The sequence below is a fragment of the Sphingomonas sp. Leaf230 genome, from assembly GCF_001421745.1.
Lineage (GTDB): Bacteria > Pseudomonadota > Alphaproteobacteria > Sphingomonadales > Sphingomonadaceae > Sphingomonas.
In genome coordinates, this window is sequence record NZ_LMKW01000008.1 from 1 (window position 1) to 461,373 (window position 461,373).

406 protein-coding genes, 6 tRNA genes and 5 pseudogenes (1 of these 417 only partly in view) are annotated in these 461,373 nt (G+C 65.5%); 191 read left to right on the forward strand and 226 right to left on the reverse strand.

All coding sequences use genetic code 11. The features are described 5' to 3' along the window. Positions 1–3: 3 nt before the first annotated feature. Positions 4–963: an IS481 family transposase gene (locus ASE82_RS05705; protein ID WP_056060123.1), complete on the reverse strand. Its 960-nt coding sequence runs from the start codon at positions 961–963 to the stop codon at positions 4–6. A gap of 236 nt (positions 964–1,199) precedes the next feature. Here ASE82_RS05705 and ASE82_RS05710 point away from each other — a divergent pair, with 236 nt between their 5' ends. The 3 genes from ASE82_RS05710 (at position 1,200) to ASE82_RS05720 (ending at position 2,455) form a co-directional block, all read left to right on the forward strand. Continuing rightward, entirely contained in the window at positions 1,200–1,457 is a 258-nt protein-coding gene (locus ASE82_RS05710; RefSeq protein WP_031439595.1) for a PepSY domain-containing protein, read from the forward strand. A 318-nt stretch (positions 1,458–1,775) separates the two neighbouring features. Continuing rightward, on the forward strand, positions 1,776–2,162 hold the full coding sequence (gene rnk / locus ASE82_RS05715) for a nucleoside diphosphate kinase regulator (protein ID WP_335337807.1): 387 nt from the start codon (positions 1,776–1,778) through the stop codon (positions 2,160–2,162). Then, positions 2,159–2,455 carry a hypothetical protein gene (locus tag ASE82_RS05720; RefSeq protein WP_056060128.1) on the forward strand — a complete coding sequence of 99 codons (297 nt, stop codon included), beginning with the start codon at positions 2,159–2,161 and terminating at the stop codon, positions 2,453–2,455. Before rnk ends, ASE82_RS05720 begins: the two co-directional genes overlap by 4 nt. A gap of 84 nt (positions 2,456–2,539) precedes the next feature. Here the strand turns inward: ASE82_RS05720 and ASE82_RS19310 are convergent, their stop codons facing one another. After that, on the reverse strand, positions 2,540–3,121 hold the full coding sequence (locus tag ASE82_RS19310; protein WP_152555392.1) for a hypothetical protein: 582 nt from the start codon (positions 3,119–3,121) through the stop codon (positions 2,540–2,542). Between the two features lie 71 nt (positions 3,122–3,192). Further along, positions 3,193–3,603 carry a MarR family winged helix-turn-helix transcriptional regulator gene (locus tag ASE82_RS05725; protein WP_031439593.1) on the reverse strand — a complete coding sequence of 137 codons (411 nt, stop codon included), beginning with the start codon at positions 3,601–3,603 and terminating at the stop codon, positions 3,193–3,195. A 73-nt stretch (positions 3,604–3,676) separates the two neighbouring features. On the opposite strand from ASE82_RS05725, the gene ASE82_RS05730 reads away from it, so the two are divergent. From ASE82_RS05730 to istA, 4 genes and pseudogenes are all read left to right on the forward strand, one after another. Continuing rightward, positions 3,677–5,428 carry a chloride channel protein gene (locus ASE82_RS05730; RefSeq protein WP_031439592.1) on the forward strand — a complete coding sequence of 584 codons (1,752 nt, stop codon included), beginning with the start codon at positions 3,677–3,679 and terminating at the stop codon, positions 5,426–5,428. 63 nt (positions 5,429–5,491) lie between these two features. After that, positions 5,492–6,181, forward strand: a complete 690-nt coding sequence (locus ASE82_RS05735) for an HPP family protein (RefSeq protein WP_056060130.1) — start codon at positions 5,492–5,494, stop codon at positions 6,179–6,181. Positions 6,182–6,194: 13 nt separating this feature from the next. After that, positions 6,195–6,368: pseudogene (locus tag ASE82_RS20020) on the forward strand (cation:proton antiporter); the annotation flags it as partial. Continuing rightward, positions 6,346–7,275 (forward strand): annotated as a pseudogene (gene istA / locus ASE82_RS05740) (IS21 family transposase); the annotation flags it as partial. The pseudogenes ASE82_RS20020 and istA, both read left to right, overlap by 23 nt. Before the next feature lie 254 nt (positions 7,276–7,529). Here the strand turns inward: istA and ASE82_RS05745 are convergent. Next, positions 7,530–7,748 carry a hypothetical protein gene (locus ASE82_RS05745; protein WP_056060132.1) on the reverse strand — a complete coding sequence of 73 codons (219 nt, stop codon included), beginning with the start codon at positions 7,746–7,748 and terminating at the stop codon, positions 7,530–7,532. 679 nt (positions 7,749–8,427) lie between these two features. Here ASE82_RS05745 and ASE82_RS19320 point away from each other — a divergent pair. The 4 genes from ASE82_RS19320 to ASE82_RS05760 all read left to right on the forward strand — a co-directional run bounded on the left by ASE82_RS19320 (position 8,428) and on the right by ASE82_RS05760 (position 13,296). Further along, entirely contained in the window at positions 8,428–8,589 is a 162-nt protein-coding gene (locus ASE82_RS19320; RefSeq protein WP_156348786.1) for a hypothetical protein, read from the forward strand. Positions 8,590–8,892: 303 nt separating this feature from the next. Next, positions 8,893–10,464, forward strand: coding sequence for a hypothetical protein (locus tag ASE82_RS05750; RefSeq protein ID WP_162236699.1), 1,572 nt, complete (start codon positions 8,893–8,895; stop codon positions 10,462–10,464). Beyond that, positions 10,461–12,797 (forward strand): hypothetical protein, encoded by a 2,337-nt coding sequence (locus tag ASE82_RS05755; protein WP_156348788.1) that lies wholly within the window; start codon positions 10,461–10,463, stop codon positions 12,795–12,797. Before ASE82_RS05750 ends, ASE82_RS05755 begins: the two co-directional genes overlap by 4 nt. Positions 12,798–13,038: 241 nt before the next feature. Further along, a complete protein-coding gene (locus ASE82_RS05760; protein ID WP_156348789.1) occupies positions 13,039–13,296 on the forward strand; it encodes a hypothetical protein in 258 nt (85 codons plus the stop codon). A gap of 108 nt (positions 13,297–13,404) precedes the next feature. Here ASE82_RS05760 and yghU read toward each other — a convergent pair whose 3' ends face one another. After that, a complete protein-coding gene (gene yghU, locus ASE82_RS05765; protein WP_056060146.1) occupies positions 13,405–14,298 on the reverse strand; it encodes a glutathione-dependent disulfide-bond oxidoreductase in 894 nt (297 codons plus the stop codon). Positions 14,299–14,527: 229 nt separating this feature from the next. Continuing rightward, entirely contained in the window at positions 14,528–17,896 is a 3,369-nt protein-coding gene (locus ASE82_RS05770) for a TonB-dependent receptor (RefSeq protein ID WP_082441335.1), read from the reverse strand. Positions 17,897–18,061: 165 nt separating this feature from the next. On the opposite strand from ASE82_RS05770, the gene ASE82_RS05775 reads away from it, so the two are divergent. From ASE82_RS05775 to ASE82_RS05790, 4 genes are read left to right on the forward strand one after another with little or no spacing between them, the layout of a single operon-like run. Beyond that, on the forward strand, positions 18,062–19,564 hold the full coding sequence (locus tag ASE82_RS05775) for a tryptophan halogenase family protein (RefSeq protein ID WP_056060154.1): 1,503 nt from the start codon (positions 18,062–18,064) through the stop codon (positions 19,562–19,564). Then, positions 19,561–20,961, forward strand: a complete 1,401-nt coding sequence (locus ASE82_RS05780; protein ID WP_056060157.1) for a tryptophan 7-halogenase — start codon at positions 19,561–19,563, stop codon at positions 20,959–20,961. Before ASE82_RS05775 ends, ASE82_RS05780 begins: the two co-directional genes overlap by 4 nt. Continuing rightward, complete coding sequence (locus ASE82_RS05785) at positions 20,958–22,475, forward strand: tryptophan halogenase family protein (protein ID WP_056060162.1); 1,518 nt, start codon at positions 20,958–20,960, stop codon at positions 22,473–22,475. The genes ASE82_RS05780 and ASE82_RS05785 overlap by 4 nt, the downstream gene beginning before the upstream one ends. Then, a complete protein-coding gene (locus ASE82_RS05790; RefSeq protein ID WP_056060165.1) occupies positions 22,472–23,956 on the forward strand; it encodes a tryptophan halogenase family protein in 1,485 nt (494 codons plus the stop codon). Before ASE82_RS05785 ends, ASE82_RS05790 begins: the two co-directional genes overlap by 4 nt. Before the next feature lie 195 nt (positions 23,957–24,151). On the opposite strand, the gene ASE82_RS05795 is transcribed toward ASE82_RS05790, so the two are convergent. Beyond that, positions 24,152–25,192, reverse strand: coding sequence for a cupin-like domain-containing protein (locus tag ASE82_RS05795; RefSeq protein ID WP_056060167.1), 1,041 nt, complete (start codon positions 25,190–25,192; stop codon positions 24,152–24,154). A gap of 229 nt (positions 25,193–25,421) precedes the next feature. Between ASE82_RS05795 and ASE82_RS05800 the strand changes: the two genes are divergently transcribed. Next, a complete protein-coding gene (locus ASE82_RS05800) occupies positions 25,422–25,904 on the forward strand; it encodes a pyridoxamine 5'-phosphate oxidase family protein (protein ID WP_056060169.1) in 483 nt (160 codons plus the stop codon). A 40-nt stretch (positions 25,905–25,944) separates the two neighbouring features. Here ASE82_RS05800 and ASE82_RS05805 read toward each other — a convergent pair whose 3' ends face one another. Continuing rightward, the gene (locus ASE82_RS05805; RefSeq protein ID WP_056060172.1) at positions 25,945–27,177 is read right to left on the reverse strand and encodes a polyhydroxyalkanoate depolymerase; all 1,233 of its coding nucleotides are present in this window, start codon (positions 27,175–27,177) and stop codon (positions 25,945–25,947) included. 162 nt (positions 27,178–27,339) lie between these two features. Between ASE82_RS05805 and ASE82_RS05810 the strand changes: the two genes are divergently transcribed. Further along, the gene (locus tag ASE82_RS05810) at positions 27,340–29,115 is read left to right on the forward strand and encodes an ABC transporter transmembrane domain-containing protein (RefSeq protein ID WP_056060175.1); all 1,776 of its coding nucleotides are present in this window, start codon (positions 27,340–27,342) and stop codon (positions 29,113–29,115) included. On the opposite strand, the gene ASE82_RS05815 is transcribed toward ASE82_RS05810, so the two are convergent. Continuing rightward, positions 29,112–29,450 carry a TfoX/Sxy family protein gene (locus ASE82_RS05815; RefSeq protein ID WP_056060177.1) on the reverse strand — a complete coding sequence of 113 codons (339 nt, stop codon included), beginning with the start codon at positions 29,448–29,450 and terminating at the stop codon, positions 29,112–29,114. The two genes, ASE82_RS05810 and ASE82_RS05815, sit on opposite strands and share 4 nt — an antisense overlap. 108 nt (positions 29,451–29,558) lie before the next feature. Between ASE82_RS05815 and ASE82_RS05820 the strand changes: the two genes are divergently transcribed. Continuing rightward, a complete protein-coding gene (locus ASE82_RS05820) occupies positions 29,559–30,716 on the forward strand; it encodes a saccharopine dehydrogenase family protein (RefSeq protein WP_056060180.1) in 1,158 nt (385 codons plus the stop codon). Here the strand turns inward: ASE82_RS05820 and ASE82_RS05825 are convergent, their stop codons facing one another. The 3 genes from ASE82_RS05825 to ASE82_RS05835 are packed head-to-tail and all read right to left on the reverse strand — an operon-like array spanning position 30,717 to position 33,626. Continuing rightward, positions 30,717–31,004: a hypothetical protein gene (locus tag ASE82_RS05825; protein WP_162236701.1), complete on the reverse strand. Its 288-nt coding sequence runs from the start codon at positions 31,002–31,004 to the stop codon at positions 30,717–30,719. Between the two features lie 43 nt (positions 31,005–31,047). Then, on the reverse strand, positions 31,048–31,344 hold the full coding sequence (locus ASE82_RS05830; protein WP_056060187.1) for a hypothetical protein: 297 nt from the start codon (positions 31,342–31,344) through the stop codon (positions 31,048–31,050). Positions 31,345–31,394: 50 nt separating this feature from the next. Further along, a complete protein-coding gene (locus tag ASE82_RS05835; protein WP_056060189.1) occupies positions 31,395–33,626 on the reverse strand; it encodes a ribonuclease R family protein in 2,232 nt (743 codons plus the stop codon). A gap of 52 nt (positions 33,627–33,678) precedes the next feature. On the opposite strand from ASE82_RS05835, the gene glpD reads away from it, so the two are divergent. Further along, a complete protein-coding gene (gene glpD / locus ASE82_RS05840; RefSeq protein WP_056060192.1) occupies positions 33,679–35,154 on the forward strand; it encodes a glycerol-3-phosphate dehydrogenase in 1,476 nt (491 codons plus the stop codon). 66 nt (positions 35,155–35,220) lie between these two features. Next, positions 35,221–35,490: a hypothetical protein gene (locus tag ASE82_RS05845; protein WP_056060195.1), complete on the forward strand. Its 270-nt coding sequence runs from the start codon at positions 35,221–35,223 to the stop codon at positions 35,488–35,490. Positions 35,491–36,067: 577 nt separating this feature from the next. Here the strand turns inward: ASE82_RS05845 and ASE82_RS05850 are convergent. The 4 genes from ASE82_RS05850 to ASE82_RS05865 all read right to left on the reverse strand — a co-directional run bounded on the left by ASE82_RS05850 (position 36,068) and on the right by ASE82_RS05865 (position 41,590). Beyond that, positions 36,068–36,787, reverse strand: a complete 720-nt coding sequence (locus ASE82_RS05850) for an SPOR domain-containing protein (protein ID WP_056060198.1) — start codon at positions 36,785–36,787, stop codon at positions 36,068–36,070. Beyond that, positions 36,787–38,511 carry an arginine--tRNA ligase gene (gene argS / locus ASE82_RS05855; protein ID WP_056060202.1) on the reverse strand — a complete coding sequence of 575 codons (1,725 nt, stop codon included), beginning with the start codon at positions 38,509–38,511 and terminating at the stop codon, positions 36,787–36,789. Before argS ends, ASE82_RS05850 begins: the two co-directional genes overlap by 1 nt. A 380-nt stretch (positions 38,512–38,891) precedes the next feature. After that, the gene (locus tag ASE82_RS05860; protein ID WP_056060205.1) at positions 38,892–40,046 is read right to left on the reverse strand and encodes a DUF1501 domain-containing protein; all 1,155 of its coding nucleotides are present in this window, start codon (positions 40,044–40,046) and stop codon (positions 38,892–38,894) included. A gap of 2 nt (positions 40,047–40,048) precedes the next feature. After that, the gene (locus tag ASE82_RS05865; RefSeq protein WP_056060208.1) at positions 40,049–41,590 is read right to left on the reverse strand and encodes a DUF1800 domain-containing protein; all 1,542 of its coding nucleotides are present in this window, start codon (positions 41,588–41,590) and stop codon (positions 40,049–40,051) included. 216 nt (positions 41,591–41,806) lie between these two features. Here ASE82_RS05865 and ASE82_RS05870 point away from each other — a divergent pair, with 216 nt between their 5' ends. Beyond that, complete coding sequence (locus tag ASE82_RS05870) at positions 41,807–42,100, forward strand: hypothetical protein (RefSeq protein WP_056060211.1); 294 nt, start codon at positions 41,807–41,809, stop codon at positions 42,098–42,100. A gap of 199 nt (positions 42,101–42,299) precedes the next feature. On the opposite strand, the gene ASE82_RS05875 is transcribed toward ASE82_RS05870, so the two are convergent. The 20 genes and pseudogenes from ASE82_RS05875 to ASE82_RS05970 all read right to left on the reverse strand — a co-directional run bounded on the left by ASE82_RS05875 (position 42,300) and on the right by ASE82_RS05970 (position 66,738). Continuing rightward, positions 42,300–43,466: a deoxyguanosinetriphosphate triphosphohydrolase gene (locus ASE82_RS05875; protein ID WP_056060213.1), complete on the reverse strand. Its 1,167-nt coding sequence runs from the start codon at positions 43,464–43,466 to the stop codon at positions 42,300–42,302. Beyond that, positions 43,463–45,631, reverse strand: a complete 2,169-nt coding sequence (locus ASE82_RS20025; protein WP_162236703.1) for a tetratricopeptide repeat protein — start codon at positions 45,629–45,631, stop codon at positions 43,463–43,465. Before ASE82_RS20025 ends, ASE82_RS05875 begins: the two co-directional genes overlap by 4 nt. A 320-nt stretch (positions 45,632–45,951) precedes the next feature. Beyond that, on the reverse strand, positions 45,952–47,529 hold the full coding sequence (ftsZ, locus tag ASE82_RS05885; RefSeq protein ID WP_056060217.1) for a cell division protein FtsZ: 1,578 nt from the start codon (positions 47,527–47,529) through the stop codon (positions 45,952–45,954). A gap of 113 nt (positions 47,530–47,642) precedes the next feature. Beyond that, on the reverse strand, positions 47,643–48,905 hold the full coding sequence (gene ftsA, locus ASE82_RS05890) for a cell division protein FtsA (RefSeq protein ID WP_056051322.1): 1,263 nt from the start codon (positions 48,903–48,905) through the stop codon (positions 47,643–47,645). A gap of 1 nt (position 48,906) precedes the next feature. After that, on the reverse strand, positions 48,907–49,881 hold the full coding sequence (locus tag ASE82_RS05895; protein ID WP_056060220.1) for a cell division protein FtsQ/DivIB: 975 nt from the start codon (positions 49,879–49,881) through the stop codon (positions 48,907–48,909). Continuing rightward, positions 49,878–50,816: a D-alanine--D-alanine ligase gene (locus tag ASE82_RS05900; protein ID WP_056060222.1), complete on the reverse strand. Its 939-nt coding sequence runs from the start codon at positions 50,814–50,816 to the stop codon at positions 49,878–49,880. The genes ASE82_RS05895 and ASE82_RS05900 overlap by 4 nt, the downstream gene beginning before the upstream one ends. Before the next feature lie 137 nt (positions 50,817–50,953). Further along, positions 50,954–51,907, reverse strand: a pseudogene (gene murB / locus ASE82_RS05905) (UDP-N-acetylmuramate dehydrogenase); the annotation flags it as partial. A 50-nt stretch (positions 51,908–51,957) separates the two neighbouring features. Next, a complete protein-coding gene (gene murC / locus ASE82_RS05910) occupies positions 51,958–53,376 on the reverse strand; it encodes a UDP-N-acetylmuramate--L-alanine ligase (protein ID WP_056060226.1) in 1,419 nt (472 codons plus the stop codon). Next, positions 53,373–54,515 (reverse strand): undecaprenyldiphospho-muramoylpentapeptide beta-N-acetylglucosaminyltransferase, encoded by a 1,143-nt coding sequence (gene murG, locus ASE82_RS05915; protein WP_056060230.1) that lies wholly within the window; start codon positions 54,513–54,515, stop codon positions 53,373–53,375. Before murG ends, murC begins: the two co-directional genes overlap by 4 nt. After that, positions 54,512–55,726, reverse strand: a complete 1,215-nt coding sequence (locus ASE82_RS05920) for an FtsW/RodA/SpoVE family cell cycle protein (RefSeq protein WP_056060233.1) — start codon at positions 55,724–55,726, stop codon at positions 54,512–54,514. Before ASE82_RS05920 ends, murG begins: the two co-directional genes overlap by 4 nt. A 38-nt stretch (positions 55,727–55,764) precedes the next feature. After that, the gene (gene murD, locus ASE82_RS05925) at positions 55,765–57,141 is read right to left on the reverse strand and encodes a UDP-N-acetylmuramoyl-L-alanine--D-glutamate ligase (protein WP_056060236.1); all 1,377 of its coding nucleotides are present in this window, start codon (positions 57,139–57,141) and stop codon (positions 55,765–55,767) included. Then, positions 57,138–58,208 (reverse strand): phospho-N-acetylmuramoyl-pentapeptide-transferase, encoded by a 1,071-nt coding sequence (gene mraY / locus ASE82_RS05930; RefSeq protein ID WP_056060239.1) that lies wholly within the window; start codon positions 58,206–58,208, stop codon positions 57,138–57,140. The genes murD and mraY overlap by 4 nt, the downstream gene beginning before the upstream one ends. Then, complete coding sequence (locus ASE82_RS05935; RefSeq protein ID WP_056060242.1) at positions 58,209–59,588, reverse strand: UDP-N-acetylmuramoyl-tripeptide--D-alanyl-D-alanine ligase; 1,380 nt, start codon at positions 59,586–59,588, stop codon at positions 58,209–58,211. A gap of 127 nt (positions 59,589–59,715) precedes the next feature. Then, positions 59,716–61,131: a UDP-N-acetylmuramoyl-L-alanyl-D-glutamate--2,6-diaminopimelate ligase gene (locus ASE82_RS05940; RefSeq protein ID WP_056060245.1), complete on the reverse strand. Its 1,416-nt coding sequence runs from the start codon at positions 61,129–61,131 to the stop codon at positions 59,716–59,718. A 10-nt stretch (positions 61,132–61,141) separates the two neighbouring features. After that, positions 61,142–62,860 (reverse strand): peptidoglycan D,D-transpeptidase FtsI family protein, encoded by a 1,719-nt coding sequence (locus ASE82_RS05945; protein ID WP_056060247.1) that lies wholly within the window; start codon positions 62,858–62,860, stop codon positions 61,142–61,144. Then, the gene (locus ASE82_RS05950) at positions 62,857–63,546 is read right to left on the reverse strand and encodes a hypothetical protein (protein WP_056060249.1); all 690 of its coding nucleotides are present in this window, start codon (positions 63,544–63,546) and stop codon (positions 62,857–62,859) included. The genes ASE82_RS05945 and ASE82_RS05950 overlap by 4 nt, the downstream gene beginning before the upstream one ends. After that, positions 63,543–64,493, reverse strand: a complete 951-nt coding sequence (gene rsmH / locus ASE82_RS05955; RefSeq protein ID WP_056060251.1) for a 16S rRNA (cytosine(1402)-N(4))-methyltransferase RsmH — start codon at positions 64,491–64,493, stop codon at positions 63,543–63,545. Before rsmH ends, ASE82_RS05950 begins: the two co-directional genes overlap by 4 nt. Next, complete coding sequence (locus ASE82_RS05960) at positions 64,490–65,017, reverse strand: division/cell wall cluster transcriptional repressor MraZ (RefSeq protein ID WP_235518592.1); 528 nt, start codon at positions 65,015–65,017, stop codon at positions 64,490–64,492. Before ASE82_RS05960 ends, rsmH begins: the two co-directional genes overlap by 4 nt. A gap of 423 nt (positions 65,018–65,440) precedes the next feature. Beyond that, complete coding sequence (locus ASE82_RS05965) at positions 65,441–65,680, reverse strand: hypothetical protein (protein WP_082441338.1); 240 nt, start codon at positions 65,678–65,680, stop codon at positions 65,441–65,443. A gap of 89 nt (positions 65,681–65,769) precedes the next feature. After that, positions 65,770–66,738 carry a cysteine synthase A gene (locus tag ASE82_RS05970; RefSeq protein WP_056060257.1) on the reverse strand — a complete coding sequence of 323 codons (969 nt, stop codon included), beginning with the start codon at positions 66,736–66,738 and terminating at the stop codon, positions 65,770–65,772. A gap of 168 nt (positions 66,739–66,906) precedes the next feature. On the opposite strand from ASE82_RS05970, the gene ASE82_RS19325 reads away from it, so the two are divergent. The 4 genes from ASE82_RS19325 (at position 66,907) to aat (ending at position 69,129) form a co-directional block, all read left to right on the forward strand. After that, positions 66,907–67,077: a hypothetical protein gene (locus ASE82_RS19325; protein WP_156348792.1), complete on the forward strand. Its 171-nt coding sequence runs from the start codon at positions 66,907–66,909 to the stop codon at positions 67,075–67,077. Between the two features lie 110 nt (positions 67,078–67,187). Further along, positions 67,188–67,571 (forward strand): hypothetical protein, encoded by a 384-nt coding sequence (locus ASE82_RS05975; RefSeq protein WP_056060259.1) that lies wholly within the window; start codon positions 67,188–67,190, stop codon positions 67,569–67,571. A gap of 107 nt (positions 67,572–67,678) precedes the next feature. Further along, positions 67,679–68,401: a ParA family protein gene (locus tag ASE82_RS05980; RefSeq protein WP_056060262.1), complete on the forward strand. Its 723-nt coding sequence runs from the start codon at positions 67,679–67,681 to the stop codon at positions 68,399–68,401. Next, complete coding sequence (gene aat, locus ASE82_RS05985; RefSeq protein ID WP_056060265.1) at positions 68,398–69,129, forward strand: leucyl/phenylalanyl-tRNA--protein transferase; 732 nt, start codon at positions 68,398–68,400, stop codon at positions 69,127–69,129. Before ASE82_RS05980 ends, aat begins: the two co-directional genes overlap by 4 nt. A 35-nt stretch (positions 69,130–69,164) precedes the next feature. Here the strand turns inward: aat and ASE82_RS20325 are convergent. The 5 genes and pseudogenes from ASE82_RS20325 to ASE82_RS06005 all read right to left on the reverse strand — a co-directional run. Then, positions 69,165–69,593, reverse strand: a pseudogene (locus ASE82_RS20325) (DUF2155 domain-containing protein); the annotation flags it as partial. A gap of 2 nt (positions 69,594–69,595) precedes the next feature. After that, on the reverse strand, positions 69,596–69,988 hold the full coding sequence (locus ASE82_RS05990) for an NADH:ubiquinone oxidoreductase subunit NDUFA12 (protein WP_056060269.1): 393 nt from the start codon (positions 69,986–69,988) through the stop codon (positions 69,596–69,598). Positions 69,989–70,443: 455 nt separating this feature from the next. Beyond that, the gene (locus tag ASE82_RS05995; protein WP_156348793.1) at positions 70,444–70,941 is read right to left on the reverse strand and encodes a DUF192 domain-containing protein; all 498 of its coding nucleotides are present in this window, start codon (positions 70,939–70,941) and stop codon (positions 70,444–70,446) included. Next, positions 70,941–71,516, reverse strand: coding sequence for a cold-shock protein (locus ASE82_RS06000; RefSeq protein ID WP_082441341.1), 576 nt, complete (start codon positions 71,514–71,516; stop codon positions 70,941–70,943). Before ASE82_RS06000 ends, ASE82_RS05995 begins: the two co-directional genes overlap by 1 nt. Before the next feature lie 93 nt (positions 71,517–71,609). After that, positions 71,610–72,305 (reverse strand): regulatory protein RecX, encoded by a 696-nt coding sequence (locus tag ASE82_RS06005; protein WP_335337801.1) that lies wholly within the window; start codon positions 72,303–72,305, stop codon positions 71,610–71,612. Positions 72,306–72,403: 98 nt separating this feature from the next. On the opposite strand from ASE82_RS06005, the gene ASE82_RS06010 reads away from it, so the two are divergent. Both ASE82_RS06010 and ASE82_RS06015 read left to right on the forward strand, forming a co-directional pair. Further along, on the forward strand, positions 72,404–74,167 hold the full coding sequence (locus tag ASE82_RS06010) for a fatty acyl-AMP ligase (RefSeq protein WP_056060275.1): 1,764 nt from the start codon (positions 72,404–72,406) through the stop codon (positions 74,165–74,167). Positions 74,168–74,325: 158 nt separating this feature from the next. Further along, positions 74,326–76,698, forward strand: a complete 2,373-nt coding sequence (locus ASE82_RS06015) for a putative bifunctional diguanylate cyclase/phosphodiesterase (protein WP_056060277.1) — start codon at positions 74,326–74,328, stop codon at positions 76,696–76,698. Between the two features lie 27 nt (positions 76,699–76,725). Here ASE82_RS06015 and ASE82_RS06020 read toward each other — a convergent pair whose 3' ends face one another. Beyond that, a complete protein-coding gene (locus ASE82_RS06020) occupies positions 76,726–78,015 on the reverse strand; it encodes a M20/M25/M40 family metallo-hydrolase (protein ID WP_056060281.1) in 1,290 nt (429 codons plus the stop codon). Between the two features lie 168 nt (positions 78,016–78,183). On the opposite strand from ASE82_RS06020, the gene ASE82_RS06025 reads away from it, so the two are divergent. Next, on the forward strand, positions 78,184–78,855 hold the full coding sequence (locus tag ASE82_RS06025) for a PAS domain-containing protein (protein ID WP_056060284.1): 672 nt from the start codon (positions 78,184–78,186) through the stop codon (positions 78,853–78,855). Positions 78,856–78,867: 12 nt separating this feature from the next. Here ASE82_RS06025 and ASE82_RS06030 read toward each other — a convergent pair whose 3' ends face one another. Continuing rightward, a complete protein-coding gene (locus tag ASE82_RS06030) occupies positions 78,868–79,323 on the reverse strand; it encodes a universal stress protein (RefSeq protein ID WP_056060288.1) in 456 nt (151 codons plus the stop codon). Between the two features lie 122 nt (positions 79,324–79,445). On the opposite strand from ASE82_RS06030, the gene ASE82_RS06035 reads away from it, so the two are divergent. The 5 genes from ASE82_RS06035 to ASE82_RS06055 all read left to right on the forward strand — a co-directional run bounded on the left by ASE82_RS06035 (position 79,446) and on the right by ASE82_RS06055 (position 84,690). Further along, positions 79,446–80,798, forward strand: a complete 1,353-nt coding sequence (locus ASE82_RS06035) for a pyruvate dehydrogenase complex dihydrolipoamide acetyltransferase (RefSeq protein ID WP_056060292.1) — start codon at positions 79,446–79,448, stop codon at positions 80,796–80,798. 10 nt (positions 80,799–80,808) lie between these two features. After that, positions 80,809–81,039: a hypothetical protein gene (locus ASE82_RS06040; RefSeq protein WP_235524602.1), complete on the forward strand. Its 231-nt coding sequence runs from the start codon at positions 80,809–80,811 to the stop codon at positions 81,037–81,039. A gap of 44 nt (positions 81,040–81,083) precedes the next feature. After that, entirely contained in the window at positions 81,084–81,425 is a 342-nt protein-coding gene (locus tag ASE82_RS06045) for an acyl-CoA thioesterase (RefSeq protein ID WP_056061685.1), read from the forward strand. A gap of 15 nt (positions 81,426–81,440) precedes the next feature. Next, complete coding sequence (lpdA, locus tag ASE82_RS06050) at positions 81,441–82,835, forward strand: dihydrolipoyl dehydrogenase (protein WP_056060298.1); 1,395 nt, start codon at positions 81,441–81,443, stop codon at positions 82,833–82,835. Between the two features lie 430 nt (positions 82,836–83,265). Continuing rightward, entirely contained in the window at positions 83,266–84,690 is a 1,425-nt protein-coding gene (locus ASE82_RS06055; RefSeq protein WP_056060301.1) for a hypothetical protein, read from the forward strand. Between the two features lie 18 nt (positions 84,691–84,708). On the opposite strand, the gene ASE82_RS06060 is transcribed toward ASE82_RS06055, so the two are convergent. From ASE82_RS06060 to ASE82_RS06075, 4 genes are all read right to left on the reverse strand, one after another. After that, positions 84,709–85,827, reverse strand: a complete 1,119-nt coding sequence (locus tag ASE82_RS06060) for an RcnB family protein (protein ID WP_082441342.1) — start codon at positions 85,825–85,827, stop codon at positions 84,709–84,711. 126 nt (positions 85,828–85,953) lie between these two features. After that, on the reverse strand, positions 85,954–86,448 hold the full coding sequence (locus ASE82_RS06065; RefSeq protein ID WP_056060304.1) for a GAF domain-containing protein: 495 nt from the start codon (positions 86,446–86,448) through the stop codon (positions 85,954–85,956). 244 nt (positions 86,449–86,692) lie between these two features. Then, complete coding sequence (arfB, locus tag ASE82_RS06070; RefSeq protein ID WP_056060309.1) at positions 86,693–87,118, reverse strand: alternative ribosome rescue aminoacyl-tRNA hydrolase ArfB; 426 nt, start codon at positions 87,116–87,118, stop codon at positions 86,693–86,695. A gap of 21 nt (positions 87,119–87,139) precedes the next feature. Continuing rightward, positions 87,140–87,856, reverse strand: coding sequence for an RluA family pseudouridine synthase (locus ASE82_RS06075; protein WP_056060312.1), 717 nt, complete (start codon positions 87,854–87,856; stop codon positions 87,140–87,142). A gap of 48 nt (positions 87,857–87,904) precedes the next feature. On the opposite strand from ASE82_RS06075, the gene ASE82_RS06080 reads away from it, so the two are divergent. Next, positions 87,905–88,651 (forward strand): M15 family metallopeptidase, encoded by a 747-nt coding sequence (locus tag ASE82_RS06080; protein WP_056061688.1) that lies wholly within the window; start codon positions 87,905–87,907, stop codon positions 88,649–88,651. 205 nt (positions 88,652–88,856) lie between these two features. Here ASE82_RS06080 and ASE82_RS06085 read toward each other — a convergent pair whose 3' ends face one another. After that, a complete protein-coding gene (locus tag ASE82_RS06085) occupies positions 88,857–89,339 on the reverse strand; it encodes a hemerythrin domain-containing protein (protein WP_056060315.1) in 483 nt (160 codons plus the stop codon). 362 nt (positions 89,340–89,701) lie between these two features. On the opposite strand from ASE82_RS06085, the gene rpoB reads away from it, so the two are divergent. The 5 genes from rpoB to ASE82_RS06110 all read left to right on the forward strand — a co-directional run bounded on the left by rpoB (position 89,702) and on the right by ASE82_RS06110 (position 100,995). After that, positions 89,702–93,856, forward strand: coding sequence for a DNA-directed RNA polymerase subunit beta (gene rpoB / locus ASE82_RS06090; protein ID WP_056051380.1), 4,155 nt, complete (start codon positions 89,702–89,704; stop codon positions 93,854–93,856). 131 nt (positions 93,857–93,987) lie between these two features. After that, positions 93,988–98,274, forward strand: coding sequence for a DNA-directed RNA polymerase subunit beta' (gene rpoC, locus ASE82_RS06095; RefSeq protein WP_056060318.1), 4,287 nt, complete (start codon positions 93,988–93,990; stop codon positions 98,272–98,274). Positions 98,275–98,831: 557 nt separating this feature from the next. Beyond that, the gene (locus ASE82_RS06100; RefSeq protein ID WP_156348794.1) at positions 98,832–99,014 is read left to right on the forward strand and encodes a glycosyltransferase; all 183 of its coding nucleotides are present in this window, start codon (positions 98,832–98,834) and stop codon (positions 99,012–99,014) included. Further along, positions 98,984–100,114, forward strand: a complete 1,131-nt coding sequence (locus tag ASE82_RS06105; protein WP_056060324.1) for a glycosyltransferase — start codon at positions 98,984–98,986, stop codon at positions 100,112–100,114. The genes ASE82_RS06100 and ASE82_RS06105 overlap by 31 nt, the downstream gene beginning before the upstream one ends. Positions 100,115–100,206: 92 nt before the next feature. Continuing rightward, complete coding sequence (locus tag ASE82_RS06110; protein ID WP_056060327.1) at positions 100,207–100,995, forward strand: hypothetical protein; 789 nt, start codon at positions 100,207–100,209, stop codon at positions 100,993–100,995. A 144-nt stretch (positions 100,996–101,139) separates the two neighbouring features. On the opposite strand, the gene ASE82_RS06115 is transcribed toward ASE82_RS06110, so the two are convergent. After that, entirely contained in the window at positions 101,140–101,919 is a 780-nt protein-coding gene (locus ASE82_RS06115) for a metallophosphoesterase family protein (RefSeq protein ID WP_235524603.1), read from the reverse strand. Then, on the reverse strand, positions 101,912–103,006 hold the full coding sequence (locus ASE82_RS06120) for a catalase family protein (RefSeq protein ID WP_056060330.1): 1,095 nt from the start codon (positions 103,004–103,006) through the stop codon (positions 101,912–101,914). The genes ASE82_RS06115 and ASE82_RS06120 overlap by 8 nt, the downstream gene beginning before the upstream one ends. 125 nt (positions 103,007–103,131) lie before the next feature. Here ASE82_RS06120 and ASE82_RS06125 point away from each other — a divergent pair, with 125 nt between their 5' ends. The 5 genes from ASE82_RS06125 to ASE82_RS06145 all read left to right on the forward strand — a co-directional run bounded on the left by ASE82_RS06125 (position 103,132) and on the right by ASE82_RS06145 (position 108,019). Then, entirely contained in the window at positions 103,132–103,806 is a 675-nt protein-coding gene (locus ASE82_RS06125; protein ID WP_056061694.1) for a fumarylacetoacetate hydrolase family protein, read from the forward strand. 44 nt (positions 103,807–103,850) lie between these two features. After that, positions 103,851–105,470: an OFA family MFS transporter gene (locus ASE82_RS06130; protein WP_056060332.1), complete on the forward strand. Its 1,620-nt coding sequence runs from the start codon at positions 103,851–103,853 to the stop codon at positions 105,468–105,470. Positions 105,471–105,529: 59 nt separating this feature from the next. After that, on the forward strand, positions 105,530–106,423 hold the full coding sequence (locus ASE82_RS06135) for an SDR family oxidoreductase (protein WP_056060335.1): 894 nt from the start codon (positions 105,530–105,532) through the stop codon (positions 106,421–106,423). A gap of 244 nt (positions 106,424–106,667) precedes the next feature. Then, positions 106,668–107,801, forward strand: a complete 1,134-nt coding sequence (locus ASE82_RS06140) for a PepSY-associated TM helix domain-containing protein (protein ID WP_056060338.1) — start codon at positions 106,668–106,670, stop codon at positions 107,799–107,801. Continuing rightward, positions 107,798–108,019 (forward strand): hypothetical protein, encoded by a 222-nt coding sequence (locus tag ASE82_RS06145; protein ID WP_056060340.1) that lies wholly within the window; start codon positions 107,798–107,800, stop codon positions 108,017–108,019. Before ASE82_RS06140 ends, ASE82_RS06145 begins: the two co-directional genes overlap by 4 nt. 58 nt (positions 108,020–108,077) lie before the next feature. Here ASE82_RS06145 and ASE82_RS19825 read toward each other — a convergent pair whose 3' ends face one another. Beyond that, on the reverse strand, positions 108,078–108,752 hold the full coding sequence (locus ASE82_RS19825; protein WP_056060343.1) for a hypothetical protein: 675 nt from the start codon (positions 108,750–108,752) through the stop codon (positions 108,078–108,080). A gap of 110 nt (positions 108,753–108,862) precedes the next feature. Here ASE82_RS19825 and ASE82_RS06155 point away from each other — a divergent pair, with 110 nt between their 5' ends. Together ASE82_RS06155 and ASE82_RS06160 are read left to right on the forward strand one after the other, a co-directional pair. Further along, a complete protein-coding gene (locus tag ASE82_RS06155; RefSeq protein ID WP_056060347.1) occupies positions 108,863–109,531 on the forward strand; it encodes a response regulator transcription factor in 669 nt (222 codons plus the stop codon). A gap of 166 nt (positions 109,532–109,697) precedes the next feature. Continuing rightward, positions 109,698–111,098 (forward strand): sensor histidine kinase, encoded by a 1,401-nt coding sequence (locus ASE82_RS06160; RefSeq protein ID WP_056060350.1) that lies wholly within the window; start codon positions 109,698–109,700, stop codon positions 111,096–111,098. Positions 111,099–111,100: 2 nt separating this feature from the next. On the opposite strand, the gene araD1 is transcribed toward ASE82_RS06160, so the two are convergent. After that, positions 111,101–112,096: an AraD1 family protein gene (gene araD1 / locus ASE82_RS06165; protein WP_056060353.1), complete on the reverse strand. Its 996-nt coding sequence runs from the start codon at positions 112,094–112,096 to the stop codon at positions 111,101–111,103. Positions 112,097–112,258: 162 nt separating this feature from the next. Continuing rightward, positions 112,259–113,581 (reverse strand): sugar MFS transporter, encoded by a 1,323-nt coding sequence (locus tag ASE82_RS06170; protein WP_056060356.1) that lies wholly within the window; start codon positions 113,579–113,581, stop codon positions 112,259–112,261. Between the two features lie 136 nt (positions 113,582–113,717). Between ASE82_RS06170 and ASE82_RS06175 the strand changes: the two genes are divergently transcribed. Next, positions 113,718–114,863, forward strand: a complete 1,146-nt coding sequence (locus ASE82_RS06175) for an aldose epimerase family protein (protein WP_056060359.1) — start codon at positions 113,718–113,720, stop codon at positions 114,861–114,863. Between the two features lie 24 nt (positions 114,864–114,887). Then, entirely contained in the window at positions 114,888–116,678 is a 1,791-nt protein-coding gene (locus ASE82_RS06180) for an IlvD/Edd family dehydratase (RefSeq protein ID WP_056060361.1), read from the forward strand. On the opposite strand, the gene ASE82_RS06185 is transcribed toward ASE82_RS06180, so the two are convergent. The 5 genes from ASE82_RS06185 to ASE82_RS06205 all read right to left on the reverse strand — a co-directional run bounded on the left by ASE82_RS06185 (position 116,672) and on the right by ASE82_RS06205 (position 122,501). Beyond that, positions 116,672–117,133 carry a MaoC family dehydratase gene (locus tag ASE82_RS06185; protein WP_056060365.1) on the reverse strand — a complete coding sequence of 154 codons (462 nt, stop codon included), beginning with the start codon at positions 117,131–117,133 and terminating at the stop codon, positions 116,672–116,674. The genes ASE82_RS06180 and ASE82_RS06185 overlap by 7 nt on opposite strands. Continuing rightward, positions 117,133–118,971: an acetyl/propionyl/methylcrotonyl-CoA carboxylase subunit alpha gene (locus ASE82_RS06190; RefSeq protein WP_056060367.1), complete on the reverse strand. Its 1,839-nt coding sequence runs from the start codon at positions 118,969–118,971 to the stop codon at positions 117,133–117,135. The genes ASE82_RS06185 and ASE82_RS06190 overlap by 1 nt, the downstream gene beginning before the upstream one ends. 159 nt (positions 118,972–119,130) lie before the next feature. Next, a complete protein-coding gene (locus tag ASE82_RS06195) occupies positions 119,131–119,613 on the reverse strand; it encodes a nuclear transport factor 2 family protein (RefSeq protein ID WP_056060370.1) in 483 nt (160 codons plus the stop codon). 4 nt (positions 119,614–119,617) lie between these two features. After that, complete coding sequence (locus ASE82_RS06200; protein WP_056060373.1) at positions 119,618–121,219, reverse strand: carboxyl transferase domain-containing protein; 1,602 nt, start codon at positions 121,217–121,219, stop codon at positions 119,618–119,620. Positions 121,220–121,334: 115 nt separating this feature from the next. Beyond that, the gene (locus ASE82_RS06205; RefSeq protein WP_056060377.1) at positions 121,335–122,501 is read right to left on the reverse strand and encodes an isovaleryl-CoA dehydrogenase; all 1,167 of its coding nucleotides are present in this window, start codon (positions 122,499–122,501) and stop codon (positions 121,335–121,337) included. A 123-nt stretch (positions 122,502–122,624) separates the two neighbouring features. Here ASE82_RS06205 and ASE82_RS06210 point away from each other — a divergent pair, with 123 nt between their 5' ends. Further along, positions 122,625–123,518 carry a LysR family transcriptional regulator gene (locus tag ASE82_RS06210; protein WP_056060379.1) on the forward strand — a complete coding sequence of 298 codons (894 nt, stop codon included), beginning with the start codon at positions 122,625–122,627 and terminating at the stop codon, positions 123,516–123,518. Between the two features lie 184 nt (positions 123,519–123,702). Here ASE82_RS06210 and ASE82_RS18825 read toward each other — a convergent pair whose 3' ends face one another. Continuing rightward, entirely contained in the window at positions 123,703–124,728 is a 1,026-nt protein-coding gene (locus ASE82_RS18825) for a DUF2806 domain-containing protein (RefSeq protein ID WP_082441344.1), read from the reverse strand. Between the two features lie 329 nt (positions 124,729–125,057). Between ASE82_RS18825 and ASE82_RS06220 the strand changes: the two genes are divergently transcribed. From ASE82_RS06220 to ASE82_RS06245, 8 genes and pseudogenes are all read left to right on the forward strand, one after another. Further along, positions 125,058–125,732, forward strand: a complete 675-nt coding sequence (locus tag ASE82_RS06220) for a recombinase family protein (protein ID WP_056060385.1) — start codon at positions 125,058–125,060, stop codon at positions 125,730–125,732. Between the two features lie 1,427 nt (positions 125,733–127,159). Then, positions 127,160–127,366, forward strand: coding sequence for a helix-turn-helix domain-containing protein (locus ASE82_RS20365; protein ID WP_162236705.1), 207 nt, complete (start codon positions 127,160–127,162; stop codon positions 127,364–127,366). 11 nt (positions 127,367–127,377) lie between these two features. Continuing rightward, positions 127,378–127,455 (forward strand): annotated as a pseudogene (locus tag ASE82_RS20370) (hypothetical protein); the annotation flags it as partial. A 53-nt stretch (positions 127,456–127,508) separates the two neighbouring features. Then, complete coding sequence (locus ASE82_RS06225) at positions 127,509–128,570, forward strand: tyrosine-type recombinase/integrase (RefSeq protein ID WP_056060387.1); 1,062 nt, start codon at positions 127,509–127,511, stop codon at positions 128,568–128,570. A gap of 456 nt (positions 128,571–129,026) precedes the next feature. After that, the gene (locus tag ASE82_RS06230; protein WP_056060390.1) at positions 129,027–129,503 is read left to right on the forward strand and encodes a hypothetical protein; all 477 of its coding nucleotides are present in this window, start codon (positions 129,027–129,029) and stop codon (positions 129,501–129,503) included. Continuing rightward, positions 129,500–130,030, forward strand: a complete 531-nt coding sequence (locus ASE82_RS19675) for a hypothetical protein (protein ID WP_056060394.1) — start codon at positions 129,500–129,502, stop codon at positions 130,028–130,030. The genes ASE82_RS06230 and ASE82_RS19675 overlap by 4 nt, the downstream gene beginning before the upstream one ends. A 204-nt stretch (positions 130,031–130,234) precedes the next feature. After that, positions 130,235–130,930: a hypothetical protein gene (locus tag ASE82_RS06240; RefSeq protein ID WP_162236707.1), complete on the forward strand. Its 696-nt coding sequence runs from the start codon at positions 130,235–130,237 to the stop codon at positions 130,928–130,930. Positions 130,931–131,109: 179 nt separating this feature from the next. Continuing rightward, entirely contained in the window at positions 131,110–133,128 is a 2,019-nt protein-coding gene (locus ASE82_RS06245; RefSeq protein WP_156348797.1) for a hypothetical protein, read from the forward strand. Positions 133,129–133,478: 350 nt separating this feature from the next. On the opposite strand, the gene ASE82_RS06250 is transcribed toward ASE82_RS06245, so the two are convergent. The 3 genes from ASE82_RS06250 to ASE82_RS06260 all read right to left on the reverse strand — a co-directional run bounded on the left by ASE82_RS06250 (position 133,479) and on the right by ASE82_RS06260 (position 135,635). Further along, entirely contained in the window at positions 133,479–135,059 is a 1,581-nt protein-coding gene (locus ASE82_RS06250; RefSeq protein ID WP_056060403.1) for a site-specific integrase, read from the reverse strand. 91 nt (positions 135,060–135,150) lie between these two features. Next, positions 135,151–135,226, reverse strand: a tRNA-Ala gene (locus ASE82_RS06255). Between the two features lie 82 nt (positions 135,227–135,308). After that, on the reverse strand, positions 135,309–135,635 hold the full coding sequence (locus tag ASE82_RS06260; RefSeq protein ID WP_031395784.1) for a TIGR02300 family protein: 327 nt from the start codon (positions 135,633–135,635) through the stop codon (positions 135,309–135,311). Between the two features lie 99 nt (positions 135,636–135,734). On the opposite strand from ASE82_RS06260, the gene aroA reads away from it, so the two are divergent. Together aroA and ASE82_RS06270 are read left to right on the forward strand one after the other, a co-directional pair. Continuing rightward, positions 135,735–137,069 carry a 3-phosphoshikimate 1-carboxyvinyltransferase gene (gene aroA, locus ASE82_RS06265; RefSeq protein ID WP_056060405.1) on the forward strand — a complete coding sequence of 445 codons (1,335 nt, stop codon included), beginning with the start codon at positions 135,735–135,737 and terminating at the stop codon, positions 137,067–137,069. A gap of 1 nt (position 137,070) precedes the next feature. After that, entirely contained in the window at positions 137,071–137,709 is a 639-nt protein-coding gene (locus ASE82_RS06270; protein WP_056060408.1) for a (d)CMP kinase, read from the forward strand. A 292-nt stretch (positions 137,710–138,001) separates the two neighbouring features. Here the strand turns inward: ASE82_RS06270 and ASE82_RS06275 are convergent, their stop codons facing one another. Then, positions 138,002–138,259 carry a SemiSWEET family transporter gene (locus ASE82_RS06275; RefSeq protein ID WP_056060411.1) on the reverse strand — a complete coding sequence of 86 codons (258 nt, stop codon included), beginning with the start codon at positions 138,257–138,259 and terminating at the stop codon, positions 138,002–138,004. 275 nt (positions 138,260–138,534) lie between these two features. On the opposite strand from ASE82_RS06275, the gene rpsA reads away from it, so the two are divergent. From rpsA to ASE82_RS06290, 3 genes are all read left to right on the forward strand, one after another. Further along, positions 138,535–140,253 (forward strand): 30S ribosomal protein S1, encoded by a 1,719-nt coding sequence (gene rpsA, locus ASE82_RS06280; protein WP_056060414.1) that lies wholly within the window; start codon positions 138,535–138,537, stop codon positions 140,251–140,253. 175 nt (positions 140,254–140,428) lie between these two features. Then, entirely contained in the window at positions 140,429–140,707 is a 279-nt protein-coding gene (locus tag ASE82_RS06285) for an integration host factor subunit beta (RefSeq protein WP_056060417.1), read from the forward strand. A gap of 100 nt (positions 140,708–140,807) precedes the next feature. Beyond that, a tRNA-Leu gene (locus ASE82_RS06290) sits at positions 140,808–140,891 on the forward strand. Between the two features lie 33 nt (positions 140,892–140,924). On the opposite strand, the gene ASE82_RS06295 is transcribed toward ASE82_RS06290, so the two are convergent. From ASE82_RS06295 to ASE82_RS19340, 4 genes are all read right to left on the reverse strand, one after another. Continuing rightward, positions 140,925–141,977 carry a patatin-like phospholipase family protein gene (locus tag ASE82_RS06295; RefSeq protein ID WP_056060420.1) on the reverse strand — a complete coding sequence of 351 codons (1,053 nt, stop codon included), beginning with the start codon at positions 141,975–141,977 and terminating at the stop codon, positions 140,925–140,927. Next, positions 141,974–142,987: an SDR family oxidoreductase gene (locus ASE82_RS06300; RefSeq protein WP_056060422.1), complete on the reverse strand. Its 1,014-nt coding sequence runs from the start codon at positions 142,985–142,987 to the stop codon at positions 141,974–141,976. Before ASE82_RS06300 ends, ASE82_RS06295 begins: the two co-directional genes overlap by 4 nt. Before the next feature lie 5 nt (positions 142,988–142,992). Further along, complete coding sequence (locus ASE82_RS06305; RefSeq protein WP_056060426.1) at positions 142,993–143,658, reverse strand: HAD family hydrolase; 666 nt, start codon at positions 143,656–143,658, stop codon at positions 142,993–142,995. A gap of 311 nt (positions 143,659–143,969) precedes the next feature. After that, positions 143,970–144,143, reverse strand: coding sequence for a hypothetical protein (locus ASE82_RS19340; protein WP_156348798.1), 174 nt, complete (start codon positions 144,141–144,143; stop codon positions 143,970–143,972). 63 nt (positions 144,144–144,206) lie between these two features. Between ASE82_RS19340 and ASE82_RS06310 the strand changes: the two genes are divergently transcribed. The 4 genes from ASE82_RS06310 (at position 144,207) to ASE82_RS06325 (ending at position 146,848) form a co-directional block, all read left to right on the forward strand. Then, a complete protein-coding gene (locus ASE82_RS06310) occupies positions 144,207–145,379 on the forward strand; it encodes a zinc-dependent alcohol dehydrogenase (RefSeq protein WP_056060429.1) in 1,173 nt (390 codons plus the stop codon). Positions 145,380–145,464: 85 nt separating this feature from the next. Then, entirely contained in the window at positions 145,465–145,929 is a 465-nt protein-coding gene (locus ASE82_RS19830) for a hypothetical protein (protein ID WP_200910680.1), read from the forward strand. 83 nt (positions 145,930–146,012) lie between these two features. Beyond that, positions 146,013–146,522, forward strand: coding sequence for a ferritin-like domain-containing protein (locus tag ASE82_RS06320; RefSeq protein WP_056060435.1), 510 nt, complete (start codon positions 146,013–146,015; stop codon positions 146,520–146,522). 74 nt (positions 146,523–146,596) lie between these two features. Further along, complete coding sequence (locus ASE82_RS06325; protein WP_056060437.1) at positions 146,597–146,848, forward strand: hypothetical protein; 252 nt, start codon at positions 146,597–146,599, stop codon at positions 146,846–146,848. A 48-nt stretch (positions 146,849–146,896) separates the two neighbouring features. Here the strand turns inward: ASE82_RS06325 and ASE82_RS06330 are convergent, their stop codons facing one another. Then, entirely contained in the window at positions 146,897–148,996 is a 2,100-nt protein-coding gene (locus tag ASE82_RS06330; RefSeq protein ID WP_056060441.1) for a phosphocholine-specific phospholipase C, read from the reverse strand. A gap of 349 nt (positions 148,997–149,345) precedes the next feature. On the opposite strand from ASE82_RS06330, the gene ASE82_RS06335 reads away from it, so the two are divergent. From ASE82_RS06335 to ASE82_RS06355, 5 genes are all read left to right on the forward strand, one after another. Continuing rightward, the gene (locus ASE82_RS06335; protein ID WP_056061697.1) at positions 149,346–150,782 is read left to right on the forward strand and encodes an NAD-dependent succinate-semialdehyde dehydrogenase; all 1,437 of its coding nucleotides are present in this window, start codon (positions 149,346–149,348) and stop codon (positions 150,780–150,782) included. A gap of 168 nt (positions 150,783–150,950) precedes the next feature. Then, complete coding sequence (locus ASE82_RS06340; protein ID WP_056060444.1) at positions 150,951–151,241, forward strand: I78 family peptidase inhibitor; 291 nt, start codon at positions 150,951–150,953, stop codon at positions 151,239–151,241. Positions 151,242–151,254: 13 nt separating this feature from the next. Beyond that, the gene (locus ASE82_RS06345; protein WP_056060446.1) at positions 151,255–151,626 is read left to right on the forward strand and encodes a hypothetical protein; all 372 of its coding nucleotides are present in this window, start codon (positions 151,255–151,257) and stop codon (positions 151,624–151,626) included. A 78-nt stretch (positions 151,627–151,704) separates the two neighbouring features. After that, on the forward strand, positions 151,705–153,282 hold the full coding sequence (locus ASE82_RS06350; RefSeq protein WP_082441350.1) for an ABC transporter substrate-binding protein: 1,578 nt from the start codon (positions 151,705–151,707) through the stop codon (positions 153,280–153,282). Positions 153,283–153,287: 5 nt separating this feature from the next. Continuing rightward, complete coding sequence (locus ASE82_RS06355; RefSeq protein WP_056060449.1) at positions 153,288–153,713, forward strand: DUF4112 domain-containing protein; 426 nt, start codon at positions 153,288–153,290, stop codon at positions 153,711–153,713. A gap of 134 nt (positions 153,714–153,847) precedes the next feature. Here ASE82_RS06355 and ASE82_RS06360 read toward each other — a convergent pair whose 3' ends face one another. Continuing rightward, positions 153,848–155,302 (reverse strand): L,D-transpeptidase family protein, encoded by a 1,455-nt coding sequence (locus ASE82_RS06360; protein WP_235524604.1) that lies wholly within the window; start codon positions 155,300–155,302, stop codon positions 153,848–153,850. Positions 155,303–155,472: 170 nt separating this feature from the next. Between ASE82_RS06360 and ASE82_RS06365 the strand changes: the two genes are divergently transcribed. From ASE82_RS06365 to ASE82_RS06410, 10 genes are all read left to right on the forward strand, one after another. Next, positions 155,473–156,198 (forward strand): endonuclease/exonuclease/phosphatase family protein, encoded by a 726-nt coding sequence (locus ASE82_RS06365; protein ID WP_056060452.1) that lies wholly within the window; start codon positions 155,473–155,475, stop codon positions 156,196–156,198. A gap of 34 nt (positions 156,199–156,232) precedes the next feature. After that, the gene (locus tag ASE82_RS06370; RefSeq protein WP_056060457.1) at positions 156,233–158,521 is read left to right on the forward strand and encodes a patatin-like protein; all 2,289 of its coding nucleotides are present in this window, start codon (positions 156,233–156,235) and stop codon (positions 158,519–158,521) included. 84 nt (positions 158,522–158,605) lie between these two features. Beyond that, positions 158,606–158,953, forward strand: coding sequence for a lipopolysaccharide assembly protein LapA domain-containing protein (locus ASE82_RS06375; protein WP_056060459.1), 348 nt, complete (start codon positions 158,606–158,608; stop codon positions 158,951–158,953). Continuing rightward, complete coding sequence (gene pyrF / locus ASE82_RS06380) at positions 158,950–159,624, forward strand: orotidine-5'-phosphate decarboxylase (RefSeq protein ID WP_056060463.1); 675 nt, start codon at positions 158,950–158,952, stop codon at positions 159,622–159,624. Before ASE82_RS06375 ends, pyrF begins: the two co-directional genes overlap by 4 nt. 176 nt (positions 159,625–159,800) lie before the next feature. Next, the gene (locus ASE82_RS06385; protein ID WP_056060466.1) at positions 159,801–160,436 is read left to right on the forward strand and encodes a phosphoribosylanthranilate isomerase; all 636 of its coding nucleotides are present in this window, start codon (positions 159,801–159,803) and stop codon (positions 160,434–160,436) included. Between the two features lie 161 nt (positions 160,437–160,597). Continuing rightward, entirely contained in the window at positions 160,598–161,839 is a 1,242-nt protein-coding gene (gene trpB, locus ASE82_RS06390) for a tryptophan synthase subunit beta (protein WP_056060469.1), read from the forward strand. Between the two features lie 124 nt (positions 161,840–161,963). Then, positions 161,964–162,776, forward strand: coding sequence for a tryptophan synthase subunit alpha (gene trpA / locus ASE82_RS06395; protein ID WP_056060472.1), 813 nt, complete (start codon positions 161,964–161,966; stop codon positions 162,774–162,776). Further along, on the forward strand, positions 162,773–163,624 hold the full coding sequence (gene accD / locus ASE82_RS06400) for an acetyl-CoA carboxylase, carboxyltransferase subunit beta (protein ID WP_056060473.1): 852 nt from the start codon (positions 162,773–162,775) through the stop codon (positions 163,622–163,624). Before trpA ends, accD begins: the two co-directional genes overlap by 4 nt. Positions 163,625–163,743: 119 nt before the next feature. Then, the gene (locus ASE82_RS06405) at positions 163,744–165,063 is read left to right on the forward strand and encodes a bifunctional folylpolyglutamate synthase/dihydrofolate synthase (RefSeq protein ID WP_056060477.1); all 1,320 of its coding nucleotides are present in this window, start codon (positions 163,744–163,746) and stop codon (positions 165,061–165,063) included. A 68-nt stretch (positions 165,064–165,131) separates the two neighbouring features. Next, complete coding sequence (locus tag ASE82_RS06410; RefSeq protein ID WP_056060481.1) at positions 165,132–165,608, forward strand: DUF6628 family protein; 477 nt, start codon at positions 165,132–165,134, stop codon at positions 165,606–165,608. On the opposite strand, the gene ASE82_RS06415 is transcribed toward ASE82_RS06410, so the two are convergent. Further along, positions 165,605–166,936 (reverse strand): MFS transporter, encoded by a 1,332-nt coding sequence (locus ASE82_RS06415; RefSeq protein WP_056060484.1) that lies wholly within the window; start codon positions 166,934–166,936, stop codon positions 165,605–165,607. The two genes, ASE82_RS06410 and ASE82_RS06415, sit on opposite strands and share 4 nt — an antisense overlap. A gap of 87 nt (positions 166,937–167,023) precedes the next feature. Then, positions 167,024–167,455: a response regulator gene (locus ASE82_RS06420; RefSeq protein WP_056060487.1), complete on the reverse strand. Its 432-nt coding sequence runs from the start codon at positions 167,453–167,455 to the stop codon at positions 167,024–167,026. Positions 167,456–167,575: 120 nt separating this feature from the next. On the opposite strand from ASE82_RS06420, the gene ASE82_RS18845 reads away from it, so the two are divergent. After that, entirely contained in the window at positions 167,576–169,156 is a 1,581-nt protein-coding gene (locus tag ASE82_RS18845) for a pseudouridine synthase (RefSeq protein ID WP_082441351.1), read from the forward strand. Further along, positions 169,156–169,698, forward strand: a complete 543-nt coding sequence (gene rsmD, locus ASE82_RS06430) for a 16S rRNA (guanine(966)-N(2))-methyltransferase RsmD (RefSeq protein WP_056060491.1) — start codon at positions 169,156–169,158, stop codon at positions 169,696–169,698. Before ASE82_RS18845 ends, rsmD begins: the two co-directional genes overlap by 1 nt. Before the next feature lie 33 nt (positions 169,699–169,731). On the opposite strand, the gene ASE82_RS06435 is transcribed toward rsmD, so the two are convergent. The 26 genes from ASE82_RS06435 to rpsJ all read right to left on the reverse strand — a co-directional run bounded on the left by ASE82_RS06435 (position 169,732) and on the right by rpsJ (position 186,498). After that, positions 169,732–170,991 (reverse strand): MFS transporter, encoded by a 1,260-nt coding sequence (locus ASE82_RS06435; protein ID WP_056060494.1) that lies wholly within the window; start codon positions 170,989–170,991, stop codon positions 169,732–169,734. Between the two features lie 172 nt (positions 170,992–171,163). Then, the gene (locus ASE82_RS06440; RefSeq protein ID WP_056060497.1) at positions 171,164–172,510 is read right to left on the reverse strand and encodes a sensor histidine kinase; all 1,347 of its coding nucleotides are present in this window, start codon (positions 172,508–172,510) and stop codon (positions 171,164–171,166) included. Next, positions 172,507–173,199: a winged helix-turn-helix domain-containing protein gene (locus tag ASE82_RS06445; protein ID WP_056050249.1), complete on the reverse strand. Its 693-nt coding sequence runs from the start codon at positions 173,197–173,199 to the stop codon at positions 172,507–172,509. Before ASE82_RS06445 ends, ASE82_RS06440 begins: the two co-directional genes overlap by 4 nt. A gap of 439 nt (positions 173,200–173,638) precedes the next feature. After that, a complete protein-coding gene (locus tag ASE82_RS06450) occupies positions 173,639–174,289 on the reverse strand; it encodes an adenylate kinase (RefSeq protein WP_056050247.1) in 651 nt (216 codons plus the stop codon). 65 nt (positions 174,290–174,354) lie between these two features. Then, positions 174,355–175,719: a preprotein translocase subunit SecY gene (secY, locus tag ASE82_RS06455; RefSeq protein ID WP_055872627.1), complete on the reverse strand. Its 1,365-nt coding sequence runs from the start codon at positions 175,717–175,719 to the stop codon at positions 174,355–174,357. Between the two features lie 381 nt (positions 175,720–176,100). Continuing rightward, positions 176,101–176,643, reverse strand: a complete 543-nt coding sequence (rplO, locus tag ASE82_RS06460; RefSeq protein WP_056047631.1) for a 50S ribosomal protein L15 — start codon at positions 176,641–176,643, stop codon at positions 176,101–176,103. A gap of 120 nt (positions 176,644–176,763) precedes the next feature. Then, entirely contained in the window at positions 176,764–176,940 is a 177-nt protein-coding gene (gene rpmD / locus ASE82_RS06465) for a 50S ribosomal protein L30 (protein ID WP_056060500.1), read from the reverse strand. A gap of 6 nt (positions 176,941–176,946) precedes the next feature. Then, positions 176,947–177,741 carry a 30S ribosomal protein S5 gene (gene rpsE, locus ASE82_RS06470; protein WP_060524133.1) on the reverse strand — a complete coding sequence of 265 codons (795 nt, stop codon included), beginning with the start codon at positions 177,739–177,741 and terminating at the stop codon, positions 176,947–176,949. 3 nt (positions 177,742–177,744) lie between these two features. Beyond that, positions 177,745–178,101: a 50S ribosomal protein L18 gene (rplR, locus tag ASE82_RS06475; RefSeq protein ID WP_031393749.1), complete on the reverse strand. Its 357-nt coding sequence runs from the start codon at positions 178,099–178,101 to the stop codon at positions 177,745–177,747. After that, positions 178,101–178,634 (reverse strand): 50S ribosomal protein L6, encoded by a 534-nt coding sequence (gene rplF, locus ASE82_RS06480; protein WP_056047628.1) that lies wholly within the window; start codon positions 178,632–178,634, stop codon positions 178,101–178,103. Before rplF ends, rplR begins: the two co-directional genes overlap by 1 nt. Then, positions 178,634–179,029, reverse strand: coding sequence for a 30S ribosomal protein S8 (gene rpsH, locus ASE82_RS06485; RefSeq protein WP_031393751.1), 396 nt, complete (start codon positions 179,027–179,029; stop codon positions 178,634–178,636). Before rpsH ends, rplF begins: the two co-directional genes overlap by 1 nt. Before the next feature lie 10 nt (positions 179,030–179,039). After that, positions 179,040–179,345, reverse strand: coding sequence for a 30S ribosomal protein S14 (rpsN, locus tag ASE82_RS06490; protein ID WP_056015537.1), 306 nt, complete (start codon positions 179,343–179,345; stop codon positions 179,040–179,042). Between the two features lie 158 nt (positions 179,346–179,503). Continuing rightward, positions 179,504–180,067: a 50S ribosomal protein L5 gene (gene rplE, locus ASE82_RS06495; protein WP_082441396.1), complete on the reverse strand. Its 564-nt coding sequence runs from the start codon at positions 180,065–180,067 to the stop codon at positions 179,504–179,506. 49 nt (positions 180,068–180,116) lie between these two features. Continuing rightward, a complete protein-coding gene (gene rplX / locus ASE82_RS06500; RefSeq protein WP_056060504.1) occupies positions 180,117–180,434 on the reverse strand; it encodes a 50S ribosomal protein L24 in 318 nt (105 codons plus the stop codon). After that, positions 180,434–180,802: a 50S ribosomal protein L14 gene (gene rplN / locus ASE82_RS06505; protein ID WP_031393755.1), complete on the reverse strand. Its 369-nt coding sequence runs from the start codon at positions 180,800–180,802 to the stop codon at positions 180,434–180,436. The genes rplX and rplN overlap by 1 nt, the downstream gene beginning before the upstream one ends. A 267-nt stretch (positions 180,803–181,069) precedes the next feature. Continuing rightward, positions 181,070–181,342: a 30S ribosomal protein S17 gene (gene rpsQ, locus ASE82_RS06510; RefSeq protein WP_031393756.1), complete on the reverse strand. Its 273-nt coding sequence runs from the start codon at positions 181,340–181,342 to the stop codon at positions 181,070–181,072. Between the two features lie 10 nt (positions 181,343–181,352). Continuing rightward, positions 181,353–181,559 carry a 50S ribosomal protein L29 gene (gene rpmC, locus ASE82_RS06515; RefSeq protein WP_055872644.1) on the reverse strand — a complete coding sequence of 69 codons (207 nt, stop codon included), beginning with the start codon at positions 181,557–181,559 and terminating at the stop codon, positions 181,353–181,355. A gap of 4 nt (positions 181,560–181,563) precedes the next feature. Then, positions 181,564–181,998: a 50S ribosomal protein L16 gene (gene rplP / locus ASE82_RS06520; RefSeq protein ID WP_031393758.1), complete on the reverse strand. Its 435-nt coding sequence runs from the start codon at positions 181,996–181,998 to the stop codon at positions 181,564–181,566. Between the two features lie 15 nt (positions 181,999–182,013). Next, on the reverse strand, positions 182,014–182,721 hold the full coding sequence (rpsC, locus tag ASE82_RS06525) for a 30S ribosomal protein S3 (protein ID WP_055872646.1): 708 nt from the start codon (positions 182,719–182,721) through the stop codon (positions 182,014–182,016). Next, the gene (gene rplV / locus ASE82_RS06530; RefSeq protein WP_056047621.1) at positions 182,721–183,098 is read right to left on the reverse strand and encodes a 50S ribosomal protein L22; all 378 of its coding nucleotides are present in this window, start codon (positions 183,096–183,098) and stop codon (positions 182,721–182,723) included. The genes rpsC and rplV overlap by 1 nt, the downstream gene beginning before the upstream one ends. Continuing rightward, entirely contained in the window at positions 183,098–183,373 is a 276-nt protein-coding gene (rpsS, locus tag ASE82_RS06535) for a 30S ribosomal protein S19 (protein ID WP_031393761.1), read from the reverse strand. The genes rplV and rpsS overlap by 1 nt, the downstream gene beginning before the upstream one ends. 1 nt (position 183,374) lies before the next feature. Next, positions 183,375–184,214, reverse strand: coding sequence for a 50S ribosomal protein L2 (gene rplB, locus ASE82_RS06540; protein ID WP_055872649.1), 840 nt, complete (start codon positions 184,212–184,214; stop codon positions 183,375–183,377). A gap of 4 nt (positions 184,215–184,218) precedes the next feature. Then, positions 184,219–184,533, reverse strand: coding sequence for a 50S ribosomal protein L23 (locus ASE82_RS06545; protein WP_056047618.1), 315 nt, complete (start codon positions 184,531–184,533; stop codon positions 184,219–184,221). Then, positions 184,526–185,152, reverse strand: coding sequence for a 50S ribosomal protein L4 (gene rplD, locus ASE82_RS06550; protein WP_056047616.1), 627 nt, complete (start codon positions 185,150–185,152; stop codon positions 184,526–184,528). The genes ASE82_RS06545 and rplD overlap by 8 nt, the downstream gene beginning before the upstream one ends. A 2-nt stretch (positions 185,153–185,154) precedes the next feature. After that, positions 185,155–185,901, reverse strand: a complete 747-nt coding sequence (gene rplC / locus ASE82_RS06555; protein WP_056060507.1) for a 50S ribosomal protein L3 — start codon at positions 185,899–185,901, stop codon at positions 185,155–185,157. Between the two features lie 288 nt (positions 185,902–186,189). Beyond that, positions 186,190–186,498 carry a 30S ribosomal protein S10 gene (gene rpsJ / locus ASE82_RS06560; protein WP_007406109.1) on the reverse strand — a complete coding sequence of 103 codons (309 nt, stop codon included), beginning with the start codon at positions 186,496–186,498 and terminating at the stop codon, positions 186,190–186,192. Positions 186,499–186,798: 300 nt separating this feature from the next. On the opposite strand from rpsJ, the gene ASE82_RS06565 reads away from it, so the two are divergent. Next, positions 186,799–187,173, forward strand: a complete 375-nt coding sequence (locus ASE82_RS06565) for an endonuclease domain-containing protein (protein ID WP_056060511.1) — start codon at positions 186,799–186,801, stop codon at positions 187,171–187,173. Between the two features lie 279 nt (positions 187,174–187,452). Here ASE82_RS06565 and ASE82_RS19345 read toward each other — a convergent pair whose 3' ends face one another. The 6 genes from ASE82_RS19345 to ASE82_RS06590 all read right to left on the reverse strand — a co-directional run bounded on the left by ASE82_RS19345 (position 187,453) and on the right by ASE82_RS06590 (position 193,960). Further along, on the reverse strand, positions 187,453–187,743 hold the full coding sequence (locus ASE82_RS19345; RefSeq protein WP_156348800.1) for a hypothetical protein: 291 nt from the start codon (positions 187,741–187,743) through the stop codon (positions 187,453–187,455). Between the two features lie 162 nt (positions 187,744–187,905). Next, positions 187,906–189,099 carry an elongation factor Tu gene (gene tuf, locus ASE82_RS06570; RefSeq protein ID WP_031393767.1) on the reverse strand — a complete coding sequence of 398 codons (1,194 nt, stop codon included), beginning with the start codon at positions 189,097–189,099 and terminating at the stop codon, positions 187,906–187,908. Positions 189,100–189,312: 213 nt separating this feature from the next. Beyond that, positions 189,313–191,409 carry an elongation factor G gene (gene fusA, locus ASE82_RS06575; RefSeq protein WP_056047600.1) on the reverse strand — a complete coding sequence of 699 codons (2,097 nt, stop codon included), beginning with the start codon at positions 191,407–191,409 and terminating at the stop codon, positions 189,313–189,315. A 145-nt stretch (positions 191,410–191,554) separates the two neighbouring features. Beyond that, positions 191,555–192,025 (reverse strand): 30S ribosomal protein S7, encoded by a 471-nt coding sequence (gene rpsG, locus ASE82_RS06580; RefSeq protein ID WP_031393769.1) that lies wholly within the window; start codon positions 192,023–192,025, stop codon positions 191,555–191,557. Between the two features lie 134 nt (positions 192,026–192,159). After that, positions 192,160–192,531, reverse strand: coding sequence for a 30S ribosomal protein S12 (gene rpsL, locus ASE82_RS06585; protein WP_010164594.1), 372 nt, complete (start codon positions 192,529–192,531; stop codon positions 192,160–192,162). 415 nt (positions 192,532–192,946) lie between these two features. Next, on the reverse strand, positions 192,947–193,960 hold the full coding sequence (locus ASE82_RS06590; RefSeq protein WP_235524605.1) for an alpha/beta fold hydrolase: 1,014 nt from the start codon (positions 193,958–193,960) through the stop codon (positions 192,947–192,949). 157 nt (positions 193,961–194,117) lie between these two features. Between ASE82_RS06590 and ASE82_RS06595 the strand changes: the two genes are divergently transcribed. From ASE82_RS06595 to nusG, 3 genes are all read left to right on the forward strand, one after another. Continuing rightward, positions 194,118–194,194, forward strand: a tRNA-Trp gene (locus ASE82_RS06595). 538 nt (positions 194,195–194,732) lie between these two features. Next, positions 194,733–194,930, forward strand: coding sequence for a preprotein translocase subunit SecE (gene secE, locus ASE82_RS06600; protein WP_056047594.1), 198 nt, complete (start codon positions 194,733–194,735; stop codon positions 194,928–194,930). A 13-nt stretch (positions 194,931–194,943) separates the two neighbouring features. Further along, positions 194,944–195,480 carry a transcription termination/antitermination protein NusG gene (gene nusG / locus ASE82_RS06605; protein ID WP_055872668.1) on the forward strand — a complete coding sequence of 179 codons (537 nt, stop codon included), beginning with the start codon at positions 194,944–194,946 and terminating at the stop codon, positions 195,478–195,480. 293 nt (positions 195,481–195,773) lie between these two features. Here the strand turns inward: nusG and ASE82_RS06610 are convergent, their stop codons facing one another. From ASE82_RS06610 to ASE82_RS06620, 3 genes are read right to left on the reverse strand one after another with little or no spacing between them, the layout of a single operon-like run. Then, complete coding sequence (locus tag ASE82_RS06610) at positions 195,774–196,367, reverse strand: hypothetical protein (RefSeq protein ID WP_056060513.1); 594 nt, start codon at positions 196,365–196,367, stop codon at positions 195,774–195,776. Between the two features lie 11 nt (positions 196,368–196,378). Then, a complete protein-coding gene (locus ASE82_RS06615; protein WP_056060516.1) occupies positions 196,379–197,536 on the reverse strand; it encodes a M48 family metallopeptidase in 1,158 nt (385 codons plus the stop codon). A 1-nt stretch (position 197,537) separates the two neighbouring features. Continuing rightward, positions 197,538–198,302, reverse strand: a complete 765-nt coding sequence (locus ASE82_RS06620; RefSeq protein WP_235524606.1) for a hypothetical protein — start codon at positions 198,300–198,302, stop codon at positions 197,538–197,540. Between the two features lie 561 nt (positions 198,303–198,863). On the opposite strand from ASE82_RS06620, the gene ASE82_RS06625 reads away from it, so the two are divergent. The 7 genes from ASE82_RS06625 (at position 198,864) to rplL (ending at position 203,597) form a co-directional block, all read left to right on the forward strand. Next, entirely contained in the window at positions 198,864–200,105 is a 1,242-nt protein-coding gene (locus tag ASE82_RS06625; protein WP_056060518.1) for an EAL domain-containing protein, read from the forward strand. After that, on the forward strand, positions 200,095–200,379 hold the full coding sequence (locus ASE82_RS06630) for a hypothetical protein (RefSeq protein WP_056060523.1): 285 nt from the start codon (positions 200,095–200,097) through the stop codon (positions 200,377–200,379). Before ASE82_RS06625 ends, ASE82_RS06630 begins: the two co-directional genes overlap by 11 nt. 171 nt (positions 200,380–200,550) lie before the next feature. Next, entirely contained in the window at positions 200,551–200,982 is a 432-nt protein-coding gene (gene rplK, locus ASE82_RS06635) for a 50S ribosomal protein L11 (RefSeq protein WP_056047586.1), read from the forward strand. Positions 200,983–200,986: 4 nt separating this feature from the next. Next, entirely contained in the window at positions 200,987–201,679 is a 693-nt protein-coding gene (rplA, locus tag ASE82_RS06640; protein ID WP_056060525.1) for a 50S ribosomal protein L1, read from the forward strand. Positions 201,680–202,008: 329 nt separating this feature from the next. Further along, positions 202,009–202,365, forward strand: a complete 357-nt coding sequence (locus tag ASE82_RS19350; protein WP_156348801.1) for a GFA family protein — start codon at positions 202,009–202,011, stop codon at positions 202,363–202,365. 277 nt (positions 202,366–202,642) lie between these two features. Next, positions 202,643–203,158 (forward strand): 50S ribosomal protein L10, encoded by a 516-nt coding sequence (gene rplJ / locus ASE82_RS06650; protein WP_055879768.1) that lies wholly within the window; start codon positions 202,643–202,645, stop codon positions 203,156–203,158. Positions 203,159–203,222: 64 nt separating this feature from the next. Beyond that, positions 203,223–203,597: a 50S ribosomal protein L7/L12 gene (gene rplL, locus ASE82_RS06655; protein ID WP_056047577.1), complete on the forward strand. Its 375-nt coding sequence runs from the start codon at positions 203,223–203,225 to the stop codon at positions 203,595–203,597. Positions 203,598–204,061: 464 nt separating this feature from the next. Here rplL and ASE82_RS18850 read toward each other — a convergent pair whose 3' ends face one another. Next, on the reverse strand, positions 204,062–205,471 hold the full coding sequence (locus ASE82_RS18850) for a hypothetical protein (protein ID WP_082441352.1): 1,410 nt from the start codon (positions 205,469–205,471) through the stop codon (positions 204,062–204,064). Between the two features lie 285 nt (positions 205,472–205,756). Continuing rightward, complete coding sequence (locus ASE82_RS06665) at positions 205,757–207,028, reverse strand: Xaa-Pro dipeptidase (protein WP_056060531.1); 1,272 nt, start codon at positions 207,026–207,028, stop codon at positions 205,757–205,759. A gap of 132 nt (positions 207,029–207,160) precedes the next feature. Here ASE82_RS06665 and ASE82_RS06670 point away from each other — a divergent pair, with 132 nt between their 5' ends. The 3 genes from ASE82_RS06670 (at position 207,161) to ASE82_RS06680 (ending at position 210,201) form a co-directional block, all read left to right on the forward strand. After that, the gene (locus tag ASE82_RS06670; protein ID WP_235524607.1) at positions 207,161–209,542 is read left to right on the forward strand and encodes a hypothetical protein; all 2,382 of its coding nucleotides are present in this window, start codon (positions 207,161–207,163) and stop codon (positions 209,540–209,542) included. 88 nt (positions 209,543–209,630) lie between these two features. Next, on the forward strand, positions 209,631–209,861 hold the full coding sequence (locus ASE82_RS06675; RefSeq protein WP_056047557.1) for a hypothetical protein: 231 nt from the start codon (positions 209,631–209,633) through the stop codon (positions 209,859–209,861). A 52-nt stretch (positions 209,862–209,913) separates the two neighbouring features. After that, on the forward strand, positions 209,914–210,201 hold the full coding sequence (locus ASE82_RS06680) for a hypothetical protein (RefSeq protein ID WP_056060539.1): 288 nt from the start codon (positions 209,914–209,916) through the stop codon (positions 210,199–210,201). 116 nt (positions 210,202–210,317) lie between these two features. Here ASE82_RS06680 and zwf read toward each other — a convergent pair whose 3' ends face one another. The 4 genes from zwf to ASE82_RS06700 all read right to left on the reverse strand — a co-directional run bounded on the left by zwf (position 210,318) and on the right by ASE82_RS06700 (position 216,141). Then, positions 210,318–211,817 carry a glucose-6-phosphate dehydrogenase gene (zwf, locus tag ASE82_RS06685; protein ID WP_235524608.1) on the reverse strand — a complete coding sequence of 500 codons (1,500 nt, stop codon included), beginning with the start codon at positions 211,815–211,817 and terminating at the stop codon, positions 210,318–210,320. Positions 211,818–211,900: 83 nt separating this feature from the next. Then, complete coding sequence (locus ASE82_RS06690) at positions 211,901–213,454, reverse strand: cation:proton antiporter (protein WP_056060544.1); 1,554 nt, start codon at positions 213,452–213,454, stop codon at positions 211,901–211,903. Between the two features lie 238 nt (positions 213,455–213,692). After that, entirely contained in the window at positions 213,693–214,478 is a 786-nt protein-coding gene (locus tag ASE82_RS06695) for a SapC family protein (protein WP_056060547.1), read from the reverse strand. Positions 214,479–214,740: 262 nt separating this feature from the next. Further along, positions 214,741–216,141, reverse strand: coding sequence for an FAD-binding oxidoreductase (locus ASE82_RS06700; protein WP_082441354.1), 1,401 nt, complete (start codon positions 216,139–216,141; stop codon positions 214,741–214,743). Between the two features lie 232 nt (positions 216,142–216,373). Here ASE82_RS06700 and ASE82_RS06705 point away from each other — a divergent pair, with 232 nt between their 5' ends. The 3 genes from ASE82_RS06705 to ASE82_RS06715 all read left to right on the forward strand — a co-directional run bounded on the left by ASE82_RS06705 (position 216,374) and on the right by ASE82_RS06715 (position 219,346). Next, entirely contained in the window at positions 216,374–216,745 is a 372-nt protein-coding gene (locus ASE82_RS06705) for a hypothetical protein (protein WP_056060552.1), read from the forward strand. A 376-nt stretch (positions 216,746–217,121) separates the two neighbouring features. Continuing rightward, positions 217,122–218,822 carry a DEAD/DEAH box helicase gene (locus tag ASE82_RS06710; protein ID WP_056060555.1) on the forward strand — a complete coding sequence of 567 codons (1,701 nt, stop codon included), beginning with the start codon at positions 217,122–217,124 and terminating at the stop codon, positions 218,820–218,822. Then, positions 218,822–219,346, forward strand: a complete 525-nt coding sequence (locus ASE82_RS06715) for a thioredoxin family protein (RefSeq protein ID WP_156348802.1) — start codon at positions 218,822–218,824, stop codon at positions 219,344–219,346. The genes ASE82_RS06710 and ASE82_RS06715 overlap by 1 nt, the downstream gene beginning before the upstream one ends. 550 nt (positions 219,347–219,896) lie before the next feature. Here the strand turns inward: ASE82_RS06715 and ASE82_RS06720 are convergent. The 7 genes from ASE82_RS06720 to ASE82_RS06750 form a co-directional block, all read right to left on the reverse strand. Beyond that, on the reverse strand, positions 219,897–220,556 hold the full coding sequence (locus tag ASE82_RS06720) for a glutathione S-transferase family protein (RefSeq protein WP_082441356.1): 660 nt from the start codon (positions 220,554–220,556) through the stop codon (positions 219,897–219,899). Between the two features lie 163 nt (positions 220,557–220,719). Beyond that, a complete protein-coding gene (locus ASE82_RS06725; RefSeq protein ID WP_056060558.1) occupies positions 220,720–221,589 on the reverse strand; it encodes a dienelactone hydrolase family protein in 870 nt (289 codons plus the stop codon). A 34-nt stretch (positions 221,590–221,623) separates the two neighbouring features. Continuing rightward, positions 221,624–222,688, reverse strand: a complete 1,065-nt coding sequence (locus ASE82_RS06730; protein WP_056060562.1) for an MBL fold metallo-hydrolase — start codon at positions 222,686–222,688, stop codon at positions 221,624–221,626. A gap of 450 nt (positions 222,689–223,138) precedes the next feature. Then, the gene (locus ASE82_RS06735) at positions 223,139–223,816 is read right to left on the reverse strand and encodes a DUF1013 domain-containing protein (RefSeq protein ID WP_055873545.1); all 678 of its coding nucleotides are present in this window, start codon (positions 223,814–223,816) and stop codon (positions 223,139–223,141) included. Positions 223,817–223,915: 99 nt separating this feature from the next. Further along, positions 223,916–224,938, reverse strand: coding sequence for a glycosyltransferase family 4 protein (locus ASE82_RS06740; RefSeq protein WP_056060565.1), 1,023 nt, complete (start codon positions 224,936–224,938; stop codon positions 223,916–223,918). Positions 224,939–225,099: 161 nt separating this feature from the next. After that, positions 225,100–225,984 carry a UDP-2,3-diacylglucosamine diphosphatase gene (locus ASE82_RS06745; RefSeq protein ID WP_056060568.1) on the reverse strand — a complete coding sequence of 295 codons (885 nt, stop codon included), beginning with the start codon at positions 225,982–225,984 and terminating at the stop codon, positions 225,100–225,102. A gap of 350 nt (positions 225,985–226,334) precedes the next feature. Further along, complete coding sequence (locus ASE82_RS06750; protein ID WP_056060571.1) at positions 226,335–227,315, reverse strand: NAD(P)H-quinone oxidoreductase; 981 nt, start codon at positions 227,313–227,315, stop codon at positions 226,335–226,337. Between the two features lie 123 nt (positions 227,316–227,438). On the opposite strand from ASE82_RS06750, the gene ASE82_RS06755 reads away from it, so the two are divergent. The 14 genes from ASE82_RS06755 to ASE82_RS06820 all read left to right on the forward strand — a co-directional run bounded on the left by ASE82_RS06755 (position 227,439) and on the right by ASE82_RS06820 (position 241,809). Further along, positions 227,439–227,633, forward strand: coding sequence for a DUF1192 domain-containing protein (locus ASE82_RS06755; RefSeq protein WP_056060574.1), 195 nt, complete (start codon positions 227,439–227,441; stop codon positions 227,631–227,633). Between the two features lie 143 nt (positions 227,634–227,776). Continuing rightward, a complete protein-coding gene (gene clpA / locus ASE82_RS06760; RefSeq protein ID WP_056060577.1) occupies positions 227,777–230,095 on the forward strand; it encodes an ATP-dependent Clp protease ATP-binding subunit ClpA in 2,319 nt (772 codons plus the stop codon). 285 nt (positions 230,096–230,380) lie between these two features. After that, positions 230,381–232,066 carry a GGDEF domain-containing protein gene (locus ASE82_RS06765; protein WP_056060580.1) on the forward strand — a complete coding sequence of 562 codons (1,686 nt, stop codon included), beginning with the start codon at positions 230,381–230,383 and terminating at the stop codon, positions 232,064–232,066. 61 nt (positions 232,067–232,127) lie between these two features. Continuing rightward, positions 232,128–232,325: a hypothetical protein gene (locus ASE82_RS06770; protein ID WP_056060583.1), complete on the forward strand. Its 198-nt coding sequence runs from the start codon at positions 232,128–232,130 to the stop codon at positions 232,323–232,325. Between the two features lie 73 nt (positions 232,326–232,398). Then, a complete protein-coding gene (locus tag ASE82_RS06775; protein ID WP_056060585.1) occupies positions 232,399–232,638 on the forward strand; it encodes an exodeoxyribonuclease VII small subunit in 240 nt (79 codons plus the stop codon). A 13-nt stretch (positions 232,639–232,651) separates the two neighbouring features. Further along, complete coding sequence (locus ASE82_RS06780) at positions 232,652–233,542, forward strand: polyprenyl synthetase family protein (RefSeq protein ID WP_056061724.1); 891 nt, start codon at positions 232,652–232,654, stop codon at positions 233,540–233,542. Positions 233,543–233,564: 22 nt separating this feature from the next. Beyond that, positions 233,565–234,071 carry a pantetheine-phosphate adenylyltransferase gene (coaD, locus tag ASE82_RS06785; RefSeq protein ID WP_056060588.1) on the forward strand — a complete coding sequence of 169 codons (507 nt, stop codon included), beginning with the start codon at positions 233,565–233,567 and terminating at the stop codon, positions 234,069–234,071. Positions 234,072–234,277: 206 nt separating this feature from the next. Then, positions 234,278–235,006, forward strand: coding sequence for a peptidylprolyl isomerase (locus ASE82_RS06790; protein WP_056060592.1), 729 nt, complete (start codon positions 234,278–234,280; stop codon positions 235,004–235,006). Positions 235,007–235,013: 7 nt separating this feature from the next. Beyond that, positions 235,014–236,039 (forward strand): tRNA preQ1(34) S-adenosylmethionine ribosyltransferase-isomerase QueA, encoded by a 1,026-nt coding sequence (gene queA, locus ASE82_RS06795; protein ID WP_056060595.1) that lies wholly within the window; start codon positions 235,014–235,016, stop codon positions 236,037–236,039. 8 nt (positions 236,040–236,047) lie between these two features. Continuing rightward, positions 236,048–236,503, forward strand: a complete 456-nt coding sequence (locus tag ASE82_RS06800; protein WP_056061727.1) for a calcium-binding protein — start codon at positions 236,048–236,050, stop codon at positions 236,501–236,503. 1 nt (position 236,504) lies between these two features. After that, the gene (gene tgt / locus ASE82_RS06805; protein WP_056060598.1) at positions 236,505–237,656 is read left to right on the forward strand and encodes a tRNA guanosine(34) transglycosylase Tgt; all 1,152 of its coding nucleotides are present in this window, start codon (positions 236,505–236,507) and stop codon (positions 237,654–237,656) included. Next, positions 237,653–237,850, forward strand: coding sequence for a hypothetical protein (locus tag ASE82_RS06810; RefSeq protein WP_197978314.1), 198 nt, complete (start codon positions 237,653–237,655; stop codon positions 237,848–237,850). The genes tgt and ASE82_RS06810 overlap by 4 nt, the downstream gene beginning before the upstream one ends. A gap of 8 nt (positions 237,851–237,858) precedes the next feature. Continuing rightward, positions 237,859–240,690: a M16 family metallopeptidase gene (locus ASE82_RS06815; protein WP_056060601.1), complete on the forward strand. Its 2,832-nt coding sequence runs from the start codon at positions 237,859–237,861 to the stop codon at positions 240,688–240,690. A 144-nt stretch (positions 240,691–240,834) separates the two neighbouring features. Further along, positions 240,835–241,809, forward strand: a complete 975-nt coding sequence (locus ASE82_RS06820; RefSeq protein ID WP_056060604.1) for a cell wall hydrolase — start codon at positions 240,835–240,837, stop codon at positions 241,807–241,809. 147 nt (positions 241,810–241,956) lie between these two features. Here the strand turns inward: ASE82_RS06820 and ASE82_RS06825 are convergent, their stop codons facing one another. The 6 genes from ASE82_RS06825 to ASE82_RS06855 all read right to left on the reverse strand — a co-directional run bounded on the left by ASE82_RS06825 (position 241,957) and on the right by ASE82_RS06855 (position 246,148). After that, positions 241,957–242,187 (reverse strand): hypothetical protein, encoded by a 231-nt coding sequence (locus tag ASE82_RS06825; protein ID WP_056060610.1) that lies wholly within the window; start codon positions 242,185–242,187, stop codon positions 241,957–241,959. Between the two features lie 105 nt (positions 242,188–242,292). After that, positions 242,293–242,505, reverse strand: coding sequence for a cold-shock protein (locus ASE82_RS06830; protein ID WP_031394996.1), 213 nt, complete (start codon positions 242,503–242,505; stop codon positions 242,293–242,295). A gap of 278 nt (positions 242,506–242,783) precedes the next feature. Next, a complete protein-coding gene (locus ASE82_RS06835) occupies positions 242,784–243,197 on the reverse strand; it encodes a glycine zipper 2TM domain-containing protein (RefSeq protein WP_156362209.1) in 414 nt (137 codons plus the stop codon). Between the two features lie 77 nt (positions 243,198–243,274). After that, complete coding sequence (locus tag ASE82_RS06840; protein ID WP_056060613.1) at positions 243,275–243,721, reverse strand: DUF3597 domain-containing protein; 447 nt, start codon at positions 243,719–243,721, stop codon at positions 243,275–243,277. Then, positions 243,718–245,043: a hypothetical protein gene (locus tag ASE82_RS06845; protein WP_056060616.1), complete on the reverse strand. Its 1,326-nt coding sequence runs from the start codon at positions 245,041–245,043 to the stop codon at positions 243,718–243,720. Before ASE82_RS06845 ends, ASE82_RS06840 begins: the two co-directional genes overlap by 4 nt. Positions 245,044–245,827: 784 nt before the next feature. Beyond that, positions 245,828–246,148 carry a hypothetical protein gene (locus ASE82_RS06855; protein ID WP_056060623.1) on the reverse strand — a complete coding sequence of 107 codons (321 nt, stop codon included), beginning with the start codon at positions 246,146–246,148 and terminating at the stop codon, positions 245,828–245,830. A gap of 149 nt (positions 246,149–246,297) precedes the next feature. Between ASE82_RS06855 and ASE82_RS06860 the strand changes: the two genes are divergently transcribed. Further along, positions 246,298–246,909 carry a BRCT domain-containing protein gene (locus tag ASE82_RS06860; protein ID WP_056060626.1) on the forward strand — a complete coding sequence of 204 codons (612 nt, stop codon included), beginning with the start codon at positions 246,298–246,300 and terminating at the stop codon, positions 246,907–246,909. 30 nt (positions 246,910–246,939) lie between these two features. Next, entirely contained in the window at positions 246,940–247,608 is a 669-nt protein-coding gene (locus tag ASE82_RS06865) for a hypothetical protein (RefSeq protein WP_056060631.1), read from the forward strand. Between the two features lie 209 nt (positions 247,609–247,817). Here the strand turns inward: ASE82_RS06865 and ASE82_RS06875 are convergent, their stop codons facing one another. After that, a complete protein-coding gene (locus tag ASE82_RS06875; protein WP_335337803.1) occupies positions 247,818–248,306 on the reverse strand; it encodes a hypothetical protein in 489 nt (162 codons plus the stop codon). After that, positions 248,303–251,218 (reverse strand): excinuclease ABC subunit UvrA, encoded by a 2,916-nt coding sequence (uvrA, locus tag ASE82_RS06880; protein WP_056060637.1) that lies wholly within the window; start codon positions 251,216–251,218, stop codon positions 248,303–248,305. The genes ASE82_RS06875 and uvrA overlap by 4 nt, the downstream gene beginning before the upstream one ends. Before the next feature lie 215 nt (positions 251,219–251,433). On the opposite strand from uvrA, the gene ASE82_RS06885 reads away from it, so the two are divergent. Together ASE82_RS06885 and ASE82_RS06890 are read left to right on the forward strand one after the other, a co-directional pair. Next, positions 251,434–252,255, forward strand: coding sequence for an energy transducer TonB (locus ASE82_RS06885; RefSeq protein ID WP_056060640.1), 822 nt, complete (start codon positions 251,434–251,436; stop codon positions 252,253–252,255). 103 nt (positions 252,256–252,358) lie between these two features. Next, positions 252,359–252,931 (forward strand): hypothetical protein, encoded by a 573-nt coding sequence (locus ASE82_RS06890; RefSeq protein ID WP_056060642.1) that lies wholly within the window; start codon positions 252,359–252,361, stop codon positions 252,929–252,931. 65 nt (positions 252,932–252,996) lie between these two features. Here ASE82_RS06890 and ASE82_RS06895 read toward each other — a convergent pair whose 3' ends face one another. The 13 genes from ASE82_RS06895 to ASE82_RS06955 form a co-directional block, all read right to left on the reverse strand. Next, complete coding sequence (locus tag ASE82_RS06895; RefSeq protein ID WP_056060645.1) at positions 252,997–254,148, reverse strand: GGDEF domain-containing protein; 1,152 nt, start codon at positions 254,146–254,148, stop codon at positions 252,997–252,999. A gap of 1,054 nt (positions 254,149–255,202) precedes the next feature. After that, positions 255,203–256,597 carry a dihydrolipoyl dehydrogenase gene (lpdA, locus tag ASE82_RS06900; protein ID WP_056060647.1) on the reverse strand — a complete coding sequence of 465 codons (1,395 nt, stop codon included), beginning with the start codon at positions 256,595–256,597 and terminating at the stop codon, positions 255,203–255,205. A gap of 1 nt (position 256,598) precedes the next feature. Next, the gene (locus ASE82_RS06905) at positions 256,599–256,958 is read right to left on the reverse strand and encodes a DUF5615 family PIN-like protein (RefSeq protein ID WP_056060649.1); all 360 of its coding nucleotides are present in this window, start codon (positions 256,956–256,958) and stop codon (positions 256,599–256,601) included. A 3-nt stretch (positions 256,959–256,961) separates the two neighbouring features. Next, positions 256,962–257,198: a DUF433 domain-containing protein gene (locus tag ASE82_RS06910; protein ID WP_056060652.1), complete on the reverse strand. Its 237-nt coding sequence runs from the start codon at positions 257,196–257,198 to the stop codon at positions 256,962–256,964. Between the two features lie 7 nt (positions 257,199–257,205). Further along, positions 257,206–258,468 carry a 2-oxoglutarate dehydrogenase complex dihydrolipoyllysine-residue succinyltransferase gene (gene odhB / locus ASE82_RS06915; RefSeq protein ID WP_056060656.1) on the reverse strand — a complete coding sequence of 421 codons (1,263 nt, stop codon included), beginning with the start codon at positions 258,466–258,468 and terminating at the stop codon, positions 257,206–257,208. Between the two features lie 101 nt (positions 258,469–258,569). Continuing rightward, the gene (locus ASE82_RS06920) at positions 258,570–261,506 is read right to left on the reverse strand and encodes a 2-oxoglutarate dehydrogenase E1 component (protein ID WP_056060659.1); all 2,937 of its coding nucleotides are present in this window, start codon (positions 261,504–261,506) and stop codon (positions 258,570–258,572) included. Positions 261,507–261,665: 159 nt separating this feature from the next. Then, positions 261,666–262,550 carry a succinate--CoA ligase subunit alpha gene (gene sucD / locus ASE82_RS06925; protein WP_056047458.1) on the reverse strand — a complete coding sequence of 295 codons (885 nt, stop codon included), beginning with the start codon at positions 262,548–262,550 and terminating at the stop codon, positions 261,666–261,668. Between the two features lie 54 nt (positions 262,551–262,604). Further along, a complete protein-coding gene (locus ASE82_RS06930) occupies positions 262,605–262,901 on the reverse strand; it encodes a GIY-YIG nuclease family protein (protein WP_056060662.1) in 297 nt (98 codons plus the stop codon). An 84-nt stretch (positions 262,902–262,985) separates the two neighbouring features. Next, entirely contained in the window at positions 262,986–263,948 is a 963-nt protein-coding gene (gene mdh, locus ASE82_RS06935) for a malate dehydrogenase (protein WP_056060667.1), read from the reverse strand. A 127-nt stretch (positions 263,949–264,075) separates the two neighbouring features. Then, a complete protein-coding gene (gene zapE, locus ASE82_RS06940) occupies positions 264,076–265,167 on the reverse strand; it encodes a cell division protein ZapE (protein WP_056060670.1) in 1,092 nt (363 codons plus the stop codon). A gap of 122 nt (positions 265,168–265,289) precedes the next feature. Beyond that, positions 265,290–265,766 carry a PaaI family thioesterase gene (locus tag ASE82_RS06945; protein ID WP_056061731.1) on the reverse strand — a complete coding sequence of 159 codons (477 nt, stop codon included), beginning with the start codon at positions 265,764–265,766 and terminating at the stop codon, positions 265,290–265,292. 122 nt (positions 265,767–265,888) lie between these two features. After that, the gene (locus tag ASE82_RS06950) at positions 265,889–266,671 is read right to left on the reverse strand and encodes a succinate dehydrogenase iron-sulfur subunit (protein ID WP_056060672.1); all 783 of its coding nucleotides are present in this window, start codon (positions 266,669–266,671) and stop codon (positions 265,889–265,891) included. 133 nt (positions 266,672–266,804) lie between these two features. Beyond that, positions 266,805–267,386 carry a ClpP family protease gene (locus tag ASE82_RS06955; RefSeq protein WP_056060675.1) on the reverse strand — a complete coding sequence of 194 codons (582 nt, stop codon included), beginning with the start codon at positions 267,384–267,386 and terminating at the stop codon, positions 266,805–266,807. Positions 267,387–267,485: 99 nt separating this feature from the next. Between ASE82_RS06955 and ASE82_RS06960 the strand changes: the two genes are divergently transcribed. Together ASE82_RS06960 and ASE82_RS06965 are read left to right on the forward strand one after the other, a co-directional pair. Further along, a complete protein-coding gene (locus ASE82_RS06960) occupies positions 267,486–267,734 on the forward strand; it encodes a type II toxin-antitoxin system Phd/YefM family antitoxin (RefSeq protein WP_156348804.1) in 249 nt (82 codons plus the stop codon). Further along, positions 267,721–268,011 (forward strand): type II toxin-antitoxin system RelE family toxin, encoded by a 291-nt coding sequence (locus ASE82_RS06965; RefSeq protein WP_056060678.1) that lies wholly within the window; start codon positions 267,721–267,723, stop codon positions 268,009–268,011. The genes ASE82_RS06960 and ASE82_RS06965 overlap by 14 nt, the downstream gene beginning before the upstream one ends. Positions 268,012–268,098: 87 nt before the next feature. Here the strand turns inward: ASE82_RS06965 and ASE82_RS06970 are convergent, their stop codons facing one another. The 4 genes from ASE82_RS06970 to sdhC are packed head-to-tail and all read right to left on the reverse strand — an operon-like array spanning position 268,099 to position 270,983. Next, positions 268,099–268,371 carry a hypothetical protein gene (locus ASE82_RS06970; RefSeq protein WP_056060681.1) on the reverse strand — a complete coding sequence of 91 codons (273 nt, stop codon included), beginning with the start codon at positions 268,369–268,371 and terminating at the stop codon, positions 268,099–268,101. A gap of 16 nt (positions 268,372–268,387) precedes the next feature. Then, the gene (gene sdhA, locus ASE82_RS06975) at positions 268,388–270,190 is read right to left on the reverse strand and encodes a succinate dehydrogenase flavoprotein subunit (RefSeq protein WP_120299368.1); all 1,803 of its coding nucleotides are present in this window, start codon (positions 270,188–270,190) and stop codon (positions 268,388–268,390) included. Further along, on the reverse strand, positions 270,187–270,573 hold the full coding sequence (sdhD, locus tag ASE82_RS06980; protein WP_056060687.1) for a succinate dehydrogenase, hydrophobic membrane anchor protein: 387 nt from the start codon (positions 270,571–270,573) through the stop codon (positions 270,187–270,189). Before sdhD ends, sdhA begins: the two co-directional genes overlap by 4 nt. Further along, positions 270,573–270,983, reverse strand: a complete 411-nt coding sequence (sdhC, locus tag ASE82_RS20035; RefSeq protein WP_056060690.1) for a succinate dehydrogenase, cytochrome b556 subunit — start codon at positions 270,981–270,983, stop codon at positions 270,573–270,575. Before sdhC ends, sdhD begins: the two co-directional genes overlap by 1 nt. A 267-nt stretch (positions 270,984–271,250) precedes the next feature. Between sdhC and ASE82_RS06990 the strand changes: the two genes are divergently transcribed. From ASE82_RS06990 to ASE82_RS07005, 4 genes are all read left to right on the forward strand, one after another. Next, positions 271,251–272,594, forward strand: a complete 1,344-nt coding sequence (locus ASE82_RS06990) for a methyl-accepting chemotaxis protein (RefSeq protein ID WP_056061736.1) — start codon at positions 271,251–271,253, stop codon at positions 272,592–272,594. A gap of 11 nt (positions 272,595–272,605) precedes the next feature. Further along, positions 272,606–273,970 carry a methyl-accepting chemotaxis protein gene (locus tag ASE82_RS06995; RefSeq protein WP_235524609.1) on the forward strand — a complete coding sequence of 455 codons (1,365 nt, stop codon included), beginning with the start codon at positions 272,606–272,608 and terminating at the stop codon, positions 273,968–273,970. 205 nt (positions 273,971–274,175) lie between these two features. Beyond that, a complete protein-coding gene (locus ASE82_RS07000; protein WP_056060695.1) occupies positions 274,176–274,865 on the forward strand; it encodes an SDR family NAD(P)-dependent oxidoreductase in 690 nt (229 codons plus the stop codon). Continuing rightward, the gene (locus ASE82_RS07005) at positions 274,855–275,790 is read left to right on the forward strand and encodes a 50S ribosomal protein L11 methyltransferase (RefSeq protein WP_056060698.1); all 936 of its coding nucleotides are present in this window, start codon (positions 274,855–274,857) and stop codon (positions 275,788–275,790) included. Before ASE82_RS07000 ends, ASE82_RS07005 begins: the two co-directional genes overlap by 11 nt. Before the next feature lie 213 nt (positions 275,791–276,003). Here the strand turns inward: ASE82_RS07005 and phhA are convergent, their stop codons facing one another. Then, the gene (gene phhA / locus ASE82_RS07010; RefSeq protein WP_056060701.1) at positions 276,004–276,873 is read right to left on the reverse strand and encodes a phenylalanine 4-monooxygenase; all 870 of its coding nucleotides are present in this window, start codon (positions 276,871–276,873) and stop codon (positions 276,004–276,006) included. Positions 276,874–276,895: 22 nt separating this feature from the next. On the opposite strand from phhA, the gene ASE82_RS07015 reads away from it, so the two are divergent. After that, positions 276,896–277,561 carry a TIGR02117 family protein gene (locus ASE82_RS07015; protein ID WP_056060705.1) on the forward strand — a complete coding sequence of 222 codons (666 nt, stop codon included), beginning with the start codon at positions 276,896–276,898 and terminating at the stop codon, positions 277,559–277,561. 225 nt (positions 277,562–277,786) lie between these two features. On the opposite strand, the gene ASE82_RS07020 is transcribed toward ASE82_RS07015, so the two are convergent. Beyond that, positions 277,787–278,065 carry a hypothetical protein gene (locus tag ASE82_RS07020; protein ID WP_056060708.1) on the reverse strand — a complete coding sequence of 93 codons (279 nt, stop codon included), beginning with the start codon at positions 278,063–278,065 and terminating at the stop codon, positions 277,787–277,789. After that, positions 278,066–279,070, reverse strand: a complete 1,005-nt coding sequence (locus ASE82_RS07025) for a glycerophosphodiester phosphodiesterase (protein ID WP_056061739.1) — start codon at positions 279,068–279,070, stop codon at positions 278,066–278,068. Positions 279,071–279,211: 141 nt separating this feature from the next. Here ASE82_RS07025 and ASE82_RS07030 point away from each other — a divergent pair, with 141 nt between their 5' ends. The 6 genes from ASE82_RS07030 to ASE82_RS07055 all read left to right on the forward strand — a co-directional run bounded on the left by ASE82_RS07030 (position 279,212) and on the right by ASE82_RS07055 (position 287,032). Next, on the forward strand, positions 279,212–279,775 hold the full coding sequence (locus ASE82_RS07030; protein ID WP_082441359.1) for a 2Fe-2S iron-sulfur cluster-binding protein: 564 nt from the start codon (positions 279,212–279,214) through the stop codon (positions 279,773–279,775). After that, on the forward strand, positions 279,772–280,752 hold the full coding sequence (locus ASE82_RS07035) for an FAD binding domain-containing protein (RefSeq protein WP_056060711.1): 981 nt from the start codon (positions 279,772–279,774) through the stop codon (positions 280,750–280,752). Before ASE82_RS07030 ends, ASE82_RS07035 begins: the two co-directional genes overlap by 4 nt. Positions 280,753–280,754: 2 nt before the next feature. Beyond that, the gene (locus ASE82_RS07040; protein ID WP_056060715.1) at positions 280,755–282,986 is read left to right on the forward strand and encodes a xanthine dehydrogenase family protein molybdopterin-binding subunit; all 2,232 of its coding nucleotides are present in this window, start codon (positions 280,755–280,757) and stop codon (positions 282,984–282,986) included. Positions 282,987–283,201: 215 nt separating this feature from the next. Next, positions 283,202–285,406, forward strand: coding sequence for a xanthine dehydrogenase family protein molybdopterin-binding subunit (locus ASE82_RS07045; protein ID WP_056060718.1), 2,205 nt, complete (start codon positions 283,202–283,204; stop codon positions 285,404–285,406). Positions 285,407–285,504: 98 nt separating this feature from the next. Then, the gene (locus ASE82_RS07050; RefSeq protein WP_056060721.1) at positions 285,505–286,428 is read left to right on the forward strand and encodes an XdhC family protein; all 924 of its coding nucleotides are present in this window, start codon (positions 285,505–285,507) and stop codon (positions 286,426–286,428) included. Continuing rightward, positions 286,415–287,032, forward strand: a complete 618-nt coding sequence (locus ASE82_RS07055; protein WP_056060724.1) for a nucleotidyltransferase family protein — start codon at positions 286,415–286,417, stop codon at positions 287,030–287,032. Before ASE82_RS07050 ends, ASE82_RS07055 begins: the two co-directional genes overlap by 14 nt. Here the strand turns inward: ASE82_RS07055 and ASE82_RS07060 are convergent. The 4 genes from ASE82_RS07060 to ASE82_RS07075 form a co-directional block, all read right to left on the reverse strand. Further along, a complete protein-coding gene (locus ASE82_RS07060) occupies positions 287,007–288,215 on the reverse strand; it encodes an ABC transporter permease (protein ID WP_056060727.1) in 1,209 nt (402 codons plus the stop codon). The two genes, ASE82_RS07055 and ASE82_RS07060, sit on opposite strands and share 26 nt — an antisense overlap. 163 nt (positions 288,216–288,378) lie before the next feature. Then, complete coding sequence (locus ASE82_RS07065) at positions 288,379–289,035, reverse strand: ABC transporter ATP-binding protein (RefSeq protein WP_082441397.1); 657 nt, start codon at positions 289,033–289,035, stop codon at positions 288,379–288,381. A gap of 70 nt (positions 289,036–289,105) precedes the next feature. Beyond that, positions 289,106–290,488 carry an efflux RND transporter periplasmic adaptor subunit gene (locus ASE82_RS07070; protein ID WP_056060733.1) on the reverse strand — a complete coding sequence of 461 codons (1,383 nt, stop codon included), beginning with the start codon at positions 290,486–290,488 and terminating at the stop codon, positions 289,106–289,108. Next, a complete protein-coding gene (locus tag ASE82_RS07075; protein WP_056060736.1) occupies positions 290,488–291,960 on the reverse strand; it encodes an efflux transporter outer membrane subunit in 1,473 nt (490 codons plus the stop codon). The genes ASE82_RS07070 and ASE82_RS07075 overlap by 1 nt, the downstream gene beginning before the upstream one ends. Positions 291,961–292,697: 737 nt before the next feature. On the opposite strand from ASE82_RS07075, the gene otsB reads away from it, so the two are divergent. From otsB to ASE82_RS07090, 3 genes are read left to right on the forward strand one after another with little or no spacing between them, the layout of a single operon-like run. Then, positions 292,698–293,477 carry a trehalose-phosphatase gene (gene otsB, locus ASE82_RS07080; protein ID WP_082441360.1) on the forward strand — a complete coding sequence of 260 codons (780 nt, stop codon included), beginning with the start codon at positions 292,698–292,700 and terminating at the stop codon, positions 293,475–293,477. Continuing rightward, a complete protein-coding gene (locus tag ASE82_RS07085; RefSeq protein WP_056060739.1) occupies positions 293,474–295,270 on the forward strand; it encodes a glycoside hydrolase family 15 protein in 1,797 nt (598 codons plus the stop codon). The genes otsB and ASE82_RS07085 overlap by 4 nt, the downstream gene beginning before the upstream one ends. Beyond that, the gene (locus ASE82_RS07090; protein ID WP_056060743.1) at positions 295,267–296,655 is read left to right on the forward strand and encodes an alpha,alpha-trehalose-phosphate synthase (UDP-forming); all 1,389 of its coding nucleotides are present in this window, start codon (positions 295,267–295,269) and stop codon (positions 296,653–296,655) included. The genes ASE82_RS07085 and ASE82_RS07090 overlap by 4 nt, the downstream gene beginning before the upstream one ends. Before the next feature lie 66 nt (positions 296,656–296,721). On the opposite strand, the gene ASE82_RS07095 is transcribed toward ASE82_RS07090, so the two are convergent. Then, entirely contained in the window at positions 296,722–297,795 is a 1,074-nt protein-coding gene (locus ASE82_RS07095) for a mechanosensitive ion channel family protein (RefSeq protein ID WP_200910682.1), read from the reverse strand. A gap of 112 nt (positions 297,796–297,907) precedes the next feature. Between ASE82_RS07095 and ASE82_RS07100 the strand changes: the two genes are divergently transcribed. The 3 genes from ASE82_RS07100 to ASE82_RS07110 all read left to right on the forward strand — a co-directional run bounded on the left by ASE82_RS07100 (position 297,908) and on the right by ASE82_RS07110 (position 301,070). After that, a complete protein-coding gene (locus tag ASE82_RS07100) occupies positions 297,908–298,648 on the forward strand; it encodes a phosphocholine cytidylyltransferase family protein (protein ID WP_056060750.1) in 741 nt (246 codons plus the stop codon). After that, the gene (locus tag ASE82_RS07105; protein ID WP_056060754.1) at positions 298,645–299,760 is read left to right on the forward strand and encodes a hypothetical protein; all 1,116 of its coding nucleotides are present in this window, start codon (positions 298,645–298,647) and stop codon (positions 299,758–299,760) included. Before ASE82_RS07100 ends, ASE82_RS07105 begins: the two co-directional genes overlap by 4 nt. Positions 299,761–299,945: 185 nt before the next feature. Further along, positions 299,946–301,070 (forward strand): CDP-alcohol phosphatidyltransferase family protein, encoded by a 1,125-nt coding sequence (locus ASE82_RS07110; protein WP_056060757.1) that lies wholly within the window; start codon positions 299,946–299,948, stop codon positions 301,068–301,070. 213 nt (positions 301,071–301,283) lie between these two features. On the opposite strand, the gene asnB is transcribed toward ASE82_RS07110, so the two are convergent. Beyond that, positions 301,284–303,257 (reverse strand): asparagine synthase (glutamine-hydrolyzing), encoded by a 1,974-nt coding sequence (asnB, locus tag ASE82_RS07115; RefSeq protein ID WP_235524610.1) that lies wholly within the window; start codon positions 303,255–303,257, stop codon positions 301,284–301,286. 69 nt (positions 303,258–303,326) lie between these two features. Between asnB and ASE82_RS07120 the strand changes: the two genes are divergently transcribed. The 8 genes from ASE82_RS07120 (at position 303,327) to ASE82_RS07155 (ending at position 309,768) form a co-directional block, all read left to right on the forward strand. Further along, entirely contained in the window at positions 303,327–304,679 is a 1,353-nt protein-coding gene (locus ASE82_RS07120) for a lipopolysaccharide biosynthesis protein (RefSeq protein WP_056060760.1), read from the forward strand. Between the two features lie 86 nt (positions 304,680–304,765). Then, the gene (locus ASE82_RS07125; protein ID WP_056060764.1) at positions 304,766–305,227 is read left to right on the forward strand and encodes a DUF2141 domain-containing protein; all 462 of its coding nucleotides are present in this window, start codon (positions 304,766–304,768) and stop codon (positions 305,225–305,227) included. Positions 305,228–305,312: 85 nt separating this feature from the next. Beyond that, on the forward strand, positions 305,313–306,404 hold the full coding sequence (locus tag ASE82_RS07130) for a diacylglycerol/lipid kinase family protein (RefSeq protein ID WP_156348805.1): 1,092 nt from the start codon (positions 305,313–305,315) through the stop codon (positions 306,402–306,404). Next, the gene (locus ASE82_RS07135; RefSeq protein WP_056060771.1) at positions 306,401–307,309 is read left to right on the forward strand and encodes a hypothetical protein; all 909 of its coding nucleotides are present in this window, start codon (positions 306,401–306,403) and stop codon (positions 307,307–307,309) included. The genes ASE82_RS07130 and ASE82_RS07135 overlap by 4 nt, the downstream gene beginning before the upstream one ends. Further along, positions 307,306–308,070, forward strand: coding sequence for a nucleotidyltransferase family protein (locus tag ASE82_RS07140; protein ID WP_056060774.1), 765 nt, complete (start codon positions 307,306–307,308; stop codon positions 308,068–308,070). The genes ASE82_RS07135 and ASE82_RS07140 overlap by 4 nt, the downstream gene beginning before the upstream one ends. Before the next feature lie 93 nt (positions 308,071–308,163). Continuing rightward, positions 308,164–308,934: a 4-hydroxy-tetrahydrodipicolinate reductase gene (dapB, locus tag ASE82_RS07145; RefSeq protein WP_056060777.1), complete on the forward strand. Its 771-nt coding sequence runs from the start codon at positions 308,164–308,166 to the stop codon at positions 308,932–308,934. 4 nt (positions 308,935–308,938) lie between these two features. Continuing rightward, the gene (nth, locus tag ASE82_RS07150; RefSeq protein WP_056060780.1) at positions 308,939–309,640 is read left to right on the forward strand and encodes an endonuclease III; all 702 of its coding nucleotides are present in this window, start codon (positions 308,939–308,941) and stop codon (positions 309,638–309,640) included. Between the two features lie 51 nt (positions 309,641–309,691). Beyond that, positions 309,692–309,768: transfer RNA gene (locus tag ASE82_RS07155), tRNA-Arg, on the forward strand. A 182-nt stretch (positions 309,769–309,950) separates the two neighbouring features. Here the strand turns inward: ASE82_RS07155 and ASE82_RS07160 are convergent. The 12 genes from ASE82_RS07160 to rpiA all read right to left on the reverse strand — a co-directional run bounded on the left by ASE82_RS07160 (position 309,951) and on the right by rpiA (position 322,893). Continuing rightward, complete coding sequence (locus tag ASE82_RS07160; RefSeq protein ID WP_082441361.1) at positions 309,951–311,162, reverse strand: acyltransferase family protein; 1,212 nt, start codon at positions 311,160–311,162, stop codon at positions 309,951–309,953. Between the two features lie 317 nt (positions 311,163–311,479). Continuing rightward, complete coding sequence (locus ASE82_RS07165; RefSeq protein ID WP_056060785.1) at positions 311,480–311,950, reverse strand: YaiI/YqxD family protein; 471 nt, start codon at positions 311,948–311,950, stop codon at positions 311,480–311,482. 164 nt (positions 311,951–312,114) lie between these two features. Next, the gene (locus ASE82_RS07170; RefSeq protein WP_056060790.1) at positions 312,115–313,881 is read right to left on the reverse strand and encodes a DEAD/DEAH box helicase; all 1,767 of its coding nucleotides are present in this window, start codon (positions 313,879–313,881) and stop codon (positions 312,115–312,117) included. A gap of 56 nt (positions 313,882–313,937) precedes the next feature. Then, the gene (locus ASE82_RS07175) at positions 313,938–315,110 is read right to left on the reverse strand and encodes an NAD(P)/FAD-dependent oxidoreductase (protein ID WP_268795408.1); all 1,173 of its coding nucleotides are present in this window, start codon (positions 315,108–315,110) and stop codon (positions 313,938–313,940) included. A 492-nt stretch (positions 315,111–315,602) separates the two neighbouring features. Continuing rightward, a complete protein-coding gene (locus tag ASE82_RS07180; protein WP_055881387.1) occupies positions 315,603–315,785 on the reverse strand; it encodes a hypothetical protein in 183 nt (60 codons plus the stop codon). Next, positions 315,785–316,252 (reverse strand): GreA/GreB family elongation factor, encoded by a 468-nt coding sequence (locus ASE82_RS07185; protein ID WP_056060793.1) that lies wholly within the window; start codon positions 316,250–316,252, stop codon positions 315,785–315,787. The genes ASE82_RS07180 and ASE82_RS07185 overlap by 1 nt, the downstream gene beginning before the upstream one ends. Positions 316,253–316,256: 4 nt before the next feature. Beyond that, the gene (locus ASE82_RS07190; RefSeq protein WP_056060796.1) at positions 316,257–317,000 is read right to left on the reverse strand and encodes an HAD-IIB family hydrolase; all 744 of its coding nucleotides are present in this window, start codon (positions 316,998–317,000) and stop codon (positions 316,257–316,259) included. Further along, positions 316,997–317,809 (reverse strand): Cof-type HAD-IIB family hydrolase, encoded by an 813-nt coding sequence (locus ASE82_RS07195; protein ID WP_200910683.1) that lies wholly within the window; start codon positions 317,807–317,809, stop codon positions 316,997–316,999. The genes ASE82_RS07190 and ASE82_RS07195 overlap by 4 nt, the downstream gene beginning before the upstream one ends. A gap of 8 nt (positions 317,810–317,817) precedes the next feature. Then, positions 317,818–318,801, reverse strand: a complete 984-nt coding sequence (gene gnd / locus ASE82_RS07200; RefSeq protein ID WP_056060803.1) for a phosphogluconate dehydrogenase (NAD(+)-dependent, decarboxylating) — start codon at positions 318,799–318,801, stop codon at positions 317,818–317,820. Positions 318,802–318,928: 127 nt separating this feature from the next. Further along, a complete protein-coding gene (gene tal / locus ASE82_RS07205; protein WP_056060805.1) occupies positions 318,929–320,053 on the reverse strand; it encodes a transaldolase in 1,125 nt (374 codons plus the stop codon). Beyond that, on the reverse strand, positions 320,053–322,143 hold the full coding sequence (gene tkt / locus ASE82_RS07210) for a transketolase (RefSeq protein ID WP_056060808.1): 2,091 nt from the start codon (positions 322,141–322,143) through the stop codon (positions 320,053–320,055). Before tkt ends, tal begins: the two co-directional genes overlap by 1 nt. Before the next feature lie 69 nt (positions 322,144–322,212). Next, entirely contained in the window at positions 322,213–322,893 is a 681-nt protein-coding gene (gene rpiA, locus ASE82_RS07215; RefSeq protein ID WP_056060811.1) for a ribose-5-phosphate isomerase RpiA, read from the reverse strand. 510 nt (positions 322,894–323,403) lie between these two features. Between rpiA and ASE82_RS07220 the strand changes: the two genes are divergently transcribed. From ASE82_RS07220 to ASE82_RS07250, 7 genes are all read left to right on the forward strand, one after another. Next, positions 323,404–324,627, forward strand: a complete 1,224-nt coding sequence (locus ASE82_RS07220) for an efflux RND transporter periplasmic adaptor subunit (RefSeq protein WP_056061752.1) — start codon at positions 323,404–323,406, stop codon at positions 324,625–324,627. Positions 324,628–324,633: 6 nt separating this feature from the next. Then, complete coding sequence (locus ASE82_RS07225; RefSeq protein WP_056060814.1) at positions 324,634–327,912, forward strand: multidrug efflux RND transporter permease subunit; 3,279 nt, start codon at positions 324,634–324,636, stop codon at positions 327,910–327,912. Then, positions 327,912–329,528, forward strand: coding sequence for an efflux transporter outer membrane subunit (locus tag ASE82_RS07230; protein ID WP_056060817.1), 1,617 nt, complete (start codon positions 327,912–327,914; stop codon positions 329,526–329,528). The genes ASE82_RS07225 and ASE82_RS07230 overlap by 1 nt, the downstream gene beginning before the upstream one ends. 133 nt (positions 329,529–329,661) lie before the next feature. After that, entirely contained in the window at positions 329,662–332,313 is a 2,652-nt protein-coding gene (locus ASE82_RS07235; protein ID WP_056060821.1) for an EAL domain-containing protein, read from the forward strand. Positions 332,314–332,704: 391 nt separating this feature from the next. Next, positions 332,705–333,430, forward strand: coding sequence for a haloacid dehalogenase type II (locus tag ASE82_RS07240; protein WP_056060824.1), 726 nt, complete (start codon positions 332,705–332,707; stop codon positions 333,428–333,430). Between the two features lie 93 nt (positions 333,431–333,523). Next, positions 333,524–335,632 carry a hybrid sensor histidine kinase/response regulator gene (locus tag ASE82_RS07245; protein ID WP_056060827.1) on the forward strand — a complete coding sequence of 703 codons (2,109 nt, stop codon included), beginning with the start codon at positions 333,524–333,526 and terminating at the stop codon, positions 335,630–335,632. 746 nt (positions 335,633–336,378) lie between these two features. Further along, complete coding sequence (locus ASE82_RS07250) at positions 336,379–338,265, forward strand: ribonucleoside-diphosphate reductase subunit alpha (RefSeq protein ID WP_435368548.1); 1,887 nt, start codon at positions 336,379–336,381, stop codon at positions 338,263–338,265. A 139-nt stretch (positions 338,266–338,404) separates the two neighbouring features. Here ASE82_RS07250 and ASE82_RS07255 read toward each other — a convergent pair whose 3' ends face one another. Then, positions 338,405–338,665: a DUF2171 domain-containing protein gene (locus ASE82_RS07255; RefSeq protein WP_056055125.1), complete on the reverse strand. Its 261-nt coding sequence runs from the start codon at positions 338,663–338,665 to the stop codon at positions 338,405–338,407. Between the two features lie 77 nt (positions 338,666–338,742). Between ASE82_RS07255 and ASE82_RS07260 the strand changes: the two genes are divergently transcribed. From ASE82_RS07260 to ASE82_RS07275, 4 genes are all read left to right on the forward strand, one after another. Further along, positions 338,743–338,925 carry a hypothetical protein gene (locus tag ASE82_RS07260; protein WP_235524611.1) on the forward strand — a complete coding sequence of 61 codons (183 nt, stop codon included), beginning with the start codon at positions 338,743–338,745 and terminating at the stop codon, positions 338,923–338,925. 62 nt (positions 338,926–338,987) lie between these two features. Then, the gene (locus tag ASE82_RS07265; RefSeq protein WP_056060836.1) at positions 338,988–340,040 is read left to right on the forward strand and encodes a ribonucleotide-diphosphate reductase subunit beta; all 1,053 of its coding nucleotides are present in this window, start codon (positions 338,988–338,990) and stop codon (positions 340,038–340,040) included. A 32-nt stretch (positions 340,041–340,072) separates the two neighbouring features. Beyond that, complete coding sequence (locus tag ASE82_RS19680) at positions 340,073–340,720, forward strand: hypothetical protein (RefSeq protein WP_162236709.1); 648 nt, start codon at positions 340,073–340,075, stop codon at positions 340,718–340,720. A gap of 214 nt (positions 340,721–340,934) precedes the next feature. Beyond that, positions 340,935–341,177, forward strand: a complete 243-nt coding sequence (locus ASE82_RS07275) for a helix-turn-helix domain-containing transcriptional regulator (RefSeq protein WP_056060844.1) — start codon at positions 340,935–340,937, stop codon at positions 341,175–341,177. A gap of 34 nt (positions 341,178–341,211) precedes the next feature. On the opposite strand, the gene ASE82_RS19360 is transcribed toward ASE82_RS07275, so the two are convergent. The 6 genes from ASE82_RS19360 to ASE82_RS07290 all read right to left on the reverse strand — a co-directional run bounded on the left by ASE82_RS19360 (position 341,212) and on the right by ASE82_RS07290 (position 344,035). Further along, entirely contained in the window at positions 341,212–341,358 is a 147-nt protein-coding gene (locus ASE82_RS19360) for a hypothetical protein (RefSeq protein ID WP_156348808.1), read from the reverse strand. Then, a complete protein-coding gene (locus ASE82_RS07280) occupies positions 341,342–341,632 on the reverse strand; it encodes a type II toxin-antitoxin system RelE/ParE family toxin (protein WP_056060847.1) in 291 nt (96 codons plus the stop codon). Before ASE82_RS07280 ends, ASE82_RS19360 begins: the two co-directional genes overlap by 17 nt. 232 nt (positions 341,633–341,864) lie before the next feature. Further along, entirely contained in the window at positions 341,865–342,038 is a 174-nt protein-coding gene (locus ASE82_RS19365) for a hypothetical protein (RefSeq protein WP_156348809.1), read from the reverse strand. Positions 342,039–342,046: 8 nt separating this feature from the next. Then, positions 342,047–342,325: a hypothetical protein gene (locus ASE82_RS19685; protein ID WP_162236711.1), complete on the reverse strand. Its 279-nt coding sequence runs from the start codon at positions 342,323–342,325 to the stop codon at positions 342,047–342,049. Between the two features lie 13 nt (positions 342,326–342,338). Further along, entirely contained in the window at positions 342,339–343,352 is a 1,014-nt protein-coding gene (locus ASE82_RS07285) for a cupin-like domain-containing protein (protein WP_056060851.1), read from the reverse strand. Then, complete coding sequence (locus ASE82_RS07290) at positions 343,352–344,035, reverse strand: SapC family protein (RefSeq protein WP_056060855.1); 684 nt, start codon at positions 344,033–344,035, stop codon at positions 343,352–343,354. Before ASE82_RS07290 ends, ASE82_RS07285 begins: the two co-directional genes overlap by 1 nt. Positions 344,036–344,358: 323 nt before the next feature. Between ASE82_RS07290 and ASE82_RS07295 the strand changes: the two genes are divergently transcribed. From ASE82_RS07295 to ASE82_RS07315, 5 genes are all read left to right on the forward strand, one after another. After that, entirely contained in the window at positions 344,359–347,352 is a 2,994-nt protein-coding gene (locus ASE82_RS07295; protein ID WP_200910693.1) for a TonB-dependent receptor, read from the forward strand. Positions 347,353–347,415: 63 nt separating this feature from the next. Then, a complete protein-coding gene (locus ASE82_RS07300) occupies positions 347,416–348,957 on the forward strand; it encodes a tryptophan halogenase family protein (RefSeq protein WP_056060862.1) in 1,542 nt (513 codons plus the stop codon). Between the two features lie 19 nt (positions 348,958–348,976). Then, positions 348,977–350,929 (forward strand): sialate O-acetylesterase, encoded by a 1,953-nt coding sequence (locus ASE82_RS07305; RefSeq protein ID WP_056060864.1) that lies wholly within the window; start codon positions 348,977–348,979, stop codon positions 350,927–350,929. Positions 350,930–350,993: 64 nt separating this feature from the next. Continuing rightward, positions 350,994–353,666: a glycoside hydrolase family 3 C-terminal domain-containing protein gene (locus ASE82_RS07310; RefSeq protein WP_056060868.1), complete on the forward strand. Its 2,673-nt coding sequence runs from the start codon at positions 350,994–350,996 to the stop codon at positions 353,664–353,666. Then, positions 353,663–355,567 carry an NPCBM/NEW2 domain-containing protein gene (locus tag ASE82_RS07315; protein ID WP_435368547.1) on the forward strand — a complete coding sequence of 635 codons (1,905 nt, stop codon included), beginning with the start codon at positions 353,663–353,665 and terminating at the stop codon, positions 355,565–355,567. Before ASE82_RS07310 ends, ASE82_RS07315 begins: the two co-directional genes overlap by 4 nt. A 385-nt stretch (positions 355,568–355,952) precedes the next feature. Here the strand turns inward: ASE82_RS07315 and ASE82_RS07320 are convergent, their stop codons facing one another. The 8 genes from ASE82_RS07320 to ASE82_RS07355 form a co-directional block, all read right to left on the reverse strand. Then, positions 355,953–357,518: a glycoside hydrolase family 43 protein gene (locus tag ASE82_RS07320; protein WP_056060871.1), complete on the reverse strand. Its 1,566-nt coding sequence runs from the start codon at positions 357,516–357,518 to the stop codon at positions 355,953–355,955. Further along, the gene (locus ASE82_RS07325) at positions 357,515–358,537 is read right to left on the reverse strand and encodes an alpha/beta hydrolase (RefSeq protein ID WP_443025081.1); all 1,023 of its coding nucleotides are present in this window, start codon (positions 358,535–358,537) and stop codon (positions 357,515–357,517) included. Before ASE82_RS07325 ends, ASE82_RS07320 begins: the two co-directional genes overlap by 4 nt. A 55-nt stretch (positions 358,538–358,592) precedes the next feature. Continuing rightward, complete coding sequence (locus ASE82_RS07330; RefSeq protein ID WP_056060876.1) at positions 358,593–360,947, reverse strand: glycoside hydrolase family 95 protein; 2,355 nt, start codon at positions 360,945–360,947, stop codon at positions 358,593–358,595. Between the two features lie 7 nt (positions 360,948–360,954). Further along, the gene (locus ASE82_RS07335) at positions 360,955–362,493 is read right to left on the reverse strand and encodes an alpha-N-arabinofuranosidase (protein ID WP_056061758.1); all 1,539 of its coding nucleotides are present in this window, start codon (positions 362,491–362,493) and stop codon (positions 360,955–360,957) included. Positions 362,494–362,668: 175 nt separating this feature from the next. Beyond that, on the reverse strand, positions 362,669–364,120 hold the full coding sequence (locus tag ASE82_RS07340) for a family 43 glycosylhydrolase (RefSeq protein WP_200910685.1): 1,452 nt from the start codon (positions 364,118–364,120) through the stop codon (positions 362,669–362,671). 13 nt (positions 364,121–364,133) lie between these two features. Continuing rightward, the gene (locus ASE82_RS07345; RefSeq protein WP_056060881.1) at positions 364,134–364,859 is read right to left on the reverse strand and encodes a hypothetical protein; all 726 of its coding nucleotides are present in this window, start codon (positions 364,857–364,859) and stop codon (positions 364,134–364,136) included. Positions 364,860–364,881: 22 nt separating this feature from the next. Beyond that, on the reverse strand, positions 364,882–365,802 hold the full coding sequence (locus ASE82_RS07350) for an alpha/beta hydrolase (RefSeq protein WP_056060883.1): 921 nt from the start codon (positions 365,800–365,802) through the stop codon (positions 364,882–364,884). 34 nt (positions 365,803–365,836) lie between these two features. Next, a complete protein-coding gene (locus tag ASE82_RS07355; RefSeq protein WP_056060886.1) occupies positions 365,837–367,492 on the reverse strand; it encodes a carboxylesterase/lipase family protein in 1,656 nt (551 codons plus the stop codon). Positions 367,493–367,710: 218 nt separating this feature from the next. Between ASE82_RS07355 and ASE82_RS07360 the strand changes: the two genes are divergently transcribed. The 6 genes from ASE82_RS07360 (at position 367,711) to ASE82_RS07385 (ending at position 377,219) form a co-directional block, all read left to right on the forward strand. Continuing rightward, positions 367,711–370,272: a glycoside hydrolase family 9 protein gene (locus tag ASE82_RS07360; RefSeq protein WP_056060889.1), complete on the forward strand. Its 2,562-nt coding sequence runs from the start codon at positions 367,711–367,713 to the stop codon at positions 370,270–370,272. A gap of 8 nt (positions 370,273–370,280) precedes the next feature. Continuing rightward, positions 370,281–371,924, forward strand: a complete 1,644-nt coding sequence (locus tag ASE82_RS07365; protein WP_056060892.1) for a glycoside hydrolase family 43 protein — start codon at positions 370,281–370,283, stop codon at positions 371,922–371,924. A 150-nt stretch (positions 371,925–372,074) separates the two neighbouring features. Then, positions 372,075–373,223 (forward strand): glycoside hydrolase family 43 protein, encoded by a 1,149-nt coding sequence (locus tag ASE82_RS07370; protein ID WP_056060895.1) that lies wholly within the window; start codon positions 372,075–372,077, stop codon positions 373,221–373,223. Next, positions 373,223–374,668, forward strand: coding sequence for a xylulokinase (gene xylB / locus ASE82_RS07375; protein WP_056060899.1), 1,446 nt, complete (start codon positions 373,223–373,225; stop codon positions 374,666–374,668). The genes ASE82_RS07370 and xylB overlap by 1 nt, the downstream gene beginning before the upstream one ends. 8 nt (positions 374,669–374,676) lie before the next feature. After that, positions 374,677–375,984: a xylose isomerase gene (xylA, locus tag ASE82_RS07380; RefSeq protein WP_056060903.1), complete on the forward strand. Its 1,308-nt coding sequence runs from the start codon at positions 374,677–374,679 to the stop codon at positions 375,982–375,984. A gap of 434 nt (positions 375,985–376,418) precedes the next feature. After that, complete coding sequence (locus ASE82_RS07385) at positions 376,419–377,219, forward strand: FadR/GntR family transcriptional regulator (RefSeq protein WP_082441362.1); 801 nt, start codon at positions 376,419–376,421, stop codon at positions 377,217–377,219. A gap of 9 nt (positions 377,220–377,228) precedes the next feature. Here the strand turns inward: ASE82_RS07385 and uxuA are convergent, their stop codons facing one another. From uxuA to ASE82_RS07410, 5 genes are all read right to left on the reverse strand, one after another. Continuing rightward, positions 377,229–378,398, reverse strand: a complete 1,170-nt coding sequence (gene uxuA, locus ASE82_RS07390; protein WP_056060905.1) for a mannonate dehydratase — start codon at positions 378,396–378,398, stop codon at positions 377,229–377,231. Between the two features lie 108 nt (positions 378,399–378,506). Next, the gene (locus ASE82_RS07395; RefSeq protein WP_082441363.1) at positions 378,507–379,304 is read right to left on the reverse strand and encodes a FadR/GntR family transcriptional regulator; all 798 of its coding nucleotides are present in this window, start codon (positions 379,302–379,304) and stop codon (positions 378,507–378,509) included. A gap of 105 nt (positions 379,305–379,409) precedes the next feature. Then, positions 379,410–382,028: a glycosyl hydrolase 115 family protein gene (locus ASE82_RS07400; RefSeq protein WP_235524612.1), complete on the reverse strand. Its 2,619-nt coding sequence runs from the start codon at positions 382,026–382,028 to the stop codon at positions 379,410–379,412. A gap of 258 nt (positions 382,029–382,286) precedes the next feature. Further along, on the reverse strand, positions 382,287–385,553 hold the full coding sequence (locus ASE82_RS07405) for a TonB-dependent receptor (RefSeq protein ID WP_056060911.1): 3,267 nt from the start codon (positions 385,551–385,553) through the stop codon (positions 382,287–382,289). A 509-nt stretch (positions 385,554–386,062) separates the two neighbouring features. Then, a complete protein-coding gene (locus ASE82_RS07410; RefSeq protein ID WP_056060913.1) occupies positions 386,063–386,815 on the reverse strand; it encodes a dienelactone hydrolase family protein in 753 nt (250 codons plus the stop codon). 244 nt (positions 386,816–387,059) lie between these two features. On the opposite strand from ASE82_RS07410, the gene ASE82_RS07415 reads away from it, so the two are divergent. Genes ASE82_RS07415 through ASE82_RS07430 form a run of 4 tightly spaced genes read left to right on the forward strand, consistent with a single transcriptional unit; the run spans position 387,060 to position 393,089 of the window. Further along, positions 387,060–387,392, forward strand: coding sequence for a hypothetical protein (locus tag ASE82_RS07415; RefSeq protein ID WP_156348810.1), 333 nt, complete (start codon positions 387,060–387,062; stop codon positions 387,390–387,392). A 55-nt stretch (positions 387,393–387,447) separates the two neighbouring features. After that, positions 387,448–388,710: a TolC family protein gene (locus ASE82_RS07420; RefSeq protein ID WP_056060919.1), complete on the forward strand. Its 1,263-nt coding sequence runs from the start codon at positions 387,448–387,450 to the stop codon at positions 388,708–388,710. After that, on the forward strand, positions 388,707–389,861 hold the full coding sequence (locus ASE82_RS07425; protein WP_056060923.1) for an efflux RND transporter periplasmic adaptor subunit: 1,155 nt from the start codon (positions 388,707–388,709) through the stop codon (positions 389,859–389,861). Before ASE82_RS07420 ends, ASE82_RS07425 begins: the two co-directional genes overlap by 4 nt. A 3-nt stretch (positions 389,862–389,864) precedes the next feature. After that, positions 389,865–393,089, forward strand: a complete 3,225-nt coding sequence (locus tag ASE82_RS07430) for an efflux RND transporter permease subunit (RefSeq protein ID WP_056060925.1) — start codon at positions 389,865–389,867, stop codon at positions 393,087–393,089. A 14-nt stretch (positions 393,090–393,103) separates the two neighbouring features. On the opposite strand, the gene ASE82_RS19370 is transcribed toward ASE82_RS07430, so the two are convergent. Then, a complete protein-coding gene (locus ASE82_RS19370) occupies positions 393,104–393,256 on the reverse strand; it encodes a hypothetical protein (RefSeq protein ID WP_156348811.1) in 153 nt (50 codons plus the stop codon). Positions 393,257–393,323: 67 nt separating this feature from the next. Between ASE82_RS19370 and ASE82_RS18855 the strand changes: the two genes are divergently transcribed. After that, complete coding sequence (locus ASE82_RS18855) at positions 393,324–393,977, forward strand: outer membrane protein (RefSeq protein ID WP_082441364.1); 654 nt, start codon at positions 393,324–393,326, stop codon at positions 393,975–393,977. 80 nt (positions 393,978–394,057) lie between these two features. Here ASE82_RS18855 and ASE82_RS07440 read toward each other — a convergent pair whose 3' ends face one another. The 6 genes from ASE82_RS07440 to ASE82_RS07465 all read right to left on the reverse strand — a co-directional run bounded on the left by ASE82_RS07440 (position 394,058) and on the right by ASE82_RS07465 (position 404,114). Continuing rightward, the gene (locus tag ASE82_RS07440; protein ID WP_200910686.1) at positions 394,058–394,498 is read right to left on the reverse strand and encodes a hypothetical protein; all 441 of its coding nucleotides are present in this window, start codon (positions 394,496–394,498) and stop codon (positions 394,058–394,060) included. A 28-nt stretch (positions 394,499–394,526) separates the two neighbouring features. Then, a complete protein-coding gene (locus ASE82_RS07445; RefSeq protein WP_200910687.1) occupies positions 394,527–395,846 on the reverse strand; it encodes a sensor histidine kinase in 1,320 nt (439 codons plus the stop codon). Further along, positions 395,843–396,517, reverse strand: a complete 675-nt coding sequence (locus tag ASE82_RS07450) for a response regulator transcription factor (RefSeq protein ID WP_056061771.1) — start codon at positions 396,515–396,517, stop codon at positions 395,843–395,845. Before ASE82_RS07450 ends, ASE82_RS07445 begins: the two co-directional genes overlap by 4 nt. A gap of 160 nt (positions 396,518–396,677) precedes the next feature. After that, on the reverse strand, positions 396,678–402,134 hold the full coding sequence (locus ASE82_RS07455; RefSeq protein WP_056060935.1) for an AAA domain-containing protein: 5,457 nt from the start codon (positions 402,132–402,134) through the stop codon (positions 396,678–396,680). Then, positions 402,131–403,306 carry a M48 family metalloprotease gene (locus ASE82_RS07460; RefSeq protein ID WP_156348812.1) on the reverse strand — a complete coding sequence of 392 codons (1,176 nt, stop codon included), beginning with the start codon at positions 403,304–403,306 and terminating at the stop codon, positions 402,131–402,133. Before ASE82_RS07460 ends, ASE82_RS07455 begins: the two co-directional genes overlap by 4 nt. 715 nt (positions 403,307–404,021) lie before the next feature. Continuing rightward, positions 404,022–404,114, reverse strand: a tRNA-Ser gene (locus tag ASE82_RS07465). Positions 404,115–404,399: 285 nt separating this feature from the next. On the opposite strand from ASE82_RS07465, the gene ASE82_RS07470 reads away from it, so the two are divergent. Together ASE82_RS07470 and ASE82_RS07475 are read left to right on the forward strand one after the other, a co-directional pair. Beyond that, on the forward strand, positions 404,400–405,182 hold the full coding sequence (locus ASE82_RS07470; protein ID WP_056060940.1) for a DUF1134 domain-containing protein: 783 nt from the start codon (positions 404,400–404,402) through the stop codon (positions 405,180–405,182). A 178-nt stretch (positions 405,183–405,360) separates the two neighbouring features. Then, the gene (locus ASE82_RS07475; protein WP_056060943.1) at positions 405,361–405,702 is read left to right on the forward strand and encodes a hypothetical protein; all 342 of its coding nucleotides are present in this window, start codon (positions 405,361–405,363) and stop codon (positions 405,700–405,702) included. A gap of 134 nt (positions 405,703–405,836) precedes the next feature. Here the strand turns inward: ASE82_RS07475 and pyrC are convergent, their stop codons facing one another. Continuing rightward, entirely contained in the window at positions 405,837–406,871 is a 1,035-nt protein-coding gene (pyrC, locus tag ASE82_RS07480; protein WP_056060946.1) for a dihydroorotase, read from the reverse strand. Between the two features lie 133 nt (positions 406,872–407,004). Here pyrC and ygfZ point away from each other — a divergent pair, with 133 nt between their 5' ends. Beyond that, positions 407,005–407,742: a CAF17-like 4Fe-4S cluster assembly/insertion protein YgfZ gene (gene ygfZ, locus ASE82_RS07485; protein ID WP_056060949.1), complete on the forward strand. Its 738-nt coding sequence runs from the start codon at positions 407,005–407,007 to the stop codon at positions 407,740–407,742. Between the two features lie 5 nt (positions 407,743–407,747). On the opposite strand, the gene ASE82_RS07490 is transcribed toward ygfZ, so the two are convergent. From ASE82_RS07490 to queG, 20 genes are all read right to left on the reverse strand, one after another. After that, complete coding sequence (locus tag ASE82_RS07490) at positions 407,748–408,566, reverse strand: shikimate 5-dehydrogenase (RefSeq protein ID WP_056060952.1); 819 nt, start codon at positions 408,564–408,566, stop codon at positions 407,748–407,750. Positions 408,567–409,135: 569 nt separating this feature from the next. Next, on the reverse strand, positions 409,136–410,257 hold the full coding sequence (locus tag ASE82_RS07495) for an OmpA family protein (protein WP_056060954.1): 1,122 nt from the start codon (positions 410,255–410,257) through the stop codon (positions 409,136–409,138). Between the two features lie 119 nt (positions 410,258–410,376). Beyond that, positions 410,377–410,880 (reverse strand): DUF2793 domain-containing protein, encoded by a 504-nt coding sequence (locus ASE82_RS07500; protein WP_056060956.1) that lies wholly within the window; start codon positions 410,878–410,880, stop codon positions 410,377–410,379. Positions 410,881–410,902: 22 nt separating this feature from the next. After that, positions 410,903–413,065: a phage tail protein gene (locus ASE82_RS07505; protein ID WP_056060959.1), complete on the reverse strand. Its 2,163-nt coding sequence runs from the start codon at positions 413,063–413,065 to the stop codon at positions 410,903–410,905. A 1-nt stretch (position 413,066) separates the two neighbouring features. Then, positions 413,067–413,438, reverse strand: coding sequence for a hypothetical protein (locus ASE82_RS07510; protein ID WP_056060962.1), 372 nt, complete (start codon positions 413,436–413,438; stop codon positions 413,067–413,069). After that, positions 413,435–414,232: a DUF2163 domain-containing protein gene (locus tag ASE82_RS07515; RefSeq protein ID WP_056060965.1), complete on the reverse strand. Its 798-nt coding sequence runs from the start codon at positions 414,230–414,232 to the stop codon at positions 413,435–413,437. The genes ASE82_RS07510 and ASE82_RS07515 overlap by 4 nt, the downstream gene beginning before the upstream one ends. Positions 414,233–414,405: 173 nt before the next feature. Next, positions 414,406–416,682 (reverse strand): DUF2460 domain-containing protein, encoded by a 2,277-nt coding sequence (locus ASE82_RS07520; protein WP_056060968.1) that lies wholly within the window; start codon positions 416,680–416,682, stop codon positions 414,406–414,408. Positions 416,683–416,845: 163 nt separating this feature from the next. After that, positions 416,846–417,397 carry a tail tape measure protein gene (locus ASE82_RS07525; protein WP_200910695.1) on the reverse strand — a complete coding sequence of 184 codons (552 nt, stop codon included), beginning with the start codon at positions 417,395–417,397 and terminating at the stop codon, positions 416,846–416,848. Next, positions 417,387–417,578, reverse strand: coding sequence for a phage tail assembly chaperone (locus ASE82_RS18860; RefSeq protein ID WP_082441365.1), 192 nt, complete (start codon positions 417,576–417,578; stop codon positions 417,387–417,389). The genes ASE82_RS07525 and ASE82_RS18860 overlap by 11 nt, the downstream gene beginning before the upstream one ends. After that, positions 417,575–417,889: a gene transfer agent family protein gene (locus tag ASE82_RS07530; protein ID WP_056060973.1), complete on the reverse strand. Its 315-nt coding sequence runs from the start codon at positions 417,887–417,889 to the stop codon at positions 417,575–417,577. Before ASE82_RS07530 ends, ASE82_RS18860 begins: the two co-directional genes overlap by 4 nt. Positions 417,890–418,060: 171 nt before the next feature. Continuing rightward, positions 418,061–418,468, reverse strand: a complete 408-nt coding sequence (locus ASE82_RS07535) for a phage tail tube protein (RefSeq protein WP_056060976.1) — start codon at positions 418,466–418,468, stop codon at positions 418,061–418,063. An 11-nt stretch (positions 418,469–418,479) separates the two neighbouring features. After that, positions 418,480–418,863, reverse strand: coding sequence for a DUF3168 domain-containing protein (locus ASE82_RS07540; protein WP_162236714.1), 384 nt, complete (start codon positions 418,861–418,863; stop codon positions 418,480–418,482). Continuing rightward, positions 418,860–419,408 (reverse strand): head-tail connector protein, encoded by a 549-nt coding sequence (locus tag ASE82_RS07545; protein ID WP_056060983.1) that lies wholly within the window; start codon positions 419,406–419,408, stop codon positions 418,860–418,862. Before ASE82_RS07545 ends, ASE82_RS07540 begins: the two co-directional genes overlap by 4 nt. Before the next feature lie 172 nt (positions 419,409–419,580). Then, positions 419,581–420,582: a phage major capsid protein gene (locus ASE82_RS07550; RefSeq protein WP_056060986.1), complete on the reverse strand. Its 1,002-nt coding sequence runs from the start codon at positions 420,580–420,582 to the stop codon at positions 419,581–419,583. Between the two features lie 237 nt (positions 420,583–420,819). Beyond that, a complete protein-coding gene (locus ASE82_RS07555) occupies positions 420,820–421,197 on the reverse strand; it encodes an HK97 family phage prohead protease (RefSeq protein ID WP_200910696.1) in 378 nt (125 codons plus the stop codon). Continuing rightward, positions 421,194–421,499 carry a DUF6127 family protein gene (locus ASE82_RS07560; RefSeq protein ID WP_183129183.1) on the reverse strand — a complete coding sequence of 102 codons (306 nt, stop codon included), beginning with the start codon at positions 421,497–421,499 and terminating at the stop codon, positions 421,194–421,196. Before ASE82_RS07560 ends, ASE82_RS07555 begins: the two co-directional genes overlap by 4 nt. Further along, positions 421,499–422,620 (reverse strand): phage portal protein, encoded by a 1,122-nt coding sequence (locus ASE82_RS07565; protein ID WP_056060992.1) that lies wholly within the window; start codon positions 422,618–422,620, stop codon positions 421,499–421,501. The genes ASE82_RS07560 and ASE82_RS07565 overlap by 1 nt, the downstream gene beginning before the upstream one ends. A 169-nt stretch (positions 422,621–422,789) precedes the next feature. Continuing rightward, a complete protein-coding gene (locus tag ASE82_RS07570; protein ID WP_082441404.1) occupies positions 422,790–424,043 on the reverse strand; it encodes a DNA-packaging protein in 1,254 nt (417 codons plus the stop codon). Between the two features lie 119 nt (positions 424,044–424,162). Next, positions 424,163–424,840, reverse strand: a complete 678-nt coding sequence (locus ASE82_RS07575; protein ID WP_056060995.1) for a hypothetical protein — start codon at positions 424,838–424,840, stop codon at positions 424,163–424,165. Between the two features lie 181 nt (positions 424,841–425,021). Then, complete coding sequence (queG, locus tag ASE82_RS07580) at positions 425,022–426,200, reverse strand: tRNA epoxyqueuosine(34) reductase QueG (RefSeq protein ID WP_056060998.1); 1,179 nt, start codon at positions 426,198–426,200, stop codon at positions 425,022–425,024. A gap of 44 nt (positions 426,201–426,244) precedes the next feature. On the opposite strand from queG, the gene ASE82_RS07585 reads away from it, so the two are divergent. From ASE82_RS07585 to msrB, 4 genes are all read left to right on the forward strand, one after another. Beyond that, on the forward strand, positions 426,245–427,171 hold the full coding sequence (locus ASE82_RS07585; RefSeq protein ID WP_156348813.1) for an ABC transporter ATP-binding protein: 927 nt from the start codon (positions 426,245–426,247) through the stop codon (positions 427,169–427,171). Beyond that, positions 427,168–428,403: an ABC transporter permease gene (locus ASE82_RS07590; RefSeq protein ID WP_056061003.1), complete on the forward strand. Its 1,236-nt coding sequence runs from the start codon at positions 427,168–427,170 to the stop codon at positions 428,401–428,403. The genes ASE82_RS07585 and ASE82_RS07590 overlap by 4 nt, the downstream gene beginning before the upstream one ends. Before the next feature lie 211 nt (positions 428,404–428,614). After that, positions 428,615–429,853 (forward strand): cytochrome P450, encoded by a 1,239-nt coding sequence (locus ASE82_RS07595; RefSeq protein ID WP_056061007.1) that lies wholly within the window; start codon positions 428,615–428,617, stop codon positions 429,851–429,853. 61 nt (positions 429,854–429,914) lie between these two features. Continuing rightward, positions 429,915–430,403 (forward strand): peptide-methionine (R)-S-oxide reductase MsrB, encoded by a 489-nt coding sequence (gene msrB / locus ASE82_RS07600; protein WP_056061781.1) that lies wholly within the window; start codon positions 429,915–429,917, stop codon positions 430,401–430,403. Between the two features lie 366 nt (positions 430,404–430,769). Here the strand turns inward: msrB and ASE82_RS07605 are convergent, their stop codons facing one another. The 4 genes from ASE82_RS07605 to ASE82_RS07620 all read right to left on the reverse strand — a co-directional run bounded on the left by ASE82_RS07605 (position 430,770) and on the right by ASE82_RS07620 (position 435,908). Beyond that, positions 430,770–431,393 (reverse strand): CHAP domain-containing protein, encoded by a 624-nt coding sequence (locus tag ASE82_RS07605; protein WP_082441368.1) that lies wholly within the window; start codon positions 431,391–431,393, stop codon positions 430,770–430,772. 137 nt (positions 431,394–431,530) lie between these two features. Then, complete coding sequence (locus ASE82_RS07610) at positions 431,531–433,408, reverse strand: M1 family metallopeptidase (RefSeq protein WP_056061009.1); 1,878 nt, start codon at positions 433,406–433,408, stop codon at positions 431,531–431,533. 242 nt (positions 433,409–433,650) lie between these two features. Then, complete coding sequence (locus tag ASE82_RS07615; protein ID WP_235524613.1) at positions 433,651–435,084, reverse strand: MFS transporter; 1,434 nt, start codon at positions 435,082–435,084, stop codon at positions 433,651–433,653. After that, complete coding sequence (locus ASE82_RS07620; RefSeq protein WP_056061014.1) at positions 435,081–435,908, reverse strand: SDR family NAD(P)-dependent oxidoreductase; 828 nt, start codon at positions 435,906–435,908, stop codon at positions 435,081–435,083. Before ASE82_RS07620 ends, ASE82_RS07615 begins: the two co-directional genes overlap by 4 nt. 132 nt (positions 435,909–436,040) lie before the next feature. Between ASE82_RS07620 and ASE82_RS07625 the strand changes: the two genes are divergently transcribed. Beyond that, the gene (locus tag ASE82_RS07625) at positions 436,041–436,829 is read left to right on the forward strand and encodes an SDR family NAD(P)-dependent oxidoreductase (RefSeq protein WP_056061017.1); all 789 of its coding nucleotides are present in this window, start codon (positions 436,041–436,043) and stop codon (positions 436,827–436,829) included. A gap of 158 nt (positions 436,830–436,987) precedes the next feature. Here ASE82_RS07625 and ASE82_RS07630 read toward each other — a convergent pair whose 3' ends face one another. Beyond that, positions 436,988–439,243 (reverse strand): NADP-dependent malic enzyme, encoded by a 2,256-nt coding sequence (locus tag ASE82_RS07630; protein WP_056052149.1) that lies wholly within the window; start codon positions 439,241–439,243, stop codon positions 436,988–436,990. Positions 439,244–439,472: 229 nt separating this feature from the next. Here ASE82_RS07630 and mutS point away from each other — a divergent pair, with 229 nt between their 5' ends. After that, positions 439,473–442,052, forward strand: coding sequence for a DNA mismatch repair protein MutS (gene mutS / locus ASE82_RS07635; protein ID WP_056061019.1), 2,580 nt, complete (start codon positions 439,473–439,475; stop codon positions 442,050–442,052). Positions 442,053–442,427: 375 nt separating this feature from the next. After that, positions 442,428–443,387 (forward strand): cation diffusion facilitator family transporter, encoded by a 960-nt coding sequence (locus ASE82_RS07640; protein ID WP_056061022.1) that lies wholly within the window; start codon positions 442,428–442,430, stop codon positions 443,385–443,387. A 6-nt stretch (positions 443,388–443,393) separates the two neighbouring features. Here the strand turns inward: ASE82_RS07640 and ASE82_RS07645 are convergent, their stop codons facing one another. Beyond that, the gene (locus tag ASE82_RS07645) at positions 443,394–444,041 is read right to left on the reverse strand and encodes a hypothetical protein (protein WP_056061025.1); all 648 of its coding nucleotides are present in this window, start codon (positions 444,039–444,041) and stop codon (positions 443,394–443,396) included. Positions 444,042–444,162: 121 nt separating this feature from the next. On the opposite strand from ASE82_RS07645, the gene ASE82_RS07650 reads away from it, so the two are divergent. Then, positions 444,163–444,609: a hypothetical protein gene (locus ASE82_RS07650; RefSeq protein WP_056061027.1), complete on the forward strand. Its 447-nt coding sequence runs from the start codon at positions 444,163–444,165 to the stop codon at positions 444,607–444,609. Between the two features lie 62 nt (positions 444,610–444,671). On the opposite strand, the gene ASE82_RS07655 is transcribed toward ASE82_RS07650, so the two are convergent. Together ASE82_RS07655 and ASE82_RS07660 are read right to left on the reverse strand one after the other, a co-directional pair. Continuing rightward, positions 444,672–445,988, reverse strand: a complete 1,317-nt coding sequence (locus ASE82_RS07655) for an Nramp family divalent metal transporter (RefSeq protein ID WP_056061030.1) — start codon at positions 445,986–445,988, stop codon at positions 444,672–444,674. A gap of 317 nt (positions 445,989–446,305) precedes the next feature. Beyond that, positions 446,306–446,929, reverse strand: coding sequence for a DNA-3-methyladenine glycosylase family protein (locus tag ASE82_RS07660; RefSeq protein WP_056055074.1), 624 nt, complete (start codon positions 446,927–446,929; stop codon positions 446,306–446,308). A 60-nt stretch (positions 446,930–446,989) separates the two neighbouring features. Here ASE82_RS07660 and ASE82_RS07665 point away from each other — a divergent pair, with 60 nt between their 5' ends. Next, complete coding sequence (locus tag ASE82_RS07665) at positions 446,990–447,307, forward strand: 2Fe-2S iron-sulfur cluster-binding protein (protein WP_056061033.1); 318 nt, start codon at positions 446,990–446,992, stop codon at positions 447,305–447,307. A gap of 165 nt (positions 447,308–447,472) precedes the next feature. Here the strand turns inward: ASE82_RS07665 and rlmB are convergent, their stop codons facing one another. Next, on the reverse strand, positions 447,473–448,216 hold the full coding sequence (gene rlmB / locus ASE82_RS07670) for a 23S rRNA (guanosine(2251)-2'-O)-methyltransferase RlmB (protein ID WP_056055070.1): 744 nt from the start codon (positions 448,214–448,216) through the stop codon (positions 447,473–447,475). 161 nt (positions 448,217–448,377) lie between these two features. On the opposite strand from rlmB, the gene ASE82_RS07675 reads away from it, so the two are divergent. From ASE82_RS07675 to ASE82_RS07705, 7 genes are all read left to right on the forward strand, one after another. Continuing rightward, positions 448,378–448,464: transfer RNA gene (locus tag ASE82_RS07675), tRNA-Tyr, on the forward strand. Between the two features lie 185 nt (positions 448,465–448,649). Further along, entirely contained in the window at positions 448,650–451,046 is a 2,397-nt protein-coding gene (locus tag ASE82_RS07680; RefSeq protein WP_200910697.1) for a glycogen/starch/alpha-glucan phosphorylase, read from the forward strand. Further along, a complete protein-coding gene (glgB, locus tag ASE82_RS07685; protein WP_056061037.1) occupies positions 451,043–453,205 on the forward strand; it encodes a 1,4-alpha-glucan branching protein GlgB in 2,163 nt (720 codons plus the stop codon). The genes ASE82_RS07680 and glgB overlap by 4 nt, the downstream gene beginning before the upstream one ends. A 144-nt stretch (positions 453,206–453,349) precedes the next feature. Further along, positions 453,350–454,609 (forward strand): glucose-1-phosphate adenylyltransferase, encoded by a 1,260-nt coding sequence (glgC, locus tag ASE82_RS07690; protein ID WP_435368469.1) that lies wholly within the window; start codon positions 453,350–453,352, stop codon positions 454,607–454,609. A 205-nt stretch (positions 454,610–454,814) separates the two neighbouring features. Then, positions 454,815–456,260, forward strand: a complete 1,446-nt coding sequence (gene glgA / locus ASE82_RS07695; RefSeq protein WP_056061041.1) for a glycogen synthase GlgA — start codon at positions 454,815–454,817, stop codon at positions 456,258–456,260. After that, entirely contained in the window at positions 456,257–457,876 is a 1,620-nt protein-coding gene (locus ASE82_RS07700; protein WP_056061045.1) for an alpha-D-glucose phosphate-specific phosphoglucomutase, read from the forward strand. The genes glgA and ASE82_RS07700 overlap by 4 nt, the downstream gene beginning before the upstream one ends. Positions 457,877–457,894: 18 nt before the next feature. Further along, positions 457,895–458,731 carry an HpcH/HpaI aldolase/citrate lyase family protein gene (locus ASE82_RS07705; protein ID WP_056061049.1) on the forward strand — a complete coding sequence of 279 codons (837 nt, stop codon included), beginning with the start codon at positions 457,895–457,897 and terminating at the stop codon, positions 458,729–458,731. Between the two features lie 139 nt (positions 458,732–458,870). On the opposite strand, the gene ASE82_RS07710 is transcribed toward ASE82_RS07705, so the two are convergent. The 4 genes from ASE82_RS07710 to ASE82_RS07725 all read right to left on the reverse strand — a co-directional run. Further along, positions 458,871–459,161, reverse strand: a complete 291-nt coding sequence (locus ASE82_RS07710; protein ID WP_056061052.1) for a hypothetical protein — start codon at positions 459,159–459,161, stop codon at positions 458,871–458,873. Positions 459,162–459,226: 65 nt separating this feature from the next. Next, positions 459,227–459,808 (reverse strand): ABC-type transport auxiliary lipoprotein family protein, encoded by a 582-nt coding sequence (locus ASE82_RS07715; RefSeq protein WP_056061054.1) that lies wholly within the window; start codon positions 459,806–459,808, stop codon positions 459,227–459,229. An 8-nt stretch (positions 459,809–459,816) separates the two neighbouring features. Then, entirely contained in the window at positions 459,817–460,782 is a 966-nt protein-coding gene (locus ASE82_RS07720) for an MlaD family protein (RefSeq protein ID WP_056061057.1), read from the reverse strand. After that, positions 460,782–461,373 carry the 3' portion of an ABC transporter ATP-binding protein gene (locus tag ASE82_RS07725; RefSeq protein ID WP_056061059.1) on the reverse strand. 317 nt of this gene lie beyond the right edge of the window, so 592 of the gene's 909 nt are visible here — the last part of the coding sequence; its start codon lies off the right edge, out of view — the gene reads right to left on this strand; it ends in the stop codon at positions 460,782–460,784. The genes ASE82_RS07720 and ASE82_RS07725 overlap by 1 nt, the downstream gene beginning before the upstream one ends.

Sequence of the window (461,373 nt, forward strand, 5' to 3'; positions counted from 1 at the left end):
TACCTAGGTGTTTAGTCCCAGCATATGGTGGATCGGATCGACGATGAACCTGTCCGGCTCTGACGTCCAGATCTTGGCGATGTATTCGTAGGGTGTAAGGCCGCTGAGCGTCTTCAGTCGGCGGGCAAAATTATACGCAGCCATGAAGTCGGCAAGGTGCGTCCGTAGCTGCTCGTGGCTCTCGTAGTGGAAGCGTTTGACGGTCGCCTCCTTGATGGTGCGGTTCATCCGCTCAACCTGACCATTGGTCCAAGGGTGGTTCGGCTTGGTAAGCCGGTGCTCGATGTCATTGGCTTCGCAGATCATGTCGAAGCGCATCTGCCGCGACCAGGCGGTGTTGCGGTTGCGCGGCTGCTCGGCGAACTGGATCCCGTTGTCAGTTAGGATCGTGTGGATCCGGTACGGCACCGCTTTCAGCAGGTGTTCCAGGAATTCCCAAGCCGTCCGCCTGTCAGCCTTGTCGACCAACTGCGTCACCGCGAACTTACTCGTGCGGTCGACGCCTACGAACAGATAAAGCTTGCCTTCGGCGGTCTGCACCTCGGCGATATCCACGTGGAAGAAGCCGATAGGGTAGCGTTTGAAGCGCTGTCGCTTTGGCTTGTCGCCTTCGATGTCCGGCAGACGGGAGATGCCATGGCGTTGCAGGCAGCGGTGCAGCGCTGACCGGCTCAGGTGCGGGATCGACGGCTGCAATGCGTAGAGGCAGTCGTCCAGCGGCAGCAACGTGTGACGCCGGAATGCGACAACCGCTGCCTCCTCGGCTTCGGTTAGGGTCGTGCAGTGAGGGGCCTTCGGCCCGGTCTTCAGATCCTCGACCGTCGCCCGCTTACGCCACTTCGCCACCGTCTTGGGGTTGATCCCCAGTTCCTGGCTCAACGTCGCGAGCGAAGCTTGCGATCGCTGTATTGCTGCTCTGACGGCGTGCGTGGTCGTGGCGCTCCCGTGACGTACCTGTCCCATATGGCTTCCTTCCATTCCAACGAAAGGATCGCACCATCAAACCGTGGGATCAAACACCTAGCNCGTGGTCGTGGCGCTCCCGTGACGTACCTGTCCCATATGGCTTCCTTCCATTCCAACGAAAGGATCGCACCATCAAACCGTGGGATCAAACACCTAGCCTTGGCTAGCGGCCCAAACCGGGCATATTGAACAAAAATTCTGCCGACACGTATTTCTTGAAAAGGAGTACGATTATGAAACATACGATGTTTGTTATGCTGGCCCTCTCGGTACTCTCTCCAGCCCCGGCTTTTGCTGACGTACCGGGTAAAGGCTGGATCAGCCGCGAGAAAGCGTCTGCTGGCCTCGCCAAGAGGGGCTATAATGTTACCAAGATCGAAGCCGACGATGGGCATTGGGAAGGCGAAGCTGTTCGAAAGGGCATCCGCTACGAGTTCCATGTTAACCCCAAAACCGGCCAGATCACCAAGTTGGAGCGTGATCGCGATTAAGTGAACCACGGTGTTCCACATCCTTGTTTTGGCGCTGCCGGCGATCGTCTGCTCCGTCCAGATCCTGTTACCTTGACAGCACGGCCTCACGGCATCACCTCTAGTTCATGTACGCTCCTGCGACACATCAGCGTTTTCGCGACCACTCAGGCCAGCTCGCCGCACGCGGTTAGCCCGGGCTTTGTCGGTAGATCGCCGCCAAGGTTCGGGCCTTATTCGGAATAATTAGCTCCGGCTGCGCGCGACGCGTCATAGCCTCGAATAAGCGGATACCGCATCATCGATACTCAAGCTGCACAACTAGACGCTCGTCCTGTCATTCACGTCTCGATCGACGAGTGTGATTCCCTCTCTGCACTGGCGTTAAGCGCCCAGCACCGACATCCCCAATCCTCGTCCATGCTTCTGGCCGAGCTCGATCGTGCCGAACTTTACGAGGCGTCTGATATCCTCCCAGAGGCCGTTACGATGAACTCAATCGTCGAATTCTTGGATGAAGAGAGCGGTGTGCGTCGCGTTGTCCGGCTGGTTTACCCTAACGAGGCAGATATCGATGCTGGACGGATTTCGATCCTGACACCAATCGGGGCGGGACTGATCGGTATGTCCGCGGGCCATGCGATCTCTTGGCCGGATCGTGAAGGCCACGTTCGCTCTCTGAGGATCGTCAGCGTTACTCAGCCTGATAAGGGTTTAGGCGCATGATCGAGGAACTGGCCCGTCATCGATGCAGCGGCGACGATGGCACACCTCTTTTCGTGGTAGAACGCTGTCATGTCTTCATGACCCAGGGCGATACTGGCTTACGTCAGTATCGAGGTGCCGCCTGGTTGACGCTGCTCGATGGCGAGCCTGTTCGCTACATTGATGCGCGAACGTTCGAGGTCGTCGCGAGCGGTGAACTGATCGCCCATGATCCCGCAACGTGCGATTGCGCGCCAGCGGTCGAGGTGTTCACACGAGACGGTCGGCGCGAGGGACGGGACGCGAGCATCTAGTTCTGCCGCTCAGACATGACATCGATCATCGCGTCGACAAGCTGCGCTGCGTCGTCGCGATTCTAGCGTAACGGCAAAAAGCGGTTAACGCTTTACCGCACGTCGAGCAGTGCCGCTTTTCACACCCGTTCCGCTCAGGGCAGTGCTAGCCGCGCGCAAAAGAATCCGTCGCGCAGCAAAGCTTGCCGGCACTGTCTGCGATCCAAAGCGCTGCGCGAACCCCTCTCGCCAAAGCCTCGACGCTACAACATGAACCTCCTCGCGAGTTGGCGAGCGCTCATCATTAATGCAGGCGGTGATCGCTGGGTACAATTGAGGCATAAGAACGGCTTCTGTCGGTGCGATTGGCTCACTAGGCCAAAGGTCAACACCTTGCTCGCACCGGCGTTTTAGAGCTTGCCTGCGTTGCCGGCGCCAAGCGCGGCCCGCGAACCAGAGGGGTACTGCGGCAACTACCGCAAACGTCAAAGTCATCTCAAGGAACTGACTCTTCGGTAACTCACCAAATAAGCCTAGCACCAGAAAAATCAGAATAGCGGGGGCGCCCCATTCCGGATGCAGCGCGAGCCGAAAAACGTACCACAGTAACCAGCAAAGCAGCGCCGCGGCCGCCAGGCTGCCTACGATTAGGCCGATTGCTCCGGCCGCAATGAGGATCAACTGCATGCGCCGACTCCTTCCCGCATTATATATCGCATTACGATAAACATTGCAATTGGAACCTCTTACGAACTCGATCAATCGACACGCGCGAGTAGCTCGGCCAGCATAGGCCTAAGCCGTATAATCTCCTCGCGATGCGTCTCCGAGAGCTGTTTCAGAAGCGTTTGTGCTTTCTGCGTCAATTCAAGGAGAGCCTGTCGGCCGTCGTCCGGCGATGGCCTACGTATTACCAAGCCCAGCGTTTCGAGACGATCGATCAACCCGGTCGCGCTGTGCGGTTTCAAGGCCAGACGCTCCGCGACGTAGCCCACGCTCACGTTCGCGGAGGCAGCCCCCCGGATCGCGAGCAGCGCCTGGTGTTGCTGAGGCTTCAAGCCGCAGCTAGCCGCGCCTCGTTCACTGAACACCAGAAACTGACGAAGCGCATAACGGAAGTCTGCAAGCGCCGCATAGTCGGCGTCGGCTAACTCATTCCGATCAATCATCACTCATATCCCAGGCGTTGAAGTATATCGTGGCACGATATAGTGATCGCCCTTTATGAACCGGCGAGAGTGCATGACGGCTTCCACCATCAACATCCCAAAGCCCAAACGGCTTGCCGATCATAGCGCCGACTGGCGAATGATCATGCTCGCTGGAGCAGCGGTCGTGGTCGGCACGGGCGCAGCATTCGGTGCCTGGATCCTCTTAAAGCTGATCGCATTTGCCACCAACCTGTTCTGGTTCGGCAGGATATCGGCCGCGCCCGCTGAAATCATGGACGCGAACGTTGGCCTTGCGGTGGTCGCGATACCGGTCATCGGTAGTCTTCTGATCGGCCTGATGGCGCGTTTCGGCTCGGAGAAGATCAAAGGGCACGGCATTCCGGAAGCAATCGAGGCCATTCTATACGGCGAAAGTCGCCTGTCGCTCAAGGTTGCGGTCCTTAAACCACTTTCCTCGGCGATCTCGATCGGCAGTGGAGGTCCGTTCGGGGCCGAAGGTCCGATCATAATGACCGGCGGTGCGATCGGATCGCTCTTCGCGCAATGCTTCCACCTAAGCGCGGCCGAGCGGAAGACCCTGCTGGTCGCAGGCGCCGCAGCGGGAATGACCGGCATCTTCGGCACGCCCATCGCCGCTATCTTGCTAGCGATCGAGGTTCTGCTGTTTGAGTGGAAGCCCCGCAGCTTCGTGCCTGTAGTTGTCGGAACGCTGGTAGCGTTTGCCTGGCGGCCCCTGCTGCTGGGAGCTGGACCGATCTTCCCGTTCGCAGCGGCTCCCGTGCAGGCGTGGTGGCCTACGGAGGGATTAGCCCTCGGGATAGGTGTTTTGGTTGGGCTGGAGGCAGCGTTGCTGTCGGCGATGCTCTACCGGGTCGAGGATGCGTTCCACCGGTTGCCGGTGCATTGGATGTGGTGGCCAGCGTTGGGTGGCATCGTCGTTGGGGTCGGGGGTCTGATCGATGCTCGTGTTCTTGGTGCGGGCTACGCGAACATCCAGGCGCTGCTCGACGGATCATTGGCGGTGCGGGTCATCCTCGCGTTGTTGGTTGTGAAGGCAATCGTCTGGCTGGTCGCGCTGGGATCGGGAACGTCGGGCGGCGTTCTCGCGCCATTGCTAATCATGGGTGGCGCCTTGGGTGCCCTGCTCGGGCAGTTTCTGCCCGGGTCGGTAGGTTTCTGGGCAATGATCGGCATGGCCGCCATGATGAGTGGGGCCATGCGTGCTCCACTGACCGGTGCACTTTTTGCAGTCGAACTGACCGGACATTTTGATGCCTTGCCGGCGACGATCGCAGCAGCGACGGGAGCCTATGCGATTAGTGTCCTGGTAATGCGTCGGTCGATACTCACCGAGAAAATCGCCCGTCGTGGTCGTCACATTCTCCAGGAATACACAGTTGATCCGTACGAGTTCCTCCAAGCAGAACAGGTGATGACACCCGACCCCGCCGTGTTGTCGGGAACCATGTCGATCAAGGATGCAGTCGCCTATTTTGCCGACGACGCGACGCACCGAACATATCCGGTGGTGGACGAGGGCGGGCGACTGGTCGCAATGGTGTCCCGGGCCGATGCGCTTCGCTGGCAGGTAGACGGCGAGCTACCCGACACCTCGATAGGCGAGGCGCTATCCGATTCATCGCAGCCGACCGCTTACCCTCACTCACCGATCGGCGGAGTTGCTGACTTGATGGTCGAGAGTGGTGTTGGACGTATCCCCATTGTCGAGGTCGGCACCAATCGGGTGGTTGGCATCCTCTCGCGACACGATCTGCTCAAAGTCCGAAGCGCCCGCAAACGCGCAGAGATCGACCGAACATAGCCAAAACTGGCGCTACGAATTCCCTATAAAAGTTAGATTGTTCGGGGTCAGGTGAACTGAAAAATGAAGCTGTCATTCTCTTTTGTACCTATTCTCGCTGGCGCGACATTGCGAGACCGCCTCTTCGCGTGCGTCGGTGCATTGATCGGCGTTGCGCTTACCAGCCTCGTGAGCGCCATGGCTCTGCACGACTGGGCATCGCTCCCGTTGCTGGTGGCGCCGATCGGCGCCTCCGCGGTGCTGGTCTTCGCTGTCCCAGCGAGCCCGTTGGCCCAACCCTGGTCGGTGTTGGGCGGTAACGTCGTATCAGCATTGGTCGGCGTAGCAGCGGCTCGCTTCGTGCCTGTACCGTATCTGGCCGTTGGGGTTGCCGTAGGTGGGGCAATCTTCGCCATGTCGCTGCTTCGCTGTTTGCATCCGCCCGGTGGAGCGGCTGCACTGACGGCCGTGATCGGTGGGCCAGCCGTGCTAGGAGCTGGTTACGCGTTCCCGTTCGTGCCGGTCGGAGTCAATTCTCTTATCTTGATCCTTGTCGGCATCGCTTTCCATAAGGCCTCGGGGCATTCCTATCCTCACCGCCCGATCCCAATCGTCGGCCACGAGCTGACCGCATCCGGATTGGGCGTGCCGCATCCCGCAGATATCGACCTTGCACTCGCCGACCTCGGCGAGACCTTCGATGTAAGTCGGGAAGATCTTGACCTGCTGTTTCGACGGGTCGAATTTCACGCGGCTAGGCGAGCAACAAGATAACCGGGGCAGAGGGGATAATGCGACCGCCATGGCGGTTGGTACACTGATGAACGCTCGTGGTCTTATGGAGCTCATCACCACCAACATTGGTTTGCAAAAGGGCATAATTGGCCCTGCGCTGTTCTTGATGCTCAATATTATAGCTATCGTCACAACATCGATGGCGTCGCCATTGTTTGAAGATGTGCCTGTACTCGGCGCCTCCTGGATACCGCCGGACGAAACCTCCGACCAAGCCGAAGCTCGGGACGCTGCTACCGGTTATCGACGGGATTCTGGCAGCCGACCGCGAGGCTCCGGGCAAGCAGCAGCATACGGCCAAGCGGATCTTTGAGCGTCTTCGCGACGAGCATGGATATACGGGCGGCTACACGATGGTGAAGGACCATGTGCGGCTGTGCAGGGCGCGCGGGCGCGAGACCTTCGTGCCGCTGGCACACCCGCCGGGGCATGCGCAGGTCGACTTTGGCGAAGCGGTCGCTGTCGTCGGCGGAGAGCGGATGAAGATCCACTATTTCTGCATGTCGCTGCCGCAGTCGGATGCCTGCTTCTTCAAGGCGTATCCGCGCGAGACGACTGAGGCGTTTCTTGACGGGCACGTGTCGGCATTCGCGTTCTTCGGGGGCGTGCCGCTGTCCATCCTCTACGACAACACAACCATCGCCGTGGCAAAGATCTGCGGCGATGGAACGCGCGAGCGCACCCGCGCCTTCACCGAGTTGGTCAGCCACTACCTGTTTCAGGACCGTTTTGCGCGTCCAGCGCGAGGCAACGACAAAGGCAAGGTCGAGGGGCTGGTGAAGTTTGCGCGCAACAACTTCATGGTGCCCGTGCCGGTCGCTGCCAATTTCGATGTCCTGAACGCCAGGTTCGAGGAGTCCTGCCGCACGCGCCAGGGCGAGCATGCCGGTCAGCACGCGCAGACCATCGCCGAGCGGCTGGCGGCAGACGTATCGGCATTGCGCACGCTGCCGTCCGTACCACTGGAGCCATGCGAGAAACGCGCGGCGCGCGTGTCGTCGACCGCGATGGTGCGCTACCGGACCAACGACTATTCGGTACCGACCGCGTACGGCTACCGCGACGTGATGGTAGGCGAATGGCAGACCTCGCCTTATCAGGCTAAAGGCTCGAAAATGATCCGCGACACACTTTCCAAACTCAAGGCTTGGTTTTCACCCGCCGTCCCGAGCACCGCTGCAAAGCCAGTTGCCAAAGGCAAGAGCAGTCCGGCGCGCACCCAACCTACGAGGGCCGCCAAGACGATCAAGCGGAGGGCGCAGAGACAAGCCAGAGCGCGCAATCGCTAGACCCGCCTGTACCCGGAGCCCCGTCCTTAGGGACCGCCTTACGCTTCGGGCATGGGATCAGGCGACCTTGCATCAATCAATGAGGCGATTTCGGTTTCATCGATTGTGCGATTTTCCCAAGTGTCTTCCACCACGATTGAGTTTTCGTCGTCGCGCATTGCGATCATTTCGGCAGCGGTAGCGAGCGCTTCATCAAAGCTGTTTCGATGAACTCCCAGCGTGGACATTTCGCCGTCTTTACGGATTACGTAACGCATTGATTTAGCTCCTGTTGATTGGGGGCACTAACCCAACCGAACGGGAATGCCTAAGACCTTCCTTTTCGAGAGAGGCCGCTGCGCCAGGCGACGTCGGCTAACGCCATCTGCCCTCCCAAATACCGGACGGTCTGCTTTCCTTCCCACAATGGCCGTTCGGCAAGCAATTGATCGGAAACCCGATCTGAAACACCACTGTGCGACAAACAGGTGTTTTGCGACATGGCAGGTCACTCGCCTATCACTCAATAGAGGGATGGCTGGGATGGGTCACGGAGCCGCAAATTGTGTTCGCATAGGTTGAATGGCGGGTTTTGAGAGACGCCGCCGTTCACGCCTTGTTGAAGAACGGCGTGAGTTGGTCGAAAGCTGAAGCGCAATTGTGCGGAGCGGACAGCTGAATTTTGCCGCAGCTTTCGAGACTTGCCGAACGAGCTCGGCATAGTCTCCTACTCAGCATCAATTCCCGGACGTCGCCTCGGCTTAAGAATTACTCCTGGCCAGCCGACCGACCCAAGGCCGACGCGCACATCAGGAGCAATCGCGATGCAGCAGCCAGGCATCAGGTTCGAACTCGGCGGCGGTTACTGGGTGCCCGAGCGAAAGAGCGTCGGATTTACGGGCACTACGGAACGGGGGAGAGGTCGAGTTCCTCATCATCGGCGACGCGATCAAGGGGATGCTGAATCCTGAACTGGCCGGCATCGGCAGCGAATTGTCGCTGGAGATATTCACCGAATTTGAGGCCGATATACACCGCATCGCGCGGTTGGAATTCGTAGAGCGGCGCGGTGGCGAGGCGCCGATCCTGCTGACCGTGGTCGACGTCGAATTGCACTAAAGAAAGGCGGTTCGGCTGCTCGAGACGTCCAACGGCGCAAATTGCTGCTCCGCGTTTTATTGAACGGGCGAAAAAAGGGCCGACCCCGAAGAGCCGACCTGTAAAGTTTTAGGAGAGGATGCCTGAAAGGCGTCCTCCGAATGCGCTTCCCGCGATTATGCTGCAAGTGCGAAGGCTCGCTTACGTGGTTTCACTGATAGCGACGCCGAAGCTCTGCGCATCAGCCGGCGAATGCAAAATGGCGCGATCACGACGCTCGAAGTCTGGGCATGGGATTGAAACGCCTGCGCAAATGCTGCTTCTATGCGCGCGCCCGGTTGCCTGGATCGTCGGGGCGTGGTGGTGACGGGTTGGGGGACTCTGGTGAACGCTGAGCCTGAATGGACGGAACGCGCGGACAAGCGCGGTCTGGATCCCCTTGGAATGCAGAACGCCGGTGTTTCGCTCTACCAGTCGCTCCTGCCAGGGATCAGCAACGTCACGCTGCGCATGCGATATTACGGATATTATTGCTGGGTCAGCGATTCGTACGCTCGCGCCGGAGCAACCGACGAATTCGAGGCCTGGCGCTCGTGGGTCCGTCGCGCGGAAGCGCTCTACGCCCTCGTCTCCTCGCACGCGCAGGGACAGGGCGGCGTCGGAGGTGTCGAATGGGCGGACCGCCGGCTAGCCGGCGATGACGCTACCATCGACTTCGCCGAGGCGGCATCGAACAATCCCAACGTGGAGAAGTACCTGCGCCAATCCTTGGGTGTCTTTGGTGGCGCCTACTACTCGCAGATGGCGGAGATGGGGCTCTTCCGGCAAGGAGATCATGGCGTACAGCGCGCGACGAATGTCGCCGGGAGGCAGGCGGCCGATGCGTTTCGGGCCTCCATCGGGCCTGAGGTTGAAGCGTTGGCTTTGGACTCGATCAAGGCCGCTCGGGCGACGCGCGAGACGCTCGCCTCGCTCTTGCCGTTGGTGCCATCCGAAATCCCCGAAGGTTCGTCCGAGCGGGATGTGTATGAGAACATGCTCTTCGTTCCGTCCGACGCTACGACGAACGATTCAAGTCGAGCGGCGTCCCTGCGGCTTGTTCTGCGCACGGCGGACACAGTCGGCGGCAAGCCCGACTCGGACGAGATACGCTGGCACATCTTCGCGTCACCAGAGTTGGAAGACCCCGCGCTGAACGCCCAGCGGGTCCGGTGGGAGGCCTATCAGTGCCAGGACATCCTCCAGATGGCTGCCGCTGCACTCCTTGAGTGGGCCACCGAGTTGATGGCCGAGTTCGACTCCGGCCGCACGCCGGCGGAGATTGAGAAGGAGATCCAGGACCGACTTGGCGCCACCGAGCCGGAGGTCGCGCATCTACAGTGGTCGCAGTTGCGCGAGAGCCTAGATCCGCACGCGTTCGACTATCGGACCACGCTTGCGAGGCTGACGAGCAGGCACGGCACGGCGGAGCAGAAGGCGTGGGACGCGATACGGTTGATCGCCGCGCTGGACCACAGGATTGCCGCGAGGCCGGATCTGCGTGAGACCATCCAGGCCGAGCTGCAGGTACATGGCGGCGGCAGGTCCATCATCACCGAGCTTGCGTGGATCGGACGCGGCGCGGATCATCCCGTCGGTGAGCTGATCGCAAGCTATGTTGTCGAACGCGTCGTGCGGCGACACAGTTGGGTCGCGATGCAGAAGCTTCGACGCCAGCGCGACTACACGTTCCTCTTCGAGGTGCAGGACGGACGACTGGTCCGTCGCCGAGGATATTCGGCTGTACCGACCACCCCGCGATTGGGACCTGCGGTGCAATTCCTGTACGACATCGGTCTCATCGACGAGGACGGTGCCACTGACAGGGGTCGCGCAGTTCTCGGCGCCGTCGCATGAAATATCCCGAACGCATGGCACGTCGCGGTGCCGGATCGCGGCCCTTCCACAGCGCTATCGCGACCACCTTCTGCGTCGAGTTCGCGGCCTATGAGCAGGTGATGCTGCCGCAGCTCATGGGCAGCGGCGCAACGAACTTCCTGCTCATAGCGGACGAGCGGATGGCCTCGATGTCATTGTCGGATGGTTCACAATTGCCGGTCCAACTCGGGCGGGACTACGAACTTGCATCTCCAGCATCATCCGACGGGCTCTTCCATTCCAAGATCGTGCTCCAGGTCGGCCGCAAGGCGGGCAAGCTGTTCGTCGGATCGGCGAATATTACGGCCGCCGGACTCGCTGGGAATGCGGAAACCGTGGTCGAGCTCGAGTGTACGGACGAACCGAGCGCCGAGCAGGAGATCGTGCGGTCGGCGTGGCGATACGTGTCGGGCCTCGTTTCCCATGATCAGCGTGCGGCCCGCGACGCACTGAGCTGGGCGGCGGATCGGGCGCCATGGCTGACCCCCGCTCCAACTGCAGCGCTAAACAGTCTGGCGGACGGGTCGGCCATTGCGTTCCTGGCACGCGATGGAGGACCTGGCATTGGAAGGCGCTTCGCGGACCTCGTCGCGGGCCAGGATGTCGAGCGTCTGATAGTGGCGAGCCCGTATTGGGATCCGCGGCTCGACGCATTGCAGTATCTGTGTGAACGGTTGAAACCCGCCAGCGCGACGATCCTACTGGATACCGAAGGGCACGAGTTTCCGCTGGAGGCCGCACGCCCCGCCGGGATTGAATTCCGCACGTTTCCAATCGGCCTCAAAGGCCGATTTAAGCACGCCAAGTTCCTGATCGCGTCGACTGCGACCCACGACCACGTGTTGGTGGGAAGCGCGAACTGCACCTGGGCAGCCCTTGGAAACGGAACCTTCGGTGGCTCGAACGCGGAAGCGTGCATCTACCGCCTCCTGCCTCGCGATCGGGCCCTCGCCGCCCTTGGTCTCTCCGAATGCATGGCTACCGATGTCGTGAACGCCAATGAGATCGACCAGCGAGACGCCTCTCCTCCGATCCCGCTGAAGGAGATCGCGTCGCGCAAAGGCGGGACGTTCGAACTGGAGGGGGATGTGCTGAGCTGGCACCCTCCCGGCTGGTTTCTCGAACATGGCCGGCTGCGACTACTCGGCCGCAATCGGCGCGAACTTGCCCAGCTTGTCGTGGTGACCGCTGGCGAGCCCTCCGTTCGCCTGTCTTTCCGGCTTGAGATCGAGGAGCCAGAGCGCATCAGCTTCGTGGTGGTCGAAAAGGGCGAATTCACCTCGAATCCGTCTCACGTCGCCCACCGCTCGGTGCTGCGCCGTCGGCGTCGCGAAGTGGCTACCGGGTCGGTTGCCAAGGCGGTAGCGACCTTCGACGCGGGCGAAGATTTCGACCTCTGGATGCACGGCGCCTTCGACCTGCTGGCGCGCGCAGATCTCGATGACCGGCCGCCGCCTATAGTCTCGGCACGGCCTCGCAAGCCAGATGCACACGAGCAGGAGAGCCCGCCCCAGCAACTCACTTACGACGAATTCATGGAAACGCGCGCGCCCGATGCACGGTCTGGAAGTCGCCAGGATTCGGCCCTGACCGGAACGCACTCGGACAGCGTCCGCAGCTTCCTGAACATGTTGGTCGGAAGGGCGACGGACGTGCCCGAACCAATTGACCCCGACGCGTGGATGGACCCTGCAGAGGAGGATCCAGAGCGTGAACTCAACGCCGAAACAAGTAGGGCTGAGGCTCAACCGGAACCGCCACCGAAGGTTTCGCAGCCCGACGTCTCGCAGGTCGACGCGAAGCAGTTCGAGCGCATGGTTCGGGCGTATGCGACCAACGTGACTTCGGACACCGCGCCGCTTGGGCCGGGCGACGTGCTTCGTGTCAGATTCTGGCTGATGCTCCTTCTCCACAAGGCGAGGCATAAAGGTTTGCCGCTTGGCCTGGGAGCGACCGCGGAGGAACAGGGCTGGCCGCGGATGGCGCTACGCGTGATCTCGGCATTTTTCTGTGGGGCCAGACCTCCAATCACTCGCCTGATGATTGCGAAGGACTATGCAGGGATGCCGGTCGACTTCCTTGAGTGCTGGGCGACGGTCCTCTGGACGCTAGATGCGATGGAGGGCGTCCTTGCGGGACCTGCGCGGCATCGTCAGTTCCTCCTGTTCGTGCAAAGGGCACGGTTCGATGTCGCGAAGGTTCTGGGGCTGCAACCAGCAGAATTGGCAAGCAACACCGTTCTCCAGGTACGCCGGGCAATGGACGCGACGATAGGCTCCAGGCTCGATCTGGCCACCAACAAACTTCCGTAGCCGAAGTGCTGCCACAACGACCCGTCCGGCCCATGTCGCGTGTTCGAACGCTCGACGTCGCCCCCCTCCCGCGCTACTCACGAATCGCGTCGCGGGATCAGCCCGAGGCGTGCAGGCAGGTACAGCGGCTGAACAGCGGGCGGGTACAGCGAAGGTGTTTCGCTTTATCCCAAATCCGCAGATTTCCGCGGTTCTGCGAGGTAGGCAACACCTCTCGTAGGGGTCACCAGCTACTGCTTTCGTGACGGAAGCGCGCAACGAACCTCACAACCCGCGCGCAGCAGGGTTTTTTCCTTTGCCGTCGATTGTTGCCGGCGCGTATTTCAAAACGAAACGCTTTCGTGTCGAGTGGGAAACCGATCGATCGATGGCCCGCGTCTCAACGCTGCAACAGTCCAGACCGGTCGCCTGCGCCGTCATCGAACGCTTCACCGCCGCGGTGATCGAGCGCGAAGTCGGACCCGCGCGGCTCGTCATTCAGGGCATGGCAGACGGCTAAGCAAAGCCGACCCGGATCGATGCCGCAGCAGGCATCGATCCGGGTCGCTCTGATTGCGTCGCAAAAGCGGTGACTGGGTAACGACCGCTCAGTGCCTTGAACGAAGCGTCACTTTGTCGCGCCGTCGGTCGCTGCGGCGTCGAGCTTGTCCTGCGTCCTCGTGTCGAAATCGCCAGCGTCATGGCGCTCGGGGAGCTGACTGGAAGGATCACCCATCACGCGGTTGACCATCCGCCCTCGCGCCACTGCGGGCCGCGCGGCGATCAGATCGGTCCAGCGCAGGACGTTCTTGTAGTCGTTTACCTGAAGGAACTCCGCGGCCTCGTAGACCAGTCCCTTCACCAGAGCACCGTACCAAGGCCACACCGCCATGTCGGCGATCGAATACTCGTCGCCGCCGACATACTCGCTTTCGCCCAGGCGTCGGTCGAGAACGTCGAGTTGCCGCTTCACCTCCATCGCGAAGCGGTCGATCGCATATTCGATCTTAACCGGCGCATACGCGTAGAAATGCCCGAACCCGCCGCCAAGCATCGGCCCCGCCCCCATCTGCCAGAACAGCCACGAGAGCACCTCGGCACGCTTGGCGCCATCGGTGGGCAGGAACGCACCGAACTTCTCGGCGAGATAGACCAGGATCGAGCCGGACTCAAAGACCCGGATCGGGCTTGCGCCACTGCGATCGACCAGTGCCGGAATCTTCGAGTTCGGGTTGGCCTCGACGAAGCCGCTGCCGAACTGATCGCCGTCCATGATCTTGATGAGCCAGGCGTCATATTCGGCACCCGTGTGACCAGCAGCGAGAAGCTCCTCGAGCATCACCGTCACCTTCACCCCGTTGGGCGTCGCCAGCGAATAGAGCTGCAGCGGATGCTTGCCCACCGGCAGATCCTTGTCATGCGTAGCGCCGGCGATCGGGCGGTTGATGCTGGCGAACCGGCCTCCGCTCTCCTTGTTCCAAGTCCAGATCTTCGGCGGCGTGTAATCGGCGGTCTCGGTCATTAGGATTCTCCGCGTGGGTTATTCCTTGTCGGCGCCGTGAGCCGTTGCGGAATGTGACGCAAGTGCGGAGTACTTCTGGTGAGCTGGTTTGCACGTGATCCGATGGGCGCCGCAGTGCCGCCACCACACCGCCATGCCGCGTCGCGGACGCAACAAGGGGCGCCCCGTACGATCGGGACGCCCCAAACGATTATAACAGGCCGACCAGACCAGCCGGCCAGTTATCGCCTTACTTGATCGCGACGCGGATCGAGAAAGTGAAGCGGCGATCGTTGATGAACCAGTTGCGTGGTCGGGTCAGCAGGTCGTCGTTGATGACGTACGACGTCCGGGTCACCGAGTTCGTCAGGTTCACACCCTGGAAGCCCATCCGCACCGCCGGCGTGATCGCATAGAAGACCGACGCATCGAGCTGCCCGTACGACTCTGCATAGACCGGCGCGAACGGCGTGATCACATCGCGGATCGTCAACAGGTTCCGTGACCGCCAGTTATACGCGGCGCGGAGTTCCAGGCCATTGCGCTGATAGAAAGGCCCGATATTGAACTGGTACTTCGACAACCCCTGCAACGGCAGCTTCCCGGTATCGACGGAGGAGATGATCCCCGCCGTTACGTTCGGATCGTTCGGGTCCAGCTGTTGCTGCGACACACCCGTCGAATGCACATAGGTGAAGTTCGCCGAGAGCCCGAGACCGCCCAGCACCGACGGCAGGAAGCCGTACGTCTGCTGATAGCCGACCTCGAACCCGCGAACCTTGCCCGTATCCGCCGAGTTCAGTGGCGTCGTGACGATGGCATCGAACGTCGAGCCATTGTTGGTGAACGACAGGCGCTGCGTCCCGACGGACTGGACGCCGTACAGGTTCTTCGCGAACGCCGAGAAGGTCAGCTGACCGACGCTCGAGAAATACCATTCCGCGGTCAGATCGTAATTGTCGGCCCGGACCGGCTTGAGGTTCGGGTTGCCGACGTCGAAGATCGCCACCGGTCCGCCGTTGAACAGGATCGTCTGGTCGCTGGTCGTCAGACCGATATTGTAGAACGACCGGGTCTGCCCGAAATCGGGCGGTGCGACGCTCTTGTTGAACGCGGCGCGGAACTGCAGGCCACCCCCTACCGCCAGCTTCACGTTGAAGCTCGGCAGGAAGTAGTCGTAGGTCAGCTTGGTGTTGTTCGGCACGAGATTGCCGTTCTGGAACGCCACTGCCGCTGCGCGGGTCGCGTCCGGCAACGCACAGAACCGCGAGATTGCAGTGCCGTTGGCGGGTGGAACGCAACTGAACGACTGGTTCGGGAACGAGAAGAAGCCCGACGAGATACGCCGTGTCTTGGTGTAGCGCACGCCGACATTGCCGCTCAGATTCCACCCATTCGACAAATCGTTGCCGAAGCGGACTGCGAGATAGGCGGCGTTGTTACGCTCGCTGACCGGATTGACCTCGCCCGGACGGAACGGCGTCCCAGCAATCACGCCCGAACGCTGCGCCAGCGGCACCCAGCCATCCGCGCCCGAATTAGTCGATGTGAAATTACGCCATTCGTGCGCGATCTGGCTGATCTGCTGGACCGCGGCACCGTAATCCTGAAGCTGGCTGCCCGGATAGAATACACGGCCACCGTTGGACGCGTCATTAGCCTGCCCACGGAAGAAATTGTCGTAGGTGAAGGCCTGTTGCGGCCCCGGCACGCCCGCGTCGCGGGTCGTCGGATTGCCATCGATCGGGCGGTCGAACCATACCGGTCCGCCGGTCGACCCCGGTGCGGTCATGCTGCCATCCCCGCCGCCCCAGATCTCGCTCAACACGCCCCAGTTATACGCGGTCGACCGCGCTTCGTTCTGGCGATCGGAGAAGCGATAGCCGGCGCGGATCGACGTCAGCCAGCTTTCCTCCGGGAACGAATAGTCCAGATCGATACGCGCGGCGTCTTCGTTGCCCTTGCTGTCCTCGATATGGTCCATCGCCGACCGGTAGAAGCTGTTATACGGGTCCGCGTAGCTCGGATGCGCCGCATTCTGGTAGTTGTTGGCGCCGTTGGTAACGGGAATGAAGTTCACATAGGCCGGGTCGCTGCCGTTCAATCGGATGTCGGCATTCTGGTAGGTCGTCCCCCAGACGGTGAGATCGGTAACGTTTACCTTCGACCAGACGTGCTGGTAATCGACGGTCACGCCCAGACGCGTCGTCGGCTGCCACTTGAAGTTGAAGCTGGCATCGTTGGTGATGTAACGTGCCGTGTTGCCGCGCGCGATGTTGTTGCTCTGCAAGCCATTGGTCGGCGTACGCATGTCGCTACCCTGATCGGCGCGATAGCCGTTCGGACCGGTGATGAGACCGCTGGTGAACGCATTGTCGTCGTCATACGCGAAGCTCGTGCCGGGGAATGGCTGGGAGTCCCCCGCGGTCAAAACGTTGTCGGTAGCGACTTCGATCGAGTTCTCGGTCCAGGCCTCGCGCGAATCCGCGCGCAGGAACTGCGCGGTCGCGGTCATCTTGTCGTCGTTGCTGCGCCACTGGCCAGCCGCCGAATACCCGTAGCGCGTACGGTTGAATTCCTGGCTGCGGATCGCCGCGCCGCGCGGCACGTACACGGTCGTCCCGACGTTCGGAAGGTTGTTGGCGCCGAGCGGCTGTAGCAGGTCGCCCCCGCTCGTGAGTACGCGTTCGCCCCAGTTCGAGATCTGAACACTGTCCGCGCGTGAGCGAACCTGCGAGCGCACGAAGCTGCCGAGCAGGCCGAACTGGCCGATGCCGGTGTGCCAGCGATCGCTGGCGAGGACCGAAACGGTCGGCGACGACTTCTTGACGAAGTCTCCGTAGTTGTTCTCCAGCGTGCCGCCCAACGACAACCCGGTGGAATCGAACGGCAGGCGAGTCCGCAGATTGACGGTACCGGCAATGCCCCCTTCGATCATGTCGGCCGACGGGCTTTTGAACACGTCGACGCCGCCCAGCAATTCCGACGGAACATCGGCGAACGACAGGCCACGACCATTGTTGGCACTGAACGAATCGCGGCCGTTGATCTCGGAGCGCGTGTAGGTGAGACCGCGAACGACGACACCCGACCCTTCCGTCGAGAAGTGGTCCGGATCGACGCCAGCGGAGAAGTGGCTGATCGACACGCCCGGGACGCGCTGCAACGCCTCCGTCACCGAACGGTCCGGCAATGCACCAATATCTTCGGCTGAAATCGAATCCACGACGACTTCGGAATTCTTCTTGATCGCCTGCGCGCTCTGCAGACTGCGACGAATGCCGGTGACCACGATGTCCTGGTTGGCGGCCTCACTCTGCGGTGTCGCGGTCGATTGCTCGGCCTGTGTCGGCCTAGCACCGCCCGAGGGAACCTGCGCGTTTGCGGAAGGCTGGGCCTGCCCCGAAACTGACGTATCAGCACTTGCCGCCGCGGCCCGATCTGAAGGTGCGGTACGGTCAAGCGCCGCCGCCGTCGGCGTGCTCTGCGTGGGAACCGGCTCAGCTTGCTGGGCCTGCAACGCTTGCGGTGCGGCTGCCAAGCAGAGCGCGATCAACGATGCCCCGCCTTTCAACGCACCAACACGACGAGACGCAACTAGGATATTCGCAGTGGTCATGACGTTTGGCATCCCCTTTACAGATAGCGCTATCATTCGTTGGCGCGCTTTATCTGCCAGGCGAGGTAGCGTCACATGAATGTAACAGCTACATAAAAGGTTAAGAACGCTCGGAAATGAGCGCGTAGTTGCTTAGATACAACACAGAGAGGATGAGGATTGGCCATGAGCGCCCGCATACAAGTCGTGATCGTTGGTGGCGGTACCGCCGGTTGGATGACCGCCGCAACACTGGCGATGAGTTTCGCCGGGCGACTTGCGGACGTGACCCTGATCGAGTCGGAAGACATCGGAACGGTCGGCGTTGGCGAAGCAACGGTTCCGCACATCCGATTCTTCAATCAAAGATTAGGTATCGACGAAGCCGACTTTATTCGTCGTACAAATGCGACGTTCAAGCTTGGCATAGAATTTCGCGATTGGGGCCGTATCGGCGACAGCTACATCCATCCCTTTGGCGATTTCGGGCACGACATCGATGGCCTGCCTTTCCACCAGTATTGGGCGCACGCGACGCGCGGTGGCGCTGACGGCTTACCGAAGCTGGAAGACTGCTCGCTGCCGATCGTCGCCGCGCGCGACAATCGTTTTACGCCGCCGCTTGAGGATCCGCGCTCGATCGGCTCGACCTATTCCTACGCCTATCAGTTCGATGCGACGCTCTACGCCGCCTATCTGCGCGACTATGTCGAAGCGCGCGGCGTCGTCCGGATCGAAGGACGCGTCGATGCGGTCGAGCAGAAGGACGATGGTATCGGCGCGGTTCGCCTTGCCGATGGCCGACGGATCGCGGGTGACCTGTTCATCGACTGTTCGGGCTTTCGCGCACTCCTGATCGATGGCGCACTAAAAGTCGGACATGAGGATTGGTCGCACTGGCTACCGTGCGATGCCGCATGGGCGGTCCCGACCGCCAATGCCGGTGCGTTGACGCCGTACACGCGGGCGACTGCGCGCGAAGCCGGATGGCAATGGCGCATTCCGCTCCAGCATCGCACGGGGAACGGTCACGTCTTCTCGACACGGTTCACCGATCCGGAAACCGCACGTTCGGTGCTGATGGATAACCTTGAGGGTGAGGCGCTTGCTGAACCGCGCATGCTCCGCTTTCGGACGGGCCGGCGGCACCGCCAATGGGTTGGGAATTGCGTCGCGATCGGCCTGTCCGCCGGGTTTCTCGAGCCGCTGGAATCGACCAGCATCCACCTGATCCAGCTCGCGATCGGCAAGCTCATCGAACTGTTTCCATCCGGTGGCGTGTTCGACCCAGCGGATGAGGCGGAATTCAACCGCGCGATGGCGCTCGAATATGACCGTGTCCGTGACTTTCTGGTGTTGCACTACTGCGCCACGGACCGCGACGACACGCCGTTCTGGCGCTACATGCGAACCATGACCCTGCCCTCGTCGCTGACCGAGAAGATCGCCGAATTCCGCGAGCGGGGCATCGTCGCATCGTATCGGGAGGGCATGTTCCTGCCGGCGAGTTGGCTTGCCGTCTATTACGGCCAACGGATCATGCCGGACCGCCTGAATCCGCTGATAGCCGATATTCCAATGGCGACGTCGCGAGATCACGTCGCAAGGGTTGCCGCGGCTTGCGCAAGCGCAGCCAAGGCGATGCCCTTGCACGAAGACTACATAGCGCGGATCAAGGCCGCGGCATGAGCAAGACCGTTGCAATCCTTGGCGCGAACCTGTGTGGCTGGATGGCCGCCGCCGCGCTTGCCCGTCGCCTGCCTCGTGACGCTTATCATGTCGTCGTGATCGACGATGGCGCGAGTGGCGATGGCCTAGGCGATTTTGCACCGGTGATAGCGGTGCCGCCGGCGCTTGGCGGGTTTCACGCGGACCTCGGTATCAAGACGACGGCGCTTGTCCGCGCAACCGGCGGAGGTCATGCGCTCGGGATCGCGTTCGGTGGCTGGCGCAAGGACGGTGCCGCGGCGTTCCTGTCGTACGGCGAAACGGGCGCGCCGCTTCAGGGTATCGCGTTCCACCAGCTTGCCGGCCGGCTGCGCAAGGACGGGATCCCTGTTCGTCTGGCCGACTATGCCTTGTCTGCGGTTGCCGCACAGGCCGGCCGGTTCGCGTTCGAAGCCCCGATTGCGCATGCGTTACATCTGCCGGTCGAACGCTACACCGCGGTGCTGCGCGCTGCCGCGCTCAACTTCGGTGCCTCCTGCGCAAACACACCCTTTGCCCACTCGCAGATCGACGCAAGCGGCATCGTCGAGACACTGACATTGACGGACGACACCGATATCGCACCGTTGCTCGTGCTGGACTGTTCCGGTAGCGACGCGTGCATCGCGAGCCGGACGGCGCCGGCATTCGAGGATTGGTCGGCTTGGCTGCCGTGTGACCGGACGCATACGCAAACGCTGTCGGCAGCGGGCGCCCCGCCACCTTACACGCAAGTCGATGCGCAGGGTTCGGGCTGGACCACGACCTGGCCGCTCGGTGGCGCCGACGTGCGCTTGACCTGCGCCGCGGGTGGCGAGGGCACGCCGTTCCGCGCCGGTCGCCGCGTCGAGGCCTGGCGCGGCAACTGTATTGCCCTCGGCGCCGCTGCCGGTCTCATCGAGCCACTGCACCCAACCGCGCTGACCGTGCTGCTGCGGTCGCTGGCGCAGCTCATCCAGCTTTGGCCCGCTGATCGCCGAGCACCCGTCGAAGCCAAGGCGTTCAATCGATTTACGGCAAACGCCATGACGGGCGCCCGCAACTTCATCATCGCACAGAAGGCCGCAGGCCGTGGCGTGGGTGCATTCGGAGACGAGTCCGGCGACACGATGCTTCCCGATGCCGTCGAGGCGAAACGCACTCTATTTGCTGCCCGCGGACGTCTGCCAATGTTCGACGACGAACCGTTCGAAGAGGAGGACTGGGCCGCGATGTTCGACGCGATGGGTCTTGTGCCACGGCGGTACGACGCGCGCGCCGATGCGCTACCCCTAGCAACGATCCAGCAGCATTTCGCCGATCATCGCGCGCGGATCATCGCGCAGGTCCGAGCGCTTCCGCCCTACGCGCACGCCATGGCCGAACTGGCTGCCGCATGACGCTGGGTTCACCTGTCCGTCGCATCGTCATCGTCGGCGGCGGCACCGCGGGCTGGATGGCGGCCGCCGCGCTGGCGCGACTGATCCCGACGGGGGCCAGCGTGACCCTGATCGAGTCCGATACGATCGGCACCGTCGGTGTCGGCGAAGCGACTATCCCGCCGATCCGAGCCTTCAACGCGATGCTCGGCATCGACGAAGCGGCGTTTCTGGCGGCGACCGCAGGCAGCTTCAAGCTCGGCATCGAGTTCGTCGACTGGGGTGCGATCGGCGAACGCTATCTCCACCCGTTTGGCGGGTTCGGCTTCGATATCGAGGGCGTCCGCTTCCACCAACATTGGCGACGTCGCCGAGCCGCAGGCGTGGTCGAGAACATCGACGCCTACTCGCTGTGCGCGGTAGCCGCGCGGGCCGGGCGGTTCGCCCCCCCCTCGCCCGACCCGGCATCGATATTGTCACAGATGGCGCATGCCTATCATTTCGACGCCGGCCTTTACGCTCGGTTCCTACGAGGTCGTGCGGAACGCGACGGCGTCACCAGGATCGAGGGCGAGATCGGCGATGTCGCGCTTGACGGCCATACCGGACACGTCCGTCATGTCACGCTCGCCGGCGACCGCCGGATCGAAGGCGACCTGTTCCTCGACTGCTCCGGCTTCCGCGGGTTGCTGATCGAGCAGGCGCTCGGTGCCGGTTACGAGGACTGGACGCGCTGGTTGCCCTGCGACCGCGCCGTCGCGATGCCGACCGCCAATACCGGCACCGCGATCACGCCATACACCCGGTCGACCGCGCGCGAAGCCGGATGGCAATGGCGCATTCCGCTGCAACACCGCACCGGCAACGGCTATGTCTACAGCAGCGCGCATTGCTCGGACGACGAGGCCGCCACGACCTTGCTCGACGGTGTAGATGGGCCGCCGCTTGCCGACCCTCGCATCCTGCGTTTCACGGCAGGGCGACGCCGAAAACAGTGGATAGGCAACGTCGTCGCGCTCGGCCTAGCCTCCGGCTTCACCGAGCCGCTCGAATCCACCAGTATCCACATGGTGCAGACCGGTATCTCGAAGCTGCTGGCGTTGTTCCCCGACCAAGGTTTCTCGCCGGTCGAGATCGATACCTATAATCGTCTTGCCGAAACGCAGTTCGACCAGGTTCGCGACTTCCTGGCGCTTCACTATCACGCGACCCGCCGGACCGATTCCCCGTTCTGGCGCGAGGCCGGGGCGCGGGCGATCCCCGATAGTCTGGCCGAGAAGATTGCCCTGTGGCGACGTCGCGGACGACTGTTCCGATGGGAGGACGATCTGTTCGCCGAAGCAAGCTGGGTCGCAGTGTTGCTGGGGCAAGGCATCGTTCCCGAGGGCTGGGACCGTCTTGCCGATACGGTCGACGCCCGCGACGTAGACCCCCGGTTTGATCGGTTGCGCGCGATGTTCGCAGACGCCGCAGCCCGGATGCCGCGCCACGAAGACTATCTCGCCCGTACCAGCCCGACGCGTGTGCGCGCATGACCGACGCGCTACGATCTGTAACGATCGTCGGTGGCGGCACCGCGGGCTGGATGGCCGCGGTCGCGTTCGGGCGACTGCTTGGCCCCGCCGGCACACGCGTGACGTTGATCGAATCGGACGATATCCCCACGGTCGGCGTGGGCGAAGCAACGATCCCGCCGATCCGTACTTTCCACGCGATGCTCGGGATCGACGAGGACGCCTTCCTCCGCGCGACCGGCGGCAGCTACAAGCTCGGCATCCGGTTCGAAGGCTGGACGCGTCCGGGCGAGTCCTATGTCCATCCGTTTGGCCAGATCGGGACCGACATCGCCGGCGTGCCGTTCGCGGCGCAATGGTTGCGTGCGCGCCAGGCAGGCCTCGCAGCCCCGCTGGGGGCCTATTCACTCGAGGCGCGCGCGGCGGAGACCCGCCGTTTCTCACGCCCGATTGCCAATGGCGACTCACCCCTCTCGCGGATCGGCTATGCCTATCATTTCGACGCCGGGCACTACGCCGCGTTCTTGCGCGCGCAGGCCGAGGCATACGGCGTCGTCCGCCACGAAGGGCTGGTCGAACGCGTCGAACGCGGCCCGGCGGGTATCGCGGCCGTCCATCTCGCAGACGGTAGCCGCATCGCAGGCGACCTGTTCCTCGACTGCTCCGGCTTTCGCGCCCTCTTGATCGAAGGCGCGATGGAGGCAGGATGGACCGACTGGTCCGAATGGCTCCCTTGCGACCGCGCCGTCGCAGTACCTTCGGTTGCCGACGCCGCACCGCTGCCGCTCACCCGGGCGATAGCCGAGCGTGCCGGCTGGCGCTGGCGTATCCCGCTGCAGCATCGCACCGGCAACGGCCATGTCTTTTCCAGCCGCCACATGAGCGAGGACGAGGCGACCGCTACGTTGCTGGCCGGGTTGCACGGCGAGGCGCTGGCCGAACCTCGCGTGATCCGCTTCGCAACGGGCCATCGCAACCGCTTCTGGAGCGGCAACTGCATCGCTCTAGGTCTGGCGGCGGGGTTCATGGAGCCGCTTGAATCCACCAGCATTCATCTGGTCCAAAGCGGATTGCAGCATCTGCTCAGGATGTTGCCTGCGGGCCGCCCGGCCGCTGCGACCGTCGAGCGCTACAACCGGATCATGACCGCGGAATTCGTCCGCATCCGAGACTTCCTCGTCGCGCATTACCACCTCAACGACCGCACCGAACGCTTCTGGCTCGACCGCGCGGCTGCAGCAATTCCGGAGGGGCTGGCCGAAAAGCTCGCATTGTTTCACGCTGGCGGCCGCATCTTTCGAGAGGCCGACGAACTGTTTAACGAAACCAGCTGGCTCGCGGTGTTGACTGGACAGAACGCCCCCGTCTCAGGCTACGATCCGATCTGCGACGCGATACCGATCGAGACCGCCGCCAATCGGTTGGCGCAGATCGAACGCGTAGTCGCTACTTCACTGACGCATATGCCATCCCATGCCCATGCGCTCGCCAGGTTGGCGTAAACCAGTATCGGCTGATGCCCGTGCCGCTCACCGTCGTTGCGGCTGCGACTAAACTCGACCGACGCGGCTTGCGTTTCGACGGTCCCAAACGGGCACGCAAGACGTCGAGTCGTCCCGAGCATCGTCGATGACCGCGGCAAGGCGACCAACTGGAACCCGCCGCCTGCCTAAGCCGGCTTCATCGACGGCACTCGGTCAGCGTCGCTGGAGCGCTTTCAGCAGATAGCCGCGAATCCGCTCGGTACGATCTGGCGAGGCTGGGCCGAGCACGCCCCGCGCTGCCGTGGGGAGATGATCGCCGGCTGCCGCAGCATCGTCGCCGAACACATAGTGCTCGAACCAGGCTCGCCACCCCGCCTTCTCCGCCGGCGGGCGATCGCGCACCGCCATCATCGCATGGACCATCGCGTGAAACGCCGAAACCGTCGGGTCGAACGCCCACCAGTAATTGCACAACACATTGAGCGTCCCGAACGCCTGGACATGATGCCACCAGATCGCCGGGATGAACAACGCATCACCCGGTCTTAAATCGGCGACCAATGCATGACGCAGCGCCTCGGCATATCGCGGAAACTGGTGCAGGTCCGGCGCCAACGGATCGACCATGCTGGACGGCGGGCCGGCCAGCGTCCGGTCGAGCGGTCCGATATACAGATTGCCGACCTGGTCCGGCGGGAACAGCGTGAAGCGGCGTCGGCCGGCGACCACGCAGGCAAGGTTCGTCGAGCCGTCATAATGTGTCGCGGTCTGCGATCCGTTGCCGATCCACAGCCTTGGCGTCGCTCCGCCCAGCGGCAGGTTGATCGGATTGGCTGCCAACCACCCCGGCAAATGCTCAGGCGCGGTTGCCGCGTTGGCATACAAGAAATGCCGCTTTTCCTCGGGCACGCTGGACAACCGCAACAATTCGTTCAGCAAGACTGCCAACGGGGCCTTCTCGCGGTGAAAGTTAAAGCCTTCCAGATTATCGCCGCGATAGAAGAAGCGGCCACCGAATTCGGGACCGCCGATCAGCACGTCCATCGGCTTGCCACCATCACCGAGTCCGGCCAGATACGTTGCGGTCGCGTCGTCGCCACCTTCCGCCGCTCGCACGCTGGCCCAATGGGCAACCTGCCCGCGCAACACCACCGGGGTAGAGCGCCCCGCCACTTCGGTAGCGAAGGTCTGAGCGTCGACGACAGTGCGCTCTTCGACGCGAACGTCCGTTACGGCGGAATGAATACTCTCCATAGTCCTGCAATAGCAGTAAGGTGCGCCTCACTAAATCCTGTTTGAGGCACGGATCGGTAATCGAATTCACCGTATTTTTCGTGGTGCTGCAGAACCGCAGCGATCGTCGACATGGCGCGTTGGCCACGGTTTTATCCAGCAGCAGCACGTGTGCCGACCGCAGATCCTGCGCAACCAACCCCCGCCCCACCCGTTCTCAGTGGCAATCCAAGCCAATAGGAGAATGACGATGGCCGACAAGGATACCCCCCAGGAAGTCGCAGCGAAGTTCATCGAGAAGCTGAAGTCGAGCCCGTTCGTGATGATCGGCCTTAACGACGGTGAGCATTCGGAGCCGATGACCGCGCAGATCGACGACGATCAGCCCAACGCGCTGTTCTTCTTCGCCGGTCGCGACAACCGTATCGCCAAGGGCGGCGCGGCGATGGCGCAGTTCGTCGGCAAGGGCCATGATTTCTTCGCCTGCATGGCCGGCGACGTCTCGACGTCGAACGACCGCACGCAGATCGACAAGCTCTGGAACAACCAGGTCGAGGCATGGTTTCCGGGCGGCAAGGAAGACCCCAACCTGACGCTGCTGCGCTTCGACATCGACAGCGCCGAGCTGTGGGAAACCGATATCTCGGTCGGCGGCCGCCTCAAGATGCTGTTCGGCGGCACGATCCGTTCGGACGAGTCGAGCAGCCACGCGGTGGTGAACTCGATCGCTTGAACCAAATTATGGGCGGCCTGTAAAAGGCCGCCCATTTCTCTTACCCGTTCGCGGTGATGAACTCTTCCACCACGGGCGCGATTTTGTCCCGCCAGCGCGAGCCGTTGAAGATGCCGTAATGCCCAGCACCTTCCGCCATGAGGTAACGCTTCTTATCCTCGGGTAGCGCAGTCGCCAGCGTCAGTGCCGCCTTGGTCTGCCCCAACCCCGAAATATCATCGCGCTCGCCCTCGACCGCGAGCAGACCCACGTCGGTGATCGCCGCCGGATCGACCAGACGACCACGATGCGTCATGATCCCCCGCGGCAGCGCATGGTTCTGGAACACGACGTCGATCGTCTGGAGATAGAATTCCGCGGTCATGTCGCAGACCGAGCGATATTCCTCGTAGAAATCCTGGCTTTGCGACGCGCTTTCGCCGTCGCCCTGGACGAGATGCTTATACATCTCCCAATGCGAGACCATGTGGTTACCGAGATTCATCGACATGAATCCGGCAAGCTGCAGGAAGCCGGGATATACCTTCCGCCCCGCACCCGGATAATTTCCCGGGACCGTCGCGATGACGTTCTGCTCGAACCACGCATGCGGCCGCTCAGTCGCCAGCGTGTTGACCGCAGTCGGCGCCTCGCGCGTATCAACGGGGCCGCCCATCATCGTCAGCGTCTTCGGACGACACGGGTTTTTGTCCGCGCTCATCAGCGCCACGGCGGCGTAACACGGCACCGACGGCTGGCAGACGGCGAGCATGTGCGTGCCCCCCTGCCCTTCGTTGGCGCCGATGGTCTCCAGATATTCGATCAGGTAATCGATATAGTCATCGAGATCGAACCGCCCCGCCGACACTGGCACGCTGCGCGCATCACGCCAGTCGGTGATGTAGACGTCCGCGAACGGCAGCATCCGCTCGACCGTCCCGCGCAGCAGCGTCGCGTAATGCCCCGACATCGGCGCGACGATCAGCAGCTTCGGTCCGCCCTCGATGCCCTCGCGGACAAAGCGCTTCAACTGCCCGAAGTCCTTCCGCAACACGATCTCCTCGCGCACCGCGACCTCGCGGCCGTCGATCGTCGTCGTGTCGAGCCCGAACGCCGGCTTGCCGCGCGTCGCATTCGCGTGTGCGAACACTTCGAGCGCCGATGCGACCACCGTGCCGCCGCCCAAATAGGCGAACGGGTTTGCCGGATTGTTGAGCATATCCGCGCCGAAGCTCGCCATCTTGCTGGCGCCGGCCATCATCGAACGCTGGAATTCATAGGCATCGTAGAGCATGCGGTATCCTCTCGCCTCATCGGGCTTTGCACGGTGGTAACGCAATTTTGCCGCAGTGCAACGCGCGATCGACCGCCGCTCCGTCTTGCGCGACCGGATCACCGCTCTCGGCGACGCCCGGTTCTCGTTGAGCGCCACCCCCGCCACTGCTAGGCACCGCGCATGGCCAAGCCGATACCCGAAGAGAAGACGTCCCGCCGGATCGGCGATCTCGCGATGGTGTGGCGTCACGCCTCACAATACCCTCGCCAAATCGCATTCGCGGGGCTCGCGCTGATGATGACCTCGGCCGCGACGATCGGCATCCCATACGGATTCAAGCGCGTCATCGACCGCGGCTTTGGCCCCGGCGCGGGCGGGTCGGTCGCCAACTCGTTCCACTATTTGCTGATGATCGTCGTCGTGCTCGCCCTCGCGACCGCGGTGCGCTTCTACTACGTGTCGTGGCTCGGAGAGCGCGTCGTCGCGGATATCCGCACCAACGTGCAACGCCATCTCCTCCGCCTGACACCGCGCTTCTTCGAGGAGAATCGCCCGTCGGAAATCGCCTCGCGCCTCACGTCGGATACGGCGCTGATCGAACAGGTCGTCGGCAGCACGGTGTCGATCGCGCTGCGCAACACGTTCACCGGCATCGGCGGGCTGATCTACCTGTTCGCGATCTCGCCGAAGCTAGCGGGCATGCTGATGATCGGCATCCCGCTGATCATCCTGCCGATCGCGCTGCTCGGCAAACGCGTCCGCAACTACTCGCGCACCTCGCAGGACCGCGTCGCCGATGTCGGCTCGATCGCCACCGAGACGCTCGGCGCGATGAAGGTCGTGCAGGCATTCGGGCAGGAAGACCGTGAGGCAGCGCGGTTCGCGGACGCGGTCGGCGCGACGTTTGCCGCGGCTCGCGCCCGTATCATGCTCCGCGCCGTGATGACGGCGATCGTAATCGGCCTCGTCTTCGGGTCGATCACATTAGTCCTGTGGGAAGGTGCGATCGACGTTGCCGCCGGCCGCATCAGCGGCGGCGCGATCGCCGCGTTCGTCCTGACCGGCGGCATCGTCGCAGGCGCGTTCGGTGCGTTGACCGAAGTATATGGCGACCTTTTGCGCGGTGCCGGTGCGGCCGGACGCCTGTCCGAACTCCTACGCGAAAAGCCCGAGATCGCCGCGCCTGCCAATCCGGTCGCCCTGCCCCAGCCGCCACGCGGCGCGCTCGCGTTCGAGGGGGTGCAGTTCCACTACCCGACGCGGCGCGATGTCGCCGCGCTCAACGGCTTCTCGCTCGACGTGAAGCCGGGCGAGACAGTCGCCGTCGTCGGCCCCTCCGGCGCAGGCAAGACGACCCTCTTCCAGCTGGTCCAGCGCTTCTACGACCCCGACGCCGGCCGCGTGACTCTCGACGGCATCGACCTCCGCGACGCCGATCCGGCGGAAGTCCGCGCGCGGATCGCGATGGTGCCGCAGGAAACGATCATCTTCGGCGCCTCGGCCCGCGACAACCTCCGCTACGGCGACTGGTCCGCGACCGACGACCAGCTCTGGGCCGCCGCCGAAGCCGCCAACGCCGCCGAGTTCCTGCGCAAGCTCCCCGAAGGCCTCGATACGTTCCTCGGCGAAGGCGGCGCACGGCTGTCGGGTGGCCAGCGCCAGCGCGTCACGATCGCCCGCGCGTTGCTTCGCGATGCGCCGATCCTGCTGCTCGACGAGGCCACCAGCGCGCTCGATGCCGAGAGCGAGCGGCTCGTGCAGGAGGCGCTCGAGCGGCTCATGGCGAACCGCACCACGCTGGTCATCGCGCACCGCCTCGCTACCGTGCGCGCGGCCGAGCGGATCATCGTGATGAGCGACGGTCAGATCGTGGAGGAAGGCTCGCACGCGTCGCTGATGACCAACAGCGGGCTCTACGCGCGGCTCGCCAGTCTGCAGTTCAACGAGGCCGCCTAGACCTTGTTGGGCTTGGGCTTTTTCGGTTTCGGCATCGGCAGTTCGGCGGTCGAGATGCGGACGAGTTCGGCCAGCCACTCCGCATCGTCCCAGCGATCCGCGTCGACCAGCAGGCACGGTTTCGCGCCCGGATAGGGCGGCGCTTCGTCGATCGCCCCAGCGAACGCGCGGCCACCCGGGGTTGGCTTCACGAACAGCTGGTCGTCGCAGATCAGCGCGACCATCCTACCGTCGCAATAGACGCCGTATTCGCCGAACATCGGCTTTGCGGAGACCTCCCCCGCCGCGGCGAGCTGATCGACGATGAACGCGACGGTCTTGCGATCGGAGGCCATCGGGTGATCCTCGCAGATCGGCGCGGCCTTGGCGAGCCATGCCGACGACGGCGTTTCGCTTGCGATGCCATGCCCGCGCGCGCAAACTCGACAAAACAGGAGATGGATATGCGCGATTTCGACATCGTCATCTACGGCGCGACCGGGTTCACGGGCCGACTCGTGGCGGAGTATCTCGTCCAGACCTACCCGACCGGCGTTCGCTGGGCGATGGCCGGGCGATCGCTCGCCAAACTGCAGGAGGTCCGCGACCTGATCGGTGCCCCCGCAGAAACCGCGCTGATCGCTGCCGACTCCGACGATCCCGCCAGCCTCCGCGCGATGGCCGAACGCGCCACCGTAGTTATCTCGACGGTCGGACCGTACCAGCTGTACGGCTCCAACCTCGTCGCCGCCTGCGCCGGGACCGGCACCGGCTATGTCGACCTGTGCGGCGAGCCAGCCTGGATGCGCCACATGATCGACGCGCATGAGGGCGAGGCGACGCGGACGGGCGCGCGGATCGTCTTCTCGTGTGGGTTCGACTCGATCCCGTTCGATCTCGGCGTGCTGACATTGCAGGATGCGGCGAAGGCCAAATACGGCATCCCAGCACCTCGCGTGAAGGGACGCGTGCGGAAAATGCAGGGGACGTTCTCGGGCGGAACCGCGGCGAGCCTAAAGGCGACGCTCGCCGCCGCCGCACGCGATCCCGGCATCGTCAAGCTGCTGACCAGCCCGTTCGCGCTGACCCCCGGCTTCCAGGGACCGCATCAGCCGACCGGGCTGCTCCCGGAGTACGACACGACCATATTGGCCTGGGTCGCGCCGTTCGTGATGGCGCCAATCAACACCAAGAACGTCCACCGCACCAATTTTCTGCTCGGCGAAACCTATGGTGCGGACTTCGTCTATGACGAGATGATGGTCGCGGGATTGGGCGATCTCGGCAAGGTCGCTGCCGAGGCGATCGCCAAGTTCAATCCATTCTCGGGCGACAAGGGGCCGAAACCCGGCGAAGGCCCGTCGAAGGAGGAGCGCGATGCCGGCCATTACGACCTGCTGTTCGCGGGTATCATGCCCGACGGCGAGCGGATCGACGCGGTCGTCACCGGCGACCGCGATCCCGGCTATGGCTCGACCAGCAAGATGATCGCCGAGGCGGCGCTGTGCCTCGTCCAGGACGTGGAGGGCGATGGCGGGATCTGGACGCCGGGTGCGCTGATGGGGGCGACGTTGCGCGAACGGCTAGTAGCGAAGGCGGGGCTGACCTTCACGGTCGGGTGATCAACCGCGAAAAAACCGCGTGGCGATCCAGGCGATCAGCACCGACACGATGATCGCGATCGGCACGGCGAGACGTCGGCGTCGCTCGACAGAAGCATAATGCGCGTCGAGATCGAAATAGAAGCGACCTGGCGCGGTTTCGCGGACGATGCCGTTGGCGCGAAGCCGATCGAACGTCGCCTGCTCCGAAACGTCACGAGGTAGGAAGGCGATCGCATCGTCGGGTCCGATCGCGTGGCGCGCCAGAAACAGCGCCGGGATGACTCCGCGTATCCGATGTGGCCGCAACGCCATCGGCATGCCGGATGGGCTCGGATTTACCGGCGAGAGTTTATTCGGCAAGCGTGAAGACCGTCGCCGCCGCCGCAACGCTTGCAGCCACGCCCGACACCCCGACGATCGCTGCTGCACGTAGTCGTACCGAAGCGCGAAATGCGCCGAGCTTTCGCGCATCGAGATGATAGCGCCCGGCCCCGTCGTCGACGATCGCGCCATAGACCCGAAGTTGGCGGAATATCCGCGCGTCCTTCGCGTCATAGCCGATCGCACGATCAGCCGACGTGGCCCGTGCCGCGACGAAATCCTTGACGATCCGTCGGCGCGATCGGCCTAGAATAAGTCCCCGCATACTCTTCCCCCCGCGCCGATCTCGCATAACGCGGAGGGTTTGCGCAAATCCTAACGTCGCTTGCCTTGGTGGCGGATGTTCGCCGGGCGACCACGCCGCTTGATCTCGCGCACCGGCTTGCGGCCGCCACGCGGAGGCTGGGCCGCGCCCTTCCCCTCGGGCATCTCGAAGCGCAAAGCGCCCGACACGGGGTTCGCCTCGGCGAGCCGCAACTCCAGCGTCTGGCCCTGCGCGAACATGTCGCCGCTATGCTCGCCGGTCAGCGTCCGCGCGCCCTCGTCGAAGCGGAAATATTCGCCGCCCAGATCACGCACCGGCATCAGGCCGTCGCCACCGATCCCCTCCACCGTCGCGAAGAAGCCGAAATTAGTAACGCCGGTGATTCGCACGTCCATCACCTGGCCGACACGCTCGGACAGGAACGCCGCGACGTAGCGGTCGGTGGTGTCACGCTCGGCCTCCATCGCGCGGCGTTCGAGCCGGCTGATGATTTCGCCGACTGACTCCATGTTGGCCGCATCGTCCGCCGGCAACCCGCCCTCGCCAAGGCCGTAAGCGGAGACCAACGAGCGGTGGACAAGCAGATCGGCATAGCGCCGGATCGGCGAGGTGAAGTGCGCGTAGCTGCCGAGGCTGAGGCCGAAATGCCCGTGATTGCCGGGCGCGTAATAGGCCTGGGTCTGGGTGCGAAGGATCTGCTCCATCACCTGCGGGCGGAAATCCGCATCGCCGATCCGCTCGATGATGTGGTTGAACGTCGCCGGGCGGACGACCTGCCCGAGCGCGAACGGCACGTCGAACGTCTCGAGATATTCCTTGAGCGCCGCCAGTTTCTCACGGATCGGCGGCTCGTGGATGCGGTACATGACCGGCGCCTTCTTCGCCTCCAGCGCCTTGGCTGCGGCGACGTTGGCGGCGATCATGTAATCCTCGATCAGCCGGTGCGCATCGAGCCGTTCGCGCGGCGACACCGACATGATCCGTCCCTGCTCGTCGAGCACCACGCGACGCTCCGGCAAATCGAGATCGAGCGGCGCCCGCGCATCCCGCGCCTTGGCCAGCGCATGCCAGCAGGCCCAGAGCGGCTGCAATACGCTCAGCATGTCGCCGCGGTCGTCCGCCACCGGCGATGCGGCGTCGATAATCGCCTGCGCCTCTTCATACGCCAGGTTCGCGGCGATCCGCACCACCGCGCGCGTAAAGCGCCACGACTTGAGCGAACCATCCTTGCCGATCCGCAGATGGCACGCGAGCGCTGCACGGTCCGCGCCTTCCTTCAGCGAGCACACCTCCGCGGAGAGAATCTCCGGCAGCATCGGCACGACGCGGTCGGGGAAATACACCGAGTTCCCGCGCCGCCGCGCCTCGCGATCGACCTCGGACTTCGGTCGGACATAGAAGCTGACGTCCGCGATCGCGACGATCGCCTTCCACCCGCCGGCATTCGACGGATCATCGTCCGCCTCAGCCCACACCGCGTCGTCATGATCGCGCGCATCCTCGGGATCGATCGCGACGATCGGCAGGTCGCGCAGATCCTCCCGGCCCTCCCCCAATGGCAGCTTCGAGACCCGCTCCGCTTCGTCGAGCGCCTCCTGCGAGAACACGTCCGGAATACCGAGCTTGTGGATCGCGATCAGCGAGAAACTACGTGCTGCGAACGGATCACCCAGCTTCTGTACGACACGGGCGGCGATCTTGGGCGGCTTGCCCGCAAGTTCCGCCAGCACGAGATCGCCCGGCGCCGCACCGCCCGCATCCGCCACGGCGAACTCACGCCGCTCGCGCTTGTCGACACCGGTTAGCCACAGCCGTCCGGCCTCCTCGCGCAACACGCCGAGCACCTGTTCGGATGCCGGCGCGAGCACCTTCATCGGATGGGCGATCCAGCCGTTTCCGGCCTCCTCGGTCCGCGCGAGGATTCGCTCGCCGACGCCGAGTGCACCGCGCTTCCGCTCGCGTACGCGCAACCGCGGCGGCGGCACGCCCTCTGCCTCCCAGCGCTCGGGCACCGCCCAGACGTTGCCGCCGTCGTCGACGTCCGCGATCCGCAGCACCGTCACCTTCGGAATGCCGCCCATCTTGTGGAACGCGCGGCCTGGAGCGCTGTCGATCAGCCCCTCGTCGGCCATGTCCTTCAACAGCGCTTTCAGCCCGATCTTGTCCTGCGCGCTGAGCCCGAAGCCCTTGGCGATCTCGCGTTTCCCCGCGGGCACGTCGGAAGTGGCGATGAAGTCGAGGATCTGCTCGCGCGTCGGAAGACCGGCTTTTGGTTTGTACATGGTACAGAGATAGTCGGTAGGCCCGCCATTACCAAACGGCTAAGCTACGGGCATGACGCAAAGTTACGACATCCTCATCGTCGGCGGCGGCATCAACGGCGCCGCGATCGCCCGCGAGGCGGCACTGAACGGCCTGTCGGTCCTGCTCGTCGAGAAGGGCGACCTCGCCGGCGCGACCTCGTCCGCCTCGACCAAGCTGATCCACGGCGGACTGCGCTATCTCGAATATTACGACTTCAAGCTGGTCGCCGAGGCGCTGCGGGAGCGCGAACGCCTGGTGAAGGCCGCGCCGCACATCATCCGCCCGATGCGTTTCGTCCTACCGCACGAGAATGCGGTACGGCCCTGGTGGATGGTCCGGCTCGGCCTGTACCTCTACGACTGGCTTGGCGGCCGCATGACGCTGAAACGATCGCGGGGCCTGCGCAGGAGCGACACCGCCTACACCGCGCCATTGAAGAACGGCGCGCGCGGCTTTGTCTATTCCGACGCGTTCGTCGATGACTCCCGCCTTACCGTGCTGAATGCGATGGACGCATACGCCAACGGCGCGGAGATCGCAGTCCGCACCGAACTCGTCACCGCCCGCCGCGACGGCGGAGTATGGCGCGCGACGCTGTCGGACGGCCGCGACGTCACCGCGCGCGCAGTCGTCAACGCTGCCGGCCCTTGGGTCGCCGAGTTGCTCGGCAGGCTTGGCATCAATGCCAGCGCCGGCGTCCGGCTGGTCAAGGGCAGCCACATCGTCATGCCCCGACTGTACGAAGGCGACCACGCCTATATCCTGCAACTTGCCGACCGCCGCATCGTCTTCGCGATCCCGTATCAGGGCCAGACCGAGATCGGCACGACCGACATTCCCGTCGACCGGCCCGAAGACGCGGTAATCGACGCGGGCGAGATCGCGTATCTCTGCGACGCCGCGAACCAGCACTTCACGCGTCAGATCACCCCTGCCGACGTCACCTCGACGTGGTCCGGCGTGCGCCCGCTCTACGACGACGGCGCCAGCGAAGCGAAGGCGGTCACGCGCGACTATGTCCTCGAACTCGACACGCTCGGCGATACGGGCGCGGCGCCTCTGCTGTCTGTGTTTGGTGGCAAGATCACGACGGCCCGCCATCTCGCCGAGGAAGCGCTCGCAAAGATCGCCCCCGCGCTGGGTACGACCGACCGCCAGATGACTCGCGACCGTGCTTTCCCCGGGGGCGCCATCCCACCTTTCGCGACCTATCTCGCGCAGGTCCGCGCGCGATGGCCGTTTCTCGGGGATGCCCGTAGCGAACGGATGGCGCACGCTTACGGGGCTTTGCTCGACGACATGCTCGCGGGTGTCACCGACACAGCCGGGCTCGGCTCCGACCTTGGCGGCGGCCTGACCGAGATCGAAGCGCGCTGGATGCACGATCGCGAATGGGCGAGGATACCCGAAGATGCATTAATGCGCCGCAGCAAGCTCGGACTGCGCCTCACCGAGGCGGAAACGGACGCGTTCGGTGCGTGGTGGAGCACGACATTCCTCTCGTAATCGTTGGGGCTTGCATGTTTTACGATTGAGCATATCCTCGACGCATATCTATCGAGGAGACCTCCAATGGCCACATACCCGGACCTCCAAGTCGATCCCGAGGATAAGAATCTCGTGATCCTGCAGAGCCTGATCTGCCTGTTGCGCGAAAAGAACATACTGTCGCGCGCCGATATCGAGGAGCTGTGCGACACGGTGAAGCGCCGCGCGAGCGATCATGCGAGCGATCCGCTTCCCTGCCAGATGAACGGCGCGCGTGCAGCCGCCACCGAAGTCGCGCAGATTGGCGATTACATCGGCCGCAAATACGGCGGAAAGCACCGCCGTCCGATCTAAACGTAGGCGTCCGAGCACGCGTTGGCGTAGTTAAGGATAGTCATCTTACGCGGCGTGATACGCGCGAGGTCGAGGAAATATCGTGGTGGACGCTTCTGTGACCTGGGGCTTTGGCTGGTCGTATAGAGCGACGCGGGAAGTTTATGGACGCCATGTTCGCCGCCCTCCACCATAGTTTCAGCAGGCCCGCATGATAGCAGCGGCTAATAAATAGCTGCTAGACGTCGTGTTTTACGGTTGTGCACATATTTTTCGAAGAGCAGTCGGTGCATTCACCATCATCGGTTTAGACCCGAGCGTCGGTCACCGACGTGGTCTTATGTCCGCGATAGCGAACCGCCGAAGTGTGGTCTTCGCGAACTCACCACGTGTCGTACCAAATGGCTGACTTACTCTTGGACGTATTCTTGCGGGAACTGATCGCTCAGGTTGCAGCTCCTCCGATATCCTACGTCGCGAGACGCGTAAGTAGCCGACCGGCTCGTCGGCAACCCAAGCCTCAGCGATGAGCAAAGCAGGCGGGCAATCGCGAGCGCGATTGCTGTGAGTCTTGCCTTCGCTTTACCACCTAGCGCGATCAGCTCGCGACGAAGCATGTCTCGCCGGCGACGCGCAACCGGCCACAGATATCCGCCGCCTGGTTTGCGCTGCCCGCGTTCACGCGTAGGCGATACAGGGTACGGCCACCGGCTGCGACTGGCTGGACCGACTTGCCGAGCGCGCCGACATACGCAAACCGCTTCGAGAAGTTCGCCCAGGCGGCGTTGGCGACCGCCTCGCTGGGATAGGCACCAAGCTGGACCAGCGACCCACCGGTAGCCGTGCCACCGCCATTGGGCTTCGAGGGTGCCAGGGGTGCCGCAGCGACCAGACGACCACCCGAGGCAGGAACCTGTGCGACCGCATTGCGACCCGCCACGTCATCGGGCTTGGCCGCCACCGCACGCTTGCCCGCGACCGGCGCCTCCGGCACGCCGCGCAAATCGATCGCGCCATTGCCCGACTTGCCCGCGCTGGTCGCGATCGCCGAGTCGCCCTCGCCCTTGACCTTCAGGCCGCCGGCGTCGTCTGGCTTGACCTTGTAGTCGCCCTCCTGAGCGGCGATCAGCTGGCCGTCGCCGGTGGGCGCGCGCTGTTGCAGCTTGTAGATGCCGAAGATGATCGCCGCGAGGATGGCTAGGCCGAGCACGACGAGCGCGATCACGCGGCCGATACCGACGGTTTCCTGTTCGTCCGGCTCGACGGTTTCGAGCCATGGGAGCCGGTCTTCCTCGCGCAGATCCATATCTTCGGCCATCACTTCATCTCCGAAACCGCTTCGACACCCATGATGGCGAGGCCGTTATGAATAATCTGCCCTATAGCGGACGCCAGGAAAAGCCGTGCCGCGGTCGCCTGTGGATCCTCGATTACCAGGAAACGACGGTCGGGCCGGTCGTTTCCGACATTCCATAGCGCGTGGAACGCTGCCGCCAAGTCATAGAGATAGAACGCAATTCTGTGTGGTTCGCGCGCGGTCGAGGCGATCTCGACGAGCCGCGGAAACTGCGCCGCGAGCTGTACGAGCGCCAGTTCGTCCGTATCAAGCCGGGACAAATCCGCAGAAATTGGCGTGATTCCCGCCTCTTCCGCGCGCCGATGCAGCGATGCGATACGAGCATGCGCGTACTGGACGTAGAAAACCGGGTTGTCCTTCGACGCCTCGACCACCTTCGCAAAGTCGAAATCCATCTGTGCATCGGACCGTCGCGTCAACATCGTGAAACGCACGACATCCTTGCCCACTTCGCGCACGACATCGGCCAGCGTGACGAAATTGCCCGACCGCTTCGACATCTTGACCGGCTCGCCGTTGCGCAACAGCCGGACCATCTGGACCAGCTTCACGTCGAATCGCGTCTTGCCGCCGGTCAGCGCCGCCACCGCTGCGACGATCCGCTTGACCGTGCCGCCGTGATCCGCGCCCCAGATGTCGATCAGCTGATCGGCGCTCTGGCTCTTCTGGAAATGATAGGCGAGATCGGCGCCAAAATAGGTCCACGACCCGTTCGACTTCTTGATCGGGCGATCCTGATCGTCGCCGAACTGCGACGAGCGGAACAGCGGCAACTCGACCGGCTCCCAATCGTCGGGGGTCTCGCCCTTCGGCGCTTCGAGCACGCCGTCATAGACGAGATCGCGCGAGCGCAGTTCCGCCTCTGCCGCTTCCGGCTTCTTGGCGGCCTGGAGTTCGGCTTCGGACGCGAACACCTCGTGCTCGATCCCGAGCAGCGCGAGATCGGCGCGGATCATCACCATCATCGCGGCGACCGCCTGCGTGCGGAAGATGACCAGCCATTCGCTCTCGGGCGCGCCGACGTAGCGGTCGCCGAATTCCTTTGCGAGCGACTGGCCGACGGGGACGAGATAGTCGCCAGGATACAGGCCCTCGGGGATCTCGATGGTCTCGCCGAGCGCCTCGCGGTAGCGAAGGTGGACCGAGCGCGCGAGCACGTCGACCTGGCCGCCGGCATCGTTGACGTAATATTCGCGGATCACCTTGTGGCCGGCGAACTCGAGCAGGCTGGCGAGCGCATCGCCGACCACCGCGCCGCGGCAATGCCCCATGTGCATCGGGCCGGTCGGGTTGGCCGAGACATACTCGATGTTGACCGTGATCCCGTCGCCCTGCTTTGACCGGCCATAGTCCGCGCCGGCCTCGGGGATGGCAGCCAGTTCGGCGCGCCAAGCGTCGTCGGTCAGCTTCAGGTTGATGAAGCCGGGGCCTGCTACGCTCGCCGAGGCGACGTCCTCGAGCTTCGACAGTTCGGCGACCAGTGCGTCGGCGAGCACGCGCGGATTGGTCTTGGCGGGCTTGGCGAGGACCATCGCGGCGTTGGTCGCGAGATCGCCGTGGCTGGTGTCGCGCGGCGGCTCAACCGTGACGTTCTTGCGATCGAGGCCGGCCGGCAGCGTGCCCGCCGCGGTCAGCGTGTCGAGCGCCGCATCAATATGCGCGGCGAAACGGGTGTATAGCGTCATGGCAGTCCCGGTACGTCAAGGAAACGCGCGCTCTAGACCATCGCGGCGCGACGCTCAATTTTAATCCCGTGGGAGGGATGTTCGTTAGCGCCCGCCCGGGTCCATCCGTTACATGAGGAGGCCATTGCCGTTCCCCCGCGGACGCGGGGGTCCAGCTAAACCACATCCACCGCCCGAGATCCTGGCCCCCCGCGTTCGCGAGGGAACAGAAGTGAATCAAGGCCAAATGCTTAGATAACGGAGATTAGAAAGTCATCCCCGTTCCCCCGCGGACGCGGGGGCCCAGCTAAACCATATCCACCGCCCGAGATCCTGGGCCCCCGCGTTCGCGAGGGAACAGAAGTATTTCGAGGCATATGCGTGGAAAACTGAGATCCCCGTCAGACCCGAACCAGTCCCTCGATCGCCGCCGTCTTCGTGCTCGCCGGGAACAATGCCGCCATCGCGCGCGCCGGCTCGACGCCGAAATGCGACGATACTGCGCCGCCGATGAACGCATCGAGCTGCATCGTCGGTTTCAGGTCGCGGGCCTCGTAGAGTGCGGCGGGGGCGAGGCCGGGCCAGTCGGATACTACGCGGCCGCCCTTTACGGCGCCGCCGAACAGCATCGCAGACGTGCCGGTGCCGTGATCGGTGCCGCCGGTGCCGTTGACCGCGACGGTTCGCCCGAACTCGGTCGCGACCAGGACCATGGTGTCCGCCCATAACGGCCCCAGCCCCGCCTGTAGCGAGGCGACCATCGCGTCGAGGCCCTTCAGCTGCGCGGTCAGTCGGCCGCGTTGGCCGGTGTGCGTGTCCCAGCCGCCGGTCTCGATCATCGCGATCCGGGCGCCGGTGTCGGGCTTGAGCAACCGCGCGGCGAGCGCGCCGGTCGCGGCCGCATTGCGCCCGCCGTCCTGCGCGAGATCGCTGGTGAGTTGCCGCGTCGCCATCGCTTCGCTCCACAGGCCGTGGAGTTGCTGGTCGCCGTCGTACAACATCGCGACGCGTTGCAGCAGGTCGTCGGACGCGTCCGGCAGGCTCGACGGCGCGTAGGATGCCACCTCGCGCCGCCCCCGCAAAGCCATCGGCATAGTCGCCGCGACCGCGATCGCGCGCGCCTCGTCCGCGGGCAGCACGCCGAGCAGCCGGTTGAGCCAGCCGTCGCGGACCTGGTACGCACTCGCGCCCCCAGTCTCGAGCACGTTCTGGCCATCGAAATGCGAGCGGTCACGGTAGGGCGATGCGATCGCATGCGCAAACAGCGCCTGGCCTTGCTTGTAGAGCCCGGCACTTGCGGTCATCGCGGGGTGGAGCGTGAACATGCCGTCGAGCTTGGTGCCCGTGGCAAAGTCCGCCGCGAGATCGCCGCGTACGCCCGCAAACGCCGGATCGCCGACCGCGCCGATCGTGCCGAGACCATCGGCGGCCCCGCGCTGGATGATGAACACGAACCTTTTGTCGGTCGCCGCACGCGCGAAGGCGATGCGCGGCGCAAAGGCCGACGCCAGCACGCCGAGCGTACCGGTCGAGAGGAAGGAACGACGGTCGAGCATGACTATCTCCGCAGCGATTCTGGAGCGACGAGCAACAGCGCGAGCGCCTGCGCAGGGCTTTCCGCGCGCGCGAGGCCCTGCGCGGTAGTGGGACTGACCGAGGCGGGGAACAGAGTCGGCGCCAACGCCCGCGCATCGACCGGCCCGGCGCGCGCCGCGAACCGCTCCGCCGCCTCGACACGTCGCATGATCGCATCGGGCCCGGCCCAGGCTGCGGCGACGTCGTCGTAGCCGATCGGCTGCCCGGGCTGCCAGATCGGCTGGCCGAGCTGGTTCATCATCCCCACCGTCACGCCGGGCTGGACCGTCGTCGTGCCGAGCGCGCGCTGGGTCGAGACATACCATTCCCAGGGCGACTTGAACTTCACCGGCCGGGTCACCCAAGCCTCGGGCGAGGCGACCAGCGCGCGATAGACCGTCGGCAGGTCGCCGCTCGATTTCAGGAACGCCGTCTTCAGCCGCGCGACCATCGCTGTTGGCGGCGTATCGCCGGCAAAATGCCGCGCGAGCTTGGTCGCGATGTGCGTCGCGGTCGCCGGGTGGACGGCAAGGTCGGAGAGCACCGCCTGTGCCTGCGCCTCCCCCGCCGCGGGATAAAGCTTACCCATCACGGTGCGGTCGCCGGGCTGGTGAACGTCGTCGAGGAACAGGAAGCTGCCCGCGCGAGAATCATCCTGGATGCGAGCGCCGGGACCGCGGCCGATGCCTGCGACCGTCCAGCCGGTCATCGCCCGTGCGAACTCGGTGACGTCGGCCTGGCTGTAGCCGCTGCGGACGCCGAGCGTGTGCAACTCCATGATCTCGCGCGCGAGGTTCTCGTTCAGCCCGGTGCGGCGCCTGGTCTTTCGAACGGCGAAAGGACTGTCCGGGCCGATCGACACCGCCTGGTCGAGATACAGCAGCATCGCCGGATGCCGCTCGACCGCGTTCAGCATGTCGGCGAAATTGCCGAGCACGTGCGGGCGGATCGCCTCGAATTCCATCGGGCCGGCGAGCGCCATCACTTCGAACTTCTCGGTCGAGACCGCGAAATGGTTGGCCCAGAAATGAACGAGGCGCTCTACGAACGGCGCGTCGCCGGTCAGCGCGGCCATCGTTCGCGCCGCGACCGCCGCGCCGTAATCGTTGCGACTCTGCTTGCCGATGAGTTGGCGTGCTTCCTGTCGCGCGGCGGCGCCGGGATCGATCGCGCCCGGCGCTATGGGGGCCTGCGCCATGCCGGCGGGCGCGACGGCTGGGGATACGGGCGCGGGACTCACCGCGGCGGGCATGGTGGGAGCGGAGATCGGGGGTTTTGCGTCCATGCCGATCGCAGCTTTCGGCGTGCGCGGTCCGAACTGCGCCCTGATCGCCTTTTCCTGCGCATAATAAGCGAGGAGGCCTGTCGAAATGCCGGCCGTCGCGGGCGCGCTGGCGATGACCGGTGGCCGCGGCTCGAACCGTTCGCATTGTGCCAGCACCCATTTCGCCGGATCGCCGGCGACGGTATCGCCCGGCCGGGCGCCGAGACCGAAACGATTGAGCGCGATACTGGAAGCAGACACGATGCTTCTCCTTCGCCGCCCGGTGTACGCGCAAAATGTCGTCGAAGTATGTCACGCGCCGCGCTGGTCGCAGCCGGGGGGCCGTTCGTCGTTGCACTGGATGCAATCGCCACGGATGGGTTTGCAATTGCAACTCATGCTGCACCGCAATATTTCCCTGACTCGAGAGTTGGGGGGGGACCTGATCCGGCTCGACGCACTTCGGGAGATACGATCATGCGCACGACCATCAAGATCATCGCAGCCGCCGCTGCCGCCCTCACCTCGACGATCGGCATGGCCGCCGACGCAAAGCAGAGCTTCGTCCATGAGGGCAGCACGTACGTCTATACCTCGACGCAGGACCATGGCCGCCAGGTCATCGACGGCCGTCGCTATCCGTCGGGCCAGAAGTTCCACCTTATCGTTCGCGGCGACCGCGTATCGGGTGTCTCGGCCGGCGTCCCGGTCGCGTTCAAGACCAACGAAGCCAATGGCGCGGCTGGCGGCATTGCTTCGGTTACGCGTTGAGCTAGTTAGCTTTTGAAAATTGCAGCGGCGGTCGGACCTCGGTCCGGCCGCCGTTTTGCGTTGTGAGGTAATCCTCCCCGCAAGGGGGAGGTGGCGCCGAAGGTGACGGAGGGGGAGGAAGCACAACGGCGGTTTCGCGTCCTCCCCCTCCGTCTGGCAAATGCCAGCCACCTCCCCCTGGCGGGGGAGGATCAGTCGCTCAGAATCCTTCGGGCAGATCGATCGGGCCGACCAGGTCGCGATAGCGCGATACAGCGTACCGGTCCGTCATCCCGGCGATGAAATCCGCGATGTGGCGGCTGCGATGGGGGTCTTCGGTCGGCAGCCGCTCGCGCCATTCCTCGGGGATCGTCAGCGGGTCGTCACGGTAGACCGCGAACAGGCCCGAGACGATCCCGTGCGCAGCATCTGCCGCCGCGAGTTGCCGCGGGTGGTGATAGAGATTGGCGTACATGAAGCGCTTCAGGTCGCGCTCCGCCTCGCGCATTTCGGGCGAGAAGCCGACCAGGCACTGGCCAGCATCGCGGACGTCGTCGACGCTGGTAACGCCGCTCGCCGCAATCCGCTGGCGCGTCTCGGCGATCAGGTCGTTGACCATCGTCCCGATCTGCGTGCGGACGAGCTCGCCGACCAGGCGCTTCGGGTCGATATCTGGGAAGCGCCGCCGCACGTCGTCCCAGCCGCGCGTGACCAGCGGTACGGCGAGCATCTGGTCGAGCGTCAGCAGCCCTGCGCGCAGGCCATCGTCGATGTCGTGATTGTCGTAGGCGATATCGTCGGCGATCGCCGCGACCTGCGCTTCGAGGCTCGAGAAACTGGTCAGAGCGAGTGGGTATTCCGCGTCCGCCGTCGCCAGCGCCCAGCCCGGATGCCGCACCGGGCCGTTATGCTTGGCGAGGCCTTCGAGCGTTTCCCATGTCAGGTTCAGCCCGTTCCACAACGGGTAAGGCCGCTCGATCGTCATCAACGTGCGCAGCGTGTGGCCGTTGTGATCGAAACCACCTTGCCCGGTCAGCGCCGCCGTCAGTGCATCCTCGCCGGCATGGCCGAACGGCGGATGGCCGATGTCGTGTGCAAGACAAAGCGCCTCGGTCAGGTCCTCGTTCAGTGCGAGCGTCCGCGCGATCGTCCGGCCGATCTGCGCCACTTCCAGGCTATGCGTCAGGCGAACGCGAAAATGATCGCCATCGGGCGCCATGAACACCTGCGTCTTGTGGCGCAGGCGACGGAAGCTGATCGAGTGGATGATCCGGTCGCGGTCGCGTTGGAAGGCGTCGCGAGGTCCACGGGTGGACCCGTTCTGTTCCTCGTGAAGCCGTCCTTTGCTGCGCGCCGGGTCCGATGCCCAGGGCGCGCGGTAACTCACTTCGACGGCAACTTCGTGATGATTTCGCCGGGATCGCTCGTGAAGGTGAACGTCGGGACGCCTTCCTTGGCAAGCTGATTGACGAAAGTCCGCGCCTCGGCATCGGTCTTGAACGGGCCGGCGAGCACGCGGTTGGTCGCCTTCCACGGCGCGGTCCAGCCGCCGCGGCTGCCGAACACGGTCGGCGCCTTGGTCTTCGCCTTCTTCCACGCCTTGGGCAAGTCGCCTTCGGTCGCGCCGGTCGACACCTGCACCCAGGTCCGCGCAGGATTGGCGCGGGCGATCCGCTTTTCCTCGGCCGCAGCCTTGTCGGCGGCGAGCTTCTCGGCGGCGGCGGCCTTCTTCTCGGCGAGCGCCTTCTTGTCGGTGATAACCTTCTTCGCGGCGGCTTTCTTGTCGAGCGCAGCCTTCTTGTCGGCGGCGAGCTTGTCCGCAACCAGCATCTTGGCAGCGACCGCCTTGGCCGCTGTGTCGCGTTCGGTCTTTGCCTTCGCCTTGGCGAGTACGCGCTCGGAATCATCTGGGACGGGGATGGCGGCGGGAGTCGCGACCTGCGCGGGATGCATCGGCGCGACGTCGAGCTCGGACGCGGGAATCGACAGGCCCGCGACGATCCGCGCGAGGATCGAGTCTTCGCTCGCTGCGACCGCGTGGGTGCGCGGCGACGATGTGCCGGCTACCGGTGCGGGCGTGGACGAACTGGTGAAGCCGGGCGTCGGCGTCTCGGCGCTGGCACTCTGCGGTGGGGCGACCTGCTGAACGGGCGCCTGCTGTATCGGAGTCGGTAGCGGCGAAACCGATGGCGCCGCGGCTGCGAGCGCATTCGCCGCACGGGTCGGATCGGTTCGCGCTTGTCCCACCGGAATGGCCGCCATCTGCGTGGCTACGCTCTGCGGAAGCGTACCCGTCGTCGATGGCGCCGGGAAGGTACGAGCGACAGATGATGGGCTCGGCTGGATAGTGGCCGAGACTACCGAGTTCGTTTCCGCAGCCGGGTTCGTACGAGCGCCCTGACCCGCCACGTTCGGTGCCGAATAGCTTCGTTGCGAAGGCTGAACAGGACGCGCCGGAAGCGGCTGGACCGTCTGCATCGGCGCTGCTGCGAGTTGGACGGGGGCGGCGTACGGAGTCCGAGCCGGAACCGTGGTGAGCGTACGCGGTGCGGTGGTCGTCGGCGGGACCGGTGCCGACGTCGTCACGGGTACTGGTGTTGACGACGGTCGCGTCACCGCTGCCATCTGGACACGGTCGCGGCTCGATCGGCGATCGCGCTTGTCCTTCTTGCCGGTTGTCGCAGCGACTGCGGGTTGCGGCGTTACGGCTGCCATCATTACCGGTGCGGTCGGATCTGCGGCTAGAATGCCCAAGGGTGGCGCCATCCGTGCATCCGCGAGGCGTGCTGGCGTCGCGTGGACTTCGCCGAAATGTACGGCGAAGGCGCGGTCGCTTGCCGGAAGGTTGGGCAGGCGCTGAAAGAAGGGTTGCAGGCCTTGCGCGGTGCCCGCGGGCATCATCGTGGTTGCAATCTTCTCCGCGCCGGCGACGTCGCCGTTCATCGCGAGTATGAACGCGCGGGATCGCCATGCGCCGCGATCGCTCTTGAGCAGGAGCGGATTGAGCTGCTGGACCGCGAGCTCGGGCTTGCCCGAGATGCCGAGCGACAGGGCATAGCGCCGCGTCGTCTCGTCGTCGGGGGCATCGCGAAGTGCCACGCGGTAGTCGCGCTGCGCCCGGTCCTGCTGGCCGATCAGGTCGTAGGCGAGACCGCGATCGGCGGCGAAGTTGCGCGGGTCGAGGCCGAGACCTTCCGCTTGCGCATAATAACGCAGCGCTTCGCCCGGACGCTCGGACCGGACGAGGATCGACGCCATCCCCGCCTTGGCGCGACCATCGCGCGGGTTCACCTTTTCGGCGCGCGCGAACAGCGCGGCGGCACCGCTGAGATCGCCGAGGCCCATCGAAAGATCGCCCGCCTTGATCAGCGCGTCGATGTTGCGCGGGTTGCTGGCGAGTTGGCGCATCACGTCGCCGAGCTTGTCCGCGTCGGTCGTGCCGGGGATCGCCTGGACGACGGCTTGCGCAGACGCGGCGGCTGGTACGGCCGCGAGCACGAGGGCCAGCGCGACGGTCAGGAGATGATGGGAGGACCGGGTCATGAGGATCATCTGTCTAGACGCCAGCCCGACCGAACCGGCAATGTCTCGCTCGCATGCGCGCGGCGAAGTGGGGCGGAGTGGCGACGAATGATGCGTTGGACGGCGTCGTGAGATCATGCGGCGTATCTGTCGACTTCCGAGCAGACTTCATACCAAACGCTCCGTCACCCCGGACTTGTTCCGGGGTCCACCGTGCCGCGCATCGCTAGTCGGTGAGTTTGCGGCACCGTGGATGCCGGAACGAGCCCGGCATGACGGAGGGTTTGAGATCATTCGCGAACAAAACTAGCTTGCCGCCCGCCTGCCCAACAAGAGAACGGCGCCCAGACTTACTGGTTGTTCTGACGATGCAGGAAGCGGGGGATGTCGAGCGGGTCCTGAGGAGCCGCCTCGCCGTCTTCCTTCGCAGCACCGCGTGCCGCGTTCGACATGCGCTCGAACAGCGTACCGCCGAGCTTCACGCGCGGTGCGGCCGGCACCGCCTCAGGGGCAGCCTCGGCACCCGGAGCGAGCCAGCGACGACGTGCACCACCTTCGTCAGCAGCCGGCGTCGGCACCGGAACAGCCGGCGCGATCGGTGCGCGAGCGGGCGGCACCGACGATGCCGAAGCCGGGCGCGCGATCGGACCGCGACCGTAAGGCTCGTCGCCATACGTGCGCGGCGCTTGAGCAGGCTGCGGTGCAGGAGCAACCGGCGCAGTCGCGGCCTGCGGCACGATCGTCTCGGTACCTAGCACGAGTTCGTCATTCGACTTGGACGACGACGGCTCGACTTCCGACGACGCGTTCAGGTCGAGCGGCTCTTCGTCGGCGGACGACGCGGCGGGCGCAGCCGACGACGCGGCAGGCTCGCTCGGACGGAACGAGGTGTTCTCGTCGGTCTTGCGCGATCCGAAGCTGAACGAGCGGGTCGGCTCGGGTGCGACTTCCGGCGGGCGCGCATCGGCGTCGATCCCGGTCGCGACGACCGAGACGCGGATCTTGCCCTCGAGCTCCTGGTTGAACGCCGAACCCCAGATGATGTTCGCGTCGGGATCGACCAGGTCGCGGATGTGATTCGCTGCTTCGTCGACTTCGAGCAGGCGCATGTCGTCGCCGCCGGTGATCGAGATGATGACTCCCTTCGCGCCGCGCATGCTGACGCCTTCGAGCAGCGGGTTCGAGATCGCCTTCTGCGCAGCTTCGAGCGCGCGGTTGTCGCCGCTCGCCTCGCCGGTGCCCATCATCGCCTTGCCCATCTCCTGCATCACCGAGCGGACGTCGGCGAAATCGAGGTTGATGAGGCCCGGCATCACCATCAGGTCGGTGATGCTGCGGACGCCCTGCTGGAGCACCTCGTCCGCCATGGTGAACGCTTCCTTGAAGGTCGTGTTCGCGTTGGCGATAAGGAACAGGTTCTGGTTCGGGATGACGATCAGCGTATCGACGTACTTCTGGAGCTCGTCGATGCCGCCCTCGGCCGACTTGGCGCGACGGTTGCCCTCGAACGCGAACGGCTTGGTCACGACGCCGACGGTCAGGATACCCATGTCGCGCGCCGCCTTGGCGATGACCGGCGCTGCGCCCGTACCCGTACCGCCGCCCATGCCGGCGGTGATGAAGCACATGTGCGCGCCTTCGAGCATCTTGGCGAGCTGGTCGATCGTCTCTTCGGCCGCCGCGCGACCGATCTCGGGACGCGAACCGGCGCCGAGACCCTGCGTGATCTTGGTGCCGAGCTGGATCCGCTGCGGTGCGGTCGACTGCTTCAACGCCTGCGCGTCGGTGTTGGCCACGAGGAAGTCGACGCCCTGGACGTCGGCCCGCATCATGTTGGCGATCGCGTTGCCGCCCGCGCCGCCGACGCCGATCACCGCGATGCGGGGGGCCAGATCGTCCACTTCGGGACTAAGGAATTCGATGCTCATCGCCGTTCTCCGCACAACCCGGTAGATACGCTACGGCCGGGCCCCTGATTAATCTGTGTGCACCAACGCCACGGCCTGTTCCAGCCGAAATAACGCCAGCGCCCTCGAAACTCTTAATAATTCGCGCGTGCCGCCTGAATCAACTTGCGCATCATGCCCATACCCTTTGGTCGATGCACCGTCGTCCGCTGCGGCGCGAGCCCGCGAAGGTCGATCGGGTTGGTCGCCGCGTAGAAGGCCAACCCCGCTAGCGTCGCGAAAGCCGGTCCGCCATGCGCTTCCGGCAGCGCGGTCAGACCACGCGGTCGACCGATCCGCACCGACCGCCCGAGCGCCTGTTGCGCATAGTCGGCGATGCCCTTCAGCTCGGCACCACCACCGGTCAGCACGACCTGACGCCCGACCGGCCCCTCGAACTTCAGTTTGGTGAGCGCGTTGCGCACCTCACCCATCTGATGCTCGAGCCGCTGGCGGATCACGCCGATCAGCTGCGCCTTGGTGATCTGAGCCCCCTCGCCCGCGCCATCCTCGGCGGAGATCGGCATGACCGGGATCATGTCGTGATTATCGCGAGGGCTCGCATTGGCCGAGCCGTGGAAGCACTTCATCCGCTCGGCGTTCTGGCGCCGCGTCCCGAACGCGCTGGCGATATCATCCGTAATGTCCTGCGCGCCGATCGGGATCGAGGTCAGCCCGACCAGCATGCCCCCTGCGAACAGCGACACGTTGGTGATCCCCGCCCCCATCTCAACCAGCGCGACGCCAAGCTCGCGCTCCTCGTCGCTGAGGCACGCGAGCCCGGTGGCGACCGGCGAGGCGATGATCGACTTCACCTCGAGATGCGCGGACCGGACGCAGAGATCGAGATTACGCACCGGCGAACCGTCCGCGGCAACGACATGAATATGCACGCCGAGCCGATCCGCGTGCAGACCGAGCGGCGTCTTCACGCCCGTCAGCCCATCGAGCGTATAAAGCGCCGGTTGCGCGTGCAGCACCATGCGCCCCTGCGGATCGATCGAGTTGCGCCCGGCGGCAAGCAACGCGTCGATATCCTGCTGCTCGACGCGGTGGCCACCTAGTTCGAACTCGACTTCGGCGACGTCGGACACGAGCCCGCCGGCCGAGAACCCGACCCAGACGTTCTCGATGTTGATCCCCGCGATCCGCTCGGCCTGCTCGACCGCCTCGCGCACCGCAGCTTCGGTCGTCGCCATGTCGGCGATATAGCCGCGCTTGACGCCGCGGCTCTCGCGCTGGCCGGTGCCGAGCACGATCAGCTCGCCCCCGTCCCCCTTCTGCGCGATCATCGCCGAAACCTTCGACGACCCGATATCGAGCGCCGTGATCAGCCCTTCCGGTGCCACCTTCGCCATGTCATCCCTCCCCGCCCGTTACGTTCGCGCCCGCCGTTTGCGACGGAGTATTCGTAGTTTCGCCCGTTGCTGGCGCGCTGGCCCCCGCGCTGGCAGGTGCCGGCACGTCGACGCTGTGCGCCAGGCTTGCGCCCGGCTTGCGCGCGACCAGCTTGGTCGGATCGCGCATGTCGAACCGGATCCAGCCGCGCCCCAGCAGCGGCCTTGCCCCATCCAGTTCGGCGAACTTCACCAGCGCACGAGGCGCCCCGTCTTCGGGGAGCGCCAACGTCTCGCCGCTCTCGAACGTCAGGTCCCAGCGTCGATTGCCGACCCAGGTCGCTGCCTTCACGCGCGGCTTCAGCGCGGGCGCGGCGGCGAGCAGCGTCTGGTACGACGCCTCCTGCCGATCCGCGCCCGGCCCGATCACCAGTGGCAGATTCGGGATCGCATCCGGCTGCACCGGCTCCAGCAAAACGCCCGACGAATCGATCAGCGTAAGTTGCCCATTGTCCTGCCACACCGCGGCGGGGGTCCGCTCGACGATATCGACCAGCATCGTGTTGGGCAGCCGCCGCGAGACGTGCGCGTCCGCGATCCAGCCATAGCGCAGCAGTTTCTGCCGCACCGCCTCCAGGTCGACCGACAGCATCGACGTCTGGTTCTGCTTGTCCTCCAGCGCGACCGCATAGACCGACATCCGGTCCATCCGCTTGAGGCCCGTGACCTCGATCTGCTCGACCTTGAACCCCGCGCGCCCGGCACCCTCGGCCACCGCCGCGCCGATCATGCCGGGGATGCCGACCCACGTCGCCGCCGCGATCGCGACCGCACCACCCGCGCCGAGGATCGACCACGTCGCGATCTTGCGCAGCGTGTCCTCGCTGACCGGGAGCATCCCGACCAGCCGGTCCATCACCGACACTTTCTTGACCGCGACCTTCCGCCGCGGGGCGGGCCGCTTGGGCGGCGGACCGCGCTTGATCGTGCGGCTCATGGAGAAGGGTGATCCGCGATCGCCTCGTCGACGATCGCCTGGACCAGCTCGGCATAGCTCATGCCGATGTGCCGCGCCTGTTCGGGGACGAGGCTTAAGGGAGTCATCCCCGGCTGCGTGTTCACCTCGAGCAGGAACAGCCCGTCGACGCCGCGCTCGTCATCCCAGCGGAAGTCCGACCGCGACGCGCCCTTGCAGCCGAGCAAGCGGTGCGCTTCGAGCGCGAGGCTCTTGCAGGCATCGGTGATCTCGTCGGGAATCTCCGCCGGGCAGACGTGCACCGTCATCCCATCGGTGTATTTCGCGTCGTAATCGTACCAGCCGCTCTTGGGCTTCAACTCGGTCACGCCGAGCGCTTTGCCGCCGAGCACCGCCGTCGTCAGCTCGCGCCCACGGATATACGGCTCGGCAAGCAGTTCCTCGAATTCGCCCCACGGGCCCACGCTATCGCGCGCGATCGGATTTCCGTAATTGCCGGAGTCGGTGACGATCGCAACGCCGACCGACGAACCCTCGTTGACCGGCTTCAGCACATACGGCCGCGCCATGGGATCGCCCTCGAACAGATCCGCCGACTTGACGATCCGCCCGCCCGGCATCGGCACGCCCGCGGGAACGAGCAGCAGCTTGGTCAGCACCTTGTCGATCGCGATCACCGAGGTCGCGAGGCCAGAATGCGTGTAGCGCAGGCCCATCAGGTCGAGCAGTCCCTGCACCGAGCCATCCTCGCCAGGCGTCCCATGCAGCGCATTGAACACGAGGTCAGGCTCGGCCTCGGCGAGCTTGGCGGCAACATCCCGCCCCATATCGATCCGCGTAACCCGGTGCCCAAGCGACTCCAGCGCGTCCGCACAGCCATTACCCGACATCAGCGAAACCTCACGCTCCGCCGACCAGCCGCCCATGAGCACCGCGATGTGAAGTGGACCCGTCATGCCTCCCCTCCCGCATGCGGGAGGGGACCGAGGGGTGGGCGCCCGCCATCACCGGCCGCATCGTTGGTGGAAAGCGCGGGCGCGGCGCTGCTTGGCTGCCCCTCACCCCGACCGTCTCCCCGCAGGGGAGAGGGAGCAGCGATGCCGACCCGCTGGATTTCCCACTCCAACGTCACCCCCGAATGCGCCTTCACTCTGTCCCGTACCTCTTCACCCAACGCCTCGATCTCCGCGCTCGATGCGGACCCGAGGTTCAGCAGGAAATTGCAATGCTTCTCACTGACCTGCGCATCGCCGCGAGTCAGCCCCCGGCACCCGGCCGCGTCGATCAACGCCCAAGCCTTGTGCCCCTCGGGATTCTTGAACGTCGAGCCCCCGGTGCGCGACCGCAAAGGCTGCGAAGCCTCGCGCTCGGCGGCGATCCGGTCCATCTCCGCACCGATCACGGCGGGCTCGCCGGGCGTGCCGAAGAACACCGCTTCGACCACGACCGCGCCGGCCGGCAGGTCCGAATGACGATAGGTGAACCCGAGTTTCTCGGCGGACCAGACTTCGACCGAACCCTCCCGCGTAACCACGGTAGCCTCGACCAGAATATCGCTGACATCGCGACCATAAGCACCCGCGTTCATCCGAACCGCTCCGCCGACAGTACCCGGTATCCCACGCAGAAACTCAAGCCCGGCAATCCCAGCATCCCGCGCGGCACTGGCAACGGTAATCCCCATCGCCCCCGCGCCCGCACGAACGCGACCGTCCTGCACCGAAACCTTCGCCATAGCCTTGGGAAGCCGCACCACGACCCCCGGCACGCCGCCATCGCGTACGATCAGGTTCGAGCCTACGCCGATCGGCAGCACCGACGTCGAAGGATCGAGAGCCTTCAGCAACCCCGCCAGATCCTCGACATCCGAAGGCCGCACCAGCCACTCCGCCGGGCCACCGGTACGAAACCAGATAAAGTCCGCCAGACTGCCATTAGCCGTCAGAGTACCACGCAGGTCCTCCCCGGCACGGGGAGGGGGACCGCCAAAGGCGGTGGAGGGGGCTCTGCCAGAAGCGTTACGCTCGTGGACGCCCCCCTCCACCATCCCTTGCATGGTCCCCCTCCCCGTACCGGGGAGGATTTGCGACGCGCCACTCACGCCAGCACCTTCGCGCGTTCGGCAGCGATCGCATCGGCGAGACCGGCAGCCCATTTCGTGATGTCGCCAGCCCCCAGACAAACAACCATGTCGTCAGCCTCGATCGTCGCCGCTAGTTCCACCGCCAGCGCATCCGCGTCCGCGACCACACCCGCAAACCGGTGCCCGCGCCGCTTCAACCCCTCGACCAGAGCCGCCGCATCGACGCCCTCGACAGGCGCCTCGCCGGCCGCGTAGACCGGCGTCACCAACACCCGGTCCGCATCGTTGAAGGCCGTCTGGAAATCCTCCATCAGATTGCCGAGCCGCGAATAGCGATGCGGCTGCACGACTGCGATCACGCGCCCCTTCACGCCCTCGCGCGCTGCCGCCAGCACGGCCCGGATCTCGACCGGATGATGCCCGTAATCGTCGATGATCGTGACACCGGCCACTTCGCCCACCTTAGTGAACCGCCGCTTCACGCCGCCGAACTTGGCGAACCCCTGCTGGATCGTCGCGTCCGCAATTCCCAGTTCCAATGCCACGCCGATCGCCGCCAGAGCGTTCTGAACGTTATGCCGCCCAGGCATCGGCATCTCGATTCCCACGATCGTCCGCGTCGCGCCATCGCGCTCACGCACCACGCAATCGAAGCGGTTGCCGCCTGGAATCGGGGTGACCTCCACCCCGCGCACATCCGCCTGCGCCGAGAAACCGTACGTAACGACCCGACGATCGCGCACCCGCGGCAGGATCCCCTGCACCTCCGGATGATCGAGGCACAGCAGCGCCGCGCCATAGAATGGCACGTTCTCGACAAACTCGACGAACGCATCCTTCACCGCGTCGAACGAGCCGTAATGGTCGAGATGCTCGGGATCGATGTTGGTGACCACCGCGATCGTCCCGTCGAGCCGCAGGAAGCTGCCGTCGCTCTCGTCCGCCTCGACCACCATCCAGTTGCTCGCACCCAGTCGCGCGTTCGAGCCGTACGAGTTGATGATCCCGCCGTTGATGACGGTCGGATCGACGCCGCCGGCATCGAGCAATGCCGCGACCATCGAGGTCGTCGTGGTCTTGCCGTGCGTACCCGCGACCGCGACGGTCGACTTCAGGCGCATCAGTTCGGCGAGCATTTCCGCCCGCCGCACCACCGGCACGCGCGCATTGAGCGCCGCCTCGACCTCCGGGTTCGAACGCACGATCGCGGTCGACACTACCACCACCGCGGCGTCGCCGATGTTCGACGCCGCATGGCCGATCGCGACCGGGATGCCCTTGTCGCGCAACCCCTGCACGACATAGCCCTCGGCGACGTCCGAGCCCTGCACGCGGTAGCCGAGGTTCTTCATCACCTCGGCGATGCCCGACATGCCGATCCCGCCGATCCCGACGAAGTGGATCGTGCCGATATCCGTTGCGACGCCCTTCATGCGAACTGCGCCTTGGGCTTGGAGGGCACACCGACCGGAATGCGCGACAACGGTGCGTCTAGGCTCTCGACCAGATCCGCCAGATCGCTCGCCGCGTTCGGCCGCCCGCAACTGCGCGCACGCCCCGCCGCGTTCTGCAACGCCGCCGGATCGAGCCCGAGTTTCTGCATCTGCTTGGCCAGTTCCACTGCGGTAAAGTCTCCTTGCGCAATCGTTCGCGCACCGCCCGCCCGCGTGATCTCGCGCGCGTTCACGGTCTGGTGATCGTCGGTTGCGCCCGGCAGAGGCACCAAAATCGCCGGACGCCCCGCCGCGGTAAGTTCCGAAATCGTCGAAGCGCCCGCACGTGCGATGACCAGATGCGCCCACGCCAGTTGCTCGGGCATATCGGGCAGATACGTCGCCAGCTCGGCCGGAATATGATGCTCGGCGTACTTGGCGCGAACCGCGTCGATATCCTCGATCCGCGCCTGATGCGTCACCTGCAACCGCCGCCGGAACGTCACCGGGAGCATCGCCAGACCATCGGGCACGACCTGCGACAGGATGCTCGCTCCCTGGCTCCCGCCGGTCACGAGCACACGGAAGATCCCGTCCTCCTCTAGCAGCGGATACGGTCGCGAGCGCAACGCCAGCACCGCCTCGCGCACCGGATTGCCGACCAGATGCGCCTTGCCCAGCAGCTTCGGCGCGAGGCGCTCGGTCGGCTCGGACGAGGTCGCGATCGCGTCGACGCGCCCCGCGACGAAGCGGTTCACGCGCCCCAGCACCGCGTTCTGCTCGTGCACCGCAGTCGGAATCTTGTCCGCGAACGCCGCGAGCAATGCCGGCAATGCAGGATAGCCACCGAAGCCGATCACCGCGGCGGGCTTGAACGTCCGGTACAGCTCGCGCGCCATCGCCCGCCCGCGCCACATCTCCCGCGTGGCCCGCGCCCAGCCGAGCGGCCCGCCGGTAAAGCGTCCCGCCGGCAGGACATGCGTCTGGATATCCTCGAACAGCCCCGGAAACCGCACGCCGCGCGCGTCGCTGACCAGCGCGACACGGTGGCCGCGCTTGGTCAGTTCGGCCGCGAGCGCCGCTGCCGGGACCATGTGTCCCCCGGTCCCACCGGCTGCGAGGACATAATGCTTACTCATTCACCACTCCAGCGGACGACATAGGGGCTCCGCGTGAGAAACGGATTGCGCCGGGTAAACGCCAGCAGCAACCCCATGCCGACCGACAACGCGATCATCGACGATCCGCCATAGCTGATGAACGGCAGCGTCATACCCTTAGACGGCGCGAGGCCGGTGTTGACCGCCATGCTCACCAGCGCCTGCGCGCCGAACTGCGTGGCGAGGCCCGCGGAGGCGAGCAGCTTGAATTCGTCCTGCTCGTCCAGCAACTTGACGAACACGCGCACGACGATCGCCAAGAAGATCACCGCGATCACCGAGCATGCGATCAGCCCGAATTCCTCGCCGATCACCGAGAAGATATAGTCGGTATGCGCCTCGGGCAGCCCGAATTTCGCCGCACCCGCGCCGGGGCCTGTTCCGGTCCAACCGCCTGCGGTCAGCGTGTTATGCGCCGCATTCGTCTGGAAATGATCGCCTGCGCCCTCGCCCTCGACACCGGGAAACAGGAACGCATCGATCCGCGACCGCGCCACGCCGTAGAAGACATAGGCGGCAATCAGCCCCGCCGGGGCCATCGCGACGAGGCCGAGCATCACCTTGGCCGGCGTCCCCGCGATCATCAGCAGCGCCATCCACACCGAGCAGAAGATGATCGTCTGGCCGAAATCGGGTTGCAGCATCAGCAGCACAGCCACGCCCGCGGTCATCGCGCCGGTGATCAGCACGGTCGGCAGCTCGGCATCCTTCGCGCGCAACGACAACAGCCACGCGACCGTGACGATGAACAGCGGCTTCAGGAACTCGGAAGGCTGGAACTGCGCGAACCCGACGCCGAGCCAGCGCCGCGCGCCGTTCGCCTCGACCCCGATGAACGGCGTCACCATCAGCATCAGCACGAACAGCGCGCAGCCGCCGATCGCCATCCGCCGCGCCATCGACACGGGCATCATCGACACGCCGAACAGCACCGGCAGCGAAACGCCGACCCACATCAACTGCCGCCAGAAATAGTAGAGCGGCGCGATCTTGTGGTGCTCGCCCGAATAACGGACCGCGCTTGCCGGCGACGCCGCCGCGACCGCAATCAGCCCGATCGCGATCAGGAACAGCGTCAGCAGCAGCAGCATCCGGTCGATATCCCAGAACCACGTGCCGAGCGGCGACTGATCGCCCCGCCCGCCGCGCCGCTTCAGCTTGGCGACGATGCTGGTCTTCGGTGTGCCCATATCGCCCCTAACGTCGATCCTACCAGCGCGGATATCGGTCATGCCAGCGACTCCACCGCCGCGCGGAACGCGGCCCCGCGCGCTTCGTAATCGCGAAACTGGTCGAAGCTAGCACAGGCGGGGGATAACAAGACAGTGTCGCCCGGCTTGGCGTTAGCGGCGGCGCTGCGGACGGCAGCGTCGAGCGTGCCGACGTTATCGACGGGCATGGAGTCCTTCAGGATCTCAGCGAATTTCGGGCCAGCCTCGCCGATCGTGTAGGCGTGGACGACGTGTCCGAAGGCGGGCTTGCAGGCGTCGAGGTCGTCGCCCTTCGCGCGCCCACCGACGATCCAGTGGACCCGGTCGAACGCAGCCAAAGCCGGCGCGGTGCTCTCGGGATTGGTCGCCTTGCTGTCGTCGACATAGGCAACGCCGCCATATGAGGCGATCTGCTCCATCCGGTGCGGCAGGCCCGTGAAACTCATCAGGCCACGGTCGATGTCGACTTCGCTCACGCCCAGTGCCTTGACCACGGCGATCGCGGCAAGTGCATTCTGGGCGTTGTGCGGGCCCTGAAGCGTCGGCCAGCTGCTCTGATCCATGCACACGCCAGGCGCGATCTTGGTGAGGTGCTCGCCCTTCGCCGACAGCCCGCGCGCGATCTGCGCGGACGGCGCATCGCCGATGCCGATGACGGCTTCATGCTCGGCCGACTGCATCGCGAACAGCCGCGCCTTGGAGGCCGCATAGCCTTCGAAGCCGTCGTACCGGTCGAGATGATCCGGCGTGATGTTGAGCAGCACCGCAACGTCGCAATCGAGCGCCTGCGTCAGGTCGATCTGGTAGCTCGACAGTTCGAGCACGTAGACTCCGCTCTCGGGGAGCGCTTCCTGCTCGAGGATCGGCAGGCCGATATTGCCGCCCATCAGCGTGGGGATGCCTGCGGTCTTGAGGATGTGATGGACGAGCGCGGTGGTGGTCGACTTGCCGTTGGTGCCGGTGATGCCGACGACCATGTGCTGCGGGAGGTCCTCTCGGGCCTGCGCGAAGAGTTCGATGTCGCCGATGACGGAGACGCCCGCCGCGCGCGCGGCCGCGGCAAGCGGATGCGTGTTCAACGGCACCCCCGGCGATACGACCAGAGCGTCAAAGCCCGAGAGATCGTCAAGCGGTGCGACTTCTAAAAGCCCTCTCCCCTCCGGGGAGAGGGTTGGGTGAGGGGCTGTTCCAGACGCAATACTGCTGGGCTGCCCCTCACCCCGCCCCTCTCCCCGAAGGGGAGAGGGAGTGAAGACATCACGCTTCGCCTCGTCGGAGTCCCAAGCGACGACCTGCGCCCCACCAGCCACCAAAGCCCGCACAGTCGCAGCCCCAGACCGCGCCAGCCCCAGCACCGCATAGCGTTTCCCGCGCCAAGCCTCCGCGATAATCACCGCAGCTTCAACGTCGAGAGACCGACCAGCGCCAGCACCAGCGCGATGATCCAGAAGCGGATCACCACCGTCGCCTCGGCCCAGCCGAGCTGTTCGAAATGATGGTGGATGGGCGCCATCCGGAACACACGCTTGCCGGTGCGCTTGTAGAAGAACACCTGGATGATCACCGACAGCGCCTCGATCACGAACAGCCCGCCGATTATCCCCAGCACGATCTCGTGATGCGCGACGACCGCGATCGTCCCCAGCGCACCGCCGAGCGCGAGGCTCCCGGTATCGCCCATGAACACCGCAGCTGGCGGCGCATTGAACCACAGGAACGCAAGCCCCGCGCCGACGATCGCCCCGCAAAATATCGCCAACTCACCCGCACGAGGGACGTGCGGAATACCGAGGTAATCGGCGAACTTCACGTTTCCGACCAGGTACACGATCACCATGAACGCGACGCTGGCGATGATCACCGGCATCGTCGCCAGCCCGTCGAGCCCATCCGTGAGGTTCACCGCATTACCGAACGACACGATCGTGAACGCCGCGAACACCGGGAAGAACCAGCCGAGATCCAGGTACATGCGCGACGTGAACGGCAAATACAGATGCGGGCCGTTCTGCGACATGATGATCGTCGCGGCGACGCCGGCGATGATGAATTCGAGCAGCAACCGCGTACGCCCGCTGATCCCCGCGGTGCTCGCCTTGCGCACCTTGTCATAGTCGTCGAGGAACCCGATCGTCCCGAAGCCGAGCGTCACGAACAGGCACGCCCAGACATACGGGTTGCTCAGGTCCATCCACAGGAAGATGGCGAGACACATCGAGGTGAGGATCATCAGCCCGCCCATCGTCGGCGTGCCGCGCTTCGCCAGATGAGACTGCGGGCCGTCGGCGCGGATCGGCTGGCCCTTGCCCTGCCGCACGCGCAACCAGCCGATGAACTTCGGTCCGATGATCAGGCCGATGAACAGCGCGGTCGCGACGGCGCCACCGGTCCGCACCGTCTGGTAACGGATGAGGTTCAGCAGGCCGGGAAATCCCAGATGCTCGGCGAGCCAGTACAACATTCAAATAATCCCGCCCTTGAGGCCCGCCACCACCCGCGCGAGGCCCACCCCGTTCGATCCCTTGACGAGCACGACATCGCCCGGCGCCAGGATCGTCCGTAACGACGCGAGCGCGGCCGCAGCGTCGCCCACATGGACGGTTTCGATCTGTCCCTCAAGCACCTGCGCTAACGGCGCCATCGCTTCACCGACGAGCAGCGCCATTTCGACGCGCGCGGCGAGGATCGGCTCGGCAAGGGCTGCATGATAGTCGTCGGAGCCCTCGCCAAGCTCGCGCATTTCGCCGAGTACCGCGATGTGACGACCGAGCTCGTGGCCGAGGACGCTGAGCGTCGCGCGCATCGAGGCGGGGTTGGCGTTGTAGCTCTCGTCGATCACCAGCGCCTGCCCGTCGCCGACCTCGACGAGCAACCGCGCACCGCGACCTTGCAGCCCACCAAGCTCAGCCAGCGCCAGCCCGGCCAGCCCGAGATCGCCCCCGGCCGCCTGCGCGCAGGCCAGCACGCCCAGCGCGTTCGACACCCAATGTGCGCCGGGCTGCGCGATCGTGAAGCTCAGCTCGTGCTCGGCCCCCTGCCCCATCCGCGCGGTGACAAACGTCCCGCCGGTCGGCAGGCGCATCGCCTCGATCGCACGGACATCGGCGCCCTTTTCGCTGCCGAACGTGACGATGTGCGTGGCGTGTGGTGCGGCATGGCCGAGCAGCCGGTCGCGGTGCGGGCTGTCATAGGGCACGATCGCAGTCCCGTCCGGTTCGAGCCCGCCAAAGATCTCGCCCTTGGCATCGGCGATCGCGCTTTCATCAGGGAAGAACGCGGTATGCGCCGGCGCGATCGCTGTGATCATCGCGATATGCGGGCGGACGAGCTGGGTCAGCTCGGCGAGTTCGCCGGCATGGTTCATCCCCATCTCGAACACGCCGAACTTCGCGTCGCGCGGCATCCGCGCGAGGCTGAGCGGGACGCCGGTGTGATTGTTGTAGCTCTTGACCGAGCGATGCACTTCGCCGGGGGATGCGCGGTCGAGGCAGGCGAACAGGGCTTCCTTGGCGCTCGTCTTGCCGACGGAGCCGGTGACGCCGATGATCTTCGCGGTGGTGCGTGCGCGGCTGGCGCGGCCGAGTGCGTTTAATGCGGCAAAGCTATCCGCAACAAGGACGTGCGGATGGTCGCAAGGCTCGGACACGATTGCCCCCGCCGCGCCCTGTGCGAAGGCCTGGTCGAGGAAGAGGTGTCCGTTGCTGGCCTCGCCCTTCATCGCGACGAAGAGATCGCCGGGCCCGACTTCGCGCGAGTCGAAGGCGACGCCGCTGACTGCGAAGTCGCCAGACGCCACACCACCGGTAGCAGCCGCGATCTCGGCCGAGGTCCAGAGACTCACTGCTCCCCTCCCGCCTGCGGGAGGGGTCGGGGGAGGGGCTGACCAAACAGGCCGGACGCCAGTACGTACGTCGCGCCCTCCCCTAGCCCCTCCCGCAGGCCGGAGGGGAATGAAGATGTTGCCGTCCTCACGCCGCGCACTCCCGCGCAACCGTCACATCATCGAACGGCAGCACCATGTCGCCAACGATCTGGCCTTGTTCATGCCCCTTGCCCGCGATCAGCACGATATCCTCGGGCCCAGCCTCCCGCACCGCCGCGGCGATCGCCGCACGCCGGTCGCCAATTTCCTCAGCCCCGCGCGCACCCTTCAGGACGTCGCAACGGATCGCCCGCGCATCCTCGGTCCGCGGATTGTCGTCGGTGACGATCACGCGGTCGGCGTGTTGCACCGCGACCTGCCCCATCGTCTCACGCTTGCCGGTATCGCGATCGCCGCCTGCCCCGAATACCACGATGAGTTTGCCACCTGCGTGCGGCTTGAGCGCAGCGATTGCCGCTTCGAGAGCGTCCGGCGTATGCGCGTAGTCGACATACACCGGCGCACCCGACTTCGCGATCACGGCGCGTTCCAGCCGCCCGCGCACCGGCTGCAACCGCGCGAGATTGGCGATCGTCGCGGCCACGTCACCACCGGTCGCGATCACCAGCCCAGCCGATACCAGCGCATTCGCTGCCTGGTATGCACCGATCAGCGGCAAGGTGACCTTGTACGTCTGGCCGTCAGCCTCGATCGTCAGCCCCTGCCCCAGCAGAGTCGGGTCACGGCCAACCAATCGCAGCGTCTCGCCCTGCGTCCCGACCGTGATCAGCCGATTGCCACGCTCCCGTGCTAGGTCGATCACGCGTGCCGACTGCGGATCGTCAGCCCAGACGACTGCCGCGCCGTCCGTCGAAAGCACTTCGGAGAACAGCCTTATCTTGGCGGTGAAATACGCCGCCATGTCGCCGTGGTAGTCGAGATGGTCGCGACTGAGATTAGTGAATGCGGCTGCAGCGACCTTGAGCCCTTCAGTCCGATACTGCGTCAGCCCGTGGCTCGACGCCTCGAACGCAAGGTGCGTCACGCCTTCACGCGCGAGCCCCGCCACGTTCGACAGGAACGTCACCACGTCCGGCGTCGTCAGCCCAGTCGTCACCCGCTCGTCAGCCGTCGTAACCCCCAGCGTACCGATCGACGCCGCAGGAAACCCCGCCATCCGCCAGAGCTGCCGAGTCATCTCGACGCACGACGTCTTCCCGTTGGTGCCGGTAATCGCCACCGATGTCTCGGGAAACGGCGCGAAGAACTTCGCCGCCAGTTGCGCAAACCGCTCGCGGGGATTGTCGTCGGCGATGTAGGTGGCGCCCTCGACCGTCAGCCCAGGCCGAGCCACCACTGCAATCGCGCCCGAGCGGATCGCGTCGTCGATATAATCCTCGCCATTCACGCGCGCGCCTTCGAATGCGCCGAATACCGTGCCCGGCGCGACCTTGCGGTGATCGATCGCGAACCCCGTCACCTGCGCCTCTTCCGTCCCGTCGGTCAGCGCTGCGAGTTTCATGCAATAGTCCTCATTGCCCGGTCGGCTGTGTACGCGACGGGTCCTGCCACAAAGTCGGCAGGATGTCAGACACGTCGATATCTCGGTGCGCATCGGGCACCACGCCGAGGATCGCCCCGACGCGCGAGATCGTGCGTCCCACGACCGGCGCGGTATTCCACGCCGCGGTCTTCCACCCGGCGGTTTCCTTCGTGCCGAGCGGCGAATCGAGCATCGCCAACACGACATAGCGTGGCGCATCCATCGGGAACGCCGCGGCAAACGTCGCGACGTTGCGCGAGTGGTCGTACCCGCCCGACACCGCCGCCTCGGCCGTCCCGGTCTTGCCACCGACCCGGTAGCCCGGTGCATCGCCCTTGCGACCCGTGCCGCGCTGCACGATCAGCCGCAGCATCTGCCGCATCCGCGCGCTGGTCTGCTCGCTGATGACGCGACGACCGGCAACCGCATGACCCGGCGCGACCTTCAGCAACGTCGCCGGCCGCCAGATCCCGCCATTGACCAAAGCCGCATAAGCGCTCGCCAGATGCAGCGGGGTCACCGCGATGCCGTGGCCATAGGCGGTGGTCATCGTCGTCGTGCGCGCCCAGTATTTCGGCCACAACGGACGGCCCTTCTCACGCAGTTCGATATCGGGCTTGGTATCGAAGCCGAGCTTCTTGAACATCGCCTGCATCTTCGCGGGCCCGACCTCGTCGGCCACACGTGCGGTGGCGATGTTGGACGAGTAGATCAGCGTCTCGGCCATATTGAGCCAGCGCTTCGGATCGCCGCGCTCGTCGTGAATCGTAAAGCGGCCGACCTGGAGCGGATGAGTCGCATCGAAGCGCCGCGCGAACGATGTGACGACACCCGTGTCCATCGCGGTCGCCATCGTGATCGGCTTGAACGTCGAGCCAAGCTCGAACACGCTCTGCGTCGTGATGTTGCGGAGCTGTTCGCTGCCCGACATGCCGACGCGGTTGGGATTGAACGTCGGCAGCGAGACCATCGCGATCACCTCGCCGGTCGCCACGTCGAGGACGATGCCGCCCGCCCCTCGCGCCGAAAACGTCGTCATCGCGCGACCGAGTTCGCTCTCCATTGCCGCCTGGACGCGGTTGTCGAGCGACAGCGCCACCGGCGTACCGTTGAGTGCAGGATTGGTCAGCCGCTCGTCGAGCACGCGCTCCATCCCGCTCATGCCGTGGCCCGCGGTCGACAGGAAGCCGAGCGCATGCGCCGCCATCGTCGATTGCGGATACAGCCGCTGCGTATCGCGGTCGAACACGATCGCCGGCTCGCCGATCGCATTGACCTGTTCGACCAGCGCCGGCGACGCACGCCGCTGGAGATAGATGAAGCTCTTGCCCGACGTCAGCAGCGAATAATAATGCGCCTGGTCGCCCGCCTCGGGCATCAGCGCGGCGAGCTTGCTGGCGATCTCGGTCGGATCGCCGATCAGCTTCTTCGGGTGCACCGCGATCGTCCACGCATCGATCGTCCGCGCGAGCGGCGCGCCATTACGGTCGACGATGTCGCCCCGCGCCGCGATCGCCGCCGAGCGCGCCTGCGGATCGGCGAGCGACGCCTGCACCGCCAGCATCCCGAGCCGCCCGACCACCACCAGCACCGCTGCTCCGAACAGGAACATCAGCATCATCAGGCGCGTGTGCGCCGTCGCCACCAGTGCATGACGCTGGTTGGCGCTACGTTGCTGCGAGACGGGCCGGGCGACCAAGGCGGTCACCGCCGCTTACGGCTCTCGGAGCGCGCGCCGCTCATGATGTCACCCAACGTCGTGTCGGACAGGAGCTTGCGGTCGAGCATCGCCACTGCCTGCGGACGGACCTTCGCGACGGCGGCGAGGCGTTCGGTCTTGGCGGCGCGGACGAGTGCGGCTTCGGCGGAGCGCGGCGTCGACACCGACGCGCGGATCACGACCGGCTTGAGCGCGGTCTTAGACGCGGCCTGGATCGCGACGTTCATCGCGCGGGGTGCGCTGACCTGCGCCATCTGCACCGGAGCAAGCTTCACCACGGCAGGAGCAGCGGTCACCGGCACGATCGACGTGGAGACGACGGACCCCGCCCCCGACGGCACGAGCAGCGCGGCGGTCTGGACCCCGTCCGCGCGCAGGCTGTTGACGTCGAGCGCCGCGAGCGCGGCCTCGCTCACGACGAACTGGCCCGCGGTCGGTGCCGACAGCGCCAGCGTATCGCCGTTCCAGCGTTCGAGCTGGGCCAGATTGCCCCGCGTGTCGAACTCGGTTTCCAGCGCACGGATGTCGCGTTGCGCGGAGCGTATCTGACCATTGACCGCCTCCAGCTTCTTGCGCTCGGCGGCGACCTGCAGCGACACGAGGTAGAAACCGAGCACGACGGCTACGCAGCCCCCGAACCAGCCCACACCCTTCATCCGATACGCCGCCGTCATGTCGTCACCTCTTCCGTCCAGGGTTGCGCGGAGGTCCGCCGCGCCGTCCGTAATGTCGCCGAGCGCGCACGCGGGTTGCGTGCGATCTCGGCCTCGCCGGCGCGAACACCGCGGCCGACATGAGAAAAACTAGGTTCCGCAACGGCTTTCACCTGCGGAAGATGACGCGAACCTGAAGGAGAGCCCCCGGACCGCGTGCGCAGGAAGCGCTTCACCATCCGGTCCTCGAGGCTGTGGAACGTCACGATCGCGAGCCGGCCACCGGGTTTCAGCACGCGCTCGGCCGCCAGCAACCCGTCGGCGAGTTCGCCCAACTCGCGGTTCACGTGGATCCGGATCGCCTGGAACGCGCGCGTCGCGGGGTCCTTCTTGTCGTGCGCCTTGTAGCCGAGCGCGCGGCGGACGATGTGCGCCAGCTCGCCGGTCCGCGTCAGCGGGCGCGCCGCGACGATCGCGCGGGCCACGCGACGCGACTTGGGCTCGTCGCCGTACTGATACAGCACGTCGGCGATCTCGTTCTCGTCCGCCTCGTTGACGAAGTCCGCCGCCGACATGCCGGTCTGCGCCATCCGCATGTCGAGCGGGCCATCCGACTGGAACGAGAAGCCGCGCTCGGCTTGGTCGAGCTGCATCGACGACACGCCGATATCGAGCGTGACGCCGTCCACCGGCGCGAGGCCGCGCGCTTCGAGTTCGGACGCCATCGCCGAGAAGTCCGCGGCGATCAGCGTCAGGCCTTCTTCGGCCTCTTCCATCGCGCGACCATTGGCGATCGCGTCGGGATCGCGATCGAACGCGACGATCCGCGCGCCCGACTTGAGCAATGCCAGCGTATAGCCGCCCGCGCCGAACGTGCCGTCGACCATCGTCTCGCCGGGCTCAGGGGAAAGCGCAGCGAGGACTTCGTCGAGCAGGACGGGAATGTGCGGTGCGTCGGGGGAACTCACAGCTGCACCCCCTTCTCGGCCATGTAGAAGCGCGCCATCTCCTTGACGACGGGGGGCATGCCGTCGGTGGCGATCAGCGTCGCGGGGTCCCAGATCTCGATGTAGTCGAGCACGCCGTAGAAGAACGCATGGCCCTTGATGCCCGCATAGAAGCGCGGGAACGCGGGCATGATGAAGCGCCCGGAGCCGTCGAACGGCACCGCTTCGCCGGACGCGGCGGCGCGCTTGATGTTGTAGTCGTACTCGCCGTTCTCGGCAGGATTCTCGGATTCGCGGCGATCGAGGCGCTCGGCGAGGATGTCGACGTAACCGGGATCATACGCGACCAAGCAGCGATTCTTCTGATGCGCGCCGATGATGATGGTACCGCCGTCCTTGCCGTTCGCCTTGGGCGCATTTGCCGAAAGCATCGTGCGGAGCGCCGAGGGGATGGCTACCCGGCCCTTGTCGTCGACAAGGCCGATACCGTCTCCTTGATAGCGACCCCGTACCGACACGCCAAAACCCTTCGAACTGGCGCGCACGCCTCACCGCCTCGAAAAGCAGCCATCGCTACGTTTCGACCGCGTTTTCAGCGAACGATGAAAATGCCCCTGTATTAACCTCCATCTACCATAGCGCTTCGGGGACGCAACGGGATTTTTGGGGATTAAACGGATTTCACTGCAATTTCGATGCTCAGTCTGGGGGGATTTGCGGGCAGACTGGATGTGAAAGTGCTGACGACTGTTTTGACTACTGGGGATATCCGGGGATGAAGTGCGGAAGCTCCTCAGATGGTCGAAGCCAACGCACGCCAGACGTTACCAAGGGGTAACGCTCTCCCCTCCCTGGAAGGGAGGGGTCGGGGGTGGGTCGGCCCGATCGAGCCACTCGCGTTCAGGTATGCGGAAAACCAACCCACCCCCAGCCCCTCCCTTCCAGGGAGGGGATCAAGGAGGCAGCAGTTACTGCGCGGGCGCCTGCGCATTGGCGCTCGGCGCTACGCCCATTTCCGCGAGCGGCTCGCCCGCTCCGGCGGCTTCGGTAACGTTCGAGACGCCCATGTTCGCCACTACGTCCGCCTGCGCAGCACCCGCCGTCGCGACCGGCCGCTCGCGATTCGTCGAACCGATGATCGCGCTCGCGAGACCGATCAGCAGCACGACCGCGGCGAGGCCGATCATGCCGACCTTGATGCGCTGCATGGTCTGGGAAGGTTCGTGAGGTAACTTCATCTTGCCCTACCTCGATACCCGACTACCGCGCTTCTGTCGATTCTCGGGAACCATACCGCTCAAGCTAGGCCCTTCGCCTGACGCCATTCAGGATCGTACAGCGTCGAGAGATAGCGGAATCCGGTGTCGCACAGGATCGTTGCGATCCGCTTGCCGGGTCCCAGGTGCTTCGCCAGCGCTACGGCACCTGCGACGTTGATCCCGGACGACAACCCGAGGCAGAGCCCTTCCTCGTCGAGTAACCGTCGGACCCACGCATAACCCTCCTGATCCGAAATCCGGAACTGCGTATCGATCGGCGCCCCCTCCAGATTGGCAGTGATGCGCCCCTGCCCGATCCCCTCGGCAACCGAAGACCCTTCCGACTTCAGCTCCCCGTGCGCGTAATAGTTATACAGCGCGGCACCATGCGGATCACTGAGCGCGATGCAGACCGCCTCGTCCTTCGCCTTCAGTCCCAGCCCAACCCCGGCGATCGTCCCACCGGTGCCCGCAGCGCAGGTGAAACCGTCGATCCGCCCGTCCATTTGTGCCCAGATCTCCTCTGCGGTCCCGACAATATGCGCGCGGCGATTGGCTGTGTTGTCGAACTGGTTTGCCCAGATCGCGCCCGGCGTCTCGTCGGCGATCCGGCGCGAGGTATGGACGAAATGGCATGGCGACGAAAATGCCGCAGCGGGGACCAATACCAGTTCGGCACCTAGAGCCCGCAACGTGTCCATCTTTTCGCGGCTCTGCGTCTCGGGCATGACGATGATCGTCTTGTAGCCTTTGGCGTTGGCGACCAGCGCGAGACCGATCCCGGTATTGCCCGCCGTGCCCTCGACGATCGTGCCGCCGGGCTGCAGCATTCCGCGCTGCTCCGCGTCCTCGACGATGAACAGCGCCGCGCGATCCTTCACCGATGCACCGGGGTTGGCATATTCGCACTTGCCGAAGATATCGCAACCGGTCGCCTCGCTAGGACCTCTCAGACGAACAAGTGGCGTGTTGCCAATCAGGGCGAGCGTGTCGGGTGTCGTGTGCATGCGCGCTATGTGGCGTGGCGCCCCGCCCAGAGCAAGCGAGCGAAAGTTTGCACGATTAAACGCCGCCAACGCGAACATCCCACGCGGATGACATGCTTTTCATGTCGTGTTCATTACAACCAATACATGATCTATGTTAGGAAGTTTGAAACTGGCGGGAGTGGGATGATGGAACAGTATCGGCAGGCTCTGGCCTTGTTGTCGGAAGCGTCAGATCTGATGGAAGCGGTCGGCGACACCTTGATCGGCGCGCATATCGCGACTCCGCTGGCGATGGTCGAAGAACGACTTCAATCGCAGGATGACGTAGCCAAGCAGGACCGTCCGCTGCACGAGTGAACTCTGACATCTTACCCGTCATACATACTGCCCTTTTCGCCGCTCGGCGATGGTACCGCAAACCATAGGCCTTGACGCTCCATGCTGCATGCGCGAAGCGAGATCCCGCTATGAAAATCCTCCCCATGACCGCCGTCGCCGCGCTGCTCGTGCTGGCAGCCTGCAACTCCAAGCCTGCTACGCCCGAAGTGCTGGATAGCAATCCAGATCCGATGGCGAACACGCTCGCCAACGCCGCGCCGGTCGAGCTGCCGCCCGCGATCAAGTCCGAGAAGACGCTGCGCTGCAAAGACAACAGCTTGCTCTACGTGACGTTCTTCCAGGGCGACAAGCAGGCGGTGGTCAAGACCAAGAAGGACGGCCCCGCGACGACGTTGAAGTCGGACGTTGCCGGTTCGCCGAAGACCGCCGAGGGCGGCTGGTCGATGACCGGCGACGAATCGAGCGTCACGCTGACCGCGCCCGGCAAGTCGGCGCAGATCTGCCACGCGTAAGTTTCTACGTTTAGGAATTACGAAACGGCCGGCGGATCATCCGCTGGCCGTTTTTCTTTGCGCTGCACACTCTTGCCCTCACTGCCGCGGACCGGCACGCTAGCCTGATGGCAACCGTTGCGATCTACAGCCTCAAGGGCGGCGTCGGAAAGACGACGCTTTCGGTGAACCTGGCTTGGTGCGCCGCGACATTGTCGGCGCGCCGGACGCTGCTCTGGGATCTCGACCCGCAGGCGGCGTCCACCTGGGTGCTCGGCGGACCCCATGGAGCCGGGGGTAAAGTCGATCAGGCGCAGGCGATGTTCTCGAAGGACGTCGCGGTCGCCAAGCAGGCGCGGCCGACCGCCTACCCGCATCTCGACCTGATCGCCGCCGACGCGTCGCTGCGCGGGCTCGACCAGCTATTCCACGAGATGGACAAGAAGAAGCGGCTCGCCAAGCTCCTGTCCGAACTTGCCGCCTATGACCGCGTGATCCTCGACTGTCCGCCGGGGCTGACCGAGACCGCGGACCAGGTAATGCGCGCGGCCGACCTGATCGTCATTCCCGTCATCCCCTCGCCGCTGTCGACCCGCGCATACGACGCGGTGGTCCAGCATCTGGGCGGCCGCACGCCGCTGCTGCCCGTCCACGTGATGGTCGACAAGCGACGGGCACTGCATGCCGAGGCGTTGGCCCGCCACCCCGACTGGCCGGTCATCCCGATGGCGAGCAACATCGAGTCGATGGCGGTCAAGCGTGCGCCGGTCGGCGTGTTCGCGCCGAAGTCCGCTGCCTCGCAGGCGTTTGCGGACCTCTGGCGCCGGATCGAACACCGGCTCGCCGCGTGAGCGACGTTTTGGACCCGCAACTCGTGCTTGGCGCCTATTCAGTCGGGGTGTTCCCGATGGCCGACAGCCGCGATGCTGCAAGCGTGTACTGGGTCGAGCCACGCCGCCGCGCGGTCCTGCCGCTCGACGGGTTCCAGCTCTCGCGCTCGCTGAGGAAGACGATCGCCGCGGACCGGTTCCAGGTCACCGTCGACACCGCGTTCGAACGCGTCGTGCAGCTCTGCGCCGAGAGCGTCGAAGGTCGCCCGGAGACGTGGATCAACGACGGCATAGAGCGCGTCTTCCAGACGCTGCACGCGATGGGGTTCGCGCACTCGGTCGAATGCTGGGACGGCGGCAAGCTGGTTGGGGGGCTCTACGGCCTGTCACTCGGGCGCGCGTTCTTCGGCGAAAGCATGGTCAGTCGTGCCACCGACGCGTCAAAGGTCGCGCTCGCGCACCTCGTCGCGCGGCTGAGAACGGGCGGGTTCACGCTGCTCGACTGCCAGTTCCAGACCTCGCATCTTGCCTCGCTCGGCGCGATTGAGATCGACCGCAAGGACTATGTCGCGTTGCTGGGTGCGGCACTCGAGGGAGCGCTCAAGCCATCCTCCGGCGGCGGAGTATCATCGGCAGCCGGCGATTTCCGCGCGCTCGATCGCTTGGCCGGCAAGGCTTCGGCGGGCGGCGCGGTATCGGGGCCGGTCTCCGGGAAGGTCATCGCGCAGCTCTTGGTCCAGACGTCGTAGACCGGATGCTGGACTGCGTTCAGCGCGGGGCGTTCCTTGTACAGCCAGCCCGAGAACGTCCGCCGCCAATGCGTGTCGACGCCGCGCACCAGCACCTGTACGAACGCACCCGTTAGTTGCTCCTGCTCCCAAGGCGCTGTCTGTTCGCACGCCCGCAACCGCAGCACGACGTCGCCCATGCGCGTCGCCTGGCCGGGTTTTAGCCGCACTTCGCGGGTTTCGCCGTTGCGCTTGTTGAGCAGGCCGAGCACCGCGACGCGTTGCGCCATCGGCGTGCCGCCATTGGCGATTGCCGCGGCACCAGTATCGATCGTCTCGATCGAGGAATTGCCCTGCTCATCAGCGCCCGGCAGGTCCTGCTGGACCGCGGACACCTTCGTCGCGGGCGTGGTGAGCGCGCGGTATCCGAACCAGCCACCCACCGCCAACGCCACGACCAACACGGCCGCGGCGAGCCAGCGCATGATCACCCTTCGGGCGTCCAGGCTTCGTAATCGCCCGTCGCAGCGGCACGGTGGCCACCCTTTTCGAGCGCACCGGCAGGCCGATAGGCGAGCGCGGTACCGGTCATGTTCGGCACGGCAGGCTTCTGCCACGCGCGGATCGGCGGCAGCGCGCGATCGGGCACGTCGTCGACCTGGTGATGCAGCCAGCTGAACCACGCCGGCGGCACCCGGCTCGCGTCGGTCGCACCCTGGTAGATGACCCAGCGGCGCGGGTTGCCGGCGGTGTCCTTGCCACCTTCGTAATAGACGTTGCCGAGCGCGTCCTCCCCCTTCTTCGCCATGCTGCGCAAGCCGAATTTGGTGCCGAGGGTGGCGCCGTTCCACCACGTGAAAGTCGATGCGAGAAAGCCCATGTTTGGCGCTTACCGCGAGTGGGGGCGGGCTTCAACCTTGATGATGGGTGGAGGACTGCTGATCCTCCCCAGCAAGGGGGAAGTGGCGCCAAAGGCGACGGAGGGGAGGACACGGAACCGAACGTGTCGCGGACCTCCCCCTCCGTCAGGCTGACGCCTGCCACCTCCTCCTGGCGGGGGAGGATCGTGGAGGCGCTCCTTTGAGACGTCCGTTCCGCCTTGGATACAACTGTTGTCCTTGTTCTCCCGCGAAGACCGGAGCCCAGACTGGGTCCTCGCCTTCGCGGGGAAACACGTGGCTGGAGACGTCGGCTAGCCACATATCCCACCCCGGCGCAGGCCGGGGCCCAATTGGGTAACGTCGCTAACGAAGCGCTGTTCGCCGTTACAGCGACCTTCCCAATTGGGCCCCGGCCTTCGCCGGGGTGGTGCCATTGGTCGAACGGTTCGCGCGCCTACTTCGCCCCCTTGTCCCACGTCACCAGATCGCCCTCGGCGATTCCCAATTCCGCAGCCCTACCGCCCATCAGTTCCAGCACCGCCCCCACCGGCTCGCCCGACGGGATCGGCTGTTCCGAAAACGGCACGGTATTCTCGGCGATCCGCGCGATCGTGCCGTCGGCGCGAATATAGAGGATGTCGAGCGGGCTCGGCGTGTTCTTCATCCAGAAGTTCGCCACCACCGGCTCGCCACCCTTGGCGGGATACGGCCAGAACAGCATCCCGCCATCGGGCTTCAGGTCGGTGCGGAACATCAGCCCGCGCGCCTGCTCGGCCTCCGTCTTCGCACTCTCGACCTTGAACGCATGCGTCCCGTTCGCACTCTTTATCGTCAGCGGCAGCGTCGCGACTGCGGCCACGTCCGAGTCCCCCCGGCTATTCATGTACGCGACACCCCCGGCGCCGACGCCCAGCGCCAGCACCCCGGCCAACACGGCCTTCGTAACGAACATCATCCGAGATCCTCTTCGACCGCGACGGCAAGCGGCCCTTTACGCCCTTCGACCACGCGCGCGCGGAGCGGCTGGTCGGGTTCGACCGTCTCGATCCCGGCGCGGCGCAGCGTTTCCATGTGGACGAAGATGTCGCTGCCATCGGCACCCCGTACCAGAAAGCCATAGCCCTTCAACCGGTTGAACCATTTCACCGACGCTGCCTCGAACGGTCCCGCCGCGTCGATCATCGCGATCGGATCGATCCGATCGGGCGAAACCGGCGCCCGGACCTGCTCTTCGACCGCGTTGGTCAGATCGATCGAGAGGATCTCGCGCGCCTGGAACCCGCGGCCGCGCTGGACCGACAGCGTCTCGACGCGCGCGCCTTCGGGGAGGCTGCGGCGGCCGTGCGCCTGCAGGACGGAAAAGTGAACGAGGATATCGCCGACGGTCTCGTCGTCCGCCACCGCGAAGCCGAACCCGCGCGTGACGTCGAACCATTTGATAACGCCGCCGATCGCGCGCGTTTCGGCCGCGCCAACACCCTCAAGCGTCGTCGTTCCCGCTTCCACTGGCCCCACCTCTACCGGCATGTCAGCACCTGCTGCGTGTCGTTACGCATTGTTACACCCCTGAACGCCTTGCTAGCACGGTTCGTCGCAGTCGCAATGAATCCGTTGCGCCCCTCAGTCGAAATCCATCGATTCGGGGGTATCGGACGGCGGTGCAGCAACAATTTTGCGTGCGAGATCGAACCGGTGCCCCGCCCGCAGCATCGCCGCGAGCTGTTTTTCATGAAGTTTCCGGTCGCCGTCCCCCGTGCCGTAGGGGCCGATTCGCTTGCGCCGTGCGAAGGCGAGTGCCGATTCGACTGCGCGGTCGGCGATTGCGGGCGCGACGGACTCTGCATCGCCTTCATCGATACCGGCCTCGCGGAACGCGCCCGCAACTCGGCGAGCGCCCAGCCCACGTCGCTGCATCGCAGCAGCGCGCTGTTCGGCAAAAGCTCGGTCGTCGACATAGCCGAGATCGGCCATCCGCTGCGCCAGTTCGCCGGGCTCGGCCAGCGCCGCGCCAGTGCCCCCGTCCCAGCCCCGCTCGCGGATTTTCCGCATCAGGTAATCGGTCAGGCGGCCCCGCGTGGTCGCGAACCGCTCGACATAGCGCAGCGCCATCTGTTCGAGTGCTGCAGCATCGATGGGTTTCGGCGCAGGACGCTCTCGGGATCGCTCCTTGCCGCCGCTCTTTCCGCCGCCTTTGCCCCAGCTCTTGCCGCCGCGCCGCTTCGTGCCACCGCTATCGTCGAACGTGCCGTTTTCCTGGTCGCCGGCATCCAGCGACGGGGGAAACGCGTTGCTTTCGCTGTGGCTATCATCGGTCACGCCATCATTGTGCCACACTGGCACCCGAAGTTGAACGGCTAGACTGAAGATAGGCGTGGTGTGTTCAAGCACCGCGACGAACCAAGGCAGGAACTGCGATGACGACCGACACGGCTAACAAGGACGGCATGACCGTAGCGGCACTCGTTGCGACGCCGACCCAAGACGCCCTGCCGCGCCGTTTCGCCAATTTCGGTACCTTGGGCGAAGCGCTCGATTACGCAGCCAGCGGTAACCGCGGGCTTAACTTCCACGACGCTCGCGGCACTTTGTCGCAGCCTTACCCCTATTCGCAACTCCGTACCGACGCCCGTGCGATGGCCAATCGCCTGATCGCCGCCGGTGTCGCTCCTGCCGACCGCATCGCACTGGTCGCCGAGACCGGCCCCGAGTTCGCGGCGCTGTTCTTCGGCGTCGTCTATGCCGGCGCATGGCCCGTGCCGCTGCCACTGCCGACCTCGTTCGGCGGGCGCGATTCGTACATCGAACAGCTCCGCGTCCAGCTTGCGAGCTGCGATCCGAAGATGCTGATCTTCCCGCCCGAGCTCGCGCAGATGGCGGGCGAGGCTGCGCGCCTGTCGGGTACCGTCGGCATCGACTGGTCCGAGTTCGCGACGCGCGAGGCCCCCGTGGCGACGCTGCCCGAGGCGAAACCCGACGACATCGCGTATCTGCAATATTCGAGCGGCTCGACGCGCTTCCCGCACGGCGTCGTCATCACGCATGCCGCGCTGCTCAACAACCTCGCCGCGCACAGCCACGGCATGGAAGTGTGCGACACAGATCGCTGCGTCTCGTGGCTGCCCTGGTATCACGACATGGGCCTGGTCGGCTGCTTCCTGTCGCCGATCGCCAACCAGGTCTCGACCGATTACCTCAAGACCGAGGATTTCGCGCGCCGTCCGCTCGCCTGGCTCGATCTGATCAGCCGCAACACCGGCACGACGCTTAGCTATTCGCCGACCTTCGGCTACGATATCTGCGCGCGCCGCATGTCGTCGCAGACCAAGGCGAGCGATCGGTTCGACCTGTCGCGTTGGCGCGTCGCGGGCAACGGCGCCGACATGATCCGCCCCGACGTGATGCAGTCGTTCGTCGACGCGTTCGCCGATGCGGGCTTCAAGGCGAGCGCGTTCCTGCCGAGTTATGGTCTCGCCGAGGCGACGCTCGCAGTCTCGCTGATGCCGCCGGGCGAAGGCATCCGCGTCGAACTGGTCGAGGAAACGCAGCTTTCTGGCGGCTCGCGCGGTGGGGACCGTCCTCAGCGCTACCGTGCGATCGTCAACTGCGGCAAGCCGGTCCGCGACATGCGAATCGAGATCCGCGAAGAGGACGGCACGCCCCTCCCCGATCGGGCGATCGGCAAGGTGTGGTGCAGCGGCAAGTCGGTAATGGTCGGCTATTTCCGCGACGACGCGGCGACCGAGGCGTGCATGGCGGATGGTTGGCTCGATACCGGTGACATGGGCTATATGTCGGACGGCTATATCTACATCGTCGGCCGCGCCAAGGACATGATCATCGTCAACGGCAAGAACCACTGGCCGCAGGACATCGAATGGGCGGTGGAACAGCTCCCCGGATTCAAGGCCGGTGACATCGCCGCGTTCGCGATCACAACGCCCGGCGGCGAGGAGACCCCTGCCGTACTGGTCCAGTGCCGCAGCTCGGACGAGGCCGAACGCCTGCGCCTGCGCGACGAGATCCGCGAGCGCGTGCGGTCGGTGACGGGCATGAACTGCCTGATCGAACTGATCCCGCCGCGCACCCTGCCGCGCACCTCTTCGGGCAAGCTCAGCCGTGCGAAGGCGCGCAACCTGTACCTCAGCGGCGACATCAAGCCGTACGACATCGCAGCCTGAGACCGTCCTGCCTATGAGCAGGCGGCGAAAGCCCGGCCACGGCTGACATATGGATCGAGCTGTGGCAGGAGCCTGCGCGATCATGCGCATTGGCCCCAAACCGAACTTAATTACACTCACCGCGGGCAATACGAACCATCTGCTAACCAAGCTGATCTATGACTGACGCCGTGAGTCTTGCACCGCCTTCTCCGTCACGCCGCGTGACCGTCGACATTCCCACGTTGCTGGGGGTTCGCGGCGGCGGGGCGGATCATGTCGAGTGGAGCCGAATCCGCGCCGCACAGCTGTTCGCGGGGCGCAAGATGGCGCTGGTCCTGCTGGCTGCGAATATCGCGGCGGTGCTGGCTACCGGGTTCCTCGTCCGCGATACCGTCCCCGCATGGCAGATCGCTACATGGTCCGCGCTCCTCGTCGCAGTCGCTGCTTCGGTCGGATTTCGTCGTCTCGCCGTCCATCACAATGGTGAAAGCCAGGCGAGCGTCCGCGACCTGCGCAAGACCGGGTGGGAGGGGCTGGCGCTTGGCCTCGGCTGGTCGTGCGTGCCGATCCTGTTCTGTACGCACGCGCCATCGGGCACGACCGCCGGGCTCGGGATCACGTTGACCGTCTTGATGACTGCCGCGGCGTTCGCGATGGCACCGCTGGCGCTCGCGACGCTGGTATTCCTGGGGTATCTCGGCGCGGCGATGGTCATCCAGCTGCTGATCGCCGGCACGACCTCGGCGGCATTCGGGATCCTGGGCTTTACCCTTTTGCTGATGGCGGGATGTATCAGTCGCGCCCGCGCGCTCGTGCTGATCCGCGCCAACGAGATCAGGCTGAACGAGCGCGACGAGACCGTCAGCCTGCTCCTGCGCGAGTTCGAGGATACCGGGGCGGACTGGCTGTGGGAGACCGATGCCATGCGTCGCATCGTCCGCGCGTCGCCGCGGTTCGCGGTCGCGTGCGGTCTAGAACCCGGTGCCATCGACGGCATGCCGTTGCTCCAGTTGTTGGCGGGGCCGAGCTGGGACAGCGGCGAATTCGCACCCGAGTTGCGAACGCTGGCGGAAAAGCTGCGGCGACGCGAGAGCTTCCGCGACGTCAGCCTGCCGGTGACGATCGACGGCCAGGGTCGTTGGTGGGATATTGCCGCCTCTCCGCGATTTGGCGACGATGGCGAGTTTTACGGATTTCGCGGTGTCATTTCCGACATTACCGAGCTTCGCGCATCGGAAGACCGGATCAACCGGATGGCGCGGTTCGACGTGCTCACCGGATTGCCCAACCGGTTGATGATCAACGAGACGCTCGTCAGGACGATGGGTGAGGCCGACCGATGGGGCGGCCGGTATGCATTCATGATGCTCGACCTCGATCGGTTCAAGGCCGTCAACGATACGCTCGGCCACCCGATCGGTGATCGCCTGCTGGGACGCGTGTCCGAGCGGCTCGAGGGCTTGATGGCGGACGGTAATTTGTGCGGGCGCCTCGGCGGCGACGAATTCGCGGTGATCGTGCGCGATGCAACCGATGCCGGTGCGATAGACGACTTGGCGCGGCGCATCATCGAGACTCTCTCGCAGCCCTACGACATCGACGCGCATACGCTGTACATCGGTGCCAGCGTCGGCATCGCGATTGGCCCGCGCGACGGACGCACGGCGGAAATGCTCGTCCGCTCAGCCGATCTCGCGCTTTACCGTGCCAAAGACGCAGGCCGGGGAGTGTATCGCAGCTACGAGCCCGAACTGCATGTGAAGGCCGAGGAGCGACGTATTCTTGAAATGGCGCTGCGCACGGCGCTTGAGAATGGCGAGATGCACCTCGAGTATCAGCCGGTCGTCGATGCACGCGGCGAAAGGCTGGTCGCGTTCGAGGCACTGTTGCGCTGGACCAGTCCTCGGTTCGGCATCATCGCCCCGGAAAAGTTCATTCCGCTCGCCGAGGATGCGCGCCTGATCGCACCGATCGGGGCGTGGGCGTTGCGGACGGCGTGCGAGGAGGCCGCGAAATGGCCGTCCGACATCCGCGTTGCGGTCAACGTGTCAGCCGACCAGCTCCAGAACCCCAATTTCGTGACGACGGTCACCTCCGCGCTGGCGAACACCGGCCTGTCCGCGGATCGCCTCGAACTCGAGGTTACCGAGAGCGTGTTCCTGACCGAGGCGCTTGGCGCGACCAAGGTCCTGGAGCGGCTGCTCGACATGGGCGTGCGGCTTAGTCTCGACGATTTCGGCGTCGGCCATTCGTCGCTCGGCTATCTCAGCCGTACGCGGTTTTCGTCGATCAAGATCGACCGGAGCTTCGTCCGTGATGCCGCCGCCGGGACGCGCGAAGCGGTTGCGATCGTCCACGCGGTGATCGCGCTCGCCCGGAGCCTCGACATCGACACAACGGCGGAGGGCGTCGAAACCGAAGCTGAGCACCGCATGGCGCAGGCGTTCGGTTGCACCAACGTCCAGGGTTTCTATTTCGGTCGCCCGATGCCCGTCGAACAGGCGCGCGCGCTGGCACATGGTCGCTGGAAAGCATCGGCCGCCGCCTAGGCAACCGATGCGCGCGTCGATGGACGGTTACCGGCTCGGTCGGCGGTCGCGTCCGGCGAAGCTGACGAGGCTTTCCGCGCCCGTCGCCGACAAAGCGGACACGCCAACGAAATTGTCGTCCACCGGCACCTGCGTCAGGATAGTCCCAGTCCCGGTAACGTCGCGTGTCTCCGCCCAGCTCTGCGCATCGTTGCGACGCCACCGCACGCGGTAGCCAGCAGCGCCTGGCACCGCAGTCCACTTCACCGTCGTATCGCGGGACAATGCCCCGGCGATCGACACGTCTTCAGGGGCCGCGGGAGCGCTGGCAATCCGCGACAACGTCGCGACATTGATCGCCGTAACCTTCGCCAGATACGGAAAGTCCATGCCCTCGATCGTGTCGCCGTAGACCACGCCCTTTTCGGTGCGCAGGTCCTGATGCTGGCGATCCCAGTTCTCGGCTGCAACCGAGAACCGCACCGCGGGGTAGCCGAGCTTCAGGAACGGCTCGTGATCGCCGCCACGGCCGAACCGGTCCGGCCGGCGATCGATCATCACGTCGAGGCAGCCGGGAATGTCGCGCGCGATACCGTCGATCGCCTTGGCCAGCGCGCGGCTGGGGCCGTCATCCTCACCGCCCTCGGCCCGGCGGCCCTGCTGGGCGACCAGATCCTCGGAGGCGCGAATGCCTTCGGAGAACACCCGGACCTTGTCGGCGACACGTACCCCACCCTGCCCGACCGTGTTGCCGACGATATCGTTATTGAGCATCGCCGCGACCTGCCAGCCGCGCGCCTTCGCGGTATCGGCGAGCAATTCGGCGCCCCACAGGCCCTGCTCCTCCCCGGAGAACACCGCGTAAACGATCGTCGCGTCGAACTGGCGCTGCGACAGCAACCGTGCAGCCTCCAGCACCAGCGCGACGCCCGAGGCATTGTCGTTGGCGCCGGGCGCATCGGAGGTGACGTTCATCACGTCGGTCACGCGGCTGTCGATATGCGCGCCGACGATCACGACGCGATTCGGATCGCGGCCCTTCTGAATACCGAGCACATCCTCGACCACCACGCCGGTCGGTGCGCGTGGTCCGGTAAAGCGGCGCGAGATGCGATCGACGGTGATGCATCCGCCACACGTCGCGGCGATGTCCTGGAACCGGCTCGCGGCCCAGTTCCGAGCGGCACCGATACCGCGTTTCGGATCGGTCGTGATCGACGCGGTGTGACGCGTACCGAAACCGACCATCGCAGTGACGTCCGCCTTCAGGCGAACCGAAGACGGAGCAGGATAAGGGGCGGCGGCGGCAAGAAGCAGCGGGACGGCAAAAATAGGCATGAGCGGATCGTGGCCTGATCTCGCGCCGCGCTCAAGAGGGTAGCGTCACAATCATTCCCAGCGGGCAATTTTGTGTGCCGACAAGATGTTATCCAAAATGAACCGATCAAATGTTTGAGACTTTTTAAGCCAACCGCTATTACATGATCGAGAGTGCGAGGACCTAAGATGATCATTGGCCATTCTGTTTCGGACGGCGACGGCGTTATCCTCGCGATAGACGAACCGGTCGCGGCGGTGCTGCAACGCACGCAGAAACAGCTTGTGGGCCTTTCCTACCTATCGATAACGCACCCCGACGACGTCGCGCGTAACCTGAGCCACGTTGCGGCATTGCAACCCAATGGCAATTCAGCCCGAATCCGGAAACGTTACATCGGCGGCGAAGGCGATATCATCACGATGGAAGTCCAGGTTTCGCGACTGGGCAACGGCAAGCCGGGCAGACTAATCGGCACCCTGTGCACCGCTCCTACGCTCGCCGACACAATCAGCGGCGATCCCATGCCGCATCATCTTTGGCGCCGGGCCAAGGACTTGCTGGGAATTATCCGCGCGCGCGACGCGGTACTCGGGTCCGATCTTTTCGCCGATCATGCGTGGACGACGTTGCTGATCGTGTACGTCGCAGAAGCCGAGAGCCGAATCGCAAGCGTCGACATGGTTGCCGACCAGCTACGCCTGTCACGGTCGACGCTCGGTCGCTGGATTCGCGTGCTCCAGGCGAAGTCCCTAATTGAACCGCCAGACAGCAATCTCGATGCGTTGCAACTTACGCAGACTGGCATCAACAGCGTGGAGCGCCTGCTGGCCACGCATTCGGCAATGGCTGTCAGTTGAAGTACGCCTCACTCAACTAAGCCGATCGATCGCCTCGCGCGTGAGCGATCCGGGAATGATCATGACTGGCACCGGCAGCGAACCCGCATCGGTCCCCGCAAAATGCGCGATGAGTTCGCCCGGGGCGCCAGTCGCGGCGGCGCCCAGCACCAGCGCCGCAATATCGGGATTTGCCGCGATCATCTCGCGGATGATCTTCGCGCTTTCCCCCTCGCGCACCGTGATAGACGGACGCAAGCCGGACTCTTCGAGCAATGTCCCGGCAGCCCCCGCTACCAACCCCTCTGCATGCAGGCGCGCTTCTTCCTCGATCGTCGCCTGGACGCCGCCGAACGCGATGAACTCCTGCGGCGGGATTACCGTGAGGATCTCGACCCCGCCGCCGGTCTTCACCGCACGCCGGGCTGCGAAACGCAACGCGATCCCAGCTTCCGGACTGTCGTCGATAACCACCAGATAAATGCGCATTTTCGCCCCCGTTATCGCCGGTAATTGGGCCGCGGCGGGTCGATACGCAAGTGCGTCGGGGTTGACCCGAGCGGACGAGGGCGCGAGTAGGCATGCCGTTACGTCACGCCCTGGGGAAATCCATGTCGATCGAGATCAAGATGCCTGCGCTGTCCCCGACCATGGAGGAGGGTACCCTCGCCAAATGGTTGATCAAGGAGGGCGACGTCGTGAAATCCGGCGACCTGATGGCCGAGATCGAGACCGACAAGGCGACGATGGAATTCGAAGCCGTCGACGAAGGCACCGTGGTCAAGATCCTCGTTGCCGAGGGTACCGACAATGTGAAGGTTGGCACCGTCATCGCGATCATCGCAGAAGAGGGCGAGGACGCGTCGTCGGTCTCGTCGGCACCGACCAAGAGCGAGACGCCTGAGCCGGCCGCGAAGGAATCGGAAGCCAAGCCCGATCCGACGGACCCGAACAAGACCGGGACCAAGGCCAAGCCGGTCGAACGGACCGAAGCGTCGGCCGAAGATCATGGCCGTCCCGATGATGCCGGTGCGGCCAAGCCTGCCGCCAGCGGTGACCGCGTCAAGGCGAGCCCGCTCGCGCGCCGCCTTGCCGCCGACAAAGGTATCGATCTCGGTGCCGTATCCGGCTCCGGCCCCAAGGGTCGTATCGTCAAGGCCGACGTCGAAAGCGCAAAGCCGGGTGCCGCCCCTACTGCTGCGAAAACCGAAGCTGCTGCGCCGACGGCTGCCGATACTCCGGCCCCTGCCGCGAAGCCTGCGACCGTGCCGGATATCCCGCACGAGGCGACCAAGCTCAGCAACGTGCGGAAGACGATCGCGCGTCGCCTGACCGAGTCGAAGCAGACCGTTCCGCACATATATCTCACCGTGAATGTCCGCCTCGACGCGTTGCTCAAGCTGCGCGGCGAGCTGAACAAGAGCCTCGAATCGCGCGGCGTGAAGCTGTCGGTCAACGATCTGTTGATCAAGGCGCAGGCCGTCGCGCTCATGCAGGTGCCGAGCTGCAACGTGATGTTCACGCCGGACCAGCTGATCACCTTCCAGCGCGCCGACATCTCGGTCGCGGTGAGCACGCCGTCGGGGCTGATCACGCCGATCATCGTCGGTGCGGACACCGCATCGCTGTCGTCGATCTCGACGCAGATGAAGGATCTTGCGGGACGTGCGCGCGACGGCAAGCTGAAGCCCGAGGAATACCAGGGCGGCACCGCCTCGATCAGCAACATGGGCATGTTCGGGATCACGCAGTTCGATGCGGTCATCAATCCGCCGCAGGCGATGATCCTCGCGGTTGGCGCGGGCGAGAAGCGCCCGGTCGTGATCGGTGACGAACTGGCGGTCGCGACGGTCATGTCGGCAACCGGCAGTTTCGATCACCGTGCGATCGACGGTGCCGACGGCGCGCAGTTCATGAAGGCGTTCAAGCACCTCGTCGAGAACCCGCTGGGCATGCTCGCCTGAGATGGGCCTGGTGTCGGCGTTCAGGTCGCTTTCGGGCACCACCATCGAGATCCTGCACATCCTCGGCGGGCTCGTGGCGGCGGTGGCGATGACCTGGGCGGCGGCATGGTCCTACCCGCTTGGGCAGGACGTGATCTGGTCTTGCGGGGCCGCAGCGATGGTCGCGACCGTGCTGATGGGCGTGGGACCGTTGCGCCGCGCCCGCCGTCTCGACCGAACGCCCCGCAGGAGTGAAGCGTGACCGACCTGCCCCCCAACAAAGCGCCGACGATCCGCGTCACCGCGATGCCCGCCGACGCCAATCCGTATGGCGACATCTTCGGCGGCTGGCTGATGGGCCAGATGGATCTTGCTGCCGGCTCCGTCGCATCGCGGCGTAGCGGCGGCCGTGCCGTCACGATCGCGGCGGACGCGATGAAGTTCCACATGCCGGTCGTCGTCGGCGACGAAGTGTCGGTCTATGCCGAGCTGATCGCGGTCGGCCGTACCTCGATGACGATCGAAGTCGAGGCCTGGCGCCGCGCGCGCCATAGCAACGAAAGCTGCAAGGTGACCCAGGCGCGCTTCATCTTCGTGGCGGTCGGCGACGATCGCAAACCGCGGCCCGTGCCGCCAAAAACCAACTGAATCGAAGGACTTACCGTGGCTGATACCTATGATCTCGTCATCCTCGGCTCGGGCCCCGGCGGCTACGTCGCCGCGATCCGTGCGTCGCAACTCGGCCTGAAGGTCGCGATCGTCGAGCGCGAGCGGCTGGGCGGCATCTGCCTCAACTGGGGCTGCATCCCGACCAAGGCGCTGCTGCGCACGTCGGAAATCTATCACTACATGCAGAACGCCGAGAGCTACGGCCTCAAGGCGGACAATGTCGGCTTCGACCTCGCCAAGATCGTCGACCGCTCGCGGAAAGTCGCGGGCCAGCTGAACGCGGGCGTCAAGGGCCTGATGAAGAAGAACAAGGTGACCGTCGTCGAAGGCGTCGGCACCGTCACGGCCAAGGGCAAGCTTAGCGTCAAGCAGGGCGACAAGATCGTCGAGCTCGAAGCTAAGAACATCATCGTCGCAACCGGCGCCCGCGCGCGCGACTTGCCGTTTGCGAAGGCTGACGGCGAGCGGATCTGGACCTATCGCCACGCGATGGTGCCGACCGAGATGCCGACCAAGCTGCTGGTCATCGGCTCGGGCGCGATCGGCGTCGAGTTCGCCAGCTTCTACAACGACATGGGCGCCGACGTGACGATCGTCGAGATGCTCCCGCGGATCCTCCCCGTCGAGGACGAGGAAGTCTCCGCGTTCATGGACAAGGCGCTGTCGAAGCAGGGCATCAAGCTGCTGACCCAGACCGGCCTCGAAGGTCTCGCGCCTTCGGCGAACGGCGTCACGGCGAAGATCAAGGCAAAGGACGGCAAGGTTTCGGAAGAGACCTTCAGCCACGCGATCATCGCGATCGGCATCGTCCCCAACACCGAGAATATCGGGCTGGAGGCTTTGGGCGTTGAGACCGACCGCGGTCACATCAAGACCGACGGTTATGGCCGCACCAACGTCGACGGCATCTGGGCGATCGGCGACGTCACCGGCGCGCCGTGGCTCGCACACAAGGCCAGCCACGAGGGCATCATCGCGGTCGAGAAGATCGCGGGCGGCTCGCCGCATCAGATGGACAAGGCCAACATCCCCGGCTGCACCTATTCGCGCCCGCAAGTGGCGTCGGTGGGCATGACCGAGGCAAAGGCGAAGGAAGCGGGTTACGAGCTGAAGGTCGGCAAGTTCCCCTTCATCGGCAACGGCAAGGCGATCGCGCTGGGTGAGGCGGAGGGCTTCGTGAAGACGGTGTTCGACGCGAAGACGGGCGAGCTGCTCGGCGCGCACATGGTCGGCGCGGAAGTCACCGAGCTGATCCAGGGCTATGTCGTCGCGCGCCAGCTTGAGACGACCGAGGCCGAACTGATGGAGACGGTGTTCGCGCACCCGACGCTGTCCGAGATGATGCACGAGAGCGTGCTGGCGGCGTACGGTCGCGCGATCCACTACTGAGAACCGCCAATCCTCCCCCGCCAGGGGGAGGTGGCACCGAAGGTGACGGAGGGGAGGTTACGAAGCTGGCGTGGTCGCTTACCTCCCCCTCCGTCTGGCAAGCGCCAGCCACCTCCCCCTGGCGGGGGAGGATTTGACGTTGGTACGCCACGCTTTTCCGTCACCCTGACGAAAGTCAGGATCCAGGATACCGCCCGCAGCCCGTTGTAACTCTGGATCCTGATTTTCGTCAGGATGACGAGGTGTGTTGGCAGGCATGCTAGTAGCCCTGTACCAGCGATATCCAGCCGACCGACCGATCCTGGCAAACCATCCCGTTTCGGCCCTATCTCTCTTGACCGCCGCGCATGACGCACCGAAAGGTCGCGCCAGCCATCAGGTCCGGCTGGAAGGATCTTGCGGCTAAGACCTCAACGTGCAGGACCCGCGAATGCCGATCGAACCTGCCGCTCGCCCCCGACAGCGCTACATCGCCATAGCCGCAGCCGGGCTGTGCATCGCATCGCTCGCGCTGTTCTGGCCGGGCACGGCGATGTACGACACCGTCGCGCAATATCGGCAGGTCCTGTCGGGGGCGTACGACGACTGGCATCCGCCGGCGATGGCGCAAGTCTGGGCGCTGCTCGCGGCGTTCGGCCCCGGCGCGACGCCGATGCTGGTCCTGCAACTCGGCACCTACTGGCTAGGCCTTGGCATGATCGCGGCCGCGTTGGGCCGGGTCGGGCGTTCCCGCAGCGCTGTGGCAATCCTCGCGATCGGCCTCCTCCCGCCCTTCCTCGGCTGGCAGGGCGTCGTTCTCAAGGATGCGCAACTGGCCGGTGCGCTGCTCGCGGCAGTCGGGATTATCGGCTGGTGGCGGCTTTCGCGCCGTCCGCTGCCCGGCGCGATGTTGGTTCCAGTCGCGCTGCTGCTGGCCTACGCCGTGCTGATCCGCGCGAACGCCGTCTTCATCGTTGTCCCCCTGCTCATCACTCTCGCCCCGCGCCCAATTCACCCTGTAGCAAAGCTTGCAACCGGCCTTATCGCGGTGGTGCTCGTGCTCGGCATCGCACCTGTCGTGAACCACCGTCTGCTCCGCGCGCAACCTAGCGGCGTCGAGGCTACGCAGGCGCTTTACGATCTCGCCGGCATAGCTGCGCGCGTCCCGGCTAGCGACACAACCGGCCTGACCCGATCGGAAACGACGGCCGTGATCGCCCGGGGTTGTGCGAAACCGTTCTTCTGGGATCCGCTCGGCGACGAGGCGCATTGCGGGACGACGATGGCGCGGCTGCGCGCGCTGCCAACCGCGACGCTGTACGTCACGCTGGCATCGGCGGCGCTGCATCATCCGATCGCCTATGCCGGACACCGCCTTGCGCACCTGAACTCGACCGACCGCTGGCTGGTCCCGTTCCACTGGCCGAGCGCTGCGCCACCTGCCGCGTCCGAGCCGAACACGCTCGGGCTCGCCAATCCCGGTGCCGGCGCGCGCGCGTGGGAGGCGCTGACCGCGGTCGTCGTCGAGACGCCGCTCGGCTGGCCGATGGCCTGGATTGTCCTCGCGATCGCCGCGCTTGCCGCCAGCCTGTCGCGTCCGCGCGATCCGGTCCGCGATCTTGCCACTGCGTTGCTCGTGTCCGCGCTGGCACTCGAGGCGAGCTTCGCGGTCCTGAGTATCGCGTCCGACCTGCGCTATCACCTGTGGCCGATGATCTCGACCGCGGTGGCGGTCGTGCTGCTCGCCGATCGCGCGCCGCCGCGAAGGATACTCGCGGTCGGCCTGAGCGTACTCGTTCTAGTCGTCGCCAGCGGCACTGCCGCACGCGTCATGCTGCCCCAGCCGCCGCAGACTTATGCAGGCATGCTCGGCTGAAGCCCGCCAAGCCGCAGGTCAGCGCCGCCGGCGCACCGTTCTGCGCGGACGGGACACGGTGTCGTAATATTCGGTCGTGGTGGTCGTCGTGGTCACCGGCACGGATTGCACGATCACGGTCGTCGAACCGGCGGGATACGCTTGGCCACTGGTCGTCGTTACCGTCGTAACGCCGTCGGGCGATGTCCAGGTACCGCCCGGTGCCACGGTATAACGACCGGGTTGCGGGTATCCGGCATCATAGGACGGCTGTGGTGGCGGGTAGTCGGCCGCATAGGACGGCGCTGCATAACCGGGGGCATAATCAGGGGCATAATCGACCGCATCCGCTGCATAGGCAGGCGGCGGTGCATAGCCGGCGCCATAACCCCGAACCGGCGGCGGCGGTGCCCGGCGACCGCGATCCTCGGCCTTGTCGATTGCATAGCCGGCCGCAGCACCGACTCCTGCACCGATCAACGTCCCGCCGAGTCGATTGCCACGACCACCGATGACGTTGCCGGCGACGCCGCCCGCGACTGCGCCAATCGCGGCGCCACCCAGACCGGTATCACGGCGCGGCGCCGGGCGATTTGCGTAGGGCTGGACGTAGCCGCGGTCGCTCGGGCTCGCATAGACATTGTCGTTGCGCGCATAGGCGCGTGGATCGGCTGCGACATAGCCGCCACCGCCGGCCAGATCCCAGTCGATGTCGCTCGTCGTATCGTAGGCCGACCCACGCGCATCGATCAGCACCGCGTCGTCGTAGTAGCGGACCCAGTTATAGCCCTGGGGCGGCTGTGCGAGGCCGTAGTTCGACCAGTCGCCGACGTAGAAGCGCGGAGCGTTCCAATAGGCGGGCACGACCCAGCCGCGATGCGGGCGGCGATAGCCGGCCCAGCCACCGGGGGCGTTGGCACCTGCCCACCAGCGCCCGCCGATCTTGCTGCCCCAGCGCGAGGATCGCGGCGCAGCGATCGGTCGTGTCGGCGCCTGCACGACGGGCATCTGCGCGGCGATCGGACCGGGACGCGCTGGGCGTGCCATCGGGACCTGCATCGCGGTACCGGGCGCAGGATAGCTTGCGCCGGGACGTTGCGCGTCCGCGACACCGCCTGCCAACACCAGCCCCGCGCTCGCGATCAAAAGCCTCCGCATGTCCGTCTCCCTGGTTTGCCACCCGATCCAGCGCAAACGCCGGATATCTTAACGCGTTGCTTACCAAGTGTGCGGGGGAGTCGCCAGACGACGTGCTGTCCCGAAACGGGGCGCGTCGGACCGGTCTTAGGTCAGCCGCTCGGCGAGCAATGCCGCCAGCGCCTCGCACCCTGCCGCATCCTCGGCATCGAACCGCGCAGGCTCCGGACTATCGAGATCAAGCACCGCGATCAGTGTGCCGTTGCGGGTCACTGGTACCACCAGTTCCGACCGACTTGCCGCGTCGCAGGCTATGTGCCCAGGGAAAGCATGGACGTCCTCGACCAACTGCGTCTTCAGCGTCGCGGCGACGGCACCGCAGACGCCCTTGCCGACCGGAATGCGGATGCAGGCGACCTTGCCCTGGAACGGGCCGAGTACGAGTTCGCCCCCCTGCGCATCGGGTAGGAGGCGGTAGAACCCCGCCCAGTTGAGGTCGGGGAGATATTCCCAAATGAGCGCGGCGGCGTTGGCCATGTTGGCGATCGGATCGGTCTCGTCTGCGGTCAGCGCGTCGAGCGCGGCGAGGAGGTCGCGGTAGAGATCGGCCTTGGTGCCGGCGGCGATATCGAACTGGTACATCTGTCTTCCTTGATTGAGAGGCAGCTAACGCTCCCCCAAATCCGTCACCCAGCAAAAGCTGGGGTGACGCAGCGGCAATGTGGCGATCCTCCCCGCCAGGGGGGGTGGCGCCGCCGGCGACGGAGGGGGCGGACACGGAACACCCGACATCGCATGCCTCCCCCTCCGTCTGGCTAGCGCCAGCCACCTCCCCCTGGCGGGGGAGGATTGCGAGGTTACCGAGACGCTCATAGGCATGGCCCGCTCAGTCGTCGCGGACCTTGCCCCGCCCCGCCTTCACCCCGCTGCGCACCTTCTTCGTATCGACCCGCCGCGCCTTGGCCGCCTTGGACGGCTTGGTCGCGCGACGTGCCTTGGGGACGATCGTTGCTTCCCTGATCAGCGCCACCAGCCGTTCGCGGACCTCCTGGCGGTTGAGCAGTTGCGACCGTGAGCCTTCGCTGCGCAGCACCAGAACGCCGTCGCGCGTGAGGCGCGAACCGGCCAGCACCGCGATGCGGTTCTTCACCGCCAGCGGCAGGCCCGGCGAGAGGCCGACGTCGAAGCGCAGGATCACCGCGCTGTCGGTGGTGTTGACGTGCTGACCGCCGGGACCGCCCGAGCGCGTCGTGCTCTCGATCAGCTCGCTGTCGTCGATCGAGATCGATCGGGTGATCGGGATCGCGACCATCAGCCCCTGCCCTCAGTCCGCTCAGTCGTCGGTAGAGTCGAGCGTCGTAACTTCGGCAACCGGTGCGGGATTGGTAACCGAAGCAGCCTCGTCGGCGAAACCAGCCTTGGCGAACCGCTCGGGCAGCGGCGCTTCGGCGAGCACGTCGGGCTTGCCCGGGCGCGGCACGATCAGGCGTTGCGCGTGGAGCATCATGCCGAGCCCGTCCGCCTTGCCGTAGACGCCGTCGCCGACCACCGGCGCACCGAGGCCGCTCGCGGCGTGGACGCGGATCTGGTGCGTGCGGCCGGTCTCGGGCAGGAACTCGACCAGCGAACGGCCGTCCTTGATCTCGAGCACACGCCAGTTGGTACGCGACTTCTTGCCATCGGGATCCTCGACCATCCGCCAGCCAGTCTCGGCGGTGCTGACCTTGCCGAGCGCCATCTCGATTAGGCCGGACGTGCCTTCGACCACACCGTCGAGCAGCGCGACGTAGCGCTTCGAGACGAGACCCTGCTCGAACGCCTGCTGCAACCGGGCGTGCGCCTTGGGGTTGCGCGACAGCAGCAGGCAGCCGCTCGTGTCGCGGTCGAGCCGGTGGACCGCCTTTGGCCAGCGCTGGAAGCCGAACTTCAAGCTTTCGAGATGATTTTCGAGGCTCAGCGAGCCATCGCGGGGCGGATCGACCGGCAGCCCTGCGGGCTTGTCGATCACCAGGGCCTCGCCGTCGAGGAAGAGTACGCGTTCACCATGCATGCCGCCGCCCTTGCCATCATTAGCGCCTGCGTGCCAGAGCCCGCGTCGATGTTGCACCGCACACTGGCCCTCGCGCTCCTGTTCGCCCCCACGATCGCGGAAGCACAATTGTGCGAGGGACAGAGCGCGGCGATCGCGCCGGACGGTCGTGCGTTCGGGCATTTGCCGTATGGCGACGCGCCCGAGAGCGAGCTGGTCACGCTGCCGTCCGAATATTCGGTGGGCAATCCGTGCGTGGTGCGCGCCGACATATTGCCCGACCTGTTGCGGCTGTTCGCGGCGGCGCAGGGTGATCCTTCGGTGATGGGTCAGCTTCGTGCGCTGTCGTGCCAGCGGTCGATCGCGCGCCAACGCAGCGTGTTCTGTCGCGGCGAGACTAGCAGCCCGGCCGATCGCGCGATCTCGGTCGCGCCGCCGGGGTATAGCGAGCATTCGACCGGCTATGCGCTGGACTTCGCGGTCCGGCCTGCGAACGGGTGTCCCGATGCGGAGGCGTGCATGGCCGCGACGCCCGCCGCGCGCTGGCTGCGGCTGAACGCGTCGCGGTTCGGGTTCGAGCAGAGTTTTCCAGGCGGCAACAAGCAGCATGTGAAGTGGGAGCCGTGGCATTGGCGCTGGGTCGGGGTGAGCGAGAGTGCGCCCGGGGCTGCGAAGGCGAGGTTCGTGTTTGCGCGGGCTCGGCGGGAGTATCCGGCGGATCCGGGGGTGTTGCCGCTGGTGGTGAAGGTTACGGTTCAGCCGCCGGTGCCGGTGGCGCCGGTTGTGGTTGTGCCTTCGAAGAAGAAGCGGCGGTAGGCGATGTCAACGTTTCGCTAGCGACGCACATTGCCCGCGACGGCACCACCCCGGCGAAGGCCGGGGCCCAATTGGGGGACGGCAATGACGTAGCGCGGTGCTTCGTTACTACCACCTTACCAATTGGGCCCCGGCCTTCGCCGGGGTGGTAGCTTTTTCGGGGGTGCGGTTGGAGCAACGATCCGACTGGCTGCCCCGCCACCACTTAATGCAGCACGAGCCCACCCGGGCGCACGACGCCGTCGCGCAACGCGTGGTCGTACAGCAGTTCCGTCTCCAGCTTCACTTGATGCGACAGGCGATCGAGCATCGACTCCGCCTGCACCCCGAACGCGGCCCAGTCCTTCGGCGAGATCGTCGGCAGCCAGCGGCCGATGAACGCCTTCCAGTCCGACCGGAGGATGTCGAGGTCCTCTTCCATCATCGCGATCGTATCGGCCGAGCAATGCGCCTCCATCGCCACGACGGTGCGATCGATGACCTCGTCCTCGACGCCGAGGTGGTCGGCAACTGTAACGGCAAGTTCGATCAGCTTGCGCGAGGCGATCGCGCTTTGCGTCCTGGGCTGTCGTGACAGGGTGACGAGTTCAGCGCATTGGCCAGCGATCTTTTCGTGATCGTCGATCAGTCGCGTCCAGTTCGCGCGGTCCTGGTCGGATACCGTCTGCACTATGGTCCTGTCGTTCATGACGCCGCTACTCCCTGCGAAGGCCACTTGGTGATACTGGAAATACGCGTTACATCGTGTCAGGGATGCAGATAGCGTCGGCCAGCGTCTAGTAGCTATAGTATTTCCGGCAGTCGGATCGTGTCGAAACGACCGTTTGACGCCGGCCCTTTGACATCACGCGGTGCCGCGCCTATATCCGCATCTCACCACAGCATCCGGGAAATGACATGCCGTCGCGCAGCGTGTCGATCGTATTGGATACCGAGGTTTCATACGCTGAGAGCCGCCGCACCTGATGCGCGCGGCCTTTTTGCGTGAACGTGCGTCCCGCTCGGGGGTTCCCGAGCACGAATTTTCGGCTGACGAGGCAAAATAAACCTATGGCATCCAAGGCGATCGAACACGGCACTGCAAAGCGCCGTATCCGCAAGGTTTTCGGCAACATCCACGAAGTCGTGCAGATGCCGAACCTGATCGAAGTCCAGCGCGAGAGCTACGAGCAGTTCCTGCGCTCCGACAAGTCGATCGGCCACGTCTCGGGTCTCGAGAAGACGCTGCGCAGCGTGTTCCCGATCCAGGATTTTGCCGGCACCGCCTATCTCGATTTCGACGATTACGTCCTTGAGCCGCCGAAGTTCGACGTCGAGGAATGCCGCCAGCGTGGGATCACCTACGCCGCGCCGATGCGCGTCACGCTGCGTCTGACCGCGTTCGAGGTCGATCCCGATACCGAGGCCAAGTCGGTCATCGATATCAAGGAGCAGGACGTGTACATGGGCGACATGCCGCTCATGACCGAGAACGGCACGTTCTTCATCAACGGCACCGAGCGCGTCATCGTCAGCCAGATGCACCGTTCGCCGGGCGTCCTGTTCGATCACGATCGCGGCAAGACGCACGCATCGGGCAAGTATCTGTTCGCGGCGCGCGTGATCCCGTATCGCGGTTCGTGGCTCGATTTCGAGTTCGACGCGAAGGACATCGTCAACGTCCGCATCGATCGCAAGCGCAAGCTGCCCGTCACGGCGTTGCTGTACGCGCTCGGCATGACGTCGGAAGAGATCCTCAACTATTTCTACAACCGCGTGACGTTCGTCCGCGGCCAGGGTGGCTGGATCGTTCCGTTCCAGGTCGAGAACTGGCGTGGCCAGAAGCCGATGTTCGACATCGTCGATGCGAAGACCGGCGAAGTGGTGTTCCCGAACGGCCAGAAGATCAGCCCGCGCGCTGCGAACAAGGCGTTCAAGGACGGCCTGACCGACCTGCTGATCCCGACCGAGGAAATCTTCGGCCGCTATTCGGCGTACGATCTGATCGACGAGTCGACCGGCCGCATCTACATCGAAGCCGGTGACGAAGTGACCGCCGAGAACCTCGAACTGCTCGACCAGGCAGGCATCGAGCGTCTCGACCTGCTCGACATCGATCACGTCGCGACCGGCCCCTGGATCCGCAACACGCTCAAGGTCGACAAGGCCGAGGAGCGCGAGCAGGCGCTGTCCGACATCTACCGCGTGATGCGCCCCGGCGAGCCGCCGACGCTGGAGACGGCCGAGGCATTGTTCTCGGGTCTGTTCTTCGATCCGGATCGGTACGACCTGTCGGCCGTCGGCCGCGTGAAGCTCAACATGCGTCTCGACCTCGACGTCGAGGACACCGTGACGACGCTGCGCACCGAGGACATCCTCGAGGTCATCAAGACGCTCGTCAACCTCAAGGACGGCAAGGGCGAAATCGACGATATCGACAACCTCGGTAACCGTCGTGTCCGTTCGGTCGGCGAGCTGCTCGAGAACCAGTACCGCGTCGGCCTGCTCCGCATGGAGCGTGCCGTGAAGGAGCGCATGTCGTCGGTCGACGTCTCGACCGTCATGCCGAACGACCTGATCAACGCGAAGCCTGCGGTTGCCGCGGTCCGCGAATTCTTCGGCTCGTCGCAGCTGTCGCAGTTCATGGATCAGACCAACCCGCTGTCGGAAGTCACCCACAAGCGTCGCGTGTCGGCACTTGGACCAGGTGGTCTGACGCGTGAGCGCGCCGGCTTCGAAGTCCGCGACGTTCATCCGACGCATTACGGCCGCATCTGCCCGATCGAGACGCCGGAAGGCCCGAACATCGGTCTGATCAACTCGCTCGCCAGCTTCTCGCGGGTGAACAAGTATGGCTTCATCGAGACGCCATACCGCAAGGTCGTCGACCACAAGGTCACCGACGACGTCGTCTACCTGTCGGCGATGGAAGAGGCCAAGCACACGATCGCGCAGGCCAACGCCGAGCTCGATTCGTCGAACGGCTTCGTCGAGGAGCTGGTGTCGTCGCGTCAGGCTGGCGAATTCCTGATGGCGCTGCCGGACAACATCACGCTGATGGACGTCAGCCCCAAGCAGCTCGTCTCGGTCGCCGCATCGCTCATTCCGTTCCTGGAAAACGATGACGCCAACCGCGCGCTGATGGGCTCGAACATGCAGCGTCAGGCCGTGCCGCTCGTCCAGGCCGAGGCGCCGTTCGTCGGCACCGGCATGGAAGAGACGGTTGCGCGGGACTCTGGCGCCGCGATCTCGGCCAAGCGTGCGGGCATCGTCGACCAGGTCGACGCGGCGCGTATCGTGATCCGCGCGACCGGCGAGATCGATGCCGGCAAGTCGGGCGTCGACATCTACACGCTGATGAAGTTCCAGCGTTCGAACCAGTCGACCTGCATCAACCAGCGTCCGCTGGTGAAAGTGGGCGATGCGGTTCGTGCCGGCGACGTGCTCGCCGACGGCCCGTCGACCGAGTTCGGCGAGCTGGCGCTGGGTCGCAACAGCCTCGTCGCGTTCATGCCGTGGAACGGCTACAACTACGAGGATTCGATCCTGATCTCCGAGCGGATCGTGAAGGACGACGTGTTCACGTCGATCCATATCGACGAGTTCGAGGTGATGGCTCGCGATACGAAGCTCGGGCCTGAGGACATCACGCGCGACATCCCGAACGTCGGCGAGGAAGCGCTTCGCAACCTCGACGAGGCGGGCATCGTCTACATCGGTGCAGAGGTCGAGCCGGGCGATATTCTCGCTGGCAAGATCACGCCGAAGGGCGAGTCGCCGATGACGCCGGAGGAGAAGCTTCTCCGTGCGATCTTCGGCGAGAAGGCCAGCGACGTGCGCGATACGTCGCTTCGCCTGCCGCCGGGCGTGTCGGGTACGGTCGTCGACGTTCGCGTCTTCAACCGTCACGGCATCGACAAGGACGAGCGCGCGATGGCGATCGAGCGCGAGGAGATCGAGCGCCTGAAGAAGGATTCGGACGACGAGCGTTCGATCCTGAACCGTGCGACCTGGTCGCGTCTTCGCGAGATGCTGCTCGATCAGACCGCCACCTCGGCGCCGAAGGGCGTCAAGAAGGGCGTCGTGATCGACATGGATCTGCTCGACAGCGTCGACCGCCACGAATGGTGGAAGTTCGCGGTCGCCGACGACAAGGTCCAGAGCGATCTGGAAGCGGTCAAGATCCAGTATGACGATGCCGCCAAGCTGATCACGGACAAATTCCACGATCGTCGCGAGAAGCTGGAGCGTGGTGACGAGCTGTCGCCGGGCGTGCTGAAGATGGTCAAGGTGTTCGTCGCAGTGAAGCGCAAGCTGCAGCCGGGCGACAAGATGGCCGGCCGTCACGGCAACAAGGGCGTCATCAGCCGCATCCTGCCGGCGGAGGACATGCCGTTCCTCGCCGACGGTACGCCGGTCGACATCGTCCTCAACCCGCTGGGCGTGCCGTCGCGCATGAACGTCGGGCAGATCTTCGAGACGCATCTGGGCTGGGCCGCACGCGGCCTGGGTCAGTCGATCACCGCGGCTCTCGAGACGTGGCGCGAAGAGAATCCGGACGCCAAGCCGGGTGCGATGCCCGAGGCGGTCCGCGATCGCCTCAAGACGGTGTACGGCGAGCAGTATCACGCCGAGATCGACGCCCGCACGGGTGACGAGATCGTCGAGCTGGCCAAGAACCTGAAGGGCGGCGTGCCGATGGCGACGCCGGTGTTCGATGGTGCCCGCGAAGCCGATGTGTCGGCGATGCTGGCGCTGGCGGGCCTCGACACGTCGGGTCAGTCGGACCTGTTCGACGGCCGCACCGGCGATCAGTTCGATCGCAAGGTGACGGTGGGCTACATCTACATGCTGAAGCTCCACCATCTGGTCGACGACAAGATCCACGCACGGTCGATTGGGCCGTACTCGCTGGTCACGCAGCAGCCGCTGGGTGGTAAGGCGCAGTTCGGTGGGCAGCGCTTCGGCGAGATGGAGGTCTGGGCACTCCAGGCCTACGGCGCGGCGTACACCTTGCAGGAAATGCTGACGGTGAAGTCCGATGACGTGGTCGGACGCACCAAGGTCTACGAGGCGATCGTCAAGGGCGACGACACGTTCGAGGCCGGCATCCCGGAGAGCTTCAACGTTCTCGTCAAGGAAATGCGCTCGCTCGGCCTGAATGTGGACCTGAAGCAGTCGGAGCCCGGCTTCGACAGCGACGGCATCCAGATCGCGGCGGAGTAAGCCTCAACTCCTCCCCTCCCGCTTGCGGGAGGGGTCGGGGGAGGGCCTGTCCCCGCAGGCACCACCCCGAGAGGCTACGACATCCCCTCCCCTAGCCCCTCCCGCCATGCGGGAGGGGAATGGAGAATAAAATGAACGAGATGACCCCCTTCGCCAATCCGGTCGCCAAGACCGAGACGTTCGACCAGATCCAGATCGGCATCGCGTCCCCGGACAAGATCCGTTCGTGGTCGTTCGGCGAGATCAAGAAGCCCGAGACCATCAACTATCGCACGTTCAAGCCCGAGCGTGACGGCCTGTTCTGCGCGCGCATCTTCGGTCCGATCAAGGATTACGAGTGCCTGTGCGGCAAGTACAAGCGCATGAAGTACAAGGGCATCGTCTGCGAGAAGTGCGGCGTCGAGGTTACCGTCTCGAAGGTCCGCCGCGAGCGGATGGGCCATATCGAGCTCGCCGCCCCGGTCGCGCACATCTGGTTCCTGAAGTCGCTGCCATCGCGCATCGGCCTGCTGCTCGACATGCAGCTGAAGCAGCTCGAGCGCGTGCTGTATTTCGAGGCGTACATCGTGATCGAGCCGGGCCTGACCCCGCTCGAGAAGTACCAGCTGATGACCGAGGACGAGCTCCTCGACGCACAGGACCAGTATGGCGAGGACGCGTTCTCGGCCGGTATCGGTGCCGAGGCGGTCCGCATCATGCTCGAATCGCTCGATCTCGTCGGTGAGCGTACCGCGCTGCTCGAAGAGCTCGCGGTCACCAAGTCCGAGCTGAAGCCCAAGAAGATCATCAAGCGCCTGAAGGTCGTCGAGAGCTTTATCGATTCGGGCAACCGCCCCGAATGGATGATCCTCGAGGTCGTTCCGGTCATCCCGCCCGAGCTGCGCCCGCTGGTGCCGCTGGACGGTGGTCGTTTCGCGACGTCGGATCTGAACGATCTGTATCGCCGCGTGATCAACCGCAACAATCGTCTGAAGCGCCTGATGGAGCTTCGTGCGCCGGACATCATCGTCCGCAATGAGAAGCGCATGCTCCAGGAGGCTGTCGACGCACTGTTCGACAATGGTCGCCGCGGTCGCACGATCACGGGCGCCAACAAGCGTCCACTGAAGTCGCTGTCCGACATGCTCAAGGGCAAGCAGGGCCGCTTTCGTCAGAACCTTCTCGGCAAGCGCGTCGACTATTCGGGTCGTTCGGTCATCGTGACCGGGCCTGAGCTGAAGCTGCACCAGTGCGGCCTGCCGAAGAAGATGGCGCTCGAGCTGTTCAAGCCGTTCATCTACGCACGTCTCGATGCCAAGGGTCTGTCGATGACCCTGAAGCAGGCGAAGAAGTGGGTCGAGAAAGAGCGCAAGGAAGTCTGGGATATCCTGGACGAGGTGATCCGCGAGCACCCGGTCATGCTGAACCGTGCGCCGACGCTTCACCGTCTGGGCATCCAGGCGTTCGAGCCGGTTCTGATCGAGGGCAAGGCAATCCAGCTTCACCCGCTGGTCTGCTCCGCGTTCAACGCCGATTTCGACGGCGATCAGATGGCCGTGCACGTCCCGCTGTCGCTCGAAGCGCAGTTGGAAGCGCGCGTGTTGATGATGTCGACGAACAACATCCTGTCGCCTGCCAACGGCAAGCCGATCATCGTTCCGTCGCAGGACATGGTTCTCGGTCTCTATTATCTGTCGATGATGAAGGAGAACGAGCCGGGCCAGGGGATGCTGCTCGGTGACATGGCCGAAGTGCACCAGGCGCTGAACGCCCAGGCGGTCACGCTGCACACCAAGGTCATCAGCCGCGTTCCGCAGACCGACGAGAAGGGCAAGCAGTACCTCAAGCGGTACGAGACGACCCCGGGCCGCATGCTGCTGGGCGAGTGCCTGCCGCACAGCCACAAGGTGCCGTTCGACACCGTCAACCGCCTCCTCACCAAGAAGGACGTGGGCGACGTGATCGACGAGGTCTATCGTCACACCGGCCAGAAGGAGACCGTGCTGTTCGCCGACGCGATCATGTCGCTCGGCTTCCGCCACGCGTTCCGGGCCGGCATCTCGTTCGGCAAGGACGACATGATCATTCCGGACGCCAAGGTTGGTCTGGTCGACGACACCAAGGCACTCGTGAAGGACTTCGAGCAGCAGTATCAGGACGGTCTGATCACACAGCAGGAGAAGTACAACAAGGTGATCGACGCCTGGAGCCGTTGCGGCGACCAGGTCGCGAACGCCATGATGGACGAGATCCGTGCGGTGAAGGTCGACGAGGAGACCGGCCGTGAAAAGCCGATCAACTCGATCTACATGATGGCTCACTCGGGTGCTCGTGGTTCGCAGGCGCAGATCAAGCAGCTTGCCGGTATGCGCGGCCTGATGGCCAAGCCGTCGGGCGAGATCATCGAGACGCCGATCATCTCGAACTTCAAGGAGGGCCTGACCGTCCTCGAGTACTTCAACTCAACCCACGGCGCTCGCAAGGGCCTCGCGGATACGGCGTTGAAGACGGCGAACTCGGGCTACCTGACGCGTCGTCTGGTCGACGTGTCGCAGGATTGCGTCATCATCGAACCGGATTGCGGCACGACCCGCGCGCTGGAGATGAAGGCCATTCTTCAGGGTGGTTCGACGATCGCAAGCCTCGGCGAGCGCATCCTCGGTCGTACGACCGCGGAGGACATCGTCGATCCGAAGACCGGCAAGGTCGTCATCCCGTCGGGCACGTTGCTCGACGAGCCGATGATCACGACGATCGAAGGCCTCGGCACGCAGTCGTGCAAGATCCGTAGCCCGCTGGTCTGCGAATCGAAGATCGGCGTCTGCGGCAAGTGCTACGGGCGCGATCTCGCCCGCGGTACGCCGGTCAACATCGGTGAAGCTGTCGGCGTGATCGCCGCGCAGTCGATCGGTGAGCCGGGCACGCAGCTGACGATGCGCACGTTCCACATCGGTGGTGCGGCGCAGCTCAACGAAACGTCGAACCTTGAGGCGCATGCTGACGGTACGGTGCAGTTCCGCGATCTGCGTATCATCGTCGACCAGCGTGGCCGTCGCGTGGTGCTCAGCCGCTCGGGTGAAATCGCGATCGTCGACATGGACGGCCGCGAGCTCTCGGTCGATCGAATCCCCTACGGTGCGTATGTGCTGTTCGACGATGGTCACATCGTGTCGCGCGGCGATCGGATGGCGGAGTGGGATCCGTTCACCATGCCGGTGATCACGGAGAACCCGGGCACGATCAAGTATGTCGACCTGATCGAGGGCAAGACGCTCACCGAGCAGACCGACGAAGCCACGGGCATCGCCCAGCGCGTCGTGATCGAATATCGTGCGGCGACCAAGTCGAAGGAGGATTTGCGTCCGCGCATGACCCTGCTCGACGAGACGTCGGGCGAGACCGGTCGTTACATGCTGGCGATCGGTGCTACGCTGTCGGTCGAGGATGGCGCACAGGTGTTCGGCGGCGACGTCGTTGCCCGCGTCAGCCGCGAAAGCGCCAAGACGCGCGACATCACCGGTGGTCTGCCGCGTGTTGCCGAGCTGTTCGAGGCGCGTATCCCCAAGGACTCGGCGATCATCGCCAAGATCTCGGGCCGCGTCGTGTTCGGCAAGGACTACAAGGCGAAGCGCAAGATCGGCATCCAGCCCGAGGATGGCGGCGACGTCGTCGAGTATCTGGTGCCGAAGTCGAAGGTGATCGACGTCCAGGAAGGCGATTACGTCAAGCGCGGCGACAACCTGATTGGCGGCTCGCCCGATCCGCACGACATCCTCGAGACGATGGGCATCGAACCCCTCGCCGAGTATCTCGTGTCGGAAATCCAGGAGGTCTATCGTCTCCAGGGCGTGAAGATCAACGACAAGCACATCGAGACGATCGTTCGTCAGATGCTGCAGAAGGTCGAGATCACCGACGGCGGCGACACCACGCTGCTGAAGGGCGAGCAGGTCGATCGCGAGGAAATGGACGCGACCAACGAGAAGCTCGAGAAGAAGCAGACCCGCGCACAGGGCAAGCCGATCCTGCTCGGCATCACCAAGGCGTCGCTGCAGACCCGCAGCTTCATCTCGGCAGCATCGTTCCAGGAGACCACCCGCGTCCTCACCGAGGCAGCGGTCCAGGGCAAGCAGGACATGCTGATGGGCCTGAAGGAGAACGTGATCGTCGGCCGGCTCATCCCGGCAGGCACCGGTGCAGGCCTCAACCGCCTGCGTGTTGTGGCCAACAGCCGCGACGCCGCGATGCGCGTCCAGCAGCGCAAGATGGCAGAGGTGTCGATCGTGGCACCGATGTCGGCTGCCGACGAGCACGCTGCCGAACTCGCGCGCTCGCCGCGCGATGCAGGCGGCACGGGTGAGGATCCGCTCGCAGCGGTGGTCACCTCGGGCACCGGCACTGACGCGGATGCCGGCGAGTATCTGAACGAGACCGAGTAATCGGTTTCGTCAGACGCCTTCCGCGCTGACTAGGGGAAAGGCCGCCGTCCGGGACACCGGGCGGCGGCCTTTTCGTTTTGGGGCGGAATCGCATACGACGACTGATAGACCTTCGGAGTTTTTCAGGGCTTAATCTAAACCCGGTCAGCTCAGGCGAGATCGATGGGTACAGCCGTCAGACAGGCTGTTTTCCCGCGAAGGCGGGGATCCAGACTGGGCTCCCGCCTTTGCGGGAGAACAAGAGTGTGCCGCCGTCAAATTGCAAGTCGCCTCCTACTCAAGAGGGATATCGACGCGATCCGGCGTCCCCCGCTCTACAAGACAAGTCTTTCGATTTTCGCCACCGTCGATGCCGCAGCTTGTCCGGCATAACGGGGGAAAATGCCGATCTGGCGGCTGTAACTGACCGTTGATCAGCCCTACCCCCAAGCGCATGTGGCTTCATGCCGCGCACCACGGCGCCGGCAATTCCGCCGCAATAAATGGGTCGCATTCCCGCTGTACGGCTGCAGCGGGTACCGCCGAAACTAGCGGCCCGGAAGGACCACATGGAGCCGATGCGAAAGATCGTCCTCGCCACGATCGGCTCGCTTGGCGACCTGCATCCCTTCATCGCGATCGGCCTTGCGCTCAAGGCGAGAGGGTTCGCGGTCGTGCTGGCGGTACCGGCTGACCACGTCGCCAAGGTCGAGCGGGAGGTCTCACCGGCGTGGCTATCGTCGGTGGGTTCGGCGCGCTGACGGAGACCTTGGGCCTGCCGCCCGACCAGGTCGCAAAGCGGATCATGGCGGATCAGACCTATCTCATAAACCGAATCCTGATGCCGTGGCTAGCCGACAGCACAACGGCGCTCGACGACGCGATGGAGGGTGCAGTCGTGCTAGTCGCCTCGCTGTTCGTGTTCGCCGCGCCGATCATCGCGGAGACGCGCGGCGTGCCGCTGGTCAACGTCCTGCTCCAGCCGATGGCGACCTTCTCCGCCCATGCGCCACCCCGCACGCCCGACTTCGCGATGATGGCCCACGCACCAACCGGGCCGATCGGTCGCGCCTGGAACCGGTCAGTGTACCGGGTCATGCGCGGCGTGCTACGACATCGGTATGGACGCCCCGTCGATGAGATTCGCAAGACACGCGACCTGCCGCCGTCACGCCAGGCGCTGCTGCTCGAGACGCCCGCGAGCGCCGACCTGACCTTGTGCTGCTATTCGCCGGCGATCGCGCCGCGTCAGCCCGATCTGCCGGACATCGCGCGCGTCACCGGCTTTGCGATATTCGACAGCGATACCGGTGCGCCCGAAACGCTCGACCCAGCGCTAGAGGCGTTCCTCGCTGCCGGCCCACCGCCGCTGGTCTTCACGCTGGGATCCTTTGCAACGTTTGCGCCGGGCGACTTCTACGCCACTGCAGCCTTGACCGCGCGAACGCTCGGGCTGCGCGCGGTACTGCTGACCGGTAGCGACGATCTGGCAGCAGCGAGCGAACACGTCCATGTCTGCCGCTATGCGCCGCACTCGCTGCTGTTCCCGCTAGCTTGCGCAATCGTCCATCACGGCGGCGCGGGCTCAACCGGTCAGGCGTTGCGCGCTGGCAAACCGCAACTCGTCGTGCCGCACATGGGCGATCAGTACGACAACGGGCACCACATTCAATCGATCGGGGTCGGCAATACGCTGTCGTCGAAACACTTCACGATCGCGCGTGCTGGTGCCGCGATCACCGCCATCCTGACCGACCAAATGCGCGAGACGGCCGCTCAGGTCGGCGCGCAGGTTGCGCGGGAGAACGGCGCGGAGGCCGCCGCGGACGCGATCGCGGCGCTCGTCGATGAGCGCGGCTGACTTCGTCGACAGTTTTCAGGAATCATGGTGACAAAAAGATCATCGACGCCGGGCGTTGCCGTCGCGCCTTGGCGGGGCTAGGCGGACTGCCGATGCGGTCGGCGTACCATCCTTCGTCGATCGAGACGCGCGGTTCGACCCGACGGCGCAGCGGCGCGTTCTTGCTGACCGTCATCGCGCATGTCCTTATTCTCCTGCTGCTGTTGCGACTGGCGCCCTCGGTTACCTCGAAGCCCGAGGAGCGTCGCGAGCCGGTCACGTTCCAGATCGCCCCCGATCAGACTGCCCCCACGCCTCAAAAGCGCACGCCGTCACCGACCAAGGCAAAGCGTGCGAGCGGCGGTTCGCCGCAGCGGGCCGCCCCCAGGGTCCCGTCCGCACAGGCGCCCCCTGCCCCGCCGACATCGCCGCCACCGCTGCCGATCAAGATGCTCGGCGGGATGGAGATGTTCGAAGCCGCGGATATCTCGAAGATGCCGTCGCATCCCGACGACCAGCTTGCCGGCGGTGACGGTGGCAGCGGGTCGGGCAAGGGCAAGGACAGCGGTTCGGCCTACGGTCCCGGCGAAGGCCCGGGTGGCGAGCGGCTGTACAAGGTCGAATGGTATCGCCGACCGACCGATGCCGAACTCAACGGCTATCTGAAAAGCCCGCCGCCGCCGAACAGCTGGGCGAAGATCGCCTGCCGCATGATCGCGAATTACCAAGTCGAGAATTGCCGAGCGCTCAGCGAGTCGCCGGTAGGATCGGGTCTAGCGCGCGCGATGCGCCAGGCTGCGTGGCAGTTCCGCGTCCGTCCCCCGCGTGTCGGCGGGAAGCAGATCCTCGGCGGCTGGGTCGAGATCGATATTGAGTTCAATTCCGGCAGAGCGCCGGACTAGGCAAGCTTCTTATTCTCCCCCGCCAGGGAGGTGGCTGGCGCTTGCCAGACGGAGGGGGAGGTCAGGGACAACGTTAGTTGCATGTTTCTCCCCCTCCATCGCTTCGCGCCACCCTCCCCTTGCAGGGGAGGAACGAAACTCTCGTCAGACTTCACTCGTAATCGAGTGCTTCGCTTCGTCAGACAGCGTTCTGGCCAACGTCTCAAACTTCCCACCTTCGACACGGATCTCGTTGAACGCAGGCGGGCTACCCCTCGTACGCTTCGACAGCGTGCCGGCACCGATCATGCGGATGATCCGCCCTGCCCGCTCGACCGGCACATCGAACGGATCGTGGACGTGCCCCGACAACACCGCATGTGCCCCAGCCTCGGCCAGTGCCGTCAACGCCTTGTCGCCGTTGCGCGTCTTGGCGGTCCCGGTGGTGCCGCCTTCGATCAGCGGGTGATGCGCGCCGATGAAGATCAGATTGCCCTTCGGCACGTCCGCGATCATTGCCAGCGCGCGCTTGAGCGAACCGGGGCTCACACGCCCCTTCGACCAGTTCCACCTCCACTGCGCTCGCGCCGTCGTCTTCAGCGGGACGACGGTGACGCCGGGAAGCTCCAACGGCTTCTCAATCATCTGCTCGACGGCCGCGTAGCGCTGGTACGGCGCGAGCAGCCGGCGGAACGGGTCCCAATAATAGGGGATGTCATGATTGCCGACTTCCAGCGTCACCGGCACGCCGAGCGAACGCAGCCAGTCGCCGCCCTGCTGGAACTCATCCTTCGTCGCGCGCATCGTCAGGTCGCCGGTCATGATGACCGCGTCCGGCTTCTCCTCGGCGACACGCTCGGAGAACCAGGCGATTGCCGCCGGGTCCTCCGCGCCGAAATGTACGTCGCTGACGTGGAACAGTTTCAGCGTGCGGGCCTCAGGCAATTTCGGACAGCTTCGTCGGCTCGTGCATCGGGCACCCGTTGAACTTGCCACGGAAGTTCGCCGACTGCTTGTACGTTTCGTTGCGGGCGCGATTGACGCCGCCGAGCGGCTGGTGGGCAGTGATACCGTGCCAAATGCTGTACGACAGCGCATCGTCGGTATGATCGGTGACGCCCTGCTCCCAAGAAAGCTGAGGTGGAATTTCAAGCGTTGCTACGGTCACGAACGGACTCTCTTTCTCGTCCCACACCACCGAGGCATCTTCGATCGGCATTTTTTCGAGATCGGTGTTTAGCTGCACGCGGAATTCCCAGGTGCCGCCATGCTCGATCATCTCGTCGCGTACGACCTCGCGCAACGCATCCGGGCGCGCGGTGATATCGACGGTATCGCCGGTGAGCCGGGTAAGGCCCGGCGAGACCGGGAACAGTGCGACCTTCGCGATATAGTCGCCGTGACGAAAGGGCGTTTGCGAATAATAGGTCTCGCCGAGCGGATGGACGGGCTTGGCACCGCCCAGCGTCTGCAACGTGGCGGACTGGCCACCGACTGCTTCCAGCGCGGATTCGACGACGCGGAACGTAGCGGACATCGCCTTCTTCACGCCCTCGAACCGGTCGGTCGTCTTGGCCAGCAACTTGAGGTTCTTCGAGAACGCCTTGGCGTCGGGCGCCGAGAAGGCCGGGCCGTTGACCATGATGAAGTCCTGCGTCGTGTCGCCTTCCGAGCCCGGCAGGCGTGCGCCTTCAACGTCTAGGATCTTGAGCGCTAGGCCACGTGGCAGGCTGATGCTGTCGTCGAGGATGTCGCCGGCGTTGGTAGAGATGCGGATCACCGCTTCATGCGTACCCGGCCGGGTGAAAATGCCCTGGGCGAGTTCGGCGGGGAGGTTGTCGGCTACGGTGAACGTCCCGCGCGCGATGCCGTGAGCCTTGGCATGGACCGAGCGTACCGCATGACCATAATCCTGCGACGTCGTTTCCAGAATCTCCTGGAAGGACCCCTCCAGCGTCTTCAGGGTCTCCTGCTCGTCGGGCGCGATCGTTTCGACCGAGGGATCGAAACGGACGGGTTGTTTGCTGGGCATGGGGGTATCTCCTCTGGGTACCTAGCCGTAACCGCTTGAGCGGAAAGACGTTCCGCTCCCGTTGCAAACCCCGTGCGTTGCAAACCGAACGCGCGCGGTCGAAGGAGCACGGCAAAGGAGCCATCATGCACATCCCACACGTCACCGCGCCGACCGTCGCCATCGCCGGCACGTCCGACCGCTTCCCCGTCCGCCGTATCTTCTGCGTCGGCCAGAACTATGCCGATCACGCGCGCGAAATGGGCTCCGATCCAGATCGCCAAGAGCCGTTCTTCTTCTCCAAGCCCGCCGACGCGGTTGTCGCAAACGGCACCACGCTGCCCTTCCCGCTCAAGACAGAAGACCTGCATCACGAAGTCGAACTCGTGATCGCGCTCGGCGCGGGCGGCAAGGATATCGCGGTCGAGGATGCCGCTGCGACGATCTTCGGCGCAGGCGTCGGCATCGACCTGACGCGGCGCGATCTCCAGGCGGCGGCGAAGAAGGCCGGGCGCCCGTGGGACATGGCGAAGGGCTTCGATCGCTCCGCCCCCGTTGGCGCACTTACGGCGGGCATCCCTGCGGCCAAGGGCGGCATCGCGCTCGCGGTGGACGGCGAGACGCGCCAGTCCGGCGACCTCTCGATGATGATCTGGAGCGTGCCCGAGATCATCGCGACGCTGTCGACCTTCGTCGAACTGGCCCTCGGCGACCTGATCTTCTCCGGCACGCCCGCTGGAGTCGGCCCGATCCAGCGCGGACAGACGGTGCGCGCGACTATCGACGGGTTCGAAACACTGGAGGTGACATTCGCCGCATGATCGCCCATCGTCCGGCGCATAAACAAAGCTAAACAGGGGGTTGCATGCCGGACACGAGAGACCTGGGCGCGGAGGGTTTTCTCAGCAGGGCCCGCACCGTCGCCGCACCGGGGTTCAACCGCTGGCTCGTGCCGCCCTGCGCGCTCGCGATCCACTTGTGCATCGGCATGGCGTACGGGTTCAGCGTGTTCTGGTTGCCGCTGTCGCGCGCGATCGGGATCACCGATCCGGTCGCCTGCCCCAACCTCTCGCTGCTCGGCGCGCTGACCACCAAGACCTGCGACTGGCGTGTGAGCGACCTCGTCTGGACGTACACGCTGTTCTTCGTCGTGCTGGGTGCCGCCGCCGCGATCTGGGGCGGCTGGCTCGAACGCGCTGGCCCGCGGAAAGCCGGTGTCGTCGCTGCGTTCTGCTGGTGCGGTGGCATGGGCATCGCCGCGATCGGCATCGCGACGCATCAGCTCTGGCTGATCTGGCTCGGGTCGGGCGTGATCGGCGGGATCGGGCTCGGCCTTGGCTACATCTCGCCCGTTTCGACACTGATCAAATGGTTTCCCGATCGGCGCGGCATGGCGACCGGGATGGCGATCATGGGCTTTGGCGGCGGCGCGATGATTGGCGGACCGCTCGCCGACCTGTTGATGAAGCACTTCGCGAGCCCCGCAGGCGTCGGCGTCTGGCAGACGTTCCTCGTACTGGCCTGCATCTATTTCGTGTTCATGATGGCCGGCGCGATCGGCTACCGCGTGCCTGCCGAGGGCTGGGCGCCCGCAGGCTGGACCGTGCCGACCAGCGCAAAGGCATCGATCAGTCGCTTCAACGTCGCCTTGTCGGACGCTCACCGCACACCGCAATTCTGGCTGGTGTGGCTGGTGCTGTTCTTCAACGTCTCCGCCTCGATCGGGATCATCGGTATCGCCTCGCCAATGTTGCAGGAGTTGTTCGGCGGACGCCTGATCGATGCGCCCGGCGTGCTGTTCACGGCATTCGACGACGACCAGAAGAAGGCGGCCGCAGCGGTCGGCGCAGGGTTCGTCGGTGCGATCAGCCTGTTCAACATCGGCGGGCGGTTCTTCTGGGCGTGGCTTTCCGATCGGATCGGCCGCAAGCCACTGTTCGCGACGATCCTCGCGGCAGGCGCCGTGCTCTATGGTTTCGCCGCACCGGCGCTGGCGGGCACGACGCTCGGCCTGTTCATCCTGGTCTTCTGCATCCTCGCCTCGATGTACGGCGGTGGGTTCGCGACCGCACCGGCGTATCTCGCCGACCTCTTTGGGACCAAATATGTCGGTGCGATCCACGGGCGGTTGCTGACCGCCTGGTCGACAGCCGGCGTGGTCGGGCCGTTGCTCGTCGCCAACATGCGTGACCGCGCGATCGCGGCGGGTGTTGCCCGCAGCGATATCTATCCGCCGATCTTCCTCGTGCTGGCGGCGATGCTGGTCGCCGGGTTCGTCGCGAACCTGTTCGTCCGGCCGGTCGCGGCGAAGTTCCACATGGCGGCGGACGACCGGCCGATCTCGGTCGACACGGTCGCTGGCGGTACGGCGGCGGCGACAACCGGCACCTCGCCGATCGTCGTGTTCGCGTGGCTCGCGGTCGGGCTGCCGATCCTCTGGGGGATCTACATGACGCTGTCGAAGGCGTTGATCCTGCTCAAATAGAACGCAACCTATCCGCGCCGGCATGGGTTGCCCCTGTTCATTCGACACAGGAGCAACCCATGGCCGACCGGCTCAAGATGCAGGATCCGCGCACGCAATATCCGCAGCCCCCCTTCCCGCAACAGCCGCAGGAAGCCCCGGGGATCGCGTCGAAGATGGATCCGAAACCCGATCACGGCGAGACGAGCTACAAGGGGTCGGGCAAGCTGGCGGGGCGCAAAGCGCTCATCACCGGCGGTGACAGCGGCATCGGCCGCGCCGCCGCGATCGCCTATGCGCGTGAAGGGGCCGATGTCGCGATCGTCTACCTCCCTGCCGAAGAAGCGGATGCGAAGGAAGTCGTCGCGCTGATCGAAGCTGAGGGCCGCAAGGTCCTCGCGCTGCCGGGCGACGTGAAGGACGAGTTGTTCTGTCGTAACGCGGTGCAGCAGACGGTCGATGCGTTTGGCGGCCTCGACGTGCTGGTGGTCAACGCCGGGCGCCAGCAGACGCGGCCGACGGTGGCCGATATCTCGACCGACGATTTCGATCAGACGATGAAGACCAACGTCTATGCGCTGCACTGGTTTGTGCAGGCAGCCGTCCCGCATCTGCCGGTCGGCGCGGCGGTGGTCACGACCGCTTCCGTGCAGGGCTATGATCCGTCGGACAATCTGCTCGACTATGCGACCACCAAGGCGGCGATCGTCGCGTATACCAAGGGTCTCGCCAAGCAGCTGATCGAGAAGGGCATCCGCGCCAACGTCGTCGCTCCGGGGCCGTTCTGGACGGTGTTGCAGCCAAGCGGTGGCCAGCCGCAGGAGATGGTCGAGACGTTCGGGTCTAAGAGCCATTTCGGCCGTCCGGGCCAGCCGGTGGAGATCGCGCCGGTGTATGTGCTGCTGGCCTCGCAGGAGGCGAGCTACATTACGGGTGAGGTTTACGGCGTGACCGGCGGTGCGGGGGTGGCCTAGCCCTTAATCCTCCTCGCAAGGGGGAGGTGGCACCGGAGGTGACGGAGGGGGAGGAACACGCAACAGCGGTTACCCTTTCCTCCCCCTCCGTCTGGCAAGCGCCAGCCACCTCCCCCTGGCGGGGGAGGATCAGTTGGTAAGCCATCCGCGCTAACGTCGCTATTGCACATCGTTATCAAATCTGTACCTGTGTGGCGGTGAGCGCCCGACAGATCATACCCCTCATCGAAACCGCCCTCCGCGCATGACCCGCGGCACGATCAAGACCTGGTATCTCGTCCACAAATGGACGAGTTTGATCTGCACCGCGTTCCTGCTGATGCTGTGCGTGACCGGCCTGCCGCTGATATTCGACGAGGAGATCGACGGCTGGCTCGACCCGCCCGCGCCCATGGTGACGCTGCCCGCGGATACGCCGTCACTATCGCTCGATACCATTCTGGCGCGCGCGGCGAAAACTGCCCCCGGCGAGATCCCTCTCTACATCAGCTTCGACGAAGAGCGCCCGATCGTCTACGTCACGACCGGCCCGACTCCCGACGCAGCCCCCGCGGCGATGCATTTCCTCGCGTTCGACGCGCGCACCGGGACGAAGATGCCGCCTTACGTCCCCGGCGTGATGGCGTTCATCCTGAAGCTCCACACCGACATGTTCCTCGGCTTCTGGGCGGAGATCTTCCTCGGCGTGATGGGCCTGCTCTTCTTTGCAGCGATCGTGTCCGGCGTCGTGCTCTACGCCCCGTTCATGGCCAAACTCGACTTCGGCACGTTACGGCGCGGCCGCAGCAAGCGGCTCGGCTGGCTCGATCGCCACAATCTGCTCGGGATCGTCACGCTCGCCTGGGCGAGCGTCGTCGGCGTGACGGGGACGATCAACACTTTCGTCGTGCCGATCACTGCTATCTGGAAGTCGAACGGCCTCGCCGAGATCAGCGCTAGCGAGACGCGCACGCCGCTCGGGCCCCAGCGCGCCTCGGTTCAGGCCGCGCTCGACGCGGTGCAGCGCAAGGCGCCCGAGATGAAGCCGCAGTTCATCGCCTTCCCCGGCGTCGTCTTCAGCAGCAAGCATCACTACGCCGTCTTCCTGAAGGGCGCGACGCCGCTCAGGTCGAAGATGTTGCTGCCCGGCTTCGTCGATGCCGCGACCGGAAGGCTCGACGCGGTCGTGCCGATGCCGTGGTACATGCAGGCGATGCTGCTCGCACAGCCGCTGCATTTCGGAAATTACGGCGGCCTCGCGATGAAAATCGTCTGGGCGCTCTTCGACATAGTGACGATCATCGTGCTCGGCAGCGGGCTGTATCTTTGGCTGCGTCGTCGCGGCGGTCCGAGCGACCAGCGCGTCCGCGAAGTCGTGATGGCGGGAGAAATCGCATGACCCACAAGACCAACGGCCAGATCTTCGCACTGCCGATCCTGCTCGGCGTGTCGACCGTCGCGGGGCTCGCGGCAGGCCTGATCGGTGACGGCGTCTGGGATGTCGGCGCAGGCCTGCTGCTCGCGCTGCCGCTGGTCGTGACCGGCCGCTACTGGGTGCGCCCGCCCGAACCAGTGCTGCGCCGCCAACACCTGCAAACGGCACCGATACGCCGATAACGCGGAGCCGGCATGATACCGGCTCCGCGCTAATTTCGCGACCGTCAGGCGGACGGCATCAGGTCGCCGGGGTCGCCTGCCGGGTCGGTGCGGTAGTCGGCGCCCCGATCGGAGGAGCAACAGGTGCGGGCGCGACTGCACCGTTAGCCATTGGCGGCGGCGGCGGTGCCATACCCGCCGGCGGCGGCGGAGGAGCACCCGGACCGCCGGGAGCCCCAGGACCTTGCGGCCCACCCGGACCACCCGGACCACCAGGGCCATCACGCCCCGGACCGTCGCGTCCCGGGCCACCAGGACCATGCGGGCCACGCGGCGGGCCGCCGACCGGGCCCAGCGCCGTCACCTTGCCACCGGGTGCCACCAGGAACGAGGCGTGGACGAAGCCGTCTTCGAACCGGCCCTGGATCGTCACGGGCTGACCGGTCGCGACTAGATTGCTGCCCTCGCCTTCACGGCCCAGATCCACCAGCGCACGGCCGGTGCGGTCGGCCATCACGAACTTGTTGCCGTAGGTCTCCGCGACGGTGCCGCGGATCGTGACGATGCCGTCGGACTGGAGCGAACGGATCGCGGTTGGCGTGGCGGGCACCATCGTCACGCTCGGGCGGGTCGCGGCGATGGTGACGGCACCGGCGGCACCACCGACGATCAGCAGACTAGCCGCGGCGAGTGCCAGGCGGTTGCGGCGGAGATTGAAGCGCTTGTTGGGCGCAGTGTGGGAATGTTCGGTCATTCGTCGTTCCTCTCATTGGTTGACGAATCACCGTCTAGGCGCACGCTGCCGACGCCCGCTGAACCAAGCCGTTCAGATTCCGTTGTGGCATCGGGCATAGGGACAGTCGCATGCGGGTATTATTGGTCGAGGACGATGCGGCGATCGCCGACGGGCTGGCGCGGGCGTTGCGCGCGGAGCATTTCGCGGTCGACGTCGCGAGTAACGGTGAGGACGGCGGTCATCTCGGCGCTACCGAACTGTACGACGCGGCGGTCCTCGATCTCGGCTTGCCCAAACGCGACGGCCTGTCGGTCTTGCGCGACTGGCGCGCGGCGGGACGCGACCTGCCCGTCCTGATCCTCACCGCGCGCGACGGCTGGTCGGAGAAGGTCGAGGGCTTCAAGGCGGGCGCGGACGATTATGTCGTGAAGCCGTTTCGTGTCGAGGAAGTGGTGATGCGATTGCGCGCGCTGGTGCGTCGTGCGGCCGGTCACGCGGCGGCGCGCGTCACCTGCGGGCCGCTGACGTTCGACGCGCAACTCGGTACGTTCGAGTTGAACGGCTTGCCGCTGAAACTTACCGCGTTCGAATGGCGGGTGCTGTCCGCGCTGATGCTCCGCCGCGAAGTGGTGATCGAACGCGCAGACCTGATCGAACGGGTGTACGAAGGCGACGCGGACGTGGATTCGAACTCGATTGAGGTCATCATCGGCCGGCTGCGGCGCAAGATCGGTGCGGAGATGATCGAAACGCTGCGCGGCCGCGGGTATCGGCTGACGGCGGATGGGTCAAGATGATGGTTCTGCAAACCACATCCACCACACTGGCGAAGGCCGGGGCCCAATTGGGGGACGTCGCTAACGGAGCGATGACCGTCATTATAAAAACCTTTCCAATTGGGCCCCGGCCTTCGCCGGGGTGGGGTTTGGTGGCAGGATCGCTCTGGCCCCAGGCAAGTCTGCAATGACCCGCCTCCGCATCGTCCCCCGCTCCCTCTTCGGCCGAATGCTAGCGATCGCCGCGCTGTCCACCGGGATCGCGCTCTTGTTCGCCGGCGTCACGATCGGCCACGTCCTCGAACGCTTCGTCACGCGCGGGCTCGACGAGCGGCTCGATGCGCAGGTCGCTGTGTTGGCACGGGCTGTCCGCCCGAACGGTTCACTCGACCGGATGCGCGCGATCGACCTGCCCGAGTTCGGCGAACCCAGGTCCGACTGGTCATGGCAGGTCGAAGGTCCCGCCGGTCGCTTCGATAGCGGCATTACCCCGCCCCCAACCGTTTCAAAGCCAGCCCCAACCATTCCACCGCCGCCGCCCGTTCTACCTCGCAGTGAAGAGCGCCGGCTTCCACCCGGCCCCGGCGGGCAGGAAGACCGTCAAATCTACCCCGGCGAAGCACGCGACCGAAGCGGCGAGCGGCTCCACTCGCGAACCTTGGACGTCGCCACGCCGCGCGGCATGGTGACGATCACAGCGATCGGCCCACGCCGGATCGTCGAGGAGCCGTTGCGCGAGGCAATGATCCCGCTGCTCGGCTCGCTCGCCTTGCTCGGTGCCGGACTCGCGCTGGCGACGCTCGTGCAACTCCGCTTCGGCCTGCGCCCCCTGCGCGATCTCCGCACCTCGCTCGCCGCCGTTCGCGCCGGCACCGAGCGCCACGTCCCCGACGACCAGCCCGGGGAATTGCAACCGCTTGTCGCGGAACTCAATGCACTGATCGACCAGAACGCGGCCGGGCTCGCGCACGCCCGCCAACACGTTGCCAACCTAGCCCACGGGCTGAAGACCCCCCTCGCCGCGCTCTCGCTCAAGCTAGCCGAAGCGAACGCCGACGCAGACGTCCGCGACATGGTCGACCAGATCGATCGGCGAGTCCGCCATCACCTCGGTCGCGCTCGCGCGGATGCGACCGGCGGCGCGCGCACCCGAACGCCGATCGCCCCCGCCGTCGCCGACCTCGTTGCAGTCTTGCACCGCATCCACGCCGACCGCCCAATGACGGTCGACGTCGAGATCCCCGACGACCTTGCCGTCAGGATCGACCCGCAGGATCTCGACGAGATGATCGGCAACCTCCTCGACAACGCGTGGAGTCACGCCCGCTCGGCACTCTCGATCACTGCGAACCCGATCGACGGCACGGTCACGCTGGAGATCGCCGACGACGGGGAAGGTCTCGACGACACGGCGATGACACAAGCGGTGCTACCCGGCCGACGCCTCGACGAACGCGGCGACGGTCACGGCTTCGGACTGTCGATCACACGCGAACTCGCCGAACTGAATGGGGGCACGGTGACGCTCGACCGTTCCCCCGTGCTCGGCGGCTTGTTAGTCCGCCTGACGCTACCTCAGCGCAGCTGACATCACAGCGCGCGGACGACGACCGGCGACGGCGGTGCCTTGGCCAGCGTGTTGCGGAGCGGCAGCGTAAACGGCGCCGCCTCGATCTCGAACACATCGCCCTCCTGCGTTGTCACGCCTTCGCTGAATGACAACGTTGCCGTCCCGAAGAAGTGCACGTGGACGTCACCAGGCCGGCGAAACAGATCGTATTTGAAGTGATGCGCCTCGAGATTGGCGATCGTATGCGACATGTTCGTCTCGCCTGACAGGAACGGCTTCTCCCATAGCAGCGCACCGTCGCGGTGGATGCGGCTCATGCCCTCGACATGATCCGGGATCGCGCCTGTCAGCAATTCCGGACCGAGCGCCGCCTGCCGAAGCTTGGAATGCGCGAGCCAGAGGTAATTGTGCCGCTCGGTCACGTGATCGCTGAACTCGTTGGCAAGACAGAGGCCAAGGCGGAACGGCGTACCGTCCGGGCCGATCAGATAGATGCCAGCGAGTTCGGGCTCCTCGCCGCCGTCCTGCGCGAAGGCGGGGCTGGTGAGTGCGCCGCCGGGCGCAACCAGACCCGATCCGTCGCCCTTGTAGAACCATTCGGGCTGCTGACCCGTCTCGCCCGCCGCGGGCTTGCCGCCCGCAACGCCGTCGAGAAACATGCGCATGGAATCCGTTAGCGTTTCGGCTGCAGCCGCAGCGCGGTGCATCTTGTCGCGCCCCTCCGCAGAGCCGAGATGCGTCAGCCCAGTGCCGGTCATAATGAGATGCGCGGGATCGCCATGGTCGATCGGCGAGAGCAGTCGACCGGCGGCAAGTTCGGCCGCGATATCTACTGCCGCGCCGGTCCCGCAAGCCCGAACCTCCGTCGCAAGATCGGTGCCCGCCGCGATCGCGAGCGTTGCGAGTTCACGGACGCTGTCCACGCCGGGGACGAGGCTCGCGCCCTCGTCGGTAGCGGCAATCACCGACCGCGTGCCGTCCGCTGCGCGATGCTGCAATAGGCGCAAACTGGTCACTCTTACTTCTCCTACTGACACGCGAAGGGCATACCTAATTACTCCGACTGATTATAGCCGCGAGCGATGCCGGTCTTGCTACTTTTTACCTTACGCAACTACGCAGAGACCCTAACCGGCTGGCTAATTGTCAGACCACGAATATCTGACAGTTTTGGCCTTTTAGCGCGCCGCTTGTTCCGGCAACGCGTTAGTCGTCCGCGATCCCCACACCGCGTAGAACAACACGTAGAGTTCGCACGCCGCGGTCAGCAGGAACGAGTTCTGGAGACCGTAGGTATCGGCGAGCCAACCCTGGACGATGACCAGCGCCCCACCCGCGATCGCCATGATGAGCAGACCCGACCCTTCCTCGGTCAGCGTCCCAAGCCCCTTGATCCCGAGCGTGAAGATCGTCGGGAACATGATCGAGTGGAACAGCCCGACGGAGATCAGCGCCCACATCGCGACATGCCCGGTGGTGAAGGTGGCAATGAGCATCACGACGCAGGCGCCGATGCTCGCAAACGCCAGCACGCGCTCGGCAGGGATCGTGCGCATCACGACGCTGCCGATCAGCCGGCCGACCATCATTCCGCCCCACAGGATGAACAGGTAATGCGATGCCTGTTCGTGCGTCAGGTTGCCGATGTTCGGCTGGCTGACGAAGTTGATGAATAGGTTGGCGACACCAATTTCGGCTATCAGATAAATGAAGATTGCCGGGATGCCGAACACGAGGTTGCGATGCGACCAGAGCGACTGGCCCTGGCGGTCCGCTTTGGCCGACCGCTGCGTCGCAGACCCCATCGCGGGCAGCGGGAAGCGCGCGATGACGATCGCCAGCACGACCAGCACGGCCGCGACGATCAGATAGGGCAGCACGACCGATTGCGCGTCGGCGATCCGCTCGGTCTGCGTCAGCACCGCGGTCGAACCGGCGGCGGCCGTGCCGGAGGTCGAACGACCCAGGATCAGGTACCCACCGAACAGCGGCGCGAGCGTCGCACCTGCGGAATTGAACGCCTGCACCAGGTTCAGGCGCGACGACGCGGTCTCGGGCGGACCAACGACGGCGACGTAGGGGTTGGCCGCAACCTGCAGCAGCGTGATGCCACTTGCGATAACGAACAGCGCGATCAGCGTGACGCCGTAGGAGGGCAGCCGCGCGGCGGGCACCATCATCAATGCGCCGACCGCCATCAGGCCGAGCCCGAACACCATCGCGCGCTGATAGCCGACCCGCTCGATCAGCTTGGCCGACGGGATCGAGGCGAAGAAATAAGCGATAAACCAGACGCTCTCGATCAGTGTCGTCTGCGTATAGCTGAGGTCGAACACGCTGCGCAGGTGCGGCAGCAGCGTGTTGTTGATGACCGTGATGAAGCCCCACATGAAGAACAGGCTGGCGAGCAACGTGAGCGCGGATCGATAGCTCGGAGCGCCTCCCGCGTCATGCACCACTCCAGCGTCAACGGGCTTTTGCGTCTGTATCGGCATCGCCATAGTCGTTTCATCCTCCGTGCCCTGTCGGTGACTGCAACAGTCTTTTCCCGCAAGGCTTGCTCAGAAATATATTGTCCGACTATATAGCCACACAAGGCGCGTCAACGGCGTCGGACGAATAAGGAGGGGAACCGGAATGCGTGCAATCACAAAGTCGAGGATCATCGTGGCAACCTTGCTGGCAGCGCTTTCGGCGCACGCAGCCGACGCGGCAGAGGCGAAGCGCACGCCTGCCGGTACGCTCAAGGACGGTACCGCGATCGAGGCCGTGACGCTGAGCAACGCGCATGGCGTCTCCGCGCGCATCCTGTCGTACGGCGCGACGCTGCAATCGCTGATGGGCCCGGACCGCAACGGCAAGATCGCCGACGTGATGCTCGGCTATGACGATCTCGCCTCCTACGTCGATCATCCCAATTTCTTCGGCGTGACGGTCGGCCGTTTCGCCAATCGCATCGCCGGTGGCCGCTTCACGCTGGACGGCAAGCCGTACCAGTTGCCGCTCAACGACAAGGTCAATTCGCTGCACGGCGGCGGCAAGGGCTTCGACAAGGTCGCCTGGAAGATCGTCTCGGCGACGAACGGCCCGACCGCGACGCTCGTGCTGGGCTACCGCAGCCCGGACGGGGATTCCGGCTATCCCGGCAACCTCGACGTCACCGTCACCTATACGCTCGACGAAGCCGGCAATCTTGGCATCGCGTATGACGCGAAGACCGACAAGCCGACGATCATCAACATGACCAACCATGCGATCTTCGATCTCGCCGGTGAAGGCTCGGCGATGGGCGCGTACGGCCACCGACTGACGATTCCCGCCAAGGCGATCACGCCGGTCGACGACAAACTAATCCCGACCGGCGCGCTGCAACCCGTCGCAGGCACGGTGTTCGATTTCCGAAACGGCCGCATCGTCGGCGAAGGTATCCGCGATGGTCGCGACCAGCAGATCCGCTACGGCCATGGCTACGACCATAATTTCGCGCTCGACAAAGGTCTGACCGCCAAGCCCGAACTGGCCGCGCGGCTGGAGGATCCTGTCTCGGGCCGCGTGCTCGAAGTCCTGACGACCGAGCCCGGCGTGCAGTTTTATACCGGCAATTTCCTCGACGGCACGTTCATCGGCAAGAAGGGTCATCTGTACCGGATGGGCGACGGCATCGCGCTCGAACCGCAGAAATTCCCGGATGCGCCGAACAAGCCGAACTTCGTCTCCGCACGCGTCGATCCGGGCAAGCCGTATCACCACGCGATGATCTACCGCCTTTCCGTCGCCCGCTGATTTTCGATCTCCAGAAAGCTCCTCATGACCGACATGCCTAAGCTCCGCTCGCGCGCGTGGTTCGACAACCCCGAGAACATCGACATGACTGCGCTCTATCTGGAGCGCTATCTGAACTTCGGGCTGTCCCTGGAGGAACTACGCTCGGGCAAGCCGATCATCGGCATCGCGCAGACCGGCAGCGACCTGAGCCCGTGCAACCGCCACCACCTCGTGCTCGCCGAACGGCTGCGCGAGGGCATCCGCGAAGCCGGCGGCATCGCGCTCGAATTCCCGGTTCACCCGATCCAGGAAACCGGCAAGCGTCCCACCGCCGGGCTCGACCGCAACCTCGCCTATCTAGCCCTGGTCGAGGTGTTATACGGCTATCCGCTCGACGGCGTTGTGCTGACGATTGGCTGTGACAAGACCACGCCGGCGTGCCTGATGGCGGCGGCGACCGTGAACATCCCCGCCATCGCGCTCTCCGTGGGGCCGATGCTCAACGGCTGGCACAAGGGCGAGCGGACCGGTTCGGGGACGATCGTCTGGAAGGCGCGCGAACTGCTCGCAACCGGCGCGATCGACGACGAGGGCTTCATCAAGCTCGTCGCCTCGTCCGCCCCCTCGACCGGCTATTGCAACACGATGGGCACCGCGACGACGATGAACAGCCTTGCAGAGGCGCTCGGCATGCAGTTGCCCGGCTCGGCCGCGATCCCCGCGCCGTACCGCGATCGTCAGGAAGTTGCGTATCGAACCGGCAAGCGGATCGTCGACATGGTCGCCGAAGATTTGAAGCCCAGCGACATCCTCACCAAGGAAGCGTTCCATAACGCGATCGTCGTCAATTCGGCGATCGGCGGCTCGACCAACGCACCGATCCACCTCGCCGCGATCGCGCGCCACGTCGGCGTCGACCTGCCGATCGACGACTGGCAGACGCACGGCCACAAGGTGCCGTTGATGGTCAACCTCCAGCCCGCCGGCGAATATCTCGGCGAGGATTATTATCACGCGGGCGGCGTGCCCGCGGTGGTTGCCGAGTTGATGAAGCAGGGCCTGATCCACGAAGACGCGATGACCGCGAACGGCAAGTCGATCGGCGACAATTGCCGGACCGCGACGATCGAGGACGAGCGCGTCATCCGCCCGTTCGCGACGCCGTTGCTGGAGGATGCCGGCTTCATCGTGTTGCGCGGCAATCTGTTCGACAGCGCGATCATGAAGACCAGCGTGATCTCGCCAGAGTTCCGCGAGCGGTATTTGAGCAACCCGGACGATCTCGAGGCATTCGAGGGCCCCGCGGTCGTGTTCGACGGTCCCGAGGATTATCACCACCGGATCGACGACCCCTCGCTCGGGATAACCACCGACACGTTGTTGTTCATGCGTGGAGCGGGGCCGATCGGCTATCCGGGTGCGGCCGAGGTCGTGAACATGCGGCCGCCGGCGTATCTGATCCGCGAGGGCGTCCATGCCCTTCCCTGCATCGGCGACGGTCGGCAGTCGGGGACGTCGGGTTCGCCGTCGATTCTCAACGCCTCGCCCGAGGCGGCGGCGATGGGTGGGCTCGCGCTTATCCGGACCGGCGACAGGGTTCGCATTGATCTCGCCAAGGGCAGCGCCAACGTGCTGATCTCCGACGACGAGCTTGCCGAGCGCCGCCGTGCGCTGACCGAGGCGGGCGGCTATGCCTATCCGCGTTCGCAGACGCCGTGGCAGGAAATCCAGCGCGCCACGGTCGGCCAGATGGAGACCGGCGCGATCCTCGAAGGCGCCGAGAAGTATCAGCGGATCGCGCAGACGATGGGCCTACCCCGCGACAATCACTGAGGAGGACTTGCGCGCCGCTCGATCAGGGCGGTGCGCAGGCATTGGCAGACGATCTCGTCGCGTTGGTTGATCAGCCGGTGCGTGAAGGTGACGATGCCCGCGTTCGGCCGCGACTTGCTCGGCTTCAGCTCGGTCACTTCGGTCTGGCAGCGCATCGTGTCGCCGATGAAGACGGGCTTAGGGTGCACGAGCTTATCGTAGCCGAGATTGGCGACGAGCGTGCCGAGCGTCGTCTCGCCGACCGACAGCCCGACCATCAGCGCAAAGGTGAAGGTGCCGTTGACGAGGATGCGGCCGAACTCGCTTGCCTTGGCTGCCTCGATGTCGAGGTGGAGGGGCTGCGGGTTGTGCGTCATCGTCGAGAACAGGAGGTTGTCCGTCTCGGTCACCGTGCGGCGGATCTCGTGTTCGATCCGGTCGCCGATGCTCCAGTCGTCGAAATAGCGGCCGGCCATCAGGAATCCTTCTCGATGCGGACGAGCATGGTGCCCTCGGTCACCTGCCCGCCCTCGATGGCGTTGAGGTCCGCGACGATGCCGTCGAACGGCGCGGTCAGCGAATGCTCCATCTTCATCGCCTCGAGCGTGACGAGCTTCTGGCCTTTCAGGACGGTATCGCCTGCCGCGACGTCGACCGCGATGATACGGCCGGGCATCGGCGACAGGATCGCGCCATCGGCCGCTCCGCCTGCAGCGACACCAGATGCGCGCCAAGGCTTGAGCTGCCAGGTCTGGCCGGCTTCGGAGATCAGGACGTCTTCGAACGCCGACGTCGTTCCGGCGCGTCCGTCGAGATCGACCTCGACCGGTTCGCCGTCCAGCAGGAATGTCGCAGTACGGCGCGACGAGGCGTTCAGACGGAAGCCTGAGATCGGATCGGTGGAGACGAGTGCGCCTGCGGCGTCGGCCAACGCCTCTTCGGTCGGGTGCGTCGGCGGCATGAGCGCGTCGCCTTCGCGGGCGATCAGGCCGGTGTCGAGTGTGCCCGCTACGAAGTCGGGATGGTCGAGCGCCTCGACGAGAAACCCGGCGTTGGAGCGTACCGGCCAGACGACCGCGCCGTCTAGCGCATACGCCAGGGCTTCACGCGCAGTCTCGCGATCTTCGCCCCAGGCGATGACCTTGGCAATCATCGGGTCGTAGAAGGGCGAGATTTCAGCGCCCTGCTCTACCCCGGTATCGACGCGGGCGGTGGTGCCGAGATCGAAGCGTTCGAGCGTGCCGATCGACGGCAGGAAACCCTTGGCGGGATCTTCCGCATATAAACGCGCTTCCATCGCCCAGCCGTCGATCGCCAGTTCGTCCTGACGCTTCGGCAAAGGCTCGCCGGACGCGACGCGGAGTTGCCATTCGACGAGATCCTGGCCGGTGATCTCTTCGGTCACCGGGTGCTCGACCTGCAACCGCGTGTTCATTTCCATGAACCAGATTCGGTCGGCGCGGAGGCCTTCGCTGGCGTCGGCGATGAACTCGATCGTGCCAGCGCCGACGTAATCGACCGCCTTGGCGGCCTTTACCGCGGCGGCGCAGATGGCTTCGCGGGTGGCGGCGTCCATGCCGGGTGCGGGCGCTTCCTCGATTACCTTCTGGTGGCGGCGCTGGAGCGAGCAGTCGCGTTCGAACAAATGGACGACGTTGCCGTGGCTGTCGCCGAAGACCTGCACCTCGATATGGCGCGGCGAGAGGATGTATTTCTCGATCAGGACGTCGGTGTTGCCGAACGATGAGGCCGCTTCGCGCTGGCACGAGACGAGGGAGTCGGCGAACTCGGCGGCGGTATCGACGCGGCGCATGCCCTTGCCGCCGCCACCGGCGACCGCCTTGATGAGGACGGGGTAGCCGATCGCGTCGGCCTCTGCCTTCAGCCGTTCGGGAGCCTGGTCCTCGCCGAGATAGCCGGGCGTGACGGGTACGCCGGCGGCGATCATGCGCTGTTTCGCGGCGTCCTTGAGGCCCATCGCGCGGATGCTGTCGGGGTTGGGGCCGACCCAGATCAGGCCGGCGTCGAGTACGGCTTGGGCGAAGTCGGCATTCTCGGACAGGAAGCCGTAGCCGGGGTGGATTGCCTGCGCGCCGGTATCCTTCGCGGCGGCGATGATGCGGTCGCCGACGAGGTAGCTCTCGCGCGCAGCGGACCCACCGATGTGGACGGCTTCGTCGGCCTGGCGGACGTGGAGCGCGGTCGCGTCGGCGTCCGAATAGACGGCCACCGTGCGGATGCCGAGCGCCCTTGCGGTGCGGATGATGCGGCAGGCGATCTCGCCGCGGTTGGCGATCAGGAGCGATTCGATCATCGATTCGCTCCGCGGAAGTGCACAAAGTGCAGACGCTCCAGCGATGTGCACATCGGGCTCGAAAGCCGCTCGAAGGCAGCAAGATCGGTGGAAAGGATCGACTGGTTCATCATGGTCATCCCGGCATAAGCCGATGCGGGCGGTGTAGGACAGGCCATGTCAGTTCGCGCACCCGGTGGTGCGCTTCGACCAGGTGAGGTTGGCGATCTTCCAGCGGCCGGCTTCGCGGACCATGTCGAAATGGTCGGTGCCGCAATGCGAGACCTTGCCGTCGATGGTGAAGACGTAGGGCGACCAGACCATCGCGATGTCGCCGTCGATGTCGACCGCGGGATCGGTGAGGCGTTCGGCGTAGCGCTCGGGGCCAGGCTTGATCGATGCGGCGAACTCGGGCCAGCTGGTGCGGCGGACCGAGCGCGTGCCGTCGGGCTTTTCCTCGGCGACGGTGGCGCCTCCGTCGGAGCGGACCTGCGCGAGGATCGCCTGGCCGTCGCGGGCGGCGAGCGCGGCGAAGAGCGCATCGATCGGGACCATGACGCCGGCCTCTTCGGTCATTACCGCGGGCGGCAGGCCGGTGCCCTTGACGATCGGCTGGACCGGGGTGATCTGTCCGGCGGCGAGGAGAAGAGACAGCAGGATCATCGGGTTACATCCTGAACACGCCGAACGCGGGGCGTTCGGGGATGGGAGCGTTGAGCGTCGCGGCGAAGGCCAGCCCCAGCACGTCGCGGGTCTGGGCGGGATCGATGATGCCGTCGTCCCAGAGGCGCGCGGTCGCGTACCAGGGGTTGCCCTCGTCCTCGTATTTCTGGCGGACGGGCGCCTTGAAGGCCTCGGCCTGCTCGGGCGTCCAGCTTTCCGCGTCGCGGTGGACGGTGGCGAGGACCGAGGCGGCCTGTTCGCCGCCCATCACGCTGATCCGGCTGTTGGTCCAGGTGAACAGGAAGCGCGGCGAATAGGCGCGGCCGCACATGCCGTAATTGCCCGCGCCGAAGCTTCCGCCGATCAATACCGTGATCTTCGGGACGGTCGCGGTGGCGACGGCGGTGACGAGCTTCGCGCCGTGCTTGGCGATGCCCTCCGCCTCGTACTTGCCGCCGACCATGAAGCCGGAGATGTTCTGGAGGAACAGCAGCGGGATGCGGCGCTGACAGGCGAGCTCGATGAAATGCGCGCCTTTCTGTGCGCTCTCGCTGAACAGTACGCCGTTGTTGGCGAGGATTGCGACCGGGATGCCCCAGATGTGCGCGAAGCCGCAGACGAGCGAGGTGCCGTAGAGCGCCTTGAACTCGTGGAACTCGCTGCCGTCGACGAGGCGCGCGATGACTTCGTGGACGTCGTAGGGCGCGCGGACGTCGCTCGGGACGATGCCGTACAGCTCTTCGGGGGCGAACTTCGGCGGCTTGGGCTGCTGGAGGTTCACCGCGGTCTGCGCCTGCGGTTGCAGCGTCGAGACGATGTCGCGGACGATCGTCAGCGCGTGCTCGTCGTTCTCGGCGACGTGATCGACCACGCCCGAGCGGCGGCCATGCGTGTCGGCACCGCCCAGTTCCTCGGCCGAGATGACTTCGCCGGTCGCGGCCTTCACCAGCGGCGGGCCGGCGAGGAAGATCGTCCCCTGCCCGCGAACGATGATCGTCTCGTCGGACATGGCGGGCACATACGCGCCGCCCGCGGTGCAGCTGCCCATGACGCAGGCGATCTGCGGGATGCCGAGCGCGGACATCTGCGCCTGGTTGAAGAAGATCCGGCCGAAGTGATCGCGGTCGGGGAAGACCTCGGCTTGGTGCGGCAGGTTCGCGCCGCCGCTGTCGACGAGGTAGATGCAGGGGAGCCGGTTTTCCTGCGCGATTTCCTGCGCGCGGAGGTGTTTCTTGACGGTGAGCGGGTAGTAGGTGCCGCCCTTCACCGTCGCGTCGTTGCAGACGATCATGCACTGGCGACTGGAGACGCGGCCGATGCCGATGATCAGGCCGGCGCCGGGGACTTCATCGTCGTACAGGCCGTTCGCGACGAGCTGGCCGATTTCGAGGAACGGCGAGCCGGGGTCGAGCAGGCGTTCGACGCGGTCGCGGGGGAGGAGTTTGCCGCGCGACGTGTGGCGCTCGCGGGACTTGGCGTTGCCGCCTAGCGCGGTTCGGGCGACGTCTTCGCGGAGGGTTTCGGCGAGGGCACGGTTGTGGGTCGCGTTGGCGCGGAAGGTTTCGCTGTCGGGGGACAGTGCGGAGGTGAGGACGGGCGCGGTCACTTGATTCCCCTCCCGCTTGCGGGAGGGGTTAGGGGAGGGAATGCGGCCAGGAAGGACACTCGCGGCCTGCCCTCCCCCGACCCCTCCCGCAAGCGGGAGGGGAGCAGTAGGCGCTTCACTGTGCCACCTTGGGGGCGGCCCCGATGAGTTCTCTGCCGATCAGCATCCGCCGAATCTCGTTCGTCCCAGCGCCGATGTCGAGCAACTTCGCGTCCCGCATGAACCGCTCGACCGGCCAGTCCTTGGTATACCCTGCCCCACCCAGCGCCTGGATCGACTCGAGCGAGACCTTCACCGCGCTCTCGCTCGCCAGCAGGATCGCGCCCGCCGCGTCGAACCGGGTCGTCTTGCCCGCATCGCACGACTTCGCCACCGCATAGACGTACGCGCGCGCCGAACTCAGCGCGACGTACATGTCGGCGACCTTGGCCTGGATCAGCTGGAACTGGCCGATCGCCGTCCCGAACTGCTTCCGCTCGCGCACGTACGGGATCACCACGTCGAGGCACGCCTGCATGATGCCGAGCTGGATCCCGGCGAGCACCGCGCGCTCATAGTCGAGGCCCGACATCAGCACGCCGACGCCGCCATTCTCGGGGCCCATCACGTTCTCGAACGGGACCTCGCAATCGGTGAAGACGAGCTCCGCCGTGGGCGAGCCGCGCATACCCATCTTGTCGATCTTCTGGCCGATCGCGAAGCCCGGCATGTCCTTCTCGATCAGGAACGCGGTGATCCCGCGCGAGCCTTCGCCGGTCTTCGTATAGACGACCAGCGTGTCGGCATAGGCCGCGTTGGTGATCCAGAACTTCGTGCCGTTGAGGACGTAGCCGGTGTCGGTCTTCACCGCCTTGAGCTTCATCGAAACGACATCGGAGCCGGCGCCCGCCTCGGACATGGCGAGGCTGCCGACATGCTCGCCCGACACGAGCTTCGGCAGGTACTTGGCCTTCTGCTCGGGATTGCCCCAGCGGCGGATCTGGTTGACGCACAGGTTCGAGTGCGCGCCGTAGCTGAGCCCGATCGACGCGGATGCGCGCGAGACTTCCTCGACCGCGACGACGTGTTCGAGATAGCCGAGACCGAGGCCGCCATATTCTTCTTCGACGGTGATGCCGTGGAGGCCAAGTTCCCCCATCGCCGGCCACAGCTCGCGCGGAAACCAGTCGTCCGCGTCGATCTTCGCGGCCAGCGGCGCGATCTTGTCGATGGCGAAACGGTGCGTGCTCTCGCGGATCATGTCCGCGGATTCGCCGAGCGCGAAATCGAAATCGGGTATCATGCAGCCTCTCCAGACCTTGTGTTGCAGGCATGATACTCGGTCGCTGCGTCCAAGAGAAATTGATACGACCGAACACATGCGATAGACCCCGTCTATGGCTGCACTCGCTATGATCAGACGCGCATGATCGAGCGCTATGTATTGCGCTATTTCTTGGCGGTCGTGGACCAAGGCAATTTCACGCGTGCCGCCGCGCAGTGCCGAATCTCGCAGCCGACGCTGTCGGTCGGGATCGCCAAGCTGGAGGCGTCGCTCGGGCAGACGCTGTTCCTGCGGACCAACCGGCGGATCGAACTCACCCCATCGGGCACGCGGTTCGCGGTGCATGCGCGTCGAATCGAAGCCGAGTTCGCGGCTGCCGAGCGGGATTTGCAGGACACGGCGCCTACCAAGCTCGTCCGCCTCGGGATCGCGACGACGCTACCGCCCTCCTGGATCGCTACGGCATTAAGCCGGGCGCGACGCTCCTCGACCACCGAACGCCTCGAAGTCGTCGAGGGACGGAGCAGAGAACTCGTCGCACTGCTCGATCGCGGGCGGATCGACGTGATGCTCGGCGCGATCGGCGACGATCCGCGGGGCCGGGTGCTGTTCGAGGAAGGATTCGCGGTCGCGGTCGCGATCGACCACCGGCTGGCCGGACGCGCCACCCTCGCGGTCACCGACGTCGCCGAGGAAACGATGATCGTCCGCCGCCACTGCGAAGCGCTGGCCGAGACGAGCCGCTTCTTCACCGCGCGCGGCGTGCGGCCCTTCATGGCCGCCCGCACCGTCAGCGACGACCGCGCACTGACCTATGTCCGCGCAGGGCTGGGGATGACAGTCATGCCGTCGAGCTTTGCCAGCGAGGGCATCGCGATGATTCGGTTGACCGGTTTCGACCCGACAAGGCGCATAGGCCTCATGGTGGCGAACGATTCCGCCTCTCGGATCGAGGGAAGTATCATGGTCGCGGCGATCGAGGAGACGTTCAGGGACATGCATGCGGCGCGAGCCGATGCCGATGATCTCGACTGACGCTATGTAAAAAGCGGTACCGGCGGACCGGTCATCAACGGAAATGGTGGAGCCGAGGGGGATCGAAGTAATCGGCTCTAACCATTGGAAACAATAGTTTTATTTTGGAAGGCTGTTGCGGTTGGTACACTCGGATGTAACAGTTTTAGCCGACCAAGCAACACCTTCTGATTAAGTTCGAGACTCAGGTACTTTCGACAGGTGCGGCTTGGGTGCTATCCTGCCACAGAACCTCCATGGTCATCGCGGACCCGTCGTCCCCGATAAGCATCAGAAATGCGGACGTAACGTGTGGGCCTCTTATAGCCATCGCAACAGAGCGGGCAGCGGCCCGAGCGTCGCGGCCAGGCAGCAAGGTTACTAGCTCTTGACCTAAGGGGGTAAGAGCAATCACTTCGTACTCAAATTGAGTGTTGGGAATGCCGTTTAGCATTATAGCCAGATTACCTTCTCGCATAAACAGACGCCCGCTTTCGGCAAACATCTGCTTACTGCTTAAGCCCATTCCGCTAGCACCCTGTATTAATCCAGCAGACTCCATGTACAAAAGATCTCGGATATCAGTCATTCCTTCGGGTTTAACGAGATTTTTAGGAGCTAGATCCCCAAAGGTATTTTGGCATAAAGCGGAAAATCCGAGGGCATCAGCCTGAGAGAACTCCGAGAGGAACCGCAACGTTCTCATGGAGTACTTTCCAGGCGCGCGAACTTCACCCGACAACACTCTACCCCAGAGTTTCTGCATCCTTTCCGTTGATGCATCCTCAGCATACCGCTCAAACACATTTAGCCAGTCATCATCAATCGGGGCCGGCTCATTCACTGCACCTGCATCGGCTTTCACATCAGGGTTATCGGCGGCTCTATCACGCATATCTTCAAGCATTGCAGCGCTAACTGCTTCTTTGTTCTTAAGTTGACGGTAGGACTTGCGAACCACGTTATTTAACGCCCTGTCAGCATACTCGTCGTCATTACCAGCTTTTGAAGCAGCATTCTTAATGATCGCAGCATCGACAGTTCGGAATGCGTCAATCTGACTGGTGATCTTAACCTTTTGATATTCCAACCAAGCGACAGGAATATCAACGGCAGCCCCGATTAGACGATCCAAAGCCCTTATACTGGCTGGGATCAGTGCTGCCGGGATACCTGCGAAGCCGCCGGTGATTGCGGCGGGAAGGTTAGAAGCCTCAGATGGTTCGTTCATAAGTGGAAGTGTGCCATTTAATACTGAGCCTTACAATCGACCACGACCTGAAACCGCTATAGTTATCCGAGGGATGGCCTCCGACGAAGTCAGACGCGGTTTACCCCCATGGGGCCCTCCGGGGCCTCACACGATTATGACACGCCTAGCGCGACCTGCATTATCGCGCGTGGTTTTCCATCCCTGCATGACGTGTCACTATCGCCAAGCCCTGCCGCCACCGCAGCCCAGCCAGCCGGATGCCTTGCCTTTCCCATGAAATACCGCTTGCCAACCCTGGCTTGTTCACACACATACGTTCGTACATCTGTGAACAGTGGGACACCGACATGGCTAAGCAAGTCGAGAACAACCGGGAGGCAGTGGCATACCTGCGGGTGTCCACCGAGAGGCAGGGCCGCAGTGGGCTAGGCATGGAGGCCCAGAGGGCAGCCGTGGCGGCATACGCTGCTGAGGCAGGGCTTACCCTGGTAGCGGAGTACGTCGAGGTTGAGACGGGCAAGGGCACCAACGCCTTGAGCAAGCGGCCCCAGCTACTAGCAGCCCTAGCAGATGCGAAGCAGCGGAAGGCCCGCCTAGTGCTAGCCAAGCTGGATCGCCTAGCCCGCAACGTGCATTTCATCTCGGGCCTCATGGAAACCGGGGTGGACTTCGTTGCCGCCGACATGCCCCACGCTGGCAGGCTTGAGCTTCACATCTTTGCAGCCGTTGCCGAGCAGGAAGCGCGGGCTATCTCCCAGCGTACCAAGGCAGCCCTACGGGCAGCGAAAGAGCGCGGGCAGGTACTCGGGAGCCACGGGAAGGTCCTTGCCATCCAGAGGAGGGCTGAGGCGGTCGAGCGGCTATCGCCCGTTGTCGATACGCTAGCGGAATTGCGGAGCCGGGGCCTTTCCATGCGCGCCATGGTGGCTGCCCTGAATACGGACGGGGTGGCCTCCCCAGGTGGCGGCAAGTGGCACCTTGCGAACCTGCATCGGGCTTTGCAGCGGGTGGACGCTGCGTAGCGTCTAGCGCGGCACTGTGTCAGTCTCTCCCGGTACGTCTAGGAGAGAGTGCATGTCAGTCGTTTATATCGAAGCGCATCCTAAGGGCAGGCCTGAGGGCACCCCGATTAGTTCCTATGTTGTCGAGGACCACGCAGACCATCCGCTAGTGTCCTTTGCCCTGCAATCCCAAGCCATCAGTTGGGCCAAGCTCAACGGGTTTACGCCACATGTTGCGCGGGTCCGTCATCTGAACGACAAGCGCATCCCCGATCATTGGCGGGCCGCCTAACCTCCGTACTCCGCGCCCCGATCGTGAGCAGGCCACGCGAAGGATGGGCCACGCTGGAACCTGCTGACACCCTGCGGAGCCCTCCCGGTAACCTGCTGATATGCCATGGTTGATACATTGTATCAGCTACCAGGTACGCAATGGGAGGGAGGGAACGGGATGCCTGGAGCCCTCAGTGAATTGATACCATCAGGCACAAAGAACACCCTCCGCATCTATTGGCGCCGGTGATATCCCTACGGCTATCTCACCTAATCCGCTCTTGCTCCCATTGCGATCCCAACAGGGTCCGGTGGCGGGAGTAGCAGATACTATGGCTGCCTCCGCAGTCGTTAAAGCGAGCAACATCAGGGATCATAGCTCTAGGCAAAACCCTGGGCACCCCTGCTAGCTATCGGGATGACGCCAAGCCTAGCAGGTAAGGGCTAGCCACTGACACCCTAGAGGTTGTCCCTTTCAGTTGATCCAGTTTGAATACCATGACGACAGAACGGCGCTGTCTGTCGAGGTATACTCACTGGATCATCTCAAGGGGACTTACGTACAAGCATACATGAGGTCACCAATGGTTGAGTAAACCAGTTTGGACCACCGGCCCCACCCATTGGTGTCCCCACGTATGCAAGAAAGGTACGCATGGGGCACCCTAAGGTTCCTGCACGTAGCACCATGCAAATATAGCAAGTATGCATAGGCTAATAGACCCCTTTAGGTTTATTATAGATGCCTCACCCTAGATGACTAGCATTAGGATCAACTAGACATTACGTGGAATAACTCGGAACTATATTCCGCTTTGTTCAATATTAGTTTGCAAGTGTTGATTTTCGAGCGCAACAAGCCCCGGCGATTACCGCAGGGAGACTAACGATGACTATTCGGCAGCATATTCGGCCATGGGTATCCGTGCGCTCAGCATTCGAGCTTACCGTTCTAGCGGCACTCCCGATGATCCCATTAGCAGCCAAGTATACCGACGTAGTAAATCTTGCGGAGCGTACCGGGCGTACTCCACAGGAAGCACTTGAGGATGCCATGAGCGGAGATACTATCGCTTGGACCGTTGATGGCATCTGGGTTTGCCTTGGCGCAGCAGGTGACGACTACGGGGCTTCCCCTAGGCCCAGCGCGTTCCCTCTGTTGCTGGCCGCGTAACATGACTGAGGATGCCACAGGACAACCAGGGTCTTTCACCGTGAAGGCCCTTGCGAAGCATTGGGGCTGTCATCCCAAGCAAGTCTACACGTTGATAAGCTCAGGTGCCCTACAGTCGTGGAAGCTAGGCGGCAGGGATATACGCATCAGGCATTCCGCCGTTGATGAATACGAGCGCAAGCAACAGAACACAGGGGGTTCAACGTGAAGCCCTTGGACGTGAACGGTGTTGCTGCCCATTGGGGATGTAGCACCACGTTCGTCTATGCGGAGATAGCCGCCGGGAAACTCCAATCATGGAAACTTGGGCGTAACTATCGCATTACCGTTGCAGCCATGGAGGCCTACGAATGTCAGAACCTTACCGCATCGGAAAGCTCACCCGAGTTAGAGCCGACGGGACCAAGTATTGGTCCTATGTCATCCAGTGGGCAGGAGCAGACGGTAGACGCGTCCGCATATCGCTCGGCACGACTGATAAGGCAGCGGCACCGGCCCTAGCGCGGGAGTTCTGGGGCATCCATGTCGGGACCAAGAGCGGCACGACCATGGGCACCTTGGTCGAGGCCTATTTGGATACCCTGCCGAAGCCCTATGATGGGTGGAAACGGAACGGGGAGAATGACCCCGTGGTGCAATCCCGGATCAAGGGGGCCCAGCGCAAGCGGGAGGGGTGGCGACAGGCCAAGCCCTTCTGGGGCAACCTGCTGCCATCCCAGGTAGATGCCGGGACAAGCGCGGAATATACCGTGTGGAGGGCCAAGGCGGCGAACACCATGCGCCATGAGCTAGGCCCGATCTATGCTGCCATGGCATGGGCGGTTGCTGAGAAACTTTTGCCCAGTGCCCCGCCTGTACGTCTTCCGGCAATCCCGGAAAGTACGGTAGGGCATCTAACAAAGGCGGAGTTTAGACAGTTCCTCACGGGCTGCACGTCGGCGCATGTCAGCCTGTTCGCTGCCCTCGCTGTCACCACAGGTTCCCGAGCCACGGCACTCCTGCAGCTTCCTTGGTCAGCCGTGGATTTCGATAGGGGTATCATCCGACTTAGGCCCGAAGGGGTGGCCGCTGGAGCATTGAAGGGTCGGGCAACTGTCCCAATCAACGATCGGCTATTGCCCATCCTGCTAGAGGCCAAGGCTGGGGCCATGTCGGATTACGTGATCGAGTATCACGGAGAGCCTGTATCGAGCATACTAGTAGGGTTCCGCTCCGCCGCCATCCGTAGTGGCATCAAGGTACATCCTCACATGCTTCGCCATAGTGCCGCCGTATGGATGGCTGAGGATAGGGTGCCGATGGTCGAGATAGCTTCATATCTTGGGCATAAGGATGCCGGGATAACGGCGCGGGTTTATGCTCGGTTCGCCCCAGACTACCTGAGGGAAGCCGCGAAGTCCCTAAACTGGTGAGCCCTCGCGTTCTCCCGTGTTCCCGCCGCACATATCTATCACATTGCATGGGACAATAAGTCCCCCTGCTCGACCCCGCCCTAGTAACCCTAGGGTACCCCCAGACACCCACCCTCTAATCATAGGACCCCATGTGGGAACCCATACTATTGATACCGACGTGCTACACAGTGCCCACGCAGCACTGTACTTCACGGGAGCGGATAGACGCATAATGAGCGGCCTTCGGGCTACCCTCGAAATGCTAAAGCTACCCCTCCCGGCTTACGCCCTCCGAGCCCCCACGGGGCCTAACGCTGCCAAGGCCGCACGGGCTGCATACGATGCAGACCATGTGTCACCCTCACGCGGCTAACCGCCGAACTCTACCGACAACCCTCTTAGGATAATCCGATCACCCACGCCGACCAGACTACGTATACCGCAGATACCGCCACCGCTGCCCTCGCTGACACCATGCATGGGATTGAGCAGGCAAAGGCCGACATAGCCTTGCTAGACCGCCTCAATGGTGCAGCCGACAGGCTTACCGCTCTGACTACCTTGCAGGCTGCCATAATCGCCCAGCAGGCGCTAATCTTTGAGCAAGCCGCTAAGGCCCGTCAGGATACAGCCTTCGCGAAGTTCTCTACCGTCGACATCACCGACAAGACACCAGACGAGAATGTCATAAGGTCATCTTTCGAGGTCAGCTACACGACTTCCTCTTGGGACGGCCGGCAGTCTGTTCCTAAGCGGGTTACCATGACGGGCCTGTTGAGCATGCCCGATGATTTGCTTGGGTATCTAATCGAACGCCACCCCAGCAAAATCCCCGCCAAGATCGCACAGCTAGCCGCTGATCCCTATGAGGCCTTCGAGCGATACTTTATCGGCATGAAGCGCGGGCACCTGATCGGCAACGCCTATGACACCAACAGGGCCCAGGCATGAGCCTCCAACTTCGCCGGTTGCAGAATGCCGCCGCTGAGGGTGACCGGGGCCTCCCTGTGTTCCGCCCTACCGCGATCCCGTATGAGCATCCCAACAGCAGCCAGTATGTTGAGACTCTAGGCAAGCCTCAAGACCTAGAAGCATTGCACATGCGGGCGGAGCCCTATGGGGATGCCGCTGTACGCCATGCATGTTGGCAAGCAGTAATGACATGGGTTTTGTTCAACGGGACCACCGACTTACTCTCACAGGGGTACATTGCGGCAAGTAGTGCTGTCCGCTTATGCTTGAAGGAGGATGAGGCCCACGGGCTACCGGACTTCAATGGATTGCGAAAACCACCGGCCCTCCCGCTGATGCCGCAGGACGTTCAGGACAGCATTCGCACCATCGCCGCTCAGACCATCGTTGATTGGCATGAGGCAGGAAGCCCCGGCATAGTTCGCGCAATCGAGCATGCACATGGGCACGTACTCGCATGCAAAATGAAATATCAAAATAAGGACATCGACAGTGTACGCATGTGATCTACCCATGATTACAGTTGGTGGGGGCAGCAGGCTTCGCAGTGCCATGGCTTATTCTATAAACAGCTTGCAGATCAACTCCGAACTATACGGCGGCATACATCCCCTTGCCCCCGAACTACTGGCATTCCTCGCCGTAGCCCAAGAGGCTGTAGCTGCACTTGTGCCGACCCCTACCCCAGATAGCCCAGAGGCCCCAACAATTTGACCATGACACCCAAGCAACGCGCCCAAGTTAATGCAGCGTTGGTTATTATCTATGACAGCGGCAACAGTGCCCCGGCTGTCACGAAGGCAGCACAAGCCCTGATCGCCAAAGGGCATCCCGCCACTGTTGCCTATAGCACCGTGCTGACTGAGTTTGCGGCAGCCTTCCCAACACTTGGGGCTACTATGAGTAAGGTTACCCGGTTGATCCAGGCGAGTACCCCCGAGAGCGTTGCGCAGTACGACAAGGCACTAAGCGAATACATCAAAACGGGTAGCAGCGTGTCACTCAATGCGCTGGCCCCAATGGTAGCACGGGACAGTATGGCGCTTGCTACCAAGCATGGCGAAATGACGGAGGAGGATGCCGCTCGTGGGGATTACTCCGCTGCCCTTGGTGCAGAGCCCTCCGCTGCATCCCGCCAGACCTTTGCCGAGAACACCCCGACTGCCGCCGTTGCGGACGTTGCGCCCGAAGTGGGGGCATCCCAGATTTCCCCCGTCGCAGCGGCCGGTCACTCAGGCCCCGCCGCGCAAGCCGCCAAGGCACGCTCAGGCTATACGGGGTGGACGCCGGATGCAGCACCCGCATTCCACGGCATGACGCCTGCTGCAGTACGCGTGGCAGCCCGAGAGCGGGCCTCGGGGAAAACCCAGGGCTTCACTGAGACGCCAGAGGGTGCCCCGGCATGACCCGCCAGACATTCACCTTTCAGGGTATCGCCCCCGTGCAGGATCAACCCTCCGCAAGGGGTAGCAGCCGGGGTGCCCAAGTGATCGGCGGGGCCTCGCAGGGGTCCGTGGTCACTCCCGGCCTCGAAACCAACGCGGGGCCCGTGGGTGCCCAGCTAGGGCAGTTCTTTGCGAACCTTATGGAACCCTTCGTCAAGCGCAAGCAGGACCAGCGGTTCGCAGAGGGTATGGCCGCAGCCCAGAGCGGTATCGCGCTGGGGGAGCTTAGCCACCCCAATAACCCGGTGAATAAAATCTTCGGCCCCTCGGGGTATGAGCAGGGCGCTCAGATGTATGCCGCCAGTACCGCAGTCAGCACATGGCAGCGCAACCAAGTCGAGGATATGGATAACCTCCAAACCCTTGAGCCCCAAGACCTAGCCAAGCATATCGCAGATACATCCTCCGCTATGAAGACCGGGGACCCCTTTGCAGACCAGATGATCCAAAAGGGTCTGTTTGACGCTACAGGACCCTTGCTCAATACCATTGCGAAACGCCGGGATGCTTGGCAGCAAACCCGAGCGGTCAACGCGGGTACGGATGCCATCCTTTCACAGGGCGCATCCATGCAAGCTCTTGTGACCCAGCAGCTTGCACTAAGCGGGGGCACGCCTGAGGAAGATGCGGCGAACACCGCGACCCTCGGGTCCCTAGATGGCCTATTCGGCATCATGGGAAAGCCCATCGGCATGCATGATGCCAGCTACCAGACGATGCTTGTGGGTGCCGTGCGAGGGTTAGCGCAAGCTGGGCACGGGTTTGCCGTGAGCGCCATGAAGGCCAAGGGTTTCTGGGGCCTCATGGATGCGGACCAGCAGGACAAAATGGATGAGCTAGTTCTGAAGTTCGGCAGCCGGGCCAACATGGAAATGGCAGGCCGTGCGGACTTTGCAGAGCGTCTCCGGGTACATGATACCAAGGTGCAGCACGGGGACTACAGCTCTGGGGAAGGCCCTGCGGACCTGGATCGCATCAACGATGACATCAAACGGGCTACCGGCTTTGACGTTGATGTATTCGACGCGAAGGACCTCCGGGCGGAGGGGCATACCATCACGTCCGCTGCCATCGCCGCCGACAATAAGCGGCAGGATCGCGCCTATGAGCAGTTCCTACGCAAACAGGATTGGGACCATGATGCCCAGGTTAAGCAGGATGATGAGGCATCTAAGGTATCCCTTGCCACCATCGCGTGGACGGCCGGTAACCCCGTACAAGCCATTGCAGGGGGCGCGGATCATGCCTTGATCGAAGCCCAGGCCACCAATGATTGGCTGAGCGGGAACAACAAGAACATCATCCGCACCTTCAATCTGGGGTACGTCTCGGATGCCGTGAAGAAGTCCGCTGCGTCTCAGGTGGAGGCGTCGGTGGGCGAGCAGTACAATCGGAACTTCGAACGGACCTACCAGCAGTGGGGCAAGCTCTATGCCGAGAAGCCCGCAGCAGCCCTAGCGTTCTACGGGCCATACCATGTGGTCATGCAGAAGTATGACAGCCTAGTGAAGGGCCATACGGACCCCATCACGGCATTTGCCAAGACCTTCGGGGATGCCGCTCAGTACGGCTCCACGGACGTAGGCCCAGAGCGTGGCAAGGAAGCCGCCAAGGCTATCGCTGGGGTTATCTCCTCTCAGGCCACATGGAACCCATGGGGCCTCACCAACATGGGAGACAGTGGCAACAACATCGTGAAGCAGGTGTCTTACCGCTACGTTGCCACCGCTGGTAACAACAGTTCGCAGGGCACCAAGGCCCTCATGGATGAAGCCATTGAAGCAGCCACGGCATCCGGTGAGTTCGAGCGGTACGGGCAGTTCGCTGTTCGCAACAAGGCTGGGACCAAGCCGGTAGGTCAGATGCTCGGGCTGGGTGCCCGCGATAGCTCAGCAGTGTTCACCAACGTCTACAACAAGCACATGAGCCTAGTGGGGGCATCCCATAACACGGACCCCGACAGCCTCATCCGTTATGACGACAACGGGCACCCAGCATTCATCGCTGTGGTGAAGAATGCCAAGGGTGTGCGGGTACGCTCGATCATCCAGTACGCAGAGCTAGCCACTGAGGCTCACACCTACGTCTCCAACAGAACAGGCCAAGGGGCAGCCGACCGGAAGCCTACTCGCTTCGTGGGGGCACCCGCTATGCGGTAGCGTCTGCACTCAAAATCAACCCTGCCCCCATGTTACCGGGGGCAGGGTATTTACGTTAGCAGATTAAAGGCCGCTGCACTGGCTGCAAAGGCGATGCCCGCCCGTACCGGACACCTTGTTCACTGCCTCGATATTGTTACCGACAGTGCAGGAATTGTTGTTGTGATGCACCTCAGTCGCGGGGAGCCTGGAATGAAACGATGATACCTTAGCCACTAGTCTTCTCCTGTTAGGAACCCGACAGTAGGCTTAATCATCGTTTAACCATGTCAAATTACATCGGATACCGACCTAGATTTGCCAAGTCATTGCTAGGGGCTAGCTAATAAATCCCGATTGTACGTAACGCATCAATCCTGTTTGCTAGCAGCGGGAAGCACTAACCCCGGCACCTTATACAGCCCCATGCCTTCCACCACTTGGTGCAGGGGGTACCCGCTACCGTAATCATCGGCCACGTCCGAGCTACCATGCCCCATGATTTGACGCTGCACCCCTTCAATGATGCCAGCATGACGGGCGTATTGCTTGAAGGTATGCCGGAAGGAGTGGAACACCATGCGCTTATCGGTGACCCCGCAGGCACCCCGGAGATAGGGCCCGAACCATTCGCCCCACTTGGCTGTAAGCCTTCCGTAGATATTCGCGTTGAGCTTCGGGAAGAGCCGTTCCTGCTTAGCCTTGGTTGCCGCCGCCACGAACGCGAGGAACCCGAGACGTTGAAGCTCAGGGTGTACGGGTACATCCCTCTCGCTGGCAGCATTCTTGAGCCTCAGGCTATCATCGGCATCCTCCTGGATACGAATGAACCAAGATGACAGATCAACGCCGTCCCCATCGGGGTAGCTGATCTGTTGCACATCGGCAGGCCTAAGCTGCCCTAGCTCCTCCATTCGGGCCCCGGTGTATAATGCCAGCAGAGGTAGCCAATAAGCCGCCTCCCCCTTCCCCGCCGCAGGCCGTGCCCCATCGGCATACACGGGGCTGGCGAATATGGCATTGAGGCTAGCTAGGTCGAACTCCTTGCGCTTGTTCTTAGCGGCATCGGTGTCCTTGATGGTGATCCCGGAGGCCACATTGCTTTCCGCATGGTCGTTATCGGCTGCCCATTGCAGCAGTGTCCGCAGCCGGGAGAGCTTCATTTTTATATTCGCAGGGGTTTGCCCCTCGTCCACTAGGGCGACCTTGAAGGCCAGCACGTCCTTACGGGTGATATCTCGCACGGGCTTTCGGCTTGTACGCTCATAGAACCATCGGGCTACAGCGGCGTGGGTATCCTTGCCCTTGGTGACCACCTTACGCTCTGCGGCCCATAGCTCGATAATGTCCGTATCGAGCATGGTCCCCGACTCGGGTTTCGTCGGGGCTGCTTCAGGGGCGGCTAGCGCGGGTGCCACGGGCTCGGTACGGGCGGCGGCAAGCTCAGCCGCAAGCCGTTGAACCTCAGCCTTGGCAGCCCCCAGATGCTCCCTCAAGACCTTTAGATCGAACTCCTTGTCATCGACTAGATAGCGGATGGGGCGATCATCGGGTTGCAGTTCCTTGGTTGATCCCCCGATGCGCTCAGTGAGGAACGCCACGGCAGCCGCCGCACCATCATGGCGGGCCTGCTTTTCGACAAGCTCCTTGGACTCGATTGCAGCCCTCTCCCTGCCCCATTCCCATGCGGCGGCATCATACTCCGGGAATGGCCGCGATTGAGTCCGTGGGGCCCCAGCGGGGAGCTTAGCAGGCAATCGTCGGGATGCCTCGTCTAGCAGAGCTTGGGATGTCAGAGTTTCGCCGGGGATGAGCCGCTTGGCTTCCTCGCGGTCCTTGGTGCGTAGGGACACCATGAACTCCGCTTTACCGCCCAGGAGGGGGCGTAGCTCAGCCGGGATCGTCCTACGAAAATAGTAGGTGGCACCGCGCTTGCTCAGAAATGTGCACATGGTCATCGGTCCCTGTTACGTCTGTAACAGCCGCCCGGTGAAACCCATGATTTCCAGATTTATCCCAGTGTTATCAACACTGTAACGGAAATGGTGGAGCCGAGGGGGATCGAACCCCTGACCTTTCGCATGCCATGCGAACGCTCTCCCAGCTGAGCTACGGCCCCATTCCCGTTGGGAGGCGGGTCACTAACCGGACCCGCCCGGGTTGGCAAGCGGCGTAAATGCCGCCTGCCAAATTTATTCGACTTAACGCTCGTGTTCGTCCTGCGGCGTCTCGACGCCGAGGTCGTCGTCGCCGCCGAGATCGACTTCATCGTCCGCCGACGGCTCTTCGTCCTCGCCGGTGATCGAGGCGATGTCCTCTTCCTCGTCACCCTCGAGATCCGCGTCGGGCTTCTTGGTGTCGGGCTTGGCGACCTCGAACGGCAGCGGCTGCTTCGACTTCAGGATGGGCTCGGGCTCCCACGCATACCCGCATTCGATGCAGGTCACGGGGTCGGCTTTTTCGAGGTCGTAGAAACGCGTCGCGCATTTCGGGCACGAACGCTTCGTGCCCCATTCCGGCTTGATCATGCCGATAGAACCTTTCGGATGAATGGATTGCGGGGGGATACCCTCGCAAAGTGGGCGCGCCTTGCCATAGCGCAAGGCCACTGTCAAAAGCCCGGCCCCATGGCACACCCCCTCCCCACTTCGATGGACGTCGTCGCACGCGGTCCTCTGACCGGTTCGATCGCGGTCCCCGGCGACAAGTCGATCAGCCACCGCGCGTTGATGTTCGCGAGCCTCGCGGTCGGCACCAGCCGGATCGAAGGGTTGCTGGAGGGTGAGGATGTGCTCGCTACGGCGGCGGCGATGCGCGCGATGGGGGCTACGATCGAGCGCGGCGAGGACGGCATCTGGGTCGTCGACGGCGTCGGGGTCGGTGGACTGCTCCAGCCCGAGACCGCGCTGGAGATGGGCAATTCGGGGACGTCGACGCGGTTGCTGATGGGGCTGGTGTCGAGCCATCCGATCACCTGCACCTTTACGGGTGACGCATCGCTGTCGGGGCGGCCGATGGGACGGGTGATCGAGCCGCTGTCGCAGATGGGGGCGGACATTACGTCCTCTCCTGGCGGGCGGCTGCCGTTGATGGTGCGCGGGATGTGTCCGGCGGTGCCGATCGAATATACGCTGCCGGTCGCGTCGGCGCAGGTGAAGTCGGCGATCCTGCTGGCGGGGCTCAACACGCCTGGGATCACGCGCGTGATCGAGCCGATCGCGACGCGCGATCATAGCGAGCGGATGCTGACGGGGTTTGGCGCCAAGCTGACCGTCGAGGAGACGAACCAGGGTCGCATCATTTCGATCACTGGCGAAGCGGACCTGAAGCCGCAGGATATCGTGGTGCCGGGCGACCCGTCGTCGTCGGCGTTCTGGCTGGTCGCGGCGTCGATCGTACCGGGGTCCGATATCGTCGTGCACAATGTCGGGCTGAACCCGACGCGGATCGGGATCGTCACGGCTTTGCGGATGATGGGCGCGGATATCACCGAGCTCGACCCGCGCACTGTCGGCGGCGAGCCGGTCGCCGATCTGCGCGTCCGGCATGCGCCGCTGACCGCGATCGAGGTGCCGGCCGATCTCGCGCCGAGCATGATCGATGAATATCCCGTGCTGTTCGTCGCCGCGGCCTTCGCGAGCGGCACGACGATCGCACGCGGTGCGCATGAGTTGCGGGTCAAGGAATCGGACCGGATTACGACGATGCGGATCGCGCTCGAAGCGTGCGGGGTTCCTTGCGAGGAGTATGAGGACGGCATGGCGATCACCGGGTCGGGCGGCGCGGCGATTCGCGGTGGTGCTCGGATCGCCTCGAAACTCGACCACCGCATCGCAATGAGCATGGTCGTAGCTGGACTTGGCGCCGTTCAGGCCGTCACGATCGATGATGTATCGCCGGTGGCGACGAGCTATCCCGTATTCTTCCGGTCGCTCGACGCGCTGACCGGCCGGGGGAATTAAGATGATCATCGCAGTCGACGGTCCGGCGGCATCGGGCAAGGGCACGATCGCGCGTGCCTTGGCCAAGCATTACAAGCTGCCGTATCTCGATACCGGGCTGCTCTACCGTGCGGTCGCGTTGAGCGTGGCGCGGATGGGGCTCGATCCGGAGACCGAGGCCGACGCGGTCGCCGCGTGCGACTTTAGCGATGCGTTGCTGGGCGATCCGGCGTTGCGCGACGACGATATCGGCGCGCTGGCGTCGGTGGTATCGGCGCATCCGCTGGTGCGGGCGGCGTTGCTGCATCGGCAGAAGCGGTTCGCCGCGCAGGAGGGTGGCGCGATTCTTGACGGGCGCGATATCGGTACCGTGATCGCGCCGGATGCGGATGCGAAGCTGTTCGTGAAGGCTACGCCGAATATTCGCGCGCAGCGGCGGCATGCGGAGTTGCAGGCGCGTGGGGGGACGGCGAGCAAGGATCGGGTGCTGGCGGATATCCGGGCTCGGGATGCTCGGGATAGCGGGCGGTCGACTGCGCCGTTGGTGATGGCGGCGGATGCTGCTTTGCTGGATACGAGCTTTTTGTCGATCGAGGCTTCGGTGCAGCGGGCGGTGGCGTTGGTGGAGGCGCAGCGGGTGAAGAAGGCGGCTTCGGTTTAAGCCTTCCTCACACCCGAGCGAGTGCACCACCCCGGCGAAGGCCGGGGCCCAATTGGAACGTCAGCAGTAACGAAGCGCAGTCCTCAGTTAGCATCGTCCCCCAATTGGGCCCCGGCCTCCGCCGGGGTGGTTGCTCTGTTGGGTAACGGAAGCGCATCTTCTTCTCGCTTCCCTCCCTGGAAGGGAGGGGTTGGGGGTGGGTCGGCCAGCTTGCGCCACCCCAAATCGTCTATGCGGAAGCCGACCCACCCCCTGCCCCTCCCTTCCAGGGAGGGAAGGGGGATCAGTGGACCTAAAGCGCAGTAACCAGCGCCACCGCCCCGAACACGACCCCCGGCGCGTTCGCCACAACGATCGGCCAATCCCGCTTGTCCTTCAGGAACCCATACCCCACCCACAGCGCGCAATTTACCATCGTCGCGAACGGCTGGACCACCGATCCCTTCTGCCCCGCAAGGTTCAGCATGATCTGGTCGATGTACGACAGGTACATCACGATCGCCGTCACGGTGGCGACCCAGCCCAGCACGAGAATGCCGCGTTCGTTCAAATCTTCGCTCCTGTTGTGAGCGGCCCCTAACGAAGCAGCGGCGAACTTGCTCCGAGACCCGGTTTCGGCTATACGGAACCGTCCGGCGAGCGATGCTCGTGGAGGAAGGCGCGGAGACCCTCGAGTCTCACGCGCCGTTTTCGCATTCAGCGTCTACGTCCTCCGCGCCTCGTGCCGTCCGGATGCTGCGCCGGCGTTCGGTCGTCGCGGCAACGAAGGCCAAGACCAGCGGACCCAACCGCTTGGCCGGAAACAGACTAGGATTACTGAATTCTATGGCAACCCAGGTAATGCCGACCCGCGACGATTTCGCGGCGATGCTGAACGAAACGCTCGGCGACGCCGACAGCTTCGAGGGCCGCGTGGTGCATGGCACCGTGACCGGCATCGAGAACGACATGGCCGTCATCGACGTCGGTCTGAAGTCGGAAGGCCGCGTGCCGCTTCGCGAATTCGCAGCGCCGGGCCAGAAGGCTGACCTCAAGGTCGGCGACGAAGTCGAAGTCTATGTCGACCGCGTCGAGAACGTCCACGGCGAAGCGATGCTCAGCCGCGATCGCGCCCGTCGCGAAGCCGCATGGGACAAGCTGGAAACCGAATTCTCCAAGACGACCCGCGTCGAAGGCGTCATCTTCGGCCGCGTGAAGGGTGGCTTCACCGTCGACCTGAACGGCGCCGTCGCGTTCCTGCCCGGTTCGCAGGTCGATATCCGCCCCGTGCGCGATGTCACCCCGCTGATGGATATCCCCCAGCCGTTCCAGATCCTGAAGATGGACCGCAAGCGCGGCAACATCGTCGTGTCGCGTCGCGCCGTTCTCGAAGAGACGCGCGCAGAGCAGCGTTCGGGCCTGATCCTCAGCCTAGCCGAGGGCCAGATCATCGACGGCGTCGTCAAGAACATCACCGATTACGGTGCATTCGTTGACCTCGGCGGCATCGATGGCCTGCTGCACGTCACCGATCTCAGCTACAAGCGCGTCGGTCACCCGAGCGAAGTCCTGAACATCGGCGACACCGTCAAGGTGCAGATCATCCGCATCAACAAGGACACCCAGCGCATCAGCCTCGGCATGAAGCAGCTGGAGAGCGATCCCTGGGATGGCGCGATGGTCAAGTATCCGGTCGGCGCGAAGCTCACCGGCCGCGTCACGAACATCACCGAATATGGTGCGTTCGTCGAGCTGGAAGCGGGCATCGAAGGCCTCGTCCACGTGTCGGAAATGTCCTGGACCAAGAAGAACGTCCATCCGGGCAAGATCGTGTCGACCTCGCAGGAAGTCGACGTCATGGTCCTCGAAGTCGATTCCGAGAAGCGTCGCATCTCGCTCGGCCTCAAGCAGGCTCAGGCCAATCCTTGGGAGGCATTCGCTGCCGCTCATCCGATCGGTTCGACCGTCGAAGGCGAAGTCAAGAACGCGACCGAGTTCGGTCTGTTCATCGGCCTCGACAACGACGTCGACGGCATGGTCCACATGTCCGACATCGCATGGGGTGTTTCGGGCGAGGACGCGCTCAACCTGCATCGCAAGGGTGAGACCGTCGAGGCCGTCGTGCTCGACATCGACGCCGAAAAGGAGCGTATCTCGCTCGGCATGAAGCAGCTTGAGCGCGGCGGGCCATCGGCCGGCGGCATCGCAGCAGCAGGCGACAAGCTGAACAAGAACGCGATCGTGACCGTGACCGTTCTCGAAGTCCGCGACGCGGGCCTCGAAGTGCAGCAGGGCGACGATGGCGCGACCGGCTTCATCAAGCGCACGGATCTGGGTCGCGATCGCGACGAGCAGCGTCCGGAGCGTTTCCAGGTCGGCCAGAAGTTCGACGCGATGGTCACCGGCTTCGATCGTTCGAAGAAGCCGACCTTCTCGATCAAGGCTATGCAGATCTCGGAAGAGAAGCAGGCTGTCGCGCAGTACGGTTCGTCGGACTCGGGCGCGACTCTCGGCAACATCCTGGGCGAGGCTCTCAAGGCCCGCACGGACGCCGAGAAGAAGTAAGTGTTAAGAAAAGCCTAACGGCTTATCGATGAAAACGCCCGGCATGTCTCGAACATGTCGGGCTTTTTATTGTCAGATCCACTTTGGTTTTTGACTGTTCGGTAATAAGTGCTAATGCCTCGCAGGTTGACCTGTATCAATCTGTACGCGTTTTTTTAGATGGGCGGGGGCTCGAATGATCCGATCTGAACTGGTCCTTAAGATCGCCGAGGCGCATCCGGACCTACAGCCTAACGAAGTGGAGCTGATCGTCAGCACCTTCTTCGATGAGATATCCAAGCGACTGGCCGCCGACGGTCGAGTCGAACTGCGCGGTTTCGGTGCATTCTCCACGCGTGCGCGCGATGCGCGGACCGGCCGCAACCCGCGTACCGGCGAAGTCGTCGAGGTCGAGGCCAAGCGCGTGCCCTATTTCAAGCCGGGCAAGGAAATGCGCTCACGCCTGAACGTGTGAGCGGTACCACTGCGCGGAACCGTAGACAGTCGAAGAATATGCTGCCGGCCTGGCAAGATGGGTTGACGCTGCGCGCCACCTCGTCTTGTTGGGCGCGTGTGCGGACGTGGCGAAACCGGTAGACGCAGGAGACTTAAAATCTCCCTCCCTAGGAATGCGGGTTCGAGTCCCGCCGTCCGCACCAATCCTGTCTACCCCACCGGACCTGCCTGACTGCTCATCGGTTGGCGCCGCTGGGTTGCTGGTAATCGATCTTGGCGATGTTGAAGCCGGGAACGCCAATCGACAGCGTTCCGGCCTTTACGCCTTCGACAGCCAGCATCCCGACGCGACGACCTGCCGACCAGCGCTGTTCGATCGTGGGCCCTGAAAAGTCGAGTGCCTTGCCGGCGACTTCATCGGCCTGCTCGCTATAGGCGAGTCGGACCAGCGACAGCGCGAAGTCCTGGCGGCCGGCATGCGCGGCTTGCCACCGTTCGATCGTGCGGCGGGATTGCGCGGCGAAGATCAGATCCTGCATGCGGCTCGTCGCCTCGCCCAACGTTGTCGGGCGCGGACCGTGGAGCGGCAACAGGTCGACCGCGATGCAGAGTGTTGGTCGCGGTGGTGGCTCGCTCAGCACCGGATCGAGCGGCAGGTTCGCGGACAGGCCGCCGTCGACCAACCAGCGGCCGTCGATCTCAACCGGCGGGAAGGCAACCGGCAGCGCGGCGCTGGCACGGATGTGATCGGGTCCGATCTGCATCGCGGCGCTGTCGAATACGACATCGTCGCCGGTTTCGAGATCGACCGCAGTCGCGGTGTAGCGGCACGGGCCCACATTGAGGCGCTCGAAGTCGACTAGCGTTTCCAGCGTCGTGGCGAGCTGGTTGGTTTCGAAGATCGACGGCTGGTCGTCGCTCCAGGGCGTCAAGGCGGAGAGCACCGGGCCGAAAATCCCGGGGCGACCGAGCGTTGCGGACCAGCCGACGGCGTTCGTGCGGCGGCTGGTTTCAAGCGCACCCAACCACGGGAGCGTCGGGGCGCCGGACGGTGCGGGTCGCCAGAACGTTCGCAGCGTCTCGATCCGGCGATCGGGAGCGGAACCGGCAATCAGCGCCCCGTTGATCGCGCCGATCGAGGCGCCGATGACCCAGTCGGGCTGGAAGCCATGCGCGTGCAGCGCTTCGTAGACGCCCGCTTCGAACGCGCCGAGCGCGTTGCCGCCGCTGAGGACGAGCACGACGTTGAATTCGCGCGCGGCCCCTGCCCGTTCGGCGTCCGGTGTCACCGGCTGGTATCCTTCGGCCGGCTGAGGGCAACCGCGATCCCGGCTCCGACGATGCCGAGCAGCAGAACAGCAGGGTGAAGTTTCTGTGCCTGCAACACGGTGCTCGATTTCCGCGCGTGGACATCCTGGCTTCCGCGCAACGCATCGACGCGCGGCTCATAGAGGTTGTCGCGACGCGCCGGGTCGCCGGGATCGTCCGGCTTCTGCTGCGCGACGGTGCCGACCAGTTCCATGATCTTGTCGCTCAACCGTGGCGCGGCGCGCGAAAGGAGCGAGGACAGCAGCCCCCCGCCCCCGGCATACAGCGTGCGCCGCGGCGTTCCGCAGGCGAACAACACCGCATCGGCGACGACCGAGGGCGCGTAAAGCGGCGGCGGCAGGCGTGGTGGCTGGTCCATGAAATTGCGCGCGTGCTCGGGGAATGGCGTGTCGATCGCGCCGGGCTTGATCAGCGTCACCGAGATCGCGGCGCCCTCCTGCTCCAGTTCCATCCGCAGCGTATCGGTCAGCGCCTGCACCGCATGCTTGGTCGCGCAATACGGCCCCTGCTCGACGATCGCGCGGTCGCTGAGGATCGACCCGACGTTGATTATCGCCCCGCCACGTGTTCGCAGATGTCGCGCGGCAACGAGCGAGCCGTGCAGCACGCCGAAATAATTGACGTCGAACACGCGGCGGTGATCGGCGACCGGCACCTGTTCGAGCGTGCCGTAGGTGCCGGTGCCGGCATTATTGACCCAACTGTCGAAGCCGCCGAACGCTTCGATCGCGACGGCCGACACACGCTCGACGGCGGCCATGTCGCTGACGTCCGCGGCGCAGATCGCGATGCGGCCGCCATCGGCCGACAAGCGATCACGCAGGGCCTCAAGCGCCGCTTCGTCACGGGCGGTCGCGACGACGGCGGCACCGCGGCGCACGACTTCCTCGACTATCGCGAGGCCATTGCCGCTGGTTGCGCCGGTGACGACGATGACCTGATCGCGGAGGGGTTTCAAGGTGATGGCCATGTCGATCAGCGTCCCAGTGGCGAGGTTGCGTAGCCGGCGAGCAAGGCCGCCACGTCGTCGTAGATCGCGATCGCGCCTGCCGCGTGCAGTTGCTCGTCGTTGAACTTGCCTGACCGGACCGCGACGGCGGCGATCCCGCATTTGGCCGCGGCCTCGATGTCGTAGGGCGTGTCGCCGACGACGATCACCTCGGTGGGATCGATGTTCGGCAGCTTCTTGAGCGCGGTCGCGAAGATGTCGGGGGCGGGCTTGGTCTTCTCGACGTCGTCGCTGCTCGTTGTCGTGGCGATCAGGTCGCGTGCGTCGAGCAGGTCTATGTAATGGTCGAGTTCTGCCTCGGAGGCGGACGATGCCAGTACGACCTGCTGCCCGAGACCATGCGCGTGGGCCAGCAGGTCGTGCGCCTGCGCGAACGGCTTGGCTGTCTCGAGGTATTTCGCCTTGAAGATCGCGCCGTGCGTGTCGCCGAGCTTTTCCTGCTGATCTTCGTCCGCGTCGGGTAGCAGCGTCGGCACGAGCATGTCGGTCCCCTTGCCGATCTGGTCGTGGATCTGCTGGCGGTCGAACGATGCGCCGACGGTCGCGAACGCTTCTTCCCAGGCGAGGACGTGCATGTCGTTGGTGTCGACCAGCGTACCGTCGATATCGAAGAGAATGGCTTTGATCTGCATGAGGCTATCCCGGATCTGAAATCGTGCACCCGCCCGTCGGAACGCCGCAGCACCGTGCAAGGCGTGGCGGGCGAACTGCGTCGGCAGACTGCGATAGCGTCCTAACGGTCCACACTCCGAATTGGCCCCGGCGTCCGCAAACTTGGTAGGGCGATCGCCGTCGCGCAGAGGAAGCCGCAGCATCAATGTCGCAACCGCAACGATGTCGCAGAGCGATCGAGCTCGACAAGTCCTTACGATCTATGGACTTTCATTGTGGCATCTCGATTTAGCTCAAGTTCTTCGATATTGATCACAATCAACATGAAATTTTAACTGCGGATATTGGCGTGACGCAGGAACGATGACGCCACCTTGATCGCTATACTCCCCAGGATATGTTCACGCTGACGGCGGCGACGCGGAAACGTCGCGGCCGAGACTTCGTGGTGACAGTGCATAGTGTTGATGATGATCAGGCGGCGTTTGCGCCATTGCCGAGTCATGTCTGACGCGATGTCGTGTCGTGCGTGAGCAATAGGCAGCAATTCTATGACGGAGATCTTCTGATGCGCGCACTTGTTTGGCATGGAAAAGGCGATGTTCGGGTCGATACCGTTGCAGATCCCGAGATCAAGCATCCGCGCGACGCGATCATCAAGGTGTCGGCCTGCGCGATCTGCGGGTCCGACCTCCATCTGCTCGACGGCTACCAGCCGACCATGCAGGCCGGCGACATCCTCGGCCACGAGAACATGGGCGTCGTCGTCGCGCTCGGCTCGGAAGTCACCAATCTGAAGATCGGCGACCGCGTCGTGGTGCCGTTCACGATCAGCTGCGGCGATTGCTTCTTCTGCCGCAAGGGGCTGTTCTCGGCGTGCGAGCGGACCAATCCGAACGCAGAGATGGCGATCAAGGCGATGGGCCATTCGCCCGCCGGCCTGTTCGGGTTCAGCCACATGCTGGGCGGCTATTGCGGTGGCCAGGCCGAGTATCTGCGCGTGCCGATGGCGGATATCGGCCCGATCAAGGTGCCCGACAGCGTCACCGACGAACAGGCGCTGTTCCTGTCCGACATCTTCCCCACCGGCTATATGGCAGCCGAGAATGCGCAGATCGAGCCGGGCGATACCGTGGCGATCTGGGGCTGCGGTCCGGTCGGCCAGTTCGCGATCCGCTCGGCGCTGATGCTGGGTGCGGGCCGCGTGATCGCGATCGACGAGGTACCCGAGCGCCTCGCGATGGCCGAGGCCGGTGGTGCCGAGACGATCAATTTCGCCGAGGTCGACAGCGTTTATGACGAGCTCCAGTTCCGCACCAAGGGCCGTGGCCCCGACAGCTGCATCGACGCGGTCGGCGCCGAGGCGTCGGGTCATGGCGCGATGGATGCGGTGATCGACAAGGTGAAGGCGGCGACCTTCCTCGCGACCGACCGCGTGCACGTGCTGCGCGAGGCAATCATGAGCTGCCGGATGGGCGGCACGGTGTCGATCCCCGGCGTCTATGTTGGGATGGGCGACAAGATCCCGATCGGCGCGATGATGAACAAGGGGCTGACGATCAAGACCGGCCAGACCCACGTCCAGGCCTATACCAAGCCGCTGCTCGCACGGATCGAGGCGGGCGATATCGACCCGAGCTTCGTCGTGACGCACCCGGCGAGCCTCGAGGATGCGCCCGAGATGTACCAGAAGTTCCGCGACAAGCAGGACGGCGTCATTAAGGTCGTGCTCCGGCCGTAACCCCTCCCCGGCCCGGTCCGCTCCCAACGAGCGGAGCGGATCGGGCCGGTCTGTTTTGATCCGCTACATTCGGAAGGACGTACCGATGAGTGAAAAGGTTCAGGCCCCCGTGCCCGGCAATCCCGGCAGCAAGGGCGCACCGGACGGCGTTTCGGACTCGCCCCGCGGCGGCGATGGCGCCGACGTCCACGGCCGCAGCGAAGGCGGCGAAAGCGGCGGCGGCTCCTATCCCAACCCGCACGCCGGCAAGACCGATACGAACACCGGTTTCATGGCGCACGGCGGCCAGACCGACATCGCCTATCACGGTGGCGGTCAGGCGGGCGAAGACGGCGGCAATGCCGGAAACGGTGTCGCAGGCTCAGACGGCGGTGACCGCACGACGATCGCCGCCGACCCCGATGCGGACCGCGAGCCGCATGCGATCGCGGCCGAAGGTAAGACAATCGACGTCGTCGAGACGTCGGGCATCGCCGAGGCCGAGGCCAGCGGCAAGATTGGCACCGATGCGGACTACGAGGACGAGCAGAAGCGACCCGGCGCCGGCTGAGGTCGCCGCGCTTCAATCCGCATTTTCGCAATTCAAAACCAGCCGCCGCGCATTCCGCTCGGTGGAGCCACAAGGATGATCCCATGTCTGCACCCGAAGATTTCCAGGAAATCTACACTGACGAACTGAAGGATCTGTGGTCCGCGAACGACCAGATGAAGAAGGTTCTCAAGAAGATCACGTCGAAGGCGAGCGACGCATCGCTTAAGGACATGCTGACCAAGTCGCAGGCGGATATCGAGAAGCATACCGACCTGCTCAAGGACCTGATCGCGTCGAACGACGAGAAGGTCTCGAAAGAGCATTGCAAGGGCATGGAAGGCCTCGTCGCCGAAGCCACCAAGCATGTCCTCGAGGAAGGTCCCGAAAAGGGTCCGCTGCTCGATGTGATGATCATCGCGCAGTATCAGCGGATGACGCATTACGGGATCGCCGGGTTCGGTACCGCGACGGCGTACGCCAAGGCGCTGGGTCTCAAGGACGACCACAAGAAGCTTAGCGCGGCCACCAAGGACATCTACGGTGGTGATGAATATATGACGAAGCTCGCCGAGACGACCGTCAACATCGACGCCGAAGACGAAGACGAATGACGTCGAATGCCCGCCGGCATGCAGTCGGCGGGCATCCGCATCCCATACAGTGCTGGACGGAAGAGACGAGATCCATGACGACCTATCCGCTGAGTGAGCCAGCCACGATCTACCGCACCGACAAATCGGGTGGGGAGCGGAAGAGCGTTGCGCGCGGGTCTTTGGCCGATTGTGCCGACATCCTCGCCGGTTGGTCGTCGGAGGATCGCGCTACGGTAGAGATTGAGGTGGACGACATGGCGTTGCGCTATGGATCGGACGAGATCGAGGAGCTTCTCCAGTTCCTGCGCGAGGAAGACGCCGATCGGAAGTCTCCCGCCGGATGACGCGTTCGCGGCTGTGCGGTCGTGTTGGCCTCGGTGGACCGACCAGGTCTACGCGTGAGCGTCAGGCGGAAATGGATCGCTGCACGTGATCCGGCCCGGCGCATCGACGCGACCGGACACGCGACGGCGAAAATGGGGGGCCGTCGCCGTGGATACCGTGACGTCGTACCAGCCGAAATTGTCGCGGAGAGGCCAGCGATAGCGTGTTTCGGCCAATGGTATCACCTTGGGGGGCATGCCGATCGCCGCAACGCTCGCCACCAGACCATGATCGCGCTGGCTGCCGGGCAGTCGCAGAACGAGATCGTCCGCGGTGGTGATCCACTGCATCCGGTACAGGTGCGCTGGCTCGTTCCCGGTGCCGGTGAAATGGCGGTGAAATCCGTTCGGGCCGAGCACCCACAGATCGTAAAAGCCCGCGTCGTCGAACGGCCAGTGCCCGTCCAACGCGTGTCCGGGCTCGACGGTGAAGCGGCGCGGCGGTTGGGCCAGGGCGGTGCGGTCGTAGACGTGGAACACCGCCGCCTGCGTCCCTTCCGCAGTGAATCGTAGATGGAGGGCGCGATCCGCGATCCTCTCGCTGACGGCCAAGACATAGGGCAGTGGACGAGCGCGGCGGATGCCGGGTTCCTGCCATGGGTGCAGCGACCCGGCCGGCGCTTGGGGGCTTATCTGCTTGGGGATCGCCGCGGCCCGGATGGCATCGGGCCGTGGATCGGGCATCGCGGCGAACGGCGCAGGGTCGGCCGCGGTGAAGTCGAAAGCGGACGTCAGGTCGCCGCAGACCGCGCGGCGCCACGGCGCGATGTTGGGTTCGTGAAGGTCGAACCGGCGTTCGAGGAAGCGGATCACCGAGGTGTGATCGAACACCTGCGAATTGACCCACCCGCCCCGGCTCCACGGCGAGACGACATACATCGGCACGCGCGGGCCCAGCCCATACGCCCGGCCGCGATAGGCGGGCAGATCGAGCGCGGCATCGCCCTTGCTCGGGTGGAGGTGATAGCTGCCCTCGAGATCGACCGTCGAGCCGCCGAGCAGCGTGCCGTCGGCGGCGTGCGCGGGTGGCGCCGGCGGCGGGACGTGATCGAAGAAGCCGTCATTCTCGTCGAACATCACGAGCAGCACGGTCCGCGCCCAGACCTTGGGGTCCGCGGTCAGCGCGTCGAGTACGTCGGCGGTGTAGGCGGCGCCCTGCGCGGGGCTCGAAGGGCCGGGATGCTCGGAGCCTTTCGAGGTGGCGATGACGTAGGACACTTGCGGCAGTCGCCCGCCGAGCACGTCGGCGCGCAAGACGTCGAGCCCGCGGGTCGTCAGCGCGCGCTCTCGTAATGCGGCATCCCCACCACCCCGGTGCGCATCGCGGAACGCGGCGAAGCCGACCAGCGGGTTGTCGGTGAAATTATCGGCCATGTCCTGGTAGATGCGCCAGTCGACACCCTTCGCCTGCAACCGCTCGACCACCGTCGTCCAGCGATACGGATCGGCAGCGCCGCCGTCCGCGGGGAAACTGTCGTGCGAATTGCCGATCGCAGGACCGCCCAGCGTGCCGCCGGGATCGTTGGTGCCGCTCCACAGGAACAGGCGGTTTGTGTTGGTGCCGGTCTGGACCGAGCAATGATACGCATCGCAGACGGTGAACGCCTCCGCGAGCGCGAACTGGAACGGGATGTCCTCGCGACGATAATGCCCCATCGCGCGCTGGCTCTTGGCTTCGGGCCAGTGCGCCATCCGACCGTCGTGCCACCCGCGTTGCGCATCGGGCCAGCTATGCGGGGCGCCCTCCATCCGCATCAGGTCGAAATTGGTCCGCGTGGCGAGGTGGAACGGCAGGACCGTGCGTGCGCCGCCGGGGGCGGTTCGATCGCTCTGGTACCAGACCGGCGCCGGCTTCGTCGCGTCGGCCTCGGACGGGACGGGGATCGGCAACCGGTCCGCAAACCCGCGGACGCCGCGCAGCGACCCGAAATAATGATCGAAGCCGCGATTTTCCTGCATCAGGATGACGACATGCTCGACATCCATGATCGAGCCCGTCTTCACGTCCGGTGCGATCGCCGCCGCCCGCGCGATCGCCGCGGGAAACGCGGACAGCGTCGCACCGGACAGGCCGGCGGCGAGCAGCGTGCGACGAGAAACTTCTGTCATGGCCACGATCCGAATGATGAACGCGCACGATCCGCGAACGCGCGGGATCGCACAAGGTACTGCGCGCCTGCTCCGTATGCCCGATGCGTGTCATGTGCGTGACACGAGGCGTCGCGCGGGGCTGGGCGTCCGCACCGATGATAGGTGGAACGATCGCATCGCTCCGGTTGAGCCTGTGGACCCGCTGCCATATGCTGTGATCGCCATGCCGGGCGATCCCGGCATTTCGCTCGATCGATCCGGCGATTGCCACGTACGATCCCTCGATCGCGCCCTGGGTCTTACCGCGGCGACGATCGACGACGACATGACGGTTCAGCCGAACGCGACGCCAACAACGGAGACGATTATGACCACCGCCTATGACACAAAGCTCGGGCTCTACATCGCCGGCGAATGGCTGAGCGGCGACGGTCGCGAGACGCGCGACGTGCTGAACCCGGCGACCGGTGCGGGACAGGCGGCGTTGCCGCTCGCCAATGCAGCGGACCTCGATCGTGCACTGGAGGCGACGCAGCGCGGCTTTATCGCTTGGCGTGCGACCCCGCCGGAAAAGCGTGCCGCGATCCTGGTCCGGACCGCGCAACTGCTGCGCGAGCGCGGCGACCATATCGCTCGTATCGCAACGCTGGAGCAGGGCAAGATCCAGGCCGAGGCGAAGGGCGAAGTCGCGTTTGCCGCCGCGCTGCTCGACTTCCACGCCGCCGAGGGCCTGCGTGTCTATGGCCGCGTGCTGCCCCGCCCATCGGGCACGCGGAGCCTGGTCCTGCACCAGCCGGTCGGCCCGGTGGCGGCGTTCTGCGCGTGGAACTTCCCGATCATGAACGTCGTGCGGAAGATCGCGCCGGCGGTTGCTGCCGGCTGCTCGATCATCATCAAGCCATCCGAGGAAACCGCGGGTAGCGCGGTCGAGGTCATGCGCTGTTTCCAGGACGCCGGGTTGCCCGGTGACGTCGCGCAGTGCGTGTTCGGCGTGCCGGACATGGTGTCGCGCCAGCTGCTCGCCTCGCCGATCACGCGGAAACTGAGCTTCACCGGATCGGTGCCGGTCGGCAAGGCGCTGATGAAGCTGGCCGCCGATACGATGATGCGGACAACGATGGAGCTGGGCGGGCACGGCCCGGTGCTGGTGTTCGACGATTGCGACCTGGAGAAGACGCTCGATACGCTGGTCGCGCACAAGTTTCGCAACGCAGGCCAGGTCTGCGTCGCGCCGACGCGCTTCCATGTTCAGGATGGCATCTATAACCGGTTTGCCGCCGGTTTCGCCGAGCGGACGCGCGCGTTGAAGATCGGCGACGGCATGGATGCGGCGAGCCAGATGGGCCCGATGGCCAACGCCCGCCGTCCCGATGCGATCGCTGAGCTGGTCGGCGACGCGACCGGGCACGGCGCCAAGCTGCTCGCGGGCGGCGACTATGGCGGCCAGGGCGGGTTCTTCTTCCAGCCGACCGTGTTGGCCGACGTACCCCTGTCGGCGCGCGCGATGAACGAGGAGCCGTTCGGTCCGGTCGCGTTGCTCAGCCGGTTCGCGACGGACGAGGACGCGGTGACCGAAGCCAACCGCCTGCCGTTCGGGCTGGCAGCATATTGCTTCACCGAGAATGGCCGTCGCCAGAACATGCTCGGCGACGCGATCGAGGCGGGGATGATCGCGATCAACAACGTCCGGCTGAGCTATCCCGACAGCCCGTTCGGCGGCGTGAAGGAGAGCGGGCACGGTTCCGAGGACGGCCCGGAGGGCATTGCCGCGCATCTCGTCACGAAGGCCGTGCATATCAGCTGACCGGGCGGTGCAAGGCCTTCCGCGGACGGTCGGCCTTGCACGCCGTTGCACTGGATACCGGGGCACGCCCCCCGCCCGTTCGATCAAGGCTATCCGTTGTCGGCACCGTCTACCGTTCAGGTTCGGCTCGCTAATCAGGGCGCGGCTTACGGGGACGGGGATGTGACGATGACGACGATCAAGGGAAGCATGCTGGTGTCGATGCTTGGGCTGGCGTGCCTCGGAGCCTGCGCCTCGACCGGCACGAACGACCGTGCGAGTACGAGACTATGCCGCGCCGATGCCGCCGCGACGCTCGTCGGGCAGACCGCGCCTAGCGACACGGATATTCTTCGCCAGACGGGGAGCGCCGTGGTCCGCCGGCTCGCACCGGGCGATCCGATGACGCGCGATTATCGGCAGGAGCGCGTGACCGTCATCGTCGCGGACGGCCGAGTAGTTTCCGCATCCTGTGGTTGAGCGCCCAGTCTTGATGCGAGCGGCTATCTGCGCATTGGCCGGGACGTTCATCACGGGTTGCACGGCGCATGTCCCGGTCGAGGGTCCGATAGCGCTTGGCCAGACCGCGTTCGTCGACGGACCGAAAGTGCGCGCGGACCGGGTCATCGAAGACAGTCGCTGCCCCGTCGATGTGCAGTGCGTCTGGGCGGGGCGGCTCGTGGTGCGCGCGACCGTCATGGGTGGCGGCTGGTCCAGGCAGATCGATCTGACGCTGGGCATGCCCGTCAACGTCGCGGACGGCGCGCTGACCCTGGTCGCGGCCAGCCCGGCGCGGCGAGTGAATGCTCGTCCCGCAAAGGACAGCGCCTATCGCTTCACCTTCGCATTTCGAGGCGGCCGGTAACGTTGCGAGGCGTTTATAGGCTGGTCCGCGTTGCCCTCTGCGTTGCCCCGCGGGACGTCCGGGCCTACACCGTCGAGGATGCTGACGTCGACGATCCACCAGATTCTTGTGCTGCGATCGGATTCAGGCGGTCGCCCCGGTTTGCAACTAGGCGCTGAACGCAGACGACGCTTGCGGCTTGCGGCGAGCGTCGCGCTATTCGCCGGATGCGCGGTGCTCGCCGCGTGCGATCGGCGGCCGGATACCGGCGCGGTGGTGGTCAGTGCGATCGGCGGCGTCCCGCATGTCGCCGATGCGAGCCGCGTCGCGCTCGACACCCCTGCCCGCCTGCTGATGGATTCGACCGCGCAGGGGCTGGTGCGGTTCGATGCCGCGGGACAGATCGAGCCGGGGATCGCCGAGCGCTGGATCGTGATCGACGGCGGGATGAGCTACATCTTCCGCCTGCGCGAGGGCGACTGGGGCGATGGTACGCCGGTCACCGCCGAACAGGTGGTGACGATGCTCCGACGACAGATTGGCGGCCCCGATACCGCACGGGCGGCGGCGGGCGCACGCAATCCGCTCGCGCCGTTCCTCACCGCGATCGACGAGATCGTCGTAATGACGCCGCAGGTGATCGAGGTGCGGCTGTCGCGGCCAAGACCCGACCTGTTGAAGCTGTTCGCGCAACCCGAACTCGCGTTGCTGCGGCTGCGACCGACCGGCGGGACCGGACCGTTCCGCGTTGCACATCGCGGTCGTGCACCGTTGCTGCGCCCGGCGTTCGATCCCGGCCAGGCCGATCCCGATGACCAGCGCGAGGCAAAGCCGCAGGAGGACGTCCGGCTGATCGGCGAGCGTGCGGCGCGCGCGATCGCGCGGTTCGCCAACCGTGACTCCGATCTGGTGAGCGGGGGCAGCTTCGTCGACTGGCCGTTGCTGGCGGTGACCAGTATCGCGCCGGCGAACATCCGCATCGATCCGGCGGTGGGGCTGTTCGGCCTGGCGATCGTCCGGCGCGACGGGTTCCTGGCCGATGCCGTCAACCGCGCCGCCGTGTCGCAGGCGATCGACCGGTCGGCGGTGACCGGGGCGGTCGCGCCGAACTGGGACGCGGCGGATCGCATCCTGCCCGATATCCTCGACTCCGCCTCGCTGCCGCAGGTGCCGGCATGGACGCTGTTGACGCAGGACGAACGTCGCGCCGCCGCGCGCCAGCGGGTCGCGAGTTGGAAGCAGCAGAGTCCGGGTCCGATCGAGCTGCGGGTCGCGCTTCCCGTCGGACCGGGGGCGACGTTGCTGTATGCGCAGATCGCGGCGTCGCTGATGGCGATCGGGATCGTCCCCCGGCGAGTCGGGATCGACGACGCGGCCGAGCTGAAGCTGGTCGACGCGGTCGCGCCCTATGACAGCGCGCGCTGGTATCTGGCGGCGGCGTGCGTCGCATGTGGCGATGCTGCACGGACGGCACTTGAAGCGGCACGCGAGGCGCCGACGCTCGCCGAACGCGGCGCCAGGATAGCCGCCGCCGACGCCGCGATGAACGAGGACGTGGCGTTCATCCCGCTGGCGCGTCCGATGCGATGGTCGCTGGTCTCCCCGCGGCTCAGCCAGTGGCAGGCGAACACCCGCGCGTGGCACCCGTTGAACCGGTTGCGCCCCGATACCAACTAAGGTCGATGAACCCGCGCACCACCCGCATCGCCCCCGGCGAGATCTTCCAGACGCTGCCGCTCGGCAAGGATGCACTGTCGGTGCGCCGCCGCGTCGAGGCGATGGAGCGCGTGATGGAGGGGTTGTTCGTCATCCCCGGCACCAACCGCAAGGTCGGCATGGACGTCGTGCTGGACCTCATCCCGTTCGCCGGCAGCACGATAGCAGCGGCAGTCGGCGCGTGGATGGCATGGGAAGCGCGCAACATCGGCATGTCCAAGATCCAGATGGCGCGGATGTTCGGCAATGTCGGGATCGACTGGGCGTTCGGGATGATCCCGTTCGTCGGCGCGATCCCCGATTTCTTCTTCCGCTCGAACACCCGCAACCTGCGGATCATCAAGCGTCATCTCGACAAGCATTATCCATCGACGACGACGCTTCAGGGGTAAGACGCTCTATACCGGTCATTCCCGCAGAGGCGGGAACCATACTGGCTGACTGCACGAATAATTGCGAATGACAGCCGATATGGATCCCCGCCTGCGCGGGGATGACTACCAAAGGCATAGAGTAGGTCAGGCTATTACGGCCCGACGTCGGCATCGCGTGCCGCCGGCTTGTAGCTCGCACTCGTCCCAAGCCCCAGCGCGACGGCGACACGGTCGTTCCAGCCATAGGGATCGGCGCGGATGACGGGCTCGCCGGCGTCGTCGAACAGCACGGTCTGGTACAGCAGACGGACCGGGATCTCCTTCGGCAGCTTGACGAACGTCTCCTTGCCGGTCGCGCGAGCGGCATGCCACTGATCGGTCACACCCTCGTCCTTCGCGAGCAGCTCGGCGAAACCGAGCGCATCCTCGACGCGGACGCAGCCATGGCTACGCTGGCGCTGAATCTCGGCGAACAGCTGTTTCGCGGGCGTGTCGTGCAGGTAGATCGCGTGCTCGTTGGACATGTCGAACTTGACCAGGCCGAGCGAATTCTTCGGCCCCGATTGCTGGACCAGCCAGCCATTCTTCCACGCCAGGTTGTTCGCGCGCAGATACCCGGCGCCCTTGCCCGCCATCTCCTTCTTCTCGACCGAGCGCGGCACCGTCCAGGTCGGATTGGCGACGAGGCGGAAAATCGGCGACCCGAGCTGCGGCGTTTCCTTGTCGGGTTCGCCGACCACGACCTTGCGGCTGTCGACCAGCTTGCCGTCGCGCCAATAGCTCAACCGTGCCGCCGCGAGATTGACGTCGATCCGCGTCGTCGGCGCGTTGCGATCGAGCCACCGGAGCCGCTCCATGTTGACCGCGATCGCGCGCGCCCGGTCTGCGTCGGACAAGTTGAGGATGCCGAGCGCCGCGCTGCCGATCATGCCGTCGGGCTTGATCCCGTAGTCCGCCTGCATCTTCTTGATCGCGAGGATCATCGCCGGGGTCAGGCGATCGCCCTGCGCCGCCGCCTTGTCGAGATAATCGAACGCGACGAGCTGGTGCGCGATCGCAGGCACGCGCGGATCGGCTTCGCCCGGCTTGATCGGCTTGCCCGTGTCGGGGATCGCGGACGCCGGAGTCTGCTCCCATTTCGGCGTCGCGAGATAGGCCTTCGATAGGCGCGCGTAATTCTCGTCCTGCGGCGCCAGCCCTGCGAGCCACTTGCCGACGTCGCCAGCTTGTAGCGCCGCGGCGAGGCCACGGCCGAGATCGACCTGCGGGCGCGGCACGGTGTAGACGTCGAACAACTTGGTCGGATCGGTCGCGCCCTGTGACAGCGCCTTGCCGTATGCGAGCGCGGCCTTGGTCAAAGCGTCGTCGCCGGCACCGGGCTGCGCGCTCGCATCGAAGCTCATCCGGTCGAGACCGTGGGCACCGCGCGCCGCGATCGCCTTGCGCAACTGCCCGGCGGTGGTGGTGGTCCACCCGGTCGGCGCCGCTGCAGGAGCCGCCGCCGCCGCGGGCTGCTGCGTGTTCGAGGCGGTCGTCGTCTTCACCTCGCAAGCCGAGAGTGCACACGTCATCGCCAGCAGCGATGCACCGATCAAACCAAGACGCACCAGCAATTCCCCCACAATCTGGACACACAACGCTCGGGTGTCGGTCTCCGCTCCACGACGCAGGAGCGGATACGTAATTCTTCCACCAGATCGACCGCCCGTGCCTTTTGCATGTCACGCACCGTCATTCTGCAACCCGGATCGCGCCCGTCGCGTTATAGGGCCCACGCATGATCAAGGTCGCCAGCTACAATATCCACAAGGGCATAGGGCTCGACCGTCGGCGTAATCCCGAACGCGTGGTCGAGGTTCTGTGCGAGATCGATGCCGACGTGATCGCCCTGCAGGAAGCGGACCGGCGGTTCGGGGCCAAGGCCTGCGTGCTGCCGCATCACCTGCTGGAGGAGCATAGCGACTGGAAGCCGGTCGACTTCGGCTTGCGCGCGCTCAGCATGGGCTGGCACGGCAATGTCATCCTGGTGCGCAAGTCGGCGCGGGTGGTCGACAGCGAGCCGCTCCACCTCCCCTCGCTGGAGCCACGCGGGGCGGTGATGGCCGACGTCCAGTTCGCGGGCGGCATGTTGCGCGTGCTCGGCATGCATCTCGATCTCTCCGGCCTGTGGCGACGCAAGCAGGCCGCCGCGATCATGAACCACGTCGATACCTGCGCGCAGGCGCATCCGACGGTGATGATGGGCGATCTCAACGAATGGAGCGCAGGCGCCGGGTGCCTGCGCGACTTCGGCCGCGACTATGCATTCGCCGAGACGGGCGCGAGTTTCCATTCGCGGCGCGCGGTCGCTCGGCTCGACCGGATCATGGTGTCGTCGGACTTGAACGTGGTCGAGTGCGGCGTGCATGCGAGCCCGGCGGCGCGGAAAGCCTCGGATCACCTGCCGATCTGGGCTATTCTGGAAACGAAAACGCCGACGAACCGAACCGGGGCCACCAGATAAACCCCGAGCGATACCGTCGGCATGAGGATGTAGAATGCGCGAGAAGGAACTGCGACTGGCGCTCGTCTGCTATGGCGGGATCAGCCTTGCGGTCTACATGCACGGCATCACCAAGGAGATCTGGCGCCTCGTCTGCGCCAGCCGCGCGTTCCACGACGGCGACACGCCGAAGGGCGGCAGCGAAGGCGTGTATCACGCGCTGCTCCAAGAGATCGAGGCGCATGGCGCGATCCGCGTCCGCGTCCTGGCCGACATCATCGCGGGCGCCAGCGCGGGCGGGATCAATGGCATCTTCCTCGCGCAGGCGATCGCGACCGGGCAAAGCCTCGACCCGCTGACCGACCTGTGGATGACGTCCGCCGACGTCGAGGCGCTGATCGATACCGAAGCGGCACCCAAATCGCGATTCTCGAAGGCGTGGGCGATGCCGCTCGCATGGATGGCAGCGGGGCGCAGCACCGACAAGGTTGACGCGCTCGATGATCCGACCCGCGAAGAGGTGCGCACCAAGCTGTCGCATTTTATCCGCTCGCGCTGGTTCGAGCCGCCGTTCGGCGGGAAGACCTTTACCAACCTCCTGCTCGATGCGTTCGACGCGATGGCGGCGAGCGAACGCGGGCCGCGCCTGTTGCCGCCGGGCCAGCCGCTCGACCTGTTCGTGACGGTCACCGACTTTTCGGGGCATCCCGAGCGGTTGCAGCTCAATTCACCCGCCGAAGTGGTCGAAACCGAGCATCGCCTGGTGGTCGACTTCACCGACAGTGGCGGGGCGTGCGATACGCTCGCACCACCTGCAGAACTGGCGTTCGCGGCCCGCGCGACGTCGAGCTTTCCGGGAGCCTTTCCGCCGTTCACGGTCGCCGAACTGGACGGCGTGCTGAAGGATCGCGCGATCGTCTGGCCGGAGCGTCCTGCGTTCCTCGCGCGTGTCCTGCCCCGTCATACGGCGGCCAACGCAGCGGAAAGCGCGGTGCTGATCGACGGGTCGGTGCTCGCCAATGCGCCGTTCCGGCCCGCGCTCGATGCGCTCAAGGAGCGGCCGGCGCGGCGCCAGATCGACCGGCGATTTATCTACATAGACCCCTCCCCCGACATCAAGCTGCGGCTCAACCGCGGTGGCGGCACGCCAGGATTCTTCCAGACGATCATCGGCGCGATCAGCGACATCCCGCGCCAACAACCGATCCGCGACAATCTAGAGGCGATCGCCGAACGTTCCGCGAGAATCGATCGGATGCGCGGCATCCTCACCGCAATCCGTCCCGAGGTGGAGGCCGACGTCGAATCTTTGTTCGGCCACACATTGTTCCTCGACCGGCCGACCGCGCCGCGGCTGATCGCGTGGCGGCGGCGTGCGCAAAAGGCGGCGGCGGCGAGCTCGGGCTATGGCTTCGTCGCGTACGGCCATCTGAAGCGCAGCGCGGTGATCGAGACGCTGGCGTTGCTCCTGTTCGATGCCGGGGAACACCACCGGCCGCGGCGGCTGGCGCAGATCCGGGCCGCGATCGTCGCGCATGTCGCCGCCTCGGGTGCGGACTTACTTGGGTCGGGGCATGCGGGCGGGGCCAGTGCCGCGTCGATCGCATTCCTGCGGACCTTCGATATCGGCTTCCGCATCCGCCGACTGCGGCTGATGGCGCGGCGCCTTTCGGAGGTGGAGACCGCCGCCGACGAGCCGGAACTGGGGCCGATGCGCGACGCGATCTACGAATCGCTTTCGCCGTATCTCGATCGGTTGCGCGCCGAGATGCATGCCGGGCTCCACGATGCGGTACGGGCGATGCGCGGCGATGCGGGCGCGGTGCTGGAAACGCTCGGCCGGACGTTCGACCTTGATCGCCTCGATGCGGAAACCGACCAGCGGCTGGCGGAAGCGTTCGCCGCGCTCGCCAAGCCGACGCGGCGAACGCTGTTGCTGGCCTATCTCGGCTTCCCGTATTTCGATACCGCGACGCTGCCGCTGTTGCAGGGCGAAGGTCTCGACGAGTTCGATCCGATCAAGGTCGACCGGATCGCGCCCGACGATGCGACCTCGATCCGCTCCGGCGGCGCCGAGGCGACGTTGAAGGGGATCCAGTTCGGGACGTTCGGCGCGTTCTTCAGCCGTGCCTACCGCGAGAACGACTATCTCTGGGGGCGGCTGCATGGGTCGGAACGGATGATCGACATCACCGTCTCGACGCTGCCATCGACCGTGCGGATGAAGCCCGGCCGGGTGGCGGCGATCAAGCGCGCCGCGTTCCTCGCGATCCTCGATGAGGAGGAGCCACGGCTGACCGCGATCCTGCCGTTGATCGCGCAGTTGCGTACCGAAATCGGCTAAAGCTGGCCAAAACGCCGATGTGGCGGTAGCTCTGCGTTTCCAGCCGCGTTTCGACGCGGGTGGGGTATGATAAAGGGTCGCCGCATGCAGTTCCTGAAAATCCTGTTCTGGTGCCTGCTGGCGTTCATCGCCGCGGTCTTCACCATCAGCAACTGGAACGCCGTCCAGATCCAGCTCTGGGGCGGACTGATCGCGGACGTGAACCTGCCGCTGCTGCTGTTCGTGACGTTCCTGATCGGGTTCGTGCCGACGATGCTCTACAATCATGCGATCCGGTGGCGGCTGCGTCAGCGGCTTTCGACCTGCGAGCGCGAGTTGCTGGACCTGCGCACGCCGCGACCGGAGCCGGTGGCGTTCGTGCCTGCCGAGACTCCTGCGACGATCGCACCGACTGTTGTGCCGACCGCCACGCCGCCGGGGTCGCTCCTGTGAGCAACCGTATCTACGTTGCACTCGACACACCCGACCTCGCCCGCGCCAAGGCGATGGCGACGCGCGTCCGCCACCATGTCGGCGGGATCAAGCTGGGGCTCGAATTCTTCTGCGCGCACGGCCAGTCCGGCGTGCATGCGATGGCGGAACTCGGCCTGCCGATCTTTCTCGACCTGAAGCTCCACGACATTCCGAACACGGTGGCCAAGGCGGTACAGGCCTTGGGCGCACTGAAGCCGGCGATCCTGACCGTGCATGCGAGTGGCGGGCGGGCGATGCTGGAAGACGCGAAGGCTGCCGCCCCGCTCGGCACCAAGGTGATCGCGGTGACGATGCTGACCAGCCTCGATGCGACCGATCTCGCCGCTACCGGCGTCATCGGCAACGCGCACGACCAGGTTTCGCGGCTCACCGAACTCGCTTGCGAGGCGGGGGTCGACGGGATCGTGTGTTCCGGCGCTGAGGTTGCGGCGGCCAAGGCGATCTGGCCCAAGGGGTTCTTCGTGGTGCCGGGCGTACGCCTTCCCGACGGCCAGGTCGGCGACCAGAAGCGCGTCGTTACCCCGCGCCAGGCGATGGACGCCGGCGCCTCGATCCTCGTGGTCGGCCGCCCGATAACGCAGGCCGAAGACCCCGACATCGCCGCCCGCGCGATCGGCGCGACGCTTTAGCGGCACGCGTAATTCACGATCCTCCCCGCCAGGGGGAGGTGGCAGGCACAGCCTGACGGAGGGGGAGGAAAGGGAAGGCCGTCGTTGCGTGCTCTTTCCTCCCCCTCCGTCACCTTCGGCGCCACCTCCCCCTGGCGGGTGAGGATGATCAAGCGCCTGCTCCCCAAGGAACCCGAATGACCACCGCCAAGATCTGCGGCCTCTCCACTCCCGCCACGCTCGACGCCGCGATCAAGCACGGGGCGAGCCATGTCGGGTTCGTGTTCTTCCCCGCCTCCCCGCGCCACGTGACGTTCGCGAAAGCCGCCGAACTCGCCGCACGCGTACCGCCGCACGTCGCGAAGGTCGGCGTGTTCGTCGATCCGGAAGACGACATGCTCGAACAGGCGGTCGGCTCGGCGGCGCTCGACGTGCTGCAACTCCACAAGGTCACGCCAGCGCGCACTGCTGCGATCCGCGCGAAGTTCGGGATCGAGACCTGGGTCGCGGTCGCGGTTCGCACGCGCGGCGATCTCGATGCGGCGCACGGCTTCGTCGGAGTCGCCGACCGCATCCTGTACGACGCGAAGACGCCGGACTCGGCGGCGTTGCCGGGCGGGATGGGCTTGCGGTTCGACTGGGACTTGCTCGACGGGTTCCGGCATCCGCTGCCCTGGGCGCTATCGGGCGGGCTCGATCCGACGAATGTGGCGGAGGCGATCCGGCGGACCGGGGCGAAACTGGTCGACGTGTCCTCGGGGGTCGAAAGCGAGCCGGGTACGAAGGACGAAACAAAGATCGCATCGTTTCTGAAAGCTGTCGCCGCGCGCTAGCACTACCCCGGCGGAGGCCGGGGCCCAATTGGGGGAGACCTGTGACAGTCCCTTCCCGCCGCCATTATGACCTTTCCAATTGGGCCCCGGCCTCCGCCGGGGTGGTCTTTAGCGGAAACGGAAGGGGTGACAGCGATTTACGAAGTGCTAAACGCCCAGTCATGAACGCTCCAACCCTCGCCCCCAACTCCTACCGCGCCCAGCCCGACGAGCGCGGCCATTTCGGCGACTTCGGCGGCCGCTATGTCGCCGAGACGCTGATGCCGCTCGTCCTCGAACTCGACGAGGCGTACCGCGCGGCCAAGGCCGACCCTGCGTTCAAGGCGCAGTTCGACGATTTGCTCGAACATTATGTCGGCCGCCCGAGCCCGCTCTATTACGCCGAACGGCTGACCGAAGCGCTGCGCGAGTCCGCGCCCGAAGGCATGGGTGCACAAGTCTGGTTCAAGCGCGACGAGCTGAACCACACCGGCGCGCACAAGATCAACAACTGCATCGGCCAGATCCTGCTCGCGATGCGGATGGGCAAGACGCGGATCATCGCCGAGACCGGCGCGGGCCAGCACGGCGTTGCCACCGCCACGGTCTGCGCACGCTTCGGCTTGCCCTGCGTGATCTACATGGGCGCCAAGGACGTCGAGCGGCAGGCGCCCAACGTGTTCCGCATGAAGCTGCTCGGCGCCGAAGTCCGCCCCGTGACCAGCGGCGCGCACACGTTGAAGGACGCGATGAACGAGGGCATGCGCGACTGGGTCGCGAACGTCCACGACACGTTCTACATCATCGGCACCGCCGCCGGCCCGCATCCGTATCCCGAAATGGTCCGCGATTTCCAGAGCGTGATCGGCACCGAGGCACGCGCGCAGATGCTGGAGCGCATCGGTCGCCTGCCCGACATGCTGGTCGCGGCGATCGGTGGCGGCTCGAACGCGATCGGGTTGTTCCATCCGTTCCTCGACGATGCCGACGTGCAGATGCTCGGCGTCGAAGCAGCGGGTCATGGCCTCGACAAGCAGCACGCGGCGAGCCTCGCGGGCGGCTTCCCCGGCGTGCTCCACGGCAACAAGACCTACCTGTTGCAGGACGAAGACGGCCAGATCACCGAGGCACACTCGATCTCGGCGGGCTTGGATTATCCAGGCATTGGCCCCGAGCATGCTTGGCTACGCGATATCGGCCGCGTCCAGTATGACAGCGCCACCGACACCGAAGCGCTAGACGCGTTCCAGTTGTTGTGCCGGACCGAGGGCATCATCCCCGCGCTGGAGCCAAGCCACGCGATCGCAACGGTGACGAAGAAGGCACGCGAGATGCGGCAGGATCAAATCATCTTGGCCAACCTCTGCGGCCGCGGCGACAAGGATATCTTCACCGTCGCCGAAGCACTTGGGGTGGCGATATGATCGCACTTCTGCTCCCCTCCCGCTTGCGGGAGGGGTCGGGGGAGGGCCTGTTCGCTCCCCGGACCTTGGATGTGCGGCTATGTCAGCCCCTCCCCCGACCCTTCCCGCAAGCGGGAGGGGAGCAGTGAGCCGCCTCGCCGCCACCTTCGCACGCACCGCCGCCGCCGGGCGTGCCGCGCTCGTCGCGTTCGTGACCGCGGGCGATCCGACCACCGAGGCGACCGGCCCGATCCTCGACGCGCTCGTCGCGGGCGGGGCGGATGCGATCGAGCTCGGCATGCCGTTCACCGATCCCATGGCCGACGGCCCCGCGATCCAGGCTGCGAACATCCGCAGCCTCGCGCAGGGTACGCGCACCGCGGATATCCTCGCCACCGCCATCGCGTTCCGCGCGCGGCATCCGGACGTGCCGCTCGTCCTGATGGGCTATGGCAACCCGATGCTCCGGCGCGGCGCGGACTGGTTCGCCGAGGCGGCTGCCAACGCCGGCGTCGACGGCGTGATCTGCGTCGACGTGCCGCCCGAAGAGGACGATGCGCTCGGCCCTCAGTTGCGTGCCGCCGGGATCGACTTGATCCGCCTCGCCACGCCGACCACCGATGCTGCCCGCCTGCCGACCGTGCTCGATGGCGCGAGCGGGTTCCTGTATTACGTCTCGGTCGCCGGCATCACCGGGCTCCAGCAGGCTCAGCAATCCTCGATCGAGGACGCCGTCGCCCGCCTCAAGGCGCAGACCGACATCCCGATCGCGGTCGGCTTCGGCATCCGCACGCCTGAGCAGGCCGCCAATGTCGCACGCGTCGCGGACGGCGTCGTCGTCGGCTCGGCGATCGTCGAACTCGTCGCGCAACACGGTGCCGCTGCGGCCGAGCCGGTCCGCATCTATATCAAGTCTCTCGCCGACGCCGTTGCCTCGGCCCGAAAGGTCTCCGCATGAGCTGGCTCAACAGCGTTCGCAACGTCTTGCCCTTCGTCGCGAAGCGCGAGACGCCCGAAAATCTCTGGCACAAGTGCAAGGGTTGCGGCCAGATGGTCTTCACCAAGGAGCTCGAGGACAATCTCTATGTCTGCCCGAAATGCGATCATCACGACCGCATCGGACCGAAGATCCGCTTTGCGCAGCTGTTCGACGAGGGTAGCTGCAGCGAACTGCCGGCGCCGAAGGTCCCCGAGGATCCACTCAAGTTCCGCGACCAGAAACGCTATACCGATCGCCTGAAGGCGGCACGGACCGACAACAGCGAGCAGGACGCGCTGATCAACGCACGCGGCGCGATCGACGGCCACCGTGTCGTCGTCGGCGTGCAGGATTTCGGCTTCATGGGCGGGTCGATGGGCCTGGCGGTAGGCGAAGCCTTCGTGCGCGGCGTCGAGGCTGCGATCGAGGACCGAGTGCCCTACGTGATCTTCACCGCGAGCGGTGGCGCACGCATGCAGGAGGGCATCCTCAGCCTCATGCAGATGCCGCGCAGCACGGTCGCGATTCAGATGCTGCACGATGCCGGCCTGCCGTACATCGTCGTGCTGACCGACCCGACGTCGGGCGGCGTGATGGCGGCATATGCTATGCTCGGCGACGTCCAGATCGCCGAGCCCAAGGCGACGCTGGCGTTCACCGGTCGCCGCGTGATCGAGAGCACGATCCGCGAGAAGCTGCCCGAGGACTTCCAAACGTCGGAATATTATCTGGAGCATGGACTGATCGACATGGTGGTTCACCGGAAGGATCTTCGCGAGCAGCTCGGCACGGTCATCGGGTATCTAAGCGCGCGCGAAGCCGCGTAATCTTTACTCCCTCTCCCCTTCGGGAAGAGGGTCGGGGTGAGGGGCGGCCAAGCAACGCTGCGCCCGGAACTGCCCCTCACCCCAGCCCTCTCCCCGGAGGGGAGAGGGAGTCTAGAAGAATGCCCGACCACGCCGTTTCTTCCTCGCCCGCAGTTCAGGCGCAGCTCGACCGATTGACCGCATTGTCGCCCGGCGCGGATATTCTCGGGCTGGAGCGCATCACCGCGCTCCTGAGCCGCCTCGGCAACCCCCACCTTAACCTCCCCCCGGTGTTCCACGTCGCGGGCACCAACGGCAAGGGTTCGACCTGCGCGTTCCTCCGCGCCGCGATCGAGGCGGCCGGGCACAGCGTCCACGTCTATTCCTCGCCCCACCTCGTCCGCTTCAACGAACGTATCCGCCTCGCGGGGAAGCTGATCGAAGACGACCTGCTCGCCGCGTTGCTGTCGGAAGTGCTCGACCACGCCGCGGATCTCCAGGCGAGCTTCTTCGAAGTCACCACCGCCGCCGCGTTCCTCGCGTTCGCCCGCACGCCCGCCGCCGCGACGATCATCGAAGTCGGCCTCGGCGGCAGGCTCGACGCGACCAACGTCATTCCCAACCCGGTCGTCACCGGCATCGCCGCGCTCGGCATCGACCACCAGTCGTTCCTCGGCGACACGCTGCTGGAGATCGCCGGCGAGAAAGCGGGCATCGCCAAGCCCGGCGTGCCGCTCGTCACGATGGACTATCCCAAGGCCCTCCGCGCTAAGATCGCCGCGGTCGCCGATGCCGCCGGCGCACCGGTGTTCGCCCGCGGCACTGCCTGGAGCAGCGAAACCGCGCGATCGACCGTCCGCTACGAGGACACCGGCTTTTCGGTCGTCACCAACCGCCCGCGCCTCGTCGGTGCGCACCAGTCACGCAACCTCGCGCTCGCGATCGCCATGCTCCGTCACCAGGGCGTGCTCCACATTCCCGAAGCCGCGATGCGCGCCGCCGCCGACTGGGCGCACTGGCCCGCGCGGATGCAGCGATTGTCGGATGGCCCGCTGCTCGCGCGATTGCCCGAGGGCAGCGAATTGTGGCTCGACGGCGCGCATAATCCCAACGCCGCGCAACCGGTCGCGCGTGCCCTAAGGACGCTTGCGAAGGGACGCCCGGTAACGCTGATCCTCGGCATGCTCGCGAACAAGGATGCGGAGGCCGTGGTTCGCATCCTGTCGCCGTCGGTCGGCCATGTCATCGCCATCCCCGTCCCCGGCCACGCCCATCACGCGCCCGAGGCACTTGCGACGCTCGCACGATCGTTCGGAAAGACCGCTGGAACAGCTGCCACGCCCAGTGAAGCGCTAGCCTCGATCGCCGCACAAACCGAACACCCGCAACTCGTGCTGGTCGCCGGTTCGCTCTATCTCGCCGGTGAAGTGCTCGCCGCAAACGACCAACCGCCGGACTGAGTTCTTATTGCTATTGACTATCAATAACTAACGCGCGACTTTGTGGGCACCACCACGGAGTCGCGTGAATGACCGATACCCGCCCCAATTCGACGACCAACTCGACGGCCGCCTCGACACAGACCATCGCCAGCGCGACCTCGCTGCTGCCCCACGCGCTACCGCCTTGTGAAAACGCGCGAATCGCCTTGTTCGCAATGCGGCGCATGGGCGCACACGGGCTCGCCGATGCCCGTGCCTCGCACACGATGTTCACTGCGTTCGGGCAAGGCTTCCGTCGCCCGCTGGTGCTGTTGAGGGCACTGATGGCGGACCTCGCCGGCACGTCGGCGGGTACGATCGCGATCGCCCCGTGCTGCTGCGCGCGGATGACGCCGGCGGAATCGGCGATGCTCTCGGTCCTCGCGCGCGTCGAGACCGCGCCCGAGACCGCACGCTATCTGATGGCCGACCTGCTCGGCGTCCGTCGCATAGACGGCGTCCTCGCCAGCGCCGCCGCGGTCGCAGCCGCCTTCGCCGACGAGGGTCGCCCGATCACGCTTTAGACCGGATCACCGGCGCGGGCGTCACCTTCACCCTCGACGCCCGCGCTGCCGATCGAACGGTCGATCATCCCCGACCGGCTCATCCACCAGAACAATACGATCCCTGGTACTGCGAGCGCCGTCGTCAGCAGATAGAAATCGACATAGCCGAACGCTTCGATCAGCGCGCCGGCGGTGGTGCCGGTGACGATCCGTCCGACGATGCTGGCCGCCGCCGAGATCAGCGCGAACTGTGCCGCGGTGAAGCGCAGGTCGCACAACGCGGAGAAGTACGCGATCACGACGACGCCGCCAAAACCGCTGGAGGCATTCTCGAAGCCGATCGCCGCCGCCATGCCGAAGTTCGAGTGCCCGGCCGCCGCCAGCGCCGCGAACGACAGGTTCGAGACGCCCATCAGCACCAGCGACAGCAGTACCGATCGCTTCATCCCCATTCGCGCGTACAGGATGCCACCGATGAAGATGCCCACCAGATAGGCGATGAAGCCGATCCCGACGTCGTAGAACGCGATCTCGTCGCCGGTGAAACCGAGGTCGTCGAACAGCAGCCGCAGCGTCAGATTGGCGAGCGTGTCGCCGACTTTGAAGATCAGGATGAAGGCAAGGACGATGAACGCCCCTTCGCGCGAGAAGAACTGGACGAACGGCCCCCAGATCGCGCGAAAGCCCTCCGCGAGGCCGCGGCGTTCGATCGGCGGACGGCGTCGTTCGGGCTCGCCCAGCGCCAGGCCTGCCAGGACCGCGGGCAACGCAAAGACGACGCACGCCAGATAGGCCGCGTTCCAGCCGGCGCGTTCGGCGACCACCAGCGCCAACGCCCCCGAACCCGCCGATCCGATCCGCCAGCCATATTGGCTCATTCCCGATCCGACGCCCAACTGCCGCGGTTCGAGCGTCTCGATCCGGAACGCGTCGATTACGACATCGAAGGTCGCGCCAGCCGCGCCGACGAGGATCGCTGCGGTTGCGGTGGAGGCGATGCTAGCCGCCGGGTCGATCAGAGCGAGATTGACGACCGCGGCAACTACCAGCGCGGCGGTCACGATCAGCCAAGAAACGCGCTGGCCCAGCCTCCCGATGATCGGCAGCCGAACGCCGTCGACCACCCACGCCCACAGGAACTTCAGGTTGTAGACGAGGAAGGCGAGGCTGAACGCCGTCACCGTCTTCTTGTCGATACCGCTGGCCGCGAGCCGCGTCGTCAGCGTCGCGCCGATCATCGCATACGGAAAGCCCGAGGATATGCCGAGCGCCAAAGCTCCCAGCGGCGCCTTCTCCGCATAGGGTCGGAAGCCGTCGCTCCAGCGCTTGCCTAAGGTTCCGTTCATCGCACTTACGCTCCCCACTCGCTCGCGCGAACCCTAACGGGAAATCGCGGATGCGCTACCCATCAGGCGATGGAGCGTGGGGAAACGTCACGCCGTCCGCGGAAACAACGTGAAGCCCGACGGCACGCGCGTCGGCTTACCACCTCCGAGCATCGCCTCGATCGCCTCGATCGCCGCGATTAGGTCGCGCGGCATGTATGGCTTGGCCATGCAGCCGGCGGCGAGCGTGGTCGCCTCGACCGGGCAGCTTCCCGTCACGAACATCACCGGCACGCCGCGGGCCTGTGCCGCGCGTGCGACATCGATGCCCGAACCGTCCGCGAGGTTCACGTCGACCAGCACCAGATCGATCACCGTGTCGCTCGCCAGGATCGGCAAGGCTTCCGCGACCCGGTCGATCGTCGCGACGATCGTGAACTTAGCGTCGGTCAGGAAATATTCGGTATCGAACGCGACCAGCGGTTCGTCCTCGACTACCAAAAGCCGGACAATCTGCCGCTTCTTCTTCCCGAACAACATTGCCGAAAGGCCCCCGGACGCGAACGAAAGGTCGTTACGCTCGCGAGTTCTAACGCACCGCCGCACGAACGGTCGCAAATATTTTCGCGCTGAGCGCCGATCCATAGTATCAGCCGCGCCATGACGACTTCAAAAGACGATAACCCGACTGCCAGCCCGTCGCCCGACGCGCCCGCAACCTCCCCCGAAACGCCGGCCGCACCGATCAAGGGCGACCGTATCGCCAAGCTGCTCGCGCGCGCCGGGATCGCCTCGCGCCGCGATATCGAGCGGATGATCGCCGAGGGCCGCGTCGCGCTCAATGGCACCATTCTCGACACGCCTGCGACGATCCTGCGCAACCTCAACGGCGTTACGGTCGATGGCGACCCGGTCGAGGCTCCGAGTTCGGCTCGACTGTTCCTGTATCACAAGCCGACCGGGCTGCTCGTCACCGAGCGCGATCCCGCCGGACGCACGACGATATACGACCGCCTGCCGCGCGAACTGCCGCGGCTGGTGCCGGTCGGCCGCCTCGATCTCAACACCGAGGGGCTGTTGCTGATGACCACCGACGGTGGGCTCAAGCGTCAGCTCGAACTGCCCGCGACGGGTGTCGAGCGTGCCTATCGCGCGCGCGCCTATGGCAATATCACGCAGCCGCAACTCGAGGAACTGATCGAGGGGATCGAGATCGAGGGCGTCCGCTACGGCTCGATCAACGCGAATATCGAGCGGCGCACTGGCGCAAACGTCTGGATCGAAATGATCCTGACCGAGGGCAAGAACCGCGAAGTCCGCCGCGTGCTGGAGCATCTCGGGTTGCAGGTCTCGCGGCTGATCCGGACGCGCTACGGTCCGTTCGTGCTCGGCGATCTCGCACCGGGGCAGATCGGCGAAGTGCTGCAGCACGACGTCGTCGCGTTCCAGAAGGAGCTGGCGAAGGGCAAGCCCGAGGGTCCGGGCGCGCGCGCGAACATCGGGATCAGCGCGAGTGCGGGCGCGGGGGCCGGGATCGGCACGCGGTCGAGCCAGCGGGGCAGCAATGCGCCGCGGCCTGCGCCGACGACGCGGCCAGCGCCGGGTGCGCGCCCGGTTTCGGGCGCGCACCCGGCTGCTGGCGTGCGTACGCCGGTTCGCAGTCCGTATGCTGCACCTGCAAGCTCGGGCTTCTCGAGCGGCGCGGTGCCGACCGATCGGCCTTCGCGACCGGCGCGTCCCGAGCGGATCCGGCCGACCGCGGCGATGCAGCGCGGCGACGTCAACGATCCTTGGGCGCGGCCCGATGCACGGAACGCCGCGCGGCCGACGGGGGCGCATCATGCGCGGCCAACGAGTGGCGAGACGTCCAAGCCGTATGTGCGGCAGGAGCGTGCGGATCGCGGCGAAGAGCTGAGCACGAACCCCAAGATCAAGCATTTCCGCGCCGCCAAGCCACCGCGGGAGCGCGCTGCGCCGTCGCGCGTCGGCGCGGGCGCTACGGTGCAGCGTCAGGAGCAACCGCGGGGCTTCCGTCCGCAGGCCGACGATACGCGGGGGCGCAGTTCTCTCGACAAGCGCGCGGCGCGGAGTGCCAGCGGGCGTCCGGGTGCCGAGCCAAGGCCGGTGCGATCGGAGGGTCCGGCGCGACCTGAACGCGGCAGCCGTCCTACGGCACCGGGCAAGGGTCCGTCGGGAGGGCGCGGTCATCCGCCCCGTGCACCACGTGGAGGGAAGCGCTGATGCGGATCATCGCAGGACTGTACCGCGGCCGTCAGATCGCCGCACCCAAGGGTGACACCACCCGTCCCACCGCCGACCGGATGCGCGAGACATTGTTCTCGATGCTGACCAGTCGGGTCGGAAGCTTCGAAGGGTTGGCGGTCGCCGATCTGTTCGCGGGCTCGGGTGCGCTCGGGATCGAGGCGCTCTCGCGCGGTGCGGCGACGTGCATGTTCGTCGAATCGGACAAGTTGGCAGTCGACGCGCTGAAGGCCAACCTCGCCAAGCTGGAAATCCGCGGGGATGTCCGCGCGACGTCGGTGATGGCGCTCGGGCCCGCGCCGGCGCCGCTCGACGTGATCCTGATGGACCCGCCCTACAACACCGGTGCCGGGCTGGTCGCGCTCGACAAGCTGTCGCGGCTGGGTTGGGTCGGACCGGCGACGTGGATCAGCCTGGAGACGGCGAAGGCCGAAGTCGTCGAACTCGCCGGCTTCGAGGTCGACGCCACGCGCGTGCACGGCAAGGCGCGGCTGACGCTGTTGCGGCCAGTGTCTGCGTAAAGGCATGCTCTCCCGCAGAGGCGGGAGAGCATTCTATTTGTCGGTCGTGCGGCCGAGGATCAGCAGCCCACCAAGGCTCAGCACCCCGGCCGCCATCAGATACCCGCCGACCAGCCACAACCCGCGCGGCGCCAGTGCCTCCGCGACGATCGGCGCGAGCGCACCGCCGAGCACGCCGCCGAGATTGAACGTCATCGACACGCCGGTGTAGCGCACCCCCGCCGGGAACAGGCTTGGTAGCCAGCCCCCGAGCGGGCCGTAGGCGAACCCCATCACGAACAGCGCGCCCGACAGCCACAGCCACACCGTGAACAGCGATCCCGAGCCGAGCATCGGCCCCATCAGCGCGCCGACACCGATGCACCCGGCAAACCCGATCGCGAGCATTCGTGCTGCGGAATGCCGGTCCGCGAGCACGCTGGCCACGATCACGCCGCCCGCCAGGAACCAGATGGCGACGAGTTCGACGCCGAGGAACGCCTCGCGCGAATAGCCGAGCGTCTTGGTGCCGTAGCCAAGTGCGAAGGCGGTCGCGAGATAGAACAGCGCGAAGCATGCGATGACGCCGAACGTGCCAGCCAATGTCGCGCGGAGATGGTGCGTGAGCAGCGTCGCGATCGGTACCTTGGGGAGCGCCTCGGTAGCCTCCGCTTCTAGGAAGGCGGGAGTCTCGGTCAGCTTCAGCCGCACCCATAGGCCAAGCCCAACGAGAATCGCGCTGAGCAGGAACGGGATGCGCCAGCCCCAGGCGATGAACTGCGTTTCGTCGAGGACGAGCCCGATGACCAGGAACAGCCCATTCGCGGCAAGGAAGCCCACCGGGGCACCAAGCGGCGGGAACATCCCCCAGGTGTTCTTGCGGTGCGGAGGTGCGTTCTCAACCGCCAGCAACGCCGCCCCACCCCATTCGCCGCCAAGCCCGAGCCCCTGCCCGAGCCGCATCAGGCACAGCAGCGCCGGAGCGATCCAGCCGACCTGCGCATAGGTTGGCAAGAAGGCGATGCCGACGGTCGATCCGCCCATCATCAGCAGCGACGCAACGAGGGTGGACTTACGCCCGATCCGATCGCCGAAATGCCCGAACACGATCGCCCCGACCGGGCGTGCAACGAAGGCCAAGCCGAACGTCGCATAGCTCAGCAGCAACTGCGCCGAGGCGGACTGCCCCGAAAAGAACAGCGGCCCAAACACGAGCGCCGCGGCGGTCGCATAGATGTAAAAATCGTAGAACTCGACCGCTGTGCCGACCAGACTGGCGGCGAGGATGCGGCGGTGGGAGGCTAGCGTCGTCATGGGCACGGTCTCGCCGTGGTCGCCGTTGAGGTCAACCGATTGCGGCTTACAATCCTCCCCCGCCAGGGGGAGGTGGCGCGTAGCGACGGAGGGGGAGGAAACGCAACCGAGGTTAGCCTCTCCTCCCCCTCCGTCTGGCAAGCGCCAGCCACCTCCCCCTTGCGGGGGAGGATCAGACTGGGAGGACTATGCGTGCGACCAAGCCTGGGGCGTTGTCGGCGAGTTCGAAGTGGCCATCGTGGAGCCGCGCGACGGCTTCGATCAGCGCCATGCCGAGGCCCGCACCGGGGGTGGACCGCGCACTGTCGAGGCGGCCGAAGCGCTTCAACGCCTGTGCACGGTCGGAGGCGGCGATGCCGGGGCCGCGGTCCTCGACCTGGATCGCGACGCCGTCGGTGCGGTGGACGATCCGCAGCGTGACCTCGCCACCGCCAGCGCCGTGGCGCAGCGCGTTGTCGATCAGGTTGGTGATCGCCTGGCTGATGAGTTCGCGGTGCAGTTTCATCGGCGGTGGGCGGTCGTCGATCGCGATCGTGAAAACGAGGCCGGCATCCTCCGCGACGGGCGCGTAGAGTTCGCCGATCTCCTCCAGCAGGTTCGCCGGCGAGACCTCGATGAAGCGGTCGCGCGAGACCGAGCCCGAGCGGCTGATCTCGATCACCATCGTCAGCATCCGCATCACCAGGTCGGTTTCGACCAGGAGGCCACTCAGCGCCGCTTCCCGAGCGTCGGGATCGGCGATCAGCACCGCCTGCTCGGTCTTGGTGCGCAAGCGCGCGAGCGGCGAGCGGAGGTCGTGTGCGAGGCTGTCGGTGACGATCCGCAGTTCGGCCATCACACCTTCGAGTTTGCCCAGCATGACGTTGAGGCGGGCGGCAAGGCGGTCGAACGCATCGCCCCCGCCCGCGATCATATTGACGCGCCGAGACAAGTCGCCTTCGCCCGCTGCCTCGATCGCCTTGGCGATGCCGTCGAGCCGGCGGCTGACGTAGCGCGTGAGGACAAACCCTCCGACCACGCCAAGCGCGAGCGACAGAAACACGGCGACCGCGAGCGCACGTTCGATCGCGCGCTCCTCCGCGGCGATCAGGTCGAGATTGCGGCCGGTCAGGAGCCAGTAGCTGCCGAGGGGGTGGAGCGCATACCCGGTCTCGCGCGCCGACCAGAGCTCGTCTGCACCGAGTCGTGCGATGCGAAACTGCGTGATGCGGAGCGGGACTGCGAGGCGCTCGGGCGCGATGCCGACGACTGCCCTGCCCTTCGGGTCGACTACCGCGAGGACGAGCGACACGTCGCCGGGGACGACTGCGCTGTCGATCGCCTGGCGGATCGCGGGGAGGCCACCGTTACGCCAGACCGCGCGCAGGGCTTCAGATTGTTCTGTAGTCTCGCGCCGGATTGCGTCGATCGCGTCTGCGCTGGTGGTCTTCCAGACGAAGCCGACCAGCGCGAGGTTGGAGATCAGCGCAAGCGCGATCGAGAGCAGCGCGATTCGGGCTGTTACCGAAAGGCGAATCACCCTTCTACGGCGAGTCGGTAGCCTGCGCCGCGGACCGTATGGAGGATCGGCGTCGGGAAGCCTTCCTCGAGCTTGCGACGGAGACGGCCGATATGGACGTCGACGACGTTCGAGCCCGGGTCGAAATGGTAGTTCCAGATCTTCTCGAGCATCATCGTGCGGGTGACGACCTGGCCAGCATGGCGGGCAAGGAATTCGAGCAGGTTGAACTCGCGGGCGCCGAGCGGGATCGAGCGGCCGGCGCGGGACACTGCGCGGGCGAGCAGGTCGATTTCGAGGTCACCGACGGAGAGCTTGGTCTTCTGCGGCTCGGTCGCGGCGCGGTCGGAGCGGCGGAGCATGGCCTCGATCCGTGCGGAGAGTTCGGCGAACGAGAAGGGTTTGCACAGATAATCGTCGGCGCCGGCCTTGAGGCCATCGACGCGGTCGTCGACGGCGGCGAGCGCGGACAGGATCAGGACCGGCGTAGCGATACCCGCGGCGCGAATCGCGCTGACCATCGACAAGCCGTCGAGGCCGGGCAGCATGCGGTCCGCGATGATGAGGTCGAAGATGCCTTCGCTGGCGAGGAACAGGCCGTCGCGGCCGTCTGCACAGGCTTCAATTGCATGGCCGGCCTCAGCCAAGCCCTTGGCAAGATAGGCGGATGTCGAGGCGTCGTCCTCGACGATCAGGATCTTGCGGCTCAACGCGGTATCACCTTCCCTGCCACCGATTTCGGTCACCATCTCCTGCCCTTATAAACGGAAAGGCCGGCGGAAAGAACCCTTCCCGCCGGCCCCCACGGTACCCCCGGGAGTGACGGGCACCGATCTCTGGAAACTCATGCGACCGTTGCTGGCCACGTGGTCGTTCTAGGATCGGGCGGGGGTCAGGGCGATGACCGAGGGGTGACAATTTCGTCATGTTGATGTTGTTGTGGGGCTTGATACGAAACCGTCCCAAAGATCTACCCAACCCCTACCCCGTCATCCCGGCGAACGCCGGGACCCGTGGTTGCGGAGTGGGTAGTGGTTGTTCGCTATCTCTTGGTCCGCCGTATCCGTGGGTCCCGGCGTTCGCCGGGATGACGGAAAGGGTGTGAGGGTGGGGACCCAGATTGGGCCCCGCCCCCCCGGCGGAACACGCTTACTTTTTGTCCAGAATCGCCGCGATTGCCGCGCCCACGTGCGCAATGTCGGCCATGCCGTCGACGCGGTGGACCAGGCCTCGTGCGTCGTAGATGGGCAGGATCGGTGCCGTCTTCGCGCGGTATTCCGCCATGCGGTTATGGACAGTTTCCGCATTGTCGTCGGGACGACGCTTGAACTCGGTCGAGCCGCAGACGTCGCAGACGCCGGCAACGACCGGCTTCTTGTAGCGATCGTGATAGCCCGTGCCGCACTTGGCGCAGGTGTAGCGGCCGACGACACGGTCGATCAGCGCGGCTTCGTCGACGCCCAGTTCGATGACGTAATCGAGCGTGCGGCCGCGGTCGGCGAGCAGACCGTCGAGCGCCTCGGCCTGAGCAGCCGTCCGGGGATAGCCGTCGAAGATGACGCCGTTGGCGGTATCCGGCTGGTCGAGACGCTCGCCGATGATGCCCGACACGATCTCGTCAGACACGAGACCGCCGGATTCCATGACCGACTTCGCCTGGAGGCCGACCGGCGTTCCGGCGGCGACCGCTGCGCGCAGCATGTCGCCGGTCGAAAGCTGGACCATGCCGCGCTCGCTGACGAGCGTGGCGGCCTGGGTGCCCTTGCCCGCGCCGGGCGGTCCAAGAAGGATGATATTCACGAAACGCACTCCCCTCGTTCGTGCAGGATTTTTTCCGGGTTAGGCCCGCGGCTTAACCCCGCTGCTTAACGAAGTCGATTGCCCTTGAGCTTCGCCTTCTTGATCAGGTCGCCATACTGGTGCGCCAACAGGTGCGACTGGATCTGCGTCACCGTGTCCATCGTCACGTTGACGACGATCAGCAGGCTGGTGCCACCGAGATAGAACGGGATCTGCAACGCGGTCACCAGATATTCGGGCAACAGGCAGATGATCGTCAGATACGCCGCACCGATCACGGTGATGCGCGTCAGTACGTAATCGAAGTAGTTCTCGGTGTTCTTGCCCGGGCGGATCCCGGGGATGAACCCGCCATTGCGCTTCAGGTTGTCAGCGGTTTCCTCGGGGTTGAAGACGACCGCGGTGTAGAAGAACGAGAAGAAGATGATGCCGGCGCCGTACAGCAGCATGTACACAGGGCTGCCGTGCTGCAGGTACTGGTTGAGGGTGATGATGAAGTCACCCCACTTCGACTCACCAGCCACGCGCTGACCGGCGAACTGAGAGATCGTCAGCGGCATGAGCAACAGCGATGAGGCGAAGATCGGCGGGATGACGCCGGCAGTGTTGATCTTCAGCGGCAGATGGCTGCGGTCGGCCTGCATGCCGCGCTGCGTCTGGCGCTTGGGATACTGGATCAGGATGCGGCGCTGCGCGCGCTCCATGAAGCAGATGAAGAGGATCAGCACGACCACCGCGACGACGATGCCGATCAGCTTGATCGGATCGAGCGAGCCCGAGCGGCCGCCTTCGAGCAGGTTGACGAGCGTGACGGGGAGATGCGCGACGATGCCGGCCATGATGATCAACGAGACACCGTTGCCGATGCCGCGGCTGGTGATCTGCTCGCCGAGCCACATCAGGAACATCGTACCGCCGATCAGCGAGATGACCGCGGCGACGCGGAACATCATGCCGGGCTCGATGACCGCCTGGATGCCTTGCGCCGCGCCGAGCGTCTCAAGGCCGACGGCGATGAAATAGCCCTGGACCGCGGTCAGGCCGACGGTGCCGTAGCGCGTATACTGATTGAGGCGCTTACGACCCGATTCGCCGTCCTTCTTGATGGCGGCTAGCGTCGGCGACAGCGAGGTCGCGAGCTGCACCACGATCGAGGCGGTGATGTAGGGCATCACGCCGAGCGCGATCAGCGACATGCGGCTGAGCGAACCACCCGAGAAGGTGTTGAAGAAATCGAGCACGCCGCCCTGCGTCTGCTGCGAGAGCAGGCCGAGCGCGGTCGGGTCGACACCCGGCAACGGGACATAGCTGAGCAGGCGGAAAATGATCAGCGCACCGATCGTGAACCACAACCGCTTCTTGAGGTCGGTCGCCTTCGCGAATTTCGAAAGGCTGATGCTTTGCGCCATCTGGTCGGCTGCGGATGCCATGCGTGTGATCGTCCTGGAAACAAAGAAGGCGGGATGCGTTGTGACCGCCCCCGCCGCTCATATAGGCGCAGCAGCGCGCTTGTCTAATGGCTAAGGCGGATATGAAGAGGTGGAGAGCCACCTGGTCCATCCAATTCCGCCACCTTGTTGCCCTCACCCCATTCCGTTCGTCCCGAGTAGCCGTCGAGCTTGTCGAGACGGCGTATCGAAGGACTGGCCCGCTTGGGTCTTGTACCTCGATACGAGTTCTCGACTGCGCTCGACCTCTACTCGGCACGAACGGCATGGGGGAGAGGTGGAGAGGGTTGCCGCGGCGGAGCGTCTCAGACGCCACAAACGAAAAGGGAGGAGGTGCACTCGGCACCTCCTCCCCCATCAAAGTCAGGCCTTGAACGACGCCTTGTGCGCCGCACGCTCCTTGTACTTCACGCCCTTCTTGGCGGCAGCCTTCTCGGCTGCGGGGACGAAGTGGATCACCTCGACCTTGCCGCCGATCTTCTCGACCGCTTCGATCGCGCCCTTCGACGCGCCGTCGACGGTGAACGAGAGGACCGTGGTCAGCTCGCCCTTGGCGAGGAGGCGGACGCCGTCCTTGCCGCCGCGTGCTAGGCCAGCGGCCTTCAGCGCGTCGTGGTCGAGCGTGGCGTTTGCCTCGATCTTGCCGGCGTCGACCGCAAGCTGGATCGCGCCGAGGTTGACCTCTGCGAAGTCCTTGCGGAAGATGTTGTTGAAACCGCGCTTAGGCAGACGCATGTGCAGTGGCATCTGGCCGCCTTCGAAGCCGGCGATGGACACGCCCTCGCGGCTCTTCTGGCCCTTCTGGCCGCGGCCTGCAGTCTTGCCCTTACCCGAGCCGATGCCGCGTCCGACGCGCATCTTGGACTTACGGGCACCTTCGTTATCGCGGAGTTCGTTGAGCTTCATGGTAATGCACTCGCTTTCGCTTGTTACGCGCTGGTTTGAAATCGCCGGGTTCGAATCCGGAAATAAGGAAGGGGGCCGTTAGCCCCCTTCCCGGTATTTGTCACTAGGTAGCGTTAAGGCTCAGCCTTCGACGGATACCATGTGCTGCACCTTGCGGATCATGCCGCGGACCTCTGCGCTGTCTTCCAGCTCGCGGGTCTTGTGCATCTTGTTGAGACCGAGACCGATCAGCGTTGCGCGCTGATCCTTCTCGCGGCGGATCGGCGAACCGGTCTGCGTGATCTTGATGGTTGCCATGATCGCTTACTCCGTGATTGCAGCTGCATCGGCCTCGGCGGTCTTCGAACCACCATGGCCGAGCAGGTCGGCGATCTTCTTGCCGCGACGCTGTGCGACGGCCTTGGGCGAGGTCTGCTCGCCAAGGGCCTCGAACGTGGCGCGGATCATGTTGTAGGGGTTCGACGTGCCGACCGACTTGGTCACAACGTCCGCAACGCCCAGCGATTCGAAGACTGCGCGCATCGGGCCACCGGCGATGATGCCCGTACCCTGAGGCGCCGACCGCAGCGTGACCTTGCCGGCACCGAAGTGACCGTTGCCGTCATGATGCAGCGTGCGACCGTCCTTCAACGGAACGCGAACCATCTTCTTCTTGGCAGCGGCCGTCGCCTTCGAGATGGCTTCCGGCACTTCGCGTGCCTTGCCATGACCGAAGCCTGCACGACCCTTGCCGTCGCCGACGACGACGAGCGCTGCGAAGCCGAAGCGCTTACCGCCCTTGACCGTCTTCGAGACGCGGTTGATGTGCACCAGCTTCTCGATCAGCTCTTCGCCGCCATCGTCCGCACCCGGACGACCGCCACGATTGTCGCGACCGCGACCGCCGTCGCGACCACCGCGGTTGCCGCCGGGGCCACCGCTGCGGTTGCCGCCGGGGCCACCACGACCACCGCCGCCACCGCCACCGGGACCGCCGCGACCGCGACCGCCACCGTTGTTGCCCTGGTAGCCAGTGCTCTGCGGGACGTTCTGAGCCGTAACGTCCTGTGCGGTCGTCTCGGGCGCGATTACTGCCGGCGTGTTGTTTTCGTCAGCCATGTCTTAGAACTCCAATCCGGCTTCGCGCGCGGCATCGGCAAGAGCCTTCACGCGACCGTGGTAGAGGAAGCCGCCGCGATCGAACACGACCTGGGTCACGCCCGCTGCCTTGGCAGCCTCGGCGACGCGCTTGCCGACCGAAGTCGCCGCGTCGATGTTGGCGCCGGACGTGCCGCGCACGTCCTTCTCCAGCGTCGAGGCCGATGCGACCGTCGTGCCGGCGGCATCGTCGATCACCTGAGCATAGATGTGCTTGCCCGAGCGATGCACCGACAACCGCGGACGGGTGCCTGCACGTGCGCGGAGCGCGGTACGGTTGCGGCGACGCCGCTTGGCGAAAAGAGAAAGTCCCTTGGTCATTACTTCTTCTTCCCTTCCTTGCGGAAGATGAACTCGCCGTCGTACTTGATACCCTTGCCCTTGTAAGGCTCAGGCTTGCGCCACTGACGAATTTCCGCGGCCAGCTGACCGACCATCTGCTTGTCCGAACCCGAGATCTCGATCGTCGTGTTGTCGGGGGTCTTGACTTCGATCCCCTCCGGCACGTCGATGTTGACGTCGTGGCTGTAGCCGAGCTGCAGCTTGAGGTTGCGACCCTGCGCTGCGGCACGATAGCCGACGCCGGTGATCAGCAGCTTCTTGGTGAAGCCTTCCGACACGCCGGTGACCAGGTTCTGCACCATGGTCCGCTGCATGCCCCAGAACGCGCGAGCGCGCTTGGTGTCGTTGGCCGGCTGCACCGAAATGCCGCCGTCTTCGATCGTGTAGCTGATCTCGTCGCGAAGCGGCATCTTGAGGGTGCCCTTGGGGCCCTTCATCGTCAGCTGCTTGTTCTCGATGGTCGGCGTGATGCCTGCCGGTACGGTGACCGGCTTCTTACCAATGCGGCTCATCAGAACACCTCCGCGAGGACTTCGCCGCCGACGTTCTGCTCGCGCGCTTCGGAATCCGACAGCACGCCGCGGGGCGTCGAGACGATGGTGATGCCGAGGCCGTTACGGACGCGCGGGAGTTCCTGCGAGCCGGAATAGACGCGACGGCCGGGCTTCGAGACGCGCGCGACATGCTTGATCGCAGGCTGGCCCTCGAAATACTTCAGCTCGATGCGAAGGCCGGCCGCGGGGCCCATCTGCTCTTCGCTATAGCCACGGATATAGCCTTCGCGCTGCAGAACGTCGAGCACGCGGACGCGCAGCTTCGACGCCGGCGTGAGGACAGAGTCCTTCTTCGCGCGCTGGCCATTACGGATACGGGTGAGCAAATCACCCAGGGGATCGGTCACTGCCATGATTTAGTCCTTACCAGCTCGACTTCGTGACGCCGGGGATGAGGCCCTTGTTGGCCAGATCGCGCAGCTGAATACGGCAGAGCCGGAACTTGCGGTAATAGGCGCGCGGGCGACCGGTCAGCTCGCACCGGTTACGGATGCGGGTCGGGTTCGCGTTGCGCGGCAGTGCCGCCATCTTGAGACGAGCGATCAAACGCTCACCATCGTCGAGCGTCTTGTCCGCTGCGATAGCCTTCAGTGCCGCGTACTTCGGGGCATACTGCTTGACCATGCGCTTGCGGCGCTCGTTCTTGTTGACTGAACTCAGTTTCGCCATCGACTTAAGTTCTTTCTTTCTTCTGCCCCCTCGCCCCTCCGGGGAGAGGGTCGGGGTGAGGGGCAGCCCAGCAGGACCGCGCCTCCAGTTTTCGGGCGGGGCGAGGGAGACTCACTCCCCCTCACCCCAACCCTCTCCCCGAGGGGAGAGGGAGTTACTTAAGCTGCCTTCTTCTCGTCGGCAGCGTCGTCTTCGATCGGGAACGGGAAACCGAACAGACGGAGAAGCTCGCGAGCCTCGTCGTCGGTCTTTGCGGTCGTCGTTACGATCACATCCATGCCGCGGACCTTGTCGACCCGGTCATAGCTGATTTCTGGGAACACGATCTGCTCCTTGATACCGCAGGCATAGTTGCCGCGGCCATCGAAGCTCTTCGGGTTGAGGCCGCGGAAATCGCGGACGCGGGGAAGAGCGATCGTGATGAAACGGTCGAGAAACTCGTACATGCGCTCGCGGCGAAGGGTGACCTTCACGCCGATCGGCATGCCCTCACGCAGCTTGAACTGTGCGATCGACTTCTTGGCCTTCGTCACGACAGGCTTCTGGCCGGCGATCAGCTCCATTTCGGAAGCAGCCTGGTCGACCTTCTTCTTGTCCTGCGTGGCTTCGCCGACGCCCATGTTCAGCACGATCTTGTCGAGCCGGGGGATCTCCATGACGTTCTTGTAACCGAACTTCTCGGTCATCGCCTTGATGATCGTCTCGTCGTACAGCTTGCGCATGCGTGCGACGTAGACGGTCTCTGCGCCGTTCTGCTCGCCAGTGTTCTGATCAACCATTGATCTTCTCCCCGGTCTTGACGGCGACGCGGACCTTCTTGCCGTCCTGCTCCTCGAAGCGGACGCGGGTCGGCTTGCCGTCGGCGGTCACGTGCGCGACCTTCGAAATGTGCATCGGTGCTTCCTTGCGGATCAGGCCACCCTGCGGGTCACCCTGAGTCGGCTTGGTGTGGCGCACGGCGATGTTGACGCCCGACACGACGACCTTGTCGGTCTTCGGCATGGAGACGGTGACTTCACCGGTCTTGCCCTTGTCCTTGCCGGACAGGACGATGACCTTGTCACCCTTCTTGATACGCTGCGACGCCATTACAGCACCTCCGGCGCAAGGCTGATGATCTTCATGTGCTTCTTGCCGCGCAGCTCGCGAACGACTGGGCCGAAGATACGGGTGCCGATCGGCTCCTCGTTCTTGTTGACCAGCACCGCGGCGTTGCCGTCGAAGCGGATGACCGTACCGTCTGCACGGCGGATATCCTTGGCGGTACGCACGATCACCGCGCGGTGAACGTCGCCCTTCTTCACACGGCCACGTGGCTGCGCTTCCTTGATGCTGACGACGATGATGTCGCCAACGCCTGCAACACGACGCTTGGAACCCCCAAGCACCTTGATGCACTGCACCCGCTTCGCGCCGCTGTTGTCAGCGACGTCGAGATTGGACTGCATCTGGATCATGGATCCGTATCCCTTCTCTGTCTCTGGGGTCGATACCGACCGAACCCCGCCTAAAAAATCACCCCGCCACGGACGAACCGCAGCGGGGAGGAGCGACCGCTTAGCCGTTCCCGTTTACGAAAACAAGAGCGCAGGAGGTTTCCCCCCTGCCCTCTTAACTCAAACCCATCACCCCAGCGAAAGCTGGGGTATCCCTGTTCGAGCCGATCGCCCTTCACCACGAGATCCCAGCTTTCGCTGAGAAGACGGGGTTTGGAGCGTACCAGTTCAGCCCTCGGCCGAAGCCCGCTCCGGCGTCGCGTGGGTGTTGACCCGCTCGATCACCTTCCAGGTCTTCAGCTTGGAGATTGGTGCGGTCTCTTCGATCCGCACGGTCTCGCCCTGCTTGAACTCGTTGCTCTCATCATGAGCATGATACTTCTTCGAGCGACGGATGATCTTCCCGTAGAGCGGGTGCTTCACCTTACGCTCGACGTTCACGACCACCGTCTTGTCGCCCTTGTCGGACACGACCAGACCGGTCAGCACGCGCTTCGGCATGATACGTTCCTTACTTCGCGGCTTCAGCGCTGGTGCGCTGAGCCTGCAGGGTCTTGATGCGAGCGATGTCGCGGCGGACCTCACGAACGCGGCTCGGCTTTTCGAGCTGGTTCGTGGCGGCCTGGAAGCGCAGGTTGAACTGCTCGCGCTTCAGTTCGCCGAGCGACTCCGACAGCTGGTCGTCGCTCTTGGTCTTCATGTCGTCGATACGAGCCATGATCTTACTCGCCTCCCAGATGCGAGGTGTCGCCCAGGCGGGCAACGACCTTTACCTTGATCGGCAGCTTCATGGCCGCCCGCTCGAACGCCTCGGCGGCGATCTTGCCGTCGACGCCGTCGAGCTCGAACAGGATCCGACCCGGCTTGACGCGAGCGGCCCAGTATTCCGGCGCGCCCTTGCCCTTACCCATGCGGACTTCGGCTGGCTTTCCCGAGACCGGAAGGTCTGGGAAAATGCGGATCCACAAACGCCCCTGGCGCTTCATGTGACGCGTGATCGCGCGGCGGGCCGCCTCGATCTGGCGTGCGGTGATCCGGTCGGGTTCCATCGCCTTGAGGCCGTAGGAGCCGAAATTGAGCGAGAAGCCACTCTTGGCGTCGCCCGAAATCTTGCCCTTGAAGGCCTTCCGGAACTTGGTCTTTTTTGGTTGCAGCATGTCTGTTCCTGCCCCTTAGCGACGATCGTCGCGCTGCGGCCGCACGCCGGAGGTCTGAGCCTCCATCATGATGCGGTCGTACGACGTCGGATCGTTGCCGAGAATCTCGCCCTTGAAGACCCAGACCTTCACGCCGCAAACGCCGTAGGACGTGTGCGCCGTAGCCTCGGCATAATCGATGTTCGCGCGCAGCGTGTGCAACGGAACCCGACCCTCACGATAGCTCTCCGACCGTGCGATCTCGGCGCCGCCAAGACGGCCACCGCAGTTCACCCGGATGCCCTCGGCACCGAGACGCATCGCCGACTGGACCGCACGCTTCATGGCGCGACGGAAGGCGATACGACGCTCGAGCTGATCGGCGATGCCCTGCGCGACGAGACGCGCATCGACTTCCGGCTTGCGGATCTCGACGATGTTCAGCGACACGGTCGACGACGTCATCTTGCCGATCGTCGAACGCAGCTTCTCGATGTCAGCACCCTTCTTGCCGATGATCACGCCGGGGCGTGCAGCGAAGATGGAGATGCGGGCCAGCTTGGCCGGACGCTCGATGACCACCTTGGAGATCGCGGCCTGCGGCAGCGTCTTCATGATGAATGCACGGATCTTGAGATCCTCGAGCAGGAGCCGACCATAGTCGGCGCCTTCGGCGTACCAGCGGCTATCCCAGGTACGGTTGATCTGCAGACGCAGACCGATGGGGTTGCTCTTCTGACCCATTATGCTTCTTCCTGCTCGCGCACGACGATGCGCAGACGGCTGAATGGCTTGAGAATGCGGGTCGACTTGCCGCGGCCGCGGGTAGCGAAGCGCTTCATCGTGATCGACTTGCCGACCGAAGCCTCGGCGACGACGAGTGCGTCGACGTCGAGGTTATGGTTGTTCTCGGCGTTGGCGATGGCCGAGGCCAGCACCTTGCGCGCTTCGATCGCCATGCCCTTGGTCGAGAAGGCGAGGATGTTCATCGCATCGCCGACCTTCTTGCCACGGATCAGCGCAGCCACGAGGCCGAGCTTCTGCGCGGAACCACGGATCTGCGTACCGACCGAAAGCGCCTCGTTGTCCGCGACCTTGCGCGGGCTGACTTGCTTAGACATCAGCGCTTGCCCTTCTTGTCGGCGGAGTGGCCAGGGAAGTAGCGCGTGGGCGCGAACTCACCGAGCTTCATGCCGACCATGTCTTCGTTGACCGAGACGGGCACGAACTTGCGGCCGTTATAGACGTTGAACGTGAGACCCACGAACGACGGCAGGATCGTCGAGCGACGCGACCAGGTCTTGATCGGCGAACGCGCGTTGGTGTCCTGGGCGGTTTCTGCCTTCTTGAGCAGATGAAGGTCCACGAAGGGGCCCTTCCAGACTGAACGAGCCATGTTAGCCCTTCCTCTTCGTCGAATGACGCGACCGGATGATCATCTTGTCGGTCGACTTGTTATGACGCGTGCGCGCACCCTTCGTCGGCTTGCCCCAAGGCGTAACCGGATGACGGCCACCCGAGGTACGGCCTTCACCACCGCCGTGCGGATGGTCGACCGGGTTCTTGGCGACGCCGCGCGTCAGAGGACGGATACCCATCCAGCGCGAACGGCCTGCCTTGCCCAGGTTCTGGTTCTGGTTGTCGGGGTTCGAGACCGCGCCAACCGTCGCCATGCAATCGCTGCGGATGTAGCGCTGCTCGCCCGAGTTCAGGCGGACCATCACCATGCCCTTGTCGCGACCGACGACCTGCACGTACGTGCCGGCCGAACGGGCGATCTGGCCACCCTTCATCGGCTTCATCTCCACGTTGTGGACGATGGTGCCGACCGGCATCTGACCGAGTTCCATGGCATTGCCTGGCTTCACGTCGGTCTTCTTGGCCGCGAGGACCTTGTCGCCGACGGCCAGACGCTGTGGCGCCAGGATGTAGGCGAGTTCCTCGTCCGGGTACTTGACCAGGGCGATGAACGCGGTGCGGTTGGGATCATACTCGATCCGCTCGACAGTGCCTTCGACGTCCCACTTGCGACGCTTGAAGTCGATGTAGCGGTACTTCTGCTTGTGACCGCCGGCGATGCCGCGCGAGGTCACATGGCCCTTGTTGTTACGACCGCCGGTCTTGTGCTTACCTTCGGTCAGCGCCTTGACGGGGCGACCCTTCCAGAGCGACGACTTGTCGACCAGGATGAGACCGCGGCGTGCCGGCGATGTCGGATTATAATGCTTGAGTGCCATGGCCTCAGATCCCCGTCGTCACGTCGATGGACTGACCGTCCTTCAACGTCACGATTGCCTTTTTCATGTCGGAGCGCGAGTAGTTCGTGCCCTTCCACTTCTTGGTCTTGCCCTTCTGGACGAGCGTGTTCACGCCGACGACGTTCACGTCGAACAGCGCCTCTACGGCCGCCTTGATCTCGGGCTTCGTGGCATCGTTCGATACCTTGAACACAACCGCGTTGAACTCCGACAGGGTCGTCGTCTTCTCGGTGATGTGCGGGGCGAGGATAACGTCGTAATGACGATTATCGATGCCCGCCTTCTGCTTCTTAGCCATGGAAGCGCGCCTCCAGCTTTTCGACAGCGGCGCGCGTCAGCACCAGCGTGTCATGCTTCAGGATGTCGTAAACGTTCGCGCCGGCGGCCGGCATGACGTTCACTTCGTACAGGTTGCCCGCAGCGAATGCGAAGCTGGTGTCGACCATGTCGCCGTCGATGACGAGCGCACGCTTGCCGAAGCCGAGCTTTGCGAGATCGCCCTGCAGCGTCTTGGTCTTGCCACCCTCGACAGCCAGGCTGTCCATGATGACCAGCGAACCCGCCTTGGCGTGGCTGCTGAGAGCCATCCGCAGACCGAGCGAGCGAACCTTCTTGTTCAGCGACGGGTTGAAGTCACGGACGCGTGCGCCGTGAGCCTTACCACCACCGATGAACACAGGTGCGCGACGATCGCCGTGACGAGCCGTACCGCCGCCCTTCTGGCGACCGAACTTCTTGCCGGTGCGTGCGACGTCTGCGCGCTCACGGGTGCCACGAGCCGTCTCGCGACGCTTCTCGAGCTGCCAGGTGACGACACGGTGCAGGATGTCGGCGCGCGGATCGAGGCCGAAGACCTCGTCGTTGAGCTCGATGTCCGCTGCGTCAGTGCCGGCGAAAGATGAAACCTTGATCTTCACGCTCAGCCCTCCTGGCCGTCGGCTGCAGGTGCGTCGGTCGTTTCGGCCGGCGTGTCTGCTGCGGTGTTGCTGTTTGCGGTCTTGAGACCGGCGGGGAACGGTGCGTCGGCGTGGCGCGCGACCTTCACCGAGTCCTTGACGAAGAGCCAGCCGCCCTTGGAGCCAGGAACCGAACCCTTGACGAAAAGGAGACCACGCTCGACGTCGGTCGATACGATCTCGAGGTTCTGCTGGGTGCGATACTTGTCGCCCATGTGGCCGGCCATCTTCTTGTTCTTGAAGACCTTGCCCGGATCCTGGCGCTGACCGGTCGAACCGAGCGAACGGTGCGAGACCGACACGCCGTGGGTTGCCCGCAGACCGCCGAAGCCCCAACGCTTCATGCCGCCCTGGAAGCCCTTACCCTGGGTCTTGCCCTGGATATCGACGATCTGGCCTGCGACGTAATGGTCGGCCGAGATCTCGGCGCCGACGTCGAGCAGGCCGTCTGCGTTCACGCGGAACTCATGGACGACAGCCTTGGGCTCCACTTCGGCCTTGCCGAAATGGCCGCGCTGCGGCTTTGCGACATTCTTCGACTTGGCGACACCTGCACCAAGCTGGACGGCAGTGTAGCCGTCACGATCCATTTCGCGAACGGAAACGACCTGATTGCCTTCGAGTGCCAGAACGGTGACCGGCACGTGCCGACCATCTTCCTGGAACAGGCGGGTCATCCCCATCTTCTTCGCGATCACGCCAGTACGCATGATCTTGTCCCTTCCTAGACAGAGGCCCCGTCGGACTATTCCTCGGGGGCTTGCGGACCATGTCCGGAGCGTGCTCCATGATGCGTCCACCTGACCCCATCCCCGGCAAAAGCCCTGAATGGAGTCGGTTCAACCCGGTAAATACGAAACGTGCCCCCGTCCCGGGCTGGTGCTCCTGCAGATGCGGAAGCGTGACGGGGGACGCTGCCCCGTCGGTTTTCACCGACGGCGGTATCCCAATGTCGAACGGCGCGGGACCGTTACCGGTCAACCGCGCCGCGCCAGCCCTTAGGCGAGCTTGATCTCGACGTCAACGCCAGCGGCGAGGTCCAGCTTCATCAGCGCATCGACCGTCTGCGGCGTCGGCTGGACGATATCCAGCATACGCTTGTACGTGCGCACCTCGAACTGCTCGCGCGACTTCTTGTCGATGTGCGGGCCGCGGTTCACGGTGAACTTTTCGATGCGCGTCGGAAGGGGAATCGGACCGCGGATGAGCGCGCCGGTGCGGCGTGCGGTGTCGGCGATGTCGCCAGTGGCCTGATCGAGCACACGGTGATCGAACGCCTTCAGACGAATGCGGATATTGCTGTCCATAGTCCCTACCGATGCGAAAGAGCGGGCCCGTTTCCGGGCTCTTGCTGGTTGATGTTTAAACCGAAGGCGGGCCATTACGGGAGAGTCGGCGAAAACGCAACTAGGGGGAGCGGATTTTCCGGGAAGCGGGCGACATCGAAGCGCGCCCCGCCCTCCCCCTCCGTCACCTTCGGCGCCACCTCCCCCTTGCGGGGGAGGATTGAAGATGTTGACGCTCTCCCGCTAAGATTGCCCCACTACTCGATCCTCCCCCGCCAGGGGGAGGTGGCACGCGAAGCGTGACGGAGGGGGAGGCAAGCGATGAAGCTCGAAGGATCCATACCCGGCCGCGACAACGCCAAGCGCTTGCGAAAACAGATGACCCCGCCGGAGATAGCCCTCTGGCTAGCGCTACGTGCCAATGAGGAAGGCCTACGCTTCCGCAGACAACACGCCGCGGGCCTTTACGTCCTGGACTTCTACTGCGCCCCAGCCCGACTCGCGATCGAAGTCGACGGCGAAGCCCACAACCACGGCAAACGCCCTGAACGAGACGCAGCGCGAGAGGCATGGCTAACAGCCCAAAACATCCAAGTCCTCCGATACCCAACCCGCGAAATGCTAGTCAACCTCGACGACGTCATCCGCCAGATCACGTCCGTCGCGCTCCAACGCCGAACCATCATCGAGAGCTAATCGCCCCCTCCCCTCCGACGCCTTCGGCGCCACCTCCCCCTTGCGGGGGAGGATTGGCTGCGCCGGGGTGATCGCGGAGCGACACTAGCTGACGCCCCAAGCGCGAGCATGAGATCCTCCCTCGCCGGGGGGAGGTGGCACGCGAAGCGTGACAGACGGGGAGGCAACACGACATCGGCGATTTACCCACCGACGGCGTGATCAATCCATTTTCGCAGTCTGAACGTGTTCATCATCAATCGGCGCATAAGAGCCGCATAGCTCCCACCCCACTCAAAATCAGTTTCCCGCCGAAGAGCCGCTAGAATCCCAGTTACGGACAACCAAGAGAGTCATTGCAAACAGAACGACGAGATAAGCGGTAGTATATACAGGAAACGGTACAGCTGAACCGAAAGGCTCGGTAAGCATAATGATCGGCGCCGTAAAAGCCATGACGACCCACCAGCCGATATCGGCATCATATTGCCAATTCAGCACACGGCTAAGAGTAATGACCGCCGGAACAATCCATAGGTAGCCAGTGATCCATACCAGCAACGTTTGACGTCTTGGCCGCTGAATTATCATACTGTTCTATGCGCACCACAAGCGGAGTCGGGCAAGTCAGTTCGCCCAAAAGGTGCGCGATAGCGCCTCAGCAACCCGGTCGCCCCCCAAAAAAACACGAAAAAGCCCGGCCTCTCTCGCGAGAAGCCGGGCTCTTCGATCAACTCCCGAAGGAGCAGATGCTTACTTGTCGATCTGGCTCACGACGCCTGCACCGACGGTACGGCCGCCTTCGCGGATCGTGAAGCGCTGGCCCACGTCCATGGCGATCGGTGCGATCAGCTTGATGCCGAGCGACACGTTGTCGCCTGGCATGACCATCTCGGTGCCCTCAGGCAGCTCGACGGTGCCGGTCACGTCCGTCGTACGGAAGTAGAACTGCGGGCGGTAGTTGGCGAAGAACGGCGTGTGACGGCCACCCTCTTCCTTCGACAGCACGTACACTTCCGAGTTGAAATCGGTGTGCGGCTTGATCGTGCCTGGCTTGCAGAGCACCTGGCCACGCTCGACTTCGTCACGTGCAACGCCGCGGATCAGCGCGCCGACGTTATCGCCAGCCTGGCCCTGGTCGAGCAGCTTGCGGAACATCTCGACGCCCGTGACCGTGGTCTTGCGGACGGTCGGGTGGATGCCGACGATCTCGACTTCCTCGCCAACCTTGACGATGCCGGTCTCGACGCGGCCGGTGACGACCGTACCACGACCCGAGATCGAGAAAACGTCCTCGATCGGCATCATGAACGGCTTGTCGAGCGGACGCTCTGGCTGCGGGATGTAGTCGTCGACGGCCTGCATCAGCTCGGTGACGGCGTCGGCGCCGAGCTTCTGGTTCGAACCCGACAGGGCGCAGGTAGCCGAACCCTTGATGACGGGGATGTCGTCGCCCGGGAAGTCGTACGAGCTGAGCAGCTCGCGGATTTCCATCTCGACCAGCTCGAGGATTTCCTCGTCGTCGACCAGATCGACCTTGTTCATGAACACGACCATTGCGGGCACGCCGACCTGGCGTGCGAGCAGGATGTGCTCACGGGTCTGTGGCATCGGACCATCGGTCGCCGAAACGACGAGGATCGCGCCGTCCATCTGAGCTGCGCCGGTGATCATGTTCTTCACATAATCGGCGTGGCCCGGGCAATCGACGTGCGCGTAGTGACGGTTGGCCGTCTCGTACTCGACGTGTGCGGTCGAGATCGTGATGCCGCGCTCGCGCTCCTCGGGAGCCTTGTCGATGTTGGCGAAGTCGACGGCGGTACCGCCGGTCGTCTCTGCTAGAACCTTCGTGATCGCAGCGGTGAGCGACGTCTTGCCATGATCGACGTGACCGATGGTGCCGATGTTGAGATGCGGCTTGTTCCGCTCAAATTTTGCCTTGGCCATTGTTTCCTACCTTCTGATTCGTATTCCGGTGCCACCCCGGGAACCGCGCGAACGCGGCCCAATAGCGGCTGTTAAAGCGTTGCGCCAGCCCCTGCTTGGGGAGAGGCCGACGCGGAAGTAAATTCCGCGTCGTCGAACTTCGGTCGCTGACCGAAGCCGGCCGGCCTTTCGGCGTCTCCGAGCCAGGAAAACCTGGCTCGGTGCGCCTCGGGCTTACGCCAGCTTAGCCTTCACCTCGTCAGCAACGTTCTGCGGCACTTCGTCATAGTGCGAGAACTGCATCGAGTACTGCGCGCGACCCTGCGTGAACGAGCGGAGCGAGTTCACGTAGCCGAACATGTTGGCCAGCGGGACCATCGCCTCGACCGTCTGCGCGTTGCCGCGGCTGTCGGTGCCCTGGATCTGGCCACGACGGCTGTTCATGTCGCCGATGACGTCGCCCAGGTAATCCTCCGGGGTGACGACCTCGACCTTCATGACCGGCTCGAGCAGCGTGATGCCCGACTTCTGAGCGACTTCCCGCATCGCGCCACGTGCACAGATTTCGAACGCCAGTGCCGACGAGTCGACGTCGTGATACGCGCCGTCATACAGCACGATCTCGAAATCGATGATCGGGAAGCCGACCAGCGAACCCGACGCAGCGGTTTCGCGGAAGCCCTTCTCGATCGCCGGCAGATATTCCTTCGGAATGTTGCCGCCCTTGATCTCGTCCTTGAACGTGATGCCCGAACCGCGCTCGCCCGGCGTGACCTTGACCTTCACGCGACCGAACTGACCGGTACCACCTGACTGCTTCTTGTGCGTGTAGTCGACGTCGACCGGCTTCTTCAGATACTCGCGATATGCGACCTGAGGAGCGCCGACGTTCGCCTCGACCTTGAACTCACGCTTCATGCGATCGACCAGGATCTCGAGATGGAGTTCGCCCATGCCCTTGATGATGGTCTGGCCCGACTCGGGGTCCGACGACACACGGAACGAAGGATCCTCGCGTGCGAGACGATTGAGCGCGACGCCCATCTTCTCCTGGTCGGCCTTGGTCTTCGGCTCCACCGAAAGCTCGATCACGGGCTCGGGGAATTCCATCCGCTCGAGAATGATCGGTGCGTTCATCGCGCAGAGCGTGTCACCGGTCGTGGTATCCTTGAGACCCGCGAGAGCGACGATGTCGCCAGCGAAAGCCTCCTGGATGTCCTCACGGCTGTTCGCATGCATAAGCAGCATGCGGCCGACCTTTTCCTTCTTGTCCTTGACCGAGTTGGTGACTTGCGATGCGGTCTCCAGCTTGCCCGAGTAAATGCGGGCGAAGGTCAGCGTGCCGACGAACGGATCGTTCATGATCTTGAACGCCAGTGCCGAGAACGGAACGTCGTCCGACGAAGGACGCTCGTCCGGCGTCACGCCGTCGAGCTTCAGACCCTGGATCGCGGGAACGTCGAGCGGCGAAGGCAGATAGTCGACGACGGCGTCGAGCAGGGGCTGAACGCCCTTGTTCTTGAACGCCGAACCGCAAACGACCGGGACGAACGCCATGCTCAGCGTACCCTTGCGGATCAGCTTCTTGAGGTCGGCGACGCTCGGCTCGTTACCTTCGAGATACGCCTCCATGAGGGCATCGTCCTGCTCGACGGCCATCTCGATCAGCTCGCTGCGATACTTCGCGGCCTTCTCGACCAGATCCTCAGGGATCTCGGCATATTCGAACTTCGCACCCAGGCTCTCTTCGAGCCAGATGATCGCACGGTTCTCGACGAGGTCGACGAGGCCCTTGAAGCCGCCTTCCATGCCGATCGGAAGATACAGCACGGCCGGACGTGCGCCGAGACGATCGATGATCGAGTTCACGCAGAAGTAGAAATCGGCACCGGTGCGGTCGAGCTTGTTGACGAAGCACATGCGCGGCACGCCGTACTTGTCGGCCTGACGCCACACGGTCTCGGACTGCGGCTCGACGCCGGCAACGCCGTCGAAGCATGCGACCGCGCCATCGAGCACGCGGAGCGAACGCTCGACTTCGATCGTGAAGTCGACGTGGCCGGGCGTATCGATGATGTTGATAAGGTGCTCTTCGCCCTTACCTTCTTCGGCGCGCCACTTGCAGGTGGTCGCAGCCGACGTGATCGTGATCCCGCGCTCCTGCTCCTGCTCCATCCAATCCATCGTCGCGGTGCCTTCATGCACTTCGCCGATCTTGTAGGACTTGCCGGTGTAATAGAGGATGCGCTCGGTCGTCGTCGTCTTACCGGCGTCGATGTGCGCCATGATGCCGATGTTGCGGTAACGGTCGAGCGGATGGCTGCGGGCCATGATCGTGCTTCCTTAAGGATATGGGGAGCCGAACGTGCCGGCTCCCCAATATATAGGTGTTTGCATGACAGGCGAAAGACCGCCCGTCACACGGATAGCAATGCTAGGCTTCAAAGCCCGCTGTTACCAGCGGCAGGAAGCCCTGTTACCAGCGGTAGTGCGAGAATGCACGGTTGGCTTCCGCCATCCGGTGCGTATCTTCACGCTTCTTGACTGCGTTGCCACGGTTGTTGGCGGCATCCATCAGCTCACCCGACAGCCGTGCGGCCATCGTGTTCTCGCTGCGCGAACGCGCCGCACCGATCAGCCAGCGAATCGCCAGCGCCTGTGCACGCTCGGGACGAACCTCGACCGGCACCTGGTACGTAGCACCACCGACGCGGCGCGAACGGACTTCGATGCCCGGCTTCACGTTGTTCAGCGCATCGTGGAAAACGCCGATCGGATCGCGCTTGGCGCGGCTCTCGACGGTTTCGAATGCACCGTACACGATCAGCTCTGCGACGGACTTCTTGCCGTCCAGCATGACGCTGTTCATGAACTTCGACAGAACCTCATCCCCGAACTTGGGATCAGGCAGGATGACCCGCTTTTCGGGACGACGACGACGTGCCATTTCAATTTCCTTGTAGACTTCAGCCGGTTCCGGAACACGTCCGGGGCTTACTAAGCTTCGTAACTTCCGAGGCGTGGATCCCGGATAAGATCGCCTGGAGCGATCTTTCCGGGATGATCATGCCCCCGGCATGATCACTTCGGACGCTTGGCGCCGTACTTGGAACGCGACTGACGCCGGTCCTTCACACCCTGTGTATCGAGCACGCCGCGCAGGACGTGATAGCGAACACCGGGAAGATCGCGGACACGACCGCCACGGATCAGGACAACCGAATGCTCCTGAAGATTGTGGCCCTCGCCCGGGATGTAGCTGATGACTTCGCGCTGGTTGGTCAGGCGAACCTTGGCCACCTTGCGCAGAGCCGAGTTCGGCTTCTTCGGGGTCGTCGTGTAGACGCGCGTGCAAACGCCACGCTTCTGCGGATTTGCTTCCATCGCAGGGACCTTCGACTTGGCCTTCTGCGGATCGCGGCCCTTGCGGACCAGCTGGTTGATCGTCGGCATTGAAGCCTTCACCTTTCAAGTGGTTACTTTGCTGGAGCCATGAGGCGCCTGAGAATACAAAAAGGACCATAGGAACGCGGAAGCGCCCCTCAGGTCCTGGAATGCATCCAGCAATGTTCAAGCATGCCCGGCGGGAAACACTCCCGAAGAACAGGCCGCGCCTATAGGTCAGGACGCGGTCGCGGTCAACGGGGCGGAATCGGTTTGGGTGCGGGTAGGTTATTGAGTTCGTAGGCGGAGACAATTGCTCACGCGGGTCCGCCGACCACCCCTTCTAATCCTCCCCCGCCAGGGGGAGGTGGCACCGAAGGTGTCGGAGGGGGAGGAACACGTAACCAGCGTTGTCGCCCCCTCCCCCTCCGACTGGCTAGCGCCAGCCACCTCCCCCTGGCGGGGGAGGATCGTGCCACCTGCCCTACCGCGATCGCGTCCCGAGGACCGCCAGCAGCGTCTTCTCGAATCGCGCAGGATCCTCGACCTGCGGCGAGTGACCCAGCCCATCCAGCATCACCAGGTTGGCATTCGGCATCTGCTTCACCGCCCGCGGCGCGACCATCGGCACCGGCTCTAGGAACTTGCGCAAGTTCGCCGGCGCCTGCGCGCGGCCAAACGCGGTCTTGTCCAGCGTGCCGATGATCAAGGTGGTCGAAGGCGTGATCCGGTACAGCTCGTGCGCGACCGATTGCGTCTTGATCATCTCGCTCGTCTTGGCCTGCGCGAGCGCCACGGTGCCGCGCCCTGCCCCTTGGTACATGCCCGCCTGCATCCAGACCCAACGATCATAGGACGGCTTCCACACACCGTGATAATAGTTCTCGAGCTGATACGCCTTGATCGACGCGTAGCTCGTCTTCTTCTCGTTCGCCCACAGCGTGTCGACGTCGGTATAGGGCACGCCCTCCTCGCCGCGATCCTTCAGGCCGAGCGGATTGACGAGCACCAGCTTGTCGACCGACGCCGGGTAGAGAATGGCGTACCGCATCGCGAGCATGCCGCCCATCGAATGCCCGACGATCGTTGCCCGCGTAATGCCGCGCGATTCGAGCAGCCGCTTGGTGAAGGTCGCCAGCATCTCGAAGCTATACTGCGCATTGCGTGGCTTGGACGATTTGCAGAAGCCGATCTGATCGGGAACGATCACGCGGTAGCCGACCTCGCTCAGCGCCCGCGCGGTGCTGCCCCAGGTCGCACCGCAAAAGTTCTTGCCGTGGAGCAGGACGACCGTGCGACCATTGGGGCGCTGCGGCGCGATATCCATAAAGGCCATCTGCGCAGGCGTCCCGACGATATCGACTTCCATCGTCTGGACCGGCCACGGATAGGTGAAGCGTTCGAGCTGCGGCCCCAGGTCCGGCACCTGCGGAACCGGCCCCGCCCCCATGAGCAACGCCGCAACCGGCAGCGCCAGCATCATCAATCCGGCCTTCATACGATTACGCTTTCCTGCATCCAACGAGACGGCTTCACGGTTAACGAGCAAATAACGGATCGTCCAACGCGTGATCGCCGCGATCATGGTTCCCGAACGAATTGCATGCGAGACGCTTGCCCTTCGCGAAAACGCTGGGTAAGGGGCGCGTCCGTGTAGGAGTGTAGCTCAGTTGGTTAGAGCGTCGGTCTCCAAAACCGAAGGCCCTCGGTTCGAATCCGAGCACTCCTGCCACCCCCTTTTAATTCCCTGCAAAAATCGCGGCGGTTGCCCCGCCGCTTTTGCGTGTCCATCGCGATTGCAGAAACTGCATTTCATAATGCAATTTTCGCAATTGATCTATGATGTGCTGCGATGCACAACGATCAGGCCTTTCAGGCATCCTCTCCTAAAAACTTTCACGGCCGGTCTTGTACCGGCCTTTTTTTTGGTCTCGATCGCGCGTACACCGTCAGTGCCGTCGTCAAGCCGAACGATAAATAGAAACCGTGGGAGCGGAGCCGCCGGTCAAACCGGCACCGGCAAGACGATCGTGCGGGGGATCGAGTGACCCAAGCGCTCTCCCCCGCCACTTCTGCCGGCCACCGCCGTGCGGCTTTCGATACGACGCCCGCCCCTCTCCTGCCGCGCACTTGCTTTCACCTGTCACGGCAGCTATCTGCCGCGCTTCCGACAGCGAGAACGGACCTGTCGCCGCGGCCCTTCACAGGGAGCGGCTAGTGGGTCTATGTCTCGCATCTCAGTTTCTCAATCAGCGGGTTCGAAGAACATCGTGGCGAAGACGTCCCCCCTCGAATTCATCCAGCAGGTCCGCAACGAGACCGCGAAGGTCACGTGGCCGACGCGTCGCGAGACGGTCATGACCGGCGTGATGGTGGTGATCATGACGACGATCCTCGCGCTGTTCTTCCTGGGCGTCGACTCGATCCTGCAAGCGATCGTCTCCGCCCTCCTCAAACTCGCTCAGTAAGCAAGGTTCCGTCATGGCGCGCTGGTACATCATTCACGCCTATTCGGGCTTCGAGGGCAAGGTCCGCGACTCGATCATGGCCGAGGCGACCCGGATGGGTCTCGAACAGCTCGTCGAGCAGATCGAAGTCCCGACCGAAACTACGACGGAAGCCCGTCGCGGCAAGAAGATCGCGGTCGAGCGCAAGTTCATGCCGGGCTATGTGCTCGCCAAGTTGAACATGAACGACGACGTGTATCACCTGGTGAAGAACACGCCGAAGGTCACCGGCTTCCTCGGCAGCATGGGCAAGCCGCAGGCGATCAGCGAGGCGGAAGCCACGCGGATGCTCAACAGCAAGGAAGAAGCTGCCGCTGCGCCCAAGCAGAAGGTCAAGGTCGACTACGAGATCGGCGACCAGGTCAAGGTCCTCGACGGTCCGTTCGCGACCTTCAACGGGCTGGTGGAAGAGCTCGACTTCGACCGCAGCCGCGTCAAGGTTTCGGTGTCGATCTTCGGGCGTGCGACGCCTGTGGAGCTCGAGTTCGAGCAGGTCGAGCGCAGCAAGTAAGGCCAAGCCGCACGCGATTAGCCCAAGGCTAATTGCGAGACGGCGCCAGCCCGGCCGGCGGGCCAACGGCCCGGCCGACGACGCGGGATTTACTCCCGCGTCGCGCCTTTGAGAACGCAAACCGCTTCTAGCATCCCGCTCCGTCATCCTGACGAAAGTCAGGATCCAGAGTTACGGAGCGCTGATCTGCTTGGCTCTGGATCCTGACTTTCGTCAGGATGACGGAGTAAGGCGACCGCCCCGCTCCGAGGAGCGCACTTCGGCAAGGCGATGCCCAGCCAAATCCAAGCGCCTCAAAGCCGAACGCTATCCGCCACCACCCGAGCCGCCGCCGCGCTGCGGTCGTAGTAATACAAGCTCGGCGCCTCGTACGTCACCAGATATAGCTTCCCGCCAACCACCGCACCGCGTGCTTCGCCACGCCGCTGCAACGTCTCGTTCTGCTTCGAGAAGGTGTAGGTGAAGCGCACGCCCTTGTTGCCGGCGAACTGGATCGGCGCGATCGTGTCGATCGCCATCGACGATGCGTCGCGCGCGATGCGGTAGCTGTTTTCGAGCAGCACCGGGATGTCGGTGATCAGCATCGTCGCCGAGACCTTCGGCAACGGCCTGTTCTTCTTGTCGACCTCGCGGAACAGCGGCCTGCCGGACTCGATGCCGCCATAGAAGCTCAGATCATTCAGTTCGTCGCCGTCCTGCGTCCAGGTTTCGGCGTTGCGACCGGGGCGCTCGGACAGCTTGTTCCACTCCGCCCCCGGCTGCACCGTCATCGCCGACTTGGCGACGGCGATACGCTGCCCGGCGGGGATGAGCTTGTTGCCCGCCGCGACGGGGGCTGCGCACGCGAGCGTTGCGACCGCGGCGAGCAGGGCGAGTTTCTTGGACATGGTCGTCCTCCTTACGAGATCAGCGTGGCGATGAGCGCGGCGTCGGTCGCGGCCGGCTTGAGGCGGAGATACGTCGCGAGCGCGGCCTGGCCTTCGACAACCTGCTGGCTGCGCAGCAACGCCAGCCCGAGGCCGCGATACGCCTCGGGCGGCGCGTCGCCCTTGCCGATCGCCTCCTGGTAGAATTGCGCGGCACTGACGAGATCGCGCGGATTGCCGCGCTCGCGGTACAGGTCGCCGCGGGCGCACAGCAGCGGCGTCGTCCAGCCGGTACCGTCCGCCAGATTGGCGAGCAGATACTCGCTGCCGCCGAAGTCGTTGAGCTTGATCTGGTCGTTGAGGAAGATCGGCAGCCACTTCGCCATCGCGGCCTGATGCGTGTCGACGACCGCGGGCTTGACGTCATGCGCCTCGATCGACGCGGCGCGCAGATACGTTGCACGCGCGAGATCGGTCGGATGGGTGGCGAACACCCCCGCAACGTATTTGTGTTGCGCCCTGCCCCTGCGACCGATCGCGGTCGCATCGGCCTCGCCCATGACGTGCTCCCAGACGTCGGCGGCGGCCGAAGACGGGTATTGCGAACGTGCGAGATACTGGAAGCCGGTCATGTCGGCCTCGCGTTCCTGGTCGCGGCTAAAGGCGTACATCTGGCCCATTACGGAGTATTGGATGTTGGCGCTGTTGCAGATGAGGATCGACGCCCACGCCATGACGTCGGTGCCGGTGCGGTGGCTCTTGAAGTCCTTGAGCGAATGCCGGAGCTCGAAATGGCCGAACTCGTGGCCGAGGATCGCCCCCAGCTCGGCTTCGCTCCGGACACGAAGCAACAGTCCGGTCCAGACGACCATCGCGCCGTTGGGCGTCATGTATGCGTTGAACGCCGGCACTTCGTCGATATAGAGCCGGACCGATCGACACCGGTCCTCGCCGACGGTCCGGCAAAGCACGCCGCGGACATACGCGTTGAGCGCCGGATCCTTGACCAGCGACCGGGAGTCGCGCTGCACCCTCTCGCGCTCGTCCGCTTCCATCCAGATCCCGCGCTCGTCGACCGTCGTCGGGGTATAGGCCTGCGTGTAAGTCGGTAGCGGCGGGCGCTTGTCGGCGGCGAGCGCAGACGTACCGATCGCGGTCGCGAGCAGAAGGCCGACCACAGGGATCCGCATGTCAGTGCGCCGAAGCGATGGCGGGCGCGGCGGCGATCGGAGCCTCCACCGGTTTCCCCGGGAAGCCCTCCAGCAATTGCCGCACGCGCTTGTCCGCGCCCTCCACGTCACGGACGTCGCCGCCCATCTGCATATCGGCGTTCAGCCAGACCAGTTCGCCGGTACGCAAGTCGACCAGCCCGGCAAATCCCTTGTGCACGCCCGCGGTGACGCCGACGCGCGCCATCGCCGCGAAGACCTGCAGCACCTTCCGCCCGGTCGAACCGAAATGATCCTCCGTCGTGATGAACAGCGCGTAGTCGGCCGTCTCCAGCCCGGGGAGCGTTCGAACATCGGGGCCGAGCCCCCATTCGAACTGGTCCTTGCGCTTCTTGGTCGGCAAGCGGTTGCCCTTGAAGAACTGATACTCGATCACCGACGATGCGACCGCGCCGAACAGTTCCTGATACTCCGCGACCTTGGCCGAACCCGCACCGACCGGATCGACATACCCGACGACGCTGTTACCGAGCCCGGTCTGCGCCTTCGCAAGCGCGCTGGCGATGTTCTCCTTCGCCTGATCCGTCCAGTCGGCATTCGGCTCGTACATGCCGCCGGTCGACTGCGCGCCGACCCGGATTGAAGGCCGCATCAACACGATCCGCGCGGTACCGGGCGCAAGGACGAAACCAGGCTTCAGCCCAGTCTTCTCCTGCGCATACGCCGGCGCGATCGCCGAAACCGCAAGCATCAGCGCGACCAGCGTCGCCCGGCACAAAATGATCATACCCACCCCTGTTCCCGGATGCCCCCATCCGATTCAGGGCATATTAGAGCCGGAGCAGCCCATCGTCCGAGAATTATTTGGTTCAAAACGAGTGCTTTCCGACCTCCAAGGGCCGAACTCTTGCTCTGTGCATCATGGCCGGCTCGACCTGTTTACTCGGGCGGATAAAAATGTCCGCGGCCAGCCAAATATGTCGCATCGAAGAAGAGTACCGGATCGATACCTTTACTTGCGCCGCAATATCATTCGGCGAATCAAAATATATTTCACTCGCGAGGCGCAATAACTGTTGGTCGAACTGGCATAGATTTGTTCATTATCATCGGGTTGACCTGAATACCTCCTACACCCGAAACGATACCGCATTTATTTTACGTTTGGTTAACCATAACTAGTTATATTGCGCTAACATTTGTAGGACATCCGCGTACAAGACGTTGCGTAGTTACCAATACGCCAAACGAATATGACGTCCGGCGTTATCGGTAAACTCTATGTACCCCATGACCAGCTCGACACGCATGCGACCGTATTCAGCGATCCGCCTACAGGAAATGACTGATGCCCCTGACGACCACGGCCTTAAAGAAATCGCTCGAGCATGGCGATCACTTGCGTTCAGGGATTGCGACGGCTCGCCCGTCCCCGGATTCAAACGAAGCCGGTCATCGTATCTTGTTTCTCGACCTTGAGAATGCAGCCGCCAACGGTGTTCGTCGTGAACTCGAAGAGATGGGCCACAAAACCGCGTGGATCGGGTTGGCCAGCGAAGAACGCGCCGGGCTGGCGTTTCAACCAGACCTCGTCGTGATCAACCCCGATGCCTCGATCGGCAATCGTCACGCGTTCATCGCCTTGTTGGACAAAGAACAGTTTTCCGGGACACTGACGCTGTTGCGGCCCAGCGTGCATTTCCGGGATGCGATTGCCCTGGCGGAACAGTCCGGGATCGATCACGTCGACTGGCTCGACGCGCCCTATAGCGCGCAGGACATTGTCGACCGCCTGGCCCATATCGCCCGGCAACCGCATGACGGCGACACCGGCGACCGTCATTTCCTGTCGTGGCTAATCCAGCAGGGCCGGTTGCTGCCCAATCTCACGCATGAATTTCATGAGAAGCGCAGCCTGCACGACGACAGCATCGCCGGCTACGAAACACTCACGCGGTTGCGCAATCGACCGTCGCTCAACCCCGAGCACATCTTCGCACCGTCGACGATCCTCTCGCTGGAGGTCGCCGCGACGTCGCTTGCGGTGGAAGCGGCTGCACGACTGCTCGCGGCGCTGGAAGCCGAGGGCAGGCCAGTGCCTATCGCGGTGAACTGCAGCGCCGCCGTGCTCGCGCATCCGGATTTCCTCGCCGCGATGCCGATCCTGCTGCGACGCCACAACGTCGCCCCCGGCATGCTCGGGATCGAACTCACCGAGATCAGTTATTCAGGACTCGACGGTCGCCTGCTGGAAAACATGCGCGAGCTTGGCACGATGGGGATACCCATCTCGCTCGACGATTTCGGCAAGGGCGCGACCAACTTCGATCGCATTTCCGACTTGCCGGTGTCCGAGGTCAAGATCGACCGGAAGATCTTCCAGAAGTGCCGGAAGGGCGAGTTCCCGCCGTCGCTGCTGAAGGAAATCATCGATTATTGCCGAAGCCGGTCGATCGGAACGGTCATCGAGGGCATCGAGACCGCCGACGACCTCGTCCTGGCGAAATCGCTCGGTGCCGACTGCGGGCAAGGCTTTTACTGGGGGAAACCCGTGCCGATTGAATCGATCGTACCCCATCATGGTGCCTGACAACAGGTTCGGCCGCTTTATAGGCCGGACGCTCGACGAGGCCGAGCCCGTCGCCACGAACCCGGTCGAAGGTGAGCGGCCCTCGATGCGGCTCGAACTCCGTGAGGTCGAGGGGCTCGACCTTTCGCCACCCCTCGTGCTGGCAGGTGCCTGGGCCTGGTTGTTGTTTCACGAGGCTGGCGGGCTGATCAGCTATTCCGATGGATACGCCACGCGGTCGGCCTGTTACGCCGCAGCCAAGCAGATCGCCTGGCCAGTCGACGTCTTCGAATAAACCGCGGTCGATCGCGCAGCCTCCTCGGCCTCCGCGCGACGACGCGAACGCCGGTTGCCGCGCCCCGCGTTTTCGGCTATGCGCGCCGGCTTCCACCTTCATTGATGGAATTTGCGGGAGGCTGTTGCGAGACGGCCGCCATCACCGCTAGGCTCACATAAAGAGAGTGACATGGCTAAAAAGATTACCGGATACATCAAGCTGCAGGTGCCTGCAGGCGAGGCAAAGCCCGCGCCGCCGATCGGGCCTGCGCTGGGTCAGCGCGGCGTGAACATCATGGAGTTCTGCAAGGCGTTCAACGCCGGCACGAGCGAACTGAAGAAGGGCATGCCGATCCCGACCGTCATCACGGTCTATGCGGATCGCTCGTTCTCGTTCGAGACCAAGACCCCGCCTGCCTCGTACCTGATCAAGGAGGCCGCTGGTCTCAAGTCGGGTTCGAAGGAGCCGGGCAAGGTCGTCGCCGGCACGATCAAGCGCAGCCAGCTGAGCGAGATCGCCACGACGAAGATGAAGGACCTCAACGCCAACGATATCGACGCTGCGACGAAGATCATCGAAGGCAGCGCCCGCGCAATGGGCCTCGAAGTGGTGGAGGGCTGATATCATGGCTAAGCTGAGCAAGAAGCAGAAGGCCGTCACGGTCGACCTCGTCAAGCTGCACGGCATCGACGAGGCCATCGGTCTCGCACGGTCGGGCGCCACGTCGAAGTTCGACGAGACGATCGAAGTCGCGCTGAACCTGGGCGTCGATCCGCGTCACGCAGACCAGATGGTCCGCGGCGTGGTGACGCTGCCCAAGGGCACCGGCAAGACCGTCCGCGTCGGCGTGTTCGCCCGCGGCGCGAAGGCTGAAGAAGCCCTCGCAGCAGGCGCAGACGTGGTCGGCGCCGAGGACCTGATGGAAATCATCCAGGGTGGTACGATCGATTTCGATCGCTGCATCGCGACCCCGGACATGATGGGCATCGTCGGTCGCCTCGGTAAGGTTCTGGGTCCCAAGGGCCTGATGCCGAACCCGAAGCTCGGCACGGTGACGATGAACGTCACGGCCGCCGTTCAGGCAGCCAAGGGCGGCCAGATCGAATACCGCGTCGAGAAGGCCGGCATCATCCATTCGGGCATCGGCAAGGCGTCGTTCCCGGCGGAAGACCTGCGCGCGAACTTCGACGCACTGGTCGACGCGGTGGTCAAGGCCAAGCCGACCGGCGCCAAGGGCAAGTACGTCCAGAAGGTCGCGATCTCGTCGACCATGGGTGCGGGCATCAAGGTCGACACGACCGAGGTTGCCGGCGCGTAAGCCCAAGCCGCACGGGATTAGCGCGAGCTAATCCCGAGACGGCGACAGGCCGGCCGGCGCGGGCAACCGCGACCGACGAGGACGGGATTTACTCCCGTCCTGCCGCTTAGAGACAGAAAAGGGCTGGGAGCGATCCCGGCCCTTTTTGCGTGTGGCCGTACCGGTCGCTCGGCTAAGATCGCCCCTACCCCACTCCGTCATCCTGACGAAAGTCAGGATCCAGGGTTACAAACGTCGCCCCTCTGGCTCTGGATCCTGACTTTCGTCAGGATGACGGGGTCGTGGGAAAACGCGTGAACCGCGCGCCATTATGGTCCACGTCATGACGCATGATCGGAGCCTCCTGCCACTGTGGCGCGGTAACGCTGGCCATCGACCTACCGCCTGAATGGGTAGCCGACTGCAACTGCTCGATCTGTCGCAGCTACGGAGTCCTCTGGGCTTATTACCGGGCAAGTGACGTGCGCGTCGCGGCATCCGTTCCGATCGACGTCTACAGTTGGAGTGCCAAGACATTGCGCTTCCACCGGTGCAGCGAATGCGGATGCGTGACGCACTGGACGAAGGTCGACCCCGCGATCGACCGGATCGGCATCAACGCCCGTCTGATGCCGCCCGACATCCTGGCGGCGGCCCGCATACGCCGGCTCGATGGCGCGGATACCGGGCTATACCTCGACGCCTGACCCTCTCCGCAATTGACTCCCCCGCCAATTCCGCTAAGGCGCGACTTCGTTCGGCGGGCTTGCTCGTCGAACTCCGTCCGAGACAGTGGGTGCACGGGGTTTGCCGGTGCTTAATCTCCCACCTAGACGGGGAATGAGATTTTGTCGGCCCATCTGCGCGCCGCCCCTCTCCCATGCCCCATCGACGAGACACCCCGGAAGCGCGGGTTTGTCTGCGCCTCCGGTTAGTAACCGGGTCCACTGCGCAAGCGGTGAATCCGAAAACGTGGAGAATGGCATGGATCGTGATCAAAAGACCGCGGCCGTAGCCGAGCTGAACCGCACCTTTTCCGAGGTCGGCGTCGTCGTTGTCACGCGCAACCTCGGCCTGACCGTCGCACAGTCCACTGTGCTGCGGAACAAGATGCGCGACGCCGGCGCGACCTACAAGGTCTCGAAGAACAAGCTTGCCAAGATCGCAATGGACGGCACCGACTACAGCTCGCTGGGCGACATGCTCACGGGTCCGGTCGGTCTGGCCAGCTCCATCGATCCCGTCGCGGCCGCCAAGGTGGTCGTGGAATTCGCGAAGACGAACGACAAGTTCGAAATCGTGGGTGGGGCGATGGGCGCGACGACCCTCGACGTCGACGGTGTGAAGGCGCTCGCAACGCTGCCCTCGCTGGACGAACTGCGTGCCAAGATCGTTGGCCTCATCGTGGCACCTGCCACGAAGCTGGCAACGATCACGCAGGCTCCGGCAGCGCAGCTCGCGCGCGTGCTTTCCGCCTACGCGGAGAAGGAAGCCGCCTGATCTTGCAGGCCTTTCGTTACCTTTTTGAACTGATGGGGCACGAGCCCCGAGATGGAGATTTATCATGGCAGACCTGAACGCGCTCGTTGAGAGCCTGAGCGAACTGACCGTTCTCGAAGCAGCTGAGCTTTCGAAGCTGCTCGAAGAGAAGTGGGGCGTTTCGGCCGCAGCAGCGGTCGCAGCACCGGCAGCAGGCGGCGGCGCAGCTGCTCCTGCAGCAGAAGAGCAGACCGAATTCGACGTCATCCTGACCGGCGACGGTGGCAAGAAGATCAACGTCATCAAGGAAGTCCGTGCGATCACCGCGCTCGGCCTGACCGAAGCCAAGACGCTGGTCGAGTCGGCTCCCAAGGCCGTCAAGGAAGGCGTGTCGAAGGACGAAGCCGCCAAGATCAAGGCTCAGCTCGAAGCAGCTGGCGCGACCGTCGAGGTCAAGTAAGCCGCAGCGGGAGAGACGCTTCAGCCACGCTGAAGCGCACTCCCCGCAAGGCCGGCCGGCGGCATCTATGCCGACCGACGAAGCAGGGGCTTTGCCCCTGCTGGCCGCAGCTAAGAAAAAGGGCGGCCCCAGCGATGGGGTCGCCCTTTTTTGTTGTGCGGGAATATCGCGTTGTTCATTCCAGCAGGGCTCGCTTCACGCCGGTTCCGATGCGCATCCAAGGTTCCGCAACCAGTCGCGCGCGTAGTGATGGGCGTCGGACCAAAGCAGTCAGCCTTCTGCGGCATAGCTGCGCTGTCCAGCCTCTGCCGCAACCGCGGCATTGTTCTCCCGCGAAGGCGGGAGGCCAGTCTGGGTCCCCGCCTTCGCGGGGAAACAAGCTTTACGTGTACGCCCGGGTGTTACCGCTCGAAGCAAGGACATGACCGGGTGTCGAAGGTCAGCACGCCGCGCGAGCCCCTCACCTACCGATCGAACGTCACCGCATGCGGCCGCGCGGCAACCGTCGTGTACATCCGTGCAGGCGCATCGAGCCAGAACGGCGCCAGCTTCGCTGAGTCCACGCGCTCGATGCCGACCACCCATGCGCGCGCCGTCTGCGCCTCGTCGCCAGCCGTCACGTACAGGATATTGGTCGCGACGACGGGGACGAACATCGGCCGGTTGGCGGCGGTCATTGTCCGGATCGCCTCTCGCGCGATCGCCGTTACGGTACGGATCGTCCGCGTTTCGCCCGGCGCCAGCGCGAACGGCGGGGCGACGGGCCGCATAACGGGCGCCGCGTTGAACTGCGCAAGGTCCTGATCCTGATCGGCGTGCGCGGTAAGCAACGCGACGCCGGTGCGGATCGCTTCGGCCGATGCGGTGCCCGTGTTGGTCACGACGAGTTCGCACTCGACGGTTGCGCTCAGCAGATTGAGACCGGCGCGCAGCGGGCGCAGTTCGCAGGTCAGCCGGGCACGCGCGGCGACTGGCGGCGTGGGCGGCGCCTTGCCCCTAGGCTCGAGAAATTTGGGCGCGGCCATTGGCACGGCAGCCACGGGTGCGACCGCAGATGCTGTGGCAGGGGTGACGGCCGCCGGGGTTTCGGCCGGTTCGGAGACGACCGGCCTGGGGGCGACTGGCTGGGGAACAATAGGCTGGGCAACGACCGGCTTCGCGGCAACGGGCGGCGGAGTCGGCTCGACATAGGCTTCGGGTTCGACGCTCTCGTACCGGTGACTGCGCGGCTTGCGGCGGAGCGCCCACAGCGCGCCGAGCACCACGACAATCGCCGTCAGCGAAAGCCATAGTGGCATCGCGCTGTCCTTTTCCGGCGTCGAGAGGGTGGATTCCGGGGTTGGGGTTGGGGCTGGCGTCGTTGCCGGCACAGACGCGGTGGGCTGCGGCGCCACTTCGGTGGCCGGGGCCTGGGCTGGAGGAGACTGGGGAGCAGGCTCCGGCGTCTGGGCTGCAACGGGTGACGGTTCGGTCGATGTCGTTGCAAGCGTTGGTTCTGCCGCTGACGCGCGCTGTCGGGTCGTGGGTTCCGGTGCCGCATGGGTGGCTGACCGTTCGCGCGCCGGCGCTTCGGTCGTCGGGCGATCCACCCCTTCGCGTTTCGTGGTCGCGCGATCCGTGGCGGGCTTTGCCGCAGCGCTCGAGCGGGGAGTACGACGGGGGGCGGGCGTGGTGTTCGGCAGGACGATCGTCGGCGCGGCGGGCACTGGGATGGCGGTGGCGTCGGGGTTCGCCTGCGTGCCGGGAGTCTGCAGGCGCTCCAGGCCACGCACGGGTGCGGCCGGCTCGGTTTGCGCGGCCGACGGGGTCGCGGTGGCGGCCAGGACGGTCATGGTGGCGAGCAGGGCGGCCAGCGCCCCGCGGTCGGTCGTCATCGTCGAAATCCCCTGCGCGCGGTCGTCGCGGCGTTGTGGGCGGGGGAGGCTGAACGTGACCCGACGGCAACCCGTGATGCGACGAGCTGCTTCTGGGTAGCGGTGAAACGTTGGTGGCGTATGAGCGGCCGGGCGTCGGTTGACTACACTCCTCCCTTGCCAGTGGCGGGCGTCGCCGCAGGTATCGGAAAGAGCGGACACGGAGCAGGGCGCTTCCCTTACCTCCCCCTCCGCCTGGCAAGTGCCAGCCACCCCCCCCTTGCGGGGGAGGATCAGTAGGCTGGCTTACTTGGGTGCGACGACTACTGCGCCGCCCTTCATCACGAAGACGGGGTGTTCCAACTGGCGGACGTCGGCGAGCGGATCGCCGTCGACTGCAACGAGATCGCCGAAACGGCCGGGCTGGATCGCACCGACGTCTGCAGTTCTGGCCAACGCGATCGCCGCGCTGGAAGTGGCAGCCTGGATCGCCTCCATCGGCGTCATTCCCCATTCGACCATCTTGGCGAACTGGAGCGCGTTGTTGCCGTTGGGGTAGACGCCCCCGTCGGTGCCGAACAGCATCTTCACCCCGGCGGCGTGCGCCGCGCGGAAGGTCTGGCGCTGCTTGAGGCCGACCTGGCGTTCCTTCTCCAGGCTTTCGGGGAAGACGCCGTTCTTGGCACCTTCGGCGAGGATATAGTCGTCGTCGTAGATATCCATGTCGAACCACGCCCCGCTCGCCTTGGCCAACTTGAACGATTCGGCATCGGCGAGGCTGGCGTGTTCGATCGTGTCGACGCCTGCGCGCAGGGCGTCGTTGATCCCTTCCGCACCGTGCGCGTGGACCGCGACCTTCAACCCAAGCATATGCGCTTCCTCGACGATCGCCTTGATCTCGGGGAGGCTGATCTGTTGCGCGCCGACGGCGTCGGTCTTCGAGAGGACGCCGCCGGTCATGCAGACCTTGACCACCTCTGCGCCGTATTTGCGGATCGTCCGCACCGCGCCGCGGAACTCGTCGGGCGTGTTGGCGATCTGCGGGTGCGGGACTTGGATAGAGGGCGGGAACTCGGTCGCGTCGCAGTGGCCGCCGGTCGCGCCGAGCGCGTAGGTGGCGGGGACGATGCGTGGGCCGGGAACATAGCCGCGCTCGATCCCCTGCTTCAGCGCGACGTCGTCATAATTGGCCGAGCCGACGTTGCGGACGGTGGTGAAGCCCGCATCGAGCGTCTTCCGCGCATTCGCCACGCCGACGACGGTCCAGAAATTGTCGGTGAATTCGAGCTGACGATAGCCGCTGAGCGTCGGATCGCTGGTCAGATGGACGTGCATGTCGATTAGGCCCGGAAGCAACGTGCGCTCCCCCAGATCGACGCGTTCGGCACCGGCGGGCACCGCGTCGCCCTTGCGGCCCACTGCGGTGATGCGGCCATCGACGATCGTCACCTGCGGGTTGTCGACTCGCTTGCCGGCAAGGACGTCGATCATGTGCGCTGCGGTGACGACGACCGTCTTCGCGTCGGCATTGGCGGCGGTCGTCGCGAGTAGCGTCGCGATGAGAATGCGCGCGATCATGTAGGTCCCCTTCCCCGTGTTGCGCGCTGTGTGCGGTACCGCGGGCGATCGAGCAAGTGCCGCGTCTTGCCCTATTATCGACACCGGTACAGGCCATCTGTGATGCTTCCGACGACGAGATCGCCCGTGATGATGCTTCGATGTCTTCCGTTCTGCGCGCTGGCTGCTGCGCTGGTGCCCTTGGCTGCGCGCGCTGATCCGGCACCGTTCGACCTGACCGGGCCCAGCCTGCGCGTCGGGGTGACGCATGGGACGACGACGTTGCCGATCGCGCAGGTGCCGAGGCTCGCGACCGGCGACCGCGTGTCGATCGCGGCGGAGCTGGCCGTCGGCAAGAAGGACGACGGCGCGCGCTACCTGCTGGTCGCGGCGTTCCTGCGCGGCGCGACCGAGCCGCCGCCGAAGTCGTGGTTCTTCAAGGCCGAGACGTGGAAGGCGAAGAGGAACGCGCTGGCGTTGACGGTACCGGAGGGCGCGCGGCAACTGGTGGTGTTCCTGGTGCCGGAGAGCGGCGGGTTCGACGCTGTTGTGTCGGCGGTGCGCAAGCAGCCGGGGGCGTTCGTGCGCGCGGTGCAGGATCTCGACCAGGCGTCGCTGGATCGGGCGCGGCTCGATGCGTTTCTCGACGGGATCCATGCGCTGGAGCGGACGCGGCCGGAGCGGATCGAGGCGGTCTCGCCATTGTTGTCGCGGAGCCTGGCGATCAAGCTGAAGGCGGAGTGCCTCGATCTCGCGGCGGACCTGCAAGCGTCCTGCCTGACGCAAAGCCGCGATTCGCTGGTGCTGGCGGATGGGCAGAGTTCGACGCTGGCGGATACCTTGGTAGGTGCGCCAACCGATCTGGCGCTGCAACTGAGCGCGACGCCGGAGGGCGGGCTTGGCTATTACAGCCCGTATATCGGCGTGGTGCGCGATCTGGCGAAGATCTTCGGCGCGTTCCAGACGACGCAGTTCCGGTATATTCCGGCACTGGCGCGGGCGCATGACGATCGGCTGGCGCTGTTGCTGAACGCGGCGCCGTCGTTTGCCAGCCCGAAGTCGGTGATGGTCGTCGCGATGCCGGTGATCGAAACGGGTGCGCCGCAGACGCCGACGATGCGGCGCGCGGAGGCGGACCGGCTGGTCTGTGCGGCCAAGCCCGATCTGGTGCTGCCGGTCGAGGGCGCACCGCTGATCTATGCGACCAAGTTCGCGCACGACATGAGCTTGCGGGTGACGACGCCGCAGGGTGGCGTGGTCGAGCTGCCGGTGCAGGCGGATGCGGAACGCGGCGGCTATGTGCTCGACCAGGTCGGGATGCAGACCGCGGGGTTGAGCAGCGTGACCGATGCGACGTTGCACGGCCGCTGGGGCTTCACGCCGCTCGATGGGCCACGGTTCCGGTTGCAGGTGCCACGCGCCGGTGGATGGCAGATGGTCGATACCGATCCCGAGAGTCTCGTGGTCGGGCGCGACAATGCGGTCTCGCTGGCGGGGCCGACGCCGAGTTGCGTGGAGTCGGTGACATTGGTCGGTGCTGCGGGCGACGTGCCGCTCGCGTGGACGTCGACCGGCGAGCGCATCGGGCTGACCTTGCCGTTGGCTAAGGCTGCGCCGGGAAAATTGTCGCTGCTCGTCAAGCAATACGGGGTCGAGGCGCCGGACAAGATCGCGTTGACCGCACTCGCAGAGGCAGGGCGGATCGATGGTCTGACGCTGTATGCCGGCGATGCGTCCGGGACGTTGAGTGGGACGCGGCTCGATCTGGTGGCGTCGATGACGATCGACGGGGTCGCGTTCAAGCCGAGTGACGTCGTGCGGGCCGACAAGGCGGATCGGCTGGCGCTGGCGGCGGGTACGGTACCGACGTTCGCGGCAGGCCAGGCGAAGACGGCGCTCGTGACGCTGACCGATGGACGGAAGCGGTCGGTGAAGTTCACCGTCGCGGCGGCGCGGCCCAGGGCGACGCTGATCGCGAAGAGCGTGGTGGCGCCCCCCTCCCCCGGGCTTCCCGTCCTGCTGGCCGGCGATACGGCGATCGCGCAGGATGCCCGCCTGACCTTCTCGCTGCGTGCGGAGGGAACACGATTTTCTGCGGGCGACAGTGTCGAGATCGCGACGGCAGATGGCGCGATGACGACCAATGTCACGTCGGGGCGCGGGCTGACGGTGCAGGACGACCGGATCGCTGTGGTGTCGGTGGAGCCGGGCAAGGCGCTCGGGGTTTCCGCGCATGGGCCGCTCAAATGGCGACTGGTACAAGGCGGCGTTGCGGGGGATTGGGTCCCGCTCACGGCGTTGGTGCGGACGCCGACGTTGGCGGGGGTGGCGTGCAAGGAGACCTGTACGCTGACCGGGAGCGACCTGTTCCTGATCGAGTCGATTGCGGCGAATGCTGGGTTTGCCGACGCGGTTCGCGTGCCGGACGGGTTCACCGGCGCTTCGCTCGCGGTGCCGAAGCCGGTCGGCGGGACGCTGTTCCTGCGGCTGCGGGACGATCCGGGCGTGACGGCGTCGATCGCGGTCGGTTCTTAGCGTTTCCCGCTTGGTACGCGATCAGTAGTCACCATCGCTGGCCGGTTTGCGGTGGCGGCGGGCGGGCGATTGTCGCTATGGGGCGCGGATGACCGCATCGGATCTCCAGAGCCTGTTCGTCACCAACCTCGTCCGGTACAATAGCGGCGACCGGCGACGGTGGCGGCTGATCGTCGGCGACGTGAAGGTCTACAGCCTCGCGACGCACGCGCATTGCAACTGGGCGGTGACGCCGTCGGGAAGCGCGAGCGAGGTCGACGCGGTCGAGCGGCTGGCGGACCGGCTGCGCGAGGATCACCCCATCATTACCGCCGGCTGACGGCGTCTCAAATACCCCGGCTGACGGCTTTTTATCTACGCAGGAGCATCACATGGCGAAGCAATATTGGGCGCAGATCATCGAACTCGATGAGGAAATGACCGCCGCGACGATTCCCGGCGCGACCGATCACGAGGATGCGGCGGATTCGCTGGTGGCGGATTTCGTCGGCGCGATGGGCGGCGAGATCACCGAGGGCGCGGTGCGCGTCTGGGTGCAGGGCGGGGTCGAGAAGGTCTATGACTGGAAAGCCGACTTCACGATGCCCGACATGGACGACATGGGTGACGAGGACGAGATGGAGGTCGAGGGCGAGATCGAGCTGACCGAGCGGATTTGACCCTGCTCCCCTCCCTGAAAGGGAGGGGTTGGGGGTGGGTCGGCCTGTTGGCGGACGTCGTGCGTCCAAGCGGCCTACCCACCCCCCTGCCCCTCCCTTTCAGGGAGGGGTGAAAGTCAGGGGACCGTCTGCCCCGCCGGCGCGAGTTCGTGCCACGTGTGGTCGTCGTGCGCCAGGAGCGCGTCCGCAGCGGCTGGGCCTAGCGTCCCGGCCTCGTACGGCTCAGGCATCCCGGCGTCATGCGCCCAGAGGTCGAGGAACGGCTGTACCGCGGCCCAGCCCGCCTCGATCGCATCCGCCCGTTGGAACAGCGTCTGGTCGCCGACGAACAGGTCGTAGATCAGCGACTCGTAGCCGGTCAGGTGACCGATATCGAATTCGTCGGCATACCGGAAATCGAGCGCGATCGGTGCGGTCGCCACGTCGAGGCCGGGGCGCTTGATGTTGATGTCCATGCTCAGACCCTCGTCGGGCTGGATCTGGATGATCAGGCGGTTGGGCGGCAGCATGTCGGCGGCGGCTCCGGGGAACGATGCGAACGGCACCGGCTTGAAGGTGATCGCGATCTCGGTATCGCGACACGTCATCGCCTTGCCGGTGCGTAGGTAGAACGGCACGCCTGCCCAGCGCCATGTGTCGACCATCAGCTTCAGCGCGACGTAGGTTTCGGTCCGGCTGTCTGGCGCGACGTCGGGCGAGGCGGCGTAGGCGGGAACATCCACGCCCTTCACTTTTCCCGCGGTATACTGGCCGCGGACCCCGTTGCGCTTCGCCTTGCCGGGCGAATAGACGCGGACGGCTTTGAGGACCTTGCCCTTTTCGTTGCGGATCGCCTCGGCATCGAAGCTCGCGGGCGGCTCCATCGCGACCATCGCGAGCAGCTGGAACAGGTGGTTGGGGACCATGTCGCGCAGCGCGCCGGTGCCGTCGTAGAACTTGCCGCGGGTGCCGACGTCGACCGTCTCGGCGGCGGTGATCTGGACGTGCGCGATGCAATCCGAATTCCAGACGCGCTCGATCATCATGTTCGCGAACCGCGCGGTCATGATGTTCTGGACGGTTTCCTTGCCGAGGAAATGGTCGATCCGGTAGATTTGCGCCTCGGACACGCGGGCGAGGATGCGTGCGTTGAGATCGCGGGCGGAGGCGAGGTCGTGGCCGAACGGCTTTTCGATCGCGATCCGGCGGAAGGCATGCGGCGCTTCCGCCATCAGACCGTGGTCGGCGAGCTTGTCGACGATCGTGCCGAAGAACTTCGCGGGCACCGCGAAGTAGAACGCGACGTTGCCGTTCACCCGGGCCTTGAGTTGCTCGAAGACGTCGTCCTTGGTGAAATCGCCCTGGAGATAGCCGACTCGGTCCTTGAGCCGCGCCCATGCGTCGCCCTTCTCGCCATCGCCCTCGCCGCCCTTCGCATCGAACGTGCCAAGCGCCTCGCGCAACGACTGGTCGTTTCCTTCGTCGATGCCGACGCCGAGCACATGGAAATCATTCCCGACCAGCCCGAGCCGGGTCATGTTGATCAATGCCGGCATTAACAAGCGGCGGGTCAGGTCACCGAAGGCACCGAAGATCACGAGCGTCGTCGGCGGTGCGGGCTTCACGGACTTGCTCACGAATTCGCCTCTGGCATGCATCGACCCTTTCTGCGGTGGTTCCTTCAAACCGCATAGCGTGTGCCGATGTTCCCCGCACGCCCTCAGGTCGCCGTGAGGATGTTGTCCCCGAACGCACGCGCGTCGACCTCCGCCCAGTCGAGTTCTTCCTGCAGGCGGCGATAGACGTCCTCGGCTACCTCGCCCTTGTCGCGCATCTCGTGGAGCACGACACGCTGGCAGGCGATCATTTCCAAGTGGAGTTCGTCGAATTCGGAGGTCGCCTGCGGATCGTCCGCTTCGGCGGTGACCTTGCCCGCCGCGCCATAACGGAACCTCAATGCATCCGCCGCCGCGCCCTCACGCGCCGGCAGTACCGCGAGGCCTGCATCGATCAGTCGCTTGCGCGCGGGGGCGATCTCGTCGGCAAGACCCGTGTCTGCGCCGAGATCGAGACGGCGGATCAATGGGCCGAGCGTCAGCCCCTGCAGCACCAGCGTGCCGATCACAACGCCGAACGCAGCGAGCACGATCAGGTCGCGGCCCGGCACCGACCGCGGCAGCGCGAACGCGGTCGCGAGCGTCAGCAGGCCACGCATGCCCGACCAAGACAGGATGATCGACGCATTCCAGGGGGGCGGCTTGGGCAGCCAGGACGGTGCGTAGCGGTTGGCGATGACGCCCTCGACGAACCGTACGAAGAACACCCACGCGATACGCGTCACGAGCACGGTCGCCAGCACCGCGGCGGCGAACCCGATCGCTGGCCAGCGCTCGGCGGCGGGCAGGCCGACAAGCACGTCGCGCGATTGCAGCCCCATCAGCGCGAACGCGATGATGTTGAGGACGAGCACCGCCGCCGACCATACCGCCGCGCCCTGCAAACGGTCGCGCGCAGGCTGGCCGATCGGGCGGCGCTGCGACACGATCATCCCGAACGTGACGACCGCGAGTACCGGCGAGATATGCAGCCGCTCGGCGAGCAGCCAGATCCCGAACGTCACCGCGAAATCGGCTAGGCTCGCGCCTAGCGTCCGCGCAAACAGGGGCGTCACGCGGAGGTACAGCCATGAGGCGATGACGCCGAGGACGATCCCGCCCGGCACCGCGGCGGCCAGCGTGAGCGGCGTTACCGGCGTGTCGGAATGCGTCGCGAACGCCACCGCGAGCCCGAACAACAGCAACGCCGTAGCGTCGTTTAGGAGGCTCTCGCCCTGGAGCAACAACAGGCCGCGGCGGGGGATGCCGACCTCGCCTAGCACGGCTTCCGAGGCGGCGGCGTCGGGCGGTGCGACGATCGCTCCCAAGGCGAACGCGGCGGCGAGCGGCAGCCCACCTAGCGTCACGCCGACCAGTGCGACCGCTGCAGCAGTGACTAGTACCGCGAACACGGCAAGGCTCAGCAGCGGGAACCAGTGTCGCCGCAAGGCGCGCGGGCTCGTGTGGTATGCGGCGTGGAGCAGCGCGGGTGCTATGAACAAGGCCAGCGCCAGATGCGGCTCGACCGTGATCTTCGGGGCGAATGGCAACGCCGCAAAGGCGATCCCGGCCACCGCCAGCAAGGTCGGGTACGGCACGTTCAGCTTGCGCGCCAGGACCAGCAGGACCAGTGCGGCGAGCAGGATGACGTCGAGACTTTCGAATAATTCCACGGGCACGCAACGGGTGGGAGGAGAGGACGGGCCCGCCGCATTGCGCAGGCCAAAAAAAACCACCCCGTGCGTGTTGCACGGAGTGGCCTAGGTTCAGGGAGGAGGGACGCTAGAAGCGTCCCGTACGGCGCCGCGAAAGGGGGGGACACGATGCCGTACAGGATCTAAATGGGTGAGCGCCGTTTTGGTTCAACCCCTGCTGCACCGCACCCCAAATAATTTTCGCGGCCTGCCGGTTTCGCTATCAGACGTTGAACTGCGCAGGGGCCGGCATCTGCTGCTGCGGGGTCATGCCGAGCTGCGCCTGGCGCGCGAAGATGTCGCGCATCAACGACAGCGAGAACAGGTGTGCGTACAGCAGCGGGAGCATGCCCGACTTGCTCATCTTGCGCAGCGCGTCGCCGCGCAGGTCGATCAGCTTTTCCTCGTTGATCATCTGGAAGCCGCGATAGACGAACGGCTGCTCGGCGCCGTCGGGCTGGATCGTGACTTCGCCGTCCATCAGCAGTTCGAGTTCGCGCAGCTCGTTCATGAAGTTCTGCGTGCGTGCGCCGGCCTGTTCGAACGACTCGTTGAAGCCGAGGATGTTCTTGGTCAGCTCGGTCGGCTGGCCGTTCTCGAACAGCGCATCGCCGTCCTCGAAATCGCCGATCGCCTGCGAGGTCGGGTCGAAGCAGAGCGACAGCTCCTGCGCATCGGGATGCAGCCGCGCGAGCATGTACGGGTAGCGGCGGACGTATGCCGGCACGTAGAACGTGTTCTCGGTCAACTTGCCGTCTTCGCCGACGAACACGTTGACGCCCTCGTTCAAGCCCATCAGCGCGAGCGGGATCGCGTCGTCACCGACCGAGAAGACGATCGGCATGTGACGCTGGACCAGCGGAAACTCGTCGACGGTGATCGGGATCGCATGCTGGCCGACCAGGAACGGCGCGCTGTCCTGCGGGCGGACCTTGTAGTTGGCATGCGTGTCGCTCGAAAGCGGCTCGAGGCCATTGTAGAAAAGCGGAAGCTGGGCGGTGCTGGCCATGTTACTCTCCGGATCGGTCGGTCGAAATGCCGGTGGCTCATGCCACCGATTGGGGCGAGGCTCTATGGTGCGCCGGGCGGGCGTGCAAGTGTGACAAGCTTGCCGGGTGGTGGGACGCGACTGCCAACCCCTGCAATCCTCCCCCGCCAGGGGGAGGTGGCTGGCACTTGCCAGACGGAGGGGGAGGAAAGCGAAACCCCTGTCCCGTGCCCTCCCCCTCCGTCACCTTCGGCGACACCTCCCCCTGGCGGGGGAGGATCATTCAGACGAGCTTGCCGGGGTTCAGGATGCCGAGCGGATCGAGCGCGGACTTGATCGCGCGCAGAGCGGTCATCCGTGCGGGCGACGACAGGCGTTCGAGTTCGTCGCGCTTCATCTGGCCGATGCCGTGCTCCGCCGAGATCGAGCCACCGGCCGCAACGACGAGGTCGCCGACGAAGCGGGTGACGACCGGCGCGTCCTCGGCATACCAGTGCGCGGGGTCGGTGCCGGGGGCGGCGCGGACGTGGAAATGGACGTTGCCGTCGCCGAGATGGCCGAAGCCGCTCGCATGCGTGCCGGGGAAACGCGCGTCGCACGCCGCGGCCGCCTCGATCATGAAGCGCGGCATCGTCTCGACGGGAATCGAGATGTCGTGCTGCGTTGCGGGGCCGAGCGCGCGTTCGGCGGCGGAGAGCGAGTCACGGAGCAGCCAGAATGCGGTGGACTGGGCTTCGCTAGTGGCGATCGTCGCGTCTTCGATCGCGCCGTCTTCGAGGGCTTTGCCGAGCAGGCGTTCGAGTAGCGCAGACGGAGACTCGCCTTCGGTGGTGGACGAGGTCGCCTCGATCAGGAGGTGCCAGGGGTGGCGGCCGGCAAGCGGGGCACGGGCGTTCGGGAGGTGCGCGGTGGCGGCGTCGAGCGACTCGGCGGGGAGAATCTCGAAGCTCTCGATCGCGTCGGTCTTTGCCTGCATCGTCCGCAGGAGTTTCAGCGCGGCCTGCGGCGAGCCGATGCCGACCCACGCCGTGCCGCGCGCTGCGATTGCGGGGGCGAGGCGAAGCGTGGCGGCGGTGACGATCGCCAGCGTGCCCTCCGCCCCGATGAAGAGCTGGTCGAGGTCGTAGCCGCGGTTGTCCTTCTTGAGCGCGGACAGGCCGTCGTAGATGCTGCCATCGGCGAGCACCGCCTCGACGCCCGCGACGAGGCCGCGCATCGTGCCGAACTTGAGCACCTGCGTGCCACCGGCGTTGGTCGAGACGAGGCCGCCGATCGTCGCCGTCCCGCGCGCGCCGAGCGTCAGCGGGAAACGCCACCCCTGCCCTTGCGCGGCGCCGTCTAGGTCGGCGAGGATTACGCCGGCCTCAGCGATGGCGAGCCCGGCGTCGGCATCAAGGCTGCGGATGCGGTTCAGGCGACGCAGCGACAGAATCAGCGCACTGCCGTCGGCGGGGGCGGTCGCGCCGCCGACCATTGAGGTGTTGCCGCCTTGCGCGACCAGCGGCACGCGGTGCTTGGCGGCCGCCGCGACGATCAGCGCGACCTCGGCGGTCGAGGTCGGCGCGAGCATTGCGGGCGCGGCGCCGTGGAAGCGGCCGCGCCAATCGTGCAGCCAGGGATCGATATCGGCGGGGTCGGTGACGATCGCCTTCGCGTCGAGATGCGAGGAGAGCGATTCGAGCATTGGCGCCTGCGAAGGCGTCAGGATTGCTGACTGAATTTCGGCCATGTAGGCGGCGCTAGACAAAATTCATCGCGCGTTCAACGATAGGCGCTAACGATTACGTCAGCATGATCCAGACACCATGATTCACCCCGCGATACCCGCCACCCTGCTCGCGCTCGCGGGTCCCTTTGCTGTGGCATTGCGCGATGTACCGTCACCCGGGCAGTCTTCGGGATTCGAGCTTGATGGCATGCAGATCGCGCAGGTCTCGATCCACGAGCGGATCATCATCCGCGTGCCCCGGATGAGCCGAGCCCCCGTTCGTACCTACGCGCCGCCGACCGAGTGGAAGGAGCATAAGGGCCCCAAATGCATCGCGGTCGACGAGATCGCCGGTGCGATGCTCAACAAGGACGGCGCGGTCGACCTGGTGATGGACGACACGACGCGGTTGCGCGCGCGGCTCGACGGGGACTGCAAGCCGCTAGATTATTATTCGGGGTTTTACTTGAGGCCGGGCCCGGACGGGATGATCTGCAAGGACCGCGATGCGATCCGGATGCGTTCGGGTGCACGCTGCGAGATCGAAGGGTTCAAGAGCTTGCGGGCGAAGAAGAAGTAGGGCGGTCGCTTCGGCGCGCAACTCACTGCCTGTTCGCCCCATCCTATCAAAGTTCGATAAGCGCCAGCATCCGACAAGCACCTCCCCGGCGAAGGCCGGGGTCCAGTTGGGTGACGTCCGCCAACTCTGCGTTGCCGTTCGTTACTGCGACCTTTTCAACTGGGTCCCGGCCTCCGCCGGGGTGGTGCATCTGGTGGATAGATGCACCAGCACGTCGTTCAGAGTATGCGGACGCCACGGGTGATTGGTATTTTCCTGCCCAAGACCCCCTCCCCACCCTCCATTCACCGCGTTTCCTTGACATTTGTCGCCAAATCGGCGAGCGCCGGAACGCTTGAGGGCAGTGCATTTCACCCTCCATTTACCGGACATTTGCATGAGTTTTGCCGATCTCGGCCTCTCCGACGAACTGCTCAAGGCAGTCACCGACTCCGGCTATACCGAGCCGACCCCGATCCAGGCCGGTGCGATCCCGTCCGTGCTGATGATGCGCGACATCATCGGCATCGCCCAGACGGGCACCGGCAAGACCGCGTCGTTCGTGCTGCCGATGATCGACATTCTCGCGCACGGGCGCAGCCGCGCGCGGATGCCGCGTTCGCTGATCCTCGAGCCGACGCGCGAACTCGCTGCACAGGTGGCGGAGAATTTCGAGAAATACGGCGTCAACTCGAACCTCTCCATGGCACTGCTGATCGGTGGGGTGTCGATGGGCGACCAGCTCGCCGCGCTGGAAAAGGGCGTCGACGTCCTGATCGCGACGCCGGGCCGGCTGATGGACCTGTTCGGGCGCGGCAAGATCATGCTCAACGGCTGTTCGCTGCTGGTGATCGACGAGGCGGACCGGATGCTCGACATGGGCTTCATCCCCGACATCGAGGAAATCTGCACCAAGCTGCCGAAGCAGCGCCAGACGTTGCTGTTCTCGGCGACGATGCCACCGCCGATCAAGAAGCTGGCGGACAAGTTCCTGACCAATCCCAAGACGATCGAGGTATCGCGCCCGGCGTCGACCAACCTCAACATCAAGCAGTATCTGGTGCCGGTGCCGAGCCAGACCGCCAAGCGCGATACGCTGCGCCGCATTCTCGCGCAGGAAGAGGTGACCAACGCGATCATCTTCTGCAACCGCAAGACGACGGTGCGCGACCTCAACAAGGTGCTGAAGCAGGCGGGCTACAAGTCGGGCGAGATCCACGGCGACATGGAACAGCCGCAGCGGCTGGCCGAGCTCGAGCTGTTCAAGACCGGCGCGGTGACGATCCTGGTCGCCTCGGACGTCGCGGCGCGCGGGCTCGACATCAAGGGCGTCTCGACGGTGTTCAACTATGACGCGCCTTGGCATCCGGACGACTATGTCCACCGGATCGGTCGGACGGGTCGCGCCGGGGCGACGGGGACGGCGTACACGTTCGTTGCGCCGGATGATGCCGAGAACATCGTCAATATCGAAAAGCTTACCGGGCAGACGATCGAACGGCTGAAGGTTGCCGAGCCCAAGGCGGCACCGGTTGCCGTCGAAGCCGACGAGGAAGCTCCGCGTCGCGATCGGTCGCGGAACCGTCGTAGCGGGCGTTCGGAGGATGTCGCGCCGGTTGCTGCTGCGGACGCTGGCCGCGAGCGGTCGCGGACGCGTCGCGTTCCGCGCGAAGACACGGTCGCACCGGCGGTCATCGCCGAGGTGTTGGCTGCGGTCGAGCCAGTGGTGGCGAAGCGGCCGCGCTGGGAGCGGACGCCGATCGACGAGCCCGTGCCTGCGGTCAAGCCGCGCGTGGCGGAGCCGGCACGGGTCGAACCCGTGTATGTCGAACCCGCGTATGTCGAACCCGCGTATGTCGAACCGGTTCGCACAGCGCCTGTTCGGTCTGAGCCGGTGCAGGCGGAGCCGGTGCGGTCGGAACCGGTTCGCTCGCAAGCTGTTCGTTCGGAAGTGGCAAAAGTCGAACCCCCACGGACGGAGCGCATTCCTGCGGATCCAACCGGTGGTCGCCGCCAACCGGTCGCCGATACGCCGGCGGATGGCTGGAACGGGCCATTCCCGAGCTTCCTGAATGCCGTGATCGGAGGATATGAATGATGTCGTTGCGCCGTCTCGCCGCGCTTGCCTTGCTCGCAACTGCCGTGGCCGCCCCCGCCGCGCCACGCGCGAAAGTCGTGGCGCCGCACGTCAACACGACGAGCTTCGACAAGCTGCCGCAGCCCTTGCCGCTGCCTTACAACGAGTCGGCGAACGCCAATGCGCAGGTTGCGGCGGCACGTGCGCGCGCACTGAAGACGCACAAGCGGCTGCTGATCGACCTCGGTGGCAACTGGTGTCTCGATTGCCGTCTGCTGGCGGGAACGATCGACCTGCCCGAGATGAAGCGCTTCGTGGACAGCAAGTTCGTGGTGGTGACGGTCGACATCGGCCGCTTCGACAAGAACGGGCAGATTGCAGCGGGCTACGGGATCAAGGGCCGCCTCAAGGGTGTGCCCGCGGTGCTGGTGGTCGATCCGCGGACCAACAAGCTGTTGAATGCAGGGCATGAGACCGAACTGGCGGATGCCCGGTCGATGGGGCCGCAGGCGTTGGCCGACTGGTTGGCGAAGTGGGCGGCCTGATCGGAATTTGAGAGTCGGCGTGCGCTGATTGACGCCTGGCGACTGACGCCGAGATCCTTGGCTGATCTGGGTCGTGGTGGGCGTTGCCTCGCCGAGGCCGACTCGATTAGGTTTCGATCGACGATCGACGATCGGTGCCATGTCGTGAGGGAGTGGTTCCTGCCTGGCAGAACCGGCGTCTATAGACGGTATTAGCTGGCCGGTAGCCTTCTGGGCGCGGCGGCGGTCACGTGGTCCGGGCCGCAAGCGTGTTTCCCCGCGAAGGCGGGGACCTAGTCTGGGCTCCCGCCTTCGCGGGAGAACAAGGGGCGGTAGCGATGCTGTTGGTCCGCAGGTACGGGGCCTGTCGGATCATGGCCGGGCCAATCCCGGGTGGTGGAACGAGTTTGCAACCTTCGAACACGCAATACGCAATACGCAATACGCAATCGGTTCTGCCAGGAATCCAATTGCAACACGCCCTGTGCGGGCCAATAGCAGCGTCATCCTGACGAAAGTCAGGACCCAGGATACCAAAAGTTAGCGCCTGTGGCTCTGGATCCTGACTTCGTCAGGATGACGGGTTGAGTGGCTGGTCGCACGCCGTCGGCCGACCCTGGGCTGCAGCAGCGATCAGGGCGTCGTCCAGATCTCCAGCCCGCTTGTACGCCGGACGCTCGATCAAACGAGCGGCATAGTCGGCGAAGGTCGGGCGCTTGGGCAGCCAGCCGAACTGCATGCCCCAGATCACTTGCGATCCGACATAGACGTCGGCGGCGGTAACGCGGTCGCCAGCGATGTACGGGTGCGCGGCAACTGCCTGTTCGAGAACGTCGATGACGCGGTCGAGGCTGCCATAACCGATCATCCGCTGTTGCGCGGCGTCCGGCACTACACCAAGCGCGCGGTTACCAACGGCCGCTTCGACGGGGCCGGCAGCGTAGAACAGCCAGCGGTAATAGTCGGCGCGCTCTTCCTCGCGTGGGGCGAGCGCAGCATCCGGGAATGCTTCGGCGAGATAGGCGCAGATCGCAGCGCATTCTGTGATGGTCTTGCCGTTGTGGACCAGCGCGGGGACCTTGGCCATCGGGTTGATCGCGCGATACGCCTCGGCCTTCATCGATTTGTCGTAGTCGAGGACGACCGTCTCGTACTCGGCGCCGACCTCTTCGAGCATCCAGCGCGCGATGCGACCGCGCGACATCGGGTTGGTGTACAGGGTCAGGGCCACGCGACTCTCCTTGAGAACGGATCGTGAACGATGGTCTCATGGAGAGGGGGTGCGGTCAAGGCCGTGCAGAAATGTTTCCCCGCGAAGGCGGGGATCCAGACTGGGCTCCCGCCTTCGCGGGAGTACAAGGATAAGGGGCGCCGTACAGTGGAGCCCCCTCACCTCACACCAACGCCTTGTCGAACAGCGCGAGCATGCGGGCCCAGGCCTTGTCCGCCTGGACAGGATTGTAGACCTTCGAGTCGGGCGGGCACCAACCGTGCATGGTGCCGGCGTACACCTCGATCTCGGCTGGGAGTTTCGCGGCGGCAAACGCGGTGCGGAGCGTGTCCTTCTCGGTCGGCGACCGCGCGTCGTCGTTGGCGGCGATCGCGATGAGGTATTGCGCCTTCATCTGCGGGATCAGGAGGTGTGGGCTGTCGGGCTTGTCGGTGACGAAGCCGCCGCCGTGGAAGGTCGCGCCTGCGCGGATGCGGTTCGCCACGGCTGCAGCGGTGCGCATGACCATCGGGCCGCCCATGCAATAGCCGGTGGTGGCCATGCCGCGCTTGCGATCGACCTGCGGTTGCGCGTCGAGGAAGGCGGTGAAGGCTTTCGCGTCGCGAACCGTCCCTTCGGACGTGAGGGCTTCGCGGAATGGGGCGATGCGGCTTTTGACTTCGGGTTGGTCGTAGGATTCGCCGGGCTTCAGGAATGGCGCCTTGGTCGAGCGGTAGAACTGGTTGACGACGAGTACCGCGTAGCCGGATTGCGCTAGGCGGTCGGCCATCTGGCGGAAGGCGGGGCGCAGGCCCATAATGTCGGGCCAGACCAGCACGCCGGGGTGCTTGCCGGTCGCGGGCGCGACGAAATAGGCGTCGGCCTTGCCGTCGGGCGTCGCGATCGAAACGTCGCGGCCCTTGATGACGGCGGCGTTCGCTGGCGCGGGCAACAACATCGTCAGGCCCATCGCGCCGGTCATCACGCCGAACTGGCGGCGCGAGACGCCGGCCAGATAGGCTTCGTTATCGTCTGCGGTATGCTCGTCGCACATGGGCCTATCCTCTTGAATTTGGCCGCATGCTAACTCAGGCCGCGCGCCACCACCATACGCCATCTTGCGTGTCGCGGGTCGTGCGGCCCTCGACTTCGAGGCGGCGGAGATGCGCGAGTGCCTCGCCGGTCGCCATGCCGAGCACGTCCTGCCCGATCGCGCGGCGGAACAGGCGGCCGAAACAGTCGACCGCGCGGCGGGGCTCGGCGAGGAAGACGGCGAGTTCGTCGAGTCGCTCGCGGTGTTCGCGGTCCATTGCATCGAGGCGGGTGTGGAGGCCGGTGAACGGGTCGCCGTGGCCCGGGAGGACGAGCAGGTCGGCGGGCAGCGTCTTGAGCTTGGCGATCGAGGCGAACCATTCGCCCAGCGGATCGGCGCCCGGTTCGGTGATGCCGAGCGAGACGTTGGGGCTGATGCGAGGGAGGACCTGGTCGCCGGCGATGAGGATGCCGCCGGCTTCGTCGTACAGGCACGCGTGTTCGGGGGAGTGGCCGGAGCCGGTGACGATCCGCCAGTCGCGCGTGCCGATGGTGAGCGTGTCGCCGTCTTCGATGCGGGTATAGCTGAGCGGCAGCGGCGTGATGATCTTGCGGAAGCCGGCCCAGCCCTTGGCGGTGGCGTGGTCGATCTGTTCTGGGGCCCAGCCTGCGCCGCGCCAGAAGGCGAGCATTTCGTGCGGGACGGAGTCGCGGGCGTCGGCAGCGAGCATGCGCGCGGTGAGCCATTCGGCTCGGGTCATGATCAGGGGGGCGGCGTGGTGGTCGCACATCCAGCCGGCGAGGCCGATATGGTCCGGGTGGAAGTGGGTGCCGATCACTTTCGTGATGGGGGTGTTGGCTTTGGGGCCGTTGAAGATGGCTTTCCAGGCGTCGCGCGCGGCCGCGGTGTTCATGCCGGTGTCGACCAGCGCTTTGCCGTCGGTGTCGGTGAGGAGCCAGCAGTTTACGTGGCGTAATGGGCCAGGGATGTGGAGGCGGACCCAGTCTATGCCGGGGGCGACCTGCATCGTTTCGCCCGATGCGGGCTCCGCGCCGCCGAAGGGGTAGGTCAGGCCCTTGTGGCTGGTGGGCGCGAAATCTGTGTCGGGTGCGGTTGCCATCCGTTGCAGTTAGCAACTGGATGTGGCGGGAGATAGTGCTGCTTGGCGGCCGACGGCTCTCTCGATCCTCCCCCGCTAGGGGAAGGTGGCACCGCAGGTGACGGAGGGGAGGAGACAGGACGGACGTTTCGCATGCCTCCCCCTCCGTCTGGCAAGTGCCAGCCACCTCCCCCTGGCGGGGGAGGATTAGGTTGGGTTTGGGTGAATTTGCCCGCGCTCCGTCACTCCGAACTGGTTCGGATCCTATCCGGTTGAAGCGGGGGAAGCTTGTTTCCCCGCGAAGGCGGGGACCCAGACTGGGCTCCCGCCTTCGCGGGAGAACATGGAGGCGCGGACTGTTCGACATCACGGCCGCCGCCTTGTGCGTCCGCTAATCTCGCTAGCCGTATCGTATGAGGAGGGCGCGAGCCCACCCCCTGCCCCCTCCCGCTTGCGGGAGTGGAAGTGCGGTCAGCGCTTGAAGGGGTCGTCGAAGAGCGGCTTGACGGGCAACACGCCACCGTCTGCCACGAACTGCGCGTCCGCTGCCGCCTGAGTGCGCTCGGCGCGGAGCTGCTGGAGCAACACCTCGCGGTCGCCTTCGAGACGCGTGTCGGTCGGCGCTTCCATGCCGGCTGCCTTGGCTGCCTTCGCCACTGCCGCATCGAGCTCGCGCTGCGACGTCAGGCCCAGGGTAACCGGATCCTTCGGCGTGATGTTGGCGATGTTCCAGTGGCTGCGGTCGCGGATCGCGGCGATCGTCGTGCGGGTGGTGCCGATCAGCAGCGAGATCGCGCCGTCGGTGATCTCCGGGTGATTGCGGATGATCCACGAGATGCCGTCGGGCTTGTCCTGGCGCTTCGAGACCGGCGTGTAGCGCGGGCCCTTGGTGCGGCGGACCTGTTCGGGGCCCTTGATCATCTTGAGCTGGTAATCGGGATCGGCGGCACCCTTGTCGATCTCGTCCTGCGTCACCTCGTGCGCGCGCACGGGATCGCGACCGGTGAGCTTGGTCGAGGTGGTGTCGTCGGCGATCGCCTGGATCTCGAGGATGTGCAGGCCGCAGAAGTCCGCGATCTGCTCGAAGCTGAGCGCGGTATTGTCGACCATCCAGGCGGCGGTCGCGTGGGGCATGAGCGGCTGGGCCACGGCGGGAACTCCGTAAAAATAGAAAGGGCCGCCCCTTTCGGAGCGGCCTGACATGAGAGAGACTTAGTGCGCGCGGGGGCAACAGGCAAGCGAACAAGCTCAGGCGGCCATGAGCTTTCCTTCGAGGGGGACGAGCGCGTGGAGGAACTGGCGGGCGCTGGCGGGCCAGCTGTAGCGTGCGGCATAGGCGGCACAGGTGACGCTGTCGCGGGTGAGCGCGGTGGCGATCGCGATGTCGAGGTCTTCGTGCATCGCGCCGACGCGGTCGTCGACGACGTCGATCGGCCCGGTGACCGGGTAGGCCGCGACGGGTGTTCCGCAGGCCAGAGCTTCGATCATGACGAGGCCGAACGTGTCGGTGCGGCTTGGGAAGACGAGGACGTCTGCTGTGCGATAGGCGGCGGCGAGGTCTAGGCCGGAGCGCTGGCCGAGGAAGACGGCGTTAGGGAAGCGGCGGGCTAACGTTGCGCGAGCGGGGCCGTCACCGACGACGACCTTGGTGCCGGGATGTGCGGAGGACAGGAACGCCTCGATGTTCTTCTCGACCGCGACGCGCCCGACATAGAGGAGGATCGGGCCGGGCAGCGCCGCTATCTCGGGATCGCGCGCGCCGTCGAGGCCGAACTGCGCGAAGTCGACGCCCCTGCCCCATTCACGGACCTGATGCAGGCCCTGGGCCGCGAGCGTTGCCGCGACCGAGGGCGTTGAGACCAGGATCGACTGGGCGGGGCGGTGGAACCAGCGGATGTAGCGCCAGATCCAGTCGGGGTTCGCGCCGGTGCGGGCGGCGATATAGTCGGGGAACTGCGTGTGATACGCGCTGGTGAACGGGAGCGCGCGGGCGAGGCACCAGTTGCGGGCGGCGAGGCAGACCGGCCCTTCGGTCGCGAGGTGGATCGCGTCGGCGCCGAACGCGGCGAGCATGCGACCGACCGCGCCCGAGCGGGCAAAGGCGAGGCGGATTTCGGGGTAGGTCGGGCATGGCATCGAGGCGAAGCGTTCGGGGGAGACTACCAGGACCTCGTGGCCGACGGATTCGAGCTCGCGCTGCACCGACTGGAGAGTGCGGACGACGCCATTGACTTGCGGGCTCCAGGCGTCCGTGACGATTGCGATACGCATCGTGTCTTCTCCGTTTTGCCCCTCTCCCATGGGGAGAGGAAGGGGCCCGGCCGGCACAGCCGGGTGGGAGGGTGAGGGCATTTTTTCACCGACATCGTGGACTTGCCCTCACCCGCGCCGCTGACGCGGCTTGCCCTCTCCCCGTCGGGGAGAGGGTTAAGTCAGGCAGCCATCGATATGACCTTGTCGCGTTCGCGGGCGGCGATTTCGTCGCCCCAGTGGAGAAGCTCCATGCGGCCGTCGAAATGCTCGACCAGCGCCGTGCAGCCCTCGACCCAGTCGCCGTCGTTGTAATAGGCGATCCCGGCGATCTCGCGCATTTCGGCGGTATGGATGTGGCCGCAGACCACACCTTCGACGCCGCGCACGCCGGCCGCGTGCGCGACGACTTCCTCGAAGTGCGAGATGAAGGCGACGGCGTTCTTGACCTTGGCCTTGGCGTGCTTCGACAGCGACCAATAGGGCATGCCCATCCGGCGGCGCGCGCCGTTGACCCAGCGATTGAGGCCCATCAGCATCGTGTAGGCGGCGTCGCCGATGTGCGCGACCCAGCGGTGTGCGAGCGTGATCGCGTCGAACTCGTCGCCGTGGAGGACGAGCAGGCGGCGACCGTCCGCCGTCTCGTGGATCGCGTTGCGACGGATCGAGATGCCGCCCAGGTCGAGCCCCGAATACTGCCGGAACACCTCGTCGTGGTTGCCGGGGATGTAGACGACGCGGGTGCCGCGCTTGGCACGCTTCAGCAGGCGCCAGATCACGTCGTTGTGCGCGGCGGGCCAGTAGAATTTCTTCTTGAGCCGCCAGCCGTCGATCATGTCGCCGACGAGGTACATCGTCTCGCTGTCGACGTGATCGAGGAAGTCGTTGAGCATCCCCGCATTGCACCCGCGCGTGCCGAGATGGACGTCGGAGATCCAGATCGTGCGATACTGTCGGCGCTCGACGACCGGCTCGGGTACGGCGGGCCGGGAGTGAATGAAGTCGGCGATATCGGTGATGTCGGCGCCAACGAAGCTAGATGGCGAAAACGTCGTGATGGCGTTCATGAGCCTGCCCCCGCAAAACTATCCTTGTCGCGAGTATTAGGCGAGTATTGTTACACGGTGGTCGCAGTCCGGTGACTGTTCGAAGTCAGCGGATCTGTCGTGTTTACAGCTGAAACAAGGTCAGCATGTTTCCTCGCGAAGGCGGGGATCCAGACTGGGCTCCCGCCTTCGCGGGAGAACAAGGTTTGTTGGGTAGAGCTTCGAGGCCACCACCCCGGCGGAGGCCGGGGCCCAGTTGGAGAGGTAGCAATAACGAAGCGCACCGCGTCCTTACTGAGCGTCCCCACCTGGACCCCGGCCTCCGCCGGGGTGGTGCAATGCTGCGAGTGGTAGGCGTTTGCCCCTTCCCCTCACTCCATCGTCAGCACGATCTTCCCGACGTGGTCGCCTGCTTCCATCCGCATGTGTGCTGCCGGTGCATCTGCGAAGGCGAACACGCGGTCGATCACGGGCTTCAGCTTGCCGGCCTCGACGTGTGGCCACACCGTCCGTGCGAGTTCGTCCGCGACCAGCGACTTGAACGCCGTATCGCGCGGGCGGAGCGTCGAGCCGGTCAGCGTCAGGCGGCGGCGCATGATCTCGAACAGGGGGACGGTCGCCGTCGCGCCACCCATGACCGCGATCGAGACGTGGCGGCCGTCTTCCGCAAGGCATTGCAGGTTGCGCGGGACGTAGTCGCCACCGACCATGTCGAGCACCGCCGCGACGCCCTTGCCGCCGGTGATCTGCTTCACGCGCTCGACGAAATCCTCCGACTTGTAGTCGATCGCGTGCGTCGCGCCGAGGCTCAGCGCCGCCTCGCACTTCGCCTTCGACCCCGCCGTCACGATGATGTCGATGCCGAAGACGTTGCACAGGCCGATCGCCATCGTGCCGATGCCGCTGGTGCCGCCGTGGACCAAGACGGTGTCGCCTTCCATCGCGTAGGCGCGCTCGAAGAGGTTGGTCCAGACGGTGAAGAGCGTCTCGGGCATCGCCGCCGCCTCGACCATCGTCAGCGCCTCGGGGACGGGCAAGCACTGGCCCAACGGCGCGACCGCATATTCCGCATACGCGCCGCCCGAGATCAGCGCGCAGACGAGCTGGCCGATCTGTTCGTCGCCGACGCCTTCGCCGACTGCGACGATCGTGCCGGAGATTTCCATGCCGAGGATCGAGGGGGCACCCGGCGGGGGCGGATACTTGCCCTGGCGCTGCATCACCTCCGGGCGGTTGACCCCGGCGGCCGCCACCTTGACCAGCACCTCGCCCTGCCCCGGCTTGGGCACGGGACGGTCGACGAGGACCAGCACTTCGGGACCGCCGGGCTGTTCCGGATCGATCGCCTTCATCACTTCAGGTACACGTAAGTTACTGGATTGGTTTTCGGGTATCGCGGTCATTGCTCGTCACGTCCCTTTAGATTTCCGCGCCTTATTGACATCACTCGGGTGCGGGTCAACGTTACAGAAACTATGGAACCGGACGACACCCCCTCCCGTCCCGACGATCTGCTCGACGCGCTCGTGCGACAGGACCTAGATCCGTTGTCGGTCGCAGAGCTCGATGCGCGGATCACCGTGCTGCAGGGCGAGATCGCGCGTTGCCAGCTGAAGAAGGACCGCGCGGTCAGTCACCGCGCCAGCGCCGACGACCTGTTCAGGCGGTGATCGCGCTGCCCGCCTCCACAAGCGTCGCATTTAGGCAGCGCAGGAACGGACGGGGCCGGGTTCAAGTGCTTGATGCGACCGATATCAGTTCCGACATAGTGGCAAAGGGCTCGCGTTCTCGCGGCCCGACAGGAGTATTGTAAATGCCATCATTTGCACCCGCCCTCGAGACCACGCTGCACAAGGCGCTCGAGGCGGCATCGTCCCGGCGTCACGAATATGCGACGCTGGAGCATCTGCTGCTCGCGCTGATCGACGACGAACATGCGTCGAAGGTCATGACCGCGTGCAACGTCGAGATCGGCGATCTGAAGAACACCGTCTCGCACTACCTCGATAGCGAACTCGATGCGCTGAAGGTCGATGCGGCGACCGACCCCTCCCCCACCAGCGGGTTCCAGCGCGTCGTCCAGCGCGCGATCCTCCACGTCCAGTCCTCGGGCCGCGACGAAGTGACCGGTGCCAACGTGCTCGTCGCCTTGTTCAGCGAGCGCGAGAGCTATGCCGTCTATTTCCTGCAACAGCAGGACATGAGCCGCCTCGATGCGGTCAGCTTCATCAGCCACGGTGTCGGCAAGGGCGGGCAGCAGGCGACCGAAGCATCCACGCCAAAGGGTGCGGACGACGAGAAGCCGGCCAAGGGACAGGAGAAGGGCAAGACGGAAAGCGCGCTCAAGCAATTCACGGTCGACCTCAACGAGAAGGCCAAGAACGGCAAGGTCGATCCCCTGATCGGGCGCGGGCCGGAGGTGGATCGCACGATCCAGATCCTGTGCCGCCGGTCGAAGAACAACCCGCTCTATGTCGGTGATCCCGGCGTCGGCAAGACCGCGATCGCGGAAGGCCTGGCGCGTAAGATCGTCGAGGGCGACGTGCCCGATGTGCTGTTGCCTGCCGTGATCTACTCGCTCGACATGGGCGCGTTGCTGGCGGGGACGCGGTATCGTGGCGACTTCGAGGAGCGGCTGAAGGCGGTCGTCAACGAACTCGAGAAGCTGCCGGACGCAGTGCTGTTCATCGACGAGATTCACACTGTGATCGGTGCGGGTGCGACGAGTGGCGGCGCTATGGATGCCTCGAATCTGCTCAAGCCTGCGCTTAGCGGCGGCACGATCCGTTGCATCGGTTCGACGACGTACAAGGAGTTCCGCAATCACTTCGAGAAGGACCGTGCGTTGCTGCGGCGCTTCCAGAAGATCGATGTGAACGAGCCGACGATCGAGGATACCATCAAGATCCTCGCCGGCCTGCGCTCGGCGTTCGAGGATCACCACAACGTCAAGTACACCCCCGATGCGATCAAGTCGGCGGTGGAGCTGTCGGCGCGGTACATCAACGACCGCAAGCTGCCGGACAAGGCGATCGACGTGATCGACGAGGTCGGCGCGATGCAGATGCTGGTGCCGCCTAACAAGCGGAAGAAGACGATCACGCCGAAGGAGATCGAGCAGGTCATCGCGACGATGGCACGCATCCCACCGAAGTCGGTTTCGACCGACGACAAGCTGGCATTGGCCACGCTCGAGACGGATCTGAAGCGCGTGGTTTTCGGTCAGAATGCGGCGATCGAGAAGCTGTCGTCGGCGATCAAGCTGGCCCGCGCGGGCCTGCGCGAGCCTGAGAAGCCGATCGGCAACTATCTGTTCACCGGGCCTACCGGCGTCGGGAAGACCGAAGTCGCCAAGCAGCTGTCGACGATCCTCGGCATTCCACTCCAGCGGTTCGACATGAGCGAATATATGGAGCGGCATTCGGTCAGCCGTCTGATCGGTGCGCCTCCGGGTTATGTCGGGTTCGATCAGGGTGGTCTGCTGACCGACGCGATCGACCAGAACCCGCATTGCGTGCTTCTGCTCGACGAGATCGAGAAGGCGCATCCGGACCTGTTCAACATCCTGTTGCAGGTGATGGATAACGGGCGACTGACCGACCAGCATGGCAAGTCGGTCGATTTCCGCAACGTCATCCTGATCATGACGACCAATGCGGGCGCCAGCGACATGGCGCGCGAGACGGTCGGCTTCGGCAACCTGTCGCGCGAGGGCGAGGACGAGGTGGCCGTGACGAAGATGTTCACGCCCGAGTTCCGCAACCGTCTCGATGCGGTGGTGCCGTTCGGGTACCTGCCGACCGAAGTGGTGGCGCGGGTGGTGGACAAGTTCATCCTCCAGCTCGAACTCCAGCTGGCGGACCGTGGCGTCCATATCGTCCTCGACGACGAGTCGAAGGCGTGGCTCACCACCAAGGGCTACGACAAGTTGTACGGCGCACGGCCGATGGGTCGCCTGATCCAGGAGAAGATCAAGCAGCCGCTCGCCGAGGAACTGTTGTTCGGCAAGCTGGTCCATGGCGGCGAGGTGACGGTGAAGATGAAGGACGGCGCGCTGTCGTTCGCAATCGAACCGGCGGCACCGAAGAAGCCGAAGAAGAAGGGCAAGACCGAGACGGTCGACGCCAGCTAACGATTATCAACCTGGTTCAGCGAGAGCTGGACCAGGTTTGATTTGAGGTGGCTGGATGAACAGCACTCCAAATTCTATCAATTTTCTTTCGGCTCACGCCCGGTTCTGTCCTTGAGACACGATCGGCGGTGAGGATGAAGCGACCTCCCAAAGCCGATAGCGTGGTTCGAATTGCGAGCCAAATTGGCATAAATCGATCCAGTATGGTCGAAATCCGATTGATTACGCCGTCGTACGGGCGCCTCTTTACCATTAATTGGCGAAGGCGGCTTAGACGGTGTCTGCATGACGTTCGGGTTTCGTATCACTTGGCTCATCGGCATCGTTGCGACGGCGTTGGCGATGCTCGGTGCTGCACCGGCCGAGGCACGGACCGGGCAACTGCTCGATGTCTGTATCGTGCGCGCTACCCCAGGACTTTCCGTACCTACCCTGTTTCGAACGCCCTCACGGTTCGACTGCACCACCCCTCAGTCGGCCTATGGGTCCGGCGATTTCTGGGTTCTGTCGCAGGTTTTGCCGACGAGTCTGACGCACATCCCTGATCTGCGTGCCCTGACCGCGAGCGTCTGGCAGGATCGCGTCACGCTCTTCGTCCTATACGCAGACGGCGCAATCCGCCGTACCGGGTTCACAAGTCGCACGTCCGGCCGCCATCTCATGATCGGTGCAACCCTGTCTCTGACGCTGCCGCCCCACGTTGCGCCCCCCGTCCGCCTGCTTTGGCACGTCGAGGGTTCGGCGAATTTGCGGGGCGTCGTACTCGGGCCGACACTCGCAACGGCCGCGGAAGCCGCAGAGAGCGAAATCATCCTGTCGGCGCTGTATGCAAGCTTCGGCGGCATGGCGATCGCGTTGATCGTCTACAATCTCGCGTTGTGGGGGGCGCTTCGACAGTCGTTCCAGCCGGTCTATTGCCTGCTGGTGCTATGCTTGCTCGGGTACGCCTTTTCGTCGTCGGCCGCTCTGGGCCAGCTTGTGCCGTCGCTCGACAACAACATCCGGTTGAAGTTAAACGTATGCCTACTTGCGATCTGTGCGGGCATGGTCCTGGTCTTCGCACGCGCTTTTTTCGAGCGTGCGGTGTTCGATGGTTGGCCGCGCCCCGCCAGCAACGTGGCGCTCGCGACGCTCGCCACGTCCGGAATTGCGTTCGCGATCCTGGCGCCGTGGCAGATCTACTGGCTCGATCGGTTGCTGACGCTCAGTTACATCCCGCTGATCGCGTTGGTGCCGCCTGTGCTGTACCGAGCCTGGCGGGTCCGGAGCAGCTATCTCTGGATGTTCACGCTCGCCTGGGGCGCCCCCATCGTCTTTGCCAGCCTGCGGATCGCGGGTGCGCTGGGGCTGATGTCGTGGAGTTTCTGGATCGATAATTCGACGATGATCTCCATGATGCTGGAGGCGCTGCTGTCCAGCCTGGCGATCGCGTACCGGATCCGCCTGCTCAGCGTCGAACGCGACGACGCGCGTGAACAGGAGATCGCGGCGCGTTTGCTGGCGGATACCGAACCCCTGACAGGGTTGCTCAATCGCCGTGCATTCCTGGATCGCGCGATCGGACGGTCGGGCGATCAGATGCTGCTGATCGCGGACGTCGATCACTTCAAGCACGTCAACGAGACGATCGGCCACGATGGCGGCGACGAAGTCCTGCGGGTCGTGGCGCGGGTGTTGCGCAACGCGGTGCCGCCCGACGCTCTGGTCGCGAGGATCGGTGGTGAAGAGTTCGCCATCCTCATCGACGCGACGACGCCGGTCCTGCCCGACACGATCCTCGAACGATTGCGCAGCCAGCGCATGCCGTTCGACATGGCGATAACGGCCAGCATCGGCTGCTGTACGGGGCCGCTGCAGCGCGAATCGGACTGGAAGGCGCTGTATCGCAGCGCCGATCGCGCGCTGTTCGCGGCCAAGGGCGCCGGGCGCGATCGGTCGCGCGACGCAGGCATACTGCCGATAGCCGCTTGAAGCCGGTTCGCTTGCGAAACGGCAACGTGTGAGCCATGATCGCACGCCTGGGAGATCGACCATGCGTAACCGGAAACTTGTGCTGGCGGTGGCGGGGCTTGCGCTCGTGACACTCGCCGTGCGTCATCCGACCGCCGAGTTCAGGCTGATCACGCACGAAAAGAGTGACCCGTCGCCGCACCGGATGCAGGCCGTCGTCGATTTCGGACTGGTCGGTGTCTCGGTCTTGTACACCTGGACCGTCAACCGCCTGCGGTAAGTGCGTGCCGCATATCCGGCGCCCTCTCGCGCGTCCTTGACCCTCGTCGCGTGCCTGCGCCATAGCGACGGACATGGACACGCCGATCGAAGACCTCGCGTTCGAGGATGCACTGAAGGAACTCGAGCTTATCGTCGGGAAGCTGGAAAGTGGCGACACGCCGCTTCAGCAGGCGATCGAGTTGTACGAGCGCGGCAACAAGCTGCGCCAGCGTTGCGCCGACCGGCTCGATGCGGCGCAGGCGCGGATCGAGGCGATCCGGCTCGATGGCGACGGCAAGCCTGCCGGCGTCCGCCCGTTCGCGGCGGGCTGACGCGGTGAGCGGGATGCCTGTCACGCTTGATGCCGCGCTTGCCGAGGTCTCCGCGGAGATCGACCGGCAATTCGACCAGCTGCTGACCATTCCGGACGATCCGCGCGGCGACCTGTACCGCGCGATGCGGCATGCGGCGATCGGCGGCGGCAAACGACTGCGGCCGCTGCTGGTGTTCGCGACCGCCAATCTGTTCGACGTGTCACGCGAATGCTCCGCAAGGGCCGCGACCGCGATCGAGGCGATCCACGTCTATTCGCTGATCCACGACGATCTTCCGTCGATGGACGACGACGACATGCGCCGCGGCAAGCCGACTGTGCACAAGGTGTTCGACGAGGCGACCGCGATCCTGGCGGGCGACTGCCTGCATGCGCTGGCGTTCGAGGTTCTCGCCGATCCGGAGACGCACCCCGATCCGTTCGTGCGGATCGAACTGGTCATGGACCTCGCCCGTGCGTCCGGGCCGAACGGCATGGCCGGTGGCCAGAAAATGGACATCGAGGCTGAGAACACGCGCTTCGACCTCAACACCGTGACCCGGTTGCAGCAGATGAAGACGGGTGCGCTGATCTCGGCTTCAGTCGAGGCTGGCGCGATTCTCGGGCGGTTGCCACCGGAAGGTCGCGTTGGTCTGCGTGGCTACGCGCATGACCTGGGGCTCGCGTTCCAGATCGCCGACGACCTGCTCGATGCCGAGGGCGACGAGGCTGTCGTCGGCAAGTCGCTGCGCAAGGACGAGGTCGCGGGCAAGGAGACGTTCCTGTCGCTGCTCGGACCCGAGCGTGCACGCGAACAGGCGCGAATGCTCGTCGACCAGGCGGTCGCGCATCTGCACAGCTATGGCAAGGAAGCCGACCTGTTGCGGGATATCGCCCGTTTCGTGCTCGAACGCGACCGCTAAGTCTATCACCGGGGAGTTCAACATGACCGCACGGATTGGCGTTTACCCGGGGACCTTCGATCCCGTGACACTGGGTCATATGGACATCATCCGGCGCGGCGCGAAGCTGGTCGACCGGCTGGTGATCGGGGTGACGACCAATCCGTCCAAGTCGCCGATGTTCACGATCGAGGAGCGGATGGCGACGGTGCGCCGCGAGGTCGCGGACGTCGATGGCGATATCGAGGTGGTGGCGTTCGATTCACTGCTGATGGACTTTGCCGAGCGACAGGGCGCGAAAGTAATCGTCCGAGGTCTGCGCGCGGTCGCCGATTTCGAGTACGAGTATCAGATGGCGGGGATGAACCAGCAGATCAATCCGCGTGTCGAGACGGTGTTCCTGATGGCCGACGTCGCGTTGCAGCCCATCGCGAGCCGGCTGGTGAAGGAGATCGCGCTGTACGGCGGGAATATCGCCAAGTTCGTGCCGGAATCGGTGCGCGAAGAGGTGGTCGCTCGGGTCGAGAAAATCGGCCGCAAGGGGAGCTGACCTTCTTCGCCATTCTGACGGTAGTCAGGACCCAGAGCCATGGAGGGCGGTGCTCGGTTACCCTGGGTCCTAACTTTCGTCAGGATGACGGATCGTGTTGGGGGACTGCAGTGCGCAACCCCATCACGTTCAGATTGGCGCAAGCGGGGATTTGCTCTAAGTGGCGGCAGCCTGGTTGCGCCGGGCCTCTTTCGAGTGGGAATTTGATGCGCTTTTTCGTCGGAATGTTCGCGTTGCTCGGGTGCCTAGTCACGGTGCCGGCTGGTGCAGCGCAGAAGAAGGAAGTCGTGGCGCCTGCCGTTCGCGCGACCCCGCCCCTGACCACGGATACGCAGAACCTGCTGCTGCTCGATCTGTCGACCGGTGGGCGCGTGACGATCTGGCTGCGCCCTGACGTCGCGCCGCTGATGGTCGAGCGGATCAAGACGCTGACCCGCCAGCATTTCTATGACGGCCTCGCGTTCCACCGCGTGATCGATGGCTTCATGGCGCAGGGCGGCGATCCCAAGGGCGACGGCACCGGCGGTTCGACGCTCCCCGACGTGAAGGCGGAGTTCAACTACCTGCCGCACGTCCGTGGTGCGGTGTCGGCGGCGCGGTCGGACAAGGAGGACAGCGCGAACAGCCAGTTCTTCATCGTCTTCCAGCCGCGTCTTAGCCTCGACAAGAAGTACACCGTGTTCGGTCGCGTGCTCGACGGGATGCAGTATGTCGACGCGATCGAGCGTGGCGAGCCGCCGGCGAACCCGTCGCGGATCGTCCATGCGTATATCGCGGCGGACAATCCTCCGGCGTATATGGCTGGGCCGCCTGCCCCGGCGCTCGGTGCACCGGTGACGTTGCCGGGTACGGCTTCGGGGCCAGATGCTGCCAAGCCAAAGCTCGCGCCGGCCGCTCGCAAGGCGCCGGTAAAGAAGGCTCCTGCAAAGAAGTGACCCCACGTTGAACGTCGACCTTTTCGACTTCGACCTGCCGACCGACAACATCGCGCTCCGTCCCGCGGCGCCGCGCGATGCTGCGCGGATGCTGGTGCTCGAAGGTGATGCGACCCGGGATGCGGGCGTGTCGGACCTGCCATCACTGCTGCGGCGTGGCGACATGCTCGTGTTCAACGATACGCGGGTGATCCCGGCGCAGCTCGACGGGCGGCGCGGCGATGCCAAGATCGGCGCGACGCTGCACAAACGCGAGGGGCCGCGTCGGTGGCGCGCGTTCATTCGCAATGCGCGACGGCTGCGTGACGGCGACGTGATCGAGTTCGGCAACGGCGTCAGCGCGGCGGCGGTCGATCGCGAGGACGATGGGAGCTACGCGCTGGTGTTCGCGGGCGACGAGCCGGTCGAGCTGTTGCTGGAACGTGCGGGCCACATGCCCCTGCCCCCGTATATCGCCGGCAAGCGTCCGACCGACGAACGCGATGCAGACGATTACCAGACGATGTTCGCGTCCGAGCCGGGCGCGGTGGCGGCGCCGACGGCGGCGTTGCACTTCACGCCGAAGCTGATGGCAGCGCTGGAGGCGGCGGGGATCGGCCATGCGACGCTGACGCTGCATGTCGGCGCGGGGACGTTCCTCCCCGTGAAGGCGACCGACACGACCGAGCACAAGATGCACGCCGAGTGGGGGCGGATCGACGCCGCTACCGCGGATCGGCTCAACGCGGTCCGCGCGAACAATGGTCGCGTGATCGCGGTGGGGACGACGTCGCTGCGGCTGATCGAGAGCGCGACCGGCGAGGACGACGTGATCCGCCCGTTCGACGGCGACACCGCAATCTTCATCACGCCGGGATACCGGTTCCGCGGGATCGACGGGCTGATGACCAATTTCCATCTGCCGCGCTCGACCCTGTTCATGCTGGTGTCGGCGCTGATGGGGCGCGAGCGGATGCAGGCGGCGTATGCGCATGCGATCGCCGGGAAGTATCGCTTCTACAGCTATGGCGACGCCTCGCTTCTGCTGCCATGACGGGCGGCATGCTGCTCGTACTCGCTTTGCTCCAGGCCATAGTTGCCGCGCCGCCGCCCGCTGGCACGCCGCAACCGCCCGCGACGATATTCGCCGAGCCTGCCGCACTGTTCATCGCCGCGTGCGACGCGAACGGTGATGGCCGCGTGACGCAGGTCGAACTGACCGCGGGCGTCGCGCGGAGCTATGCGACCGCCGAGGGGGCTGCGTCTGGATCGATCGGGTACATTGCCTTTGCCGACTGGGCGCAGGCGTGGCTCGGCGATCGTAACGCGTTGCCAAGCCCGTTCGAGGTCGACCGCGATGGCGACAACCGGATCACGCTGGCCGAACTCCAGGCGCGGTTCGCGCAGTTCTTCACGCGGTTCGACCGCGACAAGGATGGCGTGCTGACTCGCGCCGAACTCATCACCATCCGCGGCGCGCCGGCCGGCGATCGCTACGGCATCCGCAAGAAAAAGTAACATGACCACCCGCCCCCGCTTCGACTTCACCATCTCCGCCACCGACGGCAAGGCGCGTACTGGCGTCATCGCGATGCAGCGCGGCGACATCCGCACTCCCGCGTTCATGCCGGTCGGCACCGCGGCCACCGTCAAGGGGATGAAGCCCGCCGATGTGGTCGGTGCGGGTGCGGACATCATCCTCGGCAACACCTATCACCTGATGCTGCGGCCGGGTGCCGAGCGAGTTGCGCGGCTGGGTGGTCTGCACGCGTTCTCGGGCTGGTCGAAGCCGATCCTCACCGATTCCGGCGGCTATCAGGTGATGAGCCTTGCCGACCTGACCAAGCGGTCCGAGGAGGGCGTGTCGTTCAAGTCGCACCTCGACGGCACGCGGCATTTGCTGAGCCCTGAGCGGTCGATCGAGATCCAGCGGCTGCTCGGCTCGAACATCGTCATGGCGTTCGACGAACTTGTGCCGACGACGTCGACGCGTGAAGTGCAGGCCGCTGCAATGGAGCGATCGATGCGCTGGGCCAAGCGATCGCGCGCGGCGTTCGACGCGGGTGAAGATCATGCCGAGAACAACGCGATCTTCGGTATCCAGCAGGGAGCGCTGAACGAGGGCTTCCGGAAGTCTTCGGCGGATGCGCTGATCGATATCGGCTTCGATGGCTATGCGGTGGGCGGGCTGGCGGTCGGCGAGGGCCAGGAGGCGATGTTCGGCTGCCTCGATTTCGCGCCGGACCAGTTGCCGGTCGACAAGCCGCGCTATCTGATGGGGGTCGGCAAGCCGGACGATATCGTCGGTGCGGTCGAGCGCGGGATCGACATGTTCGATTGCGTGATGCCGACCAGGTCGGGTCGCACCGGCCAGGCCTTCACGCGGACCGGCCCGATCAACATCCGCAATGCGAAGTTTGCCGAGGATATGGGGCCGCTCGATCCCGCCTGCCCCTGCCCGGTCTGCGCGACCTGGGGCCGGGCGTATCTGCATCATCTGGTACGGTCGGGCGAAATGCTTGGCGCGATGCTCATGACGGAGCATAACATCTGGTTCTACGAAACGCTGATGGCTGATCTGAGGGCGGCGATCGCCTCGGGCACGCTGACGCAGTTCGCGAATGATTTCCGTGGCGTGTATGCCCGGAAGAGTGAAGGAGAGCCCAAGTGACGATCAAGATCGACAGCGACACCCCGAACGAAATCCTCGCCGCCGCCAAGGAGGCCAAGCTGCAGGCCGAAGCCGCCGCGCACAACGCCGCGGAGAAGGCCAAGAGCTGGCCGCTCGCGAAGATCGGCCTGGGCGTGGGCATCGGCTCGGCGGCAATCGCGGGTGCGGTGCTGTTCGCGAACCGCAACAAGTAAGGATCCCGATGCGCCTCCTCCGCTCCGCGCTGCTGCTGACCGCAGCTTCTTTCCCGGTAGCGGTGGGGGCGCAGACCGCACCTGCCCCGACGCAGGTTTCGGTCAAGCCGATCGCCTTTACAGAGCGCACGCTGCCGAACGGTCTGCGCGTGTATGCGATCCGTGACACGGGCACGCCGAACGTGTCGGTGCAGGTGTGGTACGACGTCGGCTCGAAGGACGATCCCAAGGGCAAGTCCGGGTTCGCGCACATGTTCGAACATCTCATGTTCAAGTCGACGCGCAACCTTGTGTCGGAGCAGATGGACCGGCTGACCGAGGATGTCGGCGGTTACAACAACGCGTCGACCAACGACGACTATACCAATTATTACGAGGTGATCCCGGCCAACCACCTTCAGCGGCTGCTGTTCGCGGAGGCCGACCGGATGGCGAGCCTCGTCGTCGAGCCCAAGAGCTTCGGTTCGGAGCGCGACGTGGTGAAGGAGGAACTGCGCCAGAGCACGCTCTCGCGGCCGTACGGTAAGCTGTTCTCGCTCTATTATCCGGCGCTTGCCTATTCCACGCATCCCTATGCACGCGGGACGATCGGCAGCCTGGAGAATTTGGAAGCCGCCGGGATCGATGACGTCCGGGCGTTCCATGCGACCTATTATCGGCCGGACAACGCGATCCTGGTGGTATCGGGCAATTTCGATCCGGTGCAGTTGAACGGCTGGGTCGACCAGTATTTCACGGGAATCAAGAAGCCGAGCGCCGCGATCCCGCGCGTGACGGTGGCCGAGCCAACGCGCACCAAGGCGGTGACGCGCACGGTGTACGAGCCCAACACGCCACTGCCTGCGGTGCTGGTCAGCTATCATGTGCCGGCCGACCGGGATGCGGATATTGCCGCATTGACGGTGCTGAAGGCGGTGCTGGCGACCGGTGAGAGCTCGCGGTTGTACGAGAGCGTCGTGTACCGCGACCAGCTTGCGCAGTCGGCGGAGGCGTTCCTGGATACCAAGCAGGCGACCGGCAACATGGTCGTCTACGCTATCCTTGCGGGCGGCAAGACGGTCGAGGCGGGCGAGGCTGCGTTGAAGCGCGAGATCGCTCGGTTCCGCGATTCGCCGGTGACCACCGCCGAACTGGCGGAGGCGAAGAACGAGATCCTGACCCAGTCGATCCAGTCGCGTGAGACAGCCGAGGGCAAGGCGAGCACGTTGGCGTCTGCCGTGCTGGTCGATGGCGATCCGCAGGCGGCTGACAAGCAATTGGCGGCCATCGCGCGGGTGACGGCGGCGGATATCCAGCGGGTTGCGCGAAAATACCTCGGCGACAACCAGTCGGCGACGATCCGGTACATGCCATTCGCGGCCAAGCCTGCGGGCGGTGTCACGGATACGATCACGGTTGCACCGACGGTGCAGGTTGCCGACCTGAAGGCGCCGACGAATATCGAGATCGTGACGCCTGCGCCAGAAGGGCAGCGGGTCCAGCCGCCAGCGCCAAGCGCGCCGGTATCGCCAACGATCCCACAGCCTGTGGAGACGCGGCTTGCGAACGGCATGCGGCTGGTGACGGTGGAGCGGCACGACCTGCCGATCGTCACAGCGTATCTGGTGACCGCTGGTGGTGCGGCGACCGATCCGGCGAACCGCGCCGGCGTTAGCAGCCTGTCGGCGGACCTGCTGACCAAGGGTACGAAGACGCGGTCGGCGACACAGATCGCGCGTGCGATCGAGGGGCTTGGCGGTGCGATTGGCAGCTCGGCTGGCAGCGATGGCGCGGCGGTCGACGTGACGGTGAAGTCGGACCAGCTTGCGCCGGCGATGGCGATCCTCGCCGACGTCGCGATCAACCCGGCGTTTGCGCCCGAGGAGATCGAACGCGCACGAACGCAGCAGGTCGACGCGGTGACGCTGGCGCTAAAAGATCCCGCGCAGGTCGCCGGTCTGGTTGCGGATCGCGCGGTGCTGGGGGCATCGCCCTATGGTGCACCGAACGGGGGCACGCCGCTATCGCTGAAGGCAATCTCGCGAGCCGATATCACGGCGGCGTATGCGCGGAGTTTCCAGCCGGGCCAGGCAACGCTGATCATGGTCGGCGACGTCACCGCGGCGCGCGCCAAGGCTTTGGCGGACTCGCAGTTCGGTTCTTGGAAATCGACCAGCACGGCAACCGCGAGCGCGCCGCAGGTCACGTACCCGAAACCTCGTGTCATCGTCGTCGACATGCCAGAGGCGGGTCAGGCGGGCGTCGTGGTTGCGCGTCCTGCGATCGCGCGGTCGGATGCACGCTATTATCCGCTCGCGGTCGGCAATACGGTCCTTGGCGGCGGCTTCTCGTCGCGGTTGAACCAGGAAATTCGGATCAAGCGCGGGCTGGCGTACGGGGCGGGCAGCGGGCTCGATGCGGGGAAGACGCAGGGCACGGTTGCGGCGCGGACTCAGACCAAGAACCCGACCGCTGCCGAAGTAGTGACGCTGATTGCCGCCGAAATGACACGGATGGGGACGTCCCCCGTGCCCGCCGCAGAACTCGACACGCGCAAGGCCGTGCTCGTCGGCAATTTCGGGCGCGGGATCGAGACGACGTCGGGCGTTGCCGGGATTTTGGGCGCGTATGTCCAGAACGGCGTGCCGCTCAGTGAACTCCAGCATTACACCGGCGCGGTGGGTGCCGTCGATCCGGCGGCCGTGCAGGCGGTGGCCGTCGCGTTGCTCGATCCGAAGGCGGCGAGCATTGTCGTGGTCGGCGATGCCAAGCAGTTCATCGAGCCGCTGCGCAAAGCCTATCCGAACGTCGAGGTCATTCCCGAGGCCGCGCTGAAGCTCGACACCGCAACCTTACGGTAAGCGCTTGCTGCTACGGTGACCGTCCGTCCCGCGGTGGGACGGATTGAATCCGTGCGCGATCGGTCCGGCCAGATCGGCTATGCCCGGCTCGACAGGCAAGTACGAGGAAAGCGATTGCGCGTTAGGTTGCAGACGGTTCGGTTGATGAAACGCATCTGGGCGACGATGGTCGTCACGTTGTTGATCATAGGTGCCGGAATCTCTGCCCACGCCGCACTCCGGGCGATATCGGCCCGGAACGCGGCGAACGACCGCGCCAGCGTCGCCTCTCCGGTACAGGTCACGGCCCCCGCCGCTACGCTGGCCGAGCAGGAGATCGCCGCTCCTGCGGCTGGTGTTACGGGGACCATCGACCTCCCGGATTTGCCAATCCCGGCCGGTGCGACGCTCGACGCGGGCATCGTCCCCGCACGGCCTTTCTCGATGGCAGGCGCATCGGCGCTGGACCGCGACCGCGCGCTGCAATGCCTCACCGCGGCGATCTATTACGAAGCGGCGTCGGAACCCGATGTGGGCCAGCAGGCGGTCGCGCAAGTCGTCCTCAATCGTGCGCGGCATCCTGCCTTCCCGGGAACGGTGTGCGGCGTGGTTTACCAAGGCTCCGAACACGCAGGGTGCCAGTTTAGCTTCGCGTGCGACGGCGCGATGACTCGGGTGCCGGCGCGCGGGGCGTGGGTCCGCGCAGCGCGCGCGGCAGGTATGGCGCTGGCCGGCTATGTCTACGCACCGATTGGGTTGGCGACGCACTATCATACCTATGCTGTGACGCCTGCGTGGAACCGGAGCATGGTGATGACCGATGTCGTCGGTGCGCATTTCTTTCATCGGTGGAAGGGGTATTGGGGTACTTCGGCCGCGTTTAGCCAGCGTTACGCCGGTGGTGAACCGGTGCCTGGGCCACATATGTCAGTGCAACCGATTGCGCCGCCCACACCGCAGATGATCGCAGCTGCCACGGCTGGAGCTGTCTCCGTCCCAGTGCCGGCTACGGTGGTAGCGACTGTTGCGCAGGCCAAGCCTGCTACTCAGACACCCGCAATACCGGCTGCTTCCGACATGCTACCGCCAGAGTCGCAGATCCTCGACCGGTGGAAGGATTCGGGTAAGCCACTGAAGTAAGTTGCGGCAACCTTCCACGGTGCTGCGTAAGCGGCCTCGGAGTTGACGTTCCTCAGAAGTTGTTTCGCACAAAGACACAAAGAAAAACCCGGGTGCATCGCTGCATCCGGGTTCTACTAAAAACAAATCGAACCTTGGAGATCCAGCCTATTCGGCGGGGACCATCGACGGGGTGCCGATCATCATGCGTTCGCCGCCGGGAGGGGCGGCTTCGCGGGCGGCGCGGAGGATCTGGGTGCGTTCGGCGCGCGATGCCATGTCGTCCCAGGCCTTTTCGGCGCGGCGGCAGCGATCGCGGACGTTGTCGAGGAGGGCGGCATCGCCGTTGCGACGCTCTTCATCAGCGCGGGCCCGGTAAAATTCTGGATTATCGGCCATGCTGGTGCGCTCCTGCGGAAAATTTCAAAGGGGTGATGCGGCGACCATGATGGCCGCCGCATCGCAACCGAGATCAGGTTGGCGGACCGTAATCCGCCAGCGAGATCAATCGGCTGGCTGGAGGTTCACGGCCGACTGCTTGCCACGCTTGTCGGGCTCGAGCTCGTAGGTGACGCGCTGGTTCTGGTTCAGCGTCGGCATGCCGGCGCGCTCAACCGCGGTGATGTGCACGAATGCATCGTTGCCGCCGCCATCCGGCGCGATGAAGCCATAGCCCTTGTCGGCGTTGAAAAACTTGACGGTTCCGGTGATAGCCATGAAGTGGCTCCTTCTTAGTAGAGAGTAACCCGACGTTCGGGCGACCCGTGCCGCGGAGCAGGGAAAGAAGGAGAAAGGTGCCGCAAAGCGCCAAGAACCGTCGATATGCGACTGTAGCTGAGCGCTATATGGGCCAAGACCGCCGGAATTGCAAATCTTGCCGGTAAAATGGGTCAAGAACTGCGTCGATTTACGCAAATAATATTTTCGCGCGAGCCGCCATCGACGACGATGATTTAAAACGACCGGCGCCGATATTTCGACGCCGGTCGAGGGATTTAACGGCAGCGCGTGTCGTTGCTGGAGCGATCCACCGCACGCCCGGCGAGTGCGCCGCCGGCCGCACCGAGTACGGTACCGAGCAAGCCCGAACCGCCGGGGGCGATGACGTTGCCGAGCACGCCGCCCGCGACTCCGCCGACGATCAGGCCGGTGGTGCCGTCGTTGCGGCGGCAATAATACCGACCGTCATTGCCGCGATAGACGCGGTCGTTGCGCGACAGGCGGCGCTCACGATACCGTGCATCGTCGCGGTAATAGCGACCTGCGTCGTAGCCGCCGTAGGCGGGATCGACCCGGTTATAGTCGTAGGAACGATAGCGCGGGTCGACGCCGTAGCGGCTGCCCCCGTCGCCAACGCAACCGGCGACCATGGTGGAGGCGGCCAACAGGCCCAGCATCGCAACGCGCATTTCGTGTCCTTTCAGTGGGTTGATACTGAAGGCGTAATGATCGGCGCCGGCATTTGGTTGCCCGCGCCTATCTTACATCAATCCTTGAGGTTGGCGGGCACGGTGCCGCCGTTCTTTGCCAGCTCGCGCATCACCGCCTTGATCAGCCACATGTTCATCTCGGCGCTGCCGTCCTTGGCGCCCGTGTAGCCGAGCTCGGTGGCGAGCTCCTTGCGGTTGTCGAGGCTCGAATCGAGATCCAGCAGCTTCATCAGGTCGACGATCGACGTGCGCCAGTTGAGATCGGAGCCCTTCTTCGAGGCGATGCCCGAGAGGACGGCCTCGACATCGACCGCCTGGGCTGGCGCGGCAGGCGCGGCCTGCGGAGTCGGGGCGGCGGGCGTCGGTGCAGGCTGGGCGGCCGTGGTCTGCGGTGCGGGCGCGGGTGCCGGTGCGGGCGCAGCCTTGGGCGTGCCGAAATGGCCGCTGCCGAGCGGGCCGTGCTCACCGAAGATGGCGGACTTGATCTTGCTGAAGATGCTCATGGGGGTACTCCGTTGACTATGCGTATGGCGGGAGAACGCCCGGTGGCGGATTTGGGTGCAGCGTCCGCGGGCGTCGGCGCCAGATTGGGTGCGGTGTGCAATTGGCCGGGCGACTGGCCGGGCGGCTGGCCGTGCGACTGGCCGGGACCGGCGCCGGACGAAGCGGCGTTACCGGGTTCGGGATCAGGCTTTCTCGGGCGATCCGGGTCGAAATTGCGGGCCAGCGCAGCGACGCGCGCGATATCGGTCGCGGCGACCGCGTCGACCGCGTCATCCTCGATGAGCCCGCAGCTCACCGCATAGCCGATGAACCAGCTGTCGCGGTCGGCGCCCTCGACGACGACGCGCTCGGCGGTCTCTAGGTCGTACGGCGCATCGAGGATGATCGCCTCCTCCCGGGAACATTCGCGGCTGTAACCGTCGTCGCCGAAAGTGCCGCCATTGCCTTCGTCGAAGTCGCTCAGCGGCGGGAAGCGGGTGCGCCAGGCACTGGTGAACTCGTCCCACCAGACCGGACATTCGCCGTCGGGTCCGCCCGGTTCAACGTCCGGAAGTGCAGAAAGTGCAGACGCTGGCGCCGGTTTCGGAGGCGCAGGTTTGGCGACAGGTTCGGGTGCGAGACTGAGCAGGCCGGCGGCCTCGGCGCGCGCCCATTGCTCGGCGGTCCAGCCTGCGCGGGCGGCGGGATCGAGATCGGCAACGTCGATCTCCGACGCGAGGCCGGCGTTGCTGCGGAGCCAGCGGTCCGCGCGGGCCAGCGCCACGATCGGCGCCATCCCCTCCCCTGCGTCGGACGATCGGACACGCTCGCCGAGGAACAGGCCGGCGCGGGCAGGCCCGGCGTCGCGCTCGACCAGGTCGAGGAACGCGTCGAACTCGGTCGCGATCAGGCGTGCGGCGGCGTTGGTGGTCTCGCTTTCCTCGGCATGGCGATCGAGCCGGGCGAGCAGCGACATGGCGAGGCGGTTGTCGAAGCGGTGGCGTTCGATCACGTCGCCGTCGGGCTTCGTGAGACGCTCGATCTGGCCGACCATCGCGCGACAGAACAGCGCCTCGGCGACGATCGGCCGCGCGACGAGCTTGGCGGCGTCCCAGCCGAGCGCGAACGCCGCGCCCGCTGCGCGGCGGCGCAGGCTGTACGCGGCTCGGGGAGACAGGCCGACGCTGGCGGTCGCCTCGTCGACGGTGGCACCCTCGGCGATGCGTTCGAGGAAGCCGCGCTGGCGCTCGGGGGACCAGCCGTCGATGCGTGGGCGATTTTGCCGCGTGAAGGAGTCGATGGGCGGCGCGTCGACGCCTTGGTCCTGGAGAGCGGCGGTCACTTGCGCATGGTCCGGGCGAGCGCGGTCCAGCGGTCGCGGTTGGCGGCGATCTCGGGGGATACGGGCAGGCGGTTGCCGATCCGGCCGGCGTCGACATGCGCTTGCTAGGCCATGACGTGGCGGACCGCGTCTGGGAGATGGTCGGGGATTGGGGGCTCGTAGCGCGGCCTGGGGGCGGGGACCGCGCGCGTTGCGATGTAGCACGGGGGCGGGTCGGCCGGGGTAGGTGCGTTTGCCATGGTCGATCCTCGTTGCAAGAGGACCGATCAGGTATGCCGGATCGGGGTGTGTAGGACAGCGGTTTCGGGGGGGCTCGTCATAACGCCCCCTCGTCATCCTGACGAAAGTCAGGACCCAGGGTTACGGGGCATGGTGCTTTTGGCTCTGGGTCCTGACTTTCGTCAGGATGACGGAGTGGGGGATGAGGGCGTGGCGTGGGTGATGAAACCAGTGCTCATCGATCTCGAACACGCGTCAGAGCGCGATACGACGCCCTCCTTGTTCTCCCGCGAAGGCGGGAGCCCAGTCTGGATCCCCGCCTTCGCGGGGAAACAGGCTTACTGGCTCGACGTATCCAACGATCCAACCAGCGGTGACGAAGCACGGATGGTGGTATCAGGATAAGCCTCGAAGGGCCGGGCCATTGCGATCCTCCCCCGCCAGGGGGAGGTGGCACCGCAGGTGACGGAGGGGGAGGACACGCAACGAAGGTAATCGCCCCCTCCCCCTCCGTCTGGCAAGCGCCAGCCACCTCCCCCTAGCGGGGGAGGATCAGGAAGGCGTCTCAGCCGAGCGTCAAACCGCGATCCGCGGCGAACGACGGGGCCGGGCCGGTGGCGGGGCGGAGCGACTCGCGCTCGGCCTTGGTGGGGACCGCGGTGGGATCGGGGCGGAAGGCGTCCGGCGCGCGATCGGTCGCACCCGGGCGCGGCTTGTCGAGCGCGAGATCGGGCGCGGCATGCTCGGCGGGGTTGGCCTTCGACCGCAGGAACACCGCCAGCAACGCACCCCCGAGCCCGATCGCCGCAGCCCCGATCGACAGCGCGTTGATGCCGAACGTCTTCGACTGGGCTGGCTTGTGCGGGCGGTGGTCGAGTTTGGTCATAACAATCATCCAATGCAGTTGATTTGGGCAATTAAACGAACTGGCCTGCTGCCATGTTCCAGCTTTGAGGAGATCGCTACAATTCGGACAGCGACCCCCTTGCTTTGCATCATCCACTTGAGCCAGCATGAATTTAGTCGGAGACGAAGATGACTAATGAGACTTTTTTGGCACTAGTGAATAATGATCGCATTTCATCGCGACAGATCGACGAATTGATCGGCATCACGCGTGGCATCGCCGCTGATGGCACGCTCAATCAAAGCGAAGTTGAATTTTTGCAAAAGTGGCTGGCTGCCAGCGTGGGCATCAGTGGTCAGCCAGTTATCCGAACACTGTACGATCGCGTGAACGCGGTGTTGGCAGACGGCATAGCCGACGAGGAGGAATGCCGTGACCTGCTGGCAACTCTAAATGCATTTTCGAGCCGTAACTTTGAGCTGGGCGAGGTACTCAAGGCAACTACGTTGCCGCTATGTGACCCCGCGCCGAATCTAACCTTCGGTGGCCGCAGTTATTGCTTCACCGGCACGTTTAATTTCGGACAGCGCAAAGCCTGCGAAGCCGCCGTAAGCGAGCGCGGGGGCCGGTGCGGCAGCTTGACGCAGAAGACCGACGTACTGGTCATCGGTTTGTACGCGACTGAATCCTGGAAGCATTCTTCGTTCGGCAACAAAATCCTCAAAGCAGCCGATATGCGAGCCGAAGGCGTACCGATCACGATCGTGTCGGAACAGCATTGGGTCGGGCACCTGCAATGATTCTCCCAGCAAATCCGCCAAGGGAACCGCATGTCGATTGACACCATCGCCCTCAGGAAAGCGCTACATCTGTTCTTTTTGAAGGATTCGATCCGTTCTACCAAACTAAAGCGTGAGGCGAAGGACGAACTTGCAAGGCGATCCGGGCAGAAGTCACTAGCCCGGCATTTTCACTACCCGTTCTGGGCGGATGCAAAAAGTCATGCGGCAGGAAAGAGCGATCTCACCGAGTCGACCGACCGGCAAATCGAGCGAGATTGGCATCGGAAAAACCTGTACCCTAAACTGCGTGACGGATTTCTACACTGGTGGAACCAAACACGGCGCTGGATCAATGAGGATATTGAGGAGTCCCCGAATTCGATCAGCGGGACGTGCGGTTTTGCAGACATCGAAGGAATAGTCCGGGTCGACAATCTCATGTCGTTAAAAGTCGGAACCGACAAGACGCGGCTGATCTATCCCTATTTTTCCGACAGACCTACCTTGTCCGAGGAAGCTGCGCGGATAGGCCTGTGGGCTATGAGTAGAGCACTGCCAAATCACGGCATCGATGACATGCGAATTCTCGATGTCATTCGAGGAGAAACCTTTTCTGTCGATCGGCATCCTCTACAAGGAGACGAGGAAGCGATTTTCCGTCACCGCTATTCAAGCGTCCTACGAGAATGGCGCCTGTTGCTCAGCGAATTCGGCTGACAGTTACCAAGAGCCACCAACATTCTCAATCGCAGCGAGCAACGCGATCTTGCTGTCCGTACGGCGTAGACCGGAATTGCGCGGCATCGCGATATCACCGAGCATCTCGCGCCGACGTGCCACGCTCTGCCCAAAACTGGCGAGCGACATGCCTCGAGGGCTATTGGAGGTCTGCAACGCCATATTTGGTATCGGTTTCCTCGCGAATCCTACGAGCTACTATCTTCGCCTTGATAAAGGCTGAATAACACTTGTGCCTGTCCCAGCATGTCAGGGGCTGACCCAGAAGCATATTGCCCCATCCGATCGGCAATCAAGTCCTCAACCGAAATCACGGCGAACTGATCGCCTGCTGAGGTATCGATAAGCTTTACGCGATCCCGTTCCGCCCTGCCATCCATCAGAGCCGAGCCAACGACCTCGAAGCCAAGCTTCAACTCGGGATGTATCCAGCCGCGCGTCAGCTTACCGGGACCAGATGGCTTGACGAAACCATTAGCCTGTAATGCCTGCTCAAGAACATCCTGCCGAGCGGTGACAAGATCAAAATCGCCCGTCGCGATGTCGCTGGCCGAGTAGAGTTCCACTGCTGCGCCACCCACTAGGACAGGTCGCAAGAACCCTCTCCGCTCCACAACCTCGCTGACGATAGCGAAAAGCTCTAGAGCGGCGATGAATTCCGGGCGATAAGGACTCACCCCGCCGAAGCCTTTTGCACCTTTTCGGGCACCCGCTTCTCCAGCAACGGAGCCAGATACTTCCCCGTGAAGCTGCCCTTGGCCTTCGCGACCTTCTCCGGTGTGCCCTCGGCCACGATCTCGCCGCCCTTGACGCCGCCTTCGGGACCTAAGTCGAGGACCCAGTCGGCGGTCTTGATGACGTCGAGATTGTGTTCGATCACGACGACCGTGTTGCCTTGCTCGACCAGTGCGTGGAGGACTTCCAATAATTTCCGCACGTCCTCGAAGTGGAGCCCGGTGGTGGGTTCGTCGAGGATGTAGAGCGTGTTGCCGGTGGCGCGGCGCGAGAGTTCCTTGGCGAGCTTGACGCGTTGCGCTTCGCCGCCCGAGAGCGTCGTCGCCTGCTGGCCGACCTTGACGTAGCCGAGGCCGACCTCGACCAGCATCGCCATCTTGTCGCGGATCGGGGGGACCGCCTTGAAGAACTCGGCGGCGTCCTCGACCGTCATGTCGAGCACGTCGGCGATCGAATGGCCCTTGAACTTCACCTCGAGCGTCTCGCGATTGTAGCGCGCGCCGTGGCAGACGTCGCAGGTGACGTAGACGTCGGGGAGGAAGTGCATCTCGATCTTGAGCACGCCGTCGCCCTGGCACGCCTCGCAGCGGCCGCCCTTGACGTTGAAGCTGAAGCGGCCGGGCTTGTAGCCGCGCGCCTGCGATTCCGGCAGGCCGGCGAACCAGTCGCGGATCTGCGTGAAGCTGCCGGTGTAGGTGGCGGGGTTGCTGCGCGGGGTGCGGCCGATCGGCGACTGGTCGATGTCGATGACCTTGTCGAGATACTGGAGGCCGGTGATCTTGTCGTGCTTGCCCTGGACGATGCGCGCGCCGTTCAGCTCGCGGGCGGCGGCGGCGTAGAGCGTGTCGATCGTGAAGCTCGACTTGCCCGAGCCGGAGACGCCGGTGATGCAGGTGAAGGTGCCGAGCGGCAGGCTGGCGGTGACGCCGCGCAGGTTGTTCGCGACCGCGTTGTGGACGGTGAGCTTCTTGCCGTTGCCCTTGCGCCGTGTGGCCGGGACGGGGACTTCGCGCGTGCCGTTGAGGTAGTCGGCGGTGATGCTGCCCTTGGACTTGAGGATCTGTTTCAGCGTGCCCTGCGCGACGACCTGGCCGCCGCGGACGCCCGCGCCCGGGCCCATGTCGATGATGTAGTCGGCGGTGCGGATCGCATCCTCGTCATGCTCGACGACGAGCACGGTGTTGCCGAGATCGCGCAGACGGCGGAGCGTCTTGAGGAGCATGTCGTTGTCGCGCTGGTGCAGGCCGATCGAGGGCTCGTCGAGGACGTAGAGCACGCCCGACAGGCCGCTGCCGATCTGCGACGCGAGGCGGATGCGCTGGCTTTCGCCGCCGCTGAGCGTGCCGGAAGTGCGGTCGAGGTTGAGGTAATCGAGGCCGACGTTGTTGAGGAAGCCCAGCCGCTCGACGATCTCCTTGAGGATGCGTTCGGCGATCGCGTTCTGCTGGTCGCCGAGGTGCTGCGGCATGTCGGTGAAGAACTGGAGCGCGTCGACCACCGAGAGATGCGTGGCGTAGGAGATGTCCTTCATCGCGATCTTGACCGCGAGCGCTTCCGGTTTCAGGCGCGCGCCGCCGCAGACTTCGCAGGGGGCGGCGGACTGGTACTTGCTCAGCTCCTCGCGCATCCAGGCGGAGTCGGTCTGGAGCATGCGGCGGTTGAGGTTGCCGATGACGCCCTCGAACGGCTTGCTGACGTCGTATTTCTTCTTGCCGTCGATGAAGGTGAGCGTGACGGGCTTGCCCTTCGAGCCGTGCAGGATGGTACTCTGGACCTCCGGCGGGAGGTCGGACCAGGGGGTCTCGATGTCGAACTTGAACTCGCGCGCGAGGCTGCCGAGGACCTGCATGTAATAGGGCGACGGCGGGTTGGATTTCGCCCAGGGGACGACCGCGCCCTTCTTGATGCTGAGCATGTGGTTGGGGACGACGAGGTCTTCGTCGAACAGCAGCTTCTCGCCGAGGCCGTCGCAGGCCGGGCATGCGCCCTGGGGGGCGTTGAACGAGAACAGGCGTGGCTCGATCTCGGAAATGGTAAAGCCGCTGACCGGGCAGGCGAACTTTTCGCTGAACACGATGCGGCCGTCGGGGGCGTTGTTGCCGAGGATCTCGGACTTGGGGGTGTGCGGTTCTACCGGGTCGGCGGGGTCGACATAGGCTAGGCCGTCGGCGAGTTTCAGCGCGGTTTCGAAGCTTTCCGCGAGGCGCGTGGCGATCTCGCCGCCGACGACGAGGCGGTCGACGACGACTTCGATGTCGTGCTTGTACTTCTTGTCGAGCGCGGGGGCTTCGTCGATGTCGTGGATCGTGCCGTCGATGCGGACGCGCGCGAAGCCGGCCTTCTGCCACTCGGCGAGTTCCTTGCGGTACTCGCCCTTGCGGCCGCGGACGACGGGGGCGAGCAGGTACAGGCGCGTGCCCTCGGGGAGCGCCATGACGCGGTCGACCATCTGACTGACGGTCTGCGCGGCAATGGGCTCGCCGGTGGCGGGGGAATACGGGATGCCGACGCGCGCCCAGAGCAGGCGCATGTAATCGTATATCTCGGTGACGGTGGCGACGGTCGAGCGCGGGTTGCGCGACGTCGTCTTCTGCTCGATCGAGATCGCGGGCGAGAGGCCCTCGATGTGGTCGACGTCGGGCTTCTGCATCAGTTCGAGGAACTGGCGGGCATAGGCGGAGAGGCTCTCGACGTAGCGGCGCTGGCCCTCGGCGTAGATCGTGTCGAACGCCAGGCTCGACTTGCCCGAGCCCGAGAGGCCGGTGATCACCGTGAGCGTGTCGCGGGGGATGTCGATGTCGACGTCCTTGAGGTTGTGCTCGCGCGCGCCGCGTACGGAAATCTTTGTCAGCATGAGGCTGGTTCTACTTCTGTTCTGATCGGGAGACTAGTGGGAGAGATAGGAATGCATGAGGCCGGGTGCCAGTTCATCCGGGACGATCGATTGCGCAGCCGATTGCGCGACGAGCGATCGAGCCGTCGACGCGGCTTGCCACCGGGCGGCGTATTTTGGAGAACCGGCGAACGGGACGGGGTGCAAGGGGATGATGCGATGACGAGTATGTCCGGATGCCGTTGATGCTGGGGCTGGCCGCCGCCGCTGCGCTGGCCGAGCCGACCGCGGCCGTGCCGGTAACGCCGGTGAGCAAGTGGAACGTCGATTATGGCGCGACCGCCTGCATGCTCGGCCGCACCTATGCCACCGGCAAGGCGGAGACGATTCTCGCGCTGCGTCGGCTGCCGCTGGCGTCCACGCTCGAGCTGATGGTCTACACCAATGATCGTAGCGTAACGATGCGGCTGGGGCAGGCGAAGATCGGCATCGTCGGCGGGGGATCGGATGACAGCCGGTACGAGAGTTATCCAACCCAGGCTTCGGGCAAGCGGATGACGCGCATGCAGGTCGATGCCACGCTGTTCGAAACGCTGCCCGCCGATGCCGTCCTGCGCATCACCCCGGACAAGATGTCGGGCTGGGCGTTCGCGATGCCGAATGCCAAGGCGGCGTTCGAGGCCCTGGCCAAATGCAATGATTCGACGGCCAAGCAGTGGGGGATCGACCCGACCGAGCGCGCGAAGATCGCCCAGCCTGCCAAGGCGACGACGCGGCCCGAATACTGGATCGGGCCCGACGATTACCCGAGGACGATCGTCGGCAAGGGTGCGCAAGGGACGTCGACGGTCCTGTGGACGATCGGCCTCGATGGGCGGGTTGCCGATTGCCGGCCCGTGGTGACGAGCGGTGAGGTCGAACTCGACAAGGCGGCCTGCAGCGCGATCATGCGGCATGCACGCTATACGCCCGCGCTTGGCTTCGACGGCAAGCCGATGGTCAGCCACGCGACGCAAAAGGTGACGTGGCGATTGCCGGGCGCGTGGTCCGGCAGCTGAGCGACCGTCACGGCTGGACGGGGCGAAGGCGCCGGGGTTGCACTCCGGTATCGGTGTATTATCTTGTTCGTACACACAGACGCGGAATGGCACAGAGGACGACATGGGCAAGAAGAAGGACGAGCGGAAGCGGCGCGAGCGCGAGGCCGAGATGGCGGCGGCTCAGGGGCACTCGGGTGCTGGGCATGAGGACCATGAGGGCCATGCGCATGACGCGCACAGGCATGAGGGCCGGAAGCACGAGGGTCGCAAGCATGAAGGCGGCGCGCCGTTCGCGGGGATCGCTGCTACCATCGCGCGGCAGATGGGAACGCCGGTCGGGCGGCAGATGATCGCCGCGGGGCTGATGGCCGCGGCGACGGCGATCTCGAAGCATGACGCGAAGTCGAGCGCCCGGCCGACGCCGCCGACGCCCCCTGCCCCGCCTTCCCCTGCCTCGTCCTCGGCACAGGCTGAGCCTGCAGCGTCGAAGGTCGAGCCGGACGTGGCGACGGAGTCCACCAAGCCGCAGGGCAATGGTCCGTTTGCCGGGGAGACGCGGGAGCCGCCACGGAGCGAGACGAACGCGCTGCCGCCGGAGTTCGCGAAGGTGCTGGACTCGGTTACGGTGGGGTTGGAGCGATTGTTCGTCGGGTTCGGCAAGCCGACCGCGAAGAAGGACCCGCCTGCCGCTTGAGTGTGCAGGGCCGCGACGCCGCGCTAGGCGTTGCGGCCCTTTAGGGGCAATCCAATACGCGCGGCTCAGGCTGCCTTTATGTAGATGGCGGGTTGGCGGCGGTCGCCCTTTGCGAGGTACATCGCGCGGTCTGCGCCCGCGATGAGATCGACGATCGGCGTGTCGGGGTCGCCTTCGACGACACCGATGCTGACCCCGAGCGTGCCATGCGTGGCCATGCGCGGTGCCATGGCCTGCGCGAACCGGGTGGCGATACGGTTGCCGATCATGGTCGCCTGCGCCGTCGGGATGTCGGGCAGCACGCAGACGAACTCGTCGCCGCCCCAACGGATCAGGTGACCTTGTCGGCCGACGGCGTCGTGGGCGATCTCTGCAAAGCTGCGGAGTGCGGCGTCGCCGGCGGCGTGGCCGAGCGTGTCGTTGAGCGTCTTGAAGCGATCGAGATCGAGCATCATCACCGTCAGCGTGCGCGGCGCATGGCGACCGGCGAAGGTCTGCGCGATGCGGTCCAGGCCAGCGCGGTTGAACGCGCCGGTGAGCCAGTCGCGCTCCATCTGATCTAGCAGCAGGTTCTGGCCACGCTCGGCCTGGAGGATCAGCAGCGAGAAGGCGCGGAAGATGATGAAGGCGATCTGGCCGGCCGCGAGCCATGCGCCGAAGTCGTCGTGACGACCGGTCAGCTGCGTGCCGATGCGGTCGCCGTAAGCGAGCCAGGCGCGGCCGAGGAACATCGGTATGGTGACCGCGAACAGCGCAGCGACGATCCAGCCGGTCTGTAGCGAGTCACGGCGCGCGAGACGGATGGCGACGATCACCACGACGAGGTCGAACCCGGCGCGGATGACGCTGAGATAAGCGACGCGGAGGTGGAAATGCGCCGGGTCGTGCGTGAACCAGAGGGGCAGGCCAAGGACCGCGGCGGTCGCGAGCATCGACATCAGGCGCGCGTCGGGACGGCTGAACTTCACGACCGCGCCGGCGATCAGCGCATAGCCCATCACCACCGCGGGGTTGCCGATGCTGGGCGCCCAGGGGAGGCCGATCCGATCGTTGAGCACCGCCATCAGTGCGCCGCACCCGGCGATCAGGTGGCCGGCGCCCCATAGCCCTGCCCACGATCCGAACCGACCGGTTGCCAGCGGGATGAGGTGGATGAACCCGGCGACCAGCATGCCGAGGCCTGCGACGACGTAGAGAGTGGAGAGATCGAGCGCCACGGAGACCTGCTTGTTCGTTCGTTGCGCGGACTAATAGGTTGGCTTTGCTAAGGATTGGTTCCGGTTGGGGGGCGGGGGCGGAAGTTTGCGGGTTTTGGTTTGGGGTGGGTTGGCGGTGGCGCGATGAGGAGCCGCGTAGCGTCGAGGTGATGGGCGATGCGGAAGGCGGATGTGGTGGCTGTGCCAAGGATGTTTCCCCGCGAAGGCGGGGACCCAGACTGGGCTCCCGCCTTCGCGGGAGAACAAGGAGGCGGGCGGTATCGTTTGGGCGGGGTGGTTCTGACTTGACCGGCGTTGTCGGGCGTTTCGTGCACGCCATTCCAGATTGCGCCCAGTTGTTGCGCCCCCTCCCCCCGTCATTCCGGCGGACGCCGGGACCCATGGTCGCGGACCGGGTCATGCTAGCGTGATATCGCTGGGGCCACCGTAACCGTGGGTCCCGGCGTTCGCCGGGATGACGGGAGGGGTTTAGGTTGGTGAGTTTGAGAGGGGTGCGGAGCTTGGGTCTTTGGAATGGGTGATGCCGTCAAAGACCTTGCAGATCGTGAGCTTGCGATGGTTCGCGCTGCCGGATGATCGCGCCCCTGCCCCCTAACCTCCTTCCTCTACCGTCCTACCCCTCCCTCGTCATCCCGGCGGACGCCGGGACCCATGGTCGCGGACCGGGTAATGATAGGGGGTATCACTGGGTCCGCCGTAACCGTGGGTCCCGGCGTTCGCCGGGATGACGGATGGGGTGCGGGTGGACGGGGCCTGGGGCGTGGGGCGAACTGGCGAACTGGCGAACTGGCGAACTGGCGAACTGCGGCAACATCCATCCCCCCGATATCCATCCCCCCGATCGAACTTAACCTTTGCCCCTTTGCCTTCGCCCTCAACTTTCGCGCTGCAACGCCGAGAGGGCGCCGGTGGATTGCCACCGACGCCCTCTCGAACTTACTTCACTCGCAGATGCGAAGCCCTGCTTGGCCGGACAGGGGCAAAGCCCCTGTCGTCGGACGGCGCTGGAGCGCCGCCGGCCGGGCAAGCCCTTTGGATTCACATTTAGCTTTTGCTAAATGTGGATGGGCTTGCCTTGCACGGCCATCGCGGCTTCCTTGATCGCCTCGGCATGCGTGGGATGCGCATGACACGTGTAGGCGATGTCTTCGCTGGTCGCGCCGAATTCCATCGCGATGGCAGCTTCGGCGATCAGCGTACCGGCGAGGCTCGAGACGATCCAGACGCCGAGGACGCGGTCGGTCTTGGCGTCGGCGATGATCTTCACGAAACCATCGGTGTCGCGGTTGGTCTTGGCGCGACTGTTCGCGGCGAACGGGAACTTGCCGACCTTGATCTCTGTCTTGTCGCGCGCCGCCTCTTCGGTGAGGCCGACGCCGGCAATCTCGGGCATCGTGTAGACGACGCTCGGGATGACGTCCTCGTTGACGATGCCGGTCTGGCCGGCGATGTTTTCCGCGACCGCGACGCCCTCGTCCTCAGCCTTGTGCGCGAGCATCAGGCCGGGGATGCAGTCGCCGATCGCCCAGACGCCGTCGACCTTGGTGCGGAAGCTGTGGTCGGTTTCGATCTGGCCGCGCTTGTTGAGCTCGAGGCCGATGGCTTCGAGGTTGAGGCCGTCGACGTTCGCTTTCCGCCCGATCGAGACGAGCACCGCGTCGGCGGTCAGCGTCTCGGATGCGCCACCCGCGGCGGGCTCGACGGTGATGGTCGCGACGCCGTTGTCGACGGTCACGCCGGTGACCTTGGTCGAGAGTTTGAGCTCCATGCCCTGCTTCTTGAAGAGCTTGGCGGTCTCGCGGCGGACTTCGCCGTCGAAGCCGGGGAGGATCTGGTCGACGAACTCGACGACCGTGACCTTCGCGCCGAGACGACGCCAGACGCTGCCCAGTTCGAGACCGATCACGCCGCCGCCGATGACGACCATGTGCTCGGGGACCTTGGGGATCTCGAGCGCGCCGGTGCTGTCGACGACGGTCTTCTGGTCGACCTCGACGCCGGGGAGCGGCATGACGCTGGAGCCGGTGGCGATGACGATGTTCTTCGCGGTGACCTTCTGGCCGGCGATCTCCACCGTGTGCGCATCCTGGAACGCGGCCTTGCCCTTGAGCCAGGTCACCTTGTTCTTCTTGAACAGGAATTCGACGCCGCCGGTCAGTTCCTTGACGGCCTTGGCCTTCTCGGCGTGCATCTGGTCGAGGTTGAGGGTGACGCCCTGGAAGTCGATGCCGAACTTCGTCATGTGGCCGCCCTTGGCCTCCTCGTAGATCTCCGACGCGTGGAGCAGTGCCTTGGACGGGATGCAGCCGACGTTAAGGCAGGTGCCGCCGAGCGTCTCGCGGGACTCGGCACAAGCGGTGCGCAGGCCGAGCTGCGCTGCACGGATCGCCGCGACGTAACCGCCGGGGCCCGCACCGATCACGAGGACGTCATAGTCGTAGTCAGCCATGTTATGCTCCAGCGGGGAACGGCTTACTGCGTTCGCCGTCCTTGGTTATCGTTGTGATGTGGCCTTCGAAGCCACCACCGGCCAACACTGCAATCAGGCGGTCGGCGATGGCATCCGGATGCACGCGGTTCAGTCGATTATATAGTATCGCGCGGGGCGCAGGGTAACCACGGTTGAAGATCAGGTCGCCGAAGTCGCGGTCATCGGTGACCAATATCAGTGCCGCGATGTCGTCGCGCGCCAGTATCTCCGGGTCCTTGGCGCCGCGCGATGTTTCCCGGATCCATTCGACGGCGTGACCAGCACTGCGCAACCGCGCGACGACAACCGGATGCTGGTTTTCGTCGGCGAGCAGATGCACCCGTCAGGCCGCTTTGCGCTGCGCCGCGACCGTCGAGTCGACCAGCAGGTCTCGCGCGAACGCGATCGCTGCACGGACGTCTTCCTCGGTGATATGGTCGAAGGCGGCGAGAACATCGGTGATGCTCGCACCGTCTTCGAAATATTCGAGGATCAGCTCGACCGATATCCGCGTTCCCTTGACCACGGGCTTGCCGCCCAGGATTTCGGGGTCCGAATGGATATGGTCGCGCCAGTTCATCGCTACCTCACAGGTCGATAAGAATCCGCGTCGGATCCTCGATAGCATTTTTCAGCGCGACCAGGAACGTCACGGCTTCGCGGCCGTCGATCAGGCGGTGGTCGTAGCTGAGCGCGAGGTACATCATCGGGCGGATGACGATCTGGCCGTTGACGACGACCGGGCGCTCCTCGATGCGGTGGAGGCCCAGCACCGCGGACTGCGGCGGGTTGATGATCGGGGTCGACATCAGCGAGCCGAACACGCCGCCGTTGGAGATCGTGAAGGTACCGCCCTTCATCTCGTCCATTTTCAGCGCGCCTTCCTTGGCACGCTTGCCGAAGTCGCCGATCGTCTTCTCGATCGTCGCGACCGACATCTGGTCGGCGTCGCGGATCACGGGGACGACGAGGCCGCCGGGCGACGAGACCGCGACCGAGATGTCGGCGTAATCGTGATAGACGATGTCGTCGCCGTCGATCGACGCGTTGACCGACGGAATGTCGCGCAGCGCCATCGTGGCGGCCTTCACGAAGAAGCCCATGAAGCCCAGGCGGACACCGTGCTTCTTCTCGAACAGGTCCTTGTACTTGGCGCGCGCCTCGATCACCGCGGTCATGTCGACGTCGTTGAACGTCGTCAGCATCGCGGCGGTATTCTGCGCTTCCTTGAGGCGCTTGGCGATCGTCTGGCGGAGGCGCGTCATGCGGACGCGCTCTTCGCCGCGACCCGATGCGGCGGCAGGCGCTGCTGCCGGAGCAGGCGCTGCGGCGGGAGCAGGCGCTGGCTTGCTCGACGCGGCGGCGGTCACGTCTTCCTTGGTGATGCGACCGTCGCGGCCGGTGCCCTTGACGGTGCCGGGATCGACGCCGTGCTCGAGCACCGCGCGGCGGACCGACGGGGAGAGCGCCGCGGGCGAGTCGCTGGTGCCGGCGCCGGGCTGGTCGCCATAGCCTGCGCCGGACTCGTCCTTGGCGGGCGCGGACGGCGTCGCAGTTGCGGCTGGCTCGGGAGCCTTTGCGGTAGCGGGGGCGGGCGCAGCGGCGGCGCCGTCACCGGAGTCGATCGTGGCGAGCATCGCGCCGACCTGCACGGTGTCGCCGACCGCGACCGCGTGCTGGCCCATGACGCCGGCGACCGGCGACGGGACCTCGACCGAGACCTTGTCGGTCTCGAGGCTGGCGATCGGCTCGTCGACCGCGACGGGGTCGCCGGGCTGCTTCAGCCACTCGCCGAGGGTGGCTTCGGTGATCGATTCACCCAGGACGGGGACGGTGACTTCGGTTGCCATGTTTGCTTCTACCTTTTGTGCTCCTGCGGACGCAGGGGCCTAGGGTTACTCTGCCGGACCCTGGGTTCCTGCTTTCGCAAGAAAACAGGGACCGGGTTCAATCAATTTGCGCGGGTGCGGCGGATTTCGTCGCGGACGGAGTGGCCGAGCGCGTCGGCGACGAGCGCGCCCTGTTCGGCCTGGTGACGCTTCATCAGACCGGTCGCGGGCGATGCCGAGGCGTTGCGCCCGGCGTAACGCGCGCGCTTCACGCGGGAATCGACCGTTGCCAGCGCCTCCTCGATCAGCGGCTCGACGAAGAACCAGTAGCCGTTGTTCTTCGGCTCTTCCTGCGCCCAGACGATCTCTTCCAGGTTCGGCATCCGTGCGACGCGCTCGGCGATCGGGTTGCCGGGGAAGGGATAGAGCTGTTCGACGCGGACGATCTGCGTATCGGTGTCGCCCGCCGCGTCGCGTGCCTCGATAAGGTCGTACGCGACCTTGCCGGTGCACAGGACAAGACGCTTCGTATCGACGTCGGCGGCCGGATTGGTATCCGACAACAGGCGGCGGAAGTGGCTGTCGCCCTGGAAATCCTCCGCGTTCGAGACGGCCAGCTTGTGACGCAGCAACGACTTCGGCGTCATCACGATCAACGGCTTGCGGAAGTTGCGGTGCATCTGCCGGCGGAGCAGGTGGAAATAGTTCGCCGGGCTGGTGCAGTTCGCGACCTGGATGTTGTCGTCCGCGCACGACTGGAGGAAACGCTCGGGACGTGCCGAGCTATGCTCAGGCCCCTGCCCTTCGTAACCATGCGGGAGCAGCATCACGAGGCCGTTGGCGCGGAGCCACTTCGATTCGCCGCTCGTGATGAACTGATCGATCATGATCTGCGCGCCGTTGACGAAATCGCCGAACTGCGCCTCCCAGAGGACCAAGGTCTTCGGGTCGGCGAGCGCGTAGCCATATTCGAACCCGAGCACGCCGTATTCGCTGAGCGGGCTGTCGAGTACCTCGAAGCGGCCGTGCTCGATTTCCTGCAACGGCACGTACTTGTGCTCGTCGGTCTGGTCGACCCAGACCGCGTGGCGCTGCGAGAAAGTGCCGCGGCCCGAATCCTGGCCGGACAGGCGGACGCCATAGCCTTCCGAGAGCAGGCCGCCGAACGCGAGTGCTTCGCCGGTCGCCCAGTCGAAGCCCTTGCCCGACTTGAACATCTCGCGCTTGGCATCGATCACGCGGTTGAGCGTCTTGTGGATCTTCACGCTGTCGGGGATCGTCGTCAGCGTGCGGCCGAGCGAGTCGAACAACTTCGTGCTGAGGCCGGTCTCGACGTTGCGACGTGCCGACGCGCCGTCGGTCGGCGCGCTGAGGCCGGTCCAGCGACCGCCAAACCAGTCCGCCTTGTTCGGCTTGTACGAGGACCCGGCTTCGAACTCGCCTTCGAGACGGAGCGTGAACTGCTTCACATTCTCGTCGATCCAAGGCTGGTCGATCACGCCTTCCTTGATAAGGCGATCGCCGTATACCGACGAGACGCCGGGGTGCTTGCGGATGATGTCGTACATCAGCGGCTGCGTGAAGGACGGCTCGTCGCCCTCGTTGTGGCCGAAGCGGCGGTAGCACCACATGTCGATGACGATGTCGCGGTGGAACTTCTGGCGGAATTCCATCGCCATCTTGGTCGCGAAGGTGACCGCCTCGGGATCGTCGCCGTTGACGTGGAAGACCGGCGCCTGGACGCCCTTGGCGACGTCCGACGGGTAAGGCGACGAGCGCGCGAACTGCGGCGAGGTCGTGAAGCCGACCTGGTTGTTGATGATGAAGTGGACGCAGCCGCCGGTGTTGTAGCCGCGGATGCCGGAGAAGCCGAGGCACTCCCAGACGATCCCCTGCCCTGCGAACGCCGCGTCGCCGTGGATCAGCACGGGCAAGCTCGCGACGTGATCCTTCAGGTCGTTGTTGAGCGTCTGGATCGCGCGGGTCTTGCCGAGCACGACCGGGTCGGCGGCCTCGAGATGCGACGGGTTGGCGACCAGGCTCATGTGAACCTTGTGGCCGTCGAACTCGCGATCGGTGCTGGTGCCGAGGTGATACTTGACGTCGCCCGAACCGCCGATGTCGTCGGGGTTGGCCGAACCACCGGCGAATTCGTGGAAGATCACGCGCAACGGCTTGGCCATCACGTTCGCCAGCACGTTGAGGCGACCGCGGTGCGCCATGCCGATGACGAGCTCGCGCACGCCCATCTGGCCGCCATACTTGATCACGCTCTCAAGCGCGGGGATCATCGATTCGCCGCCGTCGAGCCCGAAGCGCTTCGTGCCGACATACTTCTTGCCGAGGAATTTCTCCCACTGCTCGGCCTGGATCACCTTGGTGAGGATCGCCTTCTTGCCGTCGGTGGAGAATTCGATCGCCTTGTCTTGGCCCTCCATGCGCTCCTGGAGGAAGCGGCGCTCCTCGACATCGGAGATGTGCATGTATTCGAGGCCGACATTGCCGCAGTAATTCTTGCGCAACGTGTCGACGAGCTCGCGGATCGAGACCCATTCGAAGCCCATCGTGCCCCCGAGATAGACCTTGCGGTCGATGTCGCCGTCGGAGAAACCGTGATATTCGGTCTTCAGGTCCTCGGGCATCTCGCGCTTCGAGAGGCCGAGCGGGTCGAGGTTCGCGGCGAGGTGACCACGGACGCGGTAGGTGCGGACGAGCAGCTGCGCGCGGATCGCGTCGGCCGCGGCCTTGACGATCTCTTCCTTCGAGACGGGCGCAGGTGCCGCTGCGGCGGGGGCAGGCTTGCCACCCTTGGCGGGCTTGGGCGCGGGCTCCATCTGGGTCGGATCGAGCGCTGCGGTCAGGTCGTCCGTGGTGGTGAGCGGCCAGCGGGCGCTCTCCCAGCTCGGGCCCTGCGCGGAGCCTTCGAGACCCTCGAAGAACGCACGCCAACCGGATTCGACCGAGGCCGGGTCCGCATTGAACTTGGCGTAGAGCGTCTCCACGAACGCCGGGCTGACGCCGGCTGCGATATCGCTGAAATCCTGGCCTTCGTAGCCCATCGTTCTCGTCCTCAGTGTCCTTCTCCCCGCGGGGGAGAAGGAGGGGCCCACTCGCACTTGCGGGTGGGAGGGTGAGGGCACGGGCGGTCACGTGCCCTCACCCTTCCGCTGCCAAGAGGCAGCTCCTTCCCTCTCCCCGGGGGGAGAGGGGTAGTCAGCTCAACCCTTCAACACGCTCAGCAGCGTCTCGCCGAGCAGGCTGGGGCTTTCCGAGACCTTGATCCCGGCGGCTTCCATCGCCGCGATCTTGCTCTCCGCGTCGCCCTTGCCGCCCGACACGATCGCGCCGGCATGGCCCATGCGACGGCCCGGAGGCGCCGTACGACCGGCAATGAAGCCTGCCATCGGCTTCGACCGACCGCGCTTGGCTTCGTCGCGAAGGAACTGTGCCGCCTGCTCTTCCGCGTCGCCGCCGATTTCGCCGATCATGATGATCGACTGGGTCTCGTCGTCGGCGAGGAACAGCTCGAGAACGTCGATGAAGTTCGTGCCGTTGACCGGATCGCCACCGATGCCGACCGCGGTCGTCTGACCGAGGCCTGCGTTCGACGTCTGGAACACCGCCTCATAGGTGAGCGTGCCTGAACGGCTGACAACGCCGACCGAACCCTTCTTGAAGATCGAGCCCGGCATGATGCCGATCTTACACTCGCCGGGGGTCAGCACGCCGGGGCAGTTCGGGCCGATGAGGCGCGACTTGGAGCCCGACAGCGCGCGCTTGACCTTGACCATGTCGAGCACGGGAATGCCCTCGGTGATCGCGACGATCAGCTCGATCTCGGCGTCGATCGCCTCGAGGATCGAATCGGCGGCGAAGGGGGGCGGCACGTAGATGACCGACGCGGTCGCGCCGGTCATCGCCTTGGCTTCGGCGACGGTGTTGTAGACGGGGAGGTCGAGGTGAGTCGTACCGCCCTTGCCGGGCGTGACGCCGCCGACCATCTGCGTGCCGTATTCCAGCGCCATCTTGGTGTGGAAGCTGCCGGTTTCGCCGGTCATGCCCTGGGTGATGACCTTGGTGTTCTTGTCGACGAGGATGCTCATCTTGTCTCGTTCCTTACCACCCCGGCGAAGGCCGGGGCCCAATTGGGAAAGCGGTCATGGTCGTGCGATGCGATCGTAAAGGTCGTCCCATGAGGGATTGAAACCATTGATCTCACGCAGCTTCCAGTCTCGCTTCCACTCCTTCATGTGCAGCTCGCGCTGCCGGGCGGCTTCCCAACTACCGGCTAACTCATACCAGACGAGCAGCTTGCAGTCGTATTTCTTCGTGAACCCGGCGACGACGGCATTGCGGTGTTCCCACACGCGCTTTGCCAGGTTCAGCGTCGAGCCGAGGTAGATCGTACCGTTAAACCCACTTGCCATGATGTAGACGAACGCTTGTTCTTCCATCAGCGGGGCCTTCCCAATTGGGCCCCGGCCTTCGCCGGGGTGGTGCGATCCTTACCTCACCTCAAATCAGCTTAGTCCCTCAAATCAGTTCAGCGAACCGTCGATACCCTTGCAGGCGACGATCAGTTCCTTCACCGCATCGACCGACACGGTGAGGTTCTGCTTGGCTTCGTCGTCCAGCTTGATCTCGACGATCTTCTCGACGCCGCCAGCCCCGATCACCACCGGCACGCCGACATACAGATCGGTCAGGCCGTACTCGCCCGAAACATACGCCGCGGCCGGAAGCACGCGCTTCTGATCGTACAGATACGCTTCGGCCATCGCGATGCCGCTGGTCGCCGGCGCGTAGTACGCCGAGCCCGTCTTCAGCAGTGCGACGATCTCGCCGCCGCCGCCGCGCGTGCGCTTGACGATCGCGTCGATCTTTTCCTGGCTCGACATGCCCATCGCGATGAGATCGGGGACCGGGATGCCCGACACGGTCGAGTAGCTGATGACCGGGACCATCGTGTCGCCGTGGCCGCCGAGCACGAAGCTGGTGACGTCCTTGACGGAGACCTTGAACTCGTCGGCGAGGAAGTGGCTGAAGCGTGCCGAGTCGAGCACGCCGGCCATGCCGACCACCATGTGGTGCGGCAGACCCGAGAACTCGCGGAGTGCCCAAACCATCGCGTCGAGCGGGTTGGTGATGCAGATCACGAATGCGTCGGGGGCGTTCGCCTTGATGCCCTCGCCGACGGCCTTCATGACCTTCAGGTTGATGCCGAGCAGGTCGTCGCGGCTCATGCCGGGCTTGCGCGCGACACCAGCGGTGACGATGATGACGTCCGCGCCGGCGATGTCGGCATAGTCGTTCGAGCCGGTGATCTGCGAGTCGAAGCCTTCGACCGGGCCGCACTGCGACAGGTCGAGCGCCTTGCCCTGGGGGATGCCCTCGGCGACGTCGAACAGGACGATATCGCCAAGGCCCTTGAGTGCTGCGAGGTGCGCGAGCGTACCGCCGATGTTACCGGCGCCGATCAGCGCGATCTTCTTGCGAGCCATTCCAATCCGTCTCCGTCTGATGTGCGGGGTGATTGGTGACGCCGGTTACGCGCATTATCCCGCTACGGCAACCGCTAAAAGGACAAAAGCGGGTTGTTATTGCAACTCGTTCGCATATGCAATAAGCTTAGAGGTGGCCTTCGGCGAGATAGTCCTCGGAGCGCATCTCTTCGAGGCGGCTGATCGTGCGGTCGAACTCGAAGCGCCCGTCGCCGCTTTCGTAGAGATCGCCGGGTTGCGCATCGGCGGCGGCGAGCAGCTTCACCTTGTGCTCGTACAGCGCGTCGATCAGCGCGACGAAGCGCGCCGCCTCGTTGCGGTTCTCGGGGCCGAGCTTGGGGATGCCGACCAGGATGACGGTGTGGAATTTCCGCGCGATGGCGAGGTAGTCGGCCACTCCCCTCGCCTCGCCGCAAAGCTTCTTGAAGCTGAACACCGCGACGCCCTTGAGCGACTTGGGCACGCGCAGGGTTCGGCCTTGCACAATGAGGTCCTCGGCAGGGACGTGCTCGCTGTCGTCGGTCGAGAAGTCGGTGAGGCGGAAGAACGCGGCTGACAACTGCGCGGTCGCCTCGGGGCCGTTGGGGACGAGCCACGTGTCCTGGCTGCCGAGCCGATCGCGGCGATAGTCGACCGGGCCGTTGAGCGGGAGCACGTCGAGGCGCTGTTCGATGGTCGCGATGAAGGGCAGGAAATGCTCGCGGTTGAGGCCGTTCTTGTAGAGATCGGCGGGCGGGCGGTTCGAGGTGGTGACGATCGTCACGCCGGAATCGAGCAGCGAGGTCACCAGCCGCGACAGGATCATCGCGTCGGGGCTGTTGGTGACCATCATCTCGTCGAACGCGAGCAGGCGGGTCTCGTCGGCGATCGCGGTGGCGACGGGGACGATCGGGTCGCCGACTTCCTTGCGGCGCTCGGCGGCGATGCGCGCGTGGACCTCGAGCATGAACTCGCCGAAGTGGACGCGGCGCTTCTTCTCAACGGGCGCGTTGGCGAAGAACAGGTCCATCAGCATCGACTTGCCGCGACCGACGCCGCCCCAGAGGTAGACGCCGCGGGGGTCTGGTTTCTTGGAGAAGCGGGCGAAGAAGCCGGTCGACTTGGGGGTAGCGAGTTCGGTCGCGAGGGTGTGGAGGCGCACGGCGGCGGCGGCTTGCTCAAGGTCGGGGCGGAGTTCGCCTGAGGCGATGAGAGCTTCGTAGGCCTTGAGGACGGTCACTTGCCCATCCTTTTACCACCCCGGCGGAGGCCGGGGCCCAATTGGAAAGGTTTCGGTAACGGCGCGGGACGCTTCAACACTGATCGTTTCCCAATTGGGCCCCGGCCTTCGCCGGGGTGGTGTTACGCGGCGGTGTCAGCCCTTGGAGGCTTGCCGGACGGCTTACGGATCGTGGCCGAGAAGGCGGCGATCTTCGTGTCGTCGTCCCCTTGCACCACGAGACCCCGGAGGAACAAGAGGCGGCCGGTTTCCTTGAGGACCTCGACCTGCGCCTCGATCGGTTCGCCCACGCGTCCACCGCCGATGAATTGCGTGTTGAGATCGAGCGTGACCGCGGTGCCGGCGGTGATCAGGCCGAAGCCTCTGGCGGCGGCGAACAGGGCTACGTCGATGAACGCGAGGAGCGCGCCGCCGTGGACGTTGTTCTGGAGGTTGGAGTGGCGATGCTCGGGGGTGATGCGGACGCGGACGGTGTGGCCGTCGACGCGGTAGAGCATGGGGCCGAGCAGGGTGTTGAAGCGGGTGGGGTCGGAGAGCGACCAGCTACGCCAGCCTGGGTTGGCGGGGTCTTCGGCTTCGACGAAATGGGGGGTAGTCAACAACCTGTCCTTCGATACGCCGCTTCGACAAGCTCAGCAGCTACTCAGGACGAACGGAAATTTATACCCCCCGTTCGTCCTGAGTAGGGACTGAGCGAAGTCGAAGGCCCGTATCGAAGGGATCAGACGATCCGTTCGGCTTCCATTTTCTTGATCTCGGCGATCGCCTTGGCGGGGTTCAAGCCCTTCGGGCACGCGTTCGCGCAGTTCATGATGGTGTGGCAGCGATACAGGCGGAACGGATCCTCGAGTTCGTCGAGGCGCTCGCCGGTCATCTCGTCGCGGCTGTCGGCGAGCCAGCGATAGGCCTGCAACAGGATCGCGGGCCCGAGGAACTTGTCGGCGTTCCACCAATAGCTCGGGCACGAGGTCGAGCAGCACGCGCACAGGATGCACTCGTACAGGCCGTCGAGCTTCGAGCGATCTTCGGGCGACTGGAGACGCTCCTTGCCCGAGGGCGGGGGAGTGACGGTCTGCAGCCACGGCTTGATCGACGAATATTGCGCGTAGAAATGCGTGAAGTCGGGGACCAGGTCCTTGATCACGTCCATGTGCGGCAATGGCGTGATCTGGACCTCGCCCTTGCAATCCTCGATCGCGGTCGTGCAGGCGAGGCCGTTCTTGCCGTTGATGTTCATCGAGCACGAGCCGCAAATGCCCTCGCGGCACGACCGGCGGAAGGTAAGCGAGGAATCCTGCTCGCTCTTCATCTTGATCAGCGCGTCGAGCACCATCGGGCCGGTGTCGTCGAGATCGAGCTCGAAATTATCGTAGCGCGGGTTCTCGCCGCTGTCCGGATCGTAGCGGTAGACCTTGAACGATTTGAGACGCTTACCCCCGCTGGTCGAGGCGTGCTTGACGCCCTTCTTGACGACGCTGTTTTTCGGGAGCGAGAATTCGGCCATTGCGAGCGGTCCGTCCGTGGTGTGATTATAGGTTGTCAGAGCCGATACATGACAGGGGCCCTCCCCGCAAATCCTTAGCTTCGCGGGTGCAACATGCGTCACACCCGCTGTCGCGTTGCCTGCTCACGCCGGGTCAGATGATGTCGAGGACGAGGCCGAGGTCGCGGGCTTCCTCGGCTTCGATGTACCAGTTGGAGGGGGCCTTCTTCTTCAATTCCTCGAGCGATACCTTCGAGCCCTCGACGATCGCGCGGAAGCCTTCCTCCTGGATGTTGATCGAGTCCTCGATCTCGTGGAGCTTGGCCTTGAGCGTATAGGAGAGCGTGTTGAGCGGGCCGTTGAGTTCGATCGTGCTCTGCATCTGCCGCTCGTGGATCATGATGCGGCTGTTGCGGGTGAGGAAGCGGCTGTCGACGGGGAAAGCGGACATGAAGGTCGCGCCGGCGGAATAGACCGCGACCTTGCCGAGGAAGAGCGTCTCGCGGCCGGTGTATTCGCGGAGCAGGCGGATGTTGTCGCCCATCGCGCGCGAGACTTCGGGGTCGCCGCCGAGCGTGGTGATCGAGACGACGAGCGGGCCCTCGGTGGGGGCGGCGACGAGTTGCGACTTGAAAGTGTCGTACATCGCGTCGTCGACGGGGCCGTGGAGGTGGATGTGGGGGGCGGCCAGCAACGGGTAGTTGCGGGCGTTCGAGGCGGGGGATGTGTCGGTCATGCCGCGGCAAACTTTTGCGGGGGCGGTGGGTTCCGGACAGGTTGCCGCATATCAGCACAGTGATTTGGTGTGACCTGTTCGACGTGCTATAAAACGGTCATGATCGAGACAATCCATGCCGGCGCGACCGTGAGCATCAGCGACCTTAAGAAGAATCCGTCTGGAGTCATCGAGGCTGCGGGCGGATTTCCCGTGGCTGTGCTCAATCGGAATACGCCCGCGGCGTATCTGGTGCCGGCAGCGGCGTGGGAGGAATTGATGGATCGGTTGGAGGACGTCGAACTGGCAGACCTGGTGCGAGCGCGTGCCGACGAGGTGCCGGTCGCGGTGTCGCTTGGCGACCTATAGTCTCGCTTTCCTGCCGAGCGCGCTGCGGGAGTGGGAGAAGCTCGGCGCCAATGTTCGCGAGCAGTTCAAGGCGAAGCTGACCGAGCGGTTGGGCGAGCCGCATATTGCGAGTGCGCGGCTGAGCGGGATGACCGGGTGCTACAAGATCAAGCTTCGGGCCGCGGGGTATCGGTTGGTGTACCGGGTCGACGATGGCTTGGTGACGGTGATCGTCGTGGCGGTCGGGCGGCGGGATCGGAATCTGGTGTACAAGATCGCGGCTGGGCGGATCGATTAGTCGTCGGCATTGCGCCAAAGCTTGTCTCCCCGCGAAGGCGGGGATCCAGACTGGGCTCCCGCCTTCGCGGGAGAACAAGGAAGAGGGTCAGACTTCTCGGCTCGTCCGCTTGTACTGGAGGATCCAGCCTACCAGGCCGCCCGGCACGCCGCCGACGAGCGAGAACAGCGCGTAGAAGGTGATCGCTATCTTCTGGGGTTCTTCGCCCACACCGCGGGGTTCGATGCCGAAGACGTAGATGGCGGTTAGTAGCGCGACGACCACCGGCCATAGGAAGCCGGCGATCATCGGTTGGAAGCGCGTCAGGAGGCCCACCGCGACGGGTACGAGGAACCCGATCGCGATGATGGCCCACGTCATCGAAACATCCGCTTCATCAGTATACCCGCTTCTTGGGCTTGATGTAGTCGATGTCGTCGGTGAGCGTGTAGTCGTGGACCGGGCGGAAATCGATCTTGGTCTCGCCGCCCTTGCCGCCCCAGCCGTTGAAGGTCGTGATGGTGTGCTTCATCCAGTTCGCGTCGTCGCGCTCGGGGAAATCCTCGTGCATGTGTGCGCCGCGCGATTCGGTGCGGTTGGCGGCCGAGTTCATCGTCACGACCGCCTGGCCGATCAGATTGTCGAGTTCCATCGTCTCGACCAGATCGGTGTTCCAGATCATGCTGCGATCCTTCACGGCGACGTCGGTCATCCGGCTGTAGATCCCGGCCATCTTCTCAACGCCTTGGTTCAGCAGCTCGGTGTCGCGGAACACGGCGCAATGCTTCTGCATGGTCTGCTGCATGTCGAGACGAATCTGCGCAGTCGGCGAACCGCCCGACGCATTGCGGAAATGGTCGAGACGCGTCAGCGCGAGGTCTTCCGAACCCTTGGGCAGCGGCGCGTGCGCCGTGCCGGGCTTCAGCGTGTCCTTGATCCGCAGGCCGGTCGCGCGACCGAACACGACCAAGTCGATAAGGCTGTTCGAGCCGAGGCGGTTGGCGCCGTGGACCGAGACGCAGGCCGCTTCGCCGACCGCGAACAGGCCGGGGACGACCGCGTCGGGGTTGCCGTCAACGAGGTTGACGACCTCGCCGTGGAAGTTGGTCGGGATGCCGCCCATGTTGTAATGCACGGTCGGCGTGACCGGCAGCGGCTGGCGCGTGAGATCGACGCCGGCGAAGACCTTGCCGGTCTCGGTGATGCCCGGCAGGCGCTCGGCGAGCACCTTGGGATCGATGTGATCGAGGTGCAGGAAGATGTGGTCGCCGTTCTTGCCGACGCCGCGGCCTTCGCGCATTTCGAGCGCCATCGAGCGGCTGACGACGTCGCGCGAGGCGAGGTCCTTTGCCGACGGGGCATAGCGCTCCATAAAGCGCTCGCCCTCGGAGTTGGTCAAATAGCCGCCCTCACCGCGTGCGCCCTCGGTGATGAGAACGCCCGCGCCGTAGATGCCGGTCGGGTGGAACTGGACGAACTCCATGTCCTGCAACGGAAGCCCGGCGCGGAGCACCATCGCGTTGCCGTCGCCGGTGCAGGTGTGCGCCGAGGTCGCCGAGAAATAAACGCGACCGTAGCCGCCGGTGGCGAGCACGGTCTGGTGGCTGCGGAAGCGGTGGATCGAGCCGTCTTCCATGCATAGCGCGATGACGCCGCGGCAGACGCCGTTCTCCATGATCAGGTCGAGCGCGAAATACTCGACGAAGAAGTCCGTGTTGTACTTCAGGCTCTGCTGATACAGCGCGTGGAGCATCGCGTGGCCGGTGCGATCGGCGGCGGCAGCGGTGCGCTGGACTGGAGGGCCCTCGCCCATGTTCTGCATGTGGCCGCCGAACGGACGCTGATAGATCGTGCCGTTCTCGTTACGGCTGAACGGCATGCCGGCATGCTCGAGTTCGTAGACCGCCTGAGGCGCTTCGCGGCAGAGATACTCGATCGCGTCCTGGTCGCCGAGCCAGTCGGATCCCTTGACGGTGTCGAACATGTGCCAGGTCCAGTGATCCGGCGAGTTGTTGCCGAGCGAGGCGGCGATGCCGCCCTGTGCGGCGACGGTGTGGCTGCGGGTCGGGAAGACCTTGGTGATGCACGCGGTCTTCAGGCCGCTCTCGGCGATGCCCATCGTCGCGCGCAGGCCGGAGCCGCCGGCACCGACGACGACCGCATCATAGGTATGATCGATGATCTTGTAGGCAGACATCAGGCGGGAGCTCCGGAGAAGGCGACCTTCAGGATCGCGAACAGGGCGATGCCGCCCAGCGTGAAGGTGAACAGGTTGAGGAGGATCATCGTCACGACACGGCTCTCGCCATGCTGGTAATCCTCGATCACGACCTGAAGACCGAGACGGAAGTGATAGAACACCGACAGGATCAACAGCGCCATCGGCACCGCGACCCAGGCCGACTGCAGCCACAGATGGACCGCGGCGTAATCATAGCCCGGCATCCGCGCGACCGAGATCATCAGCCACACCATGAGGAACAAGTTCGAGCCCGCCGTGAGGCGCTGCTGCCACCAGTGATGCGCACCGTGCTTGGCGCTGCCCAGGCCGCGGACGCGACCGATTGCCGTACCCGAACCCATTACTTGATCCCCATGTAGAGCCAGAACACGACCGTGAGCGCTACGCTCGCGACCATCGTCGCGATCGCGCCCATCTTGTTGCGCTTCAGTTCGTAGCCGGCGCCGATATCGAGCACCATGTGGCGGATGCCAGTCATCATGTGCTGGAACAGCGACAGCGTCAGCCCGACCGCGACGACATAGCCGAGGATGTTAAGACGGCCGGTGTCGGCGGTGAACACATCGACGAAGGTCGCGTACGCCTGATCGCCCGAGGCGATCGCGGCGAGCCACCAGACGAGCAGGATGCTGCCGACGGTCGCCATCCCGCTGCCGGTCACGCGGTGCAGGATCGAGACCAGCATGTGCGGGCCCCATTTATAGACCTGCAGATGGGGAGAAAGCGGGCGTGCCGGGTTGCGCGATGCCAAGGGCGGAGTCCTCGAACCAGAAGATGACGAACCAAGAACAGCTTGGTCCAGAATATATAGATTGGGCGACCTATTAGCCACCGCGTGCTGCGATGCAACCCATTGGGGCCGGTCCGATAACCCATGACACCGCGGGCGTGATGCCGTGCGGGACACGATGGCCATGCACGTGACGTGACGTCGATCCCTAACCAGCCCTTAAGACATGGCGTGTAGCGATGGCGTCGTACATTCGATCCGGAGTTCACCGTCTTGACCACCAACGACCTGCCGGCCCCCGGCTCGATCGCGGCTTCCGTCGACCTGATGGCGCGGCTGCGGGTGTTCGATTTCGACGGATCGCTGACCGGCGCGAGCCGCGAAGTCTGGGCCGCGCTGGCGCCTGAGATCACGCATGTATCCAGGGCGTTCTGGGAACAGTGGCTGCAGTGTTTTTCCGACGAACGGATCTGGGCGCCGCACGAAACCGACCAGATGATCGAGATCGGTTGCACGTTCCTGCGCAATCGCTTCCTGGACACGAGTGGACGCGCCTGGATCGAATCGATCGAGCGGTCGGTCGCGACGGCCTATGTCGCCGACGTATCGCCAATGGCGCTGCTGTCGATGATCAGCGCGAGCGACCGCGCCGCGCTCGACGTGCTGATGCGCCGGGTCGATCGGTCGGATCCGAAGCTGCCGGTGTTCATCGACACGCTGATGCGGCTGTCGGCGCTGGAGGGCGAGATCACCGTCGCGATCTATAACCGCTACCAGATGCATACCGCGCAGGTCGCGCGCGATACGCTGGCCGCGGAGTTCCGCGATGGAATCGCGGCGATGGTCGAGACCGCGACCGACGAGGGGCATATGCTGCGCGAACAGGCGCTGCGGAGTTCGGCGTCGACCCGCGCGGTGCTCGGCAAGGCAAGCGAAGTCGCGGCCGCGGCAGAGCAGTCCGCGGTGGCGATGCGCGAAGCGGCGCAGACCGCCGCCGGCCTGATCCGCGCGATCGAGGATGCGCGGACCGAGGTGGAGGCTGCGGCGGAGATCGCCAATCGGGCGTCGGCGCAGGCTGGCCAGGCGGTCGGCATGTCGGAAACGCTGAGCGATCATGCGAAGTCGATCGAGTCGATCCTGGGGCTGATCCGCGACATTGCCGGGCAGACCAACCTGCTGGCGCTGAACGCGACGATCGAGGCGGCGCGCGCGGGGGATGCCGGGCGCGGGTTCGCGGTGGTGGCGCAGGAGGTGAAGAGCCTCGCCAACCAGACTGCGCGGGCGACCGACGACATCGCCGCGAAGATCGCCGCGATCCAGTCGGCGACGCGCTCGACCGTGGAGACCAATGCGTCGATCAAGTCGACGGTGGCCGAGGTGCAGGAAAGCGCTGATCGCATCCGTTACGCGATGGAAGCGCAGGCGCAGACGGTGACCGCGATCACCGCGGCGGTGGACGAGACCGCGCTGGCGGCGGATTCGATGTCCAACACGATCGCCGCGATCCGCGAGGATACCGAGACGGTGGCGACCGAGATCGACGGGGTAGGTCGCGGGTTCGACGTGCTCGACGGGCGGCTCAGCAATTTGAAGAATAGCGCGGGCGATTTCGTCGCCAAAGTCGCCGCATAGGCGATCGAGCGATGACGAGTGTGACTAACGTTGTGGCCATGCCTGCGCGGGGCCGAACGCTGCGCGACCGGGTTCGCGATTACGACTGGGATGGGTTGATCGAGCCGGCGTGCGCGACGCTGAGCGCGCTGTTGGACGAGGACGATCACCGGCGGATCGGCGAGATGTTCTGGCGACACTATCTGTCTTTGGACGCGGTCCGCCACATCGCATCGCAGATCACGCCCGAGCGGCTCGAACGTCGGATCGCCCAGAGCGCGACCTATGCGCGGATGCGGTACCTGTCGCCTTACGACCAGACGTGGGAAGCGATGGCGATCGCCTATGCCGATGAATCGCGACGGTCGGCAATACCCTTGCCTGCTTTGCTGTCGGCGGCGGCGTTCGCGCATAGCGCTACGCTCCACCTGATCGTCGATCGGGCGGGCACCGATGCCGCGACGATGCGGATCGTCGCCGACGTGGTGCAGCGGATCGCGCTGATCGAGGCGGACATCATGGTCTCGCACCTGAGTGCGACCGATGCGGCGGCGGCGCAGGCGGAGCGCCAAACGCGCGCATCGAACTTTCGCGGCAGTATTGCCGAGTCGATCGAGCATACCGCGATCTTGGGTGCGCGCATCCACGTGCAGGCGGCGGGTGCAGCGGCCTCGACGCGCGGTATCCTCGGCAAGGCGAGCGAGGTCGCGGCGGCGGCGGAACAGTCCGCGCTGGCGATGCGCGAGGCGGCGCAGACCTCCGCGGGATTGATCCGAGCGATCGAGACCGCACGCAGCGAAGTCGAGGTGGCGGCCGGGATCGCCGATCGCGCCTGTGCACAGACTGGCGAGGCGGTCGGCATGTCGGAGACACTCAGCGAGCATGCGAAATCGATCGAATCGATCCTCGGGCTGATCCGCAGCATCGCCGGACAGACCAACCTGCTTGCGCTGAACGCGACGATCGAGGCGGCGCGCGCGGGCGATGCCGGGCGCGGGTTCGCGGTGGTGGCGCAGGAGGTGAAGTCGCTCGCCAGCCAGACCGCGCGGGCGACCGATGACATTGCGGCCAAGATCGCTGCGATCCAGGCGGCGACGGCGGCTACGGTCGCGACCAATGCGGGGATCAAGGCGACTGTCGGCGAGGTAAGGGACAGCGCAGACCGCATACGGCATGCGATGGAGGCACAGGCGCACACCGTGACTGCGATCACCGCGGCCGTCGACGAGACCGCGCTGGCAGCGGACACGATGTCGTCCACGATCGCGACGATCCGCGCGGATACGGAGGCGGTGGCAATCGAGATCGACCGGCTGGGTCACGCGTTCGGCGAGGTGGATGACCAGCTTGGCGTGCTGCGCGGTGCGGCGGACGGGTTTTCGGCTAGCGTGGCGTGAGGGCGGTCTAAGGGAGAAAGCGTAGGGTGGTTCACGCGGAGGCGCGGAGACGCGGAGGGTCTGGCGGAACCTGAGGTTCTTCAAAACTTTCGTTGGGGAGCGCTTCGCCTAATCGACACGCACTCTCTCCGCGCCTCCGCGTCTCCGTGAACCAATCCTTCTTCGGCTTGGTGACGGATACGGCCTGCGGCGCTAGAGCGCTGACATGACTATTCTTCTAACCGGCTCCAGTCGCGGTATCGGCGCAGCTATTCATGCGGCGCTGACCGACGCGGGCGCCTCCGTGATCGGGCATGGGACCGCCAGCGGTATCCCGGCTGACTTTAGCGATCCTAAGGGACCGACTGCGTTGTGGAACGCTGCGTTGGAGCAGGCTGGCGGCGCGATCGATGTGCTGATCAACAATGCTGGCGTGTTCGAGGCGGCACCGCTCGCCGATAACGACTGGACCGCGCAGTGGGAGCGGACGATGCGGATCAACCTGACCGCGTCGGCCGAGCTGTGCCGGTTGGCTGTATTGCACTGGCAATCGCGCGGGTTCGGCGGGCGGATCGTCAATATCGCGAGCCGGGCGGCGTATCGCGGGGATTCGCCGGCGCATTGGCATTATGCCGCGTCGAAAGCGGGGATGGTGGCGATGACCAAGACCATTGCTCGGGGCTATGCTCGGGAGGGCATTCTGGCGTTTGCGGTGTGCCCGGGGTTCACGATGACCGGGATGGCGGAGGAGTATCTGTCGAGCCGGGGCGGCGATGCGTTGCTGGCGGACATTCCGCTCGGGCGGGTTGCGGCACCTGACGAGATCGCGGCGGCGGCGAAGTTTTTGGCGTTGGAGGCGCCGGCTTCGATGACGGGCTCGGTGATCGACGTGAATGGGGCGAGCTATGTCCGATAGTTGGAAGCTCACCCTCCCCTGCACGCGCGCGGAGGCGGAGGCGATCGATGCGAGCGACGATCTGACGATCGACGGTGTGTTGATGACCACCGAGGAGATCGAGGACGACGTCGAGTCGTGGCGGCTCGATGCGTATTTCGAGCATGAGCCGGCGGCCGACACGGTCGCAGCGGTGCGGGCGCTGGTGCCGAGTGCGGCGGGGGCCGAGATCGCGGTCGAGCGGTTGGGCGATGCGGACTGGGTGACGATGAGCCAGGCCGGGCTCGAGCCTTTGTCGGTCGGGCGGTTCTTCGTGCATACCGGGGCGCATGCGGGTTCGGTGCCGGCGGACAAGCGGGCGTTTTTGATCGAGGCTAGCCGGGCGTTCGGGACGGGGCATCACGAGACGACGAGCGGGTGTCTGGCGATGCTCGACGGGTTGGCGGATGCTTCGTTTGCGAACGTGATCGATATCGGGACGGGGACGGGGTTGCTTGCGTTTGCGGCGGCGCATCTCTGGCCTGCGGCTGCGGTGATGGGGACAGATATCGATCCGGTCTCGATCGATGTGACGGCGGAGAATGCGGCGCTCAATGGGGTCGAGGGGATCGATCTGGTTGTGGCGGACGGTACGCTGGACGATGCGATCGTGGTTCGCGCGCCGTATGATCTGGTGATCGCGAATATTCTGGCGGGGCCGCTGGTGTCTATGGCGCCGGAGATCGCTTCCATTTCGGATGTGGGGGCGACGATCGTGCTGGCCGGGTTGCTGGAGACGCAGCGGGCCGGGGTCGTGGCGGCGTATGAGGCTTGCGGGTGTTCGCTCGAGGCGGTCGACCGGCGGGGGGATTGGAGTGTGCTTCGGTTGCGGGCTGGGGCGGTGAGGTTTGTGGCGGAGGGGCCGTTCGATCCTAAGGGGCGCGATGGGTGGGCGCTGGATATTTGAGCCACCCGTAGAAGATTGTTCCCCCGCGAAGGCGGGGGGCCAGTCTGGGCCCCCGCCTTCGCGGGGGAACAAGTTGGGAAGGGCTGCCCTCACCTCACTTCCGGCACCACCCCGGCGGAGGCCGGGGCCCAATTGAAATGGCGGTGCGGCTCTATTTTGGAGGTTCGCCCAATTGGGCCCCGGCCTTCGCCGGGGTGGTGCTTTCTTATCTAATTACGCACTGAGTTTCGCGTTAGCGTACGCCTGCGTACCCTCGGTAATTACCACATCCCCCGGTTCGATCCGCGCGACGGGAATATTCGGGAGCGCCTTCAGTTCCTCGTACAGCGGCGCGAAGTCCGTCTCTACCGTCAGCCGCAGCAACTCCTCGAAGCTCGGGATGACGAAATAGTTCTGCTGGAAATCGTCGATCCGGTATTCGGTGCGCATCACACGCGCGAGATCGAGCGCGATGCGGTTGGGGCTCGGATCGTCGAGCGCAAACCGCGTTTCCGCGTAGCTGGAGACGATGCCCGAGCCGTAGATGCGCAGGCCTTCGGGTTCGGCGATCAGGCCGAACTCGACCGTGTACCAGTAGAGTCTTCCGAGATACTTCAGCGCGTCGAGGCCGAGCGCGCGCTGGCCGCCGCGGCCGTAGGCGGCGAGGTAGTCCGCGAACACCGGGTCGGCGAGCATGGGCACGTGGCCGAACACGTCGTGGAAGACGTCGGGTTCCTGCAGATAGTCGAGCTGGTCGGGGCGGCGGATGAAGTTGCCCGCGACGAAGCGGCGATTGGCCATGTGATCGAAGAACACGTCGTCGGGGACGAGGCCGGGGACCGCGACGACCGACCAGCCAGTGAGCTTGGTCAAGCGCTCGGACAGCTCTTCGAAATCGGGGATGCCGGGTTTCGACAGTTTCAGGACATCGAGCCCACGCAGCCAGGCGTTCGACGCGCGGCCGGGGAGCAGCTTCGACTGGCGCGCGAACAGCGTGTCCCACGTCGCGTGATCCTCAGCGGTGTAATCCGCCCAGTTCTGCGGGATCGTCCAGTCGGGCGCGCCTTCGGGCGGGGTGCTCAGCACATGTGTGTCATTGGCCATGCGGCTGGTCTAGCATGACGGAATGAAGACGGAAACGCGTTGGGTTAAGTCGATTTTATGGGCGGTCGCCGCAGTGTTTGGGGTGGTTGCGAGCTATGCGGTGGCGGGGCTGGTCGGCGGATCGATCCCGAGCAATCGTGACTGGCGGGCGCCGGCCGAAGGGGTTCATATCTTCGTCGAGAGCAACGGCGTGCATACCGGGATCATCGTGCCGAAGCTGGCCGGCGGGGTGGACTGGCGCGGGGTGGCTCGCGCGGAGGATCTGCGTGATCCGCGGTATGGGGCGTTCGATCATGTGTCGTTCGGGTGGGGGGAGAAGGCGTTCTACCTGGAGACGCCGACCTGGGCGGACGTGAAGCTGCGGACCGTGGTTGCTGCCGCGACCGGCAGTACGCGGACGTTGATGCATGTCGATCATCTGCCGAGGCCGCGTGCGGGGGATGGGGCTCGCGAGATCGTGGTGACGCCGGCGCAGTATCGACGGTTGGCGGCGTATATCCGGGCTAGCTTTCGGGATGGGGGTGCGCGGTATCGGGGGTATGCCGGGTATGATGCGTTTTACGAGGCTAACGGGCGGTATAGTGCGGTGCGGACGTGTAATGCGTGGACGGGGGATGCGCTTCGGTTTTCTGGGGTTCGGGTTGGGTGGTGGACGCCGTTTCCGGTTACGGTGATGGGGTGGTTTTGAGCCAACCTTGTTCTCCCGCGAAGGCGGGAGTCCAGACTGGGCTCCCGCCTTCGCGGGAGAACAAGTTGGGGGCGGGATGCGGTTGTTCGGGCCACCACCCCGGCGCAGGCCGGGGCCCAATTGGGAAGCGGCGGTAACAGTGCGCAGTCCGTCGTCAGCAACGTCCCCCAATTGGGCCCCGGCCTTCGCCGGGGTGGTAGTGAGGGAGGATGGGTACCGGGCCGCTCAGTTTCCCGCGCGGTAGCCTTGGTATTGGCCGCATTCCGAGCGCTGTGGGTCGCGCTTGCAGCGCTTCGCGAGTTCCTTGCGCTGCTTGCCCTCTTCGGCTTCCTGTTTGCGCATCTTCTTGCCGTAGTTGCGGTCCGATTCTTCCTGGCTGGTGGTGGTCCAGTCGACCGCCTTGCCGGCGACCTGGAACGGTGCCTTCACGATCGAGGTTGCGGTGCTGATGCAGCCACTTACGAGGAACGGCAGGACCGCGAGTACGGGGAGGACTTTACGCATTTACTTCACTCCTGCGCGGGACCGATCGCGCGCCTGGCTCCCGTATAGCGGAAAGTCGGTGAAGAATCCGTCGATACCTTGTGCGAGCCCAGCGTCGATCTCCGCGGCGATGTCGCCGTGCGCTGCGGGGTCGGTGCCGCGGCGGAAGCGGGTCGGTTCGAAATAGTTTTCGGCGCGGTAGGTCCAGGGGTGGACGCGCAGGCCGGCGGCGTGCGCGTCGGCGACCAGTGTGGTCGGTGTCGCGTCGGTCCAGAGCATGCTCTTGTTCGGGCCGATTCCGTAGGCATAGGCGGCGACGGCCTTCAGTCCCTCGGGCGTGATCATCGCCTTGTAGCTCGGCTGCGCGCCGTCGGCAGGACCGCCCTCGCCGTCCATGAGCTGGATCAGGCGGACTTTGGTCATCTTGTGGAGGCGCTGGAGGTTGGCGACCTCGAACGACTGGATGAACACCGGCGCTTTGGCCGAATCCCAGCCGGCCTCGCGCAGTTCGGCGACCAGTTTCGCGTCGGTCGGGTGGCCGATCTTGGCGAAATAGGTCGGATGCTTGGTCTCGGGATAGATGCCGATCGTCCGGCCCGTCTCGGTCGTGCGGCGTTTGGCGAGCGCGATGATCTCGGCGAGCGTCGGGATTGCGAACTGGCCGTCATAGGCGGTGTTCGCGGGGCGGAGCTTGGGCAGCCGCTCCTTCGCGCGCAACGTCTTCAGTTCGGCGAGCGTGAAGTCCTCGACGAACCAGCCGGTCATCGTCTGGCCGTCGATCGTCTTGGTGGTTTTCCGCGCGGCGAACTCGGGGTGGTCGGCGACGTTGGTCGTCTCCGCGATGTTGTTCTCGTGCCGCGCGACGAGGATGTCGTCCCTGGTCGGGACAAGATCGGGCTCGATGAAGTCCGCGCCCTGGTCGATCGCGAGCGAATAGGCCGCCAGTGTATGCTCGGGCCGGAGCCCGCTTGCGCCGCGGTGCGCGATGACGATCGGAGGCGACAATCGGGGAGAAGCTGGCGTCATCGCAACAGCTTGCCCGCTCAGCGCTATGAACGCCAGCGTACCAACACGTGAGAGCTTGTCGCAATAGGAAACGATCGGTCGCATCGGCGTTAAGTCCTCGAAATCCGTACATTCCCGGCACATTCAACCAGGGGCACCGCCATGCATTTCACGATCAATGGTCAATCATATGACGCCGAGCCCGATATTCGCACGTCGGTGCTCGATCTGTGCCGCGAGCATCTCGGGCTGACGGGCTCGAAGAAGGGCTGCGATCATGGCCAGTGCGGCGCGTGCACGGTGCTGATCAACGGGCGCCGGGTCAATTCCTGCCTGACGCTGGCGGTGATGCACCAGGACGACGAGATCACGACGATCGAGGGGATCGGCCAGCCGGGCAACCTCCATGCGTTGCAGGACGCGTTCGTGCGGCATGACGGCTATCAGTGCGGGTATTGCACGCCGGGGCAGATTTGTTCGGCGGTCGGCATGCTCGACGAGGTCAAGAAGGGCTGGGCCAGCCATGCGTCGGGCGACCTGACCGATCCGAAGTTCGACGATGCCGAGATTTCCGAGCGGATGAGCGGCAACCTATGCCGGTGCGCCGCGTATCCGAACATCGTCGACGCGATCCGCGAAGTCGGTGGTGCCGAGCCCGCAGGCCGGACCGCGGATGAGAAGGACGCCGCGATGGAAGCCAATGCGCGTGGGGAGCTGGTGGCATGAAGACCTTCACCTACGAGAAGCCCGCGACGCCCGAGGCTGCGGTCAAGGATATCGATACGAGCGGCGCGAAGTTCATCGCGGGCGGGACGAATCTGCTCGACCTGATGAAGTTGCAGGTCGAGACGCCGGACAAGCTGGTCGACATCTCGCGGCTCGATCTCGCGAAGATCGAGGAACGTGAGGATGGCGGGCTGACGATCGGTGCGCTGGTGCCGAACAGCGATCTCGCTGCCGATCGCCGCGTCGTCGCCAAGTACGAGGTGCTGAGCCGTGCGTTGCTGGCGGGTGCTTCGGGCCAGTTGCGCAACAAGGCGTCGACCGGGGGCAATCTCCTCCAGCGGACGCGGTGCTATTATTTCTACGACACCGCGGCGGCGTGCAACAAGCGCGAGCCGGGCAGCGGCTGTTCGGCGATCGGCGGCTTCAACCGCATCCTCGCCGTGCTGGGGACGAGCGAGCATTGCATCGCGACGCACCCGAGCGACATGGCGGTGGCGATGCGGGCGCTCGACGCGACGATCGTGACGCTGAAGGCGGATGGCGATCGTCGGCGGATCTCGATCCACGACTTCTATCGCCTGCCGGGCGATACGCCGCAGATCGAGAACGCACTCGAGGCCGGTGAACTGATCACGCACATCGAGCTGCCGGCACCGGTCAAAGGCAAGCAGGAATACCGCAAGGTGCGCGACCGTGCGTCCTATGCGTTCGCGCTCGTCTCGGTAGCGGCGATCGTCGACGTGCAGGACGGCGTGATCGCGTCGGCCTCGCTCGCGTTCGGCGGGCTTGGCCCGATGCCGTGGCGCAATCCGGCGGTCGAGGCGGCGCTGGTCGGCAAGGCGCCGTCCGATGCCGTGTTCGAGGCTGCGGCGACCGTGCTGCTGGCTGATGCCAAGGGCTATGGCTCGAACGACTTCAAGATCCCCCTCGCCCGTCGCACGCTGATCGCGACGCTGCGCAACGTCACGGGAGCATAAGCATGTTTGGTCTTGGCACTACGAATAGCTTGACGATGGACAAGCCGCATCCGGACAGTCTTCTGGATACGGGCGTCCAGGGCGTCATCGGCAAGCCGCTCGACCGGATCGACGGTCCGCTGAAGGTCACCGGAACGGCAACTTATGCCGCGGAATACCAGTTCGCCAACATGGCGTTCGGGGTTCTCGTCGGCACGAAGATTTCGGCGGGCAAGGTCGTTTCGATCGACGTGGATGCGGTGAAGAGCATTCCCGGCGTGATCGACGTCGTGACCGATTTCGATCGGTTCATCCGCGTTGCGGCACAGGGCGGTGCGACCGATGCGCCGACGCAGGGCGTGAAGGACATCGCGTTCTTCGGCCAGATCGTCGCGATCGTGCTCGCCGAGAGCTTCGAAGTCGCACGGGACGCGGCGGCCCGGTTGCCGATCGAGTATCAGGCGAGCGAGGGGCAGTACGACTTCGCCGCGCATCGTGACGAGACCCGCAAGCCGGCCGACGATGCCACGCAGGCGCATTTCGCGCAGGGCGACGTCGACAAGGCGATGGACGCCGCGCCGGTGACGGTCGACGTCACATACGTCACGCCGAGCCAGAACTCCGCGGCGATGGAGCCGCATGCCTCGATCGCGGTGTGGGAAGAGGATGGCTCGCTGGCGCTGTACGGCGCCTATCAGATGCCGACGTCGGATGCGCAGCAACTGGCGAAGTCGCTCGGCGTGTCCGAGAAGAAGGTGCGGATCATCGCGCGCTATATCGGCGGCGGGTTCGGATCGAAACTCGGCATCGCGCCTGAGAGCGTTGCAGCAGCGATCGCGGCGAAACAGCTTGGCCGTCCGGTCAAGGCGGTGATGGCACGCCAGCAGGTGTTCGAGGCAACCGTCCGCCGCTCGAATACCGAGCAGCGCATCCGGCTTGCGGCCGATGCCACCGGCAAGCTGAGCGCGATCGGTCACGAGACGCTCACCTCGAACCAGTCGACCGAGGATTATTTCGAGCCAGCGGGTATCGGCACGCACATGCTGTACGGTGGCGAGAACCGGATCATCACGCACGACATCGTCGATGTGAATTTCGTCGTGTCGGGCTCTATGCGCGCGCCGGGTGAGGCCGTCGGCATGATGGCGCTGGAAGGCGCGATGGACGAGCTGGCCGAGAAGCTCGACATGAATCCGATCGAACTGCGCCGGATCAACGACCCGGCGGTCGATCCCGAGAGGGACGTACCCTATTCGTCGCGCAATCTGACGCGTGCGCTCGACGAGGGCGCGGCCAAGTTCGGCTGGGACAAGCGCCAGAAGGCCGGGACGCGGCGCGAGGGCGAGTGGCTGATCGGGACGGGCGTCGCTGCGGCAGTGCGCGGGAACATGATGCAGGAATCGTCCGCCAAGGTGGAGATTCATCCGGATGGCTCGGCGACGGTGTCGTCGGCGATGACCGATATCGGCACGGGCAGCTACACGATCCTGGCGCAGATCGCGTCCGAGATCCTGGGTATTCCGGTCGAGAACATCACGATGTCGCTGGGCGATACCAACGATCCTCCGGCGGCTGGTTCGGGCGGTTCGTGGGGCGCGACGTCTTCGGGGACGGCGGTGTATCTCGCGTGCGAGATGCTGCGCGGGAAGCTGGCCAAGGCTATGGACGTTGATGAAAACGACCTGACGCTGAAGGACGGCAATGCGATCGGTGACAATCGCTCCACACCGATCGGCGAGCTGGTCGGCAAGGGTCTCGATGCGACCGGACACATAAAGCCGGGCAAGCAGGAGAAGGAAACGACCCAGGCGTCGTTCGGCGCGCATTTCGCCGAGGTCGCGGTGAACGCCGTGACTGGTGAAGTACGCGTGCGGCGGATGCTCGGATCGTTCGCGGCGGGGCGCGTGCTGAACGCGAAGACGGCGCGCTCGCAATGCCTTGGCGGGATGACGTTCGGGATTGGCGCGGCGCTGACCGAGGATTTGATCCACGACCTGCGTACCGGCAAGCTGGTGAACCACGATCTGGCGGAATATCATGTGCCGGTGAACGCCGACATTCCGCAGATGGACGTCCACTTCGTCGACGAGCGCGATATCCATGCGAACCCGATCCACGCGAAGGGGATCGGCGAGCTGGGGATCTCGGGTGCCGGTGCTGCGGTGGCGAACGCGGTTTATAACGCGACGGGGATTAGGGTGCGCGAGTTCCCGATTACGCTGGATAAGCTGCTGGATCAGTTGCCGGCTGTTTGAGGGCTGACGATACCATAAACAGGTACCACCCCGGCGAAGGCCGGGGCCCAGTTGGGGGACGAAGATAACGAAGGATCGTCCTCCGTTATCAAGACCTTTCCAACTGGGCCCCGGCCTTCGCCGGGGTGGCGGCGAGGTGGAGGGCGTCTCATTCCCAACCCTCGTCAAACGCCCCCGCCCTACCCATATGCTTCGCTCCACCCGAGGACCGCAGAATGAACGAACACGTGATGGATGCGGCGTTTCGTCCGAGGGGTCTCGACCGCGCCAAGCAGGGCGTTCTCGGGCTTGGACTCGACCGGATCGAGGGGCCGGCGAAGGTCACCGGCTTGGCGGACTATGCGTATGAGGGCACGCCCGATCGCATCGCCTATGCCGCGATCGTCGGCACGCCGGTGGGCAGCGGGCGCATTCTTGGCATTGGCGTAAGCGCCGCCGAGGCGTTGCCCGGCGTCATTGCCGTCATTCACAACGATCCGCGGATGCCGGCCGGCGAGTCCAACTCGCGGGCGATGCCGCTGTTCGATACCGACGTCATTCTCCACCTCGGCCAGCCGGTCGCGATCGTCGTCGCCGAGGACCAGGCGATCGCGCGCGATGCCGCCGCGCTGGTCATGGTTCGCACCGAAGCGGGCGAGGATCGGTTCGACGTCGAGACGCAGCCGGTCGATACCGCGCCGAAGATCGGCTTCCTGCCGCCGATCGACAAGGGCGATCTCGACGCGGTGATGGCGGACGCGGCGGTGACGTTCGACCGGACCTACACGACGCCCGTGCATTTCCCCGCCGCGCTGGAGCCGCATGCGACCACCGCATGGTGGGAGGGCGACAAGCTGATCGTGCGGTCGAGCAACCAGGTGATTGGCGGCGCGCGCAAGACGATCGCGAAGGCGCTGAAGATCGATGCGGACAAGGTGCGCGTGCTCTCGCCGTATGTCGGCGGCGGGTTCGGCGGCAAGACTGGTGTCGGTCCCGAGGCGATCCTCGCGGCGATCGCGGCGGAGGTCGTCGGGCGGCCGGTGAAGGTCGCGCTGCCCCGCCGCCAGACCGCGTATATGGTGCATCATCGCTCGCATACGACGCAGCGGATCCGGATTGCTGCCGACGAGCACGGCGTGATCCTCGGCATGGGGCATGAGAGCGTCGTCGCGCAGAACGACGATGGCGAGTTTCTCGAGCCGGTGCCGTTCGGGACGCTGCCGCTGTACCGGGGCGACGCGCGGCGGTTCAAGACCGACCTCGTGCGTGTCGATCTGCCCGCAAGTGGCGCGGTGCGCGCACCGGGCGAGGCGGTCGGCACGTTCGGGGTCGAGTGCGCGATGGACGAACTGGCCGAGCAGCTCGGGATCAATCCGATCGAGCTGCGGCGGCGCAACGAGCCCGAGACCGATCCGGTGAGCGGCAAGCCGTTCTCCACGCGGCGGATGCTCGATTGCTATACGCAAGGCGCCGAGCGGTTCGGCTGGCCTGCGAGCGTGCCTGCGCCGGGATCGGTGCGCGAGGGCGAGTGGCTGGTGGGGATCGGCATGGCGGCGAGCCTGCGCGGTAACTTCACGGTCGAGGCGCAGGCGCGTGTGCGGCTGGAGGTGGACGGCCGGGCGACGGTCGAGTGCGACATGACCGATATCGGCACGGGGACGTACACCATCCTCGCGCAGACCGCGGGCGAGATGCTCGGGTTGCCGGTCGCCGAGGTGAACGTGCGGCTGGGCGATACCGACCTCCCGCCGAGCGCTGGGTCGGGCGGGTCGTTCGGTGCTGGCAGCGCGTGTTCGGCGGTGGTGCTGGCGTGCGAGGATATCCTTGGCGAACTGGCGTTGCGTATGAACGCCGCGCCCGAGGACCTGAGCCTGCACGACGGCTGTGTGAGCGCTGGCGGACGGTCGGTGAAGCTGGCCGATCTGGTCCGCGGTGAGCCGATCGTGGCGATGGGTAAGACCGGGCCGGGTGCCGAGAGCAAGCGCACCAGCCAGGCGAGCCACGGCGCGCACTTCGTCGAGGTCGCGGTGAACGCGGTGACGGGCGAGACGCGCGTGCGGCGGATGCTGGGCGTGTTCGATGTCGGGCGCGTGCTCAATCGCAAGACGGCGACGAGCCAGATCACCGGCGGGATGGCATGGGGGATCGCCTATGCGCTGAGCGAGGAGGGCGTGGTGGACACGCGGACCGGAGCGTTCGTGAACCCCGATTTCGGCGAATATCATGTCGCGGTGAATGCCGACATTCCGCAACTCGAAGTGCATTTCATTGAGGAGATCGACGACTCCGCGAACCCGGTTGGGGCGAAGGGCGTTGGGGAGCTCGGGATTTCCGGCGCGGGGGCTGCGGTGGCGAACGCCATCTACAACGCGACGGGGGTGAGGGTTCGGAACTTTCCGGTGACGCTCGACAAGCTGCTGGCAGGACTACCCTCCATTTAAGAGCTGTTCCCCCGCGCAGGCGGGGGGCCAGGATACCAAACGGAGCGTTCGTGGCTCCTGGGCTCCCGCCTTCGCGGGAGAACGAGAAGAGAGACAACATGGCCGAAAACGATAGCGTGCTCGCTGCTGCGAAGACTTGGAAGGGCGAGAAGATGGCGATCGCCACGGTCGTCTCGACCTGGGGATCCGCGCCGCGGCCCAAGGGCAGCCACATGCTCGTCCATGCCGATGGGCGGTTCGAGGGTTCGGTGTCCGGCGGATGCGTCGAGAGCGACATCCTCGCCACCGCTGCCGAGGTGATCGCCGGGGCGCCGTTTCAGGTGCGCAACTACGGCGTGGCGGATGCGGCGGCGTGGGAAGTCGGGCTGCCGTGTGGCGGCGAGATCGCGGTGATGGTGCAGCCGGTGTCCGCCGAGGGGTTCGATCCCGAGCTGTTCGACCGGATCGCCGATGCGCGCGACCAGGGCGATGCGCTGACCGTGACGACCGACCTCACCACCGGGCACAGCGACGCGCGGCCGCTGGAGACGGGCGAGGTGTTCGTCAACCGCTACGATCCGCCGCGCCGGCTGCTGATCGTCGGCGCGGTGCAGATCGCGCAGGCTCTGGCGGGGCTGGCACGCGAACTCGGGATCGAGACGGTGGTGATCGATCCCCGCGCGCGCTTCCTGACCGAGGAGCGGTTTCCGGGCGTGACGCTCGACGATCGCTGGCCCGACGAGGCGATCGCCGCGCTCCGCCCCGGTCCGTCGACCGCGGTCGTGACGCTGAGCCACGACATCAAGATCGACGACCCTGCGCTGATCGCCGCGCTCGCGTCGGATGCCGCGTATGTCGGCGCGCTCGGCAGCCGCAAGAGCCATGCGGCGCGGCGCGAGCGGCTTGCTTCGGAGGGCGTTACGGCGGAGAACATCGACCGGATCGATGCGCCAGTCGGGCTCGATATCGGCGCGATCGGACCATCGGAAATCGCGCTGTCGGTCGCGGCGGCGATGATAGGAGCGTTCAATGATCGCCGCTGAAAACGTCTTCCTCATCCTCCTCGCGGCCGGGCGTTCGGAGCGGTTCGGCATCCCCAACAAGCTGGAGGTGCCGTTCCTCAACAAGCCGCTCGGGATGCACGTCGTCACGGCCTTCGAGAACATTCCGTTCAAGCGCCGGCTGGTGGTGACCGACGGCTGCAAGCTCGACTTCATCAGCCATCATTTCGAGGTCGTGCATAACGACGATCCGTCGTCGGGCATGTCGCAGTCGGTGAAATTGGGCGTCCAGTGCGCGAAGGACGAGGGCGCGGAGGCAGTGCTGATCGCGCTGGCGGACATGCCGCGCGTGACCGCGGCGCATATCTACCGGATGCTCGATGCCGCCGACAGCGCGGACGCGGTGGTCGCGTCGAGCGATGGCGAGAAGCCGAGTCCCCCTGCCCTGTTCGGGCGCGAGCGGTTCGATTTCCTGCTGACGCTGGACGGCGATGCGGGCGCGCGTGACCTGGTGAAGGCGGGGCGGCATGTCGTGACGGCGCCTGCCGAACTGATCGATATCGACACGCCCGAGGATCTGGACCGGCTGCAGGCGCTGGTCCACGATCCCAAGGCGGCGATCACTCGTGCCTTAACGCGTCGATAGGGTTCATAGCCGCCGCGCGCCTGGCCGGGAAATAACCGAAGACCACGCCGATCACCGCGGAGATCGCGAACGCGAAGATGTTGATCTCTGGCACGAACAGCCACTGAACCTTGATCAGCGGCGCGATGATCGCGATCGCCGCCTGCGCGACGATCAAGCCGATGACGCCGCCGAGACACGACAGCGCAATCGCCTCGACGAGGAACTGCAACAACACCTCGCGCGCGACCGCGCCGATGGCGAGGCGGATGCCAATCTCGCGCGTGCGCTCGGTCACCGACACCAGCATGATGTTCATGATGCCGATCCCGCCGACGACCAGGCTGATACCGGCGACCGCGGCGACGATGCCGGTGAGCAGGGTCGTGGTGCCGGTCAGCGTGTCCGAAATCTGCTTGGTATCGAAGATGTTGAAGTCGTCGGGCTTGTCGCCGGTGATGGTGCGGCGTTCGCGGAGCAGGTCGGTGATCCCGGCCTGCACGGTGCTGGTGGAGAAGCGCTCGTCGACGCCGACCAGCATCAGGCGGATATCGCGGTTGCCGGTGAAGCGCCGCTGGACCGCCTTGATCGGCATGACCACGGTGTCGTCCTGATCGCCGCCGAACCCGGCCTGGCCGCGCGTGGTCAGCACGCCGATCACGTCGCAGCTGATCGGTCCGATACGGAAGCGGTGGCCGACCGGATCGCCGCCGGGGAACAGGTTTTTCGAGACGGTATTGCCGATGATGCAGACCGCGGCACCGGCGCTTTCCTCGACCGGCGTCCAGCGGCGACCCGAGGCGAGCGGCCATGGCTGGACCTGGAAGATGGCGTCGGTGGTGCCGTTGATCGTGGTCGACCAGTTGGCGCCTTCGTAGATCGCGGTGGCGGTGGCGCTGGCTTGCGGCGCGACCGCGGTGACGCCGGCGATCTGGTTGGCGATCGCGGCGACGTCCTCGGGCTTGAAGTCGGGCGGACGCGGGCCGCCACCGCCGCGACCGAAGCCCTGGCCAGGGCGGACTTGCAGGATGTTGGTGCCGAGCGCGGAGATCGACTGCTGCACCGCGGCGGTGGTCGCCTTGCCTAGCGTCACCATCGTCACGACCGCGCCGACGCCGATGACGATGCCGAGGATGGTGAGGAACGATCGCAGGAGGTGGCGGCGGATCGAGCGAAGCGCGAGGACGAGGGTGGTGCCGAACATTAGCGCGTCGCTCCGGTATCGAGAGCGTAGTCTTGCTGCTCCCCTTCCGCTTGCGGGAGAGGTCGGGGGAGGGGCTGACCAAATAGACCGGACGCCAGTACGTACGTCGCGCCCTCCCCTGACCCCTCCCGCAAGCGGGAGGGGAATGCTTCGCGGACGCCGCTCACGATTCCACGCTTTCGCCTTGGCGGTGCTGGCTTTCGATGCGTTCCACCAGGCCGTCCTTGAAGTGGACCACCGTCCTGGCGAAGGCGGCCATGTCGGGTTCGTGGGTGACCATCAGGACCGTGATGTTCTTTTCCGCGTTCAACCGCGTGAGGAGTTGCATGATCTCGATCGAGCGTTCGCTGTCGAGGTTGCCGGTCGGTTCGTCGGCGAGCAGCACGTCGGGGCTGGTCACCAGCGCGCGCGCGATCGCGACTCGTTGCTGCTGGCCGCCGGACAGTTCGGCGGGGGTGTGGTCCCACCAGTCCGCCAAGCCGACGGTGTCGAGGCTCGCCATCGCCGCATCCCGGCGCGCGCGTTTTTCGTCGCCGCGGTAGAGCAAGGGGAGTTCGACATTCTCCAGCGCGGACGTGCGCGAGAGCAAGTTGAAGCCCTGGAACACGAAGCCGAGATATTTTCGCCGCAGCAGCGCGCGCTGGTCCCGGTCGAGCGTTTCGACGTGGTGGCCGCGGAACAGGAAGGTGCCGTCGCTCGGCACGTCGAGACAGCCGAGGATGTTCATCGTCGTCGATTTGCCCGAGCCCGACGGCCCCATCACCGCGACGAAATCGCCGGCCGCGATGTCGAGGTCGACGCCCTTGAGCGCCTGGAACATCGTCGCGCCCTGCCCGTACGTCTTGGTGACGCCGCGCAGGGAGATGAGCGGTTCGGCGGTGAGCGGCGCGTTACTGGCCACCGCCCCCACCCTTGCTCGCGCCACCTGAGCGACGTGCGCCCCCGCTACGCTTGGCGTCGTCGCCGCCGCTCGCCAACTGGCCGGTGATGACCTGCGCGCCGGGCTGGAGATTGCCCGACAGGACTTCGGTCATCGTGCCGTTGGTGTCGCCGGTGGTGATCTGCACCGGCTGCGGCGTGCCGTCCGCGCCCTTGACGTAGATCGTCTGCTGCGCGCCGCGAGCGACCGTCGCGGTGCGCTCCGCACCGCCGCCACGGCGCGGACGGAAGGTCAGCGAGCCGGCGATGCCGCCGCCTGCGTCGCCGGACGCCGTGGTCGGCTTGAAGCGCAACGCGGCGTTGGGGACGAGCAGGACGTTGCGCTTGTCCGAGGTGACGATGTCCGCGGTCGCGGTCATGCCGGGACGCAGCGTCAGCGACTGATTACCCACCGTCAGGTCGGCCGCGTACGAGACGACCTGCCCGGTGGTCGAGGTCGCGGTGGTCGAGGTCGAGGAGGTGGCCGAGCTGACCGTCAGGTTCGAGCCGAGATCGACCCGGCTGATCGTCGCGGGGAAGGTCTGGCCGGGGAACGCGTCGACGGTGAAGCTGGCCTTCTGGCCGATCTTGACCTCGCCGACGTCGGCTTCGTCGATCGCGACCTCCAGCTTCATCTTGGTAAGGTCTTCGGCGATCACGAACAGCGTCGGCGTGTTGAACGACGAGGCGACGGTCTGGCCCGGATCGATCTGGCGCGCGAGCACCACCCCCGTCACCGGCGAGCGGATGATCGCGCGCGCGCGCTGCGTCTGGTTCTGCGCGAGGAGCGCGCGGCTGGCGACGACGTTGGCTTCGGCGACCTTCTGTGCCGCGACGGCGCGGGCGTAGTCGGCGCGGCCGGTCTGGAGTTCGGTCTTCGACGGTACGCGACCACCCGAGAGGCGCGAGACCTCTTCGAGGCGGTTCAGCTGCGCGCGCGATTCTGCGACGGTGGCCTGTGCCTGCGCGACCTGCGCCTGGTTCGCCGCGAGCTGTGCGCTGGTCTGGCGGATCTGGTCGTCGAGCTGTTCGGGGTCGATCAGCGCGAGCGGCTGGCCTGCGGTGACGCGGTCGTTGACGTCGACGACGACCTTGGTGACGAGGCCCGACAGCTGCGAACCGACGGTGACCTGCGTGGTCGGGGCGAGCTTGCCGGTTGCCGAGACGCTGACGGTCAGGTTGCCGCGCTGCGCGGCCTGTGTCGAATATTGCGTCTGCTCTTTCGCGCCGAAGCACTTCGCGAGCAGCAGGCACAGCAGGACCACGCCGACCGCGATCAGGACCCACTTTACGTAGCGTTTCCAGGGAGCCTGCGGCTTTACGCCGAGGAAGTCGTCGATCGATGCGTCGGCCATCAGCGTGCCTCTGGATTGGATATGGGCGCTTGCGGGATCACGGTGGAGTCCCAGCCGCCGCCGAGTGCGGCATAGAGTGCGATCAACGCGGTTGCCGCATCGGCGCGCGCCTGCGTGGCGCCGTTGCGTGCGGACAGGAGCGCGGTTTCCTGCTGGTTGAGCGTGGTGAAATCGGTGAGGCCGGTGCGGTATTGGCTGCGGCTGAGGATCGCGGAATTGTTCGACGCGTCGAGGGCGATCGCGAACTGGCGCTCGCGTTCCTGCGCGGTCTGCAGCGCGACGACGGCGTTCTCGACATCCTCCAGCGCGGTGAGGACGGTCGATTTGTAGAGCGCGAGCGCGCCGTCGGCGGCGGCTTCGCTGGTGCGGACCTGGCTGCGCAGACGGCCGCGGTTGAAGATCGCCTGCGTCAGCCCGGCGAAGAGGCTGCCGGTGATCGCGTCGCCGATGTTGCCGATCGAGGTCGCGTTGGTGTTCAGGTTCCCGGTGATCGCAAGCGCGGGATAGAGCTGCGCCTTGGCAACGCCGATCCGCGCGGTGGCCGCGGCGAGCGCGCGTTCGGCCGAGCGGATGTCGGGGCGCTGGCGCAACGTATCGCCGGGGATGCCGACGCCCACCGCGGCGGGGCCGGTCGGGATCGCCTTCACGGGCGCCATCATCGCCCGGAGCGCGCCGGGGGCTTGGCCGGTCAGCACGCCGATCCGCGCGACGGCGGCGGCGTATTGCTGATCGAGGCTCGGGATCGTCGCCGCGGTCTGCGCGCGCTGGGCGCGGGCCTGTTCGGCGTCGACGCTGGAGACGAGCCCCGCCTGCACGCGGAAGCCGGCGATCTCCAGATTGTCGTCCTGGATCGCGAGCGAGGCGCGGGCGTTGGCGAGCTGCTGCTGGTACGAGCGCGCGAGGACGTAGTTGCGCGCGACCTCGCTTTCGACGGAAATAAGCACGGTGGCGTAGTCGTAGCCGGACGCGGCGTAATCCGCGCGGCTGGCCTCGACGGTGCGGCGGATCTCGCCGAAGACGCCGACCTGATAGCTGGCGCTGGCGCCTACCGTGAAGCTGTTAGCGCCGCCGCCGCCGGTATCGATGACGGTGCCGTCGGGCAGCGTGAACGACCGGCCGCCGCCGCGGACGTTCTCGTTGCGCTGGTACCCGGCCGAGCCGTTGACCGTCGGGAGCAGCGACGCGCGGTTCTGGAGCAGGCTTTCGCGGGCCTGGCGGAGGCGGGCGACGGACTGCGCGAGGTCGAGGTTGGCGGCGGCGGCCTGCTCGACGAGCTGGCCGAGGACGGGGTCGTCGAACTTCTGCCACCAGCGGGTGAGGTCTTCGGGCTTGGTTTCGGGGGTGACCGAGTATGCGTCGGGGACGCCCAGCTCTGCGGCGGCCTTGGGGTGGTAGTCCGGGCCGACGGTGCAGCCGGCTAGCAGGACGGCCGCGGAGACGGGTGCGATGAGAAGGGCGCGGACGCGGGACATGGGCGGCAGGCATGACCAAGCGGCTGGGGCTAGTCCAGCGGTTTTGTGTCGCGAGGTGTCGCAGGTGGGGTGGATTGGAGGGGGGTGGTGGCTTCAACTGGCGCCGTCTGCACTGACTTGCTCGGCCGCTATCCTGATGGCACGTGCATACGCTGTTTAACGTGGGCCACCCCCTGCTACTTGTTCTCCCGCGAAGGCAGGAGTCCAGTCTGGGTCCCCGCCTTCGCGGGGAAACAAGGTTTGCTGGCCTTCCGTCACCCCGGACTTGTTCCGGGGTCCACCGGGCCGCATTCTCTTGAGGTGCTGGGAGTGCGGAACGGTGGATGCCGGAACGGGCCCGGCATGACGAAGAGAGGTCTCGTATCTACACCACCCCGGCGGAGGCCGGGGCCCAATTGGGCGGACCGGGCTCATGAATGCCCGTGGGCTATTACAACTGCCTTCCCTAGTGGGCCCCGGCCTTCGCCGGGGTGGTGGTGGGTGCGGCGATGTGAGTGGTGAAATTGTGCCACGTTAGAGCGTTCATGCCTGCTTCTCCCCTTATTGTTCCCCCGCGGAGGCGGGGGGCCAGGGTTACCGGCGCTGCGCTGCTTGGTCCTGGGCTCCCGCGTTCGCGGGAGAACAGTGAGGGACGGTCGCGCTCGCCAATCACTTCTCTCCCCACCCCGAAATTCGAACCGCACCCGTTCCAATTTTGCAGTGCAGCGGAACGGAGCGGTGGCGCTAGGGGTTCAGGGATGATGCTAGCCGAACGCCAGCCCGCGACTGATGTCCTCGCGCCGCCCCTTGCCGTGCCCGACGCCGTGAGCCTGTTCTTCGATTTCGACGGGACGCTCGTCGACCTTGCCGCCACGCCGGATGCAGTTGTGGTGAGCCAGATGCTACTCGACACGCTCGATACGCTTGCCGAGCGTTTCCCCGGTCGCGTCGCGATCATCAGCGGGCGCTCGATCGCGCAACTCGACGCGATGCTCGGGCGCCACGCACACCTGTTCGCGGTCGCGGGCAGCCACGGGGCGGAGACGCGCACGCCCGACGACGGCCATGTCGCCGCCGAGCGCCCCGCCTCGCTCGAAGCCGCCGCCGACGCGTTCCGCCACTTCGCCGACGCCAACGGGCTCGTCTATGAAGCCAAGAGCCTTGGCGCCGGATTGCACTACCGGATGGCGCCGGACTTCGAACCCGCCGCGGTCCGCCTCGCCGAGGACCTCGCCGTCACGCACGGCCTCACCCTCCAGCGCGGGAAGATGATGGTCGAATTACGCACCCCCGGTGACAAGGGCGCCGCGCTCCGCAAACTGATCGATGCCCCGGCAATGGTGGGCAGCGTGCCGTATTTCTTTGGCGACGACGTGACCGACGAGGACGGATTCGAAGCCGCGCGCCACCTTGGCGGGGCGGGCGTGCTGATCGGTGAGCAACGGCCTACCGCCGCCACCTACCGCCTGAACGACGTTGCCGCACTTCGCGACTGGATTGCTGCCATATTGGAAACACCCATGTTGGAAACACGATGACCGCACCTACCCAAAAAGCCGACATGAACCTGTGGCCGATCGGCAATTGCCAGGTCTCCGCGTTGATCGACAAGACCGGCACGTTCGTCTGGGGCTGCGTGCCCCGCGTCGACGGCGACCCGGCGTTCTGCGCGCTGCTCGGCGGCGATGCGCCCAAGACCGGGTTCTGGGCGATCGAACTGGAGGGCGGTGCGAAAACCACGCAGGCCTATATCCGCAACACGCCGATCCTGGTGACGCGGCACGAGGACGAAGCGGGCAACGCGGTCGAGGTGATCGATTTCTGCCCGCGCTTCGTGCGCGAGGGGCGGACCTATCGCCCGACCAGCTTCGTCCGGATCGTCAAGCCGGTCGCGGGCTCGCCGCGCATTCGCGTTCGGATGCGGGTCGCGACGAACTGGGGGAAGCCGACCGAGCACACGCAGGGCTCGAACCACATCCGCTTTCTGATGGACGACCAGACGCTGCGGCTGACCACCGATGCGCCGGTCGGGCATATCGTCGGCGAGAACTGGTTCCGGCTCGAACGCCAGATGCACCTGTTCCTCGGCCCCGACGAGAGCTTCGCGGGCGTGCTGCACGAGGCGGCGGAAGCGATGCTTTCGCGGACCAAGGACGAGTGGCGCCACTGGGTGCGCGGGCTGGCGACGCCGGTCGAGTGGCAGGATGTCGTCATCCGCGCCGCGATCACGCTGAAGCTGTGCCAGCACGAGGAGACCGGCGCGATCGTTGCCGCGCTCACCACCTCGATCCCCGAGCACGAGGGGTCGGAGCGCAACTGGGACTATCGCTACTGCTGGATCCGCGACGCCTATTACACCGTGCAGGCGCTCAACCGGCTGGGTGCGCTCGACGTGCTCGAAGGGTATCTCGAATATCTGCGCAACATCGTCGATGCGTCGAAGGGCGGGCATGTCCAGCCGCTCTACGGCGTCGGCGGCGAGGCGACGTTGATCGAGCGGATCGAGAGCGACCTGCCCGGCTATCGCGGCATGGGTCCGGTGCGCGTCGGCAACCAGGCGTACGAGCAGATCCAGCACGACGCGTACGGCCAGATCATCCTGTCCGACGTCCAGGCGTTCTTCGACAAGCGGCTGTTCCGGATGTCGAGCGAGGAGGATTTCAAGAGCCTCGAACTGGTCGGCGACCGTGCGTGGGAAACCTATGACAAGCCCGACGCGGGGCTTTGGGAATTGCGCACCAAGGCGCACGTCCACACCTATTCGGCGGCGATGTGCTGGGCGGCGTGCGATCGGCTCGCGAACGCCGCCGAGGTGCTTGGTCTCGAGGATCGCCGGACGTTCTGGGAGGAGCGCGCCAACACCATCCGCACGACGATCGAGCAGTCGGCGTGGCGCGAGGATACGCAGCGTATCTCGGCGACGTTCGGTGGCGACGATCTCGACGCGAGCCTGATCCAGCTGCTCGACCTGCGCTTCTTCGCGCCCGACGATCCGCGGTTCCAGTCGACGCTAAAGGCGGTCGAGGAAGGGCTGCGGCGCGGGAGCCACATGCTGCGCTATGCGACCGAGGACGATTTCGGCCTGCCGCACACCGCGTTCAACGTCTGCACCTTCTGGCTGATCGAGGCACTGCACGCGACCGGCCGCACCGCCGACGCACGCGCGCTGTTCTGCGAGATGGTCGCGCGGCGGACGCCGGCCGGGCTGCTGTCGGAGGATATCGACCCGAACACCGGCGAGCTGTGGGGCAATTATCCGCAAACCTATTCGCTGGTGGGGCTGATCAACTGCGCGGTCCTGCTCAGCAAGCCGTGGAGTGCCGTCCGATGAGCCGCCTCGTCGTCATCTCGAACCGCGTCCAGTCGGTCGATGCGCCTTCGGGCAACCAGGGCGGCCTTGCGGTCGCTTTGCTTGCCGCACTCCGCGAAAAGGGAGGGGTGTGGTTCGGCTGGTCGGGATCAACCACCGAGACCTTCACCGGGCACATCAATTTCCAGCAGGGCAAGGGCGTCACCACCGCGACGATCGACCTCGAAGAGCAGGATTTCGACGAATATTATAACGGCTATGCGAACCGGACCTTGTGGCCGCTGTTCCATTACCGGATCGACCTGACCGAGTTCGAGCGCGATTTCTCCAGCGGCTACGCGCGCGTGAACAAGCGGTTTGCGGAGACGGTGCTGCCGTTGATCGAGCCGGAGGATCTGGTGTGGGTCCACGACTATCATCACGTCCCGCTCGGCCAGGAACTGCGCAAGCTCGGCGTCGAGAACAAGATCGGGTTCTTCCTCCACATCCCGTGGCCGCCGATGGCGATGCTGCTGTCGCTGCCGAGCCACCGTGCGCTGGTCGAATCGATGTTCGCGTACGACGTGATCGGGTTCCAGACGCAGGACTGGCTCGACAGCTTCCTCCATTACGTCACGAGCCAGCTCGACGGCGTGGTCGGCGAGGATGGCTGGGTGACGGTCGGCGACCGCACGATCAAGGCGATCACGACACCGATCGGGATCGAGACCGCGGACTTCGAGAAGTCGGCGAACAGCGATGCCGCACGGCATGCCAAGGAGCGGATGTACATGTCCGCGACGGGCCGCAGCCTGATCGTCGGGGTCGACCGGCTCGATTATTCGAAGGGTCTCGCCGAGCGATTTGCTGGCTATGAGCGGTTCCTGGGGTCGCACCCGGATCGGCGGGGCCTGGTCTACATGCTCCAGATCGCGCCGCCTTCGCGTGAGAAGGTCGATACCTACCAGGAGATTCGCGCGAACCTCGATTCGATGTCGGGACGGATCAATGGCGAATATTCGGACATCGACTGGACGCCGATCCGCTATGTCAACCAAGGTTTCCCGCGCGACGTGCTGGCGGGAATCTACCGCGCCGCGCGCGTTGGGTTGGTGACGCCGTTGCGCGACGGGATGAACCTGGTCGCGAAGGAATATGTCGCGGCGCAGGACCCTGAGGATCCGGGCGTGCTGGTGCTGTCGCACTTCGCGGGCGCGGCGACGCAGTTGAAGGACGCGGTGCTGGTCAATCCGTACAGCCCCGAGGAGATGTCGGACGCGATCGACCGGGCGCTGAAAATGCCGCTGGCCGAGCGCAAGGCGCGGTGGGAGAAGCTGATCGACAACGTCCGGAAGGAGGACGTGATGTGGTGGTGCGAGTTGTTCATCACTGCGCTGGAAGCGGTGCCGGAGCACGTCGAGGCCTGACTCCGTGGCCCCTAGGATTGGGGGAGCCTGGCTTCTTGCCCCCCTCCCTTACAGGGAGGGGGGAAGTCAGGGGCGGCTCACCGGGTCCGGCGCCATCAGTAGGCGGTTTCTCGGGATAGCCTCAGGCATTTCCTCGCGGATATACTTCAGCAACGCCTCGCGGACATCGCAGCGAAGATCGAACGCGATCGCCGCATCTTTCGCGGTCATCAGCCCGCGCAACTCGATGCAGTCCGTCTTCACGTCGGTCACCTGGAGGTTGTAGAACCGCTTGTCCCAGCGCGGGTTCGACGTGACGATCTCGCCCAGTTTCTCGCGCAGGCGCGGCACGTCCGCGGACGGGTCGAGATACCAGAACACCGACCCCATCAGCTGGCTGGTCTCACGCGTCCAGTTCTGGAAGCTTTGTTCGAGGAACTTCGACACCGGCACGACGAGGCGGCGTTCGTCCCAGATCTTGATGACCACGAAGGTCAGGTTGATCTGCTCGACGCGCCCCCATTCGCCGTCGACGATCAGCACGTCGTCGATCCGGATCGGCTCGGTAAACGCCATCTGCACGCCCGCGATCAGGTTCTTCAGCGCGGGCTGTGCGGCGGCACCGACGACGAGGCCGGCGATACCCGCCGACGCCATCAGCGTGACGCCGATCGAGCGGATGCCGGGGACGCTCAGCAGCATCAGGCAGACGCTGACGAAGATGATGAAGAACGTCCCGATCCGCCCGAGGATCGCCGCGCGCGTACGTTTCCGCCGGGCGCGGAGATTGTCCTCGACCGAGATGTCGGCGCGAATTTCTATGACGTCCTGGAACGCGCGGAGGGCTGCGACCGCCAGCCAGCCGAGCAACCCGGGAACGAGGAAGCCGAGCAACTGTTTCCACAGATCCTCGATATCGTTGTCCATCGGCAGGATCCGCGAGACGAACGCGACGGCGACGGAGACGAACACCGCGCGCAACGGGCGGCGGACGCGGGCGAGGACGAGGCCATCGGTCTTGGCGGTCGAGCGACGCTGGGCGTGGCCGCCGATCCGCATCGTCAGCCAATGCGCGATCAGCGCGACGAGGACGGCCGCCGAGACGACGGCGACGCTCTCCAGCCAGACCCATTCGGGGGGTATGTGGAGCGATCTGAACATGCGCATCTAAGCGCAACGGTAAACGCCGCCGGATGTTCCGCTGCAGTGCAGCATGACCGCGGGATACGTAGCAGCTTTTTTCCTGCCACACTTCGTGCGTAAGTCCGCGCCCATGAAGGCCATCATCCTTGCTGCCGGTCACGGATCGCGGCTGCTGCCGTTGACGCTGACGACGCCGAAATGCCTCGTGCAGGTCGGTGGCCGCGCGATACTCGATCATCAGCTCGACGCGGTGGCGGAGGCCGGGTTCGAAGGCGCGGTGATCGTCGGCGGCTACCGGATCGACCAAGTCGCGGCGCATCTGGCGGCGCGCGAAGGCGGCGTACCCACCGAACTCGTGTTCAACCCGTTCTGGGCGATCGCCAACAGCATCGGTAGCGTGTGGGCATCGCACGGATTTCTCGAAGAGCCGTTCGCATTGATGAACGGCGACACGCTGTTCGATGCGGCTATTTTGCGCGCGGCGCTTGCCGATGAAGAATCCGGCGTGAAGCTGGTCATCGAGCGACTGGCGACGCCGGGGCTCGACGACATGCTGGTCGAGGCGGACGGCGACGCTGTCGTCGCGGTCGGCAAGCATCTGGTCGGGCACCAGGCGACCGATCGATCGCTCGGGCTGATCGTGTCGACCGGCGGCGGCGCCTATGCCGAGGCGTTGCGCGCGGTGATCGGCGAGAACGACGGCATTCATGCCTATCATCACGCGGTCGTCCGGCGCGTCGCGGAAACCGTCGGCGTCCGCGCGGTGCGGATCGCAGGGAATGTCCGCTGGCAGGAGATCGACCGCCCGGAGGACATCGCGCTGTGGCAGCACGACCATGTCGCGCATGTGGGCGGCGCTTCGGGGTCATGACGCGGAAGGTCGCGTTCCTGTTTCTCGGCGAGACGCTGCTTATTCCGCATCTGTATCCGATCGTCGAGGCGCTCGCTGCGAAGTCGGACGTGCCGATCGAGCTTTGGGTGAGTACGTCGGTGCACGAGACGTTGCTGGCGCGGTGGGCGGCGCCCTTCCCTAACGTGCGGGTCCGGCGAGCACCGGGGTTTCGCGCGGTTGCCGACGACGGGACCGGGCGCAATCCGGTGCTGCCGGCGAAGATACCGATGCTGCTGCGGCTGCTGCCGTATCTGCGCAGCGCGGCGGTCGTCGTGTGTGCCGAGCAGACGAGCCTGTGGCTGCCGCGGCTGTTTCCGATGCGCGCGAAGTTCGTGAAGACCTCGCACGGCGTCGGTTCGATGAGCGCGCGTGACGATCCGCGGCGGCGGGCGGCGGCGTTGACTCTGGTGCCGAGCGAGTTGGAGCGGCGGACCTATCTCGACCGCGGGTTCGCGGCCGAGCGGTTCGTCGCGACGGGCTATGTGAAGGCCGACTTCACGCACCGGACGCATGCCGCGCCGCCGTTCGCGGATACGCGGCCGGTCGTCCTGTATACGCCGCATTGGCAGCAGCATCGCTCGTCATGGTGGCGCTGGGGGGCGGAGGTGGTGCGGCGGCTGGTCGCGGACGGGCGCTACAATCTGATCTTCGCGCCGCATCAGCGACTGGTCGAGCGCGCGCCCGAGGTGGCGGATTTGATGCGCGAGATCGGGGACTTGCCGCATGTGCATTGCGACATCGATGGGTTCGCGATGGTCGATGGGAGCTATACCGGCGTGGCGGACGTGTATCTGGGCGATACGTCGAGCCAGGTGATCGAGTTTCTCATGCGGCCGCGGCCTTGCGTGTTTCTGAATGCGGGGGGGGCTGCTTGGGCGGGCGATCCGAATTACGCGATGTGGGCTTGTGGGGAGGTTGTTGGCGACGTTGCGGATGTTGTCGCGGCGGTGGATCGGTCGGCGTTGAAGCATGCAGGGTTTGTGGCGGTTCAGGCTGAGTTTGCCGGGCGGTCGCTTGGGGCGGTTGAAGGTGGCGCGGCGCGTGCTGCGGAGGAAGTCCTTCGGCTACTGGAAGCCCCGCCCGCCCGCTAAACCTCCACCACCCCGGCGAAGGCCGGGGCCCAATTGGGGGACGTTGCCAACGAAGGACTGCGCGAGGTTACGCCGGTCATTCCAATTGGGCCCCGGCCTTCGCCGGGGTGGTGGCTCTGGGGGAGTGTCCTTCACTTACCCCACCCCCTCTCGCTTTCACGACCAGATCGGGTAACGGGTGCGGCATGGTAGATTCGACAGCCCCTACGCCAGCGCTCCGGACCGTCCGGGCGAACGACACGCTGCTCTGGGGCATGACCAATGCCGAGCGGATCCGGCGGATTGGCGTCGCGCAGGGATTGCTGCCCGATGGCGACGGCGACACCGGTCCGGTAATCCTCGCCAACCTCGCCTATGCGTTCGACCCGATGTGGATCGCGTATCTGAAGACGCGGCCCGGCACCGTCGTGACTCGCACCGGCGTGCCCGTGCTCGCGCATGTCCGGGGTGCCGACGAGCGCGCGCGGATGACCGCGGCGATGCTTGGCGAGGCGCCGCTGGTGACCGGGCTGACGGTGATCGCCGCCGAGGCCGAGGAGGGTATCCTCAACGAGGCGTTGCGCAAGCGGGAGCGTCCGTTCGCCGAACTGCTGACCCCCGCCGCGGTGCCGGCGATCGAGCGGGCGAGCTATGTCGGCGCGTACAAGGGCGTCACGGACCTGCTGACCAAGTATCTCTGGCCGGAGTGGGCGCTGGCGATCACGCGGGTCTGCGCGCGCGCCGGGATCACGCCGAACCAGGTGACCGCGCTCGGATCGGTGCTGTGCATCGTCGCGACCGTGGCGTTCTGGTATGGCTGGTTCTGGACCGGGCTGGCTACGGGTCTGTTCTTCATGGTGCTCGACACCGTCGACGGGAAGCTGGCGCGGTGCACGATCACCTCGTCGAAGCTCGGCAATGCGTGGGACCACGGGGTCGACCTGGTCCATCCGCCGTTCTGGTGGTGGGCCTGGGCGGCGGGGTGTGCGCCATATGGGCGGCCGCTCGAGGACGGCGTGTTCTGGGCGGTGATCGGGACGATGCTGTTCGGCTATGTCGCGCAGCGGCTGATCGAGGGGGCGTTCATCGTCCGGTTCGGGATGCATATCCATGTGTGGGAGCGGTTCGACAGCTGGTTCCGTCTGATTACCGCGCGACGCAATCCGAACATGGTGATCTTGTTTGCGGGGTTGCTGGTGACGCGGCCGGATTGGGGGATCGTCGGAGTGGCGGCGTGGACTGCGATCTCGTTGGTGGTGCATCTGGTGCGGCTGGTGCAGGCTATGGTGCGCAAGGCCAGGGGTGAGGTGCTGGTGAGCTGGCTGGCTTGAGGGCCGTTCTTACACTCCTCTTCCGTTCGTCCTGAGTAGCCATCGAGTAGCTGCTCTTGCAGCGTATCGAGACGGCGTATCGAAGGACAGGTTGGCGCGCGGAACACATGCTTCGATACGCGCCCTCGATACGCTTCTGCGAAGCTACTCGGTCTCTACTCAGCACGAACGGAAAAAGGGGGGGGACGGCAGCTTGGCAGCGCGAGAATCAAGTTATTCTGCGCGCAAAGGCTTGGGCCGGCCGATCCACCACAGGCAGTAGATCGCGAGCGCGTACAGGAAGCGGCTGTAATCCCGCTTCCCAGCACGGTGATCGGCGAACACCTTGTCGACCGCGCCGGCGCGCCAGATGCCTTGCTCGCGGACGCCGCTGTCGCGCCAGAGTTGCTCGGCATATGCGCCGAAATCGCCGGCGAACCATGCGGCCAGCGGCATCTGGAAGCCTTGTTTCCGTCGGTCGAGGATTCCTTCCGGCAACCACGGCGCGATCGCCTGGCGGATGACGTATTTGCCGACCTTGCCGTGCAGCTTCATGTCCGCGGGCATCGACAGCGCGAGGTCGACCATGCCCTGCCCCAGCATCGGTACGCGGACCTCCAAGGAATGCGCCATGCTCGCGCGGTCGACCTTGGTGAGCATCGCGCCGGGGAGGTTGAGCGCGAGGTCCGCCAACCCGAACTGTTCGAGTGTGTCGGTCGAGATCGCGTCGGGATCGGGGAAATACTCCGCGACCAAAGCGGCGATCCCACCATCTTCCTCGGCGATGAACTCGGCGGAGAATATCTCGCGGCGGAAGGCTTCGTTCGTGATCTGCGTCTTGGCGAAGAACCGTGCGATGCCGTTCGGGAGTGCGGCGCTGCCGGTGGTTTTCCGCCAGCGTTGCAACACGGCGTTCGCATGCCTCGAGGGCAAGGTCGGCACTGCATCCAGTGCACGCGCGAGCCTGCGCAGAGGCGCGGGTAGTGCACCGATCCGGCGTTCGGTCGCGTGACGCTTATACCCGAAGAACAGCTCGTCGCCGCCATCGCCCGACAGCGCGACCTTCACCTCCTGCGCGGCGATCTGACTGACGTACCAGGTCGGCACCGCGGAGGGATCGGCGAACGGCTCGTCATAGCAATGCTGAACCTCGGGCAGCATCGCCTGCGCATCCGCCAGTTCCAGCGTGCGCGTGACGTGGTGGCAGCCGAGATGCCGCGCGATCGCCTCGGCATGTGGCGATTCGTCGAAGCGCGGGTCGGGGAAGCCGATCGTGAAGGTGCGCACGGGCCGATCCGAGACCTGCGCCATCGCCGCGACCACCGCCGACGAGTCTACGCCGCCCGACAGGAACGCGCCGACATCGACGTCCGCGACCATCTGCTTGCCGATCGTGTCGAGCCATTCGTCGCGGAAACGTAGGATCCACTCCGCCTCGGACCGGGGTTCAGAGGGATGATAGGCCGGCGTCCAATAGGCGCGGATCGTCGGCGTGCCGCTCGCGTCGACGGTCATCACATGGCCCGGCGGCAGGGTCCGGACCTGCGTGTAGATCGAGCGCGGGGTGCGGACGTGGCCGAAGCTGAAATAATCGTGGAGCGCGCGGCGATCGACGTCGAACGCCATGCCGGGCAGCAACGTCAGCGTCTTCAGTTCGGAACCGAACGCGAACCCTGCGGCCTGGTCGGTATAGTAGAGCGGCTTGATCCCGATCGGGTCGCGCGCGAGCGTCAGGCGGCGGGCGTGCGTATCCCACACCGCGACCGCGAACATGCCGTCGAGCCTTGCCCAGACGTCGTCGCCCCAGCGTTCGTAGCCGGCGAGGATCACCTCGGTATCGCCCGCGCTCTCGAACACGCGGCCGAGCGCCTGCAACTCGCGGCGTAGTTCGCGGAAATTGTAGATCTCGCCGTTGAAGACGAGCGCATAGCGGTGGTCGGGCGAATGGAACGGCTGGTGCCCGCCCTCGATGTCGATGATGCTCAGCCGGCGCATCCCGAAGCCGAAATCGCCATCGGTCATGACGCCCTGGTCGTCGGGTCCGCGGTGCAGGATCGTGTCGCACTGCGCGGTAATGAGGCGGGGCGAGACGACACCGCCACCTCGTGCGTAAAGGCCGGCAATTCCGCAGATGACGAACGATCCCTCGCATGACGGCAGCACCGCCGCCCGATCGCGCGGTCTAGGAGCCGACCGCCGCTTTGTCACCTCCGGGCCACCCTAGTACCGCCGGGCATCTTGCCGCCCTCGCCATCGCGCTCTAGGGGCCGGTCGCAGATGGTTCAGGACCCCGCGCCCATTCCGGTTACCACCGGCTCGACCGGGATTTTCCGGGCGGCGGCGCGCAACCTCGGCTGGCTGCTCGCCAGTCGCAGCGTGCTGGCGATCCTGTCGCTGTTCTATCTCGGCTTTGCGACGCGCACGCTGGGCGTGGTCGATTTCGGCCGGTTCGCGCTGATCTCGGGAGCCGCGCAGGCGCTGGCGACCTTCGTCGGCTTCCAGACGTGGCAGATCATCGTCCAATACGGCGTCGAGCCGATCCAGCACGGCGACACGCCCAGGCTCGCGCGGCTGCTCCGGTTGTCGGCGATCCTCGACATGTGCAGCGCGCTGGTCGGTGCCGCGCTGACTGTGGCGATCCTGTTCGCGTGGAGCGACGGATTCGGCATTCCGCCCGACCTGATGCGCGACACGCTGATGTTCGCGGTGGTGCAGCTGGTCACGATCCGCTCGACCCCGCTCGGCATCCTGCGGCTGCGCGACAAATTCTCGTTGTCGGCGGTGGCGGACAGCATGACGCCGATCATGCGCTTCGTCGGCGCGGGCGCGGCGATGATCTTCGAACCGACGATCCGTGGCTTCATGCTCGCCTGGGCGGTCGCCGAGATCGTCACCGCCGCGACCTATTGGATCATGGTCGCGAAAAGCGGCGACCTGCGCCTGCTCGCGAGCGGCCGGGGCAACTGGCAGCAGGTGCGCGATGAAAATCCGGGCATCGTCCGCTTCTCGCTCAGCACCAACGCCAGCGCGACCCTGGGCCTGTCGAGCAAGCAGATCCCGCTGCTGCTGGTCGGTGCGTCGATCGGCCCGGCGGCGGCGGGTGCGTTCCGGCTGGCGACGCAGTTGGCGCAGGCGCTGGCGAAACTGTCGCAGATGCTGTCGCGCGCCGCCTTCCCCGAGATCGTCCGCGCGGTGCGCACTGCCGAACCGTCGCGCCTGCGCCGCATCCTGATCCGGACGATGCTCGCCAGCACGGCGGCTGCACTCGTCATCCTCGCCATCGTCGCGCTGGTCGGCGAACCGATCCTGAAGGTCGTCGGCGGCAAGTCGTTCGTCGGCGCGTACCCGGTGCTGTTGTGGCTCGCCGCCGCCGGGTGCTTCGACCTCGCCACCGTCAGCCTCGACACGGTGATGACCGCGCTGCACCGCGCAGGCACGGTGTTCGCGATTCGCGCGGTCGGGGTGCTGTTGCTGTTCGTCACCGCGTTCGCGCTGATGCCGACCTATGATTCGACCGGAGTCGCAGCCGCGGTCGCGGTCGGTTCGGTCGCGGTGGCGATCCTGCTCGGGTTCGCCGCCGCGCGGATGACGCGCACGCCCTCCGGGCCGCAGGCGATCGACGGAGCGTAGCGCGCGAACGACGAACGCCCCGTTCGCGTCGCAAATGTCATCTGTGCGCCGCGCTGCGGCCATCTTTTCCGCGCTTAAGCCTCAGTATGAAGACTGTGGTTTCCTTGGGCCTGGGCGCGGCGGCGCTGCTGATGCCCGTCTCGGCGCAGGCAGCCGAGGCGTGCGAAGGCGCGCCCGGCGGCGGCAACGCCAAGCTGATCGTCGAGGCCACGGCGATGCACAACGCCGTCGGCGAGGTTGCGTTCACCGTCTATCCCGATGATAAGAAACGGTTTTTGGCGAAGGGCGGCAAGCTGGTGCGGGCGCGTGTGGCGGCAAGCAGCCCGCGCGCGTGCTTCTGGCTGAAGCCCGGCCATTATGCGGTCGCGCAATATCACGACGAGAACAGCGACCATGATTTCAATCGGACGCTGTTTGCGCCGAAAGAGGGATTCGGCTTTTCCAACGATGCGCCGACCTCGATCGGGCTGCCGTCTTTCGAAGCGGCACGCACGGCCTTGGCCCCATCCGGGACCGTCGTGCGTATGAAAATGCGGTATCGCCGGTGATCCGAAATCCACTGGTTGCAGCGGAACGGAAATCTTCCTGACACAAATTTGTAGCGGTTATGTACCGCGACGGGTATCTTATATCGTGGCCGATGCTGTTTCGAACTTCCATGCCTTTGGCGGGCACCCTCTTTCGCCACCGGCGCCGCCGGCGTGGCTGCCCGAAGGCATGTTCGATCCGTCGGCATCCGAGCGGTACGGCGTGAGCCCGCGCGACGCGGCGGCGAAGATCCGTACCGGCATCATCTGCAACCCGAAAAGCCACCGCAACCGCAGCAGCGTCGAGGCGACCAAGCCGTTCCTGTCGGGCACCGTGCTGGCCGTGACCCCGCGCACCCAGGCCGAACTCGCCGAAGTGCTGACCGATTTCGCGCGCCACGGCATCGAGTTGCTGGTGATCGACGGCGGCGACGGCACGATCCGCGACGTGATGACCGCTGCCGCGCGAGTCTGGACCGGTGCAGCCCCCCGCGTCGCGATCGTGCCGTCGGGCAAGACCAACGCGCTCGCACTGGATCTCGGGATCCCCGACGACTGGACGCTCGACCAGGCGCTGACCGCGGCACGCGCCGGCAACGTCAAGATCCGCAGCCCGATCGAGGTCGTCCGCAAGGATACCGGTACGCGGCTGCACGGCTTCCTGCTGGGCGCAGGCGCGTTCGTCGACGCGACCGCGCTGGCGCAGCGCACCCACCGCGCCGGCGCCTTCAACGGCGTCGCGGTCGGTCTCGCGCTGTGCTGGGCGATCCTCCAGACGCTGTTCGGGGGCGCGAACAGTTCGTGGCGCGCGGGCAACCGGATGCGGATCCGATTCGAATCGCGCGGCGACGAAGGCGTTCATGCCGCGGGTCGGAACACGGACAGCGATCGCGCCCGCTACATCCTTCTCGCCTCGACGCTGAAGCGGATGCCGATCGGGATACGACCGTTCGGCGTGCCCCGCGGCGGACTGAAGACCTTGCTGGTCGACGCGCCGCCGCGCTGGCTCGCCGCCGCGACGCCGTTGATCGTCGCCGGATCGCCCGCCGCGTGGCTCGATCGCGCGGGGTATCACCGAATCGATTCGCCAAGCTTCGACCTGTCGATGGACTCGGGCTTCATCCTCGACGGCGAAGTCTATCCGGGTGGCGACCTGACCATCCGCGAGGCACGCGCGCTGCGTTTCGTCGTTCCGTGATCACGCTCGGCGACGTCGTCCGCCGCCAGTTGCACGTCCCGACCATCGCCGCCGTCCGCGACGTTGCGGCGATACTCGCAGGGGATATGCCCGAGACCGCGGCGGTACTGTTCTACGGTTCCAACCTGCGCACCGGCGAGACCGAAGGCGTGCTCGACTTTTACGTGCTGACCGCCGGTCCGCCCGAGCGCGGCCTGTGGCCGACCGTCAGCTACCGCGAGTTCGACCTGCACGGCGAGACGTTGCGCGCCAAAATCGCGACGATGCGACTGACGACGTTCGCGAAGGCCGCCGCTGCGCAGACGCTCGACACGACGATCTGGACGCGTTTCGTGCAACCCTCGGCGCTTGTCTGGGTCCGCGATCCGGCAACCGCGAACCAAGTGGCTGCGGCGATCGGCGATGCGGCGAAGTCCGCCGCGCGCTTTGCCGCGGCGCTCGGCCCCCAGACCGGTACCGCCGACGATTATTGGCGGGCGCTGTTCCGCCAGACCTATGCCGCCGAACTCCGTGTCGAGCGCAAGGGTCGCGAGGGCCAGATCCTCGGCTTCGATCCGGGTCGCTATGCCGAACTCCTGCCGCTCGCCTGGACCGCCGACGGGATCGCCTATCGCGACGAAGCTGGCATGTTGAAGCCCGACCTGTCGCCAGCGCGACGAAACGCGTTGCTGCGTGCGTGGGGCCGTCGTCGTCGTGCGGGCAAGCCGCTCAACGTCGCGCGATTGGTGCGGGCGGCGTTCACCTTCGAAGGTGCCGCGCGCTACGGCGTGTGGAAGGTCGAGCGGCATACCGGCGTCGCGGTGCCGCTGACGCCGTGGCGCGAAAAGCATCCGATCCTCGCCGCGCCGGGCGTGTTCTGGCGAGTCTGGCGGGCGCGGGCGCAAACCGGGCCGAAAACGGTATGAGCGCGGATGTTAGACGCTTCAACGCGCTGATCCTCGCCGGCTCGCGCGGCGGCGTCGATCCGGTCGCGACCTATGCGGGTGTCTCGCACAAGGCTCTGATCGTGCTCGACGGCGAGACGTTGCTGGCCCGCGTCGCGCAGGCGTTGCAGGAGGCGGGCGCGCGCACGATCGCCGTATCGGTGTCGGACGATTCGGTCCGTGCCGCGGCAAATGCGCTCGGCCTCATCGTGCTCGACGCGGCATCCGGTCCCAGCCGCAGCGTCCGCGACGGAGTCGAAGCGCTCGGCGCCCCCCTGCTGGTCACGACCGCCGATCACGCGCTGTTGCAGCCCGAATGGGTCACGCGTTTCCTCGCCGACGTCCCTCTACAGGCCGATGTCGGCGCGCTCCTGGCACGCCAGGACGTCATTGAGGCCGCCGCACCGGGCACGCGGCGCACCTATCTTCGCTTTGCCGACGGGGCGTGGTCGGGGTGCAACCTGTTCTACTTCGCAACGCCGCGCTCGGTCGCCGCACTCGATCTCTGGGCGCAGGTCGAGGCGGACCGCAAGCGACCATGGCGGATCGTTCGCCGGCTCGGGATCGGCACGCTGCTCCGGTATCTGTCGGGTCGCCTGACGCTGGTCGCGGCGATCGCGCATCTCGGTCGCCTCGCTGGCCTCGACGCAGCCGCTATCGCCAGCCCGTTCGGCCTGGCCGCGGTCGACGTCGACAAGCCCGCCGATCTTGACCTGGTCCGGACGCTCGTCGAAAAGGCTTGAGCCGCCGACCGCCTGCGCCAATTCCGCGAAGAAATAACTCGGCCTGCCGTTCGCCCCTGTTTCCGAAGGCCGGGTTGGTGCAAAGCGCCGCGCATGCAAACGCTCGCGCCCCAACCCGCCTCATCCGCCATCACGACGACCTCGATCGGCATCTATGGTAGCGCAGGACGCATGGGCCGCGCGATCGTCGAAGCGATCGAGGCGGCGGGCGCATCGCTCGCCGGCGGCGTCGACGCGCGCGAGGACCCGAACCCGCTCGCCCGGAACGCCGACGTGCTGGTCGATTTCTCGACGCCCTCCGCGGTCGAGGCGCACCTCGCCGCCGCGCGTGCTGCTGGTACCGCTATCGTGATCGGTACGACCGGCCTGTCGCCGCAGCACCAGTCGATGATCGACGACGCGGCCAAGGACATCGCGATCCTCCAGACCGGCAACACCTCGCTCGGCGTCACGCTGCTCGGCATTCTCGTCCGCGAGGCTGCCGCGCGGCTCGGGTCCGACTGGGACGTCGAGATCGTCGAGATGCACCACAAGCACAAGGTCGACGCGCCGTCGGGGACCGCGCTGCTGCTCGGCGACGCCGCCGCCAAGGGCCGCGGCACGACACTCGCCGAACTCCGCGTCGACAGCCGCGCGGGGCTCGTCGGCGCGCGCACCGAGGGCACGATCGGCTTTGCGTCACTGCGCGGCGGATCGGTGATCGGCGACCACAGCGTGATCTTCGCCGGCGAAGGCGAGCGGATCGAACTCAACCACCGCGGCGACGATCGCTCGATCTTCGCGCGCGGTGCGGTGCGTGCGGCGATCTGGCTCGCGGGACAGCCCGCCGGACGCTACCGGATGGGCGACGTGCTCGGACTGTAAGGGCGTGAAGAAGGCTGACGTCATCGAGTTCTACGCGCGTCTGGCGGAAGCCGATCCGCACCCCGAGACCGAGCTGGAATTCGTCAATCCGTACACGCTGGTCGTCGCGGTCGCGTTGTCGGCGCAGGCGACCGACGTCGGCGTAAACAAGGCGACGCGCGCGCTGTTCCGCGAGGTCGACACGCCCGAGAAGATGGTCGCGCTTGGGCTCGACGACCTGAAGCGCCACATCAAGACGATCGGGCTCTACAACACCAAGGCGAAGAACGTCATCGCGCTCTCGCAGATGCTGATCGACGATTACGGCGGCGAAGTCCCCAACGACCGCGCCGCACTCGAACGCCTCCCCGGCGTCGGTCGCAAGACCGCCAATGTGGTCCTCAACGTCGCGTTCGGTGCGGAGACGTTCGCGGTCGACACGCATATCTTCCGCGTCGGCAACCGCACCGGTCTGGCGCGCGGCAAGACCCCGCTCGCGGTCGAACTGAAGCTCGACAAGGCGACCCCGCAACCGTTTCGCCTCCACGCGCATCACTGGCTGATCCTGCACGGCCGCTACGTCTGCAAGGCGCGGACGCCCGAATGCTGGCGCTGCATCGTCAGCGATCTGTGCGCGTACAAACCCAAGACCCCGCCGCCTAAGAGCCGAGCGCTTGCAGGCTCGGCTCCCCAGGCGGCCCCCGATCCGGCAACCGGCGAGGCCTGATCGCGAAAACGTCTGGCGCACCCCGGTTTGCTTTGCTAGGCGGACCGTCCGGCACCCGTAGCTCAGCTGGATAGAGCGCTGCCCTCCGAAGGCAGAGGCCACTGGTTCGAATCCAGTCGGGTGCACCAAAATTCAATTCGAGGTTAGCTAAAAGCCTGGTTGCTGCGATGTCGGCGAGCGTGCGCTGGTCGACTGCCGCGCGCTGTACAGCGCAACCTCGCCTTAGGTCGTATGCGCTGTCCACGCGTTGATCTCTCGGTTCAAACAACTGGCTTCTATGGAACGTCGTGGAGCGGCTTTTCGAGACCTGCTAGCGGAACTCCGTCTCGACGAAGATCGGACCGACCGTGGGGGTCGCGAGGATCGGCTCTGCCAGACCCGGCGCTTGCGCTGGCACAGGTCGCCGGATCATGCGGTGGCCTAGGCGCGCCATCGGCTCTTCGACGGCATGATAGACGACTGCCGCAATGAGTATCGTCGCGCTCAGCACTACCGCGACGTAGCGTAATGCCGAACCCGGATCGCCCGCGATCAGGATCGTCCCGCACGCCAGGATCACCGGTCCGTGGAACAGGTAGACGGAATACGAGATGGTCCCGAACCACTTTGTTACACGCCGATATACCGAATGGCGGCCAACCGCGCGGGTGCCCTCCGAGCCAGCGCCGACGACTCCCACGAACAGCAGCAGCGCGCCAATATATCCTAAAGTCGGCGCGAGGTTGAAACCTGGGGCGCCGACCGGCGGGACCGTCATGAACTGGACGACCGGCACGATCGCCAGGAAAAGCCCGCAGAGAATCCCCGCCAGACGCACCGCGATCGCATTGCGCTCGAGCATCGCCAGTCGCAGCATCGTTCCCAGCAACATCAGTCCCAAGTTCAGCGGCAGGTCGGCGGGCAGCCGCTTGTCGACCAGATGAGACGCCAGTGCGAGCAACAGCGCTGCACCGAACAGCGCAACGATTCCTCCGGCCAAGACGAACGGCGCACGCAGCACCCCCCAGGCAACGAGGCAGGCGGCCAGCACGTAGAACGCCAGCTCCGTTGCCAGCGTCCAATAGGCGACGACGATATCGGGCTGGCCAACATAATGCTGGATCATGGCCACATTGGCCACGATCGTCACCGCAGCGGGAGCGCGCGCGCCTGTCATATGCAGGACCAGCAGCGCGACGCCCAGCGACAGCCAATAGGCGGGATACAGGCGGAATGCGCGGCTGATCGCGAATCCGCGGACCGGACGATCGGTGCGAAAACTGAACGGGATGACGAACCCGCTGATCAGAAAGAACAGCGCAACGCCGAACCGCCCGAAGTGGAAGATGCCGTCGAACAGCAGCACGCCGGCCTGTTCGATCGGAAGGGGAAGCGCGTGCGTCGCGATGATGGTCTCGGCGAGGTGCTGAAACAGAACGAGCAGCGCGGCGAACCCGCGCAGCATATCAAGCGTTTCGATCCGACCTGATCGGGGAAGACGCAAGCCGTCGACGGGGATTTGCCCCATGGCAAATACTGTCATTGACCCCCGCCTCCGAGACACTTGTACGCGACAAAGCTATTGTTGCGAACCTGATATTTTACAATGTCCACGCAACGGATTAATTAGTTAAGATTGCGCTACCATCTGTTTCATTTGGGGGTCTTTACGTACTTACAAGCCATCGCCGCTCGCGTAGTTCGCCTGAACCGACTTACGTGCCGCGTCGATATCGTCATATTTTGGGAAGACTTGGTCGATCGCTGCAACGTTGGCGAGTTGCACAACGAAGTCGCTGGCCTCGCGCTGGGAGCGCAGCGACGGGCCTGCCGCCCTGCGATGCCTTTGCGGCGCCTTGGTTAGTTGCGCTTCAGCCGGACCAGCGCTGCATCTAGCGCGGAGAGGAAGCTCGAGCGGTCGGTCTTAGAGAAGGGGGCTGGGCCGCCGATGATGTCGCCGCCCGCACGCAGGTCGGCCATGATCGCCCGCGTCGCGATGGCGCCACCGATCGAACTGGTGGTGAAGGGCTTGCCGGTATTGGCGAGCACGGTCGCGCCCGCCTTCACGCAGCGATCGGCGAGCAGGATGTCTGCGGTGATCACCACCGACTTCGCATCGGCCTGTTCGGCGATCCAGTCGTCGGCGGCGTCGAACCCGTCGCTGACCACGACGCGCGAGATCAGCGGGTGGACGGGGATGCGGAAATGGCTGTTGGCGACGATCGTCACGGGGACTTCGTGGCGCCATGCTACCTTGTAGATCTCGTCCTTTACCGGACACGCATCGGCGTCAACGAGAATTCGGATCGTGCTGGAAGATACGTTCGTCATCGTACACATCCCAAACCGCCCCACCCGCTCCGTCATCCTGACGAAAGTCAGGATCCAGGATCAAGCAGGGCGGCGTTCGTTACTCTGGGTCCTGACTTTCGTCAGGATGACGGAGTTCTTGCGGCCACGCGCCCTCCCCTATTGGGGAGGACGCGCCGAAGCCCTCAGCTCCGCTCGCGGTTGCCGCGGTACGGGGGCTTCCGCGCAGGAGCCGGACCGCCACGGGGGGCCGCACGGTGCAGCGTCGAGCGGGGACCGCTCGCATTGCTGCGACCACCACCGCCATCATGCCGCGCACCGCTCTCGGGCGCACCCTGCATCGCCTCGATCGCGACGCCGCTCTCTTCTTCACCAGCCTGCGCCGTACGCTGGATCGCCGCCGAGAACCGCGACGCTACGGCGCGTGGGATCTCGAACGCGGTCTCGTTCGGCCCGATGCGGATCGCGCCGATCTCCGACTTGGTGATGTGCCCGCGACGGCAGATCAACGGCAGGATCCAACGCGGATCGGCGTTCTGGCGACGACCGATGTCCATCCGGAACCAGACGGTATCCTCGAAGCCGGCGCGTGGGCCCTGCGAACGCTCGTCCTGCGTCGGCTGCTTGCTCTGGTCGATCAGATCCTCGGCCTGCGGCATCGTGGCGCGGTGCATGTGCACCAGCGCCGCGGCGATATCCTCCGGCGTCTTCTCGGCCATCAGGCGGACGGCGAGCGCGCGATCCTCCTCCTCGACCTCGACCGGCTGCAACAGCATACCGATCAGGCGCTCGTGATCGTTCTTGCGGATGTCCTCCGCGGTCGGGGCGTTGACCCACTCCGCGTTGATCTTCGCGCCACGGAGCATCATCTCGACGCGACGGCGACGCGGGAACGGCACGATCAGGACGGCGGTGCCCTTCTTGCCCGCACGACCGGTACGACCCGAGCGATGCTGGAGCGTCTCGGCATCGCGCGGCAGTTCGACGTGCACGACCAGCGACAGTGTTGGCAGATCGATACCGCGAGCCGCGACGTCGGTCGCGACGCAGACACGCGCACGACGGTCACGCAGAGCCTGAAGCGCGGCGTTACGCTCGTTCTGCGAATGCTCGCCCGACAGCGCCACGGCGGCAAAGCCACGCTCGACCAGGCTCGCGTGCAGATGACGCACGTTATCGCGAGTCGCGCAGAACAGCATCGCCGTCTCCGCCTCGTGGAAGCGCAGCAGGTTGATCACCGCATGCTCGATCTCGGACGGCGAGACCGTGACGGCCTGGTACGAGATATCGCCATGACCGCGATCCTCGCCGACGGTCGAAATCCGCAGCGCATCCTTCTGGTAGCGCTTGGCGAGCGCGACGATCGGCCGCGGCATCGTCGCCGAGAACAGCAACGTGCGACGTGCTTCAGGCGACGCGTCGAGGATCTGCTCGAGGTCCTCGCGGAAACCCATGTCGAGCATCTCGTCGGCTTCGTCGAGCACGGCGACCTTGAGGGCCGACAGGTCGAGCGCGCCACGCTCGAGGTGATCGCGCAGACGACCCGGCGTACCGACGACGATGTGCGCGCCGTGGGCGAGCGAACGACGCTCCTTCGAGGCGTCCATGCCGCCGACGCAGGTCGAGATGCGCGCACCGGCCTTGGCATAGAGCCACATCAGCTCGCGGCTGACCTGGAGCGCCAACTCGCGAGTCGGCGCGATGCAGAGCACGAGCGGCTTGTGCGGCGCGGGAAGGCGCTGAACGCCGTCCTCGCCGGCTTCACCGAGCAATTCGCCGGCCATCGCCAGGCCGAACGCGACGGTCTTGCCCGAGCCGGTCTGCGCCGACACGACGAGATCGCGACCGATCGCATTGTCCTCGATCACATGAGCCTGGACGGGGGTGAGCGCGGTATAGCCGCGCGCTTCGAGCGCCTCGGAGAGAAGCGACGGAATATTTGTAAAAGGCATGTACGTCCTAATTGGTGGCCGGCTTACGCAACGGCAAGGCACTGGCGTGGTGGTCCCTACAGGACTTGACCCGCGGCCCACCCGCTCGCCCATGCCCATTGGAAGTTGTAGCCGCCGAGCCACCCTGTGACATCGACCGCTTCGCCGACTGCATACAGCATTGGTACGCGTTTGGCTTGCATTGTTTGCGATGACAGTTCCGCGGTGCTGATTCCGCCCGCGGTGACCTCGGCCTTGGCATAGCCTTCGGACCCGTTTGGCGTGAATTGCCAATGGCTTAGCGCGCGTTCGGCGTCCTGCAGCTTGCGGTCGGTGAGCGTGGAAATCTCGCTCGTCATGCCCAATCGCTCGCTCAAAGTCTCCGCGAGTCGGTCCGGGAGCGTGCTGCCGAGCAGTTTCCGCAGAGTCGCGCGCGGCGTGGTACGCTTGGCGGCGGGGAGCCAGCCGGACTCGCGATCGGGGAGGAAATCGATGCCGACGGGCTGGCCGTTGCGCCAATAGGACGACACTTGCAGGATCGCCGGGCCGGACAGGCCGCGGTGCGTGAACAGCGCAGCTTCGCGAAACGCGGTCTTGCCGGCGGTGGCAACGACTTCGGCAGCGACGCCGGAGAGTTCGCGGAACAGCGTCTCGTCGCCGCCGAGCGTCAATGGGACGAGCGCGGGGCGGGGCTCGACGACCTTCAACCCGAACTGGCGCGCGAGATCATAGGCGAACCCGGTCGCGCCCATCTTGGGGATCGACGGGCCACCGGTTGCGATCACCAGCGCGGGGGCGGTGACGGTGCGGCCGTCGAGCGATACGCGATAGCGGCCGTCGGCGTGGTCGACTCCGGTGACCGCGCGGCCGAGCGACAGGTCGACGCGGCCCTTGTCGCATTCGTCGAGCAGCATCTCGACGATCTGGCGCGCGGAGCCGTCGCAGAACAGCTGGCCGAGCGTCTTCTCGTGCCAGGCGATGCCGTAGGATTCGACGAGCGCGAGGAAGTCCTGTGCGGTGTAGCGGCCGAGCGCGGACTTGGCGAAATGCGGGTTGGCGGAGATGTAGCGGTCGGCGGCGGTGTGGACGTTGGTGAAATTGCACCGCCCGCCGCCGGAGATCAGGATCTTCTTGCCGGCCTGGTCGGCGTGATCGACTAGGAGGATCTTCCGCCCGCGCTGGCCGGCGACCGCGGCGCACATGAGGCCGGCTGCGCCTGCGCCGAGGATTATCGCGTCGTAGTCAGCCAAGTATAGCTCCGTACGGCTTCGGTCAGCAGCCGCCAATTGAGAGTGTTTCCCCGCGAAGGCGGGGACCCAGACTGGGCTCCCGCCTTCGCGGGAGAACAAGGGGTGGCCGCTGTAGCGTGTTCGGGCGGGGCCACATAGGTGGTGCCCCGCATAACTGTGGGCCACCCCAGCACACCAATACCACCCCGGCGAAGGCCGGGGCCCAATTGGAAAGGTTGGGGTAACGGTGCGCAACCTGCGTAACTATTGTCCCCCAATTGGGCCCCGGCCTTCGCCGGGGTGGTGCCATATGGGCGGCAGGACTCTCCGAGAGCATGGCGAGGATTGCTGCAGCCCCTCACCCAACCCTCTCCCCGGGGGAGAGGGCTCTGCCACGCCTGAGCCGCACTCCGTCATCCTGACGAAAGTCAGGATCCAGAGCCAGATACCATGCCGTCCGTGGCTCTGGATCCTGGATCAAGTCCAGGATGACGACGGTTTGACGCGCCGTGACTACCGCAGCTTGGCGATATTCAGCGAGTCCTCCTTCGCCCGAACCTTCACCGACTCCTCGCTCCGAGTCAGCGCCTTGGCGATCGCCTTCAGCGCCATCCCCTTCTTCGCGAGCGTATGCAGCTTCTGGATCTCGTCCTGCGTCCACGCCTGACGGTGCCGTTCGAATTTCGCTTCAGCCATCAGCCGTCATCCTTGTCGATCGCCAGAACCTCGATAGCGTCCGCCTTGTCCGCAAACGCGACCGTCTCGCCAACCGCAGCCCCCATCAGCGCACGCGCCAGTGGTGCCGAGAACGCCAGCCGGTCCTCGCTAGGCTCAGCCTCGTCGCCACCGACGATCGCAATAACCCGCTCGCCCCCGTTCATCCGAACACGAACCCGCGAGCCGATCCCGACCTCGTCCTCTTCCGGCAAAGGCGCGAGTTCGGCGGTCGTCTGGCGCGTGTGCCAATAGCGCAGGTCGCGCAGCAGCAGCTTGCGCGCCTCCTCGTCCGTCTCCGCCGCAACCGCCGCCTCGATCTCGGTTACCCGCTCGCCGAGCAACCGCAGCCCTCGCGCCGTGACCAGATTGGGCCCCGGCGCGATCGGCTGTTCGAACTTGGGTTCGAGATGTTCCTCGTCACTCTCGCGACGGAAGGCGACGCTCATGCCCTTACTTCAGGCACGCGACGATCCCGGCGATCGCCGCCAGCGTGCCGTCGACGTTCTTCACCTTCACGACGTCGAGCCCAAGCTGCTCCGCCGGATAATCATTCCCGCCCGGGAAGATCGCGTCGCCGATGAACATCATCTTGTCGAGCGCGATGCCGCTCGCCTCGTTGAGCTTCTTCAACCCGTAAGCCTTATCGACACCCTCACGCGTGATGTCGATCGAGGTCGCGCCGCCCATGTTGATCGACAGTCCCGGCAGGCGCTTCTGCAGATCCGCCTGGATCACCTTGCGCTTGGCAAAATCCGGATCCCAGCTGTGCTTCGCGTCGATCGGTGCTTCCTGGCCGAGTGCCGAGAACGTGATCTGGCTGCCACGATCCTCGATCCGCTCACCCCAGGTCTTCTCGGGCACGAACCCGGTAGCTTCCAACGACTCGTCGAACGCTTGCAAGATCTTCTGCTTCTCGTCGTCCTCGAACAGCTCGGCATATACCGCGCGCCATTCGCCATCGAACCGGTACAGCTTGGTGCCGGTGGTCGGCATCAGCCACAGCTTGGTGCGATCGGCCCGCTCGGGCAGGCGCGAGGCGACCTGCTTTTCGAACTGCGGCCAGTCGCCGCCCGAGATCACCGCGACATGCGCGACGTCGAGCAGGTTCGCCAACGCCTCGCCCATCGGCTCCTGCAGGGGCTGCTTGCTCTCGGCCAGCGTTCCATCGAGGTCGAAGGCAACCAACTCTTTCATGCGGAAACTCCAGTAAGGATAAACGTGTCGATCGCGTGGGCGACGCCGTCGGCATCGTTCGCGCTGGTAATCTCGTGCGCGACGTCGCGGACAGTCTGCGGTGCGTTGCCCATCGCGATCGCCAGCTTGGCGCGCTTGAGCATCGCGATGTCGTTGGCCTGATCGCCGATCGCCGCGGTCTGCGTCAAGCTGATGCCGAACGCGTCCGCCAGTTCCTCGATCCCACTGCCCTTGTTGCCGGCGACGGGCGTGATGTCGAGATAATAGGTCTGAGACTGGACGATCGTCGCCTGCGTATCGAACTTGGCGGCGACCTTTGCGTGCAGGTCGCGCAACAGGTCTTCGTCATCGCTGACGAACGTGACCTTGTCGGCCTTGGCGAGCAGGTCGGTGAAGTCGGAGACGATCACCGGGTCCTGCGCGGAGGCCTTCTTCTCGCTGCCGACATGCCCGCCCTGATCGGTGCTGGCGTACCAGACATCGTCCGCGAAGAACCACGTATCGACCGGCGCGTCACCGATGATCTCCATCGCACCGCGAACGACATCGACGTCGATCATGTGGTGCTCGATCACGGTGCCGTCGCGCTTGAAGACGATCCCGCCGTTGAACGCGCCCATCGGCTCGTCGATGCCGAGCAATTCCGCGATCGGCATCATCCCCGACCGCGGCCGCGCGCTGATGATCGTGAAGCCGAGGCCAGCAGCCTTCAACCGCTTGACCGCATCGACGGTCGCGGGCGTGACCTTTTTCTCATTGTCGACGAGCGTGCCGTCGACATCGGAGACCAGCAGCTTGATATCGCTCATGCCACCGCTCACTGGGGCATCTCGACATGCCCGCCAAAGCCATAGCGCATCGCCGACAACAGCTTGTCGCCGAACGTATGGTCCACGCGGCTGCGATAGCGCGCATACAGCGCCGCGCTCAGCACGTTGGCGGGCACCTTCTCCTCCATCGCCGCGTCGATCGTCCACTGGCCCTCGCCCGAGTCCGCGACGCTGCCGCTGAAGCCTTCGAGCGTGCCGTCCTTCGCCAGCGCGATCGCCGACAGGTCGAGCAGCCACGACGAGATCACGCTGCCGCGACGCCAGACTTCGGCGACGTCGGTCAGGTTGATATCGAAGCGCTCCTCCTCGACGACATGTTCGCCCGACTTGCCCTTGAGGATGTCGAAGCCCTCGGCATAGGCCTGCATCAGGCCGTATTCGATGCCGTTATGGACCATCTTGACGAAGTGGCCGGCGCCCGAGGGGCCTGCGTGGATATAGCCCTTCTCGGCGCGCGGATCGGCCTGACCCTCGACGCGGCCCGGCGTGCGGACGATCGTCCCCATGCCAGGTGCGAGCGTCTCGAAGATCGGATCGAGCAGGTCGACGGTTTCCTTGTCGCCGCCGATCATCATGCAATAACCGCGCTCCAGGCCCCACACGCCGCCCGACGTGCCGACGTCGACATAGTGGATGCCCTTCTCGGCCAGTTCCTTCGCGCGGCGGACGTCGTCCTTGTAGAAGCTGTTGCCGCCGTCGATGATGATGTCGCCCGAATTCGACTTCGCGGCGATCGCCTGGACGGTGCTCTCGGTCGGCTCGCCGGCCGGGACCATTACCCACCAGATCGCCGGGGTGTCGAGCTTGGCGTGCATGTCGTCGAGCGAGTCCGCGCCGATCGCACCGTCGGCGGCGAGCTTCTTCACGGCTTCGGCATCGCGGTCGAACGCGACGACTTCGTGGCCGTTCTTCATCAACCGGCGCGCGATGTTGCCGCCCATCCGGCCGAGGCCGATCAGTCCGATCTTCATGGGGAATTCCTTGCTTACCCCCTCTCCCCGCCGGGGAGAGGGTTGGGGTGAGGGGCAGTTGGGGAGGGCAGCGCTCGCGGCGCCCCTCACCCCGACCCTCTCCCCAACGGGGAGAGGGAGCAGAAGTTTACGCCGTCGCGGGCTGCTTCTTGGCGATCGAGCCGAGCAGGTCGTCGAACGCCTTGACGAACGAGGCGACGCCCTCCTCGACCAGCTTGCCGGTCACGCCGTTCAGGTCGAGACCCAGCCGCTCGGCCTCCGCCAGCGTATGCTTGGCGCCCTCGACGTCCTGCGTGATCGTCTCCGCCGCGGTGCCGTGGTCGCGGAACGCATCCATCGTCTTCGGCGGCATCGTGTTGACGGTATCCTTGCCGATCAGCGTGTCGATGTAGAGCGTGTCGGGATAGCTCGGGTCCTTCACGCCGGTCGACGCCCACAGAAGGCGCTGCGGCTGCGCACCCTTGGCGGCGAGTGCCTGCCAACGATCCGACTTCAGGAAGTCGAGATACCATTGATATGCCATCTTCGCGTTGGCGATCGCGACCTTGCCGCGCACCGCCTTCAGCGCCTCGGCCTCGGCATCGCCCTTCTCGATACGCGCATCGATCTCCTTGTCGATCGACGAATCGATCCGGCTGACGAAGAAGCTCGCGACGCTGGCGATCTTGTCGATCGGCTGCCCCTGCTTGACGCGCTCCTCGAGCCCCGCCGCATACGCCTCGGCAACGCGAATGTACGCGTCCAGCGCAAACAGCAGCGTAACGTTGACGTTGATCCCGCTCGCGATCGTCGACGAGATCGCCGGCCCGCCCGCGAGCGTCCCCGGGATCTTGATCATCAGGTTCGGCCGGTCGACCATCCCCCACAGCTTCTTCGCCTCGGCGATCGTCGCATCGGTATCGTCCGAAATGTACGGCGACACTTCCAGGCTGACATAGCCGTCCTTCGCGTCGAGCTTGTCGTACACCGGCTTCAGCGTATCCGCCGCCGCCTTGATGTCCTGGATCGCCAGATGCTCGTAGCGGTCGATCGTCGCCGCGCCGGCATGCTGCTTGTCGTATTCGGCGAGCGTCGAGTCGTACGCATCGCCGTGCCCCATCGCCTTTTCGAAGATCGACGGGTTCGACGTGACGCCCGTCAGGCCATCCTCGTCGACCAGCTTCTGGAGACCACCGGCCTCCAGGAACTTCCGGTCGACGAAATCGAGCCATACCGCCTGGCCAAAGCCTTCGAGATCGTTGAGCGCACCCATCACTTGGTCTCCATCACTTGGCGGGCGACCTTGACGACATTGTCGACGGTGAACCCGAACTTGTCCTGCAGCTTGGCGAGCGGTGCCGAAGCCCCGAAGGTCGACATCGTCACGGTCGCGCCGTCGAGCCCGACATAGCGGTCCCAGCCGATCGACCCGGCCATCTCGACCGCAACGCGCGCCCGCACTTCGCGCGGCAGCACGCTTTCCTTGTACGCGGCGTCCTGCAGTTCGTAGCGATACCAGCTCGGCATCGACACGGCCCGGCTCTTCACGCCGTCCGCGGTCAGCTTCTCGTGCGCCTCGACGACCAGCGACACTTCGCTGCCGGTCGCGATCAGGATCACGTCAGGCGTGCCGTCGCTATCCGCGAGGACATAGCCGCCCTTTTCGAGCCCGTCTGCGCTCGCATACTTGGTCCGGTCGAGAGTCGGGAGAGCCTGGCGCGACATGATCAGCGCCGCTGGCGTGCTGGCGTCCTTGAGGACCGCCTTCCACGCCGCGACGACTTCGTTCGCGTCGCTCGGACGGATCGTGTCGAGACCGGGGATCGCGCGCAACGTGGCGAGATGCTCGATCGGCTGGTGCGTCGGGCCGTCCTCGCCGACACCGATCGAGTCGTGCGTGAACACCCAGATCGCGCCGACTTCCATGATCGCGGACAGGCGGACTGGCGCTCGCATGTAATCCGCGAACACCAGGAAGGTGGAGCCGTACGAACGCAGGTGCGACAGCGCCATACCGTTGACGATCGCGCCCATCCCGTGTTCGCGGATGCCGAAGTGGAAGTTCCGGCCGGCGTAATTTTCTGCCTCGAACGAGGGCTGACCCTTGATGTCGGTCTTGGTCGACGGCGCGAGATCGGCCGAACCACCGATCAGCCACGGCACCTTGGCCGCGATCGCGTTGAGCACCTTGCCACCGGAGTCACGGCTGGCGACGCCCTTGGCATCCGCCTCGAAGGTCGGGATATCGGCATCCCAGCCCTCGGGCAGTTCATCCTTGAGCAGCAGGTCGAGCTCGGCGGACAGCTCTGGATAGGCGCCGCGATACTTGTCGGTCAGCGCGACCCACTCGTCACGCAGCTTGGCGCCACGCTCGGCGATCGCACCGTTGAAATGCTCGATCACGCCGTCCGGCACGTAGAACGACTTGTCCTCGGGCCAGCCATAAGCCTTCTTCGTGATGCGGATATTCTCTTCGCCGAGCGGCTCGCCGTGGGCTTTCTCGCTGCCCGCCTTGGGGCTGCCGTAGCCGATCACCGAATGCACGACGATGAAGGTCGGCTTGTCGTTGGTCGCCTTGAACGTCTCGATCGCGCGGCTCAGCGCGGCGGTGTCGTTCGCGTCGTCGATGTGGATGACGTTCCAGCCATAGGCGTCGAAGCGCAGGCCGACGTCCTCGTCGAACGCGAGATCGGTCGCGCCCTCGATCGAGATGTGGTTGCTGTCGTAGATCCAGCACAGATTGCTGAGCTTGAGGTGGCCGGCAAGGCTCGCAGCTTCGGCCGAAACGCCCTCCATCATGTCGCCGTCGCCACAGATCGTGTAGACGTCATGGTCGAACAGCGTGAAGCCGTCCTTGTTGTAGCGCGCGGCCAGCCAACGCTCGGCGATCGCCATGCCGACCGAATTTCCGCAACCCTGGCCGAGCGGGCCCGTCGTGGTCTCGACGCCCGTCGTGTGGCGGTATTCCGGGTGACCCGGCGTCTTCGACGACAGCTGGCGGAACTGCTCGATATCCGCGAGGCTGACGGCCTCCTTGCCGGTCTTGTTACCCTCGGCGTCGATCTCTTCGATCTTGGCGAGGTGGATCAGCGAATAGAGCAGCATCGACGCATGGCCGACCGACAGCACGAAACGGTCGCGGTTAGGCCAGTCGGCGTGCTTGGGATCATAGCGCAGGAACTTCGACCAGAGCGTGTAGCCGACCGGCGCGAGCGCCATCGGGGTGCCGGGATGGCCCGAATTGGCCTTCTGCACGGCGTCCATCGACAGCGTGCGGATGGTATCGATCGCCAGACGCTCGGGGGAGCCGTCCTCGTGCAGCTTGGAGTCCGCCTTGGTGGGGGCGGTTGCGGTATCGGTCATGGAAGAAGCCTCGCTCTAGACGGTGACCGAACGCCGCGCATCCGATCTGGTTGCCAACATAGGATGCCTTTAGTCGGATGCACCCATCCGTTCCAGTCGCGTAACGACGCCGTCCGTTGCAATATATGCGGCGTCGACCTCGTCGAGGAACAGCCCGTGGCCGAGAATACCGGGGATCGCGGCAAGGGTGGCGGCGGTTGCACGGGGGTCGTCGAGGGTGGCGAAGTGGCAGTCGATGACGAGATTGCCTTGGTCCGTCCGGTAGTTGTCGCGGATCTTTGGGGCGGCGGCCATGTCCGTCAGCACATGCATCACATAGGCGATGGCGAACGGTAGCACCTCGACCGGCAGCTTGGCGGCGCCGATCCGGTCGACGCGCTTGGAGCTGTCGGCGATCACGACCATCCGTGCCGAGGCTGCGGCGACGATCTTTTCGCGCAGCATCGCCCCGCCTGCGCCCTTGATGGCGAAGCACCGCGAGTCGATCTCGTCCGCGCCGTCGATCGTGAGGTCGACATGGGCGATGGTGGCGAAGTCGAGAATCTCGATGCCGAGTTCGCGGGCGAGTTTGCCTGAGGCTTCCGAGGTCACGACGGCGCGGATCTGCAAGCCTTGGGCGACGCGATCGCCGAGCGCCTGGATTGCGAACGCCGCAGTGGATCCGGTGCCAAGCCCGACAAGCATCCCGTCCTGCACCTCGGCCACAGCCGCAATGGCAGCCGCCTTCTTGTCATCATCGATAGAAGCCATCGGCCCACACCTTTCGTCATGCCGGGCTAGTTCCGGCACCCACCGCTCAACGCCCTCGCGACAATTTGGTTTGGAGGACTCCCACACAAAGCACCACCCCGGCGAAGGCCGGGGCCCAATTGGAGAGGTCGTGGTAACGAGGGACTGCCCTTCGTTAGCAACGTTCCCCAATTGGGCCCCGGCCTTCGCCGGGGTGGTGCGGTGGCTCAGGGGCGGCGCGGCGGTTCTCTAGTGCGGTGGCTGCTTGGAGGTGCGTGTGGATAGGGGCGCCCGCCCGCCCCTTGTTCTCCCGCGAAGGCGGGAGCCCAGTCTGGGTCCCCGCCTTCGCGGGGAAACAATCTTCGGCATCGAAGCGCAACGAACGCGAAATCACCCGTAAACAATCAAACAGGTTACTCTTTCTTCCCTATTTCTCACCCGCGCTTTTCAACTGACATACTTCTGGTACATCCTCGTGGTTTAGGCCGACCAACAGCTGCCACCACCGATCGCGAGCGGATACCAAACTTGATAGCCACACGATTTTCTGCGCGGCAGTGCGCCATCCTGCTGGTGCCTGCACTGGCGCTCGCCGCCTGCTCCGGCGGTGGCGACAAGGCTCAAGGCAAGGCCGGCCGCGGTGGCCAACCGGGCCAAGGCACGCCAACCGTCGGCTATGTCGTCGTCCAGCCGACCAGCGTCGCGATGACCACCGAACTCAGCGGTCGCACCACCGCGTTCGAAAGCTCGGACGTCCGTCCCCAGGTCACCGGCATCATCCGCCGCCGCTTCTTTACCGAGGGTACGCTCGTCAAGAAGGGCCAGCCGCTCTACGAGATTGACCCGCGCCTCTATCGCGCCGCCGCCAACGAGGCGCAGGCCAACCTCCAGAGCGCGCGCGCCAACCAGCAGGCGCAGACCATCCTCGCACAGCGCTACAAGCCGCTCGCCGAGATGGAGGCGATCAGCAAGCAGGATTACACCAACGCGGTCGCCACCTCGCGCCAGGCCACCGCCTCGGTCGCGCAGACCCGCGCCGCGCTCGAGACCGCGCAGATCAACCTCAAGTTCACGACCGTCCCCGCGCCGATCACCGGGCGCATCGGCCGCTCGCTGTTCACCGTCGGCGCGCTCGTCTCGGCGACGCAGACCGATCCGCTGGCGCAGATCCAGCGGCTCGATCCGATGTTCGTCGACATCCAGCAATCGTCGGGCGACCTGCTCGCGCTGCGCCGTTCGCTCGGCCAGAACGGCATCGTCGCGACCCGCGCCGAAGTCCGCCTGACGCTCGAGGACGGCAGCGAATATGGCGCGACCGGCAGCGTCGAGTTCGCCGAAGCGCTGGTCAATACCGAGACCGGCACCGTGACGCTGCGCGCGCGCTTCCCCAATCCGCAGGGGCTGCTGCTCCCCGGCATGTTCGTCCAGGCCAAGTTCGCGCAGGCGATCAACCAGCGCGCGTTCCTCGTGCCGCAGGCGGGCGTGTCGCGCGACGCGAAGGGCAATGCGACGGTCTATGTCGTCGATGCGAACAACAAGGCGGTGCAGAAGAAGATCAAGGCCGACCGCACGCAGGGCGCGTTCTGGGTGGTCACCAGCGGGCTCAACCCCGGCGACAGGATCATCACGCAAGGCCTGTCGAAGATCGCACCGAACCAGGGCGTGAAGCCGGTGCCGGAAAACACCGCGCAGAAGATCGAAGCGCCCAAGGATGACTCCTCCGGTGGCGACTCCAGCCAGAAAAAGGCCGGCTAAGCCCTTATGTTATCCCGTGTCTTCATCGATCGCCCGATCTTCGCCTGGGTGCTCGCGATCATCGTGATGCTTGGCGGCATCGGCGCGATCATGAGCCTGCCGATCGCGCAGTACCCCGACGTCGCACCGCCGCAGGTGACCGTCCGCGCGTCCTTCCCGGGTGCCAACGCGCAGACGATCCAGAACAGCGTCACGCAGGTCGTCGAGCAGTCGCTGACCGGTATCGACGGGCTGATCTATTTCAGCTCGTCGTCGTCGTCGCGCGGCTCGGTGAACATCACGGTGACGTTCGAGAAGGGCACCGATCCCGATATCGCGCAGGTCCAGGTCCAGAACCAGGTCCAGCAGACGCTGTCCCGCCTGCCGCAACAGGTCCAGCAGCAGGGCCTCGTGGTGCGGAAATCGAACCCGGACAATTTGCTGATCGTCGGCGTCTATGACGAGACCGACAAGCTGACCAACCAGGACGTTTCGGACTATCTCGTCTCGAACCTGCAGGACCCGCTCGGCCGTATTCCGGGGATCGGCGACAGCAACGTGTTCGGCGCGCAATACGCGATGCGGATCTGGCTGAACCCGAACAAGCTCGCCAGCTACCAGTTGATCCCGAGCGACGTGACGACCGCGATCCAGGCGCAGAACACCGAAGTCGCCGCCGGCGAACTCGGCGGGCAACCCCAGCCCGACACGCAGATGCTGAACGCGACCGTCACCGCACAGTCGCGCCTCCAGACCCCCGAGCAGTTCGCCAACATCATCCTGAAGACGACCAACGACAGCGCCGTGGTCAAGCTGCGCGACGTCGCCCGAATCGAACTGGGCGCGGAGAACTACAACGCGCGCAGCCGCGTCAACGCGCATCCCGGCGCCGGTATCGCGGTGCTTCTCGCGCCGGGCGCCGACGCGCTCAAGACCGCCGAACTGGTCAAGGCGTTCGTCGCCAAGTCCGCCAAGAGCTTCCCGCCAGGCCTGAAATTCGCCTACGCCAACGACACCACGGACTTCATCAAGCTGTCGATCGACGAGGTCGTGAAGACGCTGATCGAGGCCGTCATTCTCGTCGTCATCGTCATGTTCGTGTTCCTGCAGAGCTGGCGCGCGACGCTGATCCCGACGATCGCGGTCCCGGTCGTGCTGCTCGGCACGTTCGGCGTGTTCTATCTCGCCGGCTTCTCGATCAACACGTTGACGCTGTTCGGGCTGGTGCTCGCGATCGGCCTGCTGGTCGACGACGCGATCGTCGTGGTCGAGAACGTCGAGCGACTGATGGAGGAAAATCCCGAAATGACGCCTCGGGAGGCTACGATCGAGTCGATGAACGAGATCACCGTCGCGCTGGTCGCGATCGCGCTGGTGCTGTCGGCGGTGTTCCTGCCAATGGCGTTCTTCGGCGGCTCCACCGGCGTGATCTACCGCCAGTTCTCGCTGACGATGGTGTCGGCGATGGTCCTGTCGGTGCTGGTCGCGCTGATCCTCTCGCCTGCCCTCACTGCGACACTGCTCAAGCAGAAGAAGAAGGACGCGGACGGCAACACCGAGAAGAGCTGGGGCGAACGTAAATTCCCGAAGGTCGCGCATTTCTTCACGCGCGCTGGCGACAAGTTCAACAGCGGGTTCGAGAAGGGCACGCAGAAATACACCAGTGCCGTGCAGTCGGTGATCGACCGCAAGTGGCTGTTCCTGCTGATCTACGCGGTGATCGTCGCGGTGCTCGCGGTGCTGTTCCTGCGGCTGCCGACGGGCTTCCTGCCGACCGAGGACCAAGGCTCGGGCATCGTCCAGTTCCAGCTCCCCGCGGGCGCCACGCAAGGCCGCACCTTCGCGCTGCAGAAGCAGATCGAGCAATATTACTACACCAACGAGAAGGCCAACGTCCGGACGATGTTCACCGTCAGCGGTGGCGGCGGTGGCGGCGCGAGCGGCCAGAATACGGGGCAAGGCTTCATCGCGTTCGCACCGTGGGACGATCGCAAGGGCAAGGAAAACACCGCGGAGGCGATCACCGGTCGCGCGTCGAAGGCGTTCGCCGGCTTCCGCGACGCGCAGGTCTATTCGCTGGTGCCACCGGCGGTCCGTGGTCTCGGCTCATCGAACGGCTTCACGATGGAGTTGCAGAACGCCGGCGGGCTCAGCCAGGTCGAGTTCAACGCCGCGCGCGACAAGCTGCTCGCGCTCGCCCGCGCCGACTCGTCGCTGACCGCGATTCGCCTGACCGAGCTGCCCGACGTCGCCACCTTGCGCGTCGATGCCGACCAGCAGAAACTGTCGACGCTCGGCCTCACGCAGGCCAACGTGAACTCGACGCTGTCGACCGCCTGGGGTGGTCAGTACGTCAACGACTTCATCGACCGCGGCCGCGTCAAGCGCGTCTATGTTCAAGGCGACGCGCAGTTCCGCGCGCAGCCGTCCGACCTGAGCCAGTGGTTCGTGCGCGGATCGAATGGCCAGATGGCGCCGTTCTCATCGTTCGCGAAGACCAGCTGGGGCCAGGCGCCGACTACGCTGTCGCGCTTCAACGGCATCGCCTCGTACGAGATCCAGGGTTCGGGCGCACCGGGCGTCAGCTCGGGTGATGCGATGAACCGGATCGCCGAGCTTGCTGGGCAGATCCCCGGCACGTCGGTCGCGTGGTCGGGCTTGTCGTATCAGGAGCGCCTGTCCTCGGGTCAGGCACCGATCCTGTACGGGCTGTCGCTACTGGTCGTGTTCCTGTGCCTCGCCGCGCTGTATGAGAGCTGGTCGATCCCGATCGCCGTGCTGCTGGTGATCCCGCTCGGCCTCGTCGGCGCGATCCTCGCGGTGACGCTGAGGGGCCTCATCAACGACGTCTATCTCCAGATCGGCCTGCTGACGACGATGGGTCTGGCCGCGAAGAACGCGATCCTGATGATCGAGTTCGCCGAGCAGGAAGAGAAGAAGGGCAAGCGCGTCATCGAGGCGGCACTGTCCGCGGCGAAGATCCGGTTGCGCCCTATCCTGATGACGTCGTTCGCGTTCATCCTCGGCGTGTTGCCGTTGGCACTGTCGACCGGTGCGGGCGCGAACAGCCGTATCGCGATCGGTACGGCGGTGGTTGGCGGCATGCTGACCGCAACGATCTTGGCGATCTTCTACATCCCGCTGTTCTTCGTCCTCGTCCGCCGCGGCGCGCGTGATGGCATCGCCAAGCTGCGGGGCAAGCCGACTGGTTTCCAGGGCCATGACGGCCACGGATCCGATGACGATCACAACGAACCGCTCGGACCACCTGAACCACAGGGCCCTCACCGGCCGGAGCCCGCATAATGCGCTCGCTAGTCCTGATCCTCGCTGCGTCGACCGCACTCGCCGGCTGCTCGCTCGCGCCCAAATATGCGCGGACCGAACTTCCCGTGCCGCCGTCGCTCCCGGTCGGCGACGCGTATCTGCGCCAGTCCGAGGCGACGCTGCCCGCGATCACCTACCGCGACGTTTTCAAGGACCCTCGGCTCCAGCAAATCATCGTGCAGGCGCTCGCCAGCAACCGCGATCTCCGCGTCGCCGCCGCCAACATCGCCTCGACCCGCGCGCAATACCGCATCCAGCGCGCCGACCTGTTGCCGCAGGTCGATGCCAGCGGCCGCTACAGTTATTCCGGCGGCGGCAACGGCACGCGCAACACCGTTACGAGCGGCGGATCGGGCGGTACGGGAACAGGAACGGGTAACACCGGAACTGGCACTGGGACCGGTACAGGGACTGGCGGCACCGGCACAGGCGGCACCGGCACAGGCGGCACCGGGACAGGCACCGGCACCGGCACCGGATCGGTCGTCAGTTCTTCCAGCTCGAACAGCGCCTTCTCGGTCGACCTCGGCACGACCGCTTTCGAGCTCGACCTGTTCGGTCGCATCCGCTCGCTCACCAGCGCCGCGCTCGATCGCTATTTCGCGACCGAAGCCGCCGCGCGCGCCACCCGCCTGACGCTCGTCGGCGACATCGCCGACGCATGGCTCACCTACGCTTCGGACCAGAGCCTGCTCAAGATCGCGCAGGACACGGTGACGAGTTCGCAGCGCAGCGTCACGCTGACCAACGCCCGACTGCGCGGCGGCGTCGCCCCGCGCACCGATCTCCGCCAGGCGCAGCAGATCCTGTTCACCGCGCAGTCCGACCTCGCGCAGCAACGCACCGCGCTCGCGCAAGACGTTAACGCGTTGCAACTGCTCGTCGGTGCCCCCGTCGACGCTAGCCTGTTGCCCACGTCGATCGAGCAGGCGCTGCCGACCGTCGCCGCGCTGCCGGCAGGGCTCGACAGCAGCATCCTCCTGCGCCGACCCGACGTCGTCGAATCCGAATACCAGCTCCGCGCCACCAACGCCGAGATCGGCGCAGCGCGCGCGGAACTGTTCCCCAAGATCTCGCTTACCGGCATCCTCGGGTTCGCCAGCACGTCGCTGACCTCGCTGTTCAGCGGCGGCGCGTTCAACTATTCGGTCGCGCCCTCGGTCAGCTATCCGATCTTCCGCGCAGGGGCTGGAATCGCCGGCGTCGCCTATTCGAAGGCGCAACGCGACGCCGCGCTCGCAACCTACGAGAAGACGATCCAGACCGCGTTCCAGGAGACCGCCGACGCGTTGGCCAGGCAGGGCACGATCGCCGACCAACTGAAGGCGAACCAGAACTTCTCCGAAGCGGCCCTCGACACGTACCGCCTATCGGACGCGCGCTATCGCGGCGGGATCGACACGTTCCTGAACTCGCTCGACGCGCAACGCTCGCTGTACACCGCACAGCGCAACCTCGTCGCGACGCAACTCGTCGGCGCGAGCAACCGCGTGACGCTGTACCGCGTGCTGGGGGGCGATTCGACGCTCGAAGCCACCGCAGGCGGGCCACAACCGGTGACGATGAGCGGCGCACCGCGGCCGGAAACGGACTGACGCGTTGAAGGGAACGGAGGCATCAGACGCAACTCCGTTCTCTCCGCCTTTATAACGCACTGAGCGGACGAAGTTTTTTTCGCGTCCCGCCGATCTTACCGTATCAGCAAGATATTCCAGTCAGAACGGTTGGATGTACGCCCCCCTCCCCGTCGCGGATCGCCGCGCCCGCGATCGATCGCCAGCCCCCGCCGTGTTCGGACTTGGCGAGGATGCGCGCGAACAGGTTGCCGAACTCCTCGATCGCAAGCTCGCGCAGGTCGCGGAAACCTGGCCGATCGCGGTTGCCACGCAGATGGTCGGCTGCGTCCTCCTCGTCGCGCTTGCGCTGATCGCACCGCCCACCGGTCTTGGCACCATCGTCCCGTCGATCGGCATCCATGCCGCGATCCTGGCGGCGCTGTCCGCAGGTGTGTTCGGCGTGTTGCGACTGCCGGGGTTGCGCGAATGGCCTGCCTATAAGCGCAACCGCGCGCTTACCGTCGGGGTCGCGGGGATCGCAGCGCTGTCGCTGTCACTTCTGTGGGCCGTTGCGCGCGCGCCGTCGGGGTCGCTGCAACTCGCCTGCTGCGTCGCGGTGCTGGGGATGATCGCGGTTACGGCGGTTAGCGTCCATGCGGTCCGCGCGGCGACGCTTGGGCTCGGCGCTGGGATCGTCGTCATGCTCGCGGTATGCGCGGGGATCGGTATGCCGCTAGTGGTCGCGATCGTGTTCCTCGGCAGCCTGGGAATCGTCGCGCACCGCCTCGCGCGGATCGACGTCGCGCAGGAACTGAACCGCGCAGAGAACGCGAACGAAGGCCGCCTCGCGATCCGGATGGTCGCCGAATTCGAGGACCAAGGTACCGGCTGGTTCTGGGAAGCCGACCGCCAGGGCCGCCTGACCTATCTGTCCGCTAAGGTCACCGACGAACTCGGCCTCGCCGACGACGCGGTCGGGCAACCGCTCACCGACCTGTTCCGCATGGACAACGACGCGCCGGGCACCGAACGGACGCTCGCCTTCCATATTGCCTCGCGCACGTCGTTCTCGGACTATTCGGTGTGCGCCGCGACCTCGCCCGATTGCGAACGCTGGTGGTCGATCTCAGGGAGGCCGGTGGTCGACGATCTCGGCCGCTTCCAGGGGTTCATCGGCTCGGGCCGCGACCTGACCGAACAGCGCAGGTCGGAGGCGGAGATCACGCGGCTGGCGTTGTTCGACGGGCTCACCGGGCTCGCGAACCGCCAGCGGATGCGATCGTCGCTCGACAAGACGCTCGCGCAGAATACCGGTCCCTATCGCGCGACGTCGTTGTTCCTGATGGATCTCGATCGGTTCAAGGCGGTCAACGATACGCTGGGCCACCAGGCGGGCGACACGTTGTTGAAGCAGGTCGCGCAACGGCTCCAGCGCGGCATCGCGGATGCGGGGCTGGTCGGGCGGCTGGGCGGCGACGAGTTCCAGGTCGTGCTGCCCGGCATCGCCGACCGCGACACGCTCGCCGCGTTGTCGCGTGAAGTGATCGCATCGCTGTCCGAACCCTATTTCATCAGCGGGACGTCGGTCACGATCGGCTGCTCGATCGGCATCGCGATCGCACCCGACGATGGCGACGACGCCGAGACGCTCGTCCGTAACGCCGATCTCGCGCTGTACGCGGCCAAAGCCGATGGCCGCGGTGTCCACCGCTTCTATTCGGACGACATGCTGACCGGCGCGCGCACCCGGAAACTGCTCGAGGATGACCTGCGCGCGGCGATCTCAGATGGCGCGTTCCACCTCTGCTACCAGCCGATCGTCAGCACGAAGTCGGCGCAGATCGTCGGCTACGAAGCGCTGATCCGCTGGAACCACCCGACGCGCGGGCTCGTCTCGCCCGCCGACTTCATCCCGGTCGCGGAGGAATGCGGGCTGATCGAGGCGATCGGCGAATGGGTGCTGCGGACCGCGTGCCTGGAGGCGGCGCGCTGGCCCGGCTCGGTGCGCGTCGCGGTCAACGTCTCGCCGATCCAGTTCGCCAACCCCGCTCTGCCCGCGCTCGTCACCAGCGCGCTCGCCCAGTCTGGGATCGCCGCGGGACGCCTCGAACTGGAGATCACCGAAGGCGTGTTCCTCGACGAGACGCGCTCGTCGGAACAGATGTTCAGGGCGCTGAAGGGGATCGGCGTGCGGCTTGCGTTGGACGATTTCGGCACCGGTTATTCGTCGCTCGGCTACTTACGCAACGCGCCGTTCGACAAGATCAAGATCGACCAGTCGTTCGTGCGCGGTGCGGCCGAGCCGGGCAACCGCAACGCCGCGATCATCAAGGCTATCGTCACGCTCGCCGACACGCTCGGCATGGAGACGACCGCCGAGGGGGTCGAGGTGCAGGACGAGATCGACCTGATCCGCGACCTCGGGTGCAGCCATATCCAGGGCTATGTCTATGGCCGCCCGGTCCGCGCGGACGAGGCGTTGCGGCAATTGGGAGTCGAGAACGGCACCGCCGCCGCGAGCGGCTTCAAGGTCAGCCGTGCACCGCGCACCAAGATGCTGCGCTCCGCCCGGATCGCGATCGACGGGGTCCGCGGCGACGTTCGCATCCGCGACATATCGACCTCGGGCGCGATGCTCGACGGGCTGCGGATCGACGGCAACCCCGACGGCGTCGAGATGCAGATCGAACTGGTCGAGGACCAGATGTTCGGCGCGCGCATCCGCTGGGCCCGCGCCGGCAAGGCGGGAATCGAGTTCCACGAGGCGTTCAACCTGGAACGGCTGAACCAGGGCCACTCCGCGCGTCTTCGCCGGACTGGGTGAATTGGGCAAAACGGCGTTTGAGTTCCCCTAAGGGTAGGGACATATCAAACGAGGCGGGTACGTCTGCTTTCTAGTTCCCCCGCGAAGGCGGGGGCCCAGGATCAAGCAGCGCGACCGCTTGCGACTCCTGGACTCCCGCCTTCGCGGGAGAACGGTAAAAGTCCACCACCCCGGCGGAGGCCGGGGCCCAATTGGAGAGGTCGTCGTAACAGCGAACGACGTTCGCTAATCCACGTTTCCCAATTGGGCCCCGGCCTCCGCCGGGGTGGTAGGTAATCTCCTAGAATGGTGGGATAAATTGTCGAGTTCCCCGCTCAACGGCGGCCTGCGCAAGGGCCCGGAAGCCACCCATTCCCGGGAACCAACCGCCGCCTCCCACCGTCTCACCCTCATGGTACATCGCGCCCCGATCAAAGCCCTCGCGTTCGACGTGTTCGGCACCGTGGTCGACTGGCGCTCCGGTATCGCGCGCGACGCCGCCCCGATCCTTGCCCGCCTCGACCGCGGCGACATCGACCCGCACCGCTTTGCCGACGGCTGGCGCAAACGCTATCAACCGGCGCTCGAGGAGGTCCGCAGCGGACGGCGGCCGTTCGTCATTCTCGACACGCTCCACCGCGAGGCACTCGAAGACCTGCTCCGTCACCACGGCGTCGACCCGGCTGCGGTGGACGAAGATACGCTCACCGACCTGACTCACGCCTGGCACCGGCTCGATCCCTGGCCCGACTCGGTCGAGGGCCTCACCCGCCTCAAGACCCGGTACCCGATCGTCACGCTCAGCAATGGCAACATTGCGCTCATGCTGGAGATGGCGCGCCACGGTGGCCTGCCCTGGGATGCGATTCTCGGGGCTGAAGTCAGCCGTGTCTACAAGCCGCTCGCCGAATCGTACCTCGCCACCGCGCGCATGCTAGCGATTGATCCGGCCGAACTCTGCCTCGTCGCCGCGCACCATAGCGACCTCGCCGCCGCCCGCGCCGCCGGCCTGCAGACCGCATACGTCGCTCGCCCGCTCGAATATGGCGGTCGCGCGGCGCCCGATGCAGACGCGGCACAGGATTGGGACTTTAGTGCCGATACGCTCACGCAACTGGCCACAGAACTATGTTCGTGACTAACCTATGATAGTCCGAACAATGGATAATGCCGCGATCAACGGGTATCGGGTTTGCCGGACTGTCGCCGACACATGCCCCAAGGACCTGAGATGAAGACCGATATCCCGGCGGACGCGGATTTCCTGACCGGCGGCGGCGAGATGGCCGCGATGATCCGCGCCCACGACTGGTCGTCGTCGCCGCTCGGCCCGATCGAAGGCTGGCCGCAGTCGCTTCGCTCGATCGCCTCGCTGATGCTCGCGTCGGAATTTGCGATGTTCGCCGCCTGGGGCCCGGAGTTGGGTTTCCTCTACAACGATCACTATGCGCGCCTGCTGCACGACAAGCATCCGCACGCATTGGGTCGACGGTTCAACGACATCTGGGGCGACGTGTGGGCGGACATCAGCCCGCTCGTCGACAAGGCGCTGGCGGGGGAAGCCTCGTTCTTCGAGAACCTGCCTCTCGTCACCAATCGCAAGGGATATGACGAACAGGCGTGGTTCACCTTCTCCTACTCGCCGGTGCGGGACGAGAGCGGCGCCGTCGCGGGCATGTTCTGCTCGACCTACGAAAGCACCGAACGGGTCCTGGCAGAGCGCGCGCTGCGTGACGAACGCGAGCGGATGGGCCAGATGTTCGCGCAGGCGCCGACTTTCATGGCGATGCTGCGCGGGCCCGAGCACCGGTTCGAGCTGGCCAATCCCGGCTATAGCAAGCTCGTCGGCCACCGGGAGGTACTCGGCCGCACCGTCGCCGAGGCGTTGCCCGACGCGGTCGAGCAAGGGTTTCTCGATCTGCTCGACGGCGTGTTCGCGAACGGTGAGGCGTTCACCGCGCACGGCATGCTCTATGCGGTTCAGGCCGAACCCGGCGGTCCGGTCGACGATCGCTATCTCGATTTCGTCTACCAGCCGATCCGTGACGCGACCGGCGCGGTCGTCGGCATCTTCGTCGAGGGGGCGGACGTCACCGATCGCAAGCGGCTCGAACGCGACCTGCAATCGCTCAATGCCGACCTCGAACAGCGCGTCCGCGACCGGACCCAGGAACTGATCGAGGCGCAGGAGGCCCTCCGCCAGGCACAGAAGATGGAGGCGGTCGGGCAACTCACCGGCGGCATCGCACACGACTTCAACAACCTGTTGCAGGGCATCACCGGCAGCCTGGAGATCGTCCAGCGCCGCGTCGCACAAGGCCGGGTGAGCGAGCTCGATCGCTTCATCACCGGCGCGACCACCGCCGCGAACCGCGCCGCGTCGCTCACCCACCGCCTGCTGGCGTTCTCGCGCCGCCAGCCGCTCGATCCGCGCCCGGTCAAGGTCAACCCGTTGGTCGCGTCGCTCGAGGACCTGCTTCGCCGCACCACCGGCGAGCAGATCGAGCTAGAGACGGTGCTCGGCGCCGGCCTGTGGACGACATTGTGCGATCCCAACCAGCTCGAGAATTCGCTGCTCAACCTCGTCATCAACGCGCGCGACGCGATGCCGCATGGTGGCAAGCTCACGATCGAGACCTGCAACGCGCACCTCGACGACCATTTCGCCGCCAGCCAGCGCGACGTCCGGCCCGGCCATTACGTCTGCATCTGCGTGTCCGACACCGGCACCGGCATGTCCGCCGACACGATCGCCAAGGCGTTCGAGCCGTTCTTCACCACCAAGCCGATCGGCCAGGGTACGGGGCTCGGCCTGTCGATGATCTACGGCTTCGCGCGCCAGTCGGAGGGCTATGCGAGGATCTATAGCGAGCTTGGCCAGGGCACGACGATCAAGCTGTATTTGCCGCGTCACTACGGCGAAGCGGAGCAGGACGAAGCGCTTCCCGGCCTGACGCAGGAGCATGTCACCGATGCCGGCGAGATCGTGCTGGTGGTCGAGGACGATTCGGTCGTCCGCGCGTTGATCGTCGAGGTGCTGGGCGAATTGGGCTATCAGGCGGTCGAGGCACATGACGGTCCCGCCGGGCTTGAGCGCCTGCGCACGATGGAGCGCGTCGACCTGCTCGTCACCGACATCGGCCTACCAGGACTGAACGGTCGCCAAGTCGCCGATGCGGGTCGTGCGCTGCGTCCGGGGCTCCGCGTGCTGTTCATGACGGGCTATGCGGAGAATGCCGCGCTGGCGTCGGGCTTCCTTGAGCCGGGGATGTCGATGATCACCAAGCCGTTCGCGATGGAGGCGTTGGCGACGCAGATCCGGACGATGATCGAGGGGTAGAGGCAGGCCACCCCTCGTCCAAATGCCACCACCCCGGCGGAGGCCGGGGCCCAAGTGGAAAGGTGGTCATAACGGCGCGCCGCGTTTCGTTATCACCGTCCCCCGATTGGGCCCCGGCCTTCGCCGGGGTGGTGCCGTCGAACTGGTTTGGATGAACCACCAACCAGACTTCGATCCTCCCCCGCCAGGGGGAGGTGGCTGGCGCTTGCCAGACGGAGGGGGAGGAAAGGGAAAATCTCGGCTGCGCGCCCTCCCCCTCCGTCGCCTTCGGCGCCACCTCCCCCTTGCGGGGGAGGATCGTCATGGTCACCCCCTCTACCACCTTCAACCAAAGCAACATTTGCCATCTTCCACCCCGAAATAATTTTTCGTTCCCGCTTCGCCCCCTTGCGCTTCACGAACCCCGCAGAAGTCCACGCGTCGCGAATATGCCGCTCGGCCAACCCGCACGCGAACGCGACGAACCGAGGCCCCGACCACACCCGCACCCCCTTGCGTCTCTTCGCGCTTTGGCACAATCTCTTGGGGTTGCGTTCGGGGGCGGACCCAATCGCTGGTAGAACAACCCTCGCATAGCCATATGCGATATGACCGTAAGCGCGCCTTCCACCGCCGCGATGGTCACTTTTTGTTCTCCCGTTAGGGGCCGTCTGATGGTAGCATGGCGACATGACGCCGATTCGAACGAATACAGAACACTAGGAGCGGTTTCGATGGATTTCAGAGACAGCAGCCGGGATAGCGACATGACCACAGATACGATCGAACAGACCACTGCAACGCCCGCCGCCGAGGCCCCCAAGGCCCCGCGTCAGGCGCAGGACAGCCACTCCGTGCGCGCGCAGATCTACCCGGTCGAGGTCGATCATAGCCGCGACGCGCTGCTGACCGAGTTCGGCAAGGACACGCTCAAGGATCGCTACCTGCTCCCGGGCGAGAGCTACCAGGACCTGTTCGTCCGCGTCGCGTCGGCGTACGCCGACGATGCCGGCCACGCGCAGCGCCTGTACGACGCGATCTCGAAGCTCTGGTTCATGCCCGCCACCCCCGTTCTGTCGAACGGCGGCACCGGTCGCGGCCTGCCGATCTCGTGCTACCTCAACTCGGTCCCCGACAGCCTCGGCGGGATCGTCGACACTTGGAACGAGAATGTCTGGCTCGCCTCGCGCGGCGGCGGCATTGGCACCTATTGGGGCAACGTCCGCGGCATCGGCGAGCCGGTCGGCCTCAACGGCAAGACCAGCGGCATCATCCCGTTCGTCCGCGTCATGGATTCGCTCACGCTCGCGATCAGCCAGGGTTCGCTGCGCCGTGGTTCGGCCGCGGTCTATCTCGACGTCTCGCACCCCGAGATCGAGGAATTCCTCGAAATCCGCAAACCTTCCGGCGATTTCAACCGTAAGGCTTTGAACCTCCACCACGGCGTGCTGATCACCGACGCCTTTATGGAGGCCGTCCGCAACGGCGAGGAATGGCACCTCCGCTCGCCGAAGGATCAGGCGATCCGCGCCACCGTCGACGCGCGCTCGCTGTTCCAGAAACTCGTCGAGACGCGTCTCCAGACCGGCGAGCCGTACATCGTCTTCGCCGATCACGTGAACAAGGCGATGCCGAAGCATCACCGCGAGCTCGGCCTCAAGGTCTCGACCTCGAACCTGTGTTCCGAGATCACGCTGCCGACCGGCAAGGATCACCTCGGCAACGAGCGGACGGCGGTGTGCTGCCTGTCGTCGCTGAACCTCGAAACCTGGGATCAGTGGAAGGACGAGAAGGGCCTGATCGAGGACGTCATGCGCTTCCTCGACAACGTGCTGCAGGATTACATCGACCGCCACGAACCCGGCATGGAACGCGCCGCCTATTCGGCGGGCCGCGAGCGCTCGGTCGGGCTCGGCGTGATGGGCTTCCACTCGTTCCTCCAGGCGCGTGGGCTCGCGTTCGAGGGCGCGATGGCAAAGTCGTGGAACCTGCGCATGTTCAAGCACATCAGCAGCCAAGCCAACGAAGCCTCGATGCAGCTCGCGATCGAGCGCGGCCCCTGCCCCGATGCCGCCGACGTCGGCGCGATGGAGCGGTTCAGCTGCAAGATGGCGATCGCGCCGACCGCGTCGATCTCGATCATCTGCGGCGGCACGTCGGCATGCATCGAGCCGATCCCGGCGAACATCTACACGCACAAGACGCTGTCGGGCAGCTTCTCGATCAAGAACCCGTATCTCGAAAAGATGCTGAGCGAGAAGTCGAAGAACTCGGACGCGGTGTGGAACTCGATCCTCGAGCAGGGTGGCTCGGTCCAGCATCTCGACTTCCTCTCGGTCGAGGAAAAGGACTGCTACAAGACGAGCTTCGAGATCGACCAGCGCTGGCTGCTCGAACTCGCCGCCGATCGCACGCCCTACATCGACCAGGCGCAGTCGCTGAACCTGTTCATCCCGGCGGACGTCGAGAAATGGGACCTGCTGATGCTTCACTTCCGCGCATGGGAGCTCGGCATCAAGTCGCTCTATTACCTGCGTTCGAAGTCGGTCCAGCGTGCGGGCTTCGCTGGCGGCGTCGAGGCCGACAACACGATCGACCTGCGCCAGATCGACGTCGAGTCGAAGGATTACGATGAGTGCCTTGCCTGCCAGTAAGGCCTCTCGGCGTTCAAGCGTGACCCCGGCCCGTGACACGCGGACCGGAGAGCGCCTGACGCAAAAAACCCCGGCCCGCGCGAAGCGGACCGGGGTTCGGGCAGGCTATGCGGCGCGTGTCGAACGCACCGCCAGCGCGTTATGCCTCTTCTTCGAACGTCACCGCCACGTCGGCGTTGGCGGAAAGCCGGACCTTGCCGTCCTCGATATCCGCGACCAGCCCGAGCGAGATGAAGTGATGATGCCCTTCATGGCTGCCCGTCCCCTCGACGACCTGCGCGCCCGAGTCCTTCTTGGTCAGCTTGATGCGGTTGCCTTCGACCTTGTCGACGGTACCGACATGGACGCCGTCCGCGCCGATGACTTCGGCATGTTCCTGGATCTTGGTTGCATCGACCATGGTCGTTCTCCTGTGTTGGGTTCGGGTGCTGAACGCGCGCCGGGCGAGTTGGTCGCATGACGTATGGTTCAGCTATCATGTTCGTGGTCGCAGGCGTGCTCGGAATCGTCGGCACCGCGATGCTGTTCCGTTTGCGCAGCCCGAGCATCACCGAGCAACAGACCTACGCGTTCCGCATGATCGGCATCATGCTCACCTCCGCCGCGATCGTTCTCGCGATGTCCGCCGCCGCGATGTGGCAATGGAGCACCGAGACATGAAACACGCGACCTGATCCCCCCAGTTTCTCGATATAAAACCAATCTTCCGAAAGGCTTACCCCATGTCCCTCCTTCACGCCTCCAAGCAGTACAAGCCGTTCGAATACCCTTGGGCGTTCGAGTTCTGGAAGCGCCAGCAGCAGCTCCACTGGCTCCCCGAGGAAGTGCCCTTGGGCGAGGATTGCCGCGATTGGGCGCAGAAGCTCAGCGATCACGAGCGCAACCTGCTCACGCAGATCTTCCGCTTCTTCACGCAGGCCGACGTCGAGGTGCAGGATTGCTACCACGAGAAATACGGCCGCGTGTTCAAGCCGACCGAGATCAAGATGATGCTGACCTCGTTCAGCAACATGGAGACGGTCCACATCGCCGCCTACAGCCATCTGCTCGACACCATCGGTATGCCCGAGAGCGAGTACGGCGCCTTCCTCGAATATGCCGAGATGAAGGAAAAGCATGACTACATGCAGCAGTTCACCGTCGACAACGACGAGGATATCGCGCGCACGCTGGCCATGTTCGGCGGCTTCACCGAGGGCGTCCAGCTGTTCGCGTCGTTCGCGATGCTGATGAACTTTCCGCGCTTCAACAAGATGAAGGGCATGGGCCAGATCGTCACCTGGTCGATCCGCGACGAGAGCCTCCACTGCGAGGGCATCATCAAGATGTTCCACACCTTCTGTCAGGAGCGCCAGTGCCTGACCAAGGCGGTGAAGGACGACATCGCCGACGTCTGCCAGACGACGATCCGCCTCGAGGACAATTTCATCGACCTCGCCTTCGAGATGGGCCCGGTCAACGGCATGACCCCCAAGGAGATCAAGAAGTACATCCGCTTCATCGCCGACTGGCGCATGACTCAGCTCGGCCTGAAGCCGATCTACATGATCGACGAGCACCCGCTGCCCTGGCTCGCCCCGATGCTCAACGGCGTCGAGCACGCCAACTTCTTCGAACAGCGCGCCACCGAGTATTCGAAGGCCGCGACCAAGGGCCAGTGGAACGACGTCTGGGACTCGTTCGACAAGCGCCAGACGGCGAAGAAGGGGCCGGCTGCGAATGTGGACCTGAGTGAGGTTCGGGACATGTTCAGCGATTCGGTCGCGGCTGAATGATCCATCAAAAATCAAATAGTTAAGAGGGCAGCATGCGCCAGCCCATTTCAACTGTGTCTGACCAGATGGTTATTCGAAGACAGGCGAGAAGGCTGGCGCGTGCGAGGATCGGAAAACATCCGATTGCTCACGTCGATCCAGACAAATGTTATGAATGGATGCGATCAGAGTGCGCAGCACTGGATGTTGCGCGACAGGCGCGAGAGGATGGTTTGATCGGTACGATCACCCAGATATCATCCACCGCGCTTTTGGCGATTCCGGGTTTAATATTTGGATCTGATCAGTCCTTTCCCGAGTTTTCGACCGCCAAGATGCTATACCTTGGTATAGCTGCCTTTCTAATTACCTTGCTACTTTCCATGATAGAGCAATATCTATCGGCGAAAGCTTATCGCCTTCAAACACTGATTGTGCGTGATTATTACGCCTTAATCAGTGAAACGACTCGTAACGAAGCATTCGTCAAATGGGTAAGGTGGTGCCGAAATGCGGCATGCGTGATGTTTGCAGCGTCAGTTGTATTATCCACTACCGCGCTGATAACCTTGGAAAGGAAATCAAATGGCAAACCCGCCAGCACCACCGCCACCTCCTCCCCCGCCGCCTCCCCCGCCGCCGCCGCCGCCGCCGCCGCCGCCACCTCCTCCGCCACCACCACCACCACCCCCAAGTCCTGATTACGGAGGCTACGTTCGGAAGTCGGATCCCGGCTCGGTTCCGCCACCCCCGCCCAGAAGATAGCGCCATAATGACGTCGCAGCTTGTTCCGCGATGACAGAAATTGGGGAGGCTGCGGCAGCCTCCCCACACTGAAACGGCTGGCAAAGCTGAATTTCAACGGACTGCCGATGCTGTTGTCCGCCACGTTGCCAAGGCTTGGGAGTCCCACTGATGGCCGTCGAAACGACCGGCTGGAACGCCACCGACCACCTCGACAGCGACGCCGCGATCCTCGCCTATCTCGAAGCGCTCTTCGAAGACGGCGACCCCACGTTGATCGCCGCCGCACTCGCCGATGTAGCCAAGGTCCGTGGTATCGCCGAACAGCCCAAGCCCCGGCCCGATATTCCGCTCCACTCGGTCATCCGAACGCTCAAGGCTCTCGGCCTCGAACTAACCGCAAAAGCGGCGTGAAAACTGCGTCGCAAATTGCAGCGCTTCGACATGTTCAAACTGCCAGTTCGCGCAACACCTGTTCGATCGGGATCATCATCGATCGGTCGCGCGCTTGTGCCATCCCGCGCTCGATCTTAGCGCGCTTCCACGTATTATAATCGCGTTGCGCTCGCTGCCCGGACTCATTCTTTCTGGACATCTTCTGCCTCCTCGTCCCGCGCCCCATGCCTGACGCGCAAGATGATTACGCAGTCGCCGACCACGCGGTAGCGAAGAATATACGGCCATACCGTCGTCCGCTCACGCCGTCCGTCGCCTACGTCGCGACCTCGATCTGGAAAACTCGCGAGGCTGTCTGCCACCGCGATAAGCCGCGCGCCCAATGCATTGGCGGCGGCGGGATTGAACGCCGAGACATAGGTAACGATCGCCTCTAGATTGGCGACGGCATCGTCCGTCCAGACGATGCGCAACTAATCGCCGACGCGAGGTCGGGGTAGAGGTTCGGTCGAACCCCATGACGATAGCCAGCCCTTGACCGCGTCGTGACTGATCAACCGTCCGCTATGCACGGCTGCATCTGCACGCGCGTCGGCCTCAGCCTCCGCAGCGGGATCGCTCGTATCGAACAGGGCATCATCGCGGGCCATCCTTGAGGGATACACCTCAATTGCAATCACGACCAGTGGCAACTCGTGCCCGCTATCACCAAGGCGAGCGCTTGCTGCCGCCATAATGCCGCGCGAGGCCGTGGCGGACCAGTAAGGCCCCCAGCGACACCCCTCCCCTTTCAACGATACGTAGTTTGCGGCCGTAGCGATCGACGTCGCGCTTGATCTGGGTCAGCGTGAGGGAGTCGGCGTTGAGCAGCGCTTGCATCTCCAGCGCTACCGCCTGCCCCAGCCGTGCTTGGCGGGCGCAGCGCGGCGGGTGGGTCTCGGCGTGTCGATGTCGGCGATGCGGATTTTCGTGCCCGCCATCCAAACCGTGTGGCCGTCGACCATGCAATCGATCCGCTTGGCGTGGCCGCAGATCGTGATGCGTGCGGAGACCGCCTTGCCGCTTGGAAGTGCGGAGACGGTCGCAACTTGGACGCCGCACTGGCAACACTTGCCACGACGGATAGTTCGTCGCCGATCCCACGTACGAACTCCACACGACCGCACATTGCCCACACTCTCAACCGCCGCGCAGCAGACGCATCACCAGTGTTCGGATACGCCCGTAATTCGCCTTCGACGCGCCGAGCACGCCGTGGCGTTCGGGCGGGAGGAATGCGAGCGGGTGGCCGTCGGGGCGGAACACGTAATGATCGAACCACGCGCGCCACGCTGCGCGCTCGGCCGGCGGGCGTTCGGCGATCGTCAGGAGCGATAGCAGCAAGGCGGTGTAAGGCTGGTCCGGTCCAGCGCTGAACCCGTCCCACCAGAAATTGATTAGGACGTTGACGTCGCCGACAGCCTCGACCTGATGCCACCAGAGTTTCGGCACGTAGAGCGCATCGCCGGGCTCCAGCTCGACGACCAGTGCGCGGTCGCGGGCGTTTTCAAAGCGGGGAAAGCGCGGGTCGCCGGGCTCGCTGCCGACCGCGAGGCTGATCGGCTGGCCAGCGAGCGTGTGGTCGATCGGTCCGACATACAGGTCGCGGATCGCGTCGGGCGGGAACAGCGTGAAGCGCCGCCGCCCCGCCGCGACGCACGCGACATTGTCCATCGTGTCGTAATGGCAGGCGACCGTCGAGGCGTGCCCGACCCAGAACCGGGGGCGCACCGCGGGCGGTACGAACGGCAAGCGAGTCGTCTCCTCGATACCGGGGAAATACGTCTCCGCGGTCATCGATCCCATGTACATGCTGGTCCGGCCGGGGTCCGCCGCGCTGTCGAGGATTCGCGTCAGCGCCTCGCCGAACGGCACCGCGCTGCGGTCGAAATTGAACCCGGCGAGCGTCGCGTCGTAATTATACCGCGCGCCGATCTCGGGCTTGCCGACGAACACCTCTGCGAGCTTGCCGATATCGAAACGGCGAAGCTGCGCCACCACGCCGTCCAGCGCAGCACTTGGCGTTGTTGCCTGCGACAGCATCGGCCAATCCCGTGCCGCGCCGCGCAATACCGCGGGCTCGCACCGCGCCATCACCTCGGCCTGAAAAATTTCCGGATCGCGCAACGCGTCGGCGGGCGGCTCGTGCAGCATCAGCCGATGTCCGCCAACCGGTTGTTCCGGATCCGGCCGAGCGTCCGCAGATGGCGGATCGATCCGGCCTGCGCATAGGCGAGTTGCAGGTCGCCACGGCGAAACAGGTCGAGCACTGCGGCATCGGGCAACGCGTGCAGCGCGTCGAGGCTGATCGTGTAGAGCCCTTCGAGCGTCAGATGTTCGCCGTCGTCGAAGCTCATCGTCACGTCGATCGGCTCGAGCAGGCGATGCGCGAGGAAGCGCTCGATCAGCGCATCGGTCTCGGGAATGCCCGACTGGAGGACGTGCAGCGCCTGCTGGATGCGCTTGAGTGGTAGCGCTGCCTCACCGTTCATGTCGAACAAAAGCTGGCCGTCCGGCTCCGCGAAGACACCGTGCTCGCGGTCGACGACCAGTTGCCCGTCGGTGATGTAGAAGCCCTGGCGTTCGAGGTCGGCGGGTCGGTAGTCGGGCAACGCCCCCTTCACCGCCATCAGGTTGCGGCCCGGTTCCAGCCCCATCACGACGCCTGCGTAGAAGGCGCCGGTTTCCGGGTGTTTCGTGAACAAAATCGCATAATACGGGGCGGCCTGGAGAAATTCGTCCGCGACGATCTGCGCGAATTGCCGCTCGCCATCGTGCGCGCGCGATACGCGCAACGCCGCGTGCTGCGCATGGCTCAGCATCTCCCAGATCGGCATCCATCTCTCTCCGTACAGTCTTCTTGGCTAAGAGATCGCACATGGCGCCCCGGTTGCAAAGCCTCGCCGCGACCACTCATACAAATGCTTGCATTGATTGTTAGCCTGAGTATTGTGAGCGCTACCGTAGATGATCGAGACGGTGCGGAAACGCGCATGATTCGATCGTCGAAGTAACTTTGTCGTGGACGCCTCTCACAAGAAGGGCGGTGCGGCGCCGCATGAGGGGATGTTTGACCGTGACCACCACTACGCGCGCTTTCGGCTTTCGAGGACTGGCCCACCCATCGAGCGCACTCGCCTGCGCGACCAGCGTACTGGCGATGATGTGGTCGATCCCGGCAATGGCGCAGGATCAGGGCAATCTTCAGAACAGCACGACCACGCAGCCGACCGCGCCGCAGCCAGCCGTGCCGACTACCGCGAACACCACGACCGCGTCGGAGGCCGGACAGCCGCAGGACGCAGCCACCGCACCCGACGCGTCGCAGGGCAACACGGTCCAGACTAGCGCACCGCAGAGCGACGACATCATCGTCACCGGCCTGCGCGGATCGCTCCAGCGCAACCTCGACCTGAAGCGCACCTCGTCGGGCGTCGTCGACGTCATCTCGGCCGAGGACATCGGCAAGTTCCCGGATTCGAACGTAGCGGCGTCGCTGCAGCGCCTGCCAGGCGTATCGATCCAACGTTCCGGTTCGCGCGGCGAGCCGACCGGTATCACGGTTCGCGGTTTCGGCGGTGATTTCAACACCACGTTGTACGATGGCCGCCGTATCTCGACCGCGACCGGCAATCGCCAGATCGATTTCAGCACCGTGGGCGTCGATTTCATCGGCCAGTTGAGCGTCTTCAAGACGCCCGACGTCACGGTCGCATCGAGCTCGATCGGCGCGACGGTCGATATCGCGTTCCCCAAGCCGTTCGACCATCCCGGTTTCCGCCTTGCCGCCACCGGCTCGGGTTCGATCCAGGATCGTGCAGGCAAGATCGTGCCGACTGCCGGCCTACTCATCAGCAGCACGAACAATGACGAGACGTTCGGCGTACTGGCCGACGCGATCTACACGCGGCGCGATACCGAGACCAATCGCGTCTACGTATCGGGTTGGCCGGGCGGCAATTTCGCGCCGTGCCAGCTGACCGGTAATGCCGGGGCCGCAAACTGTGCGCCAACAAGCGATCCGAAGTCGGCAAACTACGCCAATCCCAACAATCGCCAGAACCTGCCCGGCTGGTTCCCGCAGCAATATGGTGCCGAGCAACAGCGCGTGAAGGACGAGCGCGTCGATGCGCGCGTCGCGTTCCAATATCATCCGACCGACGACCTGATGGTCACGCTGGACAACAACTTCTCGCGCCAGACGATCAACCAGGACAATTACGCGTTCGGCGTATGGTTCAGCCAGGGCGATCTGCGCAACGTCACGGTCGACAAGAACGGCACCGCGGTCGACTTCACGCAGGCCGGCAGCCCGACCGATTTCACGGCTGCGGAAAACAAGCAGATCCTGCAGACCAACCAGACCGGCCTGAACGTCAAGTATGACGTGACGGAAAATCTGACGCTGGAAGCAGACGGCTCGTATGCGAAAAGCTGGCTGAACCCCGGCAACGTGATCGGCAGCAAGAACGGTGACATCGGGTACGGCAACGCGCTCGGCAACGTCCTGCGCTTCAAGGTCGACGGCAAGAGCAGCGATGCCTTCCCGACGATCAGCAACTTCGGTCCCGCCGGCGATGGCGCACGCTGGGCCGACCAGTCGGTGATCGGTACGCACGTCACGGTCAACCAGACGCAGCACAATACCGATGAACTCGCCCAGTTCCGCGGCAACGCCACCTGGAAGCAGGACAATTTGACGCTCAAGGCCGGTGGCCAATATTATCAGGACACGTTCAACTTCCGCAACCAGAGCACGTTCACCAACAACTTCTGGCAGGCCTATGCCGGTTATGGCGGCCCATCGGGGCGGACGACGGGCATCTCGCCGGTCCCCGCGAACATCTACCAGGGCTCGGTCAGCCTCGACAACTTCATTCCCGGTTTCAACGGCAGCCTGCCGCCGTCGGTATTCGTGTTCAGCCCGACCGCATATCAGAACTACCTGACGAGCCTGGGCAACCCGTACGCGAAGAACATCCCGGGCTTCAATTATCCGAGCCCGACGAGCGGCGACGGCCTGCTCGGTTTCCGCGGTGCGTTCGACGAGGCGGTCGATCCGGGCAGCGTCCTGAACGTGCGCGAGCGGACCTGGTCGCTCTACTTCAGCGCGAACTTCAAGGCGGACGTCGGCGGCATGCCGTTCACGATGAACGCAGGCGTCCGCAACGAAACGACGAACCTGCGCGCGACTGGGCAAGGTCGCCTGCCGACCTCGATCACGACGAGCACCGCCGATCCGTCGTTGCTCGGCATCCCGACCTACACCGCAATCGTGCCGAACACGACCAACAGCTCGTATTCCTACCTGTTGCCCAGCCTGGATGCGAAGCTGGAAATCACCAACACGCTGCTGGTGCGCTTCGACGCGTCACGTACGCTGACCCGCCCGAGCCTCAGCGTGCTCAACCCGGTGCTGAACGTCGGCAACGGCCAGCGCGTCGGCGCCCTGACGGCCAGCGGCGGCAACCCGAATTTGAAGCCGTATCTCGCGGACAATTTCGACGTCGCCGCCGAATGGTATTATCAGCGCAACTCGTATCTGTCGGTCGACTTCTTCCTGAAGAACGTCAGCAACTTCATCATCGGCGGCGTGACGCGGCAGTCGATCAACGGGCTGATCGATCCGACGACGGGCATCCTGGCGAGCTTCGCCGTATCGCAGCAGGTCAACGGACCCAACGCGACCGTCCGCGGTGTCGAACTGGCGTGGCAGCAGGTGTTCGGCAACTCGGGCTTCGGGTTCCAGGCCAACGCAACCTTCGTCAACACCAACCGGCCCTATGACGACAAGAACATCTCGCAGACCGGCTTCGCGGTCACCGGGTTGGCAAATTCGGCGAACTTCGTCGGCTTCTATGACAAGGGTGGGTTCCAGTTCCGCACCGCGCTCAACTGGCGCGACAAGTATCTGCTGGCGTTCGGCCAGAACCAGAATACCGGCGCGTTCGGGTCGGAGCCGACCTTCGTCGACCAGAGCTTCCAGGTCGATCTGTCGACGAGCTACGACGTCAACAAGCAGGTCAGCGTCTTCGCCGAAGCCTTGAACGTCAACAACAACCAGCAGAGCACGCACGGGCGCTTCGACAATCAGTTGCTTGACGTGTTCGATTACGGCCGCCGCTACACCGCGGGCGTCCGCTTCCACTTCTGATCCCCCTCCCACTGGCGGAGCACGACCTGTTCGTGCTCCGCCTTTTTTCGATTACGCTGCACCATGCACGAAATTCAGAACATCGTTATCGTCGGCGGCGGCACCGCAGGGTGGCTGACCGCGGGCGTGATCGCGGCCAAGCACCAGGCGCGGCGCCAGCACGGATTCACCGTCACTTTGGTCGAATCGCCCAACGTGCCGACGATCGGCGTCGGCGAAGGGACGTGGCCGACGCTGCGTTCGACGCTCAAGAAGATGGGCGTGTCAGAAACCGAGCTGTTCCGGCAGTGCGACGCGTCGTTCAAGCAGGGCGCGCGGTTCAATCGGTGGACCACCGGTGCGCCGGACGACGGCTATTACCACCCGCTGATGCTCCCGCAGCACTTCGGCCAGGTGAACCTTGCGCCGCACTGGCTGGCGGACGAGGGCAGCGCGACGTTCTGCGACACGGTCACGCCGCAGGGCCGGATCTGCGACGAAGGGCTCGGCCCCAAGACGATCGCGACGCCCGAGTATGACGGCCATGCGAACTACGCGTATCATCTCGACGCAGGGAAGTTCTCGCACTTTCTCCAGCGGCATTGTTGCGACACGCTCGGCGTCCGCCATGTGAAGGCCGACGTCACCGAGGTGCATCTCGACGAGAGCGGCGACATCGCCACCCTCGATACCGAACAGGGCGTTTCGATCGCGGGTGACCTGTTCATCGATTGCACCGGGTTCGCCGCGCTGCTGATCGGCGGCGCGATGAAGGTGCCGTTCCGCAGTTGCACCGACATATTGTTCTGCGACACCGCGCTGGCGATGCAGGTGCCCTATGACGTGCCCGACGCACCGATCGCGAGCCACACGATCTCGACCGCGCAGTCGGCCGGCTGGATCTGGGACATCGGCCTGCCGACGCGGCGCGGGGTCGGCCATGTCTTCTCCAGCAGCCACATCAGCGCGGACGCCGCAGAGCAGGAATTGCGCGATTATATCGGTCCCGCGGCGCGCGACCTGACCGCGCGCCGGCTGGCGATCCGTGCCGGCCACCGCGAACAATTCTGGGTGCGCAACTGCGTCGCGGTCGGGCTCGCCGCGGGGTTCCTCGAACCGCTGGAGGCCTCCGCGATCGTCCTGATCGAGCTGTCGGCGAAGATGATCGCCGAGCAGATGCCCGCGTGTCGCGAAGTGATGGACGTCGTCGCGCACCGCTTCAACGACACGGCGCACTATCGATGGGGGCGGATCATCGACTTCCTCAAGCTGCATTATGCGCTGACCAAGCGGACCGACACCGCGTTCTGGCGTGACAATGTCCGGCCGGAGTCGATCCCCAACCGGCTGGCTCGGCTGATGGAACTGTGGCGGTTCCAGCCGCCCTGGGTCCATGACGAATTCGATCGCGCCGAGGAGGTCTTCCCGTCGGCAAGCTATCAATACGTGCTGTACGGCATGGGTGCGCGGACCGCGGTGATGCCGGGGTCGATCGACGACGATGTCGCGCTGGCTCGGCGCGCGCGGCACGACAACCAGGTGCAGACGCAGCGGCTGGTGAGCAGCCTGCCCGGCCACCGCGATCTCATCGACAAGATCAAACGGCACGGCCTTCAGTCGATCTAGCCGTCAGGGGAACAGAGACATGCGGACCATCACAGCGCGCCTGGCCTTGGGCGCCGTCTTCGCGATCGGCGCGACCGCCGCGTCGGCCGCCCCGCGCCTCGACGGTATCCTGAGCGATCACGCGGTAATCCAGCGCGGGCAGCCCATCGTGCTGACCGGACAGGCAGCAGCCGGCGAGACCGTGATGATCACGCTGGCCGGGCGCAGCGTCACCGCCAAGGCCGCGCGCGACGGCAGTTTTTCGGCGAGCCTGCCCGCGCTCCCCGCCGGTGGACCCTACGACCTGACGATCGCCGCCCCCAGCGGTGCGGCGGTCCTGCGCGATATCCTGGTCGGCGACGTGTTCCTGTGTTCGGGCCAGAGCAACATGGAACTCCGCGTCGAGCAGGGACAGGGCCTGTTTCCCGATGCGCACCCGGAGGTCGACGACAAGCTCCGCCTGCTGACGATCGCCAAGGTCTCCGCCGCCACACCGGTTGCGCGGTTTGCCGAACAGCCGGCGTGGGCGGTGTCCGGCCCGACCACCGCGCCAAGCTTCTCGGCCGCGTGTTTCTACATGGTCCAGGCGCTACGCCGTACGTCCGGCGTACCGATCGGTGCTGTGCATTCGAGCTGGGGCGGATCGCGGATCAGTGCGTGGATGAGCGACACCGCCCTGCGTCAGGCCGGGCTAGGCGCCCCCGCCGACCTGCTCGCGCTCTATGCCCGCGATCCCGCCGCCGCCAACCGGCAGGCATCGACGATCTGGGAAAGCTGGTGGCGCGACGGCTCGGGCGACGCTGCCGGCCGCGAACCGTGGCAGCCGGATGCCGCGCTCGACTGGCATCCGGTGCCCGCGATGACCAATTTCGAGACCTGGGGCGTGCCCGCGCTCGCCGATTATAACGGCATGATCTGGTATCAGCACGAGGTCCAGTTGACCGCCGAACAGGCACGCGGCCCCGCGACGTTGGTGCTGGGCATGGTCGACGACGCGGACCGCACCTGGGTCAACGGCGTGGGTGTCGGCGGCAGCAGCCTCGCGTCGCAATCGCGGGTCTACGCGCTGCCCGCCGGCAGCCTGAAGGCGGGGCGCAACGTCATCACCGTCAACGATGACGACGTCTACGCCTATGGCGGGATGACCGGCCCCGCGGATTCGATGCGGCTGTCGTTCGCCGACGGGACCAGCGTACCGCTCGGCACTGGCTGGCGCTATGCGATCGCCAAGCGCCTCGCAGGGGCCGCACCGCGCGTTCCGTGGGACGACATCAACGGCGCGGGCACGCTCTACAACGCGATGATCGCGCCGCTCGGTGCTACGAAGTTCGCCGGGATGGCCTGGTACCAGGGCGAGTCCGACACCGGCATCCCCGGATACGACCGCCGGATGACCGCATTGATCGCGGACTGGCGCCACCGCTTCGGCACGCCCGAAACCGGATTCGGCATCGTCCAGCTCGCCAATTACGGCAGCCCGGCGATCGCGCCGAGCGAGAGCGGCTGGGGCGACGTCCGCGATGCGCAGCGGCGCGTGGCGGCGGCGGACCCGCATGCAGGCATCGCCGTCGCGCTCGACCTCGGCGATGCGCTCGACATTCATCCCGGCGAGAAGCACGAGGTCGGGCAAAGGCTCGCGCGTGTGATGCGCGCCGCGGTCTACGGCGAGAAAATCGCGCCGTCCGGCCCTGCGGTCGCCGATGCGCGGCGTAGTGCGGATGGCGGCGTCACGGTGCGGTTCAGCGGCGTGACGGGCGCGCTGCACGCCCGCAGTTCCGCGCAGGCGATCGGCTTCGAACTGTGCGGCGCGGCGGTCGGCACCTGCCGCTACGCTCCGGGCAAGGTCGCGGGGTCCGAGGTGACGCTGCCCGGCGATGGCCAACCCGTCACGCGCGTCCGCTATGCCTGGGCCGACGCCCCGGCGACCAACCTTGCCGACGACGCACCGCTACCCGTCGGCACGTTCGAAGTGCCGGTCCTGCCGGCGCGATAAGCCCCGAACGGGTGCGAAGAACAAGAACGGCCGCCAACGCGCGCCGCAACGGGAGAGACTGACGATGCGCATGACCATGAAGGCGAAAGCCCTGGCGACGGCCGGGCTCGCGCTCGCAGTCTCCCCCGCAATCGCGCGCGAGCCTGCCGCTGCACCGAGCCAGCGGACCGCGACCGATCCCGCCGAGCAGATGGCGCGGACGATGGTGTCGCGGATGACGCTCGACGAGAAACTGCTGCAGTTGCTCAACGTCGCGCCCGCGATCCCGCGGCTCGGCGTGCCCGCGTACAACTGGTGGACCGAGTCGCTGCACGGCGCGCTGGGACCGCTCGCGACCACCAATTTTCCCGAGCCGATCGGCCTTGCCGCAAGCTTCGACGCGCCGATCGTTCACGACGTCGCGGGCGCGATCAGCGAAGAGGTGCGCGGGCTGCATACGCTGGGCCGCGTGACCGGCAGGAACGGGCATATCGGCACCGGGCTCGACACCTGGTCGCCCAACATCAACATCTTCCGCGATCCGCGCTGGGGCCGCGGGCAGGAGACATATGGCGAGGATCCGTTCCTGACCGCGACGATGGGCGTCGCGTTCGTGACCGGGATGCAGGGCCCGAACCCCGATCGCCCGCAGGTGATCGCCACGCCCAAGCACTTCGCGGTGCACAGCGGGCCCGAGGGCACGCGCCACCAGGCCAACGTCTACATCTCCGCGCACGACCTGGAGGACACCTACCTTCCCGCCTTCCGCGCGGCGCTGGTCGACGGGCACGCAGGCTCGGTGATGTGCGCGTACAACCGCATCGACGGCCAGCCGGCCTGCGCCAGCGACCTGTTGCTCAAGGAGCATCTGCGTGGTGCGTGGGGCTTCAAGGGCTATGTCGTGTCCGATTGCGACGCGGTGAAGGACATCGCCGACAACCATAAATACGCCCCCGACAGCGCCGCCGCGGTCGCCGCCGCGATGCGCGCGGGCGTCGACAACGAGTGCAACGGCGAGACGCTGGGCGATACCGCGGGCCTGGAGACCCGGTACCGCGAGGCGCTGAACCGCGACCTGATCACCGAGGCGGACGTCGACCAGAGCCTCGTCCGCCTGTTCACCGCGCGCTATCGCAACGGCGACCTGCCCGGACTTGCCGGCGCCCCCAAGGCATTGCCGACCAGCGTCGTCGGTGCCCCCGAGCATCGCCGTCTGGCGCTGGCTGCGGCCGAACGGTCGATGGTGCTGCTGAAGAACGACGGAATCCTGCCGCTCAAGCCGGGCGTGAAGCTCGCCGTGATCGGCCCGCTCGGCGATGCCACGCGCGTGCTGCGCGGCAATTATTCATCGCCCCTGTCGGGCCAGCCGGTATCGGTGCTGGAGGGGCTGAAGACCGCGCTCGGCGCAAGCCAGGTCACGCTCGTGCCGTTCGGCGAGTCCGTTACCGACGGCGACCGTGTGCCGACGTCCGCGCTGCTCACTCCCGACGGCAAGCCCGGCCTGCTCGCGCGCTACTATAATCCGACCACGCCGATGCCCGCGCAATATGCCCGCGGCACGCGCGAGAAACTCGTCGCCGCCGCCAAGTATCAGGCGCAGCCGGTGGTGACCCGCATCGAGCCCGACGTCGGCGATCGCAACCTCGATCTCGCACGCGTCACCGACGTCCACCGTACCGAATGGACCGGCTTCCTGGTGCCCCCCGAAAGCGGCACCTACCGCGTCGGCCTGTCGGGGTCGGGCGGCACGCTGACACTCGACGGCAAGATGATCTCCGACCGGCGCAAGACGCGCTGGAACGATCTGCCCGGCATGACGACGCTGAAACTCGAAGGCGGCAGGCGTTACGCGATCCGCGCGGAGGGCAGCGGGATCGACCTGGTGTGGAAGCGCGTGTCGGATGCGCCGTCCGCCGAGCTTCGTCGCGCGGCCGCTGCCGCCGACGTGCTGGTCGCGGTCGTCGGCCTCACCTCCGACCTCGAGGCGGAAGAAACCGGCGTGACGGTGCCGGGCTTCTCGGGCGGCGACAAGACGACGCTCGACCTCCCCGCGGACCAGATCGCGATGCTCGAACAGGCCAAGGCCACCGGCAAGCCGGTCGTGCTCGTCACGATGAACGGCAGCCCGATCAACCTCGCCTGGGCGAAGGACAACGCCGCGGCCGTGCTTGAGGCCTGGTATCCGGGCGAGACCGGCGGGACCGCTGCGGCCAACATCCTGACCGGCCGCACCAATCCGTCGGGCCGCCTGCCGCTCACCTTCTATCGCAGCGTCGGCGACCTGCCGCCGTTCGGCGATTACGCGATTAAGGGCCGCACCTATCGCTATTTCGCGGGCACGCCGGTCTATCCGTTCGGCCATGGGCTCAGCTACACGAAGTTCGGCTATGCGCCGCTCACCGTCACACCCGCACGCGGCGGTGCCGAGAACGGCCTGCGCGTCACCACGAGACTGACCAACCAGGGCGACCGACCCGGCGAAGAGGTCGCACAACTCTATCTCGACTTCCCCGACCGGCCCGGCACCCCGCGGATCGCGCTGCGCGGGTTCCAGCGCGTCGCACTCCGCCCCGGCGAAGCACGCAGTTTGACGTTCGACCTGTCGCCGCGCGATCTCAGCTCGGTGGCGCTGGACGGCGCGCGCTCGGTCGCTGCCGGCACCTACCGCGTGACGGTCGGCGCGGGACAGCCCGGTACGGGGGTCGCGGGGCAGACGGCAAGCTTCACCGCGCGCCGGTCGGCGGAGCTGCCGAAGTGAGCCGCATCCGGACACTCGCGACGCTCGGCACCGCACTGGTCGCGCTCTGCACACCGATCGCGGCACTGGCGGATCCGCTGACCCCGACCGGCAAATGGAGCGCCAATACCGATGGCTCCGCGGCCGTGCCGCCGATGGGCTGGAGTTCGTGGAACGCCTTCAACAGCGACGTCGACGAGGAGAAGGTGCTCGCCTCGGCGCAGGCGCTGATCGACACCAAGTTGCGCGACATCGGCTATCGCTACGTCAATATCGACGATGGCTGGTGGCTGAAGCGTCGCCAGCCCGACGGTCGACTGCTGATCCGTACCAGCCACTTCCCGTCCGCCGCAACCGGCGCGGACACGAGCTTCCGCCCGTTCACCGACCGCCTCCACGCGATGGGCCTCAAGGTCGGCATCTATTCGGACATCGGCCGCAACAGCTGCGGCCAGATCTACACCCCCGATTTCAAGAACCAGCCCGAGGGCAGTGTCGCCGAGCGCGAGGTCGGGCTGTACGGCCATGTCGACCAGGACATCCGACTGTTCTTCGCCGAATGGAACTTCGATTTCCTGAAGGTCGACGGCTGCGGCGCGCGCGGCCTGCCGGTCGACGCACCGCGCGTGAAGTCCGGCCTGTACCGCGCCCTCACGCCCCTCGTCGACATGCAGTCGCTCGGCGGATCGGACATTGGCGGCATCCGCGGCCTCTACGAACAGGTCCACACCGCGCTAAACACGCACGCGGGTGACCGGCCCTACGTCTATTCTTTGTGCCTGTGGGGCGCGGGCGACGTGCGCGCCTGGGGCAAGGACGTCGGCAACACGTCGCGCACCAGCGACGACATCCAGCCGGTCTGGCCGCGGATGCTGACCAACCTCGACACCGTCACGCACCGCGCGCTCTATGCGCACCCGGGATCGTGGAACGACCCCGACATGCTGTTCGTCGGCACCGGCGATTTCGACGCGGCGCACAGCGCGGAGGCACGCTCGCACTTCGCATTGTGGGCGATGCTCAACGCGCCGCTGATCATTGGCTACGATCTCCGGAAACTGACGCCGGACCTGCTCGCGATCTTCGGCAACGCGGATATCGTCGCGCTGAACCAGGACGCCGCGGGCAACCAGGCGGTGCTGGCCTATGATTCGTCGGAGGTACAAACCTTCGTCAAGACGCTCGCGGACGGCAGCAAGGGCGTCGCGCTCTTCAACCGCACTGCCTCGCCCGCCAAAGCCGTGCTGACCGCCGAACAACTCAAGATGCTGCCGACCGCCGACGTGCGCCTGAAGAACCTCTGGACCAAGAAGGAGCAGAGCTTCCGCAAGGAGATCGCGGTGACGCTCGCGCCGCACGAGACGCTGATCTTCCGCGCGACCGGCACGCGGCGGTTGCCCGGCGGGCTATACCTTTCGGAGCAGACCGGCCGCGTCAATCCGGCGACCGATGGCGTAGTCGTGCCGCAGCCGGATCCGACGATCTACCAGTCGATTACGCCTTGGACGGGCACGCGCGGCGGTGGCGAGCATCCGCAATATGGCGGGTGGGGCGGCGCCGAAGCCGACCGCGCACCGTATGGCAAGCTTTTGCGCGTGGCCGGCACCGACTTCGACACGGGGATCGGCGTACTCGCAAACTCCCGCCTCGAAGTGCGCAACCAGGGCTATGCGCGGTTCGCGGCCAAGGTCGGCATCAACGATTCCGGCCAACCGCGGTCGGGGACGACGGTGTTCGAAATTTGGGGCGACGGTCGACTGTTGACCAAGTCGCGGCCGATGGGGTTTGGTGAGGCAGCGGTCCCGCTGGAGGCGAAGGTAGCGGGTGTGCGGATCGTCGAGCTTGTGGCGCGGGGGAGTGGTGCGGCGAATACCGGGGCGCCGCAACCTGCAACATGGGCGGACGCTGCGCTCTACAAATAGCGATGGGAGAGGCCCCCCTCTCCCGTTCGCCCTGAGCGCAGTCGAAGGGTACCTTTCCACAGGCGTGAACGCCCGTTGAGAGCAGTGCTTCGACTTCGCTCAGCACGAACGGAGAGGTGTGGACAGTCCAAATGCCAGCACACCTTAACCAGCAGCTTGGGCGGACGTCACGCCCAGCAAACAGTGATGAGAAGCCCCCCTTCCCCGTTCGCCCTGAGCGTAGTCGAAGAGCTGCTCTCCACGAGCGTAAAAATCCGTTGAGAGCGGGCCCCCTCCCCCCGTTCGCCCTGAGCGAAGTCGAAGGGTACCCCTCCACCAGCGTACACGCCCGTTGAGGGCGATGCTTCGACTTCGCTCAGCACGAACGGAAGGGTGTGAAAGGACGCTAACGCACCCGCTCCGGCTTGCCCGGCGGCAACGCCGACAGCGTGAACCGGTCCACATCCAGCCACCCCAAACTCGCCGTCGCCGCATAGCAGAACACCGCAAGCTGCTCGCCCTGGAACGTCCCCGTCCGCCACGCGAACGCGAGCGGGAAGTCGCCGCCCAGCCCGGTCCAGCGCAGCCCATCCACGCTATACGCCACGCGCGCCCGGTCGGTCGTGAAGTCCATGTCCGTCCGCAACCACAGCCCCTCGGTCCGCGGCAACGGCGCGGTGGCGCGAACCTCGGTTCGGGCACCGGCGACCGTGTCCTCGGTCACCTCCATCGCCAGCGTCGCCTTGCCGCCCGCCGCGCCCTGCACCGTCAGATTCCCGCTGAACTGCCCGAACGTCCCAAACCCGCAGCGATCCACCGCTGCCAGATGGCGGATGTCGAGCTTCACCTCGGCTCGGCTTGCAGGCCCCTGCCCCTTCTGCACCAGCGTATTGCGCGCGCTCCAGAACCCGGTCGCGATCGTCGGCTTCAGCCGCAACCAACCCGGCCGCTCGGACAAGGACCAGCGCGAAGGCTCGGGATTGTGGTTCCACTGCCACTGCAACCCGAGCGTCGGCTTCCCGAAATCGTCCGACGTCGCCGGCTCCGCGAACGCCCCACCCAGGATCGGTTTCGCCGCACGCCGCGGCACGCGACCGAGTGCCTCGCGCGTGCCCCATACCGGCCAGTCGTCCTGCCAGAACACCGGGCTCAGGTTCGTCATCCGCCCGATCGCGCCGCTATCCTCCATGACAAAGCCGAACCAGCGACCATCGGGCAGGTCGACCAGCGCGCCTTGGTGCCCTCCCGTCTTGTCGTCGATCTGGTCGCGCGTTTCCCACGGTCCGAACAGGCTGCGCGACCGCGACACGGTCAGCCCCAACCGCGGCGGCAGCGCGTTGAAGAGGTAGTAATATGCACCGCGCCGGATGATCTTCGACCCCTCCGCGCCCTTGATATAATGCACTTTCTGCGACGCGGTGACGTGCGCCAGTTGCTTGTCGAGCGTCAGCAGCGTGATCGTGCCGTCCGCGGTACTCGCGGTCGCAAGATACGCGCGCCCATCCGGCTCGATGAACAGCCCCGGATCGAACGCCTCGCGCTCCAGTTCGTGATAGCGCCACGGCCCGCGCACGTCCTTCGCGTACCAGATCCGCGTCTTCTGCCCGACCGGCGTATTGGCGAGATAATAGGTGCCGGCGTGATAGCGCAAGGACGAGGCATAGAGCCCGTGCCGGTACGCGTTGCCGCCCTTCAGGTCGTATTCGGGCTTGCCCTCCAGCCGATCGACGAGGTGCGAGGCAAGCGTCCAGTTGACCAGATCGCGGCTGTGCAGGATCGTGATCCCAGGCGTGTTCGCGAACGTCGTCGTAGCGAAATAATAGTCGCTGCCGACGCGGATGATGTCGGGATCGGGGTAATCCGCGAACAGCACCGGATTGCAGAAACTCCCGTCGCCCTGGTCCGACCGCCATACCTGCGCCGAAGCGGCGGTCGCCAGCAGTCCCAGCGCGACCGCAAACGCTACCCTCATTTGCCGAACGCCAAGGCGCGCGAGAAGAACGGCATCATCGTGTCCTGCACGCGCCCCGCGACGCCGCTGGTATGATCGCCCGAATACACCTCGAAGCTGTTCGCGATGCCGTAGGAATCCAGTGCGGCGTGGAGCTTGCCGGCATCGTCCTTGAGCCCGTCGCGGTCGCCGACGTCGATCCCGATCGCCGCATAGCGCCGCAGATTGCCGACATATTGGTCGAGCATCGCCAGCGGCGCATTGGCAGCCCAGCGCGCCAGCACGTCGGGTTGCGGCACGCCGTCCTTGACCGGCAGATCGAGATACAGCGGCGGCGCCTTGGGGTTGGGCGACCATGCCGCGGCAGTCGCGAGTTGCGCGCGCTGCCCCCATGACAGGGTCGCGCTGTCCGCGGGCGACCGCAGCGCGCGGATCGCCGTCTCGGTCGCGGCATCGGGCGTGCCGAGCGCGCGTGTCGAGAGGCAGCACGGGCTCATCATGTAGAGCGCGCCGAACGTCTCCGGATGCTTCATGCCGATCCGCGCGGTGCCGTAGCCGCCCATCGAATGTCCCGCGAGCCCGCGGCTGCGGCGGTCCGCGATCGTCCGGTAATGGCCGTCGACATAGCCGACCAGATCGCGCGCGACGAACGTCTCGAAATCGCCGACCGTCACCGAACTCGAATAGAAGGAGCCGTTATGCGCGGTCTTGCTGTCGGGGATCACGACGATCGTCTCGCGCGCGCCCTTGGCGAACGCACCCTCGATCGTCTGTGGCACGTGAATCTCGCCGATCCACTGCTCCGCGCCGATCGAATAGCCGTGAAGCGCGTAGACCACCGGATAGCGTCGCGTCGGATTGGCACGGTAGCTTGGCGGCAGGACCACCAGCACCCCGCGGTCCGGGCTCTCGCCTTCGAGATTGCCCTCGATCGCGGGTGAGTGGACGGTGATCCGCTCGATCGTCACTGGCTTCGCACCGGCAACCGGCGGCGGTCCAGGCGTCTTGACCTGCGCCGAAGCAGGGCCGGTCGACAGCATCAACGCGGTACCGAGTGCGACGAGAAGCGTGTTCACGGACATCCCCTTTTGTTGTTCACGCGCGCGCGAGAGCGTTGCCGCGAAGCCTCACCGCCTTCCCCGGGGTTAGCACGACCTCGACCCGTCGCGTGCCCAGCCGGATCACGCGACGCCCCGACATCTCGCCGCGGACCACCGCCTCGACCAGTTCGCCGCCCTGCCAGCGTAGATCGACCGAACACCGCCCCCGCGCACGCAGCCCCGTCACCGATCCGGCAGGCCAAGCGCTCGGCAGCGCGGGCAACACTAAAATCTCGTCGCTCCGGCTCTGCATCAGCATCTCCGCGATCGCGCGCGTGCCGCCGAAATTGCCGTCGATCTGGAACGGCGGATGCGCGTCGAACAGATTGGGATAGGTCCGCTCGGGGCCCAGCAGGAACGCCAAGATCCGGTGCGCGTGATCGCCGTCGCGCAGCCGCGCCCACAGGTTCGCACGCCACGCGGTCGCCCAGCCGGTCGATTCATCGCCGCGCAGTTCGAGCGACCGCCGCGCCGCCTGCGCCAGTGCGGGTGTCCGGTCGAGATCGATCTGGTCGCTCGGGAACAGCCCATACAGATGCGAGACGTGGCGATGATGCGGCTCAGGCGCGGTCGCGTCCCAGTCGCGCTGCCATTCCTGAAGCTGACCCTGTGCACCGATCTGATCGGGCGCGAGCCGCGCGCGCGCCGCCGCCACCTCTGCCGCAAACCGCGCATCGATCTTGAGCAACGCCGCCGCCTGCCCGACCTGATCGAACAGATCGCGCAGGATCTGCATGTCCATCGTCGGCCCCGCGCAGATCGAAGCGCCCGCCGGATGGATGTTCTCAGGCGACAGCGACGGATTGGTCACCAGCGCGCCGGTCGCCGGATCGGTCTGCAGCGTATCGAGGAAGAACAACGCCGCCCCGCGCATCAGCGGATAGACGGAGCGCAGATAATCGAGGTCGCGCCCGTAATCGTAGCGATCCCACAGATGCGTGCACAGCCACGCGCCGCCGGTCGGCCACAGCCCCCATTGCGCCCCGTCGATCGGCGCCGTCGCGCGCCACAGATCGGTGTTGTGATGACACACCCACCCGCGCGCACCGTACATCGTCCGCGCCGTGCGCTCACCCGTGATCGCCAGTTCGCGGACCATCTGCACCAGCGGCGCGGTGCACTCGGCCAGCGCAGTCACCTCCGCCGGCCAATAGTTCATCTCGGTGTTGATATTGACGGTGTATTTGGATTCCCACGGCGGCTTGATCGCGTCGTTCCAGATACCCTGCAAGTTCGCCGGCTGCGTCCCCGGTCGCGACGACGCGATCAGCAGATAGCGGCCGTAGTCGAAATACAGCGTCGCCAGCGCGGGATCGTCGCCAGCACGATTGGCACGGACGCGCTCGTCTGTCGGCTTGTCCGCCGCCGCCGTGCGTCCGAGATCGAGCGTCACACGACGGAACAGGGTACGATGCGCCGTGCTCGCGTCCACGCGGATCCGCTCGACTCCGCGCCGGCTGGCGCGATCGAGCGTGGCAAGCGTCGCGGCTTCCGGGTTGCCGCTCACATCGTCGAACCGGCGATAGCTGGTCGCCATCGCCACCAGCACCGTGACCGCACGCGCTCCCGTGATGCGAACCCGGCCGCCATCCTTCGAGACGACACCGCCCACCGTCGAAACCCGCGCGCGCGCCGCGAACCGCAACCGGCCCGCAATCCCAGCCCGCTCGCCATTGTGGCCGGCCAGCGTCACCGTCGCGCCGTCGACCGAGACGCTCGCGCCAAGCTGCGGCGACTGGAGCCCCACCAGCAGGTCGAACGGCCGATCGCCGACGAGGTGCACCGCGATCACCTGGTCCCCAGGCGACGCGAACACGTCGCGCCGAAACCGCGTGCCGCCCATCGTGAAACTGGTGGTCGCAACCGCCGCATCGAGATCGAGCTGCCGGACATAGTCGCCGACCGCCCCCGCCACGCCGGGCATCTCCAGCATCAGGTCGCCGACCGGCTGGTACGCCATCTGAGTCTTGGGCAGCCCCATGACCTGCGCATTGGCGAGCGCCTGCGCCTCGGCAAACTTGCCCGCATCGATCAACCGCCGCACCTCGGGCAGCGCCGCGTGCGCCGCCGGGTTGACCGGATCATACGGCCCCCCGGTCCACAGCGTATCCTCGTTCAGCTGCAACCGCTCGCTGGCGGTCCCGCCGAACACCATCGCGCCGAGCCGGCCATTGCCGACCGGCAACGCCTCGGTCCAGGCAACCGCCGGCTGCCGATACCACAGCCGCGGACCGTCCGCAAATGCGGCAGCCCACGCCTGACTCGGTCCAGCGCCGGGTCCGGCAAGCGCAGCGACGGCGACCGCCGCTGCGCCTTCCAGCATGTCGCGACGCGTGGGTTCGACGGTCATCGCCCGATCAGCGCAGGTCGAGCACCAGGACAGACTTCGCCGGCACCGTCAGCGTCAGATTGCCGCCCGTCACCTGCGCGCCCGCGAACGGCTGCGGCACGACCGTATCCGGCGCGTCGAAGCTGTTATGCGCGTCCATCGCGGTGCCGGTGATGATCCGCCCGCTCGCCTGCGTCGCCTGTAATCCGGCGAGTGCGACCGACACCGGCATCGCGCGGTTCGGGTCGAGATTGACCAGCGCGACATGCACCTGCCCCGCGGTATCGCGCACCGCCGACGCGCTGACCGCCGGCACCGCCACCTCGTCCTTGTGATACCAGGGCGACGTCACCTGGATCGGCAACGACGTCGCGCCCTGCCACGGCTTGTAGAGGTCGAACACCCAATAGGTCGGTGTCTTGACCATCTTCGCGCCGTCGGTGAGCAGCATCGCCTGCAACACGTTCACCATCTGCGCGATCGCCGCCATCTTCACGCGGTCGGCATGATGCGCGAATATGTTGAGGTTGAGCCCGGCGACCACCGCATCGCGCAACGAATTCTGCTGCTCGAGGAAACCGGGATTGCTGCCCGGCGTCGGATCGTACCACGTCCCCCATTCGTCGACCGCGAGCATCACGCGCTTGGCCGGATCGTACTTGTCCATGATCGCCGAATGCTTGGTGATGAATTCCTCCATCTCCAGCGTGTGCGACATGGTGGACGCCCATTCGCGCTCGGGAAAGCCGATCGCGGCGCCCTTGTCCTTCCAGTCCTTGTCGCGCGGGCGGGTGTAGTAATGCAGCCCCAGCCCATCGATGTTCTTGCCGGCGATCCGCATCATCGCCTCGGTCCACTCGTAGTTGGAGTCGCTCGGGCCGCTCGCGATCTTGAGCATCGGGCCGTTCGCGGACTTGGCGAACTGCGCATAACGGTTGGTCAGGTCGGCGGCATATTCGGCGCGCATGTTGCCACCGCAGCCCCACAGCTCGTTGCCGATGCCGAGATACTGGACCTTCCACGGGGCGGCGTGGCCGTTGCGCTCGCGCTCCTTGGCCAGCACGGTCGTACCTTTCGCGGCGGTCATGTACTCGACCCATTGCGCGGTCTCGGACGGGGGTGCGCTGCCGACGTTGGCGGAGACGTAGGTGCTCGCGCCGAGGCGATCCATCAGCCCGAAATATTCGTGCGTGCCGAACGCGTTGTCCTCGTTGACGCCGCCCCAGTTGGTGTTGACCTTGGTCGGGCGCGCCTTGGTCGCGCCGATCCCGTCACGCCAATGATATTCGTCGCCGAAACACCCGCCGGGCCAGCGCACCATCGGCACGTTGATCGCCTTCAACGCGTCCAGCACGTCGCGACGATAGCCGCCGTCATTGGGGATGCGCGAGCCCTTGCCGACCCAGATCCCGCCATAGATGCCGTGGCCGAGATGCTCGGCGAACTGCCCGAACACATCGCGGTGGACGACCGCACCCGGCTTGTCCGCCTGCAGCGTCGCCGTCACGGTCGGTGCCGCGGCGTCCTGCGCAATGGTCGGCGTCGCGACAAATGCGCCCGCGAGCATCAGCGGCGCGAACGTCAGCGCGGTAAGCGCGCGCGTCAGGCCGGAACCCGACTGTGAAGTGCGTTGCGTCAACAGGTCCATACTCTCCCTTTCGGCCACCATGAGGCAGCCCCATCTTTTCGATACTTGTAGGAGTAGTTCAATCTCGGCCGGCGTCAACGTCGGCCGGGATCAACTACGGCCGCTTGAAGGTCCAGCGCCCGGCGGGGCTGGCCGGATCGAACTTGGCGAGCGTCGGCGTACTCGCGCCGATCGCGACGAGCGCAAGACCGGCGCGACCACCCGGTACGGACGTCGGCATGATGCGGTAGGTGCCGTCCGTGAGCTGGTCGATCCGCCACATCTGCGCGGTCGCGCCCGTGAACGCTGGCACCGTCTCTACCTCGCCCTGCCCGGTCGCGGCGAGCACCCGCGTCGTCCCGGCGATCGTGATCGTGTAATAGGGCGCACCGAAATACCCGCCGCCCCCCGCCGCCGGCGCGATCGTCCACAATTGATGCGGGCGGTTCATATAGTCGGCGAGGTCGACGCGGATGCGGCCCTGCGGCCAGCCCGCCGAATCCTGCGCCAAAGACTGGTCGGGAATCGGGCCGACCGGGTCGGTCGGCTTGGCCATGAAGGCGCGACGCGGGTCGAACGCGATCCTGACGACATCGGTCGCGAGGCTGAGCGCGTAGCCGCTGCGTTCGGAGGCGACTTCATAGGTGCCGGGGACGACGTTCTCCCCCGCGACCGGCCAGCCGTCGGTCCAGCGGAGCGGCTCGATCCCCAGCACGCTGCGGCCGCTGCGATCCATGTCCGCCTCGTAATGCATCGAGAATCTCTCGACGCCCCCGTCCAGTTCGATCAGCCCGAAATGACCGGGGCCGATATTGCGACCGCGTGCGCTGACGACCAGCTTGCCGCCGCCGCGCAGTAGCGGCGCCCCCATGTGATCGACATACGGCCCGAGCGGACTGCGCGATCGGCCGACGCGGATATGGTAGGTCGAATTGGGCCCGTCGCAGCACGTCCCGTGCGTCCCGAGCAGATAATACCAGCCGTCGCGGTGCATCATCGCGGTGGCTTCCATGTCGATCGCAACGTCGACCGGCTGATTGCCTGCGACGCGCAGGCCCGTCTTGGGATCGAGTTCGATGATGCGGATCGGCCCGAAATAGGTGCCGTAGGTCAGCCACAAATGGCCGTCGACGTACAGGAATGCCGGGTCGATCGCGTCGGCGGTCTCCACCCCGTCGCTCGACGCGACCACGCCGACGTCGTGATACTTGAACCGCGGCGATTTCGGATCGAGCGACAGCGTCCACATGATCTTGACCTGGCTCGCATGCCCGCCGGACATGCCGCCGCCACCGACCGCATAGGCGACGTAATAGCGATCGCCGATCTTGATCACGTCGGGCGCGACGCCGCCGCCGGGACGCTCGGGGCCGCTGCGCCACGTCCAGCCGTCGTCCGAGACCAGGCCTCCGCCGCGCGTGCCGAACGTGTAATATTTGCCATCGGACTCGGTCACCGTCGACGGATCGTGGATGAACGTCTCGCCCTGCAACTGCGCGGCGGCGGGCGGCGCTACGGTGGCGAGGATCGCGGACAGCCCGAGAGCGGCGGCGGCAAGACGCGTCATGAGGGTCTCCATGCTAGCGGACATCGGTCTTGAGGTCGGTGATCGGCCGGCCGGCCTCATCGACGAAGCGGACGCAGAAGTTGCTCAGGCCGGGGCCGTTGATCACCGCGCCGCGCAGGACGTTGCGGCCCTTGCGCAGCGTCACGCGGTCCGACAGCACGTCGTCCATCACCATGCGACGATCGTTGAACAGCCCGGCGGTCTCCTTGCCGTTCAGCCACCAGATCGACGCCGAGTTCGACCCGACCGCCAGCCGCACGTCGCGCATCTCGCGCGGGCTGTCGACGATCGTCACCGCCCAGAAGATCACGCCGTAGGTCGGCTTGCCAAGACCCTTGGCGAAGCTGAAGAGCTTGACGTCGAACGCGCCGGAATCGAGTGCGTGCCAGCGTAGCGGTTGGGCCGCTTTCACGACCTGGCCGTCGCGCGGGATCGCGGTGAACTGGCCGGGGAAATACTGCGTGGTCAGCGCCTGCCGGACATAGGTGGCGGTGAAACCCGTATTGCTGCGGTTGGGCTTGTCGATCGGCTCGAGCAACAGCCAGCGACGCAGGAACCCGTCGCTGTCGGGCGTCGTGGGCCCTTGCGTCACCGGCTGGAAATACGGCGCAAGACCGGTCGCCGGTGGCTGCGCCGTATCCTGCCCGTTAGCGCCGGACGACAGCCCGGCCAGCGCACCCAACGCCAGCAGCGGCGCGGCGCGCAGTCCGATCGCCCGAACCCTCGTGAAGCGTATCATACCCGTCTCCCCCTGCATCGTGTCATCGCCGTACGAGCATGCCGTTGGCGTCGAGCCAGTGCATGAAATCCTCGAACCAGCCGGTGCTGGTCGTGCCTTTCTTGCCCAGCCCGAAGCCGTGCCCGCCTGCCTGGTAAAGGTGGAACTCGACCGGCTTTCCCGCCTTCTGCCAGCATTCGATCAGGCCGAATCCCTTGTTGGCGAACAGCGGGTCGTTGGCGGCGAGCACCGCGAACAGCGGCGGGGCGTCGGCCGGCACCTTCACCGCCTCCATCGATCCATAAATCGGCGCGATGAAAGCCAGATGCGTGTCGGGCGCGGCCAGCGCGGTCGCCATCGTCGTCATCGCCCCCGCTGAAAAGCCGACCATGCCGACGCGCGCGGGGTCGATCTTCCACTCGGTCGCGCGCGTCCTCACCAAAGCAAACGCGGCTCGCGCATCGGCGATCTGATCGCTGAGGCCGGCGATCGCCTCGTCCGGGCTCATGCGACGTTGCGCCTGCGCGGCGCCCGCGAACATGGCTGTGACCGACCGTTCGAACCCGCGCGTGTCCGCCGGCGTCGGCTTCAACCGGTATTTCAGCACGAACGCCGCGATGCCCCGGTCGGCGAGCGCCTTCGCCACGCGCCAGCCCTCGTTCTCCATCGACAGCATCAGGAAACCGCCGCCGGGCGCCACGATCACCGCCGCTCCGGTCGCCTTCGCCGGATCGGGCAGGAACGGCGTCAGCGTCGCGGACGTGACGTTGCGCGTCATCGCCACGCCGTACTGCTGAAACCACGCCTCGGGCGCGGCCTGTCCCTTCACGCCGCCGGTATTGAGCGGGATCGCGGTCGGCTCGGCCGGAGCCGCCGTCGCGGTCATCTTCGCGTCCTGTGCCAGAACCGGCGTCGCCAATGCCAATGCGCTGGCAAACAGCCCAAATCCGATCGACCAACGCATCGTCTTCTCCCCCAGAGTGTCCGTCACACCACGCTCACGACAGCAGGATTCGCCGAGCCGCACCCTCGGGATCGTCGACCATGCGGCTCGTCGTATCGAACACCATCGTCTGGCAGCGCTTTGGATCGGTCGGCGTCCAGGCCAGGCCCGGCTGGCTCGGATTGCCGGTGCGCGCGAAGTTCGCCCACGCCGTCGACATGGTCCGCGCGACGCTTTGTGCTTCGGGCGTATTGCCGGTGCCCTGGTCGCAGAGTGCGGTGTTGTCGAAGCAGAAGGCGAGGTCGGCGGTGTGCCATGCACCCGCGACGCCACCGAGCTGCGGCGACTGCCACTGGAACAGATATTGGTACACCGGCGCGCCGCGCTGCGCATGCTTCAGCCGCACCATGTCCTGCACGCGGTTGCGGTTCTGCAGGCCTTGCACGCCGTACGCCAGCGTCCGCACCACCTTTTCCGGGTGCGCCTGCTTCATCGCCGCGATCAGCCGACCCGCCTTGTCGCCACCCATCTGCGCGGTGAGATCGGTCCGCCACTGCGCCTCGGTCGGGTTGTAGCCCCAGCGCATCCCCTCCTCGCTGACGTTGCCGATCATCACCGGCACGTCGCGCGACACCTCCGGCGCGGTGTCAGAGTATGAGCGGACGTCGATCACCTTGCCGTCGAGCGTCGGGTTCCAGCCTACGCGCGGTGTCAGCGACGGCCCCATCGGCCCACGCGGACCATTGATCTCGGTCGCGACCTTGTTGCCAGCCTCGAACAGCGGCTTCCACGCGATCCGCTGGAGTGCGCCCAGATCCTTCGGCCCGATGTTCAGTTCGCGCAGCACGCGCCGCGAGAAATCGCGCGACTGTTCCGCGGTCGGCAGCGACCCGCCGCCACCCGACTGCACCGCCGCACGGTGGATCAGGCCCTTGCCGGCCGCCATGCCGAGCAACGTCGTCACCTTCGATCCGCCGCCCGACTGGCCGTAGATCATCACCGTGTCGGGATCGCCGCCGAACCGCGCGATATTCTCCTGCACCCAGCGCAGCGCCGCGACGCAATCGGTCATGCTGACGTTGACCGACGTGTCGTATGCGGCGCCGCCGACGTCGGTCAGGTCAAGGAACCCGAGCACGTTCAGCCGGTGGTTGATCGACACCTGCACCACGTCGTGATGCCGCGCCATCTGCGCGCCGTCGTGCGAGGCGAGTTCGTACGACGATCCGAACGCGAACCCGCCGCCGTGGAAATACACCATCACCGGCCGCCTGCCCGACAGCGACGGCGTCCAGACGTTCAGCTTCAGCATGTCCTCGCCGACGAACCCATCGGTCCACTGCTGGAGGAACGTGTGCTCGACCGCGCTGAAATCATGCAGCGTCTGCGGGCAGTTCGCGCTGTAGGACATCGTGTCGCGCGTTTCGGTCCAGCGCTGCGGCGGCTTGGCGGGCAGCCAGCGGTTCTCGCCGCCGGTATCCGCGCCATAAGGCACGCCCTTGAAGGTATAGACGCCGTCCGAGACATAGCCGCGGACCGGACCGTATTGCGTCCGCGCAATCGCCGATTGCGGCGTCGAGCAGGTGCCGGTGCGCGATGCGGAGGGTCCAGGCGCAGCACGCGCGCGACCGATTGCGGGCAGCATCAGCCCCGCCCCTGTGGCGATCGATGCAAGCATCGCGCGACGACGATCGACGGTTGGCCCGGTCATCCTCTTCTCCCTATCGATTGCGTGCAGGCTGTTCTCCGACGTCCCGAAACCGGAACCGTCGCGTGCCCTTTGCAACCTTGTATGAGTATTAGGGTGATACCGCTATCCTGTCCATACGGGAACAGCGACAGCGGGTGGCGTATGCGTTTGTTAGCGCTATAGTCGCGGGAATAGCAGGCGAATCCAACGCCGCACGACGATACCGGAGAGGAAAAACCATGGCGGCCAAATCCGCATTCTGCCTGATCGCGACTCTGCTCGCGAGCGCCGCGCCCGCAATCGCTCAGACAAGCCCTCGCGCCGCGTCGACCGACCTGACGCTCAACGCCACCGGCTATTACGAGGCGCCGGCCGCCAACGTGCTCGTCTTCTCCAACTGGTATGACGGCCTGTTCGCCGATTCGAAGATCAGCGGCGTCGAGATCATCCAGCAGGGCGAACGGATCGCCACCAACGGCGACGTCCGCCTGTCCTCCACACCCGGCCAATGGGATGCGATCGGGCGCCTCGTCGACCGCAAGATCGACGCCGCGACCGGCGCGATTACCGTTACGCTCGAATATCCCGACTATAATTGGCGCTACCGCGTGCGCTCGGAAAAACGCGGCGGCGCGGTCGCCGTGTCGGTTATCCTCGACCAGCCCGTGCCAGCCGCGCTCGCGGGGAAGGCCGGGTTCAACCTCGAATTCCTCCCCGCCGCCTATTTCCACCACAGCTACATGGCGGACGGCGTCAGCGGTGCGTTCCCGGTCTATCCGGCCGACGCGATGATCCAGACGCCGCAGCGCAACGCGGCAAGCGGTCGCGCAGAAGGTCCCGGCGCCGAACCGACCGCGATCGCCAAGGGCAGCCGCTTCGTGCTCGCACCCGAGGACCCGGCACGCCGCGTGACGATCCGATCGACCGCCGAGGTGCAATTGTTCGATGGCCGCAACCAGGCGCAGAATGGCTGGTTCGTGCTCCGCTCGCTGCTCCCGGCAGGGCGCACCGGCACCGTGCTCGAATGGACGATCCAGCCCAACAGCGTACCGGGCTGGCTCCGTCCCCCGGTGATCGCGCATTCGCAGCTCGGCTACACGCCCGACGCACGGAAGGTCGCGACGATCGAGCTCGACCGCAACGATCGTCGTGCACTGCCCGCGCGCCTGCTGCGCGTCGGGGAGGACGGCAGCATGACGCCCGTGCCGACCGCGCCCGCCAAGCGCTGGGGCGACTATCTGCGCTACAGCTATCTGCAACTCGATTTCAGCGCAGTCCGCCAGCCCGGCACCTATGTGCTCGACTATGGCACGACGCGCACCGCACCGTTCCGGATCGCCGCCGATGCCTATGCCGGCGCGTGGCATCCGACGCTCGACGTCTATTTCCCGGTCGCGATGGACCATATGTTCGTCAACGAGGGCTACCGCGTCTGGCACGGCGACGCGCACCGCGACGATGCCCGCCAGGCGCCGACCGACCACGAGCATATCGACCTCTATGCGCAAGGCCCGACCACCGACACGAAGTTCAAGTCGGGCGAGCACATCCCCGGCCTCGCGGTCGGCGGATGGTTCGACGCGGGCGACTATGACATCCGCACCCAGTCGCAATATCAGGTGATCCGCTCGCTGGTCGACAGCTGGGAGCGCTGGCACCCGATGCGCGACACCACCGCGATCGACTGGACGCGGCGCAAGACCGAGATCCACGTGCCCGACGGTACGCCCGATCTCGTCCAGCAGATCCGCCACGGCACGCTGCAACTCGTAGCGCAGTTCGATGCGGTCGGCCACGCGATCCACGGCATCGTCGAGCCCGACGTCGCGCAATACACGCATCTCGGCGACGCCTCGACCAAGACCGATGGGCTGGTCTACGATCCGACGTTGAAGCTCAGCGAGGAAAAGAACGGCCGCAGCGGGACACCCGACGATCGCTGGGCGTTCACGACCAAGGCCTCGGCGCTCAACTACGGCTCGATCGCCGGGCTCGCCGCCGCATCGCGCGCGCTCGCCGAGGTCGATCCGGCGCTGTCGAAGAAGGCGCTCGGGATCGCAACGCGCACCTGGGCGGAGGAACAGTCGCACGCGCCCGATCTGTACCAGCACGGCAACACCACCGGCGGGCCGCTTGACGCGGAGCGCTTCTCCGCCGCGGTCGAGCTGCTCCGCACGACGCGCGATCCTCGCTATGCCGATGCGGTCCAGTCGCTGTGGCCGGCGATGGAAAAGACGTTCGCCTTCACCCTGCGCGATGCGGTGGCGGCGATTCCGTTCATGCCGCCAGCCTATCGCGCAGCGATGATCCCGGCGGTGCGCGCCTATGCCGCCGCCGCCGAGACCGCGGCGAAGGCCAACCCGTTCGGCGTGCCGATCACCACCGGCGGCTGGGCGGGCAGCGGCACCGTGCTCGGCTATGCGATGAACGCGTACACGCTGCACAAGGCGTTCCCGGAGATCATGCCTGCCGACGCCGTGTTCCGCGGGCTCGAGTTCCTGGTCGGTAACCACCCCGCGTCGGACGTGTCGTTCGTCTCCGCGGTCGGCACCGTCTCGAAGGAGGTCGCCTACGGCAACAACCGCGCCGACTTCTCGTTCATCGCCGGCGGCGTGGTGCCGGGCGTGCTGATCATCAAGCCGGACTTCCCCGAGAACCATGAGGACTGGCCGTTCTTCTGGGGGGAGAACGAATACGTCATCCCCGAAGGCGCGATGTGGATCGAACTCGCGCAAGCCGCGCAGGAACTCGCCGCGGGGACTGCATCCAAGCCAACCCAGACAGCCAGCGCAATCAAGTGAGAACCGCCATGAAAATCCAGTCGCTCGCCCTGCTCGCCGGTCTCGCGCTCGGAACGCCCGCGTTCGCCAGCGACGCACCGCGGTTCAGCAGCTTCAGCTATGACGGCCACACGCAGGAGAAGGTCAGCGTCGGCCCGGGCCAGTATCGTAACCCGATCCTGTCGGGCTATTATCCCGATCCGTCGGTAACGCGCGTCGGCGACGACTATTACCTCGTCCTATCCTCGTTCGCGCATTACCCCGGCCTGCCCATCTTCAAGTCGAAGGACCTGGTGAACTGGACGCAGATCGGCAACGCGATCGACCGGCCGGAGCAGCTCGACTTCACCGGGATGCGCACGTCGCAGGCGGTGTTCGCGCCCGACATCTCGTACCACGACGGCGTCTTCTACATCGTCAACACGTGCGTCGCGTGCAAAGGCAACTTCGTCATCACCGCGAAGGACCCGGCAGGACCGTGGTCGAACCCGACATGGCTGCCGTTCGAGGGTATCGACCCGTCGATCTATTGGGAGGGCGACAAGGCGTATATCGTCAACAACCGCGCCCCCGCCGAGCCGCCCCGCTACGACGGCCACCGCGCGATCTGGATCCAGGAATATGACTGGCGCGCGGGGAAAATGGTCGGCGACAGCACGCAGCTGATCAACGGCGGCGTCGACATTTCCAAGAAGCCGGTGTGGATCGAGGGACCGCACATCTTCCGCAAGGACGGCTATTACTACCTGACCGCAGCCGAGGGCGGCACCAGCGTCAACCACTCGCAGGTCGCGCTGCGCTCCAAGTCACTCCGCGGACCCTATGTCCCGTTCGCGGGCAATCCGATCCTGACGCAGCGCGATCTCGATCCTGCGCGACCAAACCCGGTCACCTCGACCGGCCATGCCAAGCTCGTCGAGACGCAGAACGGCGACTGGTACGCGACCTTCCTCGGCGTGCGGCCGTACGAGGGCGACTATTACAATATCGGCCGCGAGACGTTCTTGTTACCGGTAACATGGAAGGACGGCTGGCCGATCATCCTGCCCAAGGGCCAGCCGGTCCCGTTCGTCGGCACCAAGCCCAGGCTGCCCGCAAGCCCGCCCAGCCGCATCCCGACCAGCGGCGACTTTGGCTATGTCGACAGCTTCGACGGCAGCAAGCTGGCGATGCAATGGGTCGGCGTACGTACGCCCAAGACGCCCTTCTACCAGCTCGACCACGGCGACCTGATCCTGAACCGCGGCGGACGCATCGGCGACCTCTCCCACGTGCCGTCGTTCGTCGGACGCCGCCAGCAGCATCACGTCGCGACGATGTCGACGACGGTCCGCTTCGCCCCCGACACCGATGGCGACCGCGCCGGCTTGGTCGCGATGCAGAGCGACGCGAACTACCTTTTCTTTGGCATCACCCGGATTGCCGGTACGCCCGTCGTCGCGCTCTACACCACCGACAAGGGCAAGGAGCAACTGGTCGCCTCCGCACCCGTCACCGGCACGGGCCCCGTCACGCTGACGATCCGCGCGAACGGCGGCACGATGGCGTTCGACTATGACGGTGCCGGCGGCAAGAAGACCCTCGCGCGCGACGTCGACGCGCGCATTCTCAGCACCAAGACCGCAGGCGGCTTCGTCGGCACGCTGGTCGGTCCCTATGCGTGGAGGAAGTGAGCCGCGTAGGCCCACAGGCGACTAAGGTCATGTCGACAGTCGTCCGCCCGGCGTGCTAAGAGTTGACACGTTTCGTACGGTAGCGCTACCCAAACACATCGAAGCTCGACACCACATCAGATGGTGAACATTAGGAAGGACCACGGACCGATGCGTTTCAGCCTCGCGCCTACGCTCGTCATTGCCGCACTTGCCGCAACGGGGACGATCGCCCTCGCCCAGACCAATGGGGGGAACGCCCCCTCGACACCCGGGGCGAAATCCGCATCCGCCGGCAAGGAGCCGCGCAGCCCCGACGGCAAGCGCTATCTGTCGCAGCCGCTGGTCACCAGCATCTACACCGCGGACCCTTCCGCGCACGTCTTCAACAACAAGATCTACGTCTATCCGAGCCACGACATCGACGTGAAGATCGCCGACGACGACCTCGGCAATCAATATGCGATGCGCGACTACCGCGTGCTGTCGATGGATCGCATCGGAGGCCCGGTGAAGGTCAACGGCGTTGCGCTCGACGTGAAGGACGTGCCCTGGGCATCGCAGCAGATGTGGGCCCCCGATGCCGCCTACAAGAACGGCACCTATTACCTGTACTTCCCGGCGCGCGACAAACAGCTCGACAAGAACGGCCTCGGCACGTTTCGCATCGGCGTCGCCACCTCGAAGAGCCCGGTCGGTCCGTTCAAGGCCGATCCCAAGCCGATCGCCGGCAGCTTCTCGATGGACCCCGCAGTGTTCACCGACGCGAACGGCGCGAGCTACATGTATTTTGGCGGCATCTGGGGCGGCCAGCTCCAGCGCTGGAAGGACGGCAAGTTCGACGCCAACGGTTCGGACACCGATCTCGGCAAGGACGACCAGCCCGCGCTGTCGGGCAAGATCGCAAAGCTCAACCCTGACATGAAGAGCTTTGCAGAGACCCCGCGCGACGTCCAGATCCTCGACGAGGCCGGCAAGCCCGTGCTCGGCGGCGACCATGAACGCCGCTTCTTCGAGGCGTCCTGGGTCTTCACGCGCGGCGGCAAATATTACTACACCTACTCGACCGGCGACACGCACTTCCTGAACTACGCGACCGGCGACAATCCGTACGGCCCGTTCACCTATCGCGGCCATATCCTGAAGCCGGTCCAGGGCTGGACCAGCCACCATTCGATCGTCGAATGGAACAAGAAATGGTGGCTGTTCTATGCGGATACGCAGATGAGCAACAAGAACCACCTGCGCAACGTCAAGGTGACCGAACTCAAGTTCGCGCCCGACGGCTCGATCCCGACCATCGATCCGTTCGTCAACTGATGTTCCTCGGAATCGATATCGGCACCTCGGGTGTCAAGGCCGTGGTGCTCGACCAGCATGGCAGCGTGGTGGGCCAGGGTACCGCCGCGCTGACCGTGCAGCGGCCGCATCCGCTCTGGTCCGAACAGGATCCGGATGCGTGGTGGAAGGCGACGATCGCCGCGGTGCAGGCGATCGACCCGAGCGTCCGCCGATCGGTGCGCGGCGTCGGGCTTGCCGGCCAGATGCATGGTGCCACCTTGCTCGACGCCGACGACAAGCCGCTCCGCCCCGCGATCCTGTGGAACGATGGCCGTTGCTTCGCCGAATGCGAGGCACTGGAACGCGCCGTTCCCGACCTGCGCACCATATCGGGCAACATCGCGATGCCCGGCTTCACCGCACCAAAGCTGCTCTGGGTGCGCGAGCATGAACCCGAGGTTTTCGCGAAGATCGCGACGGTGTTGCTGCCCAAGGACTATGTCCGGCTGCTGATGACCGGCGACAAGGCGTCGGACCTGTCGGACAGCGCGGGCACCTTGTGGCTCGACGTCGGCGGCCGCTGCTGGAGCGACGAGATCCTCGCCGCCTGCGGACTGACGCAGGCGCAGATGCCGAAGCTGTACGAAGGGTCGGAAATAACCGGCACGCTCACCGCAGAAGTTGCCGAACTCTGGGGTATGCCGCAGGTCCCGGTCGCGGCAGGCGGCAGCGACAATGCAGCGGGCGCGGTCGGCGTCGGCGTCGTCAAGGACGGCGATGCTTTGCTGTCGCTCGGCACGTCGGGCGTCATCTTCGTCGCGACCAACGACTTCCGCCCCAATCCGGCGCGTGCGGTCCACGCCTTCTGTCACGCGCTACCCGGCATGTGGCACCAGATGTCGGTCCATCTGTCGGCGGCGTCGTGCATCGACTGGGTCGCGCGGATTACCGGTGCCGCCGGTGCCGCAGATCTGTTCGCGCGCGCCGAGGCCGCTGGCCCGGCCAGTGGCCCCGAGATCTTCCTCCCCTACCTCTCGGGCGAGCGCACGCCGCATAACGATCCGGAGGTGCGCGGCGCGTTCCTGCGCCTCGACAACGACACCGACGCCGACCGCCTGTCGCAGGCGGTGCTGGAGGGCGTGGCGTTCGCGCTCGCCGACGGCCTCGACGTGTTGCGTGAGGCGGGCACGACGGTCGAGCGCCTTGCGGTGATCGGCGGCGGTGCCCGCTCGCGCTATTGGGGCGAGGTGATCGCCGCGGCGATGGAGGTCGAGCTCGTCTACCTCCAGGGCGGCGAAGTCGGCCCCGCGCTCGGTGCGGCCCGCCTCGCCCAGATCGGCGTCGACGGTGGCGGTCCCGCCGAGATCTGCGTCGCGCCTCCCGTCTCGCACACCATCGTCCCCGACCCTGCCCTCGTCTCGGCGCTCGCCGAGAAGAAGGCCGCGTTCCGCCAAGCCTATTCCCGCATCACCCCCAAATCGTAGGAATCCCGATGTCCGACTTCTTCGCCGATATCCCCCAGATCAAATATGAGGGCCCCGACAGCACCAACGAGCTGGCGTACCGCTTCTACGACAAGGACAAGATGGTCCTCGGCAAGCGCATGGAGGATCACCTCCGCTTCGCCGCGTGCTTCTGGCACACCTTCTGCTGGCCCGGTTCCGACGTGTTCGGCGGCGGCACGTTCGATCGCCCGTGGCACCGCGGCGCCAACGACAGCGCAGCAGCCGCGATGAAGCGCGAGGTCGCGTTCGAGTTCTTCAAGACGCTCGACGTGCCCTATTACTGCTTCCACGACGTCGACGTGATGGCCGACGCCGCCAACATCACCGAGCACCGGAAATTCTTCGCCGAAGCGGTCGACCATCTCGAACAGCTCCAGGCTGCATCGGGCCGCAAGCTGCTCTGGGGCACCGCGAACCTGTTCAGCCACCCGCGCTTTGCTGCCGGCGGCGCGACCAACCCCGATCCGGAAGTGTTCGCGTTCGGTGCGATGCAGGTCCGCGATGCGCTCGAGGCGACGCACCGTCTCGGTGGCCAGAACTACGTGCTGTGGGGCGGTCGCGAGGGCTACGAGACGCTGCTCAACACCGACATGAAGCGCGAGCTGGACAATTTCGGCCGCTTCCTGAGCCTAGTGGTCGAGCACAAGCACAAGATCGGCTTCACCGGCACGATCCTGATCGAGCCCAAGCCGTTCGAGCCGACCAAGCACCAGTACGACTTCGACACCGCGACGGTGTATGGCTTCCTCAAGCGCTATGGCCTGGAGAACGAGGTCAAGGTCAACATCGAGGCGAACCACGCAACCCTCGCCAGCCACACGTTCGAGCATGAGATCGCGACCGCCGCGGCGCTCGGCATCTTCGGCTCGATCGACGCCAATCGCGGCGATCCGCAGAACGGCTGGGATACCGATCAATTCCCGAACTCGGTCGAGGAACTGACGCTCGCCAATCTCGAGATCATCCGCGCGGGCGGGTTCACCACCGGCGGCTTCAACTTCGACGCCAAGGTGCGGCGCCAGAGCATGGACCCGGCCGACCTGTTCTACGGTCATGTCGGCGCGATCGACGTCGTCGCGAAGGGCCTGCTCAATGCCGCCAAGCTGATCGAAGACGGTCGTATCGATGCGATCAAGACCAAGCGTTATGCCGGCTGGGACGGTGAGTTCGGTGGCGCGATCGGTGGGCTAGACCTCGCTGGTATCGCCGACCTCGCGATCGAGCGCGGCATTGATCCCAAGCCGGTCTCTGGCCAGCAGGAGCGGATCGAGAACCTCATCAACCGAGTCCTCTGATCGACGACCGCCCGATCCTGCGCTCCGGCGTGGGATCGGGCATGTCCCGAGAGGGCGGAAATGCGCATCGGCTGCCGGCACGCGCGGCACGATGTATCATTCGCCGACCGATCCGGGTCCGCTGATCGACCGCAACTGTGTTGCGCATGCCAAATGCGCGGCAGAATTAAGATCCCGAAATCTCCGGAAATTATTATAGGTCGACTGTCTGAACAGCCGATCGGTCGATTATATCGAAAACGATGACTGGCCAGCCGCGCGTCATCGAACGCAGGGGCATCCGGCCGACCTACCAGCAGCCCTGACGACCGCAGCACGCCCGACTCGCGTACCGTATGCAGCCTGTATCAGGGCGTTCCGAGCCCCAGGACAGAAAATCTCTTATCGTCTCGCGATTGTCACGCGGCTATCACCCCGGTGATGGGAGCTTACCAATGACGAACTTCAATCCCGATCAGACGAGCCCGTCGTCGGATACGCCAATCGCGTCGGACGCGGCGATACCGTCGGAAAGCGCTACGCCGCCACGCCCGCCACGCGGTACGGGACGGCGGCTGCACGGCGCGATCGCACACAAGCTGGGCACCGCGATCCTGTCGGGCGAGTATCTCCCGGGCGATACATTGTCGGGCGAAGTCGCGTTTTCGGAGGCGCTGGACGTGTCGCGCAGCGCCTACCGCGAGGCGGTCCAGGTGCTGATGGCGAAGGGATTGGTCGAAAGTCGACCCAAAACCGGCACCCGCGTGTTGCCGCGCAGTCGCTGGAACCTGCTCGATCCGGACGTGCTCGCCTGGGCCTTTGCCGGCGAACCCGACATCGACTTCGTCCGCGGCCTGTTCGAGCTGCGCGCAATCGTCGAGCCTGCCGCTGCCGCGCTGGCCGCCGAGCGACGCGATCGTGCCGACCTCGCCGTCATGAAGGAGTCGCTCGCCGCGATGCGCCGCCATACGCTGGCCACCGAAGCCGGCCGCGCCGCGGACCGCGAGTTCCACCACGCGGTGTTGCAGGCTACCCGCAACGACGCGCTCGTCGTGCTCAGCGCAAGCATCGGCGCGGCAGTCAGCTGGACCACGCAGTTCAAGCAGCGCACCCGTTCGCTTCCGCGCAATCCGATTCCTGATCACGTCCGCGTGTACGAGGCGATCGCGGCTAGTGACCCCGCCGCCGCCAACGCGGCGATGCGCAAGCTGGTGGACCTGGCGCTCGACGATACGCAGCTGGCGATGACGCGGTAGGCCTGGTTCCTACGCGGCGCCCCGATGCGCGATACCCGTTTCCAGCCCGCGCAGTTCCGCCAGCCCGCGCAACCGCCCGATCAGTGAATAGCCGGGGTTGGTCCGCTTGTTGAGGTCGTCCACCATCTGGTGCCCGTGATCGGGGCGCATCGGCAGCGACCGCCCGGTGCGTGCCTGCAACGCGACCAGCTCGGTCATGATCGCGGGCATGTTCGCATCGCCCTCCAGATGCGCCGCCTCGTGAAACGCGCCACCGGGTTCACGCTGCACCGATCGCAGATGCACGAAGCCGATGCGCTCGCCGAGCCGCCGGACCATCCCCGGCAGGTCGTTGTCCGCACGCACGCCGAACGATCCGCTGCAGAAACACAGCCCGTTGGCGGCCGACGGCACCGCCGCGAACAGCGCGCTGACGTCCGCCTCGGTGCTCACCACGCGCGGCAGGCCGAAGATCGGGAACGGTGGATCGTCCGGGTGCACCACCAGCCGGATGCCCTCCGCCTCGGCGACCGGACACACCGCCTCCAGGAACGCGACATGGTTCGCACGCAGGCGCGCTGCGTCGATGTCGGCATAGGTCTCGATCTGCTTGAGCAACTGCGGCGAACTGAAGCTCTCCTCGCTCCCCGGCAGCCCGGCGATGATCGTCCGCTCCAGCGTCGTGCGCGCCGCCTCGTCCATCGCCGCGAACCGCTCGGCGGCGACGGCGACGACATCGGGTGCGTAGTCGCGCTTGGCGCCTGGGCGGCGCAGGATGTGGATGTCGTAGGCGGCCAGCGCGTGCAGCTCGAAGCGCAGCGCGCGCGCGCCGTCCGGCAACGCCCAGCTCAGGTCGGTCCGCGTCCAGTCGAGCAACGGCATGAAATTATAGGTCACCACCTCGATGCCCTGCCCCGCCAGATTCCGCAGGCTGGCGACGTAGGCCTCGATCAGCCGATCCCAGTCGCCCGAGCGCCGCTTGAGATCCTCGACGACCGGCAGGCTCTCGACCACTTTCCAGTCGAGCCCGGCGTCCTCGATCATCACGCGGCGCGCGGCGATGGCGTCGACGGTCCACACGTCGCCATTGGCGACCTCGTGCAGCGCCGTGACGATCCCGGTCGCGCCGGCCTGACGGATGGCGTTTAGCGGCACCGGGTCGTTCGGGCCAAACCAGCGCATGGTCTGGGTCATCTTCATCGGCCGCTCATCCCCGTTTTCCCATGGCGGTGCAGCCACATGCTCACACTGTCGATAGCAACGATCGAATTGGTCTGACAACCTATAAGCGCTTGGTCGCCGGACGGATCAATTGGTCGGGACGCCGCCGTAACGCTGGCGAGTCGTCGCAAGCGCCAGTCGAGCCTGTTCCATTGCCATCTCCTCGGTCTGGAACAGGAGGTGGTCCATCACCGACGTCAGGTGTGCGCGCATCGCGCTACGCGCCGCCGCCGCGTCGCGCGCGCGCAAAGCATCAACGATTGCAGCATGTTCGGCGACGACCGGCCGCACCTTGGCGTTGCGCGCCTTGGCATGGAGAAGCGCGCATTCGGGCGACGTCGAGCGCAAATGCCACAAATCCTCGATCGTCCGAACCACGCCCGAATTCCGCGTCGCCTTGGCGATCGCCATGTGGAAGTCGCGATCGGCGATCTCGGTGACTTCGGTCAGCAAATTCTCGGTTGTCATGGCCTCGACCAGTCCGTCGAGCAGGTCGATCTCCGCATCGGTGATCTGGACCGCTGCGAGCGCTGCCGCCTCACCCTCGAACATGATCCGCGCTTCGGTCAGTTCGAACGCGGTGATGGCGAAACCCGGCTCTTCGCCCTGCCCCGGCAGCCGGCAGACATACGCCCCGGAGCCGACACGGACTTCGATAAAACCCTGCACTTCCAGCGCGATGAGGGCTTCGCGCACCGCCGGGCGACTGGCGCCGTAATCGATCGCCAGCTCGCGTTCGGCGGGCAGCCGATCGCCGATCGCATAGGTGCCGGCAACCAGTTCCTTGAACAACCGCCGCGCCAGCCGCTGGTACAGGCGATCATTCGCGGGAGCGTCGTATTTTCCGACCGCGAACAGCGCGTTCTGGGAGGCGGGCTTTGCCACTGGACTTACCAATCTAATGTCTGCGTATTGATGCTACTACGTCGCCCTTCCCAAGGAAACTGGCATCGTCGAATCCCCTAAGGGATCGCCGCGCGGTGCGTTCCGTCAGGCGACGGGAACCGCGCCAAGATAGGACATCGGTACCGGGATGGTCGCCAGTACCAGCTTCTGGAGCACCATATTGTCGTCCAGCCGCCAGATCTTGATCGTATGACGGCCGCTAGCAACGTCACCAAGGCCTGTCGACAATCGTACGCCATTGTCACGCACCGCATCCGCCCAGCGCGCCTTGGCCATATTGTCCGTATCGCCTCCGGTAGGCTCGAGCACCGCACGCAGGATCTGAACCGCACCGCCGTCGATCGACACGCCGATGCGCGATCCGTCATGACCGAACGTGTCGAGCGTCGGCACGAGGTACAGCGTCACGGTAGCTGGTCCCGCCTTCGCCACGACGACATCGTATTCCAGACAGACGCCGTCACTCGCCAGCGTTGCCGGTCGACCTTGCGGCATCGCGATCACTGCACCTGCCGTCCGACCCAGATGCGGTATCGTCGTCCAGCGCAGCCCCTTGCCGTCGCGCGCGCGACTGAAGGCGGGTGCTTCGAGGGCGACGATACCGGCCTGCGTCGCGGGCGTCGGAACGAAGACCGGCTGCTGCCGACGCTTTGCCTCGGGCGTATCGGCGCCGACCCGGACGATACTCGGCATGGTCTGTTTGGTGGGATCGTTCCAGATGACATAGCTCATATGGACCTGCGCCATCATGCCGTCCCACTTGCCGCCGTTGATCGCGTGATACCGCTGCGTCAGTTCGCCGTCGCGCCCGAAAGCCGTTTCGACCTGGTCGGCAAAATAATTGGCGCGGGCGTCGTTCTTCGAGGCCAGCAGCCGGTTCCACGCGGTGACGTAATACATCCGGTAGAGGTTCGCGACGGCTGCCACGGGAAACTCGACCAACTGGTAATAGGCGTCGTGCTGATCCGGCCGCAGCGTGGCGCGAACCGTAAGCATCCGTGCCTCCAGCGCCTCCCACTGTGCAACCATCGCGCCGAACTCGCCGCCATCGAGGCCCTTGGGCGTAACTCCGCCTAGCGGGAAGCTGTCCTGATCGATCAACTCGGGCTTTCGGCGTGCGACATACTGGCTGTACTGCGTGACGATCTCGCCGATCGCGCGCGCCTGTTCGGGGCCGAACGTCGCCGTCGCCCATGCGCGCGGATAGTCGGCAACCGCTGCCGGAGTCATCGCATCCGGGTTCCAGGCCTGCGCCAAGAAGAAGCCCAGCGGATATTCCATCGGCTTGATATCGCCGACGTTGACGATCCAGATCTGCGCCGCACCATGCCGGTACGCGAGGTCCATCTGCTGCCAGGTCTTCTCGATCTGGTTGGTGTTGATCCACTTGTAGTTGCGTGGACCGCCGACATAATCGAAGTGATAATAGACGCCGTACCCACCTTTTCGCGGTGCTGCGGCGGGATCGGGCAGGCGGCGGATCTGACCCCAATTATCGTCCGAGAACAACAACGTGACGTCGTCCGGCACCTTCATGCCGTGGTCGTAATAGTCCTGTACTTCCTTGTAGAGTGCCCAGACCTGAGGCGTCTCGGTCGCCGGTTTGCCGGTCACGTCGGCGATGATCTTGCGCTGGTCGGCGACGACGCGTTCGAGCAGCCCGGTCGCGGTACCCTCGGCCATCGCCTCGTCGCCGTCTCCGCGCATGCCGACGGTGACCACCGAATCATAATGCCGGCCGCCGCCCTTCGCCATCATGCGCTCGATCCCGCCGCGCCAGAATTTCCGCAGGTTGGCGCCGTTCTTGTCATAATCCCACGCACCGCCGGTCACGCCCTTTTCCTCGTGACGATGCCATTCGGCCTGTGCGCGCAGCATCGGCTCGTGGTGCGAATTGCCCATCACGACGCCCATCGCGTCGGCCAGCACCATGCTCGCGGGGTCGTCGTCCGCGAACGCCTTGCCCCACATGGCGGGCCACAGATAATTGCCCTTCATCCGTAGCAGCAGTTCGAAGACGTGCACGTACATCGCCGCGTTCACGCCGCCGAACGCCTTCTTCGCCCATCCGCTGAGGCAAGGATCCTCGTCGTTGATGAAGAACCCGCGATAGCGGACCTTGGGCTGGTCGCGCCGCGAACCCGCTGGGATCAGCACGTCGCGCTGACGACGGACGGGCACGTCCGCGAACCAGTGCCACGGCGAAACGCCGATCCGCTCGGATACGTCATAGGTGCCGAACACCGCGCCGCGCCGGTCGGACCCGACGATCACCAGCGCGCGCGAGACGCCCGGCATCGGGTCGTCGACGACGATCTGCCGAAACGCTTCCCATTCGCCGTGCAGGTCGGCAGCCGCGATCTTGCCGGCCGCCACGAGACGATCGATGACGGCGCTGTGGCCTAGCACGCCAATGATGACCACCGGCCCCTGCGCAACGCCGCTCGCGCCATCGGTCAGTCGCGCAGCGGTGCCGCTGACCCTCTCCAAATCGGCCGTGAAATTGGTCGCGACATGCCGAACCGCGCTGTCGGCGTCGGCATCGATCAGGACCCCTGCTGGAATGCCCTTGACGATCAGGGGAAACGCGGTCCGCGGATCGGGCGCAGCATGCGCCTCGACAGTGAGCAAGGGCAGCGTCGCCAGCGCAGCGCCACATGCGGCACCACCCATCAACGTACGGCGTGATACGGCCTGTGACATTGTCGTCTCTCCTGTCGTGAGCAGGCGGACAGCCCCGTGCCAAACCCGCTGGCCGCGCTTGGCGGACCTCGCATCGGCTATCCGTAGCCCGACCGCGCCCCGTCGGATCTGCGCGCGAAATCTCGCCGGCCTGCGCTAGTATCGTCGAACCGATCTTGCCGATCATCGGTCGGCTTGTGCGATCGTAGACCGGTCGCGACCACGTCTTGAGCAAAATACCGACGGTGCGGTCGCATCACGACCGCACCGTCTGGTCTACTAGAAGGTCCCGCGCAGACCGACCAGGAACTGACGACCCGGCTTGTACTGCGTGAAGGTCGCGTTCTCGAACTGGAAGTACGACCGCAGCGTAGCGTTCGTGAAGTTTGCGACGTTCACCGTCAGCTGAGGCGCCCCGGCAAGGCCGAAGATCTTGTCCAGATCGAAAGACGACGAGAAGTCGTAGGTCGTATAGTCCGTACCGAACAATGCCGCCGCCGGGATACCGTTCTGCGCCGCACCGCTGTTCTGCGATCCCTCCCGCGAGGTGGTCGACACCCGCAGCATGACGCCGTGCTTTTCGTAATAGCCCGTGATGTTGTAGGTAAACGGCGCCACGCCGAACGCGGTTGCCGCACCCTTGCTGGTCTGGTCGACGACCGTCGCATTGGCGTTGAAGCCGAACCCGGTGATGCCGATATTCTTGGTCAGGAAGTCGAGTGGCTGGACCCACTGGAATTCGAGCCCGTTGATGGTCAGCTTGTCCGCCACGTTGACCTGCGACGTGACCTGGACCTGCGCGGTGCCGGGGCCACCACGCGAGTTGATCGCGATCTGCTGCGTCGGGTTCAGCGTGTCGTAGGTGATCCCGTATTGCGACAGGTTCGAGAACGGAACCGTGCTGATCGCGGTGTTCGTGAAGCCCTTGATCGACTTGCGGAACGCATTGAAGCTGACCACGCCTTCGCGGCCGGTATAATATTCGAAGCCCAGATCGATGTTCGTCGACATGTACGGCTCGAGCGCCGGGTTGCCGATCGAAGCCTGGTCCGCCGATGGCGCGCCGAAGTTCACGCCCGGCAGCTGCGCCGACGGATCGGGACGCGTCATGGTACGCGATCCGGCGACGCGGACCACCGCGTGCTCGCTGACGTCGTAGGCGAAGGTCGCGGCGGGCAACCACTTCGAATAGACGTTGCGCGTCGACACGATGCTGACGAGGTTCGGATAGCGGCTACCGTCCGGCAATGCGACGCCGGTCGCGGTCGTATTGCGCGGATCGGGCAACGAGACGCGACCCGTGATCGTCTGGATCGTGTTGACGTAGCGTACGCCGACGTTGAACCGCAGCATGTTGCCGCCAAGGTCCTGCTCGCCGTTCACCGTGGCGAACGCGGACTTCACCACTTCGCGAATGCCGCCGCCGCTTGCGCCCGTGGTGGACGCACCGCTTTCCGGCGAGTTGTCGTGGTAGAAGTCATAGTTGGTCGCAGCCGCGAACTTCGGCCAGTCGACCGTCACGAAACCGGCCGGCCCTGGCGTCAGGTAGCTTGGTGCCGCCGAGTTGGGAACGAGCGAACCACCATAGGTCACCGGGCCGGTCATGCCCGCGGTCGATCCGGTGCCGAAGCCCGGATAGGTCGGGTAGCCGGCTGGGATCACGCCCGGCGCGTTCAGGCCTTCGCAGGGCGGCTGCGAATTCGGCGAGGCGACGAACACGCTGGGATTATTGCCGCAAACGGCGTTCTGGTAGGCCTGGCTGTTGTCGTTGCTGCTGATCCGGCGCGACACGTCGTCGAACGCGCCGCCGATCTTCAGGTTGAGGGCCGGCTTGCCCCAGGTCAGGTCGCCGCGCGCGCCCTTGCTCTTGTTGAGCCGGCGTTCGTCGGAGATGTTGACGCGGCTGCCGGGATTCCAGCCGAAATTCGCCGGATCGTTCAGGTCCAGCGCGCTCTGGATCGTCGGGATGCCGCTGCCGTCGTTCGAATAGGTCACGGTGTTGCCGACACCCAGCGGGGTCGTCAGGCCGACCGACGGGTTCTCGCGGTGGAAGGTCGAGCGCGCGTAATTGCCCTGCAGGTTCAGCTTGAGCGTGTCGGAGATTTCCCACTCGCCGCCGGGGTTGATGCTGAAGAGCTTCGTCGTCTCGGTGTACGGGCGGAATTCGTTGAAGAACTGCGCGTTGGCGAACGTCCCGCCGGTGACGACGCAGCCGATCGTGCAGTCGGCCTTGTCGAACGTCAGGTTGGTCGGGATGATCGCGCCGTTGCGGACGATCCACGCCATGTTCTCGCGCGTCAGGTCGTTCTTCTTGTAGCCGTACAGGCCATCAACGTAGAAGTGCAGCGTATCGGACGGCTGCCATTCGGCGCTGACGATCGCGTTGATACGGTCACGCGGACCGCGGATGCTGGTCGAACGCCCAAGCCGCGGCAGCAATGCGTTGTCGATCTGTTGGATCGTCGCACCTGGGTTGTTCGCGAGCAGGAAATCCTGATTGATTACCGTGCCGGCAACCAACCCGGCGCCAGCGCCGGCCGGGACCAACCCGGGGATGGTCCAGTTGCCGCCACCGGTGCCATTGCAACTCGCATTGTTGGCACGGCACTGGGCAGCAAGTGTCTGCGCCGCGGTTGGCGTATTCTGGACGCCGTTGGTCGTACCGGCGATGCCGTTGGGCGTCGTCAGCGCAGGATTGGTATAGCCAATCGTCTCGAACCCGCGCGTGTCGGTGAACAGGCGCTGGGCGGACACGCCTGCGAGGATACCGACCTTGTCACCGCGCCAGCTGCCGATCAGCGAGCCGCGGGCACCGATCCGGTCCTCGGGCGACTGCTTCGTCCCTTGTACGTTGTAGGCGAGGAACGAGGTCGCGCGATCGAACGGCCGTGCCGAGCGCAGATCGATGTTACCGGCCGCACCACCTTCGAGCAGGTCCGCAGTGTAGCTCTTGTTGACCGTCAGCTTGGTGAACAGGTCGGTCGGGAAGAAGCTGAGATCGACCGAGCGATCGGTGCCCTGCGCATCGGTCGCGCCCGACGACGCCACCGCGATCGTCGCGCCGTTGAGCGTGACGTTCGTGAAGTTCGATCCGAGACCACGGATCGCGACGTTCGTACCTTCGCCGGTCACGTCGCGCGTGATGGTGATGCCCGGGATGCGGTTGAAGGATTCGGCGATGTTCGTGTCGGGGAACTTGCCGATATCCTCGGCGAAGATCGAATCCGTGAAGCCGGTTGCCGCGCGCTTCGCGTTCGTCGACTTGGCCAGGCTCGAACGATAGCCGGTGACGACGATGTCGCCGCTATCGGCCGCATCGATCGTGCCGGGGGTCTGGTCGGAGTCCGGCAGGGCCGCTGCTGGCGACGCGGCAGGCGCGGTCGGCCCGGCGGTGGCGGGCGCGGCACCTTGCGACGCGGCTGGTGCCGGGTCCTGCGTCGGCGGAATGGTCTGCGCCGCCGCAACGGTCGACGACAGCGCTACCATCGTCGTCGCACACAGGAGCGCTGCGCGCGTAAGACGAGGGGCCATTTTGAAAGGCGTCATGTTCAGGATCCTCTTGGAACCTCGCTGTCCGACTGGCGGCAGGAAGCGTCTCGTTGTTATGAAAGCTTGAAAAACGTCAGGTGCCGGGCGCTAGGTACTGCGCGACGTACTCCACCGGCTCGACCAACTGGTCGACGGGCATGCGACATCAATAGCGTTAAAAGCCATCCCCATTCCTCGTCACGCCCGTCTATGCGGGTCCGTTGATAGCGCTATCTCATCGCTATTGGTCGACGAGTCAAGATGGTTCGGTTAGGCCAATATTACGTGGTCGGCTCTACCGGTTCGGGATCTAGGATGGTCTCGTCGGCTTTTCAGCGAGTTGAGCAGTATTATGACCGCCGAACGCGCATCGTCATCGTGTCGCGATTCATAAATCGCTTCTGTCGACGGTTTAGGGACGAAGCGTCGTAGAGATCGACTCAGTCCAATCGGGGCACACCCGTCAGACAGCCGTCGTTCAATAGCGAGATCACGCGATCGCTACCGGTACACAAGGCGCTGGACCCTCAGTCGGAGGCAGACAGAACCCGCTGGAACAATGCGAACATCCACCCGGTCGCCTGCGCGAATAGTGCCGCATCATACCGTGGCCCCTCGTCGCGCAGGAACGCATGCGCGGCGTTGACCTCATGCCATTCATAGCGCGCACCGACCTCTTCCAGGCGCGCGCGGATGAGTGCCCGGCCGGCAAACGGCACATGCGGATCGGCGCGACCGAAGACGAACAGCGTCTCCGCCTTCAGGTCCGCCATCCGCGCTAGGCTGTCGTCATCCTTGCCGAGCCCGAGCGATCCCGCATGGATATCGGTCGGATAAAAGCACGCCGCCGCCAGCACGCGCGGATCTAGCGCGGCACGGTACGCCAGATGCCCGCCCAGGCACACGCCCACCGTCGCAAGCCGCCCCGTACAGGCCGCGTGCCCGGCCAGAAAATCCAGCCCGGCGGTCGCATCGGCATCGAACGCCGCAACCGGCTTGGCGATCTTCAACGCGTTGCCACGATCCGTACCGGCGGTGTCGTACGCCAGCACGGTCCCGGGCGCTTCATACTCGTGATACACCTCGGGGACCGCAACACAGTAGCCGTGCCCCGCGATATACGCCGCCAGTCGCCGGATCGGCGCCGTCACCTGATAGATTTCCGAGAACAGCAAAACCCCGGGAAACCGCCCCTTGATCGCCGGGCGAAACACATGGACCCGCATCACGCCGCCATCGGCCGAAGGCAGTTCGACGAATTCGTCGCTGGAGATGATCATGGCGCGGTATCCCGATAGAGCTACCCAGCCGCGCTACCGCATCGCCGGGGCTCGTTCACGGGAAATCCGGCGTACGCCGCCAATGCACGCGGCCAGTGTCGATGGTTCGATCGGAACTTGGCGAGATGGGTCCGGTCGATACCCGCCATGCCACGGATCTCGTGTCCAAGCGTGACGCCTGCTCCGCCACCGCTTCACCACGATGCCCGTTACAGCGGCGCAGGCATCTGCTATTCGGTCGGCGATGCGTAGGCTCCTGCCCTTCCTTGCCTGTCTGATGCTCGTGCTGACCACTTGGGTCGGCGTGGCGCATGCGGCCGAGGTTGGCGGTTGCATCGAGACCAGCCAGTACGAAGCTGCCCTGCATGTCGATAGCGATGGCGATCAGGTCGCGGCCGATGCCGACAAGGGCTATCCGCATCATCACGGCAGTTGCCACGCGCACCATATGAGCGCGCCGGACTCCGACGCTTTGGCCGGCATAACCGGTCCAACCCGCGCCACGCTCGTGTCCTTCGACGGCGCAGCGCTGGTAGGGCGGAACGCCGACACTGCGCTGAGACCGCCCCGGGCCTGACACGTCGATCGGGTGCGCCGAGCGCGCCTGAATCTACTTCGTCAGGAGCATTCCCATGCATCGTATTTTCGCGGCTATCGTGGCCGCAGGCGCCTGCGCATCGTCGCTGCAGGCCCAGACCCGTCCGCCGGTTTTGGCGGAACCAGTCCTTACGCTCGCCGGCGCGCTTGGCCGCGCCGGCGCGTCGTCACCCTTCCAGGATGCCGCGTCCGCCGGCGTTCGAGCCGCCGAGGCGCAGCGCCGGGTCGCGGCGCTTCGGCCGAACCCGTCGATCGTCGCCGAGACCGAGAACGTTGCGGGGTCCGGGATCTATCGGGGCCTGCGCTCGTCCGAGACGACGCTGGGGTTGGCGCTGCCCCTGGAACGCGGCGGCAAGCGGCAGGCCCGGATGGCACTCGCCGACGCGCAGATCGGCCGCGCAGGTATCGCCGCAGAGATTGCGCGCGCCGACCTCCGACTGCGGGTCACGCAGGCGTATGTCGTCGGGGTGGCCGCGCAACGTCGTGTAGCGGTCGCGCGCGATCAAGTCGGGATTGCCGCCGAAGTGCTTCGCGCCGCCAAGGTGCGGGTGCAGGCAGGGCGCGCCTCACCGCTTGAGGAACAGCGCGCAGACGTAGCGCGCCTTGCCGCCGGGGGCGCCTTGGAACGTGCGGACCGTTCAGCCACCGTCGCCGCGACGAACCTTGCCCGACTTATTGGAATGCCGGTCGGCGCGCTCGACAACTCCTGGTTCCAGCAGGTGGACGCGCTAGGCCCCGTCCAACCATCCCGTTCGACGGGCACACTCATCGCCGCGGCAGCCCGCGCGGATCTCGACACCGCGACCGCGCAGGTGCGGCTCGCGCGAAGCCAGCGCGTGCCCGACTTGACGCTCAGCGCCAGCGCACGACGGCTTGAGCAGACCAACGACACCGCCGCCGTTTTTGGCGTCTCGATCCCGCTGACCGTCTTCAACGGCGGCCGATCGGCGGTTGCCGTCGCCGATGCGCAGCGCGACCAGTCGGATGCACTGCGGCGCGTGGCGGTGCTCGATGCCGAGCAGGACATCGCAACCACGCAGGCTGAGGCCGGGAATGCCGCGACCACCGCGCGCAACGCGACCGGGCCCGCGCTCGCCGCGGCCGCGGAAGCCGCGCGGATCGCACGCATCGGCTACCGCGAAGGCAAGTTCGGGCAGCTCGACCTGCTCGACGCGGAGCGGACGCTTCTCGACACACGGACGGCCGCGATCGACGCGCTTGCCGCCTATCACGACGCTCGTGCGCGCCTCGAGCGGCTGACGGCCGAAGCGCCGATTGCCAAGGACACCGACCGATGAACCGCACGATTTTGCGCGCGATAGCGCCTGCCGCTGCCGCTCTGGCATTTGCAGGCTGTAGCCCCTCCCCCGACCCGACGCCCGTAGCCAACGCTAAGGCGAATGAGGACCGAGAGAAGGCTTCCGGCGATCCCACGGTCGCGACCCTGTCGGCGCAGCAGATTGCCGACGCCGGTATCGAGGTCACGCGCCCGACCGTCGGCGGCGTCGCGGGCGCGATCGAACTGCCCGCGACGATCGAGGGCGATCCGCAGGGCGTGCAGGTCGTGGCCGCGCCGATCGGCGGCCGGCTGGTCTCGCTCACCCGCAACCTCGGCCAGTCGATCGGCCGCGGCGAGACGCTGGCGATCATCGAGAGCCGCGAGGCAGCGTCGCTCAACGCCGAGGTCGAGGCCGCCGGTGCGCGATCGGTGCTCGCCCGGTCGAACCTCCAACGCGAACAGCGGTTGTTTGCCGAACGCGTGTCACCCGAGCAGGATCTAGTCGCAGCCCGCACCGCCGCAACCGAAGCGAGCATCGCGCTCCGTCTCGCGCGGCAGCAGCTGTCGGCCACGGGTGGCGGAGGCGGTGCGCTCAACCGCATCGCGGTGCGCGCGCCGATTGCCGGCCAGGTAATCGCCCGGTCGGCTACGCTCGGGCAGCGGGTCGCGGCCGACGCCGAAATCTTCCGCGTCGCCAACCTCGCCAAGGTGTCGGTGACGATGTCGCTCGTTCCTGCGGATGCCGGTCGCGTAAGGCCGGGTGCACGCGTCGAAGTCACGTCCGCCGGCCGCCGCCAGGATGGCCGCGTGACCTTCGTCTCGCCGATCCTCGACGAAACCACGCGCCTCGTCCCCGTGATCGCGACGATCGACAATGCGGGCGGCCTCTGGCGCGTCGGCGAGAATGTCGGCGTGTCGGTGCTGCTCCCTGCGAGCGGGGACCGCAGCGTCGCCGTGCCCTCGGCTGCCGTGCAGATGATCAGTGACCGGCCGCATGTCTTCGTCCGTACTGCGAGCGGGTTCCGTGCCACGCCGGTGACGCTCGGCCGCACCAATGGCGGGGCGGTCACCGTGACCGCAGGCCTGACCGGCGAGGAGCGCATCGCCTCGACCAACTCGTTCACGCTCAAGGCCGAACTCGGCAAAGGCGCGGCGAAGGACGAGGACTAGACCATGCTCTCGCGTATCGTAACGCTCGCCGTCGAGAAGCGCTGGCTCGTCCTGCTGCTGACGTTCGCCGCCGCGCTCGCCGGCGTGTTCGCCATCCAGCGGCTGCCGATCGACGCCGTCCCCGACATCACCAACAACCAGGTCCAGATCAACGTCCGCGCCCCCGCGCTGTCGCCGGACCAGATCGAGAAACAGGTCGCCTTCACCGTCGAGACCGCGCTCGCCGGCATCCCCGGTCTCGACTATACGCGATCGCTCAGCCGCAACGGTTTCGCGCAGGTCACTGCGGTATTCGACGAGAAGACCGATATCTACTTCGCGCGGTCGCAGGTGGCGGAGCGGCTGCGCACCGCCGAGGACGATCTGCCGGACGACGTGGTGCCCGAGATGGGACCGATCGCCACCGGGCTCGGCGACATCTTCATGTGGACGGTCGAATACCGCGAGCTCGACCAGGTCCGCCACCGCAACGGCGAACCCGGCCTGCAAAAGGACGGCAGCTATATCACGCCGGAAGGCGACCATCTCGTCAGCGAACCCGACAAGGCGACGTATCTGCGCACCGTGCAGGACTGGATCGTCACGCCGCAGTTGAAGAGCAGCGCAGGTCTTGCGGGGGTCGACAGCCTCGGCGGCTATACCAAGCAGTATCTCGTCGTCCCCGATATCCAGCGGATGGCGGCGATGAAGATCACGCTCCAGGACCTCGCCACCGCGCTCGAACGCAACAATACAAGCGCAGGCGCCGGCATCGTCGACCGTAACGGCGAGGGCCTCGCGGTCCGCGCCGACGGCCGGGTCCGCAACGCCGACGAGCTCGCGCGCACCGTGGTCGCGACGCGCGAGAGCGTGCCAATCCTGCTCAGCCAGATCGCCACCGTCCGCACGGGCCAGGCATTGCGGATGGGTTCGGCGTCGGAGAACGGCCACGAGGTCGTCGTCGGCACCGCGGTCATGCGGATCGGCGAGAACAGCCGTACCGTCTCGACCGGGGTCGGCACGCGGCTCGAGGAGATCGGCCGCGCGCTCCCCGTCGACATCGTGGTGAAGCCGGTGCTCAACCGCACCGAACTCGTCAATTCGACGATCGCGACCGTCGCCCGCAATCTCGCCGAAGGCGCGGTGCTGGTTATCGTCGTGCTGTTCGTGCTGCTCGGCAATTTCCGCGCTGCGCTGATCGCTGCGCTGGTCATCCCGATCACGATGCTGGTGACGAGCATCGGCATGCTAAAGGCCGGCGTTTCCGCCAATCTGATGAGCCTCGGCGCACTCGATTTCGGGCTGATCGTCGATGGCGCCGTCATCATCGTCGAGAACGCGCTCCGCCGCCTCGGCGACGCGCAACATGGTCGCAGCGAGCCATTGCCCCTGCGACAAAGCCTCGACGTGGTCGCAGCATCGGCGCGCGAGATGATACGCCCCTCGGTCTACGGGCAGGCGATCATCATTCTGGTCTATGCGCCGCTGCTCACCTTCACCGGCGTCGAGGGCAAGATGTTCGAGCCGATGGCACTGACCGTCATCATCGCGCTCGTCTTCGCCTTCGTCCTGTCGATGACGTTCGTCCCCGCGGCGATCGCTATCGCGCTCAGCCGGCGCGTAGACGAGAAGGAAAGCCGGATCATCGGCTGGCTGAGCCGTCGCTACGAACCGGGCCTCGGCAAGGCGATGCGACGCCCGAGCATCACCCTGAGCATCGCCGTCGGCGCGCTGGCGCTGGCGGGTGTCGCCTTCACCACGCTCGGCCAGGAGTTCCTGCCGCAACTCGACGAGGGCAACATCCTCGTCCAGGCGGTCCGCATTCCCGGCACCTCGGTCGACCAGAGCCAGGCGATGCAGTTCCAGGTCGAGAAGCTGCTCGCGCGCCAACCCGAGGTCCGCTTCGCCTTCTCGCGCACCGGCACGTCCGAGATCGCGAGCGATCCGATGCCGCCGAACGCCACCGACACCTTTGTTATCCTGAAACCAAAGGCCGAATGGCCCGACCCGAGCCTACCCAAGGAAGCGCTGGTCGCGCGGATGGAGAAGCAGCTTTCGACGCTGCCCGGCAACGCGTACGAGATCACCCAGCCGATCCAGATGCGCTTCAACGAACTGATCGCGGGCGTGCGTGGCGACATCGCGGTGAAAATCTTCGGCGACGACTTCGGCGGGATGAACGCCGCCGCGGACCGTATCGCCGATGTCCTGCGCAAGACCCGCGGCGCGGTCGACGTCCGCGTCGAACAGACCGAGGGCTTACCGATGCTCGACATCCGCCCGAACCGCATGGCGATGTCGCGGATCGGCGTCACCGCGGGCGACGTGCAGGACACCGTGGCCGCCGCGATCGGTGGACGCGAGGCCGGCATGATCTTCGAGGGCGATCGGCGTTTCCCGGTCGTGATCCGCCTGTCCGAATCGTCGCGCTCGGACTTGACCCAAGTGGCGCAAATCCCCGTCCCGACCTCGGCCGGCGGGTTCGTGCCGCTGTCGACCGTCGCCGACATCGCGGTCGTCGACGGACCCAACCAGATCAGCCGTGAGAACGGCAAGCGCCGCGTGGTCGTCCAGGCCAACGTCCGCGACCGCGATGTCGCCGGCGTGGTCGCCGACGCGCGCGCTGCCATCGACGCGGAGGTGACGATGCCGCCCGGAACCTATGTCGAATGGGGCGGGCAGTTCGAGAACCTCGCCTCCGCACGCGACCGCCTGATGCTCGTCGTGCCGGTCTGCTTCGCGGTCATCATGCTGCTGCTCTACGGCGCGCTTGGCTCGGTCCGCGACGCGGCGATCGTGTTCACAGGCGTGCCGCTCGCACTCGTCGGCGGCGTCCTCGCGCTCGTGGCTCGAGGGATGCCGTTCTCCGTCTCGGCTGCGGTCGGGTTCATCGCGCTCTCGGGTATCGCCGTGCTCAACGGGCTGGTGATGGTCTCGTCGATCCACGACCTGATGGCTCGCGGCATGGACAGGACACGCGCCGCGCACGACGGCGCGTTGGCGCGACTGCGACCGGTCGCGATGACGGCACTGGTCGCCAGCCTCGGCTTCGTACCGATGGCACTCGGGCACGGCGCCGGCGCCGAAGTGCAGAAACCGCTCGCGACCGTCGTGATCGGCGGCCTGATCTCGGCCACGCTGCTGACGCTGTTCGTCCTGCCGACGCTCTATGCCCGCTTCGGCGGCTGGACGGCGAGATTAGAAGGGTCGGATGCTCCGACGGTGCGAACGCAGACATCATCGGGATAGCTTTGCTCGTAGGTCTAGTCGCCGAGTTGCGGGATGAGGTCGGGCTCGGCGACGACGAGATCGCGGTAGACGCCGAACTGCGCCTGTTCCCGACACTGGGACGACGTTACTGCCGCGCTCCAGCGTGTAAAGTACCGTCCGCACTCGCGCGCCTGGCCAACGCACAATGCCTGCGCAATTCTCGGCGGACAAAGTCTTCGTGCGGTCTGATCCAGACCAAATGGAAGGCGTCCGATGAAAATCTCATACCTGGTCACGAGCATATGCGCGGCGATATCTCTACCTGCCGTGGCGCAAGTCCAGCAGCACGCACCGGAACCAACACAGATGGAGTCCCAGGACACGCCTGCTGACCCGACATTCAGCGGCTTCAAGATCGGTGCCGATACCGACTGGAGACGAACAACGGTTCACTATGGCCTGCCACGCCTATCCTCTGTCATCGATCGCAGGAAAGACGGCATTGGGTATAGCCTGCATTTGGGATACGATAACCAAGTGGGTCAAAGCTTCGTCATAGGGTCCGAAGTTGCGATTGGACGCAGCGATACCAATCTCTCGGCCGACGAGGCATTGGGCGTCTACACGCTGAAACCGCGCTGGTCGCTCGATGTTTCGAGCCGTGCAGGATTCCTCGTCGAACCACAGATACTGCTGTACGGCCGCGTCGGCTATAGTTTGCTCCGGGTTCGCGAAAAGACCGATTTTCGCGCCGTCACGACCAGCGACGTGAAAGCCAAAGGTACCGAGAATGGCTTCCTGTTTGGCGGCGGCATCGAGACGGCCGTGTATTCCGGACTGTTCTTGCGGGCCGAATATAACAAGATCGACTATGGAAATGGTCTGACGACATCGAAGGTCTTGTTCGGCATCAACGCCGGCTTCTGATCCTCGTGCAACTACCCGTCGGCCATTGGTGACGCTGTTTCAATCACCAAAGGCCGACGGAAGAGGCTCATCGTGGCGGATCAGGCGCACGTCCTTCGTCGCGCGCCGGGGCGGTCATGCTTCCGCTGACGCTCGCAGTTCCGGATCCGGCTGTCGGTCATGTCCTGCATCGTCTTGTTGATCTCGGTGGCGAGGCGAGCCTGTTCCAAGGCCTCGACACCCTGCGCGTCACGGCGTTGCTGTTGAGTCAGCATGCACCCCGTATAGTCCGGGGACCCATGCGCCGCGCCAAAGCTGGCACAGGTATCGATATCCTGCGCCAGAGATACACGGCGCCGCTCCTCGAGCGTTGCACAACCGTTCAAGCCGACGACCAGTAAAATACTGGTCACGATCGGCACCAATATGCGCAGGATTGGCGTCAGAAAATACAATGTCATCATAGATACCCCGGATGTCTGCCGACGGCTTGTCCAGATCAGGTCTGATCTTGCCGATGCGGTCAGATGCGGGGCGAACATTGCGTGTGTATGGCTCGGCCAAGCACCGTTATCGATCGAGAAACTCGACCCGCACCACCGTGCCGTTCACCGGTGCCGCGAGGATCGACACGCGTCCGCCGTGCAGTTCGACCACCTGCCGCACTAGGTTCAGGCCGAGGCCGGCGCCCGTGGATCTCGGCTTCAGGCGGTGGAAGGGCTCGAACACGCGCTTGCGCTCCTCGATCGGTATGCCGATGCCGTCGTCCTCGACTTCGAACCCATGGCCCAGCACGCGTACGATCACGTGACGGCCACCATGCTCGATCGCATTCTGCACCAAATTCGTCAGCACGCGCTCGATCGGCCCCGCGTCGCCGCAGATCGTGCGCGGTTCCACGATCACCACTTCGATCGTGCGATCCGCGGCGATCAGTAGCGGCGCGAGCTCGGCGGCGACGCGTGTTACCAAGGATACGAGATCGACGTCGGCCTGCTCGCGGGCGACATCAAGACGCTGGAGATCGAGCAGTTGCTCGGCAAGATTGGCGAGCCGGTGCACATCGCTGCCAAGGCTGCGCGTCGCCGCCTCGTCCGCGCCGTCGACCTTGATCCGCAGGATGGCGATCGGCGTGCGCAACTCGTGCGCGGCCGAGGCGATAAAGCGTCGTTGTCGCTCATATCCCTCGTCGAGGCGCCGCAGAACGTCGTTGACCGCGCGAACCAGCGGCAGGATCTCGATCGGCACCTGGTGTTCGCCCAGCCGCCAGCCGCGACGATGGGCATCGATCCGTCCCGCCTCCTCCGCGATCCGGTTCACCCCCGCGAGCGATCGCCTGACGATCCACGGCGTGACCACCAGCGAGACCAGCGCCAGCAGGACGATGACCAGGATGCTGAAGAGATTGAACGCGACGAGTAGCGAGACCGTCAGCTCGGTCAGCTTGCCGTGCGCAAGGATCGTGAGTTTACCCGCCGGCGAAACCTCCTGTCGAATGACCGCGGACAACCCATAGGGTGGCGCCCGGTCCCGAATCTGCATGTAGGAAAGCCGGTGCAGCGCGCCACCGAAATGCGCGTATGGCGGCGGTACCTGGCCAAGCGTGACGTTGCGCCCGCGATCGTCTTCAGCGACGAACCAGAGACCGGGCGTTTCCGCGCGCAATCGCGCCAGTTCCGGTGTCGGGCGCACCGTCATTCGGCCATCGGCGTGGCGAACGATCGACTGCGCGATGACGCCGGTGATCGTCTCCTCGGTATACGCGACGTTGCTGCTCATCCGCATGAACACGAGGAGGATCACCGAGAGCATCATGGTCAGCGTCGCGAACTGGATCAGCATCGGTTTGACGATCAGCGCGCGCTTCAGCGACGGTGGCCGCGCGCTCACGACGACGATTTCAACAAATAGCCGACGCCTCTGATCGCATGGATCTCGATTCCCGCACCCGCCTCGGCCAGCTTTCGACGAAGACGCGATATGTGGGAGTCCAGCGTGTTCGACTGTACCTCGTCATCGAACCCGTACACCGCGTGCTCCAGCGACTCCCGCAGCACCGTTCTGCCGCGGCGCTTGACCAAGGTCGCAAGGACGCGAAGTTCGCGCCGGACGAGGTCGAGCCTGACGCCTGCAACGACGGCCTCGTCGTTGGCGACATCGAAGACGAGCGCGCCCACCCGGATTTGCTCGACGGCCAAGTCCGCGGGGCGACGCCTGACCGCGCGAATGCGTGCGAACATTTCCTCGAGCGCGAACGGCTTGATGAGATAGTCGTCGGCGCCCTCGTCCAGTCCGGCAACGCGGTCCGATATTTCCCCGAGCGTACTCAGCACGATGATGGGAAGTCCGGGATTGCCGGCTCGCAGCGACGGGACCAGCGAGAGCCCGTCGCCATCGGGCAGGGTCCTGTCCAGGAGGACGAGATCATAGGCCACCGAGCGCACTGCCTCCCGGGCCATCGTCAACCGATCGACGTGATCGACGACAAAGCGTTCTCGGGTGAGAGAGCGACACAATGCCGCAGCGAATTCGACTTCGTCTTCGACGATCAGGATTCTCACCAAGGGACCTTATGAAGACGGGCTGCGACGCCGAACCGCCGCTCTACGCGTTCCCACCAGAAGATCGCGCGTCAACCTCCGATATGGTCCTGGTGTATTGCAGCAACATTGCGCTCGCCGTGACGGCCCGGTTCAAACAGCATCAGGCAACAGACCTGTCTCAAGAGGTCTCGACATACCCCTTGCGCGTCTTTTCCAGCGTCAGCTTGTTCGCTTCCCGGGCCGCGCGTTCGGGCGTCTCGTAGGTCTTGACGACGGAACTGCCCTTGGTGCCGCGACGACCATAGACGACGGTGACTTCGGTGCCGTTTACCGCGATCTTCCAGAACTTGTCGGACGACCCTTGCGTGAACTCGAACGTGGTGAAGCCCTCCGCCGACGTCTTTGCCGCAGGCGCTTCCGGGACAGGGGACGGTACGGGTATGACGGGTAGCGGCAACGCCGATCCCGGCTCGAACGGATCGTCATCGACGGCGTTCTCGTCGCCGCGCAACGCCGCCTCGATCTGCGCGATCACCGCCTCGGGTTGGCGGAGCCAGGCATGCGAGGGAATATCGATCACCCGCCAGCCGAAGCGCCGCAGGATCGTCGGCTGGAACACGTAGCGATCGGCGATCGCATCGCCGGCGTCTCCATCGAGCAGGATGGCGAGCGCGTGGCTCTTGCCGTCCGGCGCGACGATCGCGAGATCGCAACGGAAGCTGGCGCTGCCGACATATTCCTGGACGACATGGCCACGCGCGCGCAGCGCCGCGGCAAGGGCATCGCGCAGCGGGTCCGGTGCCGGCGCGCGGGAAAAGATGCGTTGCGCTTCGGGATTGAGCGTGGCGAGAATGGCCTGGCCGTGCGGTCCGTCGCCCCGCGCCTGCGCTTCGGCGAACGACAGGAACGTCCGGAGCGCACGCGCGCCGTCGTTGTGCGTGTTCGTGATCGCCTCGGCGCGGATGGTGGACACGATTGCCATGTGATGCCGCGCGCGACTGAAGATGACGTTGAGGCGCTTTTCGCCGCCGCGCTGGTTGATCGGGCCGAAGTTCATCGCCATCCGCCCAGTGCGATCGGGCGCGTAGCAGATGCTCAGCAGGATCACGTCTCGTTCGTCGCCCTGGACGTTTTCGAGATTCTTCACGAACAGCCCGTTCACCTGGCCGTCGTCTTCCCGGACATATTCCGCCTCGATCAGCGCGGCGAACGCCGGATCCTCCGCGGCAAGCGCATCGAGCGCGTTTTCGATTTCGGTCTGCTGCGCCTCGGAAAACGCGACGATACCGATGCTAAGCCCGGTTTCGCGGCCGAGCAGGTCGCGGACCATCGCTGCGATCAGGCGCGCCTCGGGAAGGTTCGCGCGCTTGTCGTACAGCCCGTCGGCGACCGGGTGATAACTGATCGCGCGCGCCAGCAGCCGATCGACGCTATCGACCGGCGCGCTCTCGTCGTCCGATCGCACCGCCGTCGGCGACGCGCCCGTCTCGGCGATCGTCCGGTCGGGAATGGTAACCAGTCGGCCATCGTAGAACGCCGCATTGGAAAAGCTGATGAGCGCTTCGGAGCGGCTGCGATAATGCCAGGCAAGCAACGTCGCGGGCAGGCTTCGCGCCGCCTGGGCGAGCAGGCTGGCGGCATCGAGCAGGATCGCCATCGTCTGGCCGTCTTCTTCCGCCGTGACCTGCATCTCGTCCTCGTCGCGCGCGGCGGCGAAGAAGCTGGTGGGCGGCAGCTGCATCTCGTCGCCGACGACGACGATCTGCGGCGCGCGACTGAGCGCCGGCACCGCCTCCTCGATCGGGATCTGGCTGGCCTCGTCGAAGATCACGACGTCGAACAGGTCCGCCTGTAGCGGCAGCGTGTCCGATACCGATAACGGACTCATCAGCCATACCGGCTTCAAGTCGTTGACCACCACGCCGGTCTCGTCATCGGACAGGTCGCGGATCGAACGATAGCGCATGGTCTTGCCGAACTCGTGCTCCAGCTCGCGCCGCCCGGTCGCGTATATCTTCTTGGCCTGGCGCCCGGCGCCATCGAGCTGCGTCACCGACAGCGTCGATTGGCGGACGTGATCGCGGAACTTGCGCTGCGCGGTGGCGCGGATGCAGGCGGCGTTGTCGTCCTGGAGGATCTCGCCGGCACGCGCGGCCCGGCGCGCGCTCGACGCGAGTTGCGCGGCGTCGAAACGGTGCAGAGCCGCCTCGGCCCGCAACGCGCGGCTGATCGCCTCGTCGAGCACGAGCGCTTCGATACGCGCCGGATCGAGCGTCATCGTCCGCAAGGCAAAGGCCACCCGCGGCCCCGCCTGATCCGCCGCCCGCAGCAGTGGCAACAGGTCGGGCAGGTCGTCGAGGCCCTCGCGCATGTCGCGCATCGCCTCGGCCAGCGCGCTCAACGTCATGGCCTGGCCATCGACGAGATGACGATCGCATAGCGCGGCGAGCGCTTCGATGGCGGCGCTAGCGCGCGCTTCCCGTACGAGCGTTGCGGCCGGATCCGCGGAAGCCTGCGCATGAGCGACCAGGCGGCGGACGAGCACCGGCGCCGCATCGTCGGACCACCTGTCACGCAGTGCGGCCAGCGCATCGGCATCGTTGGTTCCGAACCGCGCGTTCAGCGTAGCGCGCGCGGCGGTGTCCTCCGCCGCCGCGGCTTGGCGTGCCACCAGCCGTTCGAGCACGGCGGTGATGCTGGGTTCGACGGCATGCGCTGAGAAATCGTAGCGTTCGTGGATCGTGCGCTTGAGGCGGTTCCAGGTTCCGCTCAGGAACTTGAAAAAGCCCGGCTCCTGTCGACGCGCCTGATCCAGCGCGGCTTGGGCATCTTCGGGGGATAGCGGATCGGTCCAATGCCCTGCCGCGTCCGCCGCCGCCGCATGTTTCGATGCAGCCGCGGCAAACGCAGCGCTGGCGTCGCGAAACTCGCGCGACGCGGCCGAGGTCGGGTCGAGCAGATCGAGGTTGCCCGCAAGGTTCGTCTGCACCGCTGCCGATGCCGATCGCACCACCACCAGCGCATCCGCCAAGCTGGTATCCCCCGACACCAGGGTGCCGTCGTCCTCCAGCATCGGATCGATCCGGTCGAACAGCTGCACGCCGTCCGCGACCATCGCCGACACCTGCGCATAGCATCGCTCGTCGGCGACCGTCGCCGGGGACATTCTGGCGAACGGATGCTCGGCGAGGCTGTCGAGACCGAACGCATCGCCGACCGTCCGATGGATACGATCGGCCAACGCACGATTTGCGTCCCATTCCACCAGCGGCGGCAAGCGCTCGCGGATCGCGGGATCGGCCTCGGTCGGCTCGGGCAGCGCGAGCATTCGTCGGATCATCGCCCGCAGCGTGACCGTCGAGTCCGTCGGCAGATGCGCCATCGCCCGATCGAACGCCGCGATCCGGCCGAGATGCTGCGACAGCGCCGCGACCGTCCGATCGCGGGTGGCGCGATGATGGTCGATCGCATCGTCGGCCTTGTTCCAGCTTTCGTAGCAATCCTTCAGATCGAGGACGAAGCTCTTCTTGTCCTCCTGCGAATCATGAATCAGGCACGCCAACCGATCGAGCCCGGCCTGTTTCAACCGGTTGAACACGACGTCGAGCGCGGCGCGCTTCTCGCACACGAACAGCACGCGTTTGCCGCGCGCGGCATAGTCCGCGATCAGGTTGGTGATGGTCTGCGACTTGCCGGTGCCGGGCGGCCCCTGGATGATGAAGCTGCGCCCGGTCCGCGCCATCGAGACGGCCGCCTCCTGCGTCGCATCGGCGGGCACTACGCTCCACAGGTCGGACGGTGCGAGCGGTGGCGGCGGCGAGGCCTCGATCGGGCGCGGCTCGATCGAGAACACCGTGTCGAACGACGGCGGCGTGACCCGGTCGTCGATCAGCTGGGTATAGTCGCGCACCAGCGACATCTTCTTGTAGTTGAAGTTCGCCAGCGTGACCTGCGTCAGGTCGATTTCCCACGAGAACCGGTGACCTTCGCCACCGGCCAGCGCGAAGGACGTCGCTTCGGCCTCCGCCGCCATGCGATCGGGCCGTGGCGGCATCGCCGCCCCCACCGCAATCCGTTGGGGCAGCGGGCTCGGCTTCACGTATTTCTCGAACAAGGCGAGCCCGAGCGGCCGGTAATCGTCGCGATCGTAGCTGAACTCGGGTCGCGTGATTCCCTGGCTGCCGGCCGTCGCGCCGCGACGACGCTGGAACACACGCAACCGCTGAACGGCCTTCTGGTGGATCAGCTGAATTTCCGGCTTGGTCTTCAACGCGAGCGCCACGCCGGGCTCGGTGCGCTGGATCTGCGCGAGCAGGTCTGCCTGGATTTCCGCAATCGACGTCTGCGACAGGTCGACCCGCTCGGGCAACTGGATATCGTATAGCTGCCGCAGGTAATGGCGGAGCGCCGGGTTGAACTCGGCCTCGGTGTCGGCAATTTGCAACGAATATTGATCGCGCACGCCCTTATGCTTGGCGACCTCGACCGGCAGCCATAGCAACGGCGACTGGATGCGTTCGTCCGGCGACTCCTTCAGATTGTGCCAGTGCAGATAGGCGACGACAAGCCGGAGATGGCTGAAGCCATATTCGGCGCGGTCGCGTCGCGTCTCCTGAATGACCCGGTCGAACGCCGATGGCAGATAGGGCTGGTCCTCGAACCGCAGCCATTTCGCGAGGCTGACCTTGCCGCCGCCCAGAACCTCGGCGGCGAACTTGCCATCCCAGGTGCAGAGCTGTTCGGCACGGATCGATTCGAGACGCATCACCATCGGTACGCTGGCAACGGTCAGGTTCACCGTCGCCTGGGTCGGGCGGAAATGGATCAGGCGGTTGCGACGCGAGAGGTCGAACAGACGATCGCGCAGATGCGAGAGGACAGCCGCGCGGCGGCTCGGCACGCCGGTCGCCCCCGCCAGAACGCGGTTCACATCCAGCCCGACCGGCTGATCGCGATAGTCTTCCAACCGGCTTGCCGCCGCCATCAGGTCGCTGGCGCGTTCGTGCCGGTTGAGCGCGGTCATCTCGCCGATCAGCGACGCGATCACCGGATGCAACGCGCCGTTGAGCCTGAACAGATTGCCTTGGTCGGCGGAGAAGCGCCTGACGTCGGTCTCGTCGTTGAAGTCGAGCCCGCACGCGAGGCTGGCAAGGATCAGCCCGATCGAGAAGATATCGGTCTGCTCGTCGTGATGGCCGACCTGCTCCTCCCAGCTCCGATAGCCGATTTGGTATGCGGGGTTCACCGCTTCCCGCAGGTCGGCATCCGGCCTTTCCCCATCCGGGCCGCCGGCGCGCAGATCGTCGACTTGCGATCCCGTCTCGATGTCGGTTGTGACGCGGTATTCGCCGACCACCCGTAACGCCGACGAGACGCGCGGCTGCGCAGCACGGATGCCCGCTTCGTTCAGTTGCAGCGGACGCCCATCGGGGCGGGCGAGCGCGAGTTCGCCATCGCGATCGACCACCGCCTCGTCGCCAAGCTCCGCGACCAGTCCGCGCGCGTGCAGCGCGCCGACCTCGCGCATCAACGGCAGCACCGCGCGCAACAGATCCTCGGACGGCACGCTACCGCCATCGGCGGCCAGACGCTGGCGCAGCGTAACGGCGGGCTGCATCGAGACGGGCTGGGTCATGCGGAAACCTTGTCGAGCGGCGCGAGGAGGCGGGTGATCGCTTGGCGGTTCATCTTGAGATCGCGCTTGAGCGCCTCGCGAAACGCAGCGAGCCCGTCATAGTCCTGGGCGAGCCGGGCACCGGCCACGAGCATCGCATCGCGGTCGTCGGGATCGGCCATCGCCAGATCGAAGCTGAGCGCGATCAGATATTCGCGCGTTGCCGCATCGATCCTGGCCGGAGCCAGCGCGGCGGCGTCGATCGGTGTCTCGTCGGGTCCCCAGTCTGGGAAGTAGCGCCGCAGCTGCGCCGCTACCGCCTCGCCCCTCGCCGCCGGGTCCTTGGCAAGCCTGGCGAGGACGGCGCGCGTCATCGCGGTCATGTCCTGCTGTCGCAGCAGGTCCAGCGTCGCGATCGACAGCGGCCCGCGGATGCGTTCGGTCAGCCATTCCTCCAGGTCGACGTCCGCCCGCCACCATTTGTCGAGCGCCTGCGCGCGCAGGAATATCTCCGGATGCGTGACGCCCTCCGCCACCGGCTTGGTCGCCTCGAGTTCGGCCGCCTGTCGCAGATACGCCTCGGCGTCGACGCTCAGCAAGCCGGTCATCGTCTTGACCAACGTCGCGATCGCGGGCGCTGTGGCGTTTGCGGCAACCGCGCCGCCGCGATCGGCATAGAGTTCGGTTGAGAGCCGGTAGATCCGCGCTGTCTCCGCATGGCTGGGGGCTGCGTTCGGATAGGCCAGCACATGATCGAGAACCGTGGTGGCGACGTGATAGATCCCGCCCTCGATCGACCAGAGCTTGTAGTGCGCCAGTTCGTGACCGAACAACGCGACACGCTCCACGCGCGACAGTTTTTCCAGCACGGGGCCGTACAGCACGAGGTGGATTTCCCCGGGCACATACCAGAGCGCGGCGTTCATCGTGGTGTCGGGCGCCTGATAGATCGTCACCGGCGCCTCGACCGCCAGCACTGCCAGCACGGCGCGACAATCCTCGTAGATCTCGGGATGCGCCGCGGCGTCGAGCCGGTAATTCTGCCGCAACAACGTCGCCCGCACCTCTTCGACCTGCTCCCCACGCGTCTCCTGCGCCATCGCCCAAGCCCAGATCTCAGGCTCCGACGTGGTCAGGTATCCGACGACCGCACGATGATACGCAAGCGGCTCGAGTGTTGGTACAACGGTCAAATTCAGTCCCCCGGCTGCCGCCACCCTAGGTTCCTGCCAACGTTCGTCCAGCCACGTCTTTCCCGGAACGGACGTTTCCGGTTGGTAAGGGATCTGCGGGAGCCATCGGCTTTTACCTTCGGTTAGATTTAGCGCGCTGATTTGCCGCCTCAGCGTCGTTCCTCACAACGATGCATGGTTCGAAGAAATCTGCGTCTGGAACCGTCCGGCAGTGCCGATCCCTTAATAAGGCAGCATCGTCAACGTAATCCTCGAATAGCGCGAAAACGTTCAAAAGAGCGGGGCAGCCAATAGCCGCCGTCTGATCACAAACACTATAAGCATGCCTAAAAGACATCCGTCATTAGTCCTCGGAAATCAGTCAATGCAGTTACGGACATCCAACGGCAGTTATGAGTACCCCGCTCTAAAAGTCGCCCTGTAACAATTCTGGATGCCGGTTTGGCACCGCCATACTGTCTACGAACACGGTAATTCCGAGGACGGCATCGACCGTCCCAGTATGCGGCCCCGCACCTTAACTCCGTCCAGTGCTCGGAACACCCGCTTCAAGCCCGGGCTCCCGAAGCAACGTCAGAAAATGGAGGGGACCAGAGTAAGCGTACGCCGCAAAACGATCACAGCGCTGCAACACGTGGGCATTACCAATAGCCGTCACCGCGGCATTCGAGGCTCGGCGAGATCGCCAGCTAGCGGGTCGGTGAGTTGGCAAAAATGGCGGAGACGGAGGGATTCGAACCCTCGGTACCAGTAAACCCGGTACGGCGGTTTAGCAAACCGCTGGTTTCAGCCACTCACCCACGTCTCCGGCTGCAGCAGATGCGGGGCTATAGCGAGGGTAGGGCGAAGGGGCAACGCCTGTAATGGCGTCCAGCGCGTTATTCGTCATTCTCTGGATTCACTCAGCTCTTCGTCCCGGCCTGCCCGGCCATTCACTCGAATTAGCCCAAATTCGACAGGCTCGCGCCCATCGTTCATTGCACGGCAAGCCCTGCGCTGGTTAACTCGTCGCTTAGGGGTTAACCCGTGGCGCAGCGGTTGACGGCCCTGCTTCGGGGCGCCTTCTGTGTTTGCGATGGGTTTGGGGATCGACATGCGTAGCTTCTGGCTTGGCCTTGGTGCCATTGCGACGGCCGTTTGCGGGAGTGCCGTGGGTGGCGCGGCGAGCGCGTCCGCGCAGGTCCGCACGATCGATCCCAACCAGGCGATCGACGGCGATCTCGCGCCGCGCGCCTATCAGCCCCCCTCGCGTCCGCAGGCAACGCAGCCGTCGCGCCCGGCCGCACCTGACCCCGCCTATCCGGAGACCCCGGTCCAGGACTCCGCGCCGCCCGTCACGACGACCACCACCCGCCCCCCGGAAACGCGCGCCGAGGCGACGATGCAGGCCGCCGATACCTATGAGCGCGACGATCTGCTCGCGGCAGGCGAAGGCGTGTTCGGCAAGGGCGCCGCCGGGCTGGGCGGCCTCCTCGAAAAGATCCTCAAGGACCAGGGTCAGCCCAACGCGTACATCGCCGGGCGAGAGGCGTCGGGCGCGTTCATCCTCGGCGTCCGCTACGGGTCTGGGATCATGAGCCACAAGGTCGAGGGCCAGCAGCCGGTCTACTGGACCGGTCCTTCGGTCGGCTTCGATGTCGGCGGCGACGCGAACAAGGTCTTCGTGCTGGTCTACAACCTCTATGACACCGAAGAACTCTACAAACGCTTCCCAGCAGTCGAAGGCCGCCTGTACCTAGTCGGTGGGTTCGCCGCGACGTACTTGAGGCGCGGCAACGTCGTCCTGATCCCCATCCGCCTTGGCGTCGGCTGGCGCGCGGGTGTGAACGTCGGGTATATGAATATTACGCACAAGAGCAGGTGGCTGCCGTTTTAGGCGCAGTCGGGCAGCCGGCCACGCCCGGCTGACTCCGACAAGCCCGGCCGGCGGGGCAAGGCCCCGTCCGACGACGTGGGCTTTGCCCACGGCGCGCGCCCACAACTCACCGTAGCTTGGCGCCACTGCACCCAAGCCCAAAAGTTGACGCCCGCCCCGCAAACGCTACCCCCGGCAAATGGCAAAACCTGACCGCCTCGCCCGTCTAGACGCCCAGCGCGAAGACCTCGAAACCGACTACCGCGAAACGCTGATCGCAGCCCTCGAGAAGACCGCCGCCGGTTCGCTGGGCCTGTTCGACCGCACCCCGGATCGCCGCGTCCGCGCCGCGATCGCCCCGACGATCGACGCGCTCACCGAGATAGGCACCGACATCGACTCCATGCGCGAACGCTTGATGCTCGAACCCTTCGCACTCCACCGCGACTTCTTCGCCGCGCGAGGCCCGGTCAGCGCTAGTGCGGTCGGCGAGCAGAAGGAAGCGCGGCTGTGGCTCGATCGGCTGAAGGCAGGCCTGTAGCAGTAGATACCAGCCGCCCGTCATCCTGACGAAAGTCGGGATCCAGAGCCACAAACGTCGACATGCATCGCTCTGGATCCTGGGTCGAGCCCAGGACGACGGAGCGTCGGGGGCATACTGCGATCGAAGGTATTTTACCTCTCGAATCGCCACCCGACATTGGTTCCCGCAAGGAACGGCACCACCGCCGCATCCCCCGCGCCGACCGAAGCCGGCACCGCGACGTCGCCGCGCACCAACGTCACCGTCCCCTCGTTCAACGGCAAGCCGTAGAACCGCGCGCCATGCTCCGACGCAAACCCCTCGAACTTGTCGAGCGCGCCCTCCTCGTCGAATACGCGCAGATACGCCTCCAGCGCGAACGGTGCGTTGAAGATCCCCGCGCACCCACATCCGGATTCCTTCGCCCCGACGACATGAGGCGCGCTGTCCGTTCCCAGGAAGAACCGCGGCGAACCCGACACCGCCGCGCGCCGCACGGCCAACCGATGCGTCTCGCGCTTCAGTACCGGCAGGCAATACGCGTGGGGACGAAGCCCGCCGTCGAACAGCGCGTTGCGGTTGATCAGCAGGTGCTGCGGCGTGATGGTCGCCGCGATTGGATGATCAACCTCTGCCACGAACGCAGCCGCCTCGGCGGTCGTGATATGCTCCAGCACGATCTTCAGCCCGGGATAATCGCGCACCAGCGGCGTCAGCACGCGCTCGACGAACACCGCCTCCCGGTCGAAGATGTCGATCGACTTGTCGGTCACCTCGCCGTGGATCAGCAGCGGCATGCCGATCCGCTGCAGCCTCTCCAGCACAGCCGTCAGCGCGCTAATGTCGGTAACACCGTGCGCGGAGTTGGTCGTAGCATGCGCGGGGTACAGCTTGCACGCGGTGAACACGCCCTCCGCATGGCCGCGCTCAAGCTCGGCCGGATCGGTGCCGTCAGTGAGGTAGCACGTCATCAGCGGCGTGAACGCGACACTGCCGACCGCTGCCATGATCCGACCGCGATACGCCTGCGCCGCCTCGATCGAGGTCACCGGCGGGGTCAGGTTCGGCATGATGATCGCGCGCGCGAACTGCCGCGCGGTATGCTCCGCGACCGCCTCCAGCATCGCGCCATCGCGCAGGTGGACGTGCCAGTCATCGGGGCGGCGGATCGTGAGGCGGTCGGTCATGCCGCCTTCCTATCGGCGCACGTGCCCCGACGCCAGACGGACGGGCGCGGGTTTTCGTCGCATGGGCGGATGCGGCCTTCGGTCGGGATCATACCTTGGTTGGAAATCGCCGCGCACGCACTAGGTGGTACGGATGAACACTGACCTCCCCGGAACGATGCTCGCAGACCGCAGCGTGATCCGCGTCGCCGGCGAAGACGTACGCGGCTTCCTGCAGGGGCTGGTCACCGCCGACACGGCGCTGCTCACGCCGGACGCACCCGCCTGGGCGGCGTTGCTGTCGCCGCAAGGCAAGGTGTTGTTCGACTTCATCCTGTGGGCCGACGGCACCGACGTGCTGATCGACGTCGAGGCCGCGCAAGCCGACGCGTTGACGAAGCGCCTTTCGCTCTACCGCCTGCGCCGCGCAATCACGCTCGCGCCCGACGCACTTGCGGTCCATTGGGCATGGGATGGCGACCGCGGCGTTCCCGATCCTCGCCTTGCGGACCTGGGTCGCCGCTGGCTTGGGCCACCTGCCGAGCCGGCAACCGACTGGCACGCGCACCGCCTGTCGCTCGGCGTGACCGAGGGAGTCGGCGAACTCGGCGCGGGCGAGACACTTTGGCTCGAATGCAACGCGCGCGAACTGAACGGCGTCAGTTTCACCAAGGGGTGTTACGTCGGTCAGGAGAACACCGCGCGGATGCACCACCGCTCGAAGGTCAATCGCCGGCTGATCGTCGCGCCGTTCACCGAACCGAGCGGAAGGACACACGTGACCTATCCCGAACTCGGCCTGATGGTGGAGCATCGCCGTGTCGAGGCACTGGGCGACGCAATCATTCCGCCGTGGCTGGCCACGGCGCTAACGGAAACGTCGACCGGCTGACTCGCTCACGGATGCGCGCGAGCCCAGTCCGCAGCGTCCGTTACCTGAGCGGGTGACGGCGTCACGCCCGTATACAGCACGAACTGCTGCAACGCCTGGAGCGTGGCCACCTCCGCCCCGGTGATGCAACGCTTACCCGCCTCGCCCGCAGCTTTCAGAAACGGCGTCGCGACCGGATATTGCACCACGTCGAACGCTACGGTGCAGGCCGCGATCGTGGCGTGCGGAAAGGCCAGTACGTCGGCATCCGACCCATTCATCCCGCGCGGTGTGGCATTGACGAGCAACGCCGCCTCACCCTCCGGTTCCGCCGCCCAGGCAAAACCATAGCGATCCGCGATCGCGCGTCCGGCTGCTTCGTTCCGCGCGACGATGGTGCCAGCGCGAAACCCGTTGTCGCCGAGCGCCGCCACGACCGCCTTCGCCATCCCGCCGGATCCCCGCACCACGAACGGCATCGTCCGGTCGAACTCCGCGACCAGATCGACGACCGCGCCATAATCAGTGTTGTGGCCGGTCAGCACGCCATCGTCGTTGACGATCGTGTTCACGCTGTCGATCGCGCTTGCCGACTGCGCCAACCCGTCGAGCAGCGGGATCACCGCCTCCTTGAACGGCATCGAGATCGCGCACCCGCGAATGTCGAGCGCCCTGATCCCGCCAATCGCCGCTCCCAGGTCGGTGGTCGAGAACGACTTGTAGACGAAATCGAGCCCGGTCAGTTCGTAGAGCCGGTTATGAAACCGCGACCCGAAATTCCCCGGTCGCGCCGACAACGACATGCACAGCCGCGTGTCGCGTCCAATCAGCGGTTTCATCTGCATCTCCTCGCTAAGTCCGCTCTCACTATAGTCGCGAGCCGCCACGGTGAAGCGTCGATAGATGTGTTCACGCGAAGGCGCGAAGGCGCAAAGATGTCGGCCCCAAGCGCTCCGCCTCCCGCGCCCGCGGCAGCACTGAAGATTACGTAAGAGAGCGACCAACGCCGCCACCGGCAAACCCTCTTCGCGCCTTTGCGCCTTCGCGTGAATACATCGACGTTCCGCCAAACACCGCCGTCGCGAAAGGCCCAGGCGGTGATTTTGTTCGCGCGGAGGCGCGGAGCCGCGGAGAGTAAGAAGCCGGCTTGGTTAGCGCGTTCCACCATCGCCCCGCCTTGGCGAAGCTGATCATCCAAAGCCGCATTCGCGGATGCGCTTACCCGGAACGATTCATCTCCGCCCTTACTCTCCGCGGCTCCGCGCCTCCGCGCGAACAGAATCGACACTCGCCAATCCACGAACCCTCGCAACTGGCCGCTGCGCCGAATGCACAAAAGAAAAGGGAGGCCAGCTTGCGCCGACCTCCCCGATCTTCATTCCGTAACCGACCCGAGAGCCGATTGGCGAAAGTCTTACTGGCCCGAACCCGGACCGTAGGTGACTTCCACGCGACGGTTCTGCACTTCGCGAACGCCATCGGCGGTCTCGACGCGCGGACGGCTCTCGCCGAATGCTTCCGTCGAAATGACGCTGTCCGGGATGGCATGCGAAGACAAATATGCCTTCACGCCATCTGCGCGGCGCTGCGACAGACCGACGTTGTACGATGCCGAACCCGACTTATCGGCGTGACCTGCCAGCATGACCTGTGCGTTGCCGCACGACTGGTACTGCGTGACGGCGTTGTCGAGGATCGACGCTGCCTCAGGCGTGATGTCCGACTTGTCCCATTCGAAGAACACGATGAACGGACCAGGCGAGCAGACGACTTCGACCGGCGCAGGCGGCGGAGGAGGAGCGACTGGCTCAGGCGGCGGCGGCGGCGGCGGCGGCGGCGGAGCAGCAGGCTCGCCGAAGTTGTACGTCACACCACCAAGGATGCTGTGCGAACGATAGCGACCGTCGAACACGCGGTTCGAAACGTCGACCAGCTTGACGTTCTCGGCGTTGAAGAAACGATACTTCAGCGTCGCGTCGATGTGGTCGGTCAGCGGTGCGCGGATACCGGCCAGGCCCTGATACGCGAACACGGTGTCCGAGTCGTTCAGGAAGTCACCGTTGTTGTTGAGAGCGTACTGCGCCTTGACGCGAGCAACACCAACACCACCGCCGACGAAGCCCTGGATGCCATCGTCCGGACCGAAGTCCAGAAGGCCGTTCAGCATGAAGCTGAGCGCCGACGACGAACCACCAGCGTAGTCGTAGCTGTTTGCGCCAGCGTTGCCGCGAACGCCGGTTGCACCGAACACAGGCGTGGTCGTCGACGACGAGTAGCCATCCACGGTTGCCTTGCGGTAGCCGACTTCGGTTTCCAGACGGAAACCACCAAAGTCGTAACCCATGACCGCATCGACGTCATAACCATAGTCATGATCGACCGAACCGGCCTTATTCAGGTTGCCGATATCATAATCGATATCTTCAACGATCATCGCACCGCCTTCGACGCCAACGTACCACGACTTGTCGCGGGCGAGGGCGGGAGTGGCAAGTGCGGTGGAGGCGAGTGCCAGAACGACGGCAAGCTTCCGCATATAAATCCCCTTTCATGAGTGTCACACGGACATCGCAAACTCCCTATCCTCGGGCTTGTTTCCACGCAAGCTGACAAAAGTTAGAAGTGTTGCTGGAACGACACAGTTTTCAGGGTGTTCTAGACGGAAATCAATCCGTGCCCCCGCAATGCTGCCAATATGGCACCAATCGCCGCTCTCGACTGTCCATCGACGACGGTGCCGCCGGCCGGGTCGGGAACCGCCGGACGACGCGGACCCACCACGTCGACTCCGCCGATCGAGACCTTGGTTCCGGCCAGTACCCCCAGCGTCCACGCGCCCGCACCGAACCGCGCCGACTGTCCATCGGCAATGCTCCACACCGTCATGCCCTCGCGCGGCACCAGGAACCGCCACCCACTTGCCGTCCACCCGGCGATCGCTCGCGCCTGCCCCGCCCAGCCACCGGTGGGCGCGGTCCCGACGATCCACGCGCTGCCCGCGGTCGGCGCGACCGGCGGCACGTTGGTTCCCACCGCCGTCACGCTCGCCTGCACCGCGAGATCGAGCAACGTCAGTGCCTCGTTATGCGTCGTTTCCTTCTGCGCCTGGCCAGGCTGCAACAACGGCAATGCCAGACGTGCTGTGCGGTCGTCGCTCATAATTCGTTCCCCCGTTGGTGAATCACGCCGGTACGATCAGGGGCGGTACGATCAGTCCCGCCGCGAGCGACTCCCCGAACACGCCGCGCTGCCGAACTGCGATGCTCACGGCACCGACACGTTCCGCCGCCGTGATCGAGACAAAGGGTTCCGCCACATCGACATCGCGCGAGGTTCCGCCGGCCGTCACAGTCACCCGGTACGCCTCGACCTCCTCGGCCAGCGGCGCATCGACCCCGTCGATCCAGCGCCATCCCGCCCTGCTCCGCCGCGTCCAGCGCACCGTCGCACTGCCGTCGGCCTCACTCGCAAATCGCAGATGCACCGGCGAGGGCGGCACCACCGAAGCCCCGCGCATCACGCACCGCGCCTCGACCGGCGCATCATCGCCGACGCCGGACGCGATCACGCGAACCTCACGCCCCAGCACTGACACCGGCAAGTCGAACGCCCCAGCCGCCCCCGCCTCAAGCAACACGAACCGCTCCCCGACCATCTGCAGGCCTGTTGCCGCCTCGGTTCCCCGCCGCCCACGCAGCAACTGGCTCAACCGCCACTGCGCCCCGCCCAGCGTTTCCGCCCGACCGAACTGCACCAGCTCGTCCCCCAGGAGCGCCAAATTCACGCCCCGGTCGAGCGCCGCCGCATCCGCATCGCCCAGCTCCATCTCCGCATGCGCAAGAACCACCTCGAACGCTCCCCGCAGATCGACAAGCGTCGCCGGTGCGCCGGGCGCCACAACCGCAATCGTCCCAAGCACCCCAGGCGCCGCCGTCGCCCCGGCCGCCACCCAACTCACCCCATCATCAACGCTGTAAAGCATAGCCGCCTGCCGCCACGCCGCCCCCGTACCGGCCGCAACCACCGTCATCCGCGGCGCGCTCAACGGAGCATCCCCCAACCCGGGAACCTCGAACGCGCGCACGATCGTCGTCCCGACGACCGCATCCACCGCCCCCGAAACCCGTCCGCTCGTCGCAGTCGCCGGCAGCGAAGCCACCACCAGCGGCACCAGCCCCAGCGTCGTCACCATTGCCTCGATGTTCACATCGGCCACCCGCCAGACGCCGCCCTCGCCAGCAATCGTCACGCAAGCCCCCGGCGCAATCGCCATCGCCTCGAACCCGGCCGCAATAGTTCTCCGCACCCGCCCAGCCTCAGCCCGCGCCAACATGGCCTCCGCCACAGTCTTCGCCGCCCCCGCCTCCAGCACCGCCGGCACCTCGACGCGATCGTCACGCACGCCCGCCCCCGGCCGCCGCGCCCGCTGCACCCCCGCCTGATAATCCCGCGCCGCATCATAATACCCAACCGTCACCGTCCGCGGTACCGTCTCGATCGCCGCGACAGCCCGAGCCCGCTGCACGCCCTTCCCCTCAACCGCAAACCCCTCGTCCGCCACGACGACAGTCGCCCCAGCGACATCGCACATCACCAACCCGCCACCGACAGGCGCAAACCAAGCCCCGCCAGACTGAGCCAGCATCTCCAGCACCGCCCGAACACTCCCGCCGGACGCGGCAAACCCACCCACCGCCAGCGCCGCCGTCCCCGAAACCTCCCCCGCGAGCGCCTTCGCGATCGTCGACACCAGCACCGCGCCCTCGTCCGCAATCACCTCGAACGTCAGCGAAGGAATCCGATTCCCGAAATCCGCGAGCTGCAACATCTCGAACACGGCATAAGCCGCCCCCCGATACGCCGGCGTCGCCGCCCCCTCCGCAGACGCGATCAACGGATCCACCGCCTGATCCTCACCCCCCAGATGCAACCGAAACCCAGTCGCCGTCTTGAAGTCCCCAGCCGCCCCCCGAAGCAGTTTCCCCTCAGCCCAAATCCGCCCAACGCCAAGTATAGCTCGAGCCGACAACAGCACCGCAAAAGACGCCGCATAGGAATAGGTGGACGTACTCGGCTGCCCCTTGCCCGCGCGAGACGAAGCCCGACTCTCGATCAGGTCGGTCGCCCAGATCACCGTCCCCGCCACCCGCATAGTCCCGAACAATTTCGGAATCTGCGACCCGTACGAAGACGTCTGCACTGCCAGCTCGACCAGCCGCGGCCCCTCGCGTCGCTTGGGTCCAAACAGCGCGTGATCCACGGACTGCCCGATCAGCGCCCCGATCGCGCCCCCGATCGGCCCGCCCACCGCGCTCCCCACCGCGGTCAATACCAAGGTCGCCATGTCACACCCCCATCCGCCACACACCGATCAGCGGCCAGGGCGGCATCCCCGGCCGCTCCACCACGCGCCGCAGGGCCGCATCCGCATGCACGAACCCCGCCGCCGTCCTGATCCCCAGATGAACCTGCCCCGGCCCCGCCGCCATCAGCAGCACGTCGCCCGGCTCAGCCTCTGCAACCCGCACCAGCACCCGATCGAGCAAACCCCAATCGCCACCCCGCAGCGCATACCCGCTCGGAACCTCGCCGAGATAACCCCCAGCCTGCAGAGCCAACGCCACCAGCCCGACACAATCGAGCCCGTCCAGCCCCCGCCCATGCAACCGAAACCGCGTCCCCACCGCCGCAACGGCAGCCTCCGCGATCGCACTCAAGCCCCAGGATATCGCGTCAGCAGATCGATCCCCGGCAGATACGGCTCCCCCCGAAAGTTCACCGCATTCCCGAACCGCCCCGCACACGTGGCCAAACTCTTGTCACACCCCTCGACGACCTCGACCAACACCCCCGCCTCCACGACGAACGAAGGCACCGCCCGCAAAGTAACCGCCACCCCGGCACCCCGAGCGACAGCGCTCTCCAACCCGCAGTTCGTCCCCCCGAACCAGCGCAGCAACCCACCCCCAAGCCCCTCAGCGCTGGAGTCCAACGTCACCACCGCCCCCTCGCACGCAACAACCCGGGCAAACCTACGCCGCCCCGCCATCGCCACCCGACACCGCCGATCCCCCAGCTCCGCGCGACACTCCGGCGACGTCTCCTCCACCACCGCCCGATCCAAGGCAGCACTCGCCCCCCGCAGCTCGGCGGTGAACCCCGCATCTCCCAGCTCGACCGCACCAATGATCCCCTCGCCCAGTTCCACCCGCGCGACGGGATCGGTCCAGTCGACCGCAAACAGCACCACCCGAGCCCCATCCCAGCGTCCGCTCAGCAGAGCCCCCTCGCCAATCGCAGCAGACGTCAGAGCCCCCGCCACATCCATCGTATCCGCCTCCAGCCCGTCACTCCGCTGGATCGCCGAAGGCGTCATCCCCGGCGCAGCCCGGTGCACCAGCCCGCCCACCACCAGATCCCGGTCATGCGCGGTCAGTCCCACCGCCACCCCATCCCGCCGCTCGATCCGCCAGCACAGGGCGATCGTCGCCAGCTCAGCATCCAGAAACATGAGCGTCTCCTTTTAAAGAATACCCTCTCCCCTTCGGGGAGAGGGAGGGGCCCGCGCGCCCTCGCGCGTGGGAGGGTGAGGGGAGTGAGGCTCGGGACATCTACCCCAACCACCCCTCACCCTTCCGTCGCAAGAGCTCCTCCCTCCCTCTCCCCGGCGGGGAGAGGGAAAGATCACGCCTCCCGAACCTCGACCAGAGGCACACTCGCCGCCACCCCAGCCAGAAACGTAGCCCGAGCCACGCTCAACCGATCCTCGGCAAACCGAACTGGCACATCGAACGCAAACCCCGCCGTCACCACCGCCCCAGGAGCAGGCGCCGCATCCAGCACCACCCACCCCCCAGCCTCGACGGAAAACGCCAAAGTCCCAACACCCCCCAAAGCCACCGAAACACTGCCAGCAACCGGCCGCGTAATCCGCCGCTCCATCGCGCCGTAAGATTTCACCAAGCCAAACCGCCGCAAGACCCCATCCCCAACCCCGACCACCTCGCCGACAGCGTCGAAGTCGAAAGGATCCCGCAACCGAAACCCCCGCGCGGCCCCCATCCGCGCCCGAAAGAACGCGAGCAGCACCGCGATGTCCGTCTCGCTCCGCAACCCCGGCCCGACATCATACGACGTCCGAGCCTCCGCCCACGCCGCATTCCGAGCCTCCCGCCCCCCCGCACTCGTCAAAATCGCGGTCGAAAATCCCGGCGCCACCTCCGCCTCGCGCCCCAGCGCCAACGGAAACAGCACGTCATCGAACGCATCCACGACCTCGTCTCCCCCAGCAGTATCGAAATGCACGAACCCATCCCGCATCACCTGCGGCAGCGCCCAAAGGAACGTCTCCGCCACCCCCCGCGCCCGAGCTACCTCGGCAGCGGCCTCGATCAGCCCCCACTCCGCCGCCTGGTCAGGCCGCAACACGAACCCCGACAGATAATGCTGCCTCGCCACCGGATACCCCAGCCGCGCGAAAGCCACCGCCACGCCCTCGGCGGACGACGCAGAATCCCCCGCCGTCACCCAGTCGTAATCCTCCAACTGCAGCACATCGAAGGCAGGGCTCGCCCACCCCACGGGCATGTTCGCCCGCTTGGCCTCCGGCGCCTTCGCCTCCAGCACGGTCGGCAGATACGTCAGCAGATGCGACACGCACCCCGGCGCCTCGGCTTGAGCAGCCGCCACCAACGCCGCAGTAGACGCTGCCAGGCAAACCCCCGCCGCATCCAGCGTCGCGATCTGCGCCGGCGTCTTCGACCTGCGAATGCTCGCCATCTCGACCGGCGCAAACGCCGCCACAGCACTCGCGTCATAGAAGCAAGGCCGCCCATCCGGCATGACCCACCACCAAGGCTCGCCCACCTGGAACTTCGGCGCCAACCCCGCCGCCACCGCAATCCCCATGAACGCGCGCGCGACCGCCTGAAGATACCCCATCGCCCCGCCATGCGCCGGCGACAGCAAAGTAGACGGCGGCTCCCACCCCGTCAGCGCCGGCGCGCCATCCGCCGCCCGCTGCTTCCAGTCGTTCCAGCAATGCGAATCGAACAGCTCGTAGCTGAGCGACCAGATGACATCGAACCCAAGCGCCTTCGCCCGCGCTGCAAAATCCCGGTGCCAGGCCGCGCAAGCGACGTTCAAAACGCCCCCCGCCGCCGACACAAAGAGCCCGCCCCCAGCCCCCTCGAGCCGGAAATAATGGCTCATGCCCACATAGTGCACGATGCTCCCGCGATACCCGAGATGCAGCGCATTCCGCAGCAGCCGCGCCGGCGTCAGATTATAGCTGTCGTCATACCCGCCCGCGATCCGAACCCCATGCTCCGGCACCACCGCATCACCGATCGCCAACACCGACCCCGGCCCCTCGCAGACGAGATCGGTCCACTCGACCCACCCCTCGCGCGGCGCAGCCAGCGGAACATCGACCTCGGTATACTCCGGCGGCACCACCGACACGAACATCCGGTCGATATCCCCCGCCCACACCGGATCGCTATCCTCGGGCAGTTCAAACCCGCCAACCATCACGCCGAAATCGAGCGAGACCACCGCGTCCTCCGGCGTCCCGACCGCATAATTCCACAACCGCACATACCAGGACCGAGCCACCCCAGCCGCATCCCGCCCCTCGATCGTGAGCGTAGGCCCATTGATGGCATCCAACGCCATCACCCCCGAAGACCGCCACCGAAACCGTAGCCGACAGTCCCGAAAATCCCGAGAAGTCTCATACTTCAGCAAAGGATGATCGAACCGATCCACCGCCTCCCAGATCACTCCGGCCAGATCGTCCGCCTTATAGAAAACCGCATCCACCCGCAGCGAAGCGGGGCCGGTTGTCACAACCGAAGCCATCATCGGCCGCGGAAAATCCACCGTCCAAAACCGAGGATCGAACCGAGAAACAAGCCCCTCGACCTGCACACTCCGAGCAGAGCAAAGCCAATGCGCCATAATATCCTCCTCTTTCCCTCGCCCCTCCGGGGAGAGGGAGGGGCCCGCGCGCCCTTGCGCGTGGGAGGGAGAGGGGCGTGAGGCACGGAACCCAAATCCCGACCACCCCTCACCCTCCCGTCGCCTACGGCTCCTCCTTCCCTCTCCCCGAAAGGGAGAGGGACTATTCGCTAGCCAAAGCCGCCTTCACCGCCCGCGCCACCTGCCGCCCCGACTGCGCCAACACCCCCGGCGCACTCCCCGCTGCAGCATTCACCGTAATAGCCACCCTCACCTCCCGAACCCCGCCCCCCGGCGCGCCAACCTCGACCCGCCCGCTGGAAGTAGGCACGAAAACCTCCGCCCCCCGCTCCCCCACGACATAAGCCCGCCCCGGCGACACCGGCCCGCCAGTCGCCCGCCCCGGCAACCCACCAACCAGCCCCGCCAGCGCCCCGCTCAAACCCCCGCCACTCAACACCGACTGCACCCCAGCCTTCAAAGCCGCCGAAGCAATCGCATCCAGCGCCGACAGAGCCACCCCCTTCAGCTCCTCGAACCCCAGTTTCCCCGACCGAACGGCGCGCAACAGCCCCGCCTCAACCCGCAGCGCAGCCCGCTCCGCCCCAGCGCCGAGCACACCCTCCAACTCCCCCCGCATCGCCTCGACATCACGCGAGAACCCGGTCGTATCCGCCCGCACGCTCACCAGAGCCGCATCAAGATCATCCATCAGGAAAAGCCCCCCTCAACCGCGCGATCGTCGAAGCATCCGGCGGCGTTTGCACGTCCCCCACCAAAGCCCCCACGACCCCCGCCAATTCCGCCGGCGTAGCCCGCCAGAACACCTCCGGCGCCCACCCCAGCACTGCGCCAGCAAAGCCAGCCAACCGCGCCGCATTCTCGGAAAACGTCACTTCCCCGCCAGGATCTGCCGCAACAGCCCCCGCAAAACCGGCGTCACCGCCGCCAGCCCCGCCTCGACCACAGCCTCCCCCAACCGCTCCCGAGTAACCCCCTCGGGACACTCGCGCAGACAATGCCAGAACAGCCCCACCATCTCCCCGATCCCAAGCTTCCCCTCCGCCGCGCGCTCCACCAGCGCAAACAAAGGCCCCAACTCCCCCTCGGCCGCCACAAGCGCAGCAAAGCTAGGCCGAAGCACAAGCACCTCTCCCCCAACCCGAAGAGACTCCTCCCCCCGAACCGAATTCGCCAAATCACCCATAAGATGTCTCCAAAAAGAGAACCCTCGCCCCTCCGGGGAGAGGGAGGGGCCCGCGCGCGCTTGCGCGTGGGAGGGAGAGGGGAGTGAGGCACGGAACCCCCGCCCCAAAACCCCTCACCCTCCCGTCGCCAAGCGGCTCCTCCTTCCCTCTCCCCAACGGGGCGAGGGAGATTAACCCACAACAACAGCCCCGGAACTCTCCAGGCTAAGCGTGTAAGACCGCTCCCCATTGAAATCCCCGGCGTAATCCAGCCGAGACACCAGGAACTTCCCCGTCATCGTATCCCCGCCTTCGAACGCCAGCCGATAATCATCCAGCACCCCGGTCAGCGCACTAGCCTTCACCCGCAACTCGGCCACCGACCCGGTAAAAACCCCCGCCCCCGAAACCGACACGCTCCGAACCCCAGCCCCCGACAGCAACTGCCGCCACCCCCCGGAATCCTTGGTGGTCACCACGATAGCCTCCCCATTCACCGACATCTGCGTCGTCCGCAGCCCGGCCACCGTCGCGTAGACCACCGGCACCGCCCCGTTCCCCACCTTCAGCAGGAACGCACTCCCCTTCTCCACCGCCATGCCTGTCTCCCTCAACTCTCGCGGTACATCCGCACCAGAAACTCCGACGTCCCGCGCCACCGATCCCCGACCCGCAGCACCCGAGACCGAACCAGTGCCAAGCGAACAACCCGCCACCCCTCACCAAGGTCAGGGGCGAGTAACTCCAACCCCTCCTCCGCAGCAGCCAGCAACGAACGCACCCGAACCGGCCGCTCCCCACCATCGAACAGCGTCAGCAGAACGCGCCCCTCCCGCCCAACCCAGGTCTTCGTGCTCCAGTCCGACAACACCGGCTCATCGACCACCGCATAAGGCAGCCCTCCACGAACCGGCGGCGCATCGAAGACGCTCACGTCCAGCACCGCATTCAGCCGTGCGACGATCGCCGCCTGCAAAACCACCCGAGCACTCACGAATGCACCGCGAGACCAAGCCGCATCCGCCGATAAGGCCGCCACAAAGCCGCCACCGCAGCCGGCGGCGCCACATCGCTTTCCCGGTGATCAAAGAGGTGCGCGACCAGCATCGCCACCCCCTGCGCGATCGGCGCCGGCACCGCCTCGAAACTCAAGGCCAGCCCCGCCGAATACGCCACAGCCACGCGCCCAGCAGACCCCGCAGCCAGGACGCGAACCCAACCAACCCCATCCGCATCGATATCGACCGCATACGCTCCGACCGCCAACACGAACGGAGCTCCCTCCACCGGCAACCCAGTAACCCCCGCGATCACGGTAACCGGCGCGACCATCAGCCGCCGCCACCCCGCCGCACTGGTCACCACATCCTCGAACGGCCGCCCGATCACCGCCGCCCCCAGGAAAGCCTCCCCCAGCAGCAGCGCGGTCTGCGCCAACCGCGAGAGCACGACGTCCTCCCCACTCTCCACCCGCAACAAAGCCCTAGCCGCGACGACCACCTCAGCGATCACCCCGGCAGAAATCGCCGACCCCGTCATAACGATGTCTCCAAAACTTCCCTCGCCCCTCCGGGGAGAGGGAGGGGCCCGCGCGCCCTTGCGCGTGGGAGGGAGAGGGGAGTGAGGCTAAGGACGTGAATCCCAACCGCCCCTCACCCTCCCGTCGCAAGTGCTCCTCCTTCCCTCTCCCGCAGGGGAGAGGGGGCACCACTCAAGCCACCGAGAACTTCATCAGCTTGATAGCCTCGGAATTCGTCACGCACCCACCGACCCGCTTGGTCGCGTAGAAGCTCACGAAAGGCTTGTTCGAATACGGATCACGCAGGATCCCCGTCTCCGTCCGCTCCGCGATGATGTACCCCGCGCGGAAGTTCCCGAACGCGATCGCCAGCGCATTCGCCGCGATATCCGGCATGTCCTCGGCCTCCACCACCGGATACCCCAGCAGCGTAGCCGGCACCCCAGCCGCCAGCGAAGGCGCCCAGACGAATGCCCCATCCGTCGTCTTGAACTTCCGGATCCGCGCCAGAGTCGCCGCATTCATGACAAAGCTGGCCCCCTGCCGATAAGGCCCGCGCAAAGACTGAACCAGATCGATCAACCGCTCCTGCGGGTTCGCCGAAAAGTCCCCCGCCGTACCGCTCGCCAGATACTGCAAGGTCCCGAAAGCCCGAACCCCATCCGCGGTCGCCGCGGTAGCCGAAGTCAAAAACCCCTTCGGCCGCGACACACCGGAACCCGACACGAAAGCCGCCCCCTCGGCCTTAGCAAACTCCATCGCGATCTCGCCCGCCAGCCACTCCTCGACATCGAACGCCGCGTCATCGAGCATCGCCTGGCTAGCCGAGGGGTTCGCATACAGCTCCCCCGTAGGCGGCGCGATCTCGACGAACACCGGCGACGCCGTCTCCGGCCGAGCCGCATTCTCCGCCGCCCACCCCGAAGGCGTACCCCCGGTCGTAACCAGCTTGCGATACCCCGCCGATCCCACCTTCACGACATTGGCGATCGACCGGATCGGCGACACCGCCTTCAGCAAAGTATCGATCTGAGCATCGATCTCCCGCGGCACCGCAAACCCGCCGGCATCGCCGGTTACCCCGGTAAAAGCCTTCATCTCCAGCGTGGCGCCAGTCCGAACGAACCCCGCAAACGCCGCATTCTGCGCCAAGGGGGAAGCCCCCGCCAAAACCGGCCGGTCAACAACACTCATGTCCATCTCCTCGCATGAAACGAAAAAAGGCGCCCCGCAGGACGCCTCATGAAACTTCACAAATTCCCTCGCCCCTACGGGGAGAGGGAGGGGCCCGCGCGCTATTGCGCGTGGGAGGGAGAGGGGAGTGAGGCTAGGAACACCCGCGCCAATCACCGTTCTCCTGCGAACACAGGAGCCCAGGGTCACACGCGTCTCACCCCTCGACCCTGGATTCCTGCGTCCGCAGGAAAACGATCACACCACGATGCCCACCACCTCAACCCGAGCCAAAACCTGCATCGGCACAGCCACCAGACTGACCTCCACCAGCTCGACCGACAGCAACTCCCGCCGAACCCCCTGCCGCACGGACGTCGCCCGATACCCAACCGACAACCCAGCCACCGCCCCAGCCCGCACCAGCCGAGCCAGCTCCGGATCCGAAACCACCCCCTCGACCCGCAACCCCCGCGCATCCTCCCGAACCGAGGCCAGCAAACCAACCGCCCCGCCCCGATGCTGCCACAACAAAGGCACCACCCCAGCCCCAGCAAAAGCCCCCCGCCGAACCACATCCCCAGCCCGATCGACAACATCGAACACCGCCGCATACCCGGCAAACGCCACACTCACTTCAACCACGCAGCAAACCCCAGCTTAACCGCCAGCCCAGCCAGCATCAGCGCCATCGCCAGCCGAGCGATCCACCCCACCACAGCCTTCCACACCGACCGCTTCGCATCCCGCCACGCCGCCAGCAGCTCGCGCAATTCCGCCACATCCTCCCGAGCCCGCTCGTCGCTCAACGCCACCCGCGCCAAAGCCCGAGCCGCCCCCAATTCCCCCGCCTCCTCCACGATCGCCCGCAGCGTCACCAGGTCGACACCCCGCTCAGCCCCCTGCCGCATCAACTGCGCCAAAACCGCCCCATCCATCACGCCACCTCCTGAATCTCGAGCAACGCCCGCTTCTCCACATCACTGAGAAACGAAGCCGCAGAAACCATCCCCCAAAGCCGCTCGCGATCCTCCGCCAGCGCCGGCACCCGGTCGAGATCGACCGAGATCGCCGCCCCCTCGAACCACCCGGCCAGCCCCTGCGCGATCCCGCCCAACACCGCAGTCGCCAGCGGCAAGATCGCCAGCCGCCACAGCGCCCGGTTCGCCTCACGGTAGTTCGCATATGAATTATCCCCCGGCAGCCCGAGCAGCATCGGCGGCACCCCGAACGCCAGCGCGATCTCCCGCGCCGCCGCCGCCTTCGTGCCCACGAAATCCATATCCGCCGGCGACAAACTCAAGGCCTGCCACCTGAGCCCCCCCTCCAGAAGCATCGGCCGTCCCGCATTCCCCGCCCCCGAGAACGACGCCTCCAATTCACCCCGCAACCGCTCGAACTGCTCGGTCGACAGCGTCGCGCCGTCCTTGGGATCGTACATCAGCGCCCCCGAAGGCCGCGCCGCATTATCCAACAGCGCCTTGTTCCACCGCGCCGCCGCATTGTGGATCGCCACCGCCCCCGAAGCCGCCCCCAGGCACCCCAGCCCATAATGATCATCGACCGGATTGAAGCTCTTCAGGTGGATCACTTCGGGCCGCACCGGATCGGCATGCAGGCGAGCCACCCGCTCCCCAACCCGGTACCGGTAAGCCGCCGGCCACCCACTGGCATCCGGCTCGACCGTCACCCGCTCGGGCCGCAGCGCATAGAGTTCCGCCGCCCCGCCCTCGACATCGCGCAGCACCTGCACATACGCATTGCCGTGCAGCATCAGATGCGCCGCCACCGTCTCGATCAGCGTCTGCCCGCCCGACCGCACCGTCGCCAACGCGAGCAACGCCGGATCCGACGCGACGATCGGCGCGCTCCCCAGCCCCTCGACGACAAGCTTCACCGCCCGCTGCGCGATCGGATTATCGAGATACGCCTCGCGCACCTGCGCCTCGTAACTCCGCGGCCACTCGCCAAACGCCGATCCCCCGATCGCCCCCGCCGAAGACCGAGACAACACCGGCCGCGACTCATCGCGCCCGGATTTCCACCCGAACAATTTCATGGATGATCTCCTCTAAATTCCCTCGCCCCTCCGGGGAGAGGGAGGGGCCCGCGCGCCCTTGCGCGTGGGAGGGAGAGGGGAGTGAGGCTAGGAACACCCGCCCCAAAGCCCCTCACCCTCCCGTCGCAAGAGCTCCTCCTTCCCTCTCCCCGTCGGGGAGAGGGCCACCCTACAAAACCCGCACCGAAACCCGCGCCCGAGGCCCAAGCATCACCTCGGTCATAGCCCAAACCAGCGCATCAGCCCGATCAGGCGACCGCCCCGGCCCCTCATACCCCCCACCGGCAATCAGCCCGCAAAGCTCGTCCTCCAGCGCCGGAAACGCCCCCACATGCCAGGCCCGCCCACACTCATACAAAGCCGCCACCGGCTCCGCCCGCGCCACCTTCCCAAGCGAAGCATGCACCAGCTTCACCGGCATCGCCCGGTCGGCGCCAGCGAGAACGCTCCCTACCATCTTCCCCCCCTGGTTAGCCTCGGCGATCACCCGATCCGCGCCATGCCGCTCGGCACATTCGGCCACGGCCCGAGCCCACCCCTCGGGAGAAGCACCCGAAACACTGGCGTCCTCCAAAACATACCCAAACCCATCGACTCCCAGCGCCACCACCACGATCCCGCAAGCATCCCCCGGCCCCCCGGACACACTCCCCGCCGGAGGATCCACGCCCACCACGACGCGCGTCAGCTCCGGCGCAAAAGCCACCCGCCGGGACTCCACCAGCGCCCGCGTCCACAAGGCGCCGGCAATATCCTCAATCAGCTCACCATCCAGCTCCTGCCGCCCCAACCGAGTCCCCGCATACGTGGCGGTAACCGCCTCCACGAAACTCACCGGCAGATGCGGATTGTCGCGCGTCCGCCCGCGCGTTTCGACCAGTCCCGGCAACGCCATCACCCGCCGCATCAGCGCAACCGGCCGGGGCGTCGTCGTCACCAGCACGCGCGGCACCGTACCCAACCGCAAGCCCATCATCAGATTGTCCCAGGTCGCATCGCCGTAACGCCACTTCGCCAGTTCGTCGCACCACGCCCAGCCATGCTCCGGCCCACGCAACGCTTCCGGCGCCTCCGCCGAATACGCATAGGCCTTCGCGCCATTGCCGAAATGCACTTCGCCGACCGCGCTGCGCCACGTCAGCGCCTCGTTGTCGTGCGCCACCGCGATCAGGCCGCTCTCGCCCTGCACCATCACGCGCCGCACATCGTCGATCGTCGCGCCGACCAGCGCGATCCGCGCGGTCGGATCGTCGCGCGCGATCTGGCTCACCCACTCCGCGCCCGCCCGCGTCTTGCCAAATCCGCGCCCCGCCCGGATCAGCCAGATCCGCCAGTCACCCTCGGGTGGATATTGCCCGTCATGCGCCCAGTGCCGCCACCGATCGCGCAGCTCGTTGCGTTGACCTACCGACAGCTTCCGCATGATCCCGGCACGGTGCACCACCGGCAGGTCGGCCAGCTCCGCCACCAGGTCGCGTTCGACCGTGGCCACCGGCGCCGGGTCGACCGCCCCCGGATCGCCTTCGCCGCTTCCCGAGCGCGTCAAGAGACAAGCGCCTGGCGCCGCGCCAGCGAATCCAGCAGCTTCAGCAATGCGGCATCGGTCTCCACCGACGTGGCCCGGCAGGTCTGGCTGGACTGGCGGCCCCGCGCCTCTCGCGCGCGATGCTGGTTCAGCATAGCCAGCGCGAACTGGATCGCCGTCACGCTCGACAGCTTGATCAGCCCCGCACCGGGCACCGCAGCCCCGCCCCAGATCTTTTCGCCGCCCCCTTCTTCGACGGCACCCACGTCTTCGACGGCACCAGCGTCGCCGACCGCCGCCGTCTCGTTGCGGGGCGCCTCCACACCCCCATCGCGAGGGTCGTCGTCGCCCTGCCCGCCAAGACGCCCATCATCGCGATCCAGAGAGGCGAGCGACGTCGCCAACAGCAGTTCCTCCAACCGGTCATACCCGCGCGACAACGCCGCCTGCCATGCTGCGGCAAACGCAGGATCGTGCGAGCGGCGGTGATAGGCTCCACCGAGCGACATCCCTACCACGACGACAGACGTGGTCACGTTGCCGGTCATCGCCAATTCCTCGAGAAACGTGGCTTGCCGCTCGAGTGTCCATTCCTTCGCCCGGGGTTTCCGGGCCACAAGAACCCGGTTCTTCCCACCCGTGACGACTAACCCGCCGACCTTCGCGTTCCCGGCCGCCTTGCTCTTGATCCCCATGCCGCGCCCCCGCTTGCCTGCACCGCACCGCCAAACGCAGAAAGCCGGCGACGACAAAGGCTCCCGCCCCGATCGTCCCGGCTTCCCGAAAGCCAGACCGCCCGGCCCGACTCGCTAGTTTTCGATGTTCCCGTTATGTGCCAGATGAGCGTGACGATGTCAAGGTAATTAACCCGTTTGGTTACTCGCTCACGGGTAGATCGACCAGAGGCACGACACGATCCACCGCAGCCGCCCCCCACTCACCAAGCACGCCCTGATCGCCCTCGTCCGCCAGCCGACGTCCGCGCTCGCTGCCCCAGCGCGCGCTATCCAGTCGCCGCAATGCCCATATCGCCGCGCCCCGGACGACCGGCGAGTAGTCGCCCAACAGTCCGACGACGGCCTCGACGAGGCCAGGATCGCCACTGTTCCCCGCTGCAATCAAGGCATTGCGGATCATCTTGGCGCGACCGACGCGCTTGATCGGCGAGCCCGCGAACACCGTGCGGAAGCTCGCATCGTCCAGCGCCAGGATGTCGGCGAGTTCGGGCGCGACCAACTCCGCGCGAGGATGAAATGCCAGGTTCGCGTTGGCGGCGGCGGCGAACTTGTTCCAGGGGCACACCGCCAAGCAATCGTCGCAGCCATAGATGCGGTTGCCGATCGCGGCGCGGAACTCGTGCGGGATCGGGCCGGCATGCTCGATCGTCAGGTACGAGATGCAGCGGCGGGCATCGAGCTGGTACGGCCGTGGAAACGCCGCGGTCGGGCATGCGGTCTGGCACGCGTCGCAACTGCCGCAAGTGTCGACGCCGCCGCGGTCCGGCTCCAAATCGAGCGTGGTGTAGATCGCGCCCAGGAATAGCCAGCTGCCATGATCGCGGCTGACGAGATTGGTGTGCTTGCCCTGCCAGCCCAGCCCGGCGGCTTCGGCAAGCGGCTTCTCCATCACCGGCGCGGTGTCGACGAACACCTTCAGGTCGAACGGCGGCAGGTCGCGCCCCGCCTCCGCCGCCAGCCACCGTCCGAGCGCCTTCAACTGCCGCTTCACGACATCGTGATAATCCGGACCCTGCGCATAGACCGAGATCCGCCCTACCCCGCCCTCGTCCGCCAGGCGCAACGGGTCGTCCTTCGGCGCATAGCTCATGCCGAGCGCGATCACGCTGCGAACCTCCGGCCACAAACCCGCGGGACTCTCGCGGTGGTGCTTGCGCTCCTCCATCCAGATCATGTCGCCGTGGCGCCCGTCCGCCAGCCATTGGTGGAGCCGTTCGCCCGCGCGCGGCGCCGCCCCCGCATGCGCGATCCCGCACGCGACGAAGCCGAGTTCCGCCGCTTTGGCCTTCAGCCTGTGTTCCAGCTTGTCTTGCGCCACGTCCGCCCGCTACCACGACGCCACCCTCGGGAGGAAGATTGCGCGTGAACGATGAATGGGCGGTCACCGCGAGCGGGATCGTAAAGCGGTTCGGCGATCGGCGCGTGGTCGACGGGGTGGACATGATGGTGCCACGCGGCTCGGTGTACGGCGTACTCGGGCCCAACGGCGCGGGCAAGACGACGACGCTGCGCATGCTGCTCGGGATCATCGAGCCCGACGAGGGCTCGCGCACGCTGCTCGGCTACGACAATCCGCGCGATGCAAGCGACCGGGTCGGGTATCTTCCGGAGGAGCGCGGGCTGTATCCGGCGATGAAGGCGCGCGAGGCGATCGCGTTCCTGGGGGCTCTGCGCGGGCTCGACTGGAAGACCGGGCGCGAGCGTGCGGTGGTCCTGATGGAAGCCGCCGGCCTTGGCCATGCGGTCGACGAGAAGATCCGCAAACTGTCGAAGGGCATGGCACAGCTGGTGCAGTTGCTCGGCTCGGTAGTGCACCAGCCCGACCTGCTGGTGCTCGACGAGCCGTTTTCGGGGCTCGACCCGGTCAACCAGGAGCGGCTCGAGAAGCTGATCCTCAACGAGCGCGATCGCGGCGCGACGATCCTGTTCTCGACACATATCATGAGCCACGCCGAACGGCTGTGCGACCGCCTCGCGATCATCGCCGGCGGGAAGCGGCGGTTCGAGGGCACGGTGGCGGACGCGCGGGGAATTTTACCGCAACGCGTCCACTATACGCCGCACCGCCCCGATCCGGCGATCCGCGGCGTGCTCCCGTCGGATGCGGTAGCGGACGGGGATAGCTGGCGGTTCGAGCTGCCGAACGAAGGAATCGAGAGCTTGCTCGTGAGACTGATCGACGCGGGATACGGGATTTCGGGGCTGTCGATCGAGCGGCCCGGCTTGCACGAGGCGTTCGTAAAGATCGTTGGGCAGCATGCCGACGTCGCGAAGGAGGACGCGGCATGAGCCGGTTCCGTCGTACCCTCCGCCAGACGTTCACGATCGCGCGCCGCGACTTCATCGCCACGGTGTTCACGCCGATCTTCCTGCTGTTCCTGTTCGCGCCCCTGATCATGGGATCGTTCGGCGCGATCGGTGGGTTGGGCGCGGCGAGCGTCACTGATGGTGCCCAGGACAAGACGCGGATCATCGCGATCGTCCCCGCCACCACCACGCGGCCGATCGACGAGGCCGACTCCCGGCTGCGCGGCATGTTCCGCAGCGACGAAGCGCCCCCCGAACTGTCGATCGTCGCGCCGGCCACGGATCCCGCGGCGCAGGCACGCGCGGCGTTCGAGACCAAGGACGTCGACGCTTCCGCAGTGCTGTACGGCCCGCTCGACGCGCCGCAGATCCTGTACGGACCGCGCGGCAAACGCTCGGCCGATTACCTCGGGCTGCTCGCGCAGACGACGCTGGCGGCGGAGAAGCTCGGCGGAACGCTGCCGACGATCGCCGCGACCAAGACGCAGGTGACGCGTTCGACCACCTCGGTCGGCGGCCAGCACCAATCCGCCTTCTTCGCGGTGTTCGGGATCTTCTTCCTGACGCTGTTCCTCTCCGGCCAGGTCGTCGGCACGATGGCCGAGGAGCGCAACAACAAGGTGATCGAGGTGCTCGCCGCCGCGGTGCCCTTGGAGTCCGTGTTCTTCGGCAAGCTGATCGGGATGTTCGGAGTCGCGGTACTCTTCGTCGCGTTCTGGGGCACCGTCGTCACGCAGATCACGTCGCTGATGCCCGCCGCCGCGGCAGTCGCGCTGGGCGACCTGACGCCCGCGGTCGGCGCGCCGATGTTCGCGGTCTTGTTCGCGGCCTATTTTAGCATGGCGTATCTGCTGCTCGGGTCGGTGTTCCTCGGGGTCGGGGCGCAGGCGACGACGATGCGCGAGATCCAGATGCTGTCGCTGCCGATCACGATCCTGCAAGTCGCGATGTTCGGACTGTCCTCCGCCGCGGTCTCCCACCCCGGCAGCTGGCTCGCCACCGCCGCCGAACTCTTCCCCCTCTCCTCGCCATTCGCAATGGCCGGCCGCGCGGCAAACTCGCCCGAACTCTGGCCACACGTCGCCGCACTCGCGTGGCAGGCCCTGTGGGTGACGATCTTCATAACGGTGGGGGCGCGTCTGTTCCGCCGCGGCGTGCTGCAATCGGGCAGCGCCCGGCCGTTCTGGCGGCGCAAGGTTAAGGCGGCAGCGTAGGTGTTTACGATCCTCCCCCGCCAGGGGGAGGTGGCTGGCTCTTGCCAGACGGAGGGGGAGGAAAGGGATAACCTCTGCTTCGTGTCCTCCCCCTCCGTCGCCTTCGGCACCACCTCCCCTTGGCGGAGGAGGATCATTCGGTTACGATCCCTACTCTATTGACATAAGTGTCAGCAAAGCCTCTCCTGCGGCAAAACAAGGGAGAGAAACGATGGCGACTCTGGTAAGAGACGTGGCGCAACACACAGTCGATCCGCTCGACGTGAGCCGCGCCGAACTCTACCGCGACGACCTCTGGCAGGCGCCGTTCGCACAACTCCGTGCCGAGTCCCCCGTCCATTACGTCGAGCATTCCGACTACGGCCCCTATTGGTCGGTCTCCAGCTACAAGGGCATCGTCGAGGTCGAGTCTCTCCCCGACCTCTATTCCTCCGAGGCCGGCGGCATCACGATCGCCGATTTCGTCGCCGAGCGCGACGTCCGCATGCCGATGTTCATCGCACGTGACCGCCCCGTGCATACCGGGCAACGCCGCACCGTCGCGCCCGCCTTCACGCCAAGCGAGATGACCCGGATGTCGGGCGATATCCGCAGGCGGACCGCCGACATGCTCGACAGCCTGCCGTGGAACACGCCGTTCGACTGGGTCGATACGGTCGCGATCGAACTCACCACGCAGATGCTCGCGATCCTGTTCGACTTCCCCTGGGCGGACCGGCGGAAACTGACCCTGTGGTCGGACTGGGCGGGCGATATCGAGATCGTCAAGAACGAGGATCTGCGCGGTCAGCGGCTCGCGCATATGTTCGAATGCGGCTCGTATTTTAAAAACCTCTGGGATGCGAAGATCGACAAGGCGCCGACGCCCGACCTGATCTCGATGATGATCCATTCGGACGCGATGAGCCACATGGATCACAACGAGTTCATCGGGAACCTCATCCTGCTGATCGTCGGCGGCAACGACACGACGCGCAATTCGATGTCGGCGCTTGCCTATGGCCTCGACAAATTCTCGGAGTCGCGCGCGAAGCTGGAGGCGGACCCGACGCTGATCCCCAACGCGGTGAGCGAGATCCTGCGCTGGCAGACGCCGCTCGCGCACATGCGCCGCACCGCGACGGCGGACGCGGAATTGATGGGCCAGCAGATCAAGGCCGGCGACAAGCTCGCGCTCTGGTACATCTCGGCGAACCGCGACGAGAGCGTGTTCGGCGACGATGCGGATGCGATCGTAGTCGACCGCTCGAACGCGCGGCGGCACCTGGCGTTCGGCCACGGCATCCATCGTTGCGTCGGCGCACGGCTAGCCGAAATGCAGATCGCGATCCTGCTGGAGGAAATGGCGACGCGGCGCATGCGGATCAACGTGCTCGCCGAACCGACGCGGGTCGCGGCGTGCTTCGTCCACGGCTATCGCACGCTGCCGGTGGAAATCAGCAAATACTGAGGCTCGGCGTAACCTTATCGGGTGGTTCGACCGTACCTATATCCGAACCATGGAGACGAACATGACCCAGGACCGCCGCGCTTTCCTAACGCTTGCCGGAGCGGGCGTCGCCGGCTTCGCACTCTGGGGATGCACGTCGCAACCCGCCCAGGCCGCCGAGCGGTTCGAGGTGACGCTGACCGACGCGCAGTGGCGCAAGAAGCTGTCGCCCGATGCGTATGATACGCTGCGCAAGGAGGCCACCGAGCGGCCCTATTCGAGCCCGCTCAACGGCGAACATCGCGCGGGAATCTTCTCGTGCGGCGGGTGTGCGTTGCCGAACTTCTCGTCGAAGACCAAGTTCGAGAGCGGCACGGGCTGGCCGAGCTTCTGGCAGCCGCTGCCGAATGCGGTTCGGACTCGGGTGGATTCGACGATGGGAATGGGGCGGACCGAGGTGCATTGCCGCCGATGCGGCGGTCATCTCGGGCACGTGTTCGATGACGGGCCGAAGCCGACGGGGAAGCGCTATTGCATGAACGGCGATGCGCTGACGTTCAAGGCGGTTTGAGGGCGTTCATTTGAACGTATTCGACGCGTAACGGACCTGATTAGGTAGCGTGTTCCCCCGCGAAGGCGGGGGTCCAGACTGGGCTCCCGCCTTCGCGGGAGAACAAGAATGTATGCCGAGCGGGGCCTTGTTTTGCCCCCCCGGCGGAGGCCGGGGTCCAATTGGGAAACGCCGCTGATCGAGGGCAGCGTTCCGTTACTGCGACCTTTCCAATTGGGCCCCGGCCTTCGCCGGGGAGGTGACGTTTGGGAGGCTGAAGCGCCTAACTGTCAGGGGGGCGGTCGCGAGTGAAACGCTAGGCTGGCGACGTGGAACCGAATGCTGTGGGTACCGAACCGGGACCCCCGCTCACCTCACAGGCAAACCTCAGTTCGCCTCGTTCACCAGCGTAAAGATCCCGCGCGGATCGGTCGGGCCGTGCTGGATCGTCGCAAGCTGCGCTGCATTGGCGCGCTGCGTTGCAGAGACGATGTGGCTAGCACTCGCCATCTGGAACGAAGGCTGCACCGGCGCATCGAGCGTATCGCCAGCAGGCGCGTGGCCCGAATAGATGAAGCCCTTGGTCGGATAGGCCGAAGTGCCGAGGTCGCCCTGCGGGCCGTACCACACCTTGACCATGCTCCAGTCACCGGCCGGCGAGACGTCGACTGCGCGGACATTGGTCTCGATCGCACCGGGGCGCGACCAGTTGGCGTGGGTGAGTAGGACTTCGCGATCGCTGACGACCTTCGAGACCATTGCGACATGGCCGACGCGCATCCGCGAGGTCGGCGAGAAGGCGAGGACCGAGCCGGCCTTCGGGGTGTGGCCACGCTCGTAGCGACCCTCGGCCTGGCTCCACCAGGTGTTCGCGTTGCCGCGGATTTCGATGCCCGACACCGAGCGTGCGAACGTCACGCACTGCCAGAACTGGGCCGCAGCAGGGGTGGCCGTCATCAGGCCGCACGATACCACCAGCGCAAAACGCGCTGCTAACGCCTTGAAATTCATCGAGACCCCCCGGCCAAAACCCGTTTGTCGCATTCTGGCTACGGGAGGTTCGATTTAATTGGAACCCGTGCGGGAACCATATCCGACGAAGCGTGTTACCGCGCCGACCAACGCCCCGAATGGGCGCTCAGGGCGGCTCAGTTCATGAGTTTCCAACCGGTTATGCGGTCCACGGTGACCTGCGTGACCGCGTGATAGCCCGGCCGCGCCTTGCCGTAGATCTGCATCGCCAGCTTGTGGCCCCAGTCACCCGACTCCATCAGCTGCTGGAACAGCGGCGCGACAAACTTCCGGCGGCCCTGCGACGTCAGGAACTGCTCGGCCGAGGCGTCGGCGGGCGCATAGTGATTGGCGAGCGCGAGTTGTAGCCAGGCGAAGCGTATCTCGGCATTGCCCGTCGTGTTCCAGCCAAACGCGGTATCGAGCGTCTTCAACCGCTCGGCCGGGAGTTTCCGCGGGAGCTGCGTGATGAAGCGCGTGATCTCCTGTGTGGTCGCCTTGCCGGGCACGCCCGAGACGGGACCGCCAGCCGCATACGTCTTCGCCGCCGCATCGACCGCGGGGAACGCGGCGGACGTCACGTGCACCGCGTTCGCCGGGATGCCGGGGCTGTAGACCCAGATGTCGACACCGATCGTCTTGGCTTCGGCGGGAGTCAGCAGCTTCGACTTGAGGTCGGCGAGGAAACCCGCGCTGGTCTGAGGCTGGAAGGCGTGGCGGTCGAAATAGCTTCGAAGATACGCGTCCCACCGTGCGCGCCCGACCTGTTTCTCGATCGTGCGGAGGAAGGCGGCGCCCTTGTCATAGGCGATCTGCGTCATGCCGTCGTCGGGATCGCGCGCAGCGTCGAGATCGAGGTGAAGCTGCGTGTCCTTCGCGGCGGGGCCGCCAGCGTCCTTCACCGCGGCGAGCATGTCGGTCCAGGCGAGGTCGGCCTCCATGTCGGCGCGGCGCTTGCCGTAGAGCGCTTCCATGATCCGGTTCTCGAAATAGCTGGTGAAGCCTTCGTTGAGCCAGAAATCGTCCCAGGTCGCGTTCGTCACGAGGTTGCCCGACCAGCTGTGCGCGAGTTCGTGCGCGATCAGCGAGACGAGGCTGCGGTCGCCGGCGATCGCGGTCGGCGTGGCGAAGGTAAGCGTCGGGTTCTCCATGCCGCCGAACGGGAACGACGGCGGCAGGACCAGCACGTCGTAGCGGCCCCAGCGATACGGGCCGTACAGCCCCTCCGCGGCGGCGACGAACTTCTCGAGTTCACCGAACTCGTACGCGGCCTTGGGCAGGGTCGCAGGCTCGGCCCAGATCCCGGTGCGCGGGCCGGTCGACTTGAACGCGATGTCGCCGACCGCGAGTGCGATCAGATACGGCGCGACGGGCTTGTCCATCTTGTACTCGAACGTGCAGCGATCCGCCGTGCAGGTCGGCTTGCCGGTCGCGAGTCCGCTCATCACCGCAGTGAGTTGCTTGGGGACGGCGATCTTCGCTTCCCACGTCTGGCGGATGCCGGGGGAGTCCTGCGTCGGGATCCAGCTGCGGTTGAGGATCGCCTCGCCCTGGCTGAACAGGAACGGCTGCGTCTTGCCCGCGGTCTGCGCTGGGGTGAGCCATTGGAGTGCCTTTGCGTCGGGGGACGAGGCATAGGCGATGCGGATTTTCCTGGCGCCGTTGAGCGTGACGGTCAGTGGCGCGCCGTGGATCTTGTCGACGGCGCCGATCTCGTAAGGGAGCGGCTTGCCGGCGGCGTCGGTGATGGTGACGATCTTCAGGCCGTTGTCGTCGAGGACAAGTTTCGCGCCCGGTTTCGCCAGGATGTCGAGCGTCGCGATGCCGCGGATCACGTGGGTGTCGAAGTCGGCGGCGAGATCGAGCGCGACGTGCGTGACGCGGGCCTCGGCGGGGCGGGCGTAGCTGTGCGGATCGCGCGCGTCGGGGGTGGTGAGGATGGGGGCGACCGTCTGCGCGACGGCGGGGGATGCGAGGACGAGACCGAGGGCGGTGGCTAGTGCGGGGATACGCATGAAAACTCCGATGTCGGCGTTCCTCGATATCGGGAAGGCCAAACGTCAGTCCTACCGTGCGGGTCCCGTTGCTGGAAGGGTGGGACGATCGCGATTTTGCATCCTCCCCCGCAAGGGGGAGGTGTCGCCGAAGGTGACGGAGGGGGAGGATCCGGAACGCACGTTTCGCATGCCTCCCCCTCCGTCTGGCAAGGGCCAGCCACCTCCCCCTGGCGGGGGAGGATCATTGGAAGCCGTGACTCCTAGCTATCGCGAACCGGTGTCGTTGCCAGTCGCGCTAACCGCGCCTCATGCTCGACCCGCCCGAATGGAAACCGAGAGAAGAAGAACGCCGAGACGCATGCCAGCACGATGTAGAGGCCGGCATAGATCAACGTCAGCCGATCGATCGTCCCGACCGGCACGGTCCCCGGCGTCGCCTTGGCCGGGAACCCCGCCATCGCGAGGATCATGCCTGCGAAGAATATCCCGATCCCGCTCGTGCATTTCTGGACGAAGAACGAGCCCGCGAAGAACACGCCTTCCGACCGCCTACCTGTCTTCGCCTCCGAATCCTCGACCACATCCGCCATCATCGACGCGCCGAGAATGAACCCGGTAACGTTCGACGCGGTGCCGAGGATGAAGAACCCGAACAGCATCGGCAGCAGCGTGGGCTCGCCGACCTCCGGGAAAACGCCGAGCATCCGCAGCCAGTACGGCGAAGTATTGAGCGCCGCGCCAAGCAGCACCGCGCCCATCGCCGCCTTGGGCTTGCTCCCCGTCCTGCCGAGCCGTGGCGCGGCGAGAAACGCGAGGAACACGCCCGAGAACAGCGCGATCGTCAGGTAGACGAACACCGGCCCCTTGAAGCCCCACACATAGGTGTAGAGGTAATTCGACATCGCGTAACTGATGCCCTGGATCGTGTAGGCGCACACGCCCGCCGCCATCAGGATCGCGAACGCGCGGTTCTTCACGGTTTGACGGAGTTCGGCGAAGGACTCACGGAGAGTCTGCCTAGTGATCGGCGGATTGGGGAGATGCCTGATCTCGTGATGCGTGCCGAGCGCGGAAACTAGGATAGCGACACCAATGAAGATCGCCCCCGCCAGCGCAAAGCCGCCATAGCCGGCGCGATTGAGCAGGCCGTTCGGGAACGCCGCGGTGGGCGCGAGGAAATACTGGTACGCCGACAACAGCATCAGCAGCCCGCCGACCCAGCCGAACAGATAGCGATACGCCATGATCCGCGTCCGCTCGTCATAGCCCGACGTCAGCTCGGGCGTCAGCGCGACCGACGGCACCTCGTAGCAACTCACCGCGCTGCGCACGATCACCGCCATGACGAACAGCCAGATCAGCGTCTGCGGCTGCGACATCACCGAGGGCGGGTTCCACAGCAGCAGCCAGCCGATCATGATCGGCAGCGCAGACGCGTACATCCACGGATGCCGACGGCCCCATCTGGTCCGCGTGCGATCGGAGAAGAAGCCCACCGCCGGATCGACGAACGCATCGATCAGCAGCGCCATCATGATGACGAGCCCGACGGTGGCGGACGGGAGCCCGACGACCTGGTTGTAGAACAACAGCAGGAACGTGCCGAACCCGGCGTCCTTCACCCCGTAGGCGACTGCGCCGAAGCCGTAGCTCGCCATCGTGCCGGTCGAGAGGCGGCGGGCGGGTGCGGTCATTTCAGTTTGTCGAGCAGCGCGAACAGCGAGGGTTGCGCGGGGTCCCAGCTTGGCCGCGTGCCGATCGTCATGCCCCCGTCGACGAGGATGTGCGTGCCGGTGATGAAGCTCGCATCGTCGCTCGCGAGGAACGCGACCGCGGCGGCGATGTCGTCGCCGGTGCCGGGGCGGCGGATCGGCTGCGCGTCGGCGGCGATGTGCGCGATCATCGCATCGGCCTGCGTCGTCTTGGCGGCGTCGAGTTCGAGCGTGCGCGTGAAGATGTTGGTGACGATGAAGCCGGGGACGACCGCGTTCACGCGGATCCTGTGCTGCGCGAGATCGGCGGCGGCCTGCTTGGTCAGGTGGAGGACGCCGGCCTTGGCGGTGGAATAGGCGGTCGGCGCATAGCCGGTGCCGAGCGCGGACACCGAGGAGGTGTTGACGATCGCGCCGCCGCCGCGCTTGGCCATCAGCGGTGCCGCGTACCGGATGCCGAGCGCGACCGAGCGGAGGAGGAGCGCCTGCGTGCGGTCCCAATCCTCCGGGGAAATCTCGCCGATCGGGTCGCGTGAGCCGCCCGCGCCGGCATTGTTGAACAGGATGTCGAGCCCGCCCGCATCGTCGGCGGTCTGCATCAGCGCCTCGATATCGCCCGCCTGGAGCACGTCGGTGCGCTGGAACAGGATGCGGCCACCCGAGGCGTCGGCGAGCGCGTGGCCGCCGGTCTCGTCGATGTCGCCGATCAGGACGGTGGCGCCTTCGTCGGCGAGTCGCAACGCGGTCGCTCGGCCGATGCCGGACGCGCCGCCGGTCACGACCGCACGCTTGCCTGAAAACTTCACACGCTCTCTCCTGCTCATTTTTGCGAGCATAGTACGGGCTTTGCACTCGTCAATGACGGCTCGTTCGAAAAACGGGTTTGCGGCGGACGGCGCGCGGCGATACCAAGCGGCCAAACATTCGGAGGATGCGTGATGGATACGACCAACCTGTTCCGGCTCGATGGCCGCGTCGCGCTCATCACCGGCGGCAGCCGCGGGATCGGCAAGATGATCGCCGCGGGCTTCATCGCGCAGGGGGCGAAGGTGTATATCTCGTCGCGCAAGGCCGATGTGTGCGAGGCGGCGGCCGCGGAACTCGGGCCGAACTGCATCGCGTTGCCGCAGGACGTCTCGACGGTGGCGGGGTGCAAGGCATTGGCCGCGCAGTTCGCCGAGCATGAATCGAAGCTCGATATCCTCGTGAACAACGCGGGCGCGGCGTGGGGCGTGCCGTTCGAGGAGTTTTCGGAGGTCGGCTGGGACAAGGTCATGGACCTGAACGTCAAGTCGCCGTTCTTCCTGACGCAGGCGCTGCATGCCGCGCTGAAGGCTTCGGGATCGCGCGCGAAGCCTGCGAAGGTGATCAACATCACGTCGATCGACGGCCAGCGGCTGAACCCGTGGGAGACGTACAGCTATCACGCGTCGAAGTCGGCGCTGATCTATCTGACGAAGCGGATGGCGGCGCGGCTGGTGACGGATTCGATCAACGTCACGTCGATCGCACCGGGGGCGTTCGCGAGCGACATGAACAAGGCGGCGCGCGATCACGGCGATGCGGTCGCGCAGGGGATTCCGGCGAAGCGCGTAGGTGTGGACGAGGACATGGCCGGCGCGGCGATTTATCTCGCCAGCCGCGCGGGGGATTACGTGATCGGGGAGACGATCACGGTGGACGGCGGCCTCGTGCATGCGTCGCTAGGCACAAGCATCGACGCCTAACTTCTGCGTCCCTCGCCCCTCCGGGGAGAGGGAGGGAGGAGCGCTTGCGACGGAAGGGAGAGGGGCTTTGGGATGAAGCGTCCCGAGCCTCACTCCCCTCTCCCTTCCCACGGCAAGTACCGCGGGCCCCTTCCCTCTCCCCGTAGGGGCGAGGGGGTTTAGCGCGCTATGCCGCCAGCCGCGAGAACGGCCAGCGTCACCAGTTCGCTCGCCGTGCTTGTCATCGGCGCAACCTGCACCGGCTTCTCCATCCCGATCAGCATCGGGCCAATCACCGAATCCCCGCCTAGTTCTCGGAGCAGTTTCGCCGAGATATGCGCCGACTGGAGCCCCGGCATAATCAGCACGTTCGCCGGCCCCGACAGCCGCGCAAACGGATAGTTCGCCAACTGCTTCGGGTTGAGCGCAACGTCGGGCGCCATCTCGCCTTCATACTCGAACCCGACCTTCCGCCCGTCGAGCACCGTCACCGCATCACGGATATTGTCGAGCCATTCGCCCTTCGGATTGCCGAAGTTCGAATAGCTCAGGAACGCCACGCGCGGCTCATGCCCCATCCGCCGCGCGACCGCCGCGGTCTGCTCGGCAAAATCGGCCAACTGCTCGGCAGTCGGGCGTTCGTTGACCGTCGTGTCGGCGATGAACACCGTGTGGCTCTGGCCCACCAGCAGGTGGATACCGAACGGCGTCTTCCCCGCCGCCGGATCGATCACGCGATAAATCTGGCGCATCGTCTCGCCGTAGGTGCGCGTGATGCCGGTGATCATCGCGTCGCCTTCACCGAGCTGGAGCAGCAGCGCGCCGAAGATGTTGCGGTCCTGGTTGACCATCCGCTCGCAATCGCGGCGCAGGTAACCGCGACGCTGGAGCCGCGAATACAGGAAGTCGACCATCCGCGGCACGAGCGGCGAGACGCGGCTGTTGTGGAGTTCGAAGCTCTCGGGATCGGTGACGCCGAGCGCACGCAACCGGTCAGGCACGTCGTCGCGACCGACCAGCACCGGCGTGCCGTAGCCGCCTTCCTTGAACGCGATCGCGGCGCGCAGGACGACCTCTTCCTCCCCTTCCGCGAAAATCACGCGCTTGGGATGCGCGCGGGCGCCTTCGTACGCCATCGACAGGACCGAGGTGGTCGGGTTGAGCCGCGCGCGCAACGAATGCCGATACGCTTCGATATCGAGGATCGGCTTGGTCGCGACGCCAGACGCCATTGCGGCCTTGGCGACCGCGACGGGCACGACTTCCATCAAGCGCGGATCGAACGGCGCGGGGATGATGTACGCCGGGCCGAAGCTGTGGCTGACGCCGTACGCCGCCGCGACTTCCTCGGGCACGCGTTCGCGCGCGAGTTCAGCGATGGCGTTGGCGGCGGCGATCTTCATCGCGTCGTTGATGCCGGTCGCGCGAACGTCGAGCGCACCGCGGAAGATGAACGGGAAGCCGAGCACGTTGTTGACCTGGTTCGGATAATCCGAGCGGCCGGTCGCGACGATCGCATCGGGGCGCGCGGCCATCGCCAGTTCGGGGCGAATCTCCGGCTCGGGGTTGGCCATCGCGAAGATGATCGGCGCGGGGGCCATGTCCTTGACCATCTCCGGCGTCAGCGAGCCTGCCGCAGAGAGCCCCAGGAACACGTCGGCACCGACCAGCGCCTCGGTCAGCGTGCGCGTTTCGGTCACCGCCGCGTGCGCCGACTTCCACTGGTCGACGCCCTCGCGCCCCTGGTAGATCACGCCCTTGCGATCGCACAGGATGACGTTGTCGCCGCGCACGCCCATCGCCTTGACGAGTTCGGTGCAGGCGATCGCCGCGGCGCCGGCGCCGTTGACGACGATCTTGACCTCGGACAGTTTCCGCCCCGTCAACAAACACGCGTTGATCAGCCCGGCGGCGGTGATGATCGCGGTACCGTGCTGGTCGTCATGGAAGACCGGGATGTTCATGCGTTCGCGCAGAGCCTGCTCGATGATGAAGCATTCGGGGGCCTTGATGTCCTCGAGATTGATCCCGCCGAAGGTTGGCTCCATCAGCTCGACCGCATCGATGAAGCGGTTCACGTCCTCGGTCTTCAGCTCGATGTCGATCGCGTCGACGTCGGCAAAGCGCTTGAAGAGAACGGCCTTGCCTTCCATCACCGGCTTGGAGGCGAGCGGCCCGAGATTGCCCATGCCGAGGATCGCGGTGCCGTTCGAGATCACCGCGACGAGGTTTCCCTTCGCCGTATAGTCGTAGACGGTCGCGGGATCGTCGTAGATCGCCTGCACCGGCACCGCGACACCGGGCGAATAGGCGAGCGCGAGGTCGCGCTGCGTCGCCATCGGCTTGGAGGCGATGATCTCGATCTTCCCCGGGCGGCCTTCCGAGTGGAAGAGCAAAGCTTCGCGTTCGGAAAATTGCAGCGTTTCGTCGGACATGGGCGGGCCTCGCGCGGTCGTTGGGTTTGGAGGACCTTCTAGGCAGGCGGTCGCCGTTCGTCACCCCGGACACTTCGCCCATGTTCTCCTGCGAACGCAGGAGCCCAGGATCAAGCAGCGCTGTCCCCTGGAAAACTGGACTCCTGCGTTCGCAGGAGAACGGCACCGGATGACGCGGCGACAAACTCCCGCTAGATCGACGCCGATGTCGCACCCCGCCCCCACCCCCATGATGACGCAGTATCTCGGTCTGAAGGCGGAGGCGCAGGACTGCCTGTTGTTCTACCGGATGGGCGATTTCTTCGAACTGTTCATGGACGATGCGCGGATCGCGGCGGGGGTGCTCGACATCGCGCTGACTGCACGCGGTGAGCATGAGGGCAAGCCGATCCCGATGTGCGGCGTGCCCGTGCATGCAGCGACGGTGTACCTGCAACGGCTGATCAAGGCCGGCCACCGCGTCGCGATCGCCGAGCAGGTCGAGAGCCCGGCGGAAGCCAAGGCGCGCGGCGGCTCGAAGGCGCTCGTCGCACGCGCGATCGTGCGGGTGGTGACGGCGGGCACGCTGACCGAGGAAGCGCTGCTCGACGCGCGCTCGGACAATTGGTGCGTGGCGATCGGCGAGGCGGGCGGGTCGGTCGCGATCGCCGCGGCGGACGTGTCGACCGGGCGCTTCGAGATCGTCGAGGTTGCAGGCGACGCGGTCGAGGCGGAACTCGCGCGGCTCGGCGCGGCCGAAGTCGTGGCATCGGAGGCGAGCGCTTTCGAGGAAGCCGCTACCACGTTGCGCCCCAAGACCGACTTCGACAGCGGCGCGGGCGAGGCTCGGCTGAAGCGACTGTACGGCGTGGCGACGCTCGACGGGTTCGGACAGTTCGGCCGCGCGGGGCTCGCCGCAGCCGGAGGCCTGGTCGCGTATCTGGAGCATAATGCGAAGGGCACGATGCCCTTCCTCCGCCCCCCGCGGATCGGGCGTGCGGCGGAGACGATGGCGATCGACGCGGCCACCCGCGAAAGCCTGGAGCTGACCTGCACCACCGGCGGCGTGCGCAAAGGGAGCCTACTCGACGCGGTCGACCGGACCGTGACGGGAGCCGGCGCGCGGTTGCTCGGCGCGGATCTCGGCGCACCATTGATGGACAAGGCGGCGATCGATGCGCGGCTCGATCTGGTGCGGCTGTTCCACGACGATCAAGCGGCGCGCGAGCGGCTGCGCTCGACCTTGCGCGCGATGCCGGACATCGGCCGCGCGCTCGGGCGACTCGCGGCGGGGCGCGGCGGCCCGCGCGATCTCGGGCAGCTACGCGACGGGCTCGACGGCGCGTGGAGCCTCGGCGAGCGGATGGATGCGATCGTCGATCCGCCGGTGCTGCTCCGGGACATCGCGCCAAGGTTGCGCGGACACGGCGCGCTGATCGACCTGCTCAAGCGCGCGCTGGTGCCGTCGCCGCCGATCGAGGCATCCGACGGCGGCTATATCGCGGCAGGCTATGACGCCGCGCTCGACGATCTGCGCGATGCAGGCGCTGGCGGGCGGCGCGCGATCGCCGCGTTGGAGGCGGAGTTCCGCACCACGACCGGCGTCACCGCGCTGAAGATCCGCCACAACGGCGTGCTCGGCTATCATGTCGAGGTCCCCGCGCGCGCGGCGGATCCGCTGATGAAGCCCGAAAGCGGCTTCACGCATCGCCAGACGCTCGCGGGCGTGGTCCGGTTCAATACCCCTGCGCTGCACGAGGTCGCGGCGAAGGTGTCGCAGTCGGGCGCGCATGCACTGGCCGCGGAGGCGGCGCATCTGGAGGAATTGACCGCGCAAGCCCTCGCCGGGCGCGAGGCGATCGCCGCAACCGCGGATGCGCTCGCGCGGTTGGACGTCGCGGCAGGGCTGGCGGAGCGTGCAGCGGAAGGCGCCTGGGCGCGGCCGTCGCTCGTGGATCACGCATGCTTCGAGATCGAGGGCGGGCGGCATCCGGTGGTCGAGGCAGCGGTGGCGAAGTCGGGCGACCGGTTCGTCGCCAACGACTGCAATCTGTCGGAGAGTTCGCGGCTGTGGCTCGTCACCGGCCCGAACATGGGCGGTAAATCGACCTTCCTCCGCCAGAACGCGCTGATCGCCGTCCTCGCGCAGGCCGGGTCGTACGTGCCCGCGACCAAGGCCACGCTGGGGCTGGTCGACCGCCTGTTCAGCCGCGTCGGTGCCTCGGACAACCTCGCACGCGGGCGCTCGACGTTCATGGTCGAGATGGTCGAGACCGCGGCGATCCTCGCGCAGGCAACGCCGCGGTCGTTCGTGATCCTCGACGAGGTCGGGCGCGGAACGTCGACCTATGACGGGCTCGCAATCGCCTGGGCGGTGGTCGAGGCGATCCACGAGGACAACCGATGCCGGTGCCTGTTCGCTACGCACTATCATGAGCTGACGCGGCTGGCGGAGCGGTGCGAGGCGCTGTCGCTGCACCACGTCCGCGCGCGCGAGTGGAAGGGGGAGCTGGTGCTGCTCCACGAACTCGCGGATGGGCCGGCTGATCGGAGTTACGGGCTGGCGGTCGCGCGGTTGGCAGGGATGTCGCCGGTGACGGTGGCGCGCGCGAAGGCGGTGCTGGCGAAACTCGAAGCCGGGCGCGCGAAGACGGGTGGGCTCGCGGCGGGGTTGGATGACTTGCCGCTGTTCGCCGCCGCCGCGCAGGTCGAGGAGGCGGCGTGCGACGTGCTGCGCGAGGATCTGGCGAAACTCGATATCGACGCGATGAGCCCGCGCGATGCGCTGGACGCGCTGTACCGGTTGAAGGCCTTGGCGAACGAGGGGTAGCCCTCCAACGATGTATAGCCCCGTCATGCCGGACCCTTCGACTAGCTCAGGAGAGCCTCGTTCCGGCATCCACCGTTCCGCACATTCGAGAGAATTGAGTGCGCGGGACGGTGGGCCCCGGCCTCCGCCAGGGTGACGGAGTGAGTTGGTGGCAAGGTAAGCTGCTCCCCTCCCTGGAAGGGAGGGGTTGGGGGTGGGTCGGGTCCCGCATGTCCTTACGGTTGCGGCAAAAACGCGCCAACCAACCCCCTGCCCCTCCCTTTCAGGGAGGGGGGACCGTTACGTGATTGGCTACGTGCGAGAATGTCTCCCGCGTCCTAGTATCTCACGATACGTCGATGCTACGCGGCGGCCGGATTTAGCGGAGCGCGGGCTTTGGGCGGACATCATCACGGGCACGACCACGGCCATTCGCATGGTCACTCACACTCCCATGGCGGGCATGGCCACAGCCACGCCCCGGCCTCGTTCGACCGCGCCTTCGCGATCGGCATCGGCCTCAACATCGTCTTCGTCGTCGTCGAAGCGATCGTCGGCCTGCGGATCGACTCGGTCGCGCTGCTCGCCGACGCGGGCCATAACCTGTGCGACGTACTCGGCCTCGTCGTCGCCTGGGGCGGCACGATGCTCGCGCGCACCGCACCGACCAAGCGCTACACTTACGGGCTGAAGGGCTCGACGATCCTCGCCGCGCTGGCCAACGCGCTGCTGCTGCTGGTCGCACTCGGCGCGATCGTGCTGGAGGCGTCGCAGCGCTTTTCCGATCCCGCCCCCACCGCCGGCCTGACCGTGTCGATGGTCGCGGGCATCGGCATCGCCGTCAACGCGTTCACCGCCTGGATGTTCGCACGCGGCCGCAAGGGCGACGTCAATATCCGCGGCGCGTACCTCCACATGGCCGCCGACGCGCTGGTGTCCGCGGGCGTGGTGATCGCCGGCTTCGTGATCTGGCGCACCGGCCTTACCTGGATCGACCCCGCGGTGAGCATCGTCATCGCGGTCCTGATCTTCTGGCAGACCTGGGGCCTGCTCCGCGAAACCGTCGAGATGTCGCTGTCCGCCGTCCCCCGCGGAATCGAGTTCGACCATGTCGACGAGGCGCTGTGCGGCCTGCCCGGCGTCACCGAGATCCACGATCTCCACATCTGGCCGATGAGCACCACCGAACCCGTCCTCACCGCACACCTCGTGATGCCCGCCGGCCACCCTGGCGACCAATTCCTCAGCGACGCCAGGACGATGCTCCACGACAAATTCGGGATCGGCCACGCCACGTTGCAGGTCGAGACCGGCCACGGCCACGACTGCTCGATGGCCAGCCCCGACAAGGTCTGACGCGCGTCAGATAAAGTGAAAGTCCGCCTTCGCACGGCTGGTTTCGCCTTCCAGCGCCTGGTCGCGGTAGGGCCCGTCGCGGTCGACCCAGTGCAGGAAGAGATGCGCCGACCAGCCGTTAGGGTTTGGCGTCATCCGGCCGTGGCGGTGATGCACGCCCTGGTACAGGACCGCATCGCCGACCTCCATCGCGATTCCCGCATATGGTTCCGCGCCGAAGTCGTCGGTAACGCGCGCACTCGGCTCGGTCCGCTCCGTGCCGACCTCCAGATCCCAGGGCGCGCCGTCGCTGTAATCGAGCGTCATCGACAGGCTGTGCTCGCATGCCTGGCGGTCCGAATGCACCATGCAGACGTCGCCCTCGCGGTAGATCCGGAAATAATCATAGGTCGGCAACAGGTCGCGCCCGACGAGCTGGCTGACGATCGGCGTCAGTCCCCAGAGGAATTGCAGCATCGGCGGATATTGCCGACCGTAAACCTCGAACGCGGCACGCTTCAGCAGATTGGGATGCTGCGTGACACCGCTAAGGTCGACCCGGTCCAGCGCCAGATCCTGCTTGAGCCGGCGCAGGAAAGCATCGGTCACCTCGACCGGTATCAGTCCGCGAAGATGCGCGAACCCGTTGTCACGATAGTTGCCGTCGACCTTCATCGCTCGATTGCTATCGGCCGGCGCAAACCGGTGCAAGCCCTCCGCCAGCCGCACGAAAGCCGAAGAATGAACTTTTACGGAGTGGCGCAAGTTACACCGGCATAGATCAGGAGATTATCCCATGAAGAAGCATCTTATCGCAGCGTTGATGTCGGTCGCCGTCGCAGCGCCGGCCATGCTGCCGACCGCCGCGACCGCGCAGCGTTACGACGATCGCCGCGACAACAACGACCGTCGCGATCGTGACGATCGCCGTTTCAACAACGACCGCCGCGGCAACGATCGCAACTGGCGTGGCGACGACCGCAACTGGGATCCGTCGAACAGCTACCGCGACGGTAAGTACCGCGAGCGCCGCCTCAGCCGCAACGACCGGATCTATCGTGGTCGCGACGGCCGCGCCTATTGCAAGCGCAACGACGGCACGACCGGCCTCGTGATCGGCGCACTCGGCGGCGGCGCGCTGGCCAACCTGATCGGTGGCGGCACGCTCGGCACGCTGGCCGGTGCCGGTGGCGGCGCACTGCTGGGCCGGTCGGTCGACCGCGGCAACGTGAAGTGCCGCTGAGCTTCAGCCGAAGCTAGTGAATGAGGAAACGGCGGCCGAGCGATTGGCCGCCGTTTTCGTATTTACAGCATGCCGTACAGCAGCGTGCCGTTCAGCCCGATGATCACCGCGGCGATCACCCAGGCGAGAACCTTCAGCCACGCCGGGCTGACCAGGTCGCCCATGATCGTGCGGTCGCCGGTGAACTTGACGAGCGGCACGACGGCGAACGGAAGTTGCAGGCTGAGCACGACCTGGCTCAGCACCAGCAGCTTGGTCGCCCCCGCATCGCCCGACGCACCGACCACGAACACCGCCGGCACGATCGCTAGCAACCGCGTCACCAGCCGCCGCGCCCAGACCGGCATGCGCAGGTTGAGGAACCCCTCCATCACGATCTGACCGGCGAGCGTGCCCGTCACCGTGGAGTTCTGGCCCGACGCCAGCAGCGCGACCGCGAACAACACGCTCGCCGCGCCCATCCCGAGCATCGGCGCGAGCAGCTGGTACGCCTGGTCGATCTCCGCGACGTCGGTGCGCCCTGCAACGTGGAAGGTCGCCGCCGCCAGAATCAGGATCGCCGCGTTGATGAAGAAGGCGAGGCCCAGCGCCACGGTGCCGTCGATCGTCGCCATCGTGATCGCGTCGCGCTTGCCCGCCGTGTCCTTGGCGAACGCACGCGTCTGGACGATCGACGAATGGAGATACAGATTGTGCGGCATCACGGTCGCGCCGAGGATGCCGATCGCGATGTAGAGCATCGCCGGGTTGGTGACGATCTGCGTCGTCGGCACCAGCCCGCCGAGCACGCCCGCCCATTCGGGCCGCGCGAGGAACAGCTCGAAGACGAAGCAGCCGGCGATGATCACGAGCAAGGCGACGACGAACGCCTCCAGCTTGCGGAACCCGAAGCGTTGCAGCGCGAGGATCAGGAACACGTCGAGCGCGGTGAGGACGACGCCGTAGACCAAAGGCAGGCCGAACAGCAGCTTCAGCGCAATCGCCGTGCCTAGCACTTCGGCAAGATCGCACGCGATGATCGCGATCTCGCACAGGAACCACAGCGCGACGGAGACCGGCTTCGAATAGTGCGCGCGACAGGCTTGGGCCAAGTCGAGCCCGGCCACGATGCCGAGGCGCGCGGACAGCGCTTGGAGCACCATTGCCATCAGGTTCGACAGCAGCACGACCGACAGCAGCGTGTAACCGAATGCAGAGCCGCCGGCGATGTCGGTCGCCCAGTTGCCCGGGTCCATATAGCCGACGGCGACGAGATACCCCGGCCCCACGAACGCGAACAGCCGGCGCCAGAACGACGCGCCTTCGGGGACGACGACGGTGCGGTGGCTCTCGGCGAGCGAGTTGGCGAAGTCGGACGCGGGGAGATTGGGGGCTGACATCGGGGGGTGCTTTGCCGGAACGAGGGGAAGGGGACAAGGCGTGGCTGGCGAGTCGGGCGACAATGCGCTGACCCGCTTCCGTCACCCCAGCGAAAGCTGGGGTATCCCGGTTGGCGGGTGTAGCCATTCGAATGGAGAGATGCCGGCTTTCGCCGAGCCGACGTGTGTGCGGGTACGTAACGAGTATATGGGAACGTTCTCCCCTCCCTGGAAGGGAGGGGCTGGGGGTGGGTAGGCCCGCTCGAGCCACCACGGTCCGAACATGTGGAAACCGACCCACCCCCGCCCCCTCCCTTCCAGGGAGGGGAGCAAGGAGGTCAGATGACCTTCATGTCCGCCTGGTAATGATGCCACGCGAAGATCGCCGCCGCGCCGCGGTGGGGGCGCCAGGCCTCCGCCACCTCGCGAGTCAGTTTCTCGCTCGGCCGGGTCTCGTGGCCAAGGATCCGCCCGACCTCGATCTGGATCGCGAGGTCGCCCGCCGGCCAGATATCCGTCCGCCCTTCCGCGAACAGAAGGTAGATCTCCGCCGACCAGCGACCGATCCCCTTCACGCGGACCAGCGCCGCTATGGCCTCCTCGTCGTCCTCGGGCAGGTTGGTGAGGTCGAGCCGGCCGCTCGTCACCTCGTCGGCGAGGCTGCGGGCATAGCCGAGTTTCTGGCGGGAAAGGCCGGCGCTCTTCAGCAACTCGTCGCTGGCGGCGGCGATTTTCGCCGGGTCACCTGCGCCGCCGACCACCGCGTCGAGCTTGTTCCAGACCGCCGCGGCCGAGGCGACGCTCACCTGCTGCCCGACGATCGTCCGCAGCAACGTCGCGAAGCCGCGCTCGCTGATCCGCGGCGCGGGGTGGCCCGCATTGCCGACCGCGACCGCGAACGCCGGCTCGATTTCGCACAATGCCGCCATCGCGGTTTCGAGTTGCTCTGCGCTCAGGCCCATGATGCTTGATCCCTGGCTCGCGCAACGGCATGAACGCACGAAGATTTTTCGGAGAATGACATGCCCAAGCTTATCGTCGTGACGCGCGAAGGGGAAGAACGCGAGATCATCGGCGAGGCGGGCCTTTCGGTGATGGAAGTCATCCGCGACGCCGGGATCGACGAGATCCTGGCGCTGTGCGGCGGCTGTTGCTCGTGCGCCACCTGCCACGTCCATGTCGACCCGGACTTTGCGGCCAAATTGAAGCCGATGGGGCCTGACGAGGATGACCTGCTCGATTCGACGAGTGATCGGGATGAGTTTTCACGCCTGTCGTGCCAGATCGAGCTGACTGAAGGGCTCGATGGCCTGAAGGTTCGGATCGCGGCGGAGGACTGATTCCCCCTGTCCCTCGCCCCTACGGGGAGAGGGAGGGAGGAGCCTTAGGCGACGGAAGGGAGAGGGGCTGTTGGGATCCAAGTCCCGAGCCTCACGCCCCTCTCCCTTCCCACCGCAAGGGCGGCGGGCCCCTTCCCTCTCCCCGTAGGGGCGAGGGAGTTCAGGTCACCGCGTCGTTATCGCATACAGCGCGATCGCCGCCGCATTCGACACGTTCAGGCTCTCCACCTTCTCCGAGATCGGCAGTTTCGCCAGCTCGTCGCAATGCTGCTCGGTATTCTGCCGCATGCCCTCGCCCTCGGCACCGAGCACGATCGCGATCCGCTGCGTACCCATCGCTTCCGACAACGTCTGCGTCGCGTGGCCCGTCAGCCCGATCCGCCAGAACCCCGCCGCCGCAATCTCTTCCAGAGCGCGCGCCAGGTTCACCACCCGAATCCAAGGCACCGACTCAAGCGCGCCCGAAGCCGCCCGCGCGATCGTCCCGGACTCCGGCGGTGCATTCCGATCCGGCGTGATGATCCCCAGCGCATCGAACGCCGCCGCCGAGCGCAAAATCGCGCCGACGTTATGCGGATCGGTCACCCCGTCGAGGATCACCAGTGGGCGGTTGTCGTCCTTGCCGTGCTCGAGCAGGTCGGCCAGCCACATGTCCTCGAGCGGCTCGACCTCGATCACCACGCCCTGGTGCGGCGCGTCGCCCGGCACCAGCCGCGCCAAATCCATCGCCTCGGCATAGGTCACCGGCACGTCGGCCGGCAGGTCGAACCCGGCCAGCGCCTCGCGCGTGCCGAGGATTTTGCGCACCGTCCGCTCCGGATTGGCGAGCGCCGCGCCCACCGCGTGCTTGCCCCAGAAGCGGGGGCGGCCTGCCGGTGCCTTGCTCGGCCTGTGTCCCTTGCGTGCCATATTCGCTCTCTATCGTGTCTGTGTATGCCGCGTCCTTGTCGGCATTCCGCTCCCGCGGCAACTATGAACCACGAAACTTCGCAAAACCCGCGTTGACAGGCGGGGCGCGCTTCGCCATTGAGCCGCCTCGCTTGAAAGAGCGGCGCTTGCAAAAGCGGCCTGGACAGGTGGCCGAGTGGTTAAAGGCAGCAGACTGTAAATCTGCCGGAGTTTCTCCTACGTAGGTTCGAACCCTACCCTGTCCACCACCGCCCCCGCGCGGTGATGGATCATCCCAAATTCAAAGCATTGATCGGCAACATTCTTTTCCGTCACGGGAAGGAAGTCCGCGTGACATCGGCTCGCGGACGGCTAGGATCGCCGCGACCGTAACGATTTCGGAAACCGCGTGACCTCAGATCCTGCCGTACAGCCGCCCGTTCAAGCACCCGTCATCCAGGATCTAGCCGACTCGATCCTCGACACGCTGGTCCACCGCATCGGCAAGGATGCGCAGGCCGCCCGCCCCCACGACTGGCTCGCCGCGACGATTCTGACGGTGCGCAACGACATCGTCGAACGCTGGATGGCCTCGACCAAGGCGGCACACGCGGCCGGCGCCAAGCGCGTCTATTATCTCAGCCTCGAGTTCCTGATCGGCCGGCTGCTGCGCGACGCGGTGACCAACCTCCAGCGCAACGACGAAGTCACGCAGGCGCTTGCGCTCCACGGCGTCGACCTCGCCGAACTCGAAGAGATCGAACCCGACGCGGCGCTCGGTAATGGCGGCCTCGGCAGGCTCGCCGCCTGCTTCATGGAGAGCATGGCAAGCCTAGCGCTGCCGGCTTACGGCTACGGCATCCGCTACGTGAACGGCATGTTCCGCCAGCGGATCGACGATGGATGGCAGGTAGAGATGCCGGAGAACTGGCTCGCGCACGGCAATCCCTGGGAATTCGAACGCCGCGAGAGCGCCTATTTCGTCGGCTTCGGCGGCGAAGTGACGGTAACCGATGGGGGTCAGGTTCACTGGAGCCCGTCCGAAGCGGTCGAGGCCACTGCCGTCGATACTCCCGTGGTCGGCTGGCGCGGCAAACACGTCAACACGCTCCGCCTCTGGACTGCCAGCGCGTTCGATCCGATCAAGCTCGACCGCTTCAACGCTGGCGATTTCTCGGGCGCGCTTGCCGATCAGACGCGCGCCGAGACGCTCACCCGCGTCCTCTACCCCAACGATTCCACCGCGGCGGGGCAGGAACTACGTCTCCGCCAAGAGTATTTCTTCTCGTCCGCGTCGATCCAGGACATCGTCCGGCGCCACATCCAGTATTTCGGCGACATCCGTACGCTGCCCGACAAGGCCGCGATCCAGCTCAACGACACCCATCCCGCAGTGTCGGTCGCGGAGCTCATGCGGCTGTTGATCGACCACCACGAATTCGCGTTCGACGAGGCGTGGAAGATCACGCGCGCCACCTTCGGCTACACCAACCACACGCTGTTGCCCGAGGCGCTGGAGAGCTGGCCGCTGCCGCTGTTCGAACGCCTGCTCCCGCGGCACATGCAGATCGTCTACGCGATCAACGCCAAGCTGCTGCGGGAGGCGCGCGGCACCGAGGGTATCGACGACCGCGCGATCTCGGCGATCAGCCTGATCGACGAGGGCGGCGAGCGGCGCGTGCGGATGGCGAACCTCGCCTTTGCCGGGTCGCACAGCGTCAACGGCGTCGCCGCGCTGCATACGCAGCTAATGAAGAAGACGGTCTTCGCCGATCTGCACAAGCTCTACCCGACGCGGATCAACAACAAGACGAACGGCATCACGCCGCGCCGCTGGCTCCAGCAGTGCAACCCCGGCCTCACCGCGCTGATCCGCGATGCGATCGGCGATGGCTTCCTCGACGATGCCGAAAAGCTGGTCGATCTGGATGTTTTCGCGGACGACTCCGGTTTCAGGGAGCGCTTTTCGAGCGTGAAGCGTTCGAACAAGGTGGCACTGGCTAATCACATCAAGGAGACGATGGGGCTCCGCGTCGACCCGGACGCGATGTTCGACGTCCAGATCAAGCGCATCCACGAATATAAGCGCCAGCTGCTCAACATCATCGAGACGGTCGCACTCTACGACCAGATCCGCAGCCATCCCGAACGCGACTGGACCCCGCGGGTCAAGCTGTTCGCGGGCAAGGCGGCGTCGAGCTATCATAACGCCAAACTCGTCATCAAGCTGGCCAACGACGTCGCGCGCCGGATCAATGCCGATCCATCGGTCGGCGGCCTGCTCAAGGTCGCGTTCCTGCCCAACTACAACGTGTCGCTGGCGGAGAAGATCATCCCCGCCGCCGACCTCAGCGAGCAGATCTCGACCGCCGGCCTCGAAGCGTCGGGCACCGGCAACATGAAGTTCGCGATGAACGGCGCGCTGACGATCGGCACGCTCGACGGCGCGAACATCGAGATCAAGGACCGCGTCGGCGACGACAACATCTTCATCTTCGGCATGACCGCGGACGAGGTCGAGGCGAAGCGCGCCGACGGCTATGATCCGCGCAGCGTCATCGACGGCTCGAACGAACTCCGCCAGGCGGTGTCCGCGATCGCGTCCGGCGTGTTCTCCCCCGACGACAAGACGCGCTACGCCGGCTTGATGGGCGGGCTGTACGACGGCGACTGGTTCATGCTCGCCGCCGATTTCGACAGCTATGCTGCCGCCCAGCGCGCGGTCGACACGCGCTGGAACGACCGCGATGCATGGGTCGCCTCGACCGTCCGCAACGTCGCGCGCGTCGGCTGGTTCTCGTCCGATCGCACGATCCGCGAATATGCGCGGGAAATCTGGACGGTGATGTGAAGCCACCCGAAGGCGCCATCGTAGCTCTCCTCGAAGGGCGTCACGACGATCCGTTCTCGCTGCTCGGCGTCCACAGCGGCCCGACCGGCGTGTTCGCCCGCGTCTGGCTGCCCGGCGCGGATACCGCGGAGGCACACGCACTAGACGGCACCGCGCTCGGCACGCTCCCTCGCATCGACGATCGCGGCCTGTTCGAGGGTCCGATCGACGGCGAAGCACAGCCGGTGAAATACCATGCGGAGGCGGGCGACACGTCGTGGTGGGTCACCGACCCCTACAGCTTCGGCCCCGTGCTCGGCCCGATCGACGATCTTCTGATGGCGGAGGGCACGCACCGCCGCCTCCACGACAAGATGGGCGCGCACCTGATCGAGCACGAAGGCGCACACGGCGTCCATTTCGCGCTCTGGGCCCCCAATGCGCAGCGCGTGTCGGTGGTCGGCGACTTCAACGACTGGGACGGCCGCCGCCACGCGATGCGCAAGCGCGGCGACGTCGGCGTGTGGGAGATCTTCATCCCCGACATCGCCGAATACCGCGCGTACAAGTTCGAGATCGTCGGCCCCGACGGCCAGCTGCAACCGCTCAAGGCCGACCCGTTCGCGTTCGCGGCCGAACTCCGCCCCGCCAACGCCTCGATCACGCGGAAACTCGCGCACGACTGGGCCGACACCGATCATCGGAAACATTGGGCCTCGGTCGATCCACGCCGCGTGCCGATCAGCATTTATGAGGTCCACGCCGGCTCCTGGGACCGCGACGCCGACGGCTGGTTCCTGACTTGGGACGCGCTCGCCGATCGTCTGATCCCGTACGTGGTCGAGATGGGCTTCACGCACATCGAATTCCTGCCGATCAGCGAACACCCGTACGACCCGAGCTGGGGCTACCAGACCACCGGCCTCTATGCGCCCTCCGCGCGCTTCGGCGACGTCGAAGGGTTCGCGCGGTTCGTCGATGGCGCGCATCTCGCCGGCATCGGCGTGCTGCTCGACTGGGTCCCCGCGCATTTCCCGACCGACGCGTTCGGGCTGGCGAAGTTCGACGGTACCGCGCTGTACGAACACGAGGACCCACGGCTCGGCTTCCACCCCGACTGGAACACCGCGATCTACAATTTCGGGCGGCGCGAAGTGACGTCGTTCCTCGTCAACAACGCGCTGTTCTGGGCCGAGCGCTATCATATCGACGGCCTGCGCGTGGATGCGGTCGCGTCGATGCTGTACCGCGATTACTCGCGCAAAAGCGGCGAATGGATCCCCAACGCAGACGGCGGCCGCGAGAATTGGGAAGCCGTCGCGTTCCTCCGCGACATGAACCGCGAGATCTACGGCCAGCACCCCGGCGTCTTCACGATCGCCGAGGAATCGACCTCCTGGCCGGGCGTCTCAGCGCCGGTAAGCGACGACGGCAAGAGCGGCGGCTTGGGGTTCGGGTTCAAGTGGAACATGGGCTTCATGCACGACACGCTCCAGTACATGGCGCGCGATCCGCTGCACCGGAAGCACCATCACGGCGAGATCAATTTCGGCCTCGTCTACGCGTTCAGCGAGAATTTCGTCCTGCCCCTCAGCCATGACGAGGTCGTCCACGGCAAGGGTTCGCTGCTCACCAAGATGCCCGGCGACGACTGGCAGCAGTTCGCCAACCTGCGCGCCTATTACGCGTTCATGTGGGGCTACCCCGGCAAGAAACTGCTCTTCATGGGGCAGGAGTTCGCGCAGCGCCGCGAATGGTCGGAAGCGCGCGCGCTCGATTGGGACTTGCGCAACGCACGTAGCCACGAAGGCATCCGCAACCTCGTCCGCGACCTCAACACCGTCTACCGCGAGAAGCCGGCGTTGCACGCGCGCGATTGCGAGGCGGAGGGCTTCGAATGGCTAGTCGCGGACGACGCCGCCAATTCGGTGTTCGCGTGGCTGCGCAAGGCCCCCGGCGCGAAGCCGATCGCGATCGTCGCCAACATGACGCCGATCGCGCGCGCGCCCTACCGCGTGCCGCTGCCGCTCGACGGCCGCTGGTGCGAGATCATCAACAGCGACGCGCACGACTATTGGGGCAGCGGGCTCGGCAATCTCGGCGGCGTCGTCGCGAAGGACGGCGCGGCCTGGGTCACGCTGCCGCCGCTCGCGACGATCATGCTCGAATACGAAGGATAGTCCGTCATGCCGGGCTCGTTCCGGCATCCACCGTTCCGCAGGCTCAGCGGCTTGAGAGTGTGCGGAACGGTGGACCCCGGAACAAGTCCGGGGTGACGGGGAGTTATAGCGACGAACAAGACGAACACGGGAGAGACGGACATGGTGGAACGGCGGGGACAGCCATTGGCGCGCGACGCGATGGCGTATGTGCTGGCCGGCGGCCGCGGCAGTCGCCTGATGGAGCTGACCGATACGCGCGCGAAACCCGCGGTGTATTTCGGCGGCAAGGCGCGCATCATCGATTTCGCGCTGTCCAACGCGATCAACTCGGGCATCCGCCGAATCGGCGTCGCGACGCAGTACAAGGCGCATTCGCTGATCCGCCATCTCCAGAGCGGCTGGAACTTCCTGCGCTCGGAACGCAACGAGAGCTTCGACATCCTGCCCGCGTCGCAGCGCATCAGCGAATTCCAATGGTACGAGGGCACCGCCGACGCGGTCTACCAGAATATCGACATCATCGAGAGCCACGCGCCCGAATACATGGTCATCCTGGCGGGCGACCACATCTACAAGATGGATTACGAACTGATCCTGCAACAGCATTGCGAGACCGGCGCGGACGTCACCATCGCCTGCCTCGAAGTGCCGCGGATGGAAGCGGTCGGTTTCGGCGTGATGGCCGTGGACGAGCACGACAACGTCACCGCGTTCGTCGAGAAACCCGCCGATCCGCCCGCGATCCCCGGCAACCCGGACATCGCGCTGGCGTCGATGGGGATCTACGTCTTCACGACCAAGCTGCTGTTCGAGGAGCTTCGTCGCGACGCCGCAACCCCCGGATCGTCGCGCGACTTCGGCAAGGACATCATCCCGTACCTGGTCAAAAACGGCAAGGCGGTCGCGCATCGCTTCTCGGACAGCTGCGTCCGCTCGGGGCTCGAGGTCGAGGCCTATTGGCGCGATGTCGGCACGGTCGACGCCTATTGGGAGGCGAATATCGACCTCACCGACGTGGTGCCCAAGCTCGACCTCTACGACCGCAGCTGGCCGCTCTGGACCTATTCCGAGGTCACGCCACCCGCAAAGTTCGTCCACGCCGACGACGGTCGCCGCGGCGAGGCGGTATCGTCGCTGGTGTCCGGCGATTGCATCATCTCCGGCTCATCGATCCACCGCAGCCTGATCTTCACCGGCACGCGCGCGCACAGCTACTCGATGCTGGATCAAGCGGTGATCCTCCCGCACTGCGTGATCGGCCGCGGCGCGCGCCTGTCGAAAGTGGTGGTAGATCGCGGCGTCGAAATCCCCGACGGCCTGATCGTAGGCGAGGACGCAGAATCCGACGCCCAACGCTTCCGCCGCACCGACAACGGCGTGGTGCTGGTAACCAAATCCATGATCGACCGGCTGACGGCGTGATGACCAACGCAAATCCTCCCCGGCACGGGGAGGGGGACCGTTCGCCATCGGCGAAGGGTGGAGGGGGCTCACCGCGAGCGTATCGCCTGCGACCGCAAGCGTACCGCCCGCGAGCATACCATCTGCGATCGAACGCATACCGCCTGCGGAAGCCCCCCTCCACCATGCGATGCATGGTCCCCCTCCCCGTGCCGGGGAGGATTTGATGCGCGTCCTCTCCGTCGCCTCGGAAGCCTACCCCCTCATAAAAACCGGCGGTCTCGCGGACGTCGTCGGCGCGCTCCCGGCCGCGCTCGCGCCGCATAACGTCGCGCTCACGACCTTCCTCCCCGGCTACCCAGCCCTCGCCGCCGTCACCAAACGCGCAAAGGTAATCCACCGCTACACAGACCTGCTCGGCACCGAAGCCCGCATCCTCAAGACAAAGATCGGCGACTACCCGCTCCTCGTCCTCGACGCCCCCGCGCTGTTCGCCCGAGGCGGCGGCCCCTACGGCGACGCGACCGGCGCAGACTGGTCCGACAACTGGCGCCGCTTCGCCGCGTTCAGCCGCGCCGCCGCCGATCTCGCCTCGGGCGCGGTCCCCGGCTACGCATTCGACATCCTCCACGCGCACGACTGGCAGGCAGCGATGGCCCCCGCCTATCTCCGCTACGCGCCCGGCCCCGGCGCCCCCGCCAAGACGGTCGTCACGATCCACAACATCGCGTTCCAGGGGCGCTACGGCCACGACATCTTTGCCGATCTCGCGCTCCCCGACAAAGCCTTCGCGCTCGACGGCGTCGAATATTACGGCGGCGTCGGCTTCCTCAAGGCCGGTCTCGAAGCCGCCGACGCGATCACCACCGTCAGCCCGACCTACGCCGCAGAAATCCGCCGCGGCGAATTCGGCATGGGCCTCGAAGGCCTGATCAACGACCGCGCCGGCCGCGTCACCGGAATCGTCAACGGCATCGACCCCGCCGTCTGGAACCCGGAAACCGACGCGTCCCTCCCCGCCCGCTACACCGCGCGCACGCTAGCCCGCCGCCGCACCAACAAGCGCGCGATCGAAACCCTGTTCGGGCTCGACACCGGCGACGGCCCGATCTTCACCGTCATCAGCCGCCTTACCTGGCAAAAGGGCATGGACGTCCTCGCCGGCGCGCTGGACGAACTCGTCGCACTCGGCGGCCGTCTCGCGCTGCTCGGCTCGGGCGACACCGCGCTGGAACGCGCGTTCCTAGCCGCCGCCGAACGCCACCCCGGCCGGATCGGCGTCCGCATCGGCTATGACGAACCCGTCTCGCACCTGCTGCAAGGCGGCGCCGACGCGATCCTGATCCCATCGCGATTCGAGCCGTGCGGCCTGACGCAACTCTACGGCCTCGCTTACGGCTGCATCCCCGTCGTCGCGCGCACCGGCGGGCTCGCCGACACCGTGATCGACGCGAACGAAGCCGCGATCGCAGCGGGCGTCGCCACCGGCATCCAGCACGACGGCGTTACGCCCGAAGCGCTCAGCCACGCGCTGCGCCGAACGATGGCCCTCTATGCACGCCCCGATCGCTGGTCCATGTTGCAGCGCAACGCGATGCGTGCGGACTTCTCGTGGGACGAGAGCGGCCGCCGCTACGCAGACCTTTACGCAAGCCTGACGGGGACCGCATGATCCGCACCGTATCGACCACGCCTTATTCCGATCAGAAGCCCGGCACCTCGGGCCTGCGGAAGAAGGTTAAGGTCTTCCAGCAGCCAAACTATGCCGAAAATTTCGTCCAGAGCGTGTTCGACGTGGTCGCGGACAAGGCCGGCGCGACGCTGGTGATCGGTGGCGATGGTCGCTTCCTCAACCGCGAAGTCATCCAGGTCGCGATCCGCATGGCGGCAGCGAACGGCTTCGGCCGCGTGATCGTCGGCCGCGGCGGCATTCTCTCCACCCCCGCCGCCAGCCACATGATCCGCAAGCGTGGCGCCATCGGTGGCCTCGTCCTCTCGGCAAGCCACAACCCCGGCGGTCCCGACGAGGATTTCGGGATCAAGTACAACATCGCCAACGGCGGCCCCGCCCCTGAATCCGTGACCGACGCGATCAACGCGCGCACGCTCGAGATCGACCGCTGGCTGACCGTCGACGCGGCCGACATCGACCTCGACACCGACGGCGAAGTCACGGTCGGCGATATGCCCGTCGAGGTCGTCGATCCGGTCGAGGATTATGCCGCGCTCATGGAGACGCTGTTCGACTTCGACGCGATCCGCAGCGCCAAGCTGACGATGGCGTTCGACGCGATGAGCGCGGTCACGGGGCCGTACGCGACCGAGATCCTCGAACGCCGCCTCGGCTTCGCGCCCGGCACCGTCCGCAACGGCGAGCCCCTCCCCGACTTCGGCGGTCACCATCCCGACCCCAATCTCGTCCACGCGCATGAATTGTACGAGACGATGATGGCGTCCGAAGCGCCCGATTTCGGCGCAGCGTCGGACGGCGACGGCGACCGCAACCTGATCATAGGCAAGCACCGCTTCGTCACCCCTTCGGACAGCTTGGCCATGCTGGCGGCGAACGCACACCTCGCGCCGGGGTACGCAGGCGGCCTCAAGGGTATCGCCCGCTCGATGCCGACCAGCGCCGCCGCCGACCGAGTGGCCGAAGCGCTCGGCATCCCCGCCTACGAGACCCCGACCGGCTGGAAGTTCTTCGGCAATCTGCTCGACGCCGGCATGGCGACGATCTGCGGCGAGGAAAGCGCCGGCACCGGCTCCGACCATGTCCGCGAGAAGGACGGCCTGTGGGCAGTCCTCCTGTGGCTCAACATTCTCGCGGTCCGCGGCGACAGTGTCGACACGATCGCCCGCGATCACTGGGCGAAGTTCGGCCGTAACTACTATGCCCGCCACGATTACGAAGGCGTCGAAACCCCGCGCGCCGACGCATTGATGGCGGCGTTGCGCGCCAGCCTAGCCACCCTGCCCGGCCAGCAATTCGGCGACCTCACCGTCGAGACCGCGGACGAGTTCGCCTATACCGACCCGACCGATGGCTCGATCAGCCGCAACCAAGGCGTCCGCATCCTGTTCGAGGGCGGCAGCCGCGTCGTGTTCCGCCTGTCGGGCACCGGCACCACCGGCGCGACCTTGCGCGTGTACCTCGAACGCTACGAGCCCGTCGGCGGCAACCTCGACCGTGACACCGGCGAGATGCTCGCCAGCATCGTCGCCGCCGCGGCGTCAATCGCGAGGATCGCGGAGCATACCGGCCGCACCGCCCCCGACGTCGTCACCTGATCCGCGACGGCCGCTAGCATGACGACCAGACGCCGCCGCAGCGCGCTCTACATGCCCGCCTCGAACGCTCGCGCCATCGCCAAGGCGCGGACGCTCGATTGCGACGTCGTCATCCTCGACCTGGAAGACGCCGTCGCCCCCGACGAAAAGGCCGCAGCACGGGACCGCGTCATCGAGGCGGTCCGCGAAGGCGGCTTCGGCGAACGCGAACTGGTCGTACGGGTCAACGGCCTAGACACCCCCTGGTATACCGACGACATCGCAGCAATCCGCGCTACCGGCATCGACGCGGTGCTCGTCCCCAAGGTCTCGTCGGTCGCCGACCTGCTCACAGTCCGCGCATCGCTCGGCAAAGACGGCCCTCCGATCTGGGCAATGATAGAAACCTGCGCCGCCATCCTCGCCCTCCCCGCCCTATCCGCCGCAGCAGCCGAAACGCGCCTCACCGCACTGGTCGCCGGCACCAACGATCTCGCCAAGGAGATGCGCTGCCGGCTCGGTGCCGATCGCATGCCACTGATCCCTGCTCTCACCGCAACGATCATGGCCGCCCGTGCTGCCGGGATCGTCGCGCTGGACGGCGTCTGCAACGCCCTCGACGACCCGCCCCGCTTCACCGCCGAGTGCGCGCAAGGCGCTATGCTGGGGTTCGACGGAAAGACGTTGATCCATCCGTCTCAGATCGATGCGGCTAACGCCGGTTTTGGCCCCAGCGAGGAAGAATTGGCATGGGCCCGCAAGGTCGTGGCGGCGTTCGCGCAACCGGAGAATGCCGACAAGGGCGCCATCCGGTTAGACGGCCAGATGGTGGAACGTTTGCACCTTGCCGAGGCGGAAGCCACGCTCGCACGCTGAAGCGCTAACAAGCACGTACCCAAATACTGCCCGTCATCCTGACGAAAGTCAGGATCCAGAGCCATGAAGTGCACCACGTGTAACTCTGGATCCTGACTTTCGTCAGGATGACGGACCGCTTCGATGACGTCCTCCGGCTTTACCCCGCCTTCTTCCGCCGTGTCTCCCAGCCCTTCTTCGCCGCCGCAGACTTCGCCGCCGCGCTACGCCCAGCCGCCTGCTTCCCGCCCTCATGCGAAGACGCGTGCGTATCGGGCTTGCCGCGGCCCGAGCCCGACAAATTTCCCCCACCGGAATCCTTGTTCACCGCAGCCCAAGCCCGCGCCTCGGCCTCCTTCTCGGGAACGCCGCGCTCTTCATAGCCGTCCGCGATATGCGCGGCTTTGCGCTTCTGCTTGTCCGTGTACGCGCTCTTGTCGCCCTGTGGCATCGTCGCTCTCCTCGTCAGAAAGCATCAACGCTCAGGCCGACGCCGCGTTCAGAACGAAGGGGCGTTCACCGACCGATCCAGTCCGCTACCTGCGTCGCGACCTGGTTCGCCGCCTGATTGATCCCCGCCGCAGCCGAAGGTGCATCGATCGCCGACACCGGCACGCGTGCCTCGAAGCGATGCTTCTCGACCGTCGTCTTGCCGACGCGGGTCAGCGACGCATCGAACGTCACGACTGCCTCGCGGGTCGTCGCATCGAGACCGAACGACCGCAGCTCGCCACCGAGCAACCCGCCGGGATCGCCGACCGACTGCGCCGTCGACAGCACCACCAGCCCGGTCCGCGCCGCAACCGTATCCGACACCAGCCGTGAGAACAGCCGCGCCGGGGGCTCGGCCCACTGCGCGTCGGTCACGTATGCGATCGAGGTCGGCGTCGCCTGCACGGGCACGCGCGCGGTGGCCAGCGACTGCGGCACGACCGGGACCTGGATCGTGATCGACTTCGCCGTCGCCGAATCCTGGTTCTGGCCGACCGGCACCGACGATGCACTCGTCAGCGTCAGCAATGTGGGGGGCGGTTTCGCGCCGAAGCTGATGCACCCGGCGAGTGGCAGCATCGCGATCAGGATGAGCGGTGTCTTCATGGCGTGCCTCACTTACCCTTGTAATCCGGGAGCTTCTGCTGCCCGATCAGCGAACTCGCACCCTGCTGGTCGACCTTCTCGGCGACCGACGACAGCGCCGCGGCGGTCGTGCGGAGGTCGCGAACCAAACGGTTCGCCTCCGGGATCGTCGTCTTGGAGAAGGCCTGCAAGCCTGGCCGTGCATCGCCGATCGCGGCGTTCAACGTCTCCGCGCTCTGCTGTGCGGAGGTAATCGCCTTGTTCAGGTTCGTCATCGCCGGCTTCACGTCCTCGGACAGCACGCCGTTGGTGGTCTTGGCGAGCACACCGAACTGCTGCGCGGCATCACCGGCCTGCTGGATCGCAACCCGCGTCTGCGCAAGCGTCGCGGCAATCTCGGGCCCGCGATCGGCGAGTGCATCCGTCAGGCGATTGGTGTTCTCGAGGATACCCGCGATCGATGCCTGGTTACGATCGGTCAGCAACCCCGTCAGGCGCTCGGTCAGCGTCGATAGGCGCTCGAGCAACTGCGGTGCCGAGTTCAGGATCGCGCCCAGGCCACCGAGCTTGGTCGGGATCACCGGCACGCCGTACGGGCATTCGGTCGGCGTCTTCGTGTCGGGGCAGCCGATCGCCGGCGCACCCTTGCGCGCGCCATCGAGCGAGATCTGGCTGACGCCCGTGAAGCCGACGCCCGAGATCGACGCGGTCGTGCCCTGCAGCACCGGCGTCTCGTCGTTGACGCTGATCCGGACGCGGACGAACTGCGGATCGTTCTTCCACAGCGAGATCGTCTTCACCTGCCCCGACGGTACGCCCGAGAACACCACGGCAGAGCCGCGCGCGAGTCCGTCGACCGACTGGCGGAAGAAGATGTCGTATTCCTTCTCTTCCTTGCCACCGATCCGCGCGATCCACACGGTGAACAGCGCCAGCAGGGCCAGCAGGATCAGCACGACGGCGCCGACTAGGACGTGGTTCGAACGGGTTTCCATCAGCGCGTCCTTGCTTCTTTCTCGGCGTATGTCGCGTCGGCGTCGTCCGGCGCGGACTGCTTGGACTGGACTTCAGTAGGATGTCGGGCTGCTTCTTGGTCGGCGCGCTCATGCGCCTCCTGCGTCGCGACCGCGGCACGACCGCGTGGCCCCTTGAAATATTCTTCGATCCACGGGTGATCGAGCGCGATCAGCTCGTCGATCGTCCCGACCGCGATGACCTTCTTGTCGGCCAGCACCGCAACCCGGTCGCAGATCGCATACAGCGTATCGAGATCGTGCGTGATCAGGAACACCGTCAGCCCCAGCGTCTTCTGCAACGACTGGGTCAGCCCGTCGAACGCCGCCGCCCCGATCGGATCGAGCCCGGCGGTCGGCTCGTCGAGGAACAGCAACTCCGGATCGAGCGCCAGCGCACGGGCAAGACCGGCACGCTTCTTCATGCCACCCGACAGTTCGGCAGGAAACTTGTTCGCGGCATCGGCGGGCAGGCCCGTCATCACCACCTTGTACGACGCGATCTCCGCGAGCAGCGCCGGCGACAGATCCGGATAGAATTCGCGCAACGGCACTTCGACGTTCTCGGCCACG

Coding starts and splice junctions, on each gene's coding strand:
- ASE82_RS06780 (WP_056061724.1), top strand. CDS start 232,652: ATGCCTGTCACGCTTGATGCCGCGCTTGCCGAGGTCTCCGCGGAGATC.
- ASE82_RS05845 (WP_056060195.1), top strand. CDS start 35,221: ATGGCCACATACCCGGACCTCCAAGTCGATCCCGAGGATAAGAATCTC.
- ASE82_RS07065 (WP_082441397.1), bottom strand. CDS start 289,035: ATGTTCCAGGCGCTCAAGGGCGTCGACCTCGACATCGCGGCCGGCGAT.
- xylB (WP_056060899.1), top strand. CDS start 373,223: ATGTTCCTCGGAATCGATATCGGCACCTCGGGTGTCAAGGCCGTGGTG.
- arfB (WP_056060309.1), bottom strand. CDS start 87,118: ATGGTCGCGATCCCGATCACCCGATCGATCTCGATCGACGACAGCGAG.
- ASE82_RS07325 (WP_443025081.1), bottom strand. CDS start 358,537: ATGCTGTCGACCGGCCCTGCTTCGGCGCAGGTCAAGACGCCTGGACCG.
- rplV (WP_056047621.1), bottom strand. CDS start 183,098: ATGTCTAAGCAAGTCAGCCCGCGCAAGGTCGCGGACAACGAGGCGCTT.
- ASE82_RS06135 (WP_056060335.1), top strand. CDS start 105,530: ATGGCCGACCGGCTCAAGATGCAGGATCCGCGCACGCAATATCCGCAG.
- rplB (WP_055872649.1), bottom strand. CDS start 184,214: ATGGCACTCAAGCATTATAATCCGACATCGCCGGCACGCCGCGGTCTC.
- ASE82_RS19360 (WP_156348808.1), bottom strand. CDS start 341,358: ATGTCCAGAAAGAATGAGTCCGGGCAGCGAGCGCAACGCGATTATAAT.
- rsmD (WP_056060491.1), top strand. CDS start 169,156: ATGCGGATCATCGCAGGACTGTACCGCGGCCGTCAGATCGCCGCACCC.
- ASE82_RS06345 (WP_056060446.1), top strand. CDS start 151,255: ATGCGAGCGGCTATCTGCGCATTGGCCGGGACGTTCATCACGGGTTGC.
- ASE82_RS06710 (WP_056060555.1), top strand. CDS start 217,122: ATGAGTTTTGCCGATCTCGGCCTCTCCGACGAACTGCTCAAGGCAGTC.
- rpsG (WP_031393769.1), bottom strand. CDS start 192,025: ATGGCACGTCGTCGTCGTCCCGAAAAGCGGGTCATCCTGCCTGATCCC.
- ASE82_RS06330 (WP_056060441.1), bottom strand. CDS start 148,996: ATGACAGAAGTTTCTCGTCGCACGCTGCTCGCCGCCGGCCTGTCCGGT.
- rplX (WP_056060504.1), bottom strand. CDS start 180,434: ATGGCGTCGCAGCGTATCAAGAAGGGTGACAAGGTCATCGTCCTGTCC.
- ASE82_RS07030 (WP_082441359.1), top strand. CDS start 279,212: ATGCATTTCACGATCAATGGTCAATCATATGACGCCGAGCCCGATATT.
- ASE82_RS06755 (WP_056060574.1), top strand. CDS start 227,439: ATGGAACCGGACGACACCCCCTCCCGTCCCGACGATCTGCTCGACGCG.
- ASE82_RS07520 (WP_056060968.1), bottom strand. CDS start 416,682: ATGGCGCATTGGCTTTGCTCTGCTCGGAGTGTGCAGGTCGAGGGGCTT.
- ASE82_RS07285 (WP_056060851.1), bottom strand. CDS start 343,352: ATGCTGCACGAGCCGCCCGCCGACGCGTTGCGCGATCCGGAAATTTTT.
- ASE82_RS07565 (WP_056060992.1), bottom strand. CDS start 422,620: ATGAAATTGTTCGGGTGGAAATCCGGGCGCGATGAGTCGCGGCCGGTG.
- ASE82_RS06970 (WP_056060681.1), bottom strand. CDS start 268,371: ATGACGTGGGCCATCATCGCGATCGGGTTCCTCGTACCCGTCGCGGTG.
- ASE82_RS06815 (WP_056060601.1), top strand. CDS start 237,859: ATGCGCCTCCTCCGCTCCGCGCTGCTGCTGACCGCAGCTTCTTTCCCG.
- ASE82_RS07560 (WP_183129183.1), bottom strand. CDS start 421,499: ATGGATGGGGCGGTTTTGGCGCAGTTGATGCGGCAGGGGGCTGAGCGG.
- rplA (WP_056060525.1), top strand. CDS start 200,987: ATGGCTAAGCTGAGCAAGAAGCAGAAGGCCGTCACGGTCGACCTCGTC.
- ASE82_RS06700 (WP_082441354.1), bottom strand. CDS start 216,141: ATGCTCGAATCGCTCTCCTCGCATCTCGACGCGAAGGCGATCGTCACC.
- ASE82_RS05990 (WP_056060269.1), bottom strand. CDS start 69,988: ATGGGCTTTCTCGCATCGACTTTCACGTGGTGGAACGGCGCCACCCTC.
- ASE82_RS06800 (WP_056061727.1), top strand. CDS start 236,048: ATGCTGCTCGTACTCGCTTTGCTCCAGGCCATAGTTGCCGCGCCGCCG.
- ASE82_RS07610 (WP_056061009.1), bottom strand. CDS start 433,408: ATGCGTATCCCCGCACTAGCCACCGCCCTCGGTCTCGTCCTCGCATCC.
- ASE82_RS06060 (WP_082441342.1), bottom strand. CDS start 85,827: ATGCGGAGGCTTTTGATCGCGAGCGCGGGGCTGGTGTTGGCAGGCGGT.
- ASE82_RS07240 (WP_056060824.1), top strand. CDS start 332,705: ATGGTACATCGCGCCCCGATCAAAGCCCTCGCGTTCGACGTGTTCGGC.
- ASE82_RS19325 (WP_156348792.1), top strand. CDS start 66,907: ATGGAACAGTATCGGCAGGCTCTGGCCTTGTTGTCGGAAGCGTCAGAT.
- rpsL (WP_010164594.1), bottom strand. CDS start 192,531: ATGCCGACGATCAACCAGCTGGTCCGCAAGGGCCGCGATCCGCAGAAG.
- ASE82_RS07185 (WP_056060793.1), bottom strand. CDS start 316,252: ATGAGCGTCGCCTTCCGTCGCGAGAGTGACGAGGAACATCTCGAACCC.
- ASE82_RS07020 (WP_056060708.1), bottom strand. CDS start 278,065: ATGCGTAAAGTCCTCCCCGTACTCGCGGTCCTGCCGTTCCTCGTAAGT.
- ASE82_RS07630 (WP_056052149.1), bottom strand. CDS start 439,243: ATGTCCGACGAAACGCTGCAATTTTCCGAACGCGAAGCTTTGCTCTTC.
- ASE82_RS07075 (WP_056060736.1), bottom strand. CDS start 291,960: ATGTCCCGCGTCCGCGCCCTTCTCATCGCACCCGTCTCCGCGGCCGTC.
- ASE82_RS06885 (WP_056060640.1), top strand. CDS start 251,434: ATGCCGTTGATGCTGGGGCTGGCCGCCGCCGCTGCGCTGGCCGAGCCG.
- rpoB (WP_056051380.1), top strand. CDS start 89,702: ATGGCATCCAAGGCGATCGAACACGGCACTGCAAAGCGCCGTATCCGC.
- ASE82_RS06175 (WP_056060359.1), top strand. CDS start 113,718: ATGCGTGCAATCACAAAGTCGAGGATCATCGTGGCAACCTTGCTGGCA.
- ASE82_RS18850 (WP_082441352.1), bottom strand. CDS start 205,471: ATGACGACCGACCGCGGGGCGCTGGCCGCCCTGCTCGCCACCATGACC.
- ASE82_RS07650 (WP_056061027.1), top strand. CDS start 444,163: ATGAAGAAGCATCTTATCGCAGCGTTGATGTCGGTCGCCGTCGCAGCG.
- ASE82_RS06020 (WP_056060281.1), bottom strand. CDS start 78,015: ATGCCTATTTTTGCCGTCCCGCTGCTTCTTGCCGCCGCCGCCCCTTAT.
- ASE82_RS19365 (WP_156348809.1), bottom strand. CDS start 342,038: ATGCAAGCGCTGCTCAACGCCGACTCCCTCACGCTGACCCAGATCAAG.
- rpsC (WP_055872646.1), bottom strand. CDS start 182,721: ATGGGTCAGAAGAGCAACCCCATCGGTCTGCGTCTGCAGATCAACCGT.
- ASE82_RS07335 (WP_056061758.1), bottom strand. CDS start 362,493: ATGCTCGCGGGCGCATTTGTCGCGACGCCGACCATTGCGCAGGACGCC.
- ASE82_RS06250 (WP_056060403.1), bottom strand. CDS start 135,059: ATGTGCACATTTCTGAGCAAGCGCGGTGCCACCTACTATTTTCGTAGG.
- lpdA (WP_056060647.1), bottom strand. CDS start 256,597: ATGGCTGACTACGACTATGACGTCCTCGTGATCGGTGCGGGCCCCGGC.
- ASE82_RS07385 (WP_082441362.1), top strand. CDS start 376,419: ATGACGAACTTCAATCCCGATCAGACGAGCCCGTCGTCGGATACGCCA.
- ASE82_RS06830 (WP_031394996.1), bottom strand. CDS start 242,505: ATGGCTATCACCGGAACCGTCAAGTTTTTCAACGCCGACAAGGGCTAT.
- ftsZ (WP_056060217.1), bottom strand. CDS start 47,529: ATGAGCATCGAATTCCTTAGTCCCGAAGTGGACGATCTGGCCCCCCGC.
- ASE82_RS06130 (WP_056060332.1), top strand. CDS start 103,851: ATGCCGGACACGAGAGACCTGGGCGCGGAGGGTTTTCTCAGCAGGGCC.
- ASE82_RS07330 (WP_056060876.1), bottom strand. CDS start 360,947: ATGACCGTCGAACCCACGCGTCGCGACATGCTGGAAGGCGCAGCGGCG.
- phhA (WP_056060701.1), bottom strand. CDS start 276,873: ATGGCCAATGACACACATGTGCTGAGCACCCCGCCCGAAGGCGCGCCC.
- ASE82_RS07120 (WP_056060760.1), top strand. CDS start 303,327: ATGGTTCAGGACCCCGCGCCCATTCCGGTTACCACCGGCTCGACCGGG.
- ASE82_RS06220 (WP_056060385.1), top strand. CDS start 125,058: ATGGCTAAGCAAGTCGAGAACAACCGGGAGGCAGTGGCATACCTGCGG.
- ASE82_RS07035 (WP_056060711.1), top strand. CDS start 279,772: ATGAAGACCTTCACCTACGAGAAGCCCGCGACGCCCGAGGCTGCGGTC.
- ASE82_RS06890 (WP_056060642.1), top strand. CDS start 252,359: ATGGGCAAGAAGAAGGACGAGCGGAAGCGGCGCGAGCGCGAGGCCGAG.
- rplR (WP_031393749.1), bottom strand. CDS start 178,101: ATGACCAAGGGACTTTCTCTTTTCGCCAAGCGGCGTCGCCGCAACCGT.
- ASE82_RS18825 (WP_082441344.1), bottom strand. CDS start 124,728: ATGAACGAACCATCTGAGGCTTCTAACCTTCCCGCCGCAATCACCGGC.
- ASE82_RS07235 (WP_056060821.1), top strand. CDS start 329,662: ATGTACGCCCCCCTCCCCGTCGCGGATCGCCGCGCCCGCGATCGATCG.
- ASE82_RS05730 (WP_031439592.1), top strand. CDS start 3,677: ATGACGGCTTCCACCATCAACATCCCAAAGCCCAAACGGCTTGCCGAT.
- nusG (WP_055872668.1), top strand. CDS start 194,944: ATGGCGCGCTGGTACATCATTCACGCCTATTCGGGCTTCGAGGGCAAG.
- ASE82_RS06155 (WP_056060347.1), top strand. CDS start 108,863: ATGCGGGTATTATTGGTCGAGGACGATGCGGCGATCGCCGACGGGCTG.
- ASE82_RS06085 (WP_056060315.1), bottom strand. CDS start 89,339: ATGAACGACAGGACCATAGTGCAGACGGTATCCGACCAGGACCGCGCG.
- rplC (WP_056060507.1), bottom strand. CDS start 185,901: ATGCGTACTGGCGTGATCGCGAAGAAGATGGGGATGACCCGCCTGTTC.
- otsB (WP_082441360.1), top strand. CDS start 292,698: ATGATGCTAGCCGAACGCCAGCCCGCGACTGATGTCCTCGCGCCGCCC.
- ASE82_RS06825 (WP_056060610.1), bottom strand. CDS start 242,187: ATGGCCGATAATCCAGAATTTTACCGGGCCCGCGCTGATGAAGAGCGT.
- ASE82_RS06320 (WP_056060435.1), top strand. CDS start 146,013: ATGTCTGCACCCGAAGATTTCCAGGAAATCTACACTGACGAACTGAAG.
- ASE82_RS06855 (WP_056060623.1), bottom strand. CDS start 246,148: ATGACCAAACTCGACCACCGCCCGCACAAGCCAGCCCAGTCGAAGACG.
- ASE82_RS06030 (WP_056060288.1), bottom strand. CDS start 79,323: ATGCGCATTTATCTGGTGGTTATCGACGACAGTCCGGAAGCTGGGATC.
- ASE82_RS06185 (WP_056060365.1), bottom strand. CDS start 117,133: ATGGCCGGCCGCTATTTCGACGACTGGAGCATCGGCGACCGGATCGAA.
- ftsA (WP_056051322.1), bottom strand. CDS start 48,905: ATGGCGAAGGTGGCACCGGAAGGGCTGATCACGGCGCTCGATATCGGG.
- ASE82_RS06210 (WP_056060379.1), top strand. CDS start 122,625: ATGATCGAGCGCTATGTATTGCGCTATTTCTTGGCGGTCGTGGACCAA.
- ASE82_RS06015 (WP_056060277.1), top strand. CDS start 74,326: ATGACTGACGCCGTGAGTCTTGCACCGCCTTCTCCGTCACGCCGCGTG.
- ASE82_RS06025 (WP_056060284.1), top strand. CDS start 78,184: ATGATCATTGGCCATTCTGTTTCGGACGGCGACGGCGTTATCCTCGCG.
- ASE82_RS07190 (WP_056060796.1), bottom strand. CDS start 317,000: ATGAAAGAGTTGGTTGCCTTCGACCTCGATGGAACGCTGGCCGAGAGC.
- ASE82_RS06695 (WP_056060547.1), bottom strand. CDS start 214,478: ATGGCCAGCACCGCCCAGCTTCCGCTTTTCTACAATGGCCTCGAGCCG.
- ASE82_RS05870 (WP_056060211.1), top strand. CDS start 41,807: ATGCGCACGACCATCAAGATCATCGCAGCCGCCGCTGCCGCCCTCACC.
- ASE82_RS07405 (WP_056060911.1), bottom strand. CDS start 385,553: ATGACGCCTTTCAAAATGGCCCCTCGTCTTACGCGCGCAGCGCTCCTG.
- ASE82_RS06625 (WP_056060518.1), top strand. CDS start 198,864: ATGCCCCTGACGACCACGGCCTTAAAGAAATCGCTCGAGCATGGCGAT.
- ASE82_RS07070 (WP_056060733.1), bottom strand. CDS start 290,488: ATGGCCGACGCATCGATCGACGACTTCCTCGGCGTAAAGCCGCAGGCT.
- ASE82_RS19310 (WP_152555392.1), bottom strand. CDS start 3,121: ATGCAGTTGATCCTCATTGCGGCCGGAGCAATCGGCCTAATCGTAGGC.
- odhB (WP_056060656.1), bottom strand. CDS start 258,468: ATGGCAACCGAAGTCACCGTCCCCGTCCTGGGTGAATCGATCACCGAA.
- ASE82_RS07355 (WP_056060886.1), bottom strand. CDS start 367,492: ATGACCGGGCCAACCGTCGATCGTCGTCGCGCGATGCTTGCATCGATC.
- ASE82_RS05830 (WP_056060187.1), bottom strand. CDS start 31,344: ATGCGGGGACTTATTCTAGGCCGATCGCGCCGACGGATCGTCAAGGAT.
- ASE82_RS20365 (WP_162236705.1), top strand. CDS start 127,160: ATGACTGAGGATGCCACAGGACAACCAGGGTCTTTCACCGTGAAGGCC.
- ASE82_RS06955 (WP_056060675.1), bottom strand. CDS start 267,386: ATGACCGACACATCCCCCGCCTCGAACGCCCGCAACTACCCGTTGCTG.
- rplJ (WP_055879768.1), top strand. CDS start 202,643: ATGGATCGTGATCAAAAGACCGCGGCCGTAGCCGAGCTGAACCGCACC.
- ASE82_RS07500 (WP_056060956.1), bottom strand. CDS start 410,880: ATGAGCGACGACCGCACAGCACGTCTGGCATTGCCGTTGTTGCAGCCT.
- rpsE (WP_060524133.1), bottom strand. CDS start 177,741: ATGGCTGACGAAAACAACACGCCGGCAGTAATCGCGCCCGAGACGACC.
- ASE82_RS07665 (WP_056061033.1), top strand. CDS start 446,990: ATGCCCAAGCTTATCGTCGTGACGCGCGAAGGGGAAGAACGCGAGATC.
- ASE82_RS06835 (WP_156362209.1), bottom strand. CDS start 243,197: ATGCGCGTTGCGATGCTGGGCCTGTTGGCCGCCTCCACCATGGTCGCC.
- ASE82_RS07105 (WP_056060754.1), top strand. CDS start 298,645: ATGACGCGGAAGGTCGCGTTCCTGTTTCTCGGCGAGACGCTGCTTATT.
- ASE82_RS07645 (WP_056061025.1), bottom strand. CDS start 444,041: ATGAAGGTCGACGGCAACTATCGTGACAACGGGTTCGCGCATCTTCGC.
- ASE82_RS07050 (WP_056060721.1), top strand. CDS start 285,505: ATGGCCGAAAACGATAGCGTGCTCGCTGCTGCGAAGACTTGGAAGGGC.
- ASE82_RS06415 (WP_056060484.1), bottom strand. CDS start 166,936: ATGAACGGAACCTTAGGCAAGCGCTGGAGCGACGGCTTCCGACCCTAT.
- ASE82_RS05820 (WP_056060180.1), top strand. CDS start 29,559: ATGCGCGATTTCGACATCGTCATCTACGGCGCGACCGGGTTCACGGGC.
- ASE82_RS06820 (WP_056060604.1), top strand. CDS start 240,835: ATGAAACGCATCTGGGCGACGATGGTCGTCACGTTGTTGATCATAGGT.
- rpsH (WP_031393751.1), bottom strand. CDS start 179,029: ATGGCAGTGACCGATCCCCTGGGTGATTTGCTCACCCGTATCCGTAAT.
- ASE82_RS05805 (WP_056060172.1), bottom strand. CDS start 27,177: ATGCTCTACGATGCCTATGAATTCCAGCGTTCGATGATGGCCGGCGCC.
- ASE82_RS06010 (WP_056060275.1), top strand. CDS start 72,404: ATGACGACCGACACGGCTAACAAGGACGGCATGACCGTAGCGGCACTC.
- ASE82_RS07365 (WP_056060892.1), top strand. CDS start 370,281: ATGAAAATCCAGTCGCTCGCCCTGCTCGCCGGTCTCGCGCTCGGAACG.
- ASE82_RS18855 (WP_082441364.1), top strand. CDS start 393,324: ATGAAAATCTCATACCTGGTCACGAGCATATGCGCGGCGATATCTCTA.
- ASE82_RS05720 (WP_056060128.1), top strand. CDS start 2,159: ATGATCGAGGAACTGGCCCGTCATCGATGCAGCGGCGACGATGGCACA.
- ASE82_RS06075 (WP_056060312.1), bottom strand. CDS start 87,856: ATGCATGGTGAACGCGTACTCTTCCTCGACGGCGAGGCCCTGGTGATC.
- ASE82_RS07255 (WP_056055125.1), bottom strand. CDS start 338,665: ATGGTCGATGCAACCAAGATCCAGGAACATGCCGAAGTCATCGGCGCG.
- ASE82_RS06110 (WP_056060327.1), top strand. CDS start 100,207: ATGCGGTCGGCGTACCATCCTTCGTCGATCGAGACGCGCGGTTCGACC.
- ASE82_RS05800 (WP_056060169.1), top strand. CDS start 25,422: ATGGCCGACAAGGATACCCCCCAGGAAGTCGCAGCGAAGTTCATCGAG.
- ASE82_RS07700 (WP_056061045.1), top strand. CDS start 456,257: ATGATCCGCACCGTATCGACCACGCCTTATTCCGATCAGAAGCCCGGC.
- clpA (WP_056060577.1), top strand. CDS start 227,777: ATGCCATCATTTGCACCCGCCCTCGAGACCACGCTGCACAAGGCGCTC.
- ASE82_RS07495 (WP_056060954.1), bottom strand. CDS start 410,257: ATGCGGAAGCTTGCCGTCGTTCTGGCACTCGCCTCCACCGCACTTGCC.
- ASE82_RS06180 (WP_056060361.1), top strand. CDS start 114,888: ATGACCGACATGCCTAAGCTCCGCTCGCGCGCGTGGTTCGACAACCCC.
- ASE82_RS19830 (WP_200910680.1), top strand. CDS start 145,465: ATGAGTGAAAAGGTTCAGGCCCCCGTGCCCGGCAATCCCGGCAGCAAG.
- ASE82_RS07140 (WP_056060774.1), top strand. CDS start 307,306: ATGAGCGCGGATGTTAGACGCTTCAACGCGCTGATCCTCGCCGGCTCG.
- ASE82_RS05705 (WP_056060123.1), bottom strand. CDS start 963: ATGGGACAGGTACGTCACGGGAGCGCCACGACCACGCACGCCGTCAGA.
- rplN (WP_031393755.1), bottom strand. CDS start 180,802: ATGATCCAGATGCAGTCCAATCTCGACGTCGCTGACAACAGCGGCGCG.
- ASE82_RS06405 (WP_056060477.1), top strand. CDS start 163,744: ATGCCCGACCACGCCGTTTCTTCCTCGCCCGCAGTTCAGGCGCAGCTC.
- rlmB (WP_056055070.1), bottom strand. CDS start 448,216: ATGGCACGCAAGGGACACAGGCCGAGCAAGGCACCGGCAGGCCGCCCC.
- ASE82_RS07420 (WP_056060919.1), top strand. CDS start 387,448: ATGCATCGTATTTTCGCGGCTATCGTGGCCGCAGGCGCCTGCGCATCG.
- ASE82_RS06865 (WP_056060631.1), top strand. CDS start 246,940: ATGTCGATTGACACCATCGCCCTCAGGAAAGCGCTACATCTGTTCTTT.
- ASE82_RS06285 (WP_056060417.1), top strand. CDS start 140,429: ATGATCCGATCTGAACTGGTCCTTAAGATCGCCGAGGCGCATCCGGAC.
- ASE82_RS05815 (WP_056060177.1), bottom strand. CDS start 29,450: ATGGCCTCCGATCGCAAGACCGTCGCGTTCATCGTCGATCAGCTCGCC.
- ASE82_RS06960 (WP_156348804.1), top strand. CDS start 267,486: ATGATCGAGACAATCCATGCCGGCGCGACCGTGAGCATCAGCGACCTT.
- ASE82_RS05810 (WP_056060175.1), top strand. CDS start 27,340: ATGGCCAAGCCGATACCCGAAGAGAAGACGTCCCGCCGGATCGGCGAT.
- ASE82_RS18845 (WP_082441351.1), top strand. CDS start 167,576: ATGACGACTTCAAAAGACGATAACCCGACTGCCAGCCCGTCGCCCGAC.
- ASE82_RS07125 (WP_056060764.1), top strand. CDS start 304,766: ATGAAGACTGTGGTTTCCTTGGGCCTGGGCGCGGCGGCGCTGCTGATG.
- ASE82_RS06190 (WP_056060367.1), bottom strand. CDS start 118,971: ATGATCGAATCGCTCCTGATCGCCAACCGCGGCGAGATCGCCTGCCGC.
- rplK (WP_056047586.1), top strand. CDS start 200,551: ATGGCTAAAAAGATTACCGGATACATCAAGCTGCAGGTGCCTGCAGGC.
- ASE82_RS07060 (WP_056060727.1), bottom strand. CDS start 288,215: ATGTTCGGCACCACCCTCGTCCTCGCGCTTCGCTCGATCCGCCGCCAC.
- ASE82_RS19345 (WP_156348800.1), bottom strand. CDS start 187,743: ATGATAATTCAGCGGCCAAGACGTCAAACGTTGCTGGTATGGATCACT.
- ASE82_RS07350 (WP_056060883.1), bottom strand. CDS start 365,802: ATGCGTTGGTCGATCGGATTTGGGCTGTTTGCCAGCGCATTGGCATTG.
- ASE82_RS07490 (WP_056060952.1), bottom strand. CDS start 408,566: ATGCAGATGAAACCGCTGATTGGACGCGACACGCGGCTGTGCATGTCG.
- ASE82_RS19675 (WP_056060394.1), top strand. CDS start 129,500: ATGAGCCTCCAACTTCGCCGGTTGCAGAATGCCGCCGCTGAGGGTGAC.
- ASE82_RS06790 (WP_056060592.1), top strand. CDS start 234,278: ATGCGCTTTTTCGTCGGAATGTTCGCGTTGCTCGGGTGCCTAGTCACG.
- ASE82_RS07535 (WP_056060976.1), bottom strand. CDS start 418,468: ATGGCGGTGGAGAAGGGGAGTGCGTTCCTGCTGAAGGTGGGGAACGGG.
- ASE82_RS06120 (WP_056060330.1), bottom strand. CDS start 103,006: ATGCCCAGCAAACAACCCGTCCGTTTCGATCCCTCGGTCGAAACGATC.
- ASE82_RS06765 (WP_056060580.1), top strand. CDS start 230,381: ATGACGTTCGGGTTTCGTATCACTTGGCTCATCGGCATCGTTGCGACG.
- ASE82_RS07625 (WP_056061017.1), top strand. CDS start 436,041: ATGGATACGACCAACCTGTTCCGGCTCGATGGCCGCGTCGCGCTCATC.
- msrB (WP_056061781.1), top strand. CDS start 429,915: ATGACCCAGGACCGCCGCGCTTTCCTAACGCTTGCCGGAGCGGGCGTC.
- ASE82_RS06230 (WP_056060390.1), top strand. CDS start 129,027: ATGCATGGGATTGAGCAGGCAAAGGCCGACATAGCCTTGCTAGACCGC.
- ASE82_RS05920 (WP_056060233.1), bottom strand. CDS start 55,726: ATGGGCACACCGAAGACCAGCATCGTCGCCAAGCTGAAGCGGCGCGGC.
- aroA (WP_056060405.1), top strand. CDS start 135,735: ATGGCACACCCCCTCCCCACTTCGATGGACGTCGTCGCACGCGGTCCT.
- ASE82_RS06080 (WP_056061688.1), top strand. CDS start 87,905: ATGTTGCACCGCACACTGGCCCTCGCGCTCCTGTTCGCCCCCACGATC.
- ASE82_RS05770 (WP_082441335.1), bottom strand. CDS start 17,896: ATGACCACTGCGAATATCCTAGTTGCGTCTCGTCGTGTTGGTGCGTTG.
- mraY (WP_056060239.1), bottom strand. CDS start 58,208: ATGTTGTACTGGCTCGCCGAGCATCTGGGATTTCCCGGCCTGCTGAAC.
- ASE82_RS06950 (WP_056060672.1), bottom strand. CDS start 266,671: ATGGCCGAATTCTCGCTCCCGAAAAACAGCGTCGTCAAGAAGGGCGTC.
- ASE82_RS07180 (WP_055881387.1), bottom strand. CDS start 315,785: ATGGCTGAAGCGAAATTCGAACGGCACCGTCAGGCGTGGACGCAGGAC.
- ASE82_RS06410 (WP_056060481.1), top strand. CDS start 165,132: ATGACCGATACCCGCCCCAATTCGACGACCAACTCGACGGCCGCCTCG.
- ASE82_RS07290 (WP_056060855.1), bottom strand. CDS start 344,035: ATGCCGATCTGGGAGATGCTGAGCCATGCGCAGCACGCGGCGTTGCGC.
- ASE82_RS07545 (WP_056060983.1), bottom strand. CDS start 419,408: ATGACGGGGTCGGCGATTTCTGCCGGGGTGATCGCTGAGGTGGTCGTC.
- ASE82_RS05725 (WP_031439593.1), bottom strand. CDS start 3,603: ATGATTGATCGGAATGAGTTAGCCGACGCCGACTATGCGGCGCTTGCA.
- ASE82_RS06325 (WP_056060437.1), top strand. CDS start 146,597: ATGACGACCTATCCGCTGAGTGAGCCAGCCACGATCTACCGCACCGAC.
- rpmD (WP_056060500.1), bottom strand. CDS start 176,940: ATGGCAACCATCAAGATCACGCAGACCGGTTCGCCGATCCGCCGCGAG.
- ASE82_RS07720 (WP_056061057.1), bottom strand. CDS start 460,782: ATGGAAACCCGTTCGAACCACGTCCTAGTCGGCGCCGTCGTGCTGATC.
- ASE82_RS07705 (WP_056061049.1), top strand. CDS start 457,895: ATGACGACCAGACGCCGCCGCAGCGCGCTCTACATGCCCGCCTCGAAC.
- rplO (WP_056047631.1), bottom strand. CDS start 176,643: ATGAAGCTCAACGAACTCCGCGATAACGAAGGTGCCCGTAAGTCCAAG.
- ygfZ (WP_056060949.1), top strand. CDS start 407,005: ATGAACACTGACCTCCCCGGAACGATGCTCGCAGACCGCAGCGTGATC.
- ASE82_RS06995 (WP_235524609.1), top strand. CDS start 272,606: ATGACGAGTGTGACTAACGTTGTGGCCATGCCTGCGCGGGGCCGAACG.
- ASE82_RS06730 (WP_056060562.1), bottom strand. CDS start 222,688: ATGGCAACCGCACCCGACACAGATTTCGCGCCCACCAGCCACAAGGGC.
- ASE82_RS05795 (WP_056060167.1), bottom strand. CDS start 25,192: ATGGAGAGTATTCATTCCGCCGTAACGGACGTTCGCGTCGAAGAGCGC.
- ASE82_RS05980 (WP_056060262.1), top strand. CDS start 67,679: ATGGCAACCGTTGCGATCTACAGCCTCAAGGGCGGCGTCGGAAAGACG.
- ASE82_RS06160 (WP_056060350.1), top strand. CDS start 109,698: ATGACCCGCCTCCGCATCGTCCCCCGCTCCCTCTTCGGCCGAATGCTA.
- ASE82_RS06355 (WP_056060449.1), top strand. CDS start 153,288: ATGAACCCGCGCACCACCCGCATCGCCCCCGGCGAGATCTTCCAGACG.
- ASE82_RS06715 (WP_156348802.1), top strand. CDS start 218,822: ATGTCGTTGCGCCGTCTCGCCGCGCTTGCCTTGCTCGCAACTGCCGTG.
- ASE82_RS07340 (WP_200910685.1), bottom strand. CDS start 364,120: ATGACGCGTCTTGCCGCCGCCGCTCTCGGGCTGTCCGCGATCCTCGCC.
- rplP (WP_031393758.1), bottom strand. CDS start 181,998: ATGCTGCAACCAAAAAAGACCAAGTTCCGGAAGGCCTTCAAGGGCAAG.
- ASE82_RS07295 (WP_200910693.1), top strand. CDS start 344,359: ATGATGTGGTCGATCCCGGCAATGGCGCAGGATCAGGGCAATCTTCAG.
- ASE82_RS07400 (WP_235524612.1), bottom strand. CDS start 382,028: ATGTCACAGGCCGTATCACGCCGTACGTTGATGGGTGGTGCCGCATGT.
- ASE82_RS06665 (WP_056060531.1), bottom strand. CDS start 207,028: ATGATCGCGCGCATTCTCATCGCGACGCTACTCGCGACGACCGCCGCC.
- rpsS (WP_031393761.1), bottom strand. CDS start 183,373: ATGGCTCGTTCAGTCTGGAAGGGCCCCTTCGTGGACCTTCATCTGCTC.
- ASE82_RS07615 (WP_235524613.1), bottom strand. CDS start 435,084: ATGACCGCACCCGCCCGCCGCCTCTCGACCGGCACGATGGCGAGCTAC.
- ASE82_RS06045 (WP_056061685.1), top strand. CDS start 81,084: ATGCCCGCCGACGCCAATCCGTATGGCGACATCTTCGGCGGCTGGCTG.
- ASE82_RS06065 (WP_056060304.1), bottom strand. CDS start 86,448: ATGTACCAGTTCGATATCGCCGCCGGCACCAAGGCCGATCTCTACCGC.
- mdh (WP_056060667.1), bottom strand. CDS start 263,948: ATGGCTCGCAAGAAGATCGCGCTGATCGGCGCCGGTAACATCGGCGGT.
- rplE (WP_082441396.1), bottom strand. CDS start 180,067: ATGCGCAAGCTGTACGACGAGACGATCATCAAGGCGATGACCGAGAAG.
- ASE82_RS06670 (WP_235524607.1), top strand. CDS start 207,161: ATGCTTCGATGTCTTCCGTTCTGCGCGCTGGCTGCTGCGCTGGTGCCC.
- ASE82_RS07475 (WP_056060943.1), top strand. CDS start 405,361: ATGGCAAAACCTGACCGCCTCGCCCGTCTAGACGCCCAGCGCGAAGAC.
- ASE82_RS07605 (WP_082441368.1), bottom strand. CDS start 431,393: ATGAATTTCAAGGCGTTAGCAGCGCGTTTTGCGCTGGTGGTATCGTGC.
- ASE82_RS06055 (WP_056060301.1), top strand. CDS start 83,266: ATGCCGATCGAACCTGCCGCTCGCCCCCGACAGCGCTACATCGCCATA.
- ASE82_RS07425 (WP_056060923.1), top strand. CDS start 388,707: ATGAACCGCACGATTTTGCGCGCGATAGCGCCTGCCGCTGCCGCTCTG.
- ASE82_RS07225 (WP_056060814.1), top strand. CDS start 324,634: ATGTTATCCCGTGTCTTCATCGATCGCCCGATCTTCGCCTGGGTGCTC.
- accD (WP_056060473.1), top strand. CDS start 162,773: ATGAGCTGGCTCAACAGCGTTCGCAACGTCTTGCCCTTCGTCGCGAAG.
- ASE82_RS07660 (WP_056055074.1), bottom strand. CDS start 446,929: ATGGGCCTGAGCGCAGAGCAACTCGAAACCGCGATGGCGGCATTGTGC.
- yghU (WP_056060146.1), bottom strand. CDS start 14,298: ATGACCGAGACCGCCGATTACACGCCGCCGAAGATCTGGACTTGGAAC.
- ASE82_RS05995 (WP_156348793.1), bottom strand. CDS start 70,941: ATGTTCGTTACGAAGGCCGTGTTGGCCGGGGTGCTGGCGCTGGGCGTC.
- rpsN (WP_056015537.1), bottom strand. CDS start 179,345: ATGGCGAAACTGAGTTCAGTCAACAAGAACGAGCGCCGCAAGCGCATG.
- ASE82_RS05750 (WP_162236699.1), top strand. CDS start 8,893: ATGCGCGCGCCCGGTTGCCTGGATCGTCGGGGCGTGGTGGTGACGGGT.
- ASE82_RS06035 (WP_056060292.1), top strand. CDS start 79,446: ATGTCGATCGAGATCAAGATGCCTGCGCTGTCCCCGACCATGGAGGAG.
- ASE82_RS06910 (WP_056060652.1), bottom strand. CDS start 257,198: ATGAACTGGCGCGACCATATCCATTCGGACCCCGAAATCCTGGGCGGC.
- ASE82_RS06350 (WP_082441350.1), top strand. CDS start 151,705: ATGCTGACGTCGACGATCCACCAGATTCTTGTGCTGCGATCGGATTCA.
- ASE82_RS05965 (WP_082441338.1), bottom strand. CDS start 65,680: ATGCAGCGCATCAAGGTCGGCATGATCGGCCTCGCCGCGGTCGTGCTG.
- ASE82_RS07230 (WP_056060817.1), top strand. CDS start 327,912: ATGCGCTCGCTAGTCCTGATCCTCGCTGCGTCGACCGCACTCGCCGGC.
- ASE82_RS06740 (WP_056060565.1), bottom strand. CDS start 224,938: ATGCGTATCGCAATCGTCACGGACGCCTGGAGCCCGCAAGTCAATGGC.
- ASE82_RS07550 (WP_056060986.1), bottom strand. CDS start 420,582: ATGAGTGTTGTTGACCGGCCGGTTTTGGCGGGGGCTTCCCCCTTGGCG.
- tkt (WP_056060808.1), bottom strand. CDS start 322,143: ATGACCGATACCGCAACCGCCCCCACCAAGGCGGACTCCAAGCTGCAC.
- rpmC (WP_055872644.1), bottom strand. CDS start 181,559: ATGGCTCGTATCGACGACATGAAGACCAAGAGCGACGACCAGCTGTCG.
- ASE82_RS05975 (WP_056060259.1), top strand. CDS start 67,188: ATGAAAATCCTCCCCATGACCGCCGTCGCCGCGCTGCTCGTGCTGGCA.
- ASE82_RS07655 (WP_056061030.1), bottom strand. CDS start 445,988: ATGTCAGCCCCCAATCTCCCCGCGTCCGACTTCGCCAACTCGCTCGCC.
- ASE82_RS07415 (WP_156348810.1), top strand. CDS start 387,060: ATGCGTAGGCTCCTGCCCTTCCTTGCCTGTCTGATGCTCGTGCTGACC.
- ASE82_RS20025 (WP_162236703.1), bottom strand. CDS start 45,631: ATGATCCTCATGACCCGGTCCTCCCATCATCTCCTGACCGTCGCGCTG.
- ASE82_RS05745 (WP_056060132.1), bottom strand. CDS start 7,748: ATGCGTTACGTAATCCGTAAAGACGGCGAAATGTCCACGCTGGGAGTT.
- ASE82_RS07040 (WP_056060715.1), top strand. CDS start 280,755: ATGTTTGGTCTTGGCACTACGAATAGCTTGACGATGGACAAGCCGCAT.
- ASE82_RS06310 (WP_056060429.1), top strand. CDS start 144,207: ATGCGCGCACTTGTTTGGCATGGAAAAGGCGATGTTCGGGTCGATACC.
- ASE82_RS06920 (WP_056060659.1), bottom strand. CDS start 261,506: ATGGGCTACGAAGGCCAGGATTTCAGCGATATCGCAGCCGGCGTCAGC.
- ASE82_RS07345 (WP_056060881.1), bottom strand. CDS start 364,859: ATGATACGCTTCACGAGGGTTCGGGCGATCGGACTGCGCGCCGCGCCG.
- ASE82_RS06140 (WP_056060338.1), top strand. CDS start 106,668: ATGACCCGCGGCACGATCAAGACCTGGTATCTCGTCCACAAATGGACG.
- gnd (WP_056060803.1), bottom strand. CDS start 318,801: ATGAAGATCGGACTGATCGGCCTCGGCCGGATGGGCGGCAACATCGCG.
- ASE82_RS07100 (WP_056060750.1), top strand. CDS start 297,908: ATGAAGGCCATCATCCTTGCTGCCGGTCACGGATCGCGGCTGCTGCCG.
- rpoC (WP_056060318.1), top strand. CDS start 93,988: ATGAACGAGATGACCCCCTTCGCCAATCCGGTCGCCAAGACCGAGACG.
- ASE82_RS07595 (WP_056061007.1), top strand. CDS start 428,615: ATGGCGACTCTGGTAAGAGACGTGGCGCAACACACAGTCGATCCGCTC.
- ASE82_RS06610 (WP_056060513.1), bottom strand. CDS start 196,367: ATGTCCAAGAAACTCGCCCTGCTCGCCGCGGTCGCAACGCTCGCGTGC.
- sdhD (WP_056060687.1), bottom strand. CDS start 270,573: ATGGGTTCGGGTACGGCAATCGGTCGCGTCCGCGGCCTGGGCAGCGCC.
- ASE82_RS07320 (WP_056060871.1), bottom strand. CDS start 357,518: ATGAGGGTAGCGTTTGCGGTCGCGCTGGGACTGCTGGCGACCGCCGCT.
- ASE82_RS07245 (WP_056060827.1), top strand. CDS start 333,524: ATGAAGACCGATATCCCGGCGGACGCGGATTTCCTGACCGGCGGCGGC.
- rplF (WP_056047628.1), bottom strand. CDS start 178,634: ATGAGCCGCATTGGTAAGAAGCCGGTCACCGTACCGGCAGGCATCACG.
- ASE82_RS06725 (WP_056060558.1), bottom strand. CDS start 221,589: ATGTGCGACGAGCATACCGCAGACGATAACGAAGCCTATCTGGCCGGC.
- ASE82_RS06545 (WP_056047618.1), bottom strand. CDS start 184,533: ATGGCTAAGAAGCAGAAGGCGGGCATCGATAATCGTCATTACGACGTT.
- ASE82_RS07095 (WP_200910682.1), bottom strand. CDS start 297,795: ATGTTCAGATCGCTCCACATACCCCCCGAATGGGTCTGGCTGGAGAGC.
- ASE82_RS05780 (WP_056060157.1), top strand. CDS start 19,561: ATGAGCAAGACCGTTGCAATCCTTGGCGCGAACCTGTGTGGCTGGATG.
- ASE82_RS06375 (WP_056060459.1), top strand. CDS start 158,606: ATGCAGTTCCTGAAAATCCTGTTCTGGTGCCTGCTGGCGTTCATCGCC.
- ASE82_RS07430 (WP_056060925.1), top strand. CDS start 389,865: ATGCTCTCGCGTATCGTAACGCTCGCCGTCGAGAAGCGCTGGCTCGTC.
- ASE82_RS07110 (WP_056060757.1), top strand. CDS start 299,946: ATGGTAGATTCGACAGCCCCTACGCCAGCGCTCCGGACCGTCCGGGCG.
- ASE82_RS05835 (WP_056060189.1), bottom strand. CDS start 33,626: ATGTACAAACCAAAAGCCGGTCTTCCGACGCGCGAGCAGATCCTCGAC.
- murG (WP_056060230.1), bottom strand. CDS start 54,515: ATGAGTAAGCATTATGTCCTCGCAGCCGGTGGGACCGGGGGACACATG.
- trpB (WP_056060469.1), top strand. CDS start 160,598: ATGAACGCTCCAACCCTCGCCCCCAACTCCTACCGCGCCCAGCCCGAC.
- ASE82_RS07455 (WP_056060935.1), bottom strand. CDS start 402,134: ATGACCCAGCCCGTCTCGATGCAGCCCGCCGTTACGCTGCGCCAGCGT.
- ASE82_RS06100 (WP_156348794.1), top strand. CDS start 98,832: ATGCGAAAGATCGTCCTCGCCACGATCGGCTCGCTTGGCGACCTGCAT.
- fusA (WP_056047600.1), bottom strand. CDS start 191,409: ATGGCCCGCAGCCATCCGCTCGACCGTTACCGCAACATCGGCATCATG.
- ASE82_RS06145 (WP_056060340.1), top strand. CDS start 107,798: ATGACCCACAAGACCAACGGCCAGATCTTCGCACTGCCGATCCTGCTC.
- ASE82_RS07250 (WP_435368548.1), top strand. CDS start 336,379: ATGACCACAGATACGATCGAACAGACCACTGCAACGCCCGCCGCCGAG.
- ASE82_RS06000 (WP_082441341.1), bottom strand. CDS start 71,516: ATGCCGGTAGAGGTGGGGCCAGTGGAAGCGGGAACGACGACGCTTGAG.
- ASE82_RS06340 (WP_056060444.1), top strand. CDS start 150,951: ATGACGACGATCAAGGGAAGCATGCTGGTGTCGATGCTTGGGCTGGCG.
- ASE82_RS07025 (WP_056061739.1), bottom strand. CDS start 279,070: ATGACGCCAGCTTCTCCCCGATTGTCGCCTCCGATCGTCATCGCGCAC.
- ASE82_RS07440 (WP_200910686.1), bottom strand. CDS start 394,498: ATGTTCGCCCCGCATCTGACCGCATCGGCAAGATCAGACCTGATCTGG.
- ASE82_RS07160 (WP_082441361.1), bottom strand. CDS start 311,162: ATGACAGTATTTGCCATGGGGCAAATCCCCGTCGACGGCTTGCGTCTT.
- secY (WP_055872627.1), bottom strand. CDS start 175,719: ATGGCATCCGCAGCCGACCAGATGGCGCAAAGCATCAGCCTTTCGAAA.
- ASE82_RS07300 (WP_056060862.1), top strand. CDS start 347,416: ATGCACGAAATTCAGAACATCGTTATCGTCGGCGGCGGCACCGCAGGG.
- ASE82_RS06615 (WP_056060516.1), bottom strand. CDS start 197,536: ATGCGGATCCCTGTGGTCGGCCTTCTGCTCGCGACCGCGATCGGTACG.
- ASE82_RS07015 (WP_056060705.1), top strand. CDS start 276,896: ATGAAGACGGAAACGCGTTGGGTTAAGTCGATTTTATGGGCGGTCGCC.
- rpsA (WP_056060414.1), top strand. CDS start 138,535: ATGGCAACCCAGGTAATGCCGACCCGCGACGATTTCGCGGCGATGCTG.
- ASE82_RS07515 (WP_056060965.1), bottom strand. CDS start 414,232: ATGTTTCTGGATGCTGAGCTGGCGACGATCGCCCTGTGCTGGCGGATC.
- ASE82_RS06620 (WP_235524606.1), bottom strand. CDS start 198,302: ATGATCATTTTGTGCCGGGCGACGCTGGTCGCGCTGATGCTTGCGGTT.
- ASE82_RS05785 (WP_056060162.1), top strand. CDS start 20,958: ATGACGCTGGGTTCACCTGTCCGTCGCATCGTCATCGTCGGCGGCGGC.
- ASE82_RS06420 (WP_056060487.1), bottom strand. CDS start 167,455: ATGTTGTTCGGGAAGAAGAAGCGGCAGATTGTCCGGCTTTTGGTAGTC.
- coaD (WP_056060588.1), top strand. CDS start 233,565: ATGACCGCACGGATTGGCGTTTACCCGGGGACCTTCGATCCCGTGACA.
- ASE82_RS06370 (WP_056060457.1), top strand. CDS start 156,233: ATGCGCGAGAAGGAACTGCGACTGGCGCTCGTCTGCTATGGCGGGATC.
- rpsQ (WP_031393756.1), bottom strand. CDS start 181,342: ATGCCGAAGCGCGTGCTGACCGGTCTGGTCGTGTCCGACAAGGGCGAC.
- ASE82_RS19350 (WP_156348801.1), top strand. CDS start 202,009: ATGATCGGAGCCTCCTGCCACTGTGGCGCGGTAACGCTGGCCATCGAC.
- ASE82_RS06770 (WP_056060583.1), top strand. CDS start 232,128: ATGCGTAACCGGAAACTTGTGCTGGCGGTGGCGGGGCTTGCGCTCGTG.
- ASE82_RS06705 (WP_056060552.1), top strand. CDS start 216,374: ATGCAGATCGCGCAGGTCTCGATCCACGAGCGGATCATCATCCGCGTG.
- ASE82_RS07370 (WP_056060895.1), top strand. CDS start 372,075: ATGCGTTTCAGCCTCGCGCCTACGCTCGTCATTGCCGCACTTGCCGCA.
- tuf (WP_031393767.1), bottom strand. CDS start 189,099: ATGGCCAAGGCAAAATTTGAGCGGAACAAGCCGCATCTCAACATCGGC.
- ASE82_RS07195 (WP_200910683.1), bottom strand. CDS start 317,809: ATGAGCGATATCAAGCTGCTGGTCTCCGATGTCGACGGCACGCTCGTC.
- ASE82_RS06195 (WP_056060370.1), bottom strand. CDS start 119,613: ATGATCCTGCTGTCTCTTCTCCTCGCCGCCGGACAGATCACCCCGGTC.
- ASE82_RS05970 (WP_056060257.1), bottom strand. CDS start 66,738: ATGCACACGACACCCGACACGCTCGCCCTGATTGGCAACACGCCACTT.
- xylA (WP_056060903.1), top strand. CDS start 374,677: ATGTCCGACTTCTTCGCCGATATCCCCCAGATCAAATATGAGGGCCCC.
- rplL (WP_056047577.1), top strand. CDS start 203,223: ATGGCAGACCTGAACGCGCTCGTTGAGAGCCTGAGCGAACTGACCGTT.
- ASE82_RS05950 (WP_056060249.1), bottom strand. CDS start 63,546: ATGACGGCGGCGTATCGGATGAAGGGTGTGGGCTGGTTCGGGGGCTGC.
- ASE82_RS19320 (WP_156348786.1), top strand. CDS start 8,428: ATGCTGAATCCTGAACTGGCCGGCATCGGCAGCGAATTGTCGCTGGAG.
- ASE82_RS05755 (WP_156348788.1), top strand. CDS start 10,461: ATGAAATATCCCGAACGCATGGCACGTCGCGGTGCCGGATCGCGGCCC.
- ASE82_RS07165 (WP_056060785.1), bottom strand. CDS start 311,950: ATGACGAACGTATCTTCCAGCACGATCCGAATTCTCGTTGACGCCGAT.
- ASE82_RS07090 (WP_056060743.1), top strand. CDS start 295,267: ATGAGCCGCCTCGTCGTCATCTCGAACCGCGTCCAGTCGGTCGATGCG.
- ASE82_RS06680 (WP_056060539.1), top strand. CDS start 209,914: ATGGCGAAGCAATATTGGGCGCAGATCATCGAACTCGATGAGGAAATG.
- ASE82_RS05735 (WP_056060130.1), top strand. CDS start 5,492: ATGAAGCTGTCATTCTCTTTTGTACCTATTCTCGCTGGCGCGACATTG.
- ASE82_RS07715 (WP_056061054.1), bottom strand. CDS start 459,808: ATGAAGACACCGCTCATCCTGATCGCGATGCTGCCACTCGCCGGGTGC.
- ASE82_RS06930 (WP_056060662.1), bottom strand. CDS start 262,901: ATGGAAGAACAAGCGTTCGTCTACATCATGGCAAGTGGGTTTAACGGT.
- rpiA (WP_056060811.1), bottom strand. CDS start 322,893: ATGGCTTCTATCGATGATGACAAGAAGGCGGCTGCCATTGCGGCTGTG.
- pyrC (WP_056060946.1), bottom strand. CDS start 406,871: ATGACCGACCGCCTCACGATCCGCCGCCCCGATGACTGGCACGTCCAC.
- glgA (WP_056061041.1), top strand. CDS start 454,815: ATGCGCGTCCTCTCCGTCGCCTCGGAAGCCTACCCCCTCATAAAAACC.
- ASE82_RS06435 (WP_056060494.1), bottom strand. CDS start 170,991: ATGACGACGCTAGCCTCCCACCGCCGCATCCTCGCCGCCAGTCTGGTC.
- ASE82_RS05940 (WP_056060245.1), bottom strand. CDS start 61,131: ATGAAACTCGCAGCGCTGACCGACGGGACGGAAGAGGCGCAGGTGACG.
- ASE82_RS06840 (WP_056060613.1), bottom strand. CDS start 243,721: ATGAGCATCTTCAGCAAGATCAAGTCCGCCATCTTCGGTGAGCACGGC.
- ASE82_RS06630 (WP_056060523.1), top strand. CDS start 200,095: ATGGTGCCTGACAACAGGTTCGGCCGCTTTATAGGCCGGACGCTCGAC.
- murC (WP_056060226.1), bottom strand. CDS start 53,376: ATGAAGGGCGTCGCAACGGATATCGGCACGATCCACTTCGTCGGGATC.
- ASE82_RS19680 (WP_162236709.1), top strand. CDS start 340,073: ATGCGCCAGCCCATTTCAACTGTGTCTGACCAGATGGTTATTCGAAGA.
- ASE82_RS06125 (WP_056061694.1), top strand. CDS start 103,132: ATGCACATCCCACACGTCACCGCGCCGACCGTCGCCATCGCCGGCACG.
- ASE82_RS06305 (WP_056060426.1), bottom strand. CDS start 143,658: ATGCAGATCAAAGCCATTCTCTTCGATATCGACGGTACGCTGGTCGAC.
- glpD (WP_056060192.1), top strand. CDS start 33,679: ATGACGCAAAGTTACGACATCCTCATCGTCGGCGGCGGCATCAACGGC.
- mutS (WP_056061019.1), top strand. CDS start 439,473: ATGATGACGCAGTATCTCGGTCTGAAGGCGGAGGCGCAGGACTGCCTG.
- ASE82_RS07360 (WP_056060889.1), top strand. CDS start 367,711: ATGGCGGCCAAATCCGCATTCTGCCTGATCGCGACTCTGCTCGCGAGC.
- ASE82_RS06860 (WP_056060626.1), top strand. CDS start 246,298: ATGACTAATGAGACTTTTTTGGCACTAGTGAATAATGATCGCATTTCA.
- ASE82_RS07265 (WP_056060836.1), top strand. CDS start 338,988: ATGTCCCTCCTTCACGCCTCCAAGCAGTACAAGCCGTTCGAATACCCT.
- ASE82_RS06245 (WP_156348797.1), top strand. CDS start 131,110: ATGGAACCCTTCGTCAAGCGCAAGCAGGACCAGCGGTTCGCAGAGGGT.
- ASE82_RS06205 (WP_056060377.1), bottom strand. CDS start 122,501: ATGATACCCGATTTCGATTTCGCGCTCGGCGAATCCGCGGACATGATC.
- ASE82_RS07045 (WP_056060718.1), top strand. CDS start 283,202: ATGAACGAACACGTGATGGATGCGGCGTTTCGTCCGAGGGGTCTCGAC.
- tal (WP_056060805.1), bottom strand. CDS start 320,053: ATGGGTGCGCTCAACGATCTCGAAGGCTTTGGCCAGGCGGTATGGCTC.
- ASE82_RS06675 (WP_056047557.1), top strand. CDS start 209,631: ATGACCGCATCGGATCTCCAGAGCCTGTTCGTCACCAACCTCGTCCGG.
- ASE82_RS06365 (WP_056060452.1), top strand. CDS start 155,473: ATGATCAAGGTCGCCAGCTACAATATCCACAAGGGCATAGGGCTCGAC.
- ASE82_RS07275 (WP_056060844.1), top strand. CDS start 340,935: ATGGCCGTCGAAACGACCGGCTGGAACGCCACCGACCACCTCGACAGC.
- rpsJ (WP_007406109.1), bottom strand. CDS start 186,498: ATGGACAGCAATATCCGCATTCGTCTGAAGGCGTTCGATCACCGTGTG.
- ASE82_RS06260 (WP_031395784.1), bottom strand. CDS start 135,635: ATGATCAAGCCGGAATGGGGCACGAAGCGTTCGTGCCCGAAATGCGCG.
- ASE82_RS07170 (WP_056060790.1), bottom strand. CDS start 313,881: ATGCCTTTTACAAATATTCCGTCGCTTCTCTCCGAGGCGCTCGAAGCG.
- ASE82_RS06300 (WP_056060422.1), bottom strand. CDS start 142,987: ATGGCCATCACCTTGAAACCCCTCCGCGATCAGGTCATCGTCGTCACC.
- ASE82_RS07590 (WP_056061003.1), top strand. CDS start 427,168: ATGAGCCGGTTCCGTCGTACCCTCCGCCAGACGTTCACGATCGCGCGC.
- uvrA (WP_056060637.1), bottom strand. CDS start 251,218: ATGCTGACAAAGATTTCCGTACGCGGCGCGCGCGAGCACAACCTCAAG.
- ASE82_RS07305 (WP_056060864.1), top strand. CDS start 348,977: ATGCGGACCATCACAGCGCGCCTGGCCTTGGGCGCCGTCTTCGCGATC.
- ASE82_RS06750 (WP_056060571.1), bottom strand. CDS start 227,315: ATGAAGGCGATCGATCCGGAACAGCCCGGCGGTCCCGAAGTGCTGGTC.
- dapB (WP_056060777.1), top strand. CDS start 308,164: ATGCAAACGCTCGCGCCCCAACCCGCCTCATCCGCCATCACGACGACC.
- ASE82_RS06225 (WP_056060387.1), top strand. CDS start 127,509: ATGTCAGAACCTTACCGCATCGGAAAGCTCACCCGAGTTAGAGCCGAC.
- ASE82_RS06775 (WP_056060585.1), top strand. CDS start 232,399: ATGGACACGCCGATCGAAGACCTCGCGTTCGAGGATGCACTGAAGGAA.
- tgt (WP_056060598.1), top strand. CDS start 236,505: ATGACCACCCGCCCCCGCTTCGACTTCACCATCTCCGCCACCGACGGC.
- ASE82_RS07470 (WP_056060940.1), top strand. CDS start 404,400: ATGCGTAGCTTCTGGCTTGGCCTTGGTGCCATTGCGACGGCCGTTTGC.
- ASE82_RS06385 (WP_056060466.1), top strand. CDS start 159,801: ATGACCACCGCCAAGATCTGCGGCCTCTCCACTCCCGCCACGCTCGAC.
- ASE82_RS05775 (WP_056060154.1), top strand. CDS start 18,062: ATGAGCGCCCGCATACAAGTCGTGATCGTTGGTGGCGGTACCGCCGGT.
- ASE82_RS06590 (WP_235524605.1), bottom strand. CDS start 193,960: ATGAAGGCCGGATTGATGATGCTGGCGCTGCCGGTTGCGGCGTTGCTC.
- ASE82_RS19340 (WP_156348798.1), bottom strand. CDS start 144,143: ATGACTCGGCAATGGCGCAAACGCCGCCTGATCATCATCAACACTATG.
- ASE82_RS06335 (WP_056061697.1), top strand. CDS start 149,346: ATGACCACCGCCTATGACACAAAGCTCGGGCTCTACATCGCCGGCGAA.
- ASE82_RS07000 (WP_056060695.1), top strand. CDS start 274,176: ATGACTATTCTTCTAACCGGCTCCAGTCGCGGTATCGGCGCAGCTATT.
- ASE82_RS06745 (WP_056060568.1), bottom strand. CDS start 225,984: ATGAACGCCATCACGACGTTTTCGCCATCTAGCTTCGTTGGCGCCGAC.
- ASE82_RS05895 (WP_056060220.1), bottom strand. CDS start 49,881: ATGAGCCGCACGATCAAGCGCGGTCCGCCGCCCAAGCGGCCCGCCCCG.
- ASE82_RS07710 (WP_056061052.1), bottom strand. CDS start 459,161: ATGCCACAGGGCGACAAGAGCGCGTACACGGACAAGCAGAAGCGCAAA.
- ASE82_RS07530 (WP_056060973.1), bottom strand. CDS start 417,889: ATGGGTGATTTGGCGAATTCGGTTCGGGGGGAGGAGTCTCTTCGGGTT.
- sucD (WP_056047458.1), bottom strand. CDS start 262,550: ATGAGCATCCTCGTCGACAAGAACACCAAGGTCATCACCCAGGGCATG.
- ASE82_RS19825 (WP_056060343.1), bottom strand. CDS start 108,752: ATGACCGAACATTCCCACACTGCGCCCAACAAGCGCTTCAATCTCCGC.
- ASE82_RS07310 (WP_056060868.1), top strand. CDS start 350,994: ATGCGCATGACCATGAAGGCGAAAGCCCTGGCGACGGCCGGGCTCGCG.
- ASE82_RS05900 (WP_056060222.1), bottom strand. CDS start 50,816: ATGACGGGTCCACTTCACATCGCGGTGCTCATGGGCGGCTGGTCGGCG.
- ASE82_RS05850 (WP_056060198.1), bottom strand. CDS start 36,787: ATGGCCGAAGATATGGATCTGCGCGAGGAAGACCGGCTCCCATGGCTC.
- ASE82_RS05710 (WP_031439595.1), top strand. CDS start 1,200: ATGAAACATACGATGTTTGTTATGCTGGCCCTCTCGGTACTCTCTCCA.
- ASE82_RS05860 (WP_056060205.1), bottom strand. CDS start 40,046: ATGCTCGACCGTCGTTCCTTCCTCTCGACCGGTACGCTCGGCGTGCTG.
- ASE82_RS06170 (WP_056060356.1), bottom strand. CDS start 113,581: ATGGCGATGCCGATACAGACGCAAAAGCCCGTTGACGCTGGAGTGGTG.
- ASE82_RS07085 (WP_056060739.1), top strand. CDS start 293,474: ATGACCGCACCTACCCAAAAAGCCGACATGAACCTGTGGCCGATCGGC.
- argS (WP_056060202.1), bottom strand. CDS start 38,511: ATGACGCTATACACCCGTTTCGCCGCGCATATTGATGCGGCGCTCGAC.
- ASE82_RS07570 (WP_082441404.1), bottom strand. CDS start 424,043: ATGCGGAAGCTGTCGGTAGGTCAACGCAACGAGCTGCGCGATCGGTGG.
- ASE82_RS06270 (WP_056060408.1), top strand. CDS start 137,071: ATGATCATCGCAGTCGACGGTCCGGCGGCATCGGGCAAGGGCACGATC.
- ASE82_RS07410 (WP_056060913.1), bottom strand. CDS start 386,815: ATGATCATCTCCAGCGACGAATTCGTCGAACTGCCTTCGGCCGATGGC.
- ASE82_RS05790 (WP_056060165.1), top strand. CDS start 22,472: ATGACCGACGCGCTACGATCTGTAACGATCGTCGGTGGCGGCACCGCG.
- ASE82_RS07575 (WP_056060995.1), bottom strand. CDS start 424,840: ATGGGGATCAAGAGCAAGGCGGCCGGGAACGCGAAGGTCGGCGGGTTA.
- uxuA (WP_056060905.1), bottom strand. CDS start 378,398: ATGAAGATGACCCAGACCATGCGCTGGTTTGGCCCGAACGACCCGGTG.
- ASE82_RS07055 (WP_056060724.1), top strand. CDS start 286,415: ATGATCGCCGCTGAAAACGTCTTCCTCATCCTCCTCGCGGCCGGGCGT.
- ASE82_RS06565 (WP_056060511.1), top strand. CDS start 186,799: ATGAAGCTCGAAGGATCCATACCCGGCCGCGACAACGCCAAGCGCTTG.
- ASE82_RS07505 (WP_056060959.1), bottom strand. CDS start 413,065: ATGGCGACCTTGGTATTGACCGCGGTGGGGAGCGCGGTGGGCGGGCCG.
- ASE82_RS07260 (WP_235524611.1), top strand. CDS start 338,743: ATGTTCGTGGTCGCAGGCGTGCTCGGAATCGTCGGCACCGCGATGCTG.
- ASE82_RS07005 (WP_056060698.1), top strand. CDS start 274,855: ATGTCCGATAGTTGGAAGCTCACCCTCCCCTGCACGCGCGCGGAGGCG.